The sequence below is a fragment of the Rhizobium sp. WW22 genome (genome assembly GCF_047041135.1).
Taxonomy (GTDB): domain Bacteria; phylum Pseudomonadota; class Alphaproteobacteria; order Rhizobiales; family Rhizobiaceae; genus Rhizobium.
Genome location: NZ_CP178198.1, coordinates 561,887 through 1,014,976, shown reverse-complemented (window position 1 = coordinate 1,014,976; position 453,090 = coordinate 561,887). Strand labels below are relative to the sequence as shown.

Genomic DNA, 453,090 nt, shown 5'->3' with positions numbered 1-453,090 from the left:
GCGATCGCATCGAAGCTCGTGTGGCCGGTGAAGCCGTAAACCAGCGACATGCCATAAAGCAGCATACCGGAGGACAGCGCACCGAGGACGAAGTACTTCAGGCCGGCTTCGGTCGACTTCAGGCTGTCGCGGTTGATGGCGGCAACGACGTAAAGGGCCAGCGACTGCAGTTCCAGCGACAGGTACAGCGAGATCAGGTCATGCGCCGAGATCATCAGCAGGATGCCGAGGGTCGCGAGCACGAGCAGAACCGGGAACTCGAAGCGGTCGAGCTGCTGCTCGCGCGCATGCCCCATGCTGAGGAACATGGCGACGATCGAGCCGACCAGCGCGACGATCTTCATGAAGCGGGAGAAGCCGTCGGCGAGATAGGCGCCGCCGTAAGCCAGGCCTTCGCCCGGAACGAAGATGATCCAGAGACCTGCCACCGCGAGGACCGCGATCGCAAGACCGGTGACCGTGGGTCCCGACCGCTCGCCCGAGAAGACGCCGATCATGAGCAGCACAAGCGCACCGACCGCGAGGATGAGCTCCGGAATGGAAAGATGCAGGCTTGCAAGAATTGTGTCAGCAGTCATGTCGAATAGGTCCCGTCATCAATTCATCGACAGCGCAACATTCTGCGCAGCGTGCAGGGCAGCGGTATAATTGTTCACCAGCAGATCCACCGAAGCCGCCGTGGCATCGAAGATCGGAGCCGGATAGACACCGAAGAGGATCGTCAGCGCGATCAGCGGATAGAGGATCAGCTGTTCACGCGGCGACAGATCCAGAAGCTTCTTCAGGTTTTCCTTTTCCAGCGCGCCGAAAATGACACGGCGGTAGAGCCAGAGCGCGTAGGCGGCCGAGAGGATCACACCGGTCGCGGCAAAGAGCGCAACCCAGGTATTGGCGCGGAAAACGCCGATCAGGGTCAGGAATTCGCCGATGAAGCCGGAGGTGCCGGGCAGACCAACGTTCGCCATGGTGAAGACCATCATGGCGACGGCATATTTCGGCATGTTGTTGACCAGGCCGCCGTAAGCCGCGATTTCGCGGGTATGGGTGCGGTCATAGATCACGCCGACGCAGAGGAAGAGCGCGCCCGAGACGATGCCGTGCGACAGCATCTGGAAGATCGCACCCTGCACGCCCTGCTGGTTCGCCGCGAAGATACCCATCGTCACGTAGCCCATGTGGGCGACCGACGAATAGGCGATCAGCTTCTTGATGTCGTCCTGCATCATCGCGACCAGCGAGGTGTAGATGATGGCTATGACCGAAAGGGCAAAAACGAGCGGCGCGAAATATTCCGAAGCGTTCGGGAACATGCCGAGCGAGAAGCGGATGAGACCGTAGCCGCCGAGCTTCAGAAGGATGCCTGCCAGAATGACCGAGCCTGCCGTCGGCGCCTGAACGTGCGCGTCGGGAAGCCAGGTATGAACAGGCCACATCGGCATCTTCACCGCGAAGGAGGCGAAGAAGGCGAGCCATAGCCAGGTCTGCAGCTGCGGCGGGAACTTGTAGGCGAGCAGCGTCGGGATATCGGTCGTGCCGGCCTGCCAGTACATCGCCATGATGGCGAGCAGCATCAGCACCGAGCCGAGCAGCGTGTAAAGGAAGAACTTGTAGCTGGCGTAAACGCGATCCTTGCCGCCCCAGACGCCGATGATCAGGAACATCGGGATAAGGCCTGCTTCGAAGAAGACGTAGAACAGCACGATATCCAGCGACACGAAGACGCCGATCATCATCGTCTCGAGGACGAGGAAGGCGATCATGTAGTCCTTCAGTCGCTTTTCGACCGAGAGCCAGCTTGCCAGCACGCAGAAGGGCATCAGGAAGGTCGACAGGATGACGAACAGCATGGAGATGCCGTCGACGCCCATGTGATAGCTGATGCCGCCCGTCAGCCACTCATGCTTTTCCACCAGCTGGAAGCCCGGATTGGCGTTGTCGAACCAGATCCAGACGAACAGCGACACGATGAAGGTGACGATGGTCGTCGCCAAGGAGATATTCAGGACATTCCGGCGACCGTTGGCGCCGTTCTCCTGCGTAAATAGCAGGAGGAGGACGCCCACCAGCGGCAGGAAGGTGACCGTTGAAAGAATGGGCCAATCGGTCATCAGAGGGAACTCCCGAGCATCATCCAGGTAACGAGGGCTGCGATACCAAGCAGCATCGCGAAGGCATAGTGATAGAGGTAGCCGGTCTGCAGGCGCACGACGCGGTTGGTGACGTCGACGACGCGGGCGGCAATGCCGTTCGGGCCGATAGTGTCGATGACCCCGATATCGCCCTTCTTCCACAGAAAGCGGCCAAGCGCCTTGGCGGAGCGGACGAAGAGGAAGTCATAGAGTTCGTCGAAGTACCACTTGTTCAGCAGGAACTCGTAAAGGACACGCTGCTGCTGAGCGAGGCGACGCGGCGTTTCCGGCGACCTGATGTAGAAGTACCAGGCGGTGACGAGACCGAGGAGCATGGCGATGAACGGGCTGAGCTCAACCCAGACAGGCGCATGTTCCATCTCTTCGAGGATCTTGTTGTCCGGGAGCGTGAACAGCGCATGCTTCCAGAATTCCTCGTAGGCGTGGCCGACGAAATCAGCGTTGAAATACATGCCGGCAGCGACAGCGCCGATCGCCAGCAGGTAAAGCGGGATCAGCATGACGTTCGGCGATTCATGCACGTGGTGCATGACCTCGTGCGAAGCACGCGGCTTGCCGAAGAAGGTCATGAAGATCAGGCGCCAGGAATAGAAGCTGGTGAACATCGCGGCGATGACCAGCAGCGTGAAGGCGAAGCTTGCAGCTGCGTTGTGCGAGGCGAAGGCCGCCAGGATGATCGCATCCTTGGAGAGGAAGCCGGCGAAACCGATATGGGTCAGCGGGATACCGACGCCGGTGATTGCCAGCGTGCCGATGACCATCATCCAGAAGGTCTTCTGGATATGTGGGCGCAGGCCACCCATGTGACGCATGTCCTGCTCGCCGTCGACGGCGTGGATGACCGAGCCGGCGCAGAGGAAGAGCAGAGCCTTGAAGAAGGCGTGGGTGAAGAGATGGAAGATCGCAGCACCGTAAGCGCCGACGCCGAGGGCGACGAACATGTAGCCGAGCTGCGAACAGGTCGAGTAAGCGATGACGCGCTTGATGTCGTTCTGCACGAGGCCGACGGTCGCGGCGAAGAAGGCCGTGATCGCACCGATGATGGTGACGAAGGTCAGTGCATCCTGCGACAATTCGAAGATCGGCGACATGCGGGCGACAAGGAAAACGCCGGCGGTGACCATGGTTGCGGCATGGATGAGTGCGGAAACCGGCGTCGGGCCTTCCATGGCGTCCGGCAGCCAGGTGTGCAGCAGGAACTGCGCCGATTTACCCATCGCGCCCATGAAGAGCAGCAGGCAGACGGCCGTCAGCGCGTGGCCGCGATCGAGGTGCATGCCCAGGAAATTGAGCACGATATCGGTCGGCTGACCGCCCTGCCCGGAAGCAAAGCTCTGGGCGTTGCCGAAGATGACGTCGAAATTGATCGAGCCGAAGAGGACGAAGACACCGGCTATGCCGAGCACGAAGCCGAAGTCGCCGACACGGTTGACGATGAAGGCCTTCATCGCGGCGGCCGAGGCGGACGGCTTCTTGAACCAGAAGCCGATCAGCAAATAGGAGGCGAGACCGACGCCTTCCCAGCCGAAGAACATCTGGGCGAGGTTGTCGGACGTCACCAGCATCAGCATGGCGAAGGTGAAGAGCGAGAGGTAGGCGAAGAAGCGCGGGCGATGCGGATCGTGATGCATGTATCCCATCGAATAGACGTGAACCAGGGTCGAGACCGAGTTCACGACGATCAGCATCACCGAGGTCAGCGTATCGACGCGCAGCGCCCAGGAAACGTCGATGCCGCCGGACTGGATCCAGCGCAGGACTTCTACCTTGATCGGGCCATCGGTGTGGCCGAGCGCCACCGTGAAGAAGACGATCCACGAAAGGACGGCCGCGATGATCATCAGGCCGGTGGTTACATATTCCGAAGCCTTGGCGCCGATCGCACGGCCGAAAAGGCCGGCTATGATCGCGCCAATCAGGGGAAGAAAGACGATAGCCTTATATAAGAACATAGCTTTATCAGCCCTTCATCACGTTGACGTCTTCGACCGCGATCGAGCCGCGGTTACGGTAGAAGACGACGAGAATTGCGAGACCGATCGCAGCTTCAGCGGCAGCGACGGTCAAAATGAATAGCGCGAAAACCTGGCCGACGATGTCGTTGAGGAACGACGAAAAGGCGACCATGTTGATGTTGACGGCGAGCAATATGAGCTCGACGGACATCAGGATGATGATGACGTTCTTGCGGTTCAGAAAGATACCGAAGACGCCGAGCACGAAGAGGATGGCGCTGACCGTGAGGTAATGGGAAAGTCCGATGACCATGTTCTTGTTCCTTTGATCCTCGTGCCTCGCCTCAGACGCCCTGCCCCGGCTTGACCTTGACCACCTCGACGGCGGTCGCGGGCGTGCGGGCGACCTGTTGGGAAATGTTCTGGCGCTTGATATGCGTGCGATGCTTCAGCGTCAGCACGATTGCGCCGATCATCGCGACCAGCAGCACAAGGCCGGCGATTTCGAAGAAGTAAACGTAATTGGTATAGAGCACATCGCCGAGGGCGGCGGTGTTGGTCCGCTGCGTCAGCGCCGGGATCGGCATGGCGACGGTCTTGGCGATAGTCGGCGAAATCACGCTGCCGCCGATGACGACGATGAGCTCGGCCGCAAGGATCACCCCGATCAAAGCACCGATCGGCGCATATTCCAGGATGCCAGCCCTCAACTCCGAAAAGTCGATATCGAGCATCATGACGACGAAAAGGAAGAGAACCGCCACGGCGCCGACATAAACGACCAGCAGGATCATCGCCAGGAATTCAGCCCCCATCAAGAGGAAGAGGCCGGCCGCGTTGAAGAATACCAGGATGAGGAACAGGACCGAATGGACCGGATTCCGCGCCGAGATGACCATGAACGCCGACGCCACAGCGACAAAGGCGAAGATATAGAAAAAAAGAGCCTGCAGACCCATGTTGGTGCCTTTTTCGTCTTCCCCCGGGCAGCCGGGAGTTTCCCTGCCCGATGGAGCCAGGCCGGACGATAGGTCCGACAAAACTCCGGTCTAGATTCAACCGCGACGGCGACAATCGGCCGCCTGTCACGACATATTCAAAACTCCGCTCAGCGGTACGGCGAATCGATCGCGATATTGCGCGCGATTTCGCGTTCCCAGCGGTCGCCATTTTCCAAAAGCCGCGCCTTGTCGAAATAGAGCTCTTCGCGGGTTTCGGTGGCGAATTCAAAGTTCGGCCCTTCGACGATGGCGTCGACCGGGCATGCCTCCTGGCAGAAGCCGCAATAGATGCACTTCACCATGTCGATGTCGTAGCGCACCGTGCGGCGGGTGCCGTCGTTGCGGCGCGGCCCGGCTTCGATGGTGATGGCCTGGGCAGGACAGATGGCTTCGCAGAGCTTGCAGGCGATGCAACGCTCTTCGCCGTTCGGATAACGGCGCAGCGCATGTTCGCCGCGGAAGCGCGGGCTGACCGGCCCCTTTTCGAACGGGTAGTTGATCGTTGCCTTCTGCTTGAAGAAGTAACGCATCGACAAAAAGAATGCGCCGACAAATTCCTTGAGGAACAGCGAGCTGACGGCGTTGGAAATTCCGGCCATCTTCAACCTCCAAATCTGCTTGAAGCGAGGATCGACATCATCATGCCCATCCCGTCAGCTTCAGCACGAATGCAACGATAACGACCATGGCGAGCGACAGCGGCAGGAAAACCTTCCAGCCAAGGCGCATGAGCTGGTCATAGCGGTAGCGCGGCACGAAAGCCTTCACCATCGCGAACATGAAGAACACAAGGCACGACTTCAGCAGGAACCAGATGATGCCCGGAACCCAGTTCAGGATCCAGATATCAACCGGAGGCAGCCAGCCACCGAGGAAGAGGATCGTCGTCAGCGAGCACATCAGGACGACGGCGGCATATTCGCCGAGCATGAACATCATGTAGGGCGAAGAGCCGTATTCGACCATGAAGCCGGCAACCAGTTCCGATTCCGCTTCTGGAAGATCGAAGGGCGGACGGTTCGTTTCAGCCAGCGCCGAAATGAAGAACACGATGAACATCGGGAACAGCGACAGCCAGTGCCAGTCGAGGAACGAGGCCGGCAGGCCGAGCTTGGTGCCGAGTCCGGTCTGCTGCGAGAGCACGATATCCGTCAGGTTCAGCGAACCGACGCAGAGCAGCACGGTTACAATGACGAGGCCGATCGAGACTTCATAGGACACCATCTGCGCGGCCGAACGGAGCGCGCCGAGGAACGGATACTTCGAGTTCGAAGCCCAGCCGCCCATGATGATGCCGTAAACTTCGAGCGACGAAATCGCCAGAATGTAGAGGATGCCGACGTTGATGTCGGCGACGACCCAGTTCTGCGCGACAGGCACGACAGCCCAGGTCGACAGCGCCAATACCACCGAAACCAGTGGAGCCAGCAGGAACACGGTCTTGTTGGCGCCAGCCGGGATGATCGGCTCCTTGAACATGAACTTGAGCAAGTCGGCAAAGGACTGGAACAGGCCGAAGGGACCGACGACATTGGGGCCACGGCGCAGCTGCACGGCTGCCCAGATCTTACGGTCGGCAAGCAGAATGTAGGCGATGAAAATCAGCAGGCAGACCAGAAGCAGCAGAGACTGGCCGATCATGATCAGCGCCGGCCAGAGATAGGTCGAAACGAATGAATCCATAGTCCTCTGCCCTTACTCTGCCGCAACGCGGAAATTGTTGCGGGCCAATGCCGAGCACTCGGCCATGACAGCCGATGCGCGCGTTATCGGGTTCGTCAAATAGAAGTCTTTGATCGGCGAAGCAAATGCCGATTTGCCCATTGCGCCGGCTTTTTTCGCAAGTGCGGCAATTTGGGCGCTATCAGCTTCGGCAATCTCGTCGATGCCGGCGAAATGCGGGAAGGCTGCATAGAGTTTGGCGCGCAATTCCCTCAGCGAATCAAAGGGAAGCTTCTTGCCGAGCACGTCGGAAAGGGCACGGATGATCGCCCAATCCTCGCGGGCATCGCCCGGTGCGAAACCGGCGCGGTTCCCCATCTGGATGCGGCCTTCGGTGTTGACCCAGGTGCCCGACTTTTCAGTGTAGGCAGCCGCCGGAAGGATGACATCGGCGTTCTGAGCGCCGTTATCGCCGTGCGAGCCAATATAAACCGTAAACTTCGCGCCCTTGCGGCTGAAGTCGAGCTCATCGGCGCCCAGCAGGAAGAGGACTTCCATCGACGACAGCATGGCAGCGGCATTGACGCCCTTTGCACCCGGCACGAAGCCGAGATCAAGGCCGCCGACACGCGCAGCTGCCGTGTGCAGCACGGCAAAACCGTTCCAGTCTTCCTTGACGACGCCGACGGCGGCAGCGAGCTTGGCGGCGTTTGCCAGAACCTCGGCACCGTCTTCGCGGATCAGGGCGCCCTGGCCGATGATGATCATCGGCTTCTGAGCATTCCTCAGCACGTCGGCGAAGCTGTGCGAGCCGCTGACGAGATCTGCCAGCGTGTCCGGACCGGCGCCGAGATAGTCATAGGAGTAGCGAAGGTCTGCAGCTTCGCCGATCACGCCGATCGGGAACTTGCCGCGACGCCAGCGCTTGCGGATGCGCGAGTTCATCACTGCAGCCTCGAAGCGCGGATTGGCGCCGACGATCAGCAGCGCATCAGCGGCTTCGATGCCTTGGATGCTCGGGTTGAAGATGTAGCTTGCGCGGCCGAGCGACGGATCAAGCGCCGTCCCGTCTTGGCGACAGTCGAGATTTTCCGATCCGAGCGACTTCAGCAGCTCGCCAAGGGCGTACATTTCCTCGACCGAGGCGAGATCGCCGGCGATCGCGCCGATCTTGTCGCCGCTGGTGGCGGAAACGGCCGACTTGATGGCAGCGAAAGCGTCGCTCCAGCTTGCCGGTTGCAGACGGCCGTCCTTGCGGACATAGGGCTTGTCCAGGCGCTGGGTCTTCAGGCCGTCCCAGATAAAGCGGGTCTTGTCGGAAATCCACTCTTCGTTGATCTGCTCGTTGACGCGGGGCAGCACGCGCATGACTTCGCGGCCGCGCGTATCGACACGGATTGCCGAGCCGAGAGCGTCCATGACGTCGATCGATTCGGTCTTGTTCAGTTCCCACGGACGAGCTGTGAAGGCGAAGGGCTTGGAGGTCAGCGCGCCGACCGGGCAAAGATCGACGACGTTGCCCTGCAACTCGGAAGTCATCGCCTGCTCGAGATAGGTGGTGATCTCGGCATCCTCGCCGCGGCCGATGAGGCCGAGCTCGGAAATGCCGGCGACTTCCGTCGTGAAGCGAACGCAGCGCGTGCAGTGGATGCAGCGGTTCATCACGGTCTTGACGAGCGGGCCGATGTACTTGTCTTCGACGGCGCGCTTGTCTTCCTGATAGCGCGAACTGTCGATACCGAAGGCCATGGCCTGGTCCTGCAGGTCGCATTCGCCGCCCTGGTCGCAGATCGGGCAATCCAGCGGGTGGTTGATCAGCAGGAATTCCATCACGCCTTCGCGGGCCTTCTTGACCATCGGCGTGTTGGTGAAGACTTCCGGGAGCTCACCGTTCGGGCCGCCACGAATATCGCGAACGCCCATGGCACAGGATGCCTGCGGCTTCGGCGGGCCACCCTTCACCTCGACGAGGCACATGCGGCAATTGCCGGCCACCGACAGTCGTTCATGGAAGCAGAAGCGCGGGACTTCGGCACCGGCTTCCTCGCACGCCTGGATAAGCGTGTAGTGATCCGGAACTTCGATCTCTTTACCGTCAATCTTCAGTTTAGCCATCGTCCACTCAGTCCTATGTCACGTCTTCAGCCCAACCTGGCCGCAGACAATTTCATGATCGCAGACCGGATTGCCATCGGGGCGGCTCAGACGCCTGATAGCACCAGCTTGCTCACAATAAGCTTTGCCAAGCCTTGTCCCCGCAAGACCCGCTTTGCGATCGAGCCATGTGGGGCACCCACATCGTCTCCATCGCCTTCATTCACCCTCCCCGGCCGCGATCCAGCCGAGGAAAACCTTAACTCCGGCCCTTCGGCAGCAGCGCCTTCGCCTGGCCAACCCAGTCATCGCGCCGGATACGACCTTCGAAACCGAGCTCGCCATCGATCCGCTCGACATCCGCGTCGCTCCAGGCGGCGATATCGGCGAAGCGCTTGATGCCGCGTCCGTTCAGCACCTGCTCCAGCTTCGGACCGACGCCGGAAATTCGCTTCAGGTCGTCAGCCTTCTCGGCTGCCTTGCGGCCGCGCGCAGGAGCCGGCTTTACGGCGACGGGCGCAGCGGCTTCAACCTTCGCCGTCTTCTTTGCAGGAGCCGTAACCGCCTTGGGTGCGACAACCGCGGGCTTCGGCTCGGCTTTCTTCACGGCAGCCGGCCTCTGCTTCGCAGCAACCGGTTTCGGTGCAACAGCCTTGACCGCAGCCTCCTTGACTGCAGCCTCGGGCTTTACAGGTTTGGCGTCCCCTGCCCCACCGTCCACGCCCGCTGGCTTCGCAGCGACCTCAGCCGGATGTTTTTCGTCTTCAAGGGCATCGGCCAGCCGGGTGGTTGCTTCGACCGCGCCCTGGAAAGCGCCAAAAAACGCGCCGGCCAGTTGCGAGGTAAAGCCGAAACCGATTGCGGTGACCGCGGCAATGGCTGCGGCCGGATGAGCCATCAGCGGATGGATCGGCATGATCGGCGCGTTCCCAAACATATCGGCAGCAGTGCGGCCAAGATCGGCCGATGCGTTACCGGCCGCTCCGCTCTCCTGCCTGATATCGTTGGTCTTCGCCATCTTCGATCCTTACTCGGCTGCTTCCAGAACAGCGCCGTGGCTCGTCGCATTGGCGGTATACTGGTCGATGCGCTTTTCGATCTCGGGACGGAAATTGCGAATCAGGCCCTGAACCGGCCATGCGGCTGCGTCACCGAGCGCACAGATGGTATGACCTTCGATCTGCTTCGTCACCTGGAACAGCATGTCGATCTCGCGCTTCTGCGCGTTGCCGCGAGCCATGCGCTCGAGAACGCGCCACATCCAGCCCGTGCCTTCGCGGCACGGCGTGCACTGGCCGCAGCTCTCATGCTTGAAGAAGGCCGAGATGCGGGCAATCGCCTTGATGATGTCGGTCGACTTGTCCATGACGATCGCCGCAGCCGTGCCGAAGGACGACTTAACTTCGCGCAAGCCGTCGAAATCCATCGGGCAGTCGATGATGTCAGCAGCCGGAACGACCGGGCACGATGCGCCGCCGGGAATGACGGCGAGCAGGTTATCCCAGCCGCCGCGAATGCCGCCGGCGTGCTTGTCGACGAGCTCACGGAAGGTGATGCCCATGGTTTCCTCGACCGTGCAGGGACGGTTGACGTGACCGGAGAGCATGAACAGCTTCGTGCCGACATTGTTCGGACGGCCGAAGGAGGAGAACCAGCCGGCGCCGCGGCGCAGGATCGTCGGGGCAACGGCGATCGACTCGACATTGTTGACCGTCGTCGGGCAGCCGTAGAGACCCATATTGGCCGGGAATGGCGGCTTCAAGCGCGGCTGGCCCTTCTTGCCTTCCAGGCTTTCGAGCAGCGCGGTTTCCTCGCCGCAGATATAAGCGCCGGCGCCGTGATGAACGAAAACATCAAAATCCCAGCCGAGCTTATTGTTTTTGCCCAGCAATCCAGCATCGTAGCATTCATCGATCGCAGCCTGCAGGGCTTCGCGCTCGCGCATGTACTCGCCGCGGACATAGATGTAAGCGGTATTCGCGCCCATGGCGAAACCAGCGATGACGCAGCCTTCGATCAGCGTATGCGGATCGTGGCGCATGATGTCGCGGTCCTTGCAGGTGCCGGGTTCCGACTCGTCGGCATTGACGACGAGATAATGCGGACGGCCGTCACTTTCCTTCGGCATGAAGGACCACTTGAGGCCGGTCGGGAAGCCTGCGCCGCCGCGACCGCGAAGGCCGGATGCCTTCATCTCGTTGATGATCCAGTCACGGCCCTTTTCGAGGATTTGCTTCGTGCCGTCCCAATGGCCGCGCGACATCGCGCCCTTCAGGGATTTATCCTTGAGGCCGTAGATATTGGTAAAGATGCGATCCTGATCCTGTAACATGCTTCACCTCTTACCGCGGCTTCTTGCCGAAGACCTTGATATATTCCGCTTCGCCACCCTTAGCGAGTGCCTCAGCCTGCCTGACCCAGTCGTCACGATCGATCCGGCCCTTGAAATTCAGATAGCCGTCGACCCAATGGCGCTCGGCTTCGTGCCAGCTGGCAATCTGCGCAAAGGTAAAGATGCCAAGTTCATGCAAGGTCCCTTCGATCTTCGGGCCAACGCCTGAAATGAGCTGCAGATTGTCCGGCTGCGCGGGTCTTTCGATACCGGCGGGACGATTCTTGTCGTCGAGCGACGGCTTTCCGGCGACAGGCTCGGCAGCCGCAGTCCCAGAAAGCGGCTGCGCTTCCGCTGCCTTGGCGTTCTTGGCTGCTTCCTTCGGCGCCGTCGCCGGCGTCTTCAGGCTCTTATTGGTTTCCGCGTCCGTGCTCTTGGCACGGGCGGCTTCGGACGGCGGGATCGATACGGTATCAGCAGTAGCCTTGGCCACCTTGCTCGCCGTGCTCTTTGCCTTAGCCTCATCCGACAGGAGCGACGTTAAACCGCCTTCCGGCGCGGAGAAAACGCGATCGATCTGTGGGCCGGTCTGAATCTCATGACCCTTGCCTGCGGCGAATGTATCGATGATCTCTTCCAGGCGTGCCGGGGTCAGATCCTCATAGGTATCCTTGCCGATCACCACCATCGGCGCGTTGACGCAGGCGCCCTGACATTCGACCTCTTCCCAGGAGAGCGTGCCGTCGGCATTGCGCTCGAAAGCGTGATCGTTGATCCGGCTCTTGCAGACCTTGATCAGCCCCTCGGCGCCGCGCAGCATGCACGGCGTCGTGCCGCAAACCTGAACGTGGGCGCGCGTGCCAACCGGGTGCAGCTGGAACTGCGTATAGAAGGTCGCGACTTCGAGCGCGCGGATATAGGCCATGTCGAGCATGTCGGCGATCGTTTCGATGGCCGCCTTGGTGACCCAGCCTTCCTGCTCCTGCGCACGCATCATCAGAGGGATGATCGCGGATTGCTGGCGGCCCTCCGGGTATTTCTGGATCGTCTTTTCAGCCCAGACCGAATTCTCCGCATTGAAAGCGAAGGCGGCAGGCTGGAATTGATCTTCGGCTAGTCGACGAACGGACATCTTTCACGCCTTATCTCAGTTTAAGGACCCACACCGCGTATTCGTCAGAGACGAGAATTCGCAGGCATAGGCCGACTGGTCTTTCTGCATAAACACAACGAACTTACCGCCGTTCGGCACGGCGGCCTTGATCTGGTAGCCACGGGAGAGAAGGTCCGCAACGGTCGAATCTCCGCCCGACGTACCCTCATTTCCGCCTTTTGCAGTATTCGTGCTCGTGGCATTCGAACCCTGCATGTTGAGGGTCGGCAGGCTCGGCGTCTTGCCGGTCTGCTGTGCCGAGGCACCGCAAGCGACCAGAAGCGCCGGAACTATCGCCTGCCAGACCCGCATCAGCGATCCACCTCACCGAAGACGATATCGAGCGAACCGAGCACGGCTGCGACGTCGGCGAGCTGGTGGCCGCGGCACATGAAGTCCATGGCCTGCAGATGCGCATAGCCCGGCGCGCGGATCTTGCAGCGATAAGGCTTGTTGGAGCCGTCCGAGACGAGATAGACGCCGAACTCGCCCTTTGGCGCTTCGACAGCTGCATAAACCTCGCCGGCCGGCACGTGATAGCCTTCGGTATAAAGCTTGAAATGGTGGATCAGCGCTTCCATGGAGCGCTTCATCTCACCGCGCTTCGGCGGAACCACCTTACCATCGAGCGACGAAACCGGTCCGGTCCTGGCATCGCCGAGCAGGCGATTGACGCACTGCTTCATGATGCGGACAGATTCGCGCATTTCGATCATGCGGATGAGGTAACGGTCGTAGCAGTCGCCGTTCTTGCCGATCGGAATATCGAATTCGAGATCGGAGTAACATTCGTATGGCTGCGCCTTGCGCAAGTCCCAGGCAGCACCGGAGCCGCGGACCATGACGCCGGAGAAGCCCCAGGCCCAACAGTCTTCCAGCGAGACTACGCCAATATCGACGTTACGCTGCTTGAAGATGCGGTTGCCGGTCAGCAGATCATCGATATCGTCGAGCGCCTTCAGGAATGGGTCGCACCAGTCGCCGATATCCTGAACGAGCTTTTCAGGCAGGTCCTGGTGAACGCCGCCCGGACGGATGTAGGCGGCATGCATGCGCGAACCGGAGGCACGCTCGTAGAACACCATCAGCTTTTCGCGCTCTTCGAAGCCCCAGAGCGGCGGCGTCAGCGCGCCGACGTCCATAGCCTGCGTCGTGACGTTCAGAAGATGCGACAGGATACGGCCGATTTCCGAATAAAGGACGCGGATCAGCTGGCCGCGGATCGGGATATCAATGCCGAGCAGCTTTTCGACGGCCAAGGCATAGGCATGCTCCTGGTTCATCGGCGCGACATAGTCGAGGCGGTCGAAATAAGGAACGGCCTGAAGATAGGTCTTCGTCTCGATCAGCTTTTCCGTGCCGCGATGCAGCAGGCCGATATGGGGATCGACGCGTTCCACAATTTCGCCGTCCAATTCGAGGACAAGACGCAAAACGCCGTGCGCAGCCGGATGCTGCGGACCGAAATTGATGTTGAAGTTGCGAACGTTATGTTCTGTCATGACGGCGATGCTCGCGTTTTCGGAATTTCAGAGGATGGCAGGCCGAAGCCCGCCACACGCCAACAATCAGGCCTTCGCCTTTTCGTCGCCCGGGAGCACGTAGTCGGTACCCTCCCACGGCGACAGGAAATCGAAGTTGCGGAATTCCTGCTTCAGTTCCACCGGCTCATAGACGACGCGCTTGGCGGCATCATCGTAGCGGACTTCGACGAAACCGGTCGTCGGGAAGTCCTTGCGCAGCGGGTGACCTTCGAAACCGTAGTCGGTCAGGATACGGCGCAGATCCGGATGGCCGGTAAAGAGAACGCCGTACATGTCCCAGGTTTCGCGCTCGAACCAATCCGCGCCGGGATAGATACCGCAGGCGGAGGGAACAGGCTGATCTTCGCCGACGGGAACCTTGACGCGGATGCGCAGGTTCTTCTTGGGCGACAGCAGATGGTATACCACGTCGAAACGCTCGACACGCTGCGGCCAGTCGACGCCGCAAATATCCGTCATGTTGACGAAGCCGCACCTGGCGTCATCACGCAGGAAGGTCAGCAGGGCGATAACGTTTTCGGTCGTCGTCGTCACGGTCAGCTCGCCATATTTGATCTCGCTCGACGAGATCAAGGCGCTGCGGACTTCCGTGAGGTAGGCGGCAAGCTCGTTCAGGGCTTCACTCATAATACCTTGTCCCCTGCCTTACCGTTCGATCGTGCCGGTGCGCCGGATCTTCTTCTGCAGCAGAAGCACGCCGTAAAGCAGCGCTTCCGCCGTGGGAGGACAGCCCGGAATATAAATGTCGATCGGAACGACACGGTCGCATCCGCGAACGACGGAATAGGAATAGTGATAATAGCCGCCGCCGTTCGCGCAGGAGCCCATCGAAATGACGTAACGCGGCTCGGGCATCTGGTCGTAGACCTTGCGCAGAGCGGGCGCCATCTTGTTGGTGAGCGTGCCGGCAACGATCATGACGTCAGACTGGCGGGGCGAAGCGCGCGGCGCAAAGCCAAAGCGCTCGACGTCGTAACGCGGCATCGAAACCTGCATCATTTCGACGGCGCAGCAGGCGAGACCGAAGGTCATCCACATCAGCGAGCCGGTACGGGCCCAGTTGATCAGCTCATCGGTGGAGGTGACCAGAAAGCCCTTGTCGGCGAGCTCGTTGTTGATCTCGCCGAAGAACGGATCGTTGCTGCCGACCGGCCGGCCGGTGGCGGGATCGATGATCCCCTTCGGCTGCGGCGCAACGAGCGTCGTGTTGCTTGGAGCTACTCCCATTCAAGGGCTCCCTTCTTCCATTCATAGATAAAGCCGATGGTCAGCACCGCGAGGAACACCATCATCGACCAGAACCCGAACCAGCCGATCGCACCAAAGGATACAGCCCACGGAAAGAGGAAGGCGACTTCCAGATCGAAGATGATGAAGAGAATCGATACCAGGTAGAAGCGGATATCGAACTTCATGCGGGCATCATCGAATGCATTGAAACCGCATTCGTAAGCCGACAGCTTTTCCGAGTCAGGCGCCTTGAAGGCGACGGCAAACGGCGTGATCAACAGCGCCAGGCCAATCACCAGGGCAATACCAATGAAAATCGCTATCGGAATATAGGAACTGAGCAGTCCAGTCATCATGTCCATCCCTGCTTGCGGTCAGCGCCGGGGCGGCGCATCTGAGCAAATGCCCAGCAAGCGAAAGAGCGTTGCAACAGAGCCGTGGTTAGCGCAGGCGGAGCGCGCGCGCAAGCCTTTTGAATCTGTCGTTCGGGGTCCTGTCGAGCGGTAGATATCAATGTGTTGCGACGACAACGCGACAAATTGGCGCAAACGCGAAAAGGTCCGTTCGCAATCGCAATAAATTGACGTTTGATTGTAATGGCTTGGAGAGAATGGCGCGAGTGACGGGGCTCGAACCCGCGACCTCCGGCGTGACAGGCCGGCACTCTAACCGACTGAGCTACACCCGCGCATTGTTTGGCCTTTCAGCCAGTACGGATCCGAAATTTGCCTTGAAATGGCGCGAGTGACGGGGCTCGAACCCGCGACCTCCGGCGTGACAGGCCGGCACTCTAACCGACTGAGCTACACCCGCATTACATTTCAAGCATTCCAGATGCTTCCGCACCCATCAAAGCGGCCCTCGCCGTTCGATGAGCGGCTAACTACGGGGTTCGTGTTTGGGTGTCAAGCAGGTTTGAATACAAATCGATGACAGAATGCGAATTGTTTTGGACAAGCACTTCTGCAATTTTCGGTCCTCTCGATTTCACATGGCAGGTTCCCACCCCATGCATTTCATGAGAACCTGATATGCATGGGAATAACCTCGCGGGGCGTCGAGCCAGCATATGTTGACGAGTGCGGCCAGGAATGTGCAAAAATCAAAAAAATCAAAAAATCTTCATAAACACTCTTGCGGTTTTTCCCCGTTCCGCATAGATCACGGCCACCGAACGCGGCGGGCCAATGCTCCGTTTCGCAGAAGGGCGATTAGCTCAGTTGGTAGAGCGCCTCGTTTACACCGAGGATGTCGGGAGTTCGAGTCTCTCATCGCCCACCACTTCTTCAGATTGAATGTCAGTTGATTTTCTAGCAGCTTTGTTGCGCTCTCGATGAGCGAGGTTGCGCGCTATCGCGGCGGCTCAGTAGTTGCCGAGAATAATCACGCCTAGAAGCACCACGGAAACAAGCACAAGGGCTGCTATGATGATCAGCAGCTCCTTCAACATGAATCGTTCCATCTTGCTGTCATCCATGACGTTTGCTCCCGGCAAACCGTTATTGAAATTCACTCCCAACGTCGAATCGCCGCGCCGGGTTCTCCGTCAATCCACATGTAAGCGGTCGTATTGTCAATTTCAGCCCGAAGACCCCTCGCGGCGGCATTCTTCTTTCATCCCATTGCATCTTCATTACGGCACATGAAGCTTTATCGGCCGCTGCCTTGGCGGCGGATCGACGTAGGCGTCGGGCAAATTGACCGTTCGCAATAACAGTCTCTCGGCAATCTGCGCGGCGGCGGCGCGAGCGCCCTCGCGCGAGCAAAAGTTGCCGCGTACCTGTACCGCCACGGCCAGCAGGCGAAAAAATGCATCGCGCAGTTCCAGTAACGGCTGCGTCGGCTCCAGCCAGAATCGATCCAGGTTCCCCTGGTCACTCAGTCCATCGATATCGTAGATCGCGGCTCCCAGCGCTTTGACCGGCTTCCCCGCCTGCAGCGCCGAAAGTGCCGCAGTCGAGTTGACCGTTACCATGCCCTGGCTGGCGACAATCAGCCGGTCGAGACTGCCGCCATCGATCAGATGGATGCGCGGCGACAATCCGCATGAGGCGCCGATATGCTCGACATATGCCCGCCAGTCCACGAGCCCGCTGTCGAGCGGATGAAGCTTTAGGACGAGATGTGTATCCGGCGCGGCATGCTCCGCAAAAGAACGGAGAATCAGCCGGATTGCATCCTGCTGCTGATGAAAAGGCGAATGCGCGCGGAGCTGAAAATCGGTCTGAAGCTGTAGGGGATAGACGAAGAATCGTTTGCCGCCTGCAATCAGCTCCTCGATCACGCCCTGCGCTTCGCGTGTCCTTCTGCCGCTTGCCGGCAGTTTCTTCAGCCATCCGGCATATTCCATCAAGGGATGGTAGAGCCCGTGCCGGCGATAGCCGGGATAGAGGAACCACAGAAAGACGGTCGGCAGATAATAGGCGAGATCGTAAAGCGCTTCCGCCAGGAAAGTCTGGTTGTAACGACGTGTCCAATCCGGCTCCGGCAGATTGGACGCGGCCTTCAGAATATGGACCGGATTGGTGGGAAAGTGCGAATTGGAAGAGAGGCCGTCTCGCTCGAGGGTCACCCAGTCCGGCCGCAAATAACCCATTTCCACGACATTGACGGCAACGCCGGCGCGGCGCGCCTCCTCGATGGCGACCCGGTGATAGGGCCGCTCTTCGCCATGCAGGATCAGATCCGTGACATGCTCGGCTTCGATTCGAAGCCTGACATAGGCTCGCCATCCGGCAAAGTCGCCGCGATAGTTGAACGCCTTGCGGCGGCGCCACGAAATCCAATCCCCGGCATTCAGGTTGATGCGGATGCAGCGGCCGCCGGCCTTCTCCAATATCCTGGCAGTCTCGACGAACAAAGGCGAGGATGGGCCCTGCAGGAAGAGGAAGACGCGCGGTCGCGCGGCCCCTTCCCCCCCGCTGGGCATCATTCCGCAACCTCGGTGGCAAGGCCGGCATAGCGCAGCAATGTGCCGATCAGATTCCAAGGCGCCTCTTCCTGCGGCGGCTGCGGCTTTTGAGAATGGGCGCGCGCGCGGCCAAGCGGAACGATGACATAATCGGTGCGCGGATCCGGGAACGGATCGGCAAAGGCCTTCAGCAGGGGTGCGTGATCGCCATAGAAAAGCAACCAAACCGGGCGATCCAGCCTGTCGAGGTGATGGGCAAGATTGCCGAGCGCGTGATCGGCGCGCATCAGGAGTTCGCCGTAGATGTCCACCGGATTGACGAGGTCGCCGCAGCGGCCCGGCTCCCAGGGGCCGTGATTCGCCATGGACGCGACAAAGAGGAAGTTCTTGCTCGTGCCGTCATCATCGATCGTCCGAATCACGCTTTTTGTCAGCGAGAGGTCGCTGACATAAGGGCCATCGCGCTCGGGATTGTGATCGAACTCGTCCAGCATCATCATCCGGTCGAAGCCAAGCTGCGGCAACGCCTTGTGACGCAGGAAAAACGTCTTGTCGTAGGGATGGATGAACTGCGTCTTCCAGCCGGCCTTTTTCAGCCGCGCCGGCCAGACGACATCCTTGTAATGGCTGGCACGCAAATAAGGGTAGCTGGCGTCGATATGCACATTTTCGGGCAGTAGCCCGCTCAAGACGGCAAACTCGGTTCGTAGCGTATAGCCACCCTCGAAGACGCTTGTCATGCGGCCCCATTGCGCGGCCTGCTCCCTCAGACGGTCGAGATTGGGAAGCTTGATATTGTCGACGCCGAAATGTCTGAGATCGATGAATGATTCGGATTGCCAGACGACGATGAGCGGTTCGTCTTCGCCATGTTCCCAAAGCTCCTGCAGCGCCGACATGAAACGCTCGGATAATTCCGAGACGATCGCCTCGCGCCGGACACCGACCCAGATGACGAAATGAAAAACGACGGAGGCAAAGGTGCCGAATCGCACCGTATCGCTCTTGACGTCAACCTTGCCGAGAAACTTCTGCGTGAGACGGCAGACCGGTTCGCTGACGACGCGGCTGAACAAAGCGATCCATGGCGTAAAGGCTGCAGCCAGCATCAGCAGGATCCAAAGCACACCGTGGTGGTCCGGCAGAACCGCGGGCTCCAGATACATGTAAAGACCGCTGAGGCCGAAGACGTAGGCAAAAGCGATGATCCAGAAGACGATGTTCAGCGATGTCGCGTAGAAGATCTCCTTGTATTTGAAGACATCCACGACGAGCGCGATGTCCGAAAATACCAGAGGCTCGCGGATGAACTCGAATTTCGCCCTCGATATGCCGGTGAAGATGACGAAGAAACTGATGACGGCCTGAGTGCTGTAGATCGGGCGCCAGGAAATGGCGAAGAAAGCCGCATAGATGAGGATGATGACCGGAATTCTTGCCGCCCAGTCGCAGGCTACTCGCCGCCAGCTTCTTTTCGTACGGTTCTCGGCGTTGATGGCCGCCGGCATCGCCAACGGATCGGTCAGAAAGACGATGACGCAGGAAAACGCGAAGCAGGCAAGCGTCAAAAGAACAGGAAAATCGTGAAGCTTCAAGACTGCGCCATCCAAATGCCCGCTGCCTCGGCAGCATTTCCATATCAGCGAGGAACGGGCCGCCAATACCCCTGACTTACCTTCTCTTGCACGTGTTTCGCTGGCGGTGCAACTCCTGTGCGTGTTTTGTATTACTTATCGCGATCAAAGCTCTGCTTGCCGGTATCGGCAAGACCGCTATGCGCCTCGTCACCAAATATTTTTCGCGCCTTACGTGAAAACCACCATAACAGCAATGGTTTTATCAGCGGTCCGAAGTAAGCCAGCGCCGTCAGCGAAAATCCGAAGTGAATCTTCTGCCTGCCACGATCCATCCCACGGACGATTCTTGCTGCGACCTCCTCCGCACTCCACGGCTTGACGGCCCCCATCAAAATCTCCGCTTCACGCGGCCTTAACGCGATTTCCCGAGCATATTGCGGTGTCATCGTATCGGGCGGGAAGCAGATCGAAATCTGCACGCCCCAAGCGCCGGCTTCCGCGCTCAAAGCCTCGGCAAAGCCCGCCAGCGCCGATTTGGATGCGCAATAAGCGCTATAGCCAAAGATACCGATCAAGGCGGCACCCGAAGAAATCATCATGATCCGGCCGCCGCGGCGGCTCTTCATGCCTTTATAAACAGCACGAACCGCGTTAGCTGTCCCAAGGAGATTGACGGAGATCTGCTCATCGAAAACCGACGCGGACATTGCATCGAAGGTACGGGGCTCGACGATACCCGCGGAAGCGACAAGAATATCGCAAGGGCCGAAGAACGCCTCGCAAAGCCTTACCGCCTCGGTAGTCTGTTCGGCAGAGGCCACATCAACGGAAGCCGTCCGGATAAAGGCACTGTCGACACCGGGAAGCATCGCGATTTCGGCGCGCGCCTCTTCGAGGCGCCCGGTATCGCGAGCAAGAAGCGAAACCCGAGCTCCTCGGGCGGCATAGAGCTTGGCTATCGCCAGACCAATTCCGCTTGAACCTCCCGTGACGATAACGTGCATGAGACGATCGCCCCGAAACTTAAGAGCCGCCTGGCGTTTGAGCCATGGGCAGCAGTTGCATCATCTTCTCCATATCCAGCGAAGCAAGACCGAAATTGCGGTCCTTCAAGCTCTTGAGTTTTTCTGCTGTCAGCCTCACCGCGCGCCGGATCTGCTCCTCGGTATGATTGCAGGTGATGAAGAAACGAAGGCGCGCCATGCCCTCGGGCACCGCCGGATGGATGATGGGCAGCACGTTGATGCCTTCGGCGAGCAAGTCGTTGGAAAGCTGCGCGGCCCGAAGCGAATCGCCGACGATCACGGGCACGACCGAGTGCCCCACGCTGAGGCCGGTATCGAGGCCAGCCGCCTTTGCCTCGTCGAGAAACAGATGGCCGTTGCGCCTAAGCCGCGCGGTTCGCTCCGGTTCGGACTTGAGAATATCGAGGCCAGCGACGGCGGCGGCGGCGAGAACGGGCGAAAGGCCGACGCTATAGACGAAACCGCCGGCTTCCGCCTTCAGAATATCGGCAAGCGCACGCGTGCCGGCGATATAGCCGCCGCAGCTCGACGTCGTCTTCGAGAGCGTGCCCATCCAGATATCGACATCACGCGGATCAAGATCGAAGTGCTCGAATGTGCCGCGGCCCGTCCTGCCGAGAATGCCAAGCGCGTGCGCCTCGTCGACCATCAGCCAGAAACCATAGCGCGCCTTGAGCTCCAGCAGCGCCGGCAGGTCGGCGATATCACCATCCATCGAATAGATGCCTTCGACGATGACCAGAATGCGCCGGAAATCCGACGATAGTGTCTTCAGGATATTCTCGAGGCTATCGACATCATTATGCTGGAACAGCCGGCGGGCGGCACCGGAAAGCTTGATGCCGGCAAGCGCGCTGTTGTGAATGAATTCATCGTGGATCACGAGATCCTGCGGCCCCATCAGACAGCCGATCGCAGCGACATTGGTTAAGTAGCCGCTGACAAAGCAGACGGCGGCATCGACGCCATAGACCTCTGCAAGCCTGCGCTCGAGCTCCACATGATCAGGTCGCTCGCCTGCGACGAGACGACTGGCCGACGCCGAGATTCCGAAGCGGTCGATCGCCTCCTTGGCGCGCTTGGCGACATGCGGGTCCGTATTGGTCGCCAGATAATCATAGGAGGCAAAATTGACGAACTCACGCCCGCCGATGCGCGTCGTCGCGCCGGCGGCGGCATCATGCGACCGATAGAATGGATTGGCGACGCCGAGCAGCTCACCTGCCATGCGCTGCGTTGCGACACGCTTATATTCGGGCAGATCCTCGAAACGGGTCGCCTGACGCGGTTGTAACTGTGGCTGCCGGTTCAGCCTTTCGGTCCGATTGCGGCCGGAGGATTCGCCGACACGGCGCATCTGCTCAAGCAACTTGCTTTTCTTCTGCTCCGCCTGTTCGCCATTATAGGTCACTGCACGGCCCTTTTTTCGTGTTCTGCGGCATGGCTACGCGCCAGGCGCTCGACCACCTCGTCTCCGGCCATGTCACTAGCAGCATTGTCGCCGTTGCGATTCATGACCCGATCACGCAAACGGCTGACGACATCGCCTACGGTCGTACCCTCGCCTACTCCGCTCAAGGGAATATCGAAGCCGGTTTTCTGCTGGAAGCTCATGCCGAGCTCCATGGCCATCAGGCTGTCCAGGCCGATATCCTTCAAAACCTTATCGGGGGTCACCGTGTCTTCGGTCACGCGCAGGATGGCCGCAATCTCTGCCGCGACAAGCGCATGCAGAGCGGCCTGAGCCTCCTCTTCCGATTTCCCTCTGATCAGTTCCCTGAGATCGATGCTGTCTCCCTCGTTGAGGGCCTGATGGTTGCCTGCATGGCGCATCAGCGGCTCGAACAGAGAACGTCCGGCAATCGGCAGCAGACGAGCGGCATTCCAATCGATCTCGGCGATCATGACCGCCGCGGCATCGACATCTCCTCTGTCCGCCAGCATATAACGCTCGACCTGTTCCAACGCGTCGCGTGCCTTCAACGCCGCCTTTCCGATACGCTTGGAGAGGAGATCGTTGACCTCGATGTTGCGGGCAAGGAAGCCCTTGTCGGCGATCGCGCCGAAACCGACGGCGAGGGCAGGCTTGCCGGCCGCCCGGCGCGCGCGCGCCAGGCCCTCCAGATAGCCATTTGCCATCACATAGTTAGCCTGACCGGGATTGCCGAGCATGGTCGTTGCCGAGGAGAACAGCAGGAAAAGTTCCAGCCTGTCATCTCGCGTCAGACGATCCAGATTTTCCGCGCCACGGATCTTTACCTCGAGAACGGGGCGATTGCGTTCCAGCGTCAGATTGGCAAGGAGTGCGTCGTCCAGGACCATGGCGGCGTGAATGACGCCTTTCAATGCCCCTTCGGTGCGAAGCGAGGCAAGCAGCGTCTCAACTGCGGCGGCATCGGTGATATCACAGGCGTGCAGCGTCGTAACGACACCCCGCTTTGCCCAATCTGCTATCGCCTGCTTCGTTTCAGCGTCGGCAATGCCGCGGCGTGAGCATAGCGCTATGCGGCGCGCACCCTTCGAAACGAGCCAATCGGCGGCGGACAGCCCGAAGCCGCCAATGCCGCCTGCGACCAGGAAAACACCCTTGCCATCGACACGCAGGGATTTCGCGGGTGCGCGCAAGACGCTGTCAATACCCGCAACGGGCGGCCGCACCACGATTTTGCCGATATGGCCGGCATTCTGCATCAGCCGGAAGGCATTGCCGATCTCGTCATAAGCGAAAGCGCGATATGGCAGCGGCGTCAGCTTTTCCTCGGCGAAAAGCTGCCCGATCTCCCTGAAGATGCGCCGAGTGAGATCGGGTACGTTGACCAGAAGCTGATCCGCATCGATACCGAAATAGCTGACATTGCGCCGGAACGGACGCAGACCGATCTTACGGTCGGAATAATAGTCGCGCTTGCCGAGCTCCAGGAAGCGGCCGAATGGCTTGACCAGCTCGATGCTCCGCTCCATCGCTTCGGAAAAGAGCGAATTGAGGACAAGATCGACACCCTCGCCACCCGTAAGCCGCCGCACGCCGGAAACGAAATCCAGAGTGCGGGAATCAAGCACATGATCGGCGCCGAGCATTTCGAGAAAGCCACGCTTCTCGACCGTGCCGGCGGTGGCGATCACCTTGGCACCCTTAAGCTTGGCAATCTGGAGCGCCGCCAGACCGACGCCGCCGGCAGCTCCATGAATCAGTATGGTTTCACCCGGCTGAATGCGCCCAAGCTCGACCATCGCATAATAGGCGGTCAGAAAAGCGACAGGCACGGTCGCAGCCGCAACGGTGTCCATCCGTTCGGGGAGCTTCGTCACCCCATCGCGGTGAACACGGACATGGGTCGAGAACGCAGCAGGCCCGATCCCCATCACCTTGTCACCCAGCTTGAGATCGTCGACGGCATCGCCAACGGCAAGAATTCGCCCAGCGAATTCCATGCCGATGGTGGCACCAGCAAAGCCGTCCTCAAGCGCCTCTTCTGGCAGGAGCCCCATAGCCCACATCACGTCGCGGAAATTGAGGCCGGTCGCTTCGACGGAGACGACAAGCTCCCTCTCGTCAGGCACTGGAAGGCCGACTTCCTCCCAAACGACGCTATCCAGACGCCCGCCCAGATGTTGCCGGATCATCGCCGCGACAAAATCCCGGCGGCTTGCTTCGACGGCATCAAAGGGACCTGCGGCAGCTCTGATCTCCCGAACCTTTCCGGTCGCGCGATCCATGAACCATTCGCGGTTGTCCGTGTCCGCCGTCATGAGGGTGTCAACTGCGGAGAACACTCGCCCGTCATCTGCATCGGCATCCAGCAGATGGACGTCAAAGGCATCATATTCGTTTTGAAGAACGCGGCCCAAAGCCCACAGACCGGCATTCGCCTCATCGACGGGGCGAGCCGACAGCGGAGAACCGCCGGGCGCCAAGATCACCAGTCGGGGTTGTGCTCCATCGCTGTGCTGCGACAGCAGGTTCGCCAGTTCGGTGAAGATCGAGAGACGCGATAGTGAAAGTTCCGCCGCATCGCCGCGCTTCACGCCGGCAAGATACACGAGCCGGCTGGTTCTCCGGTTGACCGGATCGAGAACGCCGGCAATATCTGGCGACAACGCACTGAGATCGATGACCTTTGCATTCCCACCTAGCTTGCCAAGCCCCTTCTTGCCCTGCTCCGACAAGATCAGGATGGGCTCGGCGATCTCCACGACGGCAGCTGTTTCCGGTTGCCGTTCGGATACAGCCGATACCGCTATCAACGCTCCCTCGGGGAATACTTGCTCATGGATCAGCGGCTTGGCAAAGCCCAAGTTCCCCAGGAGCTCGGCGATCTGCTGCGGCGTGCCGAGCCGCCCAACGGGAAATTCCGGCGACGAGCTATCCGCAAACCAGCCTTCGGAGAGGCCGAAGACGAAATCATTGAAAGCGCTCGGCGCACGATCGACCAGCAACAATCGCGCGCCGCAGGCGGCAACCGTCCGGACAGCCCGCTTGATATCGTCATTGTGAAGCATCAGGTGCTGGCTCTGATCGCCAGAGGCGACCACGAGGTCCGCGACATAGCGATCCGTCAGTTTGGCCGGATCGGTGACGATGACATGCGCATCGCGTTCGAATGCGATCTCCAGTGCTCGGCGCACCTGCTCACGCGGCTCGGCAATCACGAGACATGCGCCCGCTGCTGCGGTGATCGTCGCCAGTTTTCGGCTGAAAGCGGCCGAAACCGAGCCGACTTCCAAAACGTATGCGATCGCGCCGGCATCGGCCTCGATGGCGGATGTCAACGCTTCCGCGAGCATCGAAAGCCGCCGTTCGCTCAAGGGCGAATGAACAAGCACATGCTCCAGAGTCGCCCCACCCGGAATGTTTGCCCCCTGGGCAGCAGGCTCACGTTCCAACACGTGCGGCCGTATCGTCGCCAAATGTTCGAGCGTCTCGCGATAGGCATCGCCAACGAGAACACTTTCGGCCACGCGCCCAGCGTCCTCGCGATAGATTTCCTGAAGCAGCTCGGCTACAGGCGGCAGTGTCGGCTCCAGGGGAACGTGCCACTTGCCGTCTCCAGTCTCCGCGATGCCGGCATCCTCCAGAATGTAGAGGCAATTGACCAGGAAAGACCGGAATTCGGCATCGCCGGGAAGGCCGGAAAATGCAACGGCGCCGTTACGGTCCGCAACCTTTAGTGCGATATCGTAGCAGGCGCGATAGACTGCGGCTTCAAGAAGAAGGCTTGCATTGTTGAGCGCATGGCTCGCGCCGGAACTGCCGTACGACGGAATCTGCCCTACGTTAGCGCCCGATTTATGCGCGCCAGCGAAAAGCGCCGAAGGTACGCTCTCATAATGAAATGCAACGGAATCGAGCGTTGCCCTGCGGCGCAGCTGAGTGCGCCGGAAACGACAATCGTCAAGAACGGCAACCGCGCTGCCCTTCGCATCGAACAAGGTGAAACGGGCCTTGATCGAATTCGCGCTGAAACGCTCGATCTCGATGTAGGCTTTGACGATCGACCTTTCCTTGCCGAAAGCTCTCACGGTGCCAAAGTGAACGGGAATATAGGGAGCGCCGGTTTCGTCGCCGGAAAATTGATCGAACAATGCGACGAGACCGTGAAAGGCCGCGTCGACAGACATAGGGTTGAGATTATAGCTGGCGAAGGGATGAGACGATGAGGCAGCCGTCTTCAGGTCCACTTCGATCGCATGATGACCGAACGCCGCAGCTTTCGACAGAAGCTGGAAATGTGGGCCGTAAAGCAATCCGAAACGTTCCGCGGTTTCGTAGGCCACCTCGGACGTCAATATGGATTTACGGTCCCCGCTCGATCGCGCAGCGGCCTTGCTATCCATCTCAGCCGCCAGCGGCTTGCGGCAACGTCCGACCGCATGCACTGTCCATTCGTCATGGCTGAGGCGCTCGCGCGACCGGATCTCGAGATCTCCCGTCTCGGGTGACAGAATGGTGGACAATTCGACCATCCTGTCTTGAGACAATTCAAGCGGTCGGAAGATTTCGAGATTGCCGATTTCGACTTCATCGGTCCCGTAATAACGCTGCGCAGCCGTTACGGCGATTTCGATAAAGCCGCTGCCGGGCAGGATTGCCTTGCCATCCACCACATGTTCGGCGAGGTCTGGAAAAAGGCGGGCGTCGAGATGGTTCTTCCAATTCGTACCATTGAGATCGGCGCGCCAGCCAAGCAGCGTATACGGGCTTTTGCGATCGCGACCGAAAATATCGATCTCGTCCGTCGTCGCATGAGCACGAAGCTCCACCGGCTCGAAAGGCAGGGGCGGCAGCTTGACGAAGGCGTTGCGCGTGGCGCTGCTGCGCGTGCGTAGCGCAGGCGCACCGTTGGCAACCGCCCGTGCAAATGACTGTGAGACCGGATCATGGCCATCAATGGGGGCCTCGCGCAACAAAGTCGGTATTGCGATCGCCTGAACCGATGCCTGTTTTGCGATCTCCGCGACATAGTTCGACAGGATCGGGCGCGGTGAAATTTCTATAAAGAGGTTGCAGCCCATTGCCAGAGCGACCTGACAGCCAGCCTTGAAAAGCACTGGATCGCGAACATTGCGCCACCAATATTGCGTATCCAGCAGGCGCCCATCGCGCAGTTCGCCAGTTACCGTCGAGATGAAGGTCCCAGTGCCGCTATCCGGCGCGAGATCGGGCAAATCTGCGAAAAACGCCTCCCTGGCACGGTCGATGATGGGATGGTGGAATGGATAGTTGATATCGAGAACATGCGCGACGATCTGAGATTTGCGCGCGGCGTCCCTGTAAGCCTCTATCTCATCGGCAGGACCGGAGATCGTTACCGAATTCGGCGCGTTGACGGCCGCGATACATATATTGTCTAGGCCCCTGGCTTTCGCAAAAGCCAGCGCTGCATCCTCGCCAAGCACCACGGCAGCCATCTTGCCCTCACCGGCAAGAAGATCCTGATGCAGCGAACGCTTCGCGACGATTGCAACCGCCTCGGCAGCCGTCAACACCTTGGCTGCGTAGGCGGCTGCGATTTCGCCGACCGAGTGGCCGAAGACCGCATCCGGCTTGACGCCCATCGACCAGAGACCGTCCGAGAGGGAGGCCTGGATCGCGAACAGCAGCGGCTGTGCGATCTTGGTATCGGCCAGGCGGGCCGCAAGATCAGAGGCGACCAGAACATCGGTCAGCTTCTCGCCGAGATAATATTCAAAGAGAGCGCTGAAGGACTGAAAGCATTGCCGGAAATGGCGGTTTTCCTGATAGGCGCCGATGCCCATTCCCGCCCACTGCGCGCCGTTGCCGGAAAAGACGAAGGCGATCTTGGTGGCCTGGGCCGGAGCTTCGCCAGCCTCGCCAGCCGAATTTCTCCCTGCAAGATGCGCATCGATCGCCGCAAGTACCGCTGCACTGTCTTTTGCGCGGGCTGCGAAACGATGACGCATGGGTTCGCGATTGGCAGCGGCGGAAGCAACGATCTGACGCGCTTCCTTGAGCTCGGCAGTTTCAAGACGGGTCTTGTAGTCTTCGAGCAGCGCCGAAAGAGCCGAGGCCGTATGAGCGCTGACGGCGAAAACGACCCCCTCGCCTCGGATTGACGGTTCGGGCGGTGCGATCGGATCGGGGTCACTGATGACGACGTGAGCGTTCGTTCCGCCGAAGCCGAAGGAATTGATCCCGGCAAAGCGTGCCTGCTTGGCTGGAAGAAGCTCGATCGTTGATGTATTGACCCGAACGTTCAGGCCCTCGAAATCGATGGACTCATTCGGGTGGTCGAAATGCAATGAGGCCGGTAAGAAATTATTTTCAAGCGCAATAACAGCCTTCAACAACCCGAAAAGGCCGGATGCCGGTTCGGTATGGCCGATATTCGTCTTGATCGAGCCGATCGGTACCGGCGCCCGCCGATTGCGCCCTATGACTTCGCCGATCGCCCAGATTTCGGCGGGGTCGCCGACCTTCGTTCCCGTTCCATGCCCTTCGATGAAGGCGATACGATTGACGTCGATATTGCGCCCTTCATAGATCGACTGAAGCAAGGCGGCCTGCGCCTCACGCGACGGCATGGAAATACCGTTGGTTCGTCCCGAAGAATTGACGCCTACGGCATGTATTCTAGCATAGCTGCGGTCCTTCTCGCGCAGCGCAACGTCCGTCCGGCGCAATACGATCGCCGCACCACCTTCTGCGCGAACGTAACCGCGACCGTTGTCGTCATAGGCGCGGCAGAGCCCTTCCGGCGACAGCATGCGCGCCTGCGCGAAGCCCACGAAGGACATGGGGTTGAGCAGAATATTGATGCCGCCGACGATCGCGGTATCGATCTCTCCGTTTTCGAGGGCCTTCACCGCCTGGTCGAGCGCTACCAGCGACGACGAACAAGCCGTGTCGATCGTCATGCTTGGCCCGCGCAAGCCGAATATATGCGAGATGCGGTTGGAAACGATGGAAAGCGTGTTGCCCGTCATGAAATACGGGCTACCCGAGGCGGGATCCTCGAGCGTCAGATTGCCATATTCAAGGGAAGATGCGCCGACATAGACACCCACGCGCTGGCCTTCGAACCCATCGATCGGCAGGTTTGCATCTTCCAAAGCTCGCCAGACAACGTTGAGCAGGATGCGCTGCTGCGGATCCATCTGCATTGCTTCACGCTGGGAAAGGCCGAAAACCGCAGGATCAAAGGCGTAGACATTGTCAAAGACGCCGGCTGCAAAACTGTAAGTTTTTCCCTGGATGCCCACAGCCGGATGCCAAAAGCGCGCAAGATCCCAGCGCTCCTCTGGTATACGGCCTACGGTGCAACGCCCCTCCTTCAGTACGAGCTGCAGTTCATCGATAGAACCCGCTCCAGGGGCAATGCTTGCGCGTCCGATAATCTCAACTGTCATGATCTCTCAGCAATATTCGAAGAAATGCATCAAACTGACCAATATTAACTACTCACGCTAGTATTGCCCGCGTTTTTCAACGACAACAATTTGCGCGCGCAGCATTTATGCGGCAGCGCACCAACCGCTGCAATATGCGATCAGTTAAGCTTTCAATTCAAGCCAGAAATCGCAATTCTTGCTTGCGGTGGTTGCAGTTCTTTCTCTAAATCAGTTCGCGATGAATTTCCGTTATCGACAAGGCACGATCCGTCAAAATCATACAGATGTCGGCATCGATCAACGAATAGGTTAAGTCAAGCCGCCGTCGCTCCGTTTCTTGCAACTATTGCCCCAGATTTGCTGCCGTTGCCGCTCCCTGGGATGCGATACCAAGCGGCGTGCCGATAAGATTCAAGAACTTCCTGATGTCGACGGAAGGATGACGCGATACATAGATGACGTCGCGGCTTTTTACCGGGAAAGTCTGCCCTACGATCAGGCTGTCGGGATTGGACATGTCGAAGCGATAGACGATCGGATAGCGTCCCTTGGCATCCGGAACCATTCCCTTACGCAGCAAACCGTCGAAGCGAGCAGGACCGAGCAGGGCTTTGGCGATTTCAGGCTCCTCGTAGCGGAACAGGAAGAAGCCTTTCGCATTGCTCGAATCGTCGATCGCGCCGTGACCCAGCGCAACAGCCTCGAGCAGGTTCAGATCGTTTGCTCCAAATTCGAGGCGGCCGTCTCCGCGAACAGATCCAAGCAGAGTGAAGGTCCTCGGATCGCGGACGAGGAAGATCTGATCGCCCGGCTGGACATAGATATCTTCCGACGGATGCTCGATGATGGACTTCAGCAGAACCGTTCCCGTCCGGCTGCCGCGAACCAGCGTTACATAGGTTTCATAAGGTTGCGTTGAAGGCCCCCCGGCCTTGGCGATGACTTCGGTAATCTTTTCCTTGGTCAGATCGAGCGGAACCATGGAAGGACGGCCAACGGCGCCCGAAACCGTGACGGTACGCGACGGCGTGCCCATGCTTGTTACGATAACATCCGGCTCGACGGCCTTGGTCGCCAGCGCCGCAAGGATTGCCTTGCGAGCCTGATCAAGCGTCTTGCCCGCAAATCGAACCGAGCCCGCATAAGGAATTGCCGCCGTGCCATCCGGCTGCACGACGACATCGAGCGATACCTGTTTTGATTGCGCCGTCGAAAACAGGCCATCGGCGCCGGCTTCGAAAATCGTGATCTTCAGTGCATCGCCGACACCGATAACGACGGCGCCGACACCACCACCCATGCCAAAACGCCGATTGAGTGTGGATGAAACATAATCGGAAACCAGACGCGCACTGCGGCTGTCGATGTCAACGATATCGAACACCGCGGCATTTCTGCGACCCAGTTCGACGCTGGATTGCCCGGCGTCCTTTACAATGGCGCCAGCCAAAGGGCCTTCACTTGATACGGAATTGCACCCCGCAAGAACCACGCAACAAATCACGGCGCCAATACGAAACAATTGAAAACCTCAAACAATTAGCTGCCGTGATTACCTGATGGCATACATCGACATGGAATGCATCAAATCTATCGACGCCTTGAAAAGCATAACGGGCACGCGTCAACAAGCCCAAATAGCGGAAATGCAACCAAAAAAATCAGATGCGCTCATATGAACACACCCGGCCCTCAAGAATCGCTCAACCAGCTCCGATTTATAGGGGCCAAGGAGACTTGAAGCAATTTTGGCGAGTATTTTTGAAGATTTAAAATTAAAATTTTCTAAAAAGCAAACAGGACCCGTTAAGCAACGGCATTGGCAGAGGGGTCACCTCATCGATAACATTGAAGTTTCGCTGAATCGCATTTATGCCGCCTTCCATAGGATGCATCTTGCCTATAAAAGAACCGAGTTCAGACCCGCAACTCACGCAGAAGACGACGAACCACAACAATCGGAGCTTGCTAAGTTTCTGCCGTCAGCGAGACATTCCGACAATCTTCGATTGTCTATCGTCGCTCGCAAATTGCCGCAAAATATACTTCGGGGCGAGAAACGGCTTGGGAGCTGTGGTACGACAGCGGAACGATCCCGTAACTCTCCAGCTCGGCCGGATGCCGATGAAAATAAAGGGTGCGTATTAATGCTTGGTTTTTCAAAGCGTTCACAAAAGAAAGCCTCGAAAAGTCCCCTCGAAATATTCGATCAGTACGAGCAGGGCAAACCGGTTCATCAAAATGCTATCAGCGCCCTCCAGGGATGGAATTGTGCATTTCCGCCGGAGTTCGGTCTCAATGCCGGCACCCTGCCCCTCTATGCGGATGACCGCATCGATTGGGCATTGCAGACTTTCGGATCGATCGAAGGCAGGCAAGTTCTCGAGATCGGCCCGCTCGAGGGAATGCATACCCACATGCTGAACTGCCACCGGCCGGCGCGGATCGACGCCATCGAGGCAAACCGCCTCTGCTTTCTAAGATGCCTGGTTACCAAACAGATCCTCAACATCGATGCCGCCTCTTTCATGCTTGGCGACATCCAGTCGTGGCTTACGGAAGGCGAAGAGATCTACGACTTCGCACTCGCATCGGGGGTTCTTTACCATATGGCCGACCCAGGCGAATTTCTTCGCTTGCTGGCAAAGCGGGTCAACGCGGTTTTCATCTGGACTCACTTCGTTCTGGAGAACGCGATGCCGGAGGGCGACGTGCGGTGGCTCCCTTCAGCGGCAAGATTGAGACGAAGCTGATAGATGGCATTGACGTGCGCTATTACGAGCGCAGCTATCACCACGCCAATGCCAACGCGTCTTTCTGCGGCGGCATGAAGGATCGGCACTTCTGGATGCACCGGGACGATATATTGAAGCTGCTGCACGCGTTCGGCTTTGATGATGTTATCATCCGGGATGAACATCTCAGTCATCCTGGGGGGCCGAGCTTCTCGCTGCTGGCCCGGAAAACGTCCAGCGGCGCCTGACGACTCCGAATGCCGGGGGCTGACATTTGCGATATCGACAGGCATTTTGATAGATGTGAAGCCATGCAGAAGAGAATGACGCCGCTCCATCGCCAATTTCGGTCCTGTCCCCAACGGATAGAAGCGCCGGAGAAAATCCGTGCTTTTTAACCTCGAATACGATCATGGCAATGTTATCGAGGGTTATCTGATTCCCGATGGCTTTTCCGAAAAACCGCAAATCAGAGTCTCGGACGCCGACGGCGATCTGATGATCCTGCCGTGCGACCAAGTCAAACAGGCGGTCATAGATTCAGGACGGCACGAAGATGGCCATGTCGGGTTCAAGCTCGACACGACGACCATTCCCGATCTGGCTGAGCGCACATCGCTGATGATCCATGACGCCAAGTCGGGGCTGCTGATCTACCGCCGGCCGCAAGTATCGAGCACGATTCCGTTAAAGATTGTAAGGCTCGAGACGCAGCTGCTGCCAATGGTCAAATTCGACTACTATTGTGGCCGCAACTTTCAATATGAGCTTTCCTCCGTCGAGCGCTTCGGTCACGAAACGACCCTCCAGGCCTTTCATTTGAACGCCATCCAGTCGATCTATCTTAGCGGCCGGCTGTTGATGCGCAATTATGAAGAATTCCTCGACAAGGGATTCAAGGCCATCGTTCTGCTGACCGATCCCTATTACGAACTTGCCCTGCGGATATTCCTTCTAAAACGAATGGCGAAAACCCAGATTTCCTTCTTCGGCGATCGCGACAAGATCATCTTAGCGCCTGCTGCGGAGCATTTTGCCGAGGTAAGCCTTGAAAACGAAGCCTCTCTCAAGGCAGCTCTGAAGAAGGCTTCTCAGAGCGTCAGAAACGTTCTGGTATCCCCGGTCACCCGGCAATTGGCCACGACCATACCGGAACAGACTGTGACGCGCAGCGATGTCGCCACTGCGATCGACCTTCTCTCACGTTTTGCCGTTGTTGGTTTCGATACGGACAGCCTTTATTTTCAGCAGGCGGTCAGCGAGCTCATCGGGATTTCGGTTGGTGATTTTCCGTTGCCACCCAGACACAGCACCCTCGAGGACGTTGCGGCACGGTTGCGTTCATTGCATATTGCGGAGCTCATGCTCGAAGAAGATTTGATTTTCGATCACTATGTGCGTCAGGCGATGAAACCGACCGCGCCTCAATTGCCAGAAACGATTGCAAGCTGACATGCAAAAGCCAGTTATCGAAGACGCGATAGTTCAGGACTCTCCGCGGGTAAGAACGAGCCGGCAAATCCTGCCTTCGCTGTTTCGGCGCAGGCTGCCGGCGCAGCGTGCGCGCACCGATCTCGAGGAGATCGAATATATACCGGTGCATGATGGCAACGAGCCCGAAACACAGTCGGGGGGCAAGCCGCCCCTGAGGCTTATCGGCTTTATCCTGCTCGTCATCCTGCCTTTCCTGGCAAGCTCGGTCTATTATGCCTTCATTGCTTCGGATCAATATGTAGCGGAAGCGCGTTTCGCCGTGCGGGCCGTGTCGGGAACAGGCGATACCAGCGACGCCAGTGATCCCGGCGGAGCCACCAGCGCTCTCAACATGCGCTCAGCGTCACAAGATGCCTATGTCGTCACCAGCTTCATTCACTCCACCGAAATTCTCAATCGAATCGGAAAGAAGATCGACTATCGCTCCATGTTTATCCGGCAGAATGCGGATTTCCTGTCGCGATTTGGTTCATCCCGCTCCGACGAAGAGTTTCTGAAATACTGGAACGATCACGTCACCGCCTATATCGATGTGACTTCCGGCATCATAACGCTGAAGGTCAGAACCTTCTCCCCGGACGATTCCGTCAAGCTTGCGGATGCCATTATCGAAGAGAGCGAAAAGCTCATCAACGAGCTTTCGGAAAGAGCGCGCAACGACATCGTGCAGAGCATGAAGGCCGATGTCCAGAAGAGCGGCAAAGCCTATGGCGATACCTTGATCGCCCTCAATCAGTTTCAAAACGCATCCGGCCTTCTCAGCCCGCAGACACAGGCCAAGAACAGCGGCGCGATTCTAACGGGTCTGCTGGCCCAGAAGCTTGAATTCGAAACGCGCCTCTTCGTCATGCGGCAATCCAACGCCCAGAATTCTCCGACCTATCAGCAGCTCAATCTCGCCAAAGAGAGCCTCGATGCACAGATCGAGAAGATGAAATCGGCGCTGACGGGGCCCGAGAATGCAAGCCTTGCAAAATCCTTGCTGGAGTATTCCAGGCTGGAAACCGATCGCATGATCGCGGAAAAACTCTATGAAAGCTCGCAGAAGAATTATGACGCCGTGCTTGCCGAAGCTCTTCGAAAGACACTATACCTTGCCGTCTTCGTTAAACCCGTGCTGCCGGACGAGTCGATATTTCCGCGTCGCGTCAGTACGCCATTGATCATATTGCTTGCGCTTGTTGTCACCTGGGCGACGCTTTCCCTTATCTGGGCATCCGTAGAGGATCACCGGATATGAGGGGAGAAGCAGAATGATCAGCTTCAAGAACGTCTCGAAATTCTTCAAGACGCAAAGCGGCAAGAAGGTCATTCTCGATCGGGTGAGCTGCGAGTTCGAGTCCGGCTATTCCTATGGCTTGCTCGGCGTGAACGGCGCCGGGAAATCGACGACGATGCGCATGATCGCCGGCACCATGCTGCCGAACTCCGGCAGGATCAGCAAGGATGTACGGGTGTCTTGGCCTCTGGGCTTGAGCAGCGGCTTCAATCCTCTCATGACGGGGCGAGCCAATGTTCATTTCGTCGCGCGCGCCTATGGCGAGGACGTGAGGCGTGTTTCCCGCTTTGTCGAAGAATTCGCCGAACTCGGCGATTATATCGATGCACCCGTGCGCACCTACTCCTCGGGCATGGGCGCACGATTGGCATTCGGCCTCTCGATGGCGATCGAGTTCGAGTGCTATCTGGTGGACGAGGTTCTTGCTGTTGGCGATGCACGCTTCCAGGAACGCTGCCGCATCGCATTCGAGAACAGGCGCAAGAATTCCGACATCATCATGATCTCGCACAGCATGAGCATGATCAATACGCATTGCGACAGAGGGATGGTACTTGTCGACGGCAGACTTATCGCCTTCGATAAGGTAGAGCAGGCTATAGAATCCTATTATAGATTGAACCGCTAGAAGACCAGGGATCGACGGCAAGGCCCAAATATGGCTCATGATACCGAAAATGCGCCAAAAGCGCTTCAGCTCAGCGCGACGGAGCATAGCCGCAATGTGGCCGCGAATCTGTCGGTAGCAGCGCGGAAATTGCGTTTCTCGACATCGAGGCGAAGCCAGCTGTTCAAGGCCGTTGGCCTGCGGCCTCGCCCGATGCAGCAGGTCATCAGCAAGGCCATCCTGGCATCGACCGTTCTGCTACTTGTCATCCCCAATATTGCTTCGGTCTATTACTTCACCTGCGTCGCATCCGATCAGTATCAATCCGAAACGCGTTTTACGGTCCGAACGTCCACGCCGGCGCTCGGGGGCAATCAGATTACCAAGGTGACCGGTCTACCGCCGGCACAGATCGTGCAAAATACCCTGATCGTCACCAATTTCATCAAGAGCAAGGACATGGTTGCCGCTCTTGAGGAAAAGGTCGATTTTCAAAAGATCTATGGGAACGACTCGATCGACCGGATCGCGCGCCTGAAAAAAGATGCGAGTTCGGAAAAGCTGCTCGATTATTGGGAAGACATGGTCTCGGTCAAGATCGATGCGAATAGCGGCATCGTGACGGTCAAGGCGCGCGCTTTCACGGCAGCCGACGCCCAGAAGGTGTTACATCAGGTCGTGGCGGCGTCGGAGGTCGTGGTCAACGATGTCAACACCCGCATCTGGCGGGACGTCATCGCGACCGCTCAGGCGAACCTGGACAATGCAAAGGATCAACTGCAGAAAGCACGGGACAAGCTTTTGATTGCGCGCAACCAGACCGGCGTCCTCAGCGTCGAGGGATCGTCGACCGTTATCACGAACCTGATCTCGTCCGTTCAGAAGGAAAGAATAGATCTTCAGCAGAAATATGATGCGCTTCTTGGAACGGTCTCCGCCGATGCACCGCAGATGCGCGTATTGAAACGCGAGATCGACAGCAGGCAGAAGCAGATCGATCAGCTGAACAGCCAAGTCGCCGGGCAGAACAAATCAGAACAGAATCTCGCGGATGTTTCCGTGGATATGTCACAGCGCGAATTGGAGCAGAGCCTTGCCGAGCAGCAATTTGCCACGAGCATGAAAACGCTCGAACAGGTCAAATTCGTCAGCAAGCAGCAGCTGCTCTACCTCGACACGTTTCTGGCGCCCAGCCTGCCCGACGAGGCGGAGTATCCGCAGCGGGCGCTCTGGATCGGCGGAATTTTGGGCGTGACGATCCTTGCCTGGGGTGCTGTTTTCGGCATTCTCGCCAATCTTCGAAATCGTCTGGCGTAGTGTCGCACGGAAACCTATGCAAGTTTTACGCGACATCCTCTACCAACTGCTTCCAAGACCACGACCCTTCGGGGCACCGCCGCAGGATGGCGAGCACGTCGCGAGGCGCCTGCTCATCTTATCGCGCAACCCCAATCCGAGCTTCAGCTATTATCTCGACGAGCGCGCCAAGACACTCGACCACATTGAAGTCATCATGAAAGGCCTCGATGATCCGCTCGATGCTATCGATAGCGATGGGCTCTTCGTCATCATCTGCCGTTACATCAAGCCGCCGCAATTGCGCTGGTTGGAGGAACGGCGAGATACGCTTGCCGGAGTGGCCTATTTCGTCGACGACGACATTCCGGCTGTTGTTACCGGGAACGAAGCAGGGTGGCTCTATAAGTTCAGGCTGATCAAACTGGCGGTCCGCCCGCTGCCAAGGATCAACAGGCTGCTCACTCACGTGTGGACCTCCACCGATGCCCTGGCAAATGCACTCGCGATGAAAAGCCATAGGATCGATATTCTGCGTCCCCTTCCGGCGGATGCGCCTGACATCGCAATCAATAGCCGGAATGAAAGCGTCCAGCCGCTGAAGATGGTCTATCATGCCACCGGCGTGCATCGCCGGGAACACGAGTTCCTGATGCCGATCATCAAGGCCGCAATGGAAAAACACGGAAACCTTCATTTTGAGGTTTTTGCCGCCGGCTCCCTCGCCCGACGCTGGAGCCAACAGGGGATCGACCCGGCGAAAATGACCATCATCCCGCCATTGCCCTGGCCAGCCTATCTCGCCAAGACAACGCATCACCAAGCCGACATCGCTTTGGCGCCTCTCCTGTCGGGAAAGACAAATGCGAGCCGCTCCGACACCAAGCGGATCGACATCAGCCGCCTTCAGGCGGCTGCCATCTTTTCCCGGTGCCCCACCTTCGAACGATGTGCCGTCCCTGGCGAGCTTCACATTGGCAACACCGCCGAAGAGTGGATGGCTGCCATCGATCTGCTCGTTAGCGACCACGCTCGCCGGCTTTCTGCCCGCGATGCTACGCGTTGCTCGATCGAGAAAATGCGGCAGCACGCGAGTCCGACATTTCCTGGCATTCGTTTTGAGCCTCTCAGCGGTGCCGACTAGAGCTTTAATTTGGCAGGCGATGTTCCTTCCAGCATGTGGATGAAACCAATATTTCGATGACACTCAAAATCATACCAAACGCCGATCTTGAACGGGAAATATCCGCTGGAGCCCATCTTGGCCAATGGAAATCCTTGGGGGATGATCCGGCTTTCGAGATCAGGTTCTCACCCTTGCGAAAGAAGCTGGTCGTCATCCATGTGGCCGCGACCAGCGAGCCCATAGATCCGAAACTCTATATCAATCGTGGTTATGGTTTTCGCGAGAAGGATACGGTTTCCCTCCCGGAAGGAAACCGCTTCGTCATCACCGCGGATATCGGCTCGGTTGGCTCGATCTGCGCCCTGCGTGCCGATCCAGCCAGTTTTCCGACATCGTTCAAGTTTGCCGCCAGGGCTTTTGCATCCGAAAAAGCAGCCGAAAGATATATTGCAACGCTTCTTCGAAGCGAGGGACAAACCAAACGTATCGATCTCGGCAGACTGCCCCAGTATTGGCTGAAATTGCCGAGGCTGCGCTTGGGGCGCCGCGCACCTAGCCTGACGATACAATATGCCGAGGCGAGCTATAGGCTTGCCTCAGAACTGGAGACAGCACCTACACCGGCGACGGCGGGAACCTGGCTCAGCGTCGTTGTTCCAGTCTATAATGCTCCGCCGCGCTATCTGGATGATCTCGTCAAATCCTTCGAAACACAGGGGGAAACAGGAGCAGAGCTCATCCTGAGCGATGATGGCTCGACATCTCCGGAAACGCGGCAGTGGTATCAGAGCCAGCAATCAAAGGACAATGTCCGCCTCGTGCTGAACGAGCGCAACGGCGGCATCGCTGCCGCAACCAATGCCGGCCTGTCCCATGCAGAGGGGCAATGGATCGCCTTTCTGGATCATGACGATGTGATCGCACCGCATGCCTTCAAGCTCATCCGGCATACGCTCGAGCAAAATCCGGATGCCAATTTTCTCTATACGGACGAACTTGTGGTCGACGACACCCTGAGGCCAACCGGCGTCATGCTGAAACCGGCCTATGATTCCGTCCTGCTGACGGGCCTCAATTACATCAACCATTTCTCCATCTATCGCCACAGCCGCCTTCGGGAAATCGGTTATCTCCGCACCGGCTACGACGGCTCGCAGGATTACGATCTGCTGCTGCGCTACATGGAGGGCGTCCCGGAAGAAAGCATTCTCCATCTGCCCTATCCCGCTTACTGGTGGCGCCGCAACGGCAAGACCTATTCACGCCAATTCATGGATGCCGCAACCGCCAACGCGAGAAAGGCCCTGACCGAACAGTTCGCACGACAGCGACAGACAGTCTCTATTGACGGCGCTCTCACCAAGACCTTGCACAGGGTCGTCTTCGATGCGCCCCACGAATGGCCGAAAATCTCTGTTATCATTCCGAGCAAGGACAATTTCGATCTGATCTCGCGCATTCTCGGCGATCTCTTCGAAAAAACAGATTATCCCAATTTTGAAGTCCTGGTCATCGACAACGGCTCCGCTGACCAGGCCGTCCTCGATCTCTATGAGCACTATCGCAAAACCCAGCCTCGCTTTTCGGCCGTCATCAATCGGGAAACCTTCAATTTCTCACGCTCGGTCAATCGCGGCCTGAACGCTGCGACGGGCGAGCACTGCCTCATCCTCAACAATGACGTCGAAGTCATCGAACCAGGCTGGCTGAAGGAGATGGTTTCCTGTCTTGCCTATGACCGAACCGGCATCGTCGGCGCCAAACTGCTCTTCTCGAACGACAAGATGCAGCATGCCGGTGTGGTAATAGGCTTCGGCGGGCTTGCCGGTCACTGGTATTTGAACAAGCCGAAAGAGTTCGGTGGGCCGATGAACCGGCTGCATGTGCGCAACACGATGACCTGCGTGACTGGCGCCGTGATGCTGATCTCGGGTGACTGTCTTCGCAACATCGGCCTCTTCGACGAGGAGAATTTCGCGGTCGCCTATAATGACGTGGATTATTGTCTGCGAGCGCACAAGGCAGGATACCGCGTTATCTGGACGCCCTTTGCCTGCCTTTATCACCATGAATCGCTGTCGCGCGGCTCGGACAAATCCGGCGAACGAAAGAAGCGCTTCGAGCAGGAGAAGCAGAACCTGCGCCGGCTGCACGCGACGCAGGGCTTCATCGATCGCGCGCTCAATCCGGCCTATGGCCGCGATAAATCAGACCCCAAGATCGTGGTGCCCACGCGCCTGCATATCCCGTCGATGTCTTAGAGCATTTCCGCTTTTCTTCGAATCGCGAAAACGCTCTATGTTCTTGTTTTTACGCAGTTCCGGACGCAAAATCGCTTCGCACTTTTGCTGGAACAGCTATAGCCCGATCCGGGACCGTTCCTCGTCAAAGCTGGATCAGATCGAGAACCCGGCCGATCTCGCTCTGGGCGATCTCCACTACGCTCTTCTCATGGGTAAACAGGATCGTCTGGAAACGATCGGCCGTCGCAGCCAGCACCTGCAGACCGGCGCTGACGCGCTCGTCGTCGAACGTCTGGAAGATATCGTCGACGATTAGCGGTGCAGGCTCGTTGCGGGCGGAGTAATCCTCGAGAAATGCCAGCCGCAGCGCGAGATAAAGCTGATCGCCAGTTCCCTCGCTCAAGCCGTCAAGCGGCACACGCTCACCTGCCGCACGCTCGGCCAGCAATTGCAGCGTATCGCTTTCATCATGCGCTTCGACAAGACGGGAGAAACGACCGCCGGTCAGCTGCGAGAACAACTCGCCCGCCCGTCTGATGACGGGATCGGCCTGCTTTTCGCGATAGGCTTCCATCGAGCCGGCCAGCATTCGCGCTGCGATCTTGAGGACAACCCATTGCCGCGCGAGGTCCTTCGCCTCCTGCTCAGCCGCAAGCCTCTCGAAAACTGCGTATTCTGCGCTGACGCCGGTTTCCAGGGCTTGCCGTTGACGGCGGTTCTCAGCCAGCCGGGCCGAAAGCTCGCCATGCATGGCGAACTGCCGCTGATCTTCCTCGGTCAACCGCTCAATTTCAAGATCGGCTGCAACCCGCTCAAAGCCGGCAAGCTCGGCGCGAAGCTCGTCTTCGGCCTTGCCGTCAGCCTGCTGGCGGAATCGATCGCGGCTTTCGGCAAGCCGCGCGGCGAGACGCGCACGTTCGCGCAGCTGCGAGAGCAGTGCGGGCAGATCGTCGACACCGCGAAGATCCGCGGTTAGCTGGTCGAGTCCGACGGCAACGGCGCCGAGCACTGCCTCCTGGCGTGTTACCATGCCCTGCCAGCGCTGCCGCTCCTCTTCGAGGCCGTCGCGCTTTTTCAGCTCTCCGCGCATGGCGTTGACACGGGTATGCAGCGCCTCGGCAGCGGCATCCGGCGGCAGATGGTCCAGCTCATAGCCGCTGTTGGCGGCAAGCGTCGCCAGCCGCCGCTCGAAATCAGCCATGTCGCGGCGCATGCCGCTAACCCGGCGCAGACGGTTCTCCCGCTCCGCTAGGACATCGGGCAGTTCCTGCCATGCTTTCAGGGCAACATTCGCCATCTCCAGGGTCGTGTCGGACGGCAACCGAAGCAGTTCGACGGCCTTGGCGAAGGCGGCGCGCCAAGCGACCTGCTGACGTTCCAAGAGCTGCTGCTGCTCGTCGAAGCGAGCCAGCCGGTCACGCGCGGCCCCGATCTCACCTTCCCGCGTGCGGCTTTCGCTCCAGCGCTCGGACAGAAGGCGCAGATGCTTGCGCAAGCCTTCCGCAATCGCGGCCGGCGGAAGGCGGCCGCTCTTGTAGCCGGTCGCCTCGACGATATCCTGCAGAGCCGGCAAGACTCGACCTTCCGCCAGCGCATTCTCATCCCGTTGATCGACTAAATCCCGCAAAGCCTTGCGCTCGCGTCGCAGCAGCTCCACTCCGCGGCGCCATTCCAGCATCGTCGATGGATCGAGGGCATCGACGCCGCAAGGCTCAAAAAGGGCTGCGAAGGCTGCCTGTGCATCCTCCAGCGATTTCTCGCAGCTCCTCAGCTGTCCAGAAGCATCCTCCCGCTCCCGCAGCAGACGCGCCTGCCGCAAACGATAGTCGGCGTGGCGTGCGACACGATCCGCATCGCTCAGCGCGGCATCGGCCAAACGATCGGCCTCAGCCACCTCAACAGTCAATGCGGCAAGCGCCTTAGCTTCCGGAGCTGCGCCCTCGGTCCATTTCTGCTGGATGGAGGACCATTGCGCATCGCGGCTCGCGCGCGCGGCGACGATCTGTTCGCGCGTAACAACCGGCCCGGTGCGCTCGGCATCCGCGAGGATTCGTGCTATTTCCGCCAGCTGCTCGTCATAGGTCTGCAGCTTGCTGGCGGCATCACGCACCTTCGATCGAGCGGCGTCGATCGCATCCCGATGTGCCGTAATCTCCATCGCTTCCGGAAGCGGCACAGAAAACAATACGTCGATGTCACCGATCGGTGGCTGCAGCCGTCCGGCCGCCTCGTGAAGATCGGCCTCGATGCGGCGTATCTGGGTTTCCAGCCCATCAAGGCGAGCCAAGGAGGAGAGATCACTGCCCAAAGCCTCAAGCTGGTCAATATAAGGTCTCGGATCGATCAGTCGTCCGTTAAGGCTGTCCCTCTCCAGAGCGGTAAGCTGCCTGCGCTCGCTCTCAGCTTGCTCGGCAAGCGACTGCATCTGCTGCGCGAGCTGCCGGCCTTCGTCCACCAGTTCGGACAGGCGCGCGCGGTCGATGTCACTCGGCTGCTGCCGTTCCAACTCAGCCTCCGCAAGACCGAGACGGCGGGCAAGCTGGGTGAACTTCAATTCGAAATCCGCCAATTCTCGATCAACACCTGGCAGATCGTGCCTCTGGGCGCGGTAGTTGCCGGTATCAGCAAAGAGCTGGGTGATATCGCCTGACATCTGGAGCAGCGCTTCATCGACGTGAACACGCGCGAGATCTTCCTCGGCACGCACAACGGCTTGTTGAGCACGGCGCAGTTCCTCTTCGCTCGCCTGTTTATCGTGCAGCTTCTGTTCAAGCCGGTCGGCGAAACCGTTCGGTATGGCGGCGAGATCGGAAAGACCGTCGAGTGCAAGGGTTTCCGCATCGATCTCGGCAAGCAACGGCTGCAAGGTCTTCAGCCGCTTCAGCCGATCCAGCGCCTCACGTGTGCCGCGGCGCTCCGCCTGTAGGCGCTCCAGCTCCGCTTCCAATTCGGACGCCTCGCCAAGAAGCTTCTTCCAGTCGCCGGATTTCAGCTCGTTTTCCCGCTCGGCCTTACGGGCATCCTCATAGCGATCGAGAGCCTGGTAGAAGCCGCGATCCTTCGAGCGCCTGGCCGCATAGATGCCATCGGCCTCCGCTTCCAGCGATTGGCGCAGGCGCGACAGACCGGTAAGCCCGGAAGCAGCAGAAAACAGCAGGCTGCCGATCTCGCCGCCGCTGCGCAGCATGGCAGTCGCGCCCTGCCGCAGCCGTTGGGAGTCGAGGCCGAAGGCGCGCTCGAAGACATCGCGGCTCAGATTGCCGAGGAAGGGCGCAAGCGCATCGTCGGCAAGCGCCGTCTCCTTGTCATCGGGCGCGAGAAGCGTCCCCTTGCGGCCACGGCGGCGGCGAAAACTCAGCCTTGCGCCATCGCGCGCGCTAAGATCGGCGCCGATCCGCAGGGTATTCGGCTCATGCAGGAAGCTTTGCTCGGCAGCGGCCGGGAAACCGAAGAGAAGATCGGAGATCGCGTTCAGAGCCGAGGATTTACCCGCTTCGTTCGGACCATAGATCACATGCAGCCGTGCATCGGGGCGAAAATCGATCGATCGATCGGTCAGCGCGCCGTAGCGGAGAATATCGAGCCGGGTGAAGCGCATCAGCCGGCCCCCTGCCCGCGCGCCAGCAGCAGTTGCCGCGCCTCTTCGATGAGGGCATCCATGCTATCGTCCAACGGCTGTTCCGTCGCGCCGAGGCCACCCGGCAGGCGCACGGCGATCTCGTCGATTAACCGAGCCGCTTCCGCCACAATATCGGTATCGCCGGCATGGTCTGCCAATAGCTGGCGCAGATCGAGCGCGCCGTCCGTATCCGCTGCTCTCTCCGGCGGCGGTTCCAGCCGCAGCTCGAGCTTTTCCAGCCAGATATCCTCATGCACGCGATGACAGGCGGCTTCCACCTCGTCGCGCCATTGCTGGCGGCTGGCAGCGATCGCACCCTGCAGCGGCGTTACGCCGGAAAGCCGCACACGCAGCGCGGTCATGCGACCCGCCATCTCATCGGCAATCGGCTGCACCGCCTGCTCCACATGGCGCAGGATCGCCGCCGGATCGTCCTCCGGTCCAACCACGATATCGATCTGCGCAAAGCGCGCCTCATCGACGATCAGACGCTCATGATCGATCCGCCCGTCTTCGACTGTCACCAGCACCGCGCCCTTGGCTCCGCGCTCGCGGATGTTGCGGCCCTGCAGATTGCCGGGAAAAATGACGAGCGGGTCCTGCGCCACCACTTCAAAGTCGTGCACATGGCCGAGCGCCCAGTAGTCATAGCCGCGCGAACGCAGGTCATCGACGGAACACGGCGCATAGGGCGCATGCGGCTCGCGGCCGGTCAGCGAGGTATGGAGAATGCCAATGTTGAACCAGCCGGAGACGGGTGCCGGATAGGCAATCGCCAGATTGTCGTTGGCGGAGCGCTCGGCAAAGCCCTGGCCATGCAGCGCCACCTTCAGCGCCTCCAGCCTGACACTGCCCGGCTTGCCGGTCGGGAACTCATGGACGTTTGGTGGCAGAGTGATGGTCTTGGTGATGACGCTCGCCGCATCGTGATTGCCGCGCAGCAGGTAGACCGGAATGCCCGCCCGTTCCAGCCGGGCCATTTCGCGATTGAAGAACAGGCCGATCTTGTTGTCCTTCCAGTCGCCGTCATAGACATCGCCGGCAATGACGAAGAAATCGACGCGCTTTTCGATCGCCAAGCCCACAAGGGTCGAGAAGGCCTTGCGGCTCGCTTCGACGAAGACTGCCGCAACGGCGGCATCCTTCAAGGCCAGCCCCTGAAACGGACTGCCAAGATGCAGATCGGCGGCATGAATGAAGCTGAAAGAGGGCATGAGCTCCGATGTCGTCAGAAATCCGATCTCCCCTTTTAAGGAAACGAAGGCGCTGTGAATACCGCACCGGCGGGTTCATCCAACGGTTTCGTAAGCCGGCCAGCGCCTGCCATGTTTCTCAGTCACGCGATTGCGATCCTCGATCGCCAATGTGCGCTTGTGGCCCTGTCGGACGGCTGCTACTGCGCTATCATCTTACGAATAAAAGAGAGGAGACTTTTCATGAGACATCATGCCTTTGGACGGACGCCCTTTATCGTGACGGATGTCGGCTTCGGGGCCTGGCAGATCGGCGGCGCATGGGGCGATGTCAGCGAGACCGACGGCCGCGCAGCGTTGAACGCCGCCCTCGATGCCGGCATGACCTTCATCGATACAGCCGATGTCTATGGCGACGGCCGCTCGGAAAAGATCATTGCCGATGTCTTGAAGGCACGCGGCGGCGCGCGCCCTATGGTGGCGACGAAGGCTGGCCGCCGTCTGAGCCCGCATGTGGCCGGCGGCTATAACAAGGCCAATCTCGAAGGCTTCATCGATCGCAGCCTGAAGAACCTCGGCGTCGAGAGCCTTGATCTCGTGCAGCTTCACTGCCCGCCGACCGAAGTCCTCTATAGGCCGGAAGTTTTTGCCGGTCTCGACGAATTGCAGAAGGCCGGCAAGATCAAGGGATACGGTGTCAGCGTCGAAAAGGTCGAAGAAGCGCTGAAGGCCATCGAATATCCGGGCGTCGTCAGCATTCAGATCATCTACAATATCTTCCGTCAGCGGCCCGACCATCTGTTTTTCAAGGAAGCCAGGCGCAAGAACGTGGCTGTCATCGCCCGCGTACCGCTGGCCTCCGGCCTGCTATCCGGCAAGATCACCCGCGATACGCAATTTGCCAGCGACGACCACCGCAACTTCAACCGTCACGGCGAGGCCTTCGATGTCGGCGAAACCTTTGCGGGCGTGCCGTTCGAAGTTGGTCTGCAGGCCGTGGAAGAAGTGCGAAAGCTGGTTCCGGCCGGCGCCAGCATGGCTGCCTTTGCACTCCGCTGGATCCTGATGAATGACGCCGTCACCGTCGTCATTCCGGGTGCGCGCAATGCCGAGCAGGCCAAGGCCAATGCCGTCGCGGCAGATCTCGCTCCGCTTTCGGCCGATATCATGGCGGCAACGCGCGAAATCTACGAGCGCCTGATTGCACCGCACGTTCATCATCGCTGGTAAGGCCATTTTGGCATGAATAGCCGGGACCCCGTTCCGGCTATTCGAAGATCAGCCAGAGGGCCAAACCGAGGAGAGGGAAGAGAATGAAAGTAGCGCTGGTAACAGGGGCATCGCGCGGCCTTGGCGCCGTAATCGCCTTGCAGCTTGCTGAGGCCGGCTGGGCCGTCGCCGTCAACTATGCGAGCGACACTCAGGGGGCCGAGAAGATCGTCGACGCTATTCGACAGCACGGCGGGCAGGCTTATGCCGCAAAATTCAGCGTGATTGACAAGGACCAGCTTGCGGACGGTCTGGAAAAGATCAAGGCGTCGCTCGGGCCGGTCGATCTCATCGTCAACAATGCGACCGGCCCTCAGCCGGAAATGCCGCTCATGGAGCAATCCTGGCGGACCTATCTCGATCAGCTCGAGTTCTTCGTCAAGGCGCCTCTGGAGCTGCTCCAAGCCGTGCTCCCCGATTGGCGGGCGCGCAAATCCGGCCGCGTTATCAATATCGGCTCCGAAGTCGCGGAACTCGGCAATCCTAATTTCGGCAATTATGCCGCTGCCAAGGGCGCTATGCTCTCGATGACGCGCTCCTGGGCAAGGGAGCTCGCGCCGGAAGGCATTACCGTCAATCTCATTGCTCCCGGCTGGATCCCGGTCGAGCGTCATGCAGAAGCGTCGCAGCAGGCCAAGGACGGCTATCTCGCGCAGACGCCGCTTGCCCATTTCGGCAGGCCGCAAGATATCGCCGATGCCGTCGTCTTCCTCGCCTCGAGCAAGGCAGATTTCATCACCGGCCAGAAACTTGCGGTCAATGGCGGCCGGACGCTGCTCTGACTCTGCACTTCGGTAGCAAAGCTCATCAGCCGAAGCTGTGGTCGTGGCGCTGCCTCGCACCTCAAGCAGTCATCCGACGCCGGCTCCGCGGTTTGGAGCAGGCATCTATTTTTTCGAGGTTTGTTTTCGGCCGCGAGTTGTCGTCCTTTCGGGTATGCTTCGCCCATATTCGCTCCACCACACGGTCAAGGCTTCCATGGTAGGTCCAAGTCCCCTTGCCTTCGCCGTGATTTCATATTCCACCCGAGGCGGAACTTCGGCAAAGACAGTGCGTGAGATGAGACCATCAGCCTCCAGCTCCCGCAATTGCGTGGTCAACATGTGCTGCGTGATGCCTGGGATGGCCTTGCGCAGCTCGTTAAAGCGATAGATCCGCTGGTTGAGAAGCCACATGATTTCCAGCTTCCATTTTCCGGAGAGCAGTGTGAACGCTCGGCGCATCTCCTCATGCATATTGATGCCTGGCTCATTAGTCTGGTTTTCAATACTTACCACGCCAAATTCATCCTACTTGTATAGATTCATTTAATATCACATTTTCGATCTGCAGACCGGAGAAATGGCGGATCGCCATTCCGGACATCGAAAATCTTGAAACGGAGCAAGCTGCCGGAGCCATTCGGCGGCAACGAATATCCCATGTCTGAAGTCTATGTTTACTGGGCCGCAACGGCCTTGCTTGTCCTGCTGTATCTGGCCTCCGCCGTGACCTACGTCGTCAAAACCGAGTGGGTACGGCAAACGATCCTCGGGTTCGGCTACCCAAGCTATCTCGTCCACCTTTTGACTTTCGTGAAGCTCGCCGCCGTTGCCGCTATTCTATCGCGGCTCAACGTCGCCATCAGCGATCTGGCCTATGCGGGCATGTTGTTTCACCTCCTGCTTTCCGGACTTGCTCACATTGGCGTTCGAAAACCCGTAGGCGCTCTGCCGGCTGTAGTCGGACTGGCATTGCTCGTAACCTCCTTCGTCACGCAGAACGCGGGACGCGAAATTCCCTCACCATACGCATTTGCGATGGCGCTCTAATTGCCGAACCCGAAAGGAAATCGAATGGGAAAGCTAACCGGAAAAGTGGCTATCGTCGCCGGTGCCGGCAGGGGCATCGGACGTGCCACGGCAGAACTCTTTGCGGCGGAAGGCGCGAAGGTCGCGGTATTGTCGCTCACCCCAGCCAACGTGAATGCGGTTGCCGCTCACATCCAATCCAAGGGAGGAACCGCGCTCGGCGTGGTCTGTGACCTCAGTTACGGCGAGCAGATCGCCGAGGCAGTGGCAAAGGTGGTGCGGACATTCGGAGGGATCGATATTTTGGTGAATGTCGCATTCGACCCGACCGTTGTTCACTCCTCGATCCTCGATCTCTCCATAGAACAATTGCAACGCAACTTCGATATGGGCCCGATTGCATATCTGCGAACCATGCAGGCCTGCTATCCATACTTGAAAGCCAGCGGAGAAGGCCGTGTGATCAACTTTGCGTCTCTGGCAGGCATTCTCGGCATATCCCCTTACGGGCCATACAACCTCGCCAAGGAGGCCATACGCGCGCTCACGAGATCCGCTGCCCGCGAATGGGGTCCGGACAATATCACCGTCAATAACCTCCTGCCCGTAGCCAACACTTGGGGCGCAAGTCCCGACACTCCTCCGCCAACGAATGCCGTTGGCCGCTTCGGCTCACCCGAAGACGATGTCGCACCCGTCGTCCTGTTCCTTGCCAGTAGCGATTCGAGATTCATCACGGGTTCGAGTCTGACGCCGGATGGTGGCCAGATCATCGACAGCGCCCGATAGCTCCGGTTGGAGCATCGCATGAGCACATCGGCGTTCATCTGGCCCGATGCGGGATGGCGATTTCGGATCGGAAATCACCCATAAAAAGGGCCCGCTTTTGCGGGCCCCAATCTTGTCCACCCCGCAAGGCTAAAGCCTCGCAGCGGGTGAAACGAATTAGCTGTTGACCGAGTCCTTCAGGCCCTTGCCGGGCGTGAACTTCGGTACGTTACGGGCAGGAATATCGACCTCAGCGCCGGTAGACGGGTTACGGCCCTTGGTGGCTGCACGGTGAGAAACGGTGAAGCTGCCGAAACCAGCAAGGCGAATGTCGCCGCCCTTCTTCAGTTCGGCCTGGACAGTATCGAAAACAGCGTCGACAGCGGAAGCAGCGTCAGCCTTCGTGATACCGGCCTTCTCGGCCACTGCGGACACGAGCTCATTCTTGTTCATGTTTCCACCCCTTTCTCTGGTATGAAACGACTTATCAGTAAGCGGGGCGCAAAATAGCAATGCTCTTACCCGCCGCAACCCCAAAAGCCCTGCAAATCAAGGAAAAGCAAGCGTTGCCATACGCTTTTCACAAAAAAAGACCGGCAAAAATGCCGGTCTTTTCGTCCATTTATGTCAATTCGACAGAATTGAGGCGAAGGGGCTCAATGAGCGATGGTAGAACCCACTTCGTCGACGCCTTCGACCGTTGCGATCACAGGCGTTTCCACGGTGCCATCCCACTCGATCGGCTCAGGACGGCGAACAAGCGCGTGCTTGATCACCTCGCCCATGCGCGACACGGGGATGATTTCCATGCTGTTCTTCACGTTGTCCGGAATCTCCGCCAGATCCTTGGCGTTTTCTTCCGGGATCAGCACCTTCTTGATGCCGCCGCGCAGTGCCGCGAGCAGCTTTTCCTTCAGGCCGCCGATCGGCAGCACACGGCCGCGCAGCGTGATTTCACCCGTCATGGCAACATCCTTGGAAACCGGGATGCCGGTCATGATCGAGACGATTGCGGTTGCCATGGCGACACCGGCCGACGGACCATCCTTCGGCGTCGCACCTTCCGGCACGTGCACGTGGATGTCGCTCTTGTCGAAGCGAGGCGGCTCGATGCCGAAATCGACAGCGCGCGAGCGGACGTAGGAGGCGGCCGCCGAGATCGATTCCTTCATGACTTCCTTCAGGTTGCCTGTGACCGTCATGCGGCCCTTGCCCGGCATCATCACGCCTTCGATCGTCAGCAGCTCGCCGCCGACTTCAGTCCAGGCAAGACCGGTGACAACACCGACCTGATCGTCGCGCTCGGCTTCGCCATGGCGGAAGCGCGGCACGCCGAGATAGTCGGAAATATTCTCCGCCGTAACGGCAACCGACTTCACCTTGCCCTTGATGATCTCGGTGACCGCCTTGCGGGCGAGCTTCATCAATTCGCGCTCGAAGTTACGAACACCGGCTTCGCGGGTGTACTGCTGGCTAATCGCCATCAGGGCACCGTCGGTGACCGAGAATTCCTCCGGCTGCAACGCGTGTTCCTTGATGGCCTTCGGCAGCAGGTGCCGCTTGGCGATCTCGCGCTTTTCATCTTCGGTATAGCCGGCGATACGGATGACTTCCATGCGGTCCATCAAGGGCGCAGGGATATTCAGCGTATTCGCCGTCGTGATGAACATCACATCCGACAGGTCATATTCGACTTCCAGGTAGTGATCCATGAAGGTCGAGTTCTGCGCGGGGTCCAGCACCTCAAGCAGAGCCGAGGACGGATCGCCGCGATAGTCCTGGCCGAGCTTGTCGATCTCGTCGAGCAGGAACAGCGGGTTGGACTTCTTCGCCTTCTTCATCGACTGGATGACCTTGCCGGGCATCGAGCCGATATAGGTGCGGCGGTGACCGCGGATCTCGGCTTCGTCGCGAACGCCGCCGAGCGCCATGCGGACATACTCACGGCCGGTCGCCTTGGCGATCGACTGGGCGAGCGAGGTCTTGCCGACACCCGGAGGGCCGACGAGGCACAGGATCGGGCCTTTGATCTTCGTCGCGCGAGCCTGGACGGCCAGATATTCGACGATCCGTTCCTTGACCTTTTCCAGGCCGAAATGATCCGCTTCGAGGATCTTCTCGGCATTGTTCAGGTCGGCCTTGATCTTCGACTTCTTGTGCCAGGGGATGCCCAGCAGCCAGTCGAGATAGTTGCGCACCACGGTCGCCTCAGCCGACATCGGGCTCATCTGCCTGAGCTTCTTCAGCTCGGCATCGGCCTTTTCCTTGGCCTCCTTCGACAGCTTGGTCTTGGAGATGCGCTCTTCCAGTTCGGCCATCTCGTCACGGCCTTCTTCGCCGTCGCCGAGCTCCTTCTGGATCGCCTTCATCTGCTCGTTCAGATAGTATTCGCGCTGCGTCTTCTCCATCTGGCGCTTGACGCGCGAGCGGATGCGCTTCTCGACCTGCAGAACCGAAATCTCGCCTTCCATGAAGCCGAGCGCCTTTTCCAGGCGAGCCTTGACGCTGGTGGTTTCCAGCATTTCCTGCTTTTCGGTGATCTTGATCGAAAGATGCGATGCAACGGTGTCCGCCAGCTTCGAATAATCATCGATCTGGCTGGCTGCACCGACCACTTCCGGCGAAATCTTCTTGTTGAGCTTCACATAGCTCTCGAATTCGGAAACGACGGAGCGGCTCAAAGCTTCGAGCTCGACCTGGTCTTCTTCCGGCTCATGCAGGACATGGCCAAGGGCTTCGTAGAAGTCTTCACGGCCGGTATATTCGTCGATTTCTGCGCGCGCACGGCCTTCCACCAGCACCTTGACGGTGCCGTCGGGCAGTTTCAGCAGCTGCAGGACATTTGCAACGGTACCGACCTTGTGGATGGCGTCCGGCGCGGGATCGTCATCGCTGGCATTGATCTGGGTGACGAGCATGATCTGCTTGTCCGACCCCATGACCTCTTCCAGCGCGCGAATGGATTTCTCCCGTCCGACGAACAGAGGCACGATCATGTGGGGGAAGACCACGATGTCGCGCAACGGCAATACCGGATAGGCAATGCTGTCGTGTGCCGCAGACGTTTTCTTACTCATGTCATTTCCTTTCCGTCGTCCCGTTCCCGGGCTCTCTGCCGGCTTGGGGAGTTAGCCGGCTCTCTCACTTGGTAAACAAGTGGAGCTTCACACTGCCTATTTCAAGTCACAGGAAACGCCCGCCACAAGGCAACGATCCCGCATATCCGCAAGGAGGAACGCAACAACAAAACACCAAAGCCCGACAACTCGAACACTGCCGGCGACGTTAAGATCCGAAGAAAAACGCCGGGCCTGCGCCCTGTCCGCCTCGTGCTCCAGAATCATGCCATCATGGCTGCAGCAGGGGCTCTTCACAACCGGTTCCGACGGCATTCCCTTAAGCTTATCCAAGACTTTATCAGCAAACCGTGCGATTTTTCAAACAGAAAGGGGCCCGTCGATGACGAGCCCCCGATTCGTGATCACAGATGATGGATCAGGCCGTTGCGTTGGCCTTCTCCTCTTGCCGGTCGGCATAGATGTAGAGCGGGCGGGCCGAGCCGCGAACCACTTCCTCGGAAATGACCACTTCGCGCACGCCTTCCAGCGCCGGTAGCTCGAACATGGTATCGAGGAGGATCTTCTCCATGATGGAGCGCAGACCACGGGCACCCGTCTTGCGGACGATCGCCCTGCGGGCGATTTCGCGCAGAGCATCCTCGTGGAAGGTCAGCTCGACATCTTCCATCTCGAACAGGCGCTGATACTGCTTCACCAGCGCGTTCTTCGGCTCGGACAGGATCTGGATCAGCGCATCCGCGTCAAGATCTTCCAGCGTCGCCAGAACGGGCAGACGGCCGATGAATTCCGGGATGAGACCGAACTTCACCAGATCTTCCGGCTCCAGCTCGCGCAGCACTTCGCCGACGCGGCGGTCATCCGGTGCCTTGACGGTCGCGCCGAAGCCGATCGAGGTCTTTTCGCCGCGGGCGGAGATGATCTTGTCGAGGCCTGCAAACGCACCGCCGCAGATAAAGAGGATGTTGGTCGTGTCCACCTGCAGGAATTCCTGCTGCGGATGCTTGCGGCCGCCCTGCGGGGGAACCGAAGCCACGGTGCCTTCCATGATCTTCAGAAGCGCCTGCTGCACGCCCTCGCCCGAGACGTCGCGCGTGATCGACGGATTGTCCGACTTGCGGGAAATCTTGTCGACTTCGTCGATGTAGACGATACCGCGCTGTGCGCGCTCGACGTTGTAGTCGGCAGCCTGCAGCAGCTTGAGGATGATGTTTTCGACGTCTTCGCCGACATAGCCTGCTTCGGTCAGCGTCGTCGCATCGGCCATGGTGAAGGGAACGTCGATGATACGGGCGAGCGTCTGGGCAAGATAGGTCTTGCCGCAGCCGGTCGGGCCGACGAGCATGATGTTCGACTTCGCCAGCTCGACGTCACCGTTCTTCGATGCGTGAGCGAGCCGCTTGTAATGGTTGTGAACGGCTACGGAGAGGATCTTCTTCGCCTGCCGTTGGCCGATGACGTATTCGTCAAGAACCTTGATGATGTCCTGCGGGGTCGGAACACCGTCACGAGACTTCACCATCGAGGATTTGTTTTCCTCGCGGATGATGTCCATGCATAGCTCGACGCACTCGTCGCAGATGAATACGGTCGGTCCGGCAATCAACTTCCGGACTTCATGCTGGCTCTTACCGCAGAACGAACAATAAAGCGTGTTCTTTGAGTCGCCGCCGTTGCTGCCGCTGACTTTGCTCATATCACTTTCCTTCCAGCACGCCGCAAATTTCCAACTTGAAATCGCGGTCCACTCTATGCGCCCGCCGGACCTGCCCCTCGTTTGCAGATCGCGGCGCCCTTCAGGGTACTGAACGCAGGCCAGGCAACCAAACCGGAACTGCGTGGCAACGATCCCCCTTCGAATGCCGAATGCTATGTCATAAAAACGCTACATAGCATTAATGCGTACTATTACCGCGTTCTGCTCCACATTAAACCCCTATTCGATCACAAATGGGATAGAACTGTGGCGTAGAAGTCACCGCCTAGTGGATAATCACGAGGCGGTTTCACCTTCTATTTCAGTACGCGACGTCAGCACCTTGTCGATCAGACCCCATTCCTTGGCCTCATCGGAGGACATGAAATGGTCGCGATCGAGCGTCTGCTCGACCTCTTCGTAGGTCCGGCCGCAATGCTTGACGTAAACCTCATTGAGACGGCGCTTCATCTTGATGATGTCGCGTGCGTGGCGTTCGATGTCCGAAGCCTGGCCCTGGAAACCGCCCGAAGGCTGGTGAACCATGATCCGGGAGTTCGGCGTTGCGAAACGCATGTCCTTGTCACCGGCGGCCAGAAGCAGCGATCCCATCGAGGCAGCCTGGCCGATGCAGAGCGTCGAAACGGCCGGCTTGATGAACTGCATCGTGTCGTAGATTGCCATACCCGCGGTGACGACGCCGCCCGGCGAATTGATATAAAGGGCGATTTCTTTCTTCGGGTTTTCGGCCTCAAGGAAGAGAAGCTGTGCGCACACCAGCGTCGCCATATGGTCTTCGACCGGTCCGGTCAGGAAAATGATGCGTTCCTTCAGCAGGCGGGAATAAATGTCATAAGACCGCTCCCCGCGGTTGGTCTGCTCGACAACCATCGGCACCAGAGCCATAGCTGTATCGACTGGATTTCTCATGTGCGTCCTTTATCAAACTTGTCCCGGCGACGGAAACGCCGGGAATCGGAGTAAAAATCCTTTACTCCTACATAGAGTGTCCCTGCCCTTCACTTCAAGACGCCCGAAAGCATAACGTCAAAAAGCTCTAATGACCCGCGAAGCGTTCACAAAGCATTTCTAACTGCGGCTCCTCGAATGCCAAGGTGCTACAGCGACACGCAAGCTGCTACTCACCATATTTCCAGATCGCAAGGTGAAGGAAGCGTGAAGGCCCGGATCGGGCCGACGCACATCTTCAGCACAGGCAAAATTTACCAAGGCACTTAAGGAACTTGCCATCTTATTGGGCAAGGATGAAACGAACACGGAAATCGTCGCGCAGTTTGCGCCGGTAGCCGAAAACAGCGGAGGCGTCCGATCGTGCTGAATATGACAACAGGCCTGACCATCTGGTGCTCGGAAGCCATAACGCTGGCGACCGTTCTCCTTCTCGCCTGGCGGCATGATCGCAAATCCCCAGCCTATTTGATCTGGGCACTGGGCTTCACCGTCAGCGCCATAGGATTCGCGTTGGTGGCCGCTCGAGGTCTCATCCCCGATATATGGTCGATCCAGATCGGCAATGCCGTGGCCCTGCTCGGCGAGAGCGCCTGGATCGTCGGATTCCGCTTCATGGACAAGCGTAGGCTGGAATGGTCGGCATTTCTGCCACCCGCCATCTGGGTAATCGGCGTCAGCCTTCCCTGGGTCACCGGCAATTTCGCCAATCGTGTCATCGTCTATGATCTCGCGGGCGCAGTCGGCGCGACCTTGCTAGCTTTCGCCGTGCATCCAGGCGACGGCCGACGGGAGCCGGCGCGCGGGCAACTCGGCATCGTCTTCGTGGCGCTCGCCTGCTTCTGTTTCGGTTCTGCTCTGTGGATGGTGCTTGCTGCCCCTTCACTTGAAGAGGCCATGATCTATCGCGGCTACATGGCACTCGGCTATGGACTGCTCATCATCATCGCCATCGTTCTCAACGGCAAGCTTCTCATGGAACGCGCCGAGCGTCGCTGGCGGGCAATATCCATCACCGATACTTTGACGGGCGTTCTGAACCGGCGCGGGCTTCAAGAAAGCTACGAGATCCTCGTCGGCAAGGGGCAGCAACAACCGCAAATGCTTGCCGCCCTGCTATTCGATCTCGATCATTTCAAGAAGATCAACGATCGCCATGGCCATCAGGCGGGCGATGCGGTTCTGGTCGAGTTTGCCCGCATTGCCCGTCAATTCGTGCCGCGCAGCGGTGCATTCGGCAGAATGGGCGGTGAGGAATTCGTCGCCTTCCTTCCGATAGACGATCAATCCCAGGCAGAAGCGCTGGCGGAAACCATCCGCGCTGATTTCTGCCGGGTACCGCTGCTTGCCGGCCGCACGCTGGTGCCGGCAACCGTCAGCATCGGCGTTTCGATCATGCCGCACGATACCGTCAGCTGGGATCGTCTTATCTCTTTCGCAGACCGTGCGCTTTATGCCGCGAAACGCGCGGGCCGCAACTGCACCATCCTCTTTAACGAAACCGAGACTGCCAGGGAGCCTGACGCAACGTCTGCGGCGAACGATGGCGAACTGGTGCCGACCCTCGACGACCAGATCCACGCCTTGCGGCGTATGGGTACGCTCGCAAGGATGTGACCGGCTTGTTCGGCGCACCCCATTCTATCGGCTTTGGTTTGACCAAATTGCATAGCCGCCCAACACGACGGCCATTCCTCAACGCAAAAAGCGCGCCTGAATAGCGCGCTTTCGCAAATTTGGCAGCAATGTCCAGCTGTATCAGCCGTAACGACCGGTGATGTAGTCTTCCGTGCGCTTAACCTTCGGCGCCTGGAAGATCTGCTCGGTCTGGCCGTATTCGATCAACTCACCAAGATACATGAAGGCAGTGCTGTCGGAGATACGGCTCGCCTGCTGCATGTTGTGCGTGACGATAACGATGGTGAAGTCGCCCTTCAGCTGCGACACGAGTTCTTCGACCTTAGCGGTCGAGATCGGGTCCAGAGCCGAGGTCGGTTCATCGAGCAGCAGGACTTCGGGACGAATGGCGATGGCGCGAGCGATGCAGAGGCGCTGCTGCTGCCCGCCGGAAAGGCCAAGCCCGCTCTGGTGCAGCTTGTCCTTGACTTCGCTCCACAGCGCCGTTTCCGTCAGCGCCGCCTCGACGCGGGCGTCCATTTCCGACTTGGAGACCTTCTCATAGAGGCGGATGCCGAAAGCGACGTTCTCATAGATCGACATGGGGAACGGCGTTGGCTTCTGGAACACCATGCCGACCTTGGCGCGCAGATCGTTCAGATCGACGTCCTTGGTGAGGATATTGCGGCCATCCAGCAGAATCTCGCCCGCAACCGTTTGCCCGGGATAGAGATCGTACATGCGGTTGAAGGTGCGCAGCAACGTGGACTTGCCGCAGCCCGAAGGGCCGATGAAGGCGGTGACCGCGTTTTTGCGGATGTTCATATTCACGCTCTTCAGAACGCGATGGCCGTTCTGATAGGTGAAATCGAGGTTCTTCACCTCAAGTTTCGCCAGGCCGAGATCCGACTGGGAAGCAGCATCCTTCCCCGGCTGTGCGTTGACGCTCTGGAAATTGCTGTCGCTCATGTTCATGGTCTCATTCCTATCGTTCGGCGGCTGCGTCACTGGCGGCGCCCACTCAAGACACGGGCAAGGATGTTAAGCGCAAGGATAGCAACGGTGATAATCAGCGCGCCCGCCCAGGCAAGTTGTTTGAGATCCTCGCCAGCATCGGCGGCGAGCGTATTGATCGCAACCGGCAGCGTGGCGATCGGACCGGTCAGGTCTGTATTCATGAATTTGCTGTAACCGGCCGTAAAGAGCAATGGCGCGGTTTCGCCGCTGATGCGGGCGATGGCCAGCAGGATGCCGGTGAGGATGCCGGTCCAGGCGGAACGGTAAACCACCATCATCATGGATTTCCAGCGCGGAGCGCCGAGCGCTGCAGTCGCCTCACGAAGCGCGTTTGGCACCAGCAACAGCATGTCCTGTGTCGTGCGGTTGACGACCGGAAGCGCGATCAGCGCCAGCGCAAGTATGCCCGCGATAGCGGAGTTGCCATGCATGGGCACGACCACCGCGCCGTAGACGAACACGCCGATGATGATCGAGGGCGCGGACAGCAAGATGTCGTTGAGGAACTTGGCAGCCTCGGCAAGTTTGCTGCCGTTGGCATATTCCACAAGATAGGTGGCGGCAAGAATGCCGATCGGCGCGGCGATCACGATCGCGAGACCCGTGACCAGCACGGTGCCGTAGATCGCGTTGATCAGACCGCCGCGCGAGCCTTGGGCTGGGATCGACATAGTGAACACGTCGAGGCTGAGCGCCGATATGCCGCGATAAAGCAGGGTCGCAAGGATCACGCTGAGAAAGAAGATGCCGAGGACGGCCGCGATGAAGCACAAGACCATCATCACCCGGTTCTTCCCATAACGCCTCGACACGAGGTTCTGACGAATTGCATTGTCCATGGTTTTTTCCTCAGTGCGCGTCGCCGCGGCCGATCATCCATCTCGCCAGCGCAAGCACGCAGAAGGAAAGGACGAACAGGAGCAGGCCGAGCGCAATCAGGCTCGACAATTGCAGACCGTCGGCATCGCCGAAATTGTTCGCGATCTGGGCGGAAATGGTGGTGGACGGCGAGATGATCGACGATTGCAGACGGCTCACCGAGCCGATAACGAAGGTGACGGCCATGGTTTCGCCGAGCGCGCGGCCGAGGCCGAGCATGATGCCGCCGACGAGGCCGCGGCGTGTATAGGGGATCAGGATGTGGCGAGCCACTTCCCATGTGGTCATGCCCATGCCGTAGGCGGATTCGCGCAGCATCGGCGGCACGGTGCTGAACACGTCGCGGGAGATCGCGGTGATGAACGGCAGGATCATGACGGCCAGCACGAGGCTTGCCGTCAGCAGGCCGACGCCCGGCGCCGGCGGCTGGAACAGCAGGCCGATCACCGGCACCTGACCGACAGTCCCCATCAGGAAAGGCAGGATATTGTTCTGCATCAGCGGCACGAGAATGAACAGGCCGACGATGCCATAGATAATGGAGGGAACGCCCGCCAGAAGCTCGATGGCCGTGCTGATGGGACGGCGCAGGCTGCCGGGGCAAAGTTCCGTGAGGAAGATGGCGATGCCGATGCCCAGGGGAACGGCAATCAACATGGCGATGAACGAACTCACCAGCGTACCGACTACGGCAGGGACGGCGCCATAGATATCTGCCGGCGCGCTCCACTTTGTGCCCCAAAGGAACGACAAGCCAAAGGTCTGAAATGTGGGCAAGGCATCGATGACAAGAACCACGAGGATCGCCAGCAGCAGAAGCACGACAAGAATAGCCGAGCCAAGCGTCATGAAATAGAAAATCCGATCCTGTATCCGGAATTTTCTGGTCGCGGCGGAGGTATTCACTGCCTGGAAGCCAGCCATCTGAGTCGCGTCAGCCATCGATTTCCCCTTGTCTTGTCACGAAAGGCGGACAGGGAAATACCCTGTCCGCAGCAACTTTTTCGCCTAGCACAAATTACTTCGTGCCGAAGTCCGTCTTCCAAGACTTCTCGACGATCTCGACAACATTATCCGGGACCGCAAGATAAGACAGCGCGGTCGCGTCCTTCTGGCCATGCTCATAGGACCACTTGAAGAACTTCAGTGCTTCTTCATTCTTAGCAGCATCAGCCGGCTTCTTGTAGAGCAGAACCCAGGTCGAAGCGGCAATCGGCCAGCTCTTTTCGCCCGGCTGATTGGTGATGATCAGGTTGAAGTTCTTGGCCTTGGCCCAATCGGCGTTGGAAGCGGCAGCCTTGAAGGTTTCCAGGCTAGGCTCGATAACCTTGCCGGCAGAGTTTTTCATCTTCGCGAAACCGATGTGGTTGGCGACGACATAGGAATATTCAACGTAAGAGATCGAGCCAGCCGTCTGGTTGACGGTGGTGGAAACGCCTTCCGAGCCCTTGGCGCCGAAGCCGACCGGCCATTCAACAGCCGTGTTCGAGCCAACCTTTTCCTTCCACTCCGGCGAAACCTTCGCCAGGTAGTCGGTGAAGTTGAAGGTCGTGCCCGAGCTGTCGGCGCGGTAAACAACCGAGATCGGCGTGGACGGCAGCTTCACTTCCGGGTTGAGAGCCTTGATGGCTGCATCGTCCCACTTGGCGATCTTGCCGAGGAAGATGTCGGCCAGCGTCTTGCCGTCGAGAACGAGTTCGCCCGGCTTTACGCCTTCGACGTTATAGGAAACGACGATACCGCCGGAGATCATCGGGAACTGGGCAATGCCGTTCTTCTCGAGGTCGGCGTCGCTCATCGGCTTGTCCGAAGCGCCGAATACGATGGTCTTGTCGAGGAGCTGCTTGATGCCGGCGCCCGAACCGACCGACTGGTAGTTGACGACGTTGTTCGTCGCAGCCTTGTAGCCTTCGGCCCACTTGGACAGAACCGGTGCAATGAAGCTCGAGCCAGCGCCCGTGATGTCGGCAGCGGAGGCCGAAGCGGACATAGCCGCGATAAGGCCTGCAGTCAGGCAAAGCGAACGGAGTTTCAGGTTAAGCATAATAGACTCACTTCCTCAAGTGAATGAAAGGATGGCGAGCAGAAGACCGGCGCGAGGCTTGCCATGGTAAACGAACCTCCCCGCCTGAAATCTCCCGGCGACAGCCTTGGCTCTAAAGACGCATTGTTTCAGTTTGATGACAGTTTAATGAAGCGGCAGTGACACAACCTGCGGCAATCATTGCGGCCGTTGCGGAAGGGCGTGAATCAAGCTGCGCCAAAGGGCGCATGAACGCGAACTTCATGTTCTGATTCAAGAGCATCGTCAGAGACGGATCACGTAATCCTTGCGAGTCGTTTCAATAACTTCCCAGGTCCCCTTGAAGCCCGGCCTCAAGATAAGACGGTCGCCTGCACGCAGATGGAAGGCCTTCCCATCCTCACCCGTCACAATAGAATAACCGGAGAGGATATGGAAATATTCCCATTCGTCGTAGACGACCCTCCATTTGCCCGGCGTTGCTTCCCAGATACCGGCATAGAGGCCGCCATCGGCCTCATCCATGTTCCACGTTCGGAAGATCGGAGCTCCCGAAATGAGACGATCCGCTGCGGGCGCTCCGAGCTCGGGCTCAACGTCATCGACATCCAGTTGCACATAGCCTGCCACTCAGATCCCCCGTCGGTCACGTTTCGCCACATCAAAAAATATCCGCGACCGCCAATCGGCGAGCGCGGATCGAGACAAACATGAAATTCGGCGAGATCAAAGAACCCCTGCTGCTTTTTCGGCTTCCTGCCGGTGCCGTCCTCAGATTTTCGCCAGTGCCTGCTCCAGATCGGCGATGATATCCTTGACGTCCTCTATACCGATGGAGAGGCGTACCACATCCGGGCCGGCGCCGGCTGCGACCTTCTGTTCGTCGCTCAGCTGCTTGTGCGTCGTCGAAGCAGGATGGATGACGAGCGAGCGCGTGTCGCCGATATTGGCAAGATGCGAGAACAACTGCAGGCCTTCGACCAACCCCTTGCCCGCTTCATACCCCCCCTTCAGACCAAAGGTGAAGACGGAGCCGGCGCCCTTCGGCGAGTAACGCTGCTGCAGCGCGTGGTTGGGATCTTCCTCAAGGCCGGCATAGTTGACCCATGCCACCTTCTCCTGCCCCTTCAGCCAGCGCGCAACGGCAGCCGCATTGTCGGAATGGCGCTGCATCCGCAGCGGCAGCGTTTCGATGCCCGTCAGGATCAGAAAGGCATTGAATGGCGAGATGGCTGGTCCGAGATCGCGCAGGCCCAGCACGCGGCAGGCAATGGCGAAAGCGAAATTGCCGAAGGTCGCATGCAGCACGATGCCGTTATATTCCGGGCGCGGTGAAGACAGCATGGGATAATTACCCGAGGCGGACCAGTCGAAAGTGCCGCCATCGACGATGATGCCGCCCATGGAATTGCCATGGCCGCCGAGGAACTTCGTTAGGGAATGCACGACGATATCGGCGCCATGCTCCAGCGGTCGGATGAGATAGGGGCTTGCGAGAGTATTGTCGACGATCAACGGCAGGCCATGCTTGTGCGCGATGGCCGCGATGGCGGCGATATCAACGAAGGTACCGCCCGGATTGGCAAGGCTTTCGATAAAGACGGCGCGGGTGCGACTGTCGATCTGCGCTTCGAAGGTCGCAGGATCGGCGGAATCGGCCCAGCGGACCCGCCAGTCGAAACTCTTGAAGGATTGTCCGAACTGATTGACCGAACCACCATAAAGCCGTTTGGCCGCGACGAAATTGTCGCCCGGCTGCATGATGGCATGGAAGATGAGGAGCTGCGCGGCATGACCGGAGGCGACGGCGAGAGCCGCAGTGCCGCCTTCGAGGGCAGCCACCCGCTCTTCCAGCACGGCCTGGGTCGGGTTCATGATGCGTGTATAGATATTGCCGAATTGCTGCAATCCGAACAGCGCGGCTGCATGATCCGCATCCTGAAAGACGAAGGATGTCGTCTGGTAGATCGGCGTTGCGCGCGCGCCTGTCGCCGGATCCGGCTGCGCGCCGGCATGGATTGCAAGCGTGTCGAAACCTGGGTTGTTTGCTGGCATATCTTTCCTCCCGCCGGATTTTGTTGGTAACGGGAAAAGCATAACGCCTGGCATATGAAAGTTAACCGCGAACTTTGCCGTGCTTTTCGGCTCGCGGAAAAAACTTGCCATATTTCGGTGAGATCGCGCGATAAACGGCCGGATGCCGTCGATCCCCTGTAATCTCGATCAGGCGACCAGGCGCGGATATTCGATGGCCGGGCAACGATCCATCACGACCCTTACGCCCGCCGCCTCCGCTCGTGCCGCGGCGGCGTCGTCACGCACGCCGAGTTGCCCCCAGATGACCGGCGGCCGCGGCTCGATCATGATCGTCTCCTCGACCACCGATCGGAGATATTCGGGCGCCCGAAAAACATCGACCATATCCACGGGCTCGGGGATATCGGCCAGACGCGCATAGACCCACTGCCCCAGAATTTCCTTGCCGGACTGCCCGGGATTGACGGGAATGACGCGATAGCCCCTGTTCAAAAGATAGGCCATTACGCCGTTGCTCGGACGTGCGGGATTGGGCGAAGCGCCAACGAGCGCGATGGTCCTCACGGACAAGAGGATATCGGCTATATAGGAATCGTCATAACTGTCGTGGTTCATCACGAAGCCTCCCGCTCCGATCACACTTGCGTTTTGCCATAAATACGGAAACCGCAATGGCGGTCTCTGCGTATAGTATATTATAGCAACTTCAGGGAGGATTACTCAGATGAAAAAAATCATCCTGCTCGGCCTGCTCGTTACATCGGTCGCAACGCCAGCCCTGGCTATCTCGCGCTACAATTCCATGTCCATGACCTGCGCCGAAGCGAGGACTGTCATCAACCGGGAGCGCGCGGTCATTATGCGCTATCCTGCCAAGAGAACGCCGAAAATGACGCTCTATGATCGCTATGTCGCCGACAGCGGAGCGTGTGACCAGGGCTTTTATGCCTATCAGGACTATCTGCCCACCAAAGATCGGGCCTCGTGCCCGGTTTATATATGCCGTCCGACGACCGATCTGGATGACGACGATTTGATTTTCCGGCGCTGATCGAAGTATGCTCGAACGGGATGTGGTGGACGATTCATGCGCTCGTCGCGATGACCACCTATCACAATCTATGATTGCAATCGGCACTGTGCGCTTTCGGCACTATAGGCATCCTCGTATTTTCCGCGAGGCTGTCCGGAGGCCATTCTTCAAAGCGCTTTTAGTCACTTTTGTGCGCCCGGAAAGTTGCGTTCTCAGGAAATGCAATCTTTGTTCTCTATTTATTCACATGTAATTTAGAAAATACGCATGAATAATGAATTCACCTGAGAACCGATTGCGAACATGGAACATCTACATACCTCATAAGTTCTCCACAGAATAATTTTCGAACTCGCGCAATGAGATATGTAGAAAATTGTCCGCTTCTCGATCCTATACTTGGAATATAGGCGATTTTTATCGACTCTGATTGGTGACGGCAGCTATTAACTGTAATATTTTTCAGCTGCTGTAGAATTATCCGTCCTCGCTCATGCGAGAATTTACGGTGGCGCGGACCGCCAAACAGCAATCTTATGGCGAACACCATTGTTCCTGACGATAAGCAGCGGTGCGACCGTCCGACGCGCTCTGTCGTTTTTAAGTAAGAAGTGTCTAATGCTACTCCCGCGTTCACAGGACATGCGATATTTGTTCGCGCTTCATACTCTAATAAATTAGTTATTTATAATATAAACGCGAACAATATGGAACACAACGAGAACGCGACTCCCAATGCCGGCTATCGATCACCGCAGGTGGAACAAGCCTTCAAAGTTGCCGATATTTCGTTGCTTTTCGATGCATTGCGGATCATATGGAAGCCGCATTCCCACAAAATGCCAAGCGCTGCCCTGCGCCTGGAAATCGCGAGGTTTTCCGTGTCTCTCGACGTTATCGCGCTCGTCCTTTTCGGCGCCCTGCTGCATGCGACGTGGAACGCGATCATCAAGGCGGGAACCGATAAATCGCTCGATGCGGCACTGGTCTCGGCAGGCGGCGCAGCTGCGGCCCTTCCCCTGTTGCCATTTCTGCCTTTGCCGGCCTCAGCTGCCTGGCCTTTCATCGGGGCTTCGGCCATCCTGCAATTTGCCTATTTCCAGCTTGTGGCGGCAGCCTATCGTGCCGGCGATATCGGGCTGGTCTATCCGCTGATGCGCGGTGTAGCCCCCCTCATCATCGTCTCGACAAGCAGTTTCATCCTGAAGGAAACTCTTTCGGGCGGCGCATTGATCGGAACCATGACCATCTGCGCCGGCATATTGACGCTTGCCTTCGAGGCCCGAAAGGGCAGCCGCCGGGCGATCGTCCTGGCCCTTGCCAATGCCGTTGTTATCGCGACCTACACCTATGTCGACGGTATCGGTGCGCGGGCGTCGGGCAATTCGGTATCCTATATCCTATGGATGGCGCTCCTGCCGCCCATCCTCCTATTCGCCTGGGCAATATCGCAACGCGGCCTCAATGCCGTCGCCGCCCACGTCCGCTATAATTGGTGGCGCGGGCTTATTGGCGGAGGCGGCTCGATCGCTTCCTACGGGTTGGCATTGTGGGCGATGACGAAGGCGCCGGTCGCCATGGTCGCCGCCTTGCGCGAGACTTCGATCCTCTTCGCTTTGGTGATATCCGTCGTCATCTTGAAGGAACGGTCCAGCATCTGGCGTTATATTGCCGGCGCCATTATCGCTGGCGGAGTGCTGGTTTTGCGGCTGGGTGACGATAAATTATGTGGTTTTACTTTACCACATATATAACTCATTGATTTTAATTTATAATTTTTACAGCCTACCAATTAGGCGATATTGACCCTGGCTCTTAATCGATCTATAAGCCGCCTCAGATCGCAGCCTTTCCGGGCTGCTTTCTTTTTGGCGCGCATCCATGCGAGCCAAATCAAGCAACAAGAAACGCCCAGACGCCTTCGGGCCAAGGGTCCTAAAAGAGAGTATGCAACATGGCAACCTTCTCCCAGAAGCCTGCAGAGGTGGAGAAGAAGTGGGTTCTCATCGACGCCGAAGGGCTTGTCGTTGGCCGTCTCGCTTCTATCATCGCAATGCGTCTGCGCGGCAAGCATAAGGCTACCTTCACGCCGCACGTCGACGACGGCGACAACGTCATCGTTATCAATGCCGACAAAGTCGTCTTCACCGGCAAGAAGTACGAAGACAAGGTTTACTACTGGCACACCGGCTATGCCGGCGGCATCAAGGAGCGTACGGCTCGCCAGATCATCGAAGGTCGCTTCCCGGAGCGCGTCGTTGAGAAGGCCGTCGAGCGCATGGTTCCCCGCGGCCCGCTCGGCCGTCGCCAGATGAAGAACCTGCGCGTCTACGCCGGCTCCAACCATCCCCACGAAGCTCAGCAGCCGGTCGTCCTCGACGTCGCCAAGCTGAACAAGAAGAACGTAAGGAGCGCCTGATAATGGCTGACCTCTCCTCCCTGAAGGACCTCGGCACGACTTCGGAAGCAGCTGCTGCTCCGGTTCACGTCCGCAAGGTTGACTCGCTCGGCCGCTCCTACGCGACCGGCAAGCGCAAGGACGCCGTCGCCCGCGTTTGGGTCAAGGCCGGCTCCGGCAAGATCATCGTCAACGGCAAGGACTACACGGCTTACTTCGCCCGTCCGGTTCTGCAGATGATCCTGCGTCAGCCGATCGTCGCAGCTGCCCGTGACGGCCAGTTCGACATCATCGCAACCGTTGCCGGCGGCGGCCTCTCCGGCCAGGCCGGTGCCGTTCGTCACGGCCTGTCCAAGGCGATCACCTACTTCGAGCCGGGCCTGCGCTCGGTGCTGAAGAAGGGCGGCTTCCTGACCCGCGACAGCCGCGTCGTCGAACGTAAGAAGTACGGCCGTGCAAAGGCACGTCGTTCCTTCCAGTTCTCCAAGCGTTAATCGCTTATCCGAGATCGGATTATTGGAAAGGCCGGGGTTTCCCCGGCCTTTTTCTTTGCAGCATTGAAATGATGCAGATTTGCCAAGGCAGGAAATGCTTTTTATGGCAGAGTCCCCCTACAAGCATCTGGGGAGTTCAATGCGCAGCCTCATCTTTTCGCTTCCATTCTTGATCGGCCTAGCATCACCGGCTCTATGCGACGATGCCCAGCCAACTCCCCCAGCCGACAAGGTCGTGGACATGCAAAGCATGAAGGATTTTCTCCAGGCAAACGCGGACTGTCGCGAGTTCAACGACAGCTGCTCCTATTGTGTCGTGACCGATGGACAGGCAAATTGCTCGACGCCGCAGATCGCCTGCGTGAAAAAGGCGTATCAATGCACCGCTCGATCGGGCAAATAGTCGTCGGATCTTAGTTTACGATTCCAGCCCGAATTTCGAGATTTGACCGCTCTCCGGAGAAACACCATGAGCAAGAGTACTTCATCGCGTTTCGCCGCCACTCCCGAGCCGCCCTATTACATCGTCACATTCGCGTCGCTCCGCACCGAAGGCGACAACGGCTATGGTTCTATGGGCGACCGCATGGAAGAACTGGCAAAGGCACAGGACGGCTTTCTTGGGATTGAGAGCGTCAGGGAGCCTGGCGGCTTCGGCATCACCAACTCCTTCTGGCGTGACGAGGAAAGCATCCTCGCCTGGAAGAACGTCGTGTCGCATCTGGCCGCGCAGAAACTCGGCCGCGAGCACTGGTATGAAGAATACAAGGTGCGCGTAGGCAGGATAGAACGGGCCTACGACTTTCATGCAAGTAAAGGAGAGGCCCTTGCCGAGCACATCGATTGACCATGCCTTCACCGCGGCAAGTCTGACCTCGGCTGCCAGCGATCCGACCTTTGCCGGCGCGCTCTCCTTCATGCGCCGCCGCTTCACCAAATCGCTCGAAGGCGCCGATGCCGTGGTCTGGGGCATCCCCTTCGATGCCGCCACCTCGAACCGGCCGGGAACGCGCTTCGGGCCGCAGGCGATCAGACGTGCCTCGGCGATCTTCGACAACGATCCGCAATATCCATTCAACCGCGATCTCTTCGCCGAGATGGCCGTCATCGATTATGGCGACTGCCTGCTCGATTACGGCAATCATCAGGATACGCCCGCTGCAATCGAAAGACAGGCTGCGACGATCCTCGACAGCGGCGCCTTCCTGCTGACACTCGGTGGCGATCACTTCGTCACGTGGCCGCTGTTGAAGGCTCATGCCGCCAAGCACGGGCCACTGGCGTTGGTACAATTCGATGCCCATCAGGATACCTGGTTCGATGACGGCAGGCGTATCGACCACGGCTCCTTCGTCGCTCGCGCCGTACGCGACGGGCTGATCGATCCCGACCGCTCCATCCAGATCGGCATCCGCACACATGCGCCCGACGATTTTGGTATCCAGCTCCTCCATGGCCATCAGGTTGAGGATATGAGCGCCGGCGACATCGCTTCGACGATTATCTCGCATACCAAGGGCGCGCCGACTTATCTGACCTTCGATATAGATTGCCTCGATCCGGCGTTTGCTCCGGGCACGGGAACGCCGGTCGCCGGAGGCCCTTCCAGCGCCAAGATCCTATCGGTGCTGCAGCGCCTGCATCAGCTCGACATCAGGGGTGCCGATGTCGTCGAAGTGTCGCCTGCCTACGACCACGCCGACATCACCGCCATTGCGGGAGCGACCGTGGCGATGTATATGCTCGGTCTCCACGCCGAACGACGTGCAAGCGGTCGCTGAGACATGATTTCGGGAGAGGCGCCACGGTTTTCGAAAGTCGCCCTGCCGCTCCCGAAGCGGCCGTTATGAAATTGAATCAACTGCATGGCAAACTGAGTCCGGAAACATTCTCAACCTATTGAAAGAGCAGGAATAAGATGGCACCGAAAATCTTCATCGATGGCGAACACGGAACCACGGGCTTGCAGATCCGCACGCGCATGGCCGACCGCCGCGATGTCGAGCTGCTGTCCATTCCCGAAGCCGAACGCCGCAATGCCGCCATGCGCGAAGACATGCTGAACAGCGCCGACATCGCCATCCTCTGCCTGCCCGACGACGCGTCGAAGGAAGCGGTGAAGATGGTGGCGGGCAACAACAATGTCCGCGTCATCGACACCTCGACGGCCTTCCGCATCCATCCAGACTGGGCCTATGGCTTTGCCGAGATGGACAGCAACCAGGGCAACAAGATCAAGGCAGCACGTTTCGTCGCCAATCCCGGCTGCTACCCGACGGGTGCGATCGGCGTCATCCGGCCGCTACGCGCCGCCGGCATCCTTCCGACGGACTATCCCGTGACGGTGAATGCAGTGTCCGGCTACACCGGCGGCGGCAAGCAGATGATCGCCCAGATGGAAAATCCGGACCATCCGGATGCGATCACCGCGCCGCATTTCCTCTACGGCCTGCCGCTGACCCACAAGCATGTGCCCGAGATGACGACGCACGGCCTGCTGGAGCGCGCGCCGATCTTCTCCCCCTCCGTCGGCCGCTTCCCGCAGGGCATGATCGTGCAGGTGCCGCTGCATCTCGGCGATCTCGCAGAAGGCTCGACGCTGGAAAGCATTCATGCCGCGCTCGTCGAGCATTATGCCGGTCAGGATATCGTTCAAGTCGTTTCGCTCGATGAGAGCCGCGCCCTGCCCCGCGTCAACGCCGTCGAGCTCGCCGGCAAGGATACGATGAAGCTCTTCGTCTTCGGCACGCCGGGCGGAGCGCAGGTCAATCTCGTTGCCCTGCTCGACAATCTCGGCAAGGGCGCATCGGGTGCAGCCGTACAGAACATGGATCTGATGCTGAGCGCGTAGCTCAGTCCAACGCGGATTGAAATTCGATAGGCCCGGCCTGTTTATTCAGGCCGGGCCTTTTCACGTCAAAAGCAGTTTTGAGCAATTTAGGCTCCGCTGCCGTACTCGGCCTTATTTTTGCCGTTGCCCTAAATTAGCGGAACCTACACGGAAAAGTGAACAACCGTGGGGCTTGCGACCAATTGTCGGCCGGATTTGCTCTTTAACGGCTTTGCTTGCCCGAATAGGTGGGGCGTTAAAACTATCCCTTTTTTCAATGAATATCCAAGAATGAGCCATCGTAAAGGAATTGGTTACCATAATTCGGCATGCTTCCAGACAGCCGGCAAGTTGGCGACCGAACGCGATTTTCGCGTTAGGGCACGTGTGCGTTCTTGAGCCGGTTCAGTGTCTGTGTAGGTTGGATAACGAGTATCATGGCGTTCGTGACCGAAACGTTCGGTAACTTCAATTCGCGCTCCGGCTACGCCTCGCGATCGAAAAAATCCCTCAGCATCCGTCCCGGCACCCTAGCCACCGGCGTCGCAGTCGCGGCGTTCGCCTGGGTCACTGCGACGCTGATGACGACGCAATCGATGGTGCTGTCGCTTCCCGGCGCGGCGACATCGACCGACAGCTTCCTGGCGCCGCGAGCATCGGCCTTCATCGTTCCGCAAAGCCACGTGGCCCACCCTGCCCGCTATGCAAGCCAGACCACTTCGCTGCATGGGCAAAGCCGCTTCGGCAACGTCGCGGCTGCAGAGGTTCAAACGAAAGCTGGCAGGACCGATGCGGTTCGTGCGCAACTCGCATACGCACTCGCACAGCAGACGTCGGATATGAAGCAGGCTCAGATTGCGGCCGCCAGCATCAAGAGCGGCCGTCTCGAAGTAGCCGCGGCTTCGCCTGAGACGATTGACCATCTGCGCAAGGTGATCGCGATCAATTTCGCAACCGCAGTGCAATCGCTGAGTCCGGCAAAATATGCAGCCGCCCTGATGCCGGCCGCAGGCCCGCTGAAAACCACAGAAGAGCCAGCGGCGGTTGCTTCCGCGGCTCCTGAGGTCAGCCTGCCCGCCATAGCGGAAGCAAAGCCGGTGCCTGCGAAAGACGCCGACATTGCAGTGGCGGAAGCCGTGCTGAACGTCATTCCCATGACGCGCCCGGCCCGCGAAACGCCCGTGCAACGGGCCAGCGCCACAAGCGCCATCGCCAGGGCAACGGGAAGCGAAACGACCGCACAGCCGCCATCACGCATGATGGCCTATGCCGATCCGGATGACAGTTCCGTTCGCAAGGCGAAGCCCTTCATTAATCCGTTTGCAGCCATCAGCCCCGGACCAGGCACGGCGATCTACGACATCGAGGCGAAGACTGTTTACCTGCCGAGCGGCGAGCGCCTCGAAGCCCATTCCGGCCTCGGCCACATGCGTGACAATCCCCGCTATGTCGATCGCAAAAACACCGGCCCGACGCCGCCGGAAACTTATAACCTGACCTACCGGGAAAGCCTGTTTCACGGCGTGCAGGCACTGCGCCTGACACCCTCAGGCGGCGCTCGCGTCTACGGCCGCGACGGCCTGCTGGCTCACACATACATGCTCAGAGGCGGCCGTGCCGAATCGAACGGCTGCGTGGTTTTCAAGGATTACAATCGCTTCCTCGCCGCCTTCCGGCGTGGCGAAATCAAGCGGCTGAAAGTCGTCTCGCGGATGTCTTCAGCAGCAAGTGTCGCTTCCGCACGCTAAAGGGATTTGAGGCGCAAAGCGCCTCAATCTCTCACGACGATCGATGTCTGGCGCGGCAGTTCACCATAGAAACCGCGCCAGTTGGCAATCGCGAAGCCGAAGACGATCAGGGCGCCGGCCTGATGCGCCAGGGCCAAATCCAACGGCACATGCAGCAGCAGCGTCGAAATGCCGAGGATCGCCTGGATCAGCACAAGCACGAAGAGAACGACGGACCGGCGCGCATGCGTCGTTTGCGCCGCGGCGCGCAGCGAGATGATCATATTGATGGCGACGATGGCGAAGAGCGCATAGGCACCGAGACGGTGAACGAACTGGACCATCTTCGGATTCTCGAAGAAATTGATCCAGCCCGGTGACTGTATGAAGAGATCGCTGGGCACGACGGCTCCATCCATCAGCGGCCAGGTATTGTAGCTGAGGCCTGCATCGAGACCGGCGACGAGCGCGCCAAGATAGATCTGAAACAAGGCCATGAAGGCGATCAAACCGGCGAGCTTTGCCGAATGGTGAGTTGGCGGCGGCTCGTTCGAATGCGGCGACAGGGCGCGCATGAACCACATGCAGGCGGCAAAGATCAGACAGGCAGTGACGAGATGGGTGGCAAGCCGGTACTGGCTGACGTCGGTGCGTGCTTCCAGCCCCGAGGAGACCATCCACCAGCCGATCGCACCTTGAAGGCCACCGAGCACGAAAATGCCGGCAAGCGGCAGCCAGAGCTTGCGCTCGACGCGGCCGGTCAGGACGAAGAACAGCAGCGGCAGGCCGAAGATGACGCCGATGGTGCGCGCCAGCAGGCGATGCGCCCACTCCCACCAAAAGATGCTCTTGAACTCCTCGACCGTCATATCCTTGTTCAGGATCTGGAATTGCGGAATACGCTTGTAGAGATCGAATTCGTCTTGCCATTCCTGCGCATTCAGCGGCGGGATGACACCGTGGATCGGCTGCCATTGCGTGATCGATAGGCCGGAATTGGTGAGGCGCGTCGCACCACCCACCAGCACGAGAGCAAAGAGAACCAGAAGCACGCAGGCGAGCCAGATGCGGATGGCGCGGCGATTGCGGTCCTGACGGGCCACTTCCTTCAAAATTGCCTGTTCGGTCGTGAAATTAGTGGCAGCCATGGCTTCTCCCTTCGATCAGGCTGTTGATTTGCCCGATAGGGGCGTGCAAAACAAGTCCCGGGAGTTTGCGGCATGCCGTCGCGGCATGCTGTCATAATGAGGAGAAAACCCCGTGCCCCTTCGCCTGCGCAAATTCATTGGCATGATCTTGCTCGTGCTGCTGGTTGCAATCTATGCGATCGTCGCCATGATCGTTGCAGTGCGAACGCTCGCAGATCAACCCGGCTGGGTACATTTCCTGTATTTCTTTCTCAGCGGCATCATCTGGGTGCTGCCGGCAATGGGCATCATCAAGTGGATGGCCGGGCCACGCCCGCAATAGCGCTCGCCCCGACGCGATTTACATTAGGCTAACCCTGATCCGTGCCTTATCCCGCGCGAATGTCCCATATTAAGCCAAAAATAAGCCGTTGCCCGCCAAACTGCGTCCGAATACCGCCGGAGCGGAGAAGATCGGATGCAGACCCAGACGCGAGATATCGCAAGCATCACCGCCGCAGCCGGTGAGCAGATTGCGTCGATCGGGATGGAGCCTGCCGCCGCCAATCAACTGCGGGTCGATATCTTCGACAGTATGGCACCGCTTGAAGCCGAATGGCGCGCGCTGGAACAGGACGACCTCAACTCGCTGCATCAGAGCTATGACTGGTGTGCAGCATGGACGGAGAACCTCAAACGCTCTCTCGCCATCGTCAGGGGCTCCATCGGAAGTCACGTCGCCTTCATCCTGCCGCTCGAGATCATCCGCAGTCACGGGATAAGACGAGCCGAGTTCATCGGAGGCCACCACAACAATATTAATACCGGTCTGTTTTCAGCCCGGCTCCTGGCGGACGGTCCACTGACCTCCGTTCAGGTGAACGCCATATCCGCGGCTTTGCGCGGCAAGGTGGACGTCGTCATCCTGCGCCATATCCCGCTCGAATGGCGGGGGCGCAAAAGCCCCCTCGCCTCGCTGACGACGATCGAAAACCAGAACCGTGCTTTTCAGCTGCCCTTCCTCGGCAGTTTCGAAGCGAGCCTGAAGCAGGTGAATGCCAAGCGCCGTCGCAAGAAGTTCAAGCATCAGAGCCGGCTTCTCGACGCAAGAGGCGGTTATGAATATCTGATTGCCGGTCCCGACCAGCAAGATGCGCTTCTCGATCTTTTCTTCCGACAGAAGGCGACCCGCTTCAAGGATGCCGGCTTGCCTGACGCGTTCAAGGATGCCCGGATCAAGGCTGCGCTGCACGCCATGTTACACCGACGCCACAGCGATGGCATCGGCGCGACACTTCAGATGCATGCGCTCCGGCTGAAAGGCGAGCATGAGGGCCATATTCCAGCCATCGCCGCCCTCTCCCGCAAGGGGGACCACGTCATCTGCCAGTTTGCTTCCATCGACGAGGCTGTGGTTGCTGACGCAAGCCCCGGCGAATTGCTGTTCTGGCTGATGATCGAGCGGCTGCATCGCGAAGGCGTCGCCCTCTTCGACTTCGGCATCGGCGACCAGACCTACAAGCGTTCCTGGTGCCCAATGGAAACTGTGCAGCATGATCTTTTCCTGCCGGTCTCAGGCGTGGGACGCCTTGCGGCAATGGCGAGCCGGAGCATGACGCGAACGAAAGTGGCGATCAAGTCCAATAGAAAGCTCTATTCCCTTATCCAGCGGCTGCGGGCGAGACATGCGGCTGGCGCGCCAGCGGCTGATGGCGGCGACACAGATTGATCAGGCGGCGTCCCGACGCGTATCCGGATCGTGCTCCTCGCGCCAGCCGGACATCAGGATGATGTGTTCGTAGCCGGCCTTTTGGAATTCCGTCATGGCTGCAATGAACTGGCTTTCATCCGGCTCCGGCATGGAGAGGACGATTTCCGTCTCCTTGCTGCGCGTCAGCCGCGCGACGCCGGAGACCTCGGCCGCCCCGCATTCCACCAGAACGATGTCATAGGCCGAGTTCAGGGCATCAAGGATCAGTGACAGGCGGTCGGCACCCCGCATGGCGCGCGCAAGATCGCTCATGCCCTGGGGCACGATATGGGCATCCGACAGGCGATCCGGATGGATCGTATCGCCAAAGGCCGCTTCGCTGCATAGCAGATCGGTTACACCGGGAAGTTCGTCGTGCTCGGCCATCAGCTTCGAGGGGCATCCTGTGCCGGTCATGTCGACCAGCACGATGCGGCAGCCTGCATCGGCGATGGTCCGCGCCAGCATCACGGTCGCTGTCGAACCATTGTCACCGGTCGGAGATATCGCGATAGCAAGTCGCGAGCCGCTGTCGATCAGATAGTCGGCGACGGATTGAATGGAGAAATCCTCCTCTTCCTCCGCTGCGTGAACAGCCTGCCTGGGTTCATGGTCCGGAGCGATTGCCGTACCCAAGGCAATTGCTGCCTCCGGAGCAACTGCGGTGTTCGCGACCTGAACCGGGATCTCTTCTGCTGGGACCGAGAGCATGCTTGTGGGCGCCTCGACACTGCTTGCTGGCGTGACTGGCCGAACCGGAGCCGGCGCGGGGACGGTTTGAGCACGCTTCGCTATCTCCAGCACGGCGGCATCTTCTTTGCGGGCAGAACCGACAGGCCGCAACGCGCGGCCGCTGAACAGCTCCGAAAGCATGATGACGATGGCCGTCAGGAGAAAGGTGGCAAGAGTTGCGACGACGACGATCGGGCCGACCTTCGGGAAAGAGGGATCGACCGGCTCAACCGCCGTGGAAACGATGCGCGCATCTGCAGGGCTGGAATTCTTGTCGACGCGAGAGGCCGCCTCGCGATAACGGGCGAGATAGGTCTCGAGCAATTGCCGCTCGGCCGTAGCTTCACGTTCCAGGGCGTTGAGGCCGACTTCGTCCTCCCCTGCCCGGGCGCTGTCGGCCTTCAGCGTGTTGGATTGGGCGAGGAGCTGCTGCTCGCGCAGTTGCGCCACCTTCGCTTCATTCTCGATGCTTGCCAGAATCCTCTGCGTCTCGCGCTCGATCTGCTGACGGATATCGGCGAGCTGCGCCCGCAGGCTCTTCAGTCGCGGATGTCCATCCATTAGCGTCGTGGAGAGATCGGAGATCTGCGACTCCAGATTCGACTGGGTCGCCTTCAGCCGCTGAATTGCCTGCGATCCCGCGACATCGGCAAGCGTATCCGTGGAGCGGCCACTGGACAGCGCACTGCGCACCGCCTGCGCCCTCGCCTCAGCATTGGCCCTGTCGCCGCGCACCTGCGCCAGCTGCGTCGAAATATCTGCAAGCTGCTGCGTGGCGAAATTGCTGTTCTGGCTGGTCTGCAAAAGCCCGTTGGCGGAACGATAATCGGCAACCTTCTTTTCGGCCTCGCTGACCTTGTCGCGCAGCTTGGCGATCTCCGGCTCCAGCCAGCGGGTCGCCTCGCTGTTGGAATCGAGCTTGGCTCCGCTCTGCATCAACAGATAGACCTGCGCCATGGCATTCGGCACGCTGGCGGCAAGATCCGGATTTCGGGACGTGAAGCTGATGCCGATCACGCGCGAGCTGTTGATCTGATAGACCTGCAGGCGACTGTTGAAGGCATCCAGCATTCGTTCTTCCGGTGCCTTATCTGCCGCCGGCTGTCTCAGATGCAGCTTGATCAGGATATCCGAGATCGCGGAACTATTGTTGCCGGCGGCGAATTCCGGCCGATCGTAGAGCTTGAGATTGGTGATGACCTGTTTCACCAGATCTGCCGACTGCAGGATCTGCACCTGGCTGGCAATGTTCAGCTCGTCCAGCAGAGGTCCAGCACCGGCATCATTGCCAGACGTCGTCGTTGCGAAGGCCGGCGCACGCTGCTCGATGAGGATGCGGGCTTCGCTGCGATATTCCGGCGCCATGACCTTGGCAATCGCAAATGCCGCGCACGCGCCGGCCAGCGTGATGGCGATGACACGCACCCGCCGCTGCCACACAGCGCGAAAGAGCTGAGCGAGATCGATGTCCACATCCTGCTGGGTGCTGTTGACACCGGACATATGCAAAACTCCGTAATAGAAAGCCGGAATTAATCGTAAACGACTATAGTAACCCAAGCGTTAATAGTATTTCGCCAGCATTATTTTTGATGTCGCTAATTTTTTCCCGGATTTTCATTTGCTCTTTACCGACCGTTAACCCTAACGGATCGATAACGACAGCAGTGTCCTTCCCTTTTTAATGAGCGCGAAATGCCCTTCGCAAAGCCAAAGATTGTCCTTGCACTCGGCATGGCTGCCGTGAGCGCCGCGCTCACCGGCTGCAACACCTATCAACCGGCTCCCAAGGCCTTCAATGAGGCCACGATCCAGCCCTATACCCTTGATAGCGGCGACCGGTTGCGGGTGACCGTGTTCGACCAAGCCGGCTTGACCAACACCTATACTGTCGATCAGGCCGGCTATATCGCCTTCCCGCTGATCGGCCAGGTCGCTGCCCGCGGTCGCACGCTGCAGCAGCTCTCCGGCCAGATCGCGCAGAAACTTCGCCAGGGGTATATTCGCGATCCCGACGTCACCATCGACATCGACCGCTATCGCTCCGTCTACATCATGGGCGAAGTCGGCCAGCCGGGCCAATATTCCTATGTGCCGGGCATGACCATCCAGAATGCCATCGCGGTCGCAGGCGGGTTCACCAGCCGGGCCAACCAATCCAACGCGGATGTCACCCGCAAGATCAACGGTCATGTCATGACTGGACGGGTCGGCATTTCCGATCCGGTGCTAGCGGGCGACACCATCTATGTCAGAGAGCGGTTGTTCTAACCGCGACCGCTCATGACCCGACCGCTTCGAATCCTTCATTGCTTTAGGTCGCCGGTCGGCGGGGTCTTCCGCCATGTCCGGGATCTGGCGGAGGAACAGAGCAAGGCGGGGCATGAGGTTGGCATACTTTGCGACAGCCTGACGGGCGGTGAGCATGAGGATCGCCTGTTCGACGACATAGCACCCTTCCTCGCTCTCGGCATCGTTCGCCTGCCGATCCGGCGGCAAATTACCCTTACGGATGCCACGACACTTTGGAGCAGCTACAAGGAAATCAAGAGTTTGCGGCCAGATGTGCTGCACGGGCACGGCGCCAAGGGCGGCCTGCTTGCGCGCGTTCTCGGCTCGATCCTGCGGGTCAACAGGTATCGCGTAGCCCGCCTTTACACCGCGCATGGCGGAAGCCTGCATTTTCCCCGTCGCTCCTTCCAGGGCGTACTTGTCCATAGTCTGGAACGGATGCTGGAATTTTTGACCGACGGGCTGATCTTCATTTGCGATTTTGAACGCCGCACCTATGAAGCAAAGATCGGCAAACCGCGCACCCGCTCGGTTATGATCTATAACGGCATCAGCGAAAGAGATTTCCGCATCATACCGACACGATCGGACTCCGTGCACTTCGTCTATATCGGCATGCTGCGGGACCTCAAAGGTCCCGATCTGTTCGTTGACGCCTTTGCGAAAACGGAACGGCGGATCGGCAGGCCGCTTTCCGCTCTGATGATCGGCGACGGGCCGGACAGAGACAAATATCACCGGATGATGGTCGAGCGGGGGCTTGGTCACCGGATTGGAATGCTGCCGGCCATGCGCGTGCAGGAAGCCTTTGCGGTGTCCCAGAATGTCGTGGTTCCCTCGCGCGCCGAAGCCATGCCTTATATCGTTCTGGAAGCACTCGCAGCCGGGAAGACCGTGATTGCTTCGCGGGTCGGCGGCGTTGCGGAAGCGCTTGGCGATAACAGTCCCGCACTCGCCAAACCGGAAGATGCCGACGACCTCTCACGCATCATGGCTGAAGCGATCACAGAACCGCTATGGGGCGCTCGCAACATGCCCGATATCGGGACGATCCGATCGATTTTTTCCGCCTCAGCCATGGCACGGGATACTTTGCACCTGTATCAAAATATACTTGGCCTGGATAGCGACGGTTAGAATACAGCTAAGTGTTGTAAGTGTTTCTTAGCTGATATCTGGTAGGCCTTGTCCGATAACGATCGGATAGGCTGTCATGAACACTACCGAAAAGTCCGAGCAGCTCAACTTGGACAATCTTCGCAAGCAGGTTTCGGAAATCCGCACGCGCGGTGCCGGCGAAACGCCGGGCGATCGTCCCGGCGGAATGAATATCTATGCGCGCCAAATCGCCGAACAGTTTCGCGAAACCAACCAGTCCCCGTCCATCATCGTCGGACAATACCGGTTGTTCGAATTTCTATCGCTACTCGCATTCGGGCTTGCAATTCTCCTTTTCGGCACATCGGGCAATCATCCCTTCCTGTCGAAGGGCGTGGTGACGCTCGCACTCTGCGGCCTCGCCATTGCCTTCCTGCAGATTGCGGATGCCTATCAGATCCCGGTTCTGCGCTCGCCTCACCATTATCTGCACAGGATTCTCGGGGCTTGGGCGGCGGCGTTTGCGGTCATGGTCATCGCCCTGATCCCATTCGACATCAATAATATCTATTCTCTCCCCCTCCTCGGTCTGTGGTTCGCAGCCGGCGCAGGCTTCCTTCTCGTGGCACGCCTGCTCTTCGCTTATGGCATTCGCCACTGGGCCCGCAACGGCGTCATGGAGCGGCGCGCCGTCATCGTCGGCGGCGGCGAACCGGCAAAGGAACTCATTCGCGCCCTCGAACATCAGCCGGACAACGATATCCGTATCTGCGGCATCTTCGACGATCGTGGCGAAAAGCGTTCTCCCATTATGGTGGCCGGCTATCCAAAACTCGGCACGGTAGCGGAATTGGTCGAGTTCGCGCGGCTCGTGCGCATCGACATGCTGATCATCGCGCTGCCAATCAGCGCCGAAGACCGCATTCTGCAATTGCTGAAAATGCTTTGGGTGCTGCCCGTCGACATCAGACTGGCGGCGCATGCCAACAAGCTGCGCTTCCGCCCCCGCGCCTATTCGCATGTCGGCGCCGTGCCGATGCTCGACATCTTCAACAAGCCGATCCGGGACTGGGATGGCGTTGCCAAGCGCATCTTCGACATCTTCTTCAGCGTGGTCGCGCTCGCCCTTGTCTGGCCGATCATGCTGGGGGCTGCGATTGCCGTGAAGGCGACCTCGAGGGGACCGGTGTTCTTCATGCAGAAGCGCCACGGGTTCAACAACGAGATCATCAACGTGTTCAAGTTCCGCTCGATGTACACGCATATGAGCGATCCGTCGGCTCGAAATGCCGTGACCAAGAACGACCCGCGCGTGACCCCCGTCGGCCGCTTCATCCGCAAGACGTCGATCGACGAGTTGCCGCAGCTCTTCAATGTGCTGCTCGGAAGCCTCTCGCTCGTCGGCCCGCGGCCGCATGCCGTGCTTGCCGCCAGCCATAACCGCACCTATGCCGACGTGGTCGAAGGTTACTTCGCGCGCCATCGCGTAAAGCCGGGCGTGACCGGCTGGGCGCAGATCAACGGCTGGCGTGGCGAGATCGACAGCGACGACAAGATCAAGTTCCGCACGGCCTACGACCTCTATTATATCGAGAACTGGTCGCTGCTGTTCGATCTGAAAATCCTGTTCCTGACGCCATTCCGTCTGCTCAATACGGAAAATGCATATTGAGCGCGATCGACCTGCCATCACCCCGCGTCGCGCAGCCGCAGCTTGTTGCATTGCGACTGATCGGTACAGCGAGCGTTGCTGTGGGCGTATTCCTGTCGGGCTTCGTCATCGCGGAGCCCGCGCCCTACGAGTTGTGGCTCGCCTTTTTGATCGGCACATGGTTCATTCTCGGGCTGAAAATCTCGCGCAGCGTCGCGCCGCTTCTGGCCTTGTTCCTGACGTTCAATGTCGGCGGGATGCTCTCGATCACGCAGATGCATGACCTCGCCGCCGGTAACCATCTCGGTGGCCCCATCTACATTGCCGTTTCCACCTTCCTTGCGTTGAGCTCAATCTTCTACGCGGCCATCATCGAAGATAGCGAACGACGGCTGAAGCTGATTTTCAATACGTGGGTGGTGGCGGCGCTGATCACTGCCAGCCTCGGTATCCTCGGCTATTTTCATGCCGTTCCGGGCTTCGACATCTTCACCCTCTATGATCGTGCCAAGGGCGCCTTCCAGGATCCGAATGTCTTCGGGCCCTATCTGGCAGCACCTGGTCTCTATCTGGTCCACGGCCTTTTGGTCGGCGATTTGAAAAAGGCTCCCATCAAGGCGGCATGCCTTCTCGTCCTGGCCTTCGGCATCTTCCTGTCCTTTTCGCGTGCAGCCTGGGCTCTGTTTGCCTTCTCCTCGGCGATGCTGATCTTCTGCATGCTGTTAAAGCACCGCAGCAACAAGTTCCGGCTGCGCATCCTCGTGATGTCGCTGACGGCGATCATCCTCATGGTCGTCCTGCTCGTCATTGCGCTGCAGTTTCCGCAGGTCAGCGACCTGTTTTCCACGCGCCTGCAGCTGGTGCAGGAATATGACGGCGGACATCTCGGCCGCTTCGAGCGCCATAGTCTCGGCTTCTCTCTGTCGATGGAACGGCCGTTCGGCATAGGGCCGCTGGTTTTCGGCCAGATGTTCGAAGAAGACGAGCACAATACTTGGCTGAAGACGCTGACGACCTATGGCTGGCTCGGCTTCTTCTGCTGGGTCAGCATGATCTGCTGGACCATCTATATCGGCTTCCGCAACCTACTGAGGGAACGTCCCTGGCAGCCCTACCTGATGATCGCCTGGATCGTCATTCTCGGCCATGTCGGCATCGGCAACGTCATCGATACCGACCATTGGCGCCATCTTTACATGCTGATCGGCATCGTCTGGGGCTGCGGCGCCCTGGAACAGACATATCAGCGTGACTTGAGCAGAAGGGAAGCTGCGCGGTGAACATTCGCACCAACGTCAAACGCCTGTCGTTGCTGCAGGTTCTCGAACCGAGCGGCGGCGGCTCCGGGCGACATTTTCTCGATCTGTGCCGGGCCATGCAGCATCGCGGCCACTTCGTGACCGCCATCTATTCCCCGGTGCGTGCCGAGCCCGCCTTCGTCGCTGAGCTGGAAAATATGGGCCTGGACAATGTCATTCCGCTTGCCATGCGGCGCGCTCCCGGCCCCTGGGACCTGACGGCATGGTGGCAGCTCCGCAAGCTCGCCGCGATTCACGGGCCGTTCGATCTGATCCACGGTCACAGCTCCAAGGCTGGCGCTCTCACGCGCTTGCGGCTGCCGGGGCGGCATGTGCCTGTTCTTTACACACCGCATGCCTTTCGCACCATGGACCCGACGCTGGGTTCGAAAGGCCGCCTGATCTATGGCGGCATCGAGCGTCTTCTCGGGACTTTTTTGACGGATCGGCTGATCTGCGTTTCCCAGGACGAATATGATCATGCCCTGTCGCTCGGCATCCCGGAAAAACGACTGCGCGTCGTCGTCAACGGCGTAAACGCGCGGCCCATCAGCCAGCGGACCGCCATCCGCAGACGCTATGGCATTCCACAGGACGCCCTGCTCTTCGGCTTTGTCGGACGGATGACGCGACAGAAGGCGCCGGAGCGCCTGGTCGAAGCTTTTGCGCGGATAGCACCCCACTTACCGCAAGCGCATCTGCTTATGATCGGGATCGGCGAGCTCGCCGATACAACAAGAGAGATGATCAGGGCAGCCGGGCTTGAAGATCGTGCCCGCATCGATGGCAGCGTACGTGGTGTAACCGCCATAGACGCCGTCGATGTCGTCGTCATGCCCAGCCGCTATGAAGCTATGTCCTATGTGATGCTGGAAGCGGCTGCCGCAGGCAAGCCGCTGCTGCTCGCCAATGTCGGGGGCGCGCGCACGGTGCTGGAACACGGCAGAAACGGGTATATCGTGCCAAACAGCGATGATCCTGAAGCATTGGCGGCCGCGATGGCGAGGCTTGCTGACCCGGCACGGCTTGCAAGTTTTACCGCTGAAGCCCGTCGCCGCAAGGATGGCTATACGCTTGCCGGCATGGCCCATGCGACCGAGAAGATCTATTACGACCTGCTCGGTCAACCCTTCCCCGCCCCGCTGGAACTGGCAAGTTCCCACTTTAGCGATGCAATCAAAGGCCGGAAGAAAAGCGCGTCGGCCCTCTAAACTCGCATCGGATTTTCGTGCGAAATCGGTTCCGCTTTTCGAGCCGATGCGATAGACTTAACTCATGATTACTTCAGCACAATTGCGCGGCGCGCGCGCCATGCTCGGACTGACGGTGGAGACGCTTGCCAGTGAGAGCAAACTACCGGCTTCGACGATCGAAGCCTTGGAAACAGAGGGCAGTTCGGCGGACATGAGAGCGCTTGCGGCAATCCGCTCCGTCCTCGAGAACCATGGCGTGATTTTCCTCGCTGGTGGCAGCGACGGCCCGGGCGGCCCCGGCATTCGCTTCAAGCACTGGTCCGACGATGATGGCATTCGGCCTGAGAACCTGAATGCCACCAATGACGATTGAGGGCTGAGGCAGGTTGCGACCTCCAGAGCGGATCAGCTTTTTGCGCAGGCTCCGAACCGCTTGACCTCTTTGTTTCTAGCAATTCCGGACGTAAGACAGCTGCACGATTTCGCTTATCTGCCTCAGGCTCCAAGCTTCCAGCTTTTGACAAGCTCTTCAGGCGCCGACAGCGCAGCCGGCAAGATGTAGCGTTCAGTATCGTTGGCCGGTTCCCAACCTTCAACGATCGAGCCGACGGGCAGGCCATGCCCGAGGTCGGTCAGCGTCACCAGTTCCAAAATCAGATGACCGTAGTCGTCGCGCCACTCGCGCCGTTCGCCGCCCTCGAAGAGACGCAGTCGACCCTTGGTGCGCGGCCGCTCGCGTGCGGCAAGCCATTGCGCAACGGAGGCCTCCGCATTGGCAAAGGATACTACCTCGTCGGCGTCGCCATGCCAGATGGAAACCACCGGAAAGCGAGCGGCATCGGGCGACACTTCGCTCACAAGCTCGCCCCACTTTTCGGCCGGGCGGCTTGAGCCGCGCTTCATAACGTCGAGCGCCGACATGGCGTCCCGGGCAGCGCCGAAAGGCAGACCGCCGATGATGGCACCCGCGGCAAACAGCTCCGGATAGGTCGCGAGCAATGCGGCGGCCATAGCACCCCCAGCCGAGAGGCCCATGACGAAAACCCTGCTGTCGTCGATCGCATGCAGACGGCGGCTGAAATCGATCATTTCTTTGATAGAGCCAAGTTCACCGCGATCGCGCGTGACCAGGCTCGGGCGAAACCAGTTGAAACAGAGATTGGGATTGTTCGAAGCCTTTTGCTCTGCAAAAAGCACCGCAAACCCATGCTGGCGGGCAAGTGCCGTCCAGCCGCTCGCGCGATCGAAATCCTCTGCATTCTGATGGCAGCCGTGGAGAACGACAACGAGCGGCATCGGCCCCTTCACACCAGGCGGCACATATTCGAGCATGCGCAGATTGCCGGGATTGCGGCCGAACCACAGAACTTCGGTCAGCCGCTGGGCGGAAGGACGTGTGGAAACACGACGGCGTGCCGGCTGAGATTGCGGCTGCGTCATCGGAAACTGGAGCCGCGGCAGCTCAGCGGAATCGACAAGCAAGCGGCGAAGCCGGCTTGGAACTTTAAAATTCATCATGGACCTTTCCATCCACGTCAGCCGCGATCGGTATTATCCCGCTGCTGGCTGACGCGCACTGTTCCTTTCGAGAATCAGTGATATCGAGAAATCGAATCTCTTTGTGCAATGCAGCAAATATAAGGAACCTTGTCCGCTTAGAACAGGCACAATGCATCATTGCAGCTATGTGAAATCAGCTTAAATCGATTAGATTTTCGGCCACAAAAAACCGCAGCTGTGTCAGAAATAAGCCCGCGCAAGGGCGAGCAGCTTTGCGTCATCCTTCACGCCCTGGCGATAGAGCTGGATGATCAGCGCGCCGAGGCGCTCTGCCTCAAGGCTGCGAGGGTTCATGCCACGATCCTTGCAGACGGTGTCCAGTACCTTCTCGAGACGGTCCAAATCGTCTGAAAACAGCGGCAGATCTCGTGGATGTATAGGTGTGTCCAGCATTTGCGCGTCTCGTTGTCCGTTCGGGCAAAAGCACGCACTACTTCGCCGGCACCCGTTTCACTTCCGACGATAAGGCTGGACTATGCGCCTTGCGTATTGGGTTGGCAAGGAAGCATTTCGGCGCGAAGTATTTCTGATTCGCAAATTTTACGGAAAGTCAAGCGAAGGTACAATTTTAAGTTATGGCATCACCGAGCCTTTATCTGCTTATGCGATAAGCGGAAAAACGGAGACACAATGATGACCAAATTTCTGATTCGGACCGCTCTCGGCGTGACGCTGGCAACGATGGCCCTGCCCGCCGTCGCACAAAACTTCTCAAACCTTCCCCTACGCAATCCTCGCCAGCCGCCCGAAGGATATATTTCCGTTCAATCCGGAATATCGATTTCCTATCCGGTGGCGGATGGAGACAGCGAGGAGCAGCAGGAGAAGGCCTTGAAATCCTTCTACAAGATTGCGGCCGGCAGCTGCGCCACCCTGCTCGACACCATTGCGGATGCCTGCGAGATCAGTGCTCTGTCGAGCAATAGCGCGGTCAACAATCTCGACAATCGCGGCACGAGACTTTCCATCAATGGACAGGTGACGATGCCGGTGAAACTGAAGGCGCCGACAGCGGCCGCGAAGTAGCCTTGCCCATCGCAGTTCATGATCTCCGCCAAAGCCAACGGATCGGTAAGAAATGGCGGCGATAATCCCCCTCACAATTGAGGGACGATACCATGGCGAAAGCGAAACGACGCACGCGGCGCAAGCCGCAGTCCAAGGCGGGCAATTCGATGTGGCTATGGGGCGTTGTCGGCCTGGCAACGGTAGCCGGCCTCTACGCCTATGAGCATCGCAAGGATATGCCGTCGATGCTGGCGCATGCCGGAGCAGTTGCCGGCATGCCTCATATGGCTAAGGACGCGCCGGTGCCGGCTGCGAAGCCGCAGATAAAGACGGCGGCGATCACACCCGAGCCTCGAGCCGAATCTTCCCTGCCAGTGCCGCCCGCCGCCATTCCGGTGGCGATGCCGGTCAACAAGATACCGGTCGAACGGCCCATGCCCAGCTTGCGAGCCCAGTCCGGCGGCCGCTTCGTGCTTTGCGGCGCCGGCTCCGGGACCAATTGCGTCGTTGACGGCAATACTTTCTGGCAGGACGGCATCAGAATCCAGCTGGCCGATATCGACGTCCCGGACGCCGGTACCGCGCGCTGCCCCAGCGAAAAGCAGCGAGGCGTGGCCGCAAAGCTTCGCCTGCAGGCCATTCTCAACGATGGAAACTTCGTGCTTTCCGGCAGCAACCGCCGCGACGACCCGAATGGCGGCAAGCTGCGCATTGCCATGCGCGCGGGGCGCTCGCTCGGGGACCAGATGGTGTCGGAAGGCCTCGCACGCCGCTGGACCGGCCAGGCGACATCCTGGTGTAGCTGATTTTCAAAAATTCGATTGGGAGTTCAAGGAGATAAATGGTCGGGGCGACTGGACTCGAACCAGCGACCCCTTGACCCCCAGTCAAGTGCGCTACCGGGCTGCGCTACGCCCCGACCTGCCGAAACGGCTTGTTTCGTTTAGAGTTTAGCGTTTCCCGACGCAAGCGAAAAGTAGCGGCCTGCTCAGAAAAAGTTGCCGTTCAGCGACACAGCTGCCTCGGTCCATGGCTCGGCTGATAAGTGTTATCCGAGGGGCGATACGAGCGGTAGCGGCTTGCGCAGTCACGCGCATGGCTTCCGTAATAGCTCTGCGAGCGCTCGCTGTTAAACAGAGTGCCGGTCACGAAAGATTTGAAAAGCACGCCGCTGTCCGAATCGTCGTCATAATAGCTGTCCGAGCCGTGCAGCCGGTGGCCGCTGCGCCAACGATTATGGTGGTGATGATGCCCATGACCGTGGCCGTGATCGCGAATCTGGATGATCTCAGGCTGTTCGGTTGCAGGGACGGTTAGGGCCGGCATAGTGATGGCATTCGCCGGCATGACGGCGCCGGCCGCCAGTAAAAGACCAAAGCCAGCGGCAGTTATCGATCTGGCAATCGTAAACATATGCGACTCCTTCGAAATTCGGCGGCGCTGCGAAGTAAATCTGCATGCAAACCTTGCTGCCGAGCACGCCGTCATTATGTCTATATAGTGATTTGAAGCCACACTCATAGATGCCCTTCCGCCTTTGTTGCGCGACAGATTGCGCAAGGTGGGAAGTGCGCGGAAAGTCAAGGCAATGAAGCCCCTCTTAGCTCTCATCATATGCGCACCGCTGCTTGCCGCGTGCAACACAACGGACACGGTGCAGCCCATTCCAGGCAGCATCACCTACGGCGGCCAACCGCATATGAAGCTGACACTTTCACCCCCTGGCTCGCAATTCCAGCACCATTTCACCAACCAGTGGGGCCAGGATGTGCTCGAAACCTACATCGTCCAGCCGGACCGAAGCGTGAAGCTCGTCAACCGCCAGGAAATGAGCCCGCCAGACTAACCGCCCGCTGTGACCCGGACGTGAAAACTCCGTCAGCGCGAGCTGACGGAGCTTGGCATGGTGCGGATAAAGATCACACTTACCAGCAGCGATAGCAGCGGCGATAATAGGGACGGCCGTAATAGCCGCGATGGTGGTGATTGTCGCTGACGGCGGCGCCGACGAGAACGCCGCCGATGATGCCGGCGGCAGCCAAAGCGGCGGCCTGGTTTTCAGCCTGTTGCGCCTGGGCGCGATTGGATTGATAAGTCGTGCCGACACAGCGATTGTAACGCTGCGTTCCCGGACGGAACCCTTGCGACTGGCAGGTCATTTCCGCATTCATCGCCGATTCCTGCGGTGTCTGACAGCTCGATAGAATGGTTGATATAGCGACGAGGCTCGCCGCCATTGTGGCACGTATGCGCATGTTCCCTCCGGCAATTTTAGATACAACCCTAGGGAAAGGGAAATACAGCCAACGGTAAGCTTTAGCAAGCCGATCCCACCAAGCGTAAGATGAAAATCCGCCGAATGATGGTAAAACTGCACGCAGAGATCGTATCGTGCTTAACAGCGGGATAGCGGGTTAGCACAAAATGAAAAGGCCTCGCTGGATGACGAGGCCCATCTCCGATTAGCAGGCCCGCACTATCCAGGCCGGGGAGCGTTTTCGATCAGAAGTTCCGCTCGAAACGAAGGATGCCGGCGACCGTGTCATCCTTGATGTAGTCGTAATGCACATAGGTGAGTTCCGGCTCGACCAGGAAATCCTTCACCGGATAGATCTTGAGGTTCGTGGTCGCCTCGAACATCTTGGACTCGGTATAGGCAAGCTGGAGGTTCCACTTCAGCTTGTCGTTGATCGGGACGCCGACGCCGCCCCATACTGCCCAGTCACCCCAGCCACATTTGGCGGCATTGACGGTGCCGTTGGATTTCGTGCAGGCCGAGATATCCTGGTTGGTGCCGGCATATTTGTTCAGCTTGTCGCCGTCCGTATTCCAGCCCCCCATCAGGAAGGCTTCGACGCCACCGAATTTGGCGTCAAGACGAGCCTTGATGGCACCTTCCTCGACGATCGAGTCATAGCCGCCGACAACCTTGATGCCCCAGTTGCCTGCCTTGTAGCCAAGGCCGGCAACGACGTCGGGAGCATAGTGGTTGGATTTGTCATCCGTCCACCAGCCGGCGCCGTAAGAGGCCTCGCCGTCGGAGGTGGAGTTGGAGTCTTCCAGGGAGATCACAGCCGAGAAGCCATTGTCTGGCTCGTATTTATAGGTCAACTGATTGAGCTCGTACGGACCGTCATAGATCACGTCGTCGTTGACGACGTCGCCGGCATAGCCCACGTAAAGATTATATTGAGAGTCGAGCTTGCCGACCGTGAAGCCGCCGAGGCTGATATTGGCGAATAGCAGCTTGGAGTTGGTTGCGCCTCCATCGTTCCACTCCCAGCGGAAAATGGTGTTGGTCTTCAGCGGACCGTATTCCGTATCGGTTGCGGTATCGACATTGAGCTCGACACGCTCGTGCCAGAGGGTGCCGACCCTGCTGCGCGGATTATAGGCGTCATACCACTCGCCTTCGGTGCGAACCTTGCCGCCGATCTTCAGGCAGGTTTCCGTGCCGGGAATATAGAAATAGCCTGTGCCGTATCCATCGCAGATGCGAACATATTCAAGCGGTTCGGGTTGAGCGGCGACAATGGCGTCTGCGGCGTGGCCAGCGCCTGCTGCAGCGACAGCAGCGGCGGAGCCAAGAAGAAGGCTCTTGATGTTCATGATATCTCCATTCGACTATTCGTCAGAGATGGAGTCTCCCGGCAGACAACAACGTGCCCCTCCATAGCCTGACTGTTCCCTCAAAACAGGGCGAAGCCATAAGCTTCGCCGCCAAACTGGACCTGTGATCTCCACTCATCAAGTTAATAAGGTTTACGAACTAATTTTTACGGCGCAGAAGGGGAGTGATGTGACAATAATGTCACTCAGCCTTCGCGATAAGAAAACCACCGGCTTGCGCGCATCCAATGCGTGCATGAACTCCATCGCCACAGTTCTCGAATGTCATTTGGAAGAGGCAATATGCTTCAGCAGCAATCCAGCGTAGCTGCCAGCCTCATCGCACCTGGTCAAGAAGGCGCTTGCATTCCAGAAGATCGTAAAGCGTCTCCTGAAGCAAAGCGCGATCTTCCTTGCCGACACTCGATTTTCCGATGGAAACATCCGGCACGCCGTCGTCCCCGCTGACGAAATTGAAGAAGCGGCGGCTGATCGGCGCCTTGGCGCGGCCGACGATCTGATCTTCCTCGGAATTGGCAGAGGCAACGCGGGGCTCGACGGCGGCGGGCTCCTGCGCAGCGGCAAGCGCTTCCACACTGGCGAGATCGCCATGCCCGACGGCGATGACGAACTTGTTGCCATTGGTCTTCAGGAGCTTCTGGACGCCCTTGATCGTATAGCCGTGATCGTAGAGCAGATGGCGGATCCCATTCAGCAGGTCGACATCCTCGGGGCGATAATAGCGCCTGCCGCCGCCCCGCTTCATCGGCTTTATCTGCGGAAACCGAGTCTCCCAGAACCGTAGGACATGCTGCGGCAGATCAAGGTCTTCCGCGACTTCGCTGATCGTGCGGAACGCATCCGGGCTCTTGTCCATCATCATACTCCCACACTGCACATGCGGTGCCGTTTAGCCGGATCACACATAAGCGGATTTCGGCATTCGTATCGCTCGATGATACGACTCACCATATTTCAACGGTTTGGCGGAGGAAATTCAAGTCAGATATTCAGCCGTTACACAAGCTTGCGACAAATCGGCAAGCAGATCGGCCTAAAACGACGGCGTCACAAGGCATGTGGCCAGCCGAAATCGAAATCGCGAGGATGATCAGGAGGCGGGATTTGCCGGCTTGGTCTTTGCCTTGCGGCTCGTATGGGCCTTGAGGATACGGGTCTTCAGAACGTTCGACGCCTTGAAGGTCATGACACGCCGCGGGGAAATCGGCACTTCTTCACCGGTCTTCGGATTGCGGCCGATGCGCTCATTCTTGTCGCGCACCTGGAATGTCGCGAACGAGGAGAGCTTTACCGTTTCTCCACGCACGATGGCGTTGCAAATTTCATCGATCACAGTCTCGACGAGTTCCGCCGACTCCGTTCTGGAGAGACCGACTTTCCGGAATACCGACTCCGCCAGGTCTGCGCGCGTCACTGTCTTGCCCGTCATAGCTCCCCGCCCATTTTGCTGCGTAATCTTCTTCAAGTTTTGCGAGACTATTGCCGTTGCGCCGAACGGTCAAGCTCTTGTTCGGAACGGCTTTTAGAGATGCGGCGCTACCAGCGCAGCAGGACTGCGCCCCAGGTGAAGCCGCCTCCCATGGCCTCCAGCATCACCAGATCGCCTTTCTTGATCCGTCCGTCACCAGCGGCCACGGCAAGCGCAAGCGGGATGGATGCAGCCGACGTGTTGCCGTGAATGTCCACGGTGACCACAACCTTCTCGGGAGCAATTCCGAGCTTCTTGGCGGAACCATCGATGATGCGGCGATTGGCCTGATGCGGCACGAGCCAATCGAGATCGTCGGGCGTGGTACCCGTCGCATCGAATGCGGCCTGAATGACGTCGGTGATCATGCCGACGGCGTGCTTGAAGACTTCGCGGCCCGCCATATGGAGAACGCCGACCGTTCCCGTTGTCGACGGGCCGCCATCGACATAGAGCTTGTCCTTGTGCGAACCATCGGAGCGCAGGCTTGCCGTCAGCACGCCGCGATCGGTATTGGCGCCAGTCCCCTCGCCGGCTTCCAGGATCAGCGCACCGGCACCGTCGCCAAAGAGAACGCAGGTCGTACGGTCGGTCCAATTGAGAATGCGCGAAAATGTCTCGGCACCGATGACGAGCACGCGCTTGGCGAGCCCGCCGCGAATATAGGCATCGGCCGTGGTTACGGCATAGACGAAGCCGGTGCAGACCGCCTGAACATCGAAGGCAAAGCCATGATGCATGCCGAGCCGGTTCTGGATATTCACCGCCGTCGCGGGAAAAGTATTATCCGGCGTCGAGGTGGCAACGATGATCAGATCGAGATCATCCGGCGTCATGCCGGCATTGGCAAGGGCAGCACGCGCCGCCTGCTCGCCGAGAGAAGCCGTGGTTTCACCTTCGCCGGCGATATAGCGCTGACGGATGCCCGAGCGCTGGACGATCCAGTCGTCGCTGGTATCGACGACCTGCTCCATCTCGGCATTAGTCATGACGCGTTTCGGGAGCGCCGCCCCAAAACCGCGAACAACTGAACGGATCATTCTGCTTGTACCCCGTCTCTCATGCCGCTTCCGGCCCGATAGGGGGCAGCCGTTTGGCATGATATCTCTTCAAATCGTTTTCGATTTTCTGCGTGAGCCCATTCTTGGCCATATCATAGCCGACATCAATGGCGGCTGCGAAGGCTTCTGCATTGGCTCCGCCATGGCTCTTGATGACGATACCATTGAGGCCGAGGAATACGCCGCCATTGACCTTGCTGGGATCGAGCTTCTCGCGCAGCAGGTCGAAGGCCCCCTTGGCTAATACATAGCCGATACGTGCAAGCAGCGTGCGCGACATCGCGGCGCGCAGATAGGCGCCGATCTGCTTTGCCGTGCCTTCGGCCGCCTTCAGCGCGATATTGCCGGAAAACCCTTCCGTGACGACGACATCGACGGTGCCCTTGCCGATATCGTCGCCTTCGACGAAGCCGTAATATTCAAGCGATTCGAGATTGGCTTCGCGGATCAGGCGCCCGGCGTCCTTGACCTCTTCCTGACCCTTGATTTCCTCGACGCCGACATTCAGCAGGCCGACCGTCGGCCGTTCAATCTCAAAGAGCGCGCGTGCCATGGCGCCACCCATCAGGGCGAAATCGAGCAATTGCTGGGCATCGGCGCCGATCGTAGCGCCGACATCGAGCACGATGCTTTCGCCGCGCAGCGTCGGCCAGATCGCCGCAATTGCCGGGCGTTCGATATTGGCCATGGTGCGGAGGCAGAATTTCGCCATCGCCATCAGCGCGCCGGTGTTTCCGGCGGATACGACGACATCGGCGTCGCCCGTCTTTACCGCCTCGATCGAGCGCCACATGCTGGAGACGTAGCGACCGCGGCGAAGCGCTTGACTCGGCTTCTCATCCATACTGATGGCAACTTCGCATTCGTGAAAGACCGATTTCTCGCGAAGCTTGGGATATTTGGCGAGGACCGCCTCGCAGCGTTCCTTCTGTCCGTACATCACGAACGTGATATCGGGATGCCTATCCAGCGCCTTGGCCGCGCCGGGAACAACAACCTCAGGGCCGAAGTCGCCACCCATTAGGTCAAGAGAAATTCTGATCACGCGTCCCTAGTCCTTTTTCTCCGCCGCGACGGGCGAATTTGGCGTCAAAATACCGTTTTCTCCCCCGGTGACAACTGAATTGTGCTCGAACGGCACCGGGGCCTATTCCTTTTTCCAATCTTTCAGAACGGCAAAGGGCGAAGGCTTTCTGTCGTCTTCACCGGTATCTTCAATATGCGCTTCGAACTCGACGCCAGGCTTGCGCGGATAAGGATCTATGGCGAGAGCGGCAAATTCCGCAACGGCCGCACCAGCGTCTATCGTATCGCCGGTGAAGGTCTCCGGAAGATCCGGACCATCGGGATCAAGTATCATTTCTCCGGCATCCACAGAAGGCGCGCGCGCCAGTTTGGAATCCTCGGGCACGAAGATGTGCTCGAAGTCCTCATCGATATCAGATTCGACCGGCTCGAGTGTGACAACGCAAGCTTGAACGATCTTTGCCTTCACGTTGCCCTTGATGCGCACGCCGTCGCGCTTCCAGCGCGAAATCTTGAGATCGGCTTCGAGCTTGCTGACCGAGAGAACATTCCAAAGGGCCGCGAGCCCAACCAGTTCGCGGTCATCAGCCTCGATGTGCACATCCACCGGATTGGCCGAGATATGCCCTACCTTCACGGGATAGGAAAACGGCGTTTCATCGGAGTCGTGTCTTTTCATTTTTATCTCCTAACCGGCCTGTTGACCGACTTTGTCTGGCACGGGCAGCGTCGCCGAGCCCGTGGCGATCTGATCTTCCGTGACGGTCGCCAGATGCGCTTCCGCGATCATCATCCAATCGGCCAATGCACTCATGGAAGCCGCGGCCTCATTCACCCTGGGATAGATGTTGCGCTGTAACGCCACGGCGAGCGCGGCGCGATCATCGACATCCATGGCGCTCGCATAGCTTTCGAGGCGTCCATAGAACATGCCGGCCAGCTTCTTCATGCGCTTTGGCACGCTATTGTCGCCTATACCAAGCTCGCGGATCGAATAATCGATATCCTCGAAGAAAGCATCCACAATTTCCTGCGCCAGTTCCTGACCGCTTGTCGCCGAAGACCGCGTGCGTCGAAAGAACAGGATCATCATGACAGACAGTAACTCGAAACGCCCCATCACCGTATCCGGCACGTTGTAATCGGTATAAAAAACCGGCTGCCGCGCCATGGAGGTCAAGGCTTCATACTGCCTGACGACGATGATCTGATTGTGATTTCTTTTGCGGAAGAGCCCAAAAATCATGAAAATTCCCGGAATTGGCTCCCTCGGAGCGCCCCGTTTTTGCTTGGCCTTGTTGCATCCACGCAAAAGCTGGTTTACCGAAGCAGGCGCGAATTGCAATGCAGTTTGTGCCCGCTTCGAGGCTCCAGCCCTTACCGTCGTCACGTTGTGCATGATCGGTGACGAAGAGTGCCGAACAACATGATTGTGCCTTTTGCCATCGCGGAAAGGACACAATGATGTGTACAGCAAGGTCATACCGGCCGTCCGGCCATCGGATTGATTCATTAGGGGAGATGAGATGTCGTTGACCAGACGGTATTTCAAGTCTGACATTACTTTCAGCAGCACTGCCGCCATCGCCCTGGTGATTGCGACCATGGGCCTTTCCGGTTGCAAGACCAGCGAGGTCATGAACAACGGCTACATCTTCGATCCGCAGTCGCTGGCGCTTGCGCCGGTCGGTTCGAGCCGCGAGCAGGTTCTGCTTTCGCTCGGTACGCCCTCGACCACAGCGACCTTTGACGGTGAAGTCTTCTATTATATCTCCCAGAAGCGCACGCGTGCCGCCGCCTTCATGAAGCCGAAGCTGGTAGACCAGAACATTCTTGCGATCTATTTCGACAAGGACGGCGTGGTGAAGCAGGAAGCCAACTATACGCTTAAGGACGGCAGGGTCTTCGACATGATCAGCCGCACGACCCCAACCGGCGGCCGCGACATCACCTTCCTGCAGCAGATCCTCCAGGGCAGCGGCAGCGGCGTGAACGGCGCGAGGAACTTCCTCAACAACCTCAACCCGGGCCAATAAGCCGGGATACCGCTTCAACGAAAAACCCGCGAGGCATAGCGTCTCGCGGGTTTTCTTTTGCATTCAGTTTGCTTAGCCGGCGAGAATAGCAAGCAGAAGCAGGGCCACGATATTTGTGATCTTGATCGCCGGATTGACTGCCGGGCCGGCCGTGTCCTTGTAGGGATCACCGACGGTGTCACCCGTGACTGAAGCCTTGTGGGCTTCCGAGCCCTTCATATGACGCGTGCCGTCCTTGTCGACGAAACCGTCCTCGAAGCTCTTCTTGGCGTTGTCCCAAGCACCGCCGCCCGACGTCATCGAAATGGCGACGAAGAGGCCGTTGATAATTACGCCGAGCAAGGAAGCGCCGAGAGCGGCAAAGGCCGATGCCTTGGAGCCGGAAAGCAGCAAGACACCGAAATAGACGACGACCGGCGCCAGAACAGGCAAGAGCGACGGGATGATCATTTCCCGAATGGCCGCCTTGGTCAGAAGGTCGACGGCGCGGCCGTAATCGGGACGCTCCGTGCCCTGCATGATGCCGGGTTTCTCACGAAACTGCCGGCGCACCTCCTCCACGATCGAACCGGCGGCACGGCCGACGGCCGTCATTGCAATCCCGCCGAAGAGATAGGGAATGAGGCCGCCGAACAGCAGACCGGCAACGACATAGGGGTTCGAAAGCTCGAACGAAATCGTGCCGATATTGGCGAAGTACGGATATTTGTCCCCGTGAGCCGCGAAATACTGCAGGTCGTTCGAATAGGCAGCGAACAGCACGAGCGCGCCGAGGCCGGCCGAGCCGATGGCGTAACCCTTGGTAACGGCCTTGGTGGTATTGCCGACCGCGTCCAGTGCGTCGGTGGATTTGCGCACCTCCGGCGGAAGATGCGACATTTCCGCGATGCCGCCGGCATTGTCCGTGACCGGGCCGAAGGCATCGAGAGCGACGATCATGCCGGCAAGGCCGAGCATGGCGGTAACCGCAATACCCGTGCCGAACAGACCGCCAAGCTGGTAGGTGGCGATGATGCCGCCAACGATGACGATCGCCGGCAGTGCCGTCGATTCCAGCGAGACGGCAAGGCCCTGGATGACGTTGGTGCCGTGACCGGTGACCGACGCCTGGGCGATGGAATTGACCGGCCGCTTGTTCGTGCCGGTGTAGTATTCGGTGATGACAACGATCAGCGCCGTAACGATCAGGCCGACGATGCCGCAAGCGAACAGCTTTGTCCCGGTGACGTCGAAGCCGGCCACCGTGCCGACAGAACCCCAACCGATGGTCAATGACGTCGCTGCGGCCAGACCGACGATCGACAAGACGCCGGTTGCGATAAGCCCCTTGTAGAGGGCACCCATGATCGAGCCATTGACACCGAGCTTCACGAAGAAGGTGCCGATGATCGAGGTGATGATGCAGGCGCCGCAGATTGCCAGCGGATAGATCATGGCCGAACCGAGGAGCGGCGAGCCGGCGAAGAAGATCGAGGCGAGAACCATGGTCGCGACAACCGAAACCGCATAAGTCTCGAACAGGTCGGCCGCCATGCCGGCGCAATCGCCGACATTGTCGCCGACATTGTCGGCGATGGTGGCGGGATTGCGCGGATCGTCTTCCGGAATACCGGCCTCGACCTTGCCGACCAGGTCGCCGCCGACATCCGCACCCTTGGTGAAGATGCCGCCGCCGAGGCGGGCGAAGATCGAGATCAGCGAGGCGCCGAAACCAAGGGCGACGAGCGCATCGATCACATCACGCGAACCGGCTTCATGACCGAGGATACCGGTCAGGACGTAGAAGTAGATGGAAACGCCGAGCAAAGCGAGACCTGCAACCAGCATGCCGGTGATGGCACCCGACTTGAAGGCGATATCCAAACCTGCGGACAGGCTCTGCGACGAGGCTTGCGCGGTGCGGACATTGGCGCGCACGGAGACATGCATGCCGATGAAACCTGCGGCGCCTGAGAGGATTGCGCCGATCAGGAAGCCGAAAGCGGCTTCGGCCGACAAGAGGAGCCAGGCCGCGATGAAAACGATGATCCCGACGATGGCGATGGTTCTATATTGGCGCGCCAGATAGGCTTGCGCTCCTTCACGAATATACCCGGCAATCTCCTGCATGCGGGCGTTGCCCTGATCGGCAGCGAGCACCGACCGGGTTGCCCATACGGCGTAAATCACCGAGAGCAGTCCGCATGCGATTACTCCTAAAAGAATCGACATTTCGCTTTTTCCCTCCAAAAAAGCCGGCGGTTCACTCCTCCCCCGGCCGCCTGCGACAACGGTCGATCCCCTCCTCCAGGAGATCGGCTGATGTGCAGTTGCGAGATTGATGGTGGGAAAACGTCGCGTCAAGACCGTCCGCGGGTAAAACACCCGCAGAAGGTTCAAAAGAATATTCGAAGATGAAATCAGGCGCGAACGAAGGAAACGAAAATGCGTTATGCCGCGATCCCAGCGTCCGGCGCGGTTTTATTTCTTCGCTTCGCCGCGAATCTGCTTGGCGATTCGGTCGAGCACGGCATTCACGAGCTTGGGCTCGTCCTCCTCGAAGAAGGCATGCGCGATCTCGACATATTCGGTGACGATGACCGGGACCGGCACGTCCTTGCGGTCGATAAGCTCGAAGGTGCCGGCGCGCAGGATGGCGCGCACTGTGCTGTCGAGACGCGACAGCGCCCAGTCGTCCTGAAGCGCGGAGCCGATCAGCGGATCAAGCCGCGTCTGCTCACGCACGACACCCGATACGATAGAGCGGAACCAGGATGCATCGGCCTTCAGATAGGTCTCGCCATCCAGCTCCTGCCCCAAGCGGTGCGCCTCGTATTCAGCCACAACCTCCAGAACGCCGGTTCCGCCGATATCCATCTGATAGAGCGCCTGAACCGCCGCTAGACGTGCGGCACCTCGCTGATTGGCGGGCTTGGCCGGTCGCTCGTTATCCTGATTGCTCATGTATTATGCACCCAACTTCTCTTTCAGCGCGATCATGGTCAGCGCCGCACGGGCGGCAAAGCCGCCCTTGTCCTTGTCCGAACGGCGCACACGCGCCCATGCCTGCTCATCGTTCTCGACGGTGAGGATACCATTGCCGATCGCGAGGGACTCGCTGACGGCCAGATCCATCAGCGCCCGCGAGGATTCATTGGCAACGATATCGAAATGATAAGTCTCGCCGCGGATAACCATACCGAGAGCCACATAGCCGTCATAAACAACATTACCATTGTCGCCGCCATCAAGCGCCATGGCAATTGCCGCCGGGATCTCCAGCGCGCCGGGCACTGTCACGATATCATAAGTCGCGCCAGCCTCGTCGAGAGCTGCCTTGGCGCCATCAAGCAGGGCATCGGCCATATCGTCATAGAAGCGGGCTTCGACGATAAGGATATGAGCGTTGGAAGAGCTGGTCATACATCACCTGCGATTTGAGAGGGCGCGGCACCTTGTTAGGCCCGGGTCAAACCACGGCGGGCCTCGCTTGGCAAGTGTTTTTCAATGGCCCGCGCCGATTCCGACCCTATTTGGAAATGATCGGCGCACCGCGGAAATTTTGGCTTCCGCACACGCAACCGCTTCGATAATAATTTGAAGCCTGCAAGGGGGAGGTTCATGACGAAGAAATCCGCACCCGCCGTCAATGTCGGCGAACTCGAGCTGGAACACTGGCAGCAAGGCAGCTTCTTTGCCGGCAGCGACACCTCCTTCGGGGCGAAGCTCGGGCTGAAGCAGCTCGGCATCAGCTACAACGAAGTGCCTCCGGGCAAATCCGGCTGTCCGTTTCACAATCATCACGTCGAGGAGGAGATGTTCGTCATTCTCGACGGTGAAGGCGAATATCGCTTCGGCGGCCAGCGCATCGCGGTCAGCAAAGGCGATGTTCTTGGAGCTCCGGCCGGCGGCCCCGAAACAGCGCATCAGCTGATCAATGTCGGGCCTGGCGTGCTCACCTATCTCGCCATTTCCACCAAGGCTCGAACCGAGATCGTCGAATATCCCGATTCCGGAAAGTTCCTGGCCAAAACCTATAGCGACGGCAAGACGGCGTTCCGTGCCATCGGCCGCGCCGCTGCCACCAACCTCGACTACTGGGACGGCGAGCCCGGGCCTCGAACAACTGACCATCACCAAAACCATTTTCAGCAAAGATTTAATCCGATGACCCATATACCGACACTGACGACCGACCGGCTTCTGCTGCGCGGCCATACGCTTGATGATTTCGACGAATTCCTCGAGCTCTGGAAACACAAGGAGATCGTGCGCTTCATCGGCGGCGAGATGCCGACACGCGAGCAGGTTTGGGCCCGCCTGTTACGCTATGCCGGCCTGTGGCATCATCTCGGCTTCGGTTTCTTTGCCGTCGAGGAGCGTCAAAGCGGCCGGCTGATCGGCGAAGTGGGATTTCTGGATCTGCATCGCGACATGACGCCGATGACGGAAGGCACGCTGGAAGCCGGCTGGGGCATTACGCCGCCGATGCAGGGCAAGGGCTATGCGACGGAGGCCATGAACGCGGCCATCGCCTGGGCGGACAGACAGTTCGCAGGACGGCGCATGACCTGCATCGTAGACCTTGAGAACCTACCGTCGTTGCGGGTTGCCGAAAAGATCGGCTTTCGGCGTATCGATGAGCTCATGCTCAAGGACAGATCCAACGCCATCTTCGAACGTTAGCCGTTGCAGGGGTGAACCATCGTGCCGGTTTCGCAGAAAAGGTTTTCTGTCAAACGCTACGAACCAAGCGACGCCCGAGCCACGATCGAGATTTTCCTGCGGGCCGTTCGTGAGGTCGCATCGAAAGACTACAGTCCGGAGCAGGTCGCTGCTTGGGCAAAGGTCGATGATGCCGGAGTCTGGGCACAGTATCGGGCAAGCCGACCGACCTGGCTTGCTGTCGATGGTTCTACACCCATCGGTTTTACCGATCTACAATCGGATGGATGCCTGGATATGATGTTCGTTTCGCCGGATTATCAGGGAAAGGGCGTCGCCAGCCTTTTACTAGAGACGGTCGAAAGGGCCGCTCGCGAACAGGGCTTGCAACGGATTTTCACCGAGGCAAGCTTGACCGCCCGCCCATTCTTCGAGCGCAGAGGCTTTATCACCTTAGCTGCGCAGCAGGTGGAAAAGCGCGGCCAGATATTGTCGAATTTTCTTATGGAAAAAACACTTGCTTAGGCCGGAAAGGCGCCGATCGACGCCTTCTTGCGGCGAGCTTACGAAACTCAGGATTCGCGGACCGCGGGGAATTCCGCCAGACGAGCGGCGTAGCGTGCCATGGTGTCGACTTCGAAATTGACAAAGTCGCCAGCCTTGCGCTCGCCCCAGGTCGTGACCTCCAGGGAATGGCGGATCAGCAGCACGTCGAACTCCGTACCCTCGACGGCATTGACGGTCAGCGAGGTGCCATCGAGCGCGACCGAACCCTTCGGCGCGACGAACCTGGCAAGATGTTCCGGCGCGCGCAGACGGAAGCGCGTGGCCTCACCCTCTGATGTTACCGACAGGATTTCCGCCTTGCCATCGATATGGCCGGACACGATGTGACCGCCGAGTTCGTCGCCGATCTTCAGCGAGCGTTCAAGATTGATCTTGGCGCCTGCTTCCCAGGTGCCGATGGTCGTCAGGCGGAGAGCCTCTTCCCAGGCCTCGACCTCGAACCATCGTCCGTTGCTGCCCTGTTCAGGCAGACCCGTAACCGTCAGGCAGACGCCGGCGTGCGAGATAGATGCGCCCATATCGATCGTCGCGGGATCGTAATTGGTGGCAACGCGCAGCTTGATGCCTTCCTTCAACGGGGAAATGGATTCGACCGTGCCGACGTCGGTGATAATTCCGGTAAACATCAAAAACCTCTTTCGTATTCGTCGCAGAGATCGTCGCCGAAGCGGCTCTGGCCAACATGAATAAAATCAGCTGGGATATTGGATTTCAGAACCGGCGATTCAATACCACCCTCGCCGATCTCGGCAGGACCTTGAAACAGCAGGATACGGTCGACCATTCCAGCGTCGAGGAAGCGCCGTGCCGTCTTGGCGCCTCCCTCCACCAGCAGCGACGAGATACCACGGGTGCCTAATGCCTCCAGTAGCTCGCCCGGCTCGCTCGAATTGGATTGCAAGACCTCGACGCCGGCGGCATCCAGCGCTGCGCGGCGTCCGAGGAATGCGGCGTCGGTATTCTCGTCAAACGGCGGCGGATGGCCGGCGACCGCGATCACCGGATATTGCCGGGCCGTGCGGACCAGCTTGCTGCCAAGGGGAAGCCGCAGCTCGTCGTCAATGACGATGCGCAGCGGCGTGCGATCCTCCAGGCCGGGGAGCCGACAGGTCAATTCCGGATCATCTGCTATCGCCGTACCTATGCCGACAAGAATGGCATCGCTTTCCGCCCGCAGTATCTGCACCTCAGCGCGTGCGGCATCGCCGGTGATGCGAACCTGCCCCGCACCCCTCTTGCCAATCATGCCATCGGCGGAAATCGCAAGCTTGAGAGTCACATAGGGGCGGTTTCTCGTCTGGCGCATGATATAACCGGCGAGAGATCGCCTGCCTTCCGTCTCCAGAACACCGGAATCGACCTCAATGCCGGCCTCGCGCAGCATGGTGATGCCGCGCCCGGAGACGCGCTGGTCGGGATCGGTGACGCTGATGACGACGCGTGCCACGCCGTAAGCGATCAGCGCCTCGGCGCATGGCGGCGTCTTGCCGTAGTGCGAGCAAGGCTCAAGCGTCACGTAGGCGGTGGCACCTCTGGCCCCCTCACCTGCCTCGGCCAGCGCCTGAGGCTCGGCATGCGGGCGCCCGCCAAGCGCGGTCACACCGCTGCCGATAATTACGCCATCCTTGACGATAAGGCAGCCGACGGATGGATTGGTGGAAGTCAACCCCAGATGCTGGCGCGACAGACGGATGGCCGCGGCCATGAAATGCTCGTCCTCGGGCCGCAGCGCCATGGTCAAGGGTCCAGCGGATCGCGAGCGATCTTGGCGTTGATCTCGTCGATCACGTGCTCGAAATCCTCCGCATGCGAAAAATCGCGGTAGACGGAGGCGTAGCGCACAAAGGCGACGTCATCGAGGCTCTTCAGCGCTTCCAGCACCTGCAGGCCGATCTGCTCGGAGCTGATTTCGGTCTCGCCCGAGCTTTCGAGGCGGCGCACGATGCCCGATACGGCCCGCTCGATCCGGTCACGATCGACCGGGCGCTTGCGCAGCGCGATCTCGAAGGAGCGCACCAGCTTGTCGCGATCGAACGGCACCTTGCGGCCCGTCTTCTTGATAACCATGAGCTCGCGCAGCTGCACGCGCTCGAAGGTGGTGAAGCGGCCGCCGCAATCCGGACAAATGCGCCGACGGCGGATGGACGTATTGTCCTCCGCCGGGCGCGAATCCTTGACCTGGGTGTCTTCTGAGCCGCAATAGGGGCAGCGCATGCGCTCTCCTTAGCCCATGTAGCCGTACATCGGGAAGCGGTCGGTGAGCTTGACCACTTTCTCGCGCACGGCAGCTTCGACGGCAGCATTGCCTTCGTCGGAATTGGCGACCTTCAAGCCATCGAGCACTTCGATGATCAGATTGCCGATTTCACGGAATTCGGCTTCCTTGAAGCCGCGCGTCGTGCCAGCCGGCGTGCCGAGACGGACACCCGAGGTGACGAAGGGCTTCTCGGGGTCGAAGGGAATGCCGTTCTTATTGCAAGTGACGTAGGCGCGGCCGAGGGCGGCTTCCGCGCGCTTGCCGGTGGCGTTCTTCTTGCGCAGGTCGACGAGCATGAGGTGGTTGTCCGTGCCGCCGGAGACGACATCGACGCCGCCAGAGATCAGCGTTTCGGCAAGCGCCTTGGCGTTCTTGACGATCTGGGCAGCGTAGTCCTTGAACTCCGGCTGGAGCGCTTCACCGAGCGCAACCGCCTTGGCGGCGATGACATGCATCAGGGGGCCGCCCTGGAGGCCGGGGAAGACGGCCGAGTTGAACTTCTTCGCCAGATCCTCGTCATTGGTGAGGATCATGCCACCGCGCGGGCCGCGCAGCGACTTGTGCGTGGTCGTGGTGGCAACATGGCAATGCGGGAACGGCGACGGATGCTGACCACCGGCAACCAGACCGGCGATGTGGGCCATGTCAACCATCAGATAGGCGCCGACGCTGTCGGCGATCTCGCGGAAGCGCTTCCAGTCCCAGATGCGGGAATAGGCCGTGCCGCCGGCGATGATGAGCTTCGGCTTGGTTTCCTCGGCCTTGCGCTGCACTTCGTCCATATCGAGCAGGTTGTCGCCTTCGCGCACGCCGTAGGATACGACGTTGAACCACTTGCCGGACATATTGACCGGCGAACCATGCGTCAGGTGACCGCCCGAATTCAGGTCGAGACCCATGAAGGTGTCGCCGGGCTGCAAGAGCGCCAGGAACACGGCCTGGTTCATCTGCGAACCGGAATTCGGCTGAACGTTGGCGAAGTTGACGCCGAACAGCTTCTTGGCGCGCTCGATGGCGAGTTCCTCGGCGATATCGACATACTGGCAGCCGCCATAATAGCGCTTGCCCGGATATCCCTCGGCGTATTTGTTGGTCATGATCGAGCCCTGCGCTTCCAGCACGGCGCGCGAGACGATGTTTTCCGAGGCGATCAGTTCGATTTCGTGCCGCTGGCGACCGAGTTCCTTGCCGATCGCACCAAAGATTTCCGGATCGGTATCGGCAAGCGAGCGATTGAAGAAGGGTTCGGTGGACGCGTTGGTCATCGTGAAAGCTCCTGAACGGGCCGGAAGGGCAATGCAAACGGTATTAACGTCAGGGTCGCCGGAGAGCAATACGACCAGCGACATTTGCGCGCATAATCCCGAAATCCTGCTGGATTTCGGAAAAGATTATGCGCCATTTCAAAGCGTTACTGCGTCCTTTGCGCGTCCAGGGACGCGCGGCGCAGTAAGCATTCTACGCAGAGCGACCCCGGCAAACGAAAAAGCCGCATCCTGAGATGCGGCTTCCATGCAGATGGGATCCGAACAATGCCGGTTATTGAACCGGCTGCTCCATGCCCTGGGTTGTATTGAGCGCCAACTGGGAATTGCCGTCGAGATTATAGATGTCGTCGCGGAACTGGACGATGCCGTCGCGGGCGCTCCAGGCCGAAATATAGACGAAATAGACAGGCACTTCCGACGCTAGGGTGATCGGCGTATTGACGCGGGTGGAGATGACCTGCTCGATATGCTGACGCGGCCAGCCGGGCGTTTCGGCCAGCAGCCAGGTCGCGAGGTCGCGCACGTTCTGAACGCGCACGCAGCCTGAGCTATCGAAACGCATCAACTTGTTGAACAGGCCCTGTTCCGGCGTGTCGTGCATGTATTCGTTGTTGGGGTTGTGGAAATTGATCTTCGTGGACGCCATAGCGTTGGTCTTGCCCGGGTCCTGACGGAACATCAGGTCTGGCGCCTTGTCCGAATTCCAGTCGATCGTTTCGGGTGCCACTTCCTGGCCCTTGCCGTCAATAAGGCGAATGTTGTTCTTCGTCAGGTAGGTCGGATCCTTGCGCATCAAGGGCACGATGTCCTTGACGACGATGGAGCGCGGTGCCGTCCAGTACGGGTTGAGGATGACCTCGTAGATCTTTGAATTGATGATATGCGTCGGCCGTGATTCCCGGCCGACGATCGCCTGGTGGCGCAGCGCCACCTGACCGTCCTCGACGGCTTCGACGCGTGTCGCCGGGATATTGACCATGACATGACGGCGGCCGAGGTCGGACGGGAACGTCTGGAGGCGGACGAGATTGGTGTTGAGCTGCTGCAGACGGACATTGGCGGGGATGTTCATCGCCTTCAGCGTGAAATCGCCGAGGACGCCATCTGCCGGCAGTCCGTGACGGGCCTGGAAACGCTTGACCGCACCGTCGACATAGGAGTCGAAGGCAGAAGATATACCAGCCTCACGCGGCAGGTCGCCGGTAATCATCAAATGCTGACGCAGCGACTGTACGGCCGGATCGGTCGCACCGAGCTGCAGCGCCTGCTGGCTTGTCGGATTGATCTGCGGCCATCCGCCGTTGGCGGCAATGTTCTGATATTGCGCGATCGCCTGCTGAATATTCGGTACGGAATCCGGCCCGAGGATTGGCGCGTTCGACTGGACAGCAGCGGCGGTGCGCGCCGCAGCCTTGGCGTCGAACTGGTCGTCCCAATTGCCACGGGAGCGATCGTTGATCAACGCCTCAAGCGGAGTTGCGTTTTGCGCAAGGGCCGGAGCAGCCAGTGCGGCAGCGCCAAGAGTTGCGGCCGACCGCAGGAAAGAGCGGCGCGAAAAGGGTTCAATTCCGTTTTTCTTCGACATATCCCAACCGTTCAACACTGCGATCCAAATCATGCGCAGCCAAGAGAGGAAGCAGTAAATAGCGCTAGCTCGCGCCAAGTAACGCCGCTCAGTATCAATCCGCAGCCTTAACGCACCACCAAAAACTTCGCCACGAACTATCACAATATTGCGAAGCGAAGACTTTCAGGCCTTAAGATCGAAATTCGAGAACGCCGCTTGCCGTCAGTTTCCGCTGTCATAGCAATATGGCCAATTCGTGTCGTCCGGCACGGAACTTGCACTGCCGAGCGACCTTGAGGAAAAGCCAAACCGCATTTGCTAAAATACCACAACTGCGCGTGGTTCATAGCGCGTCTTGAACCGGCGTCAATGGCTTAGCTACTCTGGACGTTACATGTGACGGAAGGTGACGCACGGACGTGGCAAAAAACGCACAACAGCCGCGCCGGTAACGCATTAAAGCTGGACACGCAGGGAACGTGTCCAGCTTGCTTTTACCGGAAGGTCTTATGATGGATCCGCCACCGCTACTTACATGCGGTAAGCGATGCTGTCGTTCCAGAAGCGGTCGAGGCGCTGCAGGAGCTTGTTCATCTGGGTGAACTCGTCGGTGCCGATGCCGCCGACCTTGTCGATCGAGCCGATGTGGCGCTCATAGAGCTTGGCAACGGTTTCGGCGATATCCTGGCCGGTTTCCGTCAGGCTGATGCGGACCGAGCGGCGGTCGATGCGCGAGCGCTGATGGTTGATGAAGCCGAGGTCGACCAGCTTCTTGACGTTGTAGGAAACGTTGGAGCCGAGGTAGAAACCGCGCGAGCGCAGTTCGCCGGCCGTCAGCTCGGAATTGCCGATATTGAAAAGGAGCAGCGCCTGGACGGCGTTGACGTCGTCGCGACCCTGACGGTCGAACTCGTCTTTGATAACATCAAGCAGGCGGCGGTGCAGACGCTCGACCAGGTGAAGGGATTCCATGTAGAGAGCCCGGATGTCATCAACCTGCTGATCCCGAGCGTTTGCAACTGCCTGCGGCTTGATTTTCGTGTTCATCATGACTTGGCCTCACTCTGTTTTGTTTGGCGGTGTCGTTTTCTTCCCGCCTTGAGTGAGACCCTATCGAATACACATAAAATTCTACTTAAACTGCAGGCTTAACAGCACCTTACCAGGACATGTTGCTGTCTCAGGGTAAATCAACCATTACCTGCTGCTGACGGCGCCGGCGTTTCTCCTGCCACAACAGAATGCGGAAAAGGCAATAAATCACGGCGACGCAGGCATGCAAGATCATGATCAGCGGATTGGATCCAAATATCTCGGGCCATACGCCATACATCAGTGCCTGCCCCCCTGCCGCCACCACCCACATGACCGGCCCCCAGGAGACAGTAAGCCACAATCCGAGGGCAGCGACCGGGAAAACCACCGCAAGCCCAGCGCCCGCGACCTTCCAAGGGAGAGCGAGCAGATCGAAGCGCGCATGGCCGTCCAGCGAGTAACCGACCAGCATGGCCCAATATTGCAGGCCGAGCCAAAAGCAGGCGATCGCGATCAGCCGCAGGAACAGCACGAACAGGATGTCCGTCAGCGTATTCTTGGGTACGGTCGAAGAATCAGGTTCCATGCGCGAACAATACGTAGGAGGCACGTGCCTCGCCAGAATATAATGGCTGCGGCCTTTCGCCTGGTTTTGAATCCTGGGGACGGCATGATAGGTACGCCCCCAATATAGAATGCCATAAATAGACGAAGAAGGATGGCGGCATCATGGAGAACAAGACGCATCTCGTTGACGAGATCACCGGCCATCGGCGCATGCGGCGTAACCGCAAGGCCGATTGGACGCGCCGTCTCGTGCAGGAAAACCGGCTGACGGTCGACGATCTCATCTGGCCGATCTTCGTGATCCCGGGCACCGGCATCGTCGAGCCGATCCCTGCCATGCCTGGCGTCAACCGCATGACCGTGGACATGGCGGTAGAAGCGGCGAAGGAAGCGGCCGATCTCGGCATCCCCGCGCTTGCCACCTTCCCTAACATCGAAATGGAGCTGCGCGACGAGACCGGCTCCAACAGCCTCGAGAAGAACAATCTCATCAATCTCGCTACCGCCGCAATCAAGAAGGCCGTGCCGAACATTGGCGTCATCACCGATGTCGCTCTCGACCCTTTCACCAGCCACGGCCATGACGGCATCCTGCGCGGCAATGAAATCGTCAATGATGAAACGGTCGAACAGGTGGCGCGTGCCGCGGTCTACCAGGCGGATGCCGGCGCAGACATCATCGCGCCTTCGGAAATGATGGACGGTCGCATCGGCGCGATCCGCCAGGCGCTGGACGCCGCCGGCCATCAGAGCGTCGGCATCATGAGCTATGCAACGAAATTCAGCTCGGCCTTCTATGGCCCCTATCGGGAGGCCATCTCGACCGGCGGCCTGCTGAAGGGCGACAAGAAGACCTATTATATCGACCCGGCAAACGGCACCGAAGCCGTGCGCGACGCCACGCTCGACGTCGAAGAAGGCGCCGATATGCTGATGGTCAAGCCTGGCCTACCCTATCTCGACATCTGCTGGCGGCTGAAGGAAGCCTTCGGTCTTCCGACCTTCGCCTATCAGGTCTCCGGAGAATACGCGATGATCAAGGCTGCCGCCGCCAATGGCTGGATCGACGGCGAGAAGGTAATGCTCGAAACCCTGCTCGCCTTCAAGCGCGCCGGCTGCGACGGCATCCTCACCTATTTCGCTGTCGACGTGGCGAGACATCTGGCGAAGAAATAGCTTCGGGCTGCCGGCTTATTGTATTTGCCGCACCTGATACCATATCTTCGGCGAATGTTTCCCAAGGAGGAAAACAATGAGCCTAAACCCCAGCCCGCTCTATGCAGCACCGGACGACTGGCGCGCCTATAGTGGCGTGCTGAGCCGGCGCATCTTTGCGTTCATCGTCGATTACATCATCGTCGCGCTGCTGTGCATTCCCGCGGCCGTACTGCTGTTTTTCGTTTCGATCCTGACGCTGGGGCTCGGCTTCTTCCTTTATCCGGTGCTGTTCGTTCTCGTTGCGGGCCTCTATTTCGGCTGGACGCTCGGCGGTCCCTACCAGGCTTCGCTCGGCATGCGCGCCATGGGCCTCACCATGGTTCGTGTCGATGGCCGGCGCATGGATTTCCTGACGGCGATCGTCCATCTGGCACTGTTCTGGATTCTGAACTCCGTCCTGACGCCGCTGATCCTGCTGGTGGGCCTTTTCACCGACCGCAGCCGGCTGGTGCATGACCTGCTGCTTGGCACGGTCATCGCACGGACGGCCTAAAACAACGCATAAGCATAGGAGACCCTATGATTTCCCGCGCGCCTGATGGCCCGCGGGAGATATTTCTGTGCATGGTCCATTAGGAAACTTCGATCTTTAGCGAAGGACGTAGTTGACGTTTTCTAAACTTGGGCCATGCTTGTAGAAAACGGGTGCCGAAAGAAAGGTCAATCAACGGCAGATGAACACGCAGTCGACGCCATCTCCGCAGTTTTATCTGACGGCACCGGCTTCCTGCCCGTACTTGCCGCATGAGATGGAACGCAAGGTCTTCACGCACCTTGTGGGGCCTCGTGCCGCCGAGATGAACGATATACTGACGCAGGGCGGCTTCAGGCGTTCTCAGAACATCGCCTATCGTCCCGCCTGCGAATCGTGCCGAGCCTGCATATCGGTCCGCATCCTGGCGCAAGAGTTCGAGCCCACCCGATCGATGAAACGGGTGCTGACGGCCAACAGCGATATCATCGCCACCGAATTTCCGGCGCAGCCCTCCAGCGAGCAATATTCGCTCTTCCGCCGCTATCTCGACTATCGTCATCAGCAAGGCGGCATGTCCGACATGACCGTGCTCGACTATGCGATCATGGTCGAGGACACGCATGTGAACACGCGCATCATCGAATATCGCCGTCGCGAGGAAGGTTCAGGGCTGGAGCAGCGTCCGAAGGGCGAACTGCTGGCTGCGGCTCTGACCGATGTGATGAGCGACGGGCTGTCCATGGTCTATTCCTATTTCAATCCCGATCTCGACGAGCGATCACTCGGCACCTTCATGATCCTCGATCATATCAAGCGGACGAAAGCGCTGGGGTTGCCGCACGTCTATCTCGGCTATTGGGTCAAGGGCTCGCGCAAGATGGACTACAAGACCCGCTTTCAGCCGCAGGAACATCTGACGCCGCGCGGCTGGGAACGTTTCGACCCCGCAGCCGACGGCGACAAAGATACCTTCCGCTGAATGTTTTCCCATCTCTCGGACCATAAGAAGGGCCTGCTACTGACGACGCTCGGCGGTCTGGCGCTGTCGATGGATATCCCGCTGATACGGCTTTCCAACGGCGAAGTCTGGTCTGTGCTGTCGGCTCGCAGCCTTGCGACCATCGTCGTGGCGCTGGCCGCCCTTTTCGTCATTCACCGGGTCACTGGCTCGCTGAAGACTGTGCTGCCGGGCTGGCTCGGAATTCTCGTTGGCTTCTTCTATGGGCTGACCACCATCACCTTTCTTCTCGCCGTCTATTATACCAAGGCGGCAAATGTGGTCTTCATCATCGCGCTCAACCCGATGTTCACCGCCCTGTTCTCGTGGATCTTCCTCAAGGAGCGCCCTGCCCTTTCCACATTAATTACCATGGCTGTCATGATCCTCGGAGTTGGTCTGATCGTGGGAGATGGTATGGAGAGCGGCCATCTGCTTGGCGACGCACTTTCCGTGCTCGCATCGCTTTCCATCGCCTGTGCCATCACGATCAGTCGCGCCTCGGGCCGGGACATGGGTTTTGCTTCCTTGCTGGCGGCCGTCATTCCGGCGGCAGTCGGGCTCTATCATATGGTGCCCTCGGGCTTTTCCATCGACCATCCCGGCTGGATCCTTTTCGACGGCGCCGTGCTGATGCCGCTTTCCTTCTGGTGCCTTGCGACGGGCACGCGTTTTCTTTCGGCACCGGAAGTGGCGATGTTCTACCTCCTGGAAACGATCTTGGCGCCGATCTGGGTCTGGCTGATCTTCTCCGAGGCGCCGGCCAACATGACGCTAGCCGGCGGGGCGATACTGATCCTGGCACTGGCCGCGCACTCGCTATGGCAAGCTCGGGTCAAGGCGAGAGCGGCAATCATCGCGCAAACTCTCGCGCCCTGAAGCAACGCCCATCCAATGTTATAACCAGGTTATTACATTGGAGCTGCAATATGAACGTCACCATCCGCAAGATCGGCAATTCCGAAGGCGTTATCATTCCGAAAGAAGTCCTGGATCAGCTTGGTCTCGGAGCCGGTGACAGCTTGGAACTCAGTTTGAAAGATGGCGGATTGCTGATGCAGCCGGCTGACGCGGATTTTGCGCGCCACATGGAGCATGCGCAGCGCTTCATGGATCAATACAAAATTGCACTGAAGAAGCTGGCAGAATAATGCCCTTTATCTTCCTGACTAGGCCGCTCATTGAGCAATTGCATAAGATGCAAATCAAAAGGTTCGGCGGCTCCTATGGTCTACGAGACGAGGGCTCCCTTGAATCCGCCTTGGCACGCTCGATTAACAAAGCCCAATACGGCAGTGATGATATCATCGAACTAGTGGCCGCTTATCTATTCGAGCTCGCGAAAAACCACGCCTTCATAGATGGCAACAAGCGCATCGCCATCGTGGCGACAGCAGTTTTTCTTATGGAAAACGGCCACCGTATTCAAACGACAGACGCCAATCTTTACAGCTTCGTCGTAGCAGTGGCCGCCGGAGAAATCGATGAAGAGGGAGCGACACGTTTCCTGCGAGACGTCTGCGTTCCCTACACAGATTGAAGCCCTCAGGCGCCGATCCGCCCTCGTCAAGGTTCCGCCCAGACGCAGTCGAGACGACGCACCACTCGGCCCTTCGCTAGGGCTCAGGGCGTTCATCGCTACAATCGACCCGCCGGGCCGATTGCTCGGGCTTTGCCCGACTGCTCCTCACCCCGAAAACCGGCCACTTCTGGGGAAGCCCTTCGGCACGGCACGGCCGGCGCCGGCGCGATCGCCCAGCCATTCCACCAACTCGTCCTTGGTCTTGGTGAAGGTGCGGCCGGCACTGTCTTCCCATGTCAGGCCATCGACAATCGCGAAGCACCTGACATCGGCGATGCCGCCATCCTTGTATTTCTGAAGGCGCACGCCCTTGCCGCGTGACATTTCCGGCACCTGCGCGAGCGGGAAGATGAGCATCTTGCGGTTCTCGCCGACCACGGCAACGTGATCGCCTGATATCGGGACGAGAAGCTTGGTCTCGTCGGGATAGGAGACGTTCATGATCTGCTTGCCCTTGCGGGTATTGGCGACCAGTTCCGCCTCGGCAACGATGAAGCCGTTGCCCGCCGTCGAAGCGATCATCTGCTTGCGCTGCGGATCGTGGACGAAGGCCGTCAGCACGTCCTGATCGTTTTCCATGTCGACCATGATGCGCAGCGGTTCGCCATGACCGCGGCCGCCGGGCAGCTTGTCGCCGCCGAGCGTATAGGCCTTGCCGCCCGTCGTGATGATGAGGATCTTGTCCGTGGTCTGCGCCGGGAAGGCAACCTTGAGACCGTCGCCCTCCTTGAAGGTCAGCGAGGACGTATCGGATATGTGGCCCTTGAGGGCGCGGATCCATCCCTTTTCCGAGACGACGACGGTGATCGGCTCCTTCTCGATCATCGCCTGCTGGATGGCGGCATCGTCGGCTTCGGGCGCTTCGGCAAACTGCGTGCGGCGGCGGCCGATCTCGGTGGCCTTGGCGAATTTTTTCTTCACCTCGCCGATTTCCCAGGCAACCGTCTGCCACTGCTTCTCGTCCGAAGCGAGCAGTGCCTCGATGTCAGCCTTCTCCTTTGTCAGGCCGTCAAATTCCTTGCGGATTTCGAATTCTTCCAGCTTGCGCAAAGAGCGCAGCCGCATGTTGAGGATAGCTTCGACCTGATTGTCAGTAAGGCCAAATCGCTCCATCATCACAGGCTTCGGCTCATCCTCCTCGCGGATGATGGCAATGACCTCATCGATGTTGAGATAAGCGACCAGCAAGCCACCGAGAATTTCGAGCCGCTTTTCGATGGCCGCCAGGCGGAAGCGGGAGCGGCGCAGCAAGACTTCGCGGCGGTGATCCAGCCACTCCTTCAACACTTCGTTCAGCGCCATAACCTTTGGGATGCGGCCCATGGACAGAACGTTCATGTTGAGCGGGAACCGGCTTTCCAGCTCCGTCAGCTTGAACATCGATTCCATCAGGATCGTCGCGTCGACGGTGCGGCTCTTCGGCACGAGAACGACACGGATATCCTCAGCGGATTCGTCGCGAACATCCTCGAGCAACGGCAGCTTGCGCGCCAGCAGCAGTTCGGCGATCTTTTCGATCAGCCGCGACTTCTGCACCTGGAACGGAATTTCGGTGACAACGATCTGATAACCGCCGCGACCGAGATCCTCGATCTCCCATTTGGACCGGACACGGAAGCCGCCACGACCGGTCTTGTAACTTTCTATAATGCTCTGGCGATCATCGATAATGATGCCACCGGTCGGAAAGTCGGGACCTGGAATATACAGCTCCACCAGCTTCTCGACCGTCGCATCGCGATCCTTGATCAGATGCAGTGCGGCGTCGCAAAGCTCGTGAGCATTGTGCGGCGGGATAGAGGTCGCCATGCCGACAGCGATACCCGAAGAGCCGTTGGCGAGCAGATTGGGAAAAGCTCCAGGCAGAACGATCGGTTCAGAATTCGACTCGTCATAGGTGTCGCGGAAATCGACCGCGTCCTGATCGATACCCTCGAGCAGCAGTTCGGAAACCGCCGTCATCTTGGATTCGGTGTAACGCATCGCGGCCGGGCTATCGCCGTCGATGTTGCCGAAATTGCCCTGGCCGTTGACCAGCGTGTAGCGCTGCGAGAAATCCTGAGCCAGGCGCGCCAGCGCATCATAGATCGACTGGTCGCCATGCGGGTGATAGTTACCCATCACCTCGCCGACGATCTTGGCGCATTTGCGGAAAGCTGCATTGGGGCGCAGCCCCATCTCGCTCATCGCATAGACGATGCGGCGATGCACCGGCTTCAGCCCATCGCGAACATCCGGAAGCGCGCGTTGCGTAATCGTCGACAAGGCATAGGCCAGGTAGCGCTCTTCGAGCGCCGCCTTCAGATCGACCGGAAGGATATTGTCGTCGCCTTCACCGGGCGGCGGTGTCAGATTTTTTCCCATGATCCTTGACTATAAGAGATGGCGATTCACAGCAAGAAATCGGTGGAAAGCACCTGTGGATGAAGGCGTTTCAGCACTCTTGCGAAATGACAACCGAGACATTTTTGCCGCGCCTGCCTTCAACGTTCATTGTCATTGGATTTTCAGAGAAAGATCAATATAAGTCAGCGCAGCACACGCTCAATCTGTATGCTCCCGCCCATACCACCGGCTTAAAGAGGAAACGCCATAATGACTTTCTACCGGACTACGCGGCTGATGCTTTGCAGCGCCGCCATGCTGTCTTTCGCCAGCTCCGCTTTCGCGCTCGACGGCAATGATCTGCTGAAGAAGATCAACGACCTCTACGGCCAGCAGGGCGGTTCGATTGCCGCTACCGGCATCGATGTCGACGGCAGCACAGTGACGCTGAAGGGCGCAAGCTTCAAGGCAGCCGGCATGGACGACAGCATTCCGCTCGGCGACATCACCCTTGATGGCGTCGAGGAAAACAACGGTGGCTACACGATCGAGGAAATCGATTTTGCGGATGTCGATTTCACCAAGGACGGCGCCTCTGTTTCCGCCACCGACCTCAAGTTGACCGGTGTCGAGATCCCGGCCGACGCGAGCAAGGGTGACCTAAGCTCGCTGTTCTACTACCAAAGTGCCCATGCCGGCGCCGTTTCCGTGACCAAGGATGATGTCGAGGTATTCTCGATCGAGGGCGCCGACGCCAACACGAAGAAGCGCGATGACAAATCAGGCCTCGATTTCGATGCCAAGATCAATGGCATCAAGGCGGATCTCAGCAAGGTCGACGATGCGAAGACCAAGGAAGCCATCGAAGCGCTGAAGCTGCAGCAGATCGACGGCACTGTCTCCATGAAGGGTAGCTGGGATATGGGACCCGGCACTATCAACATCAGCGAATATTCCTTCGACTTCAGGGACATTGGCAAGCTGAACCTCGCCTTCAGCATTTCCGGCTACACGCCCGCCTTCGCCAAGTCGCTGCAGGATGCGTTGAAGACGGTTCGCTCCAATCCGAACCAGCAGGAAGCACAGCAGTCCGCCGGCCTCGCCATGCTCGGCCTGCTGCAGCAGCTCACCTTCAACAGCGCCCAGATCCGCTTCGACGATGCGTCGATTACGGCACGCGCGCTTGACTTCGCTGGCAAACAGCAGGGTGTCACGGGCAAGCAGCTCGCCGACACACTGAAGGCAATGACGCCGATCATGATGGCGCAGCTCAACATTCCGGAACTGCAGAACGCCGTCTCATCGGCAGTCAATGCCTATCTCGACAATCCGAAGAGCCTGACCGTCACCGCCGCCCCCGGCAAGCCGGTGCCGGTGCCGATGATCATCGGCGCTGCCATGGGCGCGCCGACGACGATCCCGCAGGTTATCGGCCTCAAGGTTTCCTCGAACGACTAAGCCGTCGTTCGTTCCCGATACTATCGAGAAACCCGGCGATCTCGGTCGCCGGGTTTTTCTTTGCCTTGGCTCAGGCTTCCTGCCGCATCTGATAGGTTTTCAGTTCGCTGAGCGCATGAGACAAGAGGGCGAGCAATTCGTCCGTGGTCGCGCCATCGCGCGCCTGAACGGACATGCCCTGCACGATCGCACCGAGAAAGCGCGCAAGCGACCGGGGATTCGCCTCCGGCCGAATATCGCCCTCCGCAATACCGCGTTCGATACGGGCGGTGAAGACATCCAGCGTTTGCAGGCGCATGGACGCGACATGATGGGCGATCGGCTCGTTCTCTTCCGCGCAATTCAGCACCGCCGTGGATATCATGCAGCCCTTTGGATGCTCCGGGGCCGTGAAGATCCTGGCGGAGTTCGTCAGAAAGCGCTCGAAGGCAGTCACGGTATCCAGCTTGTCCTGAAAGGGATTGCCGGGTTCCGGACGAGGCATGCGCCGATATTGATCAAGCGTCTCGCGATAGAGCTCGGCCTTAGAACCAAAGGCGGCATAGAGGCTTTGCGGCGTGATGCCCATCGCCGCCGTCAGATCGGCAATGGAGGAACCGTCATAGCCATGCTGCCAGAAAGTATCCCGGGCGGCGGCAAGAACCGTTTCGCGATCGAAGGCCGGCGGGCGCCCACGCTTGCGCGGCGAAGAATTTTTCTTCTCTTCAATATTTTTCACAATGGTCACTCTAGAATTATTTCCCGATCTGGTTTATTCGGGAATGGTCATTGTGATTATAGAAGGTTTTGCTCCATGAGTCTTCCCCTGGAAAATTCCGCGCATACAAGCGACGGCAGCCTTGCTGAAGGCGTCGATGCTGCGATCGATTCCGCCCTCGCGGACAAAAGGCTGGTCGGAACCGTCGTTCTGATCGCTCAGGATGGAGAATTGGCCTACGCTCGCTCCGCCGGTCTGGCGGATCGCGAAAACAAGGTAGCAATGCGGGAAGATGCCATCTTCCGTCTCGCCTCCGTCACCAAGCCGATCGTCACCATTGCCGCCATGCGGCTCGTCGAACAAGGCCGCATCGGTCTCGACGATCCGATCACCAAGTGGCTGCCGGATTTCCGGCCGCGCCTGCCCGATGGCGGCGAAGCCGTTATCCGCATCCGGCATCTGCTCACCCATACCTCCGGGTTGGGCTACACATTCGCCGAGGCGCAGGACGGTCCTTATCAACGCGCAGGCGTATCCGACGGTCTGGACACGCCGGGCCGATCATTGGCAGACAACCTCCAGCGCCTTGCCAGCGCGCCCCTTCTCTTCGCGCCCGGTGAAAGCTGGCAGTATTCCCTGGCGATGGATGTCCTCGGCGGCATCATCGAGAAGGAAACAGGCGGACCGCTCGGCGATGCGGTTGCGGACCTAATCATGAAGCCGCTCGGCCTTTCCGACACCGGTTTCTACGTGCGCGACCGCAGCCGCCTGGCGGCCGCCTATATGAACGGTGCTCCCGAGCCGCGGAGGATGGGAGACGAGGCGCTCGTTCCGATATTCGACGGCACGATCCGCTTTGCACCCGACAGGATATTCGATCCTGCTTCCTACCACTCCGGCGGCGCCGGCATGGCCGGAACGGCAAGCGACATCCTTGCCATTCTGGACACGATCAGGAAGGGCGGTGCACCGCTGCTATCGGCCGATACGGTGAAAACCATGATGGCCGATCAGGCGGGCGGGCATATGCAGGCGCAGCAGGCCGGTTTCGGGTTCGGCTACGGCTGGTCCATTGTCCTCGATCCCGTGGTCGCGCAGGTTCCCTTCTCGGCTGGCACGATCAAATGGGGAGGCGTCTACGGGCATAGCTGGTTCGTCGACGCCGAAAAGGGCCTGACGGTGGTCGCCCTGACCAATACGACCCTTGAGGGCATGTGGGGTCAGTTCACCACGGATCTGGCAAAAGCGGTCTATGCCGCAATCTAGCTGAGATCAGCGTCCCAAACAAAAACCCGGCGATTTCGGTCGCCGGGTTTTGCGTTTTGACAAACCTTGGAGGACTTAGTCCTTCTTGACCGGCGGCACAGGGCGGATCGCCAGTTCGCGCAGCTGCGTCGGCGTTGCGGCCGAAGGAGCGCCCATCAGCAGATCCTGCGCCTGCTGGTTCATCGGGAACAGCGAGATCTCGCGCAGGTTCTTGGCGCCGACCAGCAGCATGACGATACGGTCGATACCGAAGGCCGCACCACCGTGCGGAGGCGCACCATACTGGAAGGCGCGATAGAGACCGCCGAAGCGCTCTTCGACGTCTGCCTGGCTGAGGCCGACCTTTTCGAAAGCGGCGACCATGGTCTCCGGCGACTGGTTACGGATCGAGCCCGAAGCGATTTCGAAGCCGTTGCAGACGGCGTCGTACTGGAACGCCTTGATCGTCAGCGGGTCCTGGGTCTGCAGCGCCTCGAGGCCGCCCTGCGGCATCGAGAACGGGTTGTGGGCGAAATCGACCTTCTTTTCTTCCTCGCTCCATTCGAAGAACGGGAAGTCGACGATCCAGCACAGCTCGAAACGGTCGCGGTCGACCAGGTTCAGCTCTTCGCCAGCCCTGGTGCGGGCCTCGCCTGCAAACTTGTAGAACTTGGCGGGATCGCCGGCGACGAAGAAGCAGGCATCGCCGTCATCGAGGCCGAGCTGGGTGCGGATCGCATCCGTTCGCTCTTCGCCGATGTTCTTGGCAAGCGGACCTGCGCCTTCGAGCTTCTCGCCTTCCTTGCGCCAGAAGATGTAGCCGAGGCCCGGCTGGCCCTGGCTCTGCGCCCAGGCATTCATGCGGTCACAGAATGCGCGCGAACCGCCGGTCTTGGCCGGGATCGCCCAGACTTCGACCTTCGGGTTGGAGGCGATCATGTTGGCGAAGACCTTGAAGCCGGAACCGGCGAAATGCTCGGTGACGGCTTCCATGACGATCGGGTTGCGCAGGTCCGGCTTGTCCGAGCCATACTTACGGATGGCGACGTCATAGGGGATGCGTGGCCATTCCTTGGTGACCGGCTTGCCTTCGGCAAACTCCTCGAACACCTGGCTTATCAGCGGCCCCATCGTGTTCCAGACGTCTTCCTGGGTGACGAAGCTCATCTCGAGGTCGAGCTGGTAGAATTCGCCCGGCAGACGATCGGCGCGCGGGTCTTCATCGCGGAAGCACGGGGCGATCTGGAAATAGCGGTCGAAGCCGGCAACCATCAGCAGCTGCTTGTACTGCTGCGGCGCCTGCGGCAGCGCGTAGAATGTGCCGGGATGGATACGGCTGGGCACGAGGAAGTCGCGCGCGCCCTCCGGCGACGATGCCGTCAGGATCGGGGTCGTGTATTCGGTGAAACCGACTTCGCCCATGTGGCGACGCATGGAGGAGATGATCTGCGTGCGCTTGACGATGTTCTTGTGCAGCGTTTCGCGGCGAAGGTCGAGGAAGCGATACTTCAGGCGAACGTCTTCCGGATAGTCCGGCTCGCCGAAGACGGGCAGCGGCAGCTCCTTGGCGGCGGAGAGCACTTCGATCTCCTGCGCGTAAAGCTCGATCTCGCCGGTCGGCATGTTCTTGTTGACGGTATCTTCCGTGCGGGCCTTGACGAGGCCGTCGATGCGGATGACCCACTCGCCGCGAACGGTTTCGGCGAGCTTGAAGGCCGGAGAATCGGGGTCGGCAACGACCTGGGTGATGCCGTAGTGATCGCGCAGGTCGATGAACAGCACGCCGCCATGATCTCGGACGCGATGAACCCAGCCGGCAATACGGACGGTCGAACCGACGTCGGACTTGCGCAGGGCGGCGCATGTGTGGCTGCGATAGCGATGCATAGTATATATCCTGGACTTGGCGGGCCGTGGCGAAAGGACATGCAAGCCCCTCGCCTGCCGACGAGAAAATCGGGCGGAAAAGCGCATGGCGCGCCCGATTTGTCAAGGCTCGAACACCGGAAGTCAGCTTAAAGCTGTTTCAGTCGCTATCCAATACACTACGCGCAAGTAGCCGCTGCGGCGGTTTGGCTACTTCGATGCTATTGCTGAACGCTCCAGTCAACTTTAAACAGGCACTCATATATCTTCGCCCCCGGAGCCCGACATGCCAATCCTCACCCGCCGCAATCTCCTGAAAGCTTCAGCCGTTGCCGGCGCCTATGGCGTCGGCCTCGGGATCGCCGGTAAGTTTGCGGGCAAGGCAGCGGCGGCCGAGCCACTCACGCTGAAGACTGCCAAGATCGAGGCCAGCCTCGCCGACGGCGGCAAGACCAGGAATGTGCTCACTTATGGCGATGCCGGCATGCCGCCGGTCGTGCGCATGAAGAAGGGCGAGCCCTTCGCGGCGAGACTGATCAACGGCATAGACGATCCGACGACTATCCACTGGCACGGCATTCGTCTGCCCAACAATATGGACGGCGTTCCGTTCCTCACCCAGCCCTATGTCTATACCGGCGATCATTTCGATTATGCCTTTACGCCTCCGGATGCCGGTACTTTCTGGTATCATCCGCACTGCAATACGCTGGAGCAGATGGGCCACGGCATGACTGGCGTCATCGTGGTCGAGAACCCCAAGGATCCTGCCTTCGATTCGGAAGTGGTGCTCAATCTGCGCGATTGGCGCCTGGGGGGAGATGGACAGTTCATTGCGCAATTCAGGCCGCGGGATGCCGCGAAATCCGGCACCTACGGCACCGTCCGGACCGCCAACTGGAAACAGGAACCGCAATATGACGCGCCTTCCGGCGGGCTGGTGCGGCTGCGCATTGCCATTACCGATGTCACGCGCATCTATTCCTTCCGCATGGACGGCGCCGAGGCGACAGTGATCGCGATAGACGGCAATCCCGTGCCACAGCGCTTTCCGCTCGATCTTCTGCAGCTTGGGCCGGGGCAGCGGCTGGAGCTTGCCGTACGCATGCCCGACAGCGAAGGCGCAGTCGTCAAGCTCGAAGACATCAAGGGCACCAATCCGAAAGTGCTGGCGACGCTGCGCGCCGTGGGCGCATCATTAAAGCGCGACGTGCGCGATCTGGCGCCGCTCGAAGATAATCCCGTGCTGAAGGCAGACCTCGGTTCCGCCACCCATATTCCGCTGATCCTGAGCTCGACGGCGGAGAACACCGCCGACAACAGCATATGCGGCTCGCTCGGCTACAGCTTCTGGGCTATCAACAAGGTGCCTTGGCCGGGCGATACGCCTGATCCCACGGCGCCGCTTGCCGAGCTCAAGCTCGGCAAGAGCTATGTCATCGACATGGAAAACGTCACGCCGCATAGCCACCCGATCCACCTGCACGGGATGAGCTTTACGGTCCTCTCCTCTTCGACTCGGCAGGTGCAGCCCTTTGTCTCCGATACCTATCTGATCCAGCCGGACGAAAAGGTGCAGCTGGCCTTCGTTGCCGACAATCCCGGCGATTGGCTGCTGCATTGCCATATCATCGAACACCAGAAGACGGGCATGACGAGTTACGTGCGCGTGGCATAGGCGGTCACAAGCCATCCCGATTGCAGGCAGTTTCGGTCGAAGCTGTCACAGTCCCCGGCAATTTCAGCGAAAAGCGAAATGCGGCAAGGGCTTTGTCCGCGAAAGTATTGACATATCGGGCTGAAAGGAGAAGGAAGTTAAGGAAGTATTTTACCATTGAATGTGTTGATATGATCGAAACTACCGCCCAATTGGAGGCGGCCTGCCAAGAGCTGGCCAAGTCGGAATTCATTACCATCGATACGGAATTCCTGCGAGAAACGACCTTCTGGCCGGAGCTGTGTTTGATACAGATGGCAAGCCCCACCACCGAAGTGCTGGTGGATCCGCTGGCCAAGGGGCTGGATCTGGCACCCTTCTTCGAACTGATGGCCAACTCATCGGTTTTGAAGGTGTTTCATGCTGCCCGCCAGGATATCGAAATCATCTTCCATCGCGGCAATCTCATTCCGCATCCGATCTTCGATACGCAAGTTGCGGCAATGGTTTGCGGCTTCGGCGATTCGGTTTCCTACGACCAGCTCGTCAGCCGCATCAAGAACGTCCATATCGATAAATCCTCGCGATTTACCGATTGGAGCCGGCGGCCGCTCTCGGAAAAGCAGCTCGACTATGCGCTTGCCGACGTGACGCATCTGCGCGACGTTTATCTCTCGCTCCAGGAGCAATTGCAGCGCGAAGGACGTGCCTCCTGGCTGCAGGAGGAGATGGCGATCCTGGAGGCGCGCGAGACCTACGACCTGCACCCCGACGATGCCTGGCAGCGGCTGAAGATGCGGCTGCGCAAACCGCAGGAGCTGGCCGTCCTTAAATTTGTGGCCGCCTGGCGCGAGCGCGAGGCCCGCGCACGCAATGTCCCGCGGGCACGCGTATTGAAAGACGATGCGATCTATGAGATCGCCCAGCAGCAACCGAAGGATACCGAAGCGCTTGCGCGGCTGCGCACCATCCCGAAGGGTTGGGAGCGCTCTGCCGCCGGTACGGCGGTGCTTGAAGCGATCAACGCGGCGCTGGCGCTGCCGAAGGCCGAAATGCCGCATCCGCCGCGCCACCAACAGGCTCCCGAGGGCACGGCAGCGGCCTCCGAACTGTTGAAGGTCCTTTTGAAGCTGATTGCCGAAAAGCACGGCGTTGCGCCGAAGGTCATCGCCAACAGCGACGATCTCGACAAGATCGCCGCCGAGGGGGAGAAGGCCGATGTGGCGGCTCTGACCGGCTGGCGTCGAGATCTCTTCGGCGAGACGGCCCTGCAACTGATCCAAGGCCAGGTGGCCCTGCGCTTCGTCGGCAAGCGGATCGAGACCATCGCCCTCTAGCCGCGATTCCCCTTTCCCGGCGCGTTGCGATTGCGTATGATTCGCGAACCGAGAGGCCCGCCGCGATCACGATTGCGCCGCAAATCTCGTGGAATGAACGTCCTGTGTAATCGTTCTATTAGATGACGTTCCAGTTTGCTGGCGCAATCCCGCGTCGATGACAGGCGTCGTTTCTCGGCGGAAAAGTGAATGGGTATTCTCCATTCGATACGCAACTGGATCCTGATATCGCTGCTTGTCGCTTCGACTGGCGTCATCTACGGCAAGATATTCTTCCCGCAAGCGCCAATGTATATCGGTGCGATCTTCGCCCTGTTCTGCGGCATGCCGCTGCTGGCCTTCGAACGCCGCATGATCCTGCCGCGGCTGAACGTCTGGATGCATCTCCTGCCAACGCCGGCCTTCATCCCTTCGGCTCTCATCGTCGATTTCCTGCTGATGAGCGTTGGCTATGCCACGGCGGGCAGCCTCATGAAACTGCTGGGCCTGGTCGACGGCTCCTGGGAAGATCTCACGCTGCTGAAGATCGACGTCTATCTCTACGCTGTCGTTGTGACCGCCATCATCATCTTCATCGGCCGTGTGCGGGAACTGCTCGGCCGCGACGTCTTTCTCAGCCTGCTGACCGGCCGGTACCGCAATCCGGTACAGGAAGAGCGCGTGTTCCTCTTCGTCGATCTCGTCGGCTCGACTGCCTTCGCCGAGGAGCATGGCGACCTGAAAACACAGGAATTCCTGGGCGCGGTGTTCGCCGCCATGGCTGAACCCGTACGGCGGCACAAGGGCGCGATAGACGATTATATCGGCGATGCCGCGATCATCACCTGGCCGCTTCGACGCGGGGTCAAGAATGCCAATTGCGTCCGCTGCGTCTTCAATATCCTCGACGATATCGAAAGAAACGCCGAAGCATGGCTGAAATCTTACGGCAGGGTGCCGCGTCTTAGAGCCGCTCTCCATGGCGGCAGCATCGTGACGGCGGAAATCGGCGTCGAGCACCACAAGATCGCCTATTTCGGCGATACGGTGAATACGACCGCAAGGCTGGAGTCTCTCTGCAAAACGCTGGAGCGCCAGGTGCTGATTTCCAGCGACCTTGCCAGACGGATGGAGCTTCCCGAAGGGATCATCAAGGAAGAGCTCGGCGAACATGCCGTTCGCGGCCGCGATCAGCACCTTGGCGTCATCGCCCTTCATACGCAGGACCGGCAAGCGTTGAAGACCGTTCGCGGCAGATCGTAAGCAATACGAATTTTAGGCTGCATTTCGCTATTGATGCACGCCTGGGCTTCACAGCCTATGGGTTGTCCACAGTCACCAAATCTTCACCTAAGCGTTAATTTGCAGATATGGGTCGCCTGTTAAGCGGAGTTGTTTTTGCCACTCTCCACCACAAGGTGACACGATGACTCGAATCCTTTCCGCTTCCACGGCACTCTTCATTCTGCTTGCCGGCTCGGCCCTAGCAGACGAGCAGCAGTTCAAGGCAAAGCTCGTCGGCCAGGCGATCCTGCCGGCCAACACCATCACTGCCGCTCCTGCCGATGCACCAGATTTCCTGAAGACTTCAGGCAAGTTCACCACGCCGGATCGCAAGCGCACGGACGCTCTCGGCACCGTGCCGGGCAAGGATGGCGCCCGCGTCACCGACCTGAAGCTGCCCTTCGCGGGCCAGCCGATCCAGGGGTTCTCTGGCATCAAGACCATGCCCGACGGCACATTCTGGACACTCTCCGACAACGGCTTCGGCTCCAAGCAGAACTCGTCGGACGCGATGCTCTTCCTGCATCAGCTGAAATTCAACTGGGACAGCGGCAAAGTCGAGGTCGTCAAGAACCTGTTCCTGTCCGACCCGAACAAGAAGGCTCCCTTTCCGATCGTTATGGAAGGCGCCGAAAAGCGTTACCTGACGGGCGCCGACTTCGACATCGAATCGGTTCAGCCGGTTGCCGACGGCTTCTGGATCGGCGACGAGTTCGGTCCTTACCTGCTGAAATTCGACACGGATGGCCAACTGACCGACGTCTTCGCAACGACGCTCGACGGCAAGCCGGTCATGTCGCCCGACAATCCGCTGATCCAGCTGCCGGGTAACCCCACACAGAAGATGCCGGCCTTCAATCTGAAGCGCTCGGGCGGCTTCGAAGGTCTCGCCATGTCGAAGGACGGCTCCAAGCTCTACGGCCTGCTGGAGGGCCCGATCTACAAGGATGACGGCCAGATGGAGAGCGTCGATGGCAAGACGGCCATCCGCGTCATCGAATTCGACGTCACCTCGAAGAGCTGGACCGGCCGCAGCTGGCTCTATCCCTTCGCGGACAAGGGTGTGTCGATCGGCGATTTCAACATGCTCGATGAAAAGACTGCCCTCGTCATCGAACGCGACAATGGCGCCGGCACGAAGGACAAGGCTTGCGCCGATCCCAAGCAGCCGAAGCCGGATTGCTTCGAGGCCCCGGCAGAGCTGAAGCGCGTCTACAAGATCGAATTCAGCGACGCCAATGTCGGCAAGTCCGTTCGCAAGATCGGCTATATCGATCTGATGCGCATCGAAGATCCGGACCATAAGCGTCGCCAGGGCGGCGGTGAAGGCTTCTACGACATGCCGTTCGTCACCATCGAGAATGTCGATCGGGTCGATGCCACGCATATCGTCATCGGCAACGACAATAACCTGCCCTTCTCCGCCGGCCGCGCCGTCGACAAGGCTGACGACAACGAATTCAGCCTGCTGGAAGTCGGCGATTTCCTGAACGCGAAGTAAGCACAATGAAACCGCCTCTCCCTGCCGTGCAGGGGGAGGCTTCAATCCCATGCAACACAAAGCTTATTCGAAGCAGAAAGCCAGGCGGCGATTGGTGAGCTTGCCGAGCTGCTGCAGGCGGCCGTCCAGCCTCTCGCCGGCAAAGTCGTGATATTCAGAGGGAACGACGAATTCGAGATCGAGATCAGGCTTTGTCGAACGGCGGAACGACAGATTGCGCACGATACCGGGCATCGACGCCGAGAAGAGATAGACGACGCGCAGCAGGCCGCCGAGCAGCTTGGCGCGTTCGATGTAGAGCGGCGTTGCGATCGTCGCCAGTGGCTCGGTCGCTCCGTCGTCGTTCAAGCCCTCGAAACGGTAGTAGTTGGCAAGCGCGATGAAGGCGCGGCCGGCATGGGTAATGCCGACAAAGGAGGTATGCGCGATGATGTTCAGCGCCTGCAGGCCGCGATAATCCGGATGGGCGCGCCAGCTGATATCGGCAAGCAGACAGGCTGCCTGACGATAGCGGCTTTCCTCGTCCGTCTCGGTGATGCCGAAGAAGGGCATCATTCGTCCGGTCCAATCGGCAAGCTCGCGAGCATGTTCCGGGGAGCGCGCACGCAGGATGGCAAGCTCGCCGGCGGCGGTGAGCAGCGGGTCGCTGTTGCGCTCGGCCTCGGTCAGCAGCGAATAGAGATAACCTTCACGAACGCCCTGAGCGGAGAAGGAGATGACGGACGGCTTCATGGCCGTCAGCACTTCGCGCATGGCGACTGCGCCGAAAGGCAGCAGCGAACGGCGATGCTTGGACACCGCCTGAAATGCCGGATCCTTCGAATCCTTCGCTTCGACGATCTGATCCAGGAACCGCAGCATCTCATCGAGCGGCACTTCATAGCCCTGCATCATGTGGAGCGGATATTTGCGGATTTCCATGTGCAGCTTGGCGACGCTTCGCCATGTGCCGCCGACCGCATAGAACGTGCGGCCCTCGCCCTTGCTCAATAGTTTCGCGGTCTTGACATGCTTGCGCGCGAAGCTGCGCGCCTTATCGATCGAGCCGCCGGCATATTCGGACAGGCGCAGGCCGCCGAGCGGCAGCGTGATGCCCTTGCCGATCTCGTGGTCCTTGATGTCGATCAGCTCCAGCGAGCCGCCGCCAAGATCCCCGGCAATGCCATCGGGATGGAAAAACCCGCTGATGATGCCGAGCGCGGAGAAGCGTGCCTCTTCTTCGCCAGACAGCACGCGCACTTTGCGCTGGAGGATGGCTTCGGCCTGATGGATGAACTGCGGACCGTTGCTGGCTTCGCGGGCTGCGGCCGTTGCCAGAACGTATATGGTGGAGGCACGCGCCTGATCGGACAGCGCCTTGAAGCGATGCAGGGCTGCAAGCGCCCGCGCCACGCTTTCCTCATCCATCTTCCCCGTCAGCGCTATGCCCTTGCCGAGGCCGCACAGCACTTTTTCGTTGAAGAGGATGGTTGGCGACCGCGAATGGCCTTCATAGACGACAAGACGGACCGAGTTCGACCCGATATCGACAACGGAGACAGGGGCGATGCCCGGAAGACGCCCCTGGGCTTCTGATTCAACCATGCAGGTCCAATTTATTTGTTGCGGCCCGACAGCAGTCCAGCGATGAGTTTCGGAGCACTGGATTTCAAGGCTTCACCACGGCCAGACAGGCTGGGATTGGTCATGAAATATTGCTGCGCATTGAATGGCTCTTTTCCCTGACGCACTTCCATGCGCCGTGAAGTCCCGTCCGGCAATATCTCGTAGCTTTGCTGATTGTCAATGATATTGCCCAGCATGATCTGTGAAAGCACCTGTTCATGCACGGTCTTGTTGGTGAGCGGCACGAGCGTTTCGACCCGGCGGTCGAGGTTTCTCGGCATCATGTCGGCGGAGCCGATATAGACCAGCGCCTTGTCCGACGGCAGGCCCTGACCATTGCCGAAGCAGAAGATGCGGCTGTGCTCGAGGAAGCGGCCGATGATCGACTTGACGCGGATATTTTCCGATAGACCCGGTACCTGCGGACGCAGGCAGCAGATGCCGCGCACCACCAGATCGATCTCGACGCCGGCATTGCTGGCGCGATAGAGCGCGTCGATGATGTCAGGATCGACAAGCGAGTTCATCTTCATCCAGATCGCGGCAGGATGGCCGTTCCTGGCGTGCTCGATCTCGCCTTCGATATGCTGGAGGATGCGGGGACGCAGCGTATAGGGCGAGACCGCGATCTTCATGTCGTGTTCCGGCTCGCCATAGCCGGTGATGAAGTTGAAGATATTCGCCATGTCGTGGGCGATCTTCGGATCGCAGGTGAAGTAGGAAAGATCGGTGTAGATCTTGGCGGTGACCGGATGGTAGTTGCCGGTGCCGAGATGGCAATAGGTGCGCAGCTTGCCGTCCTCGCGACGGACGACCATCGACATCTTCGAATGGGTCTTGAGCTCGATGAAGCCGAAGACGACCTGCACACCGGCGCGTTCCAGATCGCGCGCCCAGCGGATGTTGGCTTCTTCGTCGAAGCGGGCCTTCAGTTCCACCAGCGCCGTAACCGATTTGCCGAGATCGGCTGCATCGATCAGCGCGCGAACGATCGGGCTGTCGTTGGAGGTGCGGTAAAGCGTCTGCTTTATCGCCAGAACGTCAGGATCCCTAGCAGCCTGGAGAAGGAACTGGACCACCACGTCAAAGGATTCATAGGGGTGGTGGACGACCATGTCCTTTTCACGGATCGCGGCGAAGCAATCGCCGGCATGTTCGCGGACGCGCTCAGGAAATCGGGCATTGTAGGGCTCGAAGCGCAAATCGTCGCGTGGGGCCTTGCAGATTTCGGAGAGCGTGTTGAGGGCAAGCAGGCCCGGCAGAACCGCGATGCGGTTTCCCGGGACGTTCAGCGACTCCACCACGAACTGGCGGAGCTCGAGCGGCATTTCGGAGTCGGTCTCGATGCGGATCACGGAACCGCGGCGGCGGCGCTTCAGCGCGGTTTCGAAGAAGCGCACCAGGTCTTCGGCTTCTTCCTCGACTTCGATATCGCTGTCGCGGATGATGCGGAAGGTACCCGAGCCCTGAACCTCATAGCCCGGATAGAGCCGATGGATGAAGATGTTCACTACATCTTCGAGCGTGATGTAGCGGATGACGTTGCTGGCGTCCGGCAGGCGCACGAAGCGGTCTAGCGCCGGCGGCAGGCGCAGCAGCGCCGTCATCGGTTCGCGGCCGTTCATGCTTTTGAGCTGCAGCGCGATCGAGAAACCCAGGTTCGGGATGAACGGGAACGGATGGGCCGGGTCGATGGAGAGCGGCGTCAGGACCGGGAAGATCGCCTGCTCGAACTCGGTGTGCAGCCACTGGCGATCGGCATCGGAAAGGGCAGCCGGCCGGACGATCAGAATATCTTCCTTGGCGAGATATTGCTGCAGGACAGCCAGCGAGGCCTGCTGCTCCATCTGCAGATTGTCGATCTCGCGCAGGATATCATCGAGCTGTTCGGCGGGTGTCTTGCCGTCTGGAGTGCGCACGAGGATCTTCTGGCGCACCTGGCCTTCGAGGCCGGCGACGCGCACCATGAAGAATTCATCGAGGTTGGCGGCGGAAATCGAGAGAAAGCGGACACGTTCCAGCAGCGGATGGGCGGTGTTCAGCGTCTCCTCAAGAACGCGGCGGTTGAACTGCAGCCAGGAAAATTCGCGGTTGATGAAGCGCTCGGGGCTGGTCATCAATTCGCTGATCGCAGGTGCCGCCTCTGGATTTTCCTGGTTGGCGTCCTGATGTTCCGTGAGTGCCGAGTCCATGTTCCACCTACCCTCTTTCCAATCTTGTGCCACCTATATCAGTTTGACGACGGAACTGTGACAGTCGCAGCCAGCTCAATCCGGCTGGCCGGAACTGCCCAGCTCGTTCAGGACCTCGGCGGCCAACAGGCGCGTGATCCTTGTTCCCCGTCCAAGCGCCAGCCGGTCCAGCCTGTCGACGATCAGCTGCGCCGCGTTCAGGGAACGCTCCATGCGATTGACGATATAAAGGACGAGTTTGTCATCGATATAAAGCTGGCGGTCGGCGAAGAGCTTGACGATCACCTGCGACAGCAATTCCTCGTCCGGTTCGCCGATCTCGACCACCGTTGCCGCCTTCAGGCGGGAGCGCAGGTCGGGCAGTGTCACCGGCCAGGACATCGGCCAAAGCCTGCTCGTCATCAAAAGACTGGTGCCGTTTTCGCGAACGCTGTTGATGACATGGAAGAGTTCGGTATCGTCAAAGCCGAGGCGATCCACGTCTTCGAAGATGACGGGGCCGTTCGCCGCTACGACTGCGGCATCGGAGCCGGCGACAGGATGAATGTGGACGGCGCCGCACCGCTCGGTCCAGATGCTGGCGAGATGCGATTTGCCCGAACCGACAGGCCCCGCCAGGATCACCACCGGCGACGGCCAGTGTGGCCAGGAATCGATGATCCTCACCGCCGCGCTCAAGGGATCGGCGACGAGCAGATCGTCGCGCCCGTTTGCGGGGTCATGCGTAAAGGCCAAGGGCAGCTGCTCGGCGGCCTTGCGCCTTAGATCAGCGTTCTTTGCGTCGGTCATGTCTAGCTATTCTCGATCTTGCCGGCCTTGGCTCTGCGCGCCTTGCCCGCTTCCGAGCGTCCGTAATAGAGATCGCTCTGAAGGTAGCGCGAAAGGGCGAAGCGGACAAGAACGCCGCAGGCTGCAGCGGCAGGAACGGCGATCAGCAACCCGACGAAGCCGAAGAGCGCGCCAAAGGCGAAAAGCGCGAACATCAGCCAGACCGGATGCAGGCCGACGCTTTCGCCGACGAGCTTCGGCTGCAGCACATTGCCTTCCAGGAACTGGCCGGTGAAGAAGACGACGAGCGTCAGACCGACCCAGAGATAGTCGGGCCAGAACTGAACGAGCGCGACGCCGACGGCCAGAACGAGGCCAACCATCGAGCCGACATAGGGAATGAAGCTGATCATGCCGGCAAAGAGGCCGATCAGCAGGCCAAAATTCAGGCCGACCAGCGACAGACCGACGCCGTAGTAGACGCCGAGAATAATGCAAAGCGAGCCCTGCCCGCGGATGAAGCCGGCGATCGCCTGATCGATCTCGCGGGCGATTTCGCGAACGGTGGCAACATGATCGCGCGGGATCCAGTCGTCTACCTTGGCGACCATCCGATCCCAGTCGAGCAGCATATAGAAGGCGACGACGGGTGTGACGACCATCAGCGAGAGGATGTTGACCAGCGCCTTGCCGGAGCTCCAGAGCTGCGCGAACAGACCGCCGACAAAGCTCAGACCTTCGGACATGATGCTGGAGAAATTGTCCTTGATCGCGCCGAGCTGGTTGCGAATCCAATCCGGCAGCACCATGGTCTGCGCCTTGGCGATCAGCTGCTGGATCTGCTGCACATAGGTCGGAATGTGCTGGATGAAATCGTTGAACTGATTGACGATGATCGGGATGAAGATCGTCAAAGCCAGCGCGAAGACCAGCACGAAGGAGACGAGGATCACCACCGTTGCCATAAGGCGGCTGAGGCCGATCCGCTCCAGCCGGTCGGCGACCGGATCGAGGAAATAGGCGACCGCCATGCCGGCGATGAACGGCAACAGGATCGTGCTAAAGATATAGATAAAGGCGATGAAAACGACGAGCACGATCACCCAGAAGGTGACTTGACGCTTGAGGCTCGCCCCGCTGACCTTTTGCTCCATCGTCTTCCCCGTCACTCCGCGCCCGTTTGCCGTGTGCTTAGGACATAGGATGATGCCGCAATTATGGTCAAGTCTGCGGCCGGAAATCTGCCCTGAGCAATGGGAAGCGGGGAAAATTGAGGGTGTTGCGGCGCTTGCGCCTTGCATAAAGGCCCCTATCATGCAATGGCGACCCGATCAAAGCCCTGTCATACTGGACGGGCGGCCATCGGAGGCGGAAGCATGAGCCAGTCTGGAAAAAACGGTCTGACCTATAGCGACGCGGGTGTCGATATCGACGCCGGCAACCTGCTGGTCGAAAAGATCAAGCCTGCCGTCCGCTCGACGCGCCGGCCGGGTGCCGATGGCGAGATCGGCGGCTTCGGCGGCCTGTTCGACCTCAAGGCTGCCGGCTTTACCGATCCGGTGCTGGTCGCCGCCAATGACGGCGTCGGCACCAAGCTGAAGATCGCGATCGATGCCAATTATCACGACACCGTCGGCATCGACCTCGTTGCCATGTGCGTGAACGATTTGGTCGTCCAGGGCGCCGAACCGCTGTTCTTCCTCGATTACTTCGCCACCGGCAAGCTCGACCCCGACCAGGGAGCGGCGATCGTCGGCGGCATCGCTGCCGGCTGCCGCGATGCAGGCTGTGCGCTGATCGGCGGCGAGACTGCGGAAATGCCGGGCATGTATTCCCATGGCGACTACGATCTGGCGGGCTTTGCCGTCGGTGCGGCCGAACGCGGCCAACTGCTTCCTTCGGGCGATATTGCCGAGGGCGATGTCATTCTCGGCCTCGCCTCGTCAGGCGTTCATTCCAACGGCTTCTCGCTGGTGCGCAAGATCGTCGAGCTTTCCGGCCTCCGCTGGGATGCGCCGGCTCCCTTCGCCGAAGGCAAGGCGCTCGGCGAAGCGCTGCTGACGCCGACGCGCATCTATGTGAAGCCGCTGCTGAAAGCCATCCGTGAAACCCATGCCCTGAAGGCTCTCGCCCATATTACCGGCGGCGGGTTCCCGGAGAATATTCCGCGCGTACTGCCGAAGCATCTCGCCGCCGAGATCGATCTGGCCGCCGTCAAGGTGCCGCCGGTCTTCTCCTGGCTTGCCAAGACGGGCGGCGTCGAGGCCAAGGAAATGTTGCGCACCTTCAACTGCGGCATCGGCATGATCGTGGTCGTCGCTCAGGAAAATGTCGACGCCGTGAAGGCCGCGCTTGAAGCTGAAGGCGAAGCGGTCGTTACGCTCGGCCGCATGGTCGCCCGTGAAGAAGGCGCTCCCGGCACCGTCTACAAGAGCACGCTCGCTCTATGACCACGCCGCGCAAACGCGTCGTCGTCTTCATCTCGGGCGGCGGCTCCAACATGCTGGCTCTTCTGAAAGCCACCAAGGCAGCGGATTATCCAGCGGAGATCGTCGGCGTCATCTCCGACAAGGCGGATGCGGGCGGGTTGGCAAAAGCCGCGGCTGAAGGCATTGCGACCTTCGCTTTCGTGCGCAAGGAATTTGTCAGCAAGGAAGCCCATGAAGAGGCGATCCTTTCGCAGCTGGAAGCCCTCTCCCCCGACATCATCTGCCTTGCCGGTTATATGCGGCTGCTCTCGGGCCGCTTCATCCAGGCCTATGGGGCCGGATCATCAATATCCATCCGTCGCTGCTGCCGCTTTTTCCCGGCCTGCACACGCATCAGCGTGCGATCGACGCCGGCATGCGCATCGCCGGCTGCACCGTGCATTTCGTCACCGAGGGCATGGACGAAGGTCCTGTCGTCGGCCAGGCTGCCGTGCCTGTCTTGACCGACGATACCGCCGAAAGCCTTGCCGCCCGCGTACTTACGGTGGAGCATCAGATTTATCCGCAATCGCTGCGGCTTCTGGCGGAAGGCAAGGTCAGGATGGAAGGCGGCAAGGCCATAAGCCTCGGCAAAACACCTGCTGTCGATGGACGGCAGGTTTTGTCACTGCTTGGGGACATAGGTTAAATAAGGAATTCCGGCGGCAAACAGTCCCCCTCATCCGCCGCTCTCAATCGCCCTTCCTCAAGCCGCAATTGCCATCAACGGATGCAGCGTGCCGTCGCTATAGACGATGCGGCCGCCGCGGAAGGTTGCGCGGATGCGGTGAACCGAGCCGGGCTCGACGGCGACCAGATCGGCAAGCTGACCGACAGCAATCTCGCCGCGATCCGTCAGACCGGCCGAACGGGCAGCGTTGGCTGTTGCCGTCGCAACAGCCGCCGGCAGACCGCCGGCAACAACATCGGCGATCTTGAAGATCGCCGGCACAAAGGCCGCCGGGTGATAATCAGCCGCGATGATGCCGAGCAGGCCGGAGCGCGCCGCATCCAGGGCGCTGAGATTACCGGACATGGACTGGCCGCGCAGTGCGTTCGGCGCGCCCATAAGGGTCCAGAGACCGCGACGGCAGGCTTCCTCCGCGGCAGGTCCCGTCACCGGAAACTCGCTGATCGTCACGCCGAGATCGTGCATCGCGGCGACTTTTTCGGCACTGTCGTCGTCATGCGAGGCGAGCGACAGCTTGTGCTTCAGCGCAAGTTCAACCACGTCATGCAGCTTGCGTTCGATCTCAGGATCCTCGCGCTGTGCGATGCGTTTTGCCACCACTTCCTCGGCCGCCTCGCGCGACATGGACCGACGCTCGGACATGCTGCGGATATAGCTTTCGATGTCATTATACTGCCCCTGCCCCGGCGTGTGGTCGGTGAGCGAAATCATATCGACGGAGCCTTCTTCCAGCAGCCGCTCCAGGGTCGGCGCCGCGCCGAGATTGGTGATTTCGTAGCGTGCATGGACACGGTGGTCGATCAGGAGCTCATCGCGCAGGCTGCCGATGCCGCGGATGACCGCCGAGGTGGTTTCGAGCGAACGGACATGGCCGTAGACGCTTTCGGTCGCAAAGGAGAGCGCTGCAAAGGCCGTGGTGACGCCAGCCGCCGCCAGCTTCTTGTCCAGCTCGTGAATGCCGAAATCGATCGGCATCATCGCATTCGGCCGCGGCGCGATCTCGCGCTCCACCATGTCACAATGCAGATCGACGAAGCCCGGCATCAGCAAGCGGCCACCGCCATCGAACGTTGGCTGCGCCACCGGCTCCGAGCGGATTTCGGCAATCACGCCGTCCTCGATGCGCACTGCGCCCTTCTCGACGACTTCATTAGGAAGAACGAGCGTGAAATTGCTGAGCCACATCGGCTTTCTCCTGAAACATCCATAAGCGAAGGAAGGGCGGAAGCATTCAAGTGTCTTCGGCCGCACGCCCCGGTAAGCTCGATTCGTGACAATGTGATGAATGGGAGAGCAAGCTCCCACCCACGCAGCCGCCTATTTCAGGCTGGCGACATTCAAGGCCGCCCATTGCAGCAGCATAATCGTCTTGGCGTCACAGATATCGCCGGTCTCGATCATGACAATCGCATCGGGCAGGCGAACTTCCAGCACCTCTATATCCTCATGCTCTTCCGCAAGCCCGCCGCCATCGGCAACACGGTCGGACGTGTCAATCACGGCGGCGAAGAAATGAATGACCTCCGTCGAGGAGCCGGGCGAGGTCATCGCCTTGAACAGGAAGCGGACGTCGCGCACGCGAAAGCCGGTCTCCTCCATAGCCTCGCGGCGGATCGCGGCTTCCGGCTGGTCGCCGTCGAGCAATCCGGCGGGCACTTCGATCATCCAGGACGTCTCGCCGACCAGCCGGGCCGGCAGACGGTATTGCCGAATGAGCACCACGGTTTCGCGCTTGGGATCATAGAGGAGGATGCAGGCCGCCGGCGTGCGATGATAGACCTCGCGCTTCAGGCGATGTCTTTCGCCTCGTGAATCCGTGTAATCGACCTCAAAGGTACTCAGCCGCGTCCATTGGTCCGCCAGCGTCTTTTCGCTGACGATCTCGGCTTTCGCGTTTTCGAATTTACTCATGCCACGTCCTTGCGAAGCCATACCTTATTGTCGTGGACAGCCGCGCCGCCATAGGGCGCGACCGGGTCCGCGCCGGTGAGCACATTGATCCCCTCGCCATCGACATGAGCCTTGTTCGGCCAGAGCCCCTCGGCGATCAGCACACCGGGCTTCACTTCCGTCGTCACGCGGGCGTGGAGGCGGATATCGCCGCGACCATTGCCGACACACACCAGATCGCCGTGTGCAATCTCAAGCGCTTCGGCATCGGCCGGATTGATCATCACCTCGGGACGGCCTTCCTTCTGCCGTGACGTCTTCGTTTCCGCGAAACTTGAATTCAGGAAATTGCGCGAGGGCGAGGTCGCGAGCCGGAAAGGATGCTCGGGGTCGACCACCTCGATCACATCGACCTGGTCCGGAAACTCCGGCAGTTCGACGTGAGGGCCGAGCAGACCGACGGATGCTGGCGGGCGGTTCGGCGCCGGCTGATTGGTCCAATCGGGGCGAAAGCGGAACTTGCCGTCGGGATGAGCGAAGCCGTTGACGAAATGTGCATCCTCGAAATCCGGCTGGCGGTCGAACCATTTGTGTTCGAGGAAGTAATCGTAATCCGGCAGACCGCTCCTCGACAGAATCCTGTCGATCATCTCGCGGGCGGAAAAGCCGAAGCCGGGGCGATCCGCGACGCCGAGGCGCTTTGCGAGCTCCTCGATGACGAAGAGATTGCTGCGAACGGTCGGCGGCGGCTCCACGAGCTTCGGGCCGAGAAGGATGTGGTTCTGCCCGCCGGCGCGGTAGATGTCGTCATGCTCGACGAACATGGTGGCGGGGATGACGATATCGGCCATCTCGGCCGTATCGGTCATGAACTGCTCGTGTACAGCCACGAAGAGGTCGGAGCGGGCAAAACCGCGCTTCACCAGCCGCTGCTCCGGCGCAATATTCACCGGATTGGTGTTCTGGATAAGCATCGCGGTCACCGGGCCGCGATGGCGCAGCGCCACGGCATCGCCGGTCAAAGCGCGGCCGATCTGCGACTGATCGATCATGCGGATATCCTGATCCTTCATGGCGCGGCCGGTGAGTTCGCTCGCGTCCATGCGGAAGATATCGCTGTTCGAATGAAAGGCGCCGCCGCCTTCATATTGCCAGGAACCGAGAACTGTGGCGATCGAGGCTGTCGCGTGCATGGCGATCGCGCCATTGCGCTGACGGGTAAAGCCGTAGCCGAGGCGGAAGTAGGTCTTCTTCGTCGTTCCCACGAGCTTGGCGAAGGCTTCGATCTCATTAACCGAAAGGCCGGTGATGCCAGCAGCCCATGCCGGGGTCTTTGACTTCAAATGCTCTTCCAGGCCGGCGGGATCGTCGGCATATTTGGCCATGTAGTCGCGGTCGGCATAGCCATCGCGGAAGGCGATGTGCATGACGGCGCACGCAAGGGCCGCATCCGTGCCCGGCTTGACGATCAGGGCCATGTCGGCCTGCTTCATCGTCGGGTTGTCGTAGATATCGACGACGACGATCTTGGCGCCGCGCTCCTTGCGGGACTTCACCGCATGGGTCATGACATTGACCTGCGTCGCCACGGCATTCGTGCCCCATATGACGACGCAATCCGTGCGGCCCATTTCCCGCGGATCGGGGCCGCGCAGCACGCCTGTCGCCATCGTGAAGCCGGTCCAGGCCGGATTGGTGCAGATCGATGAGAAGAAGCCGGAATAGCGCTTGGCATGGCGGAGCCGCTCGATGGAATCGCGCTGCACCCAGCCCATCGTTCCGGCATAGAAATAGGGCCAGATCGCCTCGCTGCCGTCTTTCGCTTCCGCCTTCACGAAGGCTTCGGCGATCTCATCCAGCGCCGCGTCCCAGGAAAGCTCCTGCCAGCGCCCCTGGCCCTTGGTGCCGGCGCGGCGAAGCGGCTTCATCAGGCGATCAGGATGGTAAAGCCGCTCGGCATAGCGCGCGACCTTGGCGCAAATGACGCCCGAGGTGTAGGAATGGTCGTTGGCCCCGCGAACCCGGCCGATCCTGCCGTCTTCAGTCAGATCGACCTCCAGCGCGCAGGTGGAAGGACAGTCATGCGGACAGGCCGTGTGGCCGATGCGCGATTTGGCTTGGATGGGGGTCGCAATGTTCATGATGTTTGTATATTTCAAGCGATGTCCGGCCACTAGAGACAATCCGGCCCATCTCAACAATTCATGCGGACTTCACCGACAATGAACTATCGGCACATCTACCACGCGGGCAATTTTGCCGATGTCTTGAAACACGCAATCCTCGCGCGCCTCGTCCGCTACATGCAGAACAAGGACAAGGCGTTCCGCGTCCTCGACACGCATGCCGGCATCGGGCTCTACGATCTCTCCTCCGAGGAAGCGCAGAAGACCGGCGAGTGGCGCGATGGCATCGGCAGGGTGTTGGAGGCGGAACTCGTGCCGCAGGTCGCCGAGCTTCTGGAGCCCTATCTTGCCGCCATCCGGGAATTGAACCCCGAAGGCGGCGTCAGGCTCTATCCCGGCTCGCCGAAACTCGCGCGCATGCTGTTTCGCCCGCAGGACCGGCTTTCGGCGATGGAACTGCATCCGGACGATTTCCAGCGGTTGCACCGGCTGTTTGAGGGCGATCACCACGCCCGCATTACCGAGCTCGACGGCTGGCTGGCGCTCGGCGCGCATCTGCCGCCGAAGGAAAAGCGCGGCATCGTGCTCGTCGACCCGCCTTTCGAGGAAGAAGGCGAATATGAGCGGCTGATCGATGGGCTCGCAAAGGCCTCGCGCCGCTTTCCCGGTGGCACCTATTGCCTCTGGTATCCGATCAAGAAGGACGCGCCGATCAAGCCATTTCACGAGGCGCTGCAGGCACTGGAAATTCCGAAGATGCTCTGCGCTGAGCTGAGCGTCAAAAGCGACCGCGGCTTCACCGGGCTTACCGGCTCCGGCCTCATCATCGTCAATCCGCCCTTCACGCTCAAGGACGAGCTGCACGCGCTGCTGCCGGCCTTGAAGGATATTCTGGCGCAGGACCGCTTCGCTTCGCAGCGCGCCTTCTGGCTGCGTGGCGAACATTGAGACTTTTCACACATATATCCGACAGGTGATTTCATGAGACTTCTTTGCTCGCCCACCTCCCCCTTCTCCAGCAAGGTGCGCATGGCCGCACGCCATCTCGGCATCAAGCTCGAGGAAATCCACGTCGATACGAATGCCGGTCCAACACTGCTGATCGACAACAATCCGCTCGGCAAGATCCCGACATTGCTGACCGGCGACGGTGAGGCCATTTTCGACAGCCGCGCCATCATGCATTATTTCGACCGGCGCGAGGGCGGGCTCTATCCTTCGAAGAGGGGCAAGCGCACCGAAATCGAGGTTCTGGAAGCGCTGATCGACGGCACCAACGAGTGCCTGCTGTCGATCGTCTACGAGCGGCGCCTTCGCGAACCCGAGAAGCAGCATCAGCCCTGGATCGACCGCCAGTGGACAAAGGTCAGCCGCGCCCTCACCCATCTCGACGCCGAGCCGCCGAAGATCGGCAAGAAGCTGCATGCGGGTCACTTCGCGCTTGCCTCCCTCATCGGCTATCTGCAGCTCCGCTTCGAAGGACAATGGGAAGGGGACTATGCGGGATTGACGGACTGGGCACGCAAGTTCGAGAAGCATTTCCCCGATTTTCCGGCGATGAAACCGCAGGTCTGAAGCGGTCGACTTAGCCCTGGCGGGCAGCGTCGGCCTTTACGAAATCGACGAAGGCGCGCAGAGCCGTCGGCAACTGCCTGCGGCTCGGATAATAGAGAAAGAATCCGGGATAATAAGGACACCAGTCCTCAAGCACGCGGATCAGCCGGCCATCCCGCAAGGCCGGTAGCGCGTGATCTTCAAATACGAAGGCAAGACCGGAGCCATTGATAGCGGCATCCAGCATGATATCGAGATCGCCAAGCGTGAGCGGCCCCTGCACCTCGATCTCCAGCTCGATGCCCCCGCGCTCGAACTCCCAGCGATAATAGGTGCCGCTCGCGAAACGGTAGCGGATGCAGGGGTGATCCTTCAGATCGTGGGGCGTGAGCGGTTTGGGAAAACGCTGAAAATGTTCGGGCGAGCCGACGATCGCCGTCCGCTGGCGAGGCCCGATGGGGACAGCGATCATGTCGGCGGCGATGCGTTCGCCGAACCGTATGCCGGCGTCGAAACCGGAGGCAACCGTATCCACGAGCGCATCGTCCACTACGATTTCGACTTCGATGGCGGGGTAAGTCCTCAGGAACCGCGACACGATCGGCAGCAATACCATCCTGGCTGCAGGACGCGGGGCATTGATGCGCAGCTTGCCATAGGGCTGGCCGCGGAATTTATCGAGATCCTCCAGCGCATCGTCGATATCGAGAAACGCCGGGCGGATGCGATCGAACAGGCGTTCGCCGGCTTCCGTCAAGCCGACGCCACGGGTGGTGCGATTGACCAGTCGCACATCCAGCCGCTCCTCGATGGCGCGCAACGAATGGCTGAGCGCGGAGGGAGTCACCCCTAATTCCACCGCCGCTTTGCGAAAGCTACGGTGTTCGGCAATTGCAAGGAAGATCGCCAGATCTATCGAACGGATGCGTCGCATTGGTGAGATTTTCTCAACTCTTCATGGAAGAGAAAGTAGATTATCTCAGCGATACCATCAAGCTACCTTTCTCCTGCAAGCGAATTCCATCTATGGAATTGCAAACTCACGAAGGAGAAAGCCATGCGTGTTTGGTTCATTACGGGTGCATCCCGCGGGTTTGGTGCCCTTATCACTCAAGAAGCCCTCACCGCCGGCGACGCCGTTGTCGCTACAGCTCGCAATCCCGTTGGGCTGGCGGAGAAGTTCGGCAATCACCCGAACCTCCTATCCGTCGCCCTCGACGTATGGAGCGAGGCGCAGGCCCATGAAGCCGCCGAGATCGCCGTCAAGCGTTTCGGCAAGATCGACGTCCTTGTCAATAATGCCGGCTACGGGCTTCTGGGTGCCGTGGAGGAAGCAACTGCCGAGGAAATCGAAAAGCTCTATGCGACCAACGTCTTCGGCCTGCTGAAGGTCACGCGCGCCGTCCTGCCGCAGATGCGCCGGCAGCGTTCGGGCCATGTCATCAACATGTCCTCGGTCGGCGGTTATCAGAGCTTTGCCGGCTGGGGCGTCTATTGCTCGACAAAGTTCGCCATCGAAGGCCTCTCCGAAGCGATGGCAGCGGAGTTGCAGCCGCTCGGCATCCAGGTCACCGTTGTCGAACCCGGCTTTTTCCGCACCGACTTCCTCGATGAAAGCTCGCTTGCAGTCAGCCCGAGTTCGATTGCCGACTACAGGGACACTCCGGCCGGAGCGATGCGCGATTTCGCGGCCGACCATAATCACGCTCAGCCCGGCGATCCCAAACGTCTTGCAAAATCGATGATCACGCTTGCCCATTCGGCGAACCCGCCTCTGCGCATGCCTTTCGGCTCGGATACGGTCGGCGCGATCGAGACCAAGAACGAATATGTCGCCAGAGAGCTGGCCGATTGGCGCGAACTGGCCGTCTCGACTGACTTCCCGAAGGAAGCCACCTAAACATTCCGAGGCGTAATGCAAAAAAGCCGGGGTTTTCACCCCGGCCTTTTCTTCAGGCTATGCCTTCAGATGATTAGAACTTGACGCCGATACCGACCTTTACGCTCTGCTCGTCGTAACCGCGAGAGAAGCGACCGGAGTCGAGGTCGAAGTTCTTCTTGCCGTAGTCCGTGTAGCGGTACTCGAGGCGAGCGGTGATGTTGTTGGTGATGAAGGTTTCAGCACCTGCACCGACCGTGTAACCAACAGCCGTCTTGCTGTCAGACGAGGTAGCGTCTTCGAGCTTGTTCTGGCCGAGCGCCAGACCGGCCGTGCCATACAGCATGAACGGGTTAAAGTCGTAGCCGATACGACCGCGAACCGAGCCATTGACGCCATTCTTGGCGGTCAGACCGTTGCGGGTGCTGTCAATGCCGGCGTAGCCGAGGTCTGCTTCAACGCCGTATACGATCTGGCCCTGCTGCCAGTTGTAGCCGGTGAAGGCCTGGCCGCCGAAGCCATAGCCGTTGCCATTGTGGCTGAAATGACCTTTGCTCCAGTCGCCTGCACCACCGATGTAGAAGCCGGACCAGTTGTTGACGGCCGGAGCTGCTTCCTGAGCGACGGGCGGCTGCGGAATCTGCTCGACAGCGTCAGCGGCGTGAGCTGCGGTGTAGCCACCGAGGGCGAGAGTGGAGACCATGAGGGTCTTGATAAGAGTACGCATACTTTTCTCCTTTCAGGCCCGTGTGCTTCGCTTACTGTCTTCGACTGTGAAGCGCCACGAGCAATTAAACATATCCCTCCCGGATCGAGGTTGAAATTGGAATGCAAATGAGGAATTGGAAGAGCCAAAATATGATATCATTGTGGCACAGAGGTGGCTGAATTTCGATGTTGCTTCATCGCAACAGAGGAATTATTAACCATAACCAATGGTTAAAGCATGTATACTTATTTTAAACTAAATATATCGCAAGTTTTACATAAGAAACTCCGAAGCGTGTCATTTGCTCACACATCTTTTCATATGGTGTATCGACGCCCTATATGAACATCGATCGGGTAACGACGAGCAGAAGGCGATCTCTTGAGCCAGGAAAAACTACGCACGGCGCTGATAACCGGCGCGTCCAAAAGAATAGGTCTGGCAATTGCCGAGGATTTATCGGCTCATGGCTTCGCGGTGGCGTTGCATGCCCATCAGTCCCTTGCCGAGGCGGAAGAAATTGCGGCGAAACTGCGGCAAGCGGGCCGAAAGGCGATTGCGATCAAGGCCGATCTGCGAGATTTGGCCGAGACGTCAACCCTTGTCGAAAGGGCCGCGGATGCTCTTGGTCCGCTCGATCTTCTGGTCAACAACGCCTCGGCTTTCCTCGGTGATTCCGCCGATCATTTCGACGCCGAAGCCTTCGAAGCGCACTTCGCCGTGCATGTGCGCGCGCCATCCATTCTGGCTGCCGATCTCGTCCGGCAGCTTCCCGAACCCTATCCGGGCCTGATCGTCAACATGGTCGATCAGCGGGTCTGGGCGCTTAATCCCCGCTTCTACTCCTATACGCTGTCGAAAGCTGCTCTCTGGACCGCAACCCAGACGATGGCGCAGAGCTTTGCGCCGCGTATCCGCGTCAATGCGATCGGCCCGGGTCCGACGGTGCGCAGCGTGCGGCAGAGCGAGGAGGACTTTCAAGCGCAGATCGACGGCCTCATATTGAAGGCGGCGCCGGGGCTCGAAGAATTCGGCCGGACCATCCGCTTTCTTTTTGACACGCCCTCGATCACGGGCCAAATGATAGCGCTCGATGGCGGCCAGCACCTTGCCTGGGAAACGCCAGACGTGTCGGAGAGTGCGGAATGAATGGAAGAAAGCTGCCCGATGGCGGCGTTCTCTATGACGAATCAGAGGATATCGAAGACGACATCGAGGTGGAGGGCGATGCCGCCGCCTCCCCTGTTGCGCCTGTCGATTGGAATGAAGGCGGCAAGAACGAGACCGGGCTTCGCGGCGCCGAACTGATCGCCGAATTCGTCAAGCGGCTGCCGAACAATCCCGGCGTTTATCGCATGTTCAACGAAGCCGGCGACGTACTCTACGTCGGCAAGGCGCGAAACCTGAAGAAGCGCGTTTCCAACTACGCTCTGGGCAAGGTGCACTCCAACCGCATCGCCCGTATGGTGCGCGAAACCGCCAATATGGAATTCGTCACCACGCGCACTGAAACGGAAGCGCTGCTGCTGGAAGCGAATCTCATCAAACGCTTGCGCCCGCGCTTTAACGTGCTGCTGCGGGACGACAAATCCTTCCCCTATATTCTGATCACGGGCGATCATCGCGCGCCGGCGATCTTCAAGCATCGCGGCGCCCGCGCTCGCAAGGGCGACTATTTCGGGCCCTTCGCATCGGCCGGCGCGGTCGGACGCACCATCAATTCGCTGCAGCGCGCCTTCCTCATCCGCACCTGTACCGATAGCGTCTTCGAGACGCGCACGCGGCCCTGTCTGCTCTATCAGATCAAGCGCTGTTCCGCCCCCTGCACCCATGAGATCAGCGATGCAGGCTATGCGGAACTGGTGCAGGAAGCGAAGGACTTCCTTTCCGGCAAGAGCCAGAACGTCAAGGCGCATATGGCCGAGGCGATGAATGCCGCCGCCGAAGATCTGGATTTCGAGCGCGCCGCGATCTTTCGCGATCGGCTTGCCGCGCTCTCGCATGTGCAGAGCCATCAAGGCATCAATCCGGCCGGAGTGGAGGAAGCAGATGTCTTCGCCATCCATCACGAGGGCGGCATTTCCTGCATCCAGGTCTTCTTCTTCCGCACCGGGCAGAACTGGGGCAATCGCGCTTATTTCCCCAAGGCCGATCCATCGCTCTCGGGCGCCGAAGTGCTGAACGCGTTCCTTGCGCAATTCTATGATGACAAGCCCGTGCCGCGGCAGATCCTGCTGTCGGAGAGCATAGAGGAAATGGAACTCTTGGCGGCAGCGCTTACCGAGAAGGCCGGCCACAAGGTCGCGATCCTCGTGCCGCAGCGCGGCGAAAAGCGCGATTTGGTCGAGCATGTCATCGCCAATGCGCGCGAGGCGCATGGCCGCAAGCTGGCGGAAACCGCCTCGCAATCGCGGCTGCTTGAAGGTTTCAGGGAAACATTCAAGCTTCCCTATGTGCCGCAGCGCATCGAGATCTACGACAACTCCCATATCATGGGCACGAATGCGGTCGGCGGCATGGTGGTCGCCGGGCCGGAAGGCTTCGTCAAAAACCAGTACCGCAAATTCAACATCAAATCGACCGACATCACGCCGGGCGACGACTTCGGCATGATGCGCGAGGTCATGACCCGCCGGTTCTCACGCCTCCTGAAGGAGGAAGGAAGGCCTGATCGGACAGCTGCCGCAGAAGCATCCGGCACCGATGCAGCCGACCAGCCCTTCCCGGCCTGGCCAGATGTCATCCTCATTGATGGCGGCCAGGGGCAGATGACGGCCGTACGCGCCATTCTCGAGGAGCTCGGGATCACCGACAGCGTTATCGCCATCGGCGTCGCCAAGGGCGTCGATCGCGAGGCCGGGCGCGAGCGCTTCTTCGCTCCAGCGCGCGAAAGTTTCTCGCTGCCGCCGCGCGATCCCGTGCTCTATTTCATCCAGCGCATGCGCGACGAGGCGCACCGCTTCGCGATCGGCTCGCATCGTGCCCGGCGCAAGAAGGAGATGGTTAGGAATCCGCTGGACGAGATCGGCGGCATCGGCCCTTCGCGCAAGCGCGCGCTGCTGCAGCATTTCGGCACCGCCAAAGCCGTATCGCGGGCAGCGCTATCGGATCTGATGGCGGTGGAGGGCATATCGGAAACCGTGGCGCGGCAGGTCTACAACCATTTCCACGAGGACGCCGCGAAATAAGCAATGCCGGTCGCAAATTCCACGCAATGGCGGTGAAAAAACAGAAACAATATTGACGATAAGGTCGCCAAACCATCATCTATGACTTGATCCCAAAAAGTGCGAAGCGGTTTTTGGAGAAGATCAAGAAAATCAAATGCTCGGAGCGCGATGAAACCCGAAATCGAGGCTCATCGCGATCCGCCGAGACAACCGAAACGAAACGATTTCCATGGCTTCGCGCGCTTACAGCATCCCCAACCTGCTCACCTACGGCCGCATCCTTTGCGTTCCTCTGATCGTTCTTTGCTTCTTCGTCGAAGGCAAGCTGGAGGGTTCCGATTTCGCCCGCTGGGTCGCGCTCTGGATCTTCGTCATCGCCTCGATCACCGATTTCCTCGATGGTTATCTTGCACGCATCTGGAACCAGACCTCCAATATCGGCCGCATGCTCGATCCGATTGCCGACAAACTGCTGGTCTCGGCGATCCTGCTTCTGGTCGCCGCCGACGGTACCATTGCCGGCTGGTCGCTCTGGGCCGCTATCATCATTCTCTGCCGCGAAATCCTCGTCTCCGGCCTGCGCGAATATCTGGCGGCGCTAAAGGTCAGCGTTCCCGTGACGCGCATCGCGAAATGGAAGACGACGGCCCAACTCGTGGCTATCGCTTTCCTGCTGGCTGGGCCTGCGGGCGACAAGGTGCTACCCTATACGACGGAGATAGGCATCGTCCTGCTCTGGATCGCAGCGCTTTTGACCATCTATACTGGCTACGATTATTTCCGGGCCGGGCTGAAGCATGTCGTGGATGAAGAATGATGACGAAGCTCGTCTATTTCGCCTGGGTGCGCGAGCGGATCGGCAAAGCGGAGGAAGAGATTTCCCTGCCCGCCGATGTCGTTACCGTCGGCGATCTCCTGAGTCATTTGAAGGGCTTGGGCGAAGAATACGAGGCGGCACTTCAATTCCCCCAGGCGATCCGCGTCGCGATCAATATGGAGCACGCCGAGCACGATGAGCCGATCGCCGGAGCGCGGGAGATCGGGCTCTTTCCGCCGATGACAGGGGGATAAGTCGATGGCTATTCAGCCGGTAGTCCGCGTTCAGCGCGAGGATTTCGATCTCCATACGGAGATCGATCGGCTGACCGACGGGCGGCGCGATATCGGCGCTGTCGTGACCTTCTCGGGCCTCTGTCGTGACGAAGGGGGCGCGCTCGGTGCCCTCGAACTCGAACATTATCCCGGCATGGCGGAAGCGGAGATCACTCGCATCGCCAAGCTCGCCATCGAGCGTTTCGAACTTCTCGGCCTCACCGCTATCCATCGCTACGGCAAGATCGCGCCCGGCGAGAACATCGTGCTCATCATTGCCGCAGCGCCGCATCGCCAGGCCGCCTTCGACGGCGCCAATTTCGTCATGGATTTCCTGAAAACCTCCGCGCCGTTCTGGAAGAAGGAACACGGCAAGGATGGCACGCAAGGCGATTGGGTTTCCGCCAAGGATGCCGACGATGCCGCGCGGGCCAAGTGGGCTGGTAACAAGTAGGCTTCAGGGCACCACTCGTTCACGGCGGCTCAACACCAGCAGCAGCACCAGCAACGAGAAGATGACGAAATCGCGCCAAAGGAACGGACCGTAAGCTCCCCACATCGTCTCCGTCAGGCCGAGGAGCGCAGCCCCGCCGGCCGACTTCAGCGGCTCGGAATAGCCGCCGACCGCCGCAATCATCAGCACCTTCAGCCCGAACATCAGCCCTGCGCCGAAATCCATGGTTCCGTAGTAGGAAGTGGCGAGCAGACCGCAGATGGTTGCGACCATAGCGGAGGCGACATAGGCCGTCAGAAAGACACGGCTGGCGCTGGCGCCGCACAGTTCGGCTGCAAGCGCGTCGTCGGTGACGGCACGCCAGATGCGGCCCCATCCGGTGCATTTGAGGACATAGGCACCTATAAAGATAACGAGGATCATCAGCACGGTGTTAAGCAGCTGGATCTCGGTCAGTGTAACGCGGAAACTACCGCTGTCCCAGAAGACGACGGCATCGTTCAGGAAAGGCGGCAGCCAGATGCCGCGCGTATTCGAGGCAAGGCGCGCCGTTTCCATCAGGATGATCATCATGCCGAGTGCTGCGACGATAACCGTGTTCGGCGACTTGCGCGATAGCGGCAGCATGATCGCGCGGCCGATCAGAAAACTGGTTCCGATCGTATAGCTGATGGCGATGACGGCGCCGAAGGCGAAGGCTGCCGGCAGGATGAGATACATCTTCGTATAACCGACGTCCGTGAAGAGCACGAGCATCTGGCCGGCAAAGGCGAAGAGCGCGCCGTAGGTGATATCGGCTCGCTTCATAACCCCGAAGGCAATGGAATAGCCGAAGGCCAACGTCGCATAAAGTGCAGCGAGAGGAACGGCATTCGCCAGTTGCTGCAGAAGATAAGCCATTCCACCCCTCCGAAGAACGAGCAAATAGTAACTGGCAAAATTCATTTTACCAGTTATAATTTTTGTTATGAGTTTTACCTGGACCCCACATCGCTTTTCCGGTGGCGCACTTGCGCTCGATATCGCCAACAGCGTGATCCTGCGCCATGACGACGAGCGCCGGATCGACCGTTTCGAGGCGGCAGGACAGATGGATAGCTTTCCGAAGGCGGCAGCCAATTTCTGCGCCGAACGGGCTCTCTTCGGCGATATCCTGCCGGTGAAGCGGGAAAACCGAACCGATTTCATCGCACTCCGCGAATTGATCGATCGTTATTTCCGGGCACGCGTCCTTGGGGAGGCTACCGATCTGCTGCTCGCCGATCTGCTTGCGGCGTTGGCTGGGGTCCTGAAGCGCGCGTCCTCCGATGGGCTCGATGCCGCAGCCGTGCATTCGACGCTGCGCCTCATCGCCATGCCCGATCCGGAACGAATGAAGATATGCCGCAACTGCGGCTGGCTTTTTATCGACCGCAGCAAGAACAAGAGCCGCGCCTGGTGCGACATGGCGGTCTGCGGCAACCGGGCCAAAGCCAGCCGGCATTACCGGCGCAAGAAAGAGGAGACTGCGCCATGACGATGCGAAAGATCATGCTGACAATGACAGGTGCCGGGATCGTTGCCGGCCTGGCGCTGGCCGGCTGCCAGCGGAAGGACGATGAGGGCCCGACCCAGCTCACCGGCCGCCTCTTCGTCTTCAACTACCGGGTGGCGAGCGCGAGCTACATGATCACGCTCAAGAAGATCGCCCCGATCCCGGAGGGAACAAAGGCGATCGCGGAATTCGAAAATCCGGCCGGCGGCGATCCGCTTGTCGTCAACCAGAAGATCTATACATTCTGGGACAAGATCACGCTGGAAAGTCCGGATCTCCATTGCGTCCGCAAGGACCGCCCTTACTCCGTCTCGATCAAGCTGGTCGATGCCAGCGACAAGACGATCCAGACGATCAAGACCGAGGTCAAATCCGATCTCGACCAGACCGTGCTGCCGACGAAGCCACTGGTCGTCGGCCCGGTCTATACCGCCAATCCAGATGTCTTCAAGGGCGATGGCAGCGCCGATTATGGACATGATGCCGCCTGCCCGGCGTGAAGGGTGCGGTGGGTACTCTCCTCTCCCCGCCCGCGGGGAGAGGGAGTCTAATTTGCTGAAATGAAAAAAAGCCGAGACGCAAGGTCCCGGCTTTCATGAGTCATTTCAAATCGTTCAGCGCTGAAGCCGAAAGGCTGATTCAGCCGACGATTTCGGTTTCGGAGAACCAGTAGGCGATTTCGACGGCAGCCGTTTCCGGAGCGTCCGAGCCATGAACGGAATTTTCGCCGATCGACAGAGCGAAGGTCTTGCGGATCGTGCCCTCGTCAGCGTTGGCCGGGTTGGTCGCGCCCATGATTTCGCGGTTCTTCAGGATGGCGTTTTCGCCTTCGAGAACCTGGACGATGGTCGGGCCGGAGGTCATGCCTTCAACGAGTTCGCCGAAGAACGGACGTTCCTTGTGAACGGCGTAGAAGCCTTCAGCTTCGCGCTTGCTCATCCAGACACGCTTGGAGGCGATGACGCGCAGGCCGTTGTCTTCAAAAACCTTGGTGATGGCGCCGGTCAGGTTGCGCTTCGTCGCGTCCGGCTTGATCATCGAGAAAGTACGTTCAATCGCCATGGGTCCATTCCTTGTAATCAGAGAAAAGTGGGCGGTCTTTACCTGCCCCAAGGCCCGAAAACAAGGGGGATCGGCCAATTTCACGCCGCTGTCACAGTCCGGTCATCCGATTCGCAATCGACCGATGGCATTGCGACGGTTTATTCGCAAACTCGGCGGCAACATCGCCGCACCATTGAGGAGAGGTCATATGCTCAAACATTTCAGGATGCTTGCCGACTACAATCGTTGGGCAAATGTTCAGGTCTACAACGCTGCGGCAGACCTCCGTGATGCAGAATTCCACGAGGATCGCGGCGCGTTCTTCGGTTCGCTCCACGGAACGCTGAACCATCTGCTTGTCACGGATCGGCTGTGGATGCACCGTTTCAACGGCACCGGCGGGGTGCCGGCGTCACTCGAGACCGTCCTTCACGACACGCTTAAAGGACTCTACAGCTTACGGGAGGCGGAAGATCGAAATATCATCACCTGGCTGGAAACACTCGATGCCGACGCGCTTGCCGTCGATATTACCTATACCTCGATCCTGCGACCGGGCGCCATCACCGTTCCCTCCATGCGGCGATATCACATATGTTCAACCACCACACCCACCACCGCGGCCAGTGCCATACCATCCTGACATCCATGGGCAAGCCGTCGCTGGCGCTGGACCTGCTGAACTTCCTGCGCAGTGAAGGAACACGCTGGATGTGAGCGGAAAGCGAATTGCTGTTTTCCGCTTACGCCAAAGCGTTGAGCACCTGCCTCATTTTGTTGCGATGCAGCGTGAATAAGGCATCTTGTTCATGTTCCCTTAACCTGCCGACCTGCAGATTGATAAGATATATCAGCTCACGGTCAGAAGCAGGCATGAAGAACTCGCAAACAAGCGTTTCGGCATATTCCATCGATAATGATGAAACGGAAACCGAGCTCGAGATCATCGGCCGCTTCATGACGCGGCTGAAGGTCAAGAACCTGCCGCGCAACTATCAGCTCTTTCATGAGGCGCTTTACGGGCAGGATCGCCGTCTTGCCGAAGAAATCGAGGCGCTTGGCCCCCTTCCCTCACAAAGCGGGCTCGACGAAATCGGCCTGAAGTATCGTCTCGTCAGCCATTGCGGGCTGGTGGCGCGCAAATCGGAAAGCGATGCTGCCGAAATGCTCCGCGAAGTCGCAGATCAGCTCGCCGAGGGGCTGATGAAGAAACAGCGATTTAGCCGCGAGACCGAAACGGCAGCGAATGCGAACCCCGCCCTCGACAGCCTCAATGCCTCTCTCAGCAATCTCATGCTCTACGAAACTGAGCTGACCGAGCGGCTGCGCAACTGCGCCAACCTCACGAAGCCCTCGCAAAAGGCTGGCGCCTAAGCGACTTCGCGCTCTTGCCTTCGGCGTCGAGTTCGGCCAAAACCGCGCCATGATTTCGATTTCAGACCTTTCCGCCCGCATTGCCGGCCGCCTTCTCATCGATCATGCCAGCGTGACGCTTCCGGCGGGCACGAAGGCTGGCCTCGTCGGCAAGAACGGTGCTGGCAAATCCACGCTGTTCAGGATCATCACCGGCGATTTTGCTGCCGAAAGCGGCTCGGTCTCGATCCCGCGCAATGCCCGCATCGGCCAGGTTGCGCAGGAGGCCCCCGGCACCGAGGAACCCCTTATCGATATCGTCCTCGCAGCGGATAAGGAGCGCTCCGCACTGCTCGCGGAAGCTGAAACCGCGACCGATCCGCACCGCATCGCCGATATCCAGACGCGGCTTGCCGATATCGATGCGCATTCGGCCGAAGCGCGTGCCGCCAGCATCCTCGCCGGCCTCGGCTTCGACCACGACGCGCAGAAGCGTCCCGCCTCCTCGTTCTCCGGCGGCTGGCGCATGCGCGTGGCTCTTGCGGCCGTGTTGTTTTCCGAGCCGGATCTGCTGCTGCTCGACGAGCCGACGAACTACCTCGACCTTGAAGGCACGCTCTGGCTTGAGGACTATATCCGCCGCTACCCTCACACGGTCATCATCATCTCGCACGACCGCGATCTCTTGAACACGGCCGTCAACTCCATCGTGCATCTCGACCAGAAGAAACTCACCTTCTATCGCGGCTCCTATGACCAGTTCGAGCGGCAGAAAGCTGAAGCCGACGAGCTGCAGATGAAGGCGAAGGCGAAGAACGATGCGGCGCGCAAGCATCTGCAGAGCTTCATCGATCGCTTCAAGGCCAAGGCCTCGAAGGCACGGCAGGCGCAATCGCGCATCAAGGCGCTGGAGCGCATGGGCACCGTCGCCGCCGTCATCGAAGACCATGTGATGGGCTTCAGCTTTCCGGAGCCGGAAAAGCAGCCCGCCTCACCGATCGTCGCGATCAGCGGCGGCGCTGTCGGCTATGAGCCCGGCAAGCCGATCCTCAAGCGCCTGAACCTGCGCATCGATGCCGACGACCGCATCGCGCTGCTCGGCTCCAACGGCAACGGCAAATCGACCTTCGCGAAGTTCATTTCAGGCCGGCTGGGCGCGGAGAGCGGCGAAGTCAGGCTCGCACCGAACCTGAAGATCGGCTTCTTTGCCCAGCATCAGCTCGACGATCTCATTCCGAACCAGACAGCCGTCGAGCATGTCCGCCGCCGGATGCCGGAGACACCGGAGGCGAAGGTGCGCGCCCGCGTCGCGCAGATGGGCTTGGCGACGGAGAAGATGGACACGCAGGTCAAGGATCTCTCCGGCGGCGAGAAGGCGCGGCTGCTCATGGGCCTTGCCGCCTTCGACGCACCGAACCTGCTGATCCTCGACGAACCGACGAACCATCTCGATATCGACAGCCGCAATGCGCTGATCCAGGCGCTGAACGATTATTCCGGCGCCGTCATCCTGATCTCACACGACCGCCATCTGATCGAAGCCACCGTCGACCGGCTCTGGCTGGTGCGCGACGGCACGGTCACGACCTTCGACGGCGACCTGGAAGAATACCGCAGCCTCGTCGTCGCCAACCCGAAGTCGAAGGACGAGAAGGCCAAGACGAACGGCATCGACGATTCCGTTTCCAAAGCGGATCAGCGCAAGCTCAACGCCGATCGGCGCGCGTCGCTGGCGCCGCTCAAGAAGAAGATCAACGAAATCGAATCCTTGACCGGCAAGCTTGAGAAACTGATTCAGGCTCTTGATGCAGAACTTGCGGACCCCGCCCTCTACGAGAAGGCGCCGGCAAAGGCTGCGGAAAAGGCAAAGCAGCGCGCCGATGCCGCCGAGAAGCTTGCGGCAGCCGAGGAGCAGTGGCTGGAACTTTCATCGGAATATGAAAGCGGCATGGCCGGCTGAAGCTGACTGCTTGTTAAGGAATTCGCGGTCGCTCCTAACCGATCATTAACCATAACTGCAGAATATGCGCTCAACTTTCATAGACATAGTGTTGAGCGATTCTGATGAACTACCGTCTGTTGCTGGCTGGCCTTGCCGTGTCCCTGGCTCTCGGAGGATGCGCCACGAAGCCAGGCAATGAAGCGTCGCTGAAGAGCAGCTATGCCGCCGAGGAGCCGCGCCACAAGTCTCTGAAAGCCAACGATCCCATCGAGATGGAGCCGAAGAAATGGCTCGTTGCCGATCTCGAAACCCGCGATGACCTGGCCGGCATGAACGGTCCGCACAATCTCGCCGGCCGTACCCTGGAAGTCTCCTCGCTCAAGGATATCAGGCTCGCCGACAAGGAGGTCATTCTGACCTTCGACGATGGCCCGGCTCCCGGCAAGACGGAACGCATTCTCGCCACGCTCGACAAATTCGGCGTCAAGGCCGCCTTCATGATGGTTGGCGAAATGGCGAAGGCTCATCCAGCGACGGCACGCGAAGTGCTTGCGCATGGCGATGCGATCGGCAGCCACACTTTCCGCCATCCCGATCTCGACAAGATGACCTTCGACGCGGCGATGACCGAGATCGCCCGCGGCAAGGATGCCGTCACCAAGGCGATCGGCACGGATGTTCCTTTCTTCCGCTTCCCCTATCTCGCTGACTCCAAGCGCCTGCGCTCCGCCATCGCGGCCCGCGACATGATCGTCATGGACGTGGATATCGACAGCAAGGATTACTTCACCTCGACGCCCGCCTCGGTGGTCGATCGCACCATGAAGCAGCTCCATCAGCGCGGCCGCGGTATCGTCCTGATGCACGACATTCATCAGCGTACTGTCAGGATGCTGCCTGCTCTCCTGAGCAGGCTGGAGAACGAGGGCTACAAGGTCGTCACGCTCAAATACAAGCGCGAACGGGGTCCGGCGACCAATCTCGTCGCGCAGGCCGGCACCAAGATGGTCCGCTGAGCCGGGTCAATACCGAAAAATCTATGCCCAACACGGCGCGGAAGCACGGTTGCTTCAGCGCCCGTATTTTGGTTTGTTGATGCCTCATCACCATCAGCAATAGAATCCGGAGCCGCCATGCACCTCCACCTCGAACGCGACGACGATCCGCAAACCTTGCAATTCGTCGCCAAAATGGATGCGGACTCCGAGCGGCTGCTGAAGACGCCGGAATTTGAGGCGGATTGCATCGCGATCAAGGACATGATCGAGCGCGAGGACCGGCTGATCACCACCACTCGGCGCGGCAACTGGCTGTTCGATTTTCATCGCAGCGCCGATCATCCGCTCGGTCGCTGGTATCGGCTGCCGGCCGATCGCGCACCCCTGCCCGATGCGCCGTGGGAACCGATCTTCGATCTCGATGCCTTCTGTGCACAGGAAGACAGGAAATGGCTCTGGCGCGGCGCCATCACCTGCCCGTGGGAGCCGACGCGGGTGCTGCTTTGCCTTTCCGACGGCGGCTCCGATCCCATTCGCATGCTCGAATTCGATTGCGAGACGAAGAGCATCGTCGAAGGCGGCTTCGACACGCCGGCCGTGCGCAGTCACGCGACCTGGCTCAGCCGCGACGAAATCGCCTATTTCGGCTCCATCGACCGCGAATCCTCGACGCGTTCCGGCTGGCCGCGCGTCGGCCGCCGCCTGAAACGTGGACAGTCGCCGGCGGATGCGCCCGCGCTCTATGCCGCCGATGACAGCGACATCTATGGCTCCTGTTCGATCTTCGATCCGCAGCTCGCCGGTCTTGCGACGGGAGAGGCGGCCAAGCCGATCCGGATCTTCAGCACAGGTCACGAAATCGGCAGCGCCAGCCATTTCATCGAGGATGGGGACGGTTCGCTGCGACGGATCGACCTCCCGAAGGATGCCGAGTTCGGGTTCAACCACTCCCATCTGATCTGGCTTGCCAAGACCGATGAGCGGCTTCCGGCAGGCAGCCTGACCCTGCAGCCCCTGCCGCGGGAGCCCGGCAAGAGCGATGCTGAAGAAAGACGCATCCTGTTTTCGCCCAATGAGCGGCAATCGGTTTCGCAATTCCTGCTGCTGCGCGAATGGTGCGTCTTCATCGTCTCGGACAATATGCAACCGCATCTCTTCGTTCTCGATCTGACCAGAACCGATGCCGAAATCCGCGAAATCGCGCTGCCGGCGGATGTTCAGACGGTGTCGGTCGCACCGCTCTATTCCGATCTGCATCTCGGCGACGATACGCTGCAGGTCTATGGCGCGGGCTTTCTGCAGCCGCCCTCCTCCTACCGGCTGGATCTTGGCGATCGCCAGAACCCGCTTGAACTCAAGCACATTGCCAGCTCCCCAACCTATTTCGACAGCGAAGGCATGACTTCCGTTCTGCTGGAAGCCACTTCCGAAGACGGCACGAAAGTTCCCTATCATATCGTCCTGCCGAGAAGCTGGACCAAGGGTGAACTGCCGGTGCTGATGTATGGCTATGGCGGCTTCGACGTCTCGCTTGGCCCCTATTATTCCGGCGTCATTGGCCGCTGGCTGGAGCAAGGCAACGCCTATGTCATGGCCTATATTCGCGGCGGCGGCGAATTCGGGCCGAACTGGCACCGTGCTGCCAAAGGGCACGGGCGCCACAAGGCGTTCGCGGACTTTGCCGCCGTCGCCCGCGATCTCGTCGCTCGTGGCTATACCAAGCCATCGCGCATAGCCGGCAATGGCGGCAGCAATGGTGGGCTTTTGACTGGCGTCATGACGACACGCTACCCAAAGGATTTCGGCGCCATCTGGTGCCAGGTGCCTGTCCTGGATATGACCCGCTTCCATGTCTTCCCGGCCGGAAAAGCCTGGATCGACGAATATGGCGATCCCGACAATCCGGCGGACCGCGATTACCTGCTGAGTTATTCCCCACTGCACGATGTCAAGCCTACCTCCGAGATCACTTATCCGTCGATCTACATCGAAAGCTCGAGCAATGACGACCGGGTTCACCCCTCTCATGCCCGGCGTTTTGCGGCTCAATTGGAAGCGCTCGGCCATCACCCGCTGTTCCACGAATTCGGCTCGGGCGGCCATGGCGGCGACGGTGCTTCGACGGAACGCGCGACACGTACCGCGCTGGGCTACAGCTTCCTGCGGGAAACGATCGTGAAAGGCAAAAACCTCTAGGCCGCCCCTCTTCCGGGTTCGAGCAAAAATCAATGGTTGCACGAGCTTCCGATACGCTTGAAACGCGTCGAGGGGCGTGATTAGCTGCAGCCGTGATCACGAAGAGCGGGCGAGCCCGCCCGCTCGTATCCGGGGGGAGTAATAGATGGATCGTCGTTCATTTCTGCGCAAGGCCGGCGTCGCCGGTGCGGGTTCGGTGGCAGCTGCCGCAACGCTTGCTGCTCCGGCCATTGCCCAGAGCAATCCGAAGATCAATTGGCGCCTGACATCGTCGTTTCCGAAATCGCTCGATACGATCTATGGCGGCGGCGAAGTGCTGTCGAAATATGTGTCGGAGGCCACAGACGGTAATTTCAACATCCAGGTGTTTGCGGCAGGCGAAATCGTGCCTGGCCTGCAGGCGGCCGACGCAACTTCGGCCGGAACCGTCGAGGCCTGCCATTCGGTCGCCTATTATTATTGGGGCAAGGATCCGGTCTGGGCCTTGGGAGCTGCCGTTCCTTTCGCGCTCAACGCCCGCGGCATGAATGCCTGGCAATATCACGGCGGCGGCATCGACATGTTCAACGAATTCCTGGCGACGCAGGGGCTGATCGGCTTCCCGGCCGGTAATACCGGCGTGCAGATGGGTGGCTGGTTCCGCAAGGAAATCAACACGCTCGCCGATCTCAAGGGCCTGAAGATGCGCATTGGCGGCTTTGCCGGCAAGGTGGTCGAACGCCTCGGTGTCGTGCCGCAGCAGATCGCCGGCGGCGACATCTATCCGGCGCTCGAAAAAGGCACGATCGATGCGGCCGAATGGGTCGGCCCCTATGACGACGAGAAGCTCGGCTTCTACAAGGTTGCGCCCTATTACTATTATCCCGGCTGGTGGGAAGGCGGCCCGACCGTGCACGTCATGTTCAACAAGGCGGCTTATGAAGGCCTGCCGAAGGCCTATCAATCGCTGCTGCGCACGGCCGCGCAGGCGACGGACGCGAACATGCTGCAGAAATACGATTACCTGAACCCGGCCGCAATCAAGCGGGTCGTTGCCGAAGGGGCGAAGCTGAGACCCTTCAGCACCGAGATCATGAATGCCTGCTTCGACAAGGCCAACGAGGTTTATGCCGAGATGGAAGCCAACAACCCGACCTTCAAGAAGATCTGGGAATCGATCAAGGGCTTCCGCGGCCAGCACTATCTCTATACCCAGGTCGCCGAATACAGCTACGACGTCTACATGATGACGCTGCAGCGAGCCGGGAAGATTTGAGCGAATAGCCGATCTCAAAAGAGGAAACCCCGGAGCGATGTTCCGGGGTTTTCGTTGTGTTAGATCGACAAGCAGGCCGATGCGTGCCGTGTGCATCAATTGAACGACGGAGGCTGGCTGAGATCGTTGGCCGGGGGCTTCGGCTGATCGCCGGCGCCCTGATCCGCCGGCTTGCCGTCAAGCGGATTGCCGCCTGGAAGCTGCAGCCCCGGCAGACCGAGGCCGCCGCCATTGTCCTGGCCGGGTGCGCCGAAGCCGGGGACCTCGATCTTGATCGTGTTGGGATCGACACCCGTTCCCGCTCCCTTGTAGTGCATGACCATCTGCGGGAACATGATCGTCAATGCCACCATCAGGATCTGGATGCCGACGAAGGGCACGGATCCCCAGTAGATCTGGCCGGTCGTGACGGGCGCGATCTGCTTGCCCGTCACCCTGTCGAGATAGGGCACGCGGGCAGCGACCGAGCGGAGATAGAACAGCGCGAAACCGAAGGGCGGGTGCATGAAGCTCGTCTGCATGTTGACGCCGAGCAGAACACCGAACCAGATGAGATCGATGCCGAGTTTGTCGGCCGCAGGTGCCAGCAGCGGCACGATGATGAAGGCAAGCTCGAAGAAGTCGAGGAAGAAGGCCAGCACAAAGACGAGGAGGTTGACGGCGATCAGGAAGCCTACCTCGCCGCCGGGCAGCGACACCAGCAGATGCTCGACCCAGACATGGCCGTTGACACCATAGAAGGTCAGCGAAAAGACGCGCGAGCCGATCAGGATGAACAGTACGAAGGCCGAAAGCCGCGTGGTCGAGGTCAGTGCCGAACGCATAACCTCCATGTTCAGCCGCCCCTTGGCAGCCGCCATTATGAGCGCGCCCACCGCTCCCATCGCGCCGCCTTCCGTCGGCGTCGCGATGCCGAGAAAGATCGTGCCGAGAACGAGGAAGATCAGCGCCAATGGCGGGATGAGGACGATGATGACCTGCTGGGCCAACCGGGACATCACGTTGAGCTTCAGCCCCTTGTCCAGGACTGCAATGGCATAGATGAAGGCAACGCCGACGGTGGCACCGATAATATCCGCATCCCCGCCATAGGTCGGGGTCAGATAGATGTGGGCGGCATAGGCCACGCCGGCACACACCAGCAATGCGATCAGCAAGGATGTGACGCTCGAGCCGAGCGAGCGGGCCTCCTTCGGCAATGCCGGCATAGAGTTCGGCTTCACGATCGACATGATCAATACATAGAGCATGTAGAGACCGGTCAGCACGAGGCCGGGAATGAGGGCGCCGGCATACATGTCACCAACGGAACGACCGAGCTGGTCGGCAAGCACGATCAGGACGAGCGATGGCGGAATGATCTGCGCCAGCGTTCCCGAGGCGGCGATGACGCCGGAGGCGACCCGCCTGTCATAGCCATAGCGCAGCATGATCGGCAGCGAGATCAGCCCCATGGCGATGACCGAAGCCGCGACGACACCAGTGGTGGCCGCCAGCAGCGCTCCGACGAAAATCACCGCATAGGCAAGACCGCCGCGAATAGGGCCGAACAGCTGGCCGATCGTGTCGAGCAGATCTTCGGCCATGCCGGATCGCTCCAGCACGATGCCCATGAAGGTGAAAAACGGGATTGCCAGCAGCGTGTCGTTCGACATGACGCCCCAGAACCGATCCGGCAGAGCATTGAGGAGCGGCCATGAGAGATGGATGGTGCCGCCCGAATAGGGTGCAAGCTCGACGCCGATCCAGAAGAACAGCAGACCGTTGGCAGCGAGCGCAAAGGCGACGGGATAACCCAGAAGCAGGAAAATGATCAGCGAGGCGAACATGATCGGCGCCATGTTCACGGCGATGAATTCGATCATCAGCGCGCCTCCCCGGCCGGGGTTTCGATATCGAGCGGCGCATGCGTCGGTACATAGGGCGTCGGATCATCCATATCGCCGCGCATGACTGCGATCTTCTTGATGATCTCGGAGATCCCCTGCAGCGCCAGCAGGAAAAACCCAACCAGCAGCAGCGCCTTGCCCGGCCAGATGATCAGGCCGCCGGCGCTGGAAGACACCTCTCCGGACAGGAAAGATGTGCGGACATAAGGCACCAGATCATAGACCATCAGGAGCACGAAGGGCATGAGGAACAGACAATGACCGAGCAGATCGATCCAGTGCTGCACCCGGCGCGGCAGCGAGCCGTAGACGATGTCGATGCGGATATGCTCGTTCTGCCGGAGCGTGTATGCGGCGGCGAGCATGAAAGCTGCGCCGAACAGATACCATTGCGCTTCCAGCCACGCATTGGACGAGGTGTTGAAGACCTTACGGACGACCGCGTTTCCGGCGCTCACCAAGACGGCGACCAAAATAAGCCATGAGACTGATTTTCCAATGATCTCAGTCACATAGTCGACGATTCGGCTGAAGCCGAGCAATGTTTTCATGATTTCCCCCCGCAGCGATTCTTCCCGGATCTTTTGGCCGCGCAGTGGAAGAGTGCCGATTTCAAGCTGTGAATCAAGAGCCCGCACCCGTTTTCCAAGCATGATGACGCCTGGGCACGATGGTCCAAGATTGGACCTGACTCCTGCATTTGCGATTTGCTGCCCTTGCCCACATGCGGCATTCTGATAAAGATCGCATCAATAATCATACTAATCGAGAGACACCCATGTCCCCCATCAACCTCGCTATCGTCGGTGTCGGCAAGATCGTCCGCGACCAGCATCTTCCGTCCATCGCGAACAATGCGGATTTCAAACTGATCGCCACGGCAAGCCGCCACGGCACCGTTGAAGGTATCCCCGCCTTCACGACGATCGAAGCCATGCTCGATGCCGTGCCTGACATCGATGCCGTTTCTCTCTGCATGCCGCCGCAATATCGTTATGAAGCCGCATACAAGGCGCTTTCGGCCGGCAAGCATGTTTTCATGGAAAAGCCGCCGGGTGCGACGCTGAGTGAAGTCGCCGACCTCGAAAACCTCGCCAAGGCCAAGGGCGTATCTCTCTTTGCTAGCTGGCACTCGCGCTATGCTCCGGCGGTGGAGGCTGCAAAGAGCTTCCTCGCCAGCACCAATATCCGGAGTGCTCACGTAATCTGGAAGGAAGATGTCCGCCACTGGCATCCGAACCAGGAATGGATCTGGCAGGCCGGCGGGCTCGGCGTCTTCGATCCGGGCATCAATGCGCTGTCGATCGTCACCCATATCCTGCCGCCGCTTTTCCTGACCGGCGCGACACTCGAATTCCCGGAAAATCGCGATTCGCCGATCGCCGCCGACCTGCATTTCAAGAGCGGGACCGGCCTTCCGGTCCACGCCGAATTCGACTGGCGCCAGACCGGCAAGCAGAGCTGGGATATCGTCGCCGAGACGGATGCAGGCCAGATGGTTCTCGCCGAAGGCGGCTCCAAGCTTTCCGTCAATGGCGAGCTCACATTCTCGGCGCCCGAGGCCGAATATCCCTCGCTCTATCGCCGTTTTGCCGAGATCGTCAAAGCCGGTACATCCGACGTCGATCTTTCGCCGCTGCGCCACGTCGCCGATGCCTTCATGCTGGGCAAGCGCAAATTTGTTGAAGCATTTTACGATTGATGAGGCTTTCCCGGTGAAGACAATGCCGCCCGCGGCGTGCTAGCGTGGCGCATCGTCTTCACTGGAGAGATGCCTATGGCATCGGAGCATGAACAATCTTTTGGCCTCGGCGTCGGCAACAAATCCGTCAAGCTCGCCGACCCGAACCAGAGCTGGCATGAAGCCTATTTGCTGGAGGAAGCTGCCATTCGCAAGGCTCTCGGAGACCTTGCCGTCGATGTCCAGCATTTCGGCAGCACCTCGATCCCAACGATAAAGGCCAAGCCGATCATCGATATTGCCGTCGGCGTGCGGCGTTTCGAAGATGGGCTTGCCTGTGTCGAGCCGATGGCGTCTATCGGCTACGTCTATGCCGGCAGCAATATCGTGCCGGACGACCATATTTTCGGTCGTGACATTCAAGGGGATACCCGCACGCACCTCGTGCATGTGGTCGAATATGGCGGCCCTACCTGGCGCAACTTCCTGATCTTTCGCGACCGATTGCGCAGGGAGCCGGATTTGGCGCATGCCTATGAGGCACTGAAAGTCGAGCTTGCGGCAAAATATGCCAATGATCGCGCGTCCTATACGGCGGCGAAGAAGGATTTCATCCAGAAGATCCTGTCGGAAGGCGCGTAAAGCACCTTCCCGCCAATCGGAAGAAAGATCAGGCCTTCTTCTCCCAGCGGCCATCCTGCGTCTGCTGCCAATAGGTTAGGCTATGCCCCTCGCCTTTCAGGCGCTTCCATTGGGCACGCGCGCTTTCCAACTGTTCCTGATCGTAGCCGTCGAACATCAGCACGACGCGCTGATAGGTTCCAACATCCGTTGCCTCGGCCCCGTCGATGAAGAAACGCACCGAAGCGTTATTTATATTGTCAGAGGAAATGGTCAGCAGCACCGGCTGCTTGTCTGCCATGTCGCCTTCATCCGTGCCATGCGGCAGAAAGCTGTCCTCGCGATAGGTCCATAGATGGCTATCGAGGAGATCGCGCCGGGCTGGCTCGCGCATCTGCACGGCGACCTGCCAGCCACGTTCGACACTCTTGTCGATCAGCGGCGGCAGGGCGTCTTCAAGCTTCGATTCCGTCAGATGATAGAAGAGAACGTCGGTCATGGCGCCTCTTCTATCCTACAAAATCCGGCTGGTCACGATTCGTAATTGGCACGGACCAGTTCATCGAGCAGGCGCACGCCGAAGCCGGAACCCCAGGACTGATTGATCTCGTCCTGAACCGAGCCCATCGCCGTGCCGGCAATATCGAGATGCGCCCAGGGCGTGTCGCCGACGAAGCGCTTCAGGAACTGGGCGGCTGTGGTCGAGCCGGCATGGCGTCCGCCGGTATTCTTCATATCGGCGAACTTGCTGTCGATCATCTTGTCGTAGTCCTTGCCAAGCGGCATGCGCCAGAGACGCTCGTCGGTCGCAAGACCCGCCGCCGTCAGTTCGCCCGCCAGCTTGTCGTCATTGCTGAAGAGGCCGGCCTGCAGATTGCCGAGCGCCACGAGGATCGCGCCGGTCAAGGTCGCCAGATCGATCATGAACTGCGGCTTGAAGCGGTCGTTCGTGTACCAGAGTGCATCGCAGAGAACGAGCCGGCCTTCGGCGTCGGTATTGATGATCTCGATCGTTTGGCCGGACATGGAGGTGACGATATCGCCCGGACGCTGCGCATTGCCGTCGGGCATGTTTTCCACAAGACCGATGACGCCGATGGCGTTGACCTTGGCTTCGCGTGCGGCAAGCGTATGCATGAGGCCGGTAACGGCCGCAGCCCCTCCCATGTCGCCCTTCATCTCCTCCATGCCAGCAGCCGGCTTGATGGAAATGCCGCCGGTGTCGAAGACGACGCCCTTGCCGATGAAGGCGATCGGCTTGTCCTTCGCCTTGCCGCCCTTCCATTGCATGATCACGAGCCGCGGCGGCCGGGCCGAACCCTGCGCGACCCCAAGCAGAGCCGCCATGCCGAGCCGGCGCATTTCACGTTCCGTCAGGATCTCGATCTCGACGCCAAGCTTTTCCAATTCCTTGGCCTTGGCCGCAAATTCCACGGGACCGAGGACATTCGGCGGCTCGTTCACGAGATCGCGCGCGAGAATCACGCCACCGGCCACGGCTTCGGAGGTCGCGTAGAGCTTCTTGGCGGCTGCCGCTTCCTGGGTGACGATCGTGACCTTCATCGCCTTGCGGGAAGCGTTCTTCTCGTCATCATCGCCCTTCTTGGTCTTGTAGGTATCGAAACTGTAGGCGCGCAGAAGCATGCCCAGGGCAAAATCGGCCGCTTCCTTAGCTCCGACTTCGATGTTGGATGCATCGAGGAAGATCGCGACCTTCTCCGTGTTGCGGATTTTTGCAGCTGCGGTGCCGCCGAGCTTCAGCCAGTCGTGCGCTGTCAGGTCCTTGGCCTTGCCGGCACCGATGACGATGATCCGATCGACAGGCGAGGCCTCGGGGGCGATAATATCCAGACTGCTCAACGCTTTGCTCTTGAAGCCGGATACCGGCGCCGCCTTGGCGAAAACGTTCGCGGGATCCGCGCTTTCGGCGCCAGCCGGCAGCTCACTGTCCGTGTCTTTCAGGAGAATGGCCAGACCGCCGCTGAGACGAGCCGACTTGGCGAAGGAAATCTCGAATTTCACAGACATTTCTGCTCCGATAAATATACGTCGTAGTGAGAGAATTTTGCGCAACCATCATTCAAGGTCTCCCTAAGGAATACAAGCTTTCGACGCGGTATTCTCTTCATAAGAGATGTCCGGCCTCTTCAAATCCCTGTCATTCAGCGGGATTAGGCTGGCGCGATGGTGTCTAACCGCCTCGGCGGTTCAATTCTCGCCGGGAAGCCGCCTTGATCATAGATTTCAACAGCATCAACCGCGAAGATCGTTTTCCGGAGGTTCTGCGACCGCGCACGGCAGGCGATGCCTTCATTGCCCTCTTCTGTCTCTGGTGGGCTTTGCTGGGTCTGTTTTCCCTTTTTCCACAGATCGATCTCAGCATCGCGAACATGTTCTTCCAACGGCAGCAATGCTTTGGAAGCACAAGGCCTGACCAGATCTGTGGCATTTTTCCTTTTAGCAGCGATCAGCACATGCGCCTGCTGAGGGAAATCTTCTTTCAACTGCCCTATGTCGTCGCCTTCATGCTGCTCTGGATGCTGCTCAGATGCTGGCGGGATCACGGCGCGACCTTCAATGCGCCCAGAGCCCGAAATCTCAAGGTCGCGCTCGGCTCCCTGCTCGTCGGTCCGGTGCTGATCGTCAATCTGTGGCTGAAAGCATTCTCGGGCCGCCCGCGGCCCCGGCAGACCGATCTCTTCGGCGGCACGCTCGATTTTGTGCATGCCGGGTCCTTCGCCGGCAAATGTGTCAGCAACTGTTCGTTCATCTCCGGTGAGGCCGCGGCGGCCGGCTGGCTCTTTTGTCTTATTCTCATCATCCCGCAGCCGTTCCGATCGGCCGCGGCTCTGCCGATCGCGGCGGTTTCACTGCTGATCCCTGCGCTGAGAGTGGCTTTTGGCGCTCATTATCTCTCCGATGCCGTCCTCGGCTGGCTTTCTTCGCCTGTCATATTCGCCGCTCTGCTGGCTTTATCCCAAACGACACACGACAAAAAAATCTCGGAAAATTAACGAATTTTTTTCGAGTTGGTTGTCGCCAAAAAAACGCAAACAGCGTAGAGGAGGGTGAATCTCTGTCGGCTTGCACGGCAGCTGTTGCGTTTAAGGGCCGGCATGAAGTTATTCGAGACATATATCGTACGGCGTGTCGGTATGATGTTCCTGGTGGCACTGCTGCCGGTGCTCGCTATTATCTGGACCACCCAGGTTCTGCAGCGCATCAACCTCGTGACCGATAGTGGTCAGTCCATGGGCTCCTTCGCAAAGCTCGCGACGCTCATTCTGCCGACGATTATCCCGATCGTTCTGCCTTTCGCATTGGTCATCGGCATCACGCAAACCTTGACCGCGATGAACAGCGATTCCGAGCTGACCGTCATGGAAGCTGCCGGCGCGAAGCGCAGCATCATCATCCGCCCGATCATGATTCTCGCCATTGCGATTAGCGTGTTCTCCTTTTTCGTCGACAATGTCGTCGAGCCGAGAGCCCGCGTCGCTGCCCGTCAGATGGTGGCCGAGGCCTATGCGGACCTTTTGTCCACAGTGATCGAAGAGAAGAACTTCCGGCGCATCGAGGACGGGCTCTATGTCCAGATTTCGCAGCGTCTGTCGGGACGCATCCTCAAGGGATTGTTTGTGGTCGATTCGCGCGATCCCGCCTTCGATCTCATCTATTATGCGAAGGAAGGGGCGGTCGACCCAAGCGGTACGTCGCTGCTCATGAAGGACGGTGAAGTTCACCGCAAAACACCCGACGGCACCGTCTCGGTCATCAAGTTCGATTCCTACTCTTTCGACCTCTCGGACATGACGCAAAGTCGCGGCCAGCCAAATGCGCGAGCCAGCGATCGCAGCCTCGGTTTCCTACTCAATCCGGACACGAACGATCCGGACTATAAGCAAAGGCCTGGCGATTATCGGGCCGAGTTGCATCGGCGGCTCAACGACTGGGCACTGCCGGCAATCTTCGCGTTGATATCTCTGGTGATTGCGGGCGATGCGCGGTCACATCGCGAGGCGCGGCTGCATCCGATGGTGTCGGCGCTGGGCATAGCGTTCGCGCTACGCTGGGCCGACTTCTACGCCGCCAACCAGATTGACCATTCGACCAAATTCATTGGCGTTCTCTACGGCATCAATATCATCGCAGCACTTATCGCGATTGTCCTCTTGCTGCGAAGCCGGAAGATGGCGATGCCCGTCTCGATCCGCAACCGCCTCAACAACTGGAGACAAAAAATCCAGGACCGCATGCCGACCGCACCGGGCAGCTCGAACGGGGGCGGTGCATGATTTTCGGCACGCTCTGGCGCTACTTCTTCACGCGTTACATCGTAACGACGTTCTGGTTCTTCCTTGGCGTCGTCTCGATCGTCTATCTCGTCGACTTCAGCGAGACCGCCGGGCGTCTTGCCGGACTGCCCGGATACACCGTGTCCGTCGGTTTGCTGATGACGGCGGTCAGGCTGCCGTTCATACTGCAGCAGACAGTACCGTTCATCGCGCTCTTCGTGGGCATGACGGTGCTGATCGCCCTCAACCGCCGCCGCGAACTGGTTATCGCGCGCGCGGCTGGCATCTCCGTATGGCAATTCATGACGCCCTTCGTGATGGGCGCTTTCTGCGTCGGTCTCATGACCATGCTCGCGCTTAATCCGATTGCGGCATGGGGTCAGCGACATGCTGAAACAATCGAAGCCGACCTGCGCGGAGACCCGTCCTATCGCAATACGCTTTCTGTTCCGTGGCTGCGCCAATCCAGCGGAAAAGACGACACGATCATCGGTGCCAAGGCCATTCTGAACAATGGAACGACGTTGACCGGTGTCGTGTTTATCCACTTTGATTCACAGGGGAATATCGTCCTGCGGCAGGATGCCGACTCGGCTAAGTTGCAAGATGGTTACTGGCTTCTTAACAATGTCGTCGAGCGGCGGCCTGGTGAAATTCCCGACCACAAGAGTTCGGTACAGTTCGTACGAATCTGAAACAGGATTTCGTTTCGCAACGCTTGGCTCAACCGGAAACCATTGCTTTTTATGATCTTTCTAATCGAATAAGGGTCGCACGCTCCTTCGGCATATCGACCAACGCACTTGAGACACAGTTTTATTCGCTTCTGTCACAGCCATTCCTTCTGGTGGCAATGACGCTGATTGCGGCAACCGTGTCCCTAAAATTCAGTAGATTCAATCAATCGCGCTCTGTGATTCTGGGTGGAATCCTCTCCGGCTTCGTGCTTTATGTTGTCACCGTGCTTGTAAAGGCATTCGGGAGCAGCGGAGTGGTTCCTCCCTATGTGGCGACATGGATACCCGTGATCGTCGCATTGGCATTCGGAGCAACGATCCTGCTTCATCAGGAGGACGGCTAAGTGGCGGCAGGCAACCGCAAGAGTATCAGAAAGTTTGTGGCTGCCCTGGTTACGGGCACGGCCGCATGTGCATATATTTTGAGCCCGGTCGTCGCTTACGCCCAGGTCAACAATAATAATGCCAGCAATAACAATGGCGGTGCCGGCACTGCGACCTCCCCTATCAAGGTGAAGGTGCCGGACGGTGCAAAGCTAGTCCTTTCGTCCAACGAACTGGTCTATAACAAGGATACGCAGATCGTCACCGCAAGCGGTGCGGTCCAGATCAACTATGGCGGCTACAGGATGGTCGCTCAGCGGGTCGAATATAATCAGAAATCCGGACGAATGACGGCGCTCGGCAATGTCGAGCTGATCACGCCGGACGGCAATCGCATGTACGGTGACAAAATGGACGTCACCGACAGCTTCTCCGACGGGTTCGTGAACGCCCTTCGTATTGAAATGCCTGACAACACCCGAATGGTCGCCGAAAAGGGCGAGCGTGTCGGCGGCAATCAGCTGATTCTTACAAAGGGCGTTTACACCGCCTGCATGGCCTGCTCCGAACAGGGACGTGCGCCGCTGTGGCAGGTCAAAGCACAACGCGTCGTCCAGAATGGCGTGACCCATACCATTCGTCTCGAGCACGCTCGCTTCGAATTGTTCGGCCTGCCGATCGCCTATGTTCCGTGGGTCACGGTTCCCGACAATACGGTCAAGCGCAAGTCCGGCTTCCTATTTCCGTCGGTCAGCGTTTCGCAGCGTCTCGGCGTTGGCGTAAAGGTTCCTTACTATTACGTCATCTCGCCGAGCATGGATGCGACGGTCACTGCCACGGGCTTCAGCAACCAGGGGCTGTTGCTCGAGGGTGAATTCCGCCAGCGTTTCGAGAATGGCACGCATACCCTGCGCGTTGCCGGCATCAGCCAGATGAATCCGGACGCCTTCACGGCCGGGACGACCGATGCCGAGAACAAAACTCGCGGCATGATCAATTCCAAGGCCGACTTCAGGATCAATCCTCGCTGGACTTTCGGCTGGGACGTCATGGTGCAAAGCGATAACAATTTCTCGCGCACCTATGGACTGGACGGGCTCACCCAGAGCACCCATACGAACCAGGCCTATCTGACAGGTATCGGAAAGCGCAATTTCTTCGATATGCGCGCTTTCTACTATAACGTGCAGGATACAGACAATAATGCCACGGCACAAAAGCAGCAGGCATATGTCTATCCGAGCATCGACTATCACTACGTAGACCCGAAGTCGGTTTACGGCGGCGAGCTGTCGGCAACGATGAACTTCACGCACCTGTCGCGCGAGAAGACATCCGCACTCGACAACGTAGTCAATCTTGGCGATGCCAACTTGAACGACCGTTTCCTCGGCCTCTCCGGCGACTATACGCGCCTGAGCACCGAGGTGCAGTGGCAGCGTACCTTTACGACCGATGAAGGCCTTGTGCTGACGCCATTGGCGGCGGCGCGCGGTGACGTCTATGGTCTGGATATGAACTCGCCCAACTCTTTCGGCACATCGTTCAACTATCCCGGCAATTACGACACCAGCGACTATGCGACCCGTGGCATGGTCACGGCGGGCCTCGAAGCCAAGTATCCGTTCCTCATCACGACAAGCAACAGCACGCACGTGTTCGAGCCGATCGCGCAGATCTATGTGCGGCCGGACGAGCAGCTTGCTGGTCGGTTGCCGAACGAAGATGCACAGAGCTTCGTTTTCGACGCCACCAATCTCTTCGATCGTGACAAGTTCTCGGGCTTCGATCGCATCGAGGGTGGTACACGCGCGAATGTCGGATGGCGTTATACGGCCAGCTTCGACAGCGGTTACAAGCTTCAGCATATCTTCGGACAGTCCTATCAGCTCGCGGGCCGCAATTCGTTTGCGACCGACGATCTGGCTGGCGTCGGTTCGGATTCGGGGCTTGAAACGACCCGTTCCGACTACGTCACCATGTTCGGCCTGACGACACCGCAAGGTATTTCGCTCGCGACATCCTATCGCTTCGACCAGAAGGATTTCGCTTTCAAGCGCGGCGATACATCTGTCGGCTTCTCGAACGATGTGTTCCAGACATCCTTGATCTACACGCATATTGCAGCCCAGCCGCAATATGGTTTCACCAGCAATCAGGATGAAATCCAGTCGCGCGCGCAGATCAAGTTCAAGGAATACTGGTCCGTCTTCGGCACAGTCAGCTATGATCTCAACAGCAATGAGATCACCCGCCAGGGCGCGGGTCTTTCCTACGAGGACGAATGCACGATCTTTACCGTGTCCTTCCTCGACAAGAAGGATTCGACGGCCAGCTCGGCAAGCAATTGGTCGATCGGCGCTCGCCTGACCTTCCGTACGCTTGGCGATGTCAACCTTGGCAGCGTCCAGGACGCGACATTCTGATATGAATCGAAACTGCAAAAGAGCCGGCTTCACCGCCGGCTCTTTTGCATGGATGCGGCTTGCTGTTTCCGACGTCATTGTTTCGCCGCAAGGATTTTGCAATTCATCGCGCTTGATGTAGACATGTGGCGCAAAGTTGCCGTATTGCGCGACAGGCGCACCAAAACGGCGCAATGCTGGCAGGAAATACCTTTGGGAAGGGGTAATTGATGTTTTCTGGAAATGCACCGATGCGCGCTCTGGCGTTTGGAGCGGCGGCCTTGGTTATGGCGAGCTTCGCCGTGCCGAGCAGCGATGTTGCTTTCGCAGCAAGCGAAGTGAAAGTTCTCGTCAATAGCCAGGTGATCACATCCGGTGACATCGCCAAACGCGTCGCCTTTCTCAAATTGCAGCGTCAGAAGGGCGATCTGAACAAGCTCGCCAAGGAGCAGCTCGTCGACGAAACGTTGAAGCGCGCGGAGATTTCCCGCCTGCGCATGTCTGTTTCAACGACGGACGTCGATGCCGCTTTTGGCCGCTTCGCCTCCAGCAACAAGATGACACCGGCGCAGCTTAGCCAGATTCTGGAAAAGGCCGGCGTCGGCGTTGATCATTTCAAGTCCTATATCGCCGTTTCCATGAGCTGGCCACGGGTTGTCAATGCACGTTTCGGCGCAAGAAGCCGGATGTCGAACGACGATCTCGTGACGCGCATGACGGAAAACAAGACAAAGCCCGTTACGACCGAGTATTTCCTGAAGCAGATCATTTTCGTCGTACCGGCAGCAAAGCGCAACGCGATCCTGAATGCGCGCAAGGCAGAAGCCGAGGCGTCACGGTCGAAGTTCCCTGGCTGCGATCAGGCGAAGGTCTTTGCCGCTACGATGCGCGATGTCTCCGTCCAGGATCTCGGCCGTGTGCTCGCACCGGAAGTCCCGGAAATGTGGAAGCCGATGCTGGAGAAGGCTTCCGGCAATACAACCGCTCCCATCGTAACCGATCGTGGCGTCGAATATGTGGCCATTTGTTCGCAACGCCAGGTGAACGATGACGTCGCCGCTGCCGCCGTGTTCCGCGCCGAGGATATCGGCAAAGATAAGGCCGCAGGCGTCAGCGCCAACGATAAGAAGTACATGGATGAACTGCGCTCCAAGGCGCAGATCGTCTATCGCTGATTTGACGATGCCGCCGCGCTCCTCCCTCCCCCTTGCGCTCACGCAGGGGGATCCGGCTGGCATAGGCCCCGACATTACGCTCGCCGCCTGGCTGCGCCGTGGCGAGTTGAATTTGCCGCCCTTTCTGTTCCTCGGCGATGCTGCCGTGCTTGCGGCGCGTGCCTCGCAGCTCGGCTTGACCGTACCCCTGCAGGTGGCCGACCCGGCGACTGCCTGCGATATCTTTCGGGGTGCGCTGCCGGTCCTCCCGATCGAGGCCGGAATGGATGTTATCGCCGGCGAACCGCATGTCGCCACCGCCAAGGGTACGATCGCCGCCATAGAGATGGCTGTTTCTCTCAGTATGAGCGGCCAGACATCCGCAGTCGTTACCAATCCGATTGCCAAATCGGTGCTCTATGATGCCGGTTTCGGCTTTCCCGGCCATACGGAATTCCTGGCGGATCTTGCAACGCGCGCCACTGGAAAGCCGGTCATGCCGGTCATGATGCTTGCCGGGCCGAAGCTTCGCGCGATCCCAGTCACCATCCATATTCCGTTGAAGGAAGTGCCGGGAGCGCTGACCTCCGACCTGATCGCCGAGACATGCCGGATTACCGCTCACGACCTCCGCGTCCGTTTCGGCATCTCCAAGCCGCGCCTTGCCGTGGCAGGCCTCAATCCGCATGCTGGAGAGAATGGCGCGCTCGGCAAGGAAGACGACGAAATCGTGCGGCCTGCAATCGACAAGCTCCGCTCCGAGGGCATCGATGCATTCGGCCCCCTGCCCGCCGACACCATGTTCCATGACGATGCCCGTCGACGTTACGATGTCGCGATCTGCATGTATCACGATCAGGCCTTAATCCCAGCCAAGGCGCTCGGCTTTGACGATTCCGTCAATGTCACGCTCGGCTTACCCTTTGTCCGCACGTCTCCGGATCATGGCACGGCCTTCGGCATCGCCGGCAAGGGCATTGCCAAGGAAGACAGCCTGGTTGCCGCCCTGAAGCTGGCGAGCGAGATCAGCAGCAAGACCGGAAACAATCCCTGATGGCCGCTCTCGATGGCTTGCCACCCCTTCGCGATGTAATCCAGCGCCATGGCCTCGATGCGCGCAAGGCGCTTGGGCAGAACTTCCTTCTCGATCTCAATTTGACTCAGAAGGTCGCGCGCACAGCGGGATCACTCGTGGGTGTTACCGTTTTCGAGGTCGGGCCCGGACCGGGCGGTCTTACGCGCGCCATCCTCGCGCTCGGGGCGGCCAAGGTCATCGCCGTCGAACGCGATGCGCGCTGCCTGCCGGCGCTGGCCGAAATCGCCGATCACTATCCGGGCCGGCTCGAGGTGATCGAAGGCGACGCGCTGAAGACGGATTTCGCCGCCCTTGCCCCGCAAGGGCCAGTCAAAATCATCGCCAATCTGCCGTATAATGTCGGAACGCAGCTTTTGGTGAACTGGCTGCTGCCGGCGCAATGGCCGCCTTTCTGGCAATCCCTGACGCTGATGTTCCAGAAGGAGGTCGGTCAGCGGATCGTGGCGCAGGAGGATGATGACCATTACGGCCGGCTTGGCGTGCTCTGCGGCTGGCGGACATTGGCTCATATGGCGTTCGACATATCTCCGCAGGCCTTCACGCCCCCGCCGAAGGTGACCTCGACGGTTGTGCATCTGACACCAAGGGAAAACCCCATTCCTTGCTCAGTCGACAAGCTGGAGAAGGTGACACAGGCCGCGTTCGGCCAGCGCCGCAAGATGCTGCGCCAGAGCCTGAAGCCAATTGGTGGCGAAGCCCTGCTTCTAAAGGCCGATATCGACCCACAGCGCCGCGCAGAAACGCTTTCGGTAGAAGAATTCTGCCGGCTGGCAAACTGTCTGTAACCGGCTTTACAGCTTCGGCGTCTCTTCCAGCAGATCGCGAACGAAATCGAACATGCCATGCCGGCGGTCGCGGCGCAGGCGCTCGGCCTTGACGATCGACTGAACGGCGTCGAAAGCAACGTTCAGATCGTCATTGACGATGACATAGTCGTATTCGCGCCAGTGAGCGATCTCGGCCCGGGAATTGGCGAGACGCATGGCGATGACCTCTTCGGAATCCTCAGCACGGCGATGCAGGCGCGACTGCAGCTCCGTCATGGTCGGTGGCAGCACGAAGATGGAGACGACATCGGCCGGCATCTTCTCCTGCAACTGTTGCGCACCCTGCCAGTCGATATCGAAAAGCATGTCGCGGCCCTCTGCCATGGCAGTCTCCACGGGCTCGCGCGGTGTGCCATAGAAATTGCCATGCACCTCGGCCCATTCCAGCAGGGAGTCTGAATCGCGAAGGCGCTCGAACTCGCGCTGTGAGACGAAATGGTAGTGCACGCCCTCGATTTCGCTCGGCCTGCGCTGCCGCGTCGTGACGCTGACGGAGAGGCTCACCTGCTTGTCCTTATCGAGCAGTGTGCGCGCGATCGTCGACTTGCCGGCACCTGACGGCGAGGAGATGGCTAGCATCAGCCCTCGGCGGGCGATTGGAATGGATGTGGATGTCGCCGGCTTCATGGCCTACTCCAAATTCTGGACCTGTTCGCGGAACTGGTCGATAACCACCTTCAGTTCGATGCCGGCGGCAGTAACCGCCGCTGCATTCGACTTCGAACAGATGGTATTCGATTCCCGGTTAAATTCCTGTGCAAGAAAATCGAGCTTTCGTCCGACAGGGCCGCCCTTGGAGATGAGATCGCGCGCCGCCGCCACATGCGCTTTGAGACGATCGATTTCCTCGCGCAGATCGGCCTTGGTGGCGAGAAGGGCCGCTTCCGCATGCAGTCTGTCGCGGTCGAGGCCGGACGAGCCATCGAGAAGCATCGACACCTGCGTGGCTAGCCTTGCAGCAATTTGCTGCGGCGAACGAGTGGGATCACGCTCGACCGTCGTCGTCAATGCCTCGATCGTTGCCACATGGCCGAGCAGCACCTTGCCGAGTGCATCTCCTTCTTGCCGGCGCATGTCGCTGAGATCACCGAGCGCGGCCTCAAGGCCGATCATGATATCGACATCTCGGGCAGCGACCGCATCTTCATTTTCTTCGGCTTCCTTGAATTCCACCAAGCCGCGCACGGCCATCAGGCTTTCCAGTCGCAACGGCGCGGGATCGACGATGCCGGCCAGCTGATCGCGCAGCGCCAGGACCGCCGCCAGCGCATCCTGATTCACGACGACCTCGACGCGGCTCTCTTCGATGGAAAGGGAAAGGTTGACCTGCAGGTTGCCGCGCGTGAGCCGATCCGCAATCGACTTGCGGACATCAGCCTCAAGGCGCTCCAGGCCTGGCGGCAGACGCAGACGGACATCCAATCCCTTGCCGTTCACGGAGCGCAGCTCCCATGCCCAACGGCCACGACCGCTCGTTCCCTCACGCCGGGCAAAACCGGTCATGGACTGCAATGCCATGCAAGCCTCCGATAATTCTATCCCCATCCAACGAAAGTCTTCGCATTATGGGTCAATGTAAAGTGAATCCGCGCCGCGCTTCCTATGCAAGCCGCGGCGCAGTGAGGATCAGTTGGTTTTCTTCTTCTGCTGTGCGCCTGAGCCGGGAGCGACGGCAGCATCGTCGGGCTGACCGTCCACGGCAATGGCGCTGGGATCTTCACCCTTCTCGGCAACCAGCTTGCGCCAACGCCTGACATTGGCGTTGTGCTCGTCCAGCGTTGCGGCGAAGACGTGTCCGCCCGTGCCGTCAGCGACGAAATAAAGGTCCTGCGTCTTCCACGGATTGGCAACAGCCTCCAGAGCGTCCCTCCCAGGATTTGCGATCGGTGTCGGCGGCAAACCCTTGATGAGGTAAGTATTGTAAGGCGTGTCCTTCTTCAGGTCGGACTGATAGATCGGACGGTCGGCCGGCTTCCCTTCGCCGCCGAAGAGGCCGTAAATGACGGTAGGGTCAGATTGCAGACGCATACCCTTGCCGAGGCGGTTCAGGAAGACGGATGCGACGTGCGCACGCTCATCGGCAAGACCGGTTTCCTTTTCCACAATGGAGGCCAGCGTGACGAAATCCTGCTTATTCGCCAACTGCACGCTTGAGTCGCGCTTTTCCCAGATCTGCTCGACCAGCTTCGTCTGCGCGGCCTCCATCTGCTGAATGATTTCCGTGCGTTTGGTGCCGCGCGTGAACTTATAGGTGTCAGGCCTCAGGCTGCCCTCCGGCGGCAGCGCCGACGGCAGATCGCCTTCCAGCACGGTATCGGCCTGCAGCTTATTGAACATCTGCCGAATCGTCAGGCCCTCAGGCAGGGTAACGGAATAGAGGATCGACTTGCCGGACTTCAGCAGTTCCATGATATCCTTCATGGAAGCACCAGCCTTGATCTCATATTCGCCGGCCCGAAGAGTTTCGCCGTCATGGAGATAGGTGGCCGTCAGCCAGCGGAAAATGCGCTGATCGCTGATGATGTTGTTGGATTCAAGGCGATTGGCGATCTCGCCGAGACCGGCACCATTCCGAACGATGAAATTCGTATTGGTCGTCAGCGGACCGGGGCCCTGATAGATCGAAAACGCGTAATAGGCGCCGCCGATCGCAACGACGGCAACAAAAACTGCCAGCGTCATCAGGAAGTTCAGAAAGATGACCATCTGGCTGCGGGCTTTGCGCGAACGCTTCGGCGGGTCCGGAACACGCTCCGGACGCAAGGCTTCATTGGCCGACTTCGGGATGATCGGCCCTTTCTGCCCGTTCGGAGTTCCATTGCTCTGGTTCGTATCGCTCACCGGCAATCCCTTCCCTTTTGTGATTGCCTGCTCTTTGGCCAAGCAATGCGGCAAAAAACAGGTTCAGAAGATAAGGCGGAACCGAGGCTCCGACTTCGACCGATCAGGCGTTCCCGCACCGCATTCCCGAAAAAGACGAAGGCGCAGCAACAATGAAGAATGCGGGCGAGGTTGCCGAAAGACATCCCCGCTGTCACCGTTATGCGTTGTTATTAAGCCTCATAGCGACGCAGAACAAGCGATGCATTCGTGCCGCCGAAGCCGAAGGAGTTCGATAGCGCGACGTTGATTTCGCGCTTGCGGGCCTTGTGCGGAACGAGATCGATGGCGGTTTCGCGTTCCGGATTGTCCAGATTGAGCGTCGGCGGGGCGATATTGTCGCGGATGGCGAGCGTGGCGAAGATCGCTTCGATCGCACCAGCGGCGCCGAGCAGATGGCCAGTGGCCGACTTGGTGGACGACATGGAGATCTTCGACGCGGCATTGCCGACCAGCCGCTCGACTGCGGCAAGCTCGATCGTATCCGCCATGGTGGAGGTACCGTGTGCATTGATGTAGTCGACATCGGCCGGCGTCAGACCTGCGCGCTTCAAAGCCGATGTCATACAGCGGAATGCGCCTTCGCCATCCTCGGACGGAGCAGTGATGTGGTGCGCATCGCCCGAGAGGCCGTAGCCTACCACTTCGGCATAGATCTTGGCGCCACGTGCCTTGGCGTGTTCGAGCTCTTCAAGCACGACGATCCCGGCGCCCTCGCCCATGACGAAGCCGTCACGGTCGCGATCATAGGGGCGCGAGGCCTTCTGCGGCGTATCGTTGAAGTCCGTCGACAGCGCCTTACAGGCGGCAAAGCCGGCAAGCGAAATGCGGCAGACCGGAGCTTCGGCACCGCCGGCAACCATGACATCGGCATCGCCGAGCATGATGAGGCGGGCGGCATCGCCGATCGCGTGCGCACCGGTCGAACATGCCGTGACGACGGCATGGTTCGGGCCGCGGAGCTTATGGCGGATCGAGACCTGCCCCGAAACGAGATTGATGAGACGCCCTGGGATGAAGAAGGGCGAGATGCGGCGCGGACCCTTGTCGCGCAGCGTATAGCCGGCTTCGACAATGCCTTCGAGGCCACCGATGCCCGAGCCGATCATCACGCCCGTTGCAATCTGATCCTCGTCCGTTTCCGGATGCCAGCCGGCATCGGCCAGCGCCATATCGGCGGCCGCCATGCCATAGATGATGAAGGGATCGACCTTGCGCTGCTCCTTCGGCTCCATCCAATCGTCAGCATTGAACGTGCCATCGGTGCCGTCGCCTACGGGAATTCGGCAGGCAATCTTTGCCGCAAGATCCTCGACCTCGAATTCAGTTACGAGGCGAGCGCCGTTGTGCCCAGCGAGCAACCGCGTCCAAGACACCTCAGTGCCACAGCCCAAAGGTGATACCATGCCGGTACCCGTGATAACGACACGTCTCATCGCCCGCAGACCCCCGTCTTTTTATGATGATATGCGTATAAATAGGTTTCGGCCGGCATCGCCGGACGAAATAGGGCGGACTCTTCAGCCCGCCCTGTTAAAAAGCGCGAATGATTAGGCCTGGGCCTTCTCAATGAACTTTACCGCGTCGCCGACCGTCAGGATCGAGTCGGCAGCGTCGTCCGGAATTTCAACGCCGAATTCTTCTTCGAAGGCCATGACCAGTTCGACGGTGTCGAGCGAGTCCGCACCCAGATCGTCGATAAAGCTTGCGCTTTCAACAACCTTGTCGGCGTCAACGCCAAGATGATCAACAACAATTTTCTTTACGCGTTCTGCGATATCGCTCATGTCGGTTTCCTCGACCTTATATCCTGATGAGAATGCCTTGTGACATCCCTACCCTAATTCAAACCTGCAGCATCTGTTCCGACGCCGCTGGCAAACCCGTTCAACCCGGCATTGAGATCCGGTCCAGCGCCTTGAATACGGCCCAGTCCGCCTGAATTTTCCGGACGACTGTTCACAGTCATGGCCCGCTTAACACGGTTTAAGTCTGTCGCAAAGCCAGAAAATAGCCGGCTCCGGGTTGCTCAACATGCTATTGGCGGGAAAGTACCCTCCAACAGCAATTCCTTTAGATCATTGCCATGCCGCCATTGACGTGGATCGTCTGACCCGTGACGTAGCTGGCTTCCGAAGATGCAAGATAGGCGACGGCGGAAGCGACTTCCGCGCCAGTGCCCATGCGCTTCATGGGAATGGCACCCATGATGGCTTCCTTCTGCTTGTCGTTCAGCTTGCCCGTCATCGCGCTTTCGATGAAACCCGGGGCAACGCAGTTGACCGTAACGTTGCGCGTCGCGATTTCCTGGGCTAGCGACTTGGTGAAGCCGATCATGCCGGCCTTGGAGGCGCAATAGTTCGCCTGGCCCGGATTGCCGGTCACACCGACGACCGAAGTGATGTTGATGATGCGACCATAGCGGCGCCGCATCATCGGATGGGTCAGCTCGCGCGTCAGGCGGAAAACGGCCGTCAGGTTGACTTCCAGAACGGCGTCCCAGTCATCGTCGCTCATGCGAACGAATAGGCCGTCCTTGGTGATGCCGGCATTGTTGACGAGAATATCGACGCCGCCAAGCTCCTCTTCGGCCTTGGCGCCGAGCGCCTTGACTTCGTCGCGGTCCGACAGGTTGGCCGGGAAGATCTTGACGCGATCGCCGAGTTCGGAGGCCAGCGTCTCGAGTTTTTCGACGCGCGTGCCGTGCAGGCCGACGATTGCACCCTGCTTGTGCAGGAGCCGAGCAATTTCTTCGCCGATGCCACCGGATGCACCGGTTACCAGGGCCTTGCGGCCGGTCAAATCAAGCATGTGTGTCCCTCGTTCCTTGAATATATCAGGCAAGCAATGCGGCAAGCGCCGTATCTATATCTGCAGCATTGTTGACGGCGATGCCGTTGACCGATTTGTCGATGCGGCGGGCAAGACCCGTCAGCACCTTGCCGGCGCCAATTTCATACAATGTCGTCACGTTGTTGGCGGCAAACCATTCCACCGTCTCGCGCCAGCGCACCTGTCCGGTGACCTGCTCGACGAGCAACCGCGCGATCTCATCGGCGTCGGTAACCGGAGCCGCCTTCACATTGGCGATAACAGGCACGACCGGTTTGGTCTTGGCGACGCCGGCAAGCGCTTCCCGCATGGCGTCCGCAGCAGGCGCCATCAATGCGGAATGGAACGGCGCGGAGACCGGCAGCAGAATCGCGCGTTTCGCGCCCTTGCCGGTCGCAAGTTCCGCTGCTTTTTCGACCGGGGCTTTCTCGCCGGAGATAACGATCTGGCCGCCGCCATTGTCATTGGCGATCTGGCAGGCGCCGAGCGCGGAAGCTTCTTCGCAAACCGCGATGACATCGGCATGTTCAAGGCCGATGATCGCAGCCATCGCGCCGACGCCGACCGGAACAGCCGCCTGCATGGCATTGCCGCGGATGCGCAGCAGGCGCGCCGTGTCGGCAAGCGAGAAGGTGCCGGCGGCACAGAGAGCGGAATATTCGCCGAGCGAATGACCAGCCACATAGGCGACCTTGCTCTTCAAATCGAGGCCACGCGCCTGCAGTACACGGATAACTGCCATCGACACTGCCATTAGCGCAGGTTGCGCATTGGCGGTCAGGGTCAGCTTATCTTCCGGGCCGTTGAAGATAACGTCGGAGAGCTTTTCACCGAGCGCATCATCGACTTCCTCGAAGACGGCGCGCGCCTCGGCGAAATTGTCGGCAAGGTCCTTGCCCATGCCGACGGCTTGGCTGCCCTGGCCGGGAAATGTGAAAGCAACAGTCATTATAAAGCGTCCTTTTGGGGGTCGTTTTGCTTCCCAATGACATTGTTTGCAGCGGAGTCAATAGTGCAAGCCCCGCAGCCGCGCGCTTTTGCGGCTGCGAAGTGCAATGATTTTTTTCTTGCGCTCGCTCAGATCGGGCCTAAATTTGCGCGACCTCGTTCATTTTGACCTTCTCCCATCCCCAAGGTTTTCCCATGAAATATAACAGATTAGGCCGCACCGATATTTCCGTTTCGCAGATCTGCCTGGGCACGATGACTTGGGGCACGCAGAACAGCGAAGCCGAAGCCCATGAACAGATGGACTATTCCGTTCAGAAGGGCATCAATTTCTTTGACACCGCCGAAATGTATCCGACGACACCGGTGGGACCGGAGACTCAAGGCCGCACCGAAGAATATATCGGCACCTGGTTCGAGAAGAGCGGCAAGCGCAAGGATGTCGTGCTCGCCACCAAGGTCGCCGGTCCCGGCCGCGAATATCTGCGCGGCGGACAAGGTCCGGACGCAGCCAATATCAACGCAGCTGTTGATGCCAGCCTGAAGCGGCTGAAGACCGACTACATCGACCTCTATCAGGTCCACTGGCCGAACCGCGGCCATTTCCATTTCCGCCAGAACTGGCGCTATAACCCCTTCAACCAGGATCGCGAGAAAGTCATAGCCGAGATCACCGAGATCCTGGAAACGATGGGCGAACTGGTGAGGGCCGGCAAGATCCGCGCCGTCGGCCTCTCGAACGAGACGACCTGGGGCATCCAGAAATATCTGACGATTGCCGAGCAGAAGGGCCTGCCGCGCGTCGCCACGACCCAGAACGAATATAACCTGCTCTACCGGCATTTCGACCTCGATCTGGCGGAACTGTCGCATCACGAAGATGTTGGGCTGCTCGCCTATTCGCCGCTCGCCGGCGGTATCCTCACCGGCAAATATGTCGGCGGTGCCCGGCCGGCCGGCTCGCGCGGCTCGATCAATCTCGATATCGGTGGCCGCCTGCAGCCGCTGCAGGAACCGCCGGTGAAGGCCTATCTCGAAATCGCCGCCAAATACGGCATCGATCCTTCGAAACTGGCGCTAGCCTACTGCCTCACCAAGCCGTTCATGACCTCGGCTATCATCGGCGCGACGACGATGGCGCAACTCGAGACCGATGTGGCCGCCGCTTATGTGACGCTGCCGGAAGAGGCATTGGCGGAGATCGAGCAGGTGCATCGGAAGTATCCGATGCCGATGTAAAGCGTGTGCCGGTAAGATGCAAAACAACGAATAAACGGGCGAGTTCGCCCGTTTATTCGGCCGTTGCGGTGGAAGCGCTGCAGCAGATTTCCCGAACGTAATTATTGCCGTGAGTTATGATCGCACTGAGAGGGATTTGTTTACTCCCCATAAGGTGCTGATATACCAGTGGCGCGATATTTTTGTCGTAGACGTCCTTGATGGTAACTGCATACCGGCCTTGGGCGGTCAAATGGACCGCCATGGGAGGATTTGCCCCCTTGGCCAGCTGGATAGCTGTCTTCAACACCGGATGGACGGTTATTTCGATATATTGTTTGCCAAAGCGATTTTCTTCAAATTCGCGCACCCACACCGCCGTCTGATGCATATAGCCAGACTTTTTGCCGATCGACACACGATACCAGTCGCCAATGCTCTTCTTGATCGTCAGCTCGCTCCCATTCGGGAAAGTCCCAATCGTCTTGGCGCTCATGTTCCGGCTTGCCTTCAGCGGGGCTGCACCTGTGTCGTCCTGAACAATGCCGTTTCTTGAGATCGGAACTTGCAGAAGCGGCGAATCCTCGCTCGTTGGCTGAGCCGCGTTGCGCGCTTCAGCACTCGCCACCGGAGCATCGTTAGACAACGATTTTGCCTCGAACTCCTGAAGCTCCTGGTATGACACTGTCGTTACCCTAAACTGTGTCATTTCGCTCGAGGACAGATAGCGTATATCGTTGCTGTCGTATTTGAGAGTGAGCTGCAGCAAACCGGGATCGATGCCCATTTCATTCATATAGGCAATCACGTCGGCGGTCTGCCGCTGGACGGCTGCAACAGCGATCTCGACATCCATCCCCTTTGTATCGCTGAACGAAGATTTGTGAACGCCGATCGAGCCCGGTTCGGCAAAACGGCCCACTCCGCCGAGAAACGATAGGGAGCAAGCCGAGGAGCATTCAGCGCTTCTGACAGCAAGAGTGCTGAGCCCCAGAGATCTGATCAGCCGACCAAGTTCCAGCGCTTTATAGACATTGCCACCGTGACTGTCGAAGCCGACATAAATAGCGCGGCTGGAAACAGCCTTATTACGGAAAAGGCTCAGATCATCATCGGCTTCGAAGCTGCCAATGACCGTGATATAGGTAATGCCATCATCCGCGGTTCGAACGTCGTAGCTCAGCCGAGCCGCGACCTCTTGCGCAAGAAGGGCGAAGCCCAAAGCAAAACCCAGCAAAGCAAAGCTTTTCTTCACAGTCTTCACAGCCCATCCCCATCGCACCCAAGCCATGAATTCCACAGCTCCAGCCGTTTCACAAGCCATGATTGCAAACACATTCGAGAGCCAGCCTTGCCGCTCAAATAAAAGCAGGCTCATGCAGCAGCGGAAGAGCCATGCCTACTGCAAGCAACTATTACTCCGCCTTCGGCGCAATCGCCAATTCGGAACCATAAGCCTCCTTCAATTCTTCCTGCCCCTTCACCCGGTCCGTGGATTTGTGAAGCAGGATCGACCGATAACCCTCCGAATTGCGCCCTTCAATCAAGGTGACATCGGCATTTCCCGGATTGTCCGAGCGCTCGAACCAATCGACCGGGTGGTGCAGGAAGTTCATCTCGAGGGCCCGGTTGGTGACGCCGTGGCCGACGATGATGACGTTGTTTCTGCCGGTTTCGGCGTCGTGCATGACGGTCTGCAGGAACAGACGGACGCGCTGGGCGACATCGGCGCGGCTTTCGCCATCGGGCGGACGCGCATAGAACTTGCCGTTGTTGTTGCGCAGCCTGGCCCATTTCTCGAACTCGTCGGGGAATTTCCGCTTCTGTTCGGCGTGATCGTAGATTTCGGTGAAGAGCCCGAAATCCTGCTCGCGCAGCAGATAATCCTCTCTGACATCCCCGATGAGCTCGGCAGACAGAACCTCCAGCAGGGCATCCTTGCTCTGCCGCGTCCTCAGGAAAGGCGAGTACCAGACGCACAGCTTGCGCAATTCGGCTGATGGCAATGCCTTCAGATAGGCTGATATCGCCTCCCCCGCCTCCAGCACCTGCCGATAGCCCCATTCGGTCAAGGGCACATTGTGATCGCCGAACTGCCGATAGGCTCGGTCGTCTATATTGCCAAGGGATTCGCCGTGCCGAACGAGAAAGATGCGCATGAACCATCCCTGTTGCTGCAATTCGCATCCCATCATATGGGAGAGCGCGGCGGGTGCAACGCTGCGGCGAACAGGAGCTCACGATTTGGCCCGAGCATCAACGCCGCTCACGGGCAAAACGGCATAATTTCGCTCGTACCCTTGCCTTTCGGAGAAAAATCCGTATAAGCCGCCCTGTTCGCAACCCGGTCTTCTGGCTGGTGGCTGAACGGAGGGCCGGTTTTCCGCAAGGGGAATCGTTCGGAACGGAAGCGTTCCAGCCTCCCGTGTCTCCGCTCTCGACCGTCTCGGAAACGCTTTTCTTGCTTGGGTTTACCCTCTCAGGAGCAGTCGTTGAGGCTTAGCCGCCGAATATCGGGTTCAGACCAACGCAAGAAAGGCAAAGCTATCCATGGCTCTTTACGAACATGTATTCCTTGCCCGGCAGGATATTTCCGCTCAGCAGGTCGACGCCCTCGTAGAACAGTACAAGGGTGTCATCGAAGCTCACGGCGGTAAAGTCGGGCGTATCGAGAATTGGGGCCTCAAGTCCCTTACCTACCGCATCAAGAAGAACCGCAAGGCTCACTACGCCCTGATGGACATCGATGCTCCGGCCGCTGCGATCCAGGAAATGGAACGCCAGATGCGCATCAGCGAAGACGTCCTGCGTTACATGACGATCGCTGTCGAGAAGCACGAAGACGGCCCGTCGGCCATGATGCAGAAGCGCGACCGTGACGACCGTCCGCGCCGCGATGGCGACCGTCCGGAGCGCAGCTTCGGCGATCGTGGTCCGCGCCCGGATCGTGGTGACCGCGAAGACCGTCCGCGCCGTCCGCGCGAAGACCGCGTATAAGGAGATTTGAGAATGTCTGAAGTTTCCTCCGCACCGGTCCGTCGTCCGTTCCATCGCCGCCGCAAGACCTGCCCGTTCTCGGGCGCCAATGCGCCGCGCATCGACTACAAGGACGTTCGTCTCCTGCAGCGCTACATTTCCGAGCGCGGCAAGATCGTTCCGTCCCGCATCACGGCCGTTTCCCAGAAGAAGCAGCGCGAACTCGCCCAGGCGATCAAGCGCGCGCGCTTCCTCGGCCTGCTGCCCTACGTCGTCGCTTAATATAAGCTGACGCCGACCGAATTAGAGGGAAGGCAGCGATGCCTTCCCTTCTCCCTTTCGCGATGGGCGCGGATCGGAACCTTGAAACCCCATGTTGGGGATAAGCTTTCACGCCCGCGTGGCGAAGGCATCCTCTAACTGCTCGATACGAAGCAGGACAGCGACGTGAAAAAGTTGAACGCAAAAGAGCTTGGCATCGGCACGCTCGCCGGTCTGACCGCCGCCCTACTCGTGTATGGCGCGACCCTTCAGCCATTGTTGTTCATCCTGTTCGGCGCGCTTTCCGCTCTCCCGATTCTGATCGTCGGCCTCGGCTGGGGCAATATCGCCGTCATCGTTGCCGTCGTGGTCGCCGGCATCGTCGGCACGATCATCGCACCCTCCGTCTATTTCGGGCTCTTCGTCGTTCTCCTGACGCTGATCCCCGCTTGGCTCAGCCATCTCGCCAATCTGGCGCGTCCTGCCTCCGAACTTGGCGGGCCGGATAATCTGATGGCCTGGTATCCGCTCTCCGACATCATGCTGCATCTGTGCGGCCTTGCAGCCGTCGTCATCATCGTCGCCGGCGCGGTCATGGGTTACGGTGCCGATTTAGTGGGACAAGTCGTCGACGCCTACATGGCCGCGGTGAACCAGCAGTCTCCCGATCTTCAGCTCAATCCGGTTGCGATCGCGAAGATGAAGTCGCTGATGCTCTACATGATTCCGATCGCGTGGGGCATGATCTGGGTCATGATGCTGCTCGCCGCCTATTATGTAGCGACCCGCATCGTCGCGGCATCGAGCCACAATCTGCGTCCGCGCGACGATATCCCCTCGTCGCTGCGTATGAACCGCAATGCGATCTTCGTCTTTCTCGTGGCGATCGTCGCGATCTTCTTCGGTGGCGTTCTCGGCCTCATCGCCGCCGCCGTGCTTGGCGCCTTCGGCGCGGGCTTCATCGTTTCCGGCTTTGCCTCGCTGCACTACCGGACGCGGGGCAAGGACTGGCGTCTGCCGGTTCTGATCATCTGCTACCTGGTATGCTTCTTTGTGACGCTGCCGCTCTTCATCATCCTTGTTCTCGGCCTCTACGATACTCGCAAGGCGATATCGCTCACCCCGAACAAGAATGCCGACACACCCAAACAAGACACGAAAACCTGACATCGAAAGGAACAAGAAAATGGAAGTCATTCTTCTCGAACGCATCTCCAAGCTCGGCCAGATGGGCGAAACCGTCAAGGTTCGCGACGGCTTTGCCCGTAACTACCTGCTGCCGCTCGGCAAGGCGCTGCGCGCCAACGCCGCCAACAAGGCTCGTTTCGAAGCCGAGCGCGCCACGCTCGAAGCCCGCAACCTCGAGCGCAAGAGCGAAGCCCAGAAGGTTGCCGACGTTCTCGGCGGCAAGTCCTTCATCGTCGTTCGCTCGGCTGGCGAAACCGGCCAGCTCTACGGTTCGGTCGCTGCTCGTGACGTCGTCGAAATCCTCGCCGCCGAAGGCTTCAACATCGGCCGCAGTCAGGTTCACATGAACACGCCGATCAAGGCTATCGGCCTGCACGATGTTGCCATCGGGCTTCACGCCGAAGTCGAAATCAAGGTTGAACTCAACGTCGCCCGTTCCGCTGAAGAAGCCGAGCGTCAGGCCAAGGGCGAAACCCTCACCTCCGCAGACGCCATCTACGGCGTTGACGAAGACGCGCTGCGTCCGGAAGATTTCTTCGATCCGGAAGCTGACCGCGACGGCGAAGAAGAAGCTTGATCCTCAAGCCTTCTCCAAAACTGTGAATGAAAGAAAGCCTGGGTCCTCGACCCAGGCTTTTTGGTTATTGGCAGACGATAAAGCGAACGCCTCTGTCAGTCGTTATTCCTGGGCTCCGGCAGTGGAGCCGAATCCTTGTCAATCGAAACGACGACGGACATGCCAGGCGCCAACTGGTCGGCGAGTGGCTGTCCATCCTCGATCTTGATCCTTACACCGAGACGCTGGGCGACCTTGGTGAAATTGCCCGTGGCGTTGTCGGGCCTGATGACGGCAAATTCGGAACCCGCTGCCGGAGAGAAACGCTGGATGCGGCCCTTGATCTCGCGATGCCCGAGCGCATCCACGGAAATCGTGGCGGGCTGATCGAGCTTCATGCCATCGAGCTGCGTTTCCTTGAAATTGGCTATGACCCAGACGTCCTTCGGCACCAGGTTCATCAGCTGCGTACCTGGTGTCACATATTGGCCGAGGCGTACGCCAACTTCCCCAATGCGGCCGTCCTGCGGCGCCCTGATGGTCGTGTTGTCGAGATCGATATCGGCAAGCTGCACGGCAGCCTCCGCGCCGCTGACACCGGCTTCCAGGGAGGCGCGGTTGACGATGATCGTCGTCAGGTTCTGCTGAGAGACGTCGAGAGCGGCCTTTGCCTGATTGACCGATGCCTGAGCCTGCTGCAGCGTCGCCTGCGCCTGTTCGGAATCGCTCGTGGTCGAGACACCTCTGGAGACCAGTGTCGTGACGCGATCGAAGGCAAGCTGGGCACGCTTCAGCGCTGCGTTGGCGCTGTCGATCTGCGCCTGGCTGGAGACGATGCCGGCCTTGGCGGCCTGCTCCTGCTGCTGCGAATTGGCAAGTGCCGCCTTCTGCCCGTCCAGCGTCGCGTGGGCTTGCGCCACCTTCTGCTTGTAGATGCGGTCGTCGATCTGGGCGAGCACATCGCCCTCCTTGACGAGCTTGTAGTCCTTGATCGGCACGTCGGTGATATAGCCGCTGACCTGCGGGCTGATCGTGGTGACATAGCCTTTGACATAGGCGTCGTCCGTGGTCTCGACGGAGGTTTTGAACGGCGGCAGATGCCAGGCATAAAGTATCAGCATGACGCCGCCGACACCGGCGAGCACGGCGATGACTTCGATTGGAGAGCGAACGAGCCTCGACATGGAGCTATTTCATATCCTCATGGGTTGGATGTCACGACCTCAGCCCGACCGTCGGCCAGGCGAGCCCTGACGAATCGGAAGAAGACATGGATTGAGAGGCCGGCAAGCGACAGGAAGGCGATTACGGCGGCAGTGAAGAAGGCATCTCCATAGGCGAGCATATTGGCCTCGCGGCTGACCTGCGCACCGAGCAGCGCCAGCCCCTCCCCCTTCAGGAGCGCGCTATCCCCGATCACCTTGCCATAGGAGGATGAAAGCTGGCTGACGCGGGTGGCCACATGCGGATCCGTCAGCAGCACGCGCTCGGTCAGGACGGCGGAATGGAACTTCTCGCGAATGGTGATCAGCGTGCCGTAGAAGGCTGAGCCGATCAGGCCGCCGATACTTTGCGTGAAGGTGAAGACGACAAAGAAGGTCACCAGATAGGGGGGACCCTTGGATATAGCCTCCTTGAAGCCTTGCGACATGGAGGGCGGCAGGAACAGGGCCGCGCCGGCTGCGACCAGCGCCTGGCTGAAATACATCTGCTCAGGACGGGTCAGGTTCGTCACCTGCGAATCCATCAGCGAGCCCACCCCCATCAGGATAAGCGCGGCGAACTGGATCTGCCACGTGTAGCCGTAGCTCATGAACACGGTGCAGATGAGCCCGCCTATGATGGAGAAGGCCAGGATGATCCAGTACAGAATGGAAAGCTGATCATAGAGGAGCCCGACCGCGTTCTGATAAAAGGTCATGATGACCGAGGTCTGCTCGGCGGCAATGATGCGGAAGACCAGCAGGATCGCCGTCAGATGTAGAATTTCCGGCCGAAGCAGCCAGCGAACGTCGATCAAAGGCGTCGACCGCCTCAGCTCGACGACAATGGCAACGGTCAGGGACGCGATGGCAATCACCAGGACGAGCCCGAGCCATGGCACCTCCAGCCACCAGTAGAGGCGCCCGACCGACAGGGCGACGGCCAGACAGCCGAAACCGATCGCCACGAGAAGGTAGCTGAAGATATCGCCCAGCACGATGACTTTTACACGCGGCGGCGGTGTCAGCGGCAGCAGATAGATGATCGGCATGACGAGGAGCGCCAACGCCATCTCGAGCGTGTACAGGCCACGCCATTCGCCATAGTCCAGCAGCGAGGGTGACACGAGGCGCGTGATGGGAGCGGCAAGCAGCGTGTTCATCATCGCCAGGCTGACGCCAACAGTCATCTTCTTCGCCGGCTCGAAGGCCTCCAGCATATAAAGGAAGCCGAGTGTCGATAGCGGCGCGCCGGCAATTCCGCTCAGGAAGCGGACGACGATCGCAGAATGCAGGTCGGAGACGAAGAGATTGAGCAGCGAGGCGAGCACGAAGCCGAGAATGCTGACCTCGGCGAAATTGCGCACGCCATATTGAAGGCGAATCTTCACTAGAGCGATGGCGAGGCTGACATTAGGCGCCATGTAGGCGGCAGAAAGCCACGCCGATTCTGTGGTGGTCGCCGCAATGGTTCCCTGGATCTGCGTAAGGTTGGCGAAGGCAAGATTAAGACCCAGACCCTGGGTCAGGAAGAACAGAACGGATGCCGCAATATAGAGCGGCACTTTCCAGCCCGGCATAGGCGGTGGAGCGGGCTGGACGGCGTTGGCTTGCGCATTGGCTACCGGGCCCGGATCCCCGCTCATGCATTACCTCATGATTTGCCGATATTCTGAAGATTGGCAGTCATGGCGCGAATAACCTTCAGCGCCATGCCGACATCCTCGTCCGAAATCCCCTCCAAGATATCCGCGCGCACACCGGTGGCAAGAGCTTCGACCTCCGCAGCAACGACTTTTCCGGATTCCGTTATGAAGATTTGCTTGGCGCGGCGATCGGATACGGCGGCCCGACGTTCGATGAAATTCTGCGCCTCCATCGCATCAAGGATGCGTACGAGCGTCGGCGTTTCCAGCTCCAGCTCGTCGGCGAGCTCTCTCTGGTTTATCCCATCCCGGCGGGAGAGCTTGCGAAAAACCCTCGCACGGGAGAGGGTCATGCCGTGCTCGCGAACGAGGGCGTCAAAAGCCGCCCTCAGCTTGCGATTGAACGAAGAGAGGTCGTCGAAAAGTTCTTGTCTTGATGGCGCACCTGGCATTATTGCAACTTTATACTATTAGCATCCTACCCTAATTTAAAGGGAATACCCGGATTTTCCCAGCTTTTCAAGCATGATAGCCGCAACAATTGATGTACACGGCGAAAGACCCGGCTAAAATATCCCCACGGATGATTTGCATATGTGATTCGTGTGTCGATCTTTTCGTTGCAAAGTGGTCACAAGAGATTTTTTACGTCCCGGCAATCTGCGCCTGTGGACGAGTGGAAAAACGTTGATAGGCCGGACCTATTCGCCCCACTTCGCGTGGACGCTCATTTGCACGGTTGACCATGACATCGGATCGTCGCAAACCAGTCGACACCCTAAAGCATGAAGAGATGGAAAATGAACGAAGCTGCGCGCAAGCTCGCCGCCATTGCTCCCGCCGACCAGCACTATCGCGAAGCGCCCAATAACATTGAGGCGGAACAGGCTCTGCTCGGCGCCATTCTCGTCAATAACGATGCCTATTACCGCGTCTCCGACTTCCTGAAGCCGATTCATCTTTACGAACCGCTGCACCGCAAGATCTTCGAGGTCGCCGGCGACATCATCCGCATGGGCAAGACCGCCAACCCCGTCACGATCAAGAGTTTCGTGCCGGCGGACGAGAAGGTCGGCGACATGACGGTTGCGCAATATCTAGCGCGGCTTGCCGTCGAAGCCGTGTCGATCATCAATGCGGAAGACTATGGGCGCGCCATCTATGATCTGGCGCTGCGCCGCGCGCTGATCACTATCGGTGAGGACATGGTCAACATCGCCTATGACGCACCGCTCGACATGCCTCCGCAGACGCAGATCGAGGATACGGAGCGCCGGCTGTTCGAGCTTGCCGAGAATGGCCGCTACGACGGCGGTTTCCAGTCCTTCAACGATGCCGTGGCGCTCGCAATCGACATGGCGGCCGTCGCCAAGGAGCGTGACGGCGGCCTCTCCGGCATCTCCACGGGCATCCACTCGCTTGATAGCAAGATGGGCGGCCTGCAGCGCTCCGACTTGATCGTCCTTGCCGGCCGCCCCGGCATGGGTAAGACCTCGCTTGCGACCAACATCGCCTACAATATCGCCGCCGCTTACGAGGGCGAAGTCCAAGCGGATGGCTCGATGAAGGCGAAGAACGGCGGCGTCGTCGGCTTCTACTCGCTGGAAATGTCGTCCGAACAGCTCGCCACGCGTATCATCTCCGAGCAGACGGAGGTCTCTTCGTCGAAGATCCGACGCGGCGATATCAATGACGCCGATTTCGAAAAGCTCGTCGCCTGCTCTATGATGATGCAGAAGGTGCCGCTCTATATCGACCAGACCGGCGGTATCTCCATCGCCCAGCTTTCCGCGCGTGCCCGACGCCTGAAACGCCAGCGCGGCCTCGACGTTCTAGTGGTCGACTATGTGCAGCTGATGACCGGCTCCGGCAAATCGAACGAGAACCGTGTTCAGGAAATTACCCAGATCACCACCGGACTGAAGGCGCTCGGCAAAGAATTGAACGTGCCGATCATCGCGCTCTCCCAGCTCTCGCGTGCAGTCGAAAGCCGCGACGACAAGCGGCCTCAGCTTTCCGACCTGCGTGAATCCGGTTCGATCGAGCAGGACGCCGACGTCGTACTCTTCGTGTTTCGCGAGGAATATTACGTCAAGAACCAGGAGCCGCGCGATCCGAACGACCCGAAATATGGGGAATGGGAAGCCCTGTTCGACCGCGTCAAAGGCACGGCCGACGTCATCATCGCCAAGCAGCGCCACGGACCGACGGGCACGGTGAAGCTCGCCTTCCAGTCGGAATTCACGCGCTTTGCCGATCTCGCCGACCCATCTTTCACGCAATATGAGGAACATTGACACGAAGCTTGACGCGTCAATATTCCGCTGGGACGGACAACCGCTTCGCACTTTTCCCGGAGACGCTTCACAGTCCCGCAGCTCGCAGCAAAGCCACCGTCGCAACACCAACAACAACGCTTGCCAGCATCGGCAAGCGGCGGGAGGCGATTGCGGTGGCCGCGCAGGCCAGCGCCTCCGCCCAGCCGGTAGCAAAAGCCGTCGGAGCAATGACGGCCATCAGCACAGCCGGTGGAATAGCTTCGATTGCGGTTCGCCGGCGCTCGTCGATCTTCACGTAGCGAATCAAGACAAGACCGCCAACACGGGTGAAGATCGTTGCGGCAGCCATGGCGAGGATGGCCAGCAGTGTGTTGAGATCGAGCGTCATGCCGCCTGCTCCCGCGCCCGGCCTTTCCAGAAAGCCATTCCCAGTCCCGCCAGCGCGCCGGCTGCAATATGCCAGACACCGGGCACGAACTGGTGGACAGCAACGGCTGCAATTCCGCTCGCAGCAAGCACCGCGCCGGTTTCCGGTCCTTTCCAAAAGCCCATGACCAGCACGATGAAGACAGCGGGAAAGGCGAAGTCGAGACCGATGACGGCGGGGTTGCCGAGAAAGGCGCCAAGCAGAGCACCCGCAAGCGACGAGCCGACCCAGGCCAAATAGAAGGGCGTGACGATGCCCGCATACCAGGCGGGTGTGAGCCGCAACGTGCCGGCGCGGAATTCCGCCATAGCCCAAATCTCGTCGGCGAGAAACAGCATGGCGATATAGCGTTTGATGCCGGAGAAAGACTGCATCTTCGTGCCGATCGAAGCGCTCATCAGCAAGTGCCTGACATTGACGAGCAAGGCCGCGAAGCCGGCGCCAATCCAGCTTGCGGGATGTGTCCAGATATCCATCGCCACGAATTGCGAGCCGCCGGCGAAGACGAGCGCGCTCATCAGTGTGGTCTCAAGCGGCGAAAGCCCCTTCGTCGCCGAAACCGCGCCGAACACGAGGCCGATCGGCAGGACGGCGACGATCAGCGGAAAAATGGCACGCATCCCGGCGTTGAATTCGCCGGCCGGCCGGCTTTGCTGCAACATTGGCAACCTCCACTTCAACAATGACGAAGAGGTAGCCGACGGCATCTGGCGCTGTATTGAACGAAAGTGACTAGAGCTCCATCCAGAATCGGCAAAGCGTTTTCAACATTCGCAGGAAAGCGAAATGCTCTATGTATTTGTTTCTTTACGTATTCCGGATGGAAAACCGCTGCGCACTTTTCCTGGGAATGCTCTAGCCGACGCGGAATTGACCGGGGGTGACGCCGGTGCGCGATTTGAAGTGGCGCGTGAAATGCGCCTGATCGGCGAAACCGCATTCCATGGCGACATCGGCCGGCATGCGGCCTTCCCTGAGCAATCGGCGGGCAACGATGACGCGCCGGTCGGTCAGAAAGGCATGGGGCGTGATATGATACTCCCTCCGGAAAGCGCGGATCAGGTGCGCGCGGCTCAGCCCCGCAATCTTGGCCAACTCCTCCAATCCGATATCGCTGTCGAAATTCTCACTGAGGTAATCGCGGGCGCGCGCGACGGCGCTACGCTCCTTCGTATCGACGGGAAGGATGATAGTGCTGCCGTAGCGCGCAAAGAGCGCCGCCAGCACCGAGAACATGCCTTCATCGGATTCCAGCGCGCCGGCGCCGCTCTCAAGTGTGCGGTGCGCCTTGTGGAAGGCGCTGGCAAGCTGCGGATCACGCAACAACGAACGAGCGAAAGATGGCGTCGCGTTGAAGGCTTTGCCCGTGACGTCTTCCAGAATGTCGACGAAGAGCTTCGCGTCCGGGTAAATCATGCGGTAGCGATAGCCCCCGCCGCCCGGAGCGCCGTCATGCACGATGCCAGGATTGATCAGATAGAGATCGCCCGGCCCGGTTTCTTCGCGCCTGCCGCGCAGCGTGGCGATCTGGCTACCGCTTTCGATCGCCCCGATACTGAAGGTGTCGTGCGCATGCGGCGCATATTCATGCGTCACAAAGCTTGCGCTCAGGCATTCCATGCCGCGAAAGCGACCGTCCCGCCAGAAGCGGGTCGTTTCCACCTTGGCAAGCGGCATGGCGTCAGCCGCCTCTTTCTGCGAAACGTTCTGCATATCAGCACATTATCGAGCCGGCTGCCGCGCGTCTTGAACAAAAGTGATCGCATATGAGAAAGGCTGGTATCCAGCCTTTCCGCGCTTTCTCCTTGCCACAATCCTCTCTACAACTTGGTTATCATTGAGGCGATTCATGACAGATTTTCCCTCCCCTTCTGAGGCGGCGATGCCTTCACTTTCGCGGCCTGATCTCGACGCGCTCGCCGAAACCGGCGCAAGCATGGGCGGTGAAGATTTGCGTAGAGAGACCCCTCTGCTTTGATGGATCACACGTCAGCCGTCCAACCATGCTGCGAGGCCATCCAGCGTCTGTAGGCCGTATTCGACCGCGCCGAAGCCGATGACGAACCGGCGCCGCTCGGGGCTGGGGTGGAGTTGGCGCAGGGTAAGAACCGTCTTGCCGTCGGCTTGCTCATCGAAGGTCACTGTGACGCGGAAACGATCGGGGTCATTGGGCTCCGGCGTGCCATGATCCATCACAATCCGCTCGTTCGGGACGATCTCCAGAAAGCGCATGAGGTTCGCAAAGCGCTGCTTCCGGCCCTCGAACACGCCCACCATGTCGAACCGCCAGATCCCGCCCTCGCGGATGTCGGCTTCGTGGTTCTCAATTTCAAATCCGGCCGGACCGTACCATTCGGCGAGGGCCTTGGGGTCCATCCACGCGGCAAAGACCTTGTCGCGCGGATGATTCAGCAGTTTCACCAGCACGATTTCCCTATCGAGCGCCCAAGTTTCGAACGGGTTTGCCATGTTCTCAATCATCCTCTTCCTTCTTGTCCAAGTAGACTTCCAGACGATCCAATCGTTCGGTCCAGCGCCTGCGCTCTGCCTCCATCCAGTCCGCAGCCTCGTCGAAGCGCGCCTGCACCAGTCGGCACCAGCGGCTGCGCCCCCGCTTCTCGCTAGCGATCAGTCCGCAATCCTCCAGCACCTTGAGATGCTGGGCGAAGGAGGGCAGTGCCATGTCGAAAGGTTCGGCAAGGATGCTGACTGGCACCTCGCCCTCAGCCAGCCGCGATACCACCGCGCGGCGGGTCGGGTCGCTGAGAGCATGAAAGGCAAGATCGAGGGGCGTCGAATGGTAAGGCATATGACTCGGTAAAACGTCTTCAACCTTTAGTCAACAACAATAAGGTACTTGCCTTAGTGTCTGCATCTTATATAAAGGCACTTACCTTAGTGTTGAGCTCCGGACTGCTGGAGCAACTATGGTGCAACCACTCGCAAGGAGAGCTCCAGTGGCAATACGTGTCGATCTCATGATCTCGCTCGACGGGTTCGCAACGACGACGGATCAGACACCCGAAACCCCGTTTGGCGAGGACTGGCCGCGTCTCGTCGGCGCATATGTTGCAACGCGAACGTTTCGCGAGCGCGTCCTCAAGGATACCAGCGGAACCGGGACCACAGGTGTCGACGATAATTACGCCAGAGAATACTTCGAGAACGTGGGTGCCGAGATCATGGGCGCCGGCATGTTCGGGCTGCACAACTTCCCCGACGACCCGAATTGGCAGGGCTGGTGGGGCGAAGAACCGCCCTTCCGCGTCCCAGTCTTCGTCCTCACTCATACTCCCAGACCTTCCCTGGAGATGGCTGGCGGCACCGTCTTCCATTTCCTCAGCGCGGCGCCGACCGATGTGCTCCAGCAAGCCGTCGAGGCGGCGGACGGTAGAGACGTAAGGATCGGCGGTGGCCCTACGGTCGTTCGCGACTTTCTGAAGGCGGGCCTTGTCGATCGTCTTCATGTCGCGATCACGCCGATTCTGCTCGGACGAGGCATACGCCTGTGGGACGATCTGCGTGGCCTGGAAGCTGGCTATGCGGTCAAATCAGAAACCGCACCGAGCGGCACTATCCATCTCACCTTCCAACGCTAGCCGCCTGCCTCTGGCCTACCAGCGCGCACCAGAACTTCGCTGCCGCGAGGCCATCCAAACAGTCTCTGCGAACTTCGGCCGCCGCTTATAACCGGTGGCCGAAGCGAAAGTCATAGGTAGACGTCTGAAGGCGTGATCGGATCCGTCGTTCTGCTGGACGATCAAAAGATGAAAACCTAAAAAGCATTAAGCCCAAACCCGCCCTTGAAGGAGGAGAAAAATTGAAGCGCATCGAGATGAAGATAAGCGGCGGCTGCCAGTGTGGTGCTGTGCGCTACCACGCAAGCGCTATGCTCGATAATTCGCATCTCTGCCACTGCCGCATGTGCCAGAAAGCCTCTGGCAACATCTTTGCCGCGCTCGTCGCCGCGCCTAATGATGCGCTCACCTGGACACGCGGCAAGCCGAGCGTCTGGAAGAGCTCGGAGCTTGTCGAGCGCGGCTTCTGCGCCAATTGCGGCACGCCATTGTTTTTCCATCACCTCGAAAACGGTCGCACCAACCTGATGATCGGTTCGCTGGACGATCCGCACGCCTTCCCGCCGCATGCCAATACCTGCACCGAGAACATGGTGGCCTGGTTCAATACGATCACGGGCATAGAAAATACCGGTGCGACCGAAAATAACGGCGCCGATTGGGCTGCGGCGATCAAGACGAGCAACAACCAGCATCCTGATCGCGATACCGCCTCATGGCCGGTGAGATGGCGTAACGACTGAGTCCTATTCCGGCGATTGCCGGCGGGGTACTGTCCGTTGCCGCTATTCCGAAATAGCCATCATCCCGGAAACTAAAGCCTACGACTGCCTACTTCCAAGATGATGCGCGCTGCGTGCATGAAGGTTTGTTCTTCAGCTAATTCGAGCCTCGAAGCAGCCGGTGGTTCAGGCGCTAAGCCGGAAGCTGTCGTCAGACATGTGGCGGCAGTTTTTGCCTAGTTCCGCATACATGCCTCGCAGCACTTTTTCTTTTCATCGACGACCGGTATCCTGGCTCAAGCCAAATCACCTCCGGCCACTTCCTTATTTAGGGCGCCCCATGACAGATAATTTCAATGACGACGATGCTTTCGCTTCCGCCGGCCTGCGGCTGACGGTGGATCTCGGCGCGCTCGTCGAAAACTGGCGCGACCTCGCGCGCCGCTCGGGGAAAGCCCGCACGTCAGCCGTGGTCAAGGCCGATGCCTACGGGCTCGGGATCGAGGATGTAGGCGAAACGCTTTATTGCGTCGGCGCGCGCGATTTCTTCGTTGCGACAGCGGATGAGGGCGCGACCTTGCGGCTCTATGCCCCCGAGGCCCGCATCTTCGTGCTCGGCGGCATCTGGCCGGGTATGGAGCGGCGGTTCTTCGAAAACGATCTCGTGCCCGTCATCGCTTCGGAGGAGCAACTGACCTTCTGGATGTCTGTTCTATCCGACTATGGCGACTATCCCTGTGCGCTGCAGGTCGACACTGGCTTCAACCGGCTCGGCCTGCCGATGGACGATGCGATGGCGCTTGCCGATGACGTCTCCCGCCCGGCAAGCTTTGCACCAGTGCTTGTCATGAGTCACCTCGCCTGCGGCGACGATCCTTCCAATGCAATGAACAGGCAGCAGCTCGAGGCCTTTCGCAAGGTCAGCGCTGCCTTCGAAGGCATCGAGGCAAGCCTTGCCAATTCGGCCGGCATCTTTCTCGGCGCCGACTATCACTTCGATCTTACCCGTCCAGGTATCGCCACCTACGGCGGCGAGGCGGTGCCCGGCTTGGCCAATAAGATGCGCCCGGTGGCAACGGCGGAGGCGCGGATCATCCAGACCCGCTCGGTCAAATCGGGCGAAACCGTAGGCTATGGCCGTGCGCTGCAACTGACCCGCGACAGCCGGCTGGCAATCGTCTCCGCCGGCTACGCCGATGGCTATATGCGCAGCCTATCGAGCGCCGGCGTGCCGCTGCGCGAGACCGGCATTGCAGGCGGTCATGGCTTCATTGCCGGTCATAAGGTGCCCGTTGCCGGCCGCATCACCATGGACCTGACCATCTTTGATGTCACCGACCTGCCGGAGAACCTAGTCAGAGCCGGTGACTATGTCGAGCTTTTCGGCAGCAACATCTCGGTCGACGAGGCCGCAAGGGCGGCAGGCACGATCGGCTACGAGATGCTGACCAGCATGGGGCTGCGGCACGAGCGCCGGTATATCTCGGAAGAAACCGAGGAATAGCCCGGCTACTCCTCAGAATATTTAGCGGGCGCTGATCGCCAACCGGACGCCAAGGGCGACGAACAGCGTGCCGAGACCGCGATCGAGCCACAGGCCGAGGCTCCGATTGCGCCGAAGCGCCTCGCCCAGACGGCCGCCGAGCAGGATGAGCGGCGGCTCGATGAAGGCGGCGACGACAATGATGAGGCTGCCATGCAGAAGAAGCTGCGCCCAGACCGGGCCGGCGCCTTCGACGACGAATTGCGGTAGGAAGGCCAGGAAGAAGATCGCGACCTTCGGATTGAGCAGCGAAACCATGATGCCCTGCCGATAGATGCGGCCAAAGGACAAGGCTTTACCAGCCTCCTTGATCCAGGCCGCCTCGCCCTTCGAGCGCAGCGCCTGGATGCCGAGCCAGATCAGATAGGCGGCACCGACCCATTTGACCGTCGAGAAGGCCAGCGCGGAGGCAGCAAGGATCGCCGAAAGTCCCGCAGCCGCCATCAGCACATGCAGGCACGCGCCGCTCCAGATGCCAAACAGCGCCGCAAAGCCCGAGCGCATGCCGCTTCTGATCGTATGGCCGAGAATGAAAGCGATATCCGGCCCCGGCGACAGATTGAGGAGGGTTGCAGCGGTGAGAAAGGCGATCCAGTGCGCAAGCGAATAGTCAAACATCGGTCATCGTCCATAAAAACCCAGCATAAAAACTGACACGATCGCCATTGATACGGAAATCATTAGTTTTGATAGGCCGGGAAAGACATTATCTGTCAGCCGATCGCGATTCGTCGCAAAGAGCGAAGCATTTGAACTTGAGAACAGCATCCGATGGCTAAGGCCCGTACACAATTCATCTGCCAGAACTGCGGCACGGTCCACAATCGCTGGGTCGGCAAGTGCGACAGTTGCGGCGCATGGAATACCATCGTCGAGGAAGATCCGATGGGCGGGATCGGCGGCGGACCGGCCAAGACACCCCGCAAGGGCAAGCCGGTGACGCTGACGACGCTTTCGGGCGAGATTGAGGAAGCCCCGCGCATCCATACCGGCATATCCGAGCTCGACCGCGCGACAGGCGGCGGTTTCGTGCGCGGCTCGGCCGTCCTTGTCGGCGGCGATCCCGGCATCGGCAAGTCGACTCTGCTGATGCAAGCCGCGGCCGCCCTCGCCCGGCAGGGGCACAAGATCGTCTATGTCTCCGGCGAAGAAGCCGTGGCGCAGGTTCGCCTGCGCGCCCAACGTCTGAAAGCGGCTGATACGGAAGTGCTGCTGGCCGCAGAGACCAATGTCGAGGACATTCTCGCGACGCTCGCGGAAGGCAAGCGGCCGGATCTCGTCATCATCGATTCCATCCAGACGCTGTGGAGCGAGCTTGCCGAATCCGCGCCCGGCACGGTAACGCAAGTGCGTACCGGCGTGCAGGCGATGATCCGCTTCGCCAAGCAGACCGGCACGGCCATGGTGCTGGTCGGCCATGTCACCAAGGACGGCCAGATCGCCGGGCCGCGCGTCGTCGAGCATATGGTCGATGCCGTCCTCTATTTCGAAGGCGACCGCGGCCATCATTACCGCATCCTGCGCACGGTGAAGAATCGCTTCGGTCCCACCGACGAGATCGGCGTGTTCGAAATGTCCGACGCCGGGCTTCGCGACGTGCCCAATCCGTCCGAGCTCTTTCTCGGCGAGCGCAACGAAAAATCGCCCGGTGCGGCTGTCTTCGCCGGCATCGAGGGGACACGTCCGGTGCTGGTCGAAGTGCAGGCGCTGGTCGCGCCGACATCGCTCGGCACCCCGCGCCGCGCCATCGTCGGCTGGGATTCTGCGCGCCTTTCCATGATTCTCGCCGTTCTGGAAGCGCATTGTGGCGTGCGGCTCGGCCAGCACGATGTTTACCTCAATATTGCCGGTGGCTACCGCATTTCCGAGCCGGCTGCGGACCTTGCCGTCGCTTCTGCACTGGTTTCCTCCCTAGCCGGTCTTGCTCTGCCCGCCGATTGCGTCTATTTCGGCGAAGTCAGCCTGTCGGGCGCCGTCCGGCCGGTTGCGCACACCGCCCAGCGCCTCAAGGAAGCCGAGAAGCTGGGATTTTCCGGGGCTGTTCTGCCTGCCGCTTCCGCCGATCTGCCGAAGGTCAACGGCGGACGCTGGAGCGAGATCGATAGCCTGCCGGATCTGGTGGCGCGCATTGCCGGATCGAAGGGCGCGCTGAAACGCGCGGAAGATGAAGACTGAGCCTTACTTCAGCCGTTCTTGGCGAAGAAGAGGCTCCTGATTGAGGCCGATGCCGACCAAAAGGTCTGGCAAGTCTTGAAGTGGATTATAAATGCCCATTACGATTTTCGACGGTATTGTTATCGGCGTTATTCTCTTCTCCGCCGTTCTGGCCATGGTCCGTGGCTTCTCGCGCGAAATCCTCTCGATCGTCAGCTGGGGCGGCTCCGCAGTCGCCGCTTATTATCTTTATCCGCTGCTCGTTCCCTATGCCCTTCAATACAAGGCCGACACCAAGATCGCGACGATCGCGTCAGCCGCCGTCATCTTCCTGCTGGCGCTCATCATCATTTCCTTCATCACCATCCGGATTGCCGATTTCATCATCGACAGCCGCATCGGCGCGCTCGACCGCACGCTCGGTTTCCTCTTCGGCGCGGCTCGCGGCCTGCTCCTGATGGTCGTCGTCGTGGCCTTCTGGAACTGCTGGTGGCACCGGCCGCACGTCCGGACTGGGTCAACAACGCCAAGTCGAAGCCGTTCCTCGATTCGATGGTCGAGAAGCTGACCGCAGCGCTTCCGCAGGACATTCAGGCCAGGCTGCCGGCCGAGATCCTCAACAAGATCGCGCCGAAGCAGCAAGGAAATGGCGATAACGCCGCGCCGAGCGATACCGCGCCCTCGGATGACGCGCCGGCGCCGCAGACAAACAATTGACGGTGCGTTTACAGGCTTGACCTGCCGCTCGAGAATCGCCATTTGAGCGGCGTGACAATAGAAGATCCGGCCCGATATTTTTTCCGGCCGGATTTTGAGCTATTTTAATGGTTACTCGTGACGCCGCCCCGATCCGCCCACGTTGAGAGAAAAGGCCCGCAGCCATGAATCATTCCCTTTCCTTCGAGGACGATATCGACGGCGACACGCTGCATGAAGAATGCGGCGTCTTCGGCATTCTGGGGCATCCGGATGCGGCGACGCTGACGGCGCTCGGTCTGCACGCCCTGCAGCATCGCGGCCAGGAAGCGGCCGGCATCGTCTCTTTCGATGGTCAACGCTTCCATTCGGAGCGGCGGATGGGTCTGGTTGGCGACCACTATACCGATCCTGCGACGCTCGCGCGGCTGCCTGGCGACCGTTCGATCGGCCATGTCCGCTATTCGACCACGGGCGAAACGATCCTGCGCAACGTCCAGCCGCTGTTTGCCGAGCTGGAAGTCGGTGGCATCGCCATCGCCCATAACGGCAATTTCACCAACGGCCTGACCATGCGCCGTCAGCTGATCGCCGACGGCGCCATCTGTCAGTCGACCTCGGATACCGAAGTCGTCCTGCATCTCATCGCCCGCTCCAAACAGGCTTCTTCTTCCGATCGCTTCATCGATGCTATCAGGCAGATGGAAGGCGGCTATTCGATGCTCGCCATGACGCGCACGAAGCTGATCGCCGCCCGCGACCCGATCGGCATCCGGCCGCTGGTTATGGGCGAACTCGACGGCAAGCCGATCTTCTGCTCGGAGACCTGTGCCCTCGATATCATCGGCGCGAAATATGTCCGCGACGTCGAAAATGGCGAAGTCGTCATCTGCGAGATCCAGCCCGACGGCTCGATCACCATCGACGCCCGCAAGCCGGAAGTTTCGCAGCCCGAGCGTCTCTGCCTCTTCGAATATGTCTATTTCGCCCGTCCCGATTCCGTCGTCGGCGGCCGCAACGTCTATGTCGCCCGCAAGAACATGGGTATCAACCTTGCCAAGGAAGCGCCTGTCGCGGCCGACGTGGTCGTGCCGGTGCCGGACGGCGGCACGCCTGCTGCCATTGGCTTTGCCCAAGCGAGCGGCATTCCCTTCGAACTCGGCATCATCCGCAACCATTATGTCGGCCGCACCTTCATCGAGCCGACGCAGCAGATCCGCGCCTTCGGCGTGAAGCTCAAGCATTCCGCCAACCGCGAGATCATTGCCGGCAAGCGCGTGGTGCTCGTCGACGATTCCATCGTTCGCGGCACGACCTCGGTCAAGATCGTGCAGATGATCCGCGAGGCCGGCGCCAGCGAAGTGCATATCCGCGTCGCCAGCCCGATGATCTTCCATCCGGACTTCTACGGCATCGACACGCCGGACGCCGACAAGCTGCTCGCCAACCAGTACAGCAGCCTGAAGGCCATGTGCGATTTCATCGGCGCGGATTCGCTGGAATTCCTGTCGATCGACGGGCTCTACCGAGCCGTGGGCGGCGAGCCCCGCAACAATGCGCAGCCGCAGTTCACCGACCATTATTTCACCGGTGACTATCCGACGCGCCTGCTCGACAAGGAAAGCACCAGCAACGTGCGCAAGCTTTCCGTTCTCGCCAGCAACGGCTGACACGCCCAAGTAACGGCCGAGAGGGGCATTTCGCTCCTCTCCCTTCCCTTACATATCCGGATCCAGGCAGCATGAGCGTCAATCTCAAGGACAAGATCGCCCTCGTCACCGGCGCATCGCGCGGTATCGGCTATTTCACGGCACTGGAACTGGCCAAGGCTGGTGCGCACGTGATCGCCTGCGCTCGCACGGTTGGCGGGCTTGAAGAGCTTGACGATGCCATCAAGGCTGCCGGCGGCTCGGCAACTCTCGTTCCTTTCGACCTTGCCGACATGAATGCCATCGACGCGCTCGGCGCTTCCATCTACGAGCGGTGGGGCAAACTCGATATTCTGGTCGCCAATGCGGGTGTCCTCGGCGTGATCTCGCCGATCGGCCACGTCGAAGCCAAGGTGTTCGAGAAGGTGATGACGATCAATGTCACCGCCACATGGCGACTGATCCGCTCCGTCGAGCCGCTGCTGATGCGCTCCGATGCCGGTCGCGCCGTCATCCTCTCCTCGGCCGCCGCTCATCGCTGCCGGCCCTTCTGGGGTCCCTATTCCGCCTCTAAGGCGGCTGTCGAGGCTTTGGCCCGCACCTGGGCCGGGGAAACGCAGAGCACGCCGCTGCGCATCACCAGCGTCGATCCCGGTGCTACCCGCACCGCCATGCGCGCCCAGGCGATGCCCGGCGAAGACCCGGATACGCTGCCGCATCCGCGCGAGATCGCCCAGGCGATCGTCCCGCTCACCGGCCCAGACGTCACTGAAACCGGCAAGCTTTTCGTCGCGCGCGAGAACAGGCTCGTCGACTATCGGATGCCGGAATAAAAACATCCCAGGCCTTTGCGCGAGACGCCTTATCCCTACTTGACCAAATTCATCCGGCGCGCGATAAAGCCGCCCATGAAAACGGTTATCTGCATTATCTGCCGGAAGATTATTCGCTAGCGTTTCGCTGGCCTGGCCGTTTTCGTCTCCCAAAATCCAAGATGACAAACGTCCGGCCTGCCGGTGACGGTATTTTCGGATTTATGCCTTGGGAGAATGATATGGCCGCCGAGCCGCAATTGAAGTTCTACAACACGCTGACGCGCGAAAAGGTCGATTTCCAGCCGATCGACCGCAACAACGTCCGCATGTATGTCTGCGGCCCGACGGTCTATGATTTCGCCCATATCGGCAATGCCCGTCCGGCGATCGTTTTCGACGTGCTGTTCCGGCTGCTGCGGCATGTCTACGGCGAGAGCTGTGTCACCTATGTCCGCAATATCACCGATGTCGACGACAAGATCAACGCGCGAGCGCTACGCGACCATCCTGGCCTGCCGCTGAACGACGCGATCCGCCTGGTGACGGAAAAGACCGAACGGCAGTACCGCGAGGATACGACGGCGCTCGGCTGCCTGGAGCCATCTGTGCAGCCGCGGGCGACTGAAAACATCGCGCAGATGATCGCGATCATCGAAACGCTGATCGCCAAGGGCCATGCCTATCGGGCGGCCGGCGAGGTGCTGTTCGACACCAAGTCGATGGCCGATTACGGTCAGCTTTCGAAGCGCAATCTCGACGAGCAGCAGGCTGGCGCCCGCGTCGCAGTCGACGAACACAAGAAGAGCGCTGGCGATTTCGTGCTGTGGAAGCTCTCCGCTGAGAACGAGCCCGGCTGGGAAAGTCCCTGGGGCCGCGGCCGCCCGGGCTGGCATATCGAGTGCTCGGCCATGAGCGGGCGCTATCTCGGCGATGTCTTCGACATTCATGGCGGCGGGCTCGACCTGATCTTTCCGCATCATGAGAACGAAATCGCCCAATCGCGTTGCGCGCACGGTACGCATGCGATGGCGAACGTCTGGATGCATAACGGCTTCGTACAGGTCGAAGGCCGTAAGATGTCGAAATCGGAGGGCAATTTCGTCACTATCCACGAACTGCTGCAGACGGACAAACTCGGCGGCCGGACGTGGCCGGGTGAGGTGCTGAGGCTTGCGATGCTGATGACGCATTATCGCGAGCCGATCGACTTTTCCGTGAAGCGCCTCGAAGAAGCCGAACGGCTGATCGCCAAATGGCCGGCTGCCGAAGTAAGTGGGGCGACTCCCGATGAAACCGTGCTTGCCGCACTCGGCGACGATCTCAACACCGTTGCCGCCATCCAAGCACTGCATGCCCTGGCGCAAGCTGCCAATGCCGATGCCCGCCTCCTGTCGGTCTTCGCGGCCAGCGCCGATCTTCTCGGCCTGCTGCCGAAGAAGGCGGAGATCGACGAAGCTGTAGCCGCAGAGATCGATGCCAAGGTGCGCCAGCGTCTGGAGTTGCTGAAGGCAAAGAACTTCGCCGAGGCTGACAAGCTTCGCGAGGAGCTGACGGCAAGAGGTGTTCAGCTCAAGGATGGGAAGGATGCGGCGACGGGTGAGCGCATCACGACTTGGGAGATCAAGCGGTGAGCATGACCTACACCGGCGGCTGTCAGTGCGGCGCGGTTCGCTTTCGGGTGCGAGGCGAGCTGAAGGATGCCTCCATCTGTCATTGCCGCATGTGTCAGAAGGCATTCGGCGCCTATTATGCGCCGCTGGTTTCGGTGCGCGGCGCCGAGCTTACATGGACACGTGGCCAGCGGAAGGCGTTTCAATCCTCGAACTTCGTAAAGCGCGGCTTCTGCGGGGATTGCGGAACGCCGCTGACCTATGAGGCGCCCGATGGCATTGCAGTTGCGGCCGGTGCCTTCGACGATCCCTCGCAACTGCCGCCTGTCGTCCAATATGGCACGGAAGCCAAGATCGGCTTCGTCGATCGGCTGCATCTGCTGCCTGGACACCGGACCGAAGAGGACGCCGAGCAGGCGCCTTTCGTGCTTGACATCGTATCCTACCAACATCCCGATTACGACACCCGAAGCTGGCCAGAGGAGAAGCACCATGAGTGAAGCCATCAGAAGCGGAGGATGCCAATGCGGTGCGGTGCGGTTTCGCATTCGCGGCGAGCTTGGCCGTCCGTCGATCTGCCATTGTCGCATGTGCCAAAAGCAGTTCGGCAACTTCTTCTCCGCCCTCGTTACGGCACCTGAAGATGGCCTGGAATGGACGCGCGGTGAACCGACCTATTTCCAGTCCTCCGTCAACATCGATCGCGGCTTCTGCAAGAACTGCGGCACACCGCTGACCTACCGTCATCCGGGCGGCCTCGAAATCGCCATCGGCGCCTTCGACGAACGCGACGATCTCGCCCCTCAGATCCAGGTCAACCACGCCTATCGTCTGCCCTGGGTGGAGACGATTTTCGAAAAGCCAGTCCATCAGGATCCGGATTTCTACTCGCGACAGGAGCAGATCATATCGTTCCAGCATCCCGACCATGATACGGATGTCTGGCCGGCGGAGGGACTAAAAATATGACCGAAGTCCTGCGCACATTCTATCCGGAAATCGAACCCTATGCTTCCGGTCACCTCGATGTCGGCGACGGGCATGTGATCTATTGGGAACGGGTGGGAACGCCCGGCGCCAAGCCCGCCGTCTTCCTGCATGGCGGGCCGGGCGGCGGCATCTCGCCCAGCCATCGCCGCGTATTCGATCCCAGGCTCTACGACGTGACCCTGTTCGATCAGCGTGGCTGCGGGCGCTCGACGCCGCATGCAGGCCTGGAAGCCAATACGACATGGCACCTCGTTGCTGACATCGAGCGGCTGCGCGAAATGGCCGGCGCGGAAAAGTGGCTGGTTTTCGGCGGCTCCTGGGGCTCGACGCTGGCGCTCGCCTATTCCGAAACGCATCCGGAGCGTGTTTCTGAGCTGGTCGTGCGCGGCATCTATACCCTGACGAAGGCCGAACTAGACTGGTATTATCAGTTCGGCGTCTCCGAAATGTTCCCCGACAAATGGGAGCGTTTCATCGCCCCTATCCCACCGGAAGAGCGTCATGAAATGATGGCCGCCTACCATCGGCTGCTGACGCACCCTGAAAAGGCTGCGCGCCTCGAGGCCGCCAAAGCGTGGTCGATCTGGGAGGGTGAGACGATCACGCTGCTGCCGGAGCCCACCGTCAGCGCCCAGTTCGAGGATGCGGAATATGCGCATGCCTTCGCCCGTATCGAGAACCATTTCTTCGTCAATGCCGGCTGGCTCGAAGAGGGCCAACTGCTGCGCGACGCCTACAAGCTGAAAGACATTCCCGGCGTCATCGTCCATGGCCGATACGACATGCCCTGCCCGGCCAAATATGCCTGGGCGCTGCACAAAGCCTGGCCGAAGGCGGAATTCCACCTGATCGAGGGCGCGGGCCATGCCTCGTCCGAGCCGGGCATCCTGGACCAGCTCATCCGCGCCACCGACAAGTTCGCAGGCAAGGTATCGGCCATATAAGGCCCCTCACCCTAGCCCTCTCCCCGCGCGCGGGGAGAGGGAACGACCTCAAAAGCCCTTCGCCCCGTGCAAACGGGGAGAAGGTGGACTCAAACGGTTTAGCAAGGGCGAAACCGAGAGAGGACGGATGAGGGGCACGCCATTATCAAGAACCGGTCCGCCGGAGGAAACAGTATGACACGCGAAAAAATCTATCTCTTCGACACGACGCTCCGCGATGGCCAGCAGACGCCCGGCATCGATTTCTCGGTCGAGGACAAGATTGCGATTGCGACCATGCTGGATGAGTTCGGCCTGGACTACATCGAAGGCGGTTACCCCGGCGCCAACCCGACCGATACGGCCTTCTTCGATGAGAAGCGCACGAAATCGGCCACCTTCGTCGCCTTTGGCATGACGAAGCGCGCCGGTATCTCCACCTCCAATGATCCCGGCCTTGCAAGCCTGCTGCAGGCGAAATCCGACGCGATCTGTTTCGTCGCGAAAAGCTGGGACTATCACGTCAAGGTGGCGCTCGGCTGTACCAACGAAGAGAACCTCGAAAGCATCGCCGAAAGCGTCAAGGCGGCCATTGGCGCCGGCAAGGAAGCTCTTGTCGATTGCGAGCATTTCTTTGACGGCTACAAGGCCAATCCGACCTATGCGCTGGCATGCGCCAAGACGGCCTATGATGCCGGAGCGCGCTGGGTCGTGCTCTGCGACACCAATGGCGGCACGCAGCCGCCTGAGGTGCGCGCCATCGTCGAGGCCGTCATTGCCTGCGGCGTTCCGGGGAACTGTCTTGGCATCCATGCCCATAACGACACCGGCCAGGCGGTTGCCAATTCGCTTGCCGCAGTCGAAGCCGGAGTGCGGCAGATCCAGGGCACGCTGAACGGCATCGGCGAACGCTGCGGCAATGCCAATCTCATCACGCTGATCCCGACCCTAGCGCTGAAAAGGGCCTATAGCGAACGTTTCGAGACGACGATCGATGCGGAGCGACTCGTCGGGCTGACCGGCCTTTCGCACGCCTTCGACGAGCTGCTGAACCGCTCGCCGGATCATCAGGCGCCTTATGTCGGCGCTTCGGCCTTTGCCACCAAGGCCGGCATCCACGCTTCGGCACTGCTGAAGGATCCGCGCACCTACGAGCATGTGCCGCCGGAAAGCGTCGGCAATTTCCGCAAGGTCATGGTCTCCGATCAGGGGGGCAAGTCGAATTTCATCAATGCGCTGAAACGGCGCGGCATCGAGGTCGGCAAGGATGATCCCAGGCTCGACCAGCTGATCCAGATCGTCAAGGAGCGTGAAGCGACAGGCTATGCTTACGAAGGCGCGGATGCGAGCTTCGAACTTTTGGCGCGCCGCACGCTCGGCACCATCCCGGAATTCTTCGCAATCGATGGTTTCCGCGTCATGGTCGAACGCCGCTTCGATTCCCACGGCCGGGTGAAAATCGTCTCGGAAGCGGTCGTGAAGATCATCATCGATGGCGAGACCATCATGTCGGTTGCCGAGGGCGACGGCCCGGTCAACGCGCTCGACCTGGCGCTGCGCAAGAATTTCGGCAAATACCAGCACGAGATCGACGACCTGGAACTGGCCGACTTCAAGGTGCGTATCCTCAATGGCGGTACGGAGGCCATAACTCGAGTCCTGATCGAATCTACGGATAGCGACGGCGTACGCTGGTGGACTGTCGGCGTGTCCGAGAACATCATTGACGCATCGTTCCAGGCGCTGATGGATTCCGTCATCTACAAGCTGATGAAAAACCGGCACATGGCCGGCAGGATCGCGGCGGAGTGATCCGCCGCCCATCAAAAAGCTTGACGATGCCGTCAATGAAATGAATTAGCCATGCCGCATGCATTGGGGTAATCCCGTCTTAAATAACAGAGAATGACGGGAAAATTCATGGCCACCGACGCGGTCAAACCTGAAATCAAGAACAACGATGCAGTCCGGGGCTTCGGCTTTGCGATGACGGCCTACCTATTCTGGAGCATACTGCCGCTCTATATGAAGGCGCTGGCGCATATTCCGGCTTTCGAGGTCATCGCCCATCGTATCGTCTGGTCGGTTCCCGTCGCCGGCACAGTGCTTCTGGCGCTAGGACGCATGGGGGACGTGAAGGCGGCGTTTCGCAATCCACGCACAATCGCCATGGCGTCACTGACGGCGACGCTCGTCACCATCAACTGGGGAACCTATGTCTGGGCGATCGGCGCCGGCCATTCGCTCGATGCCGCCCTCGGTTACTTCATCAATCCGCTATTCAGCATTGCGCTCGGCGCCATCCTGCTCAAGGAAAAGCTGGCGCCGACGCAGATCGTCGCGATCTGCCTTGCAGCCGCCGCCGTCATCATTCTGACGGTGAAAGCCGGCACCCTGCCCTGGGTCGCGTTGTCGCTGACCTTCTCCTGGGGCTTCTATGCCTTTTTTCGCAAGACCCTGCCTGTGGGAGCCAATCAGGGCTTCTTCATCGAGGTGCTGCTGCTCTGCATCCCGGCAGCATTTTACATCTTCTATCTGGAAGCGCGCGGGGAAGGCCACTTTTACCAAACCGGCATTTCGGATACCGCGCTTCTGCTCGGCTGCGGGCTCGTGACGGCGCTGCCGCTGATGATCTTCGCCAACGGCGCGAAGCTTCTGAGAATGTCGACCATCGGCATCATGCAATACATCGTGCCGACCATGGTCTTCCTGATCGCCGTCTTTCTGTTCAAGGAACCCTTCGGCACGACGCAGCTCGTTGCATTTTCGCTGATCTGGGCCGGTCTCGTGCTCTACAGCTGGTCGATGCTGCGTCAGAGTAGAGGAGGCTAACCAGCGGGCCTGTTAGCAGATCCCCAGTCAAAGCTTGGAAATGACGGCCTCTTCGCCGCCGCGATCTCCGGGAACCTCCGCAGCGTGCTTGCGGATGGCCGGGATAATATCGGCGATCTTGTCGATAACCAGCGGCTGGACGCGGTGGGCGGTATGGACGAAGCCCTCTTCCGTCATATGGCGGATGAGTTCCATCATCGGATCCCAGAAACCGTTGATATTGGCGAAGACCATCGGCTTTTCGTGACGGCCGAGCTGACCCCAGGTCATGATCTCCACGATCTCTTCCAAAGTGCCGATGCCGCCCGGCAATGCCACGAAAGCGTCGGCGCGTTCGAACATGCCGTGTTTGCGCGCATGCATGTCAGGCGTTATGATGAGCTCGTCGAGCTGACCGAGCGAATGGCGCGTCGCTTCCATATCGACGAGGAATTCCGGAATGATGCCGGTAACCTGACCGCCGTGCGATAGCACGCCGCTCGCGACAGCGCCCATGATGCCCTTCGTTCCGCCGCCATAGATCAGGCGCAGGCCGTTTTCGGCAATGCTTTTGCCCAATTCGCGGCCGGCAGCCATGTGGGAGGGATCGCGCCCCGGCCGTGAGCCGCAATAGACGCAAATGGTTCGAATTGGCGTGGAATCGTCGGTCATGGATGCAAACAACTATGCTGCAGATGCTCAGTCAAGATTTTTCAAAGGAAAACTTGTGCCGGGACATGCGAAAATGGCTGAGAAAGCTTGTAAAAGCAGCCGAAATCGCTAGCAATTTCAGGAGTTGCGACGACTTCGCCGCGTGGAGATGAATGATGATGAAGAACCCTGCCGGGTGGCTGGCTCTGTTGGTGTTGGCAATTGCAACCCTGTTGATGGTCTTCTTCGTGATGCCGCGCATCAACGGCGACAAGACCCCGATCGGCGATGCGGTCAATCAAGCCAGCAACACGGTGAAGAACACCATCGACCAAAACGCGCAGAAGGCCGGCGAGACTGCACAGAACGCGACCAAAACCGCGCAGAATGCCGCCAACACCGCAGATCTCACCAAGAAACTGACCGAGCTTACGGGTGCGGCAACCACCTCGCTTGCCGATCTCAAGGCGCTGTTCAAGGATGGCAACACACCGTCCCAGGATACCTTCACGGCCGCAAAGACGAAGGCAACCAACGCCCTGCAATCGATCGTCGGCTTCGCGCTTCCTGAGGGAATCGACGCAGCGACCACGGGGCTTGTGAAGAAGGTACAGGACGGCGCTGGCAAGGCGCTCACCATCATCCAGTCTCTCCCCGACAATGCCGCCGAAGCGAGTGCAGCGATCGACAAGGCTTTCGCAGCGCTGACAGGCCAACAAGCGCCCGAGACCAACGCGGCTGCCAATCCTCGCGTACCCTCATTCGACGTGTTGCGCGTCGAGCCGGATGGCTCGACGGTTATCGCAGGCTCGGCGGAGCCGAATGCCAAGCTAGAAATCGTCGACGGCGAAAAGGTCGTCACCACCACCAATGCCGGCCCGAGCGGCGACTTTGCGGCCGTGCTCGACAATCCGCTGCCGCCTGGGGACCACGAACTGGTGCTGCGCGCTACCGGCAAGGACGGCAAGGCTGTCAATTCCGAGGAAGTCGCCACTGTCTCCGTGCCGAAAGACAATTCCACCCAGGTCCTCGCGATGGTGTCCAAGCCAGGCGCTGCAAGCCGCATCATCACCGCGCCTTCCGCCAAGCAGGGCCGCGTGACCGCCGGCGAACAGGACGCGTCCGCAGCCGACACTCAGGCCAAAGCGACGGATAAGCCGGCAGCCACGGCAGATGCCAAGCCGCAACAAGACGGTACCACGGTTGCATCCGCCAATCCTGCGGCAGGCACGGCAACGCCGTCGGCAGCAAAGGTGGAGGCGGATCAAGACGTCGTGGTCAATGCGGTTGAGATCGAAAACGACCATATCTTCGTTGCCGGCACCGCGAAGCCGAATGCCAAGGTCCGCGCCTATGCCGACGACAAGCTGATCGGTGAGAACGTCGCGGGTGCGGACGGTCACTTCGTCGTAGACGGACCCATGCCTCTGGCCGTCGGCGATCACAAGATCCGCGTCGATGTGCTTGACGGTGCCGGCAAAGTCGTGGTGCGGACCAGCGTCAACTTCACGCGCCCCGAGGGCAATCAGGTGACGGTTGCGGCGCAGACGCCCGCCGCCAATGGTCAAGCGCAAGCGACCACGGCAAACATGGTACCGCTCGACGAGGGCGAGCTTGCCAAGCTCAAGGAAGGCGCCGGCAAGGCTTTCGCGCTGCTGAAGGGCCTCTTTATCGACGGTAAGCAACCGAATACGGAGCAGCTCGCAGCCGCCCGCTCCGGCACGGAAATCGCGTTGAAGTCGCTCTCCGAATTCCGGCCGACCATCAGCGCCAGCGCCGCGCTCAAGAAGGCTGCGGCCGATGCCTCCAGCGTGGCCGGCAAGGCGCTAGCTGCTCTCGTCGCCTTGCCGAAGGACCCGAAGTCGGTCGGCGCCGCGCTGCCTGGACTCGAACAGATGATCGCCGTTATCACGGCGCCGGCGCAGACGGCGCCAGCACAGCCGAATGCCGAAGTCTCGTCCAACGAGCCGAAAACGCTCGAGCAGGCACCGCTGTCGCAGGACACCAATGCCGTCATTATCCGTCGCGGCGATACGCTGTGGCAGATCTCGCGCCGCATCTACGGTGCGGGAGTGCGCTATACGACGATCTATCTGGCCAATGAGGACAAGATCAACAATCCGGACCGGATCCTGCCGGGGCAGGTCTTCGGTCTGCCGAAGGATGCATTGCCGAATGCCGAGGCGCTTCATCGCAAGCGGCTTTCGGGCGAGCATCTCTAGCAGCAACAACGTTGCGTTGCGAACATTGGCAGCGGCCAGGTGCATCAACACCTGGCCGCTGCTTTTATACGGCATGAAAATAGTATAAGCGTCCCCCGACCCCATAGCCTTCGTGCAATGGCCATGTCTTGGCTGTGAAGGCTTGCCAGTCGGCTGTGCAAACGCTGCCACGCCCGGCTGCCCAATTATTCGCCGGAGACGGACATGGCAGGCCAGAAGAAAACCATATCGGCGGATTCCAGCAATCCATTGAACACAATCGTCAATCTCTGGCCCTATATGTGGCCGAGCGGGCGCATGGATCTGAAGATGCGGGTGGTCTGGGCGACCGTCTTCCTGCTAGTCTCGAAATTCTTCCTGCTGCTGGTCCCCTACTTCTTCAAATGGTCCGTCGACGCGCTGAACGGCAAGCTCGACATGCAGGGCATTCTGCCTGCCTTTTTGGTCGGCGCTGTCGCCTTGATCATCGCCACGAACGCGACGCGCCTGATCCAGCTCGGCCTCAACCAGCTGCGCGACGCGCTGTTTGCGAGTGTCGGTCAGTATGCGGTGCGCCAGCTCGCCTACAGGACCTTCGTGCACATGCACGAGCTCTCGCTGCGTTTCCATTTGGAGCGCAAGACCGGCGGCCTCTCGCGCATCATCGAGCGCGGCACCAAGGGCATCGAGACGATTGTCCGCTTCACGATCCTCAACACGTTTCCGACCTTCATCGAATTCCTGTTGACCGCGATCATCTTCTGGCGCGGCTACGGCTTTTCCTATCTTGCAGTCACGGCCGTCACGGTCTGGCTCTATATCTGGTTCACCGTCAAGGCGAGCGACTGGCGCATCTCCATCCGCCGGACGATGAACAACAGCGATACCGACGCCAACACCAAGGCGATCGATTCGCTGTTAAACTTCGAGACGGTCAAATATTTCGGCAACGAGGAGATGGAAGCCAAACGCTTCGATCAATCGATGGAGCGGTATGAAAAGGCAGCCACCAGCGTCTGGACGTCACTCGGGTGGCTGAACTTCGGTCAAGGCTTGATCTTCGGCCTCGGCACGACGGTGATGCTAGTCATGTCCGGCTTGTCGGTCCTGAACGGCCAACACACGGTCGGTGACTTCGTCTTTATCAATGCTATGCTGCTGCAGCTTTCCGTGCCGCTCAACTTCATCGGCTTCGTCTATCGCGAAATACGCCAGGGCCTGACCGATATCGAGGAGATGTTCGATCTGCTCGAGGTTAAGCCCGAGGTGGTCGATGCGCCTGACGCCAAGGAACTTGTCATCGGTAGTGGCGCGATCGCGTTCAAGGACGTGCATTTCGCCTATGATCCGGCCCGGCCGATCCTGAAGGGCATTTCTTTCGAAGTTCCGGCAGGCAAGACCGTCGCTGTCGTCGGGCCTTCAGGCGCCGGAAAATCAACGTTGTCGCGCCTGCTTTATCGTTTCTACGATGTGCAGAGCGGTACGATTACCATCGACGGCCAGGATCTGCGAACCGTCACGCAGAAGAGCCTGCGTAAGGTCATCGGCATGGTGCCGCAGGATACCGTGCTTTTCAACGACACCATCGCCTACAACGTCCGCTATGGCCGGCCGGGCGCAAGCGAGGCGGAAGTGACGGCGGCCGCGGAGATCGCGCAGATCGGCGATTTCATCCGTCAACTGCCGGAAGGCTTCGAGACCAAGGTTGGCGAACGCGGTCTCAAATTGTCTGGCGGCGAGAAGCAGCGCGTGGCGATCGCGCGCACCGTTCTTAAATCGCCGCCCGTTCTGATCCTCGACGAGGCGACCTCTGCGCTCGATACGACGACCGAACGCGAAATACAGGCCGCCCTCGACGTCGTCTCCAAGAACCGCACGACGCTTGTCATCGCTCACCGCCTGTCGACCGTTATAGGCGCAGACGAGATCATCGTGCTGAAAAGCGGCGTCATCGCCGAGCGCGGCACACATGCCGAGCTGCTGGCACGGAACGGGCTTTATGCGTCCATGTGGAACCGCCAGCGCGAGGCGACGCAGGCCGAGGAGCATCTGAAGCAGGTGCGCGAGAACGACGACCTGGGCGTTATCGACCGCCTGGCGCCGGCAAGGTGAAAAACTGCGGATGCATTGAATCCTTTCCCCATGGCAGCACCGAGGCGTAGCGGTTATGCACCGATTTTTGTCACGAGACTGAGATGACAGCTTGCTAGGTACGAGGGTCTTTTGAAGGGAGCCCCCAAATGCGTACTTTTGCCAAAGCTTTAAGCCTGTTGCTCGTCGTCGGCCTGGCCTCGCCGGTTTTCGCCGAAGATGCCAAGCCTTTCGCCGATGCCAAGGAGATCAACCTTCTCGATCTGCTGCCGCCGCCACCCGCCAATGATTCCGCGCAGATGAAGGCGGAGCTCGGCGAAATCCTGACGATCCAGGTGACCCGCACGCCGGAAATGGCGGCTCGCGCCGTGGCCGATGCCGAAGAGAACGTCTGGCGCTTCTCCGACGTCATCGACAATCCGAAATTCACCAAGGAAAACCTGCCGAAGTTTTCGGCCTTCTTCGATCGCGTCGTCGAGACCGAAGGCGCCGTCGTCGATCCCGCCAAGGATGTCTGGAAGCGCCCGCGCCCGCATCTCTACAGCGACCTCGTCAAGCCGATCGTTCCGCTCTCCAAGTCCGGCTCGTATCCGTCCGGCCATGCCACTGTCGGCACGCTGATGGGCATCGTGCTCGCGAATATGGTGCCGGAAAAGCGCGCCGCCATCATGGCGCGTGCCTGGGAATACGGCCATAATCGCATCGTCGGCGGCATCCACTACGCCTCCGATATCGAAGCCGCCCATATTGCGGGTACCGTCATCGCCGAAACCATCATGACGCATGACGATTACAAGACCGAGTATGAAGGCGCCAAGGCGGAACTCCGCGCTGCTCTCGGCCTCTGATTTCCGATCGGCCGACGCAGAACATAGGAGGCCGCCGTCATCGGCGGCTTTTTCATTGCGTCCCACACGGGTTTCCATGGGCTACGCTTTTCAAGTCCGGGGAACGTTGGCATCTTGCTCGACACGGATTGCGTTGAGGACGAGTGTGCGAAAGCATTGCCCATGACAGAGTTTGCCTGTAGTCACGCTCGACTGGTATTCAGAGCAAGACCGCTTATCTTGTTCTCATTCTTTTGACTGGCATGATCTTGACGGAGAACCGGAGCCTGGTTCCTGGCGGGAATGCCCTAACGGAGTAGGCCATAGATGAGCTTGATGAACAGCGTACGCAACGTCATCGTTCCCGTACACAAGGAGGGCTATCCCTTCGTTGCAGGCTTCTTCGTCGCGTCGCTGGTGCTCGGTTGGATCTTCAAGCCGCTCTTCTGGATCGGCCTGATCCTGACGCTGTGGTGCGCCTATTTCTTCCGCGATCCCGAACGCCTGACGCCCCAGGACGATGATCTGGCGATATCGCCGGCAGACGGCAAGGTTTCGAGCGTGCAGATGGTGACGCCACCGGCTGAGCTCAACCTCGGCAGCCAGCCGATGCTGCGTATCTCGATCTTCATGAACGTCTTCGATTGCCATGTGAACCGTTCGCCTATGCGCGGCCGCATCACCAACGTCGCCTATCGCCAGGGCAGCTTCCTCAACGCTGAACTGGACAAGGCCAGCGAACAGAACGAGCGCAACGGCCTCGTGATCGAAACAAAGCATGGCGAAATCGGCGTCGTGCAGATTGCCGGCCTCGTTGCCAGGCGCATTCTTTGTTTCGTTCATCCGAACGAGCCGCTGGATGCCGGCGAGCGCATCGGCCTCATCCGCTTCGGCTCGCGCCTCGATGTCTTCCTGCCGGAAGGTGCTTCGTCGCGCGTTGCCGTCGGCCAGCGGGCGATCGCCGGCGAAACCGTTATTGCCGAATTCGGCTCGGCCAAGGGCGCAACCCTTAGCCGCCGCAGCTGAATCCGAGAGTATTTCCCCCCTAAATTGAGGTACGGAAATACTCTACACCATTGCTTTCACGCAATTCCGGACACAAAACTGCTTCGCGCTTTTGCTGGAATTGCTCTAGGAACACGAGCGAGATGAAGACGCCTTTTCCGCCTTTCGAGCCACACGGGCCCAACGACGAAGCACGCGGACCGCGTCTCCGGGAAATTCCGTTGCGGCTGATCGTGCCGAACATGATCACCGTGCTGGCGATCTGCTCGGGCCTGACAGGCATTCGCCTCGCTTTCGAAAACCGCTACGAGCTCGCCGTCGTGGCCGTGCTGGTCGCCGCTTTCCTCGACGGTATCGACGGGCGCGTCGCGCGGCTGATGAAGGCCACCTCGAAGTTCGGCGCGCAGATGGATTCGCTCGCCGACATCGTCAACTTCGGCGTTGCCCCGGCGCTCGTCGTCTACGTCTTCCTTCTCGATCAGGCCCGTTCGCTCGGCTGGATCGCCGCGTTGATCTACACGATCGCCGCCGGCCTGCGGCTCGCCCGCTTCAACGTCATGGCCGAGCGCGAGCACAAGGCCTCCTGGCAGTCGGAATATTTCGTCGGCGTACCCGCGCCTGCCGGCGCCATGCTGGTGCTGCTGCCTGTTTATCTCGGCTTTCTCGGCGTGACGCCGGACCGCACCTTCGCCTTATGGGGCGCTGCCTACACCGTCCTCATCGGCTTTCTTCTGGTCAGCCGATTGCCGGTATGGTCGGGCAAATCGGAAGGCAACGGCGTAAGGCGCGATCTGGTGCTGCCAATCATGCTCGGCCTTGTCGTCTATGTCGCGCTGCTGATGAGCTATACATGGCATGTCATGGTCGTAACCGTCGTCATCTATTTGCTGTCCCTGCCCTTCGGTGCGCGCTCCTGGGCGAAGAAATACGGCACCTACACCATCAACGGCCCCGCCGATCCTAATGTCGACGATTCCAACGACGACATCGGCCGGCATATCTAACGACGGCATATTAAATTGCCGCGCGGCAGCCCTTCGGCAGCTTCGCTGCGCCGCAACCACAAGTCTGCAAGTCTTCCTTATCAATCAGAGACATGGTGATCGCTCAACGGCGCAATGGGGAGCTGGCGCGGCGCGATATTTCCGCAGATTCAAACATTGCGGCAGTGCGGATTCTACACGAGGTTTCGGCGCTAATCTCTCGAAATATGGTCGTTGTTTACAAAAGCTGATTGGAAAACGCCTTCGATTTGTCATGATTTACGACAAAAACCACTACTCGACTGTGAATCGAAAAATGCTCCGGGGGAGCATGGTGAGGAGTGAAACATGACGCAGAAGAAAGACCAGCCGGCACAACCGCAGGCAAAGATCGACCCCAGCAAGCATTATCGTCCGCTGGGCCTGAAAGCCGTTCTTGCAGCACATCTGATGCTGAAGACGAAGCCTCTTAAGAAGAAGATCGCCTGAGAATAACGTTGCACTCGCCGCCGACCGATACCGGCAGGCAGCACTTCCGATCACTGGCCGCCGAATGGCGGCCGCTCAGAGAAGGCTTAGCTGGCCATCGTCCGGATCCGCCTTCTTCGGCGGTTTTCTGACCGGATCGAGCACTACGGGTGTCTGCACATCCGGCCCCATATTGGCAACTTTGTTGACGCGATCCGAAACCGGGATCGCCTCGAAAAAATCCTCCTGAACCGGCTTCATCAGATCAAGGACATCGCGCGGCTCCTGCGTCTTGCAATCGAGCCAGCGAGCGAAATCCTCCGGTTTGATGACAACGGGCATGCGGTCATGGATGGATCGAATGGCGCTGTTTGCCGCCGTCGTCAGGATCGCACCCGTATCGACCTCGGAACCGTCGGCCGACGACCAGGTTTCCATCAGCCCGGCAAAAGCGATGACGCCGCCGCTGCGAGGCCGAATCCAATAGGCTTGCGACTTCTCGCCGCTTTCCTTCGGCGGTCGATGCCATTCGTAGAAACCGGATGCCGGGATGAGGATACGACGATGGCGCATGGCCGCGCGAAAGGAGGCCTTGCCGATGGCCGTTTCCGCTCGCGCATTGATCAGCAGCGGGAAATCCTTGGGGTCCTTCACCCAGTCGGGCATAAAGCCCCAGCGCACGAGCAGAGCACGGCGATCCGGCAGGTTACTGCCCGGCCGCTGCCTATCGCCCGATATGACGACAAGGATCGGCTGCGTCGGCGCAATATTATAGCGCGCGGGAAATGCCTCGTTCAGCAGGACGCCGAGCGCTTCGCCCACCTGGTCTGCCGTCGATGTCAAAGCGAAACGTCCGCACATGAGGCCTGTGTTGCACCCGAGAAGCGGAGGGTCAAGTCTGATGTCAGCCGCGCGGACCGAAGAGAATGATCCCCGCGCCGGCAAGGCAGATGATGGCGCCCGAAATATCCCACCGGTCCGGCAGCCGCCCTTCGGCGAGCCAGAGCCAGAGAATGGAGGCAACGATATAGACGCCGCCATAGGCAGCAAAGGTGCGCCCCGCCGCCTCGCTTGGCACCAGTGCCAGCAGCCAGGCGAAGAGCGCCAGCGAGACAAGGCCAGGCGCCAGCCACCAGACGGGCTTCGACAGACGCAGCCACGCCCAGAAGGCAAAGCAGCCTGCGATCTCGGCGAGAGCAGCCAAAGCATATAGCCCGTAGATCATCCCCGATCGTTCCCATATTCGATGCATTCAGAATCGCGGCTTCCGCCGGAACGGAGTTAAGGGGCTTTCCCGCGGGACAGCAAGCGGCGTTTCCTGTAGAGATTGGTCGCCGATGACCTTCGTCGTCACACACCGATCTTCCCATCCGATGCAAAGCGACCTATGGCTTCCAATCCCCGCCCTGCCTCCTCTGCCATTCTCGAGCGCAACGGCCGCTTCCTGCTAGTCTTGCGCAGCAATCCGCCGTCCGCCGATATGTACGCCTTTCCGGGCGGGCGGGCCGAAGACGGAGAGACGCCGGCCGACGCGGCACTGCGCGAGTTCAAGGAGGAGACCGGCATCTCAGCCCGCAATCCCCGCTTGTTCGAGACTTACGACCTGCGCTCCCACGCGGCAGACGGGACCCTGACGAGCCACTTCCTGCTCTCGGTCTTCCTCGTGGACGCCGATGAGGATGCCGTCGCCGAGGCTGCCGACGATGCGGCTGCCATCGGCTGGTACACGGTGGAGGAGGTACGCGCCCTGCCCGTTCCGGCCAGCGTGCTCGAATGCGTGGAACGGCTTGCTGCAGAAAACGCATAGCTCGGCCCCGAAATTAACGATGCTGAGCAATATCGGGGTGGAAACCACCTGCCATGCCTTGTTCCCGTCATGCTTGTCCGGTCAACATGGTTACATGATTCATAACAACCTTGGCCGACCGCTTCTGATCTGCATCGCGCTTGCCGCAGCCTTTCCCGCTGCCGCACAGCCGGCAGCAAGCGGGCCGCCGGCACAGGTGCCGGATAGCGGGAGTGCGGAGCAGCCGGTACCCTACGACGAACAGCTGTCGCGGCTCTCCGAAATCCTCGGCTCGATCGACTATCTGCGCAATCTCTGCAGTCCGACGCGCGAGGATGGTTGGCGGGGCGATATGCAGCAGTTGCTCGACACGGAAACTAAGAACGAGCCGAAACGAAGAGAAAGACTGATTGCGGCTTTCAACCGTGGGTATCGGTCCTTTGCGTCGGTTTACACGAATTGCACGCCGCAGGCCCGCACTGCGGAAGAGCGATACCGTAACGAAGGTGCAACACTGGCAACAGAAATCACCGCGCGCTTTGGAAATTGACGATTTATTAACCTCTTTTGACAGCGAGCCGTGTCGTTTTGAGAAAAGGCTGATAAAGTTATTAAGCAAGTGGTAAGGACATGAACGTCTCGAGGAAAGAAACAATGGAAGCCAGCCTGAACGAAATCGACGACATGATCGTTCATGAAAAGATGCAGGCAGCGCTGGAATACCAGAACGAAGCCTGGGCAGACGGTATGGCTGACGGCATCGAGCCTGAAATCATCGCCGACGCCGCCATTGCCCATGCAATTCGCGAGACGATCAGGATTCAGGGGGAACAGGGCGCCGAAGCCTTGCTCGAATCGCTGCGTGAACGCATGCTCGCTGGTGAATTCTCTCCGAACCGGACCCTGCAATAACAACCAGAGATTGCTTATGCGTATCTTTCCAGGCAATGCGCTCATCTGTTCCATTGCCTCCTTCGCTGCCGTAACCCTGTTTTTGGGCAGCGTGGCTCTGCCCATTCCGGCTAGCGCCTTTTCTCAGCTCAATCCGCCAGCCCCCCAGGCGAGAGATACAGCAAAGTCCGCGCAACAGAAAAACGAGAAACCGATCGAGCAGGCGCTGGAAGCACCTGCCAACAATGCGCTGCCGGCGCCTGAGCCCTTGATCAACAAGCAGGCTGCACAGAGCAGCGGTGGCGCTTCCAGTACCGGCAAATCGGTCGAATTCCTCTTCGATATCGACAAGGCGCCCGAGCCAGTAAAGAAGCTCCGTACCGCGATCGTCGAGGCTGCCGCTTCCGGCGATCTTGAGCGTCTGCGCCCGCTGATGAACATCGGAGGAGGCCTGAAACAGACCCAGGTTACGGCCGACGATCCCGGCGAAGATCCGATCAAGACGCTGCATGACCTTTCGGGCGATCCCGACGGCATAGAAATCCAGTCCATTCTCCTCGACATCATGTCGTCAGGCTTTGCCCATGTCGGCCAGGGAACCCCGGATGAGGTCTATGTCTGGCCCTATTTTGCCGAGAAGGACATCAAGACCCTCTCCACGCCGGAGAAGGTCGACCTGATGCGTATCGTGACGGCCGGCGACTATGCCGACATGCAGGAATTCGGCGGCTATAATTTCTATCGCGTCGGCATCACGCCGGACGGCCGCTGGAAATTCTTCACCTCGGGCGAATGATCCGACCGGAGAACTTGCGGTTCTTCGCTGAAGGCCCTACCTCTGCGTGATGAAGCATGTCGCGCAAAAGTGCACAGCGGTTTTGTGACAACGACATGCGCAAGAACAAAGACTTGAAGCGCCGGAAGCGAGTCTTAGAGATCGCAACGTGCTTCAGGCCAAATCAGCGGAACCATCATGCCAGCCGTATTCCTCAGAGAGCGCTCGTTCATCCGCATCACCGGCGCGGAAGCAGAAGCGTTTCTGCACAATCTCATCACCACCGATCTCGTCTGGCTTGGCGCCGATGAGGCTCGCCCCGGCGCGTTGCTGGCGCCGCAGGGCAAGATCCTGTTCGACTTCATGATCTGGCGGGATGGTGCAGAGTTTTTACTCGAAACCGACACGGCACAGCGGGAAGGTCTGCTGAAGCGGCTCACCATGTATCGACTGCGCGCCAAGGTCGATTTCGTCGCAGAGGATACCCAGGGGGTCACGGTCGCATGGGGAGATAATGCGACGCACGGGCCAAAGGACAGCCGCTTCGCCAAGGCCGGGATTGTGCTGAGCCGGACGCCCGGCGAGCACGGCAGCGACCCCGATACGCTCTATGACGCGCTGCGGATCGCCAACGGTATTGCCGTTTCCGGCCGCGATTTCGCATTGCAGGACGCGTTTCCGCATGATGTGCTGATGGATCTGAACGGCGGCCTTGGCTTCCGCAAGGGCTGCTATATCGGCCAGGAAGTGGTTTCGCGCGTGCACCACCGCGGCACGGCGCGCAGGCGCGTCGTCATCGTCAGCGGCGGCGCCGAATTGCCCTCCTCCGGCACGGAATTGACCGTCGGCGGCAAGCCGATCGGAACTCTCGGCTCGACCGCCGGCAATATGGGCCTTGCCATCGTCCGTATCGACCGGGCCGGCGAAGCCATTGCCGAAGAAGCTCCGATAAGGGCTGGCGATATCGACGTCACCGTGTCTCTGCCGGCCTGGTCCGGCCTCTCCTTCCCCGCCCGCGCCGACGAGGCGTCGGCATGACATCGGCGACGACTGCGCGCGCCTGGCAGCGCATGTTATCCGGGCGCAGGCTCGACCTGCTGGACCCGTCGCCGCTCGATGTCGAGATCAGTGACATTGCGCATGGGCTTGCCCGTGTCGCGCGCTGGAACGGCCAGACCTCCGGCGACCATGCCTTTTCGGTGGCGCAGCATAGCCTTGTGGTGGAAGCGATCTTTCGTCATCTCAACCCGGCAACGCCGGACGAACTGCTTGCCGCCTTGCTGCATGATGCACCGGAATATGTGATCGGCGACATGATCTCACCGTTCAAGTCCGTCGTCGGCGGCGATTACAAGGTCGTGGAGAAACGGCTCGAAGCAGCCATCTACCGGCGCTTCGCCCTGCCTCCGCATTGCGCGCCGAAGCTCAAGGAAAAGATCAAGAAGGCCGACACGATCTCTGCATATTTCGAGGCGACGCTGCTTGCAGGCTTCACGCCCGATGAAGCCCGCAAATTCTTCGGCCAGCCGCGCGACATCACACGCGAGATGCTGCCGATCGAGCCGATGCCGGCAATCGAGGCGCAGCGGCTGTTTCTGAAGCGCTTCGAAGCGATCGAGGCGGAGCGCGCTGCCATGAGGGTTGGGGCGTGACCAGGATCGTCGTATCGCCGCTCGCCCGCATTGCCGAAATGGCCGTTCATCATGGCGCGCGCGAAATGATCAGCCTTATGGCCAAGGAGCACAGCTTCCACCGCCCAGCGGTCATCCAGGCGGATCGGCATCTGCTGCTCCATATGAACGACATCAGTTTTGCCGGGACAGGCGATCTCGTCGCTCCACAGGAGGCGCATGTTCGCGCGATTATCGATTTTGCCTCCGGCTGGGATCGAAGCGCGCCTTTGCTCATCCATTGCTGGATGGGCGTCTCCCGCTCGCCGGCGGCGGCGCTGATCGCGGCTTTGACCGTTCACCCCGAGCAAGACGATTTAGTGCTGGTGCGTCGGCTGCGGGTAAGCTCGCCATTCGTCACGCCGAACGCCCGACTGGTCGCCATCGGTGATGAGCTGCTGGGACGCCAGGGGCGCCTGGTCGCCGCAGTCAAAGAGATCGGCCGCGGCGCCGATGCCGACGGCAATGCACCTTTCACACTGTCCTTGGACAGCTAGCGCGTCGACGGCCATCAAATCATCGCCAGCAGGCACGCCCTCGACAGAAAAATCGCTGCCGGATGCCGACCGCGTCAATAGCTGGATTCACTCTCGATTGTCTGGCCGCCGGCCCCTATTGAATGACGGCACATGCCAGACGCTTGCCCGCACCGCCGACGGGCTGGCTGCGGTAATCGTCGGACTCCGCATGGATCATCAGCGTGCGGCCGCGAATGCCGTCTTTGCCGTTCAGCGATACCATGCCGTTGAAGACCTGGGCGCGCAGCTTGCCATCCTGATCGACATACTGGTTGGGCATATCGCCGGCATGCGGCCCGCTGGCGGCCAGAAAGCCATGTTCCGCCTTTGTGGGATTGAAATGCCCGCCGGCGGACTCGAAGCCGTGCGTATGCTCACACCGGCTATTCTCATGGATATGGAAGGCGACCCAGCGATTGGCGGGCATGCCGGACACTTCCAATTCGATCAGCACGCCCTTTTTACCTTCAGTCAACGTCGCCCGACCGACCTGCTTACCGTCGAGGCCGACAAAATCGGCAGTAGCGGTATTTTGACTTTGGGTTTGTGCTGCCGCGGGCGCGGCTGCGGCAAGAGCGAGAATTGCAACGATCATTATCCGCTTCATGGACCACCCTCCCTGTTCTGCGTGGCTGTTGCCCAACGCATGGCAGGCATGACGGTTCCGGTAACTGGAAAAAATGATCCTACATCAAAATGATAAGGCAGCTTGCCGGTGCGCCGGCAGGCCGCCCTTTCATCGGATGAAAGTACGTATCAGGCCGCTACGCTATCGGCATCATATTGGCCGTAGGTACTGTTGTAGGCATCCATCGGCGACAGCAGATTAAGATCGTAGACGGCATTGGATTCCGGCGACTTTGCCGTAGAGGCAGCGTCGGCGCCCGGCAATTGCATGAGCTTAGCGATCAGGTTACCCAAAGCGCTGTTGGAACCATCGGCAGCAGCACCGGGATCGTCGGCTTCGAGAATGCCGGGGCGCTCGGCCGCCGCGCGCTCCCCTTCGCTCAAAAGACCGTCGTTATTCGCATCAAGGCGCGAGAGCGTGCCACGATACGGATAGGAGCTATTGGATATGGAAGAAACATGGGACATACAAACCTCCTAGGGTAGGAGCCGCCTCATGCGACGTCGTTTGTACTCAATACATTCAGAGCTAAACTAGGAACTGGTATTAAGCTGCTTCGCGCTGCCGGTAAAGACAAATTGTTAATGAGTATTAACCATAGTTCCCAAGCGGCAAATCCGGATTTTCTAATATTGGTTTTGTGATGCCTTGTCAGGCGACGGGGCATAATCCCCTGGAATCATAGGCTAATCCGGCTATCCAGCCTTACTCGATGAACAGTTTCGTATATGGTGCGACGGATTGCCCATGGAGGGGACATGATGGAATTGTTGCCGCTCGTCATCCTGATTGTCGGTATCGTGGTATTGCGGGGCCACAACCTAAGGATAAAGCAGCTTGAGGCGCGCGTTCAGGAGCTGCAAAATGCTCTCGAGGGCAAGGTGCTGACGCCGGATACGGGCGAATCGATTCCGGCGGCTTATGCCGTCGCGCAACCCATGGACGACGAACCGAAAGTCGCGACCGAAGATACTTCCGCGCCCGAAATCGAGGAGCCCGCTCTCGCTGCGCGCAACATTGCGGATGCGGGCCAGGAAGAAGACGCTCCTCTTGCGAGCCAGACCTCCACCCCACCGAAGGAAAGCCTAGAAAGCACAATCGGCGCACGCTGGGCCGTCTGGGTCGGCGGCATCGCCCTGGCACTCGGCGGCATCTTCATGGTCAAATATTCGATCGAGAGCGGCCTTCTCAGCCCCGGCGTGCGTCTGGCTCTTGCGGCACTCTTCGGCCTTGCCCTGATTGCTGCAGGCGAAGTGATCCGCCGCCGCGCCGCGCCGGTTCTGAACAGCGCCTTTCAAAATGCGATGATCCCTGGCGTCTTGACGGCAGCCGGTGTCGTGGCCCTGTTTGGCTCGACCTATGCGGCCCATGCCATCTACGAATTCATAGGCCCTACGACCGCCTTCACTCTTCTCGCGCTGATCTCGCTTGCGACGCTCGGCCTATCGCTGTTGCATGGGCAGGCGCTCGCCGGCCTCGGCCTGCTGGCGTCGATGGCGACCCCTGCCCTCATCGCTTCTACCGCGCCACGTCCCTGGACACTCTTCGGCTATCTCGTTCTGACCTGGCTTGCGACCCTTTTGGCGTCGCGCCTGCGCCGCTGGCTGATCGCGCCATCGCTCGCAAATGGGCTTCTGAGCCTGTGGCCGCTGCTCTACATTACATTCAGCCCGGTCGTGGATCTCGCGCCGGTCACGCTTTCCATGCTGGCCATGATCGGCGGCACCATCTTCTTGTGGCCGGGACGCTATCCAGTCTCAGAAGCGGTGAAGGAAGACGCAACAACGGCACCGGCCGAAGACACGCCCCAGCGAGTAAGCTCCGGTATAGAATGGGCGGCATTTCTTGCCCGACAGCCCCTCGGCATGACGCTGACGGCCGCCATCGGTGCGCTCACGGTATCACTCTGCATCGTCGGCTTCAGCCTTCGATATGGATATCCAATCGTCGATGCGACATTCATGTTTGCGGCGATCGTCGCAGCGGTTGCGGCCTTCGGTGCCGGCCGCCTGCATGCAGCCTGGGCAACGATCCTGTCCGCGCTCGTCGCCGTGGTCGGCACGTCCGGCATTCTGACCAACTGGATCGCCGGGATCGAATCCACGGCGGATGGAACCGCTAGCCTGCAGAGCACGGTGCTCTATGAGGTCCTCGGCCTCGGCGCCCTCTTCGTAGTCATCGGCGCCTTCTTCCTCCGGCGCTTCGCCCAGGCGGAGAAGCCCTATGCCGCTCTCTGGAGCCTTGTCATGGCAGCCACGCCCTTAGCGATCGCGACGATCAGCTTCGTCAACTTCGGCAACTGGACGCTCGACTGGCTGCATGGGCTCTACGGCATCGGACTGGCGCTAGTTCTCATCGGGCTTGCGGAATGGCAGGATCGCAGCGACGGAGAAGAACTGAACCTGCCGACGAACATCCTCGCGGCCGGTTCGTTTGCCGCAGCAGTCTTCGCCCTGCATACGCTTGCGCATCATGCCACCGCGACGATCCTGCTGCCGGTTCTCGGCATCGCCTATCTTTTGGCGGGACGCCTGCGCAATTGGCCCGTTCTGCCATGGACCATGGTTGCCGCGCTTGTCATCACTATGGGGCGCATCGCCTGGCAACCGACGATCGTCGACCCCTCGGAGCTCGGCACGACGCCGCTCTTCAACATGCTGCTTGCCGGCTACGGCATTCCGGCGGCTCTTGCCGTCCTTGCGGCGTTCATCACGCGTCATTCGCCGAGCCTGCGACTGCGCAACACTTTGCAGGCGCTCGCCTGCTTCCTCGTACTGTTAACGATCGCCATTCTCGTGCGCCACGCCATGAACGGCGGCGTTCTGAACGATGCGGCTCCAACGCTCGGGCAACAGTCGATCTATACGCTGCTGGCAATCGGTGCTTCCGCAACGCTGATGGCGCTCGATCTCAGCGCCGCGAGCCCTGTCTTCCGTTACGGCGGCATGGCTCTCGGCGTCATTTCGGTCGCAATGATCCTCACCCTGCATCTGCTGGGACTGAACCCGTTCATGACAGGCGAGAGCACGGGTCGCATCCCACTCTTCAACCTGCTGCTACTCGCCTATCTTCTGCCTGCCGCGGCCTATGGCGGATTGGCGCTCTTTGCTCGCAACCGGCGTCCTCTCCCCTATGTCGCAATGCTGGCTATCGCGGCGGCCGTGATGGCCTTCGCATGGGCGACCTTGTCGGTGCGACGCTTCTGGCAGGGCGAGTACATTCCCTTCTGGAACGGCTTCATCCAGGGCGAGCTCTATTCCTATTCTGTCGTCTGGTTGCTGATCGGCATCGCACTTCTCGGGCTCGGCGCCCGCTTCGAGGCCCGGAGCCTACGCATCGCCTCGGCGGTGCTGGTCTTCATCGCCGTCGTCAAAGCCTTCCTCATGGACATGGCGAATCTCGAAGGCTTCCTGCGGGCACTGTCCTTCATCGGCCTCGGCGCTGTCCTGATCGGTATCGGCCTGTTCTACCAAAAAATCCTGACGCGTAAGAAGGCGACGGAATGATTGCGGCGAATCCATTGACCCGATAGGACAATAAAACCTGCCGACTGATCATCCCGGAGCAAGTGCAGCTATGGACACCGACAAGATGGCGCGGGCTTTCGCCCCGTTCGAAGTGCTGGCTGCGGATCTCATTCCCCACGCCGCGGATGGCGATGACGGTTCGCACGATATCGCCCATATCCTGCGCGTCTTCCGCAATGCCATGGCCATCCAGGCCGAAGAAGGCGGCAATGCGCGCATTCTCGCCGCGGCCGTGCTACTGCATGATTGCGTCGCCGTCGAAAAGAATTCGCCGCATCGCGCGCAGGCCTCGCGGCTCGCGGCCGAGAAAGCTTCGGGCATTCTGCGGCAACTCGGCTGGGCAGACGACGACATTGCCGCTGCTGCGCATGCGATCACCACACATAGCTTCTCTGCCAACCTGCCACCGGAAACATTGGAAGCGAAGATCCTGCAGGATGCCGACCGGCTGGATGCCATCGGCATGGTGGGCGCTGCGCGCTGTTTCTACATTGCCGGGCGTCTCGGCTCCGGCCTGTACGACCCGTTCGATCCGCTTGCGACGGAGCGGCCGCTTGACGACAAGCGCTTCGCGATTGACCATTTCGAGACAAAGCTGTTCAAACTGGCGGATGGATTCCAGACCGAGACCGGAGCCAGGTTTGCCGAAGCACGGCACGACCGCCTGAAAACCGTGCTGGCAATGTTCATAGACGAAATCTGAGGGCCACCCATGCGCGTCAGCGATCTTTTCATCTATCCCCTCAAGAGCGCCCGCGGCATCGCCATTCCGTCGGCAGCGGTCGATGCTTTCGGTCTCGCCGGCGATCGCCGCGCCATGCTGGTCGATCCCTCTGGCAATTTCATTACCCAGCGCGAATTACAGGCATTGGCCCGGATCGACATCCAGCCGGCACCCTCCCATTTGCGCCTGAAGATGGAGGGCAAGCCCGACATCCTAGTGCCGCCGCCGCATCCCGACAACCGTATGGACATCGTCGTCTGGAAATCAGCCGTCAACGCCTCCGTTGCCGACGAGGACACCAACAAGGCGCTGTCGGCATGGATGGGTCGTGAGGTCAGGATGGTGTTCTTCGACAGGCTTGCCAAGCGTATCGCCAGTCCGGAATGGGCGGGACAGGATACGCCCGTCACCTTTACCGATGGCTATCAGATTCTCGTTACCACCACCGGCTCACTGAAGGCGCTCAACGCCAATCTCGCCGCTCACGGCGAAGGCGCGGTCGGCATGGAGCGCTTCCGTCCGAATATCGTCATCGATATCGACGAGGAGTGGCCGGAAGATCGCTGGGCGGCAATCGAGATCGGTGGCATCCGCCTCGATCTCGTCAAACCCTGCTCGCGCTGCATCATGACGACGCAGGACCAGCAGACCGGCTCGCGCGACGTGCCGAACCCGATGCCCGCCATGGGCCGCATCCGCATGTCAGCCGACCGGCGCGTGCCCGGCCCGCTCTTCGGCTGGAATGCCGTGCCGCGCAGCGAAGGCTCGGTGAAGATCGGCGATGCGGTGACGGTGATCGAGGAACGCCCGGAGGGCTGGGCGCTCAAGCGGCGCTAGAAAGCCCCCTTTTCGCGTCCTTCACTCAGCCTTTGGCCACAAGAGTCGGCGATGCCATGGCATCGTCCGGCGAAGCGACGGCAACTGCCTTCAAGGCGGCTTGCATGAAGCCATCGCGAGCTGCAGCGATCTCGATGCCGCGCGGCTCGTAGACATGGCGATGCAGGAAGAAGCCGGTCAGGCGGAAAGCGGCGGAAAGGCTTTCCCGATCCGCGGCGACCGTCGATCCCGTCGAGAGAAATGGCGGCAACGCCAGCATCTTATCCGCCCAGGGCATACCGGCTGCCCGGCAAACGGCACGCCCGGATTTCGGCGAAACGAAAGCCAGATCTTCACGCACGCCAGTTGCTGCGCATTCCGTTAAATCGAGGCCAAAACCAAGATCATTCAATACGGCAAGCTCGAAGCGCACGAAGAGTTCGCCGGCATCGGCAGGATTCTGGAGGTTTTCCAGAATGACATCGAGCGCATCGTAGAGATGTGGATGCGGATCACGCTCCGGCAAGAGCCGCAGCAATGCGGCCATTGCCTGCACGCCATAGACGGCAGTCGCGGTCTCCATCAGCCGAGCAGCCCGGAGCGTGACCGGTTCCATGCGGAATTCGCCGAGGTGTTCATGCAGCCTGGCCCGCCAGGTCACCTCGACGAGATTGCCGGCCTGCAGCACTGGCTGCATGGCGCGCGAGCGACCGGATCGCACCAGCCCCATATGGCGGCCGCGGCCACGCGTCATCACCTCGGCGACGACACTGGTCTCGCCGAGACGTTTGACACCCAGAATGATCGCATGGTCCTGCCATTGCATCGGCCGGCTGCCCCGAAAAATTTCCGCGATTCGAGTTTAGGGTAAACGGCCGCGGCTGTCACATGGCAAGAGAGGAGCCGCCGGCCAGGGCCTCGACAAAGAGACGCATGGATTGCTCGTCGAAGGGCTTGTTCAAAAGCGGCACATGCCGCAGATCGGCCGGAAAATCGAGCGTATCGGAATAACCGCTGACGAAGCCGAAGGAAATGCCGCGTTCCATCAGCAATCTGGCAAAGCCGAAGCTCGTCGACTCTCCAAGATTCACGTCAAGCATCGCAAAATCATAATGTTCGGAATGGATCGCGTTGACCGCCTGTTCCAGATTCGAAGCAATCTCAATCTGCTGAATACCTACAAGACGAAGGATTTCCTCAGTCTCCATTGCAATAATGAGATTATCTTCCAGTATAAGCACGCGCTGAAACGTCATATCAGCGCCATCCCTGCACGTATGCGCCAGCTGGCGCAGCCCGTAAAAAGTCCCGCATCTATCCCTCCGGCGCCAATCATCGGCCCGTATTGAATGGATGGTTTGCCCCATCCGCCATGGCTCAGTCTCTTGTGACATGACTTTGCCTCCAACCCGCTTCGCACTTTTTGCACTGCGGCACTATGGGCTCGTCACCATGCTCCAATCGCTTTTGTCGCCGGGGTTAGTAAAAGGTGAAACTGGTAGAAAAGTGACGATAACAGTAATCTATGCTGATACAGTTATTGCCGGCATTTAAAAAAGACATGCGTTTGCTAAAAAGGCAGTGCCTAGATGAAGGGGCGCTTGCCCGAATCAAGACCGTCCCAGCCCGCAAGTTCTGCAAGCCCCTTCCCATCCAGAACCTCGCAGCCCCTCTCCTGCCAAAGGAGCAAACCTCGGGCCGCCAGCTTTTTCAAAGTCTTATTGGTATGGACGACGGAAAGGCCGAGTGTATCGGCGACATGCTGCTGCGTGATGGGGATAACCTTGCTGCCGTTGAAAAGGCGCAGAGTGCTGGCGCGCTGGTGCAGATATGCAATGAGATAAGCGGCCCGCTCCATCGCGGAACGGCGGCCGATGCTCAGCAGATGCTCATCGAGAATCCGCTCCTCACGCGATGCGATCCAGGTCAGATCATAGGCCAGCGAGGCATGAGAATTATAGAGCGTCATCAACTCCGTACGCTCGAAAACACAGAGCGATATCGGCGAGAGCGCTTCCGTCGAATGCTGCATCTCCCCCATGATCGACCCCTGCAATCCGATAAGATCGCCGGGCATCACGTAGTTCAGGATCTGGCGGCGGCCATCCTCCAGCGTCTTGTATCGAAAACCCCAGCCGGAGAGGATGGTGAAAAGGTGAGCGCTATGCGCGCCTTCGAGGAAGATCGTGGCACCGGCATCGACAAGAAGCTCACCCTTCTTGAAGCCGCTGATGAAATTCAGCTCGTCGCGCTCGAATTCCCGGAAATGCGGCAGTGATCTCAGCGGACATTGCTGGCAGGGCGTGCGTCGTCCATGCACCGTCGCTGCTGCCTTCGCCATGAAACACCCCTCAAGTTACAGCGGCAAACAGAATATGCCCAATAAGCCACTGTAATATTAAGCGTTGCAGGAACGCAAACTCTCGTCAATGCGGGAAGTCGAGGCCCATTTCCCGGAAGCGCTCGGGGTCGTCTCCCCAGTTTTCACGGACCTTCACGAAGAGGAAGAGGTGCACGGGCTGCTCCAGGATCGCGGAGAGTTCCTTGCGTGATGCGGTCGAGATCGATTTGATCGCTTCGCCGCCCTTGCCGAGAGCGATCTTCTTCTGGCTTTCGCGCTCGACATAGATCACCTGTTCGATGCGCACGGAGCCGTCCTTGCGCTCTTCCCACTTTTCCGTCTCGACATGCGAGGAATAGGGAAGCTCCTGATGCAGACGCAGAAACAGCTTTTCGCGGGTAATTTCGGCGGCAAGCTGGCGCATCGGCAGGTCGGAAATCTGATCTTCCGGATAATACCAGGGACCTTCCGGCAAGGTCTTCGCCAGATAATCCATGACGTCGTCGCAGCCGGAGCCGCTTTCCGCCGAGATCATGAAGGTCTGCTCGAAGGCGATCTTCTCATTGGCGGCGGCGGCAAGCGCCAGCAGGTCCTCACGGCGAACGCGGTCGATCTTGTTCAAGACGAGGATCTTCGGCTGGGAAACATCCTTCAGCCCTTCCAGGATGGTTTCGGCATCGCCGCGCAGACCACGCTCGCTGTCGATCAGCAGCATGATGAGATCGGCGTCCTTGGCGCCACCCCAGGCGGACGTCACCATGGCGCGATCAAGACGGCGGCGCGGCTTGAAGATGCCGGGCGTGTCCATGAAAACGATCTGCGCGTTGTTGTGAATGGCGATGCCGCGCACGATGGCGCGCGTCGTCTGCACCTTGTGGCTGACGATCGAGACCTTTGCGCCGACGAGCCGGTTGACGAGCGTCGACTTACCGGCATTGGTGGGGCCGATAAGGGCAACGAAGCCCGAATGCGTCGGGCCGATATGTTCAACCGCGCCGTCTTCGGCGGGCGTGTCCTGGTGATTGCTCATTTTCCACTATTCCCCGGCAGTCACTTCTCAGTCAACTGAGGCTGCCAAATACCTTCGCGCTCCAGGATCCGTGTCGCCGCCATCTGTTCGGCCGCACGCTTGGAGCGTTCTATTCCCGTTTCAGGCGCCGTTCCCTTGACTTCCACGGTCACCGTAAAGCGAGGATCATGATCCGGTCCGCTGCGATCATCAACCCTGTAGACCGGGGTGACGCCGAATTTCGCATGCGCCCACTCCTGCAACTCCGTCTTGGCGTCGCGCCTTGCGCCCTCCGGCCGGATGGCGCGGCGCTCCCAGAAGCGCAGGATGAAGGCACGGGCGACTTCAAGTCCGCCATCCAGATAAAGTGCCGCAATCAGGCTTTCGACGACATCGGCGCGCACGTTCAGCATCCGCTTGCCCGTCAGCTTCTTCACGTCGGCGCCGGTGCGGATATAGAGATGCAGCTCCATCTCATCGGCAACTTCGGCACAGGTTTCGGCGCTCACGAGCTGGTTGAGGCGAACCGAAAGCTCGCCTTCCGTTGCCGCACCGAAGGTCTTGAAAAGCAATTCCGCGATACAGAGGCCGAGAACACGGTCGCCGAGAAATTCCAGCCGCTCGTAGTTGCCCGTCTTGTGCGTACGCGCGCTGGCATGGGTCAGCGCGCGGTCGAGACGCTCCTTCTCGGCGAATTCGTGGCCGATAACGACCTCAAGCCTGGCACGATCCGCCTGGGAGAGCGTCTGTGCCTTCGTCATTCGACAACCTTGAAAATACGGTCCCAACGCATATTGGTCGGCCATTTCCAGATTTCACGGAACGAGGTGTCGTGACCCACGAGAAGAAAATGACGCTGGCACGGCCGATCAGGTTCTCAGCGGGGACATAGCCGACATCGAAACGGCTATCGTCGGAATTGTCGCGATTGTCGCCCATCATGAAGTAATGGGCCGGCGGAACGACATATTCCTGGGTGTTGTCGCCACGCGAATTCGGCGAAAGATCCAGCGTGTCGAAGACCTTGCCAGTATCGGGCAGACGTTCGCTGTAGACGGCGATATGGTCACCCGGCTCCTGGCTGTAGTCGGACGAGAAGGTGCCATGCGGCTCGCGCGGAACAGCCTGGCCGTTGATATAGAGAATGTCGTTCTTGACCTGGATGCGGTCGCCCGGCAGGCCGATCACGCGCTTGATGTAATCGACATCCGGATTCGGCGGGAAGCGGAAGACCACGACATCGCCACGCTTCGGCTCGCTGCCCAAAATGCGGCCGCTGAACAGATCGGGCGAGAACGGCAGCGAGTACTTCGAGTAGCCGTAGGCGAACTTGTTGACGAAGATATAGTCCCCGACAAGAAGCGTCGGCATCATCGAGCCGGACGGAATGGTGAATGGCTGAAAGAGAACCGTGCGGATGATCATGGCCAGGACGAGCGCCTGAACGATGACCTTAATGTTCTCCCACAGGGCGTTCTGCTGTTTTACGGCTTTCTCGGACACGCAGTCTTGTTCCTTTTTCGCACCCCACCGGCGCACTTATATTCAGGCACTGTCTACTCGCTTCATATCATCGCGGCAATGGCGCGGGTGCCAAAAGCGACATACAGTCATGATTCAGGCATCCACCGGCAGCGCTTCGATAATCACAAAGGCCTGAGCAAGAGGAAAATCATCCGTTATCGTCAAATGAATGGCAGCGCGGTGATTTACCGGCAACATGGAAACCAGCCTTTCTGCGGCACCGCCGGTCAATTGCATGGTCGGCTTTCCACTTGGCAGATTGACGACGCCCATGTCGCGCCAGAAGACGCCCTGCGCCAATCCTGTACCCAAGGCCTTGGAGCAGGCTTCTTTGGCAGCAAAGCGCTTGGCATAGGAGGCCGCCTTGTTCTTGCGGCGCTCGGACTTTGCGCGCTCGATTTCGGTAAAGCAGCGATCGATGAACCGAGTGCCGAAGCGCTCGATCGTCTTTTCCACACGACGGATGTCGATGAGATCACTGCCTATGCCGATAATCATGGGAAGGCCCTCCTGACGGCCCGGACAAGGTCAAGTCTGGGTCAGACGCTCGATGCGTTCTCGGCAAGCGCCAGCCGCTCGCGGGCGCGCTCCATAAGGCGCTCCTTGCGGCGGGTCTTGAAGGTCTTCACACCATAATAGGTCAGCGCGTAGACAATCACGCCCGTCACGATGGCAGGTGGAATGCCACCGATCAGCATCGGCTTCAACACCGGATCCCAAATTTGCGAGAGATCGCCCTTGTGCCAAAGCGCGGGCAGATCGATGCTTCCGCCCTGGCCGCCGCTATCGCGTGACAGGATCAGATGGCCGATCTCCCAAGTCAGGGCCCAGATGAAGGGGTAGGTAATCGGATTGCCGGCGGCCAGACAGCCTAGCGCCGAAGCGATGACATTGCCGCGGATCAGATATGCGATGATGATCGCCATGACGAAATGTACGCCAATGAACGGTGTCCAGGACACGACAATACCTGCGGCGAAGCCGGCCGCGACCGAATGCGGCGATGCGGCAAGGCGAACGAGGCGCTTGCCGAAATATTGGAACGAGCGGATGAAGCCCTTGCGGGGCCAAAGGTGCTCCCGCAGTTTTTCCTTGAATGTCAGTGGTTTTCGGCGGCGAAACAGCATGCGGCTTATCTAGTGCAACGGGGGCCGTCATGACAAGAGCGGCCAGGCGTATCATGCACCGATTAAGAACCGAAAGTACGGCTCTTTTTTGGAACGTCAGCTGCTATTGAAGCAGAAAGTGGACGTTCCTCTTTAGCGGCGGGCAGCAATCCCGCAAGATCGGGATGCTCCAAAGGGCGCAACAACGACGCGCCCCTCCTGGTCTTTCAAGTATTAACGGCTATTAACGCGTGCGGAACAAACCGCGGTCGACCTGACGCTGACGATATTCAAGGTCAAAACGGTCATGCGAACCATTCAGATAAGCCATTTCGCGTTCTTCAACACTCGGAACACGCAGGGCACGGGCGATTTTCTTGATCGGGCTAAACATTATCTTCTCTCATTTCAGTTTCGTTTCTTCGATGACCAGAAGATAGGCGCAACAAAGGTTAATTACCACCGCTTTGAAATATACGCAGCCATGCGCATGACGCATATCTACCCGGAAATGCGCTCGAATTTGGTCATAAAATGATCACAAAATATGCAGCATGCTTTGAGATCGGCCGACATCACTCGTAGAGGCGCTTTACCGTCGCAATGCAATCGAGTTCCTTGAGCTGCACCAGAAGCTGATTGAGCTGGCGCAAATCCCAGACTTCGACGTCGAGGGCCATTTCGGTGAAATCGGCCGCAACCCGAACGGTATTGAGCACGCGAATGTTGACGTCGACGTCCGCTACGGTCTGCGCCACCTTTGCAAGCGTGCCCGGCTCGTTGAGAGCATTGATCAGGATTCGGGCGGCAAAGCGGGACTTGTTGGCTTCGTCCAGATCCCAGCGCACATCGATCCAGCGCTCGGGCTCGTCGTCGAACCGCTGCAGGACCGGGGACTGGATGGGATATATGGTGATGCCCTTGCCCTTTTCCATGATGCCGACGATGCGGTCGCCAGGAACCGCGCCGGTCGGCGCGAAATGCACCTCGACGTTCGAGGAAATGCCGCGGATCGGCGGCGCATCGATATCGGCGCCATCGGAAACCTCGGCCTTGTTCTTGCCGGGGATCTTGAAGATCATGCCCGAGGCGCTGCGAACGTTGAACCAGCCCTCGTCGCCGGCAGGCTTGACCGTCACGCGTTCGTCTTGATGATCCGGGTAGACCGCCCGCAAGACATCGAGCGACGACATCTCCCCTCGCCCGACAGCGGCGATCGCATCCTCGACATCCTTCTGGCCGAGGCGATGCAGGGCAGGCTTCAGGGCATCGCGCGAGAAGACCTTGCCGGCACGCTCGAAAGTGCGCTCCAGAATGCGGTGGCCGAGGCCGGCATATTGCTTGCGGATGGCAAGCCGGGTTGCGCGGCGAATGGCGGCACGTGCCTTGCCGGTGACCACGATTTCTTCCCAGGCGGCCGGCGGCACCTGCACGCCCGAGCGGATGATCTCGACTTCATCGCCGTTGTTCAGCCGCGTAACGAGCGGCATGATGCGGCCATTGATCTTGGCGCCGACCGTGGTGTCACCGATATTCGTATGGACGGCATAGGCAAAGTCGATCGGCGTCGCGCCGCGCGGCAGGGCGATCAGCTTGCCCTTGGGCGTGAAGCAGAAGACCTGGTCCTGGAACAGCTCAAGCTTCGTGTGCTCGAGGAACTCTTCCGGGCTGTCGCCCTCGGCCAAAGCCTCGATCGTATGGCGCAGCCAGGAATAGGCGTTGCTTTCCCGCGACAGGAGCTCACCATCCGCACCATTGCCGTTGCTATTCGTGCCGTCCTTGTAGAGCGTATGGGCGGCGATGCCGAATTCGGCGATCTCATGCATGCGCTTCGTGCGGATCTGCAACTCGATGCGCTGGCTGGAAGGGCCGACGATCGTCGTGTGCAGCGAGCGATAATCGTTCTGCTTCGGCGTCGAGATATAGTCCTTGAAGCGGCCGGGAACGACGCGCCAGCGGGTGTGGACGATGCCGAGCGCCCGATAGCAGGACGGAATATCGTCGACGAGAAGACGGAAGCCGTAGATATCGGAAAGCTGCTCGAAAGAGAGCGACTTCGACTGCATCTTGCGGAAGACCGAATAGGGCTTCTTCAGCCGGCCCTTGACCATGGCGTTGGCCAAGCCGTTGGCAACAAGCAGATCGCGCAGTTCGGTCTCGATCTTCTTGACCAGCCCTTCATTACGGCGCGACAGCTCCTCCAGGCGCTTGGTGACGGTATCATGCGCTTCCGGATTGATATGGCGGAAGGAGAGCTCCTCCAGCTCCTCGCGCATGTCCTGCATACCCATGCGGCCGGCGAGCGGCGCATAGATTTCCATCGTCTCCTCAGAAATGCGCGCGCGCTTTTCCGGTGACATGTGATCGAGCGTGCGCATATTGTGCAGGCGGTCGGCAAGCTTGACCAGAAGCACGCGTACGTCGTCGGAAATGGCAAGCAGCAGCTTGCGCAGGTTTTCGGCCTGCTTGGCCTTCTTGGTGACGAGATCCAGCTTCTTGATCTTCGTCAGGCCCTCGACCAGGCGACCGATGTCCTCGCCGAACATCTCGTCGATTTCGGCGCGCGTCGCCGTCGTATCCTCGATCGTATCGTGGAGAAGAGCGACTGCGATGGTCGATTCATCCAGACGCATATCCGTCAGGATCGCAGCAACTTCGAGAGGATGGGAAATATAGGGATCGCCGCTGGCACGTTTCTGCTGGCCATGCTTCTGCATCGCATAAACATAGGCTTTGTTGAGAAGAGCTTCGTTGGCATCGGGCTTGTATTTCTGCACGCGCTCAACAAGCTCGTATTGCCGCATCATTCCGAAGCTACTCCCGCAAAAACAAAAGCGCGCCAGTCATCTGACCGGCGCACGCATCTTGCCATCATATCGCTCCTGCCCGGAGCATCAAGATCGACGATCAGTAATCGTCGCTTTTTTCCGGCGGAACCAGACCTTCGATGCCGGCCAGAAGTTCTTCTTCCGACATCTGGTCGAAAGTAACGGCTTCAGGAGCGTCTTCTTCCTCTTCGCTGGTGGTGGAAGCACCTGCTGCCAGGAGGCTTGCCGGATCGGGCTCAGGCTCATCCACTTCGACATGCTTCTGCAGCGAATGGATCAGGTCTTCCTTGAGATCATCAGGCGACAGGGTCTCGTCGGCGATTTCGCGTAGCGCGACGACCGGGTTCTTGTCGTTATCGCGGTCGATGGTGATCGAGGATCCCTGCGAGATCAGGCGGGCGCGGTGGCTGGCGAGCAGCACGAGCTCGAACCGGTTCTCTACTTTATCAATGCAATCTTCTACTGTGACACGGGCCATTGCCTGTCCTTTGCGGTCGTGATGTCGTCATCATGTCTCGGAGTAGCACGCCGATACAAGCAAACGATGGCAAATTCAAGTTTTTCCTGTTTCAGCGCCTTTGCAGCCCCCGGGAAAGTGCTAAAATTCCCCTAGACAAACGGCGATTTCCACCTGAAGTTGCTTGGAATATCCCATTGCGTGCCCTAAATCTCGGTTATATGAATAATTCATAAAGTAATACGAATTATTCTGCAACGCCTTACAAGGCATTGTTTTAGCTAGCGTTTGAATGAAGTGATTACGTTTTTATAACAGTGGATAAGTAAGCAATGTTTGACCCACGCGAAAAAATTGCACTCTTTATAGATGGCGCCAATCTCTACGCTGCATCCAAGAGCCTCGGCTTCGATATCGATTACCGCAAGCTGCTGAAGGCATTTCAAAAACGCGGCTATCTGCTGCGGGCCTATTATTATACCGCACTCATCGAAGATCAGGAATATTCCTCCATCCGCCCGCTGATCGATTGGCTCGACTATAACGGCTACAAGGTCGTCACCAAGCCGGCCAAGGAATTCACGGATTCCATGGGACGCCGCAAGATCAAGGGCAACATGGACATCGAGCTGGCGATCGACGCCATGGAGCAATCCGAGACCGTCGACCATCTGGTGATCTTTTCCGGCGACGGCGACTTCACGACCCTCGTGGAAGCCCTCCAGCGCCGCGGACGCAAGGTTTCTGTGATCTCGACCATGTCGACCCAGCCGCCGATGATCGCCGACGATCTGCGCCGCCAGGCCGACCATTTCATCGACCTTGTCTCGCTGAAGGCCGAGATCGGCCGTGAAGCCTCGGAACGGCCCCCGCGCGCGCACGAGGGAGGTCACGCCGCTGCGGAATCCGAGGAATAGTTAGGGACTGTATTAGACGGGTTCGCTGCACGCGGCAGAAAGCGTTTCGCGTTTGCCGCGGCAAGCCGGCCCTTCGCTAGGGCATCCTGAGCCTGCCGAAGGGGCGTTCGTCGCTGCAATCGATTCATGCGCAGCTGTCTTTGCCCAGGGATAGTTGCGCGCGGTGGAAGCATTTTGCGTTTGCCGCGACAGCCGGCCCTTCGCTAAGGCTCAGGGCGTTCGTCGCTGCAATCGTTTCATGCGCAGCTGTCTTTGCCCAGGGATTGCGCGCGGTGGAAGCATTTTGCGTTTGCCGCGACAGCCGGCCCTTCGCTAGGGCTCAGGGCGTTCGTCGCTGCAATCGATTCACTGGATCGATTGCTCGGGCGTTGCCCGATCGCTCCTCACCTTCACCCATTGTCCTTGAGCAGGCGGCTCTTCTGCCTGTTCCAATCGCGTTCCTTCTCGGATTCGCGCTTGTCATGCAGCTTCTTGCCCTTGGCGAGAGCCAATTCCAGCTTGGCGCGGCCCCGGTCGTTGAAATAGATTTTCAACGGCACCAAGGTCATGCCTTCACGGTTGATCGCCGAACGCAGCCGGCCAATTTCGCGGCTGGAAAGCAGCAGCTTGCGGCGACGGCGCGGCTCGTGATTGAAGCGGTTCGCCTGCAGGTATTCCGGCAGATACGAGTTGATCAGCCAGATTTCGTCGCCTTCGTCCGAAGCGTAGGATTCGGCGATATTGGCCTTGCCTTCACGCAGCGACTTGACCTCGGTGCCCATCAGCACGAGACCAGCCTCATAGGTATCGATGATCTCGTAGTTGAAGCGGGCCTTGCGGTTTTCCGCCACGACCTTGTTCACCACGCGCTGGCTGCCTTTGGGTGCCATAATTCTTCTTCTTTTCCTGCGTCGTTCCGGCGGCAACCAGAGGTGCGCCACATCCTGGTTCCTAAATAAGCGAGACCGCCCTCCTTGTGAAGAGAGCGGTCCGGCAGAGTTTGGCAATGGCCTCGAATAGCGTCAGTTCAAGAGGCCGGCATGGCGCAGGGCCGCATCGATCGCAGCCTCCGTGCCCGGCTCCAGGGTCGAAAGCAGCGGTGAGCGCACATTGCGGCTCATGCGGCCAAGCCGGGAGAGGCCGTATTTGGCGCCACAAAGGCCTGGCTCGAGGAAGATCGCCTTGTGCAGCGGCATCAATCGATCCTGATAGTCCAGAGCCCTGGCATAGTCACCGGCGAGTGTCGCCGCCTGGAATTCGGCGCAAAGACGCGGTGCGACGTTGGCGGTGACCGAGATGCAGCCGACGCCGCCATGGGCGTTGAAGCCGAGCGCCGTGGCATCCTCGCCGGAAAGCTGGCGGAAATCGCGGCCGCAGCTAATACGCTGTTCGGAGACGCGTTCGATCTTGCCGGTCGCATCCTTGACACCAACAATATTGGAATAGGATTTGGCAAGCGCGCCCATCGTCTCCGGCGTCATGTCGACAACCGAACGGCCGGGAATGTTATAAATATAGATCGGCAGCTTTACTGCCTCCGCGATCGCAGCGAAATGCGCGTAAAGCCCCTTCTGGGTCGGCTTGTTGTAGTAGGGCGTGACGACAAGAACCGCATTGGCGCCAACCTTTTCGGCATGCTGCGCCAGCTCGATCGCCTCGCGGGTATTGTTCGAACCCGCGCCCGCCATGACAGGGACCCGCTTATTGGCGATCTCGATGCAGAGCTCGACGACGCGCTTGTGCTCGTCATGCGACAGGGTCGGCGATTCACCCGTCGTACCCACGGGCACCAGTCCCTTGCTGCCCTCTTTTATCTGCCAGTCGACATGCGAGGCGAAGGAAGCCTCATCCACCTTGCCGGCGTCAGTAAAGGGCGTAACGAGAGCGGGAATGGATCCCTGGAACATGCAAGTCTCCTAGCGGTGCGGCATTCATGCTTCAGCCGCAATCCATGGTTATGAATCCGCGCACCATAAAGCGCAGGCTTGACGGCGACAAGCACGCTTTGAATGGTAAAGGGCAGTTTCCGATATCATAATTGATTGAAATTCGGACCACCGGTAAGGTTTCGTTAATATTGCATTTGGCAAATGGAAGGGGCCTTTTGTTTTGTGAGTAGCCGGATGAAGAGACCTGTCATGATCTGGACCGCCGCGGGCTTGGCGGTCGCCTGGGGCGCCGTCGCCTCGCAACTTCCCGGCCAGCAGATACCGACGAGCGCCAACGCCTATGTCGCCATGGCGCCGGATCCCATGAGCACGGCCGCGATCCCGCGCAGCGGCGCTATCGCGCCTGTCAGCGGCGACCTGAAGGCAGGCCTAGACGCCCTTTCCAACAAGAACCCGATGCAGGCGCTCGCCATTCGCAATGGCATGGGGGAAGGCACGCTCGACCGCCATATCCTGACCTGGGCAATCGCCACTTCAGGCCAGCCCGGTATTCCCTCCGGCGAGATTGCCGCCGCCGCGCGTGAGCTTGTCGGCTGGCCGGGGCTTGGTAGCCTGCGCGCCAATTCCGAGCGGGCGCTTTACACGGAAAATCCGGCGACGGATCAGGTCCTGGCCGCCTTCGGCAACTCGCAGCCGGAGACCGTAGAAGGCAGCATCGTCCTCTCACGTGCTCTTATGGCGCGCGGCGCGTCGGCGCAGGCCGGAAGGCTGATCCGCAAGATCTGGCGCGATGAGCCATTGGACAAGCCTCTTGAGGACAAGATCCTTGCGGAATTCGCCAGCCTGCTTTCGCCTGCCGATCACAAGGCCCGCATGGATTATCTGCTTTACCGCGACCGGACGGCACAGGCCAAACGCTTCGGCGACCTCGGCAAGGCGCAATCGCTCTACAAGGCGTGGGCGGCCGTCAATGACCGCTCGCCGAAAGCCGAAGCTCTGATTGCGGGCGTCGATGCGCAATCGCGCAAGGACCCTGCCTATCTCTTCATGCGGATCGAGAACCTGCGCCGCCAGAACAAATATGACGATGCCGCCAGTCTTCTGGCGCAGATGCCGAAAGACCGCAGCGTGCTTGTCAGCCCCGGCGCATGGTGGGCCGAGCAGCGCATCGTCAGCCGCGGACTGGTGGATCAGGGTGAATTCAAGGCTGCCTATCGCATCGTCGACGCCAGCGTTGCGGAAAGCCCGCAGGATATCGGCGAGGCCGAATTCCATGCCGGCTGGTACGCTCTGCGCGGCTTGCAGGACGGCGCAAACGCGTCAGCCCATTTCCGCAAGATCCTGCAGGTCTCGAACGGCCCGATCTCGCAATCGCGCGGCTGGTATTGGCTCGGCCGGGCAGCAGAGGCGGGCGGACCGGGTAAGGCTGCCGATTTCTATGCGAAGGCCGCCTCCTATCCGAGCACTTTCTACGGCCAGCTTGCCGCTGAGAAGCTTGGCCGCCGGACCCTTGATGTCACCTATCCCTCGCCCTCGGCTACGGACCGCCAGCGCTTCCAGACACGCGAGGCGGTGCAGGCGATTTCCAGGCTTGAGGCGGCCGGGCACGGATGGCGTGCCGACTCACTCTATCGCGCTCTCGCCAAACAGCTGGATAGCCCCGGCGAAGTCGCCATGCTGACCGCCCGCGCCGAGCGTTCCGGCAATCACCAGCTTTCGCTGCAGATCGGCAAGATCGCCTATGGGCGCGGCATCGACGTCGCAGCCCTCGCCTTCCCGATCGGCGTCATTCCGGACAACGCCAATATTTCGGGCTCGGGCAAGGCACTCGCCTATGCCATCGCCCGGCAGGAAAGCGCCTTTAATCCGGCCGCCGTTTCCTCTGCCAATGCCCGCGGCCTGCTGCAGTTGCTGCCGAAGACGGCAAAGGCCGTTGCCGGGCGGCACGGCATAACCTATTCCGCCGACAAGCTGACGCAGGATGCCGGCTATAACGCCACGCTCGGCGCCCATTATCTCGGCGAGCAGATCGACACCTTCGGCGGATCTTACATCCTGACCTTCATCGCCTACAATGCCGGGCCGAACAAGGTGCCGGAATGGATCAGCCGCTATGGCGATCCGCGCGGCAAGTCGCTCGACGACGTGATCGACTGGATCGAGCGCATTCCCTTCCCGGAGACCCGCAACTACGTGCAGCGCGTGATGGAGAACTATCAGGTCTACAAGGCGCGACTGGGGCAGAAAGCCGACATCGTACACGATCTGATAAGCGGTCGCGGCTAGCCGGTAACCCCAGTTGTGCGTGCTGCGGAAATGCCGTTACATCCCTCGCGATATCCGAAACTTGAGGGAGTGATACATGCGCAGCGACGATGAAAGCGGCTTCCTTGCCAGAACGATCGCGGCCGAGGACGGTTTAAAGCTTTATGTGCGGGATTATGTCTGCAGCGAAGCGACGGCGCACAACCGGCCGCCTGTCTTCTGCCTGCCGGGACTAACACGCAACTCGCGCGATTTTCACCAGTTGGCGCTGCTTCTATCGCAGGATTCCTTACGCCCACACAGGGTGATTACACTCGACGCCCGCGGACGTGGCCTATCCGAACGAGATCCCGACAAGTCCCACTACAATCTCGCTGTCGAAGCGCGGGACGTCCTGACCGTTTGCGCCGCTCTGGATATCTCGCAAGCCATCTTCATCGGCACCTCGCGCGGCGGGCTGGTTCTGCATATGATTGCGGCCAGCCGACCGGACATCCTAAAAGCGGTCGTTCTCAACGATATTGGCCCTGTGCTGGAGAAGACGGGGCTCGCAGATATTCGCGACTATCTAAATCGCGACCGGAAGCCCGCCAGTTGGAGCGAGGCGGTCGAGATCCTGCGAGAGAACCATGGCAATGCCTTTATCGCGCTTGGCGAAGAAGACTGGCAAGACATGGCGCGAGCGATCTACGCGATAGCCGACGATAAACCCGTCGCCGATTACGATCCCGCTATTGCCGCGCAAATGCAGGCGCTCGACCTGGAATCGCCGATTCCCGATCTATGGACGCAGTTCCAAGGATTTCAGGGCATTCCGCTGATGGTGATTCGCGGCGAGAATTCGAAGCTGCTGACGCAATCCACGACCGATGAAATGGCAAAGCGCCATCCGGGCATCGTCGTTAAAATCGCCGGCGGACAAGGACACGCTCCTATCCTGCACCTCGGCGACATTCCGGAGGCGATCGGCGCTTTCATCTCGGAGCTTTGAGGACGAAGCCCGAAATCGTTCAGTCCTAATGAAACAAGAAGGCCCGGTGGGAAACCGGGCCTTCCCTCTTCCGATCGGAGGTCTGATCGGAAGATCTGTCAAATTCGATTCGGCGACCGAATTAGAAGGTGCGCTGGAAGCGCAGGATACCAGCCCAGGTGTCCTTGTTGACGGCGTCATAGTTGACGTAGGTCACTTCCGGCTCGATCAGCAGGTCCTTGACGGGGTTGAACTTGACGTTCGTCGTTGCAGCGAAAGTCTTCAGATCGTCGTAGGAAAGCTGCAGGTTCCACTTCAGCTTGTCGTTGATCGGAACGCCAACGCCGCCCCATACGGCCCAGTCACCCCAGCCAAGGCCAGCACCGCCAGCACCGGCATACTTGTTGAGCTTGTCGCCATCGGTGTTCCAGCCGCCCATAACGAAAGCGGTGAGAACGCCAAAGTCGGCATCGACGCGAGCCTTGACAGCGCCTTCTTCGACGATCGAGTCGTAGCCGCCGACGACGCGGAACTGCCAGGCGCCGGCCTTGTAGCCAACACCGGCAACAACGTCAGGCAGGTAGTGGTTCGTGCTGTCTTCGCCGTTGGCACCCTTGGCGCCAGCGCCCGAGTTGCTATCTTCAACCGAGATCACAGCCGTGAAGCCGTTGCCGGCGTCGTACTTGTAGGTGATCTGGTTCAGTTCGTCGGTGTTGTTGATGCCGTATTCGATCACGTCGTCGTTGATGACGTCGCCGGCGTAGCCGGTGAAGGTCGAGTAGACCGAATCAGCCTTACCGACGAGGAAGCCGCCGAGGCTGATGTTGGCCCAAAGCAGCTTGGTCGTGGTCGCGTTGCCGTCATTCCAGTCCCAACGAACAACGGTATTGGTCTTCAGCGGGCCGTATTCGGTATCGGTCGCGGTGTCGAGAGAGAGTTCAGCGCGGGTATGCCAGTAGGTACCGCGGCCGCCAGCGTCCTGGCCAGCCTTGTAGGCATTGTACCAGCCACCTTCGGTACGGACGCGGCCGCCGACCTTGAGGCAGGTTTCGGTGCCCGGGATGAAGAAGTAGCCTGCACCGTAAGCGTCGCAGATGCGGACGTATTCCAGCGGCTCGGGCTCGGCAGCGACGATCGCGTCAGCCGCATGAGCACCGGATACTGCTGCCAGCGCAGCAGCGGAGCCGAGAAGAAGGCTCTTGATGTTCATAGTAACTCCAGTTTCAATATCAATTAGGTATGAGAAATCACATCGCAAAAAACGACGCGCCCTACCCCACCTAGCTTTAAAAGTTGACCCCTGATCTGGGAGAACCAAGACGCTAAGTCTTGCTTCCGATTTGGAACCTACAGATCGTTTTTTTCAGAGCAATATCAGAGGGAAACTATGAACAATTGTGACAGCTGTTTCAAAAGAGTGCGTTGCACAAAAATCACGTCGCAAATCTGTCATACTTCCGAAGCACCCGGAGCGAACTCTAAAATTGCATGAAAAGAACTTTCGCGCGATAGGCAATATCCGCAGAGAAAAATGCGCCATACCAAGATGGTCGCGTCTATCTTCAAGATCAGAAAGAAATGCCGCTGCCGATAACGCAAAAAGCCCGGCCTTTCGACCGGGCTTTTCCTCACCGAAGTGAGAAATCTCATATGACCGAAGTCAAATCAGATTAGAACGAGCGCTCGAAGCGAAGGATACCAGCCCACTGGTCCTTGTTGATGGAGTCCCAGTTGGTGTAGGAGACTTCCGGCTCGATGAGCAGGTTCTTGACCGGGTTCCACTTGACGTTCGTGGTAGCGGCGAAGACCTTGGAGTCGGTGTAAGCGAGCTGCAGGTTCCACTTCAGCTTTTCGTTGACCGGTACGCCAACGCCACCCCAGACAGCCCAGTCGCCCCAGCCGATGCCTTCACTGCCTGCACCAGCGTACTTGTTGAGCTTGTCGCCGTCGGTGTTCCAGCCGCCCATCAAGAAGGCCGAGAATACGCCGAAGTCAGCGTCTACACGAGCCTTGATGGCGCCTTCTTCGACGATCGAGTCGTAACCGCCAACGACCTTGAAGGACCATGCGCCAGCCTTGTAACCAGCACCGGCAACAACGTCAGGCAGGTAGTGGTTGGTGCTGTCTTCGCCGTTTGCGCCAGTTGCGCCAGCGCCCGAGTTGCTGTCTTCAACCGAGATCACAGCCGTGAAGCCGTTGCCGGCGTCGTAGTTGTAGGTGATCTGGTTCAGTTCGTACGGGCCGTCATAGACCACGTCGTCGTTGATGACGTCGCCGGCGTAGCCGGTGAAGACGTTGAACTGCGAGTCTTCCTTACCAACGGTGAAACCGCCGAGGCTGATGCTGGCGTGCAGCAGGTTGGTCGACGTCGCGTTGCCGTCATTCCAGTCCCAACGCATTTCGGTGTTGGTCTTCAGCGGGCCGTATTCGGTGTCGGTTGCCGTCTGCAGCTGCAGCTCAGCACGCGTGTGCCAGAGAGTGCCATTGTGGCTGTCTGCGTCGTAAGCATCGTACCATTTGCCTTCGGTACGAACCTTACCGCCGATCTTGAGGCAGGTTTCGGTGCCCGGGATGAAGAAGTAACCAGCACCGTATGCGTCGCAGATGCGAACGTATTCCAGCGGCTCGGGCTCAGCAGCGACGATTGCGTCAGCCGCGTGAGCGCCGGATACTGCTGCAAGCGCAGCAGCGGAGCCGAGAAGAAGGCTCTTGATGTTCATATTGACCTCCAGTCAAAGTTTTATCTCGAGAATGAGAACTACCCGAAGGCATTCCCTGCCCCATCCTCGTGTTTCAAGAAGTGGACGATCAATCGCCCTCGCTTCCGAGAGTGAAAATACAAGACGCGGCCTGTCACGCAATCGACATCTTCTCCGAAAGGGGGATTTGCGTAAGCCTTCCGCAATTCCTGTTGCTGAAAGGACACAAGTCGGCGACACGGTGGCCGCATTTATTTAGACTTCGTTAAGAAACGTCTTAATCTACGGGTACTTACGCCAACGGCTGGAATAGCTTCAGTCAGCTGGAAAAAGGCGGGGAAATGGCCATTCCATGGCTAACCGGCGGATTTTTGCGCGGTCCGGCAAGCTCTTTGCGGCACTGGCCTCGCTTCGTCGCCGGACAAATAGCCACTTGTGACTTCCACCCGCGTCCCAAAACGAAGCAAGGACGCGGGTGATTCCAGGATGAGCGATTCGGACAAGTGCAGGCAGCCATTGGAAAAGGAAGGGCCGCTGAGTACCAAACACCGCTCCGAACCATCATTTCCTTCGATAGAGGATCATCCCGGCGTGATGGAGCACGCCATTGATAAAGTCACCGTCTGCGGTGAAACCGGTGTCGTCCCAGTAGTCGATATGATCCCCAGTCAACACGTAGCGCCCCTGATAGGCACGCTCACGGCTACCCCGCGCCTCGATATAGCGGCCGTTCGGCAGGAGTTCATGGCGGATATGACCGTCTGCAGTCACCCACATGCCGGCGTAAGCGCGAGTCGGTTTCTTCATTTGGATTCGATCCTCGGAAAGTGCGGGCGAAGCGAACAGGATGCCTGCCAGGATGAGAGCAAGGGAGCGGATCAATGCGCCGCCCGCGTCGGGCGAACGACGATTTCATTGACATCGACATCATCGGGCTGCTCGACGGCGAAGCGCACCGCCCGACCGATGGCATCGGGAGTCAGCGCAATGGCTCGATAGGATTTCATCGCTTCGGCTGCCACCGGATCGGTGATCGTGTCGGCCAGCTCACTCTCGACGACGCCCGGATGGATGCAGGTGACCCGGATATCGCGGCATTCCTGCCGCAGCCCATCGGAGATCGCCCGAACGGCATACTTGGTCGCGCAATAGACGGCGGCGGTCGGAGAGACAGCCAGCGCCCCGATCGAGGCGATATTGATGATGTGGCCAGAACCACGCGCCGTCATTTCCGGCAGGACCGCCGCAATGCCGTGAAGCACGCCCTTGATGTTAACGTCGACCATTCTGTCCCATTCCTCGACCTTCATCGAGGCCATTAGGGAAAGCGGCATGATGCCGGCATTATTGACGATCACATCGACGCCACCCCACGCCAGGCGTGCCGCCTCTGCAAAGGCAGCTACGTCAACCCTGTCGGTGACATCGAGCCGGCGGGTCATGACCGTGCCGCCCTTTTCCCGCATCTCGGCCGCCAATGCTTCCAATCTGTCGATGCGCCTGGCGCCCAGCATGATCCTTGCGCCGGCAGAAGCGAGTTCGCAGGCGATGCCCGCGCCGATACCGCTGGAGGCACCGGTGATGAGGATCACTTTGTCGATAGGCATTCAATCACTCCTTCTTATGTGAACAGTTCTCTTCCAGAAGCGGATACGAGAAGGATACAGCGCATCATTGTCGTGATAAGACATCCATTCAGTGACAGCTTGGAAAGTAAAAGTTACCAATGTGGCCTGATCTCAATGCCCTCTCCGTCTTCATCCTGGTCGCTCAGGAGCGCAATTTTCGCGCCGCTGCCGATAGGCTCGGCGTCACCCGCTCGGCAGTCAGCCAGACGATCCGGCGATTGGAGGAGAGCATGGGCATCGCGCTGCTGCAGCGCACAACCCGCAGCGTCAGCCTGACCGAGGCTGGCGAACGGCTTTATGCGGACGTAGAGCCGGCAGTCTCGGACATACGCACCGCTATGGAAAAGACGGAGACTTTGCGCACCCAACCTCGCGGTCAATTACGGCTTGCCGTCTCGTCGATCGCGGAGCGTTTTCTCGCCGGCGACTTTCTCGCAGGCTTTGCGGAGGCCAGTCCCGAAATTCAGCTCGACATCACCGTCACGGACGAGGAATTCGACATCGTATCGGAAGGCTATGACGCGGGCGTCCGGCTTGGTGAAGTCATCGAGCAGGACATGATTGCCGTACCGGTCGCGGGTGACGAGCGGCAACTGGCCGTCTGTTCCCCGGCCTATCGCGACCGATTCGGCATCCCCCGGCATCCGAAAGAACTCTCGATGCATCGATGCATAGGCTGGCGATCCTCACCGACGGCTGTCCCTTACCGCTGGGAGTTTGCGGAGGAAGGCAAGGAATTTCGGGTGGAGGTCGCGCCGGAGGTGACAACGAATGACATGGGCGTGATGATCAGGCTGGCCGTCGCCGGAGCGGGAATCACTTTCGGAATGGAGGAAAGCTTTCGCGCCTTCATCGGCAAAAACGAACTGGTGCCGATCCTGGAGGAATATTGCCCCTATTTTCCGGGCTTCTACCTCTACTATCCCAACCGACGGAACATGGCTCCCAAGCTGCGCGCGCTCATAGCATATCTGAAGCGCTACGAAGGCTTTGCAGGCCGAAATTCCCGATAATAGCTGGCCTTGATCGGCTTGGCGCAGCGCCAAGATCGCGGGCCGTCGCATGCAGGGTAGGATAATCGGGAAAATGGCGGAGAAGATGGGATTCGAACCCACGATACCATTTCTGGTATACTCCCTTAGCAGGGGAGCGCCTTCGACCACTCGGCCACCTCTCCGGTGCGGCCCTGATAGGGCCATTCATTTATCGACGCAAGCGCTTTTTCGCGCTTGTGTACGTTCTTTCCATGATTCAGCAACAGGCGATTGTCGACCGAACCATGCTCCGGCGGGCTCGAAAATTCACATCAAGCCAGCAGCTGCTTCAAATCCGCGGCCGGGTCGGCAAGGATCTCCCTGGATGGATTGGCGCCGGTTTCCAGCAGCTTCTTGCCGGTCACATAGGCCTTTGCGTCGTTTATCGCGTCGACGGCGATGAAGCGGCCCTGCTTGAAATACCAGACGGAAGCCGCGCCCTCGCGGAGGCCCGGACGCAGAAGGGTCTCGTCGTAACCCAGATTGAAGCCGGCGATCTGCAGCTTGACGTCATATTGATCCGACCAGAACCACGGCTTTGGATCATAGGCTTTTTCGCCGCCGGCTATGATTCCCGCCACGGCCTCAGCCTGATCGACGGCGTTCTGCACCGATTCGAGCCGGATGCGGCCGCCCTCCCAGGGCAATTCTACGCAATCGCCCATGGCGAAGATCGTGGGATCAGAGGTGCGGGCGAACGAATCGACGACGATGCCGTTGCCGACCTCGAGACCGGCCTCCTTGGCGAGCCTGTCATTCGGGGCGACGCCGATGCCGACGACGACGAAATCGACATCGATGGTAGACCCGTCGGACAATTCGGCGGCGATGACATGATCGTTACGCCCGATGAGCTGCTTCAGGCCGGTCTTCTCACGAATGACGACATCGTGCTTTTGATGAATGGCTCTGAAAATATCGGCGGTTTCCTTGGCCGCCACACGCTGCAATATCCGGTCGCCCATCTCGATGAGCGTGACCTCAAGGCCGCGATGGCGCGCGACAGCAGCGGCCTCAAGCCCGATATAGCCGCCGCCGATGATGAGCACCCGGCGGCCTGGGCGCATTTCGCCAGCAAGAAGATCGGCGTCTCGCTTGTCACGGGCGAGATAGACGCCTTCGAGCGCGCCGCCGACGGAGGGCGGCAGGCGGCGGGGCGTCGAGCCAGTCGCAAGCGCTAGGGTCTCGTAATCCACCCTGGAGCCGTCCTGCATGACGATCTGCTTTGCGGCACGATCGATCTGTTCGACCCAGGTGGACACACGAATCTCGACATTATTGTCGGCGTACCAATGTTCGGGCCGGAACAGCAGGCGATCGAAAGCCATCTCGCCCAGCAGGTACTTCTTGGTCAAAGGTGGGCGCTGGTAGGGAAGGTTTTCCTCGGCACCGACGATGGTGATCGGCCGCGAATCACCCAGCCCGCGCAACTTGGCCGCAAGCGCAAAACCCGCCTGTCCGGCCCCGACAATGACCAATCTGCCCGTCACGTTCCGTACTCCATGTTATTATGGCGCTCCTTCCGCGTTGCGCGGAAGGCTGCCTATGGACTTCAGGGGTAACGCCTGCATCCGCAAGCGTCAATCACGGCTGACCCTGCGCCCCGGATCGGGAGAAAATTAGGCCAAACGCTCAGCTTGATATTTCGACCCAGCGGCGTTCGTGGAAGGATTGGGCCATGGCGTGCACCGATTTTTCGATGCGCAGGCCGTCTTTGAAAGCCACGACTGACGCAGCCTCGCCTGATATGGCTCTGATCAGCTCTCGGCACTCGATGATCTTCAGATCGTTGAAGCCAAGACCATGACCGGGCGCCGGGATGAAACGGTCATAGGGCTTGTGCGCGGGTGCGGCCAACACCTTGCGGAAGCCCTGCTCGCTGTCCCTGCCCTCGGCCTGATAAAGCTCGAATTCGTTCATGCGCTCCTGGTCATAGGAGATCGAGCCCTTGGAGCCGAAGATCTGCAGGGCTATCCGCCCCTTGCGGCCCCAGGCAGAGCGATTGGCCATGAGCACGGCTGAAATGCCGCCGCCAAGCCGCATCAGCACATTGGCGAGATCGTGGTTTTCGACGGCGCGGGTGCCGCCGTCCTTTAAGGGACGGTCGGCATAGGGCTTCACCATATCGGTGATCACAGCTTCCACGTGGCCGAACAGGAACCAGAGAAGCGAAAGCGGATGCACGGCGAAATCATCCAAAGCGCCGTAACCGGAAGCAAGTTCGCTCTTCCAATAGAAGAGACCGTTCGGATCGGCCATGAAATCCTCGTCCATCTCGACACGGACGTGATTGACCGCGCCGATCGCCCCTTCTGCGATCAACGCCTTGATGTGCCGCATCACCGGGTTCTGGATATAATTGTAACCGAGGATGGCGACCTTGCCCGAGGCGTTAGCTGCGGCCAGCATGCGCTCGGCATCGCCATAGGACGGCGCCATCGGCTTTTCGCACCAAACGTGCTTGCCAGCTTCAAGGGCTGCGATCGCCATTTCCGGGTGGAACTGGTTGGGGGTCGTGACCGAGACGACGTCGACATCGGGATCGGCGATGAGAACGCGCCAGTCGGCCGTTGCCTTTTCGAAGCCGAATTCGTCACCACGCGCCTTTGCCAGATCGGCATTGGCTTCGGCAAGATGCACCAGGTGCGGCCGCGCGACATCACCGAATACTGTTTTGACCGCATTCCAGGCTAGCGCATGGCATTTGCCCATATAACCGGTGCCGATCAATCCAACGCCCAATGGCTTCATTTGCCTTTCCTCCTCACATATTCTCCCGAAGTGGACGATTTTTGGAATATTTAGACCGTTTTGACAAGCGCACTCATGGTATCGACTTCAATCCGAAATGACGAAAACCCGTATTTATATGTGTAAATTCATTAGCTTAAAATTATTCGTGCCGAACGATTCAAAATCCGGTATCGTTGCAAATATGGAATATCTGTTTCATTGAGGGCATGTAGGGAGCTGAAGGACGGCGCATGGACAACAATGTCGAGACGCAAACCAGGGTGCCGCGCGACTTCGAAAGCCTTCGCAGCATCATCATCGAGCGCAAGAACGCCATGCCAAAGCGCCTCGCGCAGGTTGCCGCCTTCGCGCTCGGCAATCCCGATGAGATCGCCTTCGGCACGACGGCGAGCATCGCCACTGCCGCCGAAGTTCAACCCTCCACGCTGGTGCGCCTTGCCCATCACCTCGGCTATGAGGGCTTTTCCGATCTTCAGAGCATCTTTCGCGAACGGCTGCGCGACCGGACGCTGAGCTATGAGGAGCGGCTGGTAACGCTCGAACGCTCCGGCGTAGAGAACGAAGAGGCCACTATTCTCTCCGGCTTCCTCTCTGCGGCGAGCCAATCCGTCAACAAGCTCGCCGCAACCATCGAGACCGACACCTTCGCAAAAGCCATCGACGTGCTTGCAGCGGCCGAGACAATCTATCTGATCGCCAAGCGCCGCTCCTATCCGCTGACGGCACATATGACCTATGCTTTTTCCAAGCTCAACATACGTCACCAGATCGTAGCCTCGCCGAACGGCATCGACGGCGAGATCACCCGCTTCGCCACGGAGAAGGACGCAGCGATCGCCGCGAGCTTTTCGCCCTATGCCGCCGACAGCTTGGCGCAGGCACAGGACCTCGCCTCGCGCAACGTGCCCGTCATCGCCATTACCGATTCGGCCTTCTCGCCGCTTACTGCCTGCGCGGATTACTGGTTTGAAGTGGCGGAAGCCGATTTTGCCGGTTTCCGCTCGCTGTCGGCGTCGATGGCGCTAATCATGGCCTTTCCGGTTGCCATTGCCGAGCGTCGGCGAAAAGCTGCGACAAAAGCCGATAAAACGAAAATGGAATAAATATTCCGAATTGACAAAATCTCGGAACCAATGTTTCACTACAACCAAGATCACGGCCGCGGGAGATGGTCGCCAGATCCATAGCAGCCGGGACGAAAAGAGCACCGGCACTTTCAATAACGCATGATCTCGGCGCAGGCTGAAAAGCAGAAGAGGTCATGCCCCGACGGGAGGACATCATGGCACACGACAATCCTGGCGCACAGCCGGAGACAAAACTCGATGTGATCACTATCGGCCGATCCTCCGTCGACCTTTACGGCCAGCAGATCGGCTCGCGCCTGGAAGACATAGCCTCTTTTGCCAAGTCGGTTGGCGGCTGCCCGGCCAATATCGCCATCGGCACCGCACGACTCGGCTTGAAATCGGGTCTGATCACCCGCGTCGGCGACGAGCAGATGGGCCGCTTCATCCGCGAACAGGCGGCGCGCGAGGGCGTGGCGGTCGATGGGATCGCGACGGACAAGGAGCGACTGACGGCGCTGGTGCTGCTGGCGGTCGAGGCCGAGGGCGTCTCGCCTATGATCTTCTATCGCTCCGACTGCGCCGACATGGCGCTGAATGAGGACGATATCGACGAAGACTTCATCAAGTCCTCCGGCGCAGTGCTGGTATCAGGCACGCATTTCTCCAAGCCCAATACCGAAGCGGCGCAGCGCAAGGCGATCCGCATTGCCAAGGCGAACGGCCGCAAGGTGATCTTCGACATCGACTACCGGCCAAATCTATGGGGTCTTGCCGGCCATGCCGAGGGTTTCGAGCGCTATGTGAAATCGGATCGCGTTTCCTCGAAGATGAGGGAGACGCTGCCGGATTGCGACCTGATCGTCGGCACCGAAGAAGAGATCATGATCGGCTCGGGCGTCGACAACGTGCTCGGCGCGCTCAAGGAAATCCGCCGCCTCTCTCCAGCGACCATCGTGCTCAAGCGCGGCGCAATGGGCTGCATCGTCTATGACGGCCCGATCTCCGATGATCTCGAAGCCGGCATCGTCGGCCAGGGTTTTCCGATCGAGGTATTCAATGTTCTCGGCGCGGGCGATGCCTTCATGTCCGGCTTCCTGCGCGGCTATCTGCGCGGCGAACCGCTGAAGACCTGCGCCACCTGGGCGAATGCCTGCGGCGCCTTTGCCGTTTCCCGCCTGCTCTGCTCACCGGAATATCCGACCTGGACGGAACTCGACTTCTTCCTGAAGACGGGCAGCGAGCACAGGGCGCTCCGCAAGGACGAGGCGATCAATCACATTCATTGGGCAACGACCCGTCGCGGCGACGAAATCCCGCTGCTGATGGCGCTTGCGATCGACCATCGTTCGCAGCTCGTCAGCGTCTGCGATGAGCTAAGCGTCGGTTACGACAAGATCGTCGCCTTCAAGCGGCTCGCGGTCGAGGCTGCGGCGCGTGTGGCCGACGGCCGCCAGGGCTATGGCATGCTGATCGATGAACGCTTCGGGCGCGACGCCTTCTTCGATGCGGCAACCAAGAATTTCTCCTGGATCGGCCGCCCCGTCGAGCTGCCGGGATCGAAGCCGCTGAAATTCGAGTTCAGCCAGGATATCGGCTCGCAGCTCGTTGAATGGCCGCTCAATCACTGCATCAAATGCCTGTGCTTCTACCATCCAGACGATCCGAAGGAGCTGAAGGCGGAGCAGCAGGAGAAGCTGCGGACGCTGTTCGAAGCCGCGCGCAAGGTTGGCCGCGAGCTTCTGGTCGAAATCATTGCCAGCAAAAACGGTCCGCTGACCGACGACACGATTCCGACGGCGATGGAAGAGCTCTACGCGCTCGGCATCAAGCCGGACTGGTGGAAGCTGGAGCCACAGGAATCGACGGCTGCCTGGAAAAAAATCGATGCCGTGATCGCCAAAAATGATCCATGGTGCCGCGGTATCGTGCTGCTTGGCCTGGAGGCACCGGCGGAGGAACTGATCCGCAGTTTCGAGGCGACGCTGGCGGCCCCTTCGGTCAAGGGTTTCGCCGTCGGGCGGACTATCTTCTCCGATGCGGCCCGCGCGTGGCTGTCGGGCGGCATGAACGACGAGGAAGCGATTGCCGATATGGCCGGCCGCTTCCGGCAATTGACGCAAGCGTGGCTTAAAACCCGCGGCCTGTAAGAAACAAGCATTTGGGAGGCGCCCGATGGGCAAGACGATCCGATTGACGATGGCACAGGCCGTCACGCATTTCCTCAAGAAGCAGATGACCGTCATCGACGGGCAGAAGCAGCCGATTTTCGGCGGCGTCTGGGCGATCTTCGGCCACGGCAATGTCGCCGGCATAGGCGAGGCGCTCTATCAGGTGCGCGAGGAGCTGCCGACCTTTCGCGCCCACAATGAGCAGGGCATGGCCCATGCTGCTATTGCCTATGCCAAGGCAAGCTTCCGCCAGCGCTTCATGGCCTGCACGACCTCCATCGGCCCTGGCGCGTTGAACATGGTCACGGCGGCCGGCGTTGCGCACGTCAACCGCATCCCCGTTCTCTTCCTGCCCGGCGACGTCTTTGCCAACCGTGCGCCCGATCCGGTACTGCAGCAGATCGAGGATTTCGGCGACGGCACCGTGTCGGCCAATGACGCCTTCCGCCCCGTCTCGCGCTATTTCGACCGCATCACCCGCCCCGAACAAATCATATCGGCGCTGAAGCGCGCCATGCAGGTGCTGACCGATCCCCTCGATTGCGGTCCTGTGACGCTGTCGCTGTGTCAGGACGTGCAGGCCGAAGCCTTCGATTATCCGGAAAGCTTCTTCGAGGAGCATGTCTGGGTGCCGCGCCGTCCGCAGCCGGATGCAGACGAACTTGCCAATGCCATTGCATTGATCCGCCGCTCCGAAAAGCCGGTTATTCTTGCCGGCGGCGGCGTGCTCTATTCGCAGGCGACGAAGGAACTGGCCGCTTTTGCCGAAGCTCATGGTATTCCTGTCGTCGTTACGCAGGCCGGCAAATCGGCCATCGACGAGACGCATCCCCTGGCGCTTGGCTCCGTCGGCGTGACCGGCACATCGGCGGCCAATGCCATTGCCGAGGAGACTGATCTGGTGATCGCTGTGGGAACCCGCTGCCAGGATTTCACCACCGGCTCCTGGGCGCTGTTCAAGAATGAAAAGCTGGCCATGATCGGCCTCAATATCGCGGCCTACGACGCTCTCAAGCACAATAGTCACCCACTGGTGACGGATGCGCGCGAGGGGCTGAAGGCGCTTTCCGCCGGCCTGGCGAATTGGCGCGCTCCGGCGTTGCTGGCCGAAAAGGCGACGAAAGAAAAGCAGGTCTGGATGGAGGCTGCCGCCAAGGCTATGGCGACGACCAATGCCGCTCTGCCCTCCGACGCCCAGGTCATCGGCGCTGTTACGCGGACGCTCGGCGGCAAGGACAGCATTCTCGTTTGCGCGGCAGGCGGCCTGCCCGGCGAGCTGCACAAGCTCTGGCCGGCGACCGCACCCGGCAGCTATCACATGGAATATGGCTTCTCTTGCATGGGCTATGAGATTGCCGGCGGCCTCGGCGTGAAGATGGCGCGGCCGGAGAAGGATGTCGTCGTCATGGTCGGCGACGGCTCCTACATGATGATGAATTCCGAACTGGCGACCTCTGTCATGCTCGGCCTGAAGATCACCGTCGTGCTGCTCGACAACCGCGGCTATGGCTGCATCAACCGCCTGCAAATGGCGACCGGTGGCGCAAACTTCAACAACCTCTTGAAGGACTCGCGGTTCGAAGTGATGCCGGAGATCGACTTCCGGGCGCATGCGGCCAGCATGGGTGCGATTGCCGTGAAGGTCGCTTCCATCGCTGAGCTGGAACAGGCCATCGAAGCATCGAAGAAGAACGATCGCAGCTCGGTCATCGTCATCGACACCGACCCGCTGATCACGACGGACGAAGGCGGTCATTGGTGGGATGTCGCCGTTCCCGAGGTCAGCCCGCGCGCCGAGGTCAACAAGGCCCGCGCTGCTTACGAACAAGCCCGCGCCGCCCAGCGCATCGGCTGATTGATTTCTGTCCTATTTCTGGAGGAGCGTTTCAGCTCCTCCAACCATGTTTCAAGGAGACCATTGATGAAGGCCAAACTCGGCATGTCGCCCATCGCCTGGTGGAACGACGATCTTCCTGAGCTCAGCGACGACGTATCCCTTGAGGAATGCCTTCGCCAGTCGCGCGGCGCGGGCTTCACCGGCATGGAACAGGGCCGGCGCTTCCCCAGCAACCCTGATGAGATGCTGCCAATCCTGCGCGCCGCCGACGTGACGCTCTGCGGCGGCTGGTTCTCGGGCACGCTCGTCAACGAGGAGCTTGCGGCAAACAAGGACCGCATCGCGCCGATGATCGAGCTATTCAAGGCGGTTAACGCGCCTTGCATCGTCTATGGCGAAGTCGGCCGCTCCATTCAGGGCGACCGCTCCAAGCCGCTCGCCACCAAGCCGCGCCTTTCGGATGACGAGATGAAGGCCTATGCCCGCCGCGTCACCGAGTTCGGCGAATGGTGTGCCGACCAAGGCATGCCGCTCTCCTACCACCACCACATGGCGGCCGTGGTCGAAACTGAGCCGGAACTCGACGCCTTCATGCGCAATTCCGGCGAAGGCATTCCGCTGCTGCTCGATGCCGGCCATCTCGCCTTTGCCGGCGGCGACGTGCTGCGCGCCATCGATAATCACCACGCCCGTATCAACCACGTTCACGTCAAGGATATCCGCAAGTCGGTCGTCGACGGGCTGGATCGCAGCCGGCAGTCCTTCCTCGATGCCGTCGCGCTTGGCGCATTCACGGTGCCGGGTGATGGTTCGCTCGATTTCGGAGCGATCGTCCAGCGCTTCGCCGATTACGGCTATGAAGGCTGGTTCGTGGTCGAGGCCGAACAGGACCCGCACAAGGCACCCCCGCAGAAGATGGCCGAGATCGGCCATGCCGAGCTGATGCGCGTCATGACGGCCGCAGGCTACACGGTGGAAACCGAAGGCTTTCCCAGGGGATAACGGAAGACGAGCACCCCTCTCCTCCGTCACAGGTTGGCGAGGGGCACTCTCCAAGCAATGGAGCAAGACCATGCCCAATCTGAAGGTCAAACCTAGCGGCTCGCATGGCCGCGTCACCCATGTCACACCAGAAAGCGCCGGCTGGACCTATGTCGGCTTCGATCTCCACCGCCTGAAGCCGGGCGAAACCGCTTCGGCCGAAACCGGCGATCGCGAAGTCTGCCTCGTCTGGGTCAGCGGCAAGGGAAGCGCCAAGGCGGGGACTAAGGATTTTGGCTTGCTCGGCGGGCGCATGAGCCCCTTCGAGGGCGCCCCCCACGCGCTCTATATTCCAGCAGGCTCGAGCTGGTCGGTGACCGCCGAGACCGATCTGGAACTGGCCGTCTGCTCGGCCCCGGGCGGCGGCTCCCATGAAGCTCGCGCCATTCCGCCGGGCACGCATCCGGCGCTGACGCGCGGCAACGGCACCAATGTCCGCCACGTCAACAACATCATGCCGGAAGACGATGGCGCGGCGCATTCGCTGCTCGTCGTGGAAGTGATCACGCCGGGCGGACACACGTCTTCCTACCCTCCGCACAAACACGATCAGGACAATCTCCCAAACGAGAGCTTCCTGGAGGAGACCTACTATCACCGCCTCAATCCGCCACAGGGTTTCGGCTTCCAGCGTGTCTATACCGACGACCGATCGCTGGACGAAGTCATGGTGCTGGAGGATGGCGACGTGACGCTGGTGCCTAGGGGATATCACCCCTGCGCCGCCTGCCATGGCTACGACCTCTATTACTTGAATGTCATGGCCGGGCCTAAGCGGATCTGGAAATTCCACAATGCCGTGGAACATGAATGGCTGCTCAAGTCCTGAATGACGCCTGATATAGGCTCATAGCGAAAAGGCCGTGCTCGAAAGCGCGGCCTTTTCCATTTTCATGCCGGCAACAAGCCATAGCGCCATTTGCGATCCCTGGCATTGCGCGACAATACCAGCCAGGTGAGCAGGATCATTCCCATCTCAGCGAAGATCGGCGTCATCCAGATCCCGCGTTCGCCGAAGACGAGCGGCAGGAGGAATGTCAGCGGCAAGGTGAACAGATAGGACCGTGACAGACCGAAAATCGCACCACGCTTCGCATCGCCGATGGACTGGAAATAGGACGACAGGATGATCGCCTGGCCGAAGAGGAAGTAGGCCCCGATCGTCCAGGGCAGGATGCGCCCGACTTCCGTGACGATCAGGGGATCGGCGACGAAGATTGAGCCCAGATGTCTCGCTAGCAGCTCGACGATGAGTTCGACGGCGCCGCAATAGACCAGAGCCGAAATCAGGGCGATCAGGACGCTATGACCGACGCGGGCTGGAAGGGCGGCGCCATGATTATGGCCTGATATGGTCTGCAACGCGATGCTCAAGCCCAGCAGCGGCAGATAGGCGAAGGTCATTACTCTTGTGACGATTCCGTATGCGCCGACGGTCGCGACATAATCCCCCTCATGCCAGATCGACACGTTGAAGAGGATCGCCGCCGAGCTCAGCGAAATACCGATGAAACCGAGGCTCATCGGAGCGCCGAAGGCGAAGATGCCGCGCCACTCGCGAACATGCAGCGCCATGTCGACCCAAAGCCCGTTCGGCCGACGCAGGCGATAGATGATGACGATCATTAGGCAGATGAATTGCGCCAGGACCGAGCCGCCGGCGGAGCCGACGACGCCCCACTGAAAGACCGCCATCAGCAGCCAGTTTGCCAGAATGTTCAGCAGCGTCGAGGCAAGCGTCACCAGCGTCATGAAGCCGAGCTTTCCTTCGCAACGCAGCCCGTCGAGATGGATCGAAAGAAAGAAGCTGATCGGCGCGAAGGCGACCATGACGCCCATGAAGGCCTCGGCGCTGCTGATAACATCGGCGTTTCCTGCCGCTGCCACGGCAATGAACTGCCGGCCTGCGAGCCAGTAGACGAGGTTGATCGCCACCACGACGGCAAGCGCCAGCGTATGGGCGCCGGTAAACACGGACTTCGCGGCGTCACGATTTCCGGCGCCGAGACGGCGGGCGAGAATGCTCGCCATGCCGTTTGAAACCAGCGTCTGCAGCGCGATCAGCAGCATCAGCGCGGGAAAGATGAGGCTGACGGCGGAGAGCGCCTCGGCGCCGACATAGACGCCGAGGAAATAGGCGTCGACGACGGCAAAGAGGCCGCTGACTGTCGTGATGATGATGATCGGCGCGGCTGTCTTGGCAAAGACGCCCGGCAGCCAGCCGGTGAGAAACATATTGTTTTCGAGGGTGTGCGTCATGGTGGTATCCGGACGGAATCGCTCGCGAGCGGCAAAGATAGCGGCGTGACAAGCAGGGATGAAGATTAAAGGTCGAGAACCAGATGCGGCACGCCGTTCGATGTCCTGCGCGGCGAAATGCCGTCGGCATCGACTTGGGCATTTATGCGCTGGCGGAATGCCGAGAAGCTCTCGAACTCCACTACATCGACCGGTTCGTCGAAGTGGATGGTGATCCTGTAGAGCCCGCCGGATTTCGCGGACATCGCGAGAACCTTGCCGGTGAACGGCTTGTTCAGATAGCGCCCGCGAACGGCGGAGCCGACATCGAGGGGCGCATCCGGCCCGTCATTCGGTTTTGCCGCAAGCGCCGAGAGCGTGTTCCAATCGCACAGCCCGTGTTGCTTCGCGATCAGCTCCAGCGCTGTCGAGTGGCTCATGTCGTCGCCGCGCTCGGCCATCGCCTGACGCAGACGCCGGGCCTGAGCCTTCAATTCATCTATGGACGGATACGTCGTCATAGGATTAGCCTTTGCTAAGGCACGCATTTACGACTGTGGAACGGAGCTCGCATTACCGTCAGTCAGCATGCCCTGAATGGCCGTGACCTAAAACAGCGAGGACTTCACCTTGGATTTTCATCCGCGAGCGGCAGGCGCCTCGAACCGCTCGTTCGTATGATCGAAGCCGATGCTCCTGTCAAGATGCGCCCAAATCGGTACAAAAGACGAACCCGTTAAAATTCTACCAATGCAATTGACGCTTCTGCAAAATCTCCGTGCAAGGTTCATGCTGTAACCGAGATGAATTCGGTCTGTTTTCCAACAGGGAATGACAATGATTCGCGCAACCCATCTGGCGAAAGTCAAATCCGAAGTCTACGAACGCAGCTGGGAACGTTTCTACGTCCAGCGGCCGGCGCGTCTCGTGGCTGTTCGTCCCTGTCTCAACGGCATTTCGGTGCGCAGCGCCGAGATTACCGACATCTCGCGCGGTGGCGCGAGCTTCACCGTCGCCACGACGGTAGGCCTGCCGACCCACTATTATCTGAACATCCTCGGTCTCGCCTACCGCATAGCCTGCGCCGAGGTCAGCCGCATCGACAACCGCGTCCATGTTCGCTTCATCAACCTGATCGAACCGGAGACGCTTCGCCGCGTCGTGCGCGCCGATTTCATGATCGGCAACGTCGAAGCGCTGGCTGCGCGCGGCAGAAGGCGGCCGGTTTAAATTCGGCTTCACGTCCTCAATCGCTTCGCACGTCGCCGCGGGCATATCGTGCAGGCGGCATGCCTGCGTATCGCGCAAAGGCGACGCTGAAAGTGCTTGCCGATCCGTAGCCAACGCGTTCAGCTACCTGATCAATCCCCAATTCGCGGCTGCGCAATAGCTGCTTTGCAAGAGCCATGCGCCAAGCCAATAAATATTCCATTGGCGGCAGGCCAACGACGCGGCTGAAACGCGCAAAGAAAGCCGATCGGGACAGGGCCGCTTCGGTCGCAAGATCCGCGACAGTCCAAGGATGGGCAGGACGCGCATGCATCGCGTGAAGTGCTGCGGCTAGGCGTTCATCGGCAAGGCCGCGACTCAAGCTCGACGTGACGGTTGTTTCCGTGCCGGATCGCAATGCCTCGATCAACAACACCTCCAGCAGCCGCTCCAGCACGAGTTCGCGTGCCGGCCGGCGCTCGCGCGTTTCCTCACCGACCAATTGCATCAGCGTCGCGAGTCGGGGCTCGCCGCGAACGATAACGACATCAGGCAAGAGGGAAACGAGCAAGGCCGCATCCGGCGCGCCGAAGCTGCAATGCCCTATGCGCATGCGCAGGTCCGGCGGCCCTTCGAGGCGGCCGACGCGGAAATGGCCGCCACTCAGCTGCGTTGGAACCATGGCGGACAGACCGACCGGTGCGTCGACGCTCTCGTTGACAAGCTCGCGCATGGCCGGCACGAGCACGAAATCGCCGGCTCGGAGGATGAAAGGCTGATGTCCTCCGAACGTTACGCGGCAACGCCCCTCAAGGATTGCGCAGTAGAATGGCTCGCCTGTGGCCTCGCGATGAATTCGCCAGGCGCCGGCGCATTCCACCAGCTTCGAAAAGCGTGCGGCCGGCTGCAGCAGCGTGACGATTTCGGCAAGGGGATCGACGGTCATAATCAGGACTAACGCTAAAGAAATGGAGACTATAGCATATATAAAGTCTCTCTCCCGGTCGCTACCATGGCATCATCCCTTTTGTTGGAGAGACTCATGTCCACGATATTGATTACTGGTTGCTCGTCTGGCTTCGGCCTGGAGACTGCGAAACTGTTTTTTGAACGAGGGTGGGATGTCATCGCGACAATGCGCACGCCCAAACCCGAGCTGCTACCGGTTTCCGAACGCTTGCGTATTCTCGCGCTCGACGTCACCAATCCGACAAGCATCGCGGACGCCGTGAAGGCCGCCGGCCCGATAGACGTACTGGTCAACAATGCCGGTTTCGGAGCGCCCTCACCGATCGAGCTGACTGCGCCGGAGACGGTGCAGTCGCTATTCCAGACAAATACGATCGGCACATTGGCGATGGTTCAGGCCGTATTGCCCCAGATGCGTCAACGTCGGGCCGGGGTCGTCGTCAACGTCACCTCTACGGTGACGGTCAAGCCTTTGCCGGTGATTGGGATCTACCGGGCGAGCAAGGCAGCGGTGAACGCCTTCACCGAGTCCTTGGCGGTAGAGATGGAGCCATTTGGCGTGCGGGTGCATATTGTCCTACCAGGCCGGTCGCCGGAAACTCGCTTTGGGGAGAATGCGCGTCCACATTTGCGTGGTCTGGACGATCCTGATTATGCGCCGCTCATTCAGCAATTCGTCAAGAATGTGCAGGACGATACCGGTCCAGTAACCCACGCGCCCGACGTGGCGAAGGCAGTGTGGCGGGCAGCCACCGATTCATCCGCCCCGCTGCGAATTCCGGGCGGGGCGGATGCTGAACTCTGGATGGCTGAGGCAGGTTTGTAACCGGAATCGGTGGCAGCCCAAAAGCTGCTGCCGCTCCGACTTCGACGGTGCATTAGAGGGAACACGCAGCCGTCGATCCTGGGAGCGCGTCCGGCGACTGCGTTCGGCCTTTTGCGAACGTCTCATTTCATAACGGCAGGCGCAGTCCGCCTATTGATATGCGGCGGATGAGATCGGTGAAAAGATCGCACTCTGCAACCATGACCCGTTGTTCCAGCGAAAGTACGCTATCGTCGGGATGGATCTGAACGGTCGTTGTGGCCACAGTTCTTCCGTGGTCATACTCTCCATCTACGAGGTGGATCGTTGCGCCTGTTTCGGTCTCGCGATTATCGAGCACGGCCTGGTGAACTCTTCGCCCGTACATCCCCAATCCGCCGTATTTGGGTAGCAGCCCCGGATGAACATTCAATATTCGCCCATCAAACGCGGCTAGCGTAAGCGGGCCAAGTTTCTTGAGATAGCCGGATAAGATAACGAGTTCAGCTTCATAGGCGACAAGCGTGTCGCGAAGCTGTTTGTCCGCCTCAGCTTCCCTGTCCTTGGTCGGAATATGAAACGAGGGAATACCGTTGGCCTCAGCATATGCTAGTGCTGCGGACGACGCCCTATTGCTAACCAGCACGACAGCGGCAGCATTCACTGTGTTCGCTCGGATGGCTTCGTTGACCGTCCGAAATGAGGTTCCATTGTTTGATGCAAGGAACGCTATTACGAGCTTATCCATCAGCGCCTCGTTGATCGATGCTATCGCGATGACCGAGACTCCCTTTAATGGCAACTGATACGGATTTTCAATGAGTGCGACGACGCAATCCGAAGGCCGCATCTTTCCGCCCTTGCAACCACTCGCCAAGCGCCTATTCTGCCGTACCCAGCAACCGAATTCGGGAAACAAAGCCAGCATGTCCGCCTTCTCGCGCTTCACGCCGCTGATCAGCGCCCTTCCCTCCACCGTTCCTTTCGTCGGCCCAGAAGCGCTGGAGCGTCAGCGCGGGCTGACGGTCAAGGCCCGTATCGGCGCCAATGAGAACGGCTTTGGACCAGCGCCCTCCGTCATCGCGGCCATGCGCGAGCGGGCCGGCGATATCTGGATGTATAACGATCCGGAAAATTTCGAGCTGAAGCAGGCGCTTGCGGCGCATCTTGGCGTTCAATCCGCCAATATCGCCGTCGGCGAAGGGATCGACAGCCTGCTTGGCCTGATCGCGCGTATGGTGATCGAACCGGGCACACCCGTCGTCACCTCGCTTGGCGGCTATCCGACCTTCAATTTCCATGTTGCCGGCTTCGGCGGCCGCCTCGTTACTGTGCCCTACGTCAATGATCGCGAGGATCTCGATGGATTGCTCGAAGCGGTGAAGCGCGAGAATGCGCCGCTCGTCTATTTCGCCAATCCCGACAATCCGATGGGAAGCTGGTGGGATGCCGACAAGATCGTCGCCTTTGCCAGTGCATTGCCGGAAAACTGCCTGCTGATCCTCGACGAAGCCTATAGCGAAACGGGGCCTGCCAGCTCGCTTCCTGATATCACGGCCCTGATCGACCTGCCGAATGTCTTGCGCACCCGCACCTTCTCCAAGGCCTATGGCCTTGCCGGCGCCCGCGTCGGCTATGTCATCGGCGCACCGGAGACCGTGCTGGCCTTCGACAAGATCCGCAATCATTTCGGCATGAACAGGCTCGCGACTGTAGCGGCGCTCGCCGCGCTGAAGGATCAGGCCTATCTTGCCGAAGTAATCGGCAAGATCCGGGCTGCGCGCGAGGAGATCGGCACGATCGCCCGCGTCAACGGGCTGCTGCCTCTCGCCTCCGCCACCAATTTCGTTGCCATCGATTGCGGCCGCGACGGCACCTATGCCCGCGCCATCGTCGATGGGCTGATCCAGCACGGCGTCTTCATCCGCATGCCGGGGGTTGCGCCGCTCAACCGCTGCATCCGCGTCAGCGTCGGCCCGAAGCAAGATCTGGATCTCTTGGCTGAAGCGCTGCCCCAGGTGCTGAAGGCGATCAGCTAAGTCTTAAACGACGAAACCGCGCCAGCCTTGTTCCGGCCGGTCGCGGTTTTCATCATTCGGCTGGCATCTCCGTCGGCCGCCGACATCCCCTCTTTCGAGATCAGGAAGTCTTATTGCCTACAGCACGCCTCAGTGCGTGGTCATCCATTCGCGGGCGGCGCGCAGCGCTGCTGGAGCTGCATTTTGGTCAAGGTCGCGGCAACGTCGGCGCGAAGCTCGGCGGCGCGCTCGCTGCCACGAATGGCGGCGATATTCAACCATTTGTGGGCGGCAACGAGGTCTGCATTGCAGCCCCTGCCGGTCGCGTAGTTCACGCCCAGTTCGCAAAGGGCATCGGCGCTGTTACCACCCATCATGGCATTTCCAGACATCGGCGTTTCAAAGCGTGCCATTGCAATTATCCCTGTTTGACTTCTGTTCGTATCTGCCCTGTTTTCCGTCCGAACCTTGCCGTCATTCGCGGCTTTCCGGTTCTTCCGGCCGGCGGGTTTGCCCCGCTCGTTTGATGGCTTCACTATCGCAGACGGCTTTCAAAAAACGCCTAAAATGCATGATTAATTCGATGCAAACAAAGTGCAAATGCTTGGTAAACTTGGGATTTTGTTAAACATCGCTTCCCTTGCAAATTAAGGATTTTCGGGCGAGTTTAACCTTCCGTTAAGATTTGGATTTAAACTCTTTCTTCACCACAAAAAGAGCGCAGTTGAATTCGATGTCGTGTTTCGACGGCGCTCGGATACCCGCCGAAACGGGTATTTGAGCTCCGAAAACCGTATTTACCTTTACGTTCGCGTTAGATAATCTCAATGCATTCCCGGTCACAGAACCGGATGCGCCTTGGGGGAGGAATGACACCATGATCCGCACGACCGTTCTTGCGATCGCATTGCTGATGAGTGCGAGTGCCGCTCTCGCCGAAGAGCCGATCGTCGGCAATTGGAAAACGGTTGCTGGCGACACGGCTGCCATCGCTCCCTGCGGCGACAGCTACTGCGTGACCCTGAAGACAGGCAAATATGCCGGCAAGCAGATCGGCAAGATGCAGGGCACAGGTAACAGCTATACGGGCGAGCTTACCGACCCCTCCGAAGACAAGACCTATAGTGGCTCCGGCACGGTCAGCGGCAACAAGATCAAGATGCAGGGCTGCGTGCTGAAGGTATTTTGCAAATCGCAGACCTGGACGAAGCTCTAAAACAGCACCTGCCTGTCCCAGAAAGCACTCGACGTGGCTGCCGCCTGACGCCGGCGGCGCTCTTGTTATTTGCCTGCGAGGAGAGGCCGGCGACCATTCGAAACTGGTAATATTTCTGAACGCCGGATGAACCGGTATCTCAGCACCTGTTCAGCCTGACCATGGCAAAACAGTGTCCAGTATAGGGCACGGGTAGGCCAGGAATATGGACTCGATCATCATCGCACGGCGCTTCGTTGTTATCATGCTGTTTGCTGCCGTCTTCGCATTCAGCTTCTCGGTTGCGGTCGAACACGCCGGCCGCAGCGGCGCACAATCGCACTTCGGCGCAAGCTTCACCTGCGTGCAGACCGGCGCGCCTTACTGCACGACGGTACAATAACAAACGTCTGCGCGTAATCCTCGCGCAGGCCAGTGGGCGGCTCTAAAAATAGCTGCGAGAATCCGGGCCGCCTGTTGCAACGTCGTTTGCTTGTAACCAACGACACTCTATAATGGCGCATGAGCAACAGAATCTCTCCCTTTTCACCCCTCGACATTTCCTCTCCCAGCCCGTTCCAGCTGCGGACCTTCGATGATCCGGGCAAGGCCGTGGAAGCGTTGACGGAACTTTACGATCGCAACACCGCGTTCCTGATCGACAATTTCACCAAGCTCGCCAAAGGCGCGCCGATCACAGCGCGCTATCGCGCTTTCTACCCGCAGGTCAGCATTGAGACGACGAGCTTCGGCCATGTCGATTCGCGCCTCTCCTACGGCCATGTCACCGCGCCCGGCGTCTATACGACGACGATCACCCGCCCGCAGCTCTTCAAGCATTATCTCAAAGAGCAGCTGACGCTCCTGATGCGCAGCCATAATGTTCCGGTGGTCGTGTCGGAATCGACGACACCTATCCCGATTCATTTCGCCTTCGGCGAAGGCGCTCACGTCGAAGCAACCGCCAGTATTTTCGAAGACATTCCGCTGCGTGACCTCTTCGACACGCCGGACTTGAACACCACGGACGACGAAATCGCCAACGGCGAATATATCCCGCCGCCGGGCGAGCCCTCGCCGCTTGCGCCGTTTACCGCGCAGCGCATCGACTATTCGCTGGCCCGCCTCGTCCACTACACGGCGACCAGTGCGGCGCATTTCCAGAATTTCGTGCTGTTCACGAACTATCAGTTCTATATCGACGAGTTCTGCAAATGGGCGCGCGACCTGATGGCGAGCGGCGGCGACGGCTATACCGAGTTCGTCGAACCGGGCAACATCATCACCAAGGCGGGTTCCAGCCAGCCGGAGGGCGATGTGACCGCGCCGCGGCTGCCGCAGATGCCGGCCTACCATCTGAAGAAAAAGGGCCATGCCGGGATCACCATGATCAATATCGGCGTCGGCCCATCCAACGCCAAGACGATCACCGACCACGTCGCCGTGCTTCGCCCGCATGCTTGGCTGATGCTTGGCCATTGCGCCGGCCTGCGCAACAGTCAGCGGCTCGGCGACTATGTGCTCGCCCATGCCTATATGCGCGAAGACCATGTTCTTGACGACGACCTGCCGGTCTGGGTGCCGATTCCGGCGCTCGCCGAAGTGCAGGTCGCGCTTGAGGCCGCGGTTGCCGAGATCACCGGCTATGAGGGCTTCGAACTGAAGCGCATCATGCGCACCGGCACGGTCGGCACCATCGACAACCGCAACTGGGAACTGCGGGATCAGGCAGGCCCGGTGAAGCGCCTGTCGCAGGCCCGCGCCGTCGCGCTCGATATGGAATCGGCAACGATCGCTGCCAACGGCTTCCGCTTCCGCGTTCCCTACGGCACGCTGCTCTGCGTTTCAGACAAGCCTTTGCATGGCGAACTGAAGCTGCCGGGCATGGCGACGGCCTTCTATCGCACCCAGGTGAACCAGCATCTGCAGATCGGCATCCGCGCGATCCAGAAACTGGCCGCCATGCCGCCGGAAGCGCTGCATTCGCGCAAGCTGCGCAGCTTCTTCGAAACGGCATTTCAGTAAGCCACGAGCCAACAAGGCAATGGAGCTTCATCCTATTGCTTTTCTGCCGACAACGAATGCACCTGGTAAGCGGCCGCGACTTGCGGCCGTTGGTCATTGGGCGTCGCCCACAAATTTAGACCAAGGATCATCACGGCAAAAATGGCAAATCCGATCACTGTGCGAGCAATCACTTCGCCCGGATTTGACATTTGCAATAACTCCTCGTCCGACAGGGTCTTCTTCTGCCAGTGGTAGATAAGGGCTGCTTCAAGATTGTACATGTCCGTTTCTCCTTTTTGAGATGACGGAACTGGTCGACCGGGCTTAGGCTTTTTCGACAGCGCCAAAAATTTTTGTCATGCTGCGGATCGGGATGTCGATTTGCTTGGCGGCCACTCGTCTATGGCTGTCAGCAAATTGAAAGAGGAGACGCTGCAATGAAATATCTCTGCCAGGTCTGGTTCGATGGCACGACGCTCGACGTCATGTCCAAGGATGAAAAGCATAAGCTCGATTCGGATTCGCTCGGTTATGACCGCGACCTGATGGCGAGCGGCAATATGATCCATGCCGAAGCGCTGCAATCGCCGAAGTCTGCGGTGACGGTAAGGGTCCGCAATGGCGAGACGTCGGTGACGGATGGACCTTTCATCGAGACCAAGGAGTATCTTGGCGGCTTCATCCTGATCGAGGCGAAGGATCTGAACGATGCGATCCGGATTGCCGCCGGCATTCCGCTCGCCAAGCTCGGCGCCATCGAGGTGCGGCCGATCTATAATTTCGGCCCGGATGCTTGAGGAGGTTCAGATGAAGTTTCTTTGCCAGGTCTGGTTCGAGACATCCGAGATCGCCAAGCTTTCCGAAGAGGAAGGGCGAAAGCTGACCCAGGATTCGGTCGACAATGACAACCGGCTGCGCGAGAGCGGCCACCTCATCGTCGCCAATGCCCTGCGCGAACCGGAGACTGCGAAAACCGTTCGCGTGCGTAGCGGCGAAACAGCCGTGACGGATGGTCCTTTCACTGAAATGAAAGAGCATCTCGGCGGCTTCGTGCTGATCGAGGCCCGGGATATGGAGGAAGCGACTGAAATTGCCGCCACCTTCCCTGTTGCCCGATACGGCATGATCGAGGTTCGCGCCGCCTTCGACATCCGCTTTCCGAACGAATAGCAGCGAGAGGAGAAGACATGCGGTTTCTATGCCTGATCTACACATCCGTGGATGTCGACGGACGATTGTCGCCGAACGAGATGAACCATCTGATTGGCGAGCACTTCGTCTTCGACGAGGGCTTGAGGCGGAACGGCACCATGATCGTTTCCGATGCACTGGCGCTCCGAGACAAATCGATCGTCATCCGGCCGAACGGCGGCGACGGATTTTCAGTCACGGACGGCCCGTTCGCGGAGACCAAGGAGCACCTGGCCGGCTTCTATCTCATCGAAGCCGTTGACCTCGATGGCGCTGTCGATATCGCCAAACGCATTCCCTCAGCGCGCTATGGCGCCGTCGAAATCCGTCCGGTTCGTATCTTGACCCTTCGAGGAGACCTGGCAGAGGAAGGCTGACGCCGTGTCGCTGAACCGAACCATTGAAGGCATCTATCGCAGCCATTCACGCCGCGTGCTGGCAACACTGATCCGTCTGCTTGGCGATTTCGACCGAGCGGAGGAAGCCCTTCATGATGCCTTTACAGCAGCGTCGCAGCAATGGACGGAGGAGACCATCCCGGCCAATCCCTATGCCTGGCTCGTCTCCGCCGGACGTTTTCGCGCCATCGACAATATAAGGCGGCGCTCGCGTTTCGATGCGGCCCAGCTCGATATCGCCGACAGCCTCTATCCGGAGGGCGAGATATTGGAGACATCGCGAAGCGAGGAGATCGAGGACGACATGCTGCGGCTGCTCTTCACCTGCTGTCACCCACTTATTCCTGCCGAGGCGCGGATGGCGATGGCCTTGCGGGAGGTCTGCGGCCTGACGACGGAAGAGATTGCCCATGCCTTTCTGATTCCGGCCCCGACAGTCGCGCAGCGCATCGTCCGCGCCAAGAACCGCATCCGCGCCGAACATATTCCCTATGAGGTACCCGGCAAGGCCGAACTGCCGGAGCGTCTGGCGCAGGTGCTGCATGTCATCTACCTCGTCTTCAACGAGGGCTATTCGGCATCCTCCGGCTCTGCGATCGTGCGCGCTGATCTCGCCGAGGAGGCCATACGACTCGGCAGGCTTTTGCTGCAGCTATTGCCGGATTCGGAAGTCGAGGGGCTGCTGGCCATCATGCTGCTGCAGGATTCGCGGCGGCATGCGCGCACCGATACCTCCGGCGATCTCGTTCTGCTCGTCGATCAGGATCGTGCGCTGTGGGATCGTGGTCAGATCCGCGAAGGTTTGGCGCTGTCAGCAAGAGCGATGGCGGCAGACAGCGTCGGCAGCTATGCACTGCAGGCGGCGATCGCCGCGGAACATGCTCGCGCCAAGACCGCAGAGGATACCGACTGGCGAAAGCTGGTGAGGCTCTACGACCTGCTGCTGACGGCGAGCCCCTCCCCTGTGATCGAGCTTAATCGGGCGGTGGCAGTCTCCATGCGCGATGGTCCGGTGGCGGCGCTTTCCATCGTCGATGGGCTGCTGCAAGAGGAACGGATGGCGCGATATCACCTCACCCACGCCGCAAAGGCCGATTTTCTGCGCCAGCTTGGCCGGACGGATGAGGCGCGACAATCCTATCAAACAGCGCTTTCGCTATGCCAGCAGGCGCCGGAGCAGGCATTCCTGCGCAAGCGATTGGCCGAGCTCGGCGATCAGATCCGGCACTAAAGATGCTGCGATTTTTAAGCCATGGGTACGCGTTTGCGCGAGATCAGCAATCCGATCGCAGTCCCCGTCAACGCAGAAACCACGATGAGCAGGTGAGCGTTGATGCTCGCCTGTGCGAGATTTTCGATTGCCTCCTTGGCGCTCGAAGCACCAAAAGCCATGGCGCCGGCGGTGATCCCGGCCGGATAGGTGCCGACGCCTCCGGGCGCATGCACGGGCAGGACTGATGATAATTCGCCGCCGAGAGCGCCGCCGAAGCTTGCTGAAAGCGGCGTGACGTTCATGAGGCCAAGCGCCCAAGCGAGCACCACGACCTTGACGAGCCAGTTGACGATCGTCGTCAGCCAGGCGCGCGCAAAGGCGCTGGCATCAACCGGCAGGCCGCGCTCCAGCTCATGCACCAGCCCTTGCGCCTTCTTCGGCAGGACGCGGGCGGCAAGGCGGATCAGCGGTCGGCGGGAAGCGAAACCCGCGACCGGCAGCAGCAGGAAGGCCACCCACACGATCCAGGCAAGAACGTGATAGGGCGAGGCAAGCGCAAGGCCGACGCCGGCTGCGGCCAGCAGCGCATGCAGGTCGAGCAGCCGCATGACGAACAGCGCCGAAGTTCCCCGCGCCAGAGGAATGCCGAATTCGGAGCGCATCAGCACCGGGAAGCTGGTTTCCCCCGTTCGGAAGGGCATCATGATATTCAGCAGATTATGGACCTGCGTCACGCGGAAGAGCGCTGCAAAATGACCCGAGGTTTCCTTCGGGAAGTAATCGTAGATGCGCCAGGTGCGCAGGAAATAGGTGCTTGTCAGGAGCGCGAGAGCGAGAAGGATCGGCCAGGCGCCGACCTTGCCCCATTGCGCCAGGATCGAGGTCCAGCCCCAGAACCATTCGATGAAGGCGGCGTAGGTAAGGACGACTGCGAGCGTCAGCAGTGTCATTCGGTTGCGAATAAACCAATTCTGTCGGCTGGCAACCGTCGGAGTCTTCATGTAGTTAGGGCACCCAAATGCGAGCGGAAGGCTGAAACCGGACTTTTCGCTCGTTTCGTCCGGCAAGTACTGCCGGTCTTTTAGGAGAAAGAAGTGTTGCAGACAACGGCAGAGTCGACCCTCCCCCAGGCCGATCCGGCAAGCCCTCTCGAGCTTTCGCTGGTCGTGCCCGTCTTCAACGAGGAAGAAAGCGTTGGACCGCTCATCGAGCGTATTTGCGCCGCCATGAGCGGATTTGCCAAATCCTGGGAACTGATCCTGGTCGACGACGGCAGCACGGACGCCACGCTCGTCAATGCCCGCCGGTCACTTTCGCAGGAAGGCTTGACGCTGCGCATCGTCGAGCTTCAGCGCAATTTCGGGCAGACCGCGGCGATGCAGGCCGGTATCGATGCGGCGAACGGCCGCCTGATCGCCACTATGGACGGCGATCTGCAGAACGACCCGAAGGATATCCCTTCGATGGTCGACGAACTGGAGCGGCGCCAGCTCGACCTGCTCGTCGGCTGGCGCAAGAACCGCCAGGACGGCCTCCTGCTGCGCAAGATCCCCTCCTGGTGCGCCAATTACCTGATCGGCCGCATCACCGGCGTCAAGCTGCACGATTATGGCTGCAGCCTGAAGATCTATCGCGCCTCCATCATCAAGCAGGTGAAGCTAATGGGCGAGATGCACCGCTTCATTCCCGCCTGGGTCGCCGGCGTCGTGCCGAGCTCGCGCATCGGCGAAGTGCCGGTCACCCACCATGCCCGCCAGCACGGCACATCGAAATACGGGATCTCACGCACCTTCCGCGTCATCCTCGATCTGCTGTCGGTGATGTTCTTCATGCGCTACAAGGCGCGGCCGGGGCACTTCTTCGGCTCGCTCGGCCTCGGCCTCGGCGCGCTTGCCGGCGTGATCCTGCTGTGGCTCTTCATCGACAAGTTCATCTTCGGCGACGATATCGGCAGCCGCCCACTGCTGATGGTCGGCGTCGTGTTGCTCCTGTCTTCGGTACAGATGATCACGACAGGCATCCTCGCCGAAATGATCGCCCGTATCTATTATCGCGACGATCTCTCGCCGAACTATATCGTGCGCAAGATCTTCGATCGCGATCATCAGGACGCCTAGCCTATCGTGCTTAGGCCCGCGCCTATCGGCAACAGGAGCTGAGCCGCGCATGAGCTCGAAAGACGACATCAACAGCCAGCTATCGGACACGGCAGACCTGCCACCATGGCGGACAACAAGCTCGACACGCCTTGTTCATGATCGCTGGCTGAAGGTTCGTGCGGATAACTGCGTGACGGCGGAGGGTGTGGAGATCGCGCCCTACTACGTGCTGGAATATCCCGATTGGGTCGGGATCATCGCGCTCGATGCCGAGGATCATATCTATCTCGTTCAGCAGTATCGTCACGGTCTCGGCGTCGTAGCGCTCGAGCTCCCTGGCGGAGCCGTGGATGCGAATGATGCAAGTCCGGTCGAAGCGGCCGCGCGCGAGCTGCGCGAGGAAACCGGCCTTTCATCCACCGAATGGGATTATGTCGGCAAGCTCGCGCCCAATCCGGCCACGCATAACAACCACTCGCATATCGTCATTGCCCGCAATGTCGAGCTTGCAAGCAGGCCGGCGGACGACCCGACCGAGCGCATCCGCCTGATCCGCATGCCGATCCGCCAGGCTATACAACTGGTGCTGGAAGGCAAGATGATCCAGGTCATCCACGTTGCGGCACTGACGCTTGCCCTTCACAAGGCGGGCAAGTGGGACGTGCCGAAACCCAAGCCCTGACTACGATTTTCTTTCCGCCCAGACGGCATCGAGCGCGCCACGCGCGATCCGTACCATGGTATCTACTTCCTCATGGCTGATGACGAGCGGCGGCGAGGCCAGCATGCGGTCGCCCGTGGCGCGCAGGACCAGGCCGTTTACCAAAGCATGGTTGCGCACGGCTGATCCGATTGCATCCGGCTTCTCGAAGCGCCGACGCGTGGATTTATCGGCGGCGAGTTGCAGGCCGCCCATCAAGCCGATGCTGACGGCTTCGCCGACCATGTCATGATCGGCAAGGCTGCCCCAAGCCTTGGCGAAGTAAGGGCCGATATCGTCGCGCACGCGCTCGACCAGCCCTTCCTCCTCGATGATCCGGAGGTTTTCAAGGGCGGCGGCCGCGCAGACCGGGTGGCCGGAATAGGTGAAGCCGTGGTTGAATTCGCCGACTTCATTGATGAGCACATCGGCGATGCGGTCGCTGACGAGCACACCGCCAATCGGAAGATAGCCCGACGACAGTCCCTTGGCGATCGGGGCGAGATCCGGCTCGACACCGAAATGCTGATAGCCGAACCATGCGCCGAGGCGGCCGAAGCCGCAGATCACCTCGTCGCAGACGAGCAGGATGCTCCTTGCCTTGCAGATGCGCGCGATCTCAGGCCAATAGGTCGACGGCGGAATGATGACGCCACCGGCACCCTGCACCGGCTCGGCGACGAAGGCTGCGACATTGTCTTCACCCAGCTCGTCGATCTTGGCTTCGAGTTCGCGAGCGACCTTGAGACCAAATTCCTCCGGCGAGAAATCGCCACCCTCGGCATACCAATAGGGTTGGCCGATATGGACGACGCCAGGGATCGGCAGATCGCCCTGCTCGTGCATGTATTTCATGCCGCCCATGCTGGCACCGGCAACCGTGGAGCCGTGATAGCCGTTCTTGCGGGCGATGATGGTCTTCTTCGTCGGCTTGCCGACTGCAGCCCAATAAACCCTCGCCATGCGAAACCAGGTATCGTTGGCCTCTGAGCCGGAATTGGTGAAGAAGACATGGTTGAACTGCGGCCCCGCATGGGCGCAGACCTTTTCGGCGAGAAGTGTCGCCGGCGTGGTCGTGGTACCGAAAAAGGTGTTGTAGTAGGGCAGCTCGTTCATCTGCCTGGCGACAGCGTCGGCAATCTCGGTTCGGCCATAGCCGATGTTGACACACCAGAGGCCGGCAAACCCATCCAGATACTTTCGCCCTTCCGCATCGAAAATATAGACACCCTCGCCGCGCTGGATGATGCGCGCGCCGTCGGCGTTGAGCTTGCGCATGTCGGCGAAGGGATGGAGGTGATGCGCGGCATCGAGGGCGGCGAGATTGGAGCGGCTGGACGTATCGGACATGGCTTATTCGAACCCTCTTTGAATTGGCATTTGTCAGGCAAGTCCACCGACGCCGCGACGCAGCCGGACTTGACTGCAAGCTATCTTGGTTTACGACCATGCCGTGAGCATCGGGGATTTACAAGAGCATGGCGATCGACAACGCAACCGAAGGTAACGCGCGCATCGAAGTGCTGATCTCGGACATGAACGGCCGGCTCAGAGGCAAGCAGATCCCGATTTCAGCCGAAAAGAAGGTTTGGTCCGGCGCCGTGCGGCTGCCGACCTCGACGCAATCGCTCGATATCTGGGGTTACGACAATGACGAGATCACCGGGCTTTCGATGACGATCGGAGATCCGGACGGGACCTGCGTCGCCGATCAGCGCACGCTCGCCAACATGCCCTGGGCGCCGCCGGGATCGAAGCAGGTGCTCGCCACCATGCATGAGCTTGACGGCAGCCCGAGCTTTCAGGATCCGCGCGCCATTCTTGCGGCGGTGGTCGATCGCTACAAGACGCTCGGCCTGACACCTGTCATCGCGACCGAGCTGGAATTCTATCTGCTTGCCGGAGACTGGCGCGACAGAGGCGTTCCCTCGCCGCCGCCTGCCCTGACCTATCAGGGCGAGCCCAACGGCTTTCAGCTCTACGACATGGATGCCGTCGATCTCCTTGACGATTATCTCGAAACGCTGCGCGCCTACGCGCGGGCGCAGGGCCTGCCGGCAGACGCAACGACGGCGGAATTCGGCCCAGGCCAGTTCGAGGTCAACCTGCTGCACCGCCCGGACGCGCTGGCGGCCGCGGATGACTGCATCATGCTGAAACGTGTGGCCGAGCAAGCCGCCCGCAAGCATGGCCTGAAATCGACCTGCATGGCCAAGCCCTATACCGATCATGCCGGCTCAGGGCTGCATGTGCATGCCAGCATCGTCGACGCTCAAGGGCGCAATGTCCTTGATGCTGCGGGCTGTGAGCCGAAGAGACTGAAGTCGATCTGCGCGGGGCTGCTACAGACCTTGCAGGATGCGCAGCTGATCTTTGCACCCTATGCCAATTCCTACCGCCGCTTCCAGCCGGGCTCGTTTGCCCCGGTCGATCTCACCTGGGGCTTCGGCCACCGCGGAACGGCCGTGCGCATCCCCGAAAAGGACGGGCCGGGCGCGCGCATCGAGCACCGCGTCGCCGGCGCCGATGCCAATCCGTATCTGATGCTGGCGGCGATCCTGGGCGGTATGTTGCTGGGCCTTGAGAACGACCTCGATCCCGGTGAGGAGACGACGCCGGCTTACGTGCCGGCCGATGCGCCCAAGCTGACGCATGACTTCCTGACGGCCGTCGAGCGCTTCCGCGCCTCGGCCTTCATCGCCGACATTTTCGGCGAGCGGTATCAGAAGCTCTATGGCGAGACGAAGCATAAGGAAGCGCTCAGCCACCTGCGCACGGTTTCCGATTTCGATTACAGGACCTACCTACCCCGCCTCTGAATCCATCAGATGGCGACGCTGTCGATTACGCCTTCGCGCGCAACGCTGGCGGCCGTCCCTTCCCGCACCATCACCTTGAGCTCGCCCGGATGCACCTTGAGCGTCACGTCGCGCTCGAGAGGCAGCAACTCGCCATCCATGACGCAGTTGGCAAGCTGGCGCAGCTTCGGGAAATGCAGATGCACTTCCGGCGCGTGCATGACCATGACATCGGCATTCTCGCGAACCCGGCCGCGCAGCATGTCGATGGCAAGACGGGCGACGCCGAGTGGTCGCAGCGGCTTAGCCATGTAGAAGCCCAGCTCACCGCTGCGCAGGCTATCGGCATACAGCAGCGCATTTGCGCCGAAGGGATTGTTGGAGACGGAGATTGCCGAAACATGCCTGCGCTCGCGAATGCCGCCGGCCTCGAAGTCGACGTCGAATTCCGGCGGATTGGCGATGACGCCGAATGCCGCGCGCGTGCTGGCCGACATCTTTCCGATGCGCGAGCGATAAGTATAGCCATTGCGATAGCGGACCATGCGCGCATGCAAGCCCGCTGAAAACTGATGAATGAAAGCGCGACCGTTGGCGCTACCGATATCGACATTGTCGACCTCACCCGTCGCAAGAACGTTCAGCGTCTGCCAGATGTCGAGCGGTAGCCGCAACGAGCGGGCAAAGAGGTTCATGGTGCCGGCCGGAATGACGCCGAGAGCAACGCCGTTTTTCCAGGCAATGGCCGCGGCCGCCGAAATGGTGCCATCGCCGCCACCCGCGACAATCCCGTCAATATCATTACGACGCGCAGCACGCTCCATCGCCGAGACGACATTGCGCCCCTCGACGACAATAGCTTCGAAATCGTGACCGGCGTCGCGGAAGACCTGTTCCGCTTTCTTTTCATAGGCAGCCATGTCAGTCGTGCGGAACGTTCCGCCATCGCGATTGAAAAAGCCGATCAACTTCATTGGGGCTCTCGGTCTTTCCGCAAATTGTATCAGGGGCTGAGGCCCGTGCGCTTCTTCTCAGATGGTTTTGGATGGAACGATTTCAAGCGTTATAGCCGTTTCGCCGATATCGACTGCAGCACACTTATGCGCGATCCGACATGCTGCACTGCAAAAAACGCACGCGACAGATGCGCCCCGGTCATTGATACTATCAACGAGGCATGTCCGTGCCTCGCCAGTCCCATATTCCAGTTTGATGCACTGAACGCCGCATAACCGGAGTTTACCGTCTGATTCGCGGCATGTGATCTTCGTATGTCGCCCAAGGAGTTTTCGTGAGCGATATTGCCGTCGAGGCCCTCGACACCCAAACCGCCCTGGAAGCGCCGTCGCGCACCGCGATCGCGCTGGTGACTTTGGCGTTGGCCGTCGGCAGTTTCGGTATCGGCACGGGTGAATTCGTCATCATGGGACTTCTGCCGAATGTGGCCGACACCTTTGGCGTTACTACCCCGGAGGCGGGCCATGTCATCAGCGCCTATGCGCTCGGCGTCGTCGTCGGTGCGCCCATCATTGCCGTGCTCGCCGCCAAGATGGCGCGCCGCACGCTGCTCCTCTTGATGATGGCGATCTTTGCCGCCGGCAATATTTCCAGCGCCTTTGCGCCGACCTTCGAAAGCTTCACGGCGCTTCGCTTCATCACCGGCCTGCCGCATGGCGCTTATTTCGGCGTCGCGGCACTCGTTGCCGCCTCGATGGTGCCGGTGCATCGCCGCGTGCGCGCCGTCGGCCAGGTCATGCTTGGCCTAACGATCGCGACGCTGATCGGCACGCCGATCGCCACCTTCCTCGGACAGCTTCTGAATTGGCGCGCGGCCTTCATGATGGTCGGGGCCATCGGCCTCGCCACCATGCTGCTGATCGCCCTCTTCCTTCCCAAGGACAGGGTCGAGGAAGGCGCCAGCATCGCCCGTGAACTCGGTGCGCTGAAGCGCATCCAGGTCTGGCTTTCGCTCGGCGTCGCTGCCGTCGGCTTCGGCGGCATGTTCTCGATCTTCAGCTATGTCGCGACGACGACGACCGAGGTCGCCGGCCTAGGCTCCGCCATGGTGCCGATCGTCCTGGCTCTCTTCGGCATCGGCATGAATGTCGGTAACATCGTCGGTTCGCGCCTTGGCGACATCTCAATCAAGGGCACGATCGGCGGCATGATGATCTTCAATATCGTCATCATGACGCTCTTCTCGCTGACGGCAGCCAATCCCGTCATGCTCTGCATCTGCGTCTTCCTGATCGGCTGCGGCTTTGCCGCCTGCCCGGCAGTGCAGACCCGCCTGATGGATGTTGCCGCAGATGCGCAGACGCTGGCCGCCGCCTCCAATCACTCCGCCTTCAACATCGCCAATGCACTCGGCGCCTGGCTGGGCGGGCTGGTAATCTCCTGGGGCTTCACGGCTGCGGCCACCGGCTATGTCGGCGCAGTACTTTCCGTTGCCGGTCTTGCCGTCTTTGCCGTTTCAGTTGGCCTGGAGCGCCGCACCGGGCGCGCATGACATGCCTGCGGCGACCAGCTGCTGGCGCCCGTCATGGCAAAATACATTCTCCTCACCCCACACGGCCATCGCCTTGATGATCGGCCCCAAGCTGGCGCCAAGCGGCGTCAGCGCATACTCGACGCGAGGCGGCACCACCGGAAAGACGGTGCGTGACAGCAGCCCGGATTCTTCCAGTTCCCGCAGCTGCTTGGTCAGCATGCGCTGCGTCACCGACGGCAGTTTGCGGCGGATTTCGTTGAAGCGCAGCGTTCCCTCCATGAGGTGAAACAGAATCACGCCTTTCCATTTGCCGTCGAGCACGCTCAGCGTCGCCTCGACCGGGCAACCTGGAAAATTTCCGACGAGCTTGGAGCGGGGAACGGACATCGACAGTATCCTTTTTGTACCTACGTACAGAAATTGTGCATTCTTGCGCCTCTTAAGGATAATGCGCATCTAGCCTCTGTGCAACCAACCCAGGAGCTTCTCCCATGCGCGCAGTCGCCTACAAGCAGCCACAACCCATCTCCGCAGAGACATCGCTGATCGACATCGAGCTGCCGACGCCCCAGGCAAAGGGCCGTGACCTGCTGGTCGAAGTGAAGGCGGTTTCGGTCAATCCGGTCGATATCAAGGTCCGTGCCCACGTTGCCCCGCCAGAGGGGGAGTACAAGATCATTGGCTGGGACGCCGCGGGCATCGTCAGGGCGGTCGGGTCCGAGGTCACCATGTTCAAGCCGGGAGACGAAGTCTTCTATGCGGGCGCCATCAATCGCGGCGGCTCTAACGCTGAATTCCATCTGGTCGACGAGCGCATCGTCGGCGCTAAACCGAAAAGCCTGGATTTTCCGGCTGCTGCCGCTTTACCGCTGACCTCGATCACGGCCTATGAAACGCTGTTCGACCGGCTGAAGGTGCAGGATCCGGTTCCCGGCGCAGCCAATGCCATTCTCATCATCGGCGGGGCCGGCGGCGTCGGATCGATCGCCATCCAAATCGCCCGCGCGCTGACCGATCTCCCCATCATCGCGACAGCATCCCGCCCGGAAACGCAGGCCTGGGTGAAGGAATTGGGCGCCCATTACGTCATCGATCATTCGAAGCCGCTTGCACCGCAGATCGAGGCGCTCGGCATCGGCGCCCCCGCCTTCGTCTTCTCGACGACCAACACCTTGGATCATATCGCCTCGATCGCTGAGGCCATCGCGCCCCAGGGCCGGTTCGCCCTCATCGACGATCCGAAAACGCTCGATGTCGTGCCCTTCAAGTGGAAGGCGGTATCGATCCATTGGGAGATGATGTTCACTCGCCCCCTCTACAACACTGCCGACATCATCGAGCAGCACAAGCTGTTGACGAAGATCGCCGAACTGGTGGATGCAGGCAAGATCAGGTCGACGCTGACCGAGACCGCCGGCACGATCAATGCCGCCAATCTCAAGAAGGCGCATGCCCTCGTCTAGACCGGCAAGATGAAGGGAAAGGTCGTTCTGGCCGGTTTCTGAGTACCAATATTCACGACAGATCAGGCCGGGCGAATGTCGTCCGGCCGCATTGTTTTAACGCATTGGCACCAGGTTTTGTTGCATCGCAAAAATTTGCAGCCGCCTAAACAAATTTTTATCGCAGGATCGAGCGTTTAGGCACGTCCGCCTCTTGACTTTTTATGCCTTCGGCGCGACTTCTCCGCACATGGGGAACAGCGTTTTCCATACCGATTAACCGGAGCCATCTTTCGATGCCTAGCGACAGTAGTAGTCGATTGCCTTTGCCGTCAGTAGCATTCGTGCACTAACCGACTCCTGTCGGCTCGCCACGATCCGCTACGACGGCGGATCGACCGGAAAGGCGAGCTATAATGAACATCAACAGCTTTCCCATGCGGGCCGGCAATGCCGCTCGCGCATTCATCAATAACAATCGCGCCGTCACCATCGCGGAACGTGTCGAGGCTCTGAACGCAACAGACGTGGCAGAGGCTGCCCGCATTCTCGCCAAAATGCCGGAAGAGCGCGCCGTGCGCATTCTCGACCGGCCGGAACTGCGCAACGCACCCGCCATTCTCGAAGTCATGGGCAATGCGGATGCCGCACGCCTGCTGCATGGCATGTCAAACGACCGCGTCGCCGACGTGCTGCTCGAAATGGATGTCGACACGCGCGCCCGTCTCTTCGCAACATTCGACGAGCATGCAAGGCAGGCGATTCAGAGCCTGATGGGCTATCCGCCGCGCACGGCCGGCGGCATCATGACGACGGAATTCGTCAGCGTTTTCGCGAGCTGGACCGTGGCCCAGACGCTCGACCACGTTCGCCAGGTCGAGCGTTCCCGCGAAACCGTCTATGCCATCTATGTGCTCGATGACGAGACGCATGTGCTGCTGCATGTCGTGACGCTGCGTCGCCTCATCACCGGTGAGCCGGATGCATGCATCCTGACCGTGGCCCAGAAGGGCGTGCCCGTCACGGCACCGCCGCTGATGAAGCAGGAGGATGTCGCCCGCCTGATCCGCCGCCACGATCTGCTGGCGCTTCCTGTTGTCGACGACAAGGGCCACATGCTCGGCATCGTCACGGTCGACGACGTCATCGATACGATGATCGCCGATACCACCGAGGACGCCCAGAAGTTCGGCGGTATGGAAGCTCTCGGCCAGCCCTATATGAAGATCAGCTTTGCGGGCATGATCCGCAAGCGCGCCGGCTGGCTCGCAGCCCTCTTCCTGGGCGAAATGCTGACGGCAAGCGCCATGCAGCACTTCGAAGGCGAATTGGAAAAGGCTGTCGTGCTGACGCTCTTCATCCCGCTCATCATGAGCTCGGGCGGCAATTCCGGCTCGCAGGCGACATCGCTCATCATCCGGGCGCTGGCGCTCGGCGAACTCAAGCTCTCGGACTGGTGGCGCGTGGCCTTCCGCGAGCTGCCGACGGGCATCGTGCTCGGAGCGATCCTTGGCCTTGTCGGCTTTGCCCGCATCGTGCTCTGGCAGAATATCGGCCTCTTCGACTACGGCCCGCATTGGCAGCTGGTCGCCCTTACGGTTTTCGCTGCCCTCATCGGCATCGTCACCTTCGGCTCGCTCGCCGGCTCGATGCTGCCATTCGTCTTGCAGAAGCTGCGGCTCGATCCGGCCAGCGCATCGGCTCCGTTTGTAGCAACGCTGGTCGATGTCACGGGCCTAGTGATCTATTTCTCCGTGGCATTGCTGATCCTCAGCGGCACGATGCTCTGAGGATAATCAAACTCTCATCGTAAAGGGGCTGGCGACGGCCCCTTTTTTATTTATTCCGGCACTGGCAGCTTCAACGCACCATTGGTTTTGATGGTGCGAATGGCGAAGTTCGAACGCAGGTCGACCACGCCGGGAAGAACAAGCAGCTTTTCCGACATCACCTTTTCATAAGCCGCAAGATCCTCCACCACGACTTCAGCCAGGAAATCGGCCGTGCCCGAAATTAGATGGCAGGCGACGACTTCCGGAATGGCGAGTAATGCTGCCTGCTGCGTCTCGGAATTCTCCTTTGAATGATGACCGACCTTGAGTTCCACGAAGACCGTGAGGCCGAGGCCGGCCTGCTTGCGGTCGATATCTGCGCGGTAGCCGCGCAAGAGCCCGGATTTTTCCAGATTTCGGATGCGCCTGAGGCAGGGAGACGGCGAGAGATTTACGCGCTCGGCAATCTCGACATTGGTGGCGCGCGCATCCTCCTGCAGGCAGTTAAGGATCGCAATATCGAATTTATCCAGCTTTGGCATTTCCGGGAAACTCAATCATGAATTTTGGCAGATCATTGCTCGTAGCATGATTTTTGAGCCATAACTAGCAAGGACATGCCTCGGCCTTCGGAGCTATCTTCTCTTCATTCGAAAGATAACCGGATCGTTGGAAAGGATATGTCGATGACCGCTTTGTCTCTCTCCACCCGCAAGGCAACCCCCACCATGGTCGGCTATGCAGGTGCCATCGTGACCGTCTTGATCTGGGCAAACTGGATTCTTGCCACCCGTCATACAGCCGAAACGCAGATGGGCACGATCGATCTCGGCCTGATCCGCTACGGCGTGCCGGCCTTGGTGCTGGCTCCTGTCTGGTGGCGGACAGGCCTGCTGCCGAAGGGCGTACCTTTGAAGCTGCTGGCGTTGATGGTCTGCGGCTCCGGCGCCCTCTTCTTCCAGCTCACCACCTTCGCCATCCAGTTCACGCCGGCATCGTCGGCCGGCATTCTGCTCGGCGGTTCCATGCCGCTGGCAGCAGCCCTGATCGGTATGGCTTTGTTCCGCGAACGGCTCGACATCACGCGCTGGCTCGGTCTTGGCGGCATCGTCGCCGGCGTCGTCATCCTGCTTGCCCGCAGCCTCTATGGCGTGCAGATTTCCCGGGAGGGCTTTACGCTGCTGCCGCTTGCCGCCCTGCTCTGGGCAACCTATACCCACGCCTTCCGCCGCTCCGGGCTGAGCGCCGTGCAGTCGAGCGCCATCATCGCCGTCTGGTCGTTCCTGATCCATGTCGCACTGGCCGCCATCTTCGGCAGCTCGCTTGCCTCGGTGCCGCTACCGGAAATCGGTCTGCAGATCGTCAGCCAAGGGCTGCTGTCAGGTCTTGCCGCCACGCTTGCCTATGGTCTTGCTGTCCAGGCTCTCGGTGGCACGCAGGCCGCAGCCTTCACCGCCATCACCCCCGTTCTTGCCACGATCGGCGGCGGCTTTCTGCTCGGTGAGGAAATCGGAATGGGTGGCATTGCAGCCGCAATCGTGACCGGCATCGGCGTTGCCCTTTCCACAGGCCTGCTCGCTCGGAAGGCCATTCAGCACTGAATCGCATCTTGCGGAGATATGGAGCGGTTCAGCGAAGTGCTGCGCCGCTCTTTCTATTTGCCCCTGCAATTTACGAAACAAGAGTCAAAATCGAAGCGCCATGGCCACACGCCTCGCCGGATCGGCACCGTGGGCAATCTCATTCTCAAGGATCTGCGTGAGAACGGCCGGCCTGTCATCGTCATTCAGTATGCGAAACCCCATCGAGGCATAGAACGGCGCGTTGAAGGCCGCTTGCCGATCTGTCGTCAGAGTGACGCCTGCGGCATTTTGAGCCCTGGCCGCTTCAATCGCAGCCTCCATCAGCCGACGTCCCACACCTCGCTTCTGCCAACGCCTGACAACATCGAGTTCAGCAATATGAACCGAGCCATCTTTCATAATGCCGGCCAGAAAGCCGAAGGGTTGATCTTCATCGTCGACGGCAACCAACAGCAAGCCTTCCGCAAGGGATTGCTCCAACACGTCGAGAGGCAGCGATGTCGGCTCGCAGGCGACCGCGCCGGCCCCATGCAGAGCCCAGAAGGCATCGATCTCGATGGCAGCGAGCAGATGCAGTTCGTCGTCCCTGGCCGAGCGGATCGTCCAGGCGCCTTGTTCGATCTCCGTCATCGCATCTCACATATTCGGATAGACCGGTCCCTCACCACCCTGCGGTGGAACCCAGTTGATGTTCTGGTTCGGGTCCTTGATGTCGCAGGTCTTGCAGTGGACGCAGTTCTGGGCGTTGATGACAAAGGTTTCCTTGCCGTCTTTTTCGACCCATTCATAGACGCCGGCCGGACAGTAGCGCGTCGACGGACCGGCGAAGACATCGTGCTCCGACGATACCTGCAACGCCATGTCCCTGACCTGCAGATGCACCGGCTGATCTTCCTCGTGGTTGGTGTTCGACAGGAACACCGAGGAGAGACGGTCGAAGGTCAGGACGCCATCCGGCTTCGGATAGTCGATCTTCTGGTGCTGGGCGGCAGGCTCCAGCGAGGCGGCATCCGTCTTGCCATGCTTCAGCGTGCCGAAGAAGGAGAAGCCGAACAGCTGGTTCGTCCACATGTCCAGGCCGCCGAGCGCCACGCCGACTGCCGTGCCGAACTTCGACCAGAGCGGCTTGACGTTCCTGACGCGCTTCAGGTCCTTGCCGATATCCGACTGGCGCCATTCGTTCTCGATCTCGATCACTTCGTCATTGCCGCGACCGGCAGCAATCGCCTCAGCGATCCTGTCCGCCGCCAGCATGCCTGATAGTACCGCATTGTGGCTGCCCTTGATGCGAGGCACGTTGACGAAGCCGGCCGAGCAGCCGATCAGCGCGCCGCCGGGGAAGGTGAGCTTCGGCACCGACTGGTATCCGCCCTCCGTGATGGCGCGCGCGCCATAGGAGATGCGCTTGCCGCCTTCGAAAGTGCCGCGGATCGCCGGATGCGTCTTGAAGCGCTGGAACTCCTCGAAGGGATAGAGATAAGGGTTCTTGTAATTGAGGTGCACGACGAAGCCGACGGCGACGAGATTGTCCTCCAGATGATAGAGGAACGAACCGCCGCCGGTCTTCATGCCGAGCGGCCAGCCGAAGGAGTGCTGCACGAGGCCTTGTCTGTGGTTCTCCGCCTTGACCTGCCAGAGTTCCTTGATGCCGATGCCGAACTTCGGCACGTCGCTGTCCCGCGCAAGATCGAACTTGGCAATGAGCTGCTTGGCGAGCGAACCGCGCACGCCCTCGCCGATCAGTACGTATTTGCCTAAGAGCGCCATGCCGCGCGTATAGTTCGGGCCGGGCTCGCCATTCTTCTCGATGCCCATGTCGCCGGTCGCGACACCGATGACGGCGCCCTCGTCATTATAGAGCACTTCGGTCGCGGCAAAGCCGGGATAGATCTCGACGCCGAGGGCTTCAGCCTTTTCGGCCAGCCAGCGACAGACGTTACCGAGCGATACGATATAGTTGCCGTGATTGTTCATCAACGGCGGCATCAGGAAATTCGGCAGGCGGACGGAGCCGGCGGGGCCTAGGAACAGGAAGTGGTCCGATGTCACCTCGGTCTTGAAGGGATGCCCCTCCTCCTCGCGCCAACCCGGCAGCAGCCGGTCGATGCCGATCGGATCGACGACGGCGCCTGACAGGATATGCGCGCCGACCTCGGCTCCCTTCTCGAGCACGACGACGGTCAGATCCGGATTGATCTGCTTCAGCCGGATCGCAGCCGACAGGCCCGCAGGACCTGCGCCGACAATCACAACGTCGAATTCCATGCTCTCGCGTTCCGGCAGCTCGCTGGCGTCTGTCATTCATCTTCTCCGCTTGGCCGGCGTCCGATGATCTCGGACCACGGCCTCATCCCCTTTGGGCGTCTTCCCCGTTTCGGTTATCTCTTGTCAAAATGAGAGGGGATTGTCGAGCCGGGAAGCGACAGGCAATCCTCCAATTCGCCCAACACGTAAAACAAGTTAAATTACTCTTACGTTAACGTCAATATTCCGCTGGTATTTGCGACCGCCTGCGAAGTGCGCCTTCCATAGTCCTCCGATGGCTCTATAAATGCCGATCAGACAATCCGAATAGCATGAAGGGTGATCAGGATGGATCTTGGTATTGGCGGAAAGCGCGCACTGGTGCTCGCGTCGTCGAAGGGGCTGGGCCATGGCATTGCAGTGGCGCTCGCCCGCGAGGGCGCGAATGTCTTGCTCTGTGGCCGAAGCGGCGACAGGCTCGAGAACAATTGCAAGGCCATCAATGCTGAAGGCAAGGGTCGGGCAGACTGGATCTGGGCCGACCTCAATGACGAGAACTTCGTGGATGTCGTCACCAAGGCAGCCATAGAGAAGCTGGCCGGCATCGATATCCTCGTCAACAATAGCGGCGGCCCCACTCCGGGGATGACGGAAGATATGACCGCCGAACGGCTGGAGACTTATTTCATCTCGATGGTGTCACGGATCATCACCCTGACCAATGCGCTCTTACCAGGCATGAAAACACAAGGCTGGGGACGTATTCTCACCGTCGCCTCCTCCGGTGTCATCGAGCCCATTCCCAATCTCGCGCTTTCCAACACGCTTCGCCCGGCGCTTGCCGGCTGGAGCAAGACGCTGGCCAGCGAAGTGGCCGCGCATGGCGTCACGGTCAACATGCTGCTGCCGGGCAGCATTGCGACCGACCGGCTGGCGGAGCTCGATACCGCGACGGCCAAGCGCGGAGGCAGGAGCCTAGAAGATGTAAGCGCCGAACGCCAGCAGCGCATCCCGGCCGGCCGCTACGGACGCGTCGAGGAGTTCGCCGCTACAGCAGCATTCCTCTGCAGCCAACCGGCAAGCTACGTCACGGGCACCATGGTTCGCTGCGATGGGGGAGCTGCTCGCTCACTATAAGGTCGCCACCGGCGAACAGTGCGGGCCCTTGCCATAGGGCCTGACAACACAATTCCGTGAGCGGCGCGACGCTTCTTTACACGCTGCAGCACGTCTGCGGAGTATAAATGCTGCCTCAGGCTGTTTTTCCTGCCGAATATTACGCAATGGCAATCAAAAAATAGTCATTTGACTGTTTGCTGCACTGCACAAACAGAACCTATTCCAAAGCTTTCCAAGCTTTAATTTTTCGCCCTCCGGAACTGTGATAAATTGCACGGCATCAGCGTTCATGAATTCGCGTAAAAAGGGACAGAATTACCGAACGTTAGCGGCGACGGCTATGTGATGAACTGCAGCGAGGCGCGTCTTTGTTGTGCGGCGCAGCAGATACACTTCACCGTCACCGCGCTTCCTGCAACAAGCCCCGACCGGTTCTTTAAATATGAAAAAACTTTGGCTTCCCCTCGGCCTTCTTGTCGTCGCAGCCCTTGCAGCATGGAGCTATCGCGACCGTATTCCTTTCCTTTCCGCCTTTGTCGATCAAGCCTCCGCAGAAACCAAAGATGCTGGAAAAGCGGCAGGCAATCAAAAGCACAAGGCGCTGTCTTCCGTCGTCAAGACGGCCGCGGTTGAGAAGAGAACTCTGCCCAACGATATTACAGCAACAGGCTCGGCTGTTGCGCAGAATACGACGACCATCGCCGCGCAGGAATCCGGGATCATTACCTCGATCGAAGCGCAGGACGGCGTGATGGTGAAGGCCGGCGACCTGATCGCCAAGCTCGATGCGCGAACCGCGCAGGCCGCCGTCGACAAGGACCAGGCGACCATAGTCAAGGATCAGGCGACGCTCGTGGCGGCGGAAGCCGCGCTCACCCGAGCCAAGAGCCTGCTCAACAATGCCGGAACGCAACAGACCGTCGATCAGGCCGTGGCGGCCCGCGATACCGCGGCGGCCGACGTCAATGCCGACAAGGCCCAGCTCGCGTCCGATCAGGTTCTCCTGGAAAACACTGAGATCCGCGCCCCTTATGACGGACGTCTCGGCAATGTCGTTCCGAGCCCCGGTGCCTATGTGACGCCGGGTACTGCCATCGTGACCATTACGCAATACAATCCGATCTACGTGCAATTCCACATGCAGGAGAATCAGCTGCGGGAATTGGAGGAAGCGATGAAGGCCGGCACCGTGCCGGTCAGCACCGTTCCGAATTCGAGCAAGGGCAAATCCCGCCAGGGCGCAGTCAGCTTCTTCGACAATTCCGTGGATACCGCCTCCGGCACCATCCTCGTCAAGGCAAAGTTCGACAATGCCAATGGCGCGATCTGGCCTGGCAGATCGGTCAACGTCGTCGTTCATCTGACCGACAACGAGCCCGTGATCGTCGCTCCGACGGTTGCGATCAGCCCCGGCCCGGATGGCTTCTATGCCTATGTCGTCAAGGACAACAAGGTTCATTTGACGCCCGTCACCGTGGAACGGCAGAACGGCAGCTTCACCGCAGTCGCCAAGGGACTTTCGCAAGGCGATCATGTCGTCACTGAAGGACAGGTGCAGCTGATCGACGGACAGACGGTCGTCGAGCAGTTCAATGACGAAAAACCTGAGAAGGTGGCCGCCGCCAACGATCAGTCGAGCCAGAAGAGCGAAACGATTTCCGTTGGAGCACAGCAATGATCCCACAATTCTGTATCCAGCGACCGGTCGCGACCACACTTCTGGCGTTGGGTGTAGTCATGGCCGGCCTCGCCGGCTATCAGCTCCTGCCCGTCGCAGCCCTGCCGCAGGTGGATTTTCCCACCATCAACGTTTCGGCACAGCTGACCGGCGCTTCGCCGCAGACAATGGCGACTTCAGTCTCCACGCCGCTGATCAAGCAGTTCGAGACCATCCCCGGCATCAGTGAAATCTCAGCCACGAACTCGCTCGGCAATACGAGCATCGTGCTGCAGTTCGATCTCAACCGCAGCATCGACGCCGCCGCGGCCGACGTTCAGGCGGCGATCTCGAATGCGACGCGTCAATTGCCCAACAATCTAACGACGCCACCGGGCTACAGGAAGACGAATCCGGCCGACGCGCCGATCATGCTGCTTGCTGTGCAGAGCGATACGATGCCGCGCAGCAAGCTGGACGAAATTGCCGAAGATATCATTTCACCGTCGCTGTCGACGCTTCCGGGCGTTGCCGAAGTGACCGTCTATGGTGCCCAGACCTATGCCGTGCGTGTCGAAGTCGATCCGGACAAGCTCTTGGCGCGCGGTATCGGGATCGATACCGTCAACACCGCCATCGTCAATGCCAACAGCCAGGTTCCGGTCGGCACTCTGCAGAACAACAAGCAGAGCATGACGCTCAATGCCAACACGCAGAATACCAATGCCGCGCAATTCAAGTCGCTGGTCATTGCCAATCCCAATGGCGCGCCGATCCATCTGAGCGATGTCGCCAACGTTCAGGACAGCGTGCAGAACACCAATGCCGGCTCCTGGTATGACGGCAAGCAGGCGATCATTCTCGCCATCCAGCGCCAGCCGGACGCCAATACGGTCGATGTGGTCGATGCGATCAACGCCAAGCTGCCGCAGCTCCATGCGGAAATTCCGGCTTCGGTGCAGACGCATATCATGAATGACTCGGCTCAGCCGATCCGCGACGCGATCAAGGACGTCAAGTTTACCTTGATGCTGACCATCGGCCTCGTCGTGCTGGTAATCTATCTGTTCACCGGTCACGTCACGGCCACGATCATCCCCGGCCTTGCCGTGCCGTTGTCGCTGATTTCGACCTTCGGCATGATGTATGTGCTCGGCTATAGCATCGACAACATATCACTGCTGGGATTGACGCTCGCCGTCGGCCTTGTGGTGGACGACGCGATCGTCATGCTGGAAAACATATTGCGGCATGTCGAAGACGGGATGCCGGTGCTGCAGGCGGCGATCAAGGGATCGGCCGAAGTCAGCTACACCATCATTTCCATGTCCATCTCGCTGATCGCGGTGTTCATCCCGATCCTGCTGATGGGCGGCGTAGTCGGCCGTATTTTCAACGAGTTCGGCATGGTGGTCGCCATCGCTATCGTGTCTTCAGCGGTCGTGTCGCTCACGGTCACGCCGATGCTCAGCTCGCGTCTTTCGGCGGGCCATAGCCAGCCCCCCTATCCGGTACGCCTGTTCAACCGCGGCTTCGACTGGACGCAGCGCGGCTATGACAAGGGCGTCGCCTGGTGCCTGCGCAATCGCGGTTTCGTTCTCCTGAGTTTCCTCGGTTCGGTCGCGCTTTCCGTCTATCTCTTCATGGTGCTGCCGGCCAGCTTCTTTCCGACCGAGGATATCGGCCGCCTGCAGATTTCCACCCAGGCGCGTCAGGACATCTCCTATCCGGCGATGCGCGACCTACAGAACCAGGCCGCCGCACTCGTCAGGCAGAACCCAGCCGTCGACCACGTCATGTCCATCGTCGGCGGCAGTGTGCGCCAGCCGCTGAACAACGGCACCATGTTTGTCCAGCTGAAGCCGAAGGAGCAGCGGGCACCGCTCGATCAGACGCTGCGTGAATTGCGGTCCAGCATCGGCACCATCGCCGGCCTGAAGGCCTATCTTACGCCCCAGCAAAGCCTGCGCTTCGGAGGCCGGCAGACCGCCAGCCAATATCAGCTCATTATCCAGGCGCTGAGTGCCGACCAGACCAACCTCTGGGCCAACAAGATGCTGGATGCGATGCGCCGCGATCCGAGCTTTACCGACGTCGCCTCGGACGAGCAGAACAACGCTTTGCAGGCCAACATCGTCATCGATACCGAAAAGGCGGCACAATACGGGATCAACAACAATCAGCTGCGCACCACGCTGGAAGAAGCGTTCGGCGGCTATGACGCCGCACAGATCCAGACGACCGGCGACAGCTATGACGTTATGGTCGAATTCGACACCAGCAAGCCCTGGGACGACCAAAGGCTCCAGGATATCCACGTTGCTTCATCAAAAGGCGCGCTGGTTCCCCTGTCCGCTTTCGCTCATGTCCAGCGCACCACCGGTCCGGTCACCATCAACCAGACGGGCCAGCTCGTGTCGACGACGGTTTCCTTCAACCTGCCGGCCGGCGAAGCGCTTGGCGATGCCACGGCGAAGATCGATCAGATCAAGAAGGACATCAACATGCCGGCGGACATCTTCACGTCCTACGGCGGTACAGCACAGATCTTCCAGCAGTCGCAGGGCAGCACGCCTTACCTGATCCTGGCTGCCGTGCTGACGATCTACGTGGTCCTTGGCGTTCTCTATGAAAGCTTCATCCATCCGCTGACCATTCTTTCCGGCCTGCCGGCTGCTGCTCTCGGCGCCCTTCTCGCCTTGAAGGTGTTCGGCTTCGATCTCTCGATCATCGCGCTCATCGGCTTGCTGATGCTGATCGGCATCGTGAAGAAGAATGCGATCATGATGATCGACGTCGCGCTGGAAACGCTGCGCTCGACAACAGACATATCGCCCGCAGAGGCCATCCATGAGGCCTGCGTGCGCCGCTTCCGCCCGATCATGATGACGACCTTCTGCGCGCTGCTCGGCGCCCTGCCGATCGCGGTCGGCGGCGGTGCGAGCTCCGAACTCCGGCAGCCGCTTGGTATCGCCGTTGTCGGCGGCCTGGTGGTCTCCCAGCTTCTCACGCTGTTCATCACACCCGTCATCTTCCTGGAGATGAATCGCCTCAACGACTTCCTTGCCCGTCTCACCAAGCGCAAGGAGGCGGACCCGCATCACAAGGATCCGCCAGCGGCCATCGCCGCCGAATAAGGTCAGCGGGCGCCAAAAGGCGCCCGTTCTTTTGCCAGTTAACCGGGTGCGGAAGGGCTGCCGGCTGACGTCGCTGCGGGCAAAAATAAAAGCATCACCCCGGCTTGAAGTTGAAGCTTAGCCATGTCATGACGCGCCCTCTTTGCGACAGGGCGCGTCAGCGTCTCATAGGGGCTTGGCCCCAATCCAGACAATTTGGACGGAAGGGAGTGCGGGCATGGCTCGGGCGCTTGGTTTCGACTTCGGCACGACGAATACGGTTCTGGCGATGGCCGATGGACCCGCGACACAATCGGTCGCCTTCAACAGCGCTGCCGGCACGGCGGACAGCATGCGCACCGCGCTCTCTTTCATGAAGGATCCGGGATTGGGCGCGGCCGCACTCAAGGTCGAAGCCGGGCACGCGGCCATCCAACAGTTCATCGACAATCCCGGTGACTGTCGCTTCCTGCAGTCGATTAAGACCTTTGCGGCGAGCGCTCTCTTCCAGGGCACGCTGATCTTCGCCAAACGCCACAGCTTCGAAGACCTGATGGAGATCTTCGTGCGCCGTCTGCGCGCCTATGCCGGAGAGGGATGGCCGGAGAATGTTTCGCGCATCGTTACCGGCCGGCCGGTGCATTTTGCCGGTGCCAATCCGAACCCTGCCCTTGCGACGGAGCGCTACAACGCCGCTCTTGCGCGTTTCGGCTTTCCGGAAATCCACTACGTCTACGAACCAGTAGCGGCAGCCTTCTATTTCGCCCAACACCTGAAGAAGGATGCGACCGTGCTGGTGGCCGACTTCGGCGGCGGCACGACCGACTATTCGCTTATCCGCTTCGAGACCCACGCCGGAAAGCTGACGGCGACGCCGATCGGCCATTCAGGCGTCGGCATCGCCGGCGATCATTTCGATTTCCGGATGATCGACAACGTCGTCTCGCCAGTCATCGGCAAGGGCAGCTTCTTCAAGAGCTTCGACAAGCTTTTGGAAGTACCGACCTCATATTACGCCAATTTCGGCCGCTGGAATCAGCTCTCGATCTTCAAGACCTCGCGCGAATATGCCGACCTGAAGACGCTGGTGCGCAGCAGCCTGGAGCCGGAGAAGCTGGAGACCTTCATCGAGCTCGTCGAGCATGACGAAGGCTATCCGCTCTATCAGGCCGTATCGGCGACGAAAATGGCGCTTTCGAGCGAGGAAGAGGCCGAATTCAACTTCCCGCCGCTCGGTAAGGCCGGCCGCAAGCACGTTCGCCGCGCCGACTTCGAAAGCTGGATCGCCGACGATCTCGCCCGCATCGAAGGGGCGCTGGACGACGTGCTGACAACGACGAACACATCACCCGATGCGATCGACAAAGTGTTTCTGACGGGAGGCACCTCCTTCGTGCCGGCCGTTCGGCGCATCTTCACGGAACGCTTCGGCCAGGAGCGGATCGAGACGGGCGGCGAACTGCTGTCCATCGCCCATGGCCTGGCCTTGATCGGCGAGCGCGACGATATCGCCCAGTGGACGGCCTGACATAGCGCCCACCCTGCCCTTTCGTTCGTGCGCCGCTTTGGATAGAGTTCGCACATGATTTCCGCCAGCGACCTCACACCGGCCGAGCTTGCCGCCCTTCTGCATTTCCATGCGGATGCCGGAGTCGACTGGCTGCTGGAAGATCAGCCGGTGGATCGGTTTGCCGAATTCGAGGCCATGCGCGCAGCTAGGCAGGGCGCGCGGGCAGCGCAGCCTCGGCCTGAAGCTACAGCACCTGCGGCGCGGCCCCGAACCGAGCGCCGCCCGGCAACTAAGCCAGCGGCAGCGCCGCCGCGTGCGACGCCCGCCATTCCTGACGAGCAAGCTGTAGAGCAGGCCCGATTCGCCGCCGAAAGCGCGCGGTCACTCAGCGAGTTGAAAACTGCACTCGAAGCCTTCAACGGCTGCAATCTCAAGAACAGCGCACGCTCGACGATCTTTGCCAGTGGCACACCGGAGGGCCGCATCATGGTAATCGGGCCGATGCCGAGCGCCGACGACGATCGTGAGGGGGCGCCCTTTGCCGGCCGCGCGGGACAGTTACTCGACAGAATGCTTGCCGCCATCGGCCTGAAGCGCGATGAGATCCTGCTGACCAACGTCATTCCATGGCGGCCGCCGGGCAACCGAGCCCCTTCCCCACCCGAAATCGAGATATGCCGTCCGTTCATAGAAAGGCAGATTGCTCTGGCCGAGCCCAAGGCAGTGCTTCTGCTTGGCAATTTCACCGCCCGGCATTTTTTCGGAAGTACTGAAACCATCCATGGATTGCGTGGAGAGTGGCGGGAAATAAGCGTTTCCGGTCGAACAATACCGGCCATCGCCAGCCTTCATCCCCAGGAATTACTGACCGCGCCGGTCAACAAGCGGCTGGCCTGGAGCGATCTTCTTACCTTCAAGAATTATATCGCCGCTGAAATATTAGGCTGATTCTCCCAATTACTAACGAAATATGATCATGGTCATGCATTTTTCGCATGGCAGTTCTCCTCTGTTGTGCATTGCGGAATCAATGTTGCATTGCAATATATGCTGGTGTCTTGGGAGGAATCTCGAAAGGAACCAAGGCCATGACTGCACGTTTTCGTCCTATCCACTGCGGGTTTGATACCCTGCGCCGCGCGCTGGAGCCTGTGCGCGCGTCAAATGGACATCGCAACCTCGGCATCGCTGCCAATGAGCAGATGACCGCGCGAGGCACCGGGCTGTCGGCTCGTGTGAGCCGCCCGACGACGATCTTCGCCGATTTCCGCGCCTGCTAACCGACAGGCGCGACTAGGCCAGCAATCCAGCTAAAAAGTTTGAGTATCAGGAACGACACCATGTCTTCGGGTTTGCGTCCATTCATCGCCCTGTTCGATTCCGTCGGCCATATCGGCGCGGCGGTTCGCGCCGCCGAAGAATTCGAGCGTGCGCGCAACGTCAGCAAAGACGGCACCTTCCACGCACGAAGTGCGGCAGCCAGCATCCCACTTTAAGGATCGGGATCAGCTTCGGGAGGCTGATTGCGCCCAGGCAAAGGCCTCATCGACCGCCGCCAATTTTATGGCCTGCCAGCCGCAATATTGATCGAGAAAATTGCGCGAGATCCACATCTGGGTCTTCTTGGATTCGTACCAGCCGACATCGCCGCGATCAGCCGACTTGCGCAAGATACGTTGCAGATGCGTTCGCGATATCATGAAATGGGTCGCCAAAGCGCGCGCATCGACGTGACCGATATCGATCCGATCGCCCGCCTTCCCGTCGAGTTCGAGCCTCGACATGATGTAATCGACGACCAGACCTCCGGATTCCGTCCAAAGAAACAGACCGACACTCTCCGGCGGTTCGCGCCAAAGATCGGCTGCCAGGCAGGTGCGCGCCATACGCGGCTGCGCTAGGTCCAGGAGCATGGGTGAGGCAACGAGCGCGGCTGCGCGGCTGCCGTCGTCAATCAGATCGAGCGCCGCCAAATTGGCGAGATACCAACCGAACATTCCCGAATAGGCGGTTTCAGTCGGCACGTAACGCCGCGGGCGGCGAGCCGGCCCAGGTGCCAACTCCAGAAAGCGATAGGTCAACAACTCCTCGATAAAACTCAAGACCGTATTGCGGCTGGCAATGCGATAATGGGTGATGAGGTCACGCAGCGCGACGACAGTCAGCCCGGAGCGGGGATGCTCCGGATCATGTTCAAGATGGAGCGCATAGGCGGATTGGCTTAGCAGCCAGCGCTGATGTGAGGCGAGCATACGCGCAATCCTCGGACCGTTGTCGTAACGGTTACGCAATGTCTCGGAGAGAAAGCGCAAGGACGCTACGAACTTGGGATGGCGAGCAAGTTGCTCGATGGGAAAACTCAATCGGGCCTCCCTGGGCGCCCTTCTTAAAAAGCAGCAGAAAGTTGATGTTTCATTTTTATGAACAAAATTGCCGGAATCGATCATAATTCCGATATCTAATAGCATGCTATAGTTATGCAAGCTTGCCGATATCGCAAGAGGTTAAACGATAATTTACTTTAAATTATCGTTTCCTTACCGTAACGGTCAACATTTGACGGTAATGCAACCATGATGTTTAACCTAAACATTATGTTAGCAATTCTACTGTTGACCTGCAAATGCAGCTTCAGATTTTCTGTTTTTCATTCGAATAGCTGAAACGGGAGCGGCACATCGAGCAAATACTTACCGTGCCATAACAAAACAAATTGATGTTGCGATATGACTTTAACTTTGGTTCAGATTTCGATGTAATGATGCGGCCACTTTCGGTTCGAAGGAAAGCTTCGGACCGTGCCCGCCAAAGCATAGCCTGATCAGGATAGACCATGCGCACAGACACCGGCCAGATCATCAATCTGGCAGACTATCGCCCCACCGACTTCGTTCTGGAGCGCGTGGATCTCACCTTCGATCTCCATCCGACAGAAACTAAGGTAGAGACGCGGCTGATATTCCATCGGCGCGAGGGTGTCGATGCGAATGCGCCGCTCGTGCTTGATGGCGACGAGCTGGTGCTCTCCGGCCTGCTGCTCGATCAGAGCGAACTTCCGGCCACGCAATATGATGCAACGCCAGAAAGCCTGACCGTTCGCAACCTGCCGGAAAGCGCCCCTTTCGAACTGACGATCACGACCGTCATCAATCCGGAAGCCAACACCCAGTTGATGGGCCTCTACCGCACCGGCGGCATCTATTGCACGCAGTGCGAAGCCGAGGGCTTTCGCCGCATCACCTATTTCCCCGACAGGCCGGATGTGCTCGCCCCTTATACGGTCAATATCATCGCCGACAAGGAAGCAAACCCGCTGCTGCTGTCGAACGGCAATTTCCTCGGTGGCGCCGGCTATGGCGAAGGCAAGCATTTTGCCGCCTGGTTCGATCCGCATCCAAAGCCGAGCTATCTTTTCGCACTCGTCGCCGGCGACCTCGGCGTTGTGGAGGACACGTTCACCACAATGTCCGGCCGTGAGGTCGCACTGAAAATCTATGTCGAGCACGGCAAGGAACCGCGCGCGACTTACGCCATGGACGCGCTGAAGCGTTCGATGAAGTGGGACGAAGAGCGGTTCGGCCGCGAATACGATCTCGACATCTTCATGATCGTCGCCGTGTCGGACTTCAACATGGGAGCGATGGAAAACAAAGGCCTCAACGTCTTCAACGACAAGTACGTCCTGGCCGATCCCGAGACGGCAACTGACGCCGACTACGCCAATATCGAAGCCATCATCGCGCATGAATACTTCCATAACTGGACGGGCAACCGCATCACCTGCCGCGACTGGTTCCAGCTCTGCCTCAAGGAAGGCCTGACCGTCTATCGCGATCACGAGTTTTCCGCCGACCAGCGCTCGCGTCCCGTCAAGCGGATTGCCGAAGTCCGCCATCTGAAATCGGAACAGTTTCCGGAGGACAGCGGCCCGCTTGCCCACCCGGTGCGGCCGACGACATACCGTGAAATCAATAACTTCTATACGACGACCGTCTACGAGAAGGGCAGCGAGGTCACCCGCATGATCGCGACGCTGCTTGGCCGCGATCTGTTCAAGAAGGGCATGGATCTCTATTTCGATCGGCACGACGGACAGGCGGTGACGATCGAAGATTTCGTCAGGTGTTTCGAGGATGTCAGCGGCCGCGATCTCACGCAGTTTTCGCTCTGGTACCATCAGGCCGGTACGACGCTCGTCACCGCATCGGGCGCTTATGATGTCAATGCCAAGACATTCACCCTGTCGCTCGAACAGATGGTACCGGCAACGCCGGGCCAGACGGTCAAAAAGCCGATGCACATTCCGCTCCGCCTGGGCTTGCTCGCCGAAGACGGCGGTCTCATCACGCCGGCATCCGTGACCGGAGCAGAGCTGACCGACGACGTGCTGCACCTGACAAAGAAGGCGCAAACGGTGAGTTCCACGGCGTTCCCTCCCGGCCGGTCCTCTCGCTCAATCGCAGCTTCTCGACGCCGATCAATCTGCAATTCAGCCAGAGCACTGAGGATCTCGCATTGATCGCCCGCTATGAGACCGATCATTTCGCCCGCTGGCAGGCGCTGATCGATCTCGGCCTGCCCAACCTCTTGCAGGCGGCGCGAGATGCCCGCCAGGGTGCCGACATAACATGCGGCTCGGCCTTCACCGACGCCTTGCTGGCCGCCGCAGCCGATGAAAGTCTGGAACCGGCCTTCCGCGCTCAGGCGCTCGCCTTGCCGAGTGAATCCGACATTGCCCGCGAGCTTGGCGGCAACAATGATCCTGATGCCATCCATGCAGCGCGCCAGACAATCATTAAGCGCATCGCCGAAGCCGGAGAGGACATCTTCACCGTGCTTTATGATGGCATGCAGACGCCGGGACCGTTCACCCCCGACGCGGCAAGCGCCGGCCGCCGCGCCCTGCGCAATGCGGCACTGGGCTATCTGTCGCAACTGGATGAAACGCCGGCAAGGACTAAGGCCGCCTATGATGCGGCAAACAACATGACCGATCTTAGCGCCGCGCTGACCATTCTCGCTCAGCGGTTCCCCGACACAGTGGAGACGGCGGCAGCGCTTGCGCATTTCCGTGACCGCTTCGCGGACAATGCGCTCGTCATCGACAAATGGTTCGCGATTCAGGCGGCAATCCCGGGCGCTGGGGCGCTGGAGCGCATCCGACTGCTCATGGAAACCCCACTCTTCAAACGGACCAACCCCAATCGCGTCCGCTCGCTTATTGGCACTTTTGTCTTTACGAATCCCACGGGTTTCGGCCGGGCGGACGGCGCCGGATACCATTTCCTCGCCGACGAAATCCTCGAGATCGATCAGCGCAATCCGCAGCTTGCGGCCCGCATCCTGACCTCGATGCGCTCGTGGCGGTTGCTCGAACCCGTGCGCGCCGATCATGCCCGCTCGGCGCTGATGCGGATCGAGCGTGCGGCCGGCCTTTCGACCGACGTGCGTGACATCGTCGAGCGTATCCTTAAGGAGTGATTTCGATCACCGGCGCACTGATTTCAAAGGCTGATTTGCGTCGTCCTTTTCAGCTTCAACGAGTCCCAAACGCGTGCAACTTACCGCTGCGTGTGTAAAATATGCTGAAATCGCAGATGGTTAAGAAAGTTTTACCGCACCCTCTGGACAAGCCGAATCACGAATGATTCATTAAGGCAGATTCGGGCGAGCGGCGCAGCGAATCACACGAGGGACAAGGCTAAAGCGATGGTGGACGTGCGGCGGGCAACCGCGGCCGATGGACGGCTGCGTGTTAATTTCGACGGTCTGAAATCCTGGCATAGCGGCGTTACCGATCGAACCGGAGTGCGGGTGGAGACGATTTCGCGTCGTTTTCCGCAGACGGAACATATTCTCAAGCGCATCATCCCCGTCCTCATCGTTTCCTTCCTGATGGTCGTTGCCGCCTCGCATTTCTTCGGCATGGTCACGGAACATAGCCGCATGGCGGCTTCCGCCCGCCGAACGACCTCGCTTTCCATCGCCGCGGCAGCCGCCGCCTTTTCGAACGATGCCAGCCTGTTCCAGGCCGGCGACCGCAACGGCGCGGAGCGGAAGCTCGCCTCCTACCTGCCGCAGGATCGGCTGGACAGCGGCGCCTTCGTCCTGCTGGTGCAGTCGAGCGGCCGTGTATTCGGCTCGTCGGCCGCTGGCTCCGGCTATATCGGCATGCTGGTCTCCGACTTCTTTCCCGAAGTGACGGCCATCCGCAGTTTCGGCGATCATGCCGGCGTGATCGAAACCATGATCGGCGGCGAGCCCTATTATGCCGCGATTTCCCTGATCGGCGACAAAGGCGATTTCATTCTGTCGGCCGCATCGATGGATGAGATCGAAAAGCTCTGGCGCGACGAGCTGACCCTGAACGTCACGCTCTTTGCCGGCATATCCTCCATCCTGCTCGTCATTCTCTATGCCTACTACACCCAGGTGAAGCGCGCCCGGGATGCGGACGAAATCTTTCTCGAATCCAACCTGCGAGTCGAAACGGCACTGTCGCGCGGCCGCTGCGGCCTCTGGGATTTCGATTTCACCAGCCGCCAGTTCTTCTGGTCGCGGTCGATGTACGACATGCTCGGGTTGCCGGTCGCCGACAGGCCGCTCGCCTTCACGGACGCGGCGCGGTTGATGCACCCGGATGATAACAGCCTGCATATGCTCGCCCGCACCGTCACCCGCGGCAATGCCGGCCAGGTGGATCAAATCCTGCGCATCCGCCATGCCAAGGGACATTATGTCTGGATGCGCGCCCGCGCCCAGGTGATCCGGACCAATTCCGGCCGCGTCCACATGATCGGCATCGCCATGGACGTGACTGAGCAGCATCGGCTGGCGCAGCGCTATGCAGAGGCCGATCAGCGCCTGGCCGACGCCATCGAATGCACTTCCGAAGCCTTCGTGCTGTGGGATAAAAACGATCGCCTGGTCATGTGCAACGCCCATTTCCAGCAGGCATACGGCCTGCCGGACAATGTGCTCGTGCCGGGCACCGAGCGCGCCGTCGTCAATGCCGCTGCCGCGCGACCGGTCATCGAGCGCCGTATCGTCGATCCCGGCCGCTCCAATCACTCGCAGACGACGGAAGTGCAGCTTGCCGACGAGCGCTGGCTGCAGATCAACGAGCGCCGCACCCGCGACGGCGGCCTCGTCTCGGTCGGCACCGATATTACCCAACTCAAGCGTAATCAGGAGCGGCTTCGCGAATCGGAACGCCGGCTTATGGCGACCATCAACGACCTCTCGGCATCGCGGCGGATTCTGGAAAAGCAGAAGGCGGAGCTTTCGACTGCCAACACCAATTATCTTGCGGAGAAGGAACGCGCCGAAGCGGCTAACAAGGCGAAATCGGAATTCCTGGCCAACATGTCGCATGAGCTGCGCACGCCGCTCAACGCCATTCTCGGCTTCTCGGAAATCCTGCAGGATCAGATGTTTGGTCCGCTCGGCTCGGCCCGCTACAATGAATATGCCAAGGACATTCACGACAGCGGCAAGCATCTGCTTAACGTCATCAACGACATCCTCGATATGTCGAAGATCGAAGCGGGGCATATGAAGCTCAGCTGCGAGCGGATCAATCTCGCGCCACTGATAGAGGAGTGCCTGCGCTTCACCCGCATTCCGGCCGCGCAGAAGAACATTCTCGTCGAACAGCGCATTTCTTCCGATATCAAGCTGAGCGCCGATCGTCGGGCGATGAAGCAAATTGTGCTCAACCTGCTATCCAACGCGGTGAAATTCACCAACGACGGCGGCCGTATCTCGGTTCGCACGCGCAGGATCGGCGATGCCGTCATGCTCGTCATCGCCGATACAGGCATCGGCATCCCGAAATCGGCAATGAGCAAGATCGGCCAGCCCTTCGAGCAGGTGCAGAGCCAATATGCGAAGAGCAAGGGAGGCTCCGGCCTGGGACTCGCCATTTCGCGCTCACTGACCGCTTTGCATCACGGCCGTATGCGCATCCGCTCCCGCGAGGGCATCGGCACCGTGATCGCGATCCGCATTCCGGATCAGAGATGATCAGCTTCCCACCGTCGCCTGGAATACTTTCCGTACCGCTTTCGACAGGCGCTTCAGCTCGGCCTCCAGCGTGCGGAGATCCGGGCAATCTCCGGCGCGGCAGACCAGTTCGATCAGGCCGGAAGGCGTGTTTTTCGGATCGAACGTACCGTCGATGCAAAGTCGGATAAGCTGCGACACTTCCGTATAGAGCTGCAGAGCCTGCAGACAGACGTCTAGATCATTGCGATCCATCAGGCTGCCGCCGAGCAGTTTCAGCGCTTCGGCCGTGCTGAGACCGTTTGCATCGATGCCAACGCCGCGGACCGACGCGATCAGCCGCAGATATTGCGCGATGAATTCGATATCGATCAGCCCGCCAGGGATAAGCTTCAGATCCCAAATGCTCTCCGGCGGCTTTTCCTGTTCGATCATGCCGCGCATCTCGCGAACATCCCTAGCGATCCTGGCGACATCTCTCTTTGTCGAAAGAACCTCGCCGATGACGCGCTCCGCATCGTTCACCAGCTCCTCGTCGCCGCAGATCAGCCGTGCCCGCGAAAGCGCCATATGCTCCCAGGTCCAGGCTTCCTCGCGCTGGTACTTCTCGAAGGAATTGATGCGCGTAGCGACCGGCCCCTTGTTGCCGGAGGGCCGCAAACGCATGTCCACCTCATAGAGCACGCCCTCGGCCGTCGGCGCCGAAAGGGCTGCGATCAGGCGCTGCGTGATGCGGGTGAAATAGCGCGTGGCATCGAGCGGCTTCGGACCATCGGATTCGCCGACCGTGTCGTCGTAATCGTAAAGCAGGATGATATCGATATCTGACCCGGCCGAGAGCTCGAAACTGCCGAGCTTGCCCATTCCGACGACAGCGACGCGGCCTCCGGGATATTCGCCATGCGTCGCTCGGATTTCCGTCATGACAGCATCCAGAGCCGCCTCGACGATCAGATCGGCAAGGTAGGTGAAGGCGCGGGCCGCCATCGTTCCGCCAATTGCGCCCGTCAACAGGCGAATGCCGATCAGGAAGCGCTGTTCGGAGGCGAAGATGCGCAGCAAATCGAGCGTCTCTTCATAATGCCTCGCCGGGGCCAGGAAGCTTTTCAGGCGTTCGGCGAGATAATCGCGCGTCGGCAGCTCGGCCATGAGCCTTGGGTCAAGCATGCCGTCGAAGACATGCGGCTTAGCCGCGATGATTTCGGCAAGCCTAGGTGCCGACGACATGATGTTGACGATGAGCGAGAGAAGCGCCGGATTGGTTCCGAGCAACGAGAAGAGCTGGATACCGGCCGGCAGGCCGGAGATGAAGCTGTCGAAGCGCAACAAAGCCTTGTCGGCCCGCTTGCTTTCGCCGAAGACGCGCAACAGCTCCGGCGTCAGTTCCGTCAGCCGCTCACGCGCTTCGACGGATTGCGTGGCGCGATATCGGCCGTAGTGCCAGGTTCGAATGACATTGGCGATGTCGGACGGTCGCTCGAAGCCGAGGCGCCGCAGCGTCTCCAACGTATCCGGATCGTCGCCCTGGCCGGTGAAAACGAGGTTGCCGGTTTCGCTCGACAGCTTCGTTTCCTGTTCGAAGAGGCGCGCATAGCGGCGCTCAACCGTCTTCAATGTCGTCACCAGCGCTTCGGAGAAAGCCGACACATCGGCAAAGCCCATCATGTAGGCGATGCGCCGGAGTTCGGCATCGGTTTCCGGCAGCAGATGCGTCTGCTCGTCCCGCACCATCTGGATACGATGCTCGACATCGCGCAGGAACCAGTAGGCCGATGTCAGCTCGTCGCGGGTTTCCGCATCGATCCACTTTGCCTCGGTCAATTCGGCAAGCGTCTGCTCCGTCGATCGGCTGCGCAAGGCCGGCATGCGACCGCCGGCGATTAGCTGCTGCGTCTGCACGAAGAACTCGATCTCGCGAATGCCGCCGCGGCCGAGCTTGACGTTGTGACCTTTGACCGCGATCGCGCCATGTCCCTTATGCGCGTGAATCTGCCGCTTGATGGAGTGGATGTCCGATATCGCGGCATAATCCAGATATTTACGGAAGACGAAGGGCACGAGATCGCGGATGAAGGCCTGACCGGCGGCGATATCGCCACCGACGGGCCGCGCCTTGATGAAGGCGGCGCGTTCCCAGTTCTGCCCCCTACCCTCGTAATAGATCATCGCCGCGTCCACAGGGATCGCGAGCGGCGTCGAGCCGGGATCGGGGCGCAGACGAAGATCGGTGCGGAAGACATAGCCATCTGCCGTACGCTCCTGCAGGATCCGCACCAGCCGCCGCATCAGCCGCGGGAAGATGTCAATGGCGTCGTCGGGATCGGGAACGATGCCCGCGGCCTCATCGAAGAAGACGACCAGATCGATATCGGAGGAATAGTTCAGTTCTTCCGCTCCGAGCTTACCCATGCCGAGCACGATTAGGCCGGAATTTTCGCTCGGAGTGGCGGGATCGGGAACCGTGATCTTGCCGGCCTCATGCGACGACAGCAGGAGATGGTCGATGGCCGCTGAAATAGAGGCCTCGGCGAGCCGGCTCAGCCAACGGGTGGTCTGCTTGCCATCATAAATGCGAGCGAGATCGGCGAGTGCGACAAGGAAGGCAGCGCGGCGCTTGGCGATGCGCAAGCGGCTCATCACCTCGGATTCGGAAGGCGAAACTCCCCCGTCCTCCCCCGGCAGCCAGGCTTGCCGAGCTTCTTGGACCAATGCTTCGATCTGCGGCGACAGCGGCTTCTCGATGGCGGCGACCAGAAGAGACGGTTCGAGATTGGCGGTTTCCCGCAGATGAGGAGAGAGAGTGAGGGCAGCGACGACAAAATCCCGCAACGCACTTTCGCTCGCAAGCAGATCGGCAATGACGGGCTCGCCTCCCGCGATCTGCTTGAGATCCGCCAGTACAGACTTCGTTTCCGTCTGGTTCAACGCCCGCAGCCGCCCGGCAGAAACCTCCCGCAGCAAATCGCTTTGCGTCGTCGTCATGCAGTTCTCCCCAAACAGCAAGCGGATACTGCAGGATTAACCTATTGTTTCTGCATGGGGAAGATCATGGTGACCGTTAATCCCTTGGCGGCTGGATTTTCGGAATCGGTATCGGAAAGCTCCAGCCGGCCGCCATGCAACTCCATCACGGCTTCCACCAGCGCAAGGCCAAGCCCGGTTCCCGGCTTGGAGCGGCTTTCGTCCAGCCGAAAGAAACGCTTGACCACATCGGCACGCTGATGGGCAGGAATGCCCGGCCCATGATCGGCAACGGCGAGCGTCACCGCGTCACTCGTGCGCGCCAGCTTGAACGTGATCGCCGGTTTTCCGTTGCAGCCCGACGCATATTTAAGGGCATTGTCGATGAGATTGAACAGCGCCTGGCCGATCAGCTCGCGGTTTCCTTGCACTTCGACTTCCGGCTCTATCTCGGCGGTGAGCGCCAGACCCGCCTCTTCCGCCACCGGCTCGTAAAGTTCGGCCGTATCGGCGACGATGGAGGAAAGATCGACCGCGGTCATTTCTGCGGCCACGGAACCCGCCTCGACGCGGGAAATCATCAGGAGCGCATTGAAGGTGCGGATCAGCTGATCGGATTCGCCGATGATGCCCTCAAGCGCTGTGCGGCGGCCTTCGCCGTCGGCATTGTCGAGCGCATCGGCCGCCTTGTTGCGCAGGCGCGTCAACGGGGTCTTGAGGTCGTGGGCGATATTGTCGGAGACCTGCCGCAGCCCTTCGTTCAGCTTCTCGATACGCTCGAGCATGGCATTCAGCGACGCCGACATCCGGTCGAATTCGTCGCCGGAACCGCCGACTGGCAGGCGCTGCGAGAGATCGCCCGCCATGATCTTGCGGCCCGCATCCGTCATCCGGTCGATACGCTTCAGCGCGTTTCGGCCGATACCGAACCAGATGACCAATGCGCCGAGACCCATGATCGCCAGTGCCAGCATCAGCGCCTGACGCACCAGCACGCGGAAACGCTCCGGCTCGCCGAGGTCGCGGCCGATGAGGATGCGCAAGCCATTGTCGAGAATGAAGATATTGGCAATTGCCAGATGACGGCGCTCCGGATCGTTGGAGGCGTCGGTGTAGCGCTCGTAGGAGAAGGGAAGCTCCGTCCAGCCGGCCTGCCCGAGCACGCCTGGCTGTACGGAAGCGACGTTGCCGGCCAGGATGTCACCGGAAGGACCCGCAATGACATAGAGATTGGCACCCGGCTGGCGGGCGCGACGCTCCATGGTGCGCAGAAGCAGGTTCAGGCCGCCGATGTCATAGGCACGCTTGACCTGACTGACCTCCTGCTGGACGGCATCGCGTATCTGCCCCGTCAGCAGCCGTTCGGACATGGCCGTGACATAGAAGACCAGCGTCGCGGCGCAAAGCGAGAAAAGAAGGATGTAGAGGGCGGAAAGGCGGACTGCGGTGGACTTGAAGAGGACGCGGAAGCGACTCATCCCTCGTCCTTGATCATGTATCCGGCGCCACGAATGGTCTTCAGCAGCGGCTGGCTGAAATCCTTCTCGATCTTGGAGCGCAGGCGCGAAACGTGGACGTCGATGACGTTCGTCTGGGGGTCGAAATGATAATCCCAGACATTCTCGAGCAGCATGGTGCGGGTGACGACCTGGCCGGCATTCTTCATCAGATACTCCAGGAGACGGAACTCGCGCGGCTGCAGCAGGATTTCCTTGCCGCCACGGCGCACCTCGTGCGAGAGGCGGTCCAGTTCCAGATCGCCAACACGATAGAGGACGTCCTGCTCCGGCGTTCCCTTGCGGCGGCCGAGTACTTCGACACGGGCAAGAAGCTCGCTGAAGGCATAGGGTTTCGGCAGGTAGTCGTCACCTCCAGCACGCAGGCCGGTGACACGATCGTCAACCTGGCCGAGCGCAGAAAGGATCAGAACCGGCGTATGCACGCCCTTGCGGCGTAATTCGCTGATAACAGACAGCCCGTCCCGACGCGGAAGCATGCGATCGATGATGGCGACATCGTAGGTGTTCTCGGTGGCCATGAAGAGACCGCTCTCGCCGTCGCTCGCGTGATCGGCGACAATGCCGGCCTCGCGAAACGCCTTGGTAAGGTAAGCCGCCGCTTCAAGATCGTCTTCGATGATCAGAATCTTCATGTGAGCGACATTACCTGCCGACGCTGCCTCGGCACAACCAGAATCGGGAGAACTCACGGCATGTTGGCTAGCGGTTGTCATCTTTCACCTGCCTTGGAACCAGTCATTTGACACGTTCTAAAAGGGAAAGCCGCACAAGCCGTGGCCTGCGCGGCTTTCCCAATGCATTTCATCCGCCTGAAGGATCAACCGGCGTTGATCGGCAAAGCAACGAAGCGGCTGCCGTCACCGGACTGAATCTGGAACAGGGCGCGGGTGCGACCGTCCTTCTTCGCCTGCTCGATGATCTTGGCAATATCGCCGGCGTTGGAGATCTGCTGGTTGTTGACCGACGTGATCTTTTCGCCTTCCTTCACGCCCTTATCGGCGGCATCGGAGTCGGGATCGACGGCCGTGATCGCTACGCCCTTGCCATCATCGGAAGGGCCGACGGTCAGGCCAAGGTCAGCCAGGGCCTTCTCGGAGGACGGCTGCTGCGGCTGGCTCGGCTGCGAGTCGTCATTCGAGGCCTGATTCTGATCGGCCGGAAGCGTGCCGAGCTCAACCGTGACCGACTGCGACTTGCCAGCGCGCCAGATAGAAACCTCGACCTTGGAACCCGGCTGCATCGCGCCGATGCGACGAGCCAAATCACGCGGATCCTTGACCGGGTCGCCATTCACTGCGGTGACGACGTCGCCGTTCTTGATGCCGGCCTTCTGACCCGGCGAACCATCCTGCGGAGAAACCACGAGAGCACCGCTTGCTTCGGACAGGCCGAGGGATTCGGCGATATCCTTGGTGACGGGCTGGATCTGTACGCCAAGCCAGCCGCGCGAAACCGTGCCGGTCTTGATCAGGTCGGCGACGACATCCTTGGCCGTGGTTGCCGGGATCGCGAAGGCGATGCCGACGCTGCCGCCGGACTGCGAGAAGATGGCGGTATTGATGCCGACCACCTGGCCGTTGAGGTTGAAGGTCGGGCCGCCGGAATTGCCCTTGTTCACCGGTGCGTCGATCTGAATGTAATCATCGTAGGGACCGGAATGGATATCACGGCCGCGGGCCGAAACGATACCAGCGGTCACGGTGCCACCGAGGCCGAACGGGTTACCGACGGCAACGACCCAGTCGCCGACGCGAACCTTGGAGTCATCGGCCCAGCCGACATAGGTGAACTTCTTGCCTTTGGGGTCGACTTTCAGGACAGCGAGATCGGTACGGCTATCCTTGCCGACGAGCTTGGCGTCGAGTTCAGTGCCGTCGTTGAGGACGACGACGAAAGCTGCACCATCGGAAACGACGTGGTTGTTGGTGACGATGTAGCCATCTTCCGAAACGAAGAAGCCGGACCCTTGAGCGACCGGGCGCAGGTGGCCCTTGTCGTCAGAATTCTTCTGCTGGTTCTGGCCGCGCTGCTGGCCGCGGCCCTGCTGCTGCTCGAACTGGCGGAAGAACTTCTTCAGCGGGTGATCGTCCGGAAGGTCATCGAAGCCACGGCCGAGACCGAAAGAATCATCCTCGTCGGCAACCGAGTTGACACGGGATTCGACGCGAACCGACACGACGGCCGGCGAAACGGCATCCACTACATTGGCGAAGCTCGGAACCTGCGGCGCCTGAACGTTGACGGCATCGGCATAGGCACCCGGGACCACGGCCGGAACACCCGTTGCCAAGGCAGCAACAGCGAGGCCTGCGACGACGGAAGCCTTCATAGCAGTGCTGCGGGACAAAGTGTCCTTGATATTCCTGAACATATGCGAATTACCTTTTCGTTTCTCGTCAGATTTGCGCCGGGCGAAACCGGCTATGGTGCATCATAATGAAGATATAGGGCACGGCACCTTACAACGAACTGTCCGCCCCATGAAAAATTCGTAATGTAAGGTATCGATGCAACGTTATGACGAAAGACGACGGCCGCGTCACTTCCCGAGGATATCTTTTAACTGCGCCTCTTCATCGGCGTTCAGAGAGCTACCGGTGGGCTTGCCCGCGCGGCGGCGCGCATAGACGGCAAGGGCCAATGCGCCCGCTACGAAGAGCGCGATCGGTGCTCCCCAGAGGATGTATGTCTTTTCGCTTAGGCGCGGCTTGAGCAGCACGAACTCGCCATAGCGGGAGACGATGTAATCGAGCACCTGCTGATCAGTGTCGCCATCGGTCAGGCGTTTGCGGACCAGCAAGCGCAGGTCCCGCGCGAGATCGGCATTGGAATCATCGATGGATTGATTCTGGCAGACCATGCAGCGCAGTTCGGCCGAGATCGTCCGCGCCCGCGCCTCCAAGGCCGAATCGGGCAAAACTTCGTCCGGATTGACCGCAAAGGCACTCATTGGCGCCAGAAGTGCAACAAGGCAAAGAACCAGCCATATTGCGCCGCAAAGACTGCGGATTCCGGCAAAGCGCGATGTCTGCCGACGGCCGGTCATTCGGCCGGCTCCAGGGTCGAACGAACTGGTTTCGTCTTCCGGCTCGGAGCGCCGACGCGCAGACGACGGTCGCTGAGCGACACGAAACCGCCGATCGCCATAACCAGCGCTCCCAGCCAGATGCAAAGAATGAACGGCTTCCACCAAATGCGCACGACCATGCCGCCATCCTTGTTGGCGTCGCCGACCGATACATAGAGTTGGTTGAGACCTAGGGTGAGAATGCCGGATTCGGTGGTCGCCGTGCGGCTCGCAGTAAAGACGCGCTTGGCGGACGACATTTCCGCAAAGACAACGCCTCCACGGCTGACGGTGAAATGAGCGCGATCCTCGGTGAAATTCGGGCCGACGCCGGGCTGCACGCCGTCAAAGCGCAGGCTGTAGCCGCCGAGCTCGGCTGTCTCGCCCGGCTTCATGCTGGTGATGTGTTCCGCCTCGAAGGTCGTCACCGCGACGATGCCGAGGACAGTGATGCCGAGGCCGGCATGGGCAAGCGCCGTGCCAAACGCAGAGCGCGGCAGCCCGCTCAGGCGGCGCCACGCGACACCAGCCGCCACCTTGCCGACGCCGGCGCGATACCAGAGGTCGGCCAAGGCGCCGAAGACCAGGAAGAAGCCGGCGGCGAGGCCGAGAGCGGCAAGCACTGGCCCACCATGCTCGACATAGAACAGGACAAGGCCGGCCAGGAAGGCCAGGCCCGCAATGACATAAAGCCTCTGCAGCGCACCGAGCAGATCGCCGCGCTTCCAGGCGAGCAGCGGGCCGAACGGCACGGCAACGAGGATCGGCGTCATCAGCAATCCGAAGGTCATGTTGAAGAAGGGCGGCCCAACGGAAATCTTGTCGCCGGTCAGTGTTTCGAGCGCCAGCGGATAGAGCGTACCGGTCAACACCGTTCCGCAGGCGACCGTGAGGATCAGGTTGTTCAACACAAGCGCGCCCTCACGCGAGATCGGCGCGAACAATCCGCCGGCGGCAAGCTTCGGTGCGCGCAGGGCAAACAGCGACAAAGCCCCGCCGATGAAGATCAGGAGAATGCAGAGGATGAAGATACCGCGCGTCGGATCGCTGGCGAAGGAATGGACGGAGGTCAGCACGCCCGAGCGGACGAGGAAGGTGCCGAGCAGCGACAGGGAAAACGTCAGGATTGCCAGCAGCACCGTCCAGATCTTCAAGGCATCGCGCTTTTCCATGACAACAGCCGAATGCAGCAGCGCCGTGCCGGCAAGCCAGGGCATGAAGGAGGCATTTTCCACCGGGTCCCAGAACCACCAGCCGCCCCAGCCGAGCTCGTAATAGGCCCAATAGGAACCCATTGCGATGCCAAGCGTCAGGAAGCTCCAGGCGGCCAGCGTCCAGGGGCGGACCCAACGTGCCCAGGCGGCATCGATGCGACCTTCCAAAAGTGCGGCGACGGCGAAGGAAAAGCAAACGGAGAAGCCGACATAACCGAGATAGAGCAGCGGCGGATGGATCGCGAGGCCGATATCCTGGAGGACGGGATTGAGATCCTTGCCCTCCGCCGGCGCCGGATTGAGCCGAAGGAACGGATTGGAGGTGAGCAGAATGAAGACCAGGAAGGCCGAGGAGATCCACGACTGCACGGCCAGCACATTGGCGCGCAGCACGTCGGGCAGATTGCGCCCGAAGAGCGCGACCAGCGCGCTGAACAGCGCCAGGATCAGCAGCCAGAGCATCATCGATCCCTCGTGATTGCCCCAGACGCCGGAGATCTTGAAGACCAGCGGCATCAGCGAATGGGAGTTTGCCCAGACATTGAGGACGGAGAAATCGGAGGCGACATAGGCATAGGTCAGCACGCCGAAAGAAAAGGCGACCAGCAGGAACATGACGATCGCGCCGACGGGGGCGATATCCATCATCGACACGTCGCCGCGCCTGGCGCCGATCACGGGAAGGATGGAGACGACGAGTGCGGTGGCGAGCGCCAGCACCAGCGCATAGTGTCCGAGCTCGATGATCATCGGGTGGCCTCCTCGCCCTTCCAGACGCCATCGGCCTTCAGCTTATCGGCGACCTGCTTTGGCATATAGCGCTCATCATGCTTGGCGAGCACGCTGTCGGCAACAAAAACGTCGCTGCCCGGCTCGAACCTGCCTTCGGTCACCACACCCTGCCCTTCGCGGAACAGGTCTGGCAGAATGCCGTCATACTTGACCTTGATCGTGTCGGTGCCGTCCGTGACGGAGAACTGCACTTGCGTACCCTGACCACGCACGATCGATCCCTCACCGACAAGCCCGCCGAGGCGGATCAGCGTCCCGGCATTGACCGGCGTCTTGGCGAGATCCGCCGGCATATAGAAGTAGGCGACCGACTGGCTGAAGGCGAACAGCACGAGCAGCACGGCAACGGCGATGAAACCCATGCCGCCGGCGATCACAGCCAGACGTTTCTGCTTGCGGGTCATTGCTGCGTCACCTCCGTCGGCAATCCCAATTCTTTCGCCAGCGCCAGAAGCTGCTGGCCCTCCCCTCCATCGGCCGGAAAGGCCGCGAGACCGCGCTTCAACGCATCCGCTGCGCGCTCCCGATCATTCAACACCGCATAGGAGCGGATTAGCCGCATCCAGCCCTCGAAATTCTTGGGATCTTCCTTGAGCTTGGCATCGAGGCTGTCGACCATGCCGCGGATCATCTGCTGGCGATCGCCGCTGCTCAGCGCATTCGCCGCAGCGACGTCCTCCGCCGTCGGATTGCCAGGGGCCTTGTCGTTCGCCGATACCGTCGGCTGGCCGCCGTTCTTGACGATGTGTTGATCAACGACAGCAAGCCAGGGCGCGTCAGGCGGCGATTGCTTGGCGAGAGCCTCGAAGGCGGTCTTCGCATCGGCAGCCTTGCCCTCCTGCTCCAGCGCGAGCGCCAGATAGAAAAGCGTGCGCGGATTGGCGGCATCGAGCGCAAGCGATTGCTGCAGCACGCCCCGCGCCTCCGCCGTTACTATGCCATTGGCCTTGACGACCAGCACCTCGCCCAGATCGCCAAGCCGGGCCGCATTCGGCCCCAACAGACGGATGACATTGCGATAGGCAAGCTCCGCATCGCCGATACGGTTAGTCTTGAAATAGATGGGTGCCAGGACTTCCCAGCCCTTGGCGTCATCCGGGTTCTTGGCCAGATGCTGCTCGATCTTGACGATCGAGATGGCGAGATCGTTTCCTGGCTTCTCCAGCCGCGCTTCCAGCGGCTGCGCCGGCAGGCCGGGATCGCCGTTGATAAGATAAAGACAGAGACCAACGGCCGGAAGAAGGACGATGATGAAGGCCTGAGCAAGACGATAGTTACCACGCGCAGGCGATTTTGCCGCCGTCTTCTCGTCTTTGGCGGCAGCGATGAGGCGCCGTCCTATTTCGGCGCGGGCATAGCCTGCCTCCTGCGCGGAGATGAGGCCGCCGGCAAGATCGCGCTCCAGTTCACGAAGCTGATCGCGATAGACCTCAGTCTCGCCGGAACGGCCGCCCTTCGCCTCCTTCGCACCACGCAGAAGAGGATAGAGCAGCACAGCGCCGACAACCGCCGTAAGAACGGCCACGAGAATCCAGAACAGCATAGACGCCCAATACTTTAACGGGGCGCTTATTCCAACCGGGAAAGGCCATCTGACGAAGATTTGAGGCGTTTGGCCGCGCCTTTCATTGCAGACGCCTATTCAAGCGGCGTCCAGGTGCCGTCGTCATTGCGGCAGGCCGCGCCCCTTGCGGTCGTCGGCTTGCCGTCGACCGTGACGGTATGCGTATATTGCCGGCAATTCTGCGAGCCGACCTGATAGGGCGCAGCGGGGACAACCTCGCCACTTGCATTCCTGCCCTTCCATGCCACAGGCTGGCCGAGAGGCGAGGTCTCAAGCGCCCGATATTCGGCTTCCAGCGCGCGCTGCTTGTCGCTGTCGCTGAGCTTGATGCCGGTGCGCTCGACGATGCCACCATCAAGAGCATTGATGAAGGTCGCGGAGGCCGGAGGCTTCGCAGACGAAAACAGACTCTTGCCGCCTCCCAAGCTGCTCGTGGTCGAGCAACCAGAAAGCGCGAATGCGGCGAAAAGAGAGGGGACGACCAGGAAAAAGGTACGAAGCTTCATACAACCGAACCAGTATCAAAAAGCAAAACCAATAGGTACTGCGCTGCGGCATCATCATGACCCACAACGTCTTTTGGCATCATGCCGTTCCTCACGCAACATCCTTCATCAGACCCGGCAAAATTAGGCTCGCCCGAAGCCCGCCCCAGCTACCCCGGGAGAGTTCGAAACGGCCTTGATATTCATTGGTGATCTCGCTGACGATCGAAAGCCCAAGCCCCGTGCCGGGCTTGCTCTCGTCCAGTCTGCGCCCGCGCTTCATGGCTTCGCGGATCTGATCCGGCTCCAGCCCGGGACCGTCGTCCTCAACCACCAGTTCCACCCAGTGGCGCCGCGCCGGATCGATACCCTTGATCTCGGCCGGCGCCTCGTTTGCAACCAGACGCACCTTGTGTTCGGCAAAGCGGGCGGCATTTTCGAGGAGATTGCCGACCGTCTCCTCGAGATCCTGCTGCTCCATGGCGAGCGCCAGATTGGGCGAGACGGAGAGTTCGAACTCCTTGTCGGCGTTCAGCCGTCGCATGACACGGACGAGCCGTTCCAGCGCTGGCTCGGCCTCGGTGCGTGCCAGCACGGATTCGCGCTGGGCGGCGATGCGGGCACGATTGAGATAGGATTGCACCTGCCCCTGCATGGCTTCTGCCTGGTTCTTCACCAAATCGCCATGTGAGCGCTCCAAGACGCGGGATTCGTTGAGCAGCACCGCAATCGGCGTTTTCAGCGAGTGCGCGAGATTGCCGACCTGCATGCGGGCACGCTCGACGATACGCCGGTTGCTCTCGATGAGCGCGTTGATCTCATTGGCAAGCGGCAGGATCTCACGCGGGAAATCGCCCTGCAAGCGTTCGCTTTCACCGGCGCGGATGCGCTCCAGCGCGGCGCGCGCCTTGTCGAGCGGTTTCAGGCCGTAGAGAATGGCGAGCGCATTGACGATCAAGCTTCCGACGCCGAAGCCGACGAGTGCGAAGTAGAGGCTGTGGGAGAAATTGCGGACGTCGTCCTCGACCACGGCCACATTGCCAGTCACACGGAAGCGTGCGGCACGGCCGTCCGTGTCGAGCACGACTTCCGTTTCGGCTACCTGGACGCGGTTTCCGAAGGCATCGGTGACGATGTAATAGCGTTCGTAATTCTTGTCGAAGGGCGCTTCCAGCACGGAGAGAACAGGCAAGTTCGATGCGCCGAGCGACGGCGAGACCAGTGGCGTCGCCGTATAGGTGCCAAGCGGCTCGACCATCCAGTACCAGCCGGTCTTCGGCTGGGCAAAACGCAAATCACCGAGCTGCGGGCTGCCTGACAATGTGCCCTGGTCGCCGATCGTCACCGAGTTGATGACGTTATAGAGCTGCGCGCGCAACAGGTCCTGGAAACCGCGCTCGGCGCTCTTGCGATAGATATTCGAGATGACGAGGCCGATCACCACCAGCGCCACGGCGGACCAAAGCGTGGTCAGCAGCAGGACGCGAGCGGTGAGCGACTTAATTCGCATTGGTCGGAGCTTGGATTCTGTAACCAAGGCCGCGAACCGTTTCGATCAGGTCGACACCCATCTTCTTGCGCAGACGACCGACAAATACCTCGATCGTATTGGAATCCCGATCGAAATCCTGATCGTACATATGCTCGACCAGCTCGGTGCGTGAGACGACCTCCCCCTTGTGATGCATGAGATAGGCAAGCAGACGATATTCGTGCGAGGTGAGCTTTAGCGGCTTGCCGTCGACAGTTGCCTTCGAGCTCTTGGTGTCGAGCCGCACCGGGCCGCAGACGATTTCCGAAGAGGCATGCCCGGCGGCGCGGCGGATGAGAGCGCGGATGCGGGCAAGCACTTCCTCGACATGGAAGGGCTTGGCGACGTAGTCGTCGGCGCCGGCGTCGATGCCTGCCACCTTGTCGCTCCAGCGATCACGTGCGGTCAAAAGAAGCACCGGCACAGTGCGCCCGGCGCCACGCCATTTCTCAAGCACTGTGATGCCATCCATTTCAGGCAAGCCGATATCGAGGATGATAGCATCGTAAGGCTCGGTATCGCCGAGGAAATGCCCTTCCTCGCCATCAAAGGCCGTATCGACCACATAGCCTGCCTCCTTCAAGGCCTCGGCAAGCTGACGGTTCAAGTTGATATCGTCTTCGACTATGAGAATGCGCATCTCTAAATCCAATTTCCCCGGTTCGATAAACAGTACCGCAAATCGTGGCGCAGTGGAATCACGGAAACAATAAGATTTCGTGTAAGATTCAAGGCGTTAGGTGGCACCAAAATGCGCGGGAATCACATCGGCACCTTCATCGTCACCTTGCGCGGACGCTGGCCGTTGCCCTGGACGAGAACAGTGATGATGCAGCTGTCACCGGATGGTTGTACCGAGAGAAGCTGACCGCCGGTCTTGGCGACCACCTCGTCAGCGGCCTCACTGCAATCGCTGTTGGCGCGCGCGACCAGGGTCGACGTCGGCGCTGGCGCCGGCAGAACAGACGAGCCGGCCAGAACGAGGGCCGCTGCTGCTATGCTTGAAAATGAGGCCATGCTTCGGGCTTCCCACAGGGATATGAACTTGGCCGATTATTTACCCAAACACGTCTGAATGGCAAATGAATGGGCTGTAATTTTCGGCCGACCATGCGTCGGGGTCACCTGACTGGTGCTCTAACCATTTGAAATTATTGAACGCGCATCTGCCGTAGCGTGATAACGGCAACCGGCTGTCGTTCCGGAGCGCCGCATCCATACAATCTATCGGCGATATGCGTGAATCGATACGTATCCGCGTTCGCGGGCACCACACGCCCGGAGCCGCAGGCTTAGCCATTTTTAATCATTCTTGCTTATCATCGGTTCATAGAGGCGGGATGAAACGTCGCCTTTCGTGGCCAATGCAACCGGCCTGCAAGCGTCTTGTCGACATAAGGCGTGGCGATTTCCTTGAGTCCTTTGAATCGCTTGCCGCGATTTCTTCTCAAGTTGAATCCGGAGCTTCAAAAGTTGATTCAAGAACCTCAAGCCGAGAATCCGGTTGCCGACAATCCGATTCCGCTCGCGTGCTCAATCCGTTGAAAGGGCTGGCGGGAAATGGTTCTACGGGGCCAGACGTTCAGAAAGGTTCACGGACGGCCGTCACCGTCTCATAGTCTGCCGCAATGCGCATTTCGCGCAGCGGACGAACGCGCTCGATGGAGCGCTGGTAGTTCGGATGGGCCTTGTAAGCCGCCAATGCCGCCTCGTCGTCGAATTCGCCGTAGACCACCAGATCGACTTCGGTTCCGAGCTGATCGGTCTTGACGTTCGTGCCGATCTCCAAAAGCCGCGCATGCGGAATGGCCGTGAGGATCGAGAGGCCGGAACGGACCTCCTCAAGCTTGGCGCGATCGGGAACGGTGAAGAAGACGATATGACGGATCACGCGGCGGCTCCTTGTACATATGCGCGGGGCATCGCGCGATACCATGCGTGTGGGTGCAATTCAATAAAACGCCCCTTCGCTTCCCGAACCGTTTCGTCGCAGGTCACGCAGGCGCCCATTTACGGCACGGCGGCGCGGCGTGTTATCATCGCGGCCATGACCGATGAGGACCTTATATCCCTCGCCCTTGGCCTGCCGTACGCAGCAGAGAGCTCACACTTCGGAACCCGTGACTTTCGCGTGGGGGGCAAGATCTTCATGACACTTCGCGGACCGGATTTCTGCGTCCTCAAGCTGACGCCGGACCAGCAGCAGATGGCTTCGACCATCATGCCTGAACATGTCGCCGCCGTGCCCGGCAGCTGGGGCCTGAAGGGGTGGACCCGACTTTTCCATCGCGATGCCGGAAGCGAGGAGGTCAGAAGGCTGGTGCGTCAGGCCTGGCGGAATACAGCGCCGAAATCTATGGCTTTGCCGGAGGATTAGGTATCATGTCGTCCTCGACGGTCAGCGGCCAGTCGACAACATAATCCTCGAAATCATCGAGAGCGACATCGTTTTCGCTGATGGTGCGCCCTTGTGCGGAGGCACCCGCTATATGCACCGTTTCCGGATCGCCCGAGATCAACGGATGCCACCAATAGAGATCGCGGCCCTCGTTGACGAGGCGATAGGCGCAGGTGGGCGGCAGCCATTGCAGCTCCGGCACTTTCTCGGGCGTCAGTTGCACGCAATCCGGCACGAAATCCCAGCGGTTCGGATAGCTGGTGCAACGACAGCTCTCGCCATCCATCAGCTTGCAGCGGATCGAGGTGAAATAGACGTCGCCGCTATCCCACTCCTCGAGCTTGTTGAGACAACAGAGGCCACAGCCGTCGCAAAGGCTCTCCCATTCCGACGGGCTCATCTCCGTCAGGGTCTTGCTTTTCCAGAAGGGTATCTCGTCTGTCATCATCATCGTCCTCGCCCGGCCAAGGGGAATTCGGGCTGCGGCATGCATGTCTCTTGTTCTTTTCTCTAAATCAACCAATTATTCAATTAGCCGTTCTATGAGATAATGGGCTTTGCGTGTGCCACAAGGAGACACGCGGCAGCAATGTGGTCGGGAAGTAGAGCGTGGAAGACCCATCCAATCCAGAAAACGGGCCGAAGATGGAGCCCGAGACGCCTAGGGATAACGGGGCCGAAAAGCCGCGGCGTCGGAAGCGCTATTTCTTTTTGCGCCTCGATTCATGGATCGACTCCACTTTGTGGAATGCCGGCTTCGGTCTCGCCGAGGCGTGGGAAGAGATCACCATCTTCTTCCGCCGCTTCCGCGTTCGCGGCTGGAAACGTATCTTTTTCGAATTGCTCGGTGAAGGCCTGACGCTGGGGACCGCCGGCTCCGTTGTCATGCTGATGCTCGCCATGCCGGCCTTCGAGGCCACACAGGGCGATTGGCGCAACCGCGGCAATTTCGCCGTCACCTTCCTCGACCGCTACGGCAATGTCATCGGCCATCGCGGCATCATTCACGAAAATTCCGTGCCGGTCGACCAGCTGCCGGATTATTTCATCAAGGCGGTGCTGGCGACCGAGGACCGGCGCTTCTTCGACCATTTCGGCATCGATGTGATCGGCCTGTTCCGCGCGCTGACCGTCAATGCGCAGGCCGGCGGCGTCGTCCAAGGCGGTTCGACGCTGACGCAGCAGCTTGCCAAGAACATCTTCCTCAGCAACGAGCGCTCCATCGAACGCAAGGTCAAGGAAGCCTTCCTGGCGATCTGGCTCGAGGCCAATCTCTCCAAGAAGGAGATCCTGAGCCTCTATCTCGACCGCACCTATATGGGCGGCGGCACCTTCGGCGCAGCGGCGGCGGCGCAATTCTATTTCGGCAAGAGCATTACCGACGTCAATCTGGCCGAAGCTGCAATGCTCGCCGGCCTCTTCAAGGCGCCGGCGAAATATGCGCCGCATGTTAACCTGCCCGCCGCTCGTGCCCGCGCCAACGACGTGCTGTCCAATCTCGTGCAGAGCGGGCTGATGACCGAGGGACAGGTCGTCGCCGCGCGGCGCAACCCGGCTTCAGTGGTCGACCGCGCCCAGATCGAATCCCCGGATTATTTCCTCGACTGGGCCTTTGACGAGGTACAGCGGCTTTCAAACCGGTTCCCCGAGCGCTCGTTGATCGTGCGCACCACCATCGATATGGGGCTGCAGAAGGCGGCGGAGGATTCGGTCCAATCCAGTCTGATGGAATTCGGCGAGCGCTATAAGGCCAAACAGGGTGCCTCCGTCGTCATCGAAAACGGTGGCGCCGTGCGCGCCATGGTCGGCGGCAGCGACTACGGTGAAAGCCAATTCAACCGTGCGACCAAGGCGCTGCGCCAACCCGGTTCATCCTTCAAGATCTATACCTATTCAGTGGCGATGGAGAATGGCATGACGCCGACATCCACCATCGTCGATGCGCCGATCAGCTGGGGCAATTGGAGCCCGCACAATTACGAGAACCGCTATGAAGGCAAGGTGACGCTCACCCAGGCGCTGACGCAGTCGATCAACACCATCCCCGTACGGCTCGCCAAGGAGAAATTCGGCATTCAACCGATCCGCAACATGGCCAAGGCCATGGGTGTCGAGACGCCGATCCGCAACGACAAGACCATTCCGATCGGCACATCGGAAGTGACCGTTCTCGACCAGGCGACCGCCTATGCCGTCTTCCCGGCCAACGGCATGCAGTCGCGGCGTCACGGCATCGAGCAGATCACCGGCTATGACGGCAAGGTGCTCTATGATTTCAGTCACGACGAGTTCCCTGCAAAACGGGTTCTCAGCGAAAAAGCCACGTCCTACATGAACCAGATGCTGACGCAGGTTCCGGTGATCGGCACCGGCCGCAAGGCAGCCCTCGACAACGGCATCGTGGTCGGCGGCAAGACCGGCACCACTCAGGCCTATCGCGACGCCTGGTTCATCGGCTTTACGGGCAATTACACCTGCGCGGTCTGGTTCGGCAACGACGACTATACCTCCACCAACAACATGACGGGCGGCACCCTGCCGGCCATGACCTTCAAGAAGATCATGGATTACGCCAATCAGGGCATCGTGCTGAAACCGATCCCCGGCATCGCCAACCCTTTTCCTGTACAGAAACCACAAACGGTTGCGGCCAAGAAGCCCGCCGACCCTGCCAATGGCGGCCTGCCGCCATTGGTGCGTCCGCGCTCGCTTTCGGTCGACTCCACAAGCATCCTGCGCGATATCGGCGAAAGGCTGAAGGCCGCAACACCACTCGGGGCACAGAAGGTGGCGACGGCGGAGCATCGCAGCACGACAGCGCCTGAATAACCAGTTCCCCCAGGAAATGCGCGGCGGCGCGACGCTGATGGCAGCGGCAAACCCGCGGTCGAACTGAAGGATGGAGGCCGGTGTTTTGCATGTCCGCTGCTATTCCCGATCTTCGCCATTGTTCTCAAGACAGCCGTAAATAGTGGCTTGCCCTTCCCCCTACCGCCAGAATCAGGAATAAATCGGCACTGATTTGTCACGAGGACGATCCCAGGGTGTTCCGAGTTCCCCTTCTTGTTGCGCTTTCGCTTGTCATCGCCTTCGGCGGCGGGATCGTGTTCACGCTTCTGGCGCTGGATGCCACCTCCGGCTTCGGCGCGATCAAGCTTGGCGCCTGGCAGGCTTTCCCCGAAATGCAGACAGCGGATGCGGACCCTTATGCGAAATCCCATAGAGCGCGTGCCGGGCGGCTGCTCTATGGCACCGCCGAAGGGCTGGTGTTTACTGCCTCCGACGATGACGGCAAAGCGCGGCTGACCGCAAATTGCACCTACCGCATCAGCGGCCAGACGCCGCCGGCGAGACTATGGACCCTTTTCATCGCCGGTAATGACGGCCGTCCGGTCGAGGATGCTGCCGGTCGCCCCTCCACCATCAATTCCTGGGTGGTGCTGCGCAAGCCGGATTCGACCTTCAACATCACCGTTTCGTCCTCAGCCCAGGCGGGCAACTGGCTTGCCTTGCCCCCGTCTGGCAATTTCCGTCTGGTATGGACACTCCTGGATTCGCCGGCGGCCAGCAATTCCGGCCTGATCGATCTCGGTATGCCGAAACTCGAGAAGATCGGATGCGGCAATGTTTAGATTCGTCTTTGCGATTCTGACCGGCCTATTCGGTGCGGTACTGCTGCATATCATCATCATTCTGTCGCTGCCGCACTTCTCCGATCGTGACGCCTATACACGTGTGTCGGACGAAGGTGACGAGAACCATTTCTATATGCTCGACAACAAGGACGATGACGCGGGGCTTTCTAACGCTGATCCCTACATCCGCACGGCCGTCTGCGCTTTCGACATCGAGGATACGCCTGTTCATTTGACCGCGAAGGGCAAGGTGCCGTTCTGGTCGCTTGCCATCTATGACGCGGCATCCAATGAAGTGTTCAGCATGAGCGACCGCACATCGGTCGGCGGAGCGCTCGATCTGCTGCTTGCATCCCCCGTTCAGCTGACGGGCATACGCAAGGCACTACCGCCCGCCCTTGCCCAGTCGATCCTGGTGGAAGTGCCGCGGTCTCAAGGCTATGCGGTCCTACGCACGATGGCGCCGCAGGCAAGCTTCGACAATGCGGCGCGGGAATTTCTCTCACAGGCCGGGTGCGATGAATTCGACAATGGCTGAGATATTCTTGGGCTGAGATATTGCTGGAAGCGCAGGCCGCCAATTAAGCGGCTGGAGCTAGGTTGATCCGGGATAGCTGCCGGTATGAGCGCGGAACAGCTGATTGCGGCCGCAGCTGGCAAGTGCGCGCGAATTCGCTGCGCACTTGCTCGTTTGACGTGATTATTTCCCTTTTGCCCGCTTCGGTCCTGCGCCGGGCCGATGCGTTGGCGTATCAAGATGTTCGTAACGCACGCCGGTGAACAAGAGTATTCTCGCCTCCACCGGTTCCTTCTGGGCGCGCGGCGGCAGACGCAAACGCCAATCCGAAAGAGATATGATCTTTGCCATTCTCGTCTCCATTAACGTCTCGAGACGGATGAACCTGCGACTAGATTTCACCCTGCCCGCTGCTGAAGCGGGCTAGCGCTTCCTCCATCCAACCTCTCTGCTAGGGCTTCGATGGAGGCATCTACGCCTTCTCACGGCATTTCCCTTACACCGTGGCATGAGCACCGATTTTTGGCTCCCATGCTGTCTTTACACTCGATCACATTCTGCCAATGGCTGCTGTCAATCGGAATTCATACATATCGCAGTTAACAGAATGCTAATTCTCGTCGCGACTCATTTCCGGTATCGTTCTCCATGCTCTATTAACGCTCGGGCGACAGTTTTGGTTTCATCACCAGTGGAAAAATTCCAACTGCCGGCTTTCCTATAAAATCTAATAATATTATATACTTAACTGCGACGATGAGCTTCCACGTAAACAGAGCGGGAGGCATCGCGTTGCAGAAAAGCGTCACACAAATATTATTTGCGCTCACGAAAAATTAACGTAATGTAAGAATTGAAATTCGAGGGCAATCAATGTTTGCGACGGGCAGTTCCGTCTTTTCACCGGAGGATGTCACGGTCCTGCGTAATGCGTTGGACGGGTGGTGCCTGGAAAAGCGGATCGATATTAAAAGTACGGAAGCCCAGTTCGCGGCCACGGCGGCAATCGGCCTTTTTCAATCCGGCTACAACACCTCGGAAAAGCTGCTCGCGGCCTTGCGCGAGCACAAGGGCATCTAAAGAATCCCATCAGCATCAAGAGGCCGGATCTCCGCTTTTGCAGCGAGTGACGTCGCTTTTGACTATCTCCGCAACGGAAGCACTCATAGGTTGAATTTCGCTATGGGAACCTATGCCGAGAAAGGTTTTCCACAGGCCCGCTTGCGCCCAAACTGCCGTCCATGCGGACAAAATGCCGCTGCACTCCTCGCGCAAGCTTAACGCGCAATTTTTATTCGGATTTTAATAAAGTTTTCACGAAGCATTAACCCTGCCGGCCTTAGTCTTTCGCGAAAGCCAGATAAGGACGACCGTGTCCATACCCGTTTCGATAGTCATCGCCGAGAACGCCCTCTTTATCGAAAGAGTCGTCCGGTTCGACTGGAATGAATCGAAGCGGAAGCCATGGTCGATCTTGGGGCTCCCTGCTTTTTTGTTCGGCGTATCAGTATGGGTGTTGGCGTGCGTGATCGGTTTCGAGACCTTGAAGAGCCTGCGACTGTCCGCAAGAAGGACGTGGTTCTGATGGCGACGATCACCAGCTTCGAGGGCATGGGCCATCCGTCCAAATCGGAGCTTCGACAGTTCGCGGAGCTTTTCACCCCCGTTTTCCAGGCATCCTCCGACGAAGCGAAGCGACAGGCAGTTGCCGCCCTTTCCCAATGCGAAACGGTGCCGCAGGCCGTTGCCCTGTTCATCGGCTGTCAGCCGATCGCGATCGCCGCTCCCTTCCTGACAAGCTCGCAAGCGATCGATGACGAAACGCTTATCACCATTGCCCGCACGCAAGGGGCCGCCCACGCGCGCGCGATCGTCCGCCGCTCGTCCCTGTCCCCGAAAGTCATAGACGCGCTCGTCGGTCTGCATCAGGCAGAGCCGGAACGCGGTATGACAGTGGCGGAGCAGCCGGTTGATATGGTCTCATCGCAGGCCCAGACGTCAGAAACCGAACGGCAATCGCGTGAGGAAATCCTGCGGCAGCAGATCAAACAGGCTGCGCGCCATCTGACCCGCGACGACAGCGACAGACTCGGTCTGCGCAGTCTCAGCGAGACGCAGGAGGCACTCCTCGTCCGCTTTGCGCGCGAGCGCGATGCGGTGCAGTTCGCAACGACGCTCGCCGATGCCCTCTCCTCCAGTTACTGGCTCGCCGAACGCATCCTGCTCGACACTTCGGGGCAACAACTCGCCGTCACGCTCGTCAGCCTCGGCATGGGCATTGCCGATGCCGTCTATTCGCTCGAGCGCTTCTATCCGCACCTCGCCGAACGGCACGGCAGCGTCAGCCGGGCATGGCTGGTGCTCGATGATATCGATGCGGAGGAAAGTCAGGCGCGCGTCGAGGCCTGGCGCCGCGCCGACAGCTACACCTACCTGCCACAGGAAAAACCTTCCCATCGTCCTGCAACACCGCTGTTCGGGCCGAATTCGGCGTCCACGCGCGCGTTACGCGTGGCGAACCGTCGATAAGGACGGCTCAATCCAACGGATTGGCGCGGAAACCGGCCAAGGGGACGATATCGCCGATATCGTCCGTCTCAAGCTCGACGATCCACAAATCGGGATCGAACTTCAGCTCGCGATCAAGGGTTTCGCGGATTTCTTGCGGCTCCCTGCGGTCGACGCGGATTTCGAAAAGCCGCGTGCCGCTCTCCCCCTCATCGAAGAGGCTCTGCGGTGCCGGCGCGTAGAGGGTCTCTAATCCGTCGCGGAAACGCTGGCGGATGAAGATCGCGCCTGCCTGCTCCTCGCCCTTGCGCTCCACAGCAGCAAAATCGCCCCTGGCGAACAGGCGGCGGACAAGAGCGGAAACAAAGATGTCGCTGCGCAATCTCATAGGGGAGCTATAACGACGGCGGGCCGCCAAGGCAATCGAAGCCGTCCCCTACCCGATTGTGCCAACTCGAGGGATAAGCGTTCGGACGACACGCTCAAAGCGCGCCGATATCCTGCAGCTTCTTGAGGACCGCCATGCTCGGCTCCCCGGTCTCCGGCAAGCGATAGTGCTTCTGGAAACGCCGGATAGCTGCCTTCGTCTGCTCTCCGGCAACACCGTCGATGCTGACGTTGCTGTAGGCGATGTTGCTCAAGCCCTTCTGGATCTGCATGACCATGTTGACCGCATCGCTGGGCGTCGCCTTGGCCGCGACGGCGCCGGTCTTAATGTTCTTCTCGGCATTCTGGATGGCGGCGGCAACCGGGTCGATCGCATCCGCCGTAGCGGAAATATTGACGGGGCGTGCGGCGGGAACAACAGCTGTCGTATTCATTTTGTAGCTTGCAGCCTGGGCGTTTGCGGCATTGCTGGCCTTAAGGGCGGCGAGAAGTTCCGGCGTCGGCGTGCCGGTCTGTGAGAGGCCCGACGCCTCCTGGAAGAAAAGGATAGCCGATGTCGTGCGCGATCCCGGCTTTCCATCGACGGCGCCGTCATAAAGGCCGTGTCGGATAAGTTCGCCCTGGATATCGGCAATGAGTTTCGACGGCGCGCTGGACGATTGTGCTGCGACCTGGCCGGTTGACGACGGCGGGGCGAGATCAGACGCCGAATCCTGCCGCTCGATCCGGAAGGTGGTGACATTGCCTGCGTCGGCCTGCTGTGCATGCAAAAAGGATTTGCGGCCGGGGATCTGATAGGGAGACGCCGGATCACGGGTTCGCAATATGGGCGATGGATGCGCGCCCGTCTGATACCAGAGCGCGTTGGCGGTGACGAAACCGAAAACCCCGAAGAAGAGCGCGACGCCGCCAGCAATGGCGGGATGACGGCCGACTGCACTGCCGATCAGAGCGGCGAGCGCACCCGCACCGCGAAGGCCAAGGCCGCCCAGCGCGGTGCTGCCGCGCAGGCTCAGGCTGCCAAGGGCAACCGCACCACGGGAAGCCAGGCCGGGCTGCTTGCGCCTGCCCTTCCCCCTTCCCTTAGGCGATTTTCGCTTTTGCGGGGCCATTCATCAGTTCCTTATTTCGCCCTTCATCTATCTCCACAATATGTTTCAGGCGCGGCGGAAAATCGACAGGGCGATTGACATCCACAGGCTGCTGCATCGTCACGGCACCAGAGCCGTCGAACGGAATGAGGATGGTAATGACTGTGCCCTCGCCCGGCGCGCTGGCGATCGAGAAGTTTCCGCCGTGCAGGCCGACCAGGCCCTTGACCAGCGACAGACCGAGGCCGGTGCCGGCGTAACGACGGGTGTAATCGTTCTGGATCTGCACGAAGGGCTGACCGAGCGAGGCAAGGCGCTCGCTGGCAATGCCGATGCCCGTGTCTCCGATCGACAATTTCAGCATGCCATCGGCCATCGCCGCGTCAATGGTGATCGCGCCGCCGGCATCGGTAAACTTGATGGCGTTGCCGACCAGGTTGATGAGGATCTGCTGGATCGCCCGCTGGTCAGCGACGATCTCGCCGAGACCGCGCTGGATACGGCTTGTCAGCGTCAACCCCTTCTCCTTCGCCTGCAGTCCCAGCATTGCTTCGCACGTCGCAATGGTGTCTTCGATCGCGAAGGATTCGAGCAGCAGTTCGTAGCGGCCGGCCTCGATCTTGCTCATGTCGAGCATGGTATTGACGACAGACAGAAGATGGGCGCCCGACTGGCGGATCAAGCCGACATATTCGCGCTGGCGGTCATTTTCCAATTTGCCGAAATATTCGCCGCTCAGAATATCGGAGAAGCCCAGGATAGCGTTGAGCGGCGTGCGCAGCTCGTGGCTGACGGCAGCGAGGAAGCGTGACTTGGCGTCGTTGGCGGATTCCGCTTCGGCCGCCTTGCGCGCCGCATCATCGCGAAGCTGCTGGTCCTGCGATATATCGCGCAATTGCCCGATGATCGCCGTCAGATGCCCTTCGGCATCGCGGCGTGCACTCAATTCCATCCGCGCATGAACGAACTGCTGATCGCCACCCACGACCGCGGAGCGCTCCAGCCGCAAATCGGCGCCATGGGCATCCCTGCCCTGGCGCAGCACATCGATTGCCTGCAGGAAGACGATTCTGTCCGAGACATGAATCTGCTCGACGAAACCACGCCCGGTGGGATCGCGCATCCAGCTCAGGAATTCTGCGCGGTCACGACCACCCACCGTCGTCACATTGCCTTGGGAATCGAAGAGCAGGACGAGACCGAAGGCCGACTCCAGCATCAGGTCGCGGTGCTCGACGACAACGGCCTCGGCCGGACGAGATTCGGGCCGCTGGCGCGACAGCGCGATGCTGCCGACGGCCGAGAAGAGGAAGGCCGCGCAGACTGTGGCCACACCGGCAGGCAGCGCCACGGCCGGACTGGTAATAAAGGAAAGGCCGGCCGGAACAGCAAACAGCGCGACGGAAGAGGCGAGCGCAAGTCGGCGCAGGATCGCCAGTTCCTGCCCACGGACTTCGCCATTCCCGCTCGTCCGGGAGAGCCAGCTTCGGCCTACCCGGTCCACGAGAGCTTCAGCCCCGACAGAAATGTCACTCAATACGCGCACGCTACAACCCGTCAAAACGGTCACTTATCGGACTGCACAATAGGCTCCGGCGGCTTAAGGAAAGAATAAAGAAGGAACGGGCCGGGCGGCCGAAAAGCCTTCAAAATCCCGTTTTGGCGCAGAACGAGCGACCTTTGCTTTTTGTGGTTAACAGCAGGTAAGCAACGGATTTTATTCATATTTCCGCTGCGCGTTAACTTTTGTGACGAGGCCGGCCGCCGCAAAGCCCTGCATATCAACGGCATCCGGCGAGACATGCTTAACATCAATTGCTACAATTTGAACCAAAGTGTTCTTCAAAGTCGGAAAGCTAAAATTTGAATCAAAATTGCAGAAAATGCTGCCGAGTTTTGAAAAGCGCTGTTGTCCTCTGCCGGGTAGGTTCGAACCAGATCGGGCGGGCAAGTCCGAATCGGCGATCGAGCCGATCGACAGAGAGGATGGGCTAGGCGATGTGGTTTCTGATTAGAGCAGGGTTCTGGTTTTCGCTGGTTCTCATGTTCCTGCCGATCTTTGCAAAGCCCGAGGGTGCTCCCCGGCCGGCAGGTGAAACGACGCTACAGGTTTCCGATGCGATTTCAGCCGCCTCCGGTGTCGTGCAATATGTCGGCGCCATGTGCAATGAGAAGCCGGATGTATGTGCTAAGGGCGGCGAAACACTGACGGCGCTCGGCTATCAGGTTGGCGACGGCGCCCGCGTCGCCTACGATATGCTCGGCCGCCACTTCAAGGATCAGCAGTCTGCCGCCGAAGCCAATGTCGCGACGCCTCACGCTAACACCGATCAGGTTGCCGCCATGGCGCAGCCGATGCCGGCCAAGCGCATCACTGGTACAGAAACGGCTGACGTCGTCGTTACCGGCACGGTCAAGCTGCCGTCCTCTATTCCGCTGCCGATGCCGCGCCCACATATCTGACATTTCTTCCATTGGCCCCAACTTCAGCGCCGCGGACCTTTTAGGGGCAGCGGCGTTCTTTCTTGTCCCGGGTTCAAATCACGCATGGTTTCGCCTATATCCAAGGCAACGGACAATTTGGACTGCTGCAATGATACCGCTTGAGAAGATCATCGAAGACTTTTCCTTCCTGGACGAATGGGAGGATCGCTACCGCTTTGTGATCGAGCTCGGCAAGGCGCTGCCCGACCTGCCGGAGGAAAAGCGGACGCTGGAAAACAAGGTGCAGGGCTGTGCGAGCCAGGTCTGGCTCGTCACGCATGCATCTGGCGATCCAGACAATCCGATATTGACCTTTGAAGGCGATTCAGACGCACATATCGTGCGTGGGCTGGTGGCGATCGTGCTTGCAACCTATTCCGGAAAGCCGGCTTCGGAAATCGCCGTTCTCGACGCACTCGACGTCTTCGGCAAGATCGGCCTGGTGGAGCATCTCTCCTCGCAGCGCGCCAATGGATTGCGCTCGATGATCAAGCGTATTCGCGAAGAGGCTCGGGTCAGGACCGCGGCGTAGGTTGGATTTCCAGCAATCATTGCAGATAACCCGGCCCGAAAGCCGGATTATCTTCAGTCTGTCATGAAGCCCTTAGCGGGCGCCGCGCTTGCGGCGCTGGCCGAGGCCCATTTCCTTTGCAAGGCGTGAACGGGCTTCCGCATAAGCCGGTGCTACCATCGGGTAATCGGCAGCGAGATCCCACTTTTCACGATATTCTTCCGGCGAGAGGCCGTGATGAGTCATGAGATGGCGCTTCAGAGACTTGAAGCTGCCACCACATTCGAGGCAGGTAATCTGGTCATCCTGTACGGATTTACGAACGGATACGGCCGGCTTCTGCTTTTCGACCACGGTTACGGCAGGTGCCGGAGCCGAGGTGCTGCTCAAGGCGGAATGTACGTCGGAAATCAAATTCGGAAGGTCGCTGACCGGTACGACATGGTTACTGACATAGGCCGCAACAATGTCGGCAGTCAGTTCAACCAGTAACTCCTGCCCGTTGCCGAGGGCCGCATCTGTCATTGTGTTCTCCTGTTCATCGGCTTGCCTGCTGCGTCCACGCCTACGAAGAGCACGCAGGACGCAACGTTGCTAAATAATTTTGCGCCCGGCTAAAGAAATCTGTTGATTTCGCTATCTCCCAGCGCCGAGCAATCCGCGCGAACGCACTGCCCGTATTCGTAGCAGTCGACAGCAAGAAAACGGTGGATAAAGCCAAATTTCCCGCAGCATGAAATCCACCCCTAGACCTCATGCGAGAGAAAACCGCCCCTTGCCGCCTGATATCAAAATTAGTGACCCGCGATAACGATCTTTAATCGCTTACCGGAAGAAAGTTTTGCTCAGCGTTTTATCAAAGAAAGATAAAAGCATCGAGAGCTTAAACCCGGTCGAGACTAACTTAACATCAGAACTCTACTTGAATCTGAATTAGCACTCTTTACCCAAATGTCCAGTTTTTAATCCCTACATTTCTTTGCAAAAAATTCATCTATTAAAAAGCAGGTAACTAATAACGCGAAAAGTTATTCCTAATAGAACAATTTCCGCGTTTGTTAGCCCTTTTTTCTATATCCTCGTACTGCGATTTGCTCTCTTGCGAGGAGTTCATCCCGTACTGAAGGCGGCGTTAGCCGATGGCCTGCCTTGTGTGCCGCACGCGCGAGAAGATGCGCCGCAATGGGCGCCGTCAAGATGAAAAAAACAAACCCGGCCAATGCCCGCGCCAGAATCGCCATGTCCTGCGAGTGGATGCCGACGGCAAGTAACAACAGGCCGGAGCCGACGGTGCCCGCCTTCGACGCGGCATGCATGCGACTGTAGAGATCGGGTAGACGCACGATGCCAATCGCCGCGATAAGCGAGAACAACGCACCCGAAAGTAGAAGCGCCGTTACTATGACGGCCCAAAGCATATCCACTATCGGCCTCCCTTCTTTCGCTTGCGCCTTCGTATCTTTCCGCGCTCAGCAATGACGTCGGCATTCTGCCCAGCGCCGACCCGTTCGGCCGCATTCGATTGTGCCTGCGTCAGGATAAACCGCGCGAAGGCGACGGTGGCGAGAAAGCCGACAAGACCGAGCGAAATGGCGATATCGATATACAGCGTGAACCCGGTCTTGATGGCAATGACAGCGATGAAGCCGATGGCGATCGCGACCAGCATGTCGAGTGCCAGGACCCTGTCCGGCAATGTCGGGCCGGCAACGACACGATAGACGGTCAGCAGGAACGCCACGCTCAGAATGCCGAGCGCCACCATGGCACCGGCCGAAACAACGGATGCGGCGATCATCGGAAAGCCTCCATGATCCGGCGTTCGAAACCATCTGCGATACTGCGCCGGATGGCCTCCGGATCGGAGCAATCGAGCGCGTGCACGTAGAGTATCTTACGGTCGTCGGAAACATCGACGGATAGGGTGCCGGGCGTCAGCGTGATCAGATTGGCAAGTAGAGTGATTTCGAAATCACGGTCGACCGTCAGCGGAAATGCAAAGATCCCGGGCTTCACGTCGATCTTCGGGCTCATGACCGCCACGGCGACCGCCCAGGCCGATTTGGCAAGCTCACCCAGAAACAGCAGCAACAGCGAAATTATCTTGCGCACCCGGCCCAGATAGAGCCCTCCTCCATAGGACGCCCGGACGATCGACAGGGCAACTGCCGCAAGGACGAAGCCGAACAGGAGGTTGAGGAAAGAGGCGCTGCCAGTGATGGCCACCCAAACAATGGCAAGCAGCAGGTTGAAGATAAACAGGATCATTGAGCGCCTCCCGCCGCCGGAAAGACGGATTGCAGATAGGCCGTCGGCTGCTCGAGGCCGAGAGCGGCCGCATGCGTCAAGCGCAGGAGCCATTCCGGAAACAAGCCGAAGCCCACGACAAGCAGGGTCAGACCAAGAAGCGGCAGCGTGGCATGCCATTTCATCCGCTCCGCCGTGGCGCTGGCTGCGGCGGAACGCCAATAGGCAAGCAGAAACACCCGCCCGAAAACGATGGTCGTCGGAATCCAACAAGAAGGATTGCCGCGGCGAGCCACCAGGCCCCCGCCGCAAACGCCGCCTTGACGAGTACGACCTTAGGCCAGAAGCCCGAAAATGGCGGCAGGCCGCTAATGGCGAAGAACAGGACCAGCGAGAGGCCGGCAAACCAGCCGTTTTGGCGATAGATGCCGCCAAGGACTGTCAATGAAAAGCCTCCGCCGAGATGCGCCGCCTGCCCGGCAATCAGGTAAAGCGCCGTCATCAACACCATCGAATGCAAGGCGTAGAAGATCGTTCCGCTGAGACCGTCGACACTGCCGAGAGCCACGCCCGCCAGCATCGTGCCGATGCCGGATATGACGATGTAGCCCAGCATTCGGCGGATATCATTTGCACCCAGCGCACCCATCACCCCGACAAGCATAGTCACGATGGCGATGATCGTAACAAGCGGGCCGAGCCCTGCCCGCTCGACAGGCAACAGCATGACCAGAATCCGGATCAGTGCATAGATGCCCACCTTGGTCAGCAAGCCGGCAAACAAAGCCGAAACGGTGATGCGCGGGGTGTGGTAGGAGGCTGGAAGCCAGAAATTGACCGGGAAGGCGGCGGCCTTCATGCCGAAAGCCAGCAGGAACAGGCCGGCGAGCGTCATCAGCGGCGCGTTGCTGTCACCCGCCCTCACCTTCACCGCGATATCGGCCATGTTGAGCGTGCCGAAAACAGCGTAGAGATAACCCACGGAAACGAGGAAGAGCGTGGTCGCGATGAGGTTCAATACGGCATATTTCAGGGCGCCGTCGATCTGCTCCGGCTCCGAGCCAAGGATCAGCAGGCCGAAGGAAGAGATCAGGAGCACCTCGAACCATACATAGAGATTGAAGACGTCGCCTGTCAGAAAGGCGCCGCTGACGCCGGCAAGCAGCAGCATCAGGAATGGAAAGAAGCCATATCGCCGGCTGCTCCCGGTGATTTCGCCAAGCGAATAGAAACTGGCAGCTAGCGCGACGACCGCCGCCGTCAAGGCCATGAGCGCGCCGAAAATATCGACGGTGAAGGCGATGCCGAAGGGCGGCAGCCATCGCCCCATGACCATGGTCACGGCGCCCTCGCGGAGGACCCTATAGAGCAAGGCGGCATCGATCAGCACTAGCAGCACAAGGCCGGGAATGGCGACCGCCGCCTGCCATTCGGTGCGATTGCGCAGCATCAGAAGGATCGCACCGAGCCCGATGCACAAGGCGATCGGCGAAATAACGAGCCAATGTCCCATCGGTATCGGCGCGGCAACCAGCGCTTGGGAGAGATCAATTGCGGTATCCGTGGGTCCGGCCATGGCGTCAGTACCCCAAGGGCGGCAGTGGCCGCTCCTCCGGTTCGGCGAGCCGCATTTCGTCCGTGTCGTCGGTTTTCAAGGCCTGATAGGCCCGATAAGTCAGGACAAGCAGAAAGGCCAGGAACGAGAAGGAAATGACGATCGCAGTCAGGATCAATGCCTGCGGCAGCGGATTGGCGGCTGCAAGATCGAGCGTGGCCGCCCCTTTCTGAATGATCGGCGGCACTTCGGGCGTGACCCGGCCGGCCGTGAACAGCAGAAGGTTGACGGCGTTGCCGAGGATCGCAATGCCGAGCATGATGCGGATCGAGTATCGCGACAGCATCAGATAGATCGCAGCGGTGAAGAAGATGCCGACGACGACGGCGAAGACGGCTTCCATCAATCCACCTCCCGCTCTTCGAGCGCGAGCGCGATCGAGGTGATGGCACCGACGACGACCAGATAGACACCTGTGTCGAAGAGCATGACGGTGGAAAGCGGCACTTCGACACCGAAGAGATGCGGATAGATCCACAGCCCCGTCATGAACGGCACGCCAGCCAACAAGGACAGGATGCCTGCGATGGTGGCCGCAAGCAGCCCAAAGCCGGCAATCGACAGCGGATGGAAGACAATCGCGCGCCGGACCGCGGTCACACCACAGGCGATGCCATAGATCGCGAGCGCCGAAGCCGCGATCAGGCCGCCGATAAAGCCGCCACCGGGCTCGTTATGGCCGCGCAGCAGCACGAAGACGGAGAAGAGCAACATCAGGGCCGTCAGAAACGGCGCGGCGGTGCGGAAGATCAGCGTATTCATGAGCGCTTGGCCTCCATCCCTTCCTCGAAACCGAGCTTCTCCTCAAGATCAGGGTCATTCGCCGCCAGTTTGCGTTCGCCGCCCGCCCGGATACGGATCAGCGCCAGGATCGCAAGACCGGTTATGGCGACGACGGCGATTTCGCCGAGCGTATCCGTGCCGCGGAAGTCGACGATGATGACGTTCACCACATTGTCGCCATGCGCGATCAGCTTCGAATATTGATTGAAGAAGGCGGTCAGCGTCAGATCGAACGGCGCCTGGGTCACCTTCAGCAGCAGGAGTGCAAAGCCGCTGCCGCAGGCAGTGGCAAGCACGGCATGGGCGGTCCTGGCGAGCGGTGGCCGGCGATCGGAAGGCGAAAGCCGCAGGCGCGTCATGACAAGCGCCAGGATCACCACCGCAAGCGTCTCGACCATGAACTGCGTGAAGGAAAGATCCGGCGCGCCGAACAGCAGGAAGATGACGGCGACGGCAAAGCCCTGGATGCCGAGCGAAACGATCGCCGTCAGCCGGTCGCGCGCAAAGACCACCGCCGCAACGCCGATGACCGCGATCAGGAAGATCGTCGCCTCATGCCATTGCAGGTTCGGCCAGGCTGGCATGGCGGGCAGTTCGCCGTGGATCATAGGAGGAATCAGCAGCATTGCCGCCAGGCAGAGGAAGGTGATGGTGACGTAGATTTCCAGCCGGCCGGGCTGCAGGAGACGGAAGACGCCATGCGACAGCCGCACCAGGCCGGAAATGAAGCCGTCGAAGCCGCGATCCGGTCCAGGCCCGAGGGCGCGCAGCACGACGGACATCAGGAAGCGGGCGCGATCGAGCTGCCAGTAGACGATGACGCCGATCAGGACGGTGACCAGCGAAAGCGCCAAAGGCAAGCCGATATGCGGGATCAAGGAGATCGAAATCTCCAATCGCTTGCCGCCGACCGCGCTCGCCATTGGCGAAGAGACATACGCGTGCCAAGGGGCCGAAAACAAAGCCGACAGGAGGCCGAGAAGAGCGAGCACCACCGGCCCCAACCAGAGCAACGGTGGCGCCTCATGCGGCTGGTGAGGCGTTTCGATGCGCGGCCCTATGAACGGCTTCAACGCCACGGCAAAGGCGATGGCAAACATCAGCGCATTGCCGGCCACGGCGATGATGGTGAGGAGGATCGCAGCCGGCGATGACTGCGCGAGCGCAGCATAGATTTCTTCCTTAGCAAGGAAGCCGAAAGCCGGCGGCAGACCACCCATCGACACCGCCGCAGCAAGCGCGGTTGCAAAGGTCAGCGGCATGGCCGAACGCAGGCCGCCAAGCCGGGTGATATCGCGCGTCCCGGTTTCATGATCGACGATGCCGGCGACCATGAACAAGGCGCCCTTGAAGAGCGAATGCGCGACGAGATAGAGGACGGCGGCCTCGACGGCATAATCCGTGCCGAAACCGGTGAGCATCACGAGCAGGCCGAGCGAGGAGACTGTCGTATAGGCAAGCTTCAGCTTCAGATCGGTCTGGCGAATGGCAAGTAGAGTTCCGACGAGCAGTGTCGCTGCGCCGAAGGCCGGCAGGATCGTTTGCCAGGCCATTGTCCCGCCCATGACCGGATTGAGCCGCATGAGAAGGTAGACGCCTGCCTTTACCATGGTTGCGGAGTGCAGATAGGCCGAGACCGGGGTCGGCGCTTCCATGGCATTCGGCAGCCAGAAGTGAAACGGGAACTGCGCCGATTTGGTAAAGGCGCCGCCGAGCACAAGAATGAGGACTGCAAGATAGAACGGGCTTGCGCGCATGATATCGCCCGCCTTCAGGAGATCAGATATTGCGCCGATACCGGTCGCCTGCCAGATCAACAGCAGGCCAGCCAGCAGCAGAAGCCCGCCGCCGCCAGTGACGACGAGCGCCTGCAGCGCCGCCCGCCGTGACGCTTCCCGATGATGATCGAAGCCGATCAACAGGAAGGAGGTGATCGAGGTCAGCTCCCAGAAGACGAAGAGCGTCAGGAAACTGTCCGAAACCACGAGCCCGAGCATCGAGCCCATGAAAAGAAAGATGAACGAGAAGAATCGGCCGAGATCGACATGCCCCTTCAGATAGCCGCCGGCATAGAGGACGATCAGCGTGCCGATGCCGGTGATGAGCAGAGCGAAAGTGAGCGACAGGCCGTCAATCAGCCAGGAAAACCTAAGATCAAGGCTCGGCACCCAATCGAAACCGCCAAGCTGGACGCGACCGGCGGCGACAGTGGGAAGGAGGCTCGCAAAATGAAGGAAGGCGAAGCCGGGAAGCAGCGCCAGGAGCCACGCCGCATCGTGGCCCAAACGCCGAACGACAACCGGCGCGATCAGCGCACCGAGAAAGGGCAGGCATAGAGCCAGGAATGTCAGGCCCGCGGCGGCGGCGGCCATGTTCCCCCCAAACTGAACGTTTATGCAGAATCCGGCAAAGCCGTAGCGGTCTTGAAGGGATAGGCGAAAGGGCACATGGCCTCAAGCCCTGCCGAGGGAAAACCGGACTTAAACCACTGAAATCGATTTTTGCTGCCAGCGGCCTTAGCGGTTGCCGGACATAACGGATCGTCCGGAAGCCCACGATGCCGGTTTGGACGTCGCATCATTGCCGAATTCCCGTCATTACTGCATGGCTCGCAATGAAGTTGTAATGAATTTGCGCTAATTTATCGGTATTTTCTGAACCGCTATGGAAATTGCGCTCAAAAAAGCGCTACTCTTGACCGGTTTGCAGACCCTGCCTCCCGGAAACCGCAATGCTCACCCGCGTCATTAGCCTCCTGCTCCTTTCGACCATCCCGGTCTCTGCCGCGGACTGGTGGTCCTATGACAATGCAGGTCTTGGCTATGCGATCGAGCTGCCGTCGGAATTCCGTCTTACCGCCCCTTCCGAGGATACCGACCGGCTTTCGCTATCGCCGGCAGATCGCTCGGCTTCGCTGCAGGTCTTCGGCACGATGATCGCCAATGGCGATTTCATTTCGGAGGCGAATGGGCGCGTGGCGCTCGCCAGGGACCAGGGCTGGAAAATTTCCTATTCGAAATCGAACTCTCGCGGCATCAGCTTTTCCGGCACGAGGCAGGGGCGCATCGTTTATGTGCGTGGGGTCGCGCTCTGCAACGGAGGCGCCGCCTTCTTCCAGATGGATTATTCAAAGGCTGATATGCAGCGCTACGACGCCGTCGTCATGCGCCTGGTGCGCAGCCTGCGTTCGACGAAGAAATGCGCGCCCACAGCCGAGATCGTCAAAAATTTTCCGGCGACAGGCTGAAACAGGTCAGCACCGCAGAATAGTGTACGGCGGCCGCGGTAACGACGAAGCCATGCCAGATGGCGTTCTGGAAACGCAGCCTTTCCCAGACGTGAAAGACCACGCCGAGCGAATAGATCACGCCGCCGATGACGATGAGCAGCATCGAGGCAAACGGGATATGCATGGAAACGGGCTCGGCGACGAGGACGCCACTCCAGCCCATCGCAAGGTAGAGCAGGATCGCCAGTCGATCGAAGCGTCCCGGGAAAAGGACCTTCAGGATGATGCCGAAGGCCGCAAAGACCCAGACGGCGATCAGCACGCCCAAAAGCAGCGGATCTTCGGCCCCCCGCTCCAGAAACGGCGTATAGGTGGCGGCGATGAGGACATAGATGAAGGAATGATCGAAGCGGCGGAGAAACCATTTCGTCCTGGACACGGGCCATAAATTGTAGGTGAAGGACATCCCGAGCGTCAGCACCAGACCGACGCCATAGATCCAGGCGGCGGCGATACCGCCGTAGGAGCTCCAAACCGTCGCATAGAAGATCAATACGGTGGCGCCGATCAGCGCGAAGACCACGCCGACACCATTGACGATGCCGTCCGCGATAATCTCATATCGGTCATAGGCCCAACGGATGCCTCTGTACTCGGTCATTTCATCCGGTTCCGTTTCCGTAGCGCATCGATCCTTGCACCGGAGCGAAGAGGACGCAACTGCGCCAAACGCGCGCATCGATCAATCTTCGTGAATGGCGTGCTGCCGGCCTGCTCGCCCCGTCAATGGAAAGCGAACGCTCAATCCGCAATTTATGGCCTTCTGTGAACAATCGAAATCCGCCATATGAATGTGCAAGTACAGCGGGCCAGGGGATCAAAGAGGCATATCAACCGGCGAAACCCTCCTGCCCGCCGCTGGCGGCCATTGCCGCCGACGCCGGTTGCCTTTTTCAAGATTATCGAGGTTGGAACTCACCCCATGACCGAAGCCGCCCCCTCCTACGCCTTGACCCGTCCTGCCTATGTCGGCGGATCCCATCTTGTCGTTACCGATCTACCGCTCGTGTCGCGCTTCTACCAGGATATGCTTGGCCTGAAGGTCATCGAGAAGACGGCAAGCGGCGAGGTTTTGGGCGTCACCGGTCATCCCCTTCTGACGCTGACGACGGATCGGGCCGCGACGCGTGCGCCGACAACGGCCGCCGGCCTGTTTCACACCGCCTTCCTGATGCCGAGCCGCGTCGAGCTGGCGCGCTGGCTTCGCCATGCCGCCCAAAACAATGTCGTGCTGGAAGGCGCTTCGGACCATATCGTTAGTGAAGCCATTTACCTGTCCGACCCGGAAGGCAATGGCATCGAGATCTATGCCGACCGGCCGCATGAGCAATGGACGTTTCACGATGACGGCACGGTCGAGATGGCTACGCTCCGGCTCGATCTGCAGAAGCTCTACGAAAGCGCTCCGCAGGATCGCTGGGACGGCATGGCTGAGGGCTCGGCCATCGGCCACATCCACCTGCAGGTCGGCGATGTGGCCGAAGCGAACGCCTTCTATCGCGACGTGCTCGGCATGAAGGTCATGGCGGCGCGCTATCCGGGCGCGACCTTCCTTGCCACCGGCGGCTACCACCATCATCTCGGCGCCAATACGTGGAACAGCCGGGGTGCCGGCGTGCGCAGCGAGCATATGACCGGCCTTTCCGACTATACGCTGCGGTTCAACGACAAGGCTGCGCTCGACAAGGCAGCAGCGGCTCTGGAGAAGCACGAAATCAAGACCGAGAAACGTGATGGTGGCATATCGCTGCGCGATCCCTGGGGCATTGGGCTGAACCTGATCGCCTGATTTGCTTCTATTCGCTATCGCTTCATGCCCGTTACGGAACCGGAACAAGCCTTTCCGCGTTTGAATGGTGAGGCGATCGTGCCTTCAGGAACCCGCAGGGCATGGAAGTCGATAAATTCGTCACGCAGCGATCGGAAGCAACAATTATACGCGAAGGCAGGCCCGACGCGGAACGCAATGCATCCGCCGATGACGGCGGCGAGGACAGTATTTTCGACATGTCCCATGGCTCGAGGCGCAGCAGGCTTGATGTCGCCGCCTCCTGGGCGATCATAGGCATCTTCCTCATGTTCGCCTTGGCGGGCGTCTACATGATGTCGCTGATCCTCATTCCGGTGACGCTTGCGGTCGTCGTCGGCATGATTCTTGGGCTTGCGGCAGAAAAGCTCAGCAAGCTCGGCGTGCCTCGCGTTTTGAACGCTGTCCTCCTTTCATCGGGCGTCGCGCTGGTTATCTTCCTCATTGTCAATGCGCTTGCCGGACCTGTGGCCACGCTCGCACAGGAGCTGCCCGATTTCGTCCAACGGACCTCCGACCGGCTGATGCCCTATCTCGGCCGTTTCAAATGGCTGCATATCTCGTCCGAAACATTTCAGGGCAGCCCTGTCTCGATCAGCACCGTGCTCGAAAACAGCGGCAATGTGCTGCACCTCGTATCCACGAGCCTCACGCCTGCAATCGTACAGATCCTGATCTTCTTTGCTGCCTTGCTGCTGTTCCTCGCCGGCAGGGTGAGCTTGCGCAAGACGATCATTATGACCTTTTCCACGAGAGCATCCCGCCTGGCTGCGATCCGCATCATCAATGCCGTGGAGCGGGTGCTGGGCTTTTACTTCGCGACCGCTTCATTGATCTATGTCGGGATCGGCGTGGCGATGACTGTGATCGCCTATGTCGGCGGCATGAGCGTGCCGATTCTCTGGGGCGTTTTCGCCTTCGTATCCAGCTTCATTCCGTTCCTTGGCGTGACCACGATGACGCTCTCGCTCGCGATCGCGGGCATCGTCACCCATTCGGACATCATTTTCGGTCTGGCACCGGCCGTAGCCTTCTTCGGGGTGCATATGGCCGTGGAAAACCTCGTCTTTCCCGCAGTCATGGGACGTCAATTGGAGCTCAATCCCTTTGTCGTCTTCCTTGCCATCATCTTCTGGACATGGATGTGGGGCGCCGTCGGCGCCATGTTGGCCCTGCCACTGTCTTTGATCGTCATGACCGTCATCGACGAGCTTTTCATCGAGGAAAAAGCCCAGCCGCAATTGCCGGGTTAGAGCATTGTCTTTTGCCGCCCCGCACGGAAAAGTGCCGCGCACTATTCCTGGAAATATTCCGGCCGATCTGGCGATCAGTTCGTCGTGTCGTCATCGCCCTTTTCGGCGATATCCTGCAGGCGAACGAAATTAACGCCCTTTGCCTTTAGCGCTAGGATGCTGGCCGCTACCCCCTCACCCGCCGCGTGCGTCGGCTGATTGATATGGGAGATGATGACATCGCCATCCCTCGCGGAGGCATATTGCTTTTCCACCATCTTGGCCGGCAGCAGCGACCCACTGTCGCCATTCACCGAATAGCCGGCGATCCGATAGCCCATGCCGCGGATCTGCATGATGGCAGCGGGTGTGTATTTCGCGGTCGCGCCGCGGAACCAGCGCGGCTGCGGGATGCCTGCGGCAGTCATCGCATCGGCGCCGCCCTGAACTTCCTGGGCAACCGCCTGCGGCGAACCGGCGGCGGCAATGCCATAGACCTTGGTCGGGACATCGACAGCCGGGATATGGTTCTGCCCGTGGTTTTCCAGTTCGAAGAGATCGGGATGGGCAAGGAAAACCTTCAATGCGTCCGGATTGGTCCGAAGCCAGCGCGCGGTGACGAAGATGGTTGCCGGGATGCGCTGATCGACGAGCGTGCTCAAGATGCGCGGATCCGTCTTGCCCATGCAGGCATCGAAGGTAAGCGCAATGCGGGGTGTGCCCTTGCCTGCACGATCGACGTGCAGATGCGGCTCGACGAGCTTGACCTTCGAAACCGGGGCCTTCGGCGGCAATTGCGGCCAACCGGCAGGCGGCTGCTCCGACTGGGCGGCAAAAGCAAGCTTTGCGGCAAACAAGAGCATGGATGTCAGCAAAAGGCGTTTCATCAGGCGGCCACCGGATCGATCAAGCAAACGAAATCTGGCGGCAGGAAGATGATGCCATTCCCAGCCGCAATGCCCGCCATCATCCGGCAACACGCCGGAAATATGGCAGACTGGCGGCATTATGCCATTTCACATCGGAAATGCATCAGGCGTGAAACGGGCTTCAACCTCATCGCGTCTATGCTACGATTGATATGAGATTGGCGTGACACTATCTGCGTATTTTTCCGTGCTCCCAAAGAGAGACATGTATGAGTCGCGATCCCTATGAAGTTTTGGGCGTAAAGCGGGACGCCCCGCAAAAGGATATTCAAAGCGCCTATCGCAAGCTTGCCAAGAAGCTGCATCCGGACCTCAACCCCGGCGACAAGCAAGCCGAGGACAAGTTCAAGGAGGTCTCCTCAGCCTACGGCATCCTCGGCGACGAGGAGAAGCGTGCACGATTCGACCGCGGAGAAATCGACAACAGCGGCGCCGAACAGGCGCCGCGCAACTACTACCGTGATTATGCGGCACAGGAAGGCCATCGCGGTCCCTATCAGAATGCGGGCGGCTTTGCCGATTTTGGCGATGCCGACGATATATTTTCCAGCTTCTTCTCGCGGCGCAGCCGGGGCCAATCGCAAATGCAGGGTCAAGACCGTCATTACACGATGGAGGTCGATTTTCTCGACGCCATCAACGGCGCCAAGAAGCAGATCAGTCTGCCGGACGGCCCCGCTCTGGACGTTCAAATCCCGCCGGGAACACGTGATGGGCAGACGCTTCGGCTAAAGGGCAAGGGCGATCCAGGCTTCAACGGTGGCAAGCCAGGAGATGCGCTGATTGCGGTGCGTGTCCGCCCGCACAGCGTCTACACTCGCGATGGCGACGATATCCGGATGGAAGTGCCGATTTCGCTGAGCGAGGCAGTGCTTGGCGGCAAGATCCGGGTTCCGACGCCATCCGGCGCAGTTACGGTGACGCTGCCGCCGAACTCCAATACGGGCAAAGTACTGCGTTTGAAGGGCAAGGGTGCCCCTGTCCGCGGCAAAGACAATGGCGATGCCTATGTCTCGCTGAAGATCGTCCTTCCAGATGCGCCGGATCCCGAACTGACGCGCTTCGTTTCCGAATGGGAGGCAGGTAAGGCGCAAGATCCCAGAAAGACCATGGGAGGATAAGCGATGAACGAGAGCGAGTTTCGGCTGCATCTCCGGATCGAAACCACGGTGCTGGAAGTCTGGATATCTCAGGGCTGGGTCGTGCCCGAGGTCACGGATGAGGGACGCAACTTTCGCGAAGCCGACATTGCGCGCGGCCGGCTCATCCTCGATCTCGCCAGCGCGATGGGTGTCAATGAACCGGGCGTCGATGTCGTCATGGACCTGGTGGATCAGCTTCACAGCCTCAGGGCGACACTGCGCGACCTGACGGATGCCGTATGCCGGCAGCCGCCCGATGTGCAGGACCACATCCTAGCGGAGCTGACCCGTGTGGAATCGCTGAGACGGCGATAAGGCAGCGAGCTAGCTCAGGATAGAACATGGCCGCCATGAAGTGATGTCCGGAGACCCTTGGTGTCTCACCCGGACGCTCAATCGTAAAGATAATGCTCCTGCCAGGCGTCGCGCGGCACCTTGTCACCGATCTGATAGCTCAGATCGCGGACATGAATATGCTGCGGCCCGGTCACGCACGTATATGAGAGGTGATACCAGTCACCCTTGCTGCGAAAGACGGCGCCGGGCGCATTCATGGCATCCGGCTGCATATCCGGATCGCCGAATGTGTAGGCGATCACCTTGTCCGGCTTGAAACCCGTCTTGTCCGTGCCGATCCGCTTCATGGCCTCTGCATCGCACGCCTGCTCCATTCGTTCCGAGGGATTGAGCTTCTCCAGCTGCTTCTTGATAGCCGCATCGACGGCGAAGGCGGAGGTAGCGACGCTGGCCAATGGAATTAAGATGGCGAAGAGTTTCAGCATGAAGAACCGGTCCCTTGCATTGTTTTGGATTTGAGTGCGTTCGCTCCATCGGAGAAGGCTGATTGCCTTCGTGTCGACGCACTGTATGCCGACTTCGAGAAAGAATGTGGTCTCATCAAGGCACGCCCCGATGCGGCCTCCCACAAGCTGCACGGTTCAGCAAGACTAATATCGGCTGCTTGCATGGAGCTTGAGGAAGAGACTTGCCGCTTGAACCTCACGTCGCTGCCCTCTATTTCTCTCTTCACTTCACATCCGACTTTCACTCCAGAGAAAGCGCCCCTCGTGTCAGTTTTCAAGAATCTTCCCACCCCGCCTGCCGCTCCGAAGAAGCCGTTTACCGATACACGTCACGGCATTACCCGCACCGACGATTATGCGTGGCTGCGGGCCGACAACTGGCAGGCCATGTTCAAGGACCCGTCGATCCTGGCGCCGGAAATCCGGTCGCATCTGGAGGCGGAGAACACCTACATGAACGCGGCGATGGCGGACACGAAAGAGCTGCAGAAGGTTCTCTTCGGCGAAATGAAGGGTCGTATCAAGGAAGACGACAGTTCGATACCGATGAAGGATGGCCCCTATGCCTACGGCACGCTCTTCGTCACCGGCGGCGAGCAGCCCCACTTCTTCCGCGAACCGCGCAACGGCGGCGAACGCAAGCTGCTGCTGAACGGTGACAAGGAGAACGAGGGAAAATCCTATTTCCGTCTTTCAGGCCTCGATCATTCCTCCGATCACAGCCTCGGCATCTGGGGCTATGACGACAAGGGTTCTGAATATTTCACGCTGAAGATCCGCAATTTCGAGACCGGCGCAGATCTGCCCGACGTGATCGAGAATACCGGCGGCGATGCCGTATGGGCGCCCGACGGCAAGAGCTTCTTCTACACGCATCAGGACGAGAACCACCGCCCCTCGAAGATCTTCCATCACAGCATCGGCACGCCGCAGTCGGACGACCGGCTCGTCTATGAGGAGGAGGATCCTGGCTTCTTCATGGGCGTCGGCGGCTCGCTGCTCGACGATTACATCTTCATCGATATCCACGATCACGAGACCAGCGAATACCGCATCATCCCGACCTCGGATCTGACCGCCGAGCCCAAGATCGTGGCCGAGCGCGAAACCGAGATCGAATATGAGATCAGCGAAGGCGGCGACGTCTTCTACATTCTCACCAATGACGGTGACGCCAAGGATTTCAAGATCATGGAAGCGCCGGCGAAGAACCCAGGCAAGGAAAACTGGCGTGAAGTCGTGCCGCATAAGCCGGGCACGCTGATCCTCAGCCATCTCGCCTATGCCCGCCATCTCCTCTGGCTGGAGCGCAAGGACGGCCTGCCGCGCATCATCATCCGCGACCGTCGTACCGGCGAGGAACACGCGATCGCCTTCGAGGAGGAGGCCTATGCGCTCGGCCTGCAGGGTGCGGCAGAATACGATACGGATGTCATCCGCTTCTCCTACTCCTCGATGACGACGCCGAGCCAGCTCTACGACTACAATATGGTGACGCGCGAGCGCACTCTGCTGAAGACGCAAGAAGTGCCCTCTGGCCACAATCCGGAAGACTATGTGACGCGCCGCGTCTTCGCACCCGCTTGGGATGGCGAGACCGTGCCGGTAACGCTGCTTTATCGTAAGGACACGCCCCTCGACGGCTCGGCCCCCTGTCTGCTCTACGGTTATGGCGCCTATGGCGTTACCATCCCGGCCGGTTTCAACACCAATTGCCTGTCGCTCGCCGACCGTGGCTTCGTCTATGCCATCGCCCATATCCGCGGCGGCAAGGACAAGGGCTTTGCCTGGTACGAAGACGGCAAGATGGAAAAGAAGACCAATACCTTCAAGGACTTCATCGCAGCCGCCGACTATTTGAATCAGGAGAAGTTCACCTCTTACACGAAGATCATCGCTGAGGGCGGATCGGCCGGCGGCATGCTGATGGGCGCCATCGCCAACATGGCGCCGGAGAAATTCGCCGGCATCATCGCCGCCGTGCCCTTCGTCGACGTACTGAACACCATGCTCGACGACACTCTGCCGCTGACGCCGCCGGAATGGCCGGAATGGGGCAATCCGATCGAGAGCAAGGAAGAGTACGAGCAGATCGCCGCCTATAGTCCCTACGACAATGTCGGCGAGAAGCCCTACCCCCCGATCCTCGCGCTCGGCGGCCTAACCGATCCGCGCGTCACCTATTGGGAACCGGCCAAGTGGGTCGCCAAGCTGCGTGAGAAAACCACCAGCAATGCGCCTATTCTCCTGAAGACGAACATGGATGCCGGCCATGGCGGCGCTTCCGGCCGCTTCCAGCGGCTCGAGGAAGTGGCGTTCGAATACGCCTTCGCCGTCAAGGTCGCAGAAAAGATGTAAACGGAACGGCGGGAGGAAACCATGACCGTCTTCGTCGCCCTGCTACGTGCCGTCAATGTCGGCGGCACCGGCATGCTGTCCATGGCCGATCTCAAGGCACTGTGCGAAGAGATCGGCCTCAAGGATGTGCGCACCTATATTCAGAGCGGCAATGTGGTCTTCCGCGCCGGGGAGGATGAGGCAACGGTGCAGGCTCGGCTTGAAAAGGCACTGGCGGCTAAGATGGGCAAATCTCCGGGCGTGATCCTACGCAGCCGCGAGGCTCTAGAAAGGGCGGCTGATACTTCGCCCTTCCCGCACGCCAAGCCGAACTACCTGCTGGTGACTTTCCTACAGGAGGCGGCACCGGAAGATGCACTCACCAAGCTCGTCGCACCCGAGGGCGAGGAAGTGCATATCGCCGGCCGCGAAATCTACGTGCATTACCCCGACGGCTCCGGACGCTCGAAGCTGAAGCTGCCGGCCCTGAAGGCGGGCACGTCCAGAAATCTCAATACGGTGCGCAAGCTTGCGGAGATGGCACGGGAGCTGGAGGACAGCGGAATTTGAAATCGGCAACAGCAAAGCCGATTACGATATCCGCCTTGCGCCTCCCACGCACCGGCCCTACCTTAGGAGCATGAGCTCTCCTCTTCACGATGACACCGCGCTTCGGGCGCCGCCGATCGCCTTCGACAACAGCTACGTGCGCCTGCCGCCGCAGTTCTTTGCGGACAAGGCGCCGACGCCGGTTGCTGCGCCGCAGTTGATCAAGTTCAACGAGGTGCTGGCACGGGAACTCGGGCTCGACGTCGATGCCTTGAGGTTGGATGCTGCGGCGATTTTCTCCGGAAACGAGCTGCTGCCGGGATCGCAACCGATCGCCATGGCCTATGCCGGCCACCAGTTCGGCAATTTCGTTCCGCAGCTTGGCGATGGACGCGCGATCCTGCTTGGCGAGGTGAAGGATCGCAATGGCAGGCGCCGAGACATTCAGCTCAAGGGTCCGGGACCGACGCCGTTTTCCCGCCGCGGCGATGGACGCGCCGCGCTTGGCCCGGTTCTGCGCGAATATATCGTCAGCGAGGCCATGCATGCGCTTGGCATTCCGACGACGCGGGCGCTCGCGGCCGTGACATCAGGCGAGCCTGTCTATCGCGAGGAAGTATTGCCCGGTGCGGTATTTACCCGCGTGGCGGCGAGCCATATCCGCGTCGGCACCTTCCAGTTCTTTGCGGCGCGGGGCGATACGGAGAGCGTGCGGACCCTGGCGGATCACGTCATTGCCAGGCATTACCCGGAAATCAGAGACCGTAAGAACCCTTATCTTGCACTGCTAGAAGCCGCGGCCGATCGGCAAGCTTCATTGATCGCGCGCTGGCTCCATGTCGGCTTCATCCATGGGGTGATGAACACCGACAATATGACGGTATCGGGAGAGACGATCGATTTCGGTCCCTGCGCCTTTATGGATGCCTACGATCCGGCGACCGTCTTCTCGTCCATCGACCGCAACGGCCGCTATGCCTATGCCAATCAGCCCGCGATCGGCCAATGGAATCTTGCGCGCCTCGGCGAGACGCTGATCCCGCTGATCGACTCGTCCGTCGATGCGGCGATCGATCTGGCAAACACGGTCATCAAAGCCTATGGCGAACGCTTTCAGGCCTATTGGCTTGCCGGCATGCGCGCCAAGATCGGACTTGTGAGCGAAGAGGACGGCGATCTGGACCTGATCCAGTCGCTGCTGGCGACGATGCAGCAGCAGAATGCGGATTTCACGCTCGCGTTTCGCCGCCTAGCCGCACTTGCCGGCGACGGGGACGTCAGCGATTTCGCCGCCACTTTCAACGATCCGCAATCTGTTGCGCCATGGCTGGAACTCTGGCGCGAGCGGCTTGCTCGCGATCCGCAGGCGCCGGCAGCGCGAGCTGAAGCGATGCGCAAGGTCAATCCGGCCTTCATTCCCCGCAATCACCGAATCGAACAGGCCATCGAAGCTGCCGTCGAGGATGATGACTTCTCGTTGTTCGAGGCACTGCTGAAGGTGCTAGCGACCCCTTACGAGGATCAACCGGCCTTTGCGCCTTACGCGGATCCTCCATTGCCGGCAGAACGGGTGCTTCAGACCTTCTGCGGCACCTGAGGAAGCTTAAGCACATAAGCTCCGGACAGGTTTGCAGAGTCATCGTCCCGGCAACCCACCGGGAGATATGACGATGAAAGTGCACAGCAGCACCAAAAATTATTTCAGCACGCCGATCCGCAGCCAGCAAAGCAGCGACAGTGACGACAGCACACCCTTCTCGCTGCCGGACGACGGCGACGGCCAGCAGGAGGATTCGCAGGGACCGTCCATTTCGTCCAGCGGCGTCCCCTCCTCGATTTCATCCGGCTTCTGGCTCAGCCAGTTCGGCAGCACGTCGTCTTCGACCTCGGCCGACGGCGGCGAGCAGGATAGCGTGGCGGCCGCGGACGGAAGCAGCTCGGCATCGTCAAGCGGGCAATCCGATCAGGACATTCTCGACGAGTTTGCCAAATGGGCGAACATGACGCCGGCTCAGAAGATCCGCGCGCAATATCTCGAGGCGCATGGCCTGACGGAAGATTCGTTCAAGTCCTTGCCGGCCGACGAGCAGAAGGCAATCAACGACCAGATTGCCGATGAGATCAAGCAGAAGCTCGGAGCCGGCAACACTGATGATGATAGCGATCAGGAAACGGACAGCGCAGCTGCGGCATTGGCGCTGGTCTGAGTCAATTGCCAAACCACTTGAAGACGATACGGACCTGATTCACATTTCTCTCTTATCGTCTTGTTTTCATTATCGATATCTCGCTATTGCCCGACCATGCCGACGACGATCTTGCCGATCTCGGCAAACACTGCCTCGACGTCCTTTGCAGGCGCAGTCGCCTCGGCAACAAAGGTCGTGACCAGGATCGCACCCCGGTCCGGCGGCCAGATGACGGCGATATCGGCGTAGGAGCCGTTATTGCCGGTACCGGTCTTGTCGCCGACCTTCCATTCCTTCGGCAGGCCGGCCCGCAAGCGATTATTTCCCGTCGTATTGGCGACGAGCCAGTTGACCAGCTGCTCCCTTGATGTTTCCGACAGCGTATTGCCGAGTGTCAGAAGGCCGATCGAATCCAGCATCGCATCCGGGGTCGTCGTGTCGCGCGGGTCGTCCTTGACGGCCTGGTTGACATCCGGCTCGTTGCGATCAAGGCGGGTCTCGGTGTCGCCTGTGGTGCGCAGCCACGAAGTCAACGCGGCAGGTCCGCCGAAACTTTCGAGCAGAAGATTGCCAGCCGTATTGTCGCTCAGCGTGATAGCAGCTGCGCAGAGCTCGGCAACGGTCATGCCATCGCCGTCGGCGTGCTTTTCTGTTTCCGGCGAATAGGTGACGATCTTGTCCTTGCCGTAGGTGACGCGGCGGTCGAGCTTTTCCGTGCCCTGATCGACGCGCGCCAGCACAAAGCCAGCGGCGAGCGCCTTATAGGTGCTGCACAGGGGAAAATGCTCCTCCTCGCGGTGGCCGAGAGAAATATTGGTTTCAGTGTCGAGTACGGAGACGCCGAGGCGGCCGCCGGTCTTTTTTTCCAGATCGGCAAGCTGCTTGTCGACATCGTCGGACAGCTGCGAATTATCCGGCGCTGCGCTGTCGCTTTCCATTCCCTGGCTGCCGGCGCCGGGTGCCGCCGAATTATCCGTTGTCGCAGGCGTCTGGGGTGATGTGCCGCTATCCTGTGCAAAAAGCGCATCGGGGCCGAGCGTCAAGGCGGGAAGAAGCAGCGCCGAGCCTGCCATGAGGCGGCGGCGGGTTAGCAATGTGGGCATGCGAGAGGCCTCCAGCAGAATCGGGCAGATTTTGGGCTATGCGAGGAATATGGCAAGCTCTGACCTTACCGATTGCTAGCGGATTTTATGCTGCCTTGTCGACGGTAACTTCGACCGTTACATGCGAGAGCTCGTGAATACTGGCAAGCCGCGCCTTGTAGAAAGACGGATCGCGCGAGACGAGCGTCGCGACCGCGACAATCGCGGCATGATGCCCAGGGCCGACCTGCCATACATGCAGATCGGTAATCCGATCCTCGTCCGTTTCGATCGCCTCGCGGATCTCCTCAGGCAGATCCTCGCCTTGCGGAATGAAATCGAGGAGAATGGCGCCGGAAGCGCGCAGCAGGCTCCAGGCCCATTGCAGGATGACCAGGCCGCCGACGATGCCCATGACGGGATCGAGGAAGGTCCAGCCGAAACGGCTGCCAAGCAGCAGGGCAGCGATGGCCAGAACCGAGGTCATCGCATCCGCGATGACATGGACATAGACCGAGCGCAGATTGTTATCCCTGCCACCTTTTTGGCCATGGTCGTGGTGGTGATGATCGTCGCCATGCTCATGATGATGGTCATGGTCATGGGCATGGCCATGGCTGTGCCCATGGCCGGCGTGACCGTGGTGATGATGGCTGTGATCGTCGCGCAGAAGCCATGCGCTGACGAGATTGACGATAAGGCCGACAACAGCAATTGCGATGGCCTCGCGGAAATTGATCGCCACCGGATCGAGCAATCTCAGTATGCTCTCCCAGCCCATGATCAGGGCGATCAGCGCCAACACGATCGCGCTGGCAAAGCCCGCGAGATCGCCGAACTTGCCGGTGCCGAAGGTGAAGCGTGCATTATGCGCATGTCGGCGCGCGTAGAGATAGGCGAGCGCCGAGATCAGCATGGCGCTGACATGGGTCGACATATGCCAGCCATCGGCGAGCAGCGCCATCGAGCCGTAAATCGTGCCCGCGCCGATCTCGACTACCATCATGACCGCTGTGAGTGCAATGACGAGCCAGATGCGGCGTTCGTTGCGCTGGTGGTCGGAACCCAGAAAAACGTGGCTGTGCCCCGCTTCGGAGGAAATACTCATGACATTGGTCTCTCTTTGAACGCCTGAAACCATAAAACGCGTCCCGATCTTTCAGATGCACTTCTGGCGCTTTACGTCTTCGATTTTTCGCATGCCGTTATCGCAAAACCGCCGCACACTTTTGCGCGACATGCTTTGGTCACCGCAGATAGGTCTTCAGCACGTCGGCTATCTCATCGACTGCCTGCCGGCGGGCCTCATCAGTTTCGGCATGGAGCACATGCTCCTGCAGATGGTCCTCCAGCACCTCTCCGGTCAGGCCCGTCAGGGCACCGCGAATGGAGGCAAGGAGCTGCAGGATTTCCCCGCACGGCCGCTCGGCCTCGAGCGCGCGCTCCACCGCTTCCATCTGCCCCTTGAGGCGACGGACGCGAGAGAGAAGCTTGGCTTGCTGACGAATGGTATGGGACATCGTAGCCTCGATTATACTATAGGGGGGTATACTATTTATGATGATGAATTGGAAGCCAGATTTCGTGGCGACGACCGGACAATGAGGTGAGCCGACGGTATCCCAGCCGGCGGTCACAGCTACCCGGCCTTGCAATTTCGACGAATGGCCTCATATATTTCTCTAGAGACTAGAGGTATTTGAGGACCATACAATGCTGACCATCGGCGATCTATCCAAGCGGACCGGCGTGAAAGTGCCGACAATCCGCTATTACGAACAGATGGGTCTGATATCGGAGCCGGAACGCAGCGAAGGCAATCAGCGGCGTTATTCCAAAGCCGATCTTGAGCGTCTCGCCTTTATCCGCCATGGCCGCGACCTTGGACTGACGATCGATGCGATCAAGGAGCTGATCTCGCTCAGCCAACATCCGGACCGCCCCTGCGTCGGCGCCGACCGTATCGCCAAGGAACATCTGGATGACGTTCGCACCAAGATCACACGGCTGAAGAAGCTGGAGCACGAGCTGGAGCGCATCGTCTCGCATTGCGACGGCCATAGCATCGAAGACTGCTATGTGATCCGCGCGCTTTCCGATCACGGCCTATGCGAACACGAGCACTGAGCCCCCATTGACAAATACGCTGAACCGGATCATTGATGCGCCCATGATCACGAACGCGCTCCATAATTGCTCGTATTTTTGGCTGTACCTGTAACGGGCGGCCAAGACAGATCATATTGTCAACAAGCCGCCGTCAGGCGGCTTTGTTGTATCGGCAGCGTCCTGACGGCTCATTTGAAAAACAAGGACGCAAAATGCCATGCTAGACGATAGCGACATCTCACTTCTCCGCCCTCCGGTTCTGACCATCCGCAATGCCCAGCCACGTGACCTGCCTGAGCTCAACGACATGATCCGGCTGCTGGCCGCCCATCATGGCGACCCCTCCGGCACGACACCCGAACAGCTCGAGCGCGATCTCTTCGGTCCTATGCCGTGGATCACGGCGCTTGTTGCCGAAGGCGAACAGGGGCTGATCGGCTACGCCATCCTCGTGCCGCTCTACAAGGCGCAAGAGGGACAGCGAGGCATGGATCTGCACCATCTCTTCGTGCGCGACGGCCATCGCGGCTATGGCGTCGGGCAGCATCTCGTCGACCGCGCCCGCGATATCGCCCGCAAGGCGGGCTGCAGCTATCTTTCGGTCGGCGCTGCGACGGGGAATTTCCAGGCCCACCGCTTCTACGAAAACATGGATTTCAAGCCGCGTCCGGTCACCGGCATGCGCTACCTTCAGGCTCTGGCCTGATGCCGGCCTTTAAGAGGATCGCCGTCTAACGCTCGATGTCAGTGATCGATGGCGATCCCGCGGCCTGCAAAGAACCTCTCGAACACCTCCAGAGCCATTTCGGCATTCTCGCGCGTCGCATCGATGTGGCCGGATGGATTGTGGAAGCGGATATTATTGCCGTCGATGGCCGTCACCAGCACCAGGTGGCCACCCTTGGCCGGCGGCTCGGTCTCTGGCCAGCGGATCGAATGATGCACCGACGCGATGAAATACTCCGATTGCGCGAGGATATCGGCGATGTCAGTGACGGAAATGCCGGTGACGACGCGAGCATTCAGATCGAAGCGATCACGAACGAATGGGACGAACGACGCATAGATCAATCCCTTGATCCGGCCATCCGCCTCCTCGACATAGCCGCCATATTCCCGGCAACCCATGGCCAGATCCATGATCGGGATGATTTTGCCGGTGCGGGCGGCGAGCACCATCTTCAGGCAGGCCATGCCGCAGAGATTGCCGGCCCAGCGCGCATAATCCTCGACGCTGCTTGCGCCGGATGACGCCCAGAGCGGGTCCTTCAGCAAGGCCGATTGTGCACCCTCGGCGACGACCGCCAGCGTCATGTCAGACGTTTCCCATTGGCTGAAATAGGGAACCTTCCGCGCCACCCTTGCGTCCACGACCACCCTCTCCTATTGCCGAATCCCATGGCTACAAGCTTGACCGGAAATGCGCTAGAAAAATGGCTGTCGACTTCGATCTGCAACTGGAGATGCGACTTGGAACAGCGGTTCACATTCGACAGCGTCGCCACCCTCTACAATGCTTCCCGCCCGCTCTATCCCGATGCGCTTTTTTGCCGATGTCATCGATTTTGCCAGGCTGGAAGCCAAGGATCGGGTCCTCGAAATCGGCTGCGGCACCGGACAAGCGACAGAGAGCTTTGCTCGCCGTGGCCTCTCCGTTCTCGCGCTTGATCCCGGCGCGGAACTGATTGCAGTTGCGCAGGAAAGATTGGCGGAATTTCCGCGAGTGCGGTTCGAGCAAACCACCTTCGAAGCATGGCCGGGCGAGCCGGAGAGCTTCAGGCTGATATTCGCGGCCCAATCCTTCCATTGGGTTTCGCCGGAACTGCGCTTCGCCAGGACGGGCACCCTCCTCGCGCCGGAAGGAACACTCGCCGTCTTCGGCAATGTGCCGATGAAGCCGGAACCGCCGCTGTCAGAAAAGTTCGCGGGGATCTACGCCGCCATGCCCCGCAGCTTGCCGGTCCGCCCGTGGAAGCCTGGTATCTGCCTGATGGCCCCTTTGCTCGGGAGCTGAAGCAATCAGACCACTTTGAAGCTCCGGTACACCACCATTATTCCTGGGGTCGGTCGCACACTGCGCAGAGCTATACGGACCTCTTGCGCACGCTCTCCAGCTACCGGCTTTTGAGCGAGGATCGGAGAGAAGCGCTGCTTTTCGAGCTTGCCGATGCGATAAACACACACGGCGGCAAATTCGAGCTGCATTACGAAACGCAGCTCTATCTCGCCAGACGCGCGGGCGCGGTTTGAGCATCTTGCGGCTTACTTCGCCGGAAGCGCCTTCAGATAGGCTGCGATCGCCTCCCGGTCGGATACCGGCAGGTGGGCGATGTTTTGCTGGACTTCGGCCATCGAGCCGCCGGCCGAGTCATAGTCCGGGGTGAAGCCGGTTTCGAGGTAGTTGGCGATGTCGCCGGCGCTCCAGCCGCCGATTGCCTTGGAGCCCGGGGTAATATCTGGGATCTGGCCCTTGCCTTCCGGATTGGGCGCGCCTGCCAGCCATTGGCCGCTCACGAAGCCGCCGAGGCTGTCACGTGGCGTATGGCATTCGCCACAATGTCCCGACCCTTCCACGAGATACTGACCACGCTTGACCTTCTCGTCGGCATTGGCAAGCACGACGCGCGGCTGATCGTTGAGATATAGGAACTTCCAGCCGCCCAGCGCGAGCCGGATATTGAAGGGAAAGGGCAGCTCATGCGGCGGAACGACATTGTCGCTTTTCGGCAGCGTCTTCAGGAAGGCCCAGAGATCGTTGATGTCCTTGTCGCTCATGCGGGTATAGGAGCCGTAGGGAAAGGACGGATAGAGGTGCTCGCCGTTTCTGCCGACGCCGCGCTTCATGGCATTGCCGAAATCGGCCAGCGTCCAGCTGCCAAGCCCCGCCTTCTCATCCGGCGAGATATTCGGGACATGGAAGGTTCCGAATGGGCTGGTAAGGGCGAGACCACCCGAAAGCACCAGCTTGGCATCGCCCTGGACGCCGGGTGCCGCATGACAGCTCGTACAGCCGCCGGCCCAGAAGACCAGCTGACCGTTTTTAACATCTGGGTCACCGAGATTGGCCCAATGGCTGGCGGGCAAGGGCGACGGCGCGGTGATGACATAGAATGCACCACCGCCGAGAATGATCACGCCAAAAAGGCAAAGCAGCCACCGAATAAACCGCGCCATCATTCCACCCCTTAGCCCAGCTCCAAAGCCAAAAGCCTCCGCAGCGGTAGAATTGTGCGGAGGCCAAAATCGATATTCAAACTAGGCCGACCTACCGCTTAGTCCTTCTTGATACGATAGGCCTGATGACAGGCACCACAGCTGCCGCCGAGCGTCTTCAGCGTCGCGCCGACGCCGTCCTTGTCGGCAGGGAGCTGGGCAAGCGCTGTCTCGGCATCGGTGGAAAGCTTGGCGGCATGCGCCTTGAAGTCATCGAGATTGTCCCAGATCTTCGGATTGACCTCGGGATCGGTCTTGTCGCTCTGCGGATTGAACTGATCCGGAAACGCCTTGGCGGTTTCGGCGATCGTCGTCAGAGATGCCTTGACGATGTCGGCGTCATAGGGCTTGTCGCCCTTGGCAATCGCGCCGAGAGCACCCGTTGCGCCCCCGATCTTCTTCATCATGCCGATGCGGGAGTCATGCGTGCCGTCGGCCGCGACGACCGAACCCAGTGCGATGCCGGCCAGAGCCGTCGCCATCACAATCGCTTTCCACTTCATTTCGTTCTCCTACCTCTTCGCAAATGGTGCGGACCGCTTGCGCGGCCGGCGCATGATTACGGCGACATGTTTGCCGGTTTCCTTTCCGGCAATGAAGTCACAAAGTGGTGAGATGCAAGTGAAATCAGTGTCATGCTACCGACACACTCATTCGCCGCTTCAGCCCTCACGCTAATTTCAAGCCCTCCCAGACAGTAAACACTGAAACTGCGACAAGCAGCAGCCCGGCTGCGCGGCCCGCAAAGGCAGTTGCTCTGGGATTGGAAACCAGCAGCTCGCGGCTGCGCCCGGCAGTGATGGCAAGTCCGCCGTAAACAGCAAATTGGGTCGCGATGGTCATGGCTCCCATGATGACGGCCTGTATCCACATCGGGCCGTAATCCGGCTTCAGGAATTGCGGGTACACGGCAAAGATGAAGAGATAGGCCTTGGGATTGATGAGGCAAGTGACCGCTCCCTGCCGGAAGGCTTTCCAGGCGGAGCGGCTGCCGCCAGGCCCACTCTCCCCAACGGTTATGGAGCTGCGCATCAGCGTATAGCCGATGAAGGCCATGTAGGCGCCGCCGATAACAAGCAGCGGATTGAAGAGAACGGGTGCGAAATGCATCAACAGGCCGATGCCGACGGCGCCGTTCAGCGAATGCACCGCACCGCCCAGCATGATGCCGCCCGTCGCGGCAAGGCCGCGGTTGCTGCCGCCGGTAAGGGAATTGGCGAGCACGAACAGCATGTCCATACCCGGTACGATTATGATGCCCAAAAGAAGGATGAAGAAGAGCCAGAGATTTTCTGCGTAACCCATGTCAGTTGCCTATCGAGCTCTCCATGGAAACAGGAGAGGAAATGGTTGATTTTCAAGTCGATAGGCAGTCTTATAAAACGAGCCAACTGACGGGGTATTGTCAGTAGCCTTCATCTTTGGGACAACAAATGCGCAAGGCATCACGCCTGTTCGAGATCATCCAGATCCTGCGGCTGGCAAAGCGGCCAGTGACGGGGGCCGATATTGCCGCCCGGCTGGAGGTGACGGTGCGTTCGGTTTATCGCGATATCGCCGCGTTACAGGCGATGCGAGTGCCGATCGAGGGTGAGCGCGGCATCGGCTACATCTTGCGGCCCGGCTTCGACTTGCCGCCGCTGATGTTTTCCATCGAGGAGATGGAGGCGATCGTGCTGTCGCTGGCGCTGCTGGAACGCACCGGCGACGCCGAGCTCAAGCAGGCGGCCAAGCGCGTCACCGCCAAGATCGCCGGCGCCGTGCCGCCACCGCTACGTCAGACCCTCGATGCCAATGCGCTGCATGCCTGGGGCTTTGCCGCGCCTTCGGCCGCGGCGATCGACCTCTCGCTGGTTCGTCGCGCCATTCGCGACGAGGAAAAGCTGGACCTTGCCTATCGTGACGAGCTCGGCCGCGCCACGGAACGCATCATCCGGCCGATCGCGCTGATCTATTATGCCGAAACGGCCAACATCGTGGCCTGGTGCGAGTTGCGCCAGGCTATCCGCAATTTCCGCAGCGATCGGATCGAAGGCTGCGAGGCGACGGGATTATGGTTCAAGGGCGAAGGCGACGGTTTGAGGCAGATCTGGGTGAATGGCTGGCAGACAAACACCCCAGTCGCGGCCGGCTGAGGCGTTGGCAACATCGATCGCAAGGCCAGATCCTGTAAACCAGACAAACTTACCTCCCATCCGCATACCGCAGCGGAATAGGTTCAGCGTAGCGCCAGGGTTCGGCTCGTCTCGCGGCCAAAGCCGCTGATTTCCAGCCGGTCCTCACAGACCGAGACAATCGCGTAGGCGCTCGTGTCTTCGGTGTCCACCATGCCCTTGAAATTGACGAAGTAAGTGCCATCCGACATGCCGAAATTGCCGGCATGATTGTGACCGTTAAGGTAAGCGACGACGTGATCATGCTCTGCCAAAAGGGCCAGCAAGCGGTCGCTGTTCAGGGCATTATGTCCATCCTCTGGGAAGACGGGATAGTGGTTCATGACGATGACCTTCTCGCCTGCCGCCTTTGCTTCCTTAAGTTTCGCGGCGAGCCAGTCATATTGTGTGTCGCCGATCGCCCCGTTCCAGCGCTGGCCATTGAGCGCGCCGGCGATCTCCAGCGCCTTCATCAGATCCTTCGCCTCCTGCCGCCGCGGATCGCCTTCCGGCGGGGCAAAGACGCTGATTTCATTGCCGTCAAGCGCGATGAAGCGATAGCCGGATAGGCTGAAATCGTAATAGGGCGACGGCATGCCGACCCGCGCCGGCACCGTGCCGAGATGTTGCGGAGCAACGGCGAAATCATGGTTGCCGAGCAGGAAATGCTTGCGATGACGCAAGGCTTGGTAGACCGGCAAAACGGCGTCGAAGCTCTTCCATTCGCGGTCGATGATATCGCCGAGCGTGACGACGAAGGCGAGATCGTGCCGATTGAACTCCTCGATCGCCGCTCGAAGTTTGTCGAGACTGTTCGCGGGATAGCGATTGAGGGTGAGATTGGGCGCGAGATCGGCATATTGCGGATCGGCGATGACACCGAAGCGGAAAAGCGGCGCTGATGGCATTCAGCCTCCTGTGGCGATCTCCCGGGCCGCCAAGCGGCACACGGATATATCAATAAGGCTGCTCATAAGAAAACACCCGACGCCAGGAAGACGCCGGGTGCGAAAGCCAGCCTATGCGGCAAACCTTACTTCGTCGCGGCTTCGTAGCGCTCCAGGACGTAGTCCCAGTTGATAAGGCTGTCGATGAAGGCTTCGAGGTACTTCGGGCGCAGGTTGCGGTAGTCGATGTAGTAGGAGTGTTCCCATACGTCGACGCCGAGGATCGGGTCGGCGCCGTGAACGAGCGGGTTTTCGCCGTTCGGGGTCTTGGAGATTTCCAGCTTGCCGTTCTTGACGGAAACCCATGCCCAGCCGGAGCCGAACTGAGTGGCGCCGGCAGCGGCGAAATCGGCTTTGAACTTGTCGTAGCCGCCGAGATCGGAAGCAAACGCTGCTTCGAGCTTGCCCGGCAGCTTGTTGCCGCCGCCGCCCTTCTTCATCCACTTCCAGAAATGGATGTGGTTGTAGTGCTGGGCAGCATTGTTGAAGAGGCCGGCATTGGTGCCGAAGGACTTCTTCACGATTTCTTCGAGCGAAAGATCGGCAAGACCTGCTTCCGCAGCGAGCTTGTTGCCGTTGTCGACATAGGCCTTGTGGTGCTTGTCGTGGTGATATTCGAGGGTCTCACGCGACATGAAGGGCGAAAGTGCATCGTAATCATAAGGAAGTTCAGGCAATTCGAAAGCCATGGTCATATCTCCTCTTGGCAAAAAATTGCGTCGGCAGGTGAAGCGGAACATAGGAGCCGTCGCCTGGAAGAGCAACCGGCGACATGCCAAAAAAGTTGCACGTAGGAGCAAAAATTGCCCTACTTTTCAAATAGGTATAGCATCGACTTAGAGGTTTACCTTATTGCATATGATGATGTTTCGATACAGGGCGGACTGCCGCGGCAAAACATCGACAAGGCATAGCCCCAAGGCTAGTTTACGGATCTCCTGTCGTGATGAGGAACATCTGTGACGATCGCCTGCCTGCACACCGCCGAAAGCAATATCACCGTCTATGAAGCGGCGGCGAAGGCACTCGGGTTGCCTGATGGCATGCTGCATCATCATGTCCGTGCCGATCTTCTTCTCGCCGCCGAAAAGGTGGGACGCCTGACGGATGAGATTTCGGCCGAAACGGCAGCGCTTCTCTGGCATCTGGCGGAGGATGCCGATGCCGTCGTGCTCAACTGCTCGACACTAGGCCCAGCAGCGTCGAAGATCGCGGCCGGCGCCGGAGCCCCGATCATCCAGGCAGATGCAGTGTTGGCAGAGCAGGCGGTCAAGGCGGGCGGTAAGGTTATCGTGCTGTGCACCGTCGAAACGACCATCGCCCCGACGACTGCACTTTTCGAAGCGGCGGCTAAGGCGACGGGTGCCGAAATCGAGGTTCGGCTGGTGCCGGGTGCATGGGCGCACTTCCGGGCCGAGGATCTCTCGGCCTATCTTGCGGCTATTGCCGATGCGATGAAAGCGTTCAGCGGCGAAAGCGCTGTCACGATCGCTTTCGCTCAAGCCTCGATGACGGATGCCGTTCACCTTCTTCCGGAAAACTGCCCGCAACCTATGACTGGTCCGGCGACCGCACTTGCCGCCGCAATGGCGAAGATTACGGGCAGCTGAAGCATTATAAATTCCGCCCGAAATAGACGTTCACCTCGGCTATGCGGTCGCCGGCGAAGCGGATCAGCTCGACATTGCGAAAGCTGGCGCCATCCATCTTCTCGGCGCGATAGCCGACGATCACATCGTCACCATCCGCGACCAGATGTTCGATATGAATATCGCGAAACACCTTCTCCTTCGGCCAGCAGTGCTCGAAATACCGCTTCCGGTCGATGTGATCGTCGCGCGGACTGGAAAAGGTGAAATCCCGGGTCAGCATCGGGTCGACAATATCGGGATGCTGAGCGACATAGGCTGCAAACAGCCGCCGGACCGTATCGCAACGGGCATTTTCGAGAGAGTTCATAATCTACCTCCTCCTTTGCATCAGGACGGGGTTTGATCCGCCAACCATAAACTGATTGCATAATGCAATCAGTTTATAACATCAGCCCGGCGAACCGACAAGGCGCTTTGCGGACTTGGCATTGCCGTCCGCGTGGTCCAAACTCCTCGAACACCCCAATCAGCAGAAAGCCATCGCAAGTGTCCGAGGCTCATAACCACATGTTGGAAAAGCTGCGTCGGCTGGCGGCCAAAGACAATCGTCCGGCGGTCGAGCCAACCGGCATCGGCAGCTATTCCACGCTTTTTACCTTCGTGACGCGCGAACGCGAACGCATTGCTGGCTCCGCCTTTTCCCAGGTTTCAATCGTCGCCATCCTCGAAGGTTCCAAGGAAATCGTCAGCATGGGACGGCAGCGGCATTTTTCGGCCGGTACGGTGCTCGTGCTGCCGGCTGGGTGGAGCGGCGATGTCGTCAACGACCCCGATCCGCAGACCGGCGTCTATCGGGCGATCTTCATCACCTTTCCCGAGGAATTGACACGGCGGGCGGCAAAAGCCTTTCCGCCAGCCCAAACCGCATCGCAGATCGACCTGCCGCTCGATTCGTTACTGGCCGCTGCCATCGGCCATGCCGGCGAAGGCATTGCCAGTGGAAGCCTGCCGATCCCACTGATCGAGCACAGACTCGTGGAAATACTCATGGTGCTCGGCATGCGTGGCGCCCTGCCCGGATCGCCGGAGACAACCGCCGAGGCGGTGCGGGCGCTGGTGCGCTGGCAGCCGGACCGTGCCTGGACAGCCGATCTTATCGCCGCCGAGCTTGGTACGAGCAACGCGACATTACGCCGCCGCCTGTCACGCGAGGGCGCTTCCCTGCGAGAGGTACTGGCAAGCGAACGTGTGGCGCTGGCAACGACCCTTCTCGCGGAGGACGGGCTGTCGCTGCGGGAAGCCGCCCTTGCGACAGGCTATCGCTCACCGCGCCGTTTCGCTGATCGACTTCGCAGCGCGTGAGCGTTTCCGACCGCATTTTGAGCGTTTGGGTGCGCAGCCGACTGGCACGAATTTGTTAGACCCTGCCCTCGAAGCTCACAGGAGCGAACCGCGAAAGGGCAACATCATGAAAACCATGCTCAACCTTCTGAACGTCATCGTCATCACAGTAGCCGTCGCCACGCCGGCGCTATCGGCCGATCTCAAGGTGACATTTGCCAAGAGCAGCGGCCAGATGCTGCTGCCGGAAAACGCCTCCTGCATTTCGACAGCGTCCGACAAATCGGCGCCCGGCCCTAACAAGAGCCTTGCCGTCTCCTGGTCGAAAGGGCCGAAGGGAACGCGATCCTATGCGCTGACGATGGTCGACCCGGACGTGCCCGCCGATTTCTCGCTGTTCAACAAGGCGGACAAAACCATCTCGAAGGATTTCAAACGGATGGAATTCGTTCACTGGGTGCTGGCCGATATTCCTCCATCGCGCACTAGCCTTGCCGAAGGCGCGGACGGAAACGGCCCTTCGGCCAATGGCCTACCGCTCGAACGCACGGCCTATGGGCGACGCGGCCAGAATGGCGCCGGCGGCGGCAATTTGAAGGACGGACCGCATGGCGGCTACATGGGCGCCTGCCCGCCCTGGAATGACGAACGTGTTCACAGCTACCATGTCACCGTCTATGCGCTCGATGTCGACCGGCTGAAGCTTCCCGATCTCTTCACCCGTGCCGACCTGCTCGCCGCAGCAAAGGGTCATATCCTGGCATCGGGCAGCCAGGAACTGTTTTACACATTGAATGCAAAGGCCGAGAAATGACCGAGACGAGATGGGATGTAGCAGCACCCGCCGAGCCGGAAACCGCGCATTGGATGCGGAACCTGATCATCTGCCTCGTCGGCTCGTTCACGACGATCGTCGCGATGACGCTGCTACTCCCCTTCCTGCCGCTCTATGTCGAGGAACTCGGCGTCAGCGACAAAGCCGCGATCGTGCAATGGTCCGGCATCGCCTATGGCGCCACCTTCTTTGCCGCCGCCTTCGTCGCGCCGCTCTGGGGGCGGCTCGGCGATATCTATGGCCGCAAGCTGATGCTGATCCGCGCCAGCCTCGGCATGACGGTCGCCATCTCTCTGATGGGCATGGCCGGCAATGTCTGGCAACTGGTGGCGCTGCGCCTCTTCACCGGTCTCGCCGGCGGCTATGCCTCGGGATCGATGGTGCTGGTGGCAGCCCAGACGCCGAAGCATCGCTCCGCCTGGGCGCTGGGTACGCTTTCGGCTGGTATCATGGCCGGCAATCTCGTCGGACCGCTGATCGGAGGCGCACTGCCGCCTGTTATCGGTATTCGCGGCACCTTCCTGCTGGCAGGAGGCGTAATCTTCCTGACCTTCCTGGCAACGACCTTCCTGATCAAGGAGGAGAAATCCACCGCGCGCAAGAAGGCTGCGAAGGCCAGCGGCAGCTGGGCCTCCATTCCGGACAAGCGCCCCGTCATCGCCATGCTGTCGCTCGGCCTGCTGCTGATGCTCGCCAATATGTCGATCGAGCCGATCATAACGGTCTATGTCGCGCAGTTCGTTAGCGACGCCAGGGTGACGATGGTGTCGGGCGTCGTGATGGCCGCAGCGGCGCTCGGCAGCATCCTGTCGTCCTCGTGGCTCGGCAAGCTCGCCGATCGCATCGGATACTGGAGCGTCATCATGGTCGCCCTCGCCGCCGCTGCGCTGCTGCTGATACCGCAGGCCTTCGTCACCTCGGCCTGGCAATTGATCGGCTTGCGCTTCCTGATGGGTGTGGCGCTCGGCGGCCTCCTGCCCTGCATCACCGCCGTTATCAGGCACAATGTGCCCGATGCGGCCACCGGCAGCATTCTCGGGCTCTCCATCTCCTCGCAATATGTCGGTCAGGTGGCAGGCCCGGTCCTGGGCGGCTTCGTCGGTGGTCATATCGGCATGCGCGCCGTGTTCCTCGGAACCTGCGTTCTACTGGCGATCGGGGCGGTCTATTGCTGGTGGGTCAGCCCGAAGAAAGAGGCGGAATAGTCTCGTCAGCGAAAATCGCTAGCGGTCAGGACGTACAGGCGTCGTCGGGCATGGCCGTAGGCTCTGGCGGCGACCTTCTGGATCGCGTCTCGTCCGTCATCGAAGGCGGCAAGATATCCAGCTTCGGTATGCGAACCCGGGAAGACATCCGCGTCGACCAGAAACGAAACCTCGAACATGCCGTCATAGCCGGTGAAACGGATACGCCTCGCCGAAGCGTCGTAACTGCGGCTGCGATTGGGAAAGCTCAGGCTCATCGTCAACTACCTCGAAACAAAACCGACCCGGCGGCCTGATTAAGGCCGACGGTTTCAATTGCTTCCGACTTCACCAGGTCAATCCGAACAGCGTCGAATAGACGACGAAGGCAATCGCCAACACGACGCAGAGCTGGAGGAAAGCCCTGTAATAGTCGAAGAGATAGACAGACGCAGGAAGAGAGATTTTCATGGCGGCCTCCTTAAGGGTTTTGCCAACCGAGATCACAATATCACAAAAGCCCCCTTCGCGCCGTTTAATTTGGATTGGGTTTGCGCTTCAACATTATCCGTGTGGGATCTTCGCCTTATCTCGATAGTCTTGGAGAACAGCAGTGCTTCCGACTTTTGAAACTGGCCGCCTGATCCTGCGCCCGCGCACCCTGGCGGACATCGACGATTGCCTCGCCATGGATCGCGATCCGGAGGTGACGAGATTCATTCCGGGGCCATGGGGCGATCCCGAGGCACACCGACTATTCCTGACGAGCCGCATGGAGGCTGATTTCGGTGATGGCCTCGGCTATTGGTCAATCTTCGCCAAGGAGGATCCGAAGCAATTTCTCGGCTGGATTTTACTGATCCCCGTCGACGCGGTCGGGCCAGACATCGAGATTGGCTGGCGGTTGAACAGGTTCGCCTGGGGCAAAGGCTATGCCACGGAAGCGGCAAGGCCGGTTCTCACGCATGCTTTCGGAACACTTGGCCTCGAACGGCTGATTGCCGATATCGCACCCGGCAACACCGCCTCCATTCGCGTGGCCGAAAAGCTCGGCCTGTCCCCGACGCGCGAGACAACGTATCTCGGCCAGCCCTTTGCGTCCTATCAGATGACCAGGGACGCTTTCGAAGCTCGATAGATTGTAACCTGTCAGGCCTGACTACTCTTCGCTGGCGCTGCGGCCGTGCGCCCAATCCATGTAAAGTTCCAGCGCCTTGCGGGCGACCGGCCCTTCCTGGAATTCGCAGCCATCGAGGCGATTGACGCTGACGACCTTGGAATAGTTGCCGGTCGTGAAGATTTCATCTGCCGCCATGAACTGCTCGACGGATAGAGTTTCCTCCCGCACGTCGAAGCCTTCCCGACGCAATAGCCCGATGACGCGGGCCCGCGTGATACCGGCAAGGAAGGTGCGGTTGGCGACCGGCGTATAGACGATGCCGCCCTTGACCATGAAAACGTTGGACGACGCCGTCTCGACGACGTTGCCGTTCATGTCGCGCACGAGCGCATTGTTGAAACCGCGGCCCCTCGCCTCCAGGATCATGCGGCCGCTGTTCGGATAGAGCGATCCCGCCTTGGCGTCGGTCATCGCCGTCTCCGGCGATGGGCGGCGGAAGGGCGAGACCGTGAGCGTGATGCCGCCATTGCCGCCAAGCGGCGCCTCGAACAGGCAGAGCGCGAAACGTGTCGATTCCGCATCGACAGCCACGACACTGCCCGGCGAACCATGCTCGCCCCAATACATCGGCTTGATATAGATCGGCGTCTTGCCGTCGAATTTCTTGATGCCTTCCCAGGCGAGCGCCTCGATCTCTTCAGCCGTCTTGATTGGCTTCAGCCCCATGGCGATGGCCGAACGATTGATGCGCTGGCAATGGAGGTCGAGACAGGGGCGATGCCATCGAACCAGCGGGCACCATCGAACACGGTCGAGCCAAGCCACATGGCATGCGAAGTCGGCCCGATCAGCGGCGGATTGCCGGAAAGCCATTCTCCTTCGACATAGGTCCAGGTGGTGGTTCGGGGCGACGTATCGACTGCCATGGTGGTTTCCTCCCTTTGATCGGTTCAGCTTTCGCCGGATCGCGGAACCGCTCCATCTTTTTGTTTTCTCGCAATTCCAGGAAAAGCGCTCAGCGCTTTTCCTGGAATTGCTCTAGGTGGCAAAGACCAAATAGCCGCATAATCCTAGGGTCAAGCGGAAACTACGCGGTAAAATTCATTTGCAACAAAGCGCCCGATACCGCATTCATAACGCAATTTTCATGCGTCGAAACAACAACTTGACGAATAGATCCATCAGGAAAAGTGATGAACCGTAGGAATCGTCAAGAGACAGGAAGAACCCCATGAAAGCCATGTACTACGAGGCCTTCGAGGCAACACCCGAAATCCGCACCCTGCCAGATCCGACACCGGGCGAAGATGGCGTCGTTATCGCCGTCGGCGCGACCGGGCTCTGCCGTAGCGACTGGCACGGCTGGATGGGTCATGATCCCGATATCAGGCTGCCGCATGTGCCGGGCCATGAGCTTGCCGGCAAGGTGGTGGCGGCCGGGCGCGGCGTCGTCCGCTTCAAGGTGGGCGATCGCGTCACCGTTCCCTTCGTCTCCGGCTGCGGCCACTGTGCCGAATGCCATTCCGGCAACCAGCAGGTCTGCCCCAGCCAGTTCCAGCCCGGCTTCACCCATTGGGGCTCCTTTGCCGAATATGTCGCGATCGACTATGCCGACACCAATCTCGTCCACTTGCCGGACTCGGTAGACGACGCGACGGCGGCAAGCCTCGGCTGCCGTTTCGCCACCTCCTTCCGTGCCGTTGCCGATCAGGCGAAGACCCGTCCCGGCGAATGGATCGCCGTTCATGGCTGCGGCGGCGTCGGCCTGTCGGCGATCATGATCGCGAGCGCCCTTGGCGCCAACGCCATCGCCATCGACATTTCCGACGAGAAGCTCGCCTTCGCCCGCGAATGTGGGGCAGTCGCGACCATTAATGCGGCCGAGGTCGCCGATGTGGCCGAGGCCGTACGCGAGATCACCAAGGGCGGCGCGCATGTCTCGATCGACGCGCTCGGCCATCCCACGACCTGCTTCAATTCCATCAAGAACCTGCGTCGCCGCGGCCGGCATGTGCAGGTTGGCCTTATGCTCGGCGATTATGCGACGCCACAGATCCCGATGGCGCAGGTCATCGGCCATGAGCTGGAAATCTACGGCAGCCACGGCATGCAGGCCTGGCGCTACGATGCCATGCTCGACATGCTCGCCGCCGGCAAGATAGCGCCCCAGAAACTCATCGGTCGCAGTATCAGCCTGGAAGAAGCCGTTCCGGCGCTGATGTCTCTTGATAAAGCCGAAGGCAAGGGCATCAGCGTCATTACACGGTTCTGATATATCCCGGTGCTATGCGCATCCAGAGAAACGGCAATCCAGAAAGAGGAAACGCTCATGGCATGGTCTGCCGGTCAATATCTGAAATTCGAAGATGAACGCACGCGCCCCTCGCGCGACCTGCTGGCTCAGGTACCGCTGGATCGGATCGAACGCGCGATCGACCTCGGTTGCGGCCCCGGCAATTCGACCGAGCTGATCATCGAGCGCTATGGTGCTGCCGGCGTCTCCGGCCTCGATAGCGACGACAACATGCTGGAGGCGGCGCGCAAGCGCTTGCCCGGCACAAGCTTCGTCAAGGCGGATCTCGCCACATGGCAGCCGGAAGAACCGGTGGATCTGCTCTTTGCCAATGCGGTCTTCCAATGGCTCCCAAATCATCTCGATATCCTCGACCACCTGATGGACGGGCTGAAACCCGGCGGCGTGCTTGCCGTGCAGATGCCCGACAATCTGACGGAGCATAGCCATCTGATGATGGAAGAAACCGCAAAGAACGGTCCCTGGAGCGATGCCTTCGCTAAGAAGAGCATCCGGCGCAATCCGCTGCCTGCCCCTTCGGTTTATTACAACAGGCTGATCGGCAAGTCACAGCGCGTCGATATCTGGCACACCAACTACAATCACGTATTGGCGAATGCGACCGCGATCGTCGAATGGGTGAAAGCTACTGCCCTGCGTCCTTATCTCGACCATGCCGGCGACGAGCATCGCGATGCGTTCACCGCCGAATATCTGAAACATATCGAGAAAGCCTATCCCCCGCTTGTCGATGGAAAGGTGCTGCTGCGCTTCCCGCGGCTCTTCCTGGTCGCGGTGAAGAAATAGGTTATCTATCAGCCCCGAAATGCTGGCTGCCGGCGGTGCGTCGATCCCATCGACAACCAGCGCCGGCCCGCGCTAGAACATGACAAGCCAAAGCTGAAACAGCAACAGCTCCGAGGAGATAGTCGATGTCGTTCAGAAGCCCCGAATATTGCCTCCAGAAGGAGATCCGCGCATGACCACCCCCGACGTCGCACCGGCCCCGCCACTGACATTCGTGATCTTCGGCGCCGCCGGCGATCTCACCCGGCGCCTGCTGATCCCGACGCTGATCAACATGACCCGCAGCGGGCTTATCGGCGAGGACTTGCATATCCTCGGCATCGGTATCGAGACCGGCGGCGCCGACATGCTGCTCGATCGCTTGGAATCGTTCCTGAAGACATCAGGCGACATGGACGATCCGGAGCGGCAGGCAGCATGGCAGAGCCTGCGCAAGCGCATCAGCTACATCTCCGGCGATTTCACCCAGAACGACGTCTACAAGGAAATCTCGGACTATCTCTCGCATGCGCCGAGCGCCAACGCAGCCTTTTATTTTGCCGTACCGCCGCGCTTCTTCGGCGATATCGCCGAGAAACTCTCCGAAAACGGGCTGATGAACGAAGCGACCGGGGCTTTCCGCCGCATCGCGATCGAAAAACCCTTTGGCCATGATCTTGCCTCGGCACAGGCCTTGAATGCGCGGCTGCTGAACCATGTGTCCGAAAGCCAGATCTACCGCATCGACCATTTCCTCGGCAAGGAAACCGTGCAGAACATCATGACGACACGCTTCGCCAACATGATGATCGAGGCACTATGGAACAACAACTATATCGACCACGTGCAAATCACGGCGGCCGAAGTCGTGGATGTCGGCACGCGCGGCAAATTCTACGATGCGACCGGCGCGCTTCGTGACATGATACCGAACCATCTCTTCCAGCTGCTGGCAATGGTGGCAATGGAGCCGCCGAACAGCTTCGATGCCGAATCCATCCGCAATGAAAAGGGCAAAGTGCTGAAGGCCCTGCGCGTCTATTCGCGGGAGGAAGCAATCAAGAACGGCGTACGCGGCGCCTATACGGCCGGTCCGATTGCCGGGCGGGATCTGCCGGCCTTTACACAGACACCCGATGTCGCGCCCGACAGCAACACCGAAACCTTCGTGGCGTTGAAACTCCTGGTCGATACGTGGCGCTGGGCCGGCGTGCCCTTCTATCTGCGCACGGGCAAGGCGATGAAGGCGCGGGACACGGAAGTGGTCATCACCTTCCGGCCGGTGCCCTTTGCCCAGTTCCCGCGCCACGAATCTCGCCCCGAATTGCCGCCGAACAGGCTCATCATCCAGGTGCAGCCCGACGAAGGGCTCGATATGGAAATCTCGATAAAATCGCCGGGGCTGGTGCTGAAAACCGCGCCCGTTTCGCTCGATTTCCGCTATGCCGACAGTTTCGACATCGGCAAGCAGACCGGCTACGAAAGCCTGTTCTACGAACTCTTCGTCGGCGACCAGACGCTCTTCCAGCGCGCCGACGGCATCGAAGCCGGCTGGGCGGCCGTGCAGCCCTTCCTCAACCTCTGGGCAGAAGGCGGCAAACCCGATCCTTACGCCCCCGGCAGCACAGGCCCGGCCTGCGCCGACGAACTTATCGAGCGCGACGGCCGCAAATGGCATGAGATTGATGGGACACCGAAGGGCAGGAAATTCTAACGCTGAAGAAGATCAGCGGATGGAGGCCGACTGCCTGCCTTTTATGGGGCGCAACGTCGCGAGGTCGGGCCTGCTTTCTGAACAACAAAAAGCCGCCGGAATTTGGCCGGCGGCTTTCTTTTCAAGGCAATAGCGGCCTCAGATAAACTGATGCAGGCCCGGAACGGAATTGACGACCTGGTCGACGACCTCGTCGCCGGCATGCTGGCGAGCGGTTGCAATCGTCTCCTTGGCGAGCGAGCTGATTTCGCCCATGCTGAGACCGCTGCTCATCAGCTGCTGGCCGAGGGCCATCAGGCCGCCACCGCCGCCGACTGCGCTGAGCAGGCCGCCGAGCAGGCCACCGCCACCCGTTTCCTCGCCGTTATATTGTGCAACGAGATCGGAGGCGCCGGGAATGGATTCGATCATCTTGGTGACGGGACCATCCGGAGCTTCGCGCTGCAGGAAACCGAGAATCATGCCGACGGCCTTTTCCGCAAGGTCGGGAGCGATGCCGGCTTTGGTCGCGATCTGATCAATAACTTCGTTCACTGTGGCCTCCTGCCTTTATAACGTTAACGTCAACGTAACTGAATGAAGCAACCGACACAAGCCGCGCCGGAGGTCAACATTCTACCAGAAGCGGAACCTTGAAGCGAATGGTTGTCCCTCTTCATGCGAGTTCTTATAACAGTGTCAGGACAAATCGATGAATGGCCCTGGCAGCCTTGAAACGCTGCTGTGCCGCCGCCCTAGTACCGGATGATCTTGGATCGATTCGATCCAAGATCATCCGGTACTAGAATCAAATAGGTAGAGCATAAAGCCGAAAACCGGTGACACTTTTCGGCACCATGCTCTAAGGGAGACGACACAATGCAGCAGCAGGATGGACAGATTTTCGTCGGCGCGAGCCGCAACCCCGATGAAAGCATCAATAAGGACGAGTTCCTGACGCTGAAATTCGGCAACCGCCACGGTCTTGTCACCGGCGCGACCGGCACCGGCAAGACGGTAACGCTGCAGGTGCTGGCGGAAGGATTTTCCAAGGCCGGCGTGCCCGTTTTCTGTGCCGACATCAAGGGCGATCTCTCCGGCATCGCCGTCAAGGGCGAGCCAAAGGATTTCCTGCTGAAGCGCGCCGAAGAAATCGGTCTCTCACCCTATGAATTCGATCAGTTCCCGGTCATCTTCTGGGATCTCTATGGCGAAAAGGGCCATCGCGTGCGCACAACCATCGCCGAGATGGGACCGCTGCTGCTGGCGCGCTTGATGGATGCGTCAGAGGCGCAGGAAGGTGTGCTCAACATCGCCTTCAAGATCGCCGATGAGAACGGCCTGGCGCTGCTCGATCTCAAGGACCTACAGGCGCTGCTGAACTATATGGGTGACAATGCAAGCGAGCTTTCCAGCAAATACGGCCTGATCTCAAAATCCTCTGTCGGCTCAATCCAGCGGGCAATGCTCGTGCTCGAGCAGCAGGGCGCGGAAAACTTCTTCGGCGAACCGGCGCTGAAAATCTCCGACATCATGCGGGTCAGCAATGACGGATACGGGCAGGTCTCGGTGCTTGCAGCCGACAAGCTGATGATGAACCCGCGCCTCTATGCCACCTTCCTGCTGTGGCTGCTCTCAGAACTGTTCGAGGAATTGCCCGAAGTCGGTGATCCGGAAAAGCCGAAGCTGGTCTTCTTCTTCGATGAGGCGCATCTGCTCTTCAACGACGCGCCGAAGGTGCTGATCGAGCGCGTCGAACAGGTGGTGCGCCTGATCCGCTCCAAGGGCGTCGGCGTCTATTTCGTCACCCAGAACCCGCTCGACGTACCAGAAACGGTACTGGCGCAGCTCGGCAATCGCGTGCAGCATGCGCTTCGCGCCTATACGCCGCGCGAGCAGAAGGCCGTGCAGACAGCAGCCTCGACATTCCGGCCCAATCCGGCTTTCGATTGCGCCACCGTCATCACCACGCTCGGCACTGGCGAGGCGCTGGTGTCGATGCTTGAGGGCAAGGGTGCGCCGTCCGTCGTCGAACGCACGCTGATCCGCCCGCCATCCGGCCGTATCGGCCCCGTCACCGATGGCGAGCGCCAAGCCATCATCAACGGCAGTCCGGTTGCCGGCGTCTATGACCAAACGATCGACCGCGAATCCGCCTATGAGATCCTGACCGAGCGGGCACGCAAGGCGGCTGCGCCGCAGAGCGAGAGTGCCGGCGACGGCTGGACCTTGCCCGGCTTCGGCAGCGACAGCAGCAAGCCGCCAAGCCGCGGCCGTTCGGGCTATCAGCGCGAGACGATCCTGGAAGCGACGATGAAAAGCATGGCCCGCACGGTGGCAACGCAAGTGGGACGGGCGCTGGTGCGCGGCATCCTCGGCAGCCTGAAGCGGTAGAAAAGCCACCCTCCCCTTGAGGGGGAGGGTCGGAGCGCAGCTCCGGGGTGGGGTGAACTTGGCGACCTTTGCAGGTCCGAATATCACCCCCACCCGCCGCTTTGCGGCGACCTCCCCCCTCAAGGGGGAGGTGTTACCCCCAACGGGGATAAAAACTACCGTACCGGGGCGACCAGCGAGAAGAACGCTCCCTGAGGATCGGTCGCCTGGACGATCCAGCTGCCGCCGGGGACCTCCATCGGGCCGTTGACGATCCTGCCGCCGCCTTCCGTGATACGGGTGATTGCAGCGTCGATCGCCGGGACGTTGACATAGAAATTCCAGGCAGCCATCGGCATTTCCGAGGGCTTGGTCATGATGCCGCCGAAGTCGCGATCGCCGATCTTGAAGATCTTGTACTTGCCCATCGGCCCCATGTCGAAATCGGAGCTCAGCTCCCAGCCGAACATCTCACTATAGAAATCGAAGGCCTTCGGGCCATCGTTGGAATAGAGCTCGTGCCAGCCGAAATAGCCCGGTGTGGCAGGAGCAGGCGGCTCCCAATCCTGGCCCGGCAGCGGCGTGAACAGGCAGAAGGCTGCGCCGTAGGGATCGGAGACGACGGAGAACCGCCCGACGCCTGGAATATCCGCCGGCTCCCGATAGGTCTTGCCGCCCTTGGCGACAACGGTCTTGGTGGCGTCATCGACATTGGGGACGCCGATATATCCGGTCCAGCAGGGTGGCGTGCCCATGGCCTTGGCCTCTTCAGGCAGGATCATCAGACCGGCAACGGGGCCGGCGCCGGCGCTGAACAATGTATAGTCCATGCCGACTTCCGGCATGCCGGCATCCGCCGCATCCCAGCCGACGACTTTGGTATAGAAGGCTTCCGCCGCCTTCATGTCCGTCGTCATCAGCTCGTACCAGACAAAATATCCCTTCTCTGCCATGATCTCTCTCCCTTTTTTGATTGTGACGGTCATCCGTCTCATCCTGAGCCTGATGTCGACGCAGGTACATGATGGCCGATGAACGTGACGGCCGAACGATGGTCAATCGGTTGATCCGTCGCTTCCTGGCGAGCAGGCTCCAGGTCTTAACTAGGCGCAAGGAGTAATAATTCGACCCCTCGCGCCGCATGGAGTAAATTTGGCAGTCTCGTCATGCTTCAATGGCAGCAGGAGCCCGCCTTCGCCGCCTCCTGATATTCGTCGTGGCGTCGCACGAAATCCATGGTGTGGCCTTCATTCCGGCCCTTTGGCGCATTGTCGAGGATCATCAGCGTACCGATCATTTCTTCGCCGCCGCGGGCATAGCTGGAATAGGTGTGAAAGATATTGCCGGCTTCATCCTTGTAGAAGGCGCTGAGACCAGGCAACTCGTCGTTGCCGTCGGCGGCGTTCATATCGTTGAAATTATAGAACACCTTTTCACCGGCGAGCTGCTCTTTGGTGAAAGAGACGTGATAGTCGAAATTGAAATCGTTGGAGAAGGACGACACCCATGGGAACTTCCAGCCCATGCGTTTCTTGTAGGCCTCTATCTTTTCGATTGGCGCGCGGGCAACGGCGACCAGCGTGACATCGTGATGGTTGAGATGCGGAAGCGTTCCATCGAAATGATCGGCAAGGAAGGAGCAGCCGGTGCATCCGGCATCCCAGTCCGGGCCGAGCATGAAGTGATAAATGATGAGCTGGCTGCGGCCGTCGAAGAGATCTGCAAGTGTCCTCTTGCCGGCCGATGTGTCGAAAACATAGTCCTTCTCGACCTTTACCCAAGGCAAGGCCAGGCGTTCCGCATTGACGCGATCGCGAAGATGCGTGGCCTCCTTTTCCCTGGCGAGCAGTTGACGGCGGGCTTCCAGCCACACCTCCCTGGAAACGACCTGGTTCATTGTCCGCGCCCTCCTCTGGCGTTTTCATTCCCAAATCTTGACAAATATATTGATATCAATATTAATGAAGCATGTCAAACGCAGTCGAAATCCCCTTTGAAACCACCCTGTTAGTGCGCGACACCTGCCTATGTCTGCATGTTCAGCGAGCAGCGCGCGCTCTTGCCCGTCGCTTTGACGAGGCGCTACGGCCGTTCGGCCTTACCAACGGCCAGTTCTCCCTGATGATGTCCCTGAACCGGCCCGTGCCGGCATCCATGGGATCGGTCACAGCACTCCTGGCAATAGACCAGACGACGCTGACGGCGGCCTTAAAGCCACTGGAACGGCGGGGGTGGGTCAATATCATGCCGAATCCAAAAGATCGACGCGCCCGCCTGCTCAGCCTCACCCCATCCGGCAAGGCAGCACTCGCCGCCGCCGTGCCAATCTGGAAGACGACGCACGCCGCGCTCGAAGAGCGGCTGCCCGACGGCAGCGGTGACCGCCTGCGCAGCGATCTTGCTATTCTGCTTTGAATTGCGCCTCAGATAGACGTGGATCGCCCTCGAAATCCTGTCTTTCGAAGCCGATGCGGCGTCGTGGGAATTCGCACAGCGCCTGTACCCCGACGCGCGACAGCCGGATGCGCCAGGTCTGGCGTTCAACGGGTTCGCGGGCAGAGAAGGCTCTGGCCGCGAGCAGCGCTATGTTCATACCTCCGCGAGGATCGCGGACGGAACGATAGAGGATTGCCTCGATGCCGCCGGTTCGCGCTGCCTCTGCAAGCGACTGGCAAGCCTCGTAGTCGATCGGATCGGTCCACAGCTTCCGATCGCGATCCAAGGGAGACGCGGTCAGATCGATCGCCGCCTTCGTCGTAATTGCAGCAGCAAAGGCGGTATATTCGGCGGCATTGGCGGGCAACGGCGTATCGGGGGAATCACGGAAGAAGAGCAGCCGATAGAAGCTCATTTCAGCCAGGGCCGTCTCCACCTGCTCCGAGGCATAGAAGACTCCGAGCGTGCGGCCGGCGCGACGGAAACGGGAACCGTGGGGATAGATCGCGCCATAGCGAAAGGGGGTGGCAAGTAGATAGTCGAGCCCGGCGCATTCAGGCGGTAGAACCGGCTTGCTTTCCTCGAGGATGCTTTCGAGGAGCGCCTGCTCCTCCATCGTGTCCACGAGCTTCAGCGTCGAGACCTGATGCTGCGATTCCACCAGCCGCCAATATTGGCCGGAAATAGCCCTTGCCTCAGACGAGAGCGCGGCGGGCGTCCAGATAGGCAAGGACATCGGTCAAACCAGAAATCGAGATGATCTTGTCGATCGGCGCTGCACCAAAGGCGATATTGCCGTTACGCAGCCATTGCCGCGCCACAGCCTCGTCGCCGCCGACGATAGCGTCGAGCGAACGGAAGAGGCGAACAAGAAGCACGGCAAGTTCGAAAGGCTTGCTATCGCGCTCCAACAGATGATCCTGCCTCTTCATGCGCGACACCGTCGCCTCCGACACGCCGATGATGGCCGCCAGGATACGGGCGTTCAATCCCAGCCTTTCGGCAGCATTGACGACGGCCTTTGTCATGACGAGTGCTTCGCCGGGCATCGTCTGGCCTATTGCCTGGGTCTTTATCATGGCTACTTCCTTTCCTAAGAAAAGATATAGCATTTTTCTTGCAAAAGAAAAGGAGCGACAGATCAAACTGCCGCTCCTTTTCAATATATTCCGTATTTCCGGCCTTCAATCGACCGGCGGCGCGTTTCGCGTCAGACAACAGCAACCGGCACTTCGGTCGAGGTGCGCATGGCGTGGCTATAGGGGCATACGATATGGGCGGCAGCGGCGAGCTTTTCGGCCTCTGCCTTGTCCATGCCGGGGATATGAACGGCCAGAGACACTTCGATGCCGAAGCCGGTGCCATCTGCGCGCGGGCCGATGCCGACAGTCGCCGTGACCTTTGCGTCTTCCGGAATCTTGACCTTCTGCTGGCCTGCGACAAATTTCAAAGCGCCCAGGAAGCAGGCCGAATAGCCGGCTGCAAAGAGCTGCTCCGGATTGGTGCCGGTAGCGCCATCACCGCCGAGCTCCTTAGGAACAGTAAGCGTAACGTCAAGGACGCCATTTTCGGAAACTGCATGGCCGGCGCGGCCACCGGTGGCGGAAGCTTTGGTCGTATAGAGAATAGGCATGTCATGTCTCCTTCGGTTGGATGGATTTTATATACATCGCGATTTAATCGCGCGCAATATATATTTTGCAATTGCTTCGAGAAAGTGAATGCGACAATGCCGTCAATACGAGGATAGCGATGGTGTGATATAATGGAGAGCCGGTTTACGCGACCAGCGCCGGCAGCCGAGGGTCAAGTTGGCAGTGGTTTTGGGGCACCGGGTAATTCCGGTCAGGGCGGCAAACAAAAAAGGGCGCCAGTGACGCCCCTTTTTTCAATGATGCGGCATCAGGCCGTGACCAGGATCGGCGCCCGCTCTGGAACGCGATCATAGAGATCGATGACATCCTGGTTCAGCAGACGGACGCAGCCAGAGGAAACGGCCTTGCCGATGGAGCGCCAGTCGGGGTTGCCATGCAGGCGGTAAAGCGAATCCTGTTTATCCTCGAAAATATAGAGAGCACGCGCTCCTAGCGGGTTCTTCAGGCCCGGGTCCATGCCGCCGTTGGCGATGGAATATTTCACAAGCTCCGGCTGGCGGGCGACCATTTCATCCGGCGGATTCCAGCGCGGCCATTTCTTGCGCCACTGGATGACGCCCCGGCCCTGCCAGGCAAAACCTTCGCGGCCGACGCCGATGCCGTAGCGCATCGCCGTGCCCCCTTGCTCTGTGACATAGAGCATGCGCTGGGTTGTGTTGACGATCACGCTGCCGGGTGCCTCGCCGGTGGGGTCGACCACCCGCTGACGATAGAAGCGCGGATCGATCTGCTGGTAGGGAACCGCCGGAATGATGAAGCCGCCATCCTCGACGGAAGCGTAGATTACGGCTGGATCGGGTTGCTCGCCGTCATAGCTGGAGAACCAGGTGCGGAACGGCCTCGGCGAGCCGGTATATTGAACCGGGCTGACGACGGGGCCGCTGTTGATGGTGGAGGCACAGCTGGCAAGCGTCGAAACAGCGCCGAGACCAGCAAGAGCGAGGAAGTTACGTCGGGATAAGGATGAAGGAAGGCTCATGTCGACAGCATAGTTCCTTTGGTGGAGGAAGCGAAAACCCGCATCAACAGGCTGATTCGGTTCCCCAAGAGGTTCGCAGAGACAGAGGCAAAACTAAAGAGCGCTAATCATCCCGACTATCGCACTTATGCAACATCACGAAAATTTGTGGTAAAATACTGCTACAGAACGACAATTTCCGCCTTTTCAGGCACTCGATTGTAGAGATCCATCACGTCCTGGTTGAGCATACGAACGCACCCAGAGGATGCGGCCTTGCCGATCGACTGCCAATCCGGCGTACCGTGAACCCGATAAAGCGTATCCCGGCCGCCCTGATAGATGTACAGAGCACGCGCGCCAAGCGGGTTGGTCGGCCCCGGATTCATGCCGCCGCGCTCGGCCGATAGCGGCCTGATCTGCGGGTCGCGCGCGACCATTTCGGCCGGCGGCGTCCAGCGCGGCCATTTCTGCTTCCACTGGATCACGCCCCTGCCATGCCAGGCATATCCGGCAGCACCGAGGCCGACGCCATAGCGCATTGCCTTGCCACCCGGCTCGACGAAATACAGGAAATGGTCGCGCGTATCGACAACGATGGTGCCGGGGCGCTCCTTGGTCTGGTAGTCCACTTCCTGCCGCAGGAAGCGCGTGTCGATGCGCTTATACGGGATGGCCGGCAGCGTGAAATCATCCTCGCTGCGCTGTGCATACATGGCCTGATGCACCGGATTGAAGGTCGGCAGACCATAGGTCTGATGGAATTGCGTCTGGAAGAGATCGCGTGCCTGCGGCACGGGCTGCACCGGCAGGCGTTTTACCCTGTTCGGTTCGATACCCTCGGGACGATAGAAGACCGGGGTGGTTTCCTGCACGAAACGATCCGGGTCGGTGGCGCCCGTGTCAGGGATGATGCTGCAGGCGGACAATGCTGCCAGAGAGGCAAGAGCGAGCAGGCGATAGGAAACGGGCAGCAGATCGACCATTCTCGGAAACCAGTTGGGACACATCGGACCGCATAATGACCGCCGCGGCTGGAGCGAGGCTGGCGTCGAGCACCAGATAGCGCGAGCGAAGATATTGCGCGGATCGACCAAACTTCTGTTTTCCCATGCGGCATCATGAGCTAGATCATTGTTGGACGGAGGATCGCATGAATATCGACAGTCTCGACCCGAGCATCTTCGGCCACACCGACCAAAAGACCTGGCTGAAGCTGGTGGAACGGGCGTTGAAAGGCAAGGATTTCCAGGAAGCGCTGGTATCGCGAACGGACGATGGCATCGCCATCCAGCCGCTTTACGAGCGGCGGCGCGATTATGCTCCGCTCTCGCGTCAGCGGGCCGACCTTCCCTGGACGGTGACGCAGCGCATGGACGATCCGGACCCCGAGCGAGCAATGGCGCAGCTCAGCGACGATCTTGCCAATGGCGCAAGCGGTATCAGCCTCGTCTCCAGCAGCTCCCCTTCGGCCTTCGGCATCGGCATGGATGCTCAGTTGCCAATCTTTTCCGAAGTGCTGGCAGCAGCATCCGCCAAGACGACAACTCTGCGCCTCGATGGCTTTTCTTCCAGCGTCGCGAAAATGACGGCAGCCTCGATTGTTGATGGGGGTGCCCAAAGTTTGCATCTTGGACTCGACGCTTTCTTGGCAGCCGAAAATTTTGCCAATTTTTCGAGCGACATCAAATACTTCAAAGAATTGAAGCCGGCTGGGACGATCGTCAATGCAGACGGTCGCATGGTGCATAATGCCGGCGGGACCGAGGTGCAGGAGCTGGCGGTCATGGCCGCAAGCCTCGTCGGTCATCTGAGATTGCTCGAAGAGGCTGGCCTTTCGCCGGAAGCAGCGCTTGCGGCAACCAGCCTCTGCCTTTCGGCCGATCAGAACCAGTTCATCACAACCACGAAGATGCGCGCCGCACGGCTGATTTTTACTCGGATCGCCGAGGCCTGCGGCGTCGCCAATCCACAGCCGGCGCATCTCTTTGCGGAGACGAGCTATCGCATGCTGACCCGCCTCGATCCGGAGACGAACATTCTGCGCAATACGATCGCGGTCTTTTCAGCCGGCGTCGGCGGCGCCGACGAGATCTCCGTTCTGTCGCACAGCCTGACACACGGCATTCCCGATCCGCTGGCGCGGCGTCTGGCGCGCAATACGCAGACGATTCTGGTGGCAGAGAGCCACCTGGATCATGTCGTCGATCCCGCCGCTGGAGCCGGTGGCATCGAGACGCTGACCGATGCACTAGCCGAGCGGGCCTGGGATATCTTTATCGAGATCGAAGGCCAGGGTGGATTGGCGAAGGTCATTTCCAGGGGTCGCCTGGCGGCGATGGTTGCGGAGGCGCGCGCGAGCCGCATCGCCAAGCCGATCGTGGGGACGACGCTGTTTGCCATGAAGACCGAGCGGCCGGTGACGGTTTTGGGGCCCTTGGGTCCGATTGCCGGCGGGATGGGGTTGATGCCGGTACGGTTGGATGAGGGGGCGGAGAGATGAGAATGAATATCGCATCCGCGGAGAGTGCACACCCCCCTCTGTCACTTCGTGACATCTCCCCCACAAGGGGGGAGATCGTTTCACGCCAAGATTTAACGTCATCGACTATTGCAACCTCCACCACCGCAGACAAAATGCTTGTTTGGGGCGGAATGGCTCCGCGGGTTTCCAATCTCCCCCCTCGTGGGGGAGATGTCGCGAAAGCGACAGTGGGGGGTAACGCAGCCTCCATATTCACGAAGGCACCGGTTCAATGACCCGTATCCCCGACTTCACCACCATCCCCTGGGCCAAGCCACGGGCAACGGCGCCAACAATCGACGCCCCAGCCTGGGAAACTCCCGAAGGCATCAGCGTCAAGCGCTCCTACCGCGAAAGCGACCTTGCCGGCCTGAAGTTTTTGGACACCTATCCTGGCGCTGCGCCATTTGTGCGCGGCCCCTACCCGACCATGTATGTCCAGCAGCTCTGGACCATCCGCCAATATGCCGGCTTCTCCACGGCGGAAGAATCCAACGCCTTCTATCGCCGCAACCTTGCGGCCGGACAGAAGGGCCTTTCCGTCGCCTTCGATCTTGCCACCCACCGCGGTTATGACAGTGATCATCCGCGGGTGGCGGGCGACGTCGGCATGGCGGGTGTGGCGATCGATTCCATCCTCGACATGCGCCAGCTCTTCGATGGCATTCCGCTCGACGAGATGAGCGTCTCGATGACCATGAACGGCGCGGTGCTGCCGATCATGGCGCTTTATATCGTCGCAGCGGAGGAACAGGGCGTTTCCGAGGACAAGCTGTCGGGCACGATCCAGAACGACATCCTCAAGGAGTTCATGGTCCGCAACACCTATATCTATCCGCCGCAGCCCTCCATGCGGATCGTTTCGGACATCTTCAGCTATACCAGCCGGCGCATGCCGAAGTTCAACTCCATCTCGATCTCCGGCTACCACATGCAAGAGGCTGGTGCGACGGCGGATCTGGAGCTCGCCTACACGATTGCCGACGGCATCGAATATGCGCGGGCCGGCGTCGCAGCCGGGCTCGATATCGACAGCTTCGCCCCCCGCCTCTCCTTCTTCTGGGCCGTCGGCATGAACTTCTTCATGGAGGTCGCCAAGATGCGCGCCGGGCGGCTGATCTGGGCGACGCTGATGCAGAAGAATTTCGCGCCGAAGGATCAGAAATCCCTCGCGCTCAGGACCCACAGCCAGACCTCCGGCTGGTCGCTGACGGCGCAGGATCCGATGAACAACATCATCCGCACCATGGTCGAGGCGATGGCGGCCACACAGGGGCACACGCAGTCACTCCATACCAACTCCTTCGACGAGGCGCTGGCGCTACCGACGGATCATTCCGCCCGCATCGCCCGCAACACGCAGATCCTGCTGCAGAAAGAATCAGGCGCGACAGATATCATCGACCCCTGGGGCGGCTCGGCCTATGTCGAGCGGCTGACCCATGATCTCGCCGCGCGCGCCCTCGCCCATATCGAGGAGGTCGAGGCGATCGGCGGCATGGCGAAGGCGATCGAGAAAGGCATTCCGAAGCTTCGGATCGAGGAAGCCGCGGCCCGAACGCAGGCCCGCATCGACAGCGGCCATCAGACCATGGTCGGCGTGAATTTTTCCAAACCGGCGCAGGATATCGAAGTCGATGTCCTGAAGGTCGAGAATTCCGAGGTGCGGGCACGCCAGCTTTCCAAGCTGCAGCAGCTGAAGGGCACCCGCGAGACGGCCGTCGTCGAAACAGCCCTCGACGCTCTGACGGAAGCGGCACGAACCGGCACCGGCAACCTGCTCGATTTTGCCGTCAAGGCTGCGAGAGCAAGAGCCACGGTCGGCGAAATCTCGCTGGCGCTGGAAAAGGCCTATGGCCGGCATGTCGCCGAGATCAGGACCATCTCATGCGTCTATCGCCAGGAAGTCGGCGACGCCGACCCCGCCTTCAACAAGGCTGTCGCCAAGGTCGAAGCCTTCCGCAAGATGCGCGGCGAAAAGCCCCGCATCCTCATCGCCAAGATGGGCCAGGATGGGCACGATCGCGGCCAGAAGGTCATCGCTACGGCCTTTGCCGATCTCGGTTTCGATGTCGTCGTCGGCGCGATGTTCCAGACGCCTGAGGAAGTCGCCGACGTCGCCGTGCGCGAAGGCGTCGACATCGTCGGCGCATCGTCGCTTGCCGCCGGTCATCTGACGCTGGTGCCGGAATTGAAGGAGGCGCTCATCCGGCGTCATGCCCGCAACATTCTGATTGCGGTCGGCGGCGTCATTCCGCCGCAGGATTTCGCGGCGCTGGAGGCCGCCGGCGCCGACGCAATCTTTCCGCCCGGAACCGTGATTGCGGAAGCGGCGACGGCACTGATCGAGAAGCTTATGGCGTAAAAAGCGACGTGCGAAGAGGCTCCGGCTCATTTCCCGCACCGCTCTTTAGGGGCTGGTTTAGACGGCCACGCTCTTGAAGAATTCGATACTCTGCGCGATCTCACCCGGCAGCGCCGAATTATGGCTGCCCGGTACGGTCGCCATCTCCATCTTCACGCCTGCGGCTGTCGCTCGCTTCGAAAGCAATGCCAAGCGCGAATCAAAATGCGCCTCTTCAGTCCCGTGGAACAGCTTTACAGGGCTTTTGAAACTGTGCGCATAGCAGAGCGGCGAGCGCATCTGATATTCACGCGGGTTCCCGGTGTTGAAGCGGATATCCTGCGGATAGCGGCCGAAGAAGGCATAGGCATCCGGATTGCCTGATATGGGCGCGACCGCCCGGAAGCGATGGGTCGACATTGCTGCCAGCATGGCGAGCGTGCCGCCGATGCTGTGCCCGGCCAGGAACATGCGGTGTGGATCGACACCCGGCAGATGCCGCAGCCGGTTGGAAGCGGCCAGCACATCGGCAACTTCGTCGTAAAAACCCGAAAAATTGCCCTTCTGGCCGTTTTCTCCACGCATGGAGGGTATCATGACGACGTAGCCGGCCTCGACATAAGGCTTCATCAGCTGCCAATGCCCCTGGCCGATGGCGTTGCCGCCATGCAGGAACAATACGGCCGGCTTCGGCTTCTCCGAGCGCGTATAGCGGGAAACCCAGGCAACGAGCTCCAGTTCCTCGCCGACGCCGCTGCGATAGAAAAGCCGTTCGGCCGTCGATGGCGTAACAAGCCGCTCGTAGATATCGGGGGCTGGCCCCTTGCTCAGGAGATCGGTTCGAAACAGGTGGCGTTCTTTGGCATAGTCACCCGAAAGCAGCGGCGGGGCATCCTCGGCCTTTTCATCGCTCCGGGCGATCGCCTTTGTCTCGGCGGGCTTGCTGCCTGTGGTGCTGTCATCAGCCGCCCTGACGATTGCGGGCGCAAAAAGCGTGACGGCGATGCCGGCAAGAACGCCGCGGCGATTGGGACGAAATGCGTTGTCGTGAGACATGGTCATGAGCTCTGTCTAAATGTCCCGGCGCAGCGCAAATCTGCACGGGTTGAAAGGCAAGGCCAACTCACTTTGTGGTGAGGAATCGCCCTCGCCTATTCATCGACAACCGGAGCCTTGGCGTCAATCATCGCGATCAAAGTTTCCAGCCTGTCGGCCTCGTAGGGTGGCTTGTCGGGCCGTAGCCTTGCAACGCGGGGAAAGCGCATGGCAACGCCGGATTTATGGCGGGTGGAACGATTGATGCCTTCGAAGGCGACCTCGAGGACGAAACCGAAATCGCGATCGGCACGCACGGCACGCACCGGGCCGAAACGATCGACCGTGTTGTTGCGCACGAACTTGTCGAGCACTTCCAGCTCGGCATCGGTAAAGCCGAAATAGGCCTTGCCGACCGGAACCAGCTGCTCGCCCTCGGGCGTCATCGCCCAGACGCCGAAGGTGAAATCGGAATAGTAGCTGGAGCGCTTGCCATGGCCCCGTTGTGCATACATCAACACGGTATCGACATTGTAGGGATCGCGCTTCCACTTGAACCATGGGCCTTTGGCGCGGCCCGCGAGATAGGCGCTGTCCCCGCGCTTGATCATCACACCTTCGATCACCGGATCGGGCGGCGCGGAGCGCAACCGGTCGAGCTCCTCCCAGGAGGAGAAATCAACGAGCGGCGACAGATCGAAACGGTCGTGCGGTGCTGCTTCGATAATCTCCGTCAGTCGCTCGCGCCGATCGAGGAAACCGCGGGCGCGCACGTCCTCCGCGCCGTCAAAGAGGAGATCATAGGCACGGATGAAGGCCGGAAACTCGTCCAGCATCTTCGAAGTCACGGTCTTGCGGTTGAGGCGCTGCTGCAGATCGGAAAAGCTGCGCGTCGGGTTGTTGGAACGCACCGTGCCGCCGATCAGCAGCTCGCCATCCATCACGCCTTCGAAGTTCATCATATCGACGATATCCGGGAAGGCGCCTGAAATATCGTCGCCGGAGCGGGAATAGAGCTTGCTCGTGGCGCCCGAGCGCGAAAGCTGGACGCGGATGCCATCCCATTTCCATTCGGCGGCGAAATCACTGGGGTCGAGGCCCTCAAGATCGCCCGGTTCGACAGGGTTGGCAAGCATGACGGAATGGAAGATCGCCGGCGTCGCCAAAATCGGCTTCTCGCCCTTGCCCTCAAGCCAGTGGAACAGGCTTTCATAGGGCGGTTGCAGGCCATGCCACAACGTCTCGATTTCCGTTACATCCTTACCACTCATCTCAGCCAGCGCCTGCTTGGCAAGCCGAGCTGAGACGCCGATGCGCATCGCACCCGTCGCGAGCTTTAAGAATGCGAAACGGCCCGAAGTATCCAGCCGATCAAGCAGATCGCGGACGAAGCTACGCACCTCCGTCCGGCCAAGTGCATTTATGTTGCGGACGACTTCGCCAAGCTTCGGCTGCTCGCCGGCAGGGCGCTCGATGTCACTCTCCTTGTCCCATACCAGCGAGATCGTCTCAGCGAGATCACCGACATAATCGTAGGAGTAGCGGAACAGCACCTCGTCCATACGCTCGAGAACAAGTTCGCGCAGCATGGCGGGCTTGACGTTGCGCACCTCGAGGGTGCCGGCAATGGCGGCCAGACCATAGCCACGGTCGGGATCGGGCGTATCGCGAAAATAATCGGTCAGCAGCTTCAGCTTGCCGTTGCGGCTCGGCGTCAGCACCAGGCGATCGAGAAGGTCGGCAAAGGCTTTCATCAATCGCCCTCGTCTTCATAGCCGATGAGATGCAGCGGCTTGGCGGCGATGCCGTGCAGCTCGCACCAGCGTACCAACGCCTCTTCGCGGCCGTGGGTGACCCAGACCTCGCTCGGCTTCAGATCGGAGATCGTCTCGGTCAGTTCGGGCCAGTCGCAATGATCCGATATGACCAGCGGCAGCTCGACGCCAAGCTGCTTGGCACGCTGGCGCACCATCATCCAGCCGGAAGCGAAAGCCGGCAGAGGATCGTGAAAGCGCCGCGCCCAACGATCCTGAAACGCAGAAGGCGGGCCGACGACGACGGCGCCGTGGAAGATCGACTGATCGCGGCTTTCGATGGTGGCCGGCTTGAGTTCGCCGAGCGCGATGCCCTGGCTCACATAATAATCGCAGAGTGTTTCCAATGCGCCGTGAATATAGATCGGCTTGTCATAGCCGGCATCGCGCAGCAGGCGGATGACGCGCTGCGCCTTGCCGAGCGCATAGGCGCCGATCAGATGCGTTCGTTCCGGAAACTGGCGAAGCGAACCCAGGAGCTTGCGCGTCTCAGCCATCGGATCCGGGTGATGGAAAACCGGCAGCCCGAAGGTCGCCTCGGTGATGAAGACGTCGCAGGGGACCGGGACATAGGCTTCACAGGTCGGGTCCGGCCGGCGTTTGTAATCGCCTGAGACCACGATGCGCAGCCCATCCTTCTCCACGGCGATCTGCGCCGAGCCGAGCACATGGCCGGCCGGATAGAACTGCACCTTGACGCCATTGATCGTCACTTCCTCGCCGAAGGCAACCGCCTGCTCCGAGCCGGCAAAATCATCGCCGTAGCGGATGCGCATGATATCGAGCGTCTGGCGCGTGGCGAGCACATGGGCATGGCCGGAGCGGGCATGATCCGAATGACCATGTGTAACAAGAGCCCGCTCGACCGGTTGCACGGGGTCGATATGGAAGCCGCCGATCGGGCAGAACAAGCCCTCGGGCGCCGGATAAAGCAGTTGATCGGGTCTCATGAGTAAAGAGGATAGCGCGATTTGCACGATTAGGTAGCGATGGCGGCAGCTTTTTGATCGAATCCGGGTATCGGTTGCCGATACGGCAGATCGAAGACGAGAGCATCCTCGCAATAGGGCTTGGCCTTGGCGACGACGACGCCGTTCGGATCGACGATAGCGGTGCTGCCGTAGCTCACCCAGCCGTCGTCATTGCTGCCCACGACATCCGACGCCATGACCCAGCAGCTCGTATGCCTGGCGCAGATCTGCAGCCCCGAGATCCCCGGCTTGTGCCACATCTCGGCTTTATGGGGCCGAAGCATGAGATTGACGGGATTGCAGATGAGGCCTGCCCCCTTTTTGGCCACGCGGCGAGCGGTGTAGGGATATCGGAGATCGGCGCAGATATTGATGCCGAAGCGCCAATTCCCCTCCTCCCAGATCGGAAAATCCGTTCCGGGCATGCAACCCTTCTCTAGCGGATGTGCCTTGGCATAGACCCCGATGATTCGACCAGATTTGACGACTAGAGCACTGTTGTAGACCCCATCGTCCCTCCGCTCGAAAAAACCGACGACGGCTGTCGTTTTCCCCCCTGCGAACCGGGCGACAAGCGCATTCAAACCGGGATCGTTCAACGAAAGCGCGCGGCGTCTGGCGATGGCTTCGTTGTAGCTGTGCCCCTGCAGATAGCATTCTGGAAAGAGGGCGAGATCAATGCCTTCAGCTTCCGCCCAGGCGAGATCGCGTGCCAAAACCTCGGCCGCCTGCTCGACGGCGTCGAAAAGTGCCAGACGTTGAAAGGCCGCGATCCGCATGCTGGAGGGGTAACATGCACGGCGAGTCGCCCCTAGCTCAAATGGATTAGGTGCAGGTCATCGCCTGTACAGGACTGGTAAATGGAATAGAAAGAGGTCGAGGCTCTTGGCCGACCGAAAGCGTTTGAAGAGCGCCATCTGTATCAAAACGGCACAGGCAGCGTTGGCACGATTTCTGCTTCGTAAGATCCGTTCCAGGAGCTCGCAATGATCCAACGCCGCACCTTCGTCGCTTCCCTCGCCGCCTCGGCAGCGACCGGCCTGCTTGCGCCGCGCGTTTTCGCCGCGCCGCTCGCCAAGATGGCCGGTGCCGAGCTACGCGGACCAATCGACGCCATTGCGCTGAAAACGACGCCGGGCGCCGGCGATTTCAAGAGCGGCAAGCTGCAAGCGATGATCGACAATGCGGCACGGGCCAACATGCCGCTCTTCCTGCCGCCGGGCACATACAATATCTCCAACCTGACGCTGCCGGATAATACCCGCATTACAGGCGTTCCCGGCGCCTCGCGGCTCATCTATAGCGGCGACGGCCATTTGATGAATGCTGACAAGGCCAAGCGTATCGAGCTTTCCGGCCTCGTGCTCGATGGCGGCAATCGCTGGCTTGCCGATTATGCCAGCGGCCTTCTGCAATTTACCGGCGTCGATGAGGTGCTGATCGACAATTGCGAAGTTACCGGCAGCCGCAAGCATGCCCTGCAGCTCGAACGTTGCGGCGGCCGGATCGAGCGCAACCGCATCTCCGGCGCGGCGGACGCTGGCATCTACTCCGTCCAGTCAACCGGATTGACGGTGGCAGGCAATCGCGTCGAGGATTGCGGCAATGGCGGCATCCTCATCCATCGTTGGGACAAGGCCGAGGATGGGAGCAGTGTCATCAACAACCGCATTGCCCGCATTCGCGCCAATGGCGGCGGCACCGGCCAGAACGGTAATGGCATCAACGTCTTCCGCGCCGACGGCGTCACGGTTTCTGGCAATCAGATCGCCGACTGCGCCTTCACCGCCATCCGCGCCAATTCGGCATCGAATGTGCAGATCTCGAACAATCAATGCCTGCGTTCGGGCGAAACGGCCATCTACTGCGAATTCGAATTCGTCGGCGCCACGATCAACAACAACCTTGTCGATGGCGCAACGAACGGCATCTCGGTCACCAATTTCGACAAGGGCGGAAGGCTCGCCTCGGTAACGGGCAATGTCATCCGCAATCTTTCGCTGACGGCACCCTATGCGCAGGATGGCGGCTTTGGCATCGGTATATCGGCCGAGGCCGATACGCTTGTTGCCGACAACGTCATTGAGAATGCGCCGCTCTGGGGCATGCGGCTCGGCTGGGGGCAATATCTCCGCAATGTCGTCGCGACAGGTAATATCGTCAGACATGCCGGCATCGGCTGCGTCGTCTCGGTTGCGGATGGTGCCGGCTCGGCGGTGATTGCGGGCAATCTCTTCCAGGAGATGCAACAAGCTGCGATCATGGGCTTTCGCTGGGACAAGCCAGCATCGGACGACCTCACCAAGGGAAGCGCGCAGTTCCCGCAATTGACCATCGAAAACAACAGACTGGCTTAACGCATGCCGCGCAAAAATATGCAGCGGTTTTGCGATAACGGCATGCGCTTTAACCCGTTCGCCAGTTCGGCTGCCGTTTTTCGAAGAAGGCAGTGATGCCTTCCTTCGCCTCGTCGGTCTCCCAGGCATCCGCCAGTTGCTCGACGACGTGATCGATCATGCTATCGGTAACCGGCCTGCCGACAGAGCGTGCCAAGGCCTTGGCACGGGCCGCTGCCTGCGGCGATGCCGCCAGGAAATGGCGGACTTCCGACTCCACGGCCTCGTCCAACGCCTCCTCCGCCACGACTCGTGACAGAAGACCTGTTGCATGTGCCTGCCAGGCATCGATGATCTTGCCGGAGAGGAAGAGCGGGCGGGCATTCGTCTCGCCGATCCGGGCGACGACATAGGGGCTGATGGTGGCGGGAATGATGCCGAGGCGTACTTCTGTCAGACCGAAGCGGGCTGTCGATGCCGCGATCACCATGTCGCAGACGCTGAGGATGCCGATGCCGCCGCCGAAGGCATTGCCGTGAACGCGGGCGATCAGCGGCTTGGGGAGCTCGTTCAACGCCTTGAACAACATGGCCAGCCGCCGCGCTTCCACCATGCGTCCGTCCCGCGTGGCGTCGAATTGGGCGCGCATCCAGCCGAGATCGCCGCCAGCGCAGAAGCTGGCACCCTCACCGGTGAGCACGACGACACGCACCGCTTTGTCATGCGCAAGCTCATTCGTTGCAGCCGTGAGATCATCGATCATCTCGGCCGACAGGGCATTGTGCTTTTCGGCGCGCGTCAGGGTCAGATAGGCGATACCGCGCCCGTCTGTGGTGATGCGGATCGTTGGCGATATCATGCGGTACTCCTGAGGCTGCGGGCGAAGGCGGCGGCGGCCGCAAGCTTGTCCTTGTCCAGGCCGGTTTCGTATCCCCGCGCCTCCAGATAGTCGCAGACCGCCACGGTATCGACATTGCCTTTGGCACCGGGGGCAAAGGGGCAACCACCGAGGCCGCCGGCTGAAGCATCGAAGACGCGCAGGCCGCGCTCCAGGGCGACGGCAATATTCTCAAGCGCGCGTCCCGACGTATCGTGAAAATGCCCTGCCAGAACCATAGCGGGCAGTTCGCCCAGCACGGCGGCAAGCATATGGTCGACCGCTTCAGGTGTGCCTTTGCCGATCGTGTCACCGAGGCTGATTTCATAGCAGCCGAGGGCACGAAGCTGCCAGGCAATGCTGACGACATTCTGCGGCGGTATGCCGCCCTCATAGGGGCATTCGACGACGCAGCTGACATAGCCGCGCAACGGGACGCCACGATCCCGGCTGGCAGCGGCAACCGGCCGGAAGCGCTCAATGCTCTCGGCGATCGAGCAGTTGATGTTGCGCATGGAGAAGGTTTCGGAAGCGGACGCAAAGATCGCGACCTCATCGGCGCCGGCGGCGAGGGCGGCTTCGAAGCCCTGCATGTTGGGCGCCAGCGCTGCATAGCGGATGCCGGAACGCCGCTCTATGCCGGCCATGACATAGGCGGCATCGGCCAGTTGCGGCACCCATTTCGGACTGACGAAGCTCGTAACTTCGATGCGCTCAAAACCGCAATCGGAAAGCCGGTTTACCAGCTCGATCTTCCGCGCGGTATCGACCAGCTGCTTTTCATTCTGCAGGCCGTCGCGCGGCGCCATCTCGACGATGGTGACATGATTGGAAGGCTTGTTGATCATGGCGCATCCTCCGGTCGAAGCGACAGAAGCACGGCGCTTTCGCTGGTCTGGTCACCTTCGCCGACATGCAGACTTTCGACGATGCCGTCGCGGGCGGCCGTCAGCGTCAGTTCCATCTTCATGGCCTCCATGACGATCAGGGCCTGGCCTTTGGTCACCGAGTCGCCTTCGCGCACGCGGACGATCTTGACGAGACCCGGCATCGGCGCGATGACGCGGTCACCGCCGCTGGCCGCCTCTTCTCCACCGTCGAGAAGATCGAGGCGATGGAAATGATGCGTCTGCCCATCAAGGAACAAAGTCACACCTGACGATATCTCGAAGACATCCAGTTGAGATTGACGGCCGTCGATCTCAACGTGACGAGAACGGCCCTCACCCGCGAGCAAGCGAACGAGAATGATGCGATCGTCAAAGGCGACGCCGAACAGCGACCGACCCCTTGCAGTCACGCGGCAAGTCTGATGACCGCCGGCAAAATGCACCGTGACGGGCCGGCTCGCCTCGCCCCAGAGCTGCCAACGGCCGAGCGACAGCCACGGGTCATCGCCAGCGGCTTGCGCGAACCCACCCGCCTCAACAATGGCGGCAATGGCAAGAGCCGCATCGTCGGGCTGCCGCGCCGAAGTCAGCGCCTCCACGTCACGGTCGATCAATCCAGTGTCCGGATGGCCGGCGGCGAAATCCGATTGGCGGCTGAGGCGAATGAGGAAATCGAGGTTGGTCGTGGTCCCTGCGACCTGCGTCTGCTCCAGGCCTCGCGTGAGCTTCGCCAGGGCGACTGCCCGATCCGGCGCGTGCACCGTCAGCTTGGCGATCAGCGGATCGTAATGCGGGGTGATGGTATCGCCCTCGCGCACGCCCGCATCGATGCGGACATCACCTTCGGGAAAGCGTAAGCGAGAGAGCGTGCCGGTTGCCGGCAGGAAGCCGCGCGCCGGATCCTCCGCATAGATACGCGCTTCGAACGCCCAGCCGTTTATGGTGAACTCATCCTGAGCCTTCGGCAGCGGCTCGCCGCTCGCGACGCGCAATTGCCATTCCACCAGATCGACGCCGGTTATCGCTTCGGTGACGGGATGCTCGACCTGCAGGCGTGTGTTCATTTCCATGAAGAAGAAGCGATCCGGCGACAGCCCGTCGGAGACATCGACGATGAATTCGACCGTGCCGGCGCCGCGATAATCGATGGCGCGGGCGGCGCGAACAGCCGCTTCGCCCATGGCGGTGCGCATCTGCTCTGTCATACCGGGGGCCGGTGCCTCCTCGATCACCTTCTGGTGCCGGCGCTGCAGCGAGCAATCGCGCTCGAAAAGATGCACGGCATTGCCATGACTGTCGCCGAAGACCTGAATCTCGATGTGGCGCGGTCTAACGAGATATTTTTCGATGAGCACCGCATCGTCGCCGAAAGCGGATTTCGCCTCGCGCTTCGCCGCCTCCAGCGAAGCCTCGAAATCCTCGGGACGGTCGACGCGGCGCATGCCCTTGCCGCCGCCGCCTGCCCGCGCCTTGATGAGAACGGGAAAGCCGATTGCGGCCGCCTGATCGGCAAGGAAGCCGGCCTCCTGCCCATCGCCGTGATAGCCGGGCACGACAGGCACGCCCGCCCGCTCCATCAGCGCTTTGGCCGCATCCTTGAGGCCCATGGCCCGGATCGAGCTCGGCGATGGGCCGATGAAGACGAGACCGGCACCCTCGACCGCCTCGGCGAAATCGGCATTTTCCGAAAGAAAGCCGTAGCCTGGATGAATGGCCCCCGCTTGAGTGCGTTGAGCGGCCGCAATGATCTTCTCTTTCGAAAGATAACTTTCGCTCGCCGCCGCCAGGCCGATATGGACGGCCTCGTCGGCTAGCGCCACGTGCAGCGCATTCCGATCGACGTCGGAATAGACGGCGACCGTGCGGATGCCGAGACGTCTCGCTGTGCGGATGACGCGGCAGGCGATTTCGCCGCGATTGGCGATCAGTATCTTCGAAAACATCGGCAGACCCTATTGCGCGGCAATGACTTCGACTTCGAGCAGCCAGGCCGTATCGAAAATACCGGCGATCACTACAGTCATGGCCGGCGCGAGCGAGCCGAGATATTCGCTGCGAATCTCGCGGTTCTCAATCGTATGATGTCGATCGGCGAGAAAGGTGGTGACCTTGACGATATCGTCCTTCGTCATGCCGGCCGCCTTCAACTGGGCGTCGATGTTGTGCCAGACCTGGCGAGCCTGCGCCTTAAATCCCTCCGGCAAGGCGTCATCGACATCGGTCGGTATCTGTCCGCTGATAAAAAGTAGTCGCTCGAAATTCTCCAGCTTTACAGCTTGGGCATAACCGCCGCGGGGCTGCGGCGCATTCTTGGCATTGATGGCATCGCGTTTCATCTCCGTCTCCTCACATCCTGAACAGACCGAAGCGTGTGTCTTCGATCGGTGCGTTGAGTGCTGCTGAAAGCGACAGAGCCAGCACGTCGCGGCTCTTACGCGGATCGATGATGCCATCGTCCCAAAGGCGGGCCGAGGCGTAGAGCGGGTGGCTCTGGGTTTCGAACATCTTGAGCGTCGGCGCCTTGAAGGCGACCTCTTCTTCCGGCGCCCAAGGCTTGCCGGCACGCGCCAGCGCCTCGCCGCGCACGGTGGCGAGCACACCCGCCGCCTGCTCCCCGCCCATGACGGAGATGCGGCTGTTGGGCCAGGTCCAGAGGAAGCGCGGCGAGTAGGCGCGACCGGCCATGCCGTAATTGCCGGCGCCGAAGGAGCCGCCGATCAGCATGGTGACCTTCGGAACCCTGGTTGTGGCCACAGCCGTCACCAGCTTGGCGCCGTTCTTGGCGATCCCTTCCGTCTCGTATTTGCGGCCAACCATGAAGCCGGTGATGTTCTGCAGGAAGACCAGCGGAATCTTGCGCTGGGAGCAAAGCTCGACGAAATGCGCGCCCTTCAGCGCCGACTCCGAGAAGAGGACGCCGTTGTTGGCGATGATGCCGACTGGAATGCCATGGATATGGGCAAAACCGCAGACCAGCGTCGCGCCGTAGCGCGCCTTGAATTCATCGAGACGGGAGCCGTCCACCATGCGGGCGATAACCTCGCGCACGTCATAGGGCGTGCGCAGATCCGAGGGGACGATGCCGAGAATTTCTTCAGGATCGTAGAGCGGTGCCTCGGGCGTACGACGCTCGACGCTCTCGGGTTTGCGGCGATTGAGATTGGCGACCGCCTGGCGGGCGAGCGCAAGTGCATGGGCATCGTCGCGTGCCAGATGATCGGCAACACCGGAGAGGCGCGTGTGAACATCGCCGCCGCCGAGATCCTCGGCTGAGACCACCTCCCCCGTCGCCGCCTTGACGAGCGGCGGACCGGCGAGAAAGATCGTCCCCTGCTTCTCGACGATGATGGTCTCGTCAGACATAGCCGGCACATAGGCCCCGCCCGCCGTGCAGGAGCCCATGACGACGGCGATCTGCGGGATGCCGGCGGCCGACATATTGGCCTGATTGTAGAAGATGCGGCCGAAGTGATCGCGATCCGGAAACACCTCGTCCTGGTTCGGCAGGTTGGCGCCGCCGGAATCGACGAGGTAGATGCAAGGGAGATTGTTTTCGGCGGCGATCTCCTGCGCGCGGAGATGCTTCTTCACCGTGATCGGATAGTAAGTGCCGCCTTTGACCGTGGCATCGTTGCAGACGATCATGCAATCGCGGCCGGAAACGCGGCCGATACCAGCGATGAGACCGCCGCCCGGCGCGTCGCCGCTGTAGAGACCGTGCGCGGCAGTCATGCCGATTTCCAGAAACGGTGTGGCGGGATCGATCAAACCGGCAACGCGATCGCGCGGCAGCATCTTGCCGCGGCTGAGATGGCGCTCACGTGCCTGCACGCCGCCGCCTTCTGCCGCCTGCGACGCCGCAGCCTCGGCAATGCCGATCGCCTCCAACATGGCGGCGCGATTTTCCCGGAAGCGATTCGAATGCGTCGATATCTCTGATTTCAGGACGGTCATGCGCTTCACCGGTTGATGGGAATGGAATTTCGCAGTCAGGCCGTTTCGCCGAACAGCTCGCGGCCGATCAGCATGCGCCGGATCTCGGAGGTGCCGGCACCGATCTCGTAGAGCTTGGCGTCGCGCAGCAGCCGTCCGGCGGGATAGTCATTGGTATAGCCATTGCCGCCGAGCGCCTGGATGCATTCGAGCGCCAGCGCCGTCGCCTTCTCGGCGGAATAGAGGATGCAGCCGGCTGCATCCTTGCGGGTCGTCTCGCCGCGATCGCAGGCGGCCGCCACCGCATAGACATAGGCACGGGCGGCATTCATGGTGACATACATGTCGGCAAGCTTGCCCTGCATGAGCTGGAACTCGCCGATCGATTGGCCGAACTGCTTGCGCTCATGCATGTAGGGTAGCACTACGTCCATGCAGGCCGCCATGATGCCGATGGGGCCACCGGAGAGGACGACGCGCTCGTAATCGAGACCCGACATCAACACGCGCACGCCGCCATCGACCTGCCCCAGAACGTTCTCGTCCGGCACCTCGCAATCGAGGAAGATCAGCTCCGAAGTGTTCGAGCCGCGCATGCCGAGCTTGTCGAGCTTCTGGCCGACGGAGAAGCCGGGGAAGCCTTTCTCGACGAGGAAGGCTGTGATCCCCCGCGGGCCGGCATCCGGCGAAGTCTTGGCGTAAACGACGAGAACGTCGGCATCGGGACCGTTGGTGATCCACATCTTGCTGCCGTTCAGCACATAGCGATGACCGCGTTTCTCCGCTTGCAGCTTCATGGAGACGACATCGGAGCCCGCGCTCGGTTCCGACATAGCGAGAGCCCCCACATGCTCGCCCGAAATCAGCTTCGGCAGATAGCGCTCCTTCTGCGCGGTCGTGCCGTTGCGGTAGATTTGGTTGACGCAGAGATTGGAATGGGCACCGTAGCTCAGGCCGACGGAGGCGGAAGCGCGGCTGATTTCCTCCATCGCCACCGTATGGGCGAGATAACCGAGACCCGCCCCGCCATAGGCTTCATCGACGGTGATCCCCAGTAAGCCGAGGTCGCCCATCTCCTTCCAGAGATGCATTGGGAAACTGTTGTTGCGGTCGATCTCATCGGCAAACGGCGCGATGCGGTTATTGGCAAAACGGCGCACCTGCTCGCGCAATGCGTCGATGTCCTCTCCCAGCGCGAAGTTCAATCCCCCTGCAAACATCCGGCTTCTCCTCCCGATATTCCCGAACGCGCGATCCTTACGAACCTATACCTCTTTATGCCCGCTTCAAGTTTCGGCCATCGCCATCATGCGGCGTCGGCAGGCATGGGCTGTTTGCCCTGGGTCTCCACAGGCGCCTCATAGGCCTTCAGCTTGTCAGCAATTCTCACCATGATCTTGCGGGCGGCCTCCTCCTTGACCGGTCCGAAGCCTCTTATCTCATCAAATAGCGAGAGGATGGCAAGGGCCTCGGCCTCGTTGTCATGGCGCAGACCGGCAAGTACCCGCTCGGCAACCCCTTCATAATCAGCAATCAGGCGACGCTCCAGCCGGCGTTCCGCCATATAGCCGAAGGGGTCGAAGGGCGTGCCGCGCAGGCGCTTCATCGGCGCAAGGACGCGGAGCAATGGCAGGATCCACGCGCCGAACTCGCGCTTCTTCGGCCGGCCGTTCGGATCCTTACCGCCAAGGATGGGCGGCGCGAGATTGAGGGCCAGCTTGAAATCCCCCTCCATCTCCTCGCGCAGATGCGCCTCGAAGGCGGGATCGGTCAGAAGACGAGCGACTTCGTATTCATCCTTGTAGGCGAGAATGCGTGCATAGGTGACGGCAACGGCAAAAGGCACCTTATCCGAAAGCCGCTCTCTTGCAGCCAGAGCATTGGCGTGGGCCACGAAGGCGGCATAGCGTTCGGCAAGCGCCGCATTCTGATAGGCGGTCAGATGCGCCTTGCGGTGTTTGATCAGTTCATCGAGGCTCATCTCCGTCAGCGTCTTACCCGTCCGGGGTTCAGCCATCATGGCATGTACGGCCTGCGGGTCGTGCGCCAGAAGCCGCCCCCACTGGAAGGCGGAAAGGCTCGCCTTGACGGCGACACCGTTAAGCTCAATCGCCCTTTCGATCGCTTCCAAAGAGAGAGGCAGAAGGCCGCTCTGCCAGGCAAAGCCGGTCAGCAGGATATTGGTCGACATGGCATCGCCGGTCACCTCCGTCGCGACATGGCCGAAGTCGAGGAAAATAGACTTGTCGCTGACGGTCTTTGCGATCGCGTGCTGGATCGAACCGGTCTTGAAATCGAAATCGCGGTTGCGGACGAAATCGGCGACCGGCATCAGCCCGGTGTTGACGATGGCCGTGGTGCGCGTCGGCGAGCAGAGCGTGATCGCATCTCTGGAGGCACCCACCACCTCGTCCGCTGATAACAGGAGATCCGCGCCGCCATTGACGATACGGGAGGAGGTGACATCGGCCTGATTGTGGCCGATGCGCAGGTGGCTCATGACGGCGCCGCCCTTCTGGGCAAGGCCTGCCATGTCGAGGATCATCGGCACCTTGCCGTCGAGATGCGCGGCCATGCCGAGGATCGCGCCGATCGTCAGGATGCCCGTGCCGCCGACGCCGGCAATCGCGATATTCCACGGACGATCGCCGATGACGGGGATTTCGGGCATAGGCACATCGACATCGGCGTGATCAAGCGCCTTTCGCTTGCGGCGCTTGCCGCCATGAACGGTCACGAAGGACGGGCAGAAGCCTTTGACGCAGGAGAAATCCTTGTTGCAGCTCGACTGGTTGATCTGGCGCTTGCGGCCGAATTCGGTTTCCAGCGGCTCGACCGAGATGCAGTTGGACTGCACCGAGCAATCGCCGCAGCCCTCGCAGACGGCCGGATTGATGAAGACGCGCTTGGCCGGGTCTTCCATCAGCCCGCGGCTGCGGCGACGACGTTTCTCGGCCGCGCAAGTCTGGACATAGACGATCGCCGAACAGCCTTCGGTCTCGCGCAGCGTCAGCATTACCTGATCGATATAGTCGCGATGCAGCACCTTGACGCCGGGCGCGAGGTCGGAAGCGTGATAGGCATCGGGATTGTCCGAGAGCAAATAGATCGGCTTGACGCCCTCATCATGCAGCTGCTTCGTCACCAGCTGCGGCGTCAGGTAGCCGTCGATCGGCTGGCCGCCGGTCATGGCGACGGCATCGTTGTAGAGCAGCTTGTAGGTGACGTTGACCTTGGAGGCGACGGACTGGCGGATGGCGAGAATGCCGGAGTGAAAATAGGTGCCGTCACCGAGATTGACGAACATATGCTTTTCGTCGGTATACCGGGCGATCGCCGTCCATGGCACGCCTTCGCCGCCCATCTGGGTGAAAGTCTCGGTGTTGCGGTCCATCCAGGTGACCATGTAGTGGCAGCCGATGCCGGCAATGGCGCGGCTTCCTTCGGGAACGCGGGTGGACGTATTGTGCGGACAGCCGGAGCAGAAGAAGGGTGTGCGGTTCAGCGGCGCCACATGGCTGCGGCTGATCTGGCCGCGCTCGGCGAGATAGGCGAGCTTGGCGGCGATGCGGTCATGCAGGCCCTGATCGAGATCGAGCTTGACGATACGCCCAGCAATCGCTCTGGCGACGGCGCCGACAGTCAATGCCGCCGAGAGGCTGAGATAGGGCTTATCGTGTTCGTCGAACTTGCCGACGATTCGCGGACGGACATCGGCCCGCCAGTTGAAGAGCTGCTGCTTGATCTGGTTCTCGATAATCTCGCGGCGCTCCTCGACGACGAGAACCTCGTCCAGCCCTTCGGAGAAATGCCTGACAGCCTCGGGCTCCAGCGGCCAGGGCATGCGCACTTTCAAGATACGCAGGCCGATCGCTGCCATTTCCTGTGGGCCGATCTCCAGCTCGCGCAGTGCCTGCAGCACATCCTCATAGGCCTTGCCGGACGAGATGATGCCGAGGCGGGCGTTCGGCACATCGTGCGTGATTTCGTCGACGCGATTGGCACGGGCAAAGGCGATGGCCGCATAGGCCTTGTAGGTCTGCAGACGATCGTCCTGTACCAGCGGCGGATCGGGCCAGCGCAAATTCAACCCACCGGGCGGCATTTCGAAATCGGTCGGCAGCACGAATTGCCGCCTCTCGCCTGACAGATCGACAGCCGCCGTCGTCTCGATGGTGTCGGCGATGAACTTCATGCCGACCCAGCAGCCGGAATAGCGCGACATCGCGATGCCGAGGAGGCCGTATTCGAGGAATTCGTGGATGGACGAGGGATAGATGACCGGGATGACTGCAGACATGAAATCATGGTCGGTCTGGTGCGGCATGGTGGAGGATTTGGCAGAATGATCGTCGCCAGCAATACAGAGGACGCCGCCATATTTGGAGGTGCCCGCAGCGTTTGCGTGCTTCAGCACGTCGCCGGAGCGATCGACACCAGGGCCCTTGCCATACCAGATGCCAAGTACGCCATCCTTGCGGGCGCCGGGGGAAAGGCCGACCTGCTGCGAGCCCCATACGGCCGTCGCAGCAAGATCCTCGTTGATCCCGGGCTGGAAGGTGACGTCATATGCGTCTAGGTAAGTCTTGGCTTTCAAGAGCTGCTGGTCGAGCCGCCGAGCGGCGAGCCGCGATAACCTGAAATGAAGGCCGCCGTATTGAGGCCGGCAGCGCGGTCGCGGCGCATCTGCGTCATGGGCAGCCGCACCAGCGTCTGCAAGCCGGTCATGAAGACGCGGCCTTCCTCTGCGGTATATTTGTCGTCTAGCGATACACTGGTCGCAAGCATCTGCTCTCCTCCCGAGATCGCAGTCACCAATTGCGCTTTCTTCTCGCCGGAAACCTCCTACCGCTTCCAACGAAAATCATAGCGGAACTCTAACATGCACCCGTGCTAATTTCCGAACGAAGGCTGGGCGTCGGCCGCATGATTTGTAAAGAATTTGGGCTGCTGACAGATATTTTCGTGCTTCGACCCGTCGCATACGAGCATCCATCACGAGCTTTCATCGCAGATATCAGCCGCAAGGGGTTTTATGCATGCGACTCACCCCCTAAGGTCGCGCTCACTCGAATCGGGGAGACGCATATGCTGACGATCTACGGTGTCTATCGCTCGCGCGCTTCGCGCAACTATTGGATGGCTGGGGAGCTCGGCGTCGAGTTCAAATCCGTGCCCGTCATCCAGGCCAGCCGGCTTGCCAATCCGCTGGCTGCCGATGCGCCAATCAACACGATGTCGCCAGAGTTTCTGGCAGTCAATCCGATGGGCATGATCCCCTGCATCAAGGACGGCGACCTCGTCCTGCATGAATCGCTCGCCATCAATCTTTACCTCGCGCGCAAGTATGGCGGTCCTCTGGCCGGCAAGACGGTGGAGGAAGAAGGGCAGATGTCGATGTGGACCATGTGGGCGGCAACCGAAGTCGAGCCCTACAGTGTTGCGCTCGTTCGCATCTATGACAATGCCCAGGAAAACAGCGAGGCCGGCAAGGCCGGGATCGCCGTTGCCTGCCGCTCGCTGAAGAAGCCGCTCGACGTGCTGGAAAAGCATCTGCAAAGTCAGGATTATCTCGTCGGCAATCGTTTTACCGCCGCCGACCTCAACCTGGCCGAGGTGCTGCGCTACGCCCAGACAGAACAGGAATTGTTCGACGCGCGTCCGAAGATGAAGGCCTGGATCGAGCGCTGCCAGGCACGCGACGCCTACAAGGCCATGCACGCGACCCGCGGTCACGAGCCGGTCTGATAGACCCTATCGGAAGAGACGCATGCTCTCTTCCATCTCCTCGCGAATCCAGGCCTTGAAGGCGGTCACCTTCTTCGGCTCCCGCACGCCGGGGGCGGTAACGAAATAATGGCCGAAGCCCGTCTTTACGCGGATGCCGAAGGGATCGACGAGGCATTTCTGCTGCAGAGCATAGCCAGCCAACGTCTGCCAGGCGAGCATCACCCCCTGCCCTGCTATGGCCGCATCCAGACAGAGCGACGCATCGTTGAAGATGTGCCGCTCTTCCATGCAATGGCCCGATAGTCCCGCCTTGCGCAACCAGACCTCCCAGCCGAACATGGCGTGTGCATCGATGACGGCGGGGACTTTCAGAAGATCGGCGGGCTCCTGCAGCCCTGCGGCGATCTGCGGCGTGACGACCGGGAACACCTCCTGCGCCAAAAGCAGCTCAGACTTGACGCCGGGCCATTGCCCGCTGCCGACCCGGATGCCGATATCGACATCCGATGTCGCCGGATTGATCAGGCGCGTGGTGGCATCGATACGTAGACGGATATCGGGGTGACGGCTGGCAAAGCGGTCCAGCCGGTACACGAGCCAGCGGGCCGCAAAGACCGGCGCGACCGAAATCGTAAGGATATTCTCATCCTCGTGCTGCGCAAGCGCGACTGCGGCCGTAAGCGCTTGGAAGCCCTCGTTAAGCCTCGTCAATATTGCCAGCCCCGATGCCATGGCCATCATGCCTTTTGGAGTTCGCTCGAACAGCGACCGACCGAGCTGCGCCTCCGCCTTGATGACCTGCTGGCTGACCGCACCGACCGTTACACCGAGTTCGTCGGCGGCCGCCTGCAGCGAACCGAGCCGCCCGACCGCCTCAAGGGCGCGCAAGCCATTCAGATGAACGTTGTTGAGGTTTCTCATTATAGAATATCTATATCAGTATCTCCGCATTCTCAATTGCATTGAGCGCATGCTCGCGCGATTATCGCACCATGAAATTGAAGACCGTCGCCGCTTGCTCAGCTGATGCCCTCATGGTTGCATCGATGCGAGCATCCAAGGAGGCATACCATGTCGATCTTGAAGCTTTTCTTCAGTCATCTTCTCGAAGAGGATCGCAAACCGGACAGCGATCCGTTGCAGCATCCCATACTTGCGGCCATGTCGTTGGAAGAACTGGCCGACCTGCCGCTGATGCCGGAAAATCTGGGGCGGCCTATGGACAAGCGGACCATTCAGCCGGAAGAATGCGCATAAGAGAGTTAATCATCGCACTCAAACGCGCATGACGTTAAATGTAGGCATGGACGCCATAGCGGAACGATTGCAGCGGCTGGTGGCGCAAGCCCGGCTGCCTGAGGTCGAACCTGGCCTTCATTACGGCCTGCCGGCCTTCAAAGTTGGTGGCAAGGCGTTCGTGACCGTCAAGAACAACGAGACCATCGTGCTGTCGCTGCCGATCGACCGGAAGGAGCAACTGATCGAAATGGCGCCGGAGATCTACTACCAGACGGATCACTATATCGGCTGGCCCTCCCTGCCGCTGCGGATCAAAGCAATCGGCGACGAGGAACTGGAGCTACGCTTGATCGAGGCGTGGCGATACCGCGCCCCGAAAAAACTTCTGGCAATGTTCGGCTGATCGATCAGCCCTGTTCGATGGCAAGCGCCTTCTGAACGGCCGGGCGCTCAAGCATGCGGTGATAATGCGCGTTGACCTTGGGGAACTGTTTGATATCGACACCGTCTCCCGGCAGCCACTTCTCCATGGTAAAGAGGTAGCCGTCTGCGACGGTATATTGCTCTCCCATTACCCAGGGGCCCTTCAGCATCTTGTCTTCGATCAGCGCGAAGCTTTCGGTCATGGTCTGCGGCACCTTGGCCTTCATCGTCTCGATGGCTGCCGCATCGTCGGTCCAGCGGTAGCCGCGCCCCTTGTGCGAATGGTTCACATGAACGGTGGAGACGATGTAGCTGTTGAAGGATTGCATCTGCGCGAATTCGAAGGGGTCGTCGAGCGGTGCCAGCTTCGCGGCCGGCACGATCTGGGCGATGTAGGCCATAATCGCGATATTCTCGGTGAGGACGCCGCGATCGGTCACCAGGACCGGAACGCGACCTTTGGGATTGATGGCCAAATAATCCGGCTGACGCTGATCGCCATTGGCGAGGTTGAGGCGACGGCGCTCGTAGGCGAGACCGGATTCTTCCAGAGCGATGAGACTGGCGAGCGCGCAGCTTCCGGGCGCGAAATAGAATGTCAGCATGTTCCGTTCCTCGATTGAAGTCCGTGAGGAAGCTAGAGCGAACCCGGCCGATACGGAAGTGGCTGACGCTGATAGGCGCTACAAAAGGTTTTGATCGGTCGGGCCGGTATGCCCATCCCCATTGGCTGGCTCAATGGGAATGGGCGGTCGATCTCAGGCGCAGCCGGGCACGTCTTCCAGCGCGTACCAGACGGGAATGCCGCGCTCGCGGGCAATGCGGACATCATTGTCGGCGCCCTTGGAATCACCGGGCAATCTCAAAACGCCCTCGCAAAGCTGCAACAGGCGGCCGGCCGTTGGGTGGAAAATCTCCTCATAGAGATCGTCGCCGATGCTCTTGCCGCCGGCGGCGTGCCAGACCGGCAGGGCAACCCATTCGCCGATCATCGGCAGATGCCCGGCCTTGAACAGTGCGTAGGACGGCTCCTCAAGGCGTTTGAGGTTTTCAGCCATCTTCTTCGGATCATCACCAGTGCCGGAGCGATAAGGCCCCGCGATCAGGATCAACATGTCTTGTCTCCGTTTTTAGCTCCTGCTCGCTGCAGGAATTTGCACGAATATGCGCATATTTTCTTGAATGTCGAATCGATTCTGATAAATTCACGATTATTCGTGATATATCGTGCAGAGATCGGCATGCTGACCAGCCAACGGAAAACACTCATCCTCGAAAGATTGCGCCGGGACGGCCAGGTAATCGCCAAGGCATTGGCCGATGATCTCGGGCTATCCGAGGATACGATCCGTAGGGATCTGCGGGAAATGGCGACGGAGAAACTGCTGAAGCGCGTGCATGGCGGCGCACTGCCGCTGTCACCGGAGCTGCCCGATTTTACCGCGCGGCAGACGGTCTCATCCGATGAGAAGCGCCGGCTCGGTGCGCATGCGGTCAGCATGATCCAGCCGGGCCAGACCGTGTTTCTCGATGGCGGCACCACCAATGCCGAGATCGCCCGCCAGCTCCCGAAGGATCTCCCCGTCACCATCGTCACCCACAGCCCGACGATCGCAGGCGAGCTGGAACATCATCGACTGGCCGAAGTGATCTTGATCGGCGGCAAGCTCTACAAGCATTCGATGGTCGCGACGGGTGCCGTCGCCATGGCGGCCGTCGCATCGATAAGGGCCGACATTTTCTTTCTGGGCGTCACCGCCATCCATCCCGCCCGCGGCTTTTCGACCGGTGACTTTGAGGAGGCAGCCATCAAGCGGCATATCGCGCAATGCTCGGCGGAAACCTACGTATTATCGACGACCGAGAAGCTCGACGCCGCCTCGCCGTGCCAGATCTTGCCCTTGCACGGCGTTTCCGGTCTGATCGTATCATCGGATGTTCGGGAGGAAAGCCTGGCGCCCTACCGGCATGCCGAGATGCCGATCTTCCTGGCCTGAGGCCAACGCTACATCTGTCCACCTTGCCGCCATCGCCGATCGGGCCTACCTCCATATGCGCCACAGGTTACGATCACCCATGAACGAACGCCGCATTCACCAGCTTTTTGAAATCAGCGTCCTGTTGAAGGGTGCGCATGCCTTGATCGAATGTCTTGGCGGCATAGTGCTGGCGCTTGTCAGCACCGAGTCGATCCTTCGGCTGGCGAACCGGATCACGCAGCCCGAGCTGCTCAACGACTCGCATGATTTCATCGCGACGCACCTGCTCACGTGGGCGCAGGATTTCTCGGTCGGTACGAAGAACTTCTATGCCTATTACCTCTTGAGCCATGGGCTAGTGAAGGTGCTGCTGGTCATCGGCCTGCTCCGGGGCAAGATGTGGGCCTATCCGGCATCGCTTGCCGCCTTGGGGCTTTTCATCGCCTACCAGCTTTACCGCTTCACCGACACGCATGGCATCGGGCTCATCATCCTCACCATCTTCGACCTCCTGGTCATGGTTCTTATCTGGCAGGAATACAAGGTCGTCCGGCACCATGTACCGGCTCGTAAAACGAGCGGCTGAGGCGAGGAGTAAGCTATGCCCCCAACGCCGCTGCCGACCTGATATCGCCGACCTGGATGCCGTTCCAGTTTTTGAAGGATCGGTCGGCCATCGCCATCAGGCCGGCATGGACAGGGCCGTCCTTCTCGAAGAAGCGGGCCAATGTTGCGGCCACCATGACTTCCGCCGCGCGAGTGGTGCCGTCGTCGCATTTGATCGCGATGGCAATACCCTGCTCGGGGATGGCGGCGCAAAACACGCCCTCGGCGCCGGTCTTGGCGAAGATGCGGCCGGGAGCGATCTGCATCAGCTTGGTGCAGGCGCGGTCGGTGCCGGCGACGTAGAAGGGCTCGGCCATGCAGGCCTCGAACAGCCGGCGTGATGCCTTGGCGCGCAGCGGCTCCAGACCGGCGCCGGTCGCCATCCTGGCAAAACCATGCGCCAGCCCCTTGAGCGGCACGGCATAGGTCGGGATCGAGCAGCCGTCCGTGCCGCAATTGTCGTGCGCCAGAACAGCGCCGGTCAGGCTCTGCATCGTCTCGCGGATCTGCTGCTGCAGCGGGTGGTCATAACCGACATAGCCCTTGGGATCGATGTCCTGATGGCAGCAGGCGCAGACGAAGCCGGCATGCTTGCCGGAACAATTGTTGTGCAGCGCCGTCGGCTTGTCGATGGCGCGGACCTGATGAATCAATGTCTTCTGATCGAAAGACCAATGTGCGCCGCATTCGAGCGTGCCGACATCGCGGCCGGCGCGCGCCAGCATGGAAGCGGCGAGCGCCACATGCTCATCCTCGCCATTGTGGGATGAGCAGGCGAGCGCCAATTCCTTATGACCGAAACCATAGGTATCCGCGGCACCGCTTTCGACCAACGGCAGGGCCTGCATCGCCTTGCAGGCCGAGCGTGGAAAGACGCCGCTTTCGATGTCGCCGAGCGAGAAAACCAGCTTCCCATCGCCATCGACCACAACGACGGAACCGCGATGGCGGCTCTCAACCAGATTGCCACGGGTGACTTCGACGCAGATGGGATTGGACATGACGGAATGCAGCCTCTGATTTGCTAGACGGCCAGTGATAGCCGCCGCCCCCGGGATTGCCAATCGCCGATGCTGGTGGGGAGCATCAAAAAACGATCTCTCAGGCTGCGTCGCGGATCCTGTAGGCGCAACGCCGGGCACCGAGCAGAATATGCTCATCCCGTTCGACATCAGCACCAAGCACCATGCGGAAAGTCTCCAACTCCGATCGGCAGAAGCCGGCGCAGGCAGATGCGGCAGCACAAATGGGGCAATGGTTCTCCACCAACACCAGCGAGCCATCCTTATCCTGCCAGTGATCGGCCATATAGCCTTCCTGCGTGCGGATGGCGGCGAGGCTTGCGACGCGCGACGACAGATCGGCTGAAAGGTCGATTTCGCTTCGATAGCGCCGAAGCGTCTCTGTTTCACGTGCCGAGATGACCGTATCGACGGCACCCTGCCCCAATTGGCTGACCATGGTCGCAAGCAGGGTGGCGGTCAGATCGGCATGGCCATCGGGAAATTGCCTGTTGCCAGCCGCCGTCAGATGCCAGAACTGGCGCGGCCTGCCTCTGCCGGCGGCAGCCTCCGCCACCGGCTCGACCAACCCCTCCTCAGCCATCTTCGTCAGCTGCTGGCGTGCCGCCTCCGACGATATGCCGAGCACATCACCGACGGCGGCTGCCAGTTGCGGCCCGTCGGTTTTCAACAGGATCAGAATTCGATTGGCGGGTGACTGGCGCATTTTCCAAGTTTTCTCTTGTTTTAATCCGGCAAGGATGTAATTTTCCAAATTATAACTTGGAAAATAATCAACCGCTAGGGAAAATACCGAGGATCGCACGATGTCCAGCATCGAAAACACCGCTCCCCTCAAATCAGCCTCCATCTTCACGCTGTTCTCGCCAAGACTTCTGCCTGCGACTCTGATGCTTGGCGGAGGGGTCACGCTTTATGCCGTCGAATCCTACGTCACCGCCACGATTGCCCCCTCGATCGTCCGCGACATCGGCGGCCTCGAATTGTTCTCCTGGATGACGACGCTTTTCGTCGCCGCAGGCGTGCTCGGCTCGATCACTGTTGCGACCCGGCCGAAGGGAATAGGCTTGCGTGCCATCTATGTTGCCGCGGCGCTCATCTTCGGCGTCGGCAGCCTCGCTTGCGCCATCGCGCCGACCATGCCCGTGCTGCTGATCGGTCGCGCCGTTCAGGGGTACGGCTCAGGCATGCTGTCCGGCCTCGCCTACGCCTTCATTCGTTTTATCTATCCCGAACCTCTGTGGCGCAGGGCCTCCACGCTCTACGCTGCCATCTGGGGTGTAGCGACCGTACTCGGGCCGACGCTCGGCGGCCTCTTCGCCGCAGGGAGCGCCTGGCGGGAGGCCTTTCTCATCCTCGTGCCGGTGGCTGTTCTCATGGCGCTCTCGGGGCGCTGGCTGCTGCCCGATGTCGCGGACGATCGGATCGACACCAGAACGCCGCTCATCCAGATCATACTTTTGCTTGCCGCAGTTCTATTCGTCAGCATTGCCGGAACGATCGAACATGGATCCTACAAGACGGTGCTGATCGCAGCTTCGATCGTACTCGTCACAACGATGGTGCTGATAGAGCGCAAGAGCGAAGTGCGCCTTCTGCCCTATGGCGCCGTCATGCTCAGCAACCCCATCGCGCGGCTCTATCTGACGATATTCACGATGATGCTTGTGTTGACGAGCGACATCTATATCCCCTACTTCCTGCAAACCCTGCATGGCGTCACGCCGCTCGTCTCCGGTTATCTCGTTGCGCTCGTCGCATTGGGTTGGACCATAGCAGCCTTCTTCAGCGCCTCTTTTTCCGGCAGGCAGGCCGCCATTGCCATCATCAGCGGCTGCATTTTGGAAACGGCCGCGACCGCATCACTGATCCCCTTCCTGGCAACGAACACGCCCTTTGATACCGTCGCCAGGTTTGCGCCCGCCGTCATCACGATGTTCCTGATGGGATTCGGCGTCGGTCTCGGCTGGGCGCATCTTGTGACCAAGATCATCGGCATCGCCCGCAGGACCGAACAGGACAAGGCCTCGGCCGCGATCTCGATGACGCAGTCGCTGGGCGGCGCATTCGGTGCCGCGCTCGCAGGCGTCATCGTCAATGGTGCAGGTCTGACCCATCCGAGTGGCATTGCCGGCGGCCTCTCTGCCGCGACATGGCTCTATGCGCTGATGGCGATACCCGGCCTCATCGCCGTCGCCCTGTCGCTGACGATCAAGCCAGCTTCAGCATGATCTTGCCGATGTGGTCGCTGGTCTCCATCAACCGATGCGCCTCGGCCACATCGTCGAAAGAGAAGGTCCGATAAATGACCGGGGCGACGGTGCCCTCGTCGAGCAGCGGCCAGACCTGGGAAAGAAGGTCGTCGCGAATGGCTCGCTTTTCCTCAGCCGTGCGTGGACGCATAGTCGATCCGATCACGGTCAGCCGTTTGACCATGATCGGCGCAAGGTTGGCCTTCTCCGCCACAGCGCCGCCAAGGAAGGCAATGATGGAAAGGCAGCCGTCACGGGCAAGCGAGGCGAGGTTCTTCTCCAGATAGGCGGCGCCGATCATGTCGAGAATGATATCGACGCCATGTTCCGTCTCGGCCTTGATGACCTCGGCGAAATCTTCCTCTTTATAATTAATCGCCCGCTTGGCGCCGAGCTTCTCGCAGGCCTCGCATTTTTCCTTCGACCCGGCGGTCGCATAGACCGTTGCACCGAAAGCGTGGGCAAGCTGAATCGCCGTCGTGCCGATGCCGCTGGAGCCGCCGTGGATCAATACGCTTTCGCCTTCGGTCAGCCCCGCCATCTGGAAGAGATTGGCCCAGACGGTGAAGAAGGTCTCGGGGACGGCGGCCGCGCGGACGGCGTCATAACCGTTCGGGAAGCGCAGCACCTGGCCGGCGGGAAGCACGCAATATTCGGCATAGCCGCCGCCATTGGCTAGGCCGCAGACCTTGTTGCCGATGGCAAATTCGGTCACGCCAGGCGCGACATCGACGACCTCGCCGGATATTTCGAGACCGAGGATCGGGCTTGCTTCCTTCGGCGGCGGATAGATCCCCTGCCGTTGCGCCACATCCGGCCGGTTGACGCCGGCAGCCTCGACGCGGACCAGGATCTCACCTGGCTTCAACACCGGAAGAGGCTTTCGGGCGATGGTCATGACTTCAGGTCCGCCAAAGGATGGCAAATCCACGAAACGCATTTCAGACGGCAAGGGCATGGCGCAATCTCCTCTCCCAGCAAAGCAGTGGAGATAGTTTAGCGCAGCGCGCTTGAAAAGATGGCACGGCGGAAAGGCGTCAATTCGTCTCGGCCAGACCGAGGAATGCGACGCCGGCAGCGCTTTCCTTCGCCTTGGTCTTGATGCCGGCGATGGAGGTGCTGACGCGATTGATATTGTCGATCACCAGTCCCTCCGGCAACTGCAGGATACCGATCGAGCAGCGCATCAGCGGGAACTCGGCCTCGGCGCCGGCGCGGTCGTGGCCGCGAATGCGGCCTGCGGCACGATCCTCGGCCGAGTAAAGATCGAGCACGTCGGCATGGAAATCGGCAAGCAGCCGGTCCAGAACTTCGCGCAGCTCCTGCATGCTCCAACCGGTGACACCGATGAAGAAATCGTCGCCGCCGACATGACCGAGGAAATGGCGCTCGGCAAAGAAATAGCGGCGCATCAATGCGGCAAATAGCGAAATGGCATGGTCGCCGAGATGGAAACCATAGGCATCGTTGAACGGCTTGAAATTATCGAAGTCGCAATAGCAGAAATGCCTGACTTCATCACCATCGCGGCCGGCGCTCTGCATGAAATCATGGATCGCCCTGTTGCCGGGAAGGCCGGTCAAGGGGTTCTGGTCCTGGGCAATCTTCAGCTGCTTTTCGTTGATGACCTTGATGAGAGAGGCAGCGGAGACGATGCCCGCATAATGCGTGCCTTCGGTGACGATCAGGCAATCGCTGCTTTCCATATTGGCGAAGATCGTCATCAGCGTGTCGGCATCGGAATCAAGGCCGACGATCGGCGCCATTTCAACGAAATGCGAGATCGACCGTTTATAAACCTTGTTCTTCAAAAGGTCGCGGCCGAAGGGCTGATAGATATATTCCTTCAGCTGGTATTCGTGGATGATCCCGCGCGGCTCGTCATTGGCATTCACGACCGGGAAATAAGCTCGGCGCGGATTGCGGCGAAAGAGCTCGAAGACGCTATCGATGCTGTCGCTCTCGCGGATGGTCGGCAGCACTTCAATCTGCTTGCGGATAAGGATTTCATCGAGCGACTGGCTGTTGCGCGCCGTCTTGCCGAGATCCTGCAAATGCGGAAAGCTCGGCTTCAACTCATTGACCAGTACGGTCGGGCGGGCAATGAACCAGCCCTGGACGAGATCGACGCCGAATTCGCGGCAGGTCAGGAATTCCGCCTCAGTCTCTATGCCTTCGGCGATGACGCGCGTACCGAGGACATGGGCGATGTTGACGAGATTTCGAAGGATATGGCGCTTGCGGGCGCTGCGATCGATATCGACGATGAAATGCCGGTCGATCTTCAGATAGTCGACCGGATAATCGGACAGCAGTTTCATTTCACCGTGACCGACGCCGAAGTCGTCGATGGCGAGCTTGAAACCGGCATCGCGCATCTTGGCAACCAGCGCCGAAAACTCCGGCACGAGGGTATTGTCGAAACGTTCCGAGAATTCGAAGCAAACAGAGGAAGGGGCGATGCCGGCCTTTCTCATATGCTGCAGCAGGCCGTCGACCAAGGCGGCGCCCTGCGGGATCAACCGGACATCCAGGTTGAGGAAAAGCGTAGCGGCAACCATATTGGGGAGAGTGGCAAACTTCGCAAGCGCGCGGCTGCTGACCATCTGCTCGAGCCCAAGAAGCTGGCCGCTGCGCTCGGCCTCGTCGAGGATATCGACCGGGCTGTCGAAACCGATGCGCTCCTGGCCGCGCATGAGGGATTCATAGCCGAAAACGGCGCCCGTGCCGGCCTCCACGATCGGCTGAAATGCGTTTTCGATCACGAGTTTGGCGAGAGTAACGATCTGATCGCTGGCGTATCGGCGCAAGACGCCCGGTTCGGCTGCGGCAGTCAGGGACATACCCATCTCCACTTGCGGATTCTAATCTAATTTATTTGAGTAAAACTTTGGGTTTACCGCATTTTCGGCCGAGGATGCGTCATAAAGCGTCAACGAAACCTTTCCCCTATGTGAAAGTTTCATGAATGGTAAAGCAATATTAACCATTTGTCGGGCCGCAGACCCCTCATCACGGCAGCCGAGAGGCTGCCGTGATGAGGGGGTTCAGTGCTGATTGCTCGAGTGCCGCTCCGCCTCGTAGTCGGCAAACATGTCAGCGACGCAGCGGCCGCTCTTTGCCGTCTCCCCCCCATCGTTGGCGGCATGAGGCACATCGCAAATGTCGCCGCGCCTGCGGGCTGCATCCCACATGCGCAGGGCTTCCCGTACGACTTCGCTGCTCGAGGCATAAGTGCCGGTATCGACCGCTGCCCGGATGCCCGCAGCCTGAAGCGGAGAGATGGAAACCGTTACCATCGGCATGATATTCCTCCCTTGACGTCGTTACGCGGAAATTTGTCTGGAAGCATGTTCCGCGGCTTTGACCAGTTTCTTCACGCATGTCTGTCGACACACGCATTTCGGATGAAGACACTGTCGTTACATCAACGCAACGCCGTTCTGCCCGACATGGCAGAGGCGGTAAGAGTAACGCCGCTCACGCTCCTTGTCAAAAAGTGGCAGTCCGTTACCCCTTTCAGGCGATGCCCTACCGCCTAAGCACAAGGCCGAAGGCCACCAGCGTCCATCCTTGGAAAATCAGGTCAAAGGCCAGGAAAAGGCCAAGAATCCAGAGGCTGTTGACCGGCCAGCCAACTGCAATGGCAATGCCGGCGGCGGCGGTTGCAAGGCCGCTGATGACAATCCAGACCCAACCACGCTCCGGCTTCAGCTTGCGACCGACCCAGACGCGAAACGTGCCGGCAATGAGCAGTGCGATGGCGAGGAATAGCGTCAAGGCTTCCGACGCCAATAGTGGATTGGCGAAGGCAAGCACGCCGGCAACCGTATAGAGCAGGCCGCTGAGAACCCAGAACAAAATGTGCTCCCAGCCCCTTACCTGAAAGGCATGGGCCAGATGCACGATGCCGCCGATCAGCATCAGCATGCCGACATAATAGACCGAAGCGACGGTGGCGATGAACAGATTGCCAAGCGCGATACCGCCGCAGATCAGCAGCAAGATTCCAAGCCCGACGAACCAACCCCATTTGTCGCGCATCGCTGATGGGGGAACTTCATCAAGAATATCGACCATGACTGCACCTCCTCCTCTTCGGAATTATGGCACAGAAATGCTTTGCGGAAAGAGGTTGCGGATTTTTCCTGAGGGAGGGCTGGTCACGTGATTTTTTTATTGATTGATCAGTCAATCAAAAATACACTCGTCTTCAGTCTTGGGGATTGACGCAATGCCGAAAGTCGGAATGGAACCGGTGCGCCGAAAGGCGCTGGTGGATGCTGCAATGCGCGTGATCGGCGATCACGGCTCGCTGACCGTCACCATGTCCGAAATCGCCAAGCAGGCCGGCGTTTCCCCCGCCCTTGCGCATCATTATTTCGGCAGCAAGGAACAGCTGCTGATCGAAACCGTCCGCGTCCATCTACAGCGGCTGCGCGACAGCGTCGTGACGGCGCTTAGGGCCGCCACGACACCCCGCGAAAAGCTTTCCGCCGTCATCCGCGTCAGTTTCCAGGCCGATCAGTTCGCACCGGAAACGATCGCGGCATGGCTCGCCTTCTATGCCGAGGCGCAGCGCTCCGAGGAGACGCGCCGCTTTCTGGTCATCTACGCGCGCCGTCTGCATTCGAATCTCGTTGCCAATCTCAAGGCTCTGTGCCCAGCCAGCGACGCAGGGCGCATCGCCGAGGGTGCAGCTGCGATGATCGACGGGCTCTATATCCGTCAGAGCCTCAAATCGGCGCCGATCAGCACCGAGGCGTCGATCGCGCTGACCGAAGGCTATCTGACGACCCATCTCAACGCGTTGAAAGGCTGACGTCATGCTGACCGTCTGGGGCCGCAAATCGTCATCGAATGTACAGGCGCTAATGTGGTGCATCAGCGAGCTCGGTCTTGCCCATGAGCGCATCGATGCAGGCTTTACCTACGGCGTCAACGACACGCCTGAATTCCTGGCGATGAACCCGAACGGCACCGTACCGGTGCTACGCGACGGTGATGACGAGCCGCTCTGGGAAACGGGCGCCATCCTGCGTTACCTCGCCACACAATATGGCGACGATGCCTTCTGGCCGAAGGATGCGCGCCATCGCGCTCAGATCGACAAATGGGCTGAGTGGGCCAAGATCAACATTGCCCAGAGTTTCACCGGCCCGATTTTCTGGCGGGTGGCGCGCACGGCCCCTGCTCTCAAGGACGAGAAGGCGATCGTTGCGGCTGTTGCAGCACTCGGTGCGAAGCTTGACATCGTCGAGTCGCAGTTCGGACGGCATCGCTTCCTTGCGGGCGATAATCTGATGTTGGCCGACATCCAGTTCGGGCACGTTCTCTATCGCTATTTCGACATCGATATCCAGCGCCCTGCCCATCCACGGCTTGAGCGATACTATGAAAACCTCACCGAACGACCTGCTTTTCAAGAGCATGTCATGGTGTCCTATGAAGAACTGAGGGTTCTATAATGCGCGCACAACCGAAAGCCTCGCATTTCATCGACGGGGAATATGTCGAGGACACCGACGGCACTCTTATCGAAAGCATCTATCCGGCGACCGGCGAGGTGATCGCCCGCCTGCACGCGGCAACGCCTGCCATCGTCGAAAAGGCGATCGCGGCCGCAAAGCGGGCGCAGCCCGAATGGGCCGCCATGAGCCCGACAGCTCGCGGCCGCATCCTGAAGCGAGCGGCGGACATCATGCGCGAGCGTAACCGCGAGCTTTCCGAACTGGAGACGCTGGATACCGGCAAGCCGATCCAGGAAACCATCGTCGCCGACCCGACTTCGGGCGCAGACAGCTTCGAATTCTTCGGCGGCATCGCGGCGGCCGGTCTCAACGGCTCCTATATCCCGCTCGGCGGCGATTTCGCCTATACCAAGCGCGTGCCGCTCGGCGTCTGCGTCGGCATCGGCGCATGGAACTACCCGCAGCAGATCGCCTGCTGGAAAGGCGCGCCGGCACTGGTTGCCGGCAACGCCATGGTGTTCAAGCCTTCGGAAAACACGCCGCTCGGCGCGCTGAAGATCGCTGAAATCCTCATCGAGGCCGGTCTGCCGAAGGGCCTCTACAATGTCATCCAGGGAGACCGCGAAACAGGGCCGCTGCTCATCAACCATCCCGACGTGGCGAAGGTATCGCTGACGGGCTCGGTGCCGACCGGCCGCAAGGTGGCGGCTTCGGCCGCCGGCAATCTCAAGCATGTCACCATGGAGCTCGGCGGCAAGTCGCCGCTGATCGTCTTCGACGATGCCGATATCGACAGCGCCATCGGCGGCGCGATGCTCGGCAACTTCTATTCGACGGGCCAGGTCTGCTCCAACGGCACCCGCGTTTTCGTCAACCGCAAGATCAAGTCCGAATTCCTGGAGCGCCTGAAGGCCCGCACAGAAGCCATGCTCATCGGCGATCCGATGGACGAGGCAACGCAGATCGGTCCGATGGTGTCCTGGACGCAGCGCGAAAAGGTGCTTTCTTACATCGAAAAGGGCAAGGCTGAGGGCGCAACACTTTTGACCGGCGGCGGCATCCCGAACAATGTCTCCGGTGAAGGCTATTACATCCAGCCGACCGTCTTTGCCGACGTCACCGACGACATGACGATCGCCCGTGAAGAGATCTTCGGGCCGGTCATGTGCGTGCTCGACTTCGATGACGAGGCCGAGGTGGTCGCCCGCGCCAATGCGACCGAATTCGGCCTTTCCGGCGGCGTCTTCACCGCCGATCTCACCCGCGCCCACCGCGTGGTCGACCAGCTGGAGGCCGGCACGCTCTGGATCAACACCTACAATCTTTGCCCAGTCGAAATCCCCTTCGGCGGCTCCAAGCAATCCGGATTCGGCCGCGAGAATTCGCTGGCGGCGCTGGAGCATTATTCGGAATTGAAGACCGTCTATGTCGGCATGGGGCCGGTACAGGCGCCTTATTGATCCACCTCCCCCTTGAGGGGCGCCGCTTAGCGGCGGGTGGGGTGACCAGCCGCAGCGCGTGTAGCAGCAATCACCCCACCCCGGCCTGCGGCCGACCCTCCCCCTCGGGGGGAGGGTGCAGAACCGCCTCGATTTACGCCCCTTACCACTTGGAGCACATGGTCATGCAAGCAGATTTCGTCATCGTCGGCTCGGGCTCGGCTGGCTCCGCCATGGCTTATCGCCTGTCAGAGGATGGCAAGCATTCGGTCATCGTCCTAGAATTCGGCGGCAGTGATTTCGGGCCGTTCATCCAGATGCCGGCGGCACTTGCCTGGCCGATGAGCATGGACCGCTACAATTGGGGCTATCTCTCCGAGCCGGAACCGCAGCTCAACAACCGGCGCATCACCGCCCCGCGCGGCAAGGTGATCGGCGGCTCGTCCTCGATCAACGGCATGGTCTACGTGCGCGGCCATGCCGAGGATTTCAATCGCTGGGAGGAGCTCGGCGCCCAAGGTTGGGCCTATGCCGATGTGCTGCCCTACTTCAAGCGGATGGAGCATTCACATGGCGGCGAAGAAGGATGGCGCGGCAAGGATGGCCCGCTGCATGTCCGGCGCGGCGATGCCCGCAATCCGCTGTTCCACGCCTTCATCGAAGCAGGCAAGCAGGCGGGCTTCGAGGCGACGGAGGATTATAACGGCAGCAAGCAGGAAGGCTTCGGCCTGATGGAGCAAACGACCTGGATGGGACGTCGCTGGTCTGCGGCGACAGCCTATCTCAAGCCTGCCCTGAAGCGGCCGAATGTGACCCTCGTTCGCTGCTTTGCCCGCAAGGTCATGATCGAAAACGGCCGCGCGACCGGCGTCGAAGTCGAGCGCAATGGCAAGATCGAGATCATCAGAGCGAACCGCGAAGTGATCGTTTCCGCTTCCTCGTTCAACTCTCCGAAGCTGCTGATGCTGTCCGGCATCGGACCTGGGCAGCATCTGCGCGACATGGGGATCGAAGTGAAGGCCGACCGGCCGGGCGTCGGCGCCAACCTGCAGGACCATATGGAATTCTATTTCCAGCAGACGAGCCTGAAGCCGGTGTCACTCTATTCCTGGCTACCCTGGTATATGCAGGGGATTGCCGGTGCGCAGTGGCTGTTCTTCAAGAAAGGCCTTGGCACCTCGAACCAGTTCGAAGCCTGCGCCTTCCTGCGCTCGGCACCCGGCGTCAAGCAGCCGGATATCCAGTACCACTTCCTGCCTGTCGCCATCAGCTATGACGGCAAGGCGGCGGCCAAGAGCCACGGCTTCCAGGTGCATGTCGGCTACAACCTGTCGAAATCGCGTGGTAACGTCACGCTGCGCTCCTCCGACCCGAAGGCCGATCCGGTGATCCGCTTCAACTATATGAGCCATCCGGAAGACTGGGAGAAATTCCGCCACTGCGTTCGCCTCACCCGCGAGATCTTCGGGCAGAAGGCCTTCGACGAGTACCGGGGCACGGAAATTCAGCCAGGGGCGAATATTCAGACCGATGATCAGATCGATGCCTTCCTGCGCGAGCACCTGGAAAGCGCCTATCATCCCTGCGGCACCTGCAAGATGGGCTCGAAGGATGATCCAATGGCGGTGGTCGATCCCGATACCCGCGTCATCGGCATCGACGGCTTGCGGGTCGCTGACAGCTCGATCTTCCCGCATGTCACCTACGGCAATCTAAACGGCCCTTCGATCATGACCGGTGAGAAGGCGGCCGACCACATTCTCGGCAAGCCGCGGCTGGCGCGTTCGAACCAGGAGCCCTGGATCAATCCGCGGTGGGAGACGAGCGATCGGTAAGGTGGGCAGGTATCAGTGATAGTCTTCTTCGCGCTGATGCCTGATCGCCAATATCGTTATCGTCTCGCTGTCTTCGATCTCGAATAGAGCGACACAACCGGAAGAGCCGAACGGGATGACGAGTTCGCGGAGAAACGCGTCCGCCGACGCTTTGCGGCAGCTGAACGGAAAATTCTCGAGAAATTCCGTTGCCTTGACGATGGCGTCATAGGCTTTTTCCGCAAGCTCGATATCTCTCAAAAGCAGATAATCATACAGCCGTTCGAGATCTTCGAGCGCGCCTTGAGAGTAGCGTACGGCAAATGTCATTTGTGCTTGGAAGCTTTGGCGGCTTCAAGCTTGCCCTTCAGCATGCCAAGCACGTTGTCAGCGCTGTGATACATGCCGGTTTTTTTCGCATCCTCTTGCGCAGCAAGACCGCGAGCAATGAATTCAGCCTTCGTTCGGCGGTGTTCAATCTGCGCACGCAGCGAGCTTTCCACAAATGCTGACAAGGTCTCACCTTCTCGCAGCACGCTTTCAGCAGCGGCGCGCAATGCGGGATCGACCCTCAAGGGAGGAATGGAAGCGGATTTCATTCACCGGCTCCTTTGCATTGCAATTGCGATACATTCTATTCGATCGCTCGAACCGGTCAACACGTAGATTAAGCCTTGGCCGCAAAAGGAAATTCTGCAAGAAAGATCGATATCGCAATTCGCTTTATGGTGAGCCGCTCGCAAGAATATCTCGAAAAGTTATGCGAGCCAGCCTATCGGTCACATGTCAGATGCCCCCTATCTACCGCAAGTCCAAGCTCCTCCGCCGTTCCCGTGTCATCTGGGGCTCCTTCAATCTTTGGCGGCCACGTCTGGTGTTCTGGACGGGCGCTCTAGCGATCGGCGTCATCAGCGTCGGCTTTGCCAAGCTCGCCGATCTGGCGCAGCGGGCTTTTACCGGCGTGACGCAATCGGGTGAGTGGATGTGGCTTCTGCCGCTCCTGCTGACACCGCTCGGTTTCGTGTTGTCGGCCTATCTTGCAGCGACGCTGTTTCCCAATTCGCAGGGGAGCGGCATTCCGCAGGCGATCGCTGCGCGGCACCTACATCATGAGGAAGATCGAACGAAGCTGCTGTCGCTCAGGCTAGCTTTCGGCAAGATCGTGCTGACCATATTGGGGCTCTTAAGCGGTGCCTCGATCGGCCGCGAGGGACCGACAGTGCAGGTCGGCGCGTCCTTCATGCTGGCGGTTGCCCGCTTCGGCGGCATGGCGCAGGCGAAGGGGCTGATCCTCGCCGGTTCTGCCGCCGGTATCGCCGCTGCCTTCAATACGCCACTTGCGGGTATCGTTTTCGCTATCGAGGAAATGAGCCGCACCTATGAATCCCGCGCCAACGGCCTGGTCCTGACCGCCGTCATTCTTTCCGGCCTTGCAGCACTCGGCCTTTCCGGCAGTTACAATTATTTCGGCGCGGCCGATGCGGCACCGACGATGTTTCGGGACTGGATCGTCATGCTGATCTGCGGCGTGGGCGGCGGCGCGCTCGGCGCCACTTTCAGCGGACTGGCGCTCTATGCCGGCATCCGCATCCGCCGCTGGGCGCAGCCTCAGCCGTTGAAACGCATGCTGATCCTTGCCGGCCTCTGCGGTCTTGTCGTGGCTGCCATCGGCGTGCTCTCCGGCGGCCAAACCTTCGGCACCGGTTACGAGCAAGCCCGCGGCGCAGTGGAAGGACATGCCCTGCCCCTGCTCTTCTTCGTCGAGAAGCTACTGGCAAGCTTCCTGTCGATGATATCAGGCATTCCCGGCGGCATCTTCGCGCCTTCGCTTGCCGTCGGCGCCGGCTTCGGCAGCACGGTCGGCACGCTCATCGGCGGCAGCATCGCACTTGCGGCGATCCTCGGCATGGCCGGCTATTTCGCCGGCGTGGTTCAGGCACCGATGACTGCCTTCGTCATCATTCTGGAAATGACCGGCGATCACCAGGCCGTCATCCCGATCATGGCCGTATCGATGATCGGCTATGTGACGTCGCGACTGCTCTCGCGCGAGCCCTTGTATCATGGGCTGTCCCGCGTCTTCATCGCCGCGGCCATCCGCGCCCGGCGCGCCATGGACAAGGAAAGCAGCGAGGAACACGCCGCCCACTGATTGTCGAAGCGCTGCGAGGAAGACCCGTTAGCTCCCTTGGACCTGATCAGTTAGGCCATCAGCCTGGCAACTTCCGCGTCCTCCGGCTGAGCGATGGCATCGGCGATGGTCGTCGAGAACAACACCTTTCGGGTCGCGTCCGCCACCCGGGCAAAGACGTGGCGGATTTCGCAGGTCTGCTCGCCGTCGCAATCGTCGCAGCGACGATAGGCTGTCAGTGACAGACAGGGCAGCGGCGCCAGCGGCCCATCGATGACCCGCAGGATTTCGCCGAAGGTGATTTCGTTTGCCGGCTTGCGCAGGAGGTAGCCGCCCTGCTTGCCGCGGCGGCTGATGACGATGCCCTGATGCTTCAAGTCGAGAAGGATCTGTTCCAGGAATTTCTTCGGGATCTTCTGCTGGGCGGCGATGTCGGAAATCATCATCGGCTCACCCGCCTCGGATTGGGCCAAGGCAGACAGCGCCCGCAGCGCGTATTTTGCTTTCTGAGTAATCATTTCGAACCGCTTCACACACACATGCGATACGTCCGGTCGAGCGATTCGGCCGGTCCGCTACAGAACTCCTCAGCCCTCGTCCCCGAGGCAATTTCGAAGCACTCACATCCTTGGCGCACGGCCAGGAAACGTTAGCAACCCAGACTTGTTGTCATTCTTCGTCGCTATGCCAATAGTTTAGCGCAAAATCCATCGCAGCGCATCATTTTGGGCATCACTTCCGATTTCCATTTGACAAGCTATGTGTAACTCTACTATTTCTATAGACATTAAAGCAAGCACTTAAACATGGCGAGCCATATCAAGTGCTTCCGAAGGGCCGCCATCGGTGGCAAATCGCCTTGGTTAGGAGCCGAGGCGGTGGCTTTTCCTTATCGGCGCTGCTTCATGGAGATATTTACTCTCCAGCCGCTCCCTTTCGAAATCTATTTTTCTGTCCGCTGCCGTTGCGAACTGCGATACTCCCGGCAACATCAGGACAGGATCCCCCATGACTGCCATTACCCTTATTGAAGATGCCGCGACGCTCAACAGCCAGCTTGCATCGCTCGATCTTGCCGGCCGTCTATCTCTCGTGGCCGGGCTCGGTGGCCGTGCCGTGTTCACGACGTCGCTCGGGATCGAGGATCAGGTGATCACGGCGGAGATCGGCAATCACCGCCTGCCGATCGAGGTGGCGACCCTGCAGACCGGTCGCCTCTTCCCGGAAACGCTCGCTCTGATGGACGAGACGGAAAGCCAATATGATATCAAGATCGTCCGCTACGAGCCGGAACAGGCCGATATCGACGCCTATGCGGAAAAATACGGTCTGAACGGTTTCTATGAGAGCGTCGAAGCCAGGCATGCCTGTTGTGGCGTGCGCAAGCTGAAGCCGCTTGCACGGGCACTTTCGGGCGCCAGCATCTGGATCACCGGCCTGCGCCGCGGCCAGTCCGCCAACCGCGCCGATACGCCCTTTGCGGAATTCGATCCCGAGCGCAATCTGATCAAGATCAACCCGCTCGCCGATTGGGACATCGATGCCATCCGCGTCTATGTCGCCGACAACAGCGTTCCGGTGAACCCTCTGCATGCGCGCGGCTATCCCTCCATCGGCTGCGAGCCCTGCACCCGCGCCATCAAGCCGGGTGAACCGGAGCGCGCCGGCCGCTGGTGGTGGGAGAACGACGAAAAGCGCGAATGCGGTCTGCATGTCCACGAAGAAGGTGCTGCCGCACCCGCACAATAAAGCACCCGCCGGCTCCCGGCATCGATCCGAAGCGCGTCTCCCGCGCCGCCGATATCTAGGGAACCAACGCATCCATTCTTTCCGGCCAAGTTTCGGTCGGGACATTTGAAAGTTCTGGAGTCATCAATGCCCGATAGCCGTCCGGATACGGAAATCTCCAATCCGCAAAGCGTCAAGCCGCTGCTCGATCCGCATCTAAAAGCACTTGAAAACGAGGCGATCCACATTTTCCGCGAGGTCGCCGCCGAATTCGAGCGTCCCGTGATGCTCTATTCGATCGGCAAGGACTCGTCGGTGCTGCTGCATCTGGCACGCAAGGCCTTCTATCCCGGCCGCGTCCCCTTCCCGCTGCTGCACGTGAACACCGGCTGGAAATTCGCCGAGATGATCACCTTCCGCGACGAGATCGTGAAAAAGTACGATCTCGACCTGATCGAGCACATCAATCCGCGTGGCAAGGCGGAGAACATCACGCCCTTCACCTATGGCTCGGCCCGCTACACCGATATCATGAAGACGGAAGCGCTGCGCCACGCGCTCGATGCCGGCCAGTTCGACGCGGCTTTCGGCGGTGCCCGCCGCGACGAGGAAGCCTCGCGCGCCAAGGAGCGCATCTATTCCTTCCGCACGCCCGATCATCGCTGGGACCCCCGCAACCAGCGCCCGGAACTCTGGAACATCTACAACGGCCAGATCCGCAAGGGCGAAAGCGTTCGCGTCTTCCCGCTTTCCAACTGGACGGAAGTCGATATCTGGCGCTACATCCAGGCCGAGGAAATTCCGATCGTACCGCTCTATTTCGCGGCGAAACGCCCGATCGTCGAGCGCGACGGCATGATGATCATGGCGGCAGATCCAAGGCTGGAACTCTTGCCCGGCGAAGCCAAGCGCGAGGAACTCATCCGTTTCCGCACGCTCGGCTGCTTCCCGCTGACGGGAGCCATCCGCTCCACCGCCACGACCCTTGAAGAGATCATTGCAGAGCTGGAAATCGCCACGGTTTCCGAGCGACAGGGCCGCGCCATCGACCGCGACCAGTCCGGCTCCATGGAAAAGAAGAAGCGCGAAGGATATTTCTGAGATGACCGTAAACGCAAACGTCGTCACAATTCCTGCTGTCGGGCCTGCCGCCGAACCGGCTAAAGCCCTTCGCGACTCGCGCCCGCTTCGCCTGATTACCTGCGGCAGCGTCGATGACGGCAAATCGACGCTGATCGGCCGTCTCCTCTGGGATACCAAGGCGGTCAAGGAAGACCAGGCTGCCACGCTTCAGCGCGATTCCACCGGCAAGCAGAACGATCTCGGCCTCCCCGACTTCGCTCTGCTGCTCGACGGCCTGCAGGCAGAGCGCGAGCAGGGCATCACAATCGATGTCGCCTATCGCTATTTCTCGACCGACAAGCGCTCCTTCATCGTTGCCGACACACCCGGCCACGAGCAATATACGCGCAACATGGCAACCGGTGCCTCCACCGCCGATCTCGCCGTGCTGTTGGTCGATGCCCGCATGGGCATCCTTGAGCAGACCCGCCGGCATGCGACGATCGCGTCGCTGCTCGGCATCAAGCAGTTCGTTCTGGCCATCAACAAGATCGACCTGACGAATTACGACCGCGCCGGCTTCGAGAAGATTTCCAACGACTTCCGCGAATTCGCACTGTCGCTCGGCGTCAAGCAGATCACCGCCATTCCGATGTCGGCGCTGAAGGGTGAAAACGTAGTCTATTCCGGCCAGGCTGCCATGCCGTGGTACACCGGCCCGACGCTGGTCGAGACGCTGGAACTGGCGACCGTTCGCTCGGCGCAGACGGTTGGCTTCCGTCTTTCGGTGCAACGCGTCTCCCGCCCGGGTGAGAGCTTCCGCGGCTATCAGGGCACGGTCGCCGGCGGCTCGGTGAAGCCGGGCGACAGCGTCATGATCCTGCCGTCGGGCATGGTCGCCAATGTCTCGAAGATCGTCACCTTCGATCTCGTGCGCAACGCGGCGGTCGCCGGCGATGCCATCACGCTCGTTCTCGACCGCCAGGTGGACGTGTCGCGTGGTGACATGATCGTCGCCATCGACAGCCAGCCGCAGACGGGCCTCTCCTTCGACGCGCAAATCGTCGCGCTGCAGCCTGAGGGCATCGAGCCTGGCAAGCGCTACTGGCTGAAGAGCGGCAGCCGCCGCCAGCGCGTGCAGGTTCAGCCGATCGCCCAGCTTGAGCTGAAGACCGGCGCATGGGCTCCGGCGCAGGCGCTCTGGATGAACGCGATCGGCAAGGTTCGCCTGACCTTCGATGAGAGCGCCATCTTCGATCCCTATGAGCAGAACCGCTCGACCGGCTCCTTCATCCTGATCGATCCGGAAAGCAACAACACGGTTGCGGGCGGGATGATCACCGGCAAGCGTTCCGATGTCGGCGGCATCCACAAGGATGGCCAGCGCGTCCTCCTGTCCCTGCCCGCCGATCTCGCCGAGCAGATCATGGCAAGCGAGCTCTTCGCCAGCCGCCGCGATGAAACGGATGTGCGCCGCGTGACCGCCGCACAGGCCGCGGAAATCTGGGCGAACGCGGCAAGCGACATCTGATCGCTATCACATGTAATAACAGAAGGCGGCGGGCTCGGCTCCGCCGCCTTTTTCATTTGCTGCTTAATGGCGCCATTGCGGCCACGGTAGAGGCCACTCGTTCCTTTTTGACAGTCTTGAAGCAATCCTTCCGAGCTGCCAGTGTCACTGCAATATCTCGCCGAGAGCCGCCACCAGGCGGTCGCACTCCTCATCCGTTCCAATCGTGATGCGCAGGAAGTCGTCGATACGCTCGGCGGAAAACCGTCTTACCAGAATGTTCCTGCTCCGAAGCTCTGCCGCCAGTTCCACACCCGGCCTGCTCGGATGCCGCGCGAACAGAAAATTCGCGGATGACGGCAGAACGTGAAAGCCCAGCTCCCCGAGTTTGGCGGCTAGCCGTTCCCGGCTGGCGATGATCGTGGCGCGATGGCGTTCGAACCAGTCCCGATCCTTCCAGGCCGCTACCGCACCTGCCTGCGCAAGCCGATCGAGAGGATAGGAATTGAAGCTGTCCTTGACCCTTTCCAGTGCCTCGATCAGCGGCCGTTGCCCGACAGCGAAGCCGACACGCAGGCCGGCGAGCCCGCGCGATTTCGACAGGGTCTGGATCACCAAGAGGTTCGGATATGTCTGGACAAGTGGAACCGCGCTCTCGCCGCCGAAATCGACATAGGCCTCGTCGATAACGACGACCTGATCCGGATGATCCCTAAGAAGAGTTTCAATATCAGCCAGAGGCAGGCCGATGCCTGTCGGCGCATTGGGATTGGGCAGAATGATTGCACCGCAGGGCTGGCGATAATCCTCGAGGCGGACCCGCATTTCGGCATCGACCGGAACTTGCCGGTACGCCACGCCGAAGAGGCGGCAATAGGTCGGATAGAAGCTGTAGCTGACGTCGGGGAAAAGCAAGGGCTCATCATGGTTCAGCAGCGCTTGGAACGTGTGGGCCAAAACCTCGTCCGATCCATTGCCGACGAAGACCTCGTCCTTGTCGAGCCCGAAGCTCTCGGCGATTGTAACACGCAACTCCCGCGCCGTCGGATCCGGATAGAGCCGCAGTGTGTCGGCTGTAGCCTTCGAGATCGCCTCCAGGGCAAGCGGCGAAGGACCGTAAGGGCTCTCATTGGTGTTGAGCTTGATTATTCCACCCGTGGTCGGCTGCTCGCCGGCAACATAGGGGGTCAAGGAATGAACAATCGGGCTCCAGAAGCGGCTCATGGTGATTTCCAAAGTTAGCGATTACAGACCGATCGTGCAGCAAGTCTGCATATGAGCAAACACCGTTGCAAACTCCAGCTCCTGCGACAACTGCCTCCCGAGCAATTCTGAAATTATCTCGCTCGGCAGGCAAGCGGGCCTCAAGCCGATACGATGATCTGTGTCTCAGGCAGCGGTCGTCGCCGGCAAATCATCACAGCTCTTTGCAAACAACCGCTCGCTCAGAAAATCGACAAAAACCCGAACCTTGGGCGACATATGGCGATTGGACGGCCAAAGCAGATGAAAATGGCCGGGTTCGTCGATAAAATCATCGAGAACGGTTCTGAGCTTTCCTTCCGCAAGCGTACTGCGCACGAGGAAATCCGGCATGCAGCCGATGCCGAGGCCGGCAACGGTCGCGCCGCGCACCGCCTCCATATTGTTGCAGGAGAAGGCCGTTCGCATGCGCAGATCCGGCTCGCCTTCGGGCATGGTCAGCGGCCAATCCTGCAGCTTGCCGCTGTTGGGAAAGCGAAACCTGACAGCCAGATGCTCGTTGAGATCACGCGGGCAACCGGGAATACCGAAGCGTTCGAGATAGCTGGGCGCGGCGCAGAGCAACATCTGAAACGGACGCAAGGTGCGCGATATCAGCCGGGAATCCGGCAGGTCGCCGCTGCGGATCGCAACATCAACTCCCTCCTCGATCATATCGACGATACGGTCGTTGAAATCGATGTCGAGTTCGACCTCGGGATAACGGGCCACGAATTCCGGCACGACGGGCAAGAGGAAGTGATAGCTGACGATCGGCACACTGACGCGCAAACGCCCGCGTGGCACGGCAACCGCCTGCGCAAGCGAGGCCTGCGCATCCTCGAGATCGTCGAGCACCCGCCGGCAGCGTTCGTGAAAGAGACGCCCCTCCTCCGTCAGCCGGATGCTGCGTGTGGAACGCTGCAGCAGCCGGACGCCAAGCTGATGCTCCAGATTGCTGACCGCCTTGCCGACGGCGGATGCCGAAAGGCCGAGCACGCGTCCAGCAGCGGCAAAGCTGCCGAGATCCGCAGTGCGAACAAAGGCCGTCAGGCCGCTCAAACGATCCATGCGCGCATTCCATTCGAGATTTTTATTCCGGTATATATGGAAAACTAGCGCAATTATCATCCGATTACAGCAAATATATCCTGCCTGAGTCATTTGAAGCGCGCGGGCGCCGGCCTTTGGCCAGCACCACTCCCAGGATTGCCCGCCACTTCCCCTTTGCTCAAACCTCACGGTAATCCGATGACTTCTCCCCAGACAAAGGTCGCAAGTCCGACCGAGAAATTCTTCGTCCTTGTCGCCGTCTGCTGCGCTGCAGCGGCGATGCCGCTGACATTCACCGGCCCCGCTGTTGCCCTACCGGCCATCAGCCGCACGCTCGGCGGCAGCCCAATCGCGCTCAACTGGGTCACCAACGCCTTTATGCTGACCTTCGGCAGCTGCCTGATGGCATCCGGCGCGCTGGCAGACAGCTTTGGCCGGCGGCGTATCTTCCTGGCTGGCGTCGGCTGCTTTGCGCTCTTCTCGGCCGGGCTGGCACTCGCCGGCAACATCGTCTGGTTCGATATATTGCGGGCCCTGCAGGGCCTTGGCGCAGCCGCCGCTTTTTCCGGCGGCATGGCCTCGCTGGCGCAGGAGTTCGACGCCACGGCGCGGATGCGTGCTTTCAGCATCGTCGGCTCCAGCTTCGGCGTCGGTCTCGCCTTCGGGCCAATCGCGTCCGGCCTGATGATCGATGCCTTCGGCTGGCCGTCCATCTTCATTCTCGTGGTCGCCCTCGCGTTGCTCGCTCTTGGCCTCGGCGCCTGCTTCCTGCGCGAATCCAAAGATCCCGACGCGGCGGGGCTGGATTGGCCGGGCGCACTGAGCTTCACGCTTGCCTTGACGCTCTTCACCTATGGCGTGCTGGGCGCGCCGGAAACCGGCTGGAGCGATCCGCTCGTCCTCGCCCTGCTGGCCGGCGCAGCACTGTTCTTCCTTGCTTTCGGCATCGTCGAGCGCGTCGTGAAACGGCCCATGTTGGATCTCAGCCTCTTTCGCTATCCGCGCTTCGTCGGCGTACAGCTTCTGGCGGCAGCGCCCGCCTATGCCTTCGTCGTTTTGCTGATCCTGCTGCCCGTGCGGTTCGTCGGCATCGAGGGCATGAGCGAGATCGCCGCCGGGCGGATGATGGTCGCGCTGTCGGCACCGCTGCTCGTCCTGCCGATCGTTGCAGGACTTCTCACCCGCTGGTTCAGCCCCGCAACGATCTGCGGCACCGGCCTCATCATCTCGGCGGCAGGCCTTTTCTGGCTCAGCCATTTTGCAGCAGGCTCGGCTCCATTTGTCCTCATCGGCCCGCTGCTGACCATCGGCGTCGGCATCAGCCTGCCCTGGGGCTTGATGGATGGGCTCGCCGTCAGCGTTGTTCCCAAGGAGCGAGCCGGCATGGCAACCGGCATTTTCAGCACCACCCGCGTCGCCGGCGAAGGAGTCGCGCTTGCAATCGTCAGCGCCGTTCTCTCCGCCTTTATCCAGTCGAACCTAGGCACATCGTCAGGTACGTACGCCGCGAGCGCTGCGCAGCAGCTCGTGACAGGCAATTTGGCCGCCGCAGCATCGAGTATTCCGGCAATAGGACACGACGCTCTTATCCAGGGCTATGGCGACGCCTTCAGCACGCTGCTCTGGCTCCTGACCGGCATTACCGTTCTGACGGCCGTCGTCGTCTTCTCCTTCCTCGGCCGATCGTCGGCAAGCTCCGTTGCAGCAGATGCGGAACAAATGGAAGAAGATGAAGACACGCTGCGCATATCGAAGGCTTAAGCAACAGTGGCGGCTGGCCGGAAAATTGCCCGGTCAGCTCGCCTCGGCCTAGGCATGGCGAGAAGGCAAAGTGACGATCGAGAACGGTCGAAAATTACCGCGCCGCAACAGAATGTTTCCAAACCACATAAAATGTGCGCGTCGGATCCATGCGCGAACGCTCTGCAAAGCAGTGTCAGGCTGGCGTTTATATCCACCGCTGCTATATCATATCCGCATGATATCAGACCGGTTTTTGAAGATTATTGCCTGGACCTATATAGCGGCGCTCGTCGGCGTGACCCTCGCACATTTCAATTGGCAGGCCGCATTCGGCAATCCGTTCGACATTTTTCGCGCCGCCGCACTCTGTGTCGCAGGCATGCTTGCGCGCCTCGCTTATCCGCAATCCCCCTCTTTCACCTGCCTTTTGATGATCGGTAGCGTATTGGCGCTTTCCGTTTCGCATCTCCTGGCGAACGGGAATTTTGGTTCGACGCTGGACATTATCGTTGGCATGACCAGCGGGCTTTGGGGCATCATGATCGGCTCAATGCTGAGCAAGCTCCTTACCTCGGCGTCGAAGCGACCCGCCTGATACTACCGGCACGGGAAACGCAATATCAATCGCGAGCATATGTCTTCGTGGCGGTAATGCTCCGGCGGTCAAATGGACAATTGCGCCCGAATATCCGGACGCCGGCAATATTATCATCAAATAATATTCGAAGGGGCACAGCCCTCCATCATACCTCGAAGTGACTATTACGCAGCCAATATTATGCTGCTCTTATTATGTTTGTGCTTGAATGTTGCTTTCTTGCAACTGAAACTTAAATTTCACGAAAAAGTCATCCCGAGAAAAATATATCATATAACTTTGCAGGAAATCGCTTTTAATAGCGACCAGAAGCGGGTGGGGCCCGTTTCTCCCGAGTCGGGGTTTTAAACAGGGATAGGGTAAGGGCACGTCGATTTTCGGCGCGATAGCCTGTGCCCAATCTATATTGGATTGGAGTTTTTATGAACATCAAGAGCCTTCTTCTCGGCTCCGCTGCTGCCCTGGCAGCAGTTTCTGGCGCTCACGCAGCCGACGCTATCGTTGCTGCCGAGCCGGAACCGCTCGAATACGTCCGCATCTGCGACGCCTACGGCGCTGGCTACTTCTTCATCCCGGGCTCGGAAACCTGCCTCAAGATCGGCGGTTATGTCCGTACCGAAGGCAAGTGGTACGATGCCTACAACCCGGACAGCCATAACGGTACGCTGTGGCACACGCGTGCTCATCTGAGCCTCGATACGGCAACCGACACTGAATACGGTCCGCTGAAGACCAACACGGTCATCCGCTTCGACTGGCAGGATGGCGGCGCGACCACCACGAAGCTGCTGTTCGCAAACATCAGCCTCGGCGGTTTCCTCGTCGGTAAGGCTGACTCCCAGTACAACTCGTACATCGGTTACGCTGGCGGCGTCATCAACGACGACGTGGTCAATGACGGCCCGTACGAACTCAACCAGTTGACCTACAACTACGACGCCGGCAACGGCTTCACGGCTGTGGTCTCGGTTGAAGACAGCAATTCCGGTTCGGGCGCTAAGGGCGTCAACGGCGAAGACAGCACCAACCACTACATCCCTGACGTTGTTGCCGGTGCTGGTTACAAGGCTGGCAACTTCGGCTTCAAGATCGTCGGCGGTTACGACTCGATCGTCGAAGAAGGCGCCATCAAGGCTCGCGTCGATGCCGACTTCGGCGTCTTCAAGGCCTTCTTGATGGGCGGCTGGAACACCGATGGCGACAAGCTGAACAAGTACGCAAACGCCAACGGTGCCGGCCCTGCCAAGAATATCGGCTGGGGCGACTGGGCTGTTTGGGGCGGCGTCACCGTTCCGATCAACGAAAAGCTGCAGGCTAACGCTCAGGTTGCCTACACCGACTCGAAGATCTTCGCAGCGACGGCAAACGTCAAGTGGAACCCGGTCAAGAACCTCCAGATCACGCCGGAAGTTTCCTACACCAACTGGGACTCCATCAATCAGGACCAGTGGGCTGGCGTTCTCCGCTTCCAGCGCAGCTTCTAATAGCTCGTTTACGAGATCTGATCTGACTTGACCCCTGATCGGATGGGGATCGGCCTGACTTCCAGCGAAGTGGGGCCGATCCTTCCGAGCCAGGGGTTCGTTATTTCTCTCCGGCGAGCCTGGGGATTAACTTACCGGGGCTTCGGCGAGAAGGGTGCGGGAGCGGGCAGACAGGCATTTCGTTCCCGAATGAAGGCGTCTTGACGCTGCCCTCTCAATTCTCATTCTCCCTCATCGACATCAGGCATTTTTTATCGTAGAGACGACCAATGTCTTTGACCTTCGCATATGCCTCGCGATTTTATTCGTACCGCTGCTCTCAGCGGAGGCGGGCCTGTGCGTAGTTAGAAGAGACACGACAGCAAAAGACCCGAACCAGCCGCTAGTCTACCTGGCGGCTTTTTTGTCGCCACGGTATGACCCCAAAAGGAACCGATACCGTGTTGAATTCCACCGACGACTTGCGCATTGTCGAGATCACGGCGCTGACGCCGCCCTCTCGGATCATTGACGAAATCCCTCGCGACGAAGCCGTGACGGCGACCGTTACCGGCGCGCGCAACGCCGTTCACAACATTCTGCGTGATGAAGACGACCGGCTGATCGTCGTCATCGGCCCCTGCTCCATCCACGATCCGGCCGCAGCGCTCGATTACGCGGCGCGACTGAAAGAACAGCGGGATCGCTTCGCCGACGATCTCGAAATCATCATGCGCGTCTATTTCGAGAAACCGCGCACGACGGTGGGCTGGAAGGGCCTGATCAACGACCCGCATCTCGACGGCAGCTACCGCATCGAAGAAGGTCTGCGCATTGCCCGCAAGCTGCTGTTCGATGTCAACGAGATCGGCTTGCCGGCAGGCTGCGAATATCTCGATACGATCACGCCGCAATATATTTCCGATCTGGTGAGCTGGGGGGCGATCGGCGCGAGGACGACGGAGAGCCAGGTGCATCGTCAGCTGGCATCCGGCCTCTCCTGCCCTGTCGGTTTCAAGAACGGCACGAATGGCGATGTGCGCATCGCGCTCGACGCGATCGTCGCGGCATCGCAACCGCATCATTTTCCGGCAGTAACCAAGGAAGGCCTTGCTGCGATCGCCTCCACCCGCGGCAATGAGGACTGCCATATCATCCTGCGCGGCGGCAAAGAGCCCAATTATGATGCCGCAAGCGTGCAGGCAACGGCGGAACAATCCCTCAAGGTCGGGCTCGAGCCGCGCATCATCATCGATGCCAGCCATGCCAACAGCGGCAAGAATCCGGAAAACCAGCCGCTCGTCGTCACATCAGTCGCCGAGCAGGTTGCAGCCGGCGACCGGCGGATCAAGGGCATGATGATGGAGAGCAATCTGGTGGCCGGCCGCCAGGATCTCGTGCCGGGCAAGCCGCTGGTCTATGGCCAGAGTATCACCGATGGCTGTATCGACTGGCCGACCTCGGTCCGTACGCTGGAAGACCTGGCAAAGGCCGTTCAGGCACGGCGCCAGGCACGCTAACGCCGTCTCTCATTCGGGAGACAGGTTCAGGTTAAACGCGCCGGTAGTGCGCGAGGCTCAGATAGTTTTTCCTAGGCCCGCGCACATGCCACATCTCCGCCCAAGTATCCGGCGAGCGAAAGAACAGATGGCCCCGATAGAGATCGGGACCGCAATGATGGGTGACGCGCTGCGAGGCGCTGTCTCCGATGCGAATGAATTCCGAAAGATTGGGGAAGCGCACGACGAGATAGTCGTACGCGGCATCGAGCCGATAGGTGCGGCTACTTCTCAGCGTTGCGTGATCGCTTCGCGTATCCCCGTGCTCCTCGAACTGGACAGGCGTGACGAACGCCTGCCCTTCGAATGTGAGCACTGAGCAGTTGAAGCGATCGAGGATTCGCCGCTTCACCTCCCATGTGCCGAGATAGAGGTTCAGCCGGTCAGTACCGGCCGATCCTTTCATCAAGAGGCCGCGCGCTGTGCTGCGTCGGCCTGCCGGCGGGGCAGTTTCCAGCCCGGCCGGACAAAATGGCAGGTATAGCCGTTCGGATAGCGCTCCAGATAATCCTGGTGCTCCGGCTCTGCCTGCCAAAAGTCGCCGACTGGTGCGACCTCGGTGACGACCTTGCCAGGCCACAGGCCGGAAGCGTCGACATCAGCGATAGTATCCAGCGCAACCTGCTTCTGCTCTTCGCTGGTGTAGAAGATCGCCGAGCGGTAACTCAAGCCGACATCGTTGCCCTGGCGGTTGCGGGTGGAGGGATCATGGATCTGGAAGAAGAACTCCAGCAGATCGCGATAGCTGATCTTCTGCGGATCGAAAATGATTTCGATCGCCTCGGCATGGGTGCCATGGTTCCGATAGGTGGCGTTGCGGACATCGCCGCCGCTGTAGCCGACGCGCGTCGAGATGACGCCGCTGTAACGGCGGATGAGATCCTGCATACCCCAGAAGCAACCGCCGGCGAGAACTGCACGTTCCGTTGTCATCTTACATCCTCCACTTGATCGATATAGGCACCATAGCCCTCTGCCTCCATGCGGTCACGCGGCACGAAGCGGAGCGAGGCGGAATTGATGCAATAGCGCAGGCCGCCGCGATCGATCGGCCCATCCGGGAAAACATGGCCCAGGTGGCTATCGCCATTGGCCGAGCGTACTTCGACGCGGATCATGCCATGCGACTTGTCGGTCAATTCGCTGACATTGGCGGGTTCGATCGGCTTGGTAAAGCTCGGCCAGCCGCAGCCGGAATCGAACTTGTCGGCCGAGGCAAAAAGCGGCTCACCGGAGACAATATCGACATAAATGCCGGACTGCTTGTTGTAGAGATATTCACCGGAGCCGGGACGTTCCGTGCCGTCTGCTGCGTCACGCGATACTGCTCAGGGGTAAGCTTGGCGATGGCCTCTGCCGTCTTGCTGTATTTGCCCATTGTTGTTCTCCTTGCCCCTTGGCACGCCTTCCGAGCTTGGCCTGACGCCCTCAATGAGGACTGGAGAAGGCCGGAATAAGCTCGATCAGCGCTAAGGGAGTGGTTGCAGAGCCAATATAGGCATCGCATGATCGATTTGCCATATCGATCACGACGGCGTGACGTCTCGCCCTTCCCGCGCCTTACTTATTCGCTTCGCTTGAGGCAGCATAAATCGCGGCAAGCGCCTCGATGCCGGCCTGATCGTCACCATCGAAACGACCGGGAAGCGGGCTGTCGAGATCGATGACGCCGAAGACCTTTCCATTGCGAAGGAGCGGCACGACCAGCTCCGAGCGCGAGGCCGCATCGCAGGCAATGTGACCGGGAAAGGCATGCACGTCCTCAACGATGATCGACTGCGCCCTTTCGACCGCCGTACCGCAGACGCCGCGACCGACGGCAATGCGGACGCAGGCTGGCTTGCCCTGGAACGGCCCCAGCACAAGCTCGTCTTCCCGCTGAAGGAAATAGAAGCCCGCCCAATTGAGGTCCGGCAGCATCTGGTAGATCAATGCAGAAGTATTGGCCGCGTTGGCAATCCAATCGTGCTCACCGTCAAGCAAGGCCTTCAGCTGATCCGCAAGTTCTCGATAGAATTCGGATTTGCTGTCGTGCTGAACCGCTTTTTCTGCAAACATTGACTTGGTCTTTCAAAGTTCCGTCCTGGAGAGACTATCAGTTCTTATCGTCGGGAGGGCAAGGCCAGCTGGACGGCGCCTTCAGCCAAGACGGCAATATGGTCGTATTGTCCCCGCAAGCCAGATTGATCTGGGCCTGCTGCAGACCGCTTGCGTTCGACAGATCGAGACCCTCGATGCGCGTCAGATACATGAAGGCGCCGCTGAAGGAGGTCGACCCGTCCATCACCGCACCGTTCAAGGTGGCGCGCGAGAGATTGGCGAAGGAGAAATTCGCCCCCGTCAGTACGGCCTTGTCGAAATCGGCGCGGCCGAGTTCCGCTTTCTGAAAATCAGCGTTCTTCAGCTGTGCGCCGGCAAATTCGGCTCGCTGCAATTCGGCATTGGCAAAGGACGCGCCGTTGGCAGAAGCGTTGCTGAAATCGGAGCGGTATGCCTCAATCTTGGCGAAGTTGGCGCCGTCGGCCTTGGCATTCTTCAGCCAGGCACGCACGAGGGTAGCCTTTTCGAGGTTGGCGGAGGTCAGGTTGGTGTCGCTGAGATCGGTGCTGTCGAAATGCGCGCCGGCCAGATTGGCGCCTTTCAGGTCGCTGCTCTGCAGCATGATATTGGCCTTGCTGCAGCCACTCCAATCCAGTCCCGGCCCGGCGACATTGCCGCAATCGCCGGCGCGCAGGGCACTACCGCCGGAACCCAGAAGAAACGCGGCGCTCAACGCCGGCACCCCAAAGAAGGTTGCGATACTCAATCTCTTCCCGACAGCATCACCGCGCAAAGCATCGCTACGCTGGCGCCACCCCATGATCGTCTCCCCAACCAATCTGGCCACCCCGTCCATAAGATCCATTCCGTTACTCCGCTCCAGCACCTGCCAGCCGAACTCTCGCCCTGAGTCGGATGCACGTCCCTCTTCCTTGTACATGGTGCTTCGGGCGACAAAAAGAGCCGGTTTTGCAAAAGCATATCTAAGACGTGGTTTGGATGTGAGCCGATGGACTGGGGAAACGGCCGACGGGCACCAGAAGAATTGTAGCAAAACTCCATACGGCCCGCAGCGGGGAGCGGGACGGCGTGATAGAAATGCCGCGACGATATTGGCGGAACCACTACGGCCTTGTGCAAGCCAGCCAGACGGTATTCTTAAACGGGGGATTTTTCGGGAACAGGATCAGTATTTTAAGCTGGTCGGAGTGGAGTGATTCGAACACTCGACCCCCACGTCCCGAACGTGGTGCGCTACCAGACTGCGCTACACTCCGTGACCAGCGGCGCTTCTATAGACCAGCCATTTTTGATGCACAAGCACCAATCTCAAAAAACCTTTTGATTTTTGACGAAAAAATTACACCCGCATCTGCCTAGAAAATCGGCAGGAAACAGCGGCCGAAAATGCCGGCGTGCAAAAGACGCAACAGATCAAGTAAAATCCCGTTTGTACACAATGATAGGAATTTTCTTTTGCCGGCTTTGGCGCTAAAGCCCTAAGCGGGACAGGTGGAAACGTCGTGGGACAGCGCGGCTTTTCCGCGACCTTTGCGTGACAGAAGCTCAAGGACGACAAGATGAATATCCGCATGATCACCGCGGCTGGACTGTTGCTGGCGCTGGCCGGTTGCAGCACCACGACGACAACAACGACAGCAGCCCTGCCGCTGCTTGCGAAGAACCCCGTTCAGGATCGCTGGCAGGGCCAGTCTGCAGGCCGCTTCTTCGCGGCTTACGGACCGCCGCTCTCCGACCGCGACGAAGGCGGCAATCGCGTCTACACTTGGCGTGGCGGCTACAAGAACGTCACCGTCGTCAACAAGGAAGGCAAGAAAGCCGGCAAGCGCTCCCTCAGCTGCAAGGCCGACATCGTCACCAACCAGAGCTACGAAATCCGCTCGGTCAAGATTCTCGGCGACCAGCCTGGCGTCAGCGGTTCGTCCTATTGCGCCGAGCTTCTGGCTCCGCCGGAAAAGACTGCAAAAGCTGAACAAACGGACTAAGGCCAAAAGCTTCATCCCGAGATCATATCAGCGGGCGGCCTGCGAGGGCTGCCTGTTTGTGTTTGCAAGTCACGCGCCTAAGAGATTTCCCCCCTCACTCTTCGTTATTTCACTATAGACATCTCAAAACTTATGTCATTGATTACAACTTCAGCGTTAATTTACTTTTATTGGTGCTAATATGAAGTTGAAAACTCTTGCGGCATTAGCCGTGGTATCTGCATTCGCAAGCTGCGCAACCACCCCCGGATCGCCGATGGAAACTTATCTTAACCGCTATGCTGGCGCAGAAACGATTGCTACGAACTGTCCGGCTTATGGCGGATACAGCTCGGTGGCACAGATGCGCGCCGATGCGGAAAAGAACCTTGCCCAGGCGAAAGCACTCGGCGCGACGGAAGCGGACGTTAAGAAGGCTCGCGACAGGGTGAACGGGAACTTCGTAGGCGCGTCGATCTTGGTTGGCGACATGCAGACTTGCGGCGCATTCGTGAACAAGCTTGCATGGGTAGGATCGACACCTGTTGAGCCTCCGGTCGTTAAACCGAAAAAGGTCAACTAATCAATTGCTTTGTCAATAGCAGTGTGTGGCTGGGGCGCCAGGATTCGAACCTGGGAATGCCGGTACCAAAAACCGGTGCCTTACCGCTTGGCGACGCCCCAACATGGGAAATGGCTGTCACGCCAGCCAAACCGGCGTCTGATTAGCAAAGGTCGCATCGCGCTACAATGACTAAGTGATGCACGGACGCATATTTCTGTGTGCTTTCCAGGCGGCTATGATAGGTCTTTTGCACTGCATTCCAAATAAGGAGGCTTGATGAGCCAGTTTCGCGCCCGCCCTCCGGCTGTGCCTACCGTGCTTCTCGATGACGCGGTCTGCCGCATCACGCGCTGGGATTTCGAGCCGGGCGCCGATACCGGGCATCATGTCCATGGCCTCGGCTATGTCGTGGTGCCGATGACCGATTGCCAGTTTCTGCTGGAGGAGCCGGGCGGCGACAGGCGGGTCGATATCGCCAAGGGTGCCGCCTATCGGCGTGAGGCAGGCGCCGAGCACAATGTCGTCAATGCCGGCACCGAGCCGATGTCCTTTATCGAAATCGAATACAAGTAATCATGAGCACGCCTGACTTCGACCTCGCCTTCGAACCCGCCTATGGTCGGGCCGTTCCCATTGCGCCCGGTATCGAGCGGATGACGGTCAACAATCCCAGCGCCTTCACGTTCCACGGCACCAACAGCTACATCGTCGGCGGCCCTTCCGTCGCCGTCATCGATCCCGGTCCGGAGAATGGCGAGCATTTCGCTGCCCTGATGGCGGCGCTGAAGGGGCGCGAGGTCACGCATATCTTCGTCAGCCACACCCATCGCGATCACTCGCCGCTGGCCAAGCGATTGAAGGAGGCAACGGGGGCGCTGACCGTCGGCGAAGGGCCGCACCGTGCTGCGCGTCCGCTCCATCAGGACGAGGTCAATCCTTTTGCCGAAAGCTCCGACATGGAGTTTCAGCCTGACATCGTGCTTGCCGATGGCCAAAGCGTCGCCGGAGACGGCTGGCAGCTGACGGCGCTGCTGACGCCGGGCCATACGGCCAACCACGCCTGCTTCGCACTCGACGGTACCGGCATCGTCTTTTCGGCCGACCATGTCATGGCCTGGGCGACCTCGATCGTCGCGCCGCCGGATGGTTCGATGGCGGACTATATGACCTCGCTGGAACGTCTTCTTGCACGCGACGACCGGTTGTTTCTGCCCGGTCACGGCGGTCCGGTAAAGGAGCCAGCCTCCTTCATGCGCGGCCTCAGAACCCACCGCCGCATGCGCGAGCGCGCCGTGCTGGAGCGCATCAAGGCCGGCGACCGGCTGATCCCGGACATGGTGAAAGCCATCTATCGCGATACGGACCCGCGCCTGCATGGCGCAGCCGCCCTTTCGGTGCTGGCACATCTGGAAGACCTGGTCGAGAAGGGTCAGGTGGAAACCGATGGACCGCCGGCGCTCCTGGGCGCCTATCGTCCTGTGTGAGCTGAGACGGGTGATTATCGGCGATTTCAGAAGTTTGATGGCGGGCACGGTTCTCCCTCTCCCCTCGAGGAGAGGGCAGGGTGAGGGGGTGTCAAGAGCACGAAAATTCCCGCATCCAAAGCGGCAAGCCCCTCATCCGACCCTTCGGGCCACCTTCTCCTCGAGGGGAGAAGGAGAGATTGGAAAACTCAGCTTCCGGCGATGCCGAGCAGTTCCGCATCCAGTGCCTTTAAATAGTCATCGGCCAGATCGGCGCTGACGCCGAGATCATCCTGGCCGTAGCGGGAGGCGACGCGAATATCGACGAGCGTCGTTTCCGCCTCCTCGCGAATGCGGATCAATATATCGCATGGCAGGCCGAAAATGCGGGTTCGCGTTTCACCCTGCAGGATGACGTCGGTATTCTGACGGATGAGTTCCGCAACTCCATCGCGGAAGGGGCGCGGGGTCGGCACGGGAACGATGGCGGGCACATCGCCGGCGGCGCTGCCGTCCTGCGCCGGATTGGCGGTCTGCGGGCGTGTACGGCGTTTCGGCTTTACGTTGCCGTTCGGGTCCGCGACATCGGCGCCTTCAGCCTTGACGATGGTGATGTGGCGATCATGCGCGACCTTGCGCACCGCTTCCAACACGCGGTCGGACGCCCCTTCGTAGCGCCGACTAATCAAGGCGGGATAGGCCTCGAACTGCGCCTCGCGCTCCTGCTGCGTGACCAGATGGCGCGGCGGCAGCCACAGTTGCCGCGCATCCGGGGTCGCCAGCCAGTCAGGCGGATCGTTGAGGTCGGTCGAAATCTCGTAGATATGTGGGCGCGTCCAGTAGCGCTCGGCGCCGAGGCCGAGAATGGCGAGCGGCAGAGCGGCATAGACAAGCGCCTTGACGGCGGAGACGCCGCCAATGGCAGCGCTCTGCCATAGTTGGGCCAAACCGACCAGCGCCAGTAGCACCGCCAGGATCGCGCAGCCGGCAGAAATCAGTAGCAGCAGGACGAAATAAGGCGTTTCCAGCGGCGCAAAACGGTGGCCGATCAGCGTCACGCCACAGAGCACCAATGCAAATGAAGCGATCAAACGCGCGGCACGGGCGGCATGTGAGACAGGACGGTCGAAACGAATGGTCATCAAAGGCTCGTCGGCGCGTCGGATCGGAAGCCGGATGCACCGAATCCCGGAAAGCGACTTATGTTTAGATCAAGAAATGCCGAAAATAAATCGAATGTCACGGCATCGTCGTCCAATGTTTTGTCGAAGCTCAAACCAGTAACGCCTAGACCAAAAACGTGAGCACTTGCTTAAATTCCTAAAAAAGGCCATTCTTTAGCGTTTTATCGAGGCTGTGAAAGGACTTGATGAGATGGAACCGATGCTTTCTCAAGACGTCGCGGCCCAGTCGCTGCCAGGAGTAACGATTACCGGAGCCGAAGCGAGCGACCCGTTTCTGCCGCTGGAACTGCTTGAACTGGAGCTTTCGCTCGAGGGTTTTTCCGGTGGCGAGCCCGGCTTCTGCGAAGCCGTGCGCAAGGCGGCTTCGGCCGTACAGGGCGATTTCCTGTTCGATCTGCCGGCTGAAGGGCTGATACCGGATTGCCGCAGATTGGCGGTGCTGCGAATTCCGGAAGGAGACGCGACGATGCGCACCCTCTTTGCCGCGCTGGACGAAGATGGCGCGGAAATCCGCCTCCTGCAACCCGACGGGGAGACCGAGCACCTGCTGCGCTTCGCCGATGCCTTCGTCGATCTCTTGCAGCGGATGCCGGCAAAGCCGAGGGAAGCGGCGTAAGCAACCCTGCCTGCGGCGGAATACGCCTTTCGCGCCGCCACGCGCGGCGCTATAGTTTTTGCCTGTAAATCCGCATTCAGGATAACATGTCATGCGTATCGAAGCTTCCGTACTATCTCTCCTCGCCATCATGCTTGCGCTCTCCTCCTGCCAGACGGCCGAGGAAATCCGCGCCGCGGACGCATCCAGATGCAGCGGCTACGGCTTCAAACCGGGCACTCAGAGCTTCGCCAATTGCCTGATGAATCAGGATCTCAGCCGGCGCGCGGACCAGCGGGCTTTCATGGAAAGCAACGATGATTTCTTCTGGGGTCCGACCGTCGTCGTTGGCGGTCCTGGATATTACTATCATCGCGGCTACTGGCGCCACTGATCCACGAACATCCAGATTTGGAAAATCAAGCCCGTCCTTTGATCGCCGCCTGCGCCGCCGCAAGCCGCGCTATCGGCACGCGGAACGGCGAACAGGACACGTAGTCCAGCCCGATGTCCTCACAAAAGTGAATCGAGGCGGGATCGCCGCCATGCTCGCCGCAGATGCCGAGCTTCATGTCGTTGCGCGTGCGGCGGCCACGCTCCGACGCGATACGGATGAGTTCACCGACCCCATCGAAATCGAGCGAAATAAAGGGGTCATGCTCGATGATGCCCTTGCGCTGATAGGTCGGAATGAAGGCGGCGGCATCGTCGCGTGACATGCCGAATGTCGTCTGAGTCAGGTCGTTCGTGCCGAAGGAGAAAAACTCGGCAGCCTCAGCGATGATATGGGCGCGCAAGGCCGCGCGCGGCAGCTCGATCATCGTGCCGACGAGATAGTCGATCTTCATCTTCGCTTCGGTCATCACGGCGCGCGCCACCTCGTCGATACGGGCCTTGACGTAATCCAGCTCCGAGCGGAGGCCGACCAGCGGCACCATGATTTCCGGCACGACCGCCGCGCCTGTTTCGCGCGCAGCGAGAACCGCTGCCTCGAAAATTGCGCGTGCCTGCATTTCGACGATCTCCGGATAGGAAATCGCCAATCGGCAGCCGCGATGGCCGAGCATGGGATTGAACTCGTGCAGCGCATCGACCCGCTGGCGCAGCGCGGCAGGTTCCATGCCCATGATCCCGGCCACTTCGGCGATTTCCTCATCCGTCTTCGGCAGGAATTCGTGCAGCGGCGGATCGAGCAGGCGGATCGTCACCGGCAGGCCATGCATGATGGTGAACAGGCCGGTGAAATCGAGCCGCTGCATCGGCATGAGCTTGGCGAGGGCGGCACGGCGTCCCGCTTCATCCTCCGCAAGGATCATCTCGCGCATCACATGGATACGGTCGCCTTCGAAGAACATGTGCTCGGTGCGGCAAAGGCCGATGCCCTCCGCGCCGAAGGAGCGGGCGGCGCGCGCATCGGCAGGCGTGTCGGCATTGGTGCGCACCGTCATGCGGCGCAAGCGGTCTGCCCAGGCCATGATGCGCCCGAAATCGCCCGAAAGCTCCGGCTGGATCATGGGCACTTCGCCCTTCAGCACCTGGCCGGTAGATCCGTCTATCGTGACGATGTCGCCCTTCTTCAAGGTGACGCCGATGCCGATCAGCTTTTCATTGCGAATGTCGATGCGCATGGTTCCAGCGCCGACGACGCAGGGAATGCCCATGCCGCGGGCAACGACGGCCGCGTGGCTCGTCATGCCGCCGCGGGTGGTCAGGATCGCCTCGGCGGCATGCATGCCATGAATATCTTCAGGGCTCGTCTCGATCCGCACGAGGATCGCCTTGCGGCCTTCTTCCTCGGCAACGATCGCCTCTTCTGCGGTAAACACGATTTCGCCCGTCGCCGCACCCGGCGATGCTGGGAGACCGGAGCCGATGACCTCGCGGGGGACGCGCGGATCGATCGTGGGATGCAGAAGCTGATCCAGCGACGTCGGATCGATGCGGGAAACCGCCTCATCCTCGGTAATCAGCCCCTCGTCGACCATGTCGACGGCGATCTTCATCGCCGCCTTGGTGGTACGCTTGGCATTGCGGGTCTGCAACATCCAGAGCTTGCCGCGCTCGATGGTGAACTCCAGATCCTGCACGTCGCGGTAATGCGCTTCCAGCTGCGCGCAGATACTGCGGAACTCGGCAAAGGCTTCCGGCATCAGCTTTTCCATCGACGGCTTTTCATAGCCGGAGGCGATGCGGGCGACTTCCGTGATGCTTTGCGGCGTGCGGATGCCGGCAACGACATCTTCGCCCTGCGCATTGACGAGGAATTCGCCGTAAAGCTCCTTCTCCCCCGTCGATGGATTGCGCGTAAAAGCAACGCCTGTCGCGGACGAATTGCCGAGATTGCCGAACACCATCGCCTGAATGTTGACGGCGGTTCCCCATGCCTCGGGAATATTGTGCAATTGGCGATAGGTGACGGCGCGCGCATTCATCCAGCTGGCAAAAACGGCACCGACAGCGCCCCAGAGCTGCACCTCCGGCTCCTGCGGAAAGGCTTCGCCCAACTCCTCCTCGATGACGCTCTTGTAGATCGAGACGACGTGCTGCCATTCGACGGCGGTGAGATCTGTATCGAACTCATGGCCGAACCGCGCCTTTTCATCCTCCAGAATCTCTTCGAAGACCTCGTTGTCGAGGCCCATGACGACATCGGCATACATCTGGATGAAGCGGCGGTAGCTGTCCCAGGCAAAACGAGCGTCGCCGGCATCATGGCCAAGAGCCTGCACCGTGGCGTCGTTGAGGCCGAGATTGAGGACGGTATCCATCATGCCCGGCATCGAGGCACGGCCGCCGGAACGCACGGAAACCAGCAGCGGCCGCGCGGTATCGCCGAACCTGCGTCCGGTAATGGCCTGCATCCGCTGCAAACCCCACATGACCTGCGGCTTCAGCTCTTCGGGAATCTTGCGGCCGTTCTTGTAATAGAAGGTGCAGACGTCGCTGACGATCGTCAGGCCCGGCGGGACCGGCAGGCCGAGATTGCACATTTCCGCAAGATTAGCGCCCTTGCCGCCGAGCCGCTCAAAATCGCCGGCGCCCCCCTCGGCCTTGCCGTCGCCGAATGTATAGACCCAATTCGTCATCGTCTCCGTCCAACTCCTCCGGTTGAACTTAATTCACTGCAACACAAATGAAAATCGACAAATACGGCAAAATGTTGCACTGCACAATAAATATGACCTGAATGCTCCCGATTTCAATCGATTGATCGAAATCGAGAGCCTCCGGGTCCATCCAGAGCTAAGCTTGCGGTTCGCACCGGGCCAGAATCTTGTCGATGCGCATGCCGTCGAGATCGACGATCTCGAAATGCCAGTCGCCGAAGGAGAAGCTTTCACCCACCTCGGGCAGATGGCCGAGCTGATAGAGTGCAAAGCCCGCGAGCGTATGGAAATTGACCTCCTCCTCGCTGAAGCGAAGCCCCAGCCGCGCAAAGGCGTCATAGACGGGCATCATGCCTTCCATCAGCAGCGATCCGTCGGCCCGCTCGACGACATCGGGCGTGTCGTTGTCCATATCAGGCAGGTCGCCGGCGATCGCTTCCAGCAGGTCCGTCTGTGTGACGATGCCTTCGAGGCTGCCATATTCGTCGATCACCATGGCGAGGCGGACTGGCGCGCGCTTGAAGTTTTCAAGCACCTTGAAGACGGCCGTGGATTCGTGAACGACCAGCGGCTGGCGGATGACGGCCATAGGGTTCAGCGGTTCCCCGTTCAGAAGCTGGTCGAGCAAATCCTTCTTCAGGATCATACCAATCGGCTCGTCGATCGAGCCGCGGCCGACGAGAAGCTGCTCGAAGCGGCTTTCACGGATAGTCTTCTGCATTTCCTCCGGCGGGTCCTCGGCATCGATCCACTCGACCTCGAGCCGCGGCGTCATGATATCGGAGACGTCGCGGTCGCCGATATTGAAGACGCGCTCCACCAGATCCTGCTGCGCCTGCTCCAGTAAGCCAGCTTCCTGGCTTTCGGCAATCAGAAGCTTGATTTCGGCCGGCGAATGCAGCGAACCCTCGCCCGCGCCGGGACGCAGCCCGAAGAGGCGAAGCACGAGATTGCCGAGCCCATTCAGCACGCTAATTGCCGGCCGTAGCAGGAAGAGGAACAGGCCGAGCGGGCGCACGACGCCAAGCGCTGTGCCTTCGCTGCGCTGCAATGCCAGGCTCTTTGGGGCAAGCTCGCCAAGCACGATATGAAGCGCCGTGATGATGATGAAGGAAATGGCGACGGCGATCGCATGCGATCCGGCCGCGGCCCATGTGCCAGGAAGAAAATCGAGCAGCGGCTCGAGCAGATGAGCAAGAGCGGGTTCGCCGACCCAGCCAAGCGCCAGCGACGAAATGGTGATGCCGAGCTGCGTGGCCGCGAGATTGGCGTCGAGATTGTCGACCGCCTTCTGCAGCGCCTTGGCGTTCATCCGCCCTTCGGCAACAAGCTCCGTCACGCGGCTGCGGCGGACGGACACCAGAGAGAACTCCGCCGCAACGAAAAAACCGTTGGCAGCGACGAGCAGCAATACGGCAAGTATTCCGAGGATATCGAAAATACCGCCAGTCGAACCAGACATACTTCCCTTCCGGGCGGATCAGCGCCCATGTTGTTGATCGAAAAACGAAACTAGCACGCTTTCATGAACCGCGGCAGCCGACGCAGCAATTTCTTGTCGAAACGGGAACAGTTTTCTCAATCCAGACGTGGAACGACGCTCAAGCGATTTCGCGCAGCCGTTCAGCGGTCTGCAGATCCACGGAGACGAGCTGCGAGACGCCCTGCTCCGCCATGGTGACACCGAAGAGCCGGTTCATGCGGGCCATGGTGATCGGATTGTGGGTGATGACCACGAAGCGCGTCTCCGTGGAGGCGGCCATCTCATCCATGAGATTGCAGTAACGCTCGACATTGTGGTCGTCGAGCGGCGCATCGACTTCGTCCAGAACGCAGATCGGCGCGGGATTGGTAAGGAACACCGCAAAGATCAGCGCCATGGCCGTCAGCGCCTGCTCGCCGCCAGAAAGCAGCGTCATGGTCTGCGGCTTCTTGCCCGGCGGGCGGGCGAGGATTTCAAGACCTGCCTCCAGCGGATCGTCTGACTCGATCAGCTGCAGCTCCGCTGTGCCGCCGCCGAAAAGATGGGTGAACAGGCGCTGGAACTGCGCATTGACGACGTCGAAGGCAGCGATCAGACGTTCGCGCCCCTCGCGATTGAGGCTCTGGATCGCGCCGCGCAGCTTCCGGATGGCGTCGATGACGTCGTCGCGCTCCTTGATCAGCGCCTGCAGCCGCTCCGTCAGCTCCTTGCTCTCTTCCTCGGCGCGCAGATTGACGGCACCGAGACGCTCGCGCTCGATCTTCAGCCGCTCCAGCTCGCGCTCGACTTCACGGAGATCAGGTACATTCTGCGATGGCGAAAGGCCGGTCAGGCGCATGGCCTCATGCGGCTCGACGTTGAGGGACTGGCGGATGCGCAATTCGCTTTCCTGCCGCCGCTCGCGAGCCGACACCAGCCGCTCCTCGACGCGGCCGCGCTTCTCACGGCTTTCCGCCAGTTCGGAGAGGGTCGTGGTCGCATGACGATCGGCCTCGCGCTGAACGACCTCCGCTTCGGCAAGACGATCGGCAGCATGGCGTCGAGCCTCCTCCGCCTTCTGAAGCTCATTCATCAAGGCGCGGCGCTTGTCATCGAATTCATCGGGTGCCAAATCGAGTTCGGCCGCTTCCTCGCGCGCTTCCTCCTCACGGTCGCGTAGCGTCTGAATGTGCTCCTCGGCGCTGGCGGCGCGCTGGCGCCATGTATCGCGCTCCTGCCGGATCGCCAGAAGACGGCGCTGCCGCGCCTCGTTTTCGCGGTTCAGGCCTTCGTGGCGCGCCCGAGCTTCGGCCAGGACGCCGCGATCCGTCGCGACTTCAGCCTGCTGGTCGCGCAGCTTCAGATCGATAGCGTCGAGATTCGGCGCATCTTCCAGTTCGATGCGGGCATTCTCATCCTGCACGGCCACATCTTCCAGCTGCTCCCGCAGCCGGCTGACTGCCTCGACAATCACATCGCGGCGGCGGATGAGATCGCCGGACGCGCGCTCCGCTGCAGCAAGCGCTTCGCGCGCCTCGGCCAGATGCCGGGCGGCAAGGCGGCTGGCGTCGCGGGCGGTCGCGAGACGGCCCTCTTCGGCCCGGATCGCATCGGCGGCTGCCGCAAGGCGCTCCTCGGCCTCGGCTAGCACATCACGCGCAAGCTCGGCTTCGGCCTCTAACTCGGAAAGACGGTTCTTCTGGGCGAGCCGCAGGGCAGCCGCACTCGGTGCATCCGCTCCAGTCACGTGACCGTCCCAGCGGAACACTGCGCCATCCCTGGTCACCAGCCGCTGTCCCGGCTTCAGCTCGGGCATCAGTCGCAGCGCATCTTCCACCGAAACAATGCCGATCTGACGCAGGCGCCGCGTCAATGCCGCCGGCGCGCCGACATGGGTGATCAAGGGGGCGGCACCTTGCGGCAGAGCCGGGTCGCCGGCACCGCTGCCATTGTCGGACCAATAGACCGGCGCCTTGGAATCGAGCGAGGACTCCAGATCGTCCCCGAGCGCTGCGCCAAGTGCCGTCTCGAAACCACGGTCGACGCGCAGCTCCTCGGCCACAGACGAAAAGGCGCCGGAGGTATCGCCCGCCGCCAACATCTTGGAAATGGTGCGCGCTTCGGTTTCCAGCGCATTCAGGCGCGCCCGCGCCTGCTCGACCGGACCACGCGACAGCGCCTCGGTTTCGCGCGCCTTGGCAAGAACGGCTTCGACGCGCTGGATCTCGCCCTCCTCATCGGCGACGACATTCTCAGCCGCTTCGACCATGTCGCGCTTTTCGCTTGGGTCGGGCAGATCCGCCATCTTTTCGTCGATGGCGGCAAGCTCGTTGTTTGCTTCGTCGACCTGCCGCTCGAGCCGCATCTTGCGATCGGCGAGATCGCGGATGGCGCGCTCCAGCTGATTGCGGGCGGCAGCGGCTTCGGCGCGTTCTGCGGTCAGAACAGTAAAAACCCGCTCGCTGTCGGCGAGCTTGGCGGCGGCTTCCTCGAAGGCGATACGTGTCTCTTCCGCGAGCCGGCCGGAATCGGCGAGGATGTCGGCAAGATCAGCCTCTTCTGCGTCCAGCTTGGCAAGGATGGACGCGTTATCGGCGACAAGGCGCTGTTCGCGGCTGATGTCCTCCGCCAGCTGTGCCAAGCGACGGATCAATTCATCCCGCCGCCGCAGGATACGGTTGACATCCTCCTCCAGTTGCGAGCGGGCGATCTGCAGACGCTGCAAAGCGGCCGCAGCCTTCGCCTCTTCGTCTCGCAGTTCCGGCAACTTGAAACTGGCAATGCCCTGCGCCTTTGCCGCTTCCATCTGGATCTGCGCCTTTTCGGCGACCAGCACGGTTGCCTGGTTCAGCGCGCTATCGGCCTCGGCCTCGGCCTCCTTGGCCTGCACCCAGCGGATATGAAGCAACATGGCCTCGCGGGCGCGGATATCGGCCGAGAGCATCTTGAAGCGGTTGGCCTGGCGCGCCTGACGCTTCAAGCTTTCGATCTGGCTTTCCAGCTGCGACGTCACATCGTCAAGCCGCTCGAGATTGCTTTCGGCGGCGCGCAGGCGCAACTCGGCTTCATGCCGGCGCGAATGCAAGCCAGAAATGCCTGCTGCCTCTTCCAGAAGCTGGCGTCTCGCCTGGGGCTTGGCCTGGATCAGCTCGCCGATACGCCCCTGCCCCACCATGGAGGGCGAGCGGGCGCCTGTGGAAGCATCGGCAAACAGCAGCTGCACATCCTTGGCGCGCGCTTCCTTGCCGTTGATACGATAGACCGAGCCCTGCTCGCGTTCGATGCGGCGCGTGACCTGAATTTCGTCGCTATCGTTGAAGGCGGCTGGCGCGGTGCGGTCGCTATTGTCGAGATAGAGGCCGACTTCGGCGGTGTTGCGGGCCGGGCGGTTGCCGGATCCGGAGAAGATCACGTCGTCCATGCCGGAGGCGCGCATGTTCTTGTAGGAATTCTCGCCCATCACCCAGCGCAGTGCTTCGACAAGATTGGACTTGCCGCAACCGTTCGGGCCGACGACGCCGGTCAGGCCGCGCTCGATGACGAATTCTGCCGGTTCGACGAAGGATTTGAAGCCGACGAGTCTCAGCCTGTTGAATTTCATAGGTTGATCTCCACCCTTCCCTTGAGAGGGCGGATCGGACTGGAGGTGGGAGGTGGAACGATCAAGCGTTCACCCCGGAAATCATCCTCATTCGCGCAGTCCGCGCAACCTCCTCCCAGGAGGAGGTCATAAAAAACAGGCGTGCGGCCCCAGCCGCCCGCCTGTGATGTAAAAAGGCGCGGATCAGAGCAGGCTGTCGATAAGCTTCGACATGGCAGCAATAGACATGTCCCCTGCATAGCGCTTGCCATTGATCAGGAAGGTCGGCGTGGCGTTGACGCCGAAATCCTTGGCTGCGCGTTCCCGTACAGAGTTGACATCATCCAGAAGCTTCTGGTTCGTCAAGCATTTCGTGAAGCTATCCTCAGTAAAACCAGCGAGTTTCGACATCTGGAGCAATGCGGCACGGCCGTCGACGTCGGGCGAGGCCCAGGCGATCTGCTGCTTGAAAAGCATTTCGACCATCGGCATGTATTGTTCCTGCGGGGCGCAACGCGCCAGCATGAAGGCTGCGGCAGCGCGCGGATCGAACGGGAATTCGCGGATGATGAAGCGAACCTTGCCGGTATCGATGTATTTCTGCTTGATCGTGTCGAAAGTCGTGACGGCAAAATGCGCGCAGTGCGGGCAGGTCAGCGACATGTATTCGACGATCTTGACGGGCGCATCTTCCTTGCCGAGCGCGATCTCCGGCAGCGGGCCGGGCTTCAGCACTTCGTTCATGTCGACATTGCCGTCGGACGGCGGCACTTCATCTTCGGCAGTCGCGGCGGATGCGGTGCCGGCAACGGCAGAGAACGCCACGGAGAGGGCGGCAACGGCAGAGCCGCCCAGCAGGTGGCGTTTGGTCAAGAGCATGTCGGACATCGGCATAGAGTCACCCGTCGTTGAAAGAGGTCTTCGAATGTTTCATGCGATATAACGGCAGCTTGCCGCTAACAAGGCACGGTTGGCCAACTTTCTTCAAAGAATTGTGACCTGGGAAAGACAAAAAGCTAAAATTGTCATCGGAATTGATAGAGACGCACGCGAGTTCAGTGCTCGTCGAGCAAGGTCGATGGGATATTCTGACCAGCATAAAAGAGACGCAGAATAACGACTTGCTCGTTCTTGATATGGTAAGCGGCGGTAACCCGCCGCTCAAACACCAATATCCGAGCACCTGGCCCTAAATTCTCACGCTGAGGACCTCGATCGGCCATCGCCTCAAGTGTTTTGCACTGCTGCTGGAGCCGTTGGATAAACGACAATGCGCGGCTCGGATTATCTTTCGCTATGAATTCATAGATACCTACGAGATCGTCTTCGGCAAGAGCCGCTGAAAACAATCCTATAATTCACGTCCAGCAGCTTTCATTCGTTCGGCATGTATTCTTTTAATTCTATCGAAAACCTCGTCAGCATCTCTGCCGGGCCGCGGGTCATCAAGCGCTTCCTGGATCTTTGCGCGCATGATTTGATTTATGACTTCTTCTTCGCGGTCCAGTGCTCTCAAAGCAGCACGCAGAACTTCGCTGGCAGAATCGTATACTCCGGATTCCAGTCTCGCATCGACGCCGCGCTGCTGATTACCCAGTGTAACCGTTATCGGCCTACTGCTTCGCATATCCAGTTCCCTTGCAAATACTCCGCCTGAGTATGACAGTGTCATTAACAAAAGCAAGTCTGGATCAGGCCTTACCCCGCTTCCACACCATGGCCGTGCCCAAACGCTGAACGGCGGCCCTGATCTTCTCATCCTCGATGCCGTCCATCATGTCGGCGAGCTTGCGCGCCGCTTCGCCTTTCAAGGGCGGCGGTGTGCGGGAACGCTTGGAGGCGACCGATACCGGCTTCTGCACGATGCGGATCTGATTGACGGCATAGAAGCCGAAGAAGCTGTTGATGCGCTGGATGAGTTCGCCTTGCGCATGGGTCAGGAAGAGTGCCCGCGCGCCCTCGCAGGCGATCGTCAGCACACCGGGCTGATAGCGATCGTCCATGCCGGGGCCGGTTCGCTTCGCCCATGCGATCTTTTCCGGCCGCGTGCAGTCGGCAAAGTCCTCGCCGGCGATTTCGTCCCAGCAGCCGAGCAGCGTCGTGTTGATGCCGGCACGCTTTGCCAGCACCGGATCGACGATGCCGTTGGTCAGCTCGGAAATCTGCTTCTCGCCTTTTCGGGGATAACTCATCTCAATCGGCTTCCGGTACATGCTTTGTGCATCGCGGACCTTGATCGCCCGACGCAGCTTGGCCAAGTATAGAGCACTTCCCCTCGACGCGGCAAATCATGACGACGACTTTAGAATCACCCACGGCCGCATCCCTGCTTGCCTGGTACGACCGCCACCACCGCGACCTGCCCTGGCGGGTCTCGCCGCCGATGGCCGCGCGCGGCGTCAAGCCCGATCCCTATCGCGTTTGGCTGTCGGAAGTGATGCTGCAGCAGACGACCGTGCCGGCGGTTAAATCCTATTTCGCCAAATTCCTGGCGCGCTGGCCGACGGTCGATGATCTCGCCGCCGCCGCGAACGAAGACGTCATGGCGGCTTGGGCGGGGCTCGGCTACTACGCTCGCGCGCGCAATCTGAAGAAATGCGCCGAGGCGGTGGCAGCCGATCATGGCGGCCGTTTTCCAGATACTGAGGAAGGCCTGCGCGCGCTGCCCGGCATCGGCGATTATACATCCGCCGCCGTCGCTGCCATCGCCTTCAATCGCCAGGCAGCCGTGATGGACGGCAATGTCGAGCGCGTCATTTCCCGCCTCTATGCGATTTCGGCGCCTTTGCCCGGCGCCAAGCCGCTGATGAAACAGAAGGTCGCCCTGCTGACACCTGCCGACCGGCCGGGCGATTTTGCTCAGGCAATGATGGATCTCGGCGCGACGATCTGTACGCCAAAGCGTCCGGTCTGTTCGCTCTGTCCCTTCAACGGCGCCTGTCAGGCGCTGGCTGGGCATGATCCCGAGCAATTCCCGGTCAAGGCGGCAAAGAAGGAAAAGCCGGTGCGCCAGGGTGCGGCTTTCGTTGCCGTCAATGACGAGGGCGAGATCTTCCTGCGGCGGCGTGTCGAAAGCGGGTTGCTGGGCGGCATGACGGAAGTGCCGACGACGGGATGGACGGCGCGGATCGACGGCGAGACCGGCATCGAGGCAGCCCCATTCCCGGCCGATTGGCAGCCGGCGGGCATGGTCACGCATGTCTTCACGCATTTCGAACTGCGGCTGTCGATCTGGCGCGCGAAGTCGGTCTCTCAGAATGACAACCATGACGGATGGTGGGCGCCGGTTACAAATCTTGAAGACCAGGCACTGCCGACAGTCATGAAAAAAGCGATCGCGCGGGCTATTCCCAATGCGTTCGCAAAAATGCGTTTGGGCTAAAAATTAGGAATTCATTCATGACGACGGAAATACGGCATATCGTTTTCGATATTGGCAAGGTTCTCATCCACTATGATCCAAACCTTCCCTATAGCCGGATCATTCCGGACCATGCCGAGCGCGAATGGTTCTTCGCCAATGTCTGCACTCATGAATGGAACCTTGAGCAGGATCGCGGCCGCACCTGGAGCGATGCCGAGGCATTGCTGATCGCCGATCATCCGGAGCGCGAGGAACAGATCCGCAGCTTCCGCAAATACTGGCACGAGATGGTTCCGCATGCCTATGACGACAGCGTCGCCATTCTGGAGCAGCTTATCGCTGAGGGACGCGACGTCACCTTGCTCACCAACTTCGCCTCGGACACCTTTCGCGAGGCGCAGGAGCGTTATCCCTTCCTGAAGAAGCCGCGCGGCGTGACAGTTTCCGGCGATATCGGGCTGATCAAGCCGGATGTCGCGATTTATGATACCCACGCCAAGAGCTTCGACCTCGATCCGGCCTCGACGATTTTCATCGACGATTCCTATCCGAACGTCGAAGGCGCGCGGGCTGCCGGCTGGCATGCAGTTCACTTCACAGGCGCCGAGAAGCTGCGCAGCGATCTCGCCGCCCATGGCATAAAGGTTTGAGCCAATGACCTTCGATCCCGCACAACGCATCGATCTGTTCCATGACGCAATCAATCGCCTCGACTATGAGGCGATCGAGAACTTCTTCGCAGAGGATGCCACCTATGTCTCCAACGGCGTCGGCAGCCTTGCCGGCCGTGCGGCAATCATGGAAGCCTTCCGCGGCTATTTCGACACCTATCCGGACCAGACGGCATCGAATTCCCTTGTGGAGACGCTGACACCACTGTCCGGCCGTGCCGTCTGGTCTGTCCGGGCCACCAACAGCAAGACGAGCAAGCCACTGATCCGCGAAGGCGAGGAAACGATTACCTTTAACGAGGACGGCCGCGTCGTGCGTGTCGACGTCACGGATTATCAGGAGTTCTGAGATCCGAAGCTGAAAAACCCAGGGCCTTGCCGTACAATATATCCGATAAGGCCCTGGGTGTTTCGTCTTCTTCCCAACTGGAGGTACACGACGGAAGAAGACGGATATGTCGATCTGAAAGGCATCCGGCAGCCGCGGGGCGGCTTTGAAACCGGAACCGTCTAGCGGTTGAGACTATTCAACCTTGGCCAGATCGCTGCGGATGATGGCTCTGAGTTCGTCGATCGGACGCAGGGAACGCCCATCGTCGAAATGCCAGAACATCCACCCATTGCATGCATCAAGGCCCTGGACCTTCGCGCCAAGGCGATGAATGGAGCCGGCCTCGCCGCCGGAAGCGACCGTGCCGTCGGCGCGGACGATGGCGCTATGGCGGCGCTTGGCATCCGTCAGCACCTGGCCGGGCTTGATGAGGCCGCTTTCGATGAGCACATTGAACGCCACGCGCACTTCGGCCTTCTTGCCGGTCATCACGGTCAGTTCCGCCTTGCCGAGCGGTTCTACGGCGGCGATACGGGCGCTTGCCGCGTCGATATAATCCTGCTCGCGCTCGATGCCGACGAAGTGGCGGCCGAGGCGCTTGGCAACGGCACCGGTCGTGCCCGATCCGAAAAAGGGATCGAGAATGATGTCGCCGGGCTTGGACGAAGCCATGATGACACGGGCCAGCAGCGCTTCCGGCTTCTGCGTCGGATGCACCTTCTTGCCGTCGTCGCCCTTCAGTCGCTCATTGCCGTTGCAGATCGGGAACAGCCAGTCGGAACGCATCTGCACGTCATCGTTGGCGGCCTTCATGGCATCGTAGTTGAAGGTATAGCCCTTCGCCTTGGCGTTCGGACTTGCCCAGATCATCGTCTCATGCGCGTTCTGGAAGCGGCGGCCCTTGAAATTCGGCATCGGGTTGGTCTTGCGCCAGACGATGTCGTTCAAGATCCAGAAGTTCAGATCCTGCAGCGTCGCGCCGACGCGGAAGATATTGTGATAGGAGCCGATAACCCAGATCGTGCCCGTCGGCTTCAGCACGCGGCGGCAGGCGAGCAGCCAGGCGCGCGTGAAGGCATCATAGGCTTCGAAGGAGGCGAACTGATCCCATTCGTCATCGACGGCATCGACCAGCGACTGATCCGGACGGTGCAGCGTGCCGCCAAGCTGGAGATTGTACGGCGGGTCGGCGAAGATGACGTCGACGGATTGATTGGGCAGTGCCTCAAGAGCGGCCACGCAATCGCCCTTGATGATCGTGTCGATCCAGGACCCCGGAACGGCTGAAGTCCTGAGGTCGGCAAGCGGGAAAACTGACGCCATGTGATACTCGCTGTTACACTTACTCGGTGCTCTTAATCGAGTGTTATGGTTACCTAACTTGGTTACCAAAGACTAAAGCGGCGCCATATTTTCTGCATTCCCGACGAAGCCGCCGAGAATGCAGGCCTCGTCAAAAGGCGCTATCGCGTTGAAAGCTCTAGATATCGTGCATTGCGTGGCTGTCGTCGGGCGCTTCTGCGCGTTCCGTCATCCCGTAATCGCGAAGCACCTGCGCGACACGCAAACGATAGTCGGCAAAGACCGTCTTGCGCCCCGCTTTCTGGGCGGCGCGATGCGCCTCGCGGTTTCGCCACTCGCGAACGGCTCCCTCGTCGCGCCAGAAGGACAGCGACAGGATCTTGCCTGGCTGAGTGAGGCTTTCGAAACGTTCGATAGAGACGAAACCGTCGATCGTCTCCAGTTCGGAACGCAGCCTCGCGGCGATGTCGAGATAGTGCTGACGTTCGTCGGGATGGGGAACGACTTCGAAAATGACTGCGATCATGGCGATACCCTCGAAGCGTGCGGCAGCGAGACATTCTTCAGGAAAATGCGATCCTCCTGCAAGATGAAACGCTCGCGACGGGCAAAATCAAGATTGGCCCGCGCCAGCGGATCGGCGGCGAGGCTCTTGCGATAGACCTCATAGGCGGCGAGATTCTCGATATTGTAGATGCCGTAGGCTGTCGTCAGCGATCCCTCATGCGGGCCGAAATAGCCGATCAGGTCGGCGCCGTTGCGCGGGATGGCCTGGCCCCAGGCTTTGCCGTATTCCGCGAAGGCTTCTTGCTTGAACGGATCGATCTGGTAGCGGATGAAACAGGTGATCATTGGCTTTCTCCTTTGCTGATGCAGAGGTTTTCGCACATTGCAGGACGGAGATGGTTCGGTTACGATCGAAGTATGAAGGAAGGTCCAGACATAGCACAGATCGGCTCGCTGATCGGCGATCCGGCGCGAGCGAATATTCTGACGGCGCTGATGGGCGGTCGTGCGCTGACGGCGACGGAACTGGCGGCGGCTGCCGGCGTGACGCTGCAGACTGCGAGCGCGCATCTTTCCAAGCTTGAAGCAGGCGGCCTGCTGGCACAGCGCAAGCAGGGCCGGCATCGTTATTTCACGCTGGCCGACGATCGGGTCGGCAAGCTGCTCGAGGGCATCATGGGCTTTGCCGCAAGCCGCGGCCATCTGCGCCATCGTCCCGGCCCGAAGGAACCGGCGCTGCGCAAGGCGCGCATCTGCTACGATCATCTGGCCGGCGACTATGGTGTGCGCATGCTCGATAGTTTGATCGAGGCCGGGTCGATCTCCGCCGTGGGCGAAGGTCTGAGCCTGACGGCGAACGGCGAAAAGCATCTGGGATCGATCGGCATCGACCTCTCCGGGTTGCGCTCGAGCCGCCGACCGCTTTGCCGATCCTGCCTGGACTGGAGCGAGCGCCGTGCGCATCTCGCCGGCAGCCTCGGCAAGGCGCTGCTTTCGAATTTCCTCGACAAGGGTTGGGCGCGGCGAACCGAAAACAGCCGCTCGATCTTCTTCACGCCCGAAGGCGAGCGCCGCTTTCTGGCGCTCTTTCCGCTTGAGCTAAGCGATGGCGCCTCGCAGCCTGAGCCGGATGATAAGCCCTAGGCTGCTTTGATCAGGACACCGCTGAAATTGGTTGCAGCAATGCGGCTGCAGAGCTCACCCCATTCGCAGCCGAGGCAGGCGTGACGGATTTCACCGCCGGCGAAATTGCGACGGAGTTTTGCAAGCAAGCCGGCATCAGGCACCAGCACCGCACCTATGCCGATCTCCTCGCCCAGCAATGTCGAGATATCGGCGAGAGCTACCGCATCCCGCTCGATGACCGAAGCCTTGAGGCAGTGCGGCTCTTCCTCGCCGAGCAGCGGCGCGCAGATGTCATCGGGGCCGGAGACCAGTTTGATCTCCTCCCCTTCCGACAGCCGCTCGGCGATGCGGCGATAATTGTCGGTGAAGGCCGAGGTATAGCCTTCACCAACGAATGTCAGCATGCAGAGCAGATGGTGGGCGCGAAGCCTGACGGTCAATTCAGACGCGCCTTGCCGCTATAGACCTGGATGGTCTTCAGCACGGCAGCTGCAAGCGCGGACTTGAGCACGGCGCCGAGAATGAAGGGCGCGACGCCAAGCAGCCAGCCCTTTTGCGCGCCGATCAGCGCTGCAAGCCATCCACCGCCGATGGCAAGGCAAAGAATGTTGGCCGAGAGATGGGCGATGAAGCTGCGCACGATGCGGTTGCCGCTCCAGCCGCGCTCCGCAAGCCAGCCGACAAGGGCTGCGATAATCGGGAAGGAGACCAGATAACCCGCCGTTGGCCCCATGAAGGGCGCAACGCCGCCTGCCCCGCCGGCCAGCACCGGAAAGCCGATCGCGGCTTCGCCCAGCCAGGCGAAAACCGTGATCGCACCAAGACGCCAGCCATAGAGCGCGCCGATCATGGTGATCGCGAATGTCTGCATGGTGATCGGCACCGGCACCATCGGCACAGAGATTCGCGATGCGAGCGCCAGGATCAGCGTTCCGGCGAGAACGAACACAGCCTTGGTAACAAGCGAACGCCGCCCGAGGCGGAGCGGATCGAAAGCGACTTCATCATGATGCTGCAACAGGGACATCGGCTCTCCTTCTAAAATTATAGATAATTTTTGAGTCTCATCTATTTTATGAGAGAGATCGCGAAATCAGGCAAGTAGTAGCAGTACCAAATTCCGATAAAGTTCGGGATTTCGTTGAAAAATAAGGCTAATAAAATTCAGGAAAGGCAGCGGGCGACAGCCGGGCATCGAACAAAATACCGCGACACTGGCGCAGCAAACATTCCCCTGGTGCACCGCTTCCAGAGCACTTCCGGCTATTCACCTTAAAATTATCTATAATTTTAGCCGACGATTGCGAAGGCGTCGCGTGTCGATCCCGAAGGCGTGCGCACTGGCGCGCGGCCGATCCATTGCACATGTTTCTGCAGGATCGCGGCAGCCTCTTCGGCCCGCCCCTGGCGGAGCGCGGCCAGAATGGCGCGGTGGTCATGATCCGTGCGCTTCTCCCAGCCGGATTGCCAGGCGGAGAAGAGAAAGCGGGCGCTCACGGCATGCAGATCGTCGATCGCGGCAAGAAGGCGCGCCATGCCGCAGGGCGCCAGGATCAGGCGATGGAAGCGCCGATTGGCCTCCTCCCAGGCGTGGACGTCACCGGCGGCATCGCCATCGCGCGTCGCCTGTTCCGCCCCATCCAGAATAGCTGAAGTCAGATGCGGGGCTGCATGCTTGAGTGCAAGACCTTCGAGGGCTGCGCGCATTTCCGCAACCTCGCGGACTTCCTTGAGATCGAAAGAGGCGACACGGACACCACGACGCGGCAGGCTGATTGCCAGCCCCTGCGCCTCCAGCCGGCGGAACGCCTCGCGCACGGGCACGTGGCTCGTGCCGAACTCTTCGGCGATGTGATCCTGCCGCAGGCGGGCATCGGGCGCGATCTCGCCGCGGATGATGCGGTCGGCAAGCACCCGGCTGATGCGGCTGGCAATGGTGTCGTCGCGCTCCTTGGCCATGGCCGATCCTTAAAGGCGGGCCCATCCGATGTCGAGGGCCGATGTCGAGCGACAAGAAACCCTCGTCACCTCTTTTGTGCATTTCGACCCTTTCGCGCACTGCAGCGCAGCCATGCCCGCCAATTGGTTGAGCTTTGCCGACATATCGTGTAAAGCCCGGCGGTCGTTTTTCAGAGCACCTCCCGAAATACCGATGGTTCCTGGAGCGTGCCGATCCCAGCCACATCAAAGGCAGTAATTTCATGAGCAATGGTTTCGACCTCATCATTTTCGACTGCGACGGCGTTCTGGTCGATTCGGAAATCATCGCGGCCGAGGTCGAATCGAAACTGCTGACCGATGCGGGCTATCCGATCAGCACCGAGGAGATGGGCGAGCGCTTCGCCGGAATGACCTGGCGCAACATCCTGTTCGAAGTCGAGCGCGAGGCCAGCATTCCGCTCTCTGCATCGCTGCTCGACAAATCCGAGAAGCTGCTCGACCTGAAGCTTGCCAGTGATGTCCAGGCTATCCCGGGCGTGCCGCAGGCGTTGTCGCGGCTGCCGATGCCGCGCTGCATCTGCTCGAATTCCAGCTCCGCCCGCCTTGAGATGATGCTGACGAAGGTCGGCTACATCAAGCTGTTTGCTCCGAACATCTTTTCCGCCAAGGACCTCGGTGCCGACCGCGTGAAGCCGAAACCGGACATCTTCCTGCATGGCGCCAAGCAGATGAATGTCAGCCCGGCCAATACGATCGTCGTCGAAGATTCCGTCCACGGCGTTCAGGCCGCGCGCGCCGCCGGCATGCGCGTCATCGGCTTTACCGGGGCATCGCATACCTATCCGTCGCATGCCGATCGTCTGACCGACGCCGGTGCCGAAACCGTCGTCAGCCGCATGGCCGACTTGCCGGGCGTCGTCATGGCGCTCGCCGAATGGGACGGCGTCCTCTAAGACGGATTGAAATACAGACCAAAAGAAAAGGCCCTGCCAATCGGCAGGGCCTTTTCTTTTCAACCGTCGCTCACCCTCGCATCGCCGCGCAAGGGTCGTGATCAAAAGCTTAGTGACGCTTCTTGCGCACCGGCTTCGCACCCTTCACGGGCTTCTGCGGGCCTTGATCGAAACCGATCTGCACAATAGTGAAGCCGCCGGAGCCCCCGGCCACCTGGATATCATTATCGGTAAAGAGGAACTGCGCCGTCGTCTCGCCCGGCGGGATTTCCGCCGTATACATAACGGTCTTGCTATAGAGCGCGTTGTCGTTGTCCATGACGGCAACATGGATAGGCAAGGTTACCTTGCCGGAGCTGCCCATGGGGCCAGCAACCAGGCGTCCCTGCGCCACGACGTGAATGCCGAGGCTGGTGCCGTCCGTGGTGCATTGGCGGGTCGCCTGCGCCAGCGAAGCTTGGTAGATCAGCTGGTTCGGGTCGTCCTTGGCGCCTTTGGCGTAGGTGCGATAGACGGAATCCTCGTCGCGGATAACGGCCTGCGGGCACTTGCCCGCGACGTAAGACTGGCCGCCAGTCGGAGCAGCTGTTGCGGCTCCCGTTTGCGGCGCCACCGTTACATCCGTTGCCGGCTGTTTTTCACTCTTGCCGCCGATGCCGAGAGTGCTGCAGCCCGTCAGCAATGCCAGAAGCGAAGCGGAGAAAAGACGACGCGAAACCTTGCCAAACACTATAATTCCACCCTCTCCATATATTTCACATTATCGGCCAGCAGCCTGTCAAACGGGCCTTTTATGACACTTGGCGATGGTCTATACCAGCGACGCAGCGAAAAATCGATTGGGTAGACACCGTTTTGGCTCACTTTTCGAGATCGACAGATTGCCACAAATGGCCTCCGCCCGGCGCAGATCCCACGCGCCTTGCGCAAACGCGAAAACCACGCGGCTGATCCGACGCAAAAAGACCGGCCGCTGTCGCTTCGTTCCTCTACCCTCTCAATCGATCACTCAGGCAATTTTGCGACCAAAGGAATTCTAGACCGTGGACTACATTTCAACGCGGGGAGAAGCCCCTGCCCTTGGCTTCTGCGACGCCCTCCTGGCCGGCCTTGCTCGTGATGGCGGGCTTTATGTTCCCCGTGAATGGCCTGTCCTGACGAAGAAGGAAATCCGCGCGTTCCGCGGCAAGAGCTATCAGGATGTCGCTTTCGCCGTCCTTTCGCCGTTCACCAACGGCGAAATCCCGGCCGATGTCTTTCGCGGCATGATCGACGATGCCTATGCCACCTTCCGGCATCCGGCCGTGGCGCCGCTCGTCCAGACGGGAGCGAACAGCTTTGTCATGGAGCTTTTCCATGGCACGACGCTCGCCTTTAAGGATGTCGCCATGCAGCTGCTGGCGCGGCTGATGGACTATGCGCTGGAGAAGCGCGGCCAGCGAGCCACCATCGTCGGCGCAACCTCGGGCGATACCGGCGGCGCTGCAATCGACGCCTTTGCCGGACGCGAGCGCACCGATATCTTCATTCTGTTCCCGCATGGAAAAGTCTCGCCTGTGCAGCAGCGCCAGATGACCACCTCGACGGCAGCAAATGTGCATGCTCTGGCGATCAAGGGCAATTTCGACGATTGCCAGAACCTCGTCAAAGCCATGTTCAACGACGCCGCCTTCCGCGACACGGTCAAGCTTTCCGGCGTCAATTCCATCAACTGGGCGCGAATCATGGCGCAGGTGGTTTACTACTTCACGACAGCTGTCGCCCTTGGCGGTCCGGACCGGAAAATCTCGTTCACTGTGCCAACAGGCAATTTCGGAGATATTTTCGCCGGTTACGTCGCCAAGCGCATGGGCCTGCCGATCGAAAAGCTGGTCATCGCCACCAACGAGAACGATATCCTGGCACGCATGCTGAAGACCGGCCGCTATGAGATGCGCGCGGTCAAGGCAACGACCTCGCCGTCGATGGATATCCAGATATCCTCCAACTTCGAGCGGCTCCTGTTCGAAGCGAACGGTCGGGACGCCTCCAAGGTGCGCGCCGCCATGGAAAGCCTGAAGCAGTCGAACGGATTTTCGGTCAGCGAAGAGGCTCTGAAGTTCATCAAGAAGGACTTCCGCGCCGGCCGTGCCAGCGAGAAGCAGGTGGCCGAAACGATCCGCAAAACCCTTGCCGATACGGGCTATCTGCTCGATCCACATACAGCGATCGGCGTCTTCATTGCGAACAAGAACGAGCGTCCCAGCAGCCCGATGGTGACACTGGCGACCGCCCACCCGGCAAAATTCCCTGCCGCAGTAAAATCCGCATCCGGTATTGACCCGGCGCTTCCGACGTGGCTTGCTGGTCTGATGACCAGGGAGGAGCGTTTCGACATTCTCGATCCGGAACTTAAAGCCGTCGAAAGCTTTATCGGCAAGCATATCCGGACCGGCGAATAGCAGACGCGGAAAGACAGGCGATGACAGTGGAGTGCACCCGGCTAGCGTCCGGGCTGACAGTAGCGACCCAATCGATGCCACACCTCGAAAGCGTGGCTCTCGGAGTTTGGATCAAGTCGGGTTCGCGTAACGAGACCGAAGCAGAACACGGTATCGCGCATCTGCTCGAGCATATGGCGTTCAAGGGTACGGCGCGGCGCACGGCGCGGCAGATCGCCGAGGAAATCGAGAATGTCGGCGGCGAAGTCAACGCCGCCACCTCGACGGAAACCACCTCCTATTATGCCCGCGTGCTGAAGGACCATGTGCCGCTCGCCGTCGATATCCTTGCCGATATCCTGACGGAGTCAGCCTTCGACGAGGAAGAGCTGGCGCGCGAAAAGCAGGTCATCCTGCAGGAAATCAATGCCGCCAACGACACGCCCGACGATGTCGTCTTCGACAAGTTTTCCGAGGTCGCCTATC

The 453,090-nt window shown here is 59.9% G+C and carries 427 protein-coding genes, 7 tRNA genes and 13 pseudogenes (2 of these 447 only partly in view); 213 read left to right on the top strand and 234 right to left on the bottom strand.

What is annotated here, in order from left to right:
- From nuoN to ACK83U_RS04985, 18 genes and pseudogenes are all read right to left on the bottom strand, one after another.
- Nucleotides 1-578, bottom strand: a pseudogene (gene nuoN / locus ACK83U_RS05070) (NADH-quinone oxidoreductase subunit NuoN); it reaches 864 nt to the left of the window's first position.
- 18 nt (nt 579-596) lie between these two features.
- Complete coding sequence (locus ACK83U_RS05065) at nt 597-2,108, bottom strand: NADH-quinone oxidoreductase subunit M (RefSeq protein WP_112337521.1); 1,512 nt, start codon at nt 2,106-2,108, stop codon at nt 597-599.
- Nucleotides 2,108-4,102 carry an NADH-quinone oxidoreductase subunit L gene (nuoL, locus tag ACK83U_RS05060; RefSeq protein ID WP_112607151.1) on the bottom strand — a complete coding sequence of 665 codons (1,995 nt, stop codon included), beginning with the start codon at nt 4,100-4,102 and terminating at the stop codon, nt 2,108-2,110. The genes ACK83U_RS05065 and nuoL overlap by 1 nt, the downstream gene beginning before the upstream one ends.
- Nucleotides 4,103-4,109: 7 nt before the next feature.
- Nucleotides 4,110-4,418 (bottom strand): NADH-quinone oxidoreductase subunit NuoK, encoded by a 309-nt coding sequence (gene nuoK, locus ACK83U_RS05055; RefSeq protein ID WP_007689961.1) that lies wholly within the window; start codon nt 4,416-4,418, stop codon nt 4,110-4,112.
- 31 nt (nt 4,419-4,449) lie between these two features.
- A complete protein-coding gene (locus ACK83U_RS05050; RefSeq protein WP_015339514.1) occupies nt 4,450-5,064 on the bottom strand; it encodes an NADH-quinone oxidoreductase subunit J in 615 nt (204 codons plus the stop codon).
- A 149-nt stretch (nt 5,065-5,213) separates the two neighbouring features.
- The gene (nuoI, locus tag ACK83U_RS05045; protein WP_092710917.1) at nt 5,214-5,705 is read right to left on the bottom strand and encodes an NADH-quinone oxidoreductase subunit NuoI; all 492 of its coding nucleotides are present in this window, start codon (nt 5,703-5,705) and stop codon (nt 5,214-5,216) included.
- Nucleotides 5,706-5,745: 40 nt separating this feature from the next.
- A complete protein-coding gene (nuoH, locus tag ACK83U_RS05040) occupies nt 5,746-6,789 on the bottom strand; it encodes an NADH-quinone oxidoreductase subunit NuoH (protein ID WP_034507519.1) in 1,044 nt (347 codons plus the stop codon).
- Between the two features lie 12 nt (nt 6,790-6,801).
- The gene (gene nuoG / locus ACK83U_RS05035; RefSeq protein ID WP_112607153.1) at nt 6,802-8,883 is read right to left on the bottom strand and encodes an NADH-quinone oxidoreductase subunit NuoG; all 2,082 of its coding nucleotides are present in this window, start codon (nt 8,881-8,883) and stop codon (nt 6,802-6,804) included.
- 238 nt (nt 8,884-9,121) lie between these two features.
- On the bottom strand, nt 9,122-9,880 hold the full coding sequence (locus ACK83U_RS05030) for a 5' DNA nuclease (RefSeq protein WP_112607155.1): 759 nt from the start codon (nt 9,878-9,880) through the stop codon (nt 9,122-9,124).
- A 9-nt stretch (nt 9,881-9,889) separates the two neighbouring features.
- On the bottom strand, nt 9,890-11,194 hold the full coding sequence (nuoF, locus tag ACK83U_RS05025) for an NADH-quinone oxidoreductase subunit NuoF (protein ID WP_112607157.1): 1,305 nt from the start codon (nt 11,192-11,194) through the stop codon (nt 9,890-9,892).
- A gap of 10 nt (nt 11,195-11,204) precedes the next feature.
- Complete coding sequence (locus tag ACK83U_RS05020; protein ID WP_112607159.1) at nt 11,205-12,326, bottom strand: NADH-quinone oxidoreductase subunit E; 1,122 nt, start codon at nt 12,324-12,326, stop codon at nt 11,205-11,207.
- A 15-nt stretch (nt 12,327-12,341) separates the two neighbouring features.
- Nucleotides 12,342-12,659 (bottom strand): hypothetical protein, encoded by a 318-nt coding sequence (locus ACK83U_RS05015; RefSeq protein WP_112398587.1) that lies wholly within the window; start codon nt 12,657-12,659, stop codon nt 12,342-12,344.
- Nucleotides 12,659-13,849, bottom strand: coding sequence for an NADH-quinone oxidoreductase subunit D (locus ACK83U_RS05010; protein ID WP_112398588.1), 1,191 nt, complete (start codon nt 13,847-13,849; stop codon nt 12,659-12,661). The genes ACK83U_RS05015 and ACK83U_RS05010 overlap by 1 nt, the downstream gene beginning before the upstream one ends.
- A gap of 66 nt (nt 13,850-13,915) precedes the next feature.
- Nucleotides 13,916-14,518, bottom strand: a complete 603-nt coding sequence (locus tag ACK83U_RS05005; protein ID WP_112337529.1) for an NADH-quinone oxidoreductase subunit C — start codon at nt 14,516-14,518, stop codon at nt 13,916-13,918.
- An 18-nt stretch (nt 14,519-14,536) separates the two neighbouring features.
- On the bottom strand, nt 14,537-15,118 hold the full coding sequence (locus tag ACK83U_RS05000) for a NuoB/complex I 20 kDa subunit family protein (RefSeq protein WP_015339504.1): 582 nt from the start codon (nt 15,116-15,118) through the stop codon (nt 14,537-14,539).
- Complete coding sequence (locus tag ACK83U_RS04995; RefSeq protein ID WP_034489570.1) at nt 15,109-15,474, bottom strand: NADH-quinone oxidoreductase subunit A; 366 nt, start codon at nt 15,472-15,474, stop codon at nt 15,109-15,111. The genes ACK83U_RS05000 and ACK83U_RS04995 overlap by 10 nt, the downstream gene beginning before the upstream one ends.
- Before the next feature lie 258 nt (nt 15,475-15,732).
- Nucleotides 15,733-15,809 (bottom strand) — tRNA-Asp (locus ACK83U_RS04990).
- Nucleotides 15,810-15,857: 48 nt separating this feature from the next.
- Nucleotides 15,858-15,934 (bottom strand) — tRNA-Asp (locus ACK83U_RS04985).
- A gap of 392 nt (nt 15,935-16,326) precedes the next feature.
- Here ACK83U_RS04985 and ACK83U_RS04980 point away from each other — a divergent pair.
- Nucleotides 16,327-16,402, top strand: a tRNA-Val gene (locus ACK83U_RS04980).
- Between the two features lie 352 nt (nt 16,403-16,754).
- On the opposite strand, the gene ACK83U_RS04975 is transcribed toward ACK83U_RS04980, so the two are convergent.
- The 6 genes from ACK83U_RS04975 to ACK83U_RS04950 all read right to left on the bottom strand — a co-directional run bounded on the left by ACK83U_RS04975 (nt 16,755) and on the right by ACK83U_RS04950 (nt 31,006).
- Nucleotides 16,755-18,053 carry a capsular biosynthesis protein gene (locus ACK83U_RS04975; RefSeq protein ID WP_112607161.1) on the bottom strand — a complete coding sequence of 433 codons (1,299 nt, stop codon included), beginning with the start codon at nt 18,051-18,053 and terminating at the stop codon, nt 16,755-16,757.
- Complete coding sequence (locus ACK83U_RS04970; RefSeq protein ID WP_112607606.1) at nt 18,050-19,627, bottom strand: sulfatase-like hydrolase/transferase; 1,578 nt, start codon at nt 19,625-19,627, stop codon at nt 18,050-18,052. Before ACK83U_RS04970 ends, ACK83U_RS04975 begins: the two co-directional genes overlap by 4 nt.
- A gap of 131 nt (nt 19,628-19,758) precedes the next feature.
- Entirely contained in the window at nt 19,759-20,613 is an 855-nt protein-coding gene (locus ACK83U_RS04965; protein ID WP_112607163.1) for an SDR family oxidoreductase, read from the bottom strand.
- A 19-nt stretch (nt 20,614-20,632) separates the two neighbouring features.
- A complete protein-coding gene (locus ACK83U_RS04960) occupies nt 20,633-21,991 on the bottom strand; it encodes an aminotransferase class I/II-fold pyridoxal phosphate-dependent enzyme (RefSeq protein ID WP_246698946.1) in 1,359 nt (452 codons plus the stop codon).
- 50 nt (nt 21,992-22,041) lie between these two features.
- Entirely contained in the window at nt 22,042-29,502 is a 7,461-nt protein-coding gene (locus tag ACK83U_RS04955) for a polyketide synthase (protein ID WP_112607167.1), read from the bottom strand.
- A 325-nt stretch (nt 29,503-29,827) separates the two neighbouring features.
- A complete protein-coding gene (locus ACK83U_RS04950; protein ID WP_112607169.1) occupies nt 29,828-31,006 on the bottom strand; it encodes a polysaccharide biosynthesis/export family protein in 1,179 nt (392 codons plus the stop codon).
- Between the two features lie 226 nt (nt 31,007-31,232).
- Between ACK83U_RS04950 and ACK83U_RS04945 the strand changes: the two genes are divergently transcribed.
- From ACK83U_RS04945 to ACK83U_RS04910, 8 genes are all read left to right on the top strand, one after another.
- The gene (locus ACK83U_RS04945) at nt 31,233-32,237 is read left to right on the top strand and encodes a class I SAM-dependent methyltransferase (RefSeq protein ID WP_412474799.1); all 1,005 of its coding nucleotides are present in this window, start codon (nt 31,233-31,235) and stop codon (nt 32,235-32,237) included.
- Nucleotides 32,201-32,467, top strand: a complete 267-nt coding sequence (locus ACK83U_RS04940; RefSeq protein WP_412474798.1) for a hypothetical protein — start codon at nt 32,201-32,203, stop codon at nt 32,465-32,467. The genes ACK83U_RS04945 and ACK83U_RS04940 overlap by 37 nt, the downstream gene beginning before the upstream one ends.
- A 139-nt stretch (nt 32,468-32,606) precedes the next feature.
- Entirely contained in the window at nt 32,607-33,671 is a 1,065-nt protein-coding gene (locus ACK83U_RS04935) for a hypothetical protein (protein ID WP_015339495.1), read from the top strand.
- A 1-nt stretch (nt 33,672) separates the two neighbouring features.
- The gene (locus ACK83U_RS04930; protein WP_112607173.1) at nt 33,673-34,953 is read left to right on the top strand and encodes a capsule biosynthesis protein; all 1,281 of its coding nucleotides are present in this window, start codon (nt 33,673-33,675) and stop codon (nt 34,951-34,953) included.
- 13 nt (nt 34,954-34,966) lie between these two features.
- Nucleotides 34,967-35,620 carry an ABC transporter ATP-binding protein gene (locus ACK83U_RS04925; RefSeq protein ID WP_112607175.1) on the top strand — a complete coding sequence of 218 codons (654 nt, stop codon included), beginning with the start codon at nt 34,967-34,969 and terminating at the stop codon, nt 35,618-35,620.
- A gap of 30 nt (nt 35,621-35,650) precedes the next feature.
- On the top strand, nt 35,651-36,916 hold the full coding sequence (locus ACK83U_RS04920; RefSeq protein ID WP_112607177.1) for a capsule biosynthesis protein: 1,266 nt from the start codon (nt 35,651-35,653) through the stop codon (nt 36,914-36,916).
- A 16-nt stretch (nt 36,917-36,932) separates the two neighbouring features.
- Complete coding sequence (locus ACK83U_RS04915) at nt 36,933-38,039, top strand: hypothetical protein (RefSeq protein WP_112607179.1); 1,107 nt, start codon at nt 36,933-36,935, stop codon at nt 38,037-38,039.
- Between the two features lie 56 nt (nt 38,040-38,095).
- Nucleotides 38,096-40,282, top strand: coding sequence for a glycosyltransferase family 2 protein (locus ACK83U_RS04910; RefSeq protein WP_112607608.1), 2,187 nt, complete (start codon nt 38,096-38,098; stop codon nt 40,280-40,282).
- A 124-nt stretch (nt 40,283-40,406) separates the two neighbouring features.
- On the opposite strand, the gene ACK83U_RS04905 is transcribed toward ACK83U_RS04910, so the two are convergent.
- Together ACK83U_RS04905 and ACK83U_RS04900 are read right to left on the bottom strand one after the other, a co-directional pair.
- The gene (locus ACK83U_RS04905) at nt 40,407-43,862 is read right to left on the bottom strand and encodes a YhaN family protein (protein ID WP_112607181.1); all 3,456 of its coding nucleotides are present in this window, start codon (nt 43,860-43,862) and stop codon (nt 40,407-40,409) included.
- The gene (locus ACK83U_RS04900; protein ID WP_112607183.1) at nt 43,862-45,097 is read right to left on the bottom strand and encodes a DNA repair exonuclease; all 1,236 of its coding nucleotides are present in this window, start codon (nt 45,095-45,097) and stop codon (nt 43,862-43,864) included. Before ACK83U_RS04900 ends, ACK83U_RS04905 begins: the two co-directional genes overlap by 1 nt.
- A 222-nt stretch (nt 45,098-45,319) precedes the next feature.
- On the opposite strand from ACK83U_RS04900, the gene ACK83U_RS04895 reads away from it, so the two are divergent.
- Both ACK83U_RS04895 and ACK83U_RS04890 read left to right on the top strand, forming a co-directional pair.
- Nucleotides 45,320-46,306: an aldo/keto reductase gene (locus ACK83U_RS04895; RefSeq protein ID WP_112607185.1), complete on the top strand. Its 987-nt coding sequence runs from the start codon at nt 45,320-45,322 to the stop codon at nt 46,304-46,306.
- Between the two features lie 83 nt (nt 46,307-46,389).
- Nucleotides 46,390-47,127: an SDR family oxidoreductase gene (locus ACK83U_RS04890; protein ID WP_112607187.1), complete on the top strand. Its 738-nt coding sequence runs from the start codon at nt 46,390-46,392 to the stop codon at nt 47,125-47,127.
- 105 nt (nt 47,128-47,232) lie between these two features.
- On the opposite strand, the gene ACK83U_RS04885 is transcribed toward ACK83U_RS04890, so the two are convergent.
- Nucleotides 47,233-47,613: a winged helix-turn-helix transcriptional regulator gene (locus ACK83U_RS04885; protein WP_183872460.1), complete on the bottom strand. Its 381-nt coding sequence runs from the start codon at nt 47,611-47,613 to the stop codon at nt 47,233-47,235.
- 153 nt (nt 47,614-47,766) lie between these two features.
- Here ACK83U_RS04885 and ACK83U_RS04880 point away from each other — a divergent pair, with 153 nt between their 5' ends.
- The gene (locus tag ACK83U_RS04880; protein WP_412474834.1) at nt 47,767-48,156 is read left to right on the top strand and encodes a DoxX family protein; all 390 of its coding nucleotides are present in this window, start codon (nt 47,767-47,769) and stop codon (nt 48,154-48,156) included.
- 24 nt (nt 48,157-48,180) lie between these two features.
- A complete protein-coding gene (locus ACK83U_RS04875; protein WP_112607193.1) occupies nt 48,181-48,924 on the top strand; it encodes an SDR family NAD(P)-dependent oxidoreductase in 744 nt (247 codons plus the stop codon).
- Between the two features lie 156 nt (nt 48,925-49,080).
- On the opposite strand, the gene hupB is transcribed toward ACK83U_RS04875, so the two are convergent.
- The 4 genes from hupB to clpP all read right to left on the bottom strand — a co-directional run bounded on the left by hupB (nt 49,081) and on the right by clpP (nt 54,606).
- Nucleotides 49,081-49,356 (bottom strand): DNA-binding protein HupB, encoded by a 276-nt coding sequence (gene hupB, locus ACK83U_RS04870; RefSeq protein WP_015339480.1) that lies wholly within the window; start codon nt 49,354-49,356, stop codon nt 49,081-49,083.
- A 203-nt stretch (nt 49,357-49,559) separates the two neighbouring features.
- On the bottom strand, nt 49,560-51,980 hold the full coding sequence (gene lon / locus ACK83U_RS04865) for an endopeptidase La (RefSeq protein WP_112337550.1): 2,421 nt from the start codon (nt 51,978-51,980) through the stop codon (nt 49,560-49,562).
- Between the two features lie 418 nt (nt 51,981-52,398).
- Nucleotides 52,399-53,676: an ATP-dependent Clp protease ATP-binding subunit ClpX gene (clpX, locus tag ACK83U_RS04860; RefSeq protein WP_015339478.1), complete on the bottom strand. Its 1,278-nt coding sequence runs from the start codon at nt 53,674-53,676 to the stop codon at nt 52,399-52,401.
- A 297-nt stretch (nt 53,677-53,973) separates the two neighbouring features.
- Entirely contained in the window at nt 53,974-54,606 is a 633-nt protein-coding gene (clpP, locus tag ACK83U_RS04855) for an ATP-dependent Clp endopeptidase proteolytic subunit ClpP (protein ID WP_015339477.1), read from the bottom strand.
- A 402-nt stretch (nt 54,607-55,008) separates the two neighbouring features.
- Here clpP and ACK83U_RS04850 point away from each other — a divergent pair, with 402 nt between their 5' ends.
- Nucleotides 55,009-56,262 carry a GGDEF domain-containing protein gene (locus ACK83U_RS04850; protein WP_112607195.1) on the top strand — a complete coding sequence of 418 codons (1,254 nt, stop codon included), beginning with the start codon at nt 55,009-55,011 and terminating at the stop codon, nt 56,260-56,262.
- 141 nt (nt 56,263-56,403) lie between these two features.
- Here the strand turns inward: ACK83U_RS04850 and pstB are convergent, their stop codons facing one another.
- The 7 genes from pstB to ACK83U_RS04815 form a co-directional block, all read right to left on the bottom strand.
- Nucleotides 56,404-57,237: a phosphate ABC transporter ATP-binding protein PstB gene (pstB, locus tag ACK83U_RS04845; RefSeq protein ID WP_081598367.1), complete on the bottom strand. Its 834-nt coding sequence runs from the start codon at nt 57,235-57,237 to the stop codon at nt 56,404-56,406.
- A gap of 29 nt (nt 57,238-57,266) precedes the next feature.
- The gene (pstA, locus tag ACK83U_RS04840) at nt 57,267-58,118 is read right to left on the bottom strand and encodes a phosphate ABC transporter permease PstA (RefSeq protein WP_112337553.1); all 852 of its coding nucleotides are present in this window, start codon (nt 58,116-58,118) and stop codon (nt 57,267-57,269) included.
- Nucleotides 58,119-58,128: 10 nt separating this feature from the next.
- Nucleotides 58,129-59,100 (bottom strand): phosphate ABC transporter permease subunit PstC, encoded by a 972-nt coding sequence (gene pstC / locus ACK83U_RS04835; RefSeq protein WP_112607197.1) that lies wholly within the window; start codon nt 59,098-59,100, stop codon nt 58,129-58,131.
- A gap of 76 nt (nt 59,101-59,176) precedes the next feature.
- On the bottom strand, nt 59,177-60,202 hold the full coding sequence (pstS, locus tag ACK83U_RS04830; protein WP_112337555.1) for a phosphate ABC transporter substrate-binding protein PstS: 1,026 nt from the start codon (nt 60,200-60,202) through the stop codon (nt 59,177-59,179).
- A gap of 264 nt (nt 60,203-60,466) precedes the next feature.
- The gene (locus tag ACK83U_RS04825) at nt 60,467-60,811 is read right to left on the bottom strand and encodes a cupin domain-containing protein (RefSeq protein WP_112607199.1); all 345 of its coding nucleotides are present in this window, start codon (nt 60,809-60,811) and stop codon (nt 60,467-60,469) included.
- 141 nt (nt 60,812-60,952) lie between these two features.
- Nucleotides 60,953-62,236: an O-acetylhomoserine aminocarboxypropyltransferase gene (locus ACK83U_RS04820; protein WP_112607201.1), complete on the bottom strand. Its 1,284-nt coding sequence runs from the start codon at nt 62,234-62,236 to the stop codon at nt 60,953-60,955.
- A gap of 168 nt (nt 62,237-62,404) precedes the next feature.
- A complete protein-coding gene (locus ACK83U_RS04815) occupies nt 62,405-62,833 on the bottom strand; it encodes a CoA-binding protein (protein ID WP_112337558.1) in 429 nt (142 codons plus the stop codon).
- Between the two features lie 109 nt (nt 62,834-62,942).
- Between ACK83U_RS04815 and ACK83U_RS04810 the strand changes: the two genes are divergently transcribed.
- From ACK83U_RS04810 to ACK83U_RS04770, 9 genes are all read left to right on the top strand, one after another.
- On the top strand, nt 62,943-63,269 hold the full coding sequence (locus ACK83U_RS04810; RefSeq protein WP_112414676.1) for a hypothetical protein: 327 nt from the start codon (nt 62,943-62,945) through the stop codon (nt 63,267-63,269).
- Between the two features lie 863 nt (nt 63,270-64,132).
- Nucleotides 64,133-65,005 (top strand): EamA family transporter, encoded by an 873-nt coding sequence (locus tag ACK83U_RS04805; protein WP_412474833.1) that lies wholly within the window; start codon nt 64,133-64,135, stop codon nt 65,003-65,005.
- A 200-nt stretch (nt 65,006-65,205) separates the two neighbouring features.
- The gene (rplM, locus tag ACK83U_RS04800) at nt 65,206-65,670 is read left to right on the top strand and encodes a 50S ribosomal protein L13 (protein ID WP_004122374.1); all 465 of its coding nucleotides are present in this window, start codon (nt 65,206-65,208) and stop codon (nt 65,668-65,670) included.
- Nucleotides 65,671-65,672: 2 nt separating this feature from the next.
- On the top strand, nt 65,673-66,143 hold the full coding sequence (gene rpsI / locus ACK83U_RS04795; protein ID WP_075852256.1) for a 30S ribosomal protein S9: 471 nt from the start codon (nt 65,673-65,675) through the stop codon (nt 66,141-66,143).
- Between the two features lie 139 nt (nt 66,144-66,282).
- On the top strand, nt 66,283-66,546 hold the full coding sequence (locus ACK83U_RS04790) for a hypothetical protein (RefSeq protein WP_041677343.1): 264 nt from the start codon (nt 66,283-66,285) through the stop codon (nt 66,544-66,546).
- Between the two features lie 66 nt (nt 66,547-66,612).
- Entirely contained in the window at nt 66,613-66,990 is a 378-nt protein-coding gene (locus ACK83U_RS04785) for an antibiotic biosynthesis monooxygenase family protein (protein WP_112607203.1), read from the top strand.
- Entirely contained in the window at nt 66,971-67,924 is a 954-nt protein-coding gene (speB, locus tag ACK83U_RS04780; RefSeq protein ID WP_112607205.1) for an agmatinase, read from the top strand. Before ACK83U_RS04785 ends, speB begins: the two co-directional genes overlap by 20 nt.
- A 137-nt stretch (nt 67,925-68,061) precedes the next feature.
- Nucleotides 68,062-68,994: an N-acetyl-gamma-glutamyl-phosphate reductase gene (argC, locus tag ACK83U_RS04775; RefSeq protein WP_112410617.1), complete on the top strand. Its 933-nt coding sequence runs from the start codon at nt 68,062-68,064 to the stop codon at nt 68,992-68,994.
- A gap of 416 nt (nt 68,995-69,410) precedes the next feature.
- Nucleotides 69,411-70,721, top strand: a complete 1,311-nt coding sequence (locus ACK83U_RS04770) for a DUF2778 domain-containing protein (RefSeq protein WP_112337562.1) — start codon at nt 69,411-69,413, stop codon at nt 70,719-70,721.
- Nucleotides 70,722-70,744: 23 nt separating this feature from the next.
- Here the strand turns inward: ACK83U_RS04770 and ACK83U_RS04765 are convergent, their stop codons facing one another.
- Nucleotides 70,745-71,848, bottom strand: coding sequence for a COX15/CtaA family protein (locus tag ACK83U_RS04765; protein ID WP_112607207.1), 1,104 nt, complete (start codon nt 71,846-71,848; stop codon nt 70,745-70,747).
- A gap of 112 nt (nt 71,849-71,960) precedes the next feature.
- Here ACK83U_RS04765 and ACK83U_RS04760 point away from each other — a divergent pair, with 112 nt between their 5' ends.
- Nucleotides 71,961-72,170: a DUF2842 domain-containing protein gene (locus ACK83U_RS04760; RefSeq protein WP_015339457.1), complete on the top strand. Its 210-nt coding sequence runs from the start codon at nt 71,961-71,963 to the stop codon at nt 72,168-72,170.
- A 135-nt stretch (nt 72,171-72,305) separates the two neighbouring features.
- Nucleotides 72,306-73,556 (top strand): GNAT family N-acetyltransferase, encoded by a 1,251-nt coding sequence (locus tag ACK83U_RS04755; RefSeq protein WP_112607209.1) that lies wholly within the window; start codon nt 72,306-72,308, stop codon nt 73,554-73,556.
- Here ACK83U_RS04755 and ACK83U_RS04750 read toward each other — a convergent pair whose 3' ends face one another.
- Entirely contained in the window at nt 73,557-75,812 is a 2,256-nt protein-coding gene (locus ACK83U_RS04750; RefSeq protein ID WP_112607211.1) for an exopolysaccharide transport family protein, read from the bottom strand.
- 192 nt (nt 75,813-76,004) lie between these two features.
- Here ACK83U_RS04750 and ACK83U_RS04745 point away from each other — a divergent pair, with 192 nt between their 5' ends.
- The 6 genes from ACK83U_RS04745 (at nt 76,005) to ACK83U_RS04720 (ending at nt 82,214) form a co-directional block, all read left to right on the top strand.
- Complete coding sequence (locus tag ACK83U_RS04745; RefSeq protein WP_112337566.1) at nt 76,005-76,580, top strand: polysaccharide biosynthesis/export family protein; 576 nt, start codon at nt 76,005-76,007, stop codon at nt 76,578-76,580.
- 12 nt (nt 76,581-76,592) lie between these two features.
- Nucleotides 76,593-77,738, top strand: a complete 1,146-nt coding sequence (locus ACK83U_RS04740) for a glycosyltransferase family 4 protein (protein WP_112410622.1) — start codon at nt 76,593-76,595, stop codon at nt 77,736-77,738.
- A 76-nt stretch (nt 77,739-77,814) separates the two neighbouring features.
- Nucleotides 77,815-79,371, top strand: a complete 1,557-nt coding sequence (locus ACK83U_RS04735; RefSeq protein WP_112607213.1) for an undecaprenyl-phosphate glucose phosphotransferase — start codon at nt 77,815-77,817, stop codon at nt 79,369-79,371.
- On the top strand, nt 79,368-80,630 hold the full coding sequence (locus ACK83U_RS04730) for an O-antigen ligase family protein (protein WP_412474797.1): 1,263 nt from the start codon (nt 79,368-79,370) through the stop codon (nt 80,628-80,630). The genes ACK83U_RS04735 and ACK83U_RS04730 overlap by 4 nt, the downstream gene beginning before the upstream one ends.
- A complete protein-coding gene (locus tag ACK83U_RS04725) occupies nt 80,627-81,859 on the top strand; it encodes a glycosyltransferase family 4 protein (RefSeq protein WP_112607217.1) in 1,233 nt (410 codons plus the stop codon). The genes ACK83U_RS04730 and ACK83U_RS04725 overlap by 4 nt, the downstream gene beginning before the upstream one ends.
- Nucleotides 81,860-81,923: 64 nt before the next feature.
- Nucleotides 81,924-82,214, top strand: a complete 291-nt coding sequence (locus ACK83U_RS04720; RefSeq protein WP_015339449.1) for a helix-turn-helix domain-containing protein — start codon at nt 81,924-81,926, stop codon at nt 82,212-82,214.
- Nucleotides 82,215-82,336: 122 nt separating this feature from the next.
- Here the strand turns inward: ACK83U_RS04720 and ACK83U_RS04715 are convergent, their stop codons facing one another.
- Entirely contained in the window at nt 82,337-83,359 is a 1,023-nt protein-coding gene (locus ACK83U_RS04715; protein ID WP_246698909.1) for an alpha/beta hydrolase family esterase, read from the bottom strand.
- A gap of 222 nt (nt 83,360-83,581) precedes the next feature.
- The gene (locus tag ACK83U_RS04710) at nt 83,582-83,794 is read right to left on the bottom strand and encodes a hypothetical protein (protein WP_015339447.1); all 213 of its coding nucleotides are present in this window, start codon (nt 83,792-83,794) and stop codon (nt 83,582-83,584) included.
- A 240-nt stretch (nt 83,795-84,034) separates the two neighbouring features.
- On the opposite strand from ACK83U_RS04710, the gene ACK83U_RS04705 reads away from it, so the two are divergent.
- Together ACK83U_RS04705 and ACK83U_RS04700 are read left to right on the top strand one after the other, a co-directional pair.
- Nucleotides 84,035-84,427: a hypothetical protein gene (locus ACK83U_RS04705; RefSeq protein WP_412474796.1), complete on the top strand. Its 393-nt coding sequence runs from the start codon at nt 84,035-84,037 to the stop codon at nt 84,425-84,427.
- A 92-nt stretch (nt 84,428-84,519) separates the two neighbouring features.
- On the top strand, nt 84,520-85,215 hold the full coding sequence (locus ACK83U_RS04700) for a thermonuclease family protein (RefSeq protein WP_112607221.1): 696 nt from the start codon (nt 84,520-84,522) through the stop codon (nt 85,213-85,215).
- 36 nt (nt 85,216-85,251) lie between these two features.
- On the opposite strand, the gene ACK83U_RS04695 is transcribed toward ACK83U_RS04700, so the two are convergent.
- Nucleotides 85,252-85,328 (bottom strand) — tRNA-Pro (locus ACK83U_RS04695).
- Between the two features lie 86 nt (nt 85,329-85,414).
- Entirely contained in the window at nt 85,415-85,822 is a 408-nt protein-coding gene (locus ACK83U_RS04690) for a BA14K family protein (RefSeq protein ID WP_112607223.1), read from the bottom strand.
- A 175-nt stretch (nt 85,823-85,997) separates the two neighbouring features.
- Between ACK83U_RS04690 and ACK83U_RS04685 the strand changes: the two genes are divergently transcribed.
- Nucleotides 85,998-86,255: a hypothetical protein gene (locus ACK83U_RS04685; RefSeq protein ID WP_112337853.1), complete on the top strand. Its 258-nt coding sequence runs from the start codon at nt 85,998-86,000 to the stop codon at nt 86,253-86,255.
- A gap of 79 nt (nt 86,256-86,334) precedes the next feature.
- Here the strand turns inward: ACK83U_RS04685 and ACK83U_RS04680 are convergent, their stop codons facing one another.
- From ACK83U_RS04680 to ACK83U_RS04645, 8 genes are all read right to left on the bottom strand, one after another.
- Complete coding sequence (locus tag ACK83U_RS04680; RefSeq protein ID WP_112607225.1) at nt 86,335-86,664, bottom strand: hypothetical protein; 330 nt, start codon at nt 86,662-86,664, stop codon at nt 86,335-86,337.
- Between the two features lie 247 nt (nt 86,665-86,911).
- Complete coding sequence (locus tag ACK83U_RS04675; RefSeq protein ID WP_112607227.1) at nt 86,912-88,018, bottom strand: porin; 1,107 nt, start codon at nt 88,016-88,018, stop codon at nt 86,912-86,914.
- 337 nt (nt 88,019-88,355) lie between these two features.
- Nucleotides 88,356-88,901 carry a MerR family transcriptional regulator gene (locus ACK83U_RS04670; RefSeq protein WP_106997502.1) on the bottom strand — a complete coding sequence of 182 codons (546 nt, stop codon included), beginning with the start codon at nt 88,899-88,901 and terminating at the stop codon, nt 88,356-88,358.
- Between the two features lie 228 nt (nt 88,902-89,129).
- Nucleotides 89,130-89,468, bottom strand: coding sequence for an integration host factor subunit alpha (locus tag ACK83U_RS04665; protein WP_041677339.1), 339 nt, complete (start codon nt 89,466-89,468; stop codon nt 89,130-89,132).
- Nucleotides 89,469-89,575: 107 nt separating this feature from the next.
- Nucleotides 89,576-90,547, bottom strand: a complete 972-nt coding sequence (locus ACK83U_RS04660; protein ID WP_112607229.1) for a beta-ketoacyl-ACP synthase III — start codon at nt 90,545-90,547, stop codon at nt 89,576-89,578.
- Between the two features lie 19 nt (nt 90,548-90,566).
- Nucleotides 90,567-91,613: a phosphate acyltransferase PlsX gene (gene plsX, locus ACK83U_RS04655; protein WP_112337857.1), complete on the bottom strand. Its 1,047-nt coding sequence runs from the start codon at nt 91,611-91,613 to the stop codon at nt 90,567-90,569.
- 102 nt (nt 91,614-91,715) lie between these two features.
- Nucleotides 91,716-92,273 carry a YceD family protein gene (locus ACK83U_RS04650; RefSeq protein ID WP_112414664.1) on the bottom strand — a complete coding sequence of 186 codons (558 nt, stop codon included), beginning with the start codon at nt 92,271-92,273 and terminating at the stop codon, nt 91,716-91,718.
- 9 nt (nt 92,274-92,282) lie between these two features.
- On the bottom strand, nt 92,283-93,200 hold the full coding sequence (locus ACK83U_RS04645; RefSeq protein ID WP_412474795.1) for a ubiquinol-cytochrome C chaperone family protein: 918 nt from the start codon (nt 93,198-93,200) through the stop codon (nt 92,283-92,285).
- On the opposite strand from ACK83U_RS04645, the gene ACK83U_RS04640 reads away from it, so the two are divergent.
- On the top strand, nt 93,121-93,630 hold the full coding sequence (locus tag ACK83U_RS04640) for an outer membrane protein assembly factor BamE (protein ID WP_015339434.1): 510 nt from the start codon (nt 93,121-93,123) through the stop codon (nt 93,628-93,630). The genes ACK83U_RS04645 and ACK83U_RS04640 overlap by 80 nt on opposite strands.
- Before the next feature lie 72 nt (nt 93,631-93,702).
- Here ACK83U_RS04640 and ACK83U_RS04635 read toward each other — a convergent pair whose 3' ends face one another.
- The 3 genes from ACK83U_RS04635 to ribH form a co-directional block, all read right to left on the bottom strand.
- Complete coding sequence (locus ACK83U_RS04635) at nt 93,703-95,841, bottom strand: sodium-translocating pyrophosphatase (RefSeq protein WP_112337860.1); 2,139 nt, start codon at nt 95,839-95,841, stop codon at nt 93,703-93,705.
- 249 nt (nt 95,842-96,090) lie between these two features.
- A complete protein-coding gene (gene nusB / locus ACK83U_RS04630) occupies nt 96,091-96,573 on the bottom strand; it encodes a transcription antitermination factor NusB (protein ID WP_015339432.1) in 483 nt (160 codons plus the stop codon).
- 3 nt (nt 96,574-96,576) lie between these two features.
- A complete protein-coding gene (gene ribH, locus ACK83U_RS04625) occupies nt 96,577-97,032 on the bottom strand; it encodes a 6,7-dimethyl-8-ribityllumazine synthase (protein ID WP_015339431.1) in 456 nt (151 codons plus the stop codon).
- Nucleotides 97,033-97,230: 198 nt separating this feature from the next.
- On the opposite strand from ribH, the pseudogene ACK83U_RS04620 reads away from it, so the two are divergent.
- The 3 genes and pseudogenes from ACK83U_RS04620 to ACK83U_RS04610 form a co-directional block, all read left to right on the top strand.
- Nucleotides 97,231-97,725: pseudogene (locus tag ACK83U_RS04620) on the top strand (cupin domain-containing protein); the annotation flags it as partial.
- 51 nt (nt 97,726-97,776) lie between these two features.
- The gene (locus tag ACK83U_RS04615) at nt 97,777-98,295 is read left to right on the top strand and encodes a GNAT family N-acetyltransferase (RefSeq protein ID WP_112607235.1); all 519 of its coding nucleotides are present in this window, start codon (nt 97,777-97,779) and stop codon (nt 98,293-98,295) included.
- Nucleotides 98,296-98,316: 21 nt separating this feature from the next.
- Complete coding sequence (locus tag ACK83U_RS04610; RefSeq protein ID WP_112607237.1) at nt 98,317-98,799, top strand: GNAT family N-acetyltransferase; 483 nt, start codon at nt 98,317-98,319, stop codon at nt 98,797-98,799.
- A gap of 47 nt (nt 98,800-98,846) precedes the next feature.
- Here the strand turns inward: ACK83U_RS04610 and ACK83U_RS04605 are convergent, their stop codons facing one another.
- The 7 genes from ACK83U_RS04605 to ACK83U_RS04575 form a co-directional block, all read right to left on the bottom strand.
- A complete protein-coding gene (locus ACK83U_RS04605) occupies nt 98,847-99,467 on the bottom strand; it encodes a riboflavin synthase (RefSeq protein WP_015339427.1) in 621 nt (206 codons plus the stop codon).
- Nucleotides 99,467-100,576: a bifunctional diaminohydroxyphosphoribosylaminopyrimidine deaminase/5-amino-6-(5-phosphoribosylamino)uracil reductase RibD gene (gene ribD / locus ACK83U_RS04600; RefSeq protein ID WP_112607239.1), complete on the bottom strand. Its 1,110-nt coding sequence runs from the start codon at nt 100,574-100,576 to the stop codon at nt 99,467-99,469. The genes ACK83U_RS04605 and ribD overlap by 1 nt, the downstream gene beginning before the upstream one ends.
- Nucleotides 100,577-100,578: 2 nt before the next feature.
- Entirely contained in the window at nt 100,579-101,055 is a 477-nt protein-coding gene (nrdR, locus tag ACK83U_RS04595) for a transcriptional regulator NrdR (RefSeq protein ID WP_015339425.1), read from the bottom strand.
- A gap of 9 nt (nt 101,056-101,064) precedes the next feature.
- Nucleotides 101,065-102,363 carry a serine hydroxymethyltransferase gene (gene glyA / locus ACK83U_RS04590; RefSeq protein WP_015339424.1) on the bottom strand — a complete coding sequence of 433 codons (1,299 nt, stop codon included), beginning with the start codon at nt 102,361-102,363 and terminating at the stop codon, nt 101,065-101,067.
- A 274-nt stretch (nt 102,364-102,637) separates the two neighbouring features.
- Nucleotides 102,638-103,951 carry a L,D-transpeptidase family protein gene (locus ACK83U_RS04585; RefSeq protein WP_112337867.1) on the bottom strand — a complete coding sequence of 438 codons (1,314 nt, stop codon included), beginning with the start codon at nt 103,949-103,951 and terminating at the stop codon, nt 102,638-102,640.
- A 513-nt stretch (nt 103,952-104,464) separates the two neighbouring features.
- Entirely contained in the window at nt 104,465-104,980 is a 516-nt protein-coding gene (ldtR, locus tag ACK83U_RS04580; protein ID WP_041677845.1) for a transcriptional regulator LdtR, read from the bottom strand.
- A 133-nt stretch (nt 104,981-105,113) separates the two neighbouring features.
- Nucleotides 105,114-105,554 carry a DUF6163 family protein gene (locus ACK83U_RS04575; protein ID WP_112337868.1) on the bottom strand — a complete coding sequence of 147 codons (441 nt, stop codon included), beginning with the start codon at nt 105,552-105,554 and terminating at the stop codon, nt 105,114-105,116.
- A 143-nt stretch (nt 105,555-105,697) separates the two neighbouring features.
- Here ACK83U_RS04575 and hemB point away from each other — a divergent pair, with 143 nt between their 5' ends.
- From hemB to ACK83U_RS04545, 6 genes are all read left to right on the top strand, one after another.
- A complete protein-coding gene (gene hemB, locus ACK83U_RS04570; protein WP_112410636.1) occupies nt 105,698-106,711 on the top strand; it encodes a porphobilinogen synthase in 1,014 nt (337 codons plus the stop codon).
- A 76-nt stretch (nt 106,712-106,787) separates the two neighbouring features.
- On the top strand, nt 106,788-107,246 hold the full coding sequence (locus tag ACK83U_RS04565; RefSeq protein WP_075852219.1) for an RDD family protein: 459 nt from the start codon (nt 106,788-106,790) through the stop codon (nt 107,244-107,246).
- A gap of 181 nt (nt 107,247-107,427) precedes the next feature.
- A complete protein-coding gene (locus ACK83U_RS04560; RefSeq protein WP_112337870.1) occupies nt 107,428-108,207 on the top strand; it encodes an arginyltransferase in 780 nt (259 codons plus the stop codon).
- Nucleotides 108,208-109,104 (top strand): DMT family transporter, encoded by an 897-nt coding sequence (locus tag ACK83U_RS04555; RefSeq protein WP_112607241.1) that lies wholly within the window; start codon nt 108,208-108,210, stop codon nt 109,102-109,104.
- Nucleotides 109,105-109,154: 50 nt separating this feature from the next.
- Complete coding sequence (locus ACK83U_RS04550; RefSeq protein WP_112607243.1) at nt 109,155-109,376, top strand: AbrB/MazE/SpoVT family DNA-binding domain-containing protein; 222 nt, start codon at nt 109,155-109,157, stop codon at nt 109,374-109,376.
- On the top strand, nt 109,376-109,765 hold the full coding sequence (locus ACK83U_RS04545) for a type II toxin-antitoxin system death-on-curing family toxin (protein ID WP_112607245.1): 390 nt from the start codon (nt 109,376-109,378) through the stop codon (nt 109,763-109,765). The genes ACK83U_RS04550 and ACK83U_RS04545 overlap by 1 nt, the downstream gene beginning before the upstream one ends.
- A gap of 147 nt (nt 109,766-109,912) precedes the next feature.
- Here the strand turns inward: ACK83U_RS04545 and parC are convergent, their stop codons facing one another.
- On the bottom strand, nt 109,913-112,171 hold the full coding sequence (parC, locus tag ACK83U_RS04540; protein WP_112607247.1) for a DNA topoisomerase IV subunit A: 2,259 nt from the start codon (nt 112,169-112,171) through the stop codon (nt 109,913-109,915).
- A gap of 231 nt (nt 112,172-112,402) precedes the next feature.
- On the opposite strand from parC, the gene ACK83U_RS04535 reads away from it, so the two are divergent.
- Complete coding sequence (locus ACK83U_RS04535) at nt 112,403-113,590, top strand: hypothetical protein (RefSeq protein WP_112414655.1); 1,188 nt, start codon at nt 112,403-112,405, stop codon at nt 113,588-113,590.
- Nucleotides 113,591-113,660: 70 nt separating this feature from the next.
- Here ACK83U_RS04535 and ACK83U_RS04530 read toward each other — a convergent pair whose 3' ends face one another.
- Nucleotides 113,661-114,317 (bottom strand): TetR/AcrR family transcriptional regulator, encoded by a 657-nt coding sequence (locus ACK83U_RS04530; protein WP_412474794.1) that lies wholly within the window; start codon nt 114,315-114,317, stop codon nt 113,661-113,663.
- 66 nt (nt 114,318-114,383) lie between these two features.
- On the opposite strand from ACK83U_RS04530, the gene ACK83U_RS04525 reads away from it, so the two are divergent.
- Nucleotides 114,384-115,553 (top strand): serine hydrolase domain-containing protein, encoded by a 1,170-nt coding sequence (locus ACK83U_RS04525; protein WP_112607249.1) that lies wholly within the window; start codon nt 114,384-114,386, stop codon nt 115,551-115,553.
- Between the two features lie 75 nt (nt 115,554-115,628).
- Here the strand turns inward: ACK83U_RS04525 and aspS are convergent, their stop codons facing one another.
- Nucleotides 115,629-117,419: an aspartate--tRNA ligase gene (aspS, locus tag ACK83U_RS04520; RefSeq protein WP_112607251.1), complete on the bottom strand. Its 1,791-nt coding sequence runs from the start codon at nt 117,417-117,419 to the stop codon at nt 115,629-115,631.
- Nucleotides 117,420-117,684: 265 nt separating this feature from the next.
- Here aspS and ACK83U_RS04515 point away from each other — a divergent pair, with 265 nt between their 5' ends.
- From ACK83U_RS04515 to ACK83U_RS04500, 4 genes are all read left to right on the top strand, one after another.
- On the top strand, nt 117,685-119,076 hold the full coding sequence (locus tag ACK83U_RS04515; protein WP_112607253.1) for a multicopper oxidase family protein: 1,392 nt from the start codon (nt 117,685-117,687) through the stop codon (nt 119,074-119,076).
- A gap of 170 nt (nt 119,077-119,246) precedes the next feature.
- Nucleotides 119,247-120,392 carry a ribonuclease D gene (gene rnd / locus ACK83U_RS04510; RefSeq protein WP_112607255.1) on the top strand — a complete coding sequence of 382 codons (1,146 nt, stop codon included), beginning with the start codon at nt 119,247-119,249 and terminating at the stop codon, nt 120,390-120,392.
- A gap of 189 nt (nt 120,393-120,581) precedes the next feature.
- Nucleotides 120,582-121,634, top strand: coding sequence for an adenylate/guanylate cyclase domain-containing protein (locus ACK83U_RS04505; RefSeq protein ID WP_112337880.1), 1,053 nt, complete (start codon nt 120,582-120,584; stop codon nt 121,632-121,634).
- Nucleotides 121,635-121,797: 163 nt separating this feature from the next.
- Nucleotides 121,798-123,156, top strand: coding sequence for an esterase-like activity of phytase family protein (locus ACK83U_RS04500; protein WP_112607257.1), 1,359 nt, complete (start codon nt 121,798-121,800; stop codon nt 123,154-123,156).
- Nucleotides 123,157-123,219: 63 nt separating this feature from the next.
- Here the strand turns inward: ACK83U_RS04500 and ppx are convergent, their stop codons facing one another.
- The 4 genes from ppx to ACK83U_RS04480 all read right to left on the bottom strand — a co-directional run bounded on the left by ppx (nt 123,220) and on the right by ACK83U_RS04480 (nt 128,875).
- The gene (ppx, locus tag ACK83U_RS04495) at nt 123,220-124,740 is read right to left on the bottom strand and encodes an exopolyphosphatase (protein ID WP_112337882.1); all 1,521 of its coding nucleotides are present in this window, start codon (nt 124,738-124,740) and stop codon (nt 123,220-123,222) included.
- Nucleotides 124,741-124,751: 11 nt separating this feature from the next.
- Entirely contained in the window at nt 124,752-126,953 is a 2,202-nt protein-coding gene (locus tag ACK83U_RS04490; RefSeq protein WP_112607259.1) for an RNA degradosome polyphosphate kinase, read from the bottom strand.
- A 75-nt stretch (nt 126,954-127,028) separates the two neighbouring features.
- On the bottom strand, nt 127,029-127,742 hold the full coding sequence (gene hdaA, locus ACK83U_RS04485) for a DnaA regulatory inactivator HdaA (protein ID WP_112607261.1): 714 nt from the start codon (nt 127,740-127,742) through the stop codon (nt 127,029-127,031).
- 2 nt (nt 127,743-127,744) lie between these two features.
- Entirely contained in the window at nt 127,745-128,875 is a 1,131-nt protein-coding gene (locus ACK83U_RS04480; RefSeq protein WP_112410647.1) for an AI-2E family transporter, read from the bottom strand.
- 222 nt (nt 128,876-129,097) lie between these two features.
- On the opposite strand from ACK83U_RS04480, the gene purM reads away from it, so the two are divergent.
- Both purM and purN read left to right on the top strand, forming a co-directional pair.
- Nucleotides 129,098-130,171: a phosphoribosylformylglycinamidine cyclo-ligase gene (gene purM, locus ACK83U_RS04475; protein ID WP_112607263.1), complete on the top strand. Its 1,074-nt coding sequence runs from the start codon at nt 129,098-129,100 to the stop codon at nt 130,169-130,171.
- Nucleotides 130,168-130,838, top strand: a pseudogene (gene purN / locus ACK83U_RS04470) (phosphoribosylglycinamide formyltransferase). The gene purM and the pseudogene purN overlap by 4 nt, the downstream one beginning before the upstream one ends.
- A gap of 57 nt (nt 130,839-130,895) precedes the next feature.
- On the opposite strand, the gene ACK83U_RS04465 reads toward purN, so the two are convergent.
- From ACK83U_RS04465 to ACK83U_RS04455, 3 genes are all read right to left on the bottom strand, one after another.
- Nucleotides 130,896-132,065 (bottom strand): alpha-D-ribose 1-methylphosphonate 5-triphosphate diphosphatase, encoded by a 1,170-nt coding sequence (locus ACK83U_RS04465; protein ID WP_112607267.1) that lies wholly within the window; start codon nt 132,063-132,065, stop codon nt 130,896-130,898.
- Nucleotides 132,066-132,197: 132 nt separating this feature from the next.
- Nucleotides 132,198-132,791 carry an NUDIX domain-containing protein gene (locus ACK83U_RS04460; RefSeq protein WP_112607269.1) on the bottom strand — a complete coding sequence of 198 codons (594 nt, stop codon included), beginning with the start codon at nt 132,789-132,791 and terminating at the stop codon, nt 132,198-132,200.
- Complete coding sequence (locus ACK83U_RS04455; protein WP_412474832.1) at nt 132,788-134,911, bottom strand: molybdopterin-dependent oxidoreductase; 2,124 nt, start codon at nt 134,909-134,911, stop codon at nt 132,788-132,790. The genes ACK83U_RS04460 and ACK83U_RS04455 overlap by 4 nt, the downstream gene beginning before the upstream one ends.
- 81 nt (nt 134,912-134,992) lie before the next feature.
- On the opposite strand from ACK83U_RS04455, the gene ACK83U_RS04450 reads away from it, so the two are divergent.
- Nucleotides 134,993-135,844, top strand: a complete 852-nt coding sequence (locus tag ACK83U_RS04450; RefSeq protein ID WP_112607273.1) for a 23S rRNA (adenine(2030)-N(6))-methyltransferase RlmJ — start codon at nt 134,993-134,995, stop codon at nt 135,842-135,844.
- Between the two features lie 33 nt (nt 135,845-135,877).
- The gene (locus tag ACK83U_RS04445; RefSeq protein ID WP_112337891.1) at nt 135,878-136,471 is read left to right on the top strand and encodes a glutathione S-transferase; all 594 of its coding nucleotides are present in this window, start codon (nt 135,878-135,880) and stop codon (nt 136,469-136,471) included.
- Between the two features lie 10 nt (nt 136,472-136,481).
- Here ACK83U_RS04445 and ACK83U_RS04440 read toward each other — a convergent pair whose 3' ends face one another.
- Nucleotides 136,482-137,384: a LysR family transcriptional regulator gene (locus ACK83U_RS04440; protein WP_112337892.1), complete on the bottom strand. Its 903-nt coding sequence runs from the start codon at nt 137,382-137,384 to the stop codon at nt 136,482-136,484.
- A 123-nt stretch (nt 137,385-137,507) separates the two neighbouring features.
- On the opposite strand from ACK83U_RS04440, the gene ACK83U_RS04435 reads away from it, so the two are divergent.
- Nucleotides 137,508-138,350 (top strand): oxidoreductase, encoded by an 843-nt coding sequence (locus ACK83U_RS04435; RefSeq protein ID WP_112607275.1) that lies wholly within the window; start codon nt 137,508-137,510, stop codon nt 138,348-138,350.
- A gap of 73 nt (nt 138,351-138,423) precedes the next feature.
- Here the strand turns inward: ACK83U_RS04435 and ACK83U_RS04430 are convergent, their stop codons facing one another.
- Nucleotides 138,424-139,056: an outer membrane protein gene (locus ACK83U_RS04430; protein WP_112607277.1), complete on the bottom strand. Its 633-nt coding sequence runs from the start codon at nt 139,054-139,056 to the stop codon at nt 138,424-138,426.
- 363 nt (nt 139,057-139,419) lie between these two features.
- Between ACK83U_RS04430 and ACK83U_RS04425 the strand changes: the two genes are divergently transcribed.
- The 5 genes from ACK83U_RS04425 (at nt 139,420) to ACK83U_RS04405 (ending at nt 143,754) form a co-directional block, all read left to right on the top strand.
- Entirely contained in the window at nt 139,420-140,187 is a 768-nt protein-coding gene (locus ACK83U_RS04425; protein WP_112607279.1) for an SDR family oxidoreductase, read from the top strand.
- The gene (uvrC, locus tag ACK83U_RS04420; RefSeq protein ID WP_112607281.1) at nt 140,184-142,226 is read left to right on the top strand and encodes an excinuclease ABC subunit UvrC; all 2,043 of its coding nucleotides are present in this window, start codon (nt 140,184-140,186) and stop codon (nt 142,224-142,226) included. Before ACK83U_RS04425 ends, uvrC begins: the two co-directional genes overlap by 4 nt.
- A gap of 211 nt (nt 142,227-142,437) precedes the next feature.
- A complete protein-coding gene (gene pgsA, locus ACK83U_RS04415) occupies nt 142,438-143,025 on the top strand; it encodes a CDP-diacylglycerol--glycerol-3-phosphate 3-phosphatidyltransferase (protein ID WP_112337896.1) in 588 nt (195 codons plus the stop codon).
- Entirely contained in the window at nt 143,025-143,279 is a 255-nt protein-coding gene (gene moaD, locus ACK83U_RS04410) for a molybdopterin converting factor subunit 1 (RefSeq protein ID WP_069616328.1), read from the top strand. The genes pgsA and moaD overlap by 1 nt, the downstream gene beginning before the upstream one ends.
- A gap of 4 nt (nt 143,280-143,283) precedes the next feature.
- A complete protein-coding gene (locus ACK83U_RS04405) occupies nt 143,284-143,754 on the top strand; it encodes a molybdenum cofactor biosynthesis protein MoaE (RefSeq protein ID WP_112607283.1) in 471 nt (156 codons plus the stop codon).
- 3 nt (nt 143,755-143,757) lie between these two features.
- Here ACK83U_RS04405 and ACK83U_RS04400 read toward each other — a convergent pair whose 3' ends face one another.
- Nucleotides 143,758-144,654 carry a branched-chain amino acid ABC transporter permease gene (locus tag ACK83U_RS04400; RefSeq protein WP_112337898.1) on the bottom strand — a complete coding sequence of 299 codons (897 nt, stop codon included), beginning with the start codon at nt 144,652-144,654 and terminating at the stop codon, nt 143,758-143,760.
- Nucleotides 144,655-144,721: 67 nt separating this feature from the next.
- Here ACK83U_RS04400 and ACK83U_RS04395 point away from each other — a divergent pair, with 67 nt between their 5' ends.
- Together ACK83U_RS04395 and ACK83U_RS04390 are read left to right on the top strand one after the other, a co-directional pair.
- Complete coding sequence (locus tag ACK83U_RS04395; protein WP_112607285.1) at nt 144,722-145,270, top strand: CGNR zinc finger domain-containing protein; 549 nt, start codon at nt 144,722-144,724, stop codon at nt 145,268-145,270.
- A gap of 2 nt (nt 145,271-145,272) precedes the next feature.
- Nucleotides 145,273-145,788 carry a hypothetical protein gene (locus tag ACK83U_RS04390; protein WP_412474831.1) on the top strand — a complete coding sequence of 172 codons (516 nt, stop codon included), beginning with the start codon at nt 145,273-145,275 and terminating at the stop codon, nt 145,786-145,788.
- A 139-nt stretch (nt 145,789-145,927) separates the two neighbouring features.
- Here the strand turns inward: ACK83U_RS04390 and ndk are convergent, their stop codons facing one another.
- Complete coding sequence (ndk, locus tag ACK83U_RS04385; RefSeq protein WP_004122188.1) at nt 145,928-146,350, bottom strand: nucleoside-diphosphate kinase; 423 nt, start codon at nt 146,348-146,350, stop codon at nt 145,928-145,930.
- Between the two features lie 190 nt (nt 146,351-146,540).
- On the opposite strand from ndk, the pseudogene ACK83U_RS04380 reads away from it, so the two are divergent.
- The 6 genes and pseudogenes from ACK83U_RS04380 (at nt 146,541) to ACK83U_RS04355 (ending at nt 154,076) form a co-directional block, all read left to right on the top strand.
- Nucleotides 146,541-147,049 (top strand): annotated as a pseudogene (locus ACK83U_RS04380) (DinB family protein).
- A gap of 156 nt (nt 147,050-147,205) precedes the next feature.
- The gene (locus tag ACK83U_RS04375) at nt 147,206-147,706 is read left to right on the top strand and encodes a hypothetical protein (RefSeq protein ID WP_112607287.1); all 501 of its coding nucleotides are present in this window, start codon (nt 147,206-147,208) and stop codon (nt 147,704-147,706) included.
- Nucleotides 147,707-147,755: 49 nt separating this feature from the next.
- The gene (locus ACK83U_RS04370) at nt 147,756-149,645 is read left to right on the top strand and encodes an ABC-F family ATP-binding cassette domain-containing protein (RefSeq protein WP_112607289.1); all 1,890 of its coding nucleotides are present in this window, start codon (nt 147,756-147,758) and stop codon (nt 149,643-149,645) included.
- A 104-nt stretch (nt 149,646-149,749) separates the two neighbouring features.
- On the top strand, nt 149,750-150,643 hold the full coding sequence (locus ACK83U_RS04365; protein WP_112607291.1) for a polysaccharide deacetylase family protein: 894 nt from the start codon (nt 149,750-149,752) through the stop codon (nt 150,641-150,643).
- Nucleotides 150,644-150,760: 117 nt separating this feature from the next.
- Nucleotides 150,761-152,821 carry a prolyl oligopeptidase family serine peptidase gene (locus ACK83U_RS04360; RefSeq protein WP_112607293.1) on the top strand — a complete coding sequence of 687 codons (2,061 nt, stop codon included), beginning with the start codon at nt 150,761-150,763 and terminating at the stop codon, nt 152,819-152,821.
- Between the two features lie 145 nt (nt 152,822-152,966).
- A complete protein-coding gene (locus ACK83U_RS04355; RefSeq protein WP_112337906.1) occupies nt 152,967-154,076 on the top strand; it encodes a TRAP transporter substrate-binding protein in 1,110 nt (369 codons plus the stop codon).
- A gap of 95 nt (nt 154,077-154,171) precedes the next feature.
- Here the strand turns inward: ACK83U_RS04355 and ACK83U_RS04350 are convergent, their stop codons facing one another.
- A complete protein-coding gene (locus tag ACK83U_RS04350) occupies nt 154,172-155,941 on the bottom strand; it encodes a TRAP transporter large permease (RefSeq protein WP_112607295.1) in 1,770 nt (589 codons plus the stop codon).
- Complete coding sequence (locus tag ACK83U_RS04345) at nt 155,941-156,516, bottom strand: TRAP transporter small permease subunit (protein ID WP_112607616.1); 576 nt, start codon at nt 156,514-156,516, stop codon at nt 155,941-155,943. The genes ACK83U_RS04350 and ACK83U_RS04345 overlap by 1 nt, the downstream gene beginning before the upstream one ends.
- 227 nt (nt 156,517-156,743) lie before the next feature.
- On the opposite strand from ACK83U_RS04345, the gene ACK83U_RS04340 reads away from it, so the two are divergent.
- Both ACK83U_RS04340 and ACK83U_RS04335 read left to right on the top strand, forming a co-directional pair.
- On the top strand, nt 156,744-157,667 hold the full coding sequence (locus ACK83U_RS04340) for a Gfo/Idh/MocA family protein (protein WP_112410667.1): 924 nt from the start codon (nt 156,744-156,746) through the stop codon (nt 157,665-157,667).
- A gap of 75 nt (nt 157,668-157,742) precedes the next feature.
- Complete coding sequence (locus tag ACK83U_RS04335) at nt 157,743-158,288, top strand: GrpB family protein (protein ID WP_112607297.1); 546 nt, start codon at nt 157,743-157,745, stop codon at nt 158,286-158,288.
- A 28-nt stretch (nt 158,289-158,316) separates the two neighbouring features.
- Here ACK83U_RS04335 and ACK83U_RS04330 read toward each other — a convergent pair whose 3' ends face one another.
- Both ACK83U_RS04330 and ACK83U_RS04325 read right to left on the bottom strand, forming a co-directional pair.
- Nucleotides 158,317-158,766: a DNA polymerase III subunit chi gene (locus ACK83U_RS04330; protein ID WP_112607299.1), complete on the bottom strand. Its 450-nt coding sequence runs from the start codon at nt 158,764-158,766 to the stop codon at nt 158,317-158,319.
- A 32-nt stretch (nt 158,767-158,798) separates the two neighbouring features.
- Nucleotides 158,799-160,295 (bottom strand): leucyl aminopeptidase, encoded by a 1,497-nt coding sequence (locus ACK83U_RS04325; RefSeq protein WP_112410669.1) that lies wholly within the window; start codon nt 160,293-160,295, stop codon nt 158,799-158,801.
- Between the two features lie 320 nt (nt 160,296-160,615).
- Here ACK83U_RS04325 and ACK83U_RS04320 point away from each other — a divergent pair, with 320 nt between their 5' ends.
- The 7 genes and pseudogenes from ACK83U_RS04320 to rsmA all read left to right on the top strand — a co-directional run bounded on the left by ACK83U_RS04320 (nt 160,616) and on the right by rsmA (nt 169,063).
- Nucleotides 160,616-161,281, top strand: a complete 666-nt coding sequence (locus tag ACK83U_RS04320) for a phosphatase PAP2 family protein (RefSeq protein WP_348648124.1) — start codon at nt 160,616-160,618, stop codon at nt 161,279-161,281.
- Nucleotides 161,282-161,383: 102 nt separating this feature from the next.
- A complete protein-coding gene (locus ACK83U_RS04315; protein ID WP_112410671.1) occupies nt 161,384-162,562 on the top strand; it encodes an LptF/LptG family permease in 1,179 nt (392 codons plus the stop codon).
- Nucleotides 162,559-163,643: pseudogene (gene lptG, locus ACK83U_RS04310) on the top strand (LPS export ABC transporter permease LptG). The gene ACK83U_RS04315 and the pseudogene lptG overlap by 4 nt, the downstream one beginning before the upstream one ends.
- The gene (locus ACK83U_RS04305) at nt 163,644-166,049 is read left to right on the top strand and encodes an LPS assembly protein LptD (protein WP_112607305.1); all 2,406 of its coding nucleotides are present in this window, start codon (nt 163,644-163,646) and stop codon (nt 166,047-166,049) included.
- A gap of 209 nt (nt 166,050-166,258) precedes the next feature.
- On the top strand, nt 166,259-167,203 hold the full coding sequence (locus ACK83U_RS04300; protein WP_112607307.1) for a peptidylprolyl isomerase: 945 nt from the start codon (nt 166,259-166,261) through the stop codon (nt 167,201-167,203).
- Nucleotides 167,204-167,210: 7 nt separating this feature from the next.
- A complete protein-coding gene (pdxA, locus tag ACK83U_RS04295; RefSeq protein ID WP_112607618.1) occupies nt 167,211-168,236 on the top strand; it encodes a 4-hydroxythreonine-4-phosphate dehydrogenase PdxA in 1,026 nt (341 codons plus the stop codon).
- Nucleotides 168,236-169,063, top strand: coding sequence for a 16S rRNA (adenine(1518)-N(6)/adenine(1519)-N(6))-dimethyltransferase RsmA (rsmA, locus tag ACK83U_RS04290; RefSeq protein ID WP_112607309.1), 828 nt, complete (start codon nt 168,236-168,238; stop codon nt 169,061-169,063). The genes pdxA and rsmA overlap by 1 nt, the downstream gene beginning before the upstream one ends.
- Before the next feature lie 6 nt (nt 169,064-169,069).
- On the opposite strand, the gene gmk is transcribed toward rsmA, so the two are convergent.
- From gmk to fabD, 7 genes are all read right to left on the bottom strand, one after another.
- Nucleotides 169,070-169,732, bottom strand: coding sequence for a guanylate kinase (gene gmk / locus ACK83U_RS04285; protein WP_015339363.1), 663 nt, complete (start codon nt 169,730-169,732; stop codon nt 169,070-169,072).
- A 3-nt stretch (nt 169,733-169,735) separates the two neighbouring features.
- Nucleotides 169,736-170,623: a YicC/YloC family endoribonuclease gene (locus tag ACK83U_RS04280; RefSeq protein WP_112607311.1), complete on the bottom strand. Its 888-nt coding sequence runs from the start codon at nt 170,621-170,623 to the stop codon at nt 169,736-169,738.
- 108 nt (nt 170,624-170,731) lie between these two features.
- Nucleotides 170,732-171,946: an endolytic transglycosylase MltG gene (gene mltG, locus ACK83U_RS04275; RefSeq protein WP_112410674.1), complete on the bottom strand. Its 1,215-nt coding sequence runs from the start codon at nt 171,944-171,946 to the stop codon at nt 170,732-170,734.
- Between the two features lie 212 nt (nt 171,947-172,158).
- Nucleotides 172,159-173,421, bottom strand: a complete 1,263-nt coding sequence (fabF, locus tag ACK83U_RS04270; protein WP_112410675.1) for a beta-ketoacyl-ACP synthase II — start codon at nt 173,419-173,421, stop codon at nt 172,159-172,161.
- 114 nt (nt 173,422-173,535) lie between these two features.
- Complete coding sequence (locus ACK83U_RS04265; protein ID WP_004122114.1) at nt 173,536-173,772, bottom strand: acyl carrier protein; 237 nt, start codon at nt 173,770-173,772, stop codon at nt 173,536-173,538.
- A gap of 286 nt (nt 173,773-174,058) precedes the next feature.
- Complete coding sequence (gene fabG, locus ACK83U_RS04260) at nt 174,059-174,796, bottom strand: 3-oxoacyl-[acyl-carrier-protein] reductase (protein WP_112607313.1); 738 nt, start codon at nt 174,794-174,796, stop codon at nt 174,059-174,061.
- A 25-nt stretch (nt 174,797-174,821) separates the two neighbouring features.
- The gene (gene fabD, locus ACK83U_RS04255; RefSeq protein WP_112607315.1) at nt 174,822-175,766 is read right to left on the bottom strand and encodes an ACP S-malonyltransferase; all 945 of its coding nucleotides are present in this window, start codon (nt 175,764-175,766) and stop codon (nt 174,822-174,824) included.
- A 194-nt stretch (nt 175,767-175,960) separates the two neighbouring features.
- Here fabD and ACK83U_RS04250 point away from each other — a divergent pair, with 194 nt between their 5' ends.
- On the top strand, nt 175,961-177,004 hold the full coding sequence (locus tag ACK83U_RS04250) for an aldo/keto reductase (protein WP_112607317.1): 1,044 nt from the start codon (nt 175,961-175,963) through the stop codon (nt 177,002-177,004).
- Nucleotides 177,005-177,056: 52 nt separating this feature from the next.
- Here the strand turns inward: ACK83U_RS04250 and ACK83U_RS04245 are convergent, their stop codons facing one another.
- Entirely contained in the window at nt 177,057-178,361 is a 1,305-nt protein-coding gene (locus ACK83U_RS04245; protein WP_412474793.1) for a hypothetical protein, read from the bottom strand.
- A gap of 37 nt (nt 178,362-178,398) precedes the next feature.
- Nucleotides 178,399-179,142: a phosphoglycerate mutase family protein gene (locus ACK83U_RS04240; protein WP_112337922.1), complete on the bottom strand. Its 744-nt coding sequence runs from the start codon at nt 179,140-179,142 to the stop codon at nt 178,399-178,401.
- Between the two features lie 391 nt (nt 179,143-179,533).
- Here ACK83U_RS04240 and rpsF point away from each other — a divergent pair, with 391 nt between their 5' ends.
- From rpsF to rplI, 4 genes are all read left to right on the top strand, one after another.
- On the top strand, nt 179,534-179,980 hold the full coding sequence (gene rpsF, locus ACK83U_RS04235) for a 30S ribosomal protein S6 (RefSeq protein ID WP_015339354.1): 447 nt from the start codon (nt 179,534-179,536) through the stop codon (nt 179,978-179,980).
- A 12-nt stretch (nt 179,981-179,992) separates the two neighbouring features.
- Nucleotides 179,993-180,241, top strand: a complete 249-nt coding sequence (gene rpsR / locus ACK83U_RS04230) for a 30S ribosomal protein S18 (protein ID WP_004122103.1) — start codon at nt 179,993-179,995, stop codon at nt 180,239-180,241.
- Between the two features lie 165 nt (nt 180,242-180,406).
- A complete protein-coding gene (locus ACK83U_RS04225) occupies nt 180,407-181,387 on the top strand; it encodes a DUF2232 domain-containing protein (RefSeq protein ID WP_112607319.1) in 981 nt (326 codons plus the stop codon).
- Between the two features lie 19 nt (nt 181,388-181,406).
- Nucleotides 181,407-181,985 carry a 50S ribosomal protein L9 gene (gene rplI, locus ACK83U_RS04220; protein WP_015339352.1) on the top strand — a complete coding sequence of 193 codons (579 nt, stop codon included), beginning with the start codon at nt 181,407-181,409 and terminating at the stop codon, nt 181,983-181,985.
- A gap of 95 nt (nt 181,986-182,080) precedes the next feature.
- Here rplI and ACK83U_RS04215 read toward each other — a convergent pair whose 3' ends face one another.
- From ACK83U_RS04215 to ACK83U_RS04205, 3 genes are read right to left on the bottom strand one after another with little or no spacing between them, the layout of a single operon-like run.
- Nucleotides 182,081-183,148, bottom strand: a complete 1,068-nt coding sequence (locus ACK83U_RS04215) for an HlyD family secretion protein (RefSeq protein ID WP_112607321.1) — start codon at nt 183,146-183,148, stop codon at nt 182,081-182,083.
- Nucleotides 183,149-183,165: 17 nt separating this feature from the next.
- Nucleotides 183,166-184,812 carry an MFS transporter gene (locus tag ACK83U_RS04210; protein WP_112607323.1) on the bottom strand — a complete coding sequence of 549 codons (1,647 nt, stop codon included), beginning with the start codon at nt 184,810-184,812 and terminating at the stop codon, nt 183,166-183,168.
- Between the two features lie 8 nt (nt 184,813-184,820).
- A complete protein-coding gene (locus tag ACK83U_RS04205; protein ID WP_112607325.1) occupies nt 184,821-185,264 on the bottom strand; it encodes a MarR family winged helix-turn-helix transcriptional regulator in 444 nt (147 codons plus the stop codon).
- Nucleotides 185,265-185,612: 348 nt separating this feature from the next.
- On the opposite strand from ACK83U_RS04205, the gene ACK83U_RS04200 reads away from it, so the two are divergent.
- Nucleotides 185,613-187,109 carry a replicative DNA helicase gene (locus tag ACK83U_RS04200; protein WP_112337927.1) on the top strand — a complete coding sequence of 499 codons (1,497 nt, stop codon included), beginning with the start codon at nt 185,613-185,615 and terminating at the stop codon, nt 187,107-187,109.
- A gap of 67 nt (nt 187,110-187,176) precedes the next feature.
- On the opposite strand, the gene ACK83U_RS04195 is transcribed toward ACK83U_RS04200, so the two are convergent.
- The 5 genes from ACK83U_RS04195 to ACK83U_RS04175 all read right to left on the bottom strand — a co-directional run bounded on the left by ACK83U_RS04195 (nt 187,177) and on the right by ACK83U_RS04175 (nt 190,327).
- The gene (locus ACK83U_RS04195) at nt 187,177-187,479 is read right to left on the bottom strand and encodes an AzlD family protein (RefSeq protein WP_112607327.1); all 303 of its coding nucleotides are present in this window, start codon (nt 187,477-187,479) and stop codon (nt 187,177-187,179) included.
- Complete coding sequence (locus tag ACK83U_RS04190) at nt 187,476-188,180, bottom strand: AzlC family ABC transporter permease (protein ID WP_112607329.1); 705 nt, start codon at nt 188,178-188,180, stop codon at nt 187,476-187,478. The genes ACK83U_RS04195 and ACK83U_RS04190 overlap by 4 nt, the downstream gene beginning before the upstream one ends.
- Nucleotides 188,181-188,373: 193 nt before the next feature.
- Nucleotides 188,374-189,195 carry an AraC family transcriptional regulator gene (locus ACK83U_RS04185; protein ID WP_112607622.1) on the bottom strand — a complete coding sequence of 274 codons (822 nt, stop codon included), beginning with the start codon at nt 189,193-189,195 and terminating at the stop codon, nt 188,374-188,376.
- A gap of 312 nt (nt 189,196-189,507) precedes the next feature.
- Nucleotides 189,508-189,987 (bottom strand): SRPBCC family protein, encoded by a 480-nt coding sequence (locus tag ACK83U_RS04180; protein ID WP_112607623.1) that lies wholly within the window; start codon nt 189,985-189,987, stop codon nt 189,508-189,510.
- Between the two features lie 4 nt (nt 189,988-189,991).
- Complete coding sequence (locus ACK83U_RS04175; protein ID WP_015339343.1) at nt 189,992-190,327, bottom strand: ArsR/SmtB family transcription factor; 336 nt, start codon at nt 190,325-190,327, stop codon at nt 189,992-189,994.
- Nucleotides 190,328-190,475: 148 nt separating this feature from the next.
- On the opposite strand from ACK83U_RS04175, the gene ACK83U_RS04170 reads away from it, so the two are divergent.
- The 3 genes from ACK83U_RS04170 (at nt 190,476) to alr (ending at nt 193,322) form a co-directional block, all read left to right on the top strand.
- The gene (locus ACK83U_RS04170) at nt 190,476-191,117 is read left to right on the top strand and encodes a dihydrofolate reductase family protein (protein WP_112607331.1); all 642 of its coding nucleotides are present in this window, start codon (nt 190,476-190,478) and stop codon (nt 191,115-191,117) included.
- Between the two features lie 221 nt (nt 191,118-191,338).
- Nucleotides 191,339-191,839, top strand: coding sequence for a GFA family protein (locus tag ACK83U_RS04165; protein ID WP_112607333.1), 501 nt, complete (start codon nt 191,339-191,341; stop codon nt 191,837-191,839).
- Nucleotides 191,840-192,158: 319 nt separating this feature from the next.
- Entirely contained in the window at nt 192,159-193,322 is a 1,164-nt protein-coding gene (gene alr, locus ACK83U_RS04160; protein WP_112607335.1) for an alanine racemase, read from the top strand.
- Nucleotides 193,323-193,343: 21 nt separating this feature from the next.
- Here alr and ACK83U_RS04155 read toward each other — a convergent pair whose 3' ends face one another.
- Nucleotides 193,344-193,979, bottom strand: coding sequence for a LysE family translocator (locus ACK83U_RS04155; protein WP_112607337.1), 636 nt, complete (start codon nt 193,977-193,979; stop codon nt 193,344-193,346).
- 153 nt (nt 193,980-194,132) lie between these two features.
- Between ACK83U_RS04155 and radA the strand changes: the two genes are divergently transcribed.
- From radA to rarD, 10 genes and pseudogenes are all read left to right on the top strand, one after another.
- Entirely contained in the window at nt 194,133-195,536 is a 1,404-nt protein-coding gene (gene radA, locus ACK83U_RS04150; protein WP_112337934.1) for a DNA repair protein RadA, read from the top strand.
- 91 nt (nt 195,537-195,627) lie between these two features.
- A pseudogene (locus ACK83U_RS04145) lies at nt 195,628-196,232 on the top strand (CvpA family protein).
- 164 nt (nt 196,233-196,396) lie between these two features.
- Nucleotides 196,397-197,881, top strand: a complete 1,485-nt coding sequence (purF, locus tag ACK83U_RS04140; protein ID WP_112607339.1) for an amidophosphoribosyltransferase — start codon at nt 196,397-196,399, stop codon at nt 197,879-197,881.
- Nucleotides 197,882-197,952: 71 nt separating this feature from the next.
- Nucleotides 197,953-198,693 (top strand): SDR family NAD(P)-dependent oxidoreductase, encoded by a 741-nt coding sequence (locus tag ACK83U_RS04135; RefSeq protein WP_112607341.1) that lies wholly within the window; start codon nt 197,953-197,955, stop codon nt 198,691-198,693.
- A 221-nt stretch (nt 198,694-198,914) separates the two neighbouring features.
- Nucleotides 198,915-200,306 carry a cysteine--tRNA ligase gene (gene cysS, locus ACK83U_RS04130; RefSeq protein WP_112607343.1) on the top strand — a complete coding sequence of 464 codons (1,392 nt, stop codon included), beginning with the start codon at nt 198,915-198,917 and terminating at the stop codon, nt 200,304-200,306.
- 2 nt (nt 200,307-200,308) lie between these two features.
- Nucleotides 200,309-200,785, top strand: a complete 477-nt coding sequence (locus ACK83U_RS04125) for a GFA family protein (protein ID WP_112337939.1) — start codon at nt 200,309-200,311, stop codon at nt 200,783-200,785.
- Nucleotides 200,778-201,254, top strand: a complete 477-nt coding sequence (locus ACK83U_RS04120; RefSeq protein WP_112337940.1) for a GFA family protein — start codon at nt 200,778-200,780, stop codon at nt 201,252-201,254. Before ACK83U_RS04125 ends, ACK83U_RS04120 begins: the two co-directional genes overlap by 8 nt.
- A complete protein-coding gene (pip, locus tag ACK83U_RS04115) occupies nt 201,251-202,219 on the top strand; it encodes a prolyl aminopeptidase (RefSeq protein ID WP_112607345.1) in 969 nt (322 codons plus the stop codon). The genes ACK83U_RS04120 and pip overlap by 4 nt, the downstream gene beginning before the upstream one ends.
- Before the next feature lie 174 nt (nt 202,220-202,393).
- Complete coding sequence (gene cimA / locus ACK83U_RS04110; RefSeq protein ID WP_112607347.1) at nt 202,394-204,010, top strand: citramalate synthase; 1,617 nt, start codon at nt 202,394-202,396, stop codon at nt 204,008-204,010.
- A 108-nt stretch (nt 204,011-204,118) separates the two neighbouring features.
- Nucleotides 204,119-205,030, top strand: coding sequence for an EamA family transporter RarD (gene rarD / locus ACK83U_RS04105; RefSeq protein WP_112607349.1), 912 nt, complete (start codon nt 204,119-204,121; stop codon nt 205,028-205,030).
- Between the two features lie 27 nt (nt 205,031-205,057).
- Here the strand turns inward: rarD and ACK83U_RS04100 are convergent, their stop codons facing one another.
- Nucleotides 205,058-205,681 carry a TIGR00730 family Rossman fold protein gene (locus ACK83U_RS04100; protein WP_015339326.1) on the bottom strand — a complete coding sequence of 208 codons (624 nt, stop codon included), beginning with the start codon at nt 205,679-205,681 and terminating at the stop codon, nt 205,058-205,060.
- Between the two features lie 155 nt (nt 205,682-205,836).
- On the opposite strand from ACK83U_RS04100, the gene ACK83U_RS04095 reads away from it, so the two are divergent.
- From ACK83U_RS04095 to ACK83U_RS04070, 6 genes are all read left to right on the top strand, one after another.
- Nucleotides 205,837-207,882: a LysM peptidoglycan-binding domain-containing protein gene (locus ACK83U_RS04095; protein WP_112607625.1), complete on the top strand. Its 2,046-nt coding sequence runs from the start codon at nt 205,837-205,839 to the stop codon at nt 207,880-207,882.
- A 204-nt stretch (nt 207,883-208,086) separates the two neighbouring features.
- Nucleotides 208,087-209,973: an ABCB family ABC transporter ATP-binding protein/permease gene (locus ACK83U_RS04090; RefSeq protein ID WP_112607351.1), complete on the top strand. Its 1,887-nt coding sequence runs from the start codon at nt 208,087-208,089 to the stop codon at nt 209,971-209,973.
- Nucleotides 209,974-210,101: 128 nt separating this feature from the next.
- On the top strand, nt 210,102-210,800 hold the full coding sequence (locus ACK83U_RS04085; RefSeq protein ID WP_112607353.1) for an acid phosphatase: 699 nt from the start codon (nt 210,102-210,104) through the stop codon (nt 210,798-210,800).
- Nucleotides 210,801-211,106: 306 nt separating this feature from the next.
- Nucleotides 211,107-211,805: a phosphatidylserine decarboxylase gene (locus tag ACK83U_RS04080; protein WP_015339322.1), complete on the top strand. Its 699-nt coding sequence runs from the start codon at nt 211,107-211,109 to the stop codon at nt 211,803-211,805.
- A gap of 122 nt (nt 211,806-211,927) precedes the next feature.
- The gene (pssA, locus tag ACK83U_RS04075; RefSeq protein ID WP_112337946.1) at nt 211,928-212,788 is read left to right on the top strand and encodes a CDP-diacylglycerol--serine O-phosphatidyltransferase; all 861 of its coding nucleotides are present in this window, start codon (nt 211,928-211,930) and stop codon (nt 212,786-212,788) included.
- Between the two features lie 327 nt (nt 212,789-213,115).
- Nucleotides 213,116-213,256 (top strand): hypothetical protein, encoded by a 141-nt coding sequence (locus ACK83U_RS04070; RefSeq protein ID WP_015339320.1) that lies wholly within the window; start codon nt 213,116-213,118, stop codon nt 213,254-213,256.
- 75 nt (nt 213,257-213,331) lie between these two features.
- On the opposite strand, the gene ACK83U_RS04065 is transcribed toward ACK83U_RS04070, so the two are convergent.
- Complete coding sequence (locus ACK83U_RS04065) at nt 213,332-214,096, bottom strand: SOS response-associated peptidase (RefSeq protein ID WP_112607355.1); 765 nt, start codon at nt 214,094-214,096, stop codon at nt 213,332-213,334.
- Nucleotides 214,097-214,139: 43 nt separating this feature from the next.
- Nucleotides 214,140-214,460 carry a YnfA family protein gene (locus ACK83U_RS04060; RefSeq protein WP_112414602.1) on the bottom strand — a complete coding sequence of 107 codons (321 nt, stop codon included), beginning with the start codon at nt 214,458-214,460 and terminating at the stop codon, nt 214,140-214,142.
- A gap of 162 nt (nt 214,461-214,622) precedes the next feature.
- Here ACK83U_RS04060 and ACK83U_RS04055 point away from each other — a divergent pair, with 162 nt between their 5' ends.
- The 7 genes from ACK83U_RS04055 to ACK83U_RS04025 all read left to right on the top strand — a co-directional run bounded on the left by ACK83U_RS04055 (nt 214,623) and on the right by ACK83U_RS04025 (nt 218,854).
- Nucleotides 214,623-215,042, top strand: a complete 420-nt coding sequence (locus tag ACK83U_RS04055; protein ID WP_112607357.1) for an NUDIX hydrolase — start codon at nt 214,623-214,625, stop codon at nt 215,040-215,042.
- 94 nt (nt 215,043-215,136) lie between these two features.
- Nucleotides 215,137-215,571 (top strand): TIGR02301 family protein, encoded by a 435-nt coding sequence (locus tag ACK83U_RS04050; RefSeq protein ID WP_183710537.1) that lies wholly within the window; start codon nt 215,137-215,139, stop codon nt 215,569-215,571.
- Nucleotides 215,572-215,675: 104 nt separating this feature from the next.
- Nucleotides 215,676-215,933, top strand: coding sequence for a hypothetical protein (locus ACK83U_RS04045; protein ID WP_015339315.1), 258 nt, complete (start codon nt 215,676-215,678; stop codon nt 215,931-215,933).
- 16 nt (nt 215,934-215,949) lie between these two features.
- Nucleotides 215,950-216,708 carry a hypothetical protein gene (locus tag ACK83U_RS04040; protein WP_112607361.1) on the top strand — a complete coding sequence of 253 codons (759 nt, stop codon included), beginning with the start codon at nt 215,950-215,952 and terminating at the stop codon, nt 216,706-216,708.
- A 177-nt stretch (nt 216,709-216,885) separates the two neighbouring features.
- Nucleotides 216,886-217,725: a YgfZ/GcvT domain-containing protein gene (locus ACK83U_RS04035; protein ID WP_112607365.1), complete on the top strand. Its 840-nt coding sequence runs from the start codon at nt 216,886-216,888 to the stop codon at nt 217,723-217,725.
- Nucleotides 217,722-218,339: a YfbR-like 5'-deoxynucleotidase gene (locus tag ACK83U_RS04030; protein ID WP_112337952.1), complete on the top strand. Its 618-nt coding sequence runs from the start codon at nt 217,722-217,724 to the stop codon at nt 218,337-218,339. The genes ACK83U_RS04035 and ACK83U_RS04030 overlap by 4 nt, the downstream gene beginning before the upstream one ends.
- Complete coding sequence (locus tag ACK83U_RS04025; RefSeq protein WP_112607367.1) at nt 218,336-218,854, top strand: tyrosine phosphatase family protein; 519 nt, start codon at nt 218,336-218,338, stop codon at nt 218,852-218,854. Before ACK83U_RS04030 ends, ACK83U_RS04025 begins: the two co-directional genes overlap by 4 nt.
- A gap of 115 nt (nt 218,855-218,969) precedes the next feature.
- Here the strand turns inward: ACK83U_RS04025 and ACK83U_RS04020 are convergent, their stop codons facing one another.
- Nucleotides 218,970-219,482: a superoxide dismutase family protein gene (locus ACK83U_RS04020; RefSeq protein ID WP_112607369.1), complete on the bottom strand. Its 513-nt coding sequence runs from the start codon at nt 219,480-219,482 to the stop codon at nt 218,970-218,972.
- 149 nt (nt 219,483-219,631) lie between these two features.
- A complete protein-coding gene (locus tag ACK83U_RS04015; protein WP_112414598.1) occupies nt 219,632-219,970 on the bottom strand; it encodes a hypothetical protein in 339 nt (112 codons plus the stop codon).
- 291 nt (nt 219,971-220,261) lie between these two features.
- Between ACK83U_RS04015 and ACK83U_RS04010 the strand changes: the two genes are divergently transcribed.
- From ACK83U_RS04010 to ACK83U_RS04000, 3 genes are all read left to right on the top strand, one after another.
- The gene (locus ACK83U_RS04010) at nt 220,262-223,009 is read left to right on the top strand and encodes a DUF2339 domain-containing protein (RefSeq protein ID WP_412474792.1); all 2,748 of its coding nucleotides are present in this window, start codon (nt 220,262-220,264) and stop codon (nt 223,007-223,009) included.
- Nucleotides 223,010-223,079: 70 nt separating this feature from the next.
- Nucleotides 223,080-223,733, top strand: a complete 654-nt coding sequence (locus ACK83U_RS04005) for an HD domain-containing protein (protein WP_405047961.1) — start codon at nt 223,080-223,082, stop codon at nt 223,731-223,733.
- Nucleotides 223,734-223,742: 9 nt separating this feature from the next.
- Nucleotides 223,743-224,591: an MOSC domain-containing protein gene (locus tag ACK83U_RS04000; protein ID WP_112607371.1), complete on the top strand. Its 849-nt coding sequence runs from the start codon at nt 223,743-223,745 to the stop codon at nt 224,589-224,591.
- 25 nt (nt 224,592-224,616) lie between these two features.
- Here the strand turns inward: ACK83U_RS04000 and recO are convergent, their stop codons facing one another.
- From recO to rpoZ, 11 genes and pseudogenes are all read right to left on the bottom strand, one after another.
- A complete protein-coding gene (recO, locus tag ACK83U_RS03995; RefSeq protein ID WP_112607373.1) occupies nt 224,617-225,396 on the bottom strand; it encodes a DNA repair protein RecO in 780 nt (259 codons plus the stop codon).
- 58 nt (nt 225,397-225,454) lie between these two features.
- Complete coding sequence (locus ACK83U_RS03990) at nt 225,455-225,826, bottom strand: response regulator (RefSeq protein WP_015339302.1); 372 nt, start codon at nt 225,824-225,826, stop codon at nt 225,455-225,457.
- Between the two features lie 329 nt (nt 225,827-226,155).
- Complete coding sequence (locus tag ACK83U_RS03985) at nt 226,156-226,911, bottom strand: Crp/Fnr family transcriptional regulator (RefSeq protein ID WP_112607375.1); 756 nt, start codon at nt 226,909-226,911, stop codon at nt 226,156-226,158.
- An 85-nt stretch (nt 226,912-226,996) separates the two neighbouring features.
- Complete coding sequence (era, locus tag ACK83U_RS03980) at nt 226,997-227,941, bottom strand: GTPase Era (RefSeq protein WP_112607377.1); 945 nt, start codon at nt 227,939-227,941, stop codon at nt 226,997-226,999.
- A gap of 20 nt (nt 227,942-227,961) precedes the next feature.
- Entirely contained in the window at nt 227,962-228,681 is a 720-nt protein-coding gene (rnc, locus tag ACK83U_RS03975; RefSeq protein ID WP_112337959.1) for a ribonuclease III, read from the bottom strand.
- A pseudogene (gene lepB, locus ACK83U_RS03970) lies at nt 228,678-229,423 on the bottom strand (signal peptidase I). Before lepB ends, rnc begins: the two are co-directional and overlap by 4 nt.
- Nucleotides 229,424-229,537: 114 nt before the next feature.
- Nucleotides 229,538-229,942, bottom strand: coding sequence for a holo-ACP synthase (gene acpS, locus ACK83U_RS03965; protein ID WP_112607379.1), 405 nt, complete (start codon nt 229,940-229,942; stop codon nt 229,538-229,540).
- Nucleotides 229,943-229,983: 41 nt separating this feature from the next.
- Nucleotides 229,984-230,571: a DUF2062 domain-containing protein gene (locus ACK83U_RS03960; RefSeq protein ID WP_112607381.1), complete on the bottom strand. Its 588-nt coding sequence runs from the start codon at nt 230,569-230,571 to the stop codon at nt 229,984-229,986.
- 223 nt (nt 230,572-230,794) lie between these two features.
- Nucleotides 230,795-230,944, bottom strand: a complete 150-nt coding sequence (locus tag ACK83U_RS03955) for a DUF3563 family protein (protein ID WP_015339295.1) — start codon at nt 230,942-230,944, stop codon at nt 230,795-230,797.
- 181 nt (nt 230,945-231,125) lie between these two features.
- Nucleotides 231,126-233,357, bottom strand: coding sequence for a RelA/SpoT family protein (locus ACK83U_RS03950; protein ID WP_112337961.1), 2,232 nt, complete (start codon nt 233,355-233,357; stop codon nt 231,126-231,128).
- Nucleotides 233,358-233,457: 100 nt separating this feature from the next.
- Nucleotides 233,458-233,856, bottom strand: coding sequence for a DNA-directed RNA polymerase subunit omega (gene rpoZ, locus ACK83U_RS03945; RefSeq protein WP_015339293.1), 399 nt, complete (start codon nt 233,854-233,856; stop codon nt 233,458-233,460).
- Between the two features lie 311 nt (nt 233,857-234,167).
- Between rpoZ and ACK83U_RS03940 the strand changes: the two genes are divergently transcribed.
- On the top strand, nt 234,168-234,752 hold the full coding sequence (locus ACK83U_RS03940; protein ID WP_112607383.1) for an NYN domain-containing protein: 585 nt from the start codon (nt 234,168-234,170) through the stop codon (nt 234,750-234,752).
- Nucleotides 234,753-235,141: 389 nt separating this feature from the next.
- Here the strand turns inward: ACK83U_RS03940 and smpB are convergent, their stop codons facing one another.
- Nucleotides 235,142-235,621, bottom strand: a complete 480-nt coding sequence (smpB, locus tag ACK83U_RS03935) for an SsrA-binding protein SmpB (protein WP_015339291.1) — start codon at nt 235,619-235,621, stop codon at nt 235,142-235,144.
- Between the two features lie 132 nt (nt 235,622-235,753).
- Nucleotides 235,754-236,638, bottom strand: coding sequence for a 4-hydroxy-tetrahydrodipicolinate synthase (gene dapA, locus ACK83U_RS03930; RefSeq protein ID WP_112607385.1), 885 nt, complete (start codon nt 236,636-236,638; stop codon nt 235,754-235,756).
- A 216-nt stretch (nt 236,639-236,854) separates the two neighbouring features.
- On the opposite strand from dapA, the gene ACK83U_RS03925 reads away from it, so the two are divergent.
- Nucleotides 236,855-238,906 carry a lytic transglycosylase domain-containing protein gene (locus ACK83U_RS03925; protein ID WP_112607387.1) on the top strand — a complete coding sequence of 684 codons (2,052 nt, stop codon included), beginning with the start codon at nt 236,855-236,857 and terminating at the stop codon, nt 238,904-238,906.
- 76 nt (nt 238,907-238,982) lie between these two features.
- Nucleotides 238,983-239,876, top strand: a complete 894-nt coding sequence (locus ACK83U_RS03920; RefSeq protein WP_112607389.1) for an alpha/beta fold hydrolase — start codon at nt 238,983-238,985, stop codon at nt 239,874-239,876.
- Nucleotides 239,877-239,997: 121 nt separating this feature from the next.
- Here the strand turns inward: ACK83U_RS03920 and ACK83U_RS03915 are convergent, their stop codons facing one another.
- The 4 genes from ACK83U_RS03915 to ACK83U_RS03900 all read right to left on the bottom strand — a co-directional run bounded on the left by ACK83U_RS03915 (nt 239,998) and on the right by ACK83U_RS03900 (nt 244,161).
- Nucleotides 239,998-241,065, bottom strand: a complete 1,068-nt coding sequence (locus ACK83U_RS03915; protein ID WP_112607391.1) for a porin — start codon at nt 241,063-241,065, stop codon at nt 239,998-240,000.
- A 460-nt stretch (nt 241,066-241,525) separates the two neighbouring features.
- On the bottom strand, nt 241,526-242,575 hold the full coding sequence (locus tag ACK83U_RS03910) for a porin (RefSeq protein ID WP_112607393.1): 1,050 nt from the start codon (nt 242,573-242,575) through the stop codon (nt 241,526-241,528).
- Nucleotides 242,576-243,115: 540 nt separating this feature from the next.
- Nucleotides 243,116-243,400: an Atu4866 domain-containing protein gene (locus tag ACK83U_RS03905; protein ID WP_246712072.1), complete on the bottom strand. Its 285-nt coding sequence runs from the start codon at nt 243,398-243,400 to the stop codon at nt 243,116-243,118.
- Nucleotides 243,401-243,432: 32 nt separating this feature from the next.
- Nucleotides 243,433-244,161 (bottom strand): SDR family oxidoreductase, encoded by a 729-nt coding sequence (locus ACK83U_RS03900; protein ID WP_112607395.1) that lies wholly within the window; start codon nt 244,159-244,161, stop codon nt 243,433-243,435.
- 119 nt (nt 244,162-244,280) lie between these two features.
- Here ACK83U_RS03900 and ACK83U_RS03895 point away from each other — a divergent pair, with 119 nt between their 5' ends.
- On the top strand, nt 244,281-245,195 hold the full coding sequence (locus ACK83U_RS03895) for a LysR family transcriptional regulator (protein ID WP_112607397.1): 915 nt from the start codon (nt 244,281-244,283) through the stop codon (nt 245,193-245,195).
- A 74-nt stretch (nt 245,196-245,269) separates the two neighbouring features.
- Here the strand turns inward: ACK83U_RS03895 and ACK83U_RS03890 are convergent.
- From ACK83U_RS03890 to ACK83U_RS03880, 3 genes are all read right to left on the bottom strand, one after another.
- A tRNA-Ser gene (locus ACK83U_RS03890) sits at nt 245,270-245,359 on the bottom strand.
- A 129-nt stretch (nt 245,360-245,488) separates the two neighbouring features.
- Nucleotides 245,489-246,706, bottom strand: a complete 1,218-nt coding sequence (locus ACK83U_RS03885) for an FAD-dependent oxidoreductase (protein ID WP_112607419.1) — start codon at nt 246,704-246,706, stop codon at nt 245,489-245,491.
- Between the two features lie 142 nt (nt 246,707-246,848).
- Complete coding sequence (locus ACK83U_RS03880) at nt 246,849-247,967, bottom strand: Gfo/Idh/MocA family protein (protein ID WP_112607421.1); 1,119 nt, start codon at nt 247,965-247,967, stop codon at nt 246,849-246,851.
- A 233-nt stretch (nt 247,968-248,200) separates the two neighbouring features.
- On the opposite strand from ACK83U_RS03880, the gene ACK83U_RS03875 reads away from it, so the two are divergent.
- The 5 genes from ACK83U_RS03875 to iolB all read left to right on the top strand — a co-directional run bounded on the left by ACK83U_RS03875 (nt 248,201) and on the right by iolB (nt 254,915).
- Entirely contained in the window at nt 248,201-249,073 is an 873-nt protein-coding gene (locus ACK83U_RS03875) for a MurR/RpiR family transcriptional regulator (RefSeq protein WP_112607423.1), read from the top strand.
- A gap of 179 nt (nt 249,074-249,252) precedes the next feature.
- Nucleotides 249,253-251,187 carry a bifunctional 5-dehydro-2-deoxygluconokinase/5-dehydro-2-deoxyphosphogluconate aldolase gene (locus tag ACK83U_RS03870; RefSeq protein WP_112607425.1) on the top strand — a complete coding sequence of 645 codons (1,935 nt, stop codon included), beginning with the start codon at nt 249,253-249,255 and terminating at the stop codon, nt 251,185-251,187.
- A 25-nt stretch (nt 251,188-251,212) separates the two neighbouring features.
- Complete coding sequence (gene iolD, locus ACK83U_RS03865) at nt 251,213-253,063, top strand: 3D-(3,5/4)-trihydroxycyclohexane-1,2-dione acylhydrolase (decyclizing) (RefSeq protein ID WP_112607427.1); 1,851 nt, start codon at nt 251,213-251,215, stop codon at nt 253,061-253,063.
- Nucleotides 253,064-253,129: 66 nt separating this feature from the next.
- A complete protein-coding gene (iolE, locus tag ACK83U_RS03860; protein ID WP_112607429.1) occupies nt 253,130-254,047 on the top strand; it encodes a myo-inosose-2 dehydratase in 918 nt (305 codons plus the stop codon).
- 70 nt (nt 254,048-254,117) lie between these two features.
- Entirely contained in the window at nt 254,118-254,915 is a 798-nt protein-coding gene (gene iolB / locus ACK83U_RS03855) for a 5-deoxy-glucuronate isomerase (protein WP_112607431.1), read from the top strand.
- A 62-nt stretch (nt 254,916-254,977) separates the two neighbouring features.
- Here iolB and ACK83U_RS03850 read toward each other — a convergent pair whose 3' ends face one another.
- Both ACK83U_RS03850 and ACK83U_RS03845 read right to left on the bottom strand, forming a co-directional pair.
- A complete protein-coding gene (locus tag ACK83U_RS03850; protein ID WP_112607433.1) occupies nt 254,978-256,345 on the bottom strand; it encodes an MATE family efflux transporter in 1,368 nt (455 codons plus the stop codon).
- Nucleotides 256,346-256,410: 65 nt separating this feature from the next.
- Entirely contained in the window at nt 256,411-256,845 is a 435-nt protein-coding gene (locus ACK83U_RS03845) for a glyoxalase superfamily protein (protein ID WP_412474791.1), read from the bottom strand.
- Between the two features lie 310 nt (nt 256,846-257,155).
- Here ACK83U_RS03845 and ACK83U_RS03840 point away from each other — a divergent pair, with 310 nt between their 5' ends.
- Nucleotides 257,156-257,554, top strand: a complete 399-nt coding sequence (locus tag ACK83U_RS03840) for a PilZ domain-containing protein (RefSeq protein ID WP_183710567.1) — start codon at nt 257,156-257,158, stop codon at nt 257,552-257,554.
- A gap of 16 nt (nt 257,555-257,570) precedes the next feature.
- On the opposite strand, the gene ACK83U_RS03835 is transcribed toward ACK83U_RS03840, so the two are convergent.
- Nucleotides 257,571-258,479 (bottom strand): AraC family transcriptional regulator, encoded by a 909-nt coding sequence (locus ACK83U_RS03835; RefSeq protein ID WP_112607439.1) that lies wholly within the window; start codon nt 258,477-258,479, stop codon nt 257,571-257,573.
- A 96-nt stretch (nt 258,480-258,575) separates the two neighbouring features.
- Here ACK83U_RS03835 and ACK83U_RS03830 point away from each other — a divergent pair, with 96 nt between their 5' ends.
- Nucleotides 258,576-259,328, top strand: coding sequence for an SDR family oxidoreductase (locus ACK83U_RS03830; protein WP_112607441.1), 753 nt, complete (start codon nt 258,576-258,578; stop codon nt 259,326-259,328).
- 127 nt (nt 259,329-259,455) lie between these two features.
- Here ACK83U_RS03830 and ACK83U_RS03825 read toward each other — a convergent pair whose 3' ends face one another.
- On the bottom strand, nt 259,456-260,235 hold the full coding sequence (locus tag ACK83U_RS03825; protein ID WP_412474790.1) for a phosphoribosylglycinamide formyltransferase: 780 nt from the start codon (nt 260,233-260,235) through the stop codon (nt 259,456-259,458).
- On the opposite strand from ACK83U_RS03825, the gene ACK83U_RS03820 reads away from it, so the two are divergent.
- Nucleotides 260,234-261,346 carry a pyridoxal phosphate-dependent aminotransferase gene (locus ACK83U_RS03820; RefSeq protein WP_112607443.1) on the top strand — a complete coding sequence of 371 codons (1,113 nt, stop codon included), beginning with the start codon at nt 260,234-260,236 and terminating at the stop codon, nt 261,344-261,346. The genes ACK83U_RS03825 and ACK83U_RS03820 overlap by 2 nt on opposite strands.
- 129 nt (nt 261,347-261,475) lie before the next feature.
- On the opposite strand, the pseudogene ACK83U_RS03815 reads toward ACK83U_RS03820, so the two are convergent.
- Nucleotides 261,476-261,738: pseudogene (locus ACK83U_RS03815) on the bottom strand (sel1 repeat family protein).
- 464 nt (nt 261,739-262,202) lie between these two features.
- On the opposite strand from ACK83U_RS03815, the gene ACK83U_RS03810 reads away from it, so the two are divergent.
- From ACK83U_RS03810 to ACK83U_RS03800, 3 genes are all read left to right on the top strand, one after another.
- Nucleotides 262,203-262,541, top strand: a complete 339-nt coding sequence (locus tag ACK83U_RS03810; RefSeq protein ID WP_112335671.1) for a DUF2147 domain-containing protein — start codon at nt 262,203-262,205, stop codon at nt 262,539-262,541.
- A gap of 205 nt (nt 262,542-262,746) precedes the next feature.
- Complete coding sequence (locus ACK83U_RS03805) at nt 262,747-262,923, top strand: hypothetical protein (protein WP_015339266.1); 177 nt, start codon at nt 262,747-262,749, stop codon at nt 262,921-262,923.
- Nucleotides 262,924-263,042: 119 nt separating this feature from the next.
- Nucleotides 263,043-264,545 (top strand): AMP nucleosidase, encoded by a 1,503-nt coding sequence (locus ACK83U_RS03800; RefSeq protein WP_112607445.1) that lies wholly within the window; start codon nt 263,043-263,045, stop codon nt 264,543-264,545.
- A 32-nt stretch (nt 264,546-264,577) separates the two neighbouring features.
- Here ACK83U_RS03800 and ACK83U_RS03795 read toward each other — a convergent pair whose 3' ends face one another.
- Nucleotides 264,578-264,808, bottom strand: coding sequence for a hypothetical protein (locus tag ACK83U_RS03795; RefSeq protein WP_112607447.1), 231 nt, complete (start codon nt 264,806-264,808; stop codon nt 264,578-264,580).
- Nucleotides 264,809-264,964: 156 nt separating this feature from the next.
- Here ACK83U_RS03795 and ACK83U_RS03790 point away from each other — a divergent pair, with 156 nt between their 5' ends.
- The 4 genes from ACK83U_RS03790 to ACK83U_RS03775 are packed head-to-tail and all read left to right on the top strand — an operon-like array spanning nt 264,965 to nt 267,347.
- Nucleotides 264,965-265,324, top strand: coding sequence for a YciI family protein (locus ACK83U_RS03790; protein ID WP_112607449.1), 360 nt, complete (start codon nt 264,965-264,967; stop codon nt 265,322-265,324).
- Nucleotides 265,325-265,334: 10 nt separating this feature from the next.
- Entirely contained in the window at nt 265,335-265,697 is a 363-nt protein-coding gene (locus ACK83U_RS03785) for a YciI family protein (RefSeq protein ID WP_112607451.1), read from the top strand.
- A gap of 17 nt (nt 265,698-265,714) precedes the next feature.
- Nucleotides 265,715-266,095, top strand: a complete 381-nt coding sequence (locus ACK83U_RS03780) for a YciI family protein (RefSeq protein ID WP_112607453.1) — start codon at nt 265,715-265,717, stop codon at nt 266,093-266,095.
- A 10-nt stretch (nt 266,096-266,105) separates the two neighbouring features.
- The gene (locus ACK83U_RS03775) at nt 266,106-267,347 is read left to right on the top strand and encodes an RNA polymerase sigma factor (protein WP_162708044.1); all 1,242 of its coding nucleotides are present in this window, start codon (nt 266,106-266,108) and stop codon (nt 267,345-267,347) included.
- Nucleotides 267,348-267,361: 14 nt separating this feature from the next.
- On the opposite strand, the gene ACK83U_RS03770 is transcribed toward ACK83U_RS03775, so the two are convergent.
- The gene (locus ACK83U_RS03770; protein WP_112607457.1) at nt 267,362-268,330 is read right to left on the bottom strand and encodes a lysylphosphatidylglycerol synthase domain-containing protein; all 969 of its coding nucleotides are present in this window, start codon (nt 268,328-268,330) and stop codon (nt 267,362-267,364) included.
- 96 nt (nt 268,331-268,426) lie between these two features.
- On the opposite strand from ACK83U_RS03770, the gene ACK83U_RS03765 reads away from it, so the two are divergent.
- Both ACK83U_RS03765 and ACK83U_RS03760 read left to right on the top strand, forming a co-directional pair.
- Nucleotides 268,427-269,446 carry a glycosyltransferase family 2 protein gene (locus ACK83U_RS03765; protein ID WP_412474830.1) on the top strand — a complete coding sequence of 340 codons (1,020 nt, stop codon included), beginning with the start codon at nt 268,427-268,429 and terminating at the stop codon, nt 269,444-269,446.
- Nucleotides 269,447-269,495: 49 nt separating this feature from the next.
- Nucleotides 269,496-270,110 (top strand): NUDIX hydrolase, encoded by a 615-nt coding sequence (locus ACK83U_RS03760; protein ID WP_112607461.1) that lies wholly within the window; start codon nt 269,496-269,498, stop codon nt 270,108-270,110.
- Here the strand turns inward: ACK83U_RS03760 and ACK83U_RS03755 are convergent, their stop codons facing one another.
- The gene (locus ACK83U_RS03755) at nt 270,111-271,478 is read right to left on the bottom strand and encodes an aspartate aminotransferase family protein (RefSeq protein WP_112607463.1); all 1,368 of its coding nucleotides are present in this window, start codon (nt 271,476-271,478) and stop codon (nt 270,111-270,113) included.
- Nucleotides 271,479-271,606: 128 nt separating this feature from the next.
- On the opposite strand from ACK83U_RS03755, the gene ACK83U_RS03750 reads away from it, so the two are divergent.
- Entirely contained in the window at nt 271,607-272,947 is a 1,341-nt protein-coding gene (locus ACK83U_RS03750) for a glutamine synthetase family protein (RefSeq protein WP_112607465.1), read from the top strand.
- 5 nt (nt 272,948-272,952) lie between these two features.
- Here ACK83U_RS03750 and ACK83U_RS03745 read toward each other — a convergent pair whose 3' ends face one another.
- Nucleotides 272,953-273,900: a diacylglycerol/lipid kinase family protein gene (locus ACK83U_RS03745; RefSeq protein WP_112607467.1), complete on the bottom strand. Its 948-nt coding sequence runs from the start codon at nt 273,898-273,900 to the stop codon at nt 272,953-272,955.
- Nucleotides 273,901-274,217: 317 nt separating this feature from the next.
- Between ACK83U_RS03745 and ACK83U_RS03740 the strand changes: the two genes are divergently transcribed.
- Nucleotides 274,218-275,435, top strand: a complete 1,218-nt coding sequence (locus tag ACK83U_RS03740) for an MFS transporter (protein ID WP_112607469.1) — start codon at nt 274,218-274,220, stop codon at nt 275,433-275,435.
- Here ACK83U_RS03740 and ACK83U_RS03735 read toward each other — a convergent pair.
- Nucleotides 275,400-275,804, bottom strand: coding sequence for a winged helix-turn-helix transcriptional regulator (locus ACK83U_RS03735; protein ID WP_112607471.1), 405 nt, complete (start codon nt 275,802-275,804; stop codon nt 275,400-275,402). The two genes, ACK83U_RS03740 and ACK83U_RS03735, sit on opposite strands and share 36 nt — an antisense overlap.
- Before the next feature lie 104 nt (nt 275,805-275,908).
- Here ACK83U_RS03735 and ACK83U_RS03730 point away from each other — a divergent pair, with 104 nt between their 5' ends.
- Both ACK83U_RS03730 and mgtE read left to right on the top strand, forming a co-directional pair.
- Nucleotides 275,909-276,880, top strand: a complete 972-nt coding sequence (locus ACK83U_RS03730; protein WP_112607473.1) for a zinc-binding alcohol dehydrogenase family protein — start codon at nt 275,909-275,911, stop codon at nt 276,878-276,880.
- Between the two features lie 395 nt (nt 276,881-277,275).
- On the top strand, nt 277,276-278,649 hold the full coding sequence (gene mgtE, locus ACK83U_RS03725) for a magnesium transporter (RefSeq protein ID WP_112335655.1): 1,374 nt from the start codon (nt 277,276-277,278) through the stop codon (nt 278,647-278,649).
- A gap of 50 nt (nt 278,650-278,699) precedes the next feature.
- Here the strand turns inward: mgtE and ACK83U_RS03720 are convergent, their stop codons facing one another.
- Nucleotides 278,700-279,173, bottom strand: coding sequence for an Lrp/AsnC family transcriptional regulator (locus ACK83U_RS03720; protein WP_112414572.1), 474 nt, complete (start codon nt 279,171-279,173; stop codon nt 278,700-278,702).
- Nucleotides 279,174-279,317: 144 nt separating this feature from the next.
- Between ACK83U_RS03720 and ACK83U_RS03715 the strand changes: the two genes are divergently transcribed.
- Nucleotides 279,318-280,232, top strand: coding sequence for a DMT family transporter (locus ACK83U_RS03715; protein ID WP_112607631.1), 915 nt, complete (start codon nt 279,318-279,320; stop codon nt 280,230-280,232).
- 84 nt (nt 280,233-280,316) lie between these two features.
- Here ACK83U_RS03715 and ACK83U_RS03710 read toward each other — a convergent pair whose 3' ends face one another.
- Nucleotides 280,317-280,844 (bottom strand): GNAT family N-acetyltransferase, encoded by a 528-nt coding sequence (locus ACK83U_RS03710; protein ID WP_112607475.1) that lies wholly within the window; start codon nt 280,842-280,844, stop codon nt 280,317-280,319.
- Between the two features lie 6 nt (nt 280,845-280,850).
- A complete protein-coding gene (locus ACK83U_RS03705; protein WP_112607477.1) occupies nt 280,851-282,515 on the bottom strand; it encodes an electron transfer flavoprotein-ubiquinone oxidoreductase in 1,665 nt (554 codons plus the stop codon).
- A 291-nt stretch (nt 282,516-282,806) separates the two neighbouring features.
- Between ACK83U_RS03705 and ACK83U_RS03700 the strand changes: the two genes are divergently transcribed.
- The 7 genes from ACK83U_RS03700 to ACK83U_RS03670 all read left to right on the top strand — a co-directional run bounded on the left by ACK83U_RS03700 (nt 282,807) and on the right by ACK83U_RS03670 (nt 291,356).
- Nucleotides 282,807-283,595 (top strand): SDR family oxidoreductase, encoded by a 789-nt coding sequence (locus ACK83U_RS03700; protein WP_112335652.1) that lies wholly within the window; start codon nt 282,807-282,809, stop codon nt 283,593-283,595.
- 424 nt (nt 283,596-284,019) lie between these two features.
- On the top strand, nt 284,020-285,255 hold the full coding sequence (locus ACK83U_RS03695; protein WP_112607479.1) for an efflux RND transporter periplasmic adaptor subunit: 1,236 nt from the start codon (nt 284,020-284,022) through the stop codon (nt 285,253-285,255).
- Nucleotides 285,252-288,371 (top strand): efflux RND transporter permease subunit, encoded by a 3,120-nt coding sequence (locus tag ACK83U_RS03690; protein ID WP_112607482.1) that lies wholly within the window; start codon nt 285,252-285,254, stop codon nt 288,369-288,371. Before ACK83U_RS03695 ends, ACK83U_RS03690 begins: the two co-directional genes overlap by 4 nt.
- Before the next feature lie 217 nt (nt 288,372-288,588).
- Nucleotides 288,589-289,878, top strand: coding sequence for an Hsp70 family protein (locus ACK83U_RS03685; protein ID WP_112607484.1), 1,290 nt, complete (start codon nt 288,589-288,591; stop codon nt 289,876-289,878).
- Nucleotides 289,879-289,932: 54 nt separating this feature from the next.
- A complete protein-coding gene (locus tag ACK83U_RS03680) occupies nt 289,933-290,808 on the top strand; it encodes a uracil-DNA glycosylase (RefSeq protein WP_112607486.1) in 876 nt (291 codons plus the stop codon).
- Between the two features lie 140 nt (nt 290,809-290,948).
- The gene (locus ACK83U_RS03675) at nt 290,949-291,140 is read left to right on the top strand and encodes a hypothetical protein (RefSeq protein WP_041677312.1); all 192 of its coding nucleotides are present in this window, start codon (nt 290,949-290,951) and stop codon (nt 291,138-291,140) included.
- 60 nt (nt 291,141-291,200) lie between these two features.
- Entirely contained in the window at nt 291,201-291,356 is a 156-nt protein-coding gene (locus ACK83U_RS03670) for a hypothetical protein (RefSeq protein ID WP_183710616.1), read from the top strand.
- Nucleotides 291,357-291,365: 9 nt separating this feature from the next.
- On the opposite strand, the gene ACK83U_RS03665 is transcribed toward ACK83U_RS03670, so the two are convergent.
- On the bottom strand, nt 291,366-292,223 hold the full coding sequence (locus ACK83U_RS03665; RefSeq protein WP_112607488.1) for a hypothetical protein: 858 nt from the start codon (nt 292,221-292,223) through the stop codon (nt 291,366-291,368).
- Nucleotides 292,224-292,693: 470 nt separating this feature from the next.
- On the opposite strand from ACK83U_RS03665, the pseudogene pepN reads away from it, so the two are divergent.
- Nucleotides 292,694-295,341: pseudogene (gene pepN / locus ACK83U_RS03660) on the top strand (aminopeptidase N).
- A gap of 228 nt (nt 295,342-295,569) precedes the next feature.
- Nucleotides 295,570-297,885: a PAS domain-containing sensor histidine kinase gene (locus tag ACK83U_RS03655; protein ID WP_112607492.1), complete on the top strand. Its 2,316-nt coding sequence runs from the start codon at nt 295,570-295,572 to the stop codon at nt 297,883-297,885.
- On the opposite strand, the gene ACK83U_RS03650 is transcribed toward ACK83U_RS03655, so the two are convergent.
- From ACK83U_RS03650 to ACK83U_RS03590, 13 genes are all read right to left on the bottom strand, one after another.
- The gene (locus ACK83U_RS03650; protein WP_112607494.1) at nt 297,886-300,846 is read right to left on the bottom strand and encodes a bifunctional [glutamine synthetase] adenylyltransferase/[glutamine synthetase]-adenylyl-L-tyrosine phosphorylase; all 2,961 of its coding nucleotides are present in this window, start codon (nt 300,844-300,846) and stop codon (nt 297,886-297,888) included.
- A 41-nt stretch (nt 300,847-300,887) separates the two neighbouring features.
- The gene (locus tag ACK83U_RS03645) at nt 300,888-302,303 is read right to left on the bottom strand and encodes an ATP-binding protein (RefSeq protein WP_112607496.1); all 1,416 of its coding nucleotides are present in this window, start codon (nt 302,301-302,303) and stop codon (nt 300,888-300,890) included.
- On the bottom strand, nt 302,300-303,058 hold the full coding sequence (locus ACK83U_RS03640) for a response regulator transcription factor (RefSeq protein WP_041677311.1): 759 nt from the start codon (nt 303,056-303,058) through the stop codon (nt 302,300-302,302). The genes ACK83U_RS03645 and ACK83U_RS03640 overlap by 4 nt, the downstream gene beginning before the upstream one ends.
- Nucleotides 303,059-303,162: 104 nt before the next feature.
- Nucleotides 303,163-304,716 carry a Do family serine endopeptidase gene (locus ACK83U_RS03635; RefSeq protein ID WP_112607498.1) on the bottom strand — a complete coding sequence of 518 codons (1,554 nt, stop codon included), beginning with the start codon at nt 304,714-304,716 and terminating at the stop codon, nt 303,163-303,165.
- Between the two features lie 168 nt (nt 304,717-304,884).
- Nucleotides 304,885-305,295 carry a cytochrome c-type biogenesis protein CcmH gene (locus ACK83U_RS03630; protein ID WP_412474789.1) on the bottom strand — a complete coding sequence of 137 codons (411 nt, stop codon included), beginning with the start codon at nt 305,293-305,295 and terminating at the stop codon, nt 304,885-304,887.
- A gap of 92 nt (nt 305,296-305,387) precedes the next feature.
- Complete coding sequence (locus tag ACK83U_RS03625; RefSeq protein WP_112607500.1) at nt 305,388-307,376, bottom strand: heme lyase CcmF/NrfE family subunit; 1,989 nt, start codon at nt 307,374-307,376, stop codon at nt 305,388-305,390.
- Nucleotides 307,373-307,822, bottom strand: coding sequence for a cytochrome c maturation protein CcmE (gene ccmE / locus ACK83U_RS03620; RefSeq protein WP_112412338.1), 450 nt, complete (start codon nt 307,820-307,822; stop codon nt 307,373-307,375). The genes ACK83U_RS03625 and ccmE overlap by 4 nt, the downstream gene beginning before the upstream one ends.
- Complete coding sequence (gene ccmI, locus ACK83U_RS03615; protein WP_112607502.1) at nt 307,819-308,961, bottom strand: c-type cytochrome biogenesis protein CcmI; 1,143 nt, start codon at nt 308,959-308,961, stop codon at nt 307,819-307,821. Before ccmI ends, ccmE begins: the two co-directional genes overlap by 4 nt.
- Nucleotides 308,962-309,056: 95 nt before the next feature.
- Nucleotides 309,057-309,488 (bottom strand): hypothetical protein, encoded by a 432-nt coding sequence (locus ACK83U_RS03610; protein WP_112607504.1) that lies wholly within the window; start codon nt 309,486-309,488, stop codon nt 309,057-309,059.
- Between the two features lie 91 nt (nt 309,489-309,579).
- Nucleotides 309,580-310,977 carry a sensor histidine kinase gene (locus ACK83U_RS03605; protein WP_112607506.1) on the bottom strand — a complete coding sequence of 466 codons (1,398 nt, stop codon included), beginning with the start codon at nt 310,975-310,977 and terminating at the stop codon, nt 309,580-309,582.
- A complete protein-coding gene (locus ACK83U_RS03600; RefSeq protein WP_015339225.1) occupies nt 310,967-311,638 on the bottom strand; it encodes a response regulator transcription factor in 672 nt (223 codons plus the stop codon). Before ACK83U_RS03600 ends, ACK83U_RS03605 begins: the two co-directional genes overlap by 11 nt.
- Nucleotides 311,639-311,760: 122 nt before the next feature.
- Complete coding sequence (locus tag ACK83U_RS03595; protein ID WP_015339224.1) at nt 311,761-312,015, bottom strand: hypothetical protein; 255 nt, start codon at nt 312,013-312,015, stop codon at nt 311,761-311,763.
- A gap of 565 nt (nt 312,016-312,580) precedes the next feature.
- Nucleotides 312,581-312,889 (bottom strand): Dabb family protein, encoded by a 309-nt coding sequence (locus ACK83U_RS03590; RefSeq protein ID WP_075852052.1) that lies wholly within the window; start codon nt 312,887-312,889, stop codon nt 312,581-312,583.
- A gap of 156 nt (nt 312,890-313,045) precedes the next feature.
- Between ACK83U_RS03590 and ACK83U_RS03585 the strand changes: the two genes are divergently transcribed.
- Nucleotides 313,046-313,375: an MmcQ/YjbR family DNA-binding protein gene (locus ACK83U_RS03585; protein ID WP_112607635.1), complete on the top strand. Its 330-nt coding sequence runs from the start codon at nt 313,046-313,048 to the stop codon at nt 313,373-313,375.
- Here the strand turns inward: ACK83U_RS03585 and ACK83U_RS03580 are convergent.
- Entirely contained in the window at nt 313,353-313,841 is a 489-nt protein-coding gene (locus ACK83U_RS03580; RefSeq protein WP_112607633.1) for a YcgN family cysteine cluster protein, read from the bottom strand. The genes ACK83U_RS03585 and ACK83U_RS03580 overlap by 23 nt on opposite strands.
- 164 nt (nt 313,842-314,005) lie before the next feature.
- On the opposite strand from ACK83U_RS03580, the gene ACK83U_RS03575 reads away from it, so the two are divergent.
- The 3 genes from ACK83U_RS03575 to ACK83U_RS03565 all read left to right on the top strand — a co-directional run bounded on the left by ACK83U_RS03575 (nt 314,006) and on the right by ACK83U_RS03565 (nt 317,569).
- Nucleotides 314,006-316,225: a PBP1A family penicillin-binding protein gene (locus ACK83U_RS03575; protein ID WP_112607508.1), complete on the top strand. Its 2,220-nt coding sequence runs from the start codon at nt 314,006-314,008 to the stop codon at nt 316,223-316,225.
- A 215-nt stretch (nt 316,226-316,440) separates the two neighbouring features.
- Nucleotides 316,441-317,028: a DUF1214 domain-containing protein gene (locus ACK83U_RS03570; RefSeq protein WP_112607510.1), complete on the top strand. Its 588-nt coding sequence runs from the start codon at nt 316,441-316,443 to the stop codon at nt 317,026-317,028.
- Entirely contained in the window at nt 317,021-317,569 is a 549-nt protein-coding gene (locus ACK83U_RS03565; RefSeq protein WP_112607512.1) for a DUF1254 domain-containing protein, read from the top strand. Before ACK83U_RS03570 ends, ACK83U_RS03565 begins: the two co-directional genes overlap by 8 nt.
- A 162-nt stretch (nt 317,570-317,731) precedes the next feature.
- Here the strand turns inward: ACK83U_RS03565 and ACK83U_RS03560 are convergent, their stop codons facing one another.
- On the bottom strand, nt 317,732-317,899 hold the full coding sequence (locus tag ACK83U_RS03560; protein ID WP_015339217.1) for a hypothetical protein: 168 nt from the start codon (nt 317,897-317,899) through the stop codon (nt 317,732-317,734).
- Nucleotides 317,900-318,421: 522 nt separating this feature from the next.
- Here ACK83U_RS03560 and ACK83U_RS03555 point away from each other — a divergent pair.
- Nucleotides 318,422-318,628, top strand: a complete 207-nt coding sequence (locus tag ACK83U_RS03555; protein WP_015339216.1) for a hypothetical protein — start codon at nt 318,422-318,424, stop codon at nt 318,626-318,628.
- A 441-nt stretch (nt 318,629-319,069) separates the two neighbouring features.
- Nucleotides 319,070-320,077: a DUF2336 domain-containing protein gene (locus ACK83U_RS03550; protein WP_348648121.1), complete on the top strand. Its 1,008-nt coding sequence runs from the start codon at nt 319,070-319,072 to the stop codon at nt 320,075-320,077.
- 7 nt (nt 320,078-320,084) lie between these two features.
- Here ACK83U_RS03550 and ACK83U_RS03545 read toward each other — a convergent pair whose 3' ends face one another.
- From ACK83U_RS03545 to ACK83U_RS03535, 3 genes are all read right to left on the bottom strand, one after another.
- Complete coding sequence (locus ACK83U_RS03545; RefSeq protein WP_112607516.1) at nt 320,085-320,444, bottom strand: DUF1491 family protein; 360 nt, start codon at nt 320,442-320,444, stop codon at nt 320,085-320,087.
- Between the two features lie 94 nt (nt 320,445-320,538).
- Nucleotides 320,539-321,555 (bottom strand): peptidoglycan-binding protein, encoded by a 1,017-nt coding sequence (locus ACK83U_RS03540; RefSeq protein ID WP_112607518.1) that lies wholly within the window; start codon nt 321,553-321,555, stop codon nt 320,539-320,541.
- Nucleotides 321,527-323,080, bottom strand: coding sequence for an ATP-binding protein (locus tag ACK83U_RS03535; protein ID WP_112607520.1), 1,554 nt, complete (start codon nt 323,078-323,080; stop codon nt 321,527-321,529). Before ACK83U_RS03535 ends, ACK83U_RS03540 begins: the two co-directional genes overlap by 29 nt.
- A gap of 452 nt (nt 323,081-323,532) precedes the next feature.
- On the opposite strand from ACK83U_RS03535, the gene ACK83U_RS03530 reads away from it, so the two are divergent.
- Nucleotides 323,533-323,997 carry a DUF5330 domain-containing protein gene (locus tag ACK83U_RS03530; RefSeq protein ID WP_112607522.1) on the top strand — a complete coding sequence of 155 codons (465 nt, stop codon included), beginning with the start codon at nt 323,533-323,535 and terminating at the stop codon, nt 323,995-323,997.
- 130 nt (nt 323,998-324,127) lie between these two features.
- Nucleotides 324,128-324,550 carry a SufE family protein gene (locus tag ACK83U_RS03525; RefSeq protein ID WP_112607524.1) on the top strand — a complete coding sequence of 141 codons (423 nt, stop codon included), beginning with the start codon at nt 324,128-324,130 and terminating at the stop codon, nt 324,548-324,550.
- A gap of 72 nt (nt 324,551-324,622) precedes the next feature.
- Here the strand turns inward: ACK83U_RS03525 and ACK83U_RS03520 are convergent, their stop codons facing one another.
- The 8 genes and pseudogenes from ACK83U_RS03520 to ACK83U_RS03485 all read right to left on the bottom strand — a co-directional run bounded on the left by ACK83U_RS03520 (nt 324,623) and on the right by ACK83U_RS03485 (nt 331,546).
- The gene (locus ACK83U_RS03520; protein ID WP_015339209.1) at nt 324,623-325,054 is read right to left on the bottom strand and encodes a MucR family transcriptional regulator; all 432 of its coding nucleotides are present in this window, start codon (nt 325,052-325,054) and stop codon (nt 324,623-324,625) included.
- A 533-nt stretch (nt 325,055-325,587) separates the two neighbouring features.
- Complete coding sequence (gene mnhG, locus ACK83U_RS03515) at nt 325,588-325,947, bottom strand: monovalent cation/H(+) antiporter subunit G (protein ID WP_210294570.1); 360 nt, start codon at nt 325,945-325,947, stop codon at nt 325,588-325,590.
- Nucleotides 325,948-325,952: 5 nt separating this feature from the next.
- Nucleotides 325,953-326,327 carry a cation:proton antiporter gene (locus ACK83U_RS03510; protein ID WP_112607528.1) on the bottom strand — a complete coding sequence of 125 codons (375 nt, stop codon included), beginning with the start codon at nt 326,325-326,327 and terminating at the stop codon, nt 325,953-325,955.
- On the bottom strand, nt 326,324-326,797 hold the full coding sequence (locus tag ACK83U_RS03505) for a Na+/H+ antiporter subunit E (RefSeq protein ID WP_112607530.1): 474 nt from the start codon (nt 326,795-326,797) through the stop codon (nt 326,324-326,326). The genes ACK83U_RS03510 and ACK83U_RS03505 overlap by 4 nt, the downstream gene beginning before the upstream one ends.
- A pseudogene (locus tag ACK83U_RS03500) lies at nt 326,794-328,352 on the bottom strand (Na+/H+ antiporter subunit D). The gene ACK83U_RS03505 and the pseudogene ACK83U_RS03500 overlap by 4 nt, the downstream one beginning before the upstream one ends.
- A gap of 4 nt (nt 328,353-328,356) precedes the next feature.
- On the bottom strand, nt 328,357-328,734 hold the full coding sequence (locus ACK83U_RS03495) for a Na+/H+ antiporter subunit C (protein ID WP_112607534.1): 378 nt from the start codon (nt 328,732-328,734) through the stop codon (nt 328,357-328,359).
- Nucleotides 328,734-329,153 (bottom strand): Na+/H+ antiporter subunit B, encoded by a 420-nt coding sequence (locus ACK83U_RS03490; protein WP_112335621.1) that lies wholly within the window; start codon nt 329,151-329,153, stop codon nt 328,734-328,736. The genes ACK83U_RS03495 and ACK83U_RS03490 overlap by 1 nt, the downstream gene beginning before the upstream one ends.
- On the bottom strand, nt 329,150-331,546 hold the full coding sequence (locus tag ACK83U_RS03485) for a putative monovalent cation/H+ antiporter subunit A (protein ID WP_112607536.1): 2,397 nt from the start codon (nt 331,544-331,546) through the stop codon (nt 329,150-329,152). The genes ACK83U_RS03490 and ACK83U_RS03485 overlap by 4 nt, the downstream gene beginning before the upstream one ends.
- 359 nt (nt 331,547-331,905) lie before the next feature.
- Between ACK83U_RS03485 and ACK83U_RS03480 the strand changes: the two genes are divergently transcribed.
- Nucleotides 331,906-332,421 carry a hypothetical protein gene (locus ACK83U_RS03480; RefSeq protein WP_112335619.1) on the top strand — a complete coding sequence of 172 codons (516 nt, stop codon included), beginning with the start codon at nt 331,906-331,908 and terminating at the stop codon, nt 332,419-332,421.
- Here the strand turns inward: ACK83U_RS03480 and trhA are convergent.
- Nucleotides 332,396-333,064 (bottom strand): PAQR family membrane homeostasis protein TrhA, encoded by a 669-nt coding sequence (gene trhA, locus ACK83U_RS03475; RefSeq protein ID WP_112607538.1) that lies wholly within the window; start codon nt 333,062-333,064, stop codon nt 332,396-332,398. The genes ACK83U_RS03480 and trhA overlap by 26 nt on opposite strands.
- A 321-nt stretch (nt 333,065-333,385) precedes the next feature.
- Here trhA and ACK83U_RS03470 point away from each other — a divergent pair, with 321 nt between their 5' ends.
- A complete protein-coding gene (locus ACK83U_RS03470) occupies nt 333,386-334,252 on the top strand; it encodes a VOC family protein (RefSeq protein WP_112607540.1) in 867 nt (288 codons plus the stop codon).
- A 101-nt stretch (nt 334,253-334,353) separates the two neighbouring features.
- The gene (locus ACK83U_RS03465; RefSeq protein ID WP_112607542.1) at nt 334,354-335,523 is read left to right on the top strand and encodes an AI-2E family transporter; all 1,170 of its coding nucleotides are present in this window, start codon (nt 334,354-334,356) and stop codon (nt 335,521-335,523) included.
- Nucleotides 335,524-335,597: 74 nt separating this feature from the next.
- Here the strand turns inward: ACK83U_RS03465 and ACK83U_RS03460 are convergent, their stop codons facing one another.
- Entirely contained in the window at nt 335,598-336,389 is a 792-nt protein-coding gene (locus ACK83U_RS03460; protein WP_112607637.1) for a polysaccharide deacetylase family protein, read from the bottom strand.
- A 251-nt stretch (nt 336,390-336,640) separates the two neighbouring features.
- On the opposite strand from ACK83U_RS03460, the gene ACK83U_RS03455 reads away from it, so the two are divergent.
- Both ACK83U_RS03455 and ACK83U_RS03450 read left to right on the top strand, forming a co-directional pair.
- A complete protein-coding gene (locus tag ACK83U_RS03455; protein ID WP_112607544.1) occupies nt 336,641-337,552 on the top strand; it encodes a DnaJ C-terminal domain-containing protein in 912 nt (303 codons plus the stop codon).
- Nucleotides 337,553-337,555: 3 nt separating this feature from the next.
- Entirely contained in the window at nt 337,556-337,888 is a 333-nt protein-coding gene (locus tag ACK83U_RS03450; protein WP_112607546.1) for a chaperone modulator CbpM, read from the top strand.
- Between the two features lie 77 nt (nt 337,889-337,965).
- Here the strand turns inward: ACK83U_RS03450 and ACK83U_RS03445 are convergent, their stop codons facing one another.
- Entirely contained in the window at nt 337,966-338,355 is a 390-nt protein-coding gene (locus ACK83U_RS03445; RefSeq protein ID WP_112607639.1) for a DUF930 domain-containing protein, read from the bottom strand.
- 285 nt (nt 338,356-338,640) lie between these two features.
- Between ACK83U_RS03445 and ACK83U_RS03440 the strand changes: the two genes are divergently transcribed.
- The 4 genes from ACK83U_RS03440 to ACK83U_RS03425 all read left to right on the top strand — a co-directional run bounded on the left by ACK83U_RS03440 (nt 338,641) and on the right by ACK83U_RS03425 (nt 343,469).
- Nucleotides 338,641-340,734, top strand: a complete 2,094-nt coding sequence (locus tag ACK83U_RS03440; protein ID WP_412474788.1) for a S9 family peptidase — start codon at nt 338,641-338,643, stop codon at nt 340,732-340,734.
- Nucleotides 340,735-340,755: 21 nt separating this feature from the next.
- A complete protein-coding gene (locus ACK83U_RS03435) occupies nt 340,756-341,283 on the top strand; it encodes a DUF1697 domain-containing protein (RefSeq protein ID WP_112607550.1) in 528 nt (175 codons plus the stop codon).
- A 70-nt stretch (nt 341,284-341,353) separates the two neighbouring features.
- Entirely contained in the window at nt 341,354-342,859 is a 1,506-nt protein-coding gene (locus tag ACK83U_RS03430; RefSeq protein WP_112607552.1) for a protein adenylyltransferase SelO, read from the top strand.
- A 73-nt stretch (nt 342,860-342,932) separates the two neighbouring features.
- A complete protein-coding gene (locus tag ACK83U_RS03425) occupies nt 342,933-343,469 on the top strand; it encodes a hypothetical protein (RefSeq protein ID WP_112607554.1) in 537 nt (178 codons plus the stop codon).
- A gap of 83 nt (nt 343,470-343,552) precedes the next feature.
- Here ACK83U_RS03425 and bla read toward each other — a convergent pair whose 3' ends face one another.
- From bla to dmeR, 3 genes are all read right to left on the bottom strand, one after another.
- Entirely contained in the window at nt 343,553-344,554 is a 1,002-nt protein-coding gene (gene bla / locus ACK83U_RS03420) for a class A beta-lactamase (protein ID WP_112607556.1), read from the bottom strand.
- A gap of 85 nt (nt 344,555-344,639) precedes the next feature.
- Nucleotides 344,640-345,641, bottom strand: coding sequence for a CDF family Co(II)/Ni(II) efflux transporter DmeF (gene dmeF / locus ACK83U_RS03415; RefSeq protein ID WP_112607641.1), 1,002 nt, complete (start codon nt 345,639-345,641; stop codon nt 344,640-344,642).
- A 139-nt stretch (nt 345,642-345,780) separates the two neighbouring features.
- A complete protein-coding gene (dmeR, locus tag ACK83U_RS03410) occupies nt 345,781-346,053 on the bottom strand; it encodes a Ni(II)/Co(II)-sensing transcriptional repressor DmeR (protein WP_069616048.1) in 273 nt (90 codons plus the stop codon).
- A gap of 193 nt (nt 346,054-346,246) precedes the next feature.
- Between dmeR and ACK83U_RS03405 the strand changes: the two genes are divergently transcribed.
- Together ACK83U_RS03405 and ACK83U_RS03400 are read left to right on the top strand one after the other, a co-directional pair.
- Nucleotides 346,247-346,660: a MerR family transcriptional regulator gene (locus ACK83U_RS03405; protein ID WP_112607558.1), complete on the top strand. Its 414-nt coding sequence runs from the start codon at nt 346,247-346,249 to the stop codon at nt 346,658-346,660.
- Between the two features lie 199 nt (nt 346,661-346,859).
- A complete protein-coding gene (locus tag ACK83U_RS03400) occupies nt 346,860-347,348 on the top strand; it encodes a GNAT family N-acetyltransferase (RefSeq protein ID WP_112607560.1) in 489 nt (162 codons plus the stop codon).
- A 38-nt stretch (nt 347,349-347,386) separates the two neighbouring features.
- Here the strand turns inward: ACK83U_RS03400 and ACK83U_RS03395 are convergent, their stop codons facing one another.
- Nucleotides 347,387-348,013, bottom strand: coding sequence for a C39 family peptidase (locus ACK83U_RS03395; RefSeq protein ID WP_112607562.1), 627 nt, complete (start codon nt 348,011-348,013; stop codon nt 347,387-347,389).
- A gap of 166 nt (nt 348,014-348,179) precedes the next feature.
- Between ACK83U_RS03395 and ACK83U_RS03390 the strand changes: the two genes are divergently transcribed.
- Together ACK83U_RS03390 and ACK83U_RS03385 are read left to right on the top strand one after the other, a co-directional pair.
- Nucleotides 348,180-348,656 (top strand): class I SAM-dependent methyltransferase, encoded by a 477-nt coding sequence (locus ACK83U_RS03390; RefSeq protein ID WP_412474787.1) that lies wholly within the window; start codon nt 348,180-348,182, stop codon nt 348,654-348,656.
- Between the two features lie 83 nt (nt 348,657-348,739).
- Nucleotides 348,740-348,892 (top strand): hypothetical protein, encoded by a 153-nt coding sequence (locus ACK83U_RS03385; protein ID WP_412474786.1) that lies wholly within the window; start codon nt 348,740-348,742, stop codon nt 348,890-348,892.
- Between the two features lie 12 nt (nt 348,893-348,904).
- Here ACK83U_RS03385 and ACK83U_RS03380 read toward each other — a convergent pair whose 3' ends face one another.
- From ACK83U_RS03380 to ACK83U_RS03370, 3 genes are all read right to left on the bottom strand, one after another.
- The gene (locus ACK83U_RS03380; RefSeq protein WP_112607564.1) at nt 348,905-349,819 is read right to left on the bottom strand and encodes a c-type cytochrome; all 915 of its coding nucleotides are present in this window, start codon (nt 349,817-349,819) and stop codon (nt 348,905-348,907) included.
- A gap of 95 nt (nt 349,820-349,914) precedes the next feature.
- A complete protein-coding gene (locus tag ACK83U_RS03375; protein ID WP_112607566.1) occupies nt 349,915-350,358 on the bottom strand; it encodes a cytochrome c in 444 nt (147 codons plus the stop codon).
- Nucleotides 350,359-350,524: 166 nt separating this feature from the next.
- Nucleotides 350,525-351,160 carry a LysE family translocator gene (locus ACK83U_RS03370; RefSeq protein WP_112607568.1) on the bottom strand — a complete coding sequence of 212 codons (636 nt, stop codon included), beginning with the start codon at nt 351,158-351,160 and terminating at the stop codon, nt 350,525-350,527.
- Nucleotides 351,161-351,288: 128 nt separating this feature from the next.
- Between ACK83U_RS03370 and ACK83U_RS03365 the strand changes: the two genes are divergently transcribed.
- Nucleotides 351,289-351,990, top strand: coding sequence for a helix-turn-helix transcriptional regulator (locus ACK83U_RS03365; protein WP_112607570.1), 702 nt, complete (start codon nt 351,289-351,291; stop codon nt 351,988-351,990).
- A gap of 83 nt (nt 351,991-352,073) precedes the next feature.
- On the opposite strand, the gene ACK83U_RS03360 is transcribed toward ACK83U_RS03365, so the two are convergent.
- Together ACK83U_RS03360 and ACK83U_RS03355 are read right to left on the bottom strand one after the other, a co-directional pair.
- Nucleotides 352,074-352,916 carry a metallophosphoesterase gene (locus ACK83U_RS03360; protein WP_112607572.1) on the bottom strand — a complete coding sequence of 281 codons (843 nt, stop codon included), beginning with the start codon at nt 352,914-352,916 and terminating at the stop codon, nt 352,074-352,076.
- A 125-nt stretch (nt 352,917-353,041) separates the two neighbouring features.
- Nucleotides 353,042-353,644, bottom strand: coding sequence for a superoxide dismutase (locus ACK83U_RS03355; protein WP_015339177.1), 603 nt, complete (start codon nt 353,642-353,644; stop codon nt 353,042-353,044).
- Between the two features lie 270 nt (nt 353,645-353,914).
- Between ACK83U_RS03355 and ACK83U_RS03350 the strand changes: the two genes are divergently transcribed.
- Complete coding sequence (locus ACK83U_RS03350) at nt 353,915-354,565, top strand: aspartate/glutamate racemase family protein (RefSeq protein ID WP_112607574.1); 651 nt, start codon at nt 353,915-353,917, stop codon at nt 354,563-354,565.
- Nucleotides 354,566-354,569: 4 nt separating this feature from the next.
- On the opposite strand, the gene ACK83U_RS03345 is transcribed toward ACK83U_RS03350, so the two are convergent.
- On the bottom strand, nt 354,570-354,914 hold the full coding sequence (locus ACK83U_RS03345) for a nuclear transport factor 2 family protein (protein ID WP_112607576.1): 345 nt from the start codon (nt 354,912-354,914) through the stop codon (nt 354,570-354,572).
- A 179-nt stretch (nt 354,915-355,093) separates the two neighbouring features.
- On the opposite strand from ACK83U_RS03345, the gene ACK83U_RS03340 reads away from it, so the two are divergent.
- From ACK83U_RS03340 to ACK83U_RS03330, 3 genes are all read left to right on the top strand, one after another.
- Nucleotides 355,094-355,909, top strand: coding sequence for a helix-turn-helix domain-containing protein (locus tag ACK83U_RS03340; protein WP_112607578.1), 816 nt, complete (start codon nt 355,094-355,096; stop codon nt 355,907-355,909).
- 106 nt (nt 355,910-356,015) lie between these two features.
- A complete protein-coding gene (locus ACK83U_RS03335) occupies nt 356,016-356,702 on the top strand; it encodes a YbhB/YbcL family Raf kinase inhibitor-like protein (protein WP_112607580.1) in 687 nt (228 codons plus the stop codon).
- On the top strand, nt 356,699-357,928 hold the full coding sequence (locus ACK83U_RS03330; RefSeq protein WP_112607582.1) for an MFS transporter: 1,230 nt from the start codon (nt 356,699-356,701) through the stop codon (nt 357,926-357,928). Before ACK83U_RS03335 ends, ACK83U_RS03330 begins: the two co-directional genes overlap by 4 nt.
- A gap of 5 nt (nt 357,929-357,933) precedes the next feature.
- On the opposite strand, the gene ACK83U_RS03325 is transcribed toward ACK83U_RS03330, so the two are convergent.
- Together ACK83U_RS03325 and ACK83U_RS03320 are read right to left on the bottom strand one after the other, a co-directional pair.
- Nucleotides 357,934-358,185, bottom strand: coding sequence for a DUF1488 domain-containing protein (locus ACK83U_RS03325; protein WP_112335592.1), 252 nt, complete (start codon nt 358,183-358,185; stop codon nt 357,934-357,936).
- Nucleotides 358,186-358,255: 70 nt separating this feature from the next.
- Nucleotides 358,256-358,378, bottom strand: a complete 123-nt coding sequence (locus ACK83U_RS03320) for a hypothetical protein (RefSeq protein WP_281409860.1) — start codon at nt 358,376-358,378, stop codon at nt 358,256-358,258.
- Between the two features lie 142 nt (nt 358,379-358,520).
- Here ACK83U_RS03320 and ACK83U_RS03315 point away from each other — a divergent pair, with 142 nt between their 5' ends.
- On the top strand, nt 358,521-359,045 hold the full coding sequence (locus ACK83U_RS03315) for a GNAT family N-acetyltransferase (protein ID WP_112607584.1): 525 nt from the start codon (nt 358,521-358,523) through the stop codon (nt 359,043-359,045).
- 21 nt (nt 359,046-359,066) lie between these two features.
- Here the strand turns inward: ACK83U_RS03315 and ACK83U_RS03310 are convergent.
- Nucleotides 359,067-359,953: pseudogene (locus ACK83U_RS03310) on the bottom strand (branched-chain amino acid aminotransferase).
- Nucleotides 359,954-360,258: 305 nt separating this feature from the next.
- Between ACK83U_RS03310 and ACK83U_RS03305 the strand changes: the two are divergent.
- The 3 genes from ACK83U_RS03305 to zwf all read left to right on the top strand — a co-directional run bounded on the left by ACK83U_RS03305 (nt 360,259) and on the right by zwf (nt 363,820).
- Nucleotides 360,259-361,299, top strand: a complete 1,041-nt coding sequence (locus ACK83U_RS03305) for a zinc-dependent alcohol dehydrogenase family protein (protein ID WP_112607588.1) — start codon at nt 360,259-360,261, stop codon at nt 361,297-361,299.
- Between the two features lie 57 nt (nt 361,300-361,356).
- A complete protein-coding gene (gene tam, locus ACK83U_RS03300) occupies nt 361,357-362,127 on the top strand; it encodes a trans-aconitate 2-methyltransferase (RefSeq protein WP_112607590.1) in 771 nt (256 codons plus the stop codon).
- A 172-nt stretch (nt 362,128-362,299) separates the two neighbouring features.
- Nucleotides 362,300-363,820 (top strand): glucose-6-phosphate dehydrogenase, encoded by a 1,521-nt coding sequence (gene zwf / locus ACK83U_RS03295; protein ID WP_112607592.1) that lies wholly within the window; start codon nt 362,300-362,302, stop codon nt 363,818-363,820.
- Between the two features lie 138 nt (nt 363,821-363,958).
- Here zwf and ACK83U_RS03290 read toward each other — a convergent pair whose 3' ends face one another.
- Entirely contained in the window at nt 363,959-364,354 is a 396-nt protein-coding gene (locus ACK83U_RS03290) for a hypothetical protein (RefSeq protein WP_112398226.1), read from the bottom strand.
- A gap of 324 nt (nt 364,355-364,678) precedes the next feature.
- Here ACK83U_RS03290 and ACK83U_RS03285 point away from each other — a divergent pair, with 324 nt between their 5' ends.
- A complete protein-coding gene (locus ACK83U_RS03285) occupies nt 364,679-366,193 on the top strand; it encodes a helicase HerA-like C-terminal domain-containing protein (RefSeq protein WP_112607594.1) in 1,515 nt (504 codons plus the stop codon).
- A gap of 155 nt (nt 366,194-366,348) precedes the next feature.
- Here the strand turns inward: ACK83U_RS03285 and ACK83U_RS03280 are convergent, their stop codons facing one another.
- Both ACK83U_RS03280 and ACK83U_RS03275 read right to left on the bottom strand, forming a co-directional pair.
- A complete protein-coding gene (locus ACK83U_RS03280; protein ID WP_112606057.1) occupies nt 366,349-367,125 on the bottom strand; it encodes a VOC family protein in 777 nt (258 codons plus the stop codon).
- A gap of 218 nt (nt 367,126-367,343) precedes the next feature.
- Complete coding sequence (locus ACK83U_RS03275; protein ID WP_112606060.1) at nt 367,344-368,069, bottom strand: DUF899 domain-containing protein; 726 nt, start codon at nt 368,067-368,069, stop codon at nt 367,344-367,346.
- Nucleotides 368,070-368,140: 71 nt separating this feature from the next.
- On the opposite strand from ACK83U_RS03275, the gene ACK83U_RS03270 reads away from it, so the two are divergent.
- Nucleotides 368,141-368,587 carry a MarR family winged helix-turn-helix transcriptional regulator gene (locus ACK83U_RS03270; protein ID WP_112335582.1) on the top strand — a complete coding sequence of 149 codons (447 nt, stop codon included), beginning with the start codon at nt 368,141-368,143 and terminating at the stop codon, nt 368,585-368,587.
- Here ACK83U_RS03270 and ACK83U_RS03265 read toward each other — a convergent pair.
- The 5 genes from ACK83U_RS03265 to ACK83U_RS03245 all read right to left on the bottom strand — a co-directional run bounded on the left by ACK83U_RS03265 (nt 368,574) and on the right by ACK83U_RS03245 (nt 372,207).
- Complete coding sequence (locus ACK83U_RS03265) at nt 368,574-369,344, bottom strand: RES family NAD+ phosphorylase (RefSeq protein WP_112606063.1); 771 nt, start codon at nt 369,342-369,344, stop codon at nt 368,574-368,576. The genes ACK83U_RS03270 and ACK83U_RS03265 overlap by 14 nt on opposite strands.
- Nucleotides 369,304-369,687, bottom strand: coding sequence for an MbcA/ParS/Xre antitoxin family protein (locus ACK83U_RS03260; RefSeq protein WP_112606066.1), 384 nt, complete (start codon nt 369,685-369,687; stop codon nt 369,304-369,306). Before ACK83U_RS03260 ends, ACK83U_RS03265 begins: the two co-directional genes overlap by 41 nt.
- A 131-nt stretch (nt 369,688-369,818) precedes the next feature.
- The gene (locus ACK83U_RS03255; RefSeq protein WP_069613858.1) at nt 369,819-370,241 is read right to left on the bottom strand and encodes an organic hydroperoxide resistance protein; all 423 of its coding nucleotides are present in this window, start codon (nt 370,239-370,241) and stop codon (nt 369,819-369,821) included.
- Nucleotides 370,242-370,510: 269 nt separating this feature from the next.
- Nucleotides 370,511-371,242, bottom strand: a complete 732-nt coding sequence (locus ACK83U_RS03250) for a L,D-transpeptidase family protein (RefSeq protein ID WP_015339157.1) — start codon at nt 371,240-371,242, stop codon at nt 370,511-370,513.
- 161 nt (nt 371,243-371,403) lie between these two features.
- Nucleotides 371,404-372,207 (bottom strand): L,D-transpeptidase, encoded by an 804-nt coding sequence (locus ACK83U_RS03245; RefSeq protein ID WP_041677288.1) that lies wholly within the window; start codon nt 372,205-372,207, stop codon nt 371,404-371,406.
- A 167-nt stretch (nt 372,208-372,374) separates the two neighbouring features.
- On the opposite strand from ACK83U_RS03245, the gene ACK83U_RS03240 reads away from it, so the two are divergent.
- Entirely contained in the window at nt 372,375-373,724 is a 1,350-nt protein-coding gene (locus ACK83U_RS03240; protein WP_112606069.1) for a methylmalonyl-CoA mutase family protein, read from the top strand.
- A gap of 253 nt (nt 373,725-373,977) precedes the next feature.
- Complete coding sequence (gene scpA / locus ACK83U_RS03235) at nt 373,978-376,110, top strand: methylmalonyl-CoA mutase (protein WP_112605694.1); 2,133 nt, start codon at nt 373,978-373,980, stop codon at nt 376,108-376,110.
- A 57-nt stretch (nt 376,111-376,167) separates the two neighbouring features.
- Here scpA and ACK83U_RS03230 read toward each other — a convergent pair whose 3' ends face one another.
- The 4 genes from ACK83U_RS03230 to ACK83U_RS03215 form a co-directional block, all read right to left on the bottom strand.
- A complete protein-coding gene (locus ACK83U_RS03230) occupies nt 376,168-377,151 on the bottom strand; it encodes an alpha/beta fold hydrolase (RefSeq protein ID WP_112605697.1) in 984 nt (327 codons plus the stop codon).
- 89 nt (nt 377,152-377,240) lie between these two features.
- A complete protein-coding gene (locus ACK83U_RS03225; RefSeq protein ID WP_112605700.1) occupies nt 377,241-378,878 on the bottom strand; it encodes a cisplatin damage response ATP-dependent DNA ligase in 1,638 nt (545 codons plus the stop codon).
- Nucleotides 378,878-379,888, bottom strand: a complete 1,011-nt coding sequence (locus ACK83U_RS03220; RefSeq protein ID WP_112605703.1) for a ligase-associated DNA damage response exonuclease — start codon at nt 379,886-379,888, stop codon at nt 378,878-378,880. The genes ACK83U_RS03225 and ACK83U_RS03220 overlap by 1 nt, the downstream gene beginning before the upstream one ends.
- A gap of 29 nt (nt 379,889-379,917) precedes the next feature.
- The gene (locus ACK83U_RS03215; RefSeq protein ID WP_112605707.1) at nt 379,918-380,688 is read right to left on the bottom strand and encodes a carbon-nitrogen hydrolase family protein; all 771 of its coding nucleotides are present in this window, start codon (nt 380,686-380,688) and stop codon (nt 379,918-379,920) included.
- Between the two features lie 207 nt (nt 380,689-380,895).
- On the opposite strand from ACK83U_RS03215, the gene ACK83U_RS03210 reads away from it, so the two are divergent.
- Nucleotides 380,896-382,266: a TIGR03808 family TAT-translocated repetitive protein gene (locus tag ACK83U_RS03210; protein WP_112605710.1), complete on the top strand. Its 1,371-nt coding sequence runs from the start codon at nt 380,896-380,898 to the stop codon at nt 382,264-382,266.
- 49 nt (nt 382,267-382,315) lie between these two features.
- Here the strand turns inward: ACK83U_RS03210 and ACK83U_RS03205 are convergent, their stop codons facing one another.
- From ACK83U_RS03205 to ACK83U_RS03175, 7 genes and pseudogenes are all read right to left on the bottom strand, one after another.
- Nucleotides 382,316-383,104 (bottom strand): crotonase/enoyl-CoA hydratase family protein, encoded by a 789-nt coding sequence (locus ACK83U_RS03205; RefSeq protein ID WP_112605713.1) that lies wholly within the window; start codon nt 383,102-383,104, stop codon nt 382,316-382,318.
- Entirely contained in the window at nt 383,101-383,970 is an 870-nt protein-coding gene (locus tag ACK83U_RS03200; RefSeq protein ID WP_112605716.1) for a hydroxymethylglutaryl-CoA lyase, read from the bottom strand. The genes ACK83U_RS03205 and ACK83U_RS03200 overlap by 4 nt, the downstream gene beginning before the upstream one ends.
- Nucleotides 383,967-385,955: an acetyl/propionyl/methylcrotonyl-CoA carboxylase subunit alpha gene (locus ACK83U_RS03195; protein ID WP_112605719.1), complete on the bottom strand. Its 1,989-nt coding sequence runs from the start codon at nt 385,953-385,955 to the stop codon at nt 383,967-383,969. The genes ACK83U_RS03200 and ACK83U_RS03195 overlap by 4 nt, the downstream gene beginning before the upstream one ends.
- A 9-nt stretch (nt 385,956-385,964) precedes the next feature.
- The gene (locus ACK83U_RS03190) at nt 385,965-386,348 is read right to left on the bottom strand and encodes a RidA family protein (RefSeq protein ID WP_112335569.1); all 384 of its coding nucleotides are present in this window, start codon (nt 386,346-386,348) and stop codon (nt 385,965-385,967) included.
- 10 nt (nt 386,349-386,358) lie between these two features.
- Nucleotides 386,359-387,966 carry a carboxyl transferase domain-containing protein gene (locus ACK83U_RS03185; RefSeq protein WP_112605722.1) on the bottom strand — a complete coding sequence of 536 codons (1,608 nt, stop codon included), beginning with the start codon at nt 387,964-387,966 and terminating at the stop codon, nt 386,359-386,361.
- Nucleotides 387,967-388,001: 35 nt separating this feature from the next.
- Entirely contained in the window at nt 388,002-389,165 is a 1,164-nt protein-coding gene (locus ACK83U_RS03180; protein WP_112605725.1) for an isovaleryl-CoA dehydrogenase, read from the bottom strand.
- An 86-nt stretch (nt 389,166-389,251) separates the two neighbouring features.
- Nucleotides 389,252-392,733 (bottom strand): annotated as a pseudogene (locus tag ACK83U_RS03175) (indolepyruvate ferredoxin oxidoreductase family protein).
- A 300-nt stretch (nt 392,734-393,033) separates the two neighbouring features.
- On the opposite strand from ACK83U_RS03175, the gene ACK83U_RS03170 reads away from it, so the two are divergent.
- On the top strand, nt 393,034-393,693 hold the full coding sequence (locus ACK83U_RS03170; protein ID WP_112605731.1) for a glutathione S-transferase family protein: 660 nt from the start codon (nt 393,034-393,036) through the stop codon (nt 393,691-393,693).
- 6 nt (nt 393,694-393,699) lie between these two features.
- Here the strand turns inward: ACK83U_RS03170 and ACK83U_RS03165 are convergent, their stop codons facing one another.
- Nucleotides 393,700-394,596, bottom strand: coding sequence for a LysR substrate-binding domain-containing protein (locus ACK83U_RS03165; RefSeq protein WP_112605734.1), 897 nt, complete (start codon nt 394,594-394,596; stop codon nt 393,700-393,702).
- A gap of 150 nt (nt 394,597-394,746) precedes the next feature.
- Between ACK83U_RS03165 and ACK83U_RS03160 the strand changes: the two genes are divergently transcribed.
- Together ACK83U_RS03160 and ACK83U_RS03155 are read left to right on the top strand one after the other, a co-directional pair.
- Nucleotides 394,747-394,932 (top strand): hypothetical protein, encoded by a 186-nt coding sequence (locus ACK83U_RS03160; RefSeq protein WP_112605737.1) that lies wholly within the window; start codon nt 394,747-394,749, stop codon nt 394,930-394,932.
- Between the two features lie 28 nt (nt 394,933-394,960).
- The gene (locus tag ACK83U_RS03155) at nt 394,961-395,317 is read left to right on the top strand and encodes an MmcQ/YjbR family DNA-binding protein (protein ID WP_112605740.1); all 357 of its coding nucleotides are present in this window, start codon (nt 394,961-394,963) and stop codon (nt 395,315-395,317) included.
- 4 nt (nt 395,318-395,321) lie between these two features.
- On the opposite strand, the gene ACK83U_RS03150 is transcribed toward ACK83U_RS03155, so the two are convergent.
- Nucleotides 395,322-395,942, bottom strand: coding sequence for a glutathione S-transferase N-terminal domain-containing protein (locus ACK83U_RS03150; RefSeq protein WP_112605743.1), 621 nt, complete (start codon nt 395,940-395,942; stop codon nt 395,322-395,324).
- 153 nt (nt 395,943-396,095) lie between these two features.
- Nucleotides 396,096-396,452, bottom strand: coding sequence for a DUF4406 domain-containing protein (locus ACK83U_RS03145; RefSeq protein ID WP_112605746.1), 357 nt, complete (start codon nt 396,450-396,452; stop codon nt 396,096-396,098).
- A gap of 126 nt (nt 396,453-396,578) precedes the next feature.
- Between ACK83U_RS03145 and ACK83U_RS03140 the strand changes: the two genes are divergently transcribed.
- The gene (locus tag ACK83U_RS03140; RefSeq protein WP_112606072.1) at nt 396,579-397,334 is read left to right on the top strand and encodes a DeoR/GlpR family DNA-binding transcription regulator; all 756 of its coding nucleotides are present in this window, start codon (nt 396,579-396,581) and stop codon (nt 397,332-397,334) included.
- Nucleotides 397,335-397,413: 79 nt separating this feature from the next.
- A complete protein-coding gene (locus ACK83U_RS03135) occupies nt 397,414-397,902 on the top strand; it encodes a DUF2127 domain-containing protein (protein WP_112605749.1) in 489 nt (162 codons plus the stop codon).
- Nucleotides 397,903-397,915: 13 nt separating this feature from the next.
- Here ACK83U_RS03135 and ACK83U_RS03130 read toward each other — a convergent pair whose 3' ends face one another.
- A complete protein-coding gene (locus tag ACK83U_RS03130) occupies nt 397,916-398,923 on the bottom strand; it encodes an asparaginase (protein WP_112605752.1) in 1,008 nt (335 codons plus the stop codon).
- Between the two features lie 100 nt (nt 398,924-399,023).
- Complete coding sequence (locus ACK83U_RS03125) at nt 399,024-399,650, bottom strand: helix-turn-helix transcriptional regulator (RefSeq protein ID WP_112605755.1); 627 nt, start codon at nt 399,648-399,650, stop codon at nt 399,024-399,026.
- 100 nt (nt 399,651-399,750) lie between these two features.
- Here ACK83U_RS03125 and ACK83U_RS03120 point away from each other — a divergent pair, with 100 nt between their 5' ends.
- Nucleotides 399,751-401,175 (top strand): MFS transporter, encoded by a 1,425-nt coding sequence (locus tag ACK83U_RS03120; protein WP_112605758.1) that lies wholly within the window; start codon nt 399,751-399,753, stop codon nt 401,173-401,175.
- On the opposite strand, the gene ACK83U_RS03115 is transcribed toward ACK83U_RS03120, so the two are convergent.
- The 4 genes from ACK83U_RS03115 to ACK83U_RS03100 form a co-directional block, all read right to left on the bottom strand.
- A complete protein-coding gene (locus ACK83U_RS03115) occupies nt 401,156-402,154 on the bottom strand; it encodes an NAD(P)H-quinone oxidoreductase (protein ID WP_112605761.1) in 999 nt (332 codons plus the stop codon). The two genes, ACK83U_RS03120 and ACK83U_RS03115, sit on opposite strands and share 20 nt — an antisense overlap.
- A 79-nt stretch (nt 402,155-402,233) precedes the next feature.
- A complete protein-coding gene (locus tag ACK83U_RS03110) occupies nt 402,234-404,039 on the bottom strand; it encodes an EAL domain-containing protein (RefSeq protein WP_112605765.1) in 1,806 nt (601 codons plus the stop codon).
- Between the two features lie 204 nt (nt 404,040-404,243).
- A complete protein-coding gene (locus ACK83U_RS03105) occupies nt 404,244-404,501 on the bottom strand; it encodes a type II toxin-antitoxin system ParD family antitoxin (protein WP_112605768.1) in 258 nt (85 codons plus the stop codon).
- Between the two features lie 226 nt (nt 404,502-404,727).
- Entirely contained in the window at nt 404,728-405,276 is a 549-nt protein-coding gene (locus tag ACK83U_RS03100) for an HdeD family acid-resistance protein (protein ID WP_112605772.1), read from the bottom strand.
- 154 nt (nt 405,277-405,430) lie between these two features.
- Between ACK83U_RS03100 and betI the strand changes: the two genes are divergently transcribed.
- The 4 genes from betI to betA all read left to right on the top strand — a co-directional run bounded on the left by betI (nt 405,431) and on the right by betA (nt 409,941).
- Nucleotides 405,431-406,018 (top strand): transcriptional regulator BetI, encoded by a 588-nt coding sequence (gene betI, locus ACK83U_RS03095; protein WP_112605775.1) that lies wholly within the window; start codon nt 405,431-405,433, stop codon nt 406,016-406,018.
- 4 nt (nt 406,019-406,022) lie between these two features.
- On the top strand, nt 406,023-406,664 hold the full coding sequence (locus tag ACK83U_RS03090) for a glutathione S-transferase family protein (RefSeq protein WP_112605778.1): 642 nt from the start codon (nt 406,023-406,025) through the stop codon (nt 406,662-406,664).
- The gene (betB, locus tag ACK83U_RS03085; protein WP_112605781.1) at nt 406,664-408,127 is read left to right on the top strand and encodes a betaine-aldehyde dehydrogenase; all 1,464 of its coding nucleotides are present in this window, start codon (nt 406,664-406,666) and stop codon (nt 408,125-408,127) included. The genes ACK83U_RS03090 and betB overlap by 1 nt, the downstream gene beginning before the upstream one ends.
- A gap of 164 nt (nt 408,128-408,291) precedes the next feature.
- Nucleotides 408,292-409,941, top strand: a complete 1,650-nt coding sequence (gene betA / locus ACK83U_RS03080) for a choline dehydrogenase (RefSeq protein WP_112606075.1) — start codon at nt 408,292-408,294, stop codon at nt 409,939-409,941.
- A 12-nt stretch (nt 409,942-409,953) separates the two neighbouring features.
- On the opposite strand, the gene ACK83U_RS03075 is transcribed toward betA, so the two are convergent.
- On the bottom strand, nt 409,954-410,250 hold the full coding sequence (locus ACK83U_RS03075; RefSeq protein ID WP_112605784.1) for a type II toxin-antitoxin system RelE/ParE family toxin: 297 nt from the start codon (nt 410,248-410,250) through the stop codon (nt 409,954-409,956).
- Nucleotides 410,247-410,519, bottom strand: a complete 273-nt coding sequence (locus tag ACK83U_RS03070) for a YlcI/YnfO family protein (RefSeq protein ID WP_112605787.1) — start codon at nt 410,517-410,519, stop codon at nt 410,247-410,249. Before ACK83U_RS03070 ends, ACK83U_RS03075 begins: the two co-directional genes overlap by 4 nt.
- 191 nt (nt 410,520-410,710) lie before the next feature.
- On the opposite strand from ACK83U_RS03070, the gene ACK83U_RS03065 reads away from it, so the two are divergent.
- Nucleotides 410,711-412,072, top strand: coding sequence for a chloride channel protein (locus ACK83U_RS03065; RefSeq protein ID WP_112605791.1), 1,362 nt, complete (start codon nt 410,711-410,713; stop codon nt 412,070-412,072).
- 50 nt (nt 412,073-412,122) lie between these two features.
- On the opposite strand, the gene ACK83U_RS03060 is transcribed toward ACK83U_RS03065, so the two are convergent.
- Complete coding sequence (locus ACK83U_RS03060) at nt 412,123-412,569, bottom strand: RrF2 family transcriptional regulator (RefSeq protein WP_015339121.1); 447 nt, start codon at nt 412,567-412,569, stop codon at nt 412,123-412,125.
- A 490-nt stretch (nt 412,570-413,059) separates the two neighbouring features.
- On the opposite strand from ACK83U_RS03060, the gene ACK83U_RS03055 reads away from it, so the two are divergent.
- From ACK83U_RS03055 to cysN, 3 genes are all read left to right on the top strand, one after another.
- The gene (locus ACK83U_RS03055) at nt 413,060-413,800 is read left to right on the top strand and encodes a phosphoadenylyl-sulfate reductase (RefSeq protein ID WP_112605794.1); all 741 of its coding nucleotides are present in this window, start codon (nt 413,060-413,062) and stop codon (nt 413,798-413,800) included.
- 126 nt (nt 413,801-413,926) lie between these two features.
- Complete coding sequence (gene cysD, locus ACK83U_RS03050; RefSeq protein ID WP_112605796.1) at nt 413,927-414,880, top strand: sulfate adenylyltransferase subunit CysD; 954 nt, start codon at nt 413,927-413,929, stop codon at nt 414,878-414,880.
- A gap of 1 nt (nt 414,881) precedes the next feature.
- Complete coding sequence (cysN, locus tag ACK83U_RS03045) at nt 414,882-416,372, top strand: sulfate adenylyltransferase subunit CysN (RefSeq protein ID WP_112605799.1); 1,491 nt, start codon at nt 414,882-414,884, stop codon at nt 416,370-416,372.
- A 144-nt stretch (nt 416,373-416,516) separates the two neighbouring features.
- On the opposite strand, the gene hisC is transcribed toward cysN, so the two are convergent.
- Together hisC and ACK83U_RS03035 are read right to left on the bottom strand one after the other, a co-directional pair.
- The gene (gene hisC / locus ACK83U_RS03040) at nt 416,517-417,575 is read right to left on the bottom strand and encodes a histidinol-phosphate transaminase (RefSeq protein WP_112605802.1); all 1,059 of its coding nucleotides are present in this window, start codon (nt 417,573-417,575) and stop codon (nt 416,517-416,519) included.
- 165 nt (nt 417,576-417,740) lie between these two features.
- Nucleotides 417,741-418,664, bottom strand: coding sequence for a LysR family transcriptional regulator (locus tag ACK83U_RS03035; RefSeq protein ID WP_112605805.1), 924 nt, complete (start codon nt 418,662-418,664; stop codon nt 417,741-417,743).
- 180 nt (nt 418,665-418,844) lie between these two features.
- Here ACK83U_RS03035 and ACK83U_RS03030 point away from each other — a divergent pair, with 180 nt between their 5' ends.
- From ACK83U_RS03030 to ACK83U_RS03015, 4 genes are all read left to right on the top strand, one after another.
- Complete coding sequence (locus tag ACK83U_RS03030; protein WP_112605808.1) at nt 418,845-420,407, top strand: MFS transporter; 1,563 nt, start codon at nt 418,845-418,847, stop codon at nt 420,405-420,407.
- Between the two features lie 235 nt (nt 420,408-420,642).
- Nucleotides 420,643-420,984 carry a hypothetical protein gene (locus tag ACK83U_RS03025; protein ID WP_112398286.1) on the top strand — a complete coding sequence of 114 codons (342 nt, stop codon included), beginning with the start codon at nt 420,643-420,645 and terminating at the stop codon, nt 420,982-420,984.
- A 425-nt stretch (nt 420,985-421,409) separates the two neighbouring features.
- On the top strand, nt 421,410-422,471 hold the full coding sequence (locus ACK83U_RS03020) for a porin (protein ID WP_112335540.1): 1,062 nt from the start codon (nt 421,410-421,412) through the stop codon (nt 422,469-422,471).
- A gap of 416 nt (nt 422,472-422,887) precedes the next feature.
- A complete protein-coding gene (locus ACK83U_RS03015) occupies nt 422,888-423,970 on the top strand; it encodes a 3-deoxy-7-phosphoheptulonate synthase (protein ID WP_412474785.1) in 1,083 nt (360 codons plus the stop codon).
- 31 nt (nt 423,971-424,001) lie between these two features.
- Here ACK83U_RS03015 and ACK83U_RS03010 read toward each other — a convergent pair whose 3' ends face one another.
- The 6 genes and pseudogenes from ACK83U_RS03010 to ACK83U_RS02985 form a co-directional block, all read right to left on the bottom strand.
- Entirely contained in the window at nt 424,002-424,415 is a 414-nt protein-coding gene (locus ACK83U_RS03010; RefSeq protein WP_112605814.1) for a DUF6314 family protein, read from the bottom strand.
- Nucleotides 424,415-424,942, bottom strand: a complete 528-nt coding sequence (gene msrA / locus ACK83U_RS03005; protein WP_112605817.1) for a peptide-methionine (S)-S-oxide reductase MsrA — start codon at nt 424,940-424,942, stop codon at nt 424,415-424,417. The genes ACK83U_RS03010 and msrA overlap by 1 nt, the downstream gene beginning before the upstream one ends.
- Nucleotides 424,939-425,387: pseudogene (gene msrB, locus ACK83U_RS03000) on the bottom strand (peptide-methionine (R)-S-oxide reductase MsrB). Before msrB ends, msrA begins: the two are co-directional and overlap by 4 nt.
- Nucleotides 425,388-425,569: 182 nt before the next feature.
- Nucleotides 425,570-426,067 carry a GAF domain-containing protein gene (locus ACK83U_RS02995; RefSeq protein ID WP_112605820.1) on the bottom strand — a complete coding sequence of 166 codons (498 nt, stop codon included), beginning with the start codon at nt 426,065-426,067 and terminating at the stop codon, nt 425,570-425,572.
- A gap of 37 nt (nt 426,068-426,104) precedes the next feature.
- The gene (locus tag ACK83U_RS02990) at nt 426,105-426,905 is read right to left on the bottom strand and encodes a pentapeptide repeat-containing protein (RefSeq protein ID WP_412474829.1); all 801 of its coding nucleotides are present in this window, start codon (nt 426,903-426,905) and stop codon (nt 426,105-426,107) included.
- A gap of 344 nt (nt 426,906-427,249) precedes the next feature.
- A tRNA-Pro gene (locus ACK83U_RS02985) sits at nt 427,250-427,326 on the bottom strand.
- Nucleotides 427,327-427,629: 303 nt separating this feature from the next.
- Between ACK83U_RS02985 and ACK83U_RS02980 the strand changes: the two genes are divergently transcribed.
- Together ACK83U_RS02980 and ACK83U_RS02975 are read left to right on the top strand one after the other, a co-directional pair.
- Entirely contained in the window at nt 427,630-428,055 is a 426-nt protein-coding gene (locus tag ACK83U_RS02980) for a hypothetical protein (RefSeq protein WP_112605823.1), read from the top strand.
- 181 nt (nt 428,056-428,236) lie between these two features.
- Nucleotides 428,237-428,617 carry a hypothetical protein gene (locus ACK83U_RS02975; protein WP_112605826.1) on the top strand — a complete coding sequence of 127 codons (381 nt, stop codon included), beginning with the start codon at nt 428,237-428,239 and terminating at the stop codon, nt 428,615-428,617.
- Nucleotides 428,618-428,643: 26 nt separating this feature from the next.
- Here ACK83U_RS02975 and ACK83U_RS02970 read toward each other — a convergent pair.
- Nucleotides 428,644-428,718 (bottom strand) — tRNA-Gln (locus tag ACK83U_RS02970).
- Nucleotides 428,719-428,875: 157 nt separating this feature from the next.
- On the opposite strand from ACK83U_RS02970, the gene ACK83U_RS02965 reads away from it, so the two are divergent.
- Nucleotides 428,876-429,172, top strand: coding sequence for a cupin domain-containing protein (locus ACK83U_RS02965; protein ID WP_112605829.1), 297 nt, complete (start codon nt 428,876-428,878; stop codon nt 429,170-429,172).
- Between the two features lie 2 nt (nt 429,173-429,174).
- Nucleotides 429,175-430,083 carry an MBL fold metallo-hydrolase gene (locus tag ACK83U_RS02960; protein WP_112605832.1) on the top strand — a complete coding sequence of 303 codons (909 nt, stop codon included), beginning with the start codon at nt 429,175-429,177 and terminating at the stop codon, nt 430,081-430,083.
- A gap of 188 nt (nt 430,084-430,271) precedes the next feature.
- Here the strand turns inward: ACK83U_RS02960 and ACK83U_RS02955 are convergent, their stop codons facing one another.
- Nucleotides 430,272-431,204 (bottom strand): DUF1499 domain-containing protein, encoded by a 933-nt coding sequence (locus ACK83U_RS02955; protein ID WP_112605835.1) that lies wholly within the window; start codon nt 431,202-431,204, stop codon nt 430,272-430,274.
- A gap of 241 nt (nt 431,205-431,445) precedes the next feature.
- On the opposite strand from ACK83U_RS02955, the gene ACK83U_RS02950 reads away from it, so the two are divergent.
- Both ACK83U_RS02950 and ACK83U_RS02945 read left to right on the top strand, forming a co-directional pair.
- Complete coding sequence (locus ACK83U_RS02950) at nt 431,446-431,862, top strand: hypothetical protein (protein WP_112606081.1); 417 nt, start codon at nt 431,446-431,448, stop codon at nt 431,860-431,862.
- 91 nt (nt 431,863-431,953) lie between these two features.
- A complete protein-coding gene (locus tag ACK83U_RS02945; RefSeq protein ID WP_112605838.1) occupies nt 431,954-432,235 on the top strand; it encodes a hypothetical protein in 282 nt (93 codons plus the stop codon).
- A 25-nt stretch (nt 432,236-432,260) separates the two neighbouring features.
- Here the strand turns inward: ACK83U_RS02945 and ppdK are convergent, their stop codons facing one another.
- The 7 genes from ppdK to ACK83U_RS02910 form a co-directional block, all read right to left on the bottom strand.
- Nucleotides 432,261-434,927 (bottom strand): pyruvate, phosphate dikinase, encoded by a 2,667-nt coding sequence (ppdK, locus tag ACK83U_RS02940; RefSeq protein WP_112605841.1) that lies wholly within the window; start codon nt 434,925-434,927, stop codon nt 432,261-432,263.
- A gap of 157 nt (nt 434,928-435,084) precedes the next feature.
- Complete coding sequence (locus ACK83U_RS02935) at nt 435,085-436,410, bottom strand: hemolysin family protein (RefSeq protein ID WP_112605844.1); 1,326 nt, start codon at nt 436,408-436,410, stop codon at nt 435,085-435,087.
- 139 nt (nt 436,411-436,549) lie between these two features.
- Nucleotides 436,550-440,011 carry a chromosome segregation SMC family protein gene (locus ACK83U_RS02930; RefSeq protein WP_112605847.1) on the bottom strand — a complete coding sequence of 1,154 codons (3,462 nt, stop codon included), beginning with the start codon at nt 440,009-440,011 and terminating at the stop codon, nt 436,550-436,552.
- A 183-nt stretch (nt 440,012-440,194) separates the two neighbouring features.
- A complete protein-coding gene (locus tag ACK83U_RS02925) occupies nt 440,195-440,884 on the bottom strand; it encodes a DsbA family protein (RefSeq protein WP_015339097.1) in 690 nt (229 codons plus the stop codon).
- A 161-nt stretch (nt 440,885-441,045) separates the two neighbouring features.
- Nucleotides 441,046-441,339, bottom strand: coding sequence for a type II toxin-antitoxin system RelE/ParE family toxin (locus ACK83U_RS02920; protein ID WP_412474784.1), 294 nt, complete (start codon nt 441,337-441,339; stop codon nt 441,046-441,048).
- Nucleotides 441,340-441,341: 2 nt separating this feature from the next.
- Nucleotides 441,342-441,617 (bottom strand): type II toxin-antitoxin system ParD family antitoxin, encoded by a 276-nt coding sequence (locus tag ACK83U_RS02915; protein ID WP_112605853.1) that lies wholly within the window; start codon nt 441,615-441,617, stop codon nt 441,342-441,344.
- A gap of 64 nt (nt 441,618-441,681) precedes the next feature.
- On the bottom strand, nt 441,682-442,182 hold the full coding sequence (locus ACK83U_RS02910; protein WP_112398018.1) for a DUF721 domain-containing protein: 501 nt from the start codon (nt 442,180-442,182) through the stop codon (nt 441,682-441,684).
- Between the two features lie 95 nt (nt 442,183-442,277).
- On the opposite strand from ACK83U_RS02910, the gene mutY reads away from it, so the two are divergent.
- From mutY to ACK83U_RS02895, 3 genes are read left to right on the top strand one after another with little or no spacing between them, the layout of a single operon-like run.
- Nucleotides 442,278-443,372 (top strand): A/G-specific adenine glycosylase, encoded by a 1,095-nt coding sequence (mutY, locus tag ACK83U_RS02905; RefSeq protein WP_112605856.1) that lies wholly within the window; start codon nt 442,278-442,280, stop codon nt 443,370-443,372.
- A 17-nt stretch (nt 443,373-443,389) separates the two neighbouring features.
- Nucleotides 443,390-444,004 (top strand): HAD family hydrolase, encoded by a 615-nt coding sequence (locus ACK83U_RS02900; protein WP_112605859.1) that lies wholly within the window; start codon nt 443,390-443,392, stop codon nt 444,002-444,004.
- Nucleotides 444,005-444,008: 4 nt separating this feature from the next.
- Nucleotides 444,009-444,374 (top strand): nuclear transport factor 2 family protein, encoded by a 366-nt coding sequence (locus tag ACK83U_RS02895; RefSeq protein WP_112605862.1) that lies wholly within the window; start codon nt 444,009-444,011, stop codon nt 444,372-444,374.
- A 174-nt stretch (nt 444,375-444,548) separates the two neighbouring features.
- On the opposite strand, the gene ACK83U_RS02890 is transcribed toward ACK83U_RS02895, so the two are convergent.
- The 3 genes from ACK83U_RS02890 to ACK83U_RS02880 form a co-directional block, all read right to left on the bottom strand.
- Nucleotides 444,549-445,679: a site-specific DNA-methyltransferase gene (locus ACK83U_RS02890; protein ID WP_112412417.1), complete on the bottom strand. Its 1,131-nt coding sequence runs from the start codon at nt 445,677-445,679 to the stop codon at nt 444,549-444,551.
- Nucleotides 445,680-445,836: 157 nt separating this feature from the next.
- A complete protein-coding gene (locus ACK83U_RS02885; RefSeq protein WP_112605865.1) occupies nt 445,837-446,184 on the bottom strand; it encodes an antibiotic biosynthesis monooxygenase family protein in 348 nt (115 codons plus the stop codon).
- The gene (locus tag ACK83U_RS02880) at nt 446,181-446,510 is read right to left on the bottom strand and encodes an NIPSNAP family protein (RefSeq protein ID WP_112605868.1); all 330 of its coding nucleotides are present in this window, start codon (nt 446,508-446,510) and stop codon (nt 446,181-446,183) included. The genes ACK83U_RS02885 and ACK83U_RS02880 overlap by 4 nt, the downstream gene beginning before the upstream one ends.
- Nucleotides 446,511-446,582: 72 nt before the next feature.
- Here ACK83U_RS02880 and ACK83U_RS02875 point away from each other — a divergent pair, with 72 nt between their 5' ends.
- The gene (locus ACK83U_RS02875) at nt 446,583-447,308 is read left to right on the top strand and encodes an ArsR/SmtB family transcription factor (protein ID WP_112398019.1); all 726 of its coding nucleotides are present in this window, start codon (nt 446,583-446,585) and stop codon (nt 447,306-447,308) included.
- Here the strand turns inward: ACK83U_RS02875 and ACK83U_RS02870 are convergent.
- From ACK83U_RS02870 to ACK83U_RS02860, 3 genes are all read right to left on the bottom strand, one after another.
- Nucleotides 447,305-447,730, bottom strand: a complete 426-nt coding sequence (locus tag ACK83U_RS02870; RefSeq protein WP_112335519.1) for a DUF1284 domain-containing protein — start codon at nt 447,728-447,730, stop codon at nt 447,305-447,307. The genes ACK83U_RS02875 and ACK83U_RS02870 overlap by 4 nt on opposite strands.
- Entirely contained in the window at nt 447,727-448,317 is a 591-nt protein-coding gene (locus ACK83U_RS02865; RefSeq protein ID WP_112605872.1) for a biotin transporter BioY, read from the bottom strand. The genes ACK83U_RS02870 and ACK83U_RS02865 overlap by 4 nt, the downstream gene beginning before the upstream one ends.
- A gap of 263 nt (nt 448,318-448,580) precedes the next feature.
- The gene (locus ACK83U_RS02860) at nt 448,581-449,249 is read right to left on the bottom strand and encodes a GntR family transcriptional regulator (RefSeq protein ID WP_112605875.1); all 669 of its coding nucleotides are present in this window, start codon (nt 449,247-449,249) and stop codon (nt 448,581-448,583) included.
- A 242-nt stretch (nt 449,250-449,491) separates the two neighbouring features.
- Between ACK83U_RS02860 and ACK83U_RS02855 the strand changes: the two genes are divergently transcribed.
- Nucleotides 449,492-450,184 carry an HAD family hydrolase gene (locus ACK83U_RS02855; RefSeq protein WP_015339084.1) on the top strand — a complete coding sequence of 231 codons (693 nt, stop codon included), beginning with the start codon at nt 449,492-449,494 and terminating at the stop codon, nt 450,182-450,184.
- Between the two features lie 109 nt (nt 450,185-450,293).
- Here the strand turns inward: ACK83U_RS02855 and ACK83U_RS02850 are convergent, their stop codons facing one another.
- The gene (locus ACK83U_RS02850; RefSeq protein WP_112605878.1) at nt 450,294-450,914 is read right to left on the bottom strand and encodes a hypothetical protein; all 621 of its coding nucleotides are present in this window, start codon (nt 450,912-450,914) and stop codon (nt 450,294-450,296) included.
- A gap of 313 nt (nt 450,915-451,227) precedes the next feature.
- Here ACK83U_RS02850 and thrC point away from each other — a divergent pair, with 313 nt between their 5' ends.
- On the top strand, nt 451,228-452,625 hold the full coding sequence (gene thrC / locus ACK83U_RS02845; RefSeq protein ID WP_112605881.1) for a threonine synthase: 1,398 nt from the start codon (nt 451,228-451,230) through the stop codon (nt 452,623-452,625).
- A gap of 20 nt (nt 452,626-452,645) precedes the next feature.
- Nucleotides 452,646-453,090: the 5' portion of a M16 family metallopeptidase gene (locus ACK83U_RS02840; protein WP_112605884.1), read on the top strand. It continues 854 nt past the right edge of the window; 445 of the gene's 1,299 nt are visible here — the first part of the coding sequence; it begins with the start codon at nt 452,646-452,648; the stop codon falls past the right edge of the window.

What these genes read in the sequence shown, in the direction of transcription:
- ACK83U_RS05065 (WP_112337521.1), bottom strand. Translation starts at nt 2,108, where the DNA reads ATGACCGATTGGCCCATTCTTTCAACGGTCACCTTCCTGCCGCTGGTG.
- nuoL (WP_112607151.1), bottom strand. Translation starts at nt 4,102, where the DNA reads ATGTTCTTATATAAGGCTATCGTCTTTCTTCCCCTGATTGGCGCGATC.
- nuoK (WP_007689961.1), bottom strand. Translation starts at nt 4,418, where the DNA reads ATGGTCATCGGACTTTCCCATTACCTCACGGTCAGCGCCATCCTCTTC.
- ACK83U_RS05050 (WP_015339514.1), bottom strand. Translation starts at nt 5,064, where the DNA reads ATGGGTCTGCAGGCTCTTTTTTTCTATATCTTCGCCTTTGTCGCTGTG.
- nuoI (WP_092710917.1), bottom strand. Translation starts at nt 5,705, where the DNA reads ATGGCCGGAATTTCCAACGCCGTCAGCTCGCTGTTCCTCAAGGAATTT.
- nuoH (WP_034507519.1), bottom strand. Translation starts at nt 6,789, where the DNA reads ATGGATTCATTCGTTTCGACCTATCTCTGGCCGGCGCTGATCATGATC.
- nuoG (WP_112607153.1), bottom strand. Translation starts at nt 8,883, where the DNA reads ATGGCTAAACTGAAGATTGACGGTAAAGAGATCGAAGTTCCGGATCAC.
- ACK83U_RS05030 (WP_112607155.1), bottom strand. Translation starts at nt 9,880, where the DNA reads ATGGCGAAGACCAACGATATCAGGCAGGAGAGCGGAGCGGCCGGTAAC.
- nuoF (WP_112607157.1), bottom strand. Translation starts at nt 11,194, where the DNA reads ATGTTACAGGATCAGGATCGCATCTTTACCAATATCTACGGCCTCAAG.
- ACK83U_RS05020 (WP_112607159.1), bottom strand. Translation starts at nt 12,326, where the DNA reads ATGTCCGTTCGTCGACTAGCCGAAGATCAATTCCAGCCTGCCGCCTTC.
- ACK83U_RS05015 (WP_112398587.1), bottom strand. Translation starts at nt 12,659, where the DNA reads ATGCGGGTCTGGCAGGCGATAGTTCCGGCGCTTCTGGTCGCTTGCGGT.
- ACK83U_RS05010 (WP_112398588.1), bottom strand. Translation starts at nt 13,849, where the DNA reads ATGACAGAACATAACGTTCGCAACTTCAACATCAATTTCGGTCCGCAG.
- ACK83U_RS05005 (WP_112337529.1), bottom strand. Translation starts at nt 14,518, where the DNA reads ATGAGTGAAGCCCTGAACGAGCTTGCCGCCTACCTCACGGAAGTCCGC.
- ACK83U_RS05000 (WP_015339504.1), bottom strand. Translation starts at nt 15,118, where the DNA reads ATGGGAGTAGCTCCAAGCAACACGACGCTCGTTGCGCCGCAGCCGAAG.
- ACK83U_RS04995 (WP_034489570.1), bottom strand. Translation starts at nt 15,474, where the DNA reads ATGACTGGACTGCTCAGTTCCTATATTCCGATAGCGATTTTCATTGGT.
- ACK83U_RS04975 (WP_112607161.1), bottom strand. Translation starts at nt 18,053, where the DNA reads ATGATGCCCAGCGGGGGGGAAGGGGCCGCGCGACCGCGCGTCTTCCTC.
- ACK83U_RS04965 (WP_112607163.1), bottom strand. Translation starts at nt 20,613, where the DNA reads ATGCACGTTATCGTCACGGGAGGTTCAAGCGGAATTGGTCTGGCGATA.
- ACK83U_RS04960 (WP_246698946.1), bottom strand. Translation starts at nt 21,991, where the DNA reads ATGCGCCGTGTCGGCGAATCCTCCGGCCGCAATCGGACCGAAAGGCTG.
- ACK83U_RS04955 (WP_112607167.1), bottom strand. Translation starts at nt 29,502, where the DNA reads ATGACAGTTGAGATTATCGGACGCGCAAGCATTGCCCCTGGAGCGGGT.
- ACK83U_RS04930 (WP_112607173.1), top strand. Translation starts at nt 33,673, where the DNA reads ATGCAAAAGCCAGTTATCGAAGACGCGATAGTTCAGGACTCTCCGCGG.
- ACK83U_RS04925 (WP_112607175.1), top strand. Translation starts at nt 34,967, where the DNA reads ATGATCAGCTTCAAGAACGTCTCGAAATTCTTCAAGACGCAAAGCGGC.
- ACK83U_RS04920 (WP_112607177.1), top strand. Translation starts at nt 35,651, where the DNA reads ATGGCTCATGATACCGAAAATGCGCCAAAAGCGCTTCAGCTCAGCGCG.
- ACK83U_RS04915 (WP_112607179.1), top strand. Translation starts at nt 36,933, where the DNA reads ATGCAAGTTTTACGCGACATCCTCTACCAACTGCTTCCAAGACCACGA.
- ACK83U_RS04910 (WP_112607608.1), top strand. Translation starts at nt 38,096, where the DNA reads ATGACACTCAAAATCATACCAAACGCCGATCTTGAACGGGAAATATCC.
- ACK83U_RS04905 (WP_112607181.1), bottom strand. Translation starts at nt 43,862, where the DNA reads ATGCGCTTCACCCGGCTCGATATTCTCCGCTACGGCGCGCTGACCGAT.
- ACK83U_RS04900 (WP_112607183.1), bottom strand. Translation starts at nt 45,097, where the DNA reads ATGCCCTCTTTCAGCTTCATTCATGCCGCCGATCTGCATCTTGGCAGT.
- ACK83U_RS04895 (WP_112607185.1), top strand. Translation starts at nt 45,320, where the DNA reads ATGAGACATCATGCCTTTGGACGGACGCCCTTTATCGTGACGGATGTC.
- ACK83U_RS04890 (WP_112607187.1), top strand. Translation starts at nt 46,390, where the DNA reads ATGAAAGTAGCGCTGGTAACAGGGGCATCGCGCGGCCTTGGCGCCGTA.
- ACK83U_RS04880 (WP_412474834.1), top strand. Translation starts at nt 47,767, where the DNA reads ATGTCTGAAGTCTATGTTTACTGGGCCGCAACGGCCTTGCTTGTCCTG.
- ACK83U_RS04875 (WP_112607193.1), top strand. Translation starts at nt 48,181, where the DNA reads ATGGGAAAGCTAACCGGAAAAGTGGCTATCGTCGCCGGTGCCGGCAGG.
- hupB (WP_015339480.1), bottom strand. Translation starts at nt 49,356, where the DNA reads ATGAACAAGAATGAGCTCGTGTCCGCAGTGGCCGAGAAGGCCGGTATC.
- lon (WP_112337550.1), bottom strand. Translation starts at nt 51,980, where the DNA reads ATGAGTAAGAAAACGTCTGCGGCACACGACAGCATTGCCTATCCGGTA.
- clpX (WP_015339478.1), bottom strand. Translation starts at nt 53,676, where the DNA reads ATGAGCAAAGTCAGCGGCAGCAACGGCGGCGACTCAAAGAACACGCTT.
- clpP (WP_015339477.1), bottom strand. Translation starts at nt 54,606, where the DNA reads ATGAGAAATCCAGTCGATACAGCTATGGCTCTGGTGCCGATGGTTGTC.
- pstB (WP_081598367.1), bottom strand. Translation starts at nt 57,237, where the DNA reads ATGAACATGAGCGACAGCAATTTCCAGAGCGTCAACGCACAGCCGGGG.
- pstA (WP_112337553.1), bottom strand. Translation starts at nt 58,118, where the DNA reads ATGGACAATGCAATTCGTCAGAACCTCGTGTCGAGGCGTTATGGGAAG.
- pstC (WP_112607197.1), bottom strand. Translation starts at nt 59,100, where the DNA reads ATGGCTGACGCGACTCAGATGGCTGGCTTCCAGGCAGTGAATACCTCC.
- pstS (WP_112337555.1), bottom strand. Translation starts at nt 60,202, where the DNA reads ATGCTTAACCTGAAACTCCGTTCGCTTTGCCTGACTGCAGGCCTTATC.
- ACK83U_RS04820 (WP_112607201.1), bottom strand. Translation starts at nt 62,236, where the DNA reads ATGCCAGCAAACAACCCAGGTTTCGACACGCTTGCAATCCATGCCGGC.
- ACK83U_RS04815 (WP_112337558.1), bottom strand. Translation starts at nt 62,833, where the DNA reads ATGAACCACGACAGTTATGACGATTCCTATATAGCCGATATCCTCTTG.
- ACK83U_RS04810 (WP_112414676.1), top strand. Translation starts at nt 62,943, where the DNA reads ATGAAAAAAATCATCCTGCTCGGCCTGCTCGTTACATCGGTCGCAACG.
- rplM (WP_004122374.1), top strand. Translation starts at nt 65,206, where the DNA reads ATGGCAACCTTCTCCCAGAAGCCTGCAGAGGTGGAGAAGAAGTGGGTT.
- rpsI (WP_075852256.1), top strand. Translation starts at nt 65,673, where the DNA reads ATGGCTGACCTCTCCTCCCTGAAGGACCTCGGCACGACTTCGGAAGCA.
- ACK83U_RS04790 (WP_041677343.1), top strand. Translation starts at nt 66,283, where the DNA reads ATGCGCAGCCTCATCTTTTCGCTTCCATTCTTGATCGGCCTAGCATCA.
- ACK83U_RS04785 (WP_112607203.1), top strand. Translation starts at nt 66,613, where the DNA reads ATGAGCAAGAGTACTTCATCGCGTTTCGCCGCCACTCCCGAGCCGCCC.
- argC (WP_112410617.1), top strand. Translation starts at nt 68,062, where the DNA reads ATGGCACCGAAAATCTTCATCGATGGCGAACACGGAACCACGGGCTTG.
- ACK83U_RS04770 (WP_112337562.1), top strand. Translation starts at nt 69,411, where the DNA reads ATGGCGTTCGTGACCGAAACGTTCGGTAACTTCAATTCGCGCTCCGGC.
- ACK83U_RS04765 (WP_112607207.1), bottom strand. Translation starts at nt 71,848, where the DNA reads ATGGCTGCCACTAATTTCACGACCGAACAGGCAATTTTGAAGGAAGTG.
- ACK83U_RS04755 (WP_112607209.1), top strand. Translation starts at nt 72,306, where the DNA reads ATGCAGACCCAGACGCGAGATATCGCAAGCATCACCGCCGCAGCCGGT.
- ACK83U_RS04750 (WP_112607211.1), bottom strand. Translation starts at nt 75,812, where the DNA reads ATGTCCGGTGTCAACAGCACCCAGCAGGATGTGGACATCGATCTCGCT.
- ACK83U_RS04745 (WP_112337566.1), top strand. Translation starts at nt 76,005, where the DNA reads ATGCCCTTCGCAAAGCCAAAGATTGTCCTTGCACTCGGCATGGCTGCC.
- ACK83U_RS04740 (WP_112410622.1), top strand. Translation starts at nt 76,593, where the DNA reads ATGACCCGACCGCTTCGAATCCTTCATTGCTTTAGGTCGCCGGTCGGC.
- ACK83U_RS04735 (WP_112607213.1), top strand. Translation starts at nt 77,815, where the DNA reads ATGAACACTACCGAAAAGTCCGAGCAGCTCAACTTGGACAATCTTCGC.
- ACK83U_RS04720 (WP_015339449.1), top strand. Translation starts at nt 81,924, where the DNA reads ATGATTACTTCAGCACAATTGCGCGGCGCGCGCGCCATGCTCGGACTG.
- ACK83U_RS04715 (WP_246698909.1), bottom strand. Translation starts at nt 83,359, where the DNA reads ATGATGAATTTTAAAGTTCCAAGCCGGCTTCGCCGCTTGCTTGTCGAT.
- ACK83U_RS04710 (WP_015339447.1), bottom strand. Translation starts at nt 83,794, where the DNA reads ATGCTGGACACACCTATACATCCACGAGATCTGCCGCTGTTTTCAGAC.
- ACK83U_RS04705 (WP_412474796.1), top strand. Translation starts at nt 84,035, where the DNA reads ATGACCAAATTTCTGATTCGGACCGCTCTCGGCGTGACGCTGGCAACG.
- ACK83U_RS04700 (WP_112607221.1), top strand. Translation starts at nt 84,520, where the DNA reads ATGGCGAAAGCGAAACGACGCACGCGGCGCAAGCCGCAGTCCAAGGCG.
- ACK83U_RS04690 (WP_112607223.1), bottom strand. Translation starts at nt 85,822, where the DNA reads ATGTTTACGATTGCCAGATCGATAACTGCCGCTGGCTTTGGTCTTTTA.
- ACK83U_RS04685 (WP_112337853.1), top strand. Translation starts at nt 85,998, where the DNA reads ATGAAGCCCCTCTTAGCTCTCATCATATGCGCACCGCTGCTTGCCGCG.
- ACK83U_RS04680 (WP_112607225.1), bottom strand. Translation starts at nt 86,664, where the DNA reads ATGCGCATACGTGCCACAATGGCGGCGAGCCTCGTCGCTATATCAACC.
- ACK83U_RS04675 (WP_112607227.1), bottom strand. Translation starts at nt 88,018, where the DNA reads ATGAACATCAAGAGCCTTCTTCTTGGCTCCGCCGCTGCTGTCGCTGCA.
- ACK83U_RS04670 (WP_106997502.1), bottom strand. Translation starts at nt 88,901, where the DNA reads ATGATGATGGACAAGAGCCCGGATGCGTTCCGCACGATCAGCGAAGTC.
- ACK83U_RS04665 (WP_041677339.1), bottom strand. Translation starts at nt 89,468, where the DNA reads ATGACGGGCAAGACAGTGACGCGCGCAGACCTGGCGGAGTCGGTATTC.
- ACK83U_RS04660 (WP_112607229.1), bottom strand. Translation starts at nt 90,547, where the DNA reads ATGATCCGTTCAGTTGTTCGCGGTTTTGGGGCGGCGCTCCCGAAACGC.
- ACK83U_RS04650 (WP_112414664.1), bottom strand. Translation starts at nt 92,273, where the DNA reads ATGAAAAGACACGACTCCGATGAAACGCCGTTTTCCTATCCCGTGAAG.
- ACK83U_RS04640 (WP_015339434.1), top strand. Translation starts at nt 93,121, where the DNA reads ATGTCGTTGACCAGACGGTATTTCAAGTCTGACATTACTTTCAGCAGC.
- ACK83U_RS04645 (WP_412474795.1), bottom strand. Translation starts at nt 93,200, where the DNA reads ATGGTCGCAATCACCAGGGCGATGGCGGCAGTGCTGCTGAAAGTAATG.
- ACK83U_RS04635 (WP_112337860.1), bottom strand. Translation starts at nt 95,841, where the DNA reads ATGTCGATTCTTTTAGGAGTAATCGCATGCGGACTGCTCTCGGTGATT.
- nusB (WP_015339432.1), bottom strand. Translation starts at nt 96,573, where the DNA reads ATGAGCAATCAGGATAACGAGCGACCGGCCAAGCCCGCCAATCAGCGA.
- ribH (WP_015339431.1), bottom strand. Translation starts at nt 97,032, where the DNA reads ATGACCAGCTCTTCCAACGCTCATATCCTTATCGTCGAAGCCCGCTTC.
- ACK83U_RS04615 (WP_112607235.1), top strand. Translation starts at nt 97,777, where the DNA reads ATGACCCATATACCGACACTGACGACCGACCGGCTTCTGCTGCGCGGC.
- ACK83U_RS04605 (WP_015339427.1), bottom strand. Translation starts at nt 99,467, where the DNA reads ATGTTTACCGGAATTATCACCGACGTCGGCACGGTCGAATCCATTTCC.
- ribD (WP_112607239.1), bottom strand. Translation starts at nt 100,576, where the DNA reads ATGGCGCTGCGGCCCGAGGACGAGCATTTCATGGCCGCGGCCATCCGT.
- nrdR (WP_015339425.1), bottom strand. Translation starts at nt 101,055, where the DNA reads ATGCGCTGCCCCTATTGCGGCTCAGAAGACACCCAGGTCAAGGATTCG.
- glyA (WP_015339424.1), bottom strand. Translation starts at nt 102,363, where the DNA reads ATGACCAACGCGTCCACCGAACCCTTCTTCAATCGCTCGCTTGCCGAT.
- ACK83U_RS04585 (WP_112337867.1), bottom strand. Translation starts at nt 103,951, where the DNA reads ATGTCGAAGAAAAACGGAATTGAACCCTTTTCGCGCCGCTCTTTCCTG.
- ldtR (WP_041677845.1), bottom strand. Translation starts at nt 104,980, where the DNA reads ATGAACACGAAAATCAAGCCGCAGGCAGTTGCAAACGCTCGGGATCAG.
- ACK83U_RS04575 (WP_112337868.1), bottom strand. Translation starts at nt 105,554, where the DNA reads ATGGAACCTGATTCTTCGACCGTACCCAAGAATACGCTGACGGACATC.
- hemB (WP_112410636.1), top strand. Translation starts at nt 105,698, where the DNA reads ATGGAGAACAAGACGCATCTCGTTGACGAGATCACCGGCCATCGGCGC.
- ACK83U_RS04565 (WP_075852219.1), top strand. Translation starts at nt 106,788, where the DNA reads ATGAGCCTAAACCCCAGCCCGCTCTATGCAGCACCGGACGACTGGCGC.
- ACK83U_RS04560 (WP_112337870.1), top strand. Translation starts at nt 107,428, where the DNA reads ATGAACACGCAGTCGACGCCATCTCCGCAGTTTTATCTGACGGCACCG.
- ACK83U_RS04555 (WP_112607241.1), top strand. Translation starts at nt 108,208, where the DNA reads ATGTTTTCCCATCTCTCGGACCATAAGAAGGGCCTGCTACTGACGACG.
- ACK83U_RS04550 (WP_112607243.1), top strand. Translation starts at nt 109,155, where the DNA reads ATGAACGTCACCATCCGCAAGATCGGCAATTCCGAAGGCGTTATCATT.
- ACK83U_RS04545 (WP_112607245.1), top strand. Translation starts at nt 109,376, where the DNA reads ATGCCCTTTATCTTCCTGACTAGGCCGCTCATTGAGCAATTGCATAAG.
- parC (WP_112607247.1), bottom strand. Translation starts at nt 112,171, where the DNA reads ATGGGAAAAAATCTGACACCGCCGCCCGGTGAAGGCGACGACAATATC.
- ACK83U_RS04535 (WP_112414655.1), top strand. Translation starts at nt 112,403, where the DNA reads ATGACTTTCTACCGGACTACGCGGCTGATGCTTTGCAGCGCCGCCATG.
- ACK83U_RS04525 (WP_112607249.1), top strand. Translation starts at nt 114,384, where the DNA reads ATGAGTCTTCCCCTGGAAAATTCCGCGCATACAAGCGACGGCAGCCTT.
- aspS (WP_112607251.1), bottom strand. Translation starts at nt 117,419, where the DNA reads ATGCATCGCTATCGCAGCCACACATGCGCCGCCCTGCGCAAGTCCGAC.
- ACK83U_RS04515 (WP_112607253.1), top strand. Translation starts at nt 117,685, where the DNA reads ATGCCAATCCTCACCCGCCGCAATCTCCTGAAAGCTTCAGCCGTTGCC.
- rnd (WP_112607255.1), top strand. Translation starts at nt 119,247, where the DNA reads ATGATCGAAACTACCGCCCAATTGGAGGCGGCCTGCCAAGAGCTGGCC.
- ACK83U_RS04505 (WP_112337880.1), top strand. Translation starts at nt 120,582, where the DNA reads ATGGGTATTCTCCATTCGATACGCAACTGGATCCTGATATCGCTGCTT.
- ACK83U_RS04500 (WP_112607257.1), top strand. Translation starts at nt 121,798, where the DNA reads ATGACTCGAATCCTTTCCGCTTCCACGGCACTCTTCATTCTGCTTGCC.
- ppx (WP_112337882.1), bottom strand. Translation starts at nt 124,740, where the DNA reads ATGGTTGAATCAGAAGCCCAGGGGCGTCTTCCGGGCATCGCCCCTGTC.
- ACK83U_RS04490 (WP_112607259.1), bottom strand. Translation starts at nt 126,953, where the DNA reads ATGGACTCGGCACTCACGGAACATCAGGACGCCAACCAGGAAAATCCA.
- hdaA (WP_112607261.1), bottom strand. Translation starts at nt 127,742, where the DNA reads ATGACCGACGCAAAGAACGCTGATCTAAGGCGCAAGGCCGCCGAGCAG.
- ACK83U_RS04480 (WP_112410647.1), bottom strand. Translation starts at nt 128,875, where the DNA reads ATGGAGCAAAAGGTCAGCGGGGCGAGCCTCAAGCGTCAAGTCACCTTC.
- purM (WP_112607263.1), top strand. Translation starts at nt 129,098, where the DNA reads ATGAGCCAGTCTGGAAAAAACGGTCTGACCTATAGCGACGCGGGTGTC.
- ACK83U_RS04465 (WP_112607267.1), bottom strand. Translation starts at nt 132,065, where the DNA reads ATGTGGCTCAGCAATTTCACGCTCGTTCTTCCTAATGAAGTCGTCGAG.
- ACK83U_RS04460 (WP_112607269.1), bottom strand. Translation starts at nt 132,791, where the DNA reads ATGAGTAAATTCGAAAACGCGAAAGCCGAGATCGTCAGCGAAAAGACG.
- ACK83U_RS04455 (WP_412474832.1), bottom strand. Translation starts at nt 134,911, where the DNA reads ATGAACATTGCGACCCCCATCCAAGCCAAATCGCGCATCGGCCACACG.
- ACK83U_RS04450 (WP_112607273.1), top strand. Translation starts at nt 134,993, where the DNA reads ATGAACTATCGGCACATCTACCACGCGGGCAATTTTGCCGATGTCTTG.
- ACK83U_RS04445 (WP_112337891.1), top strand. Translation starts at nt 135,878, where the DNA reads ATGAGACTTCTTTGCTCGCCCACCTCCCCCTTCTCCAGCAAGGTGCGC.
- ACK83U_RS04440 (WP_112337892.1), bottom strand. Translation starts at nt 137,384, where the DNA reads ATGCGACGCATCCGTTCGATAGATCTGGCGATCTTCCTTGCAATTGCC.
- ACK83U_RS04435 (WP_112607275.1), top strand. Translation starts at nt 137,508, where the DNA reads ATGCGTGTTTGGTTCATTACGGGTGCATCCCGCGGGTTTGGTGCCCTT.
- ACK83U_RS04430 (WP_112607277.1), bottom strand. Translation starts at nt 139,056, where the DNA reads ATGCGTACTCTTATCAAGACCCTCATGGTCTCCACTCTCGCCCTCGGT.
- uvrC (WP_112607281.1), top strand. Translation starts at nt 140,184, where the DNA reads ATGAATGGAAGAAAGCTGCCCGATGGCGGCGTTCTCTATGACGAATCA.
- pgsA (WP_112337896.1), top strand. Translation starts at nt 142,438, where the DNA reads ATGGCTTCGCGCGCTTACAGCATCCCCAACCTGCTCACCTACGGCCGC.
- moaD (WP_069616328.1), top strand. Translation starts at nt 143,025, where the DNA reads ATGACGAAGCTCGTCTATTTCGCCTGGGTGCGCGAGCGGATCGGCAAA.
- ACK83U_RS04405 (WP_112607283.1), top strand. Translation starts at nt 143,284, where the DNA reads ATGGCTATTCAGCCGGTAGTCCGCGTTCAGCGCGAGGATTTCGATCTC.
- ACK83U_RS04400 (WP_112337898.1), bottom strand. Translation starts at nt 144,654, where the DNA reads ATGGCTTATCTTCTGCAGCAACTGGCGAATGCCGTTCCTCTCGCTGCA.
- ACK83U_RS04395 (WP_112607285.1), top strand. Translation starts at nt 144,722, where the DNA reads ATGAGTTTTACCTGGACCCCACATCGCTTTTCCGGTGGCGCACTTGCG.
- ACK83U_RS04390 (WP_412474831.1), top strand. Translation starts at nt 145,273, where the DNA reads ATGCGAAAGATCATGCTGACAATGACAGGTGCCGGGATCGTTGCCGGC.
- ndk (WP_004122188.1), bottom strand. Translation starts at nt 146,350, where the DNA reads ATGGCGATTGAACGTACTTTCTCGATGATCAAGCCGGACGCGACGAAG.
- ACK83U_RS04375 (WP_112607287.1), top strand. Translation starts at nt 147,206, where the DNA reads ATGAAGAACTCGCAAACAAGCGTTTCGGCATATTCCATCGATAATGAT.
- ACK83U_RS04370 (WP_112607289.1), top strand. Translation starts at nt 147,756, where the DNA reads ATGATTTCGATTTCAGACCTTTCCGCCCGCATTGCCGGCCGCCTTCTC.
- ACK83U_RS04365 (WP_112607291.1), top strand. Translation starts at nt 149,750, where the DNA reads ATGAACTACCGTCTGTTGCTGGCTGGCCTTGCCGTGTCCCTGGCTCTC.
- ACK83U_RS04360 (WP_112607293.1), top strand. Translation starts at nt 150,761, where the DNA reads ATGCACCTCCACCTCGAACGCGACGACGATCCGCAAACCTTGCAATTC.
- ACK83U_RS04355 (WP_112337906.1), top strand. Translation starts at nt 152,967, where the DNA reads ATGGATCGTCGTTCATTTCTGCGCAAGGCCGGCGTCGCCGGTGCGGGT.
- ACK83U_RS04350 (WP_112607295.1), bottom strand. Translation starts at nt 155,941, where the DNA reads ATGATCGAATTCATCGCCGTGAACATGGCGCCGATCATGTTCGCCTCG.
- ACK83U_RS04345 (WP_112607616.1), bottom strand. Translation starts at nt 156,516, where the DNA reads ATGAAAACATTGCTCGGCTTCAGCCGAATCGTCGACTATGTGACTGAG.
- ACK83U_RS04340 (WP_112410667.1), top strand. Translation starts at nt 156,744, where the DNA reads ATGTCCCCCATCAACCTCGCTATCGTCGGTGTCGGCAAGATCGTCCGC.
- ACK83U_RS04335 (WP_112607297.1), top strand. Translation starts at nt 157,743, where the DNA reads ATGGCATCGGAGCATGAACAATCTTTTGGCCTCGGCGTCGGCAACAAA.
- ACK83U_RS04330 (WP_112607299.1), bottom strand. Translation starts at nt 158,766, where the DNA reads ATGACCGACGTTCTCTTCTATCATCTGACGGAATCGAAGCTTGAAGAC.
- ACK83U_RS04325 (WP_112410669.1), bottom strand. Translation starts at nt 160,295, where the DNA reads ATGTCTGTGAAATTCGAGATTTCCTTCGCCAAGTCGGCTCGTCTCAGC.
- ACK83U_RS04315 (WP_112410671.1), top strand. Translation starts at nt 161,384, where the DNA reads ATGAAGTTATTCGAGACATATATCGTACGGCGTGTCGGTATGATGTTC.
- ACK83U_RS04300 (WP_112607307.1), top strand. Translation starts at nt 166,259, where the DNA reads ATGTTTTCTGGAAATGCACCGATGCGCGCTCTGGCGTTTGGAGCGGCG.
- pdxA (WP_112607618.1), top strand. Translation starts at nt 167,211, where the DNA reads ATGCCGCCGCGCTCCTCCCTCCCCCTTGCGCTCACGCAGGGGGATCCG.
- rsmA (WP_112607309.1), top strand. Translation starts at nt 168,236, where the DNA reads ATGGCCGCTCTCGATGGCTTGCCACCCCTTCGCGATGTAATCCAGCGC.
- gmk (WP_015339363.1), bottom strand. Translation starts at nt 169,732, where the DNA reads ATGAAGCCGGCGACATCCACATCCATTCCAATCGCCCGCCGAGGGCTG.
- ACK83U_RS04280 (WP_112607311.1), bottom strand. Translation starts at nt 170,623, where the DNA reads ATGGCATTGCAGTCCATGACCGGTTTTGCCCGGCGTGAGGGAACGAGC.
- fabF (WP_112410675.1), bottom strand. Translation starts at nt 173,421, where the DNA reads ATGAGACGTGTCGTTATCACGGGTACCGGCATGGTATCACCTTTGGGC.
- ACK83U_RS04265 (WP_004122114.1), bottom strand. Translation starts at nt 173,772, where the DNA reads ATGAGCGATATCGCAGAACGCGTAAAGAAAATTGTTGTTGATCATCTT.
- fabG (WP_112607313.1), bottom strand. Translation starts at nt 174,796, where the DNA reads ATGCTTGATTTGACCGGCCGCAAGGCCCTGGTAACCGGTGCATCCGGT.
- fabD (WP_112607315.1), bottom strand. Translation starts at nt 175,766, where the DNA reads ATGACTGTTGCTTTCACATTTCCCGGCCAGGGCAGCCAAGCCGTCGGC.
- ACK83U_RS04250 (WP_112607317.1), top strand. Translation starts at nt 175,961, where the DNA reads ATGAAATATAACAGATTAGGCCGCACCGATATTTCCGTTTCGCAGATC.
- ACK83U_RS04245 (WP_412474793.1), bottom strand. Translation starts at nt 178,361, where the DNA reads ATGAGCCTGCTTTTATTTGAGCGGCAAGGCTGGCTCTCGAATGTGTTT.
- ACK83U_RS04240 (WP_112337922.1), bottom strand. Translation starts at nt 179,142, where the DNA reads ATGCGCATCTTTCTCGTTCGGCACGGCGAATCCCTTGGCAATATAGAC.
- rpsF (WP_015339354.1), top strand. Translation starts at nt 179,534, where the DNA reads ATGGCTCTTTACGAACATGTATTCCTTGCCCGGCAGGATATTTCCGCT.
- rpsR (WP_004122103.1), top strand. Translation starts at nt 179,993, where the DNA reads ATGTCTGAAGTTTCCTCCGCACCGGTCCGTCGTCCGTTCCATCGCCGC.
- rplI (WP_015339352.1), top strand. Translation starts at nt 181,407, where the DNA reads ATGGAAGTCATTCTTCTCGAACGCATCTCCAAGCTCGGCCAGATGGGC.
- ACK83U_RS04215 (WP_112607321.1), bottom strand. Translation starts at nt 183,148, where the DNA reads ATGTCGAGGCTCGTTCGCTCTCCAATCGAAGTCATCGCCGTGCTCGCC.
- ACK83U_RS04210 (WP_112607323.1), bottom strand. Translation starts at nt 184,812, where the DNA reads ATGAGCGGGGATCCGGGCCCGGTAGCCAATGCGCAAGCCAACGCCGTC.
- ACK83U_RS04205 (WP_112607325.1), bottom strand. Translation starts at nt 185,264, where the DNA reads ATGCCAGGTGCGCCATCAAGACAAGAACTTTTCGACGACCTCTCTTCG.
- ACK83U_RS04200 (WP_112337927.1), top strand. Translation starts at nt 185,613, where the DNA reads ATGAACGAAGCTGCGCGCAAGCTCGCCGCCATTGCTCCCGCCGACCAG.
- ACK83U_RS04195 (WP_112607327.1), bottom strand. Translation starts at nt 187,479, where the DNA reads ATGACGCTCGATCTCAACACACTGCTGGCCATCCTCGCCATGGCTGCC.
- ACK83U_RS04190 (WP_112607329.1), bottom strand. Translation starts at nt 188,180, where the DNA reads ATGTTGCAGCAAAGCCGGCCGGCCGGCGAATTCAACGCCGGGATGCGT.
- ACK83U_RS04185 (WP_112607622.1), bottom strand. Translation starts at nt 189,195, where the DNA reads ATGCCGCTTGCCAAGGTGGAAACGACCCGCTTCTGGCGGGACGGTCGC.
- ACK83U_RS04180 (WP_112607623.1), bottom strand. Translation starts at nt 189,987, where the DNA reads ATGGCAAACCCGTTCGAAACTTGGGCGCTCGATAGGGAAATCGTGCTG.
- ACK83U_RS04175 (WP_015339343.1), bottom strand. Translation starts at nt 190,327, where the DNA reads ATGCCTTACCATTCGACGCCCCTCGATCTTGCCTTTCATGCTCTCAGC.
- alr (WP_112607335.1), top strand. Translation starts at nt 192,159, where the DNA reads ATGACAGATAATTTCAATGACGACGATGCTTTCGCTTCCGCCGGCCTG.
- ACK83U_RS04155 (WP_112607337.1), bottom strand. Translation starts at nt 193,979, where the DNA reads ATGTTTGACTATTCGCTTGCGCACTGGATCGCCTTTCTCACCGCTGCA.
- radA (WP_112337934.1), top strand. Translation starts at nt 194,133, where the DNA reads ATGGCTAAGGCCCGTACACAATTCATCTGCCAGAACTGCGGCACGGTC.
- purF (WP_112607339.1), top strand. Translation starts at nt 196,397, where the DNA reads ATGAATCATTCCCTTTCCTTCGAGGACGATATCGACGGCGACACGCTG.
- ACK83U_RS04135 (WP_112607341.1), top strand. Translation starts at nt 197,953, where the DNA reads ATGAGCGTCAATCTCAAGGACAAGATCGCCCTCGTCACCGGCGCATCG.
- cysS (WP_112607343.1), top strand. Translation starts at nt 198,915, where the DNA reads ATGGCCGCCGAGCCGCAATTGAAGTTCTACAACACGCTGACGCGCGAA.
- ACK83U_RS04125 (WP_112337939.1), top strand. Translation starts at nt 200,309, where the DNA reads ATGACCTACACCGGCGGCTGTCAGTGCGGCGCGGTTCGCTTTCGGGTG.
- ACK83U_RS04120 (WP_112337940.1), top strand. Translation starts at nt 200,778, where the DNA reads ATGAGTGAAGCCATCAGAAGCGGAGGATGCCAATGCGGTGCGGTGCGG.
- pip (WP_112607345.1), top strand. Translation starts at nt 201,251, where the DNA reads ATGACCGAAGTCCTGCGCACATTCTATCCGGAAATCGAACCCTATGCT.
- cimA (WP_112607347.1), top strand. Translation starts at nt 202,394, where the DNA reads ATGACACGCGAAAAAATCTATCTCTTCGACACGACGCTCCGCGATGGC.
- rarD (WP_112607349.1), top strand. Translation starts at nt 204,119, where the DNA reads ATGGCCACCGACGCGGTCAAACCTGAAATCAAGAACAACGATGCAGTC.
- ACK83U_RS04100 (WP_015339326.1), bottom strand. Translation starts at nt 205,681, where the DNA reads ATGACCGACGATTCCACGCCAATTCGAACCATTTGCGTCTATTGCGGC.
- ACK83U_RS04095 (WP_112607625.1), top strand. Translation starts at nt 205,837, where the DNA reads ATGATGAAGAACCCTGCCGGGTGGCTGGCTCTGTTGGTGTTGGCAATT.
- ACK83U_RS04090 (WP_112607351.1), top strand. Translation starts at nt 208,087, where the DNA reads ATGGCAGGCCAGAAGAAAACCATATCGGCGGATTCCAGCAATCCATTG.
- ACK83U_RS04085 (WP_112607353.1), top strand. Translation starts at nt 210,102, where the DNA reads ATGCGTACTTTTGCCAAAGCTTTAAGCCTGTTGCTCGTCGTCGGCCTG.
- ACK83U_RS04080 (WP_015339322.1), top strand. Translation starts at nt 211,107, where the DNA reads ATGAGCTTGATGAACAGCGTACGCAACGTCATCGTTCCCGTACACAAG.
- pssA (WP_112337946.1), top strand. Translation starts at nt 211,928, where the DNA reads ATGAAGACGCCTTTTCCGCCTTTCGAGCCACACGGGCCCAACGACGAA.
- ACK83U_RS04070 (WP_015339320.1), top strand. Translation starts at nt 213,116, where the DNA reads ATGACGCAGAAGAAAGACCAGCCGGCACAACCGCAGGCAAAGATCGAC.
- ACK83U_RS04065 (WP_112607355.1), bottom strand. Translation starts at nt 214,096, where the DNA reads ATGTGCGGACGTTTCGCTTTGACATCGACGGCAGACCAGGTGGGCGAA.
- ACK83U_RS04060 (WP_112414602.1), bottom strand. Translation starts at nt 214,460, where the DNA reads ATGATCTACGGGCTATATGCTTTGGCTGCTCTCGCCGAGATCGCAGGC.
- ACK83U_RS04055 (WP_112607357.1), top strand. Translation starts at nt 214,623, where the DNA reads ATGGCTTCCAATCCCCGCCCTGCCTCCTCTGCCATTCTCGAGCGCAAC.
- ACK83U_RS04050 (WP_183710537.1), top strand. Translation starts at nt 215,137, where the DNA reads ATGATTCATAACAACCTTGGCCGACCGCTTCTGATCTGCATCGCGCTT.
- ACK83U_RS04045 (WP_015339315.1), top strand. Translation starts at nt 215,676, where the DNA reads ATGGAAGCCAGCCTGAACGAAATCGACGACATGATCGTTCATGAAAAG.
- ACK83U_RS04040 (WP_112607361.1), top strand. Translation starts at nt 215,950, where the DNA reads ATGCGTATCTTTCCAGGCAATGCGCTCATCTGTTCCATTGCCTCCTTC.
- ACK83U_RS04035 (WP_112607365.1), top strand. Translation starts at nt 216,886, where the DNA reads ATGCCAGCCGTATTCCTCAGAGAGCGCTCGTTCATCCGCATCACCGGC.
- ACK83U_RS04030 (WP_112337952.1), top strand. Translation starts at nt 217,722, where the DNA reads ATGACATCGGCGACGACTGCGCGCGCCTGGCAGCGCATGTTATCCGGG.
- ACK83U_RS04020 (WP_112607369.1), bottom strand. Translation starts at nt 219,482, where the DNA reads ATGAAGCGGATAATGATCGTTGCAATTCTCGCTCTTGCCGCAGCCGCG.
- ACK83U_RS04015 (WP_112414598.1), bottom strand. Translation starts at nt 219,970, where the DNA reads ATGTCCCATGTTTCTTCCATATCCAATAGCTCCTATCCGTATCGTGGC.
- ACK83U_RS04010 (WP_412474792.1), top strand. Translation starts at nt 220,262, where the DNA reads ATGATGGAATTGTTGCCGCTCGTCATCCTGATTGTCGGTATCGTGGTA.
- ACK83U_RS04005 (WP_405047961.1), top strand. Translation starts at nt 223,080, where the DNA reads ATGGACACCGACAAGATGGCGCGGGCTTTCGCCCCGTTCGAAGTGCTG.
- ACK83U_RS04000 (WP_112607371.1), top strand. Translation starts at nt 223,743, where the DNA reads ATGCGCGTCAGCGATCTTTTCATCTATCCCCTCAAGAGCGCCCGCGGC.
- recO (WP_112607373.1), bottom strand. Translation starts at nt 225,396, where the DNA reads ATGCAATGGCAGGACCATGCGATCATTCTGGGTGTCAAACGTCTCGGC.
- ACK83U_RS03990 (WP_015339302.1), bottom strand. Translation starts at nt 225,826, where the DNA reads ATGACGTTTCAGCGCGTGCTTATACTGGAAGATAATCTCATTATTGCA.
- ACK83U_RS03985 (WP_112607375.1), bottom strand. Translation starts at nt 226,911, where the DNA reads ATGGCGAAGGCAGCAGCGACGGTGCATGGACGACGCACGCCCTGCCAG.
- era (WP_112607377.1), bottom strand. Translation starts at nt 227,941, where the DNA reads ATGAGCAATCACCAGGACACGCCCGCCGAAGACGGCGCGGTTGAACAT.
- rnc (WP_112337959.1), bottom strand. Translation starts at nt 228,681, where the DNA reads ATGACGAAGGCACAGACGCTCTCCCAGGCGGATCGTGCCAGGCTTGAG.
- acpS (WP_112607379.1), bottom strand. Translation starts at nt 229,942, where the DNA reads ATGATTATCGGCATAGGCAGTGATCTCATCGACATCCGTCGTGTGGAA.
- ACK83U_RS03960 (WP_112607381.1), bottom strand. Translation starts at nt 230,571, where the DNA reads ATGCTGTTTCGCCGCCGAAAACCACTGACATTCAAGGAAAAACTGCGG.
- ACK83U_RS03955 (WP_015339295.1), bottom strand. Translation starts at nt 230,944, where the DNA reads ATGTTTAGCCCGATCAAGAAAATCGCCCGTGCCCTGCGTGTTCCGAGT.
- ACK83U_RS03950 (WP_112337961.1), bottom strand. Translation starts at nt 233,357, where the DNA reads ATGATGCGGCAATACGAGCTTGTTGAGCGCGTGCAGAAATACAAGCCC.
- rpoZ (WP_015339293.1), bottom strand. Translation starts at nt 233,856, where the DNA reads ATGGCCCGTGTCACAGTAGAAGATTGCATTGATAAAGTAGAGAACCGG.
- ACK83U_RS03940 (WP_112607383.1), top strand. Translation starts at nt 234,168, where the DNA reads ATGTTTGACCCACGCGAAAAAATTGCACTCTTTATAGATGGCGCCAAT.
- smpB (WP_015339291.1), bottom strand. Translation starts at nt 235,621, where the DNA reads ATGGCACCCAAAGGCAGCCAGCGCGTGGTGAACAAGGTCGTGGCGGAA.
- dapA (WP_112607385.1), bottom strand. Translation starts at nt 236,638, where the DNA reads ATGTTCCAGGGATCCATTCCCGCTCTCGTTACGCCCTTTACTGACGCC.
- ACK83U_RS03925 (WP_112607387.1), top strand. Translation starts at nt 236,855, where the DNA reads ATGAAGAGACCTGTCATGATCTGGACCGCCGCGGGCTTGGCGGTCGCC.
- ACK83U_RS03920 (WP_112607389.1), top strand. Translation starts at nt 238,983, where the DNA reads ATGCGCAGCGACGATGAAAGCGGCTTCCTTGCCAGAACGATCGCGGCC.
- ACK83U_RS03915 (WP_112607391.1), bottom strand. Translation starts at nt 241,065, where the DNA reads ATGAACATCAAGAGCCTTCTTCTCGGCTCCGCTGCTGCGCTGGCAGCA.
- ACK83U_RS03910 (WP_112607393.1), bottom strand. Translation starts at nt 242,575, where the DNA reads ATGAACATCAAGAGCCTTCTTCTCGGCTCCGCTGCTGCGCTTGCAGCA.
- ACK83U_RS03900 (WP_112607395.1), bottom strand. Translation starts at nt 244,161, where the DNA reads ATGCCTATCGACAAAGTGATCCTCATCACCGGTGCCTCCAGCGGTATC.
- ACK83U_RS03895 (WP_112607397.1), top strand. Translation starts at nt 244,281, where the DNA reads ATGTGGCCTGATCTCAATGCCCTCTCCGTCTTCATCCTGGTCGCTCAG.
- ACK83U_RS03880 (WP_112607421.1), bottom strand. Translation starts at nt 247,967, where the DNA reads ATGAAGCCATTGGGCGTTGGATTGATCGGCACCGGTTATATGGGCAAA.
- ACK83U_RS03875 (WP_112607423.1), top strand. Translation starts at nt 248,201, where the DNA reads ATGGACAACAATGTCGAGACGCAAACCAGGGTGCCGCGCGACTTCGAA.
- ACK83U_RS03870 (WP_112607425.1), top strand. Translation starts at nt 249,253, where the DNA reads ATGGCACACGACAATCCTGGCGCACAGCCGGAGACAAAACTCGATGTG.
- iolD (WP_112607427.1), top strand. Translation starts at nt 251,213, where the DNA reads ATGGGCAAGACGATCCGATTGACGATGGCACAGGCCGTCACGCATTTC.
- iolE (WP_112607429.1), top strand. Translation starts at nt 253,130, where the DNA reads ATGAAGGCCAAACTCGGCATGTCGCCCATCGCCTGGTGGAACGACGAT.
- iolB (WP_112607431.1), top strand. Translation starts at nt 254,118, where the DNA reads ATGCCCAATCTGAAGGTCAAACCTAGCGGCTCGCATGGCCGCGTCACC.
- ACK83U_RS03850 (WP_112607433.1), bottom strand. Translation starts at nt 256,345, where the DNA reads ATGACGCACACCCTCGAAAACAATATGTTTCTCACCGGCTGGCTGCCG.
- ACK83U_RS03845 (WP_412474791.1), bottom strand. Translation starts at nt 256,845, where the DNA reads ATGACGACGTATCCGTCCATAGATGAATTGAAGGCTCAGGCCCGGCGT.
- ACK83U_RS03840 (WP_183710567.1), top strand. Translation starts at nt 257,156, where the DNA reads ATGACAATGATTCGCGCAACCCATCTGGCGAAAGTCAAATCCGAAGTC.
- ACK83U_RS03835 (WP_112607439.1), bottom strand. Translation starts at nt 258,479, where the DNA reads ATGACCGTCGATCCCCTTGCCGAAATCGTCACGCTGCTGCAGCCGGCC.
- ACK83U_RS03830 (WP_112607441.1), top strand. Translation starts at nt 258,576, where the DNA reads ATGTCCACGATATTGATTACTGGTTGCTCGTCTGGCTTCGGCCTGGAG.
- ACK83U_RS03820 (WP_112607443.1), top strand. Translation starts at nt 260,234, where the DNA reads ATGTCCGCCTTCTCGCGCTTCACGCCGCTGATCAGCGCCCTTCCCTCC.
- ACK83U_RS03825 (WP_412474790.1), bottom strand. Translation starts at nt 260,235, where the DNA reads ATGCTGGCTTTGTTTCCCGAATTCGGTTGCTGGGTACGGCAGAATAGG.
- ACK83U_RS03810 (WP_112335671.1), top strand. Translation starts at nt 262,203, where the DNA reads ATGATCCGCACGACCGTTCTTGCGATCGCATTGCTGATGAGTGCGAGT.
- ACK83U_RS03805 (WP_015339266.1), top strand. Translation starts at nt 262,747, where the DNA reads ATGGACTCGATCATCATCGCACGGCGCTTCGTTGTTATCATGCTGTTT.
- ACK83U_RS03800 (WP_112607445.1), top strand. Translation starts at nt 263,043, where the DNA reads ATGAGCAACAGAATCTCTCCCTTTTCACCCCTCGACATTTCCTCTCCC.
- ACK83U_RS03795 (WP_112607447.1), bottom strand. Translation starts at nt 264,808, where the DNA reads ATGTACAATCTTGAAGCAGCCCTTATCTACCACTGGCAGAAGAAGACC.
- ACK83U_RS03790 (WP_112607449.1), top strand. Translation starts at nt 264,965, where the DNA reads ATGAAATATCTCTGCCAGGTCTGGTTCGATGGCACGACGCTCGACGTC.
- ACK83U_RS03785 (WP_112607451.1), top strand. Translation starts at nt 265,335, where the DNA reads ATGAAGTTTCTTTGCCAGGTCTGGTTCGAGACATCCGAGATCGCCAAG.
- ACK83U_RS03780 (WP_112607453.1), top strand. Translation starts at nt 265,715, where the DNA reads ATGCGGTTTCTATGCCTGATCTACACATCCGTGGATGTCGACGGACGA.
- ACK83U_RS03770 (WP_112607457.1), bottom strand. Translation starts at nt 268,330, where the DNA reads ATGAAGACTCCGACGGTTGCCAGCCGACAGAATTGGTTTATTCGCAAC.
- ACK83U_RS03760 (WP_112607461.1), top strand. Translation starts at nt 269,496, where the DNA reads ATGAGCTCGAAAGACGACATCAACAGCCAGCTATCGGACACGGCAGAC.
- ACK83U_RS03755 (WP_112607463.1), bottom strand. Translation starts at nt 271,478, where the DNA reads ATGTCCGATACGTCCAGCCGCTCCAATCTCGCCGCCCTCGATGCCGCG.
- ACK83U_RS03750 (WP_112607465.1), top strand. Translation starts at nt 271,607, where the DNA reads ATGGCGATCGACAACGCAACCGAAGGTAACGCGCGCATCGAAGTGCTG.
- ACK83U_RS03745 (WP_112607467.1), bottom strand. Translation starts at nt 273,900, where the DNA reads ATGAAGTTGATCGGCTTTTTCAATCGCGATGGCGGAACGTTCCGCACG.
- ACK83U_RS03735 (WP_112607471.1), bottom strand. Translation starts at nt 275,804, where the DNA reads ATGTCCGTTCCCCGCTCCAAGCTCGTCGGAAATTTTCCAGGTTGCCCG.
- ACK83U_RS03730 (WP_112607473.1), top strand. Translation starts at nt 275,909, where the DNA reads ATGCGCGCAGTCGCCTACAAGCAGCCACAACCCATCTCCGCAGAGACA.
- mgtE (WP_112335655.1), top strand. Translation starts at nt 277,276, where the DNA reads ATGAACATCAACAGCTTTCCCATGCGGGCCGGCAATGCCGCTCGCGCA.
- ACK83U_RS03720 (WP_112414572.1), bottom strand. Translation starts at nt 279,173, where the DNA reads ATGCCAAAGCTGGATAAATTCGATATTGCGATCCTTAACTGCCTGCAG.
- ACK83U_RS03715 (WP_112607631.1), top strand. Translation starts at nt 279,318, where the DNA reads ATGACCGCTTTGTCTCTCTCCACCCGCAAGGCAACCCCCACCATGGTC.
- ACK83U_RS03710 (WP_112607475.1), bottom strand. Translation starts at nt 280,844, where the DNA reads ATGACGGAGATCGAACAAGGCGCCTGGACGATCCGCTCGGCCAGGGAC.
- ACK83U_RS03705 (WP_112607477.1), bottom strand. Translation starts at nt 282,515, where the DNA reads ATGACAGACGCCAGCGAGCTGCCGGAACGCGAGAGCATGGAATTCGAC.
- ACK83U_RS03700 (WP_112335652.1), top strand. Translation starts at nt 282,807, where the DNA reads ATGGATCTTGGTATTGGCGGAAAGCGCGCACTGGTGCTCGCGTCGTCG.
- ACK83U_RS03695 (WP_112607479.1), top strand. Translation starts at nt 284,020, where the DNA reads ATGAAAAAACTTTGGCTTCCCCTCGGCCTTCTTGTCGTCGCAGCCCTT.
- ACK83U_RS03690 (WP_112607482.1), top strand. Translation starts at nt 285,252, where the DNA reads ATGATCCCACAATTCTGTATCCAGCGACCGGTCGCGACCACACTTCTG.
- ACK83U_RS03685 (WP_112607484.1), top strand. Translation starts at nt 288,589, where the DNA reads ATGGCTCGGGCGCTTGGTTTCGACTTCGGCACGACGAATACGGTTCTG.
- ACK83U_RS03680 (WP_112607486.1), top strand. Translation starts at nt 289,933, where the DNA reads ATGATTTCCGCCAGCGACCTCACACCGGCCGAGCTTGCCGCCCTTCTG.
- ACK83U_RS03675 (WP_041677312.1), top strand. Translation starts at nt 290,949, where the DNA reads ATGACTGCACGTTTTCGTCCTATCCACTGCGGGTTTGATACCCTGCGC.
- ACK83U_RS03670 (WP_183710616.1), top strand. Translation starts at nt 291,201, where the DNA reads ATGTCTTCGGGTTTGCGTCCATTCATCGCCCTGTTCGATTCCGTCGGC.
- ACK83U_RS03655 (WP_112607492.1), top strand. Translation starts at nt 295,570, where the DNA reads ATGGTGGACGTGCGGCGGGCAACCGCGGCCGATGGACGGCTGCGTGTT.
- ACK83U_RS03650 (WP_112607494.1), bottom strand. Translation starts at nt 300,846, where the DNA reads ATGACGACGACGCAAAGCGATTTGCTGCGGGAGGTTTCTGCCGGGCGG.
- ACK83U_RS03645 (WP_112607496.1), bottom strand. Translation starts at nt 302,303, where the DNA reads ATGAGTCGCTTCCGCGTCCTCTTCAAGTCCACCGCAGTCCGCCTTTCC.
- ACK83U_RS03640 (WP_041677311.1), bottom strand. Translation starts at nt 303,058, where the DNA reads ATGACAACCGCTAGCCAACATGCCGTGAGTTCTCCCGATTCTGGTTGT.
- ACK83U_RS03635 (WP_112607498.1), bottom strand. Translation starts at nt 304,716, where the DNA reads ATGTTCAGGAATATCAAGGACACTTTGTCCCGCAGCACTGCTATGAAG.
- ACK83U_RS03630 (WP_412474789.1), bottom strand. Translation starts at nt 305,295, where the DNA reads ATGAGTGCCTTTGCGGTCAATCCGGACGAAGTTTTGCCCGATTCGGCC.
- ACK83U_RS03625 (WP_112607500.1), bottom strand. Translation starts at nt 307,376, where the DNA reads ATGATCATCGAGCTCGGACACTATGCGCTGGTGCTGGCGCTCGCCACC.
- ccmE (WP_112412338.1), bottom strand. Translation starts at nt 307,822, where the DNA reads ATGACCCGCAAGCAGAAACGTCTGGCTGTGATCGCCGGCGGCATGGGT.
- ccmI (WP_112607502.1), bottom strand. Translation starts at nt 308,961, where the DNA reads ATGCTGTTCTGGATTCTCGTGGCCGTTCTTACGGCGGTTGTCGGCGCT.
- ACK83U_RS03610 (WP_112607504.1), bottom strand. Translation starts at nt 309,488, where the DNA reads ATGAAGCTTCGTACCTTTTTCCTGGTCGTCCCCTCTCTTTTCGCCGCA.
- ACK83U_RS03605 (WP_112607506.1), bottom strand. Translation starts at nt 310,977, where the DNA reads ATGCGAATTAAGTCGCTCACCGCTCGCGTCCTGCTGCTGACCACGCTT.
- ACK83U_RS03600 (WP_015339225.1), bottom strand. Translation starts at nt 311,638, where the DNA reads ATGCGCATTCTCATAGTCGAAGACGATATCAACTTGAACCGTCAGCTT.
- ACK83U_RS03595 (WP_015339224.1), bottom strand. Translation starts at nt 312,015, where the DNA reads ATGGCCTCATTTTCAAGCATAGCAGCAGCGGCCCTCGTTCTGGCCGGC.
- ACK83U_RS03585 (WP_112607635.1), top strand. Translation starts at nt 313,046, where the DNA reads ATGACCGATGAGGACCTTATATCCCTCGCCCTTGGCCTGCCGTACGCA.
- ACK83U_RS03580 (WP_112607633.1), bottom strand. Translation starts at nt 313,841, where the DNA reads ATGACAGACGAGATACCCTTCTGGAAAAGCAAGACCCTGACGGAGATG.
- ACK83U_RS03565 (WP_112607512.1), top strand. Translation starts at nt 317,021, where the DNA reads ATGTTTAGATTCGTCTTTGCGATTCTGACCGGCCTATTCGGTGCGGTA.
- ACK83U_RS03560 (WP_015339217.1), bottom strand. Translation starts at nt 317,899, where the DNA reads ATGGCAAAGATCATATCTCTTTCGGATTGGCGTTTGCGTCTGCCGCCG.
- ACK83U_RS03555 (WP_015339216.1), top strand. Translation starts at nt 318,422, where the DNA reads ATGTTTGCGACGGGCAGTTCCGTCTTTTCACCGGAGGATGTCACGGTC.
- ACK83U_RS03545 (WP_112607516.1), bottom strand. Translation starts at nt 320,444, where the DNA reads ATGAGATTGCGCAGCGACATCTTTGTTTCCGCTCTTGTCCGCCGCCTG.
- ACK83U_RS03540 (WP_112607518.1), bottom strand. Translation starts at nt 321,555, where the DNA reads ATGGCCCCGCAAAAGCGAAAATCGCCTAAGGGAAGGGGGAAGGGCAGG.
- ACK83U_RS03530 (WP_112607522.1), top strand. Translation starts at nt 323,533, where the DNA reads ATGTGGTTTCTGATTAGAGCAGGGTTCTGGTTTTCGCTGGTTCTCATG.
- ACK83U_RS03525 (WP_112607524.1), top strand. Translation starts at nt 324,128, where the DNA reads ATGATACCGCTTGAGAAGATCATCGAAGACTTTTCCTTCCTGGACGAA.
- ACK83U_RS03520 (WP_015339209.1), bottom strand. Translation starts at nt 325,054, where the DNA reads ATGACAGATGCGGCCCTCGGCAACGGGCAGGAGTTACTGGTTGAACTG.
- mnhG (WP_210294570.1), bottom strand. Translation starts at nt 325,947, where the DNA reads ATGCTTTGGGCCGTCATAGTAACGGCGCTTCTACTTTCGGGTGCGTTG.
- ACK83U_RS03510 (WP_112607528.1), bottom strand. Translation starts at nt 326,327, where the DNA reads ATGATCGCCGCATCCGTTGTTTCGGCCGGTGCCATGGTGGCGCTCGGC.
- ACK83U_RS03505 (WP_112607530.1), bottom strand. Translation starts at nt 326,797, where the DNA reads ATGATCCTGTTTATCTTCAACCTGCTGCTTGCCATTGTTTGGGTGGCC.
- ACK83U_RS03495 (WP_112607534.1), bottom strand. Translation starts at nt 328,734, where the DNA reads ATGGAAGCCGTCTTCGCCGTCGTCGTCGGCATCTTCTTCACCGCTGCG.
- ACK83U_RS03490 (WP_112335621.1), bottom strand. Translation starts at nt 329,153, where the DNA reads ATGAATACGCTGATCTTCCGCACCGCCGCGCCGTTTCTGACGGCCCTG.
- ACK83U_RS03485 (WP_112607536.1), bottom strand. Translation starts at nt 331,546, where the DNA reads ATGGCCGCCGCCGCCGCGGGCCTGACATTCCTGGCTCTATGCCTGCCC.
- ACK83U_RS03480 (WP_112335619.1), top strand. Translation starts at nt 331,906, where the DNA reads ATGCTCACCCGCGTCATTAGCCTCCTGCTCCTTTCGACCATCCCGGTC.
- trhA (WP_112607538.1), bottom strand. Translation starts at nt 333,064, where the DNA reads ATGACCGAGTACAGAGGCATCCGTTGGGCCTATGACCGATATGAGATT.
- ACK83U_RS03470 (WP_112607540.1), top strand. Translation starts at nt 333,386, where the DNA reads ATGACCGAAGCCGCCCCCTCCTACGCCTTGACCCGTCCTGCCTATGTC.
- ACK83U_RS03465 (WP_112607542.1), top strand. Translation starts at nt 334,354, where the DNA reads ATGGAAGTCGATAAATTCGTCACGCAGCGATCGGAAGCAACAATTATA.
- ACK83U_RS03460 (WP_112607637.1), bottom strand. Translation starts at nt 336,389, where the DNA reads ATGAAACGCCTTTTGCTGACATCCATGCTCTTGTTTGCCGCAAAGCTT.
- ACK83U_RS03455 (WP_112607544.1), top strand. Translation starts at nt 336,641, where the DNA reads ATGAGTCGCGATCCCTATGAAGTTTTGGGCGTAAAGCGGGACGCCCCG.
- ACK83U_RS03450 (WP_112607546.1), top strand. Translation starts at nt 337,556, where the DNA reads ATGAACGAGAGCGAGTTTCGGCTGCATCTCCGGATCGAAACCACGGTG.
- ACK83U_RS03445 (WP_112607639.1), bottom strand. Translation starts at nt 338,355, where the DNA reads ATGCTGAAACTCTTCGCCATCTTAATTCCATTGGCCAGCGTCGCTACC.
- ACK83U_RS03435 (WP_112607550.1), top strand. Translation starts at nt 340,756, where the DNA reads ATGACCGTCTTCGTCGCCCTGCTACGTGCCGTCAATGTCGGCGGCACC.
- ACK83U_RS03430 (WP_112607552.1), top strand. Translation starts at nt 341,354, where the DNA reads ATGAGCTCTCCTCTTCACGATGACACCGCGCTTCGGGCGCCGCCGATC.
- ACK83U_RS03425 (WP_112607554.1), top strand. Translation starts at nt 342,933, where the DNA reads ATGAAAGTGCACAGCAGCACCAAAAATTATTTCAGCACGCCGATCCGC.
- bla (WP_112607556.1), bottom strand. Translation starts at nt 344,554, where the DNA reads ATGCCCACATTGCTAACCCGCCGCCGCCTCATGGCAGGCTCGGCGCTG.
- dmeF (WP_112607641.1), bottom strand. Translation starts at nt 345,641, where the DNA reads ATGAGTATTTCCTCCGAAGCGGGGCACAGCCACGTTTTTCTGGGTTCC.
- dmeR (WP_069616048.1), bottom strand. Translation starts at nt 346,053, where the DNA reads ATGTCCCATACCATTCGTCAGCAAGCCAAGCTTCTCTCTCGCGTCCGT.
- ACK83U_RS03405 (WP_112607558.1), top strand. Translation starts at nt 346,247, where the DNA reads ATGCTGACCATCGGCGATCTATCCAAGCGGACCGGCGTGAAAGTGCCG.
- ACK83U_RS03400 (WP_112607560.1), top strand. Translation starts at nt 346,860, where the DNA reads ATGCTAGACGATAGCGACATCTCACTTCTCCGCCCTCCGGTTCTGACC.
- ACK83U_RS03390 (WP_412474787.1), top strand. Translation starts at nt 348,180, where the DNA reads ATGCGCTTTTTTGCCGATGTCATCGATTTTGCCAGGCTGGAAGCCAAG.
- ACK83U_RS03380 (WP_112607564.1), bottom strand. Translation starts at nt 349,819, where the DNA reads ATGATGGCGCGGTTTATTCGGTGGCTGCTTTGCCTTTTTGGCGTGATC.
- ACK83U_RS03375 (WP_112607566.1), bottom strand. Translation starts at nt 350,358, where the DNA reads ATGAAGTGGAAAGCGATTGTGATGGCGACGGCTCTGGCCGGCATCGCA.
- ACK83U_RS03370 (WP_112607568.1), bottom strand. Translation starts at nt 351,160, where the DNA reads ATGGGTTACGCAGAAAATCTCTGGCTCTTCTTCATCCTTCTTTTGGGC.
- ACK83U_RS03365 (WP_112607570.1), top strand. Translation starts at nt 351,289, where the DNA reads ATGCGCAAGGCATCACGCCTGTTCGAGATCATCCAGATCCTGCGGCTG.
- ACK83U_RS03360 (WP_112607572.1), bottom strand. Translation starts at nt 352,916, where the DNA reads ATGCCATCAGCGCCGCTTTTCCGCTTCGGTGTCATCGCCGATCCGCAA.
- ACK83U_RS03355 (WP_015339177.1), bottom strand. Translation starts at nt 353,644, where the DNA reads ATGGCTTTCGAATTGCCTGAACTTCCTTATGATTACGATGCACTTTCG.
- ACK83U_RS03345 (WP_112607576.1), bottom strand. Translation starts at nt 354,914, where the DNA reads ATGAACTCTCTCGAAAATGCCCGTTGCGATACGGTCCGGCGGCTGTTT.
- ACK83U_RS03335 (WP_112607580.1), top strand. Translation starts at nt 356,016, where the DNA reads ATGAAAACCATGCTCAACCTTCTGAACGTCATCGTCATCACAGTAGCC.
- ACK83U_RS03330 (WP_112607582.1), top strand. Translation starts at nt 356,699, where the DNA reads ATGACCGAGACGAGATGGGATGTAGCAGCACCCGCCGAGCCGGAAACC.
- ACK83U_RS03325 (WP_112335592.1), bottom strand. Translation starts at nt 358,185, where the DNA reads ATGAGCCTGAGCTTTCCCAATCGCAGCCGCAGTTACGACGCTTCGGCG.
- ACK83U_RS03320 (WP_281409860.1), bottom strand. Translation starts at nt 358,378, where the DNA reads ATGAAAATCTCTCTTCCTGCGTCTGTCTATCTCTTCGACTATTACAGG.
- ACK83U_RS03305 (WP_112607588.1), top strand. Translation starts at nt 360,259, where the DNA reads ATGAAAGCCATGTACTACGAGGCCTTCGAGGCAACACCCGAAATCCGC.
- tam (WP_112607590.1), top strand. Translation starts at nt 361,357, where the DNA reads ATGGCATGGTCTGCCGGTCAATATCTGAAATTCGAAGATGAACGCACG.
- zwf (WP_112607592.1), top strand. Translation starts at nt 362,300, where the DNA reads ATGACCACCCCCGACGTCGCACCGGCCCCGCCACTGACATTCGTGATC.
- ACK83U_RS03285 (WP_112607594.1), top strand. Translation starts at nt 364,679, where the DNA reads ATGCAGCAGCAGGATGGACAGATTTTCGTCGGCGCGAGCCGCAACCCC.
- ACK83U_RS03280 (WP_112606057.1), bottom strand. Translation starts at nt 367,125, where the DNA reads ATGGCAGAGAAGGGATATTTTGTCTGGTACGAGCTGATGACGACGGAC.
- ACK83U_RS03275 (WP_112606060.1), bottom strand. Translation starts at nt 368,069, where the DNA reads ATGAACCAGGTCGTTTCCAGGGAGGTGTGGCTGGAAGCCCGCCGTCAA.
- ACK83U_RS03270 (WP_112335582.1), top strand. Translation starts at nt 368,141, where the DNA reads ATGTCAAACGCAGTCGAAATCCCCTTTGAAACCACCCTGTTAGTGCGC.
- ACK83U_RS03265 (WP_112606063.1), bottom strand. Translation starts at nt 369,344, where the DNA reads ATGTCCTTGCCTATCTGGACGCCCGCCGCGCTCTCGTCTGAGGCAAGG.
- ACK83U_RS03260 (WP_112606066.1), bottom strand. Translation starts at nt 369,687, where the DNA reads ATGATAAAGACCCAGGCAATAGGCCAGACGATGCCCGGCGAAGCACTC.
- ACK83U_RS03255 (WP_069613858.1), bottom strand. Translation starts at nt 370,241, where the DNA reads ATGCCTATTCTCTATACGACCAAAGCTTCCGCCACCGGTGGCCGCGCC.
- ACK83U_RS03250 (WP_015339157.1), bottom strand. Translation starts at nt 371,242, where the DNA reads ATGAGCCTTCCTTCATCCTTATCCCGACGTAACTTCCTCGCTCTTGCT.
- ACK83U_RS03245 (WP_041677288.1), bottom strand. Translation starts at nt 372,207, where the DNA reads ATGGTCGATCTGCTGCCCGTTTCCTATCGCCTGCTCGCTCTTGCCTCT.
- ACK83U_RS03240 (WP_112606069.1), top strand. Translation starts at nt 372,375, where the DNA reads ATGAATATCGACAGTCTCGACCCGAGCATCTTCGGCCACACCGACCAA.
- scpA (WP_112605694.1), top strand. Translation starts at nt 373,978, where the DNA reads ATGACCCGTATCCCCGACTTCACCACCATCCCCTGGGCCAAGCCACGG.
- ACK83U_RS03230 (WP_112605697.1), bottom strand. Translation starts at nt 377,151, where the DNA reads ATGACCATGTCTCACGACAACGCATTTCGTCCCAATCGCCGCGGCGTT.
- ACK83U_RS03225 (WP_112605700.1), bottom strand. Translation starts at nt 378,878, where the DNA reads ATGAAAGCCTTTGCCGACCTTCTCGATCGCCTGGTGCTGACGCCGAGC.
- ACK83U_RS03220 (WP_112605703.1), bottom strand. Translation starts at nt 379,888, where the DNA reads ATGAGACCCGATCAACTGCTTTATCCGGCGCCCGAGGGCTTGTTCTGC.
- ACK83U_RS03215 (WP_112605707.1), bottom strand. Translation starts at nt 380,688, where the DNA reads ATGCGGATCGCGGCCTTTCAACGTCTGGCACTTTTCGACGCCGTCGAG.
- ACK83U_RS03210 (WP_112605710.1), top strand. Translation starts at nt 380,896, where the DNA reads ATGATCCAACGCCGCACCTTCGTCGCTTCCCTCGCCGCCTCGGCAGCG.
- ACK83U_RS03205 (WP_112605713.1), bottom strand. Translation starts at nt 383,104, where the DNA reads ATGATATCGCCAACGATCCGCATCACCACAGACGGGCGCGGTATCGCC.
- ACK83U_RS03200 (WP_112605716.1), bottom strand. Translation starts at nt 383,970, where the DNA reads ATGATCAACAAGCCTTCCAATCATGTCACCATCGTCGAGATGGCGCCG.
- ACK83U_RS03195 (WP_112605719.1), bottom strand. Translation starts at nt 385,955, where the DNA reads ATGTTTTCGAAGATACTGATCGCCAATCGCGGCGAAATCGCCTGCCGC.
- ACK83U_RS03190 (WP_112335569.1), bottom strand. Translation starts at nt 386,348, where the DNA reads ATGAAACGCGATGCCATCAATGCCAAGAATGCGCCGCAGCCCCGCGGC.
- ACK83U_RS03185 (WP_112605722.1), bottom strand. Translation starts at nt 387,966, where the DNA reads ATGACCGTCCTGAAATCAGAGATATCGACGCATTCGAATCGCTTCCGG.
- ACK83U_RS03180 (WP_112605725.1), bottom strand. Translation starts at nt 389,165, where the DNA reads ATGTTTGCAGGGGGATTGAACTTCGCGCTGGGAGAGGACATCGACGCA.
- ACK83U_RS03170 (WP_112605731.1), top strand. Translation starts at nt 393,034, where the DNA reads ATGCTGACGATCTACGGTGTCTATCGCTCGCGCGCTTCGCGCAACTAT.
- ACK83U_RS03165 (WP_112605734.1), bottom strand. Translation starts at nt 394,596, where the DNA reads ATGAGAAACCTCAACAACGTTCATCTGAATGGCTTGCGCGCCCTTGAG.
- ACK83U_RS03160 (WP_112605737.1), top strand. Translation starts at nt 394,747, where the DNA reads ATGTCGATCTTGAAGCTTTTCTTCAGTCATCTTCTCGAAGAGGATCGC.
- ACK83U_RS03155 (WP_112605740.1), top strand. Translation starts at nt 394,961, where the DNA reads ATGACGTTAAATGTAGGCATGGACGCCATAGCGGAACGATTGCAGCGG.
- ACK83U_RS03150 (WP_112605743.1), bottom strand. Translation starts at nt 395,942, where the DNA reads ATGCTGACATTCTATTTCGCGCCCGGAAGCTGCGCGCTCGCCAGTCTC.
- ACK83U_RS03145 (WP_112605746.1), bottom strand. Translation starts at nt 396,452, where the DNA reads ATGTTGATCCTGATCGCGGGGCCTTATCGCTCCGGCACTGGTGATGAT.
- ACK83U_RS03140 (WP_112606072.1), top strand. Translation starts at nt 396,579, where the DNA reads ATGCTGACCAGCCAACGGAAAACACTCATCCTCGAAAGATTGCGCCGG.
- ACK83U_RS03135 (WP_112605749.1), top strand. Translation starts at nt 397,414, where the DNA reads ATGAACGAACGCCGCATTCACCAGCTTTTTGAAATCAGCGTCCTGTTG.
- ACK83U_RS03130 (WP_112605752.1), bottom strand. Translation starts at nt 398,923, where the DNA reads ATGTCCAATCCCATCTGCGTCGAAGTCACCCGTGGCAATCTGGTTGAG.
- ACK83U_RS03125 (WP_112605755.1), bottom strand. Translation starts at nt 399,650, where the DNA reads ATGCGCCAGTCACCCGCCAATCGAATTCTGATCCTGTTGAAAACCGAC.
- ACK83U_RS03120 (WP_112605758.1), top strand. Translation starts at nt 399,751, where the DNA reads ATGTCCAGCATCGAAAACACCGCTCCCCTCAAATCAGCCTCCATCTTC.
- ACK83U_RS03115 (WP_112605761.1), bottom strand. Translation starts at nt 402,154, where the DNA reads ATGCCCTTGCCGTCTGAAATGCGTTTCGTGGATTTGCCATCCTTTGGC.
- ACK83U_RS03110 (WP_112605765.1), bottom strand. Translation starts at nt 404,039, where the DNA reads ATGTCCCTGACTGCCGCAGCCGAACCGGGCGTCTTGCGCCGATACGCC.
- ACK83U_RS03105 (WP_112605768.1), bottom strand. Translation starts at nt 404,501, where the DNA reads ATGCCGATGGTAACGGTTTCCATCTCTCCGCTTCAGGCTGCGGGCATC.
- ACK83U_RS03100 (WP_112605772.1), bottom strand. Translation starts at nt 405,276, where the DNA reads ATGGTCGATATTCTTGATGAAGTTCCCCCATCAGCGATGCGCGACAAA.
- betI (WP_112605775.1), top strand. Translation starts at nt 405,431, where the DNA reads ATGCCGAAAGTCGGAATGGAACCGGTGCGCCGAAAGGCGCTGGTGGAT.
- ACK83U_RS03090 (WP_112605778.1), top strand. Translation starts at nt 406,023, where the DNA reads ATGCTGACCGTCTGGGGCCGCAAATCGTCATCGAATGTACAGGCGCTA.
- betB (WP_112605781.1), top strand. Translation starts at nt 406,664, where the DNA reads ATGCGCGCACAACCGAAAGCCTCGCATTTCATCGACGGGGAATATGTC.
- betA (WP_112606075.1), top strand. Translation starts at nt 408,292, where the DNA reads ATGCAAGCAGATTTCGTCATCGTCGGCTCGGGCTCGGCTGGCTCCGCC.
- ACK83U_RS03075 (WP_112605784.1), bottom strand. Translation starts at nt 410,250, where the DNA reads ATGACATTTGCCGTACGCTACTCTCAAGGCGCGCTCGAAGATCTCGAA.
- ACK83U_RS03070 (WP_112605787.1), bottom strand. Translation starts at nt 410,519, where the DNA reads ATGAAATCCGCTTCCATTCCTCCCTTGAGGGTCGATCCCGCATTGCGC.
- ACK83U_RS03065 (WP_112605791.1), top strand. Translation starts at nt 410,711, where the DNA reads ATGCCCCCTATCTACCGCAAGTCCAAGCTCCTCCGCCGTTCCCGTGTC.
- ACK83U_RS03060 (WP_015339121.1), bottom strand. Translation starts at nt 412,569, where the DNA reads ATGATTACTCAGAAAGCAAAATACGCGCTGCGGGCGCTGTCTGCCTTG.
- ACK83U_RS03055 (WP_112605794.1), top strand. Translation starts at nt 413,060, where the DNA reads ATGACTGCCATTACCCTTATTGAAGATGCCGCGACGCTCAACAGCCAG.
- cysD (WP_112605796.1), top strand. Translation starts at nt 413,927, where the DNA reads ATGCCCGATAGCCGTCCGGATACGGAAATCTCCAATCCGCAAAGCGTC.
- cysN (WP_112605799.1), top strand. Translation starts at nt 414,882, where the DNA reads ATGACCGTAAACGCAAACGTCGTCACAATTCCTGCTGTCGGGCCTGCC.
- hisC (WP_112605802.1), bottom strand. Translation starts at nt 417,575, where the DNA reads ATGAGCCGCTTCTGGAGCCCGATTGTTCATTCCTTGACCCCCTATGTT.
- ACK83U_RS03035 (WP_112605805.1), bottom strand. Translation starts at nt 418,664, where the DNA reads ATGGATCGTTTGAGCGGCCTGACGGCCTTTGTTCGCACTGCGGATCTC.
- ACK83U_RS03030 (WP_112605808.1), top strand. Translation starts at nt 418,845, where the DNA reads ATGACTTCTCCCCAGACAAAGGTCGCAAGTCCGACCGAGAAATTCTTC.
- ACK83U_RS03020 (WP_112335540.1), top strand. Translation starts at nt 421,410, where the DNA reads ATGAACATCAAGAGCCTTCTTCTCGGCTCCGCTGCTGCCCTGGCAGCA.
- ACK83U_RS03015 (WP_412474785.1), top strand. Translation starts at nt 422,888, where the DNA reads ATGACCCCAAAAGGAACCGATACCGTGTTGAATTCCACCGACGACTTG.
- ACK83U_RS03010 (WP_112605814.1), bottom strand. Translation starts at nt 424,415, where the DNA reads ATGAAAGGATCGGCCGGTACTGACCGGCTGAACCTCTATCTCGGCACA.
- msrA (WP_112605817.1), bottom strand. Translation starts at nt 424,942, where the DNA reads ATGACAACGGAACGTGCAGTTCTCGCCGGCGGTTGCTTCTGGGGTATG.
- ACK83U_RS02995 (WP_112605820.1), bottom strand. Translation starts at nt 426,067, where the DNA reads ATGTTTGCAGAAAAAGCGGTTCAGCACGACAGCAAATCCGAATTCTAT.
- ACK83U_RS02990 (WP_412474829.1), bottom strand. Translation starts at nt 426,905, where the DNA reads ATGGACGGGGTGGCCAGATTGGTTGGGGAGACGATCATGGGGTGGCGC.
- ACK83U_RS02980 (WP_112605823.1), top strand. Translation starts at nt 427,630, where the DNA reads ATGAATATCCGCATGATCACCGCGGCTGGACTGTTGCTGGCGCTGGCC.
- ACK83U_RS02975 (WP_112605826.1), top strand. Translation starts at nt 428,237, where the DNA reads ATGAAGTTGAAAACTCTTGCGGCATTAGCCGTGGTATCTGCATTCGCA.
- ACK83U_RS02965 (WP_112605829.1), top strand. Translation starts at nt 428,876, where the DNA reads ATGAGCCAGTTTCGCGCCCGCCCTCCGGCTGTGCCTACCGTGCTTCTC.
- ACK83U_RS02960 (WP_112605832.1), top strand. Translation starts at nt 429,175, where the DNA reads ATGAGCACGCCTGACTTCGACCTCGCCTTCGAACCCGCCTATGGTCGG.
- ACK83U_RS02955 (WP_112605835.1), bottom strand. Translation starts at nt 431,204, where the DNA reads ATGACCATTCGTTTCGACCGTCCTGTCTCACATGCCGCCCGTGCCGCG.
- ACK83U_RS02950 (WP_112606081.1), top strand. Translation starts at nt 431,446, where the DNA reads ATGCTTTCTCAAGACGTCGCGGCCCAGTCGCTGCCAGGAGTAACGATT.
- ACK83U_RS02945 (WP_112605838.1), top strand. Translation starts at nt 431,954, where the DNA reads ATGCGTATCGAAGCTTCCGTACTATCTCTCCTCGCCATCATGCTTGCG.
- ppdK (WP_112605841.1), bottom strand. Translation starts at nt 434,927, where the DNA reads ATGACGAATTGGGTCTATACATTCGGCGACGGCAAGGCCGAGGGGGGC.
- ACK83U_RS02935 (WP_112605844.1), bottom strand. Translation starts at nt 436,410, where the DNA reads ATGTCTGGTTCGACTGGCGGTATTTTCGATATCCTCGGAATACTTGCC.
- ACK83U_RS02930 (WP_112605847.1), bottom strand. Translation starts at nt 440,011, where the DNA reads ATGAAATTCAACAGGCTGAGACTCGTCGGCTTCAAATCCTTCGTCGAA.
- ACK83U_RS02925 (WP_015339097.1), bottom strand. Translation starts at nt 440,884, where the DNA reads ATGCCGATGTCCGACATGCTCTTGACCAAACGCCACCTGCTGGGCGGC.
- ACK83U_RS02915 (WP_112605853.1), bottom strand. Translation starts at nt 441,617, where the DNA reads ATGCGAAGCAGTAGGCCGATAACGGTTACACTGGGTAATCAGCAGCGC.
- ACK83U_RS02910 (WP_112398018.1), bottom strand. Translation starts at nt 442,182, where the DNA reads ATGAGTTATCCCCGAAAAGGCGAGAAGCAGATTTCCGAGCTGACCAAC.
- ACK83U_RS02900 (WP_112605859.1), top strand. Translation starts at nt 443,390, where the DNA reads ATGACGACGGAAATACGGCATATCGTTTTCGATATTGGCAAGGTTCTC.
- ACK83U_RS02895 (WP_112605862.1), top strand. Translation starts at nt 444,009, where the DNA reads ATGACCTTCGATCCCGCACAACGCATCGATCTGTTCCATGACGCAATC.
- ACK83U_RS02890 (WP_112412417.1), bottom strand. Translation starts at nt 445,679, where the DNA reads ATGGCGTCAGTTTTCCCGCTTGCCGACCTCAGGACTTCAGCCGTTCCG.
- ACK83U_RS02885 (WP_112605865.1), bottom strand. Translation starts at nt 446,184, where the DNA reads ATGATCGCAGTCATTTTCGAAGTCGTTCCCCATCCCGACGAACGTCAG.
- ACK83U_RS02880 (WP_112605868.1), bottom strand. Translation starts at nt 446,510, where the DNA reads ATGATCACCTGTTTCATCCGCTACCAGATCGATCCGTTCAAGCAAGAA.
- ACK83U_RS02875 (WP_112398019.1), top strand. Translation starts at nt 446,583, where the DNA reads ATGAAGGAAGGTCCAGACATAGCACAGATCGGCTCGCTGATCGGCGAT.
- ACK83U_RS02865 (WP_112605872.1), bottom strand. Translation starts at nt 448,317, where the DNA reads ATGTCCCTGTTGCAGCATCATGATGAAGTCGCTTTCGATCCGCTCCGC.
- ACK83U_RS02860 (WP_112605875.1), bottom strand. Translation starts at nt 449,249, where the DNA reads ATGGCCAAGGAGCGCGACGACACCATTGCCAGCCGCATCAGCCGGGTG.
- ACK83U_RS02855 (WP_015339084.1), top strand. Translation starts at nt 449,492, where the DNA reads ATGAGCAATGGTTTCGACCTCATCATTTTCGACTGCGACGGCGTTCTG.